Source organism: Micromonospora sp. BQ11, assembly GCF_052068135.1.
Classification (GTDB): domain Bacteria; phylum Actinomycetota; class Actinomycetes; order Mycobacteriales; family Micromonosporaceae; genus Micromonospora.
Genome location: NZ_JBQHDB010000001.1, coordinates 337,743 through 789,809, shown reverse-complemented (window position 1 = coordinate 789,809; position 452,067 = coordinate 337,743). Strand labels below are relative to the sequence as shown.

Annotated in this window: 418 protein-coding genes, 7 tRNA genes, 1 other RNA gene and 5 pseudogenes (2 of these 431 running past the window's edge); 177 read left to right on the top strand and 254 right to left on the bottom strand. The window is 72.3% G+C overall.

What is annotated here, in order from left to right; genetic code table 11:
- From ACTMSW_RS03815 to proS, 12 genes and pseudogenes are all read right to left on the bottom strand, one after another.
- A protein-coding gene (locus ACTMSW_RS03815; protein ID WP_011905215.1) for a DUF2469 domain-containing protein crosses the window boundary here: on the bottom strand, positions 1 to 199 show its 5' portion. Its footprint begins 125 nt before the window's first position; only the first 199 of its 324 coding nucleotides appear in the window; its start codon is at positions 197 to 199; its stop codon lies beyond the left edge, outside the window.
- Positions 196 to 1,008, bottom strand: a complete 813-nt coding sequence (locus tag ACTMSW_RS03810) for a ribonuclease HII (protein WP_441178999.1) — start codon at positions 1,006 to 1,008, stop codon at positions 196 to 198. Before ACTMSW_RS03810 ends, ACTMSW_RS03815 begins: the two co-directional genes overlap by 4 nt.
- Positions 1,002 to 1,517: an NUDIX hydrolase gene (locus ACTMSW_RS03805; protein ID WP_441178998.1), complete on the bottom strand. Its 516-nt coding sequence runs from the start codon at positions 1,515 to 1,517 to the stop codon at positions 1,002 to 1,004. The genes ACTMSW_RS03810 and ACTMSW_RS03805 overlap by 7 nt, the downstream gene beginning before the upstream one ends.
- Positions 1,518 to 1,603: 86 nt before the next feature.
- Positions 1,604 to 2,239, bottom strand: a complete 636-nt coding sequence (gene lepB / locus ACTMSW_RS03800; protein WP_441178997.1) for a signal peptidase I — start codon at positions 2,237 to 2,239, stop codon at positions 1,604 to 1,606.
- Positions 2,240 to 2,248: 9 nt separating this feature from the next.
- Positions 2,249 to 3,120, bottom strand: a pseudogene (lepB, locus tag ACTMSW_RS03795) (signal peptidase I).
- Positions 3,121 to 3,302: 182 nt separating this feature from the next.
- Positions 3,303 to 3,659 carry a 50S ribosomal protein L19 gene (gene rplS, locus ACTMSW_RS03790; RefSeq protein ID WP_441178996.1) on the bottom strand — a complete coding sequence of 119 codons (357 nt, stop codon included), beginning with the start codon at positions 3,657 to 3,659 and terminating at the stop codon, positions 3,303 to 3,305.
- Positions 3,660 to 3,803: 144 nt separating this feature from the next.
- Complete coding sequence (trmD, locus tag ACTMSW_RS03785) at positions 3,804 to 4,577, bottom strand: tRNA (guanosine(37)-N1)-methyltransferase TrmD (RefSeq protein WP_441178995.1); 774 nt, start codon at positions 4,575 to 4,577, stop codon at positions 3,804 to 3,806.
- Between the two features lie 14 nt (positions 4,578 to 4,591).
- Positions 4,592 to 5,146 carry a ribosome maturation factor RimM gene (gene rimM, locus ACTMSW_RS03780; protein WP_441179055.1) on the bottom strand — a complete coding sequence of 185 codons (555 nt, stop codon included), beginning with the start codon at positions 5,144 to 5,146 and terminating at the stop codon, positions 4,592 to 4,594.
- A 2-nt stretch (positions 5,147 to 5,148) separates the two neighbouring features.
- Positions 5,149 to 5,409 (bottom strand): RNA-binding protein, encoded by a 261-nt coding sequence (locus ACTMSW_RS03775; protein WP_172862164.1) that lies wholly within the window; start codon positions 5,407 to 5,409, stop codon positions 5,149 to 5,151.
- Complete coding sequence (gene rpsP / locus ACTMSW_RS03770) at positions 5,384 to 5,881, bottom strand: 30S ribosomal protein S16 (RefSeq protein ID WP_441178994.1); 498 nt, start codon at positions 5,879 to 5,881, stop codon at positions 5,384 to 5,386. The genes ACTMSW_RS03775 and rpsP overlap by 26 nt, the downstream gene beginning before the upstream one ends.
- Positions 5,882 to 6,126: 245 nt before the next feature.
- Entirely contained in the window at positions 6,127 to 6,774 is a 648-nt protein-coding gene (locus ACTMSW_RS03765; protein ID WP_441178993.1) for a DUF402 domain-containing protein, read from the bottom strand.
- Between the two features lie 69 nt (positions 6,775 to 6,843).
- On the bottom strand, positions 6,844 to 8,250 hold the full coding sequence (gene proS, locus ACTMSW_RS03760) for a proline--tRNA ligase (protein ID WP_441178992.1): 1,407 nt from the start codon (positions 8,248 to 8,250) through the stop codon (positions 6,844 to 6,846).
- 147 nt (positions 8,251 to 8,397) lie between these two features.
- On the opposite strand from proS, the gene ACTMSW_RS03755 reads away from it, so the two are divergent.
- The gene (locus ACTMSW_RS03755) at positions 8,398 to 8,994 is read left to right on the top strand and encodes a TetR family transcriptional regulator (RefSeq protein ID WP_441178991.1); all 597 of its coding nucleotides are present in this window, start codon (positions 8,398 to 8,400) and stop codon (positions 8,992 to 8,994) included.
- A 166-nt stretch (positions 8,995 to 9,160) separates the two neighbouring features.
- On the opposite strand, the gene ACTMSW_RS03750 is transcribed toward ACTMSW_RS03755, so the two are convergent.
- The 11 genes from ACTMSW_RS03750 to ftsY all read right to left on the bottom strand — a co-directional run bounded on the left by ACTMSW_RS03750 (position 9,161) and on the right by ftsY (position 22,097).
- On the bottom strand, positions 9,161 to 10,240 hold the full coding sequence (locus ACTMSW_RS03750) for an amidohydrolase family protein (RefSeq protein ID WP_441178990.1): 1,080 nt from the start codon (positions 10,238 to 10,240) through the stop codon (positions 9,161 to 9,163).
- Between the two features lie 108 nt (positions 10,241 to 10,348).
- Positions 10,349 to 11,905, bottom strand: coding sequence for a signal recognition particle protein (gene ffh / locus ACTMSW_RS03745; protein WP_441178989.1), 1,557 nt, complete (start codon positions 11,903 to 11,905; stop codon positions 10,349 to 10,351).
- 142 nt (positions 11,906 to 12,047) lie between these two features.
- Entirely contained in the window at positions 12,048 to 12,704 is a 657-nt protein-coding gene (locus ACTMSW_RS03740) for a response regulator transcription factor (RefSeq protein WP_441178988.1), read from the bottom strand.
- On the bottom strand, positions 12,701 to 13,843 hold the full coding sequence (locus ACTMSW_RS03735; protein ID WP_441178987.1) for a sensor histidine kinase: 1,143 nt from the start codon (positions 13,841 to 13,843) through the stop codon (positions 12,701 to 12,703). Before ACTMSW_RS03735 ends, ACTMSW_RS03740 begins: the two co-directional genes overlap by 4 nt.
- The gene (locus ACTMSW_RS03730) at positions 13,840 to 14,664 is read right to left on the bottom strand and encodes an ABC transporter permease (RefSeq protein WP_441178986.1); all 825 of its coding nucleotides are present in this window, start codon (positions 14,662 to 14,664) and stop codon (positions 13,840 to 13,842) included. Before ACTMSW_RS03730 ends, ACTMSW_RS03735 begins: the two co-directional genes overlap by 4 nt.
- A complete protein-coding gene (locus ACTMSW_RS03725) occupies positions 14,654 to 15,556 on the bottom strand; it encodes an ABC transporter ATP-binding protein (protein WP_441178985.1) in 903 nt (300 codons plus the stop codon). Before ACTMSW_RS03725 ends, ACTMSW_RS03730 begins: the two co-directional genes overlap by 11 nt.
- A gap of 140 nt (positions 15,557 to 15,696) precedes the next feature.
- Positions 15,697 to 18,018 (bottom strand): [protein-PII] uridylyltransferase, encoded by a 2,322-nt coding sequence (locus ACTMSW_RS03720; RefSeq protein ID WP_441178984.1) that lies wholly within the window; start codon positions 18,016 to 18,018, stop codon positions 15,697 to 15,699.
- Positions 18,019 to 18,035: 17 nt separating this feature from the next.
- Positions 18,036 to 18,374 carry a P-II family nitrogen regulator gene (locus tag ACTMSW_RS03715; protein WP_170285500.1) on the bottom strand — a complete coding sequence of 113 codons (339 nt, stop codon included), beginning with the start codon at positions 18,372 to 18,374 and terminating at the stop codon, positions 18,036 to 18,038.
- 25 nt (positions 18,375 to 18,399) lie between these two features.
- Positions 18,400 to 19,797: an ammonium transporter gene (locus ACTMSW_RS03710; RefSeq protein ID WP_441178983.1), complete on the bottom strand. Its 1,398-nt coding sequence runs from the start codon at positions 19,795 to 19,797 to the stop codon at positions 18,400 to 18,402.
- 241 nt (positions 19,798 to 20,038) lie between these two features.
- On the bottom strand, positions 20,039 to 20,902 hold the full coding sequence (locus ACTMSW_RS03705; protein WP_357034881.1) for an aminoglycoside phosphotransferase family protein: 864 nt from the start codon (positions 20,900 to 20,902) through the stop codon (positions 20,039 to 20,041).
- 7 nt (positions 20,903 to 20,909) lie between these two features.
- Entirely contained in the window at positions 20,910 to 22,097 is a 1,188-nt protein-coding gene (gene ftsY / locus ACTMSW_RS03700) for a signal recognition particle-docking protein FtsY (protein ID WP_441178982.1), read from the bottom strand.
- A gap of 151 nt (positions 22,098 to 22,248) precedes the next feature.
- On the opposite strand from ftsY, the gene ACTMSW_RS03695 reads away from it, so the two are divergent.
- The 3 genes from ACTMSW_RS03695 to ACTMSW_RS03685 all read left to right on the top strand — a co-directional run bounded on the left by ACTMSW_RS03695 (position 22,249) and on the right by ACTMSW_RS03685 (position 25,072).
- Positions 22,249 to 23,961 carry an alkaline phosphatase D family protein gene (locus ACTMSW_RS03695; protein ID WP_441178981.1) on the top strand — a complete coding sequence of 571 codons (1,713 nt, stop codon included), beginning with the start codon at positions 22,249 to 22,251 and terminating at the stop codon, positions 23,959 to 23,961.
- A 26-nt stretch (positions 23,962 to 23,987) separates the two neighbouring features.
- Entirely contained in the window at positions 23,988 to 24,428 is a 441-nt protein-coding gene (locus ACTMSW_RS03690; RefSeq protein ID WP_441178980.1) for a MarR family winged helix-turn-helix transcriptional regulator, read from the top strand.
- A 113-nt stretch (positions 24,429 to 24,541) separates the two neighbouring features.
- On the top strand, positions 24,542 to 25,072 hold the full coding sequence (locus ACTMSW_RS03685; RefSeq protein WP_441178979.1) for a DinB family protein: 531 nt from the start codon (positions 24,542 to 24,544) through the stop codon (positions 25,070 to 25,072).
- A gap of 21 nt (positions 25,073 to 25,093) precedes the next feature.
- Here the strand turns inward: ACTMSW_RS03685 and ACTMSW_RS03680 are convergent, their stop codons facing one another.
- The 3 genes from ACTMSW_RS03680 to ACTMSW_RS03670 form a co-directional block, all read right to left on the bottom strand.
- Positions 25,094 to 25,720, bottom strand: a complete 627-nt coding sequence (locus tag ACTMSW_RS03680; RefSeq protein WP_441178978.1) for an HAD family hydrolase — start codon at positions 25,718 to 25,720, stop codon at positions 25,094 to 25,096.
- Positions 25,720 to 29,343 carry a chromosome segregation protein SMC gene (gene smc, locus ACTMSW_RS03675; RefSeq protein WP_441178977.1) on the bottom strand — a complete coding sequence of 1,208 codons (3,624 nt, stop codon included), beginning with the start codon at positions 29,341 to 29,343 and terminating at the stop codon, positions 25,720 to 25,722. The genes ACTMSW_RS03680 and smc overlap by 1 nt, the downstream gene beginning before the upstream one ends.
- A gap of 311 nt (positions 29,344 to 29,654) precedes the next feature.
- A complete protein-coding gene (locus ACTMSW_RS03670) occupies positions 29,655 to 29,849 on the bottom strand; it encodes a hypothetical protein (protein WP_357039589.1) in 195 nt (64 codons plus the stop codon).
- A 371-nt stretch (positions 29,850 to 30,220) separates the two neighbouring features.
- Between ACTMSW_RS03670 and ACTMSW_RS03665 the strand changes: the two genes are divergently transcribed.
- Positions 30,221 to 31,495, top strand: a complete 1,275-nt coding sequence (locus ACTMSW_RS03665; RefSeq protein ID WP_441178976.1) for a CAP domain-containing protein — start codon at positions 30,221 to 30,223, stop codon at positions 31,493 to 31,495.
- A 107-nt stretch (positions 31,496 to 31,602) separates the two neighbouring features.
- On the top strand, positions 31,603 to 32,499 hold the full coding sequence (locus ACTMSW_RS03660; protein WP_441178975.1) for an endo alpha-1,4 polygalactosaminidase: 897 nt from the start codon (positions 31,603 to 31,605) through the stop codon (positions 32,497 to 32,499).
- 66 nt (positions 32,500 to 32,565) lie between these two features.
- On the opposite strand, the gene ACTMSW_RS03655 is transcribed toward ACTMSW_RS03660, so the two are convergent.
- From ACTMSW_RS03655 to rsmD, 9 genes and pseudogenes are all read right to left on the bottom strand, one after another.
- Entirely contained in the window at positions 32,566 to 34,785 is a 2,220-nt protein-coding gene (locus ACTMSW_RS03655; protein ID WP_441178974.1) for an MMPL family transporter, read from the bottom strand.
- 210 nt (positions 34,786 to 34,995) lie between these two features.
- Positions 34,996 to 35,853: a bifunctional DNA-formamidopyrimidine glycosylase/DNA-(apurinic or apyrimidinic site) lyase gene (mutM, locus tag ACTMSW_RS03650; protein WP_441178973.1), complete on the bottom strand. Its 858-nt coding sequence runs from the start codon at positions 35,851 to 35,853 to the stop codon at positions 34,996 to 34,998.
- Between the two features lie 148 nt (positions 35,854 to 36,001).
- Positions 36,002 to 36,757 (bottom strand): annotated as a pseudogene (gene rnc, locus ACTMSW_RS03645) (ribonuclease III); the annotation flags it as partial.
- 76 nt (positions 36,758 to 36,833) lie between these two features.
- Positions 36,834 to 37,820 (bottom strand): phosphate acyltransferase PlsX, encoded by a 987-nt coding sequence (locus tag ACTMSW_RS03640; RefSeq protein WP_441178972.1) that lies wholly within the window; start codon positions 37,818 to 37,820, stop codon positions 36,834 to 36,836.
- Between the two features lie 112 nt (positions 37,821 to 37,932).
- Positions 37,933 to 38,106, bottom strand: a complete 174-nt coding sequence (gene rpmF / locus ACTMSW_RS03635) for a 50S ribosomal protein L32 (RefSeq protein WP_120726451.1) — start codon at positions 38,104 to 38,106, stop codon at positions 37,933 to 37,935.
- A gap of 5 nt (positions 38,107 to 38,111) precedes the next feature.
- On the bottom strand, positions 38,112 to 38,675 hold the full coding sequence (locus tag ACTMSW_RS03630; protein WP_441178971.1) for a YceD family protein: 564 nt from the start codon (positions 38,673 to 38,675) through the stop codon (positions 38,112 to 38,114).
- 109 nt (positions 38,676 to 38,784) lie between these two features.
- Positions 38,785 to 39,282: a hypothetical protein gene (locus ACTMSW_RS03625; protein WP_441178970.1), complete on the bottom strand. Its 498-nt coding sequence runs from the start codon at positions 39,280 to 39,282 to the stop codon at positions 38,785 to 38,787.
- Between the two features lie 147 nt (positions 39,283 to 39,429).
- A complete protein-coding gene (gene coaD / locus ACTMSW_RS03620; protein WP_441178969.1) occupies positions 39,430 to 39,918 on the bottom strand; it encodes a pantetheine-phosphate adenylyltransferase in 489 nt (162 codons plus the stop codon).
- On the bottom strand, positions 39,915 to 40,478 hold the full coding sequence (rsmD, locus tag ACTMSW_RS03615; RefSeq protein ID WP_441178968.1) for a 16S rRNA (guanine(966)-N(2))-methyltransferase RsmD: 564 nt from the start codon (positions 40,476 to 40,478) through the stop codon (positions 39,915 to 39,917). Before rsmD ends, coaD begins: the two co-directional genes overlap by 4 nt.
- Positions 40,479 to 40,792: 314 nt before the next feature.
- Between rsmD and ACTMSW_RS03610 the strand changes: the two genes are divergently transcribed.
- Positions 40,793 to 42,298, top strand: coding sequence for a cell wall anchor protein (locus ACTMSW_RS03610; RefSeq protein ID WP_441178967.1), 1,506 nt, complete (start codon positions 40,793 to 40,795; stop codon positions 42,296 to 42,298).
- 113 nt (positions 42,299 to 42,411) lie between these two features.
- Here ACTMSW_RS03610 and recG read toward each other — a convergent pair whose 3' ends face one another.
- Both recG and ACTMSW_RS03600 read right to left on the bottom strand, forming a co-directional pair.
- Positions 42,412 to 44,664 (bottom strand): ATP-dependent DNA helicase RecG, encoded by a 2,253-nt coding sequence (gene recG, locus ACTMSW_RS03605; protein ID WP_441178966.1) that lies wholly within the window; start codon positions 44,662 to 44,664, stop codon positions 42,412 to 42,414.
- Positions 44,661 to 46,274, bottom strand: coding sequence for a DAK2 domain-containing protein (locus tag ACTMSW_RS03600; RefSeq protein WP_441178965.1), 1,614 nt, complete (start codon positions 46,272 to 46,274; stop codon positions 44,661 to 44,663). The genes recG and ACTMSW_RS03600 overlap by 4 nt, the downstream gene beginning before the upstream one ends.
- 194 nt (positions 46,275 to 46,468) lie before the next feature.
- Between ACTMSW_RS03600 and rpmB the strand changes: the two genes are divergently transcribed.
- Positions 46,469 to 46,660, top strand: coding sequence for a 50S ribosomal protein L28 (gene rpmB, locus ACTMSW_RS03595; protein WP_088963534.1), 192 nt, complete (start codon positions 46,469 to 46,471; stop codon positions 46,658 to 46,660).
- A 104-nt stretch (positions 46,661 to 46,764) separates the two neighbouring features.
- Here rpmB and ACTMSW_RS03590 read toward each other — a convergent pair whose 3' ends face one another.
- Both ACTMSW_RS03590 and ACTMSW_RS03585 read right to left on the bottom strand, forming a co-directional pair.
- Entirely contained in the window at positions 46,765 to 47,232 is a 468-nt protein-coding gene (locus ACTMSW_RS03590) for a GNAT family N-acetyltransferase (RefSeq protein WP_441178964.1), read from the bottom strand.
- 29 nt (positions 47,233 to 47,261) lie between these two features.
- Positions 47,262 to 48,215 carry a thiamine-phosphate kinase gene (locus tag ACTMSW_RS03585; RefSeq protein WP_441178963.1) on the bottom strand — a complete coding sequence of 318 codons (954 nt, stop codon included), beginning with the start codon at positions 48,213 to 48,215 and terminating at the stop codon, positions 47,262 to 47,264.
- 96 nt (positions 48,216 to 48,311) lie between these two features.
- Here ACTMSW_RS03585 and ACTMSW_RS03580 point away from each other — a divergent pair, with 96 nt between their 5' ends.
- On the top strand, positions 48,312 to 48,545 hold the full coding sequence (locus ACTMSW_RS03580) for an Lrp/AsnC ligand binding domain-containing protein (protein ID WP_441178962.1): 234 nt from the start codon (positions 48,312 to 48,314) through the stop codon (positions 48,543 to 48,545).
- Positions 48,546 to 49,187 (top strand): DUF3515 family protein, encoded by a 642-nt coding sequence (locus ACTMSW_RS03575; RefSeq protein ID WP_441178961.1) that lies wholly within the window; start codon positions 48,546 to 48,548, stop codon positions 49,185 to 49,187.
- A gap of 155 nt (positions 49,188 to 49,342) precedes the next feature.
- Here ACTMSW_RS03575 and ACTMSW_RS03570 read toward each other — a convergent pair whose 3' ends face one another.
- Positions 49,343 to 50,449: a D-alanine--D-alanine ligase family protein gene (locus tag ACTMSW_RS03570; RefSeq protein ID WP_441178960.1), complete on the bottom strand. Its 1,107-nt coding sequence runs from the start codon at positions 50,447 to 50,449 to the stop codon at positions 49,343 to 49,345.
- 196 nt (positions 50,450 to 50,645) lie between these two features.
- Between ACTMSW_RS03570 and ACTMSW_RS03565 the strand changes: the two genes are divergently transcribed.
- On the top strand, positions 50,646 to 51,911 hold the full coding sequence (locus ACTMSW_RS03565) for an ATP-binding protein (protein ID WP_441178959.1): 1,266 nt from the start codon (positions 50,646 to 50,648) through the stop codon (positions 51,909 to 51,911).
- Between the two features lie 57 nt (positions 51,912 to 51,968).
- On the opposite strand, the gene ACTMSW_RS03560 is transcribed toward ACTMSW_RS03565, so the two are convergent.
- Entirely contained in the window at positions 51,969 to 52,184 is a 216-nt protein-coding gene (locus ACTMSW_RS03560; RefSeq protein ID WP_441179054.1) for a hypothetical protein, read from the bottom strand.
- 279 nt (positions 52,185 to 52,463) lie between these two features.
- On the opposite strand from ACTMSW_RS03560, the gene ACTMSW_RS03555 reads away from it, so the two are divergent.
- Both ACTMSW_RS03555 and ACTMSW_RS03550 read left to right on the top strand, forming a co-directional pair.
- Positions 52,464 to 53,309 (top strand): helix-turn-helix domain-containing protein, encoded by an 846-nt coding sequence (locus tag ACTMSW_RS03555; protein WP_441178958.1) that lies wholly within the window; start codon positions 52,464 to 52,466, stop codon positions 53,307 to 53,309.
- A 4-nt stretch (positions 53,310 to 53,313) separates the two neighbouring features.
- The gene (locus ACTMSW_RS03550) at positions 53,314 to 53,514 is read left to right on the top strand and encodes a DUF397 domain-containing protein (protein WP_441178957.1); all 201 of its coding nucleotides are present in this window, start codon (positions 53,314 to 53,316) and stop codon (positions 53,512 to 53,514) included.
- A gap of 54 nt (positions 53,515 to 53,568) precedes the next feature.
- Here ACTMSW_RS03550 and ACTMSW_RS03545 read toward each other — a convergent pair whose 3' ends face one another.
- The 5 genes from ACTMSW_RS03545 to ACTMSW_RS03525 form a co-directional block, all read right to left on the bottom strand.
- The gene (locus ACTMSW_RS03545; RefSeq protein WP_441178956.1) at positions 53,569 to 54,621 is read right to left on the bottom strand and encodes an ROK family protein; all 1,053 of its coding nucleotides are present in this window, start codon (positions 54,619 to 54,621) and stop codon (positions 53,569 to 53,571) included.
- A 128-nt stretch (positions 54,622 to 54,749) separates the two neighbouring features.
- Positions 54,750 to 55,550: a putative protein N(5)-glutamine methyltransferase gene (locus ACTMSW_RS03540; RefSeq protein WP_441178955.1), complete on the bottom strand. Its 801-nt coding sequence runs from the start codon at positions 55,548 to 55,550 to the stop codon at positions 54,750 to 54,752.
- On the bottom strand, positions 55,550 to 56,662 hold the full coding sequence (locus ACTMSW_RS03535) for a cystathionine gamma-lyase (protein WP_441178954.1): 1,113 nt from the start codon (positions 56,660 to 56,662) through the stop codon (positions 55,550 to 55,552). Before ACTMSW_RS03535 ends, ACTMSW_RS03540 begins: the two co-directional genes overlap by 1 nt.
- Positions 56,663 to 56,667: 5 nt before the next feature.
- Positions 56,668 to 57,666, bottom strand: a complete 999-nt coding sequence (locus ACTMSW_RS03530; protein ID WP_441178953.1) for an NAD(P)H-dependent glycerol-3-phosphate dehydrogenase — start codon at positions 57,664 to 57,666, stop codon at positions 56,668 to 56,670.
- 55 nt (positions 57,667 to 57,721) lie between these two features.
- Positions 57,722 to 58,462: a lysophospholipid acyltransferase family protein gene (locus ACTMSW_RS03525; protein WP_441178952.1), complete on the bottom strand. Its 741-nt coding sequence runs from the start codon at positions 58,460 to 58,462 to the stop codon at positions 57,722 to 57,724.
- Positions 58,463 to 58,578: 116 nt separating this feature from the next.
- On the opposite strand from ACTMSW_RS03525, the gene cofC reads away from it, so the two are divergent.
- From cofC to ACTMSW_RS03500, 5 genes are read left to right on the top strand one after another with little or no spacing between them, the layout of a single operon-like run.
- Positions 58,579 to 59,238, top strand: coding sequence for a 2-phospho-L-lactate guanylyltransferase (gene cofC, locus ACTMSW_RS03520; protein ID WP_441178951.1), 660 nt, complete (start codon positions 58,579 to 58,581; stop codon positions 59,236 to 59,238).
- A gap of 10 nt (positions 59,239 to 59,248) precedes the next feature.
- On the top strand, positions 59,249 to 59,446 hold the full coding sequence (locus tag ACTMSW_RS03515; RefSeq protein WP_441178950.1) for a cold-shock protein: 198 nt from the start codon (positions 59,249 to 59,251) through the stop codon (positions 59,444 to 59,446).
- Between the two features lie 54 nt (positions 59,447 to 59,500).
- Entirely contained in the window at positions 59,501 to 61,834 is a 2,334-nt protein-coding gene (locus ACTMSW_RS03510; protein ID WP_441178949.1) for an RNA degradosome polyphosphate kinase, read from the top strand.
- 19 nt (positions 61,835 to 61,853) lie between these two features.
- The gene (locus tag ACTMSW_RS03505; protein ID WP_441178948.1) at positions 61,854 to 63,386 is read left to right on the top strand and encodes a CYTH and CHAD domain-containing protein; all 1,533 of its coding nucleotides are present in this window, start codon (positions 61,854 to 61,856) and stop codon (positions 63,384 to 63,386) included.
- The gene (locus tag ACTMSW_RS03500; protein WP_441179053.1) at positions 63,341 to 64,249 is read left to right on the top strand and encodes an NUDIX hydrolase; all 909 of its coding nucleotides are present in this window, start codon (positions 63,341 to 63,343) and stop codon (positions 64,247 to 64,249) included. The genes ACTMSW_RS03505 and ACTMSW_RS03500 overlap by 46 nt, the downstream gene beginning before the upstream one ends.
- A 101-nt stretch (positions 64,250 to 64,350) precedes the next feature.
- Here the strand turns inward: ACTMSW_RS03500 and ACTMSW_RS03495 are convergent, their stop codons facing one another.
- The 3 genes from ACTMSW_RS03495 to leuC all read right to left on the bottom strand — a co-directional run bounded on the left by ACTMSW_RS03495 (position 64,351) and on the right by leuC (position 67,165).
- Positions 64,351 to 64,944 carry an HU family DNA-binding protein gene (locus ACTMSW_RS03495; RefSeq protein WP_441178947.1) on the bottom strand — a complete coding sequence of 198 codons (594 nt, stop codon included), beginning with the start codon at positions 64,942 to 64,944 and terminating at the stop codon, positions 64,351 to 64,353.
- A gap of 172 nt (positions 64,945 to 65,116) precedes the next feature.
- Complete coding sequence (gene leuD, locus ACTMSW_RS03490; RefSeq protein WP_441178946.1) at positions 65,117 to 65,704, bottom strand: 3-isopropylmalate dehydratase small subunit; 588 nt, start codon at positions 65,702 to 65,704, stop codon at positions 65,117 to 65,119.
- Between the two features lie 15 nt (positions 65,705 to 65,719).
- Positions 65,720 to 67,165, bottom strand: coding sequence for a 3-isopropylmalate dehydratase large subunit (gene leuC / locus ACTMSW_RS03485; protein ID WP_441178945.1), 1,446 nt, complete (start codon positions 67,163 to 67,165; stop codon positions 65,720 to 65,722).
- 49 nt (positions 67,166 to 67,214) lie between these two features.
- Between leuC and ACTMSW_RS03480 the strand changes: the two genes are divergently transcribed.
- Positions 67,215 to 67,901, top strand: coding sequence for an IclR family transcriptional regulator (locus ACTMSW_RS03480; protein WP_357038117.1), 687 nt, complete (start codon positions 67,215 to 67,217; stop codon positions 67,899 to 67,901).
- Between the two features lie 456 nt (positions 67,902 to 68,357).
- Here ACTMSW_RS03480 and ACTMSW_RS03475 read toward each other — a convergent pair.
- The 4 genes from ACTMSW_RS03475 to ACTMSW_RS03460 all read right to left on the bottom strand — a co-directional run bounded on the left by ACTMSW_RS03475 (position 68,358) and on the right by ACTMSW_RS03460 (position 69,805).
- Positions 68,358 to 68,430: transfer RNA gene (locus ACTMSW_RS03475), tRNA-Glu, on the bottom strand.
- Positions 68,431 to 68,616: 186 nt separating this feature from the next.
- Positions 68,617 to 68,689: transfer RNA gene (locus ACTMSW_RS03470), tRNA-Glu, on the bottom strand.
- A gap of 133 nt (positions 68,690 to 68,822) precedes the next feature.
- Positions 68,823 to 68,894: transfer RNA gene (locus ACTMSW_RS03465), tRNA-Gln, on the bottom strand.
- A 107-nt stretch (positions 68,895 to 69,001) separates the two neighbouring features.
- Positions 69,002 to 69,805 (bottom strand): fumarylacetoacetate hydrolase family protein, encoded by an 804-nt coding sequence (locus ACTMSW_RS03460; RefSeq protein WP_357038120.1) that lies wholly within the window; start codon positions 69,803 to 69,805, stop codon positions 69,002 to 69,004.
- Positions 69,806 to 69,991: 186 nt separating this feature from the next.
- On the opposite strand from ACTMSW_RS03460, the gene ACTMSW_RS03455 reads away from it, so the two are divergent.
- From ACTMSW_RS03455 to ACTMSW_RS03445, 3 genes are read left to right on the top strand one after another with little or no spacing between them, the layout of a single operon-like run.
- On the top strand, positions 69,992 to 71,293 hold the full coding sequence (locus ACTMSW_RS03455) for a hypothetical protein (RefSeq protein ID WP_441178944.1): 1,302 nt from the start codon (positions 69,992 to 69,994) through the stop codon (positions 71,291 to 71,293).
- 34 nt (positions 71,294 to 71,327) lie between these two features.
- Entirely contained in the window at positions 71,328 to 72,197 is an 870-nt protein-coding gene (locus ACTMSW_RS03450) for a 3-methyladenine DNA glycosylase (RefSeq protein WP_441178943.1), read from the top strand.
- Between the two features lie 55 nt (positions 72,198 to 72,252).
- Positions 72,253 to 74,748 carry a low temperature requirement protein A gene (locus ACTMSW_RS03445; protein ID WP_441178942.1) on the top strand — a complete coding sequence of 832 codons (2,496 nt, stop codon included), beginning with the start codon at positions 72,253 to 72,255 and terminating at the stop codon, positions 74,746 to 74,748.
- Positions 74,749 to 74,758: 10 nt separating this feature from the next.
- Here the strand turns inward: ACTMSW_RS03445 and arfB are convergent, their stop codons facing one another.
- The 7 genes from arfB to ACTMSW_RS03410 form a co-directional block, all read right to left on the bottom strand.
- The gene (arfB, locus tag ACTMSW_RS03440; protein ID WP_441178941.1) at positions 74,759 to 75,184 is read right to left on the bottom strand and encodes an alternative ribosome rescue aminoacyl-tRNA hydrolase ArfB; all 426 of its coding nucleotides are present in this window, start codon (positions 75,182 to 75,184) and stop codon (positions 74,759 to 74,761) included.
- Positions 75,185 to 75,233: 49 nt separating this feature from the next.
- Positions 75,234 to 75,533, bottom strand: coding sequence for a hypothetical protein (locus ACTMSW_RS03435; protein WP_441178940.1), 300 nt, complete (start codon positions 75,531 to 75,533; stop codon positions 75,234 to 75,236).
- Between the two features lie 109 nt (positions 75,534 to 75,642).
- A complete protein-coding gene (locus ACTMSW_RS03430) occupies positions 75,643 to 76,503 on the bottom strand; it encodes a S1C family serine protease (protein WP_441178939.1) in 861 nt (286 codons plus the stop codon).
- 44 nt (positions 76,504 to 76,547) lie between these two features.
- Positions 76,548 to 77,507, bottom strand: coding sequence for a VWA domain-containing protein (locus ACTMSW_RS03425; RefSeq protein ID WP_441178938.1), 960 nt, complete (start codon positions 77,505 to 77,507; stop codon positions 76,548 to 76,550).
- Entirely contained in the window at positions 77,504 to 78,541 is a 1,038-nt protein-coding gene (locus tag ACTMSW_RS03420; RefSeq protein WP_441178937.1) for a DUF58 domain-containing protein, read from the bottom strand. Before ACTMSW_RS03420 ends, ACTMSW_RS03425 begins: the two co-directional genes overlap by 4 nt.
- The gene (locus ACTMSW_RS03415) at positions 78,538 to 79,587 is read right to left on the bottom strand and encodes an AAA family ATPase (protein WP_441178936.1); all 1,050 of its coding nucleotides are present in this window, start codon (positions 79,585 to 79,587) and stop codon (positions 78,538 to 78,540) included. Before ACTMSW_RS03415 ends, ACTMSW_RS03420 begins: the two co-directional genes overlap by 4 nt.
- Positions 79,588 to 79,764: 177 nt before the next feature.
- Entirely contained in the window at positions 79,765 to 80,304 is a 540-nt protein-coding gene (locus tag ACTMSW_RS03410) for a hypothetical protein (protein ID WP_441178935.1), read from the bottom strand.
- A 352-nt stretch (positions 80,305 to 80,656) separates the two neighbouring features.
- Between ACTMSW_RS03410 and ACTMSW_RS03405 the strand changes: the two genes are divergently transcribed.
- Positions 80,657 to 81,640: an endonuclease/exonuclease/phosphatase family protein gene (locus ACTMSW_RS03405; protein WP_441178934.1), complete on the top strand. Its 984-nt coding sequence runs from the start codon at positions 80,657 to 80,659 to the stop codon at positions 81,638 to 81,640.
- Positions 81,641 to 81,671: 31 nt separating this feature from the next.
- On the opposite strand, the gene cimA is transcribed toward ACTMSW_RS03405, so the two are convergent.
- Positions 81,672 to 83,255 carry a citramalate synthase gene (gene cimA / locus ACTMSW_RS03400; RefSeq protein ID WP_441178933.1) on the bottom strand — a complete coding sequence of 528 codons (1,584 nt, stop codon included), beginning with the start codon at positions 83,253 to 83,255 and terminating at the stop codon, positions 81,672 to 81,674.
- A gap of 346 nt (positions 83,256 to 83,601) precedes the next feature.
- On the opposite strand from cimA, the gene ACTMSW_RS03395 reads away from it, so the two are divergent.
- From ACTMSW_RS03395 to ACTMSW_RS03380, 4 genes are all read left to right on the top strand, one after another.
- The gene (locus ACTMSW_RS03395) at positions 83,602 to 84,162 is read left to right on the top strand and encodes a peroxiredoxin (RefSeq protein WP_441178932.1); all 561 of its coding nucleotides are present in this window, start codon (positions 83,602 to 83,604) and stop codon (positions 84,160 to 84,162) included.
- Between the two features lies 1 nt (position 84,163).
- Positions 84,164 to 84,694, top strand: a complete 531-nt coding sequence (locus ACTMSW_RS03390) for a carboxymuconolactone decarboxylase family protein (RefSeq protein WP_441178931.1) — start codon at positions 84,164 to 84,166, stop codon at positions 84,692 to 84,694.
- A gap of 97 nt (positions 84,695 to 84,791) precedes the next feature.
- Positions 84,792 to 85,250, top strand: coding sequence for a PRC-barrel domain-containing protein (locus tag ACTMSW_RS03385; protein ID WP_441178930.1), 459 nt, complete (start codon positions 84,792 to 84,794; stop codon positions 85,248 to 85,250).
- Between the two features lie 59 nt (positions 85,251 to 85,309).
- Positions 85,310 to 86,053, top strand: coding sequence for a tyrosine-protein phosphatase (locus ACTMSW_RS03380; protein WP_441178929.1), 744 nt, complete (start codon positions 85,310 to 85,312; stop codon positions 86,051 to 86,053).
- Positions 86,054 to 86,105: 52 nt separating this feature from the next.
- Here ACTMSW_RS03380 and ACTMSW_RS03375 read toward each other — a convergent pair whose 3' ends face one another.
- Positions 86,106 to 87,203, bottom strand: a complete 1,098-nt coding sequence (locus ACTMSW_RS03375; RefSeq protein ID WP_441178928.1) for a branched-chain amino acid aminotransferase — start codon at positions 87,201 to 87,203, stop codon at positions 86,106 to 86,108.
- A 265-nt stretch (positions 87,204 to 87,468) separates the two neighbouring features.
- Positions 87,469 to 88,500, bottom strand: coding sequence for a 3-isopropylmalate dehydrogenase (locus ACTMSW_RS03370; protein WP_441178927.1), 1,032 nt, complete (start codon positions 88,498 to 88,500; stop codon positions 87,469 to 87,471).
- Positions 88,501 to 88,719: 219 nt separating this feature from the next.
- On the opposite strand from ACTMSW_RS03370, the gene ACTMSW_RS03365 reads away from it, so the two are divergent.
- Positions 88,720 to 89,568 (top strand): FAD:protein FMN transferase, encoded by an 849-nt coding sequence (locus ACTMSW_RS03365; protein ID WP_441178926.1) that lies wholly within the window; start codon positions 88,720 to 88,722, stop codon positions 89,566 to 89,568.
- 326 nt (positions 89,569 to 89,894) lie between these two features.
- Positions 89,895 to 90,251, top strand: a complete 357-nt coding sequence (locus tag ACTMSW_RS03360) for a hypothetical protein (protein ID WP_441178925.1) — start codon at positions 89,895 to 89,897, stop codon at positions 90,249 to 90,251.
- 60 nt (positions 90,252 to 90,311) lie between these two features.
- On the opposite strand, the gene serA is transcribed toward ACTMSW_RS03360, so the two are convergent.
- From serA to ACTMSW_RS03335, 5 genes are all read right to left on the bottom strand, one after another.
- Positions 90,312 to 91,910 carry a phosphoglycerate dehydrogenase gene (gene serA / locus ACTMSW_RS03355; RefSeq protein WP_441178924.1) on the bottom strand — a complete coding sequence of 533 codons (1,599 nt, stop codon included), beginning with the start codon at positions 91,908 to 91,910 and terminating at the stop codon, positions 90,312 to 90,314.
- A gap of 455 nt (positions 91,911 to 92,365) precedes the next feature.
- Positions 92,366 to 93,541, bottom strand: a complete 1,176-nt coding sequence (ilvC, locus tag ACTMSW_RS03350; RefSeq protein ID WP_441178923.1) for a ketol-acid reductoisomerase — start codon at positions 93,539 to 93,541, stop codon at positions 92,366 to 92,368.
- Positions 93,435 to 93,950, bottom strand: coding sequence for an acetolactate synthase small subunit (ilvN, locus tag ACTMSW_RS03345; protein WP_357029636.1), 516 nt, complete (start codon positions 93,948 to 93,950; stop codon positions 93,435 to 93,437). Before ilvN ends, ilvC begins: the two co-directional genes overlap by 107 nt.
- Before the next feature lie 58 nt (positions 93,951 to 94,008).
- On the bottom strand, positions 94,009 to 95,895 hold the full coding sequence (locus ACTMSW_RS03340; RefSeq protein WP_441178922.1) for an acetolactate synthase large subunit: 1,887 nt from the start codon (positions 95,893 to 95,895) through the stop codon (positions 94,009 to 94,011).
- 181 nt (positions 95,896 to 96,076) lie between these two features.
- A complete protein-coding gene (locus tag ACTMSW_RS03335; protein ID WP_441178921.1) occupies positions 96,077 to 98,491 on the bottom strand; it encodes a putative bifunctional diguanylate cyclase/phosphodiesterase in 2,415 nt (804 codons plus the stop codon).
- Positions 98,492 to 98,602: 111 nt separating this feature from the next.
- On the opposite strand from ACTMSW_RS03335, the gene ilvD reads away from it, so the two are divergent.
- A complete protein-coding gene (ilvD, locus tag ACTMSW_RS03330) occupies positions 98,603 to 100,450 on the top strand; it encodes a dihydroxy-acid dehydratase (RefSeq protein ID WP_441178920.1) in 1,848 nt (615 codons plus the stop codon).
- Positions 100,451 to 100,516: 66 nt separating this feature from the next.
- On the opposite strand, the gene ACTMSW_RS03325 is transcribed toward ilvD, so the two are convergent.
- A complete protein-coding gene (locus ACTMSW_RS03325; protein ID WP_441178919.1) occupies positions 100,517 to 100,759 on the bottom strand; it encodes a hypothetical protein in 243 nt (80 codons plus the stop codon).
- 138 nt (positions 100,760 to 100,897) lie between these two features.
- On the opposite strand from ACTMSW_RS03325, the gene ACTMSW_RS03320 reads away from it, so the two are divergent.
- Positions 100,898 to 101,608, top strand: a complete 711-nt coding sequence (locus ACTMSW_RS03320) for a hypothetical protein (RefSeq protein WP_441178918.1) — start codon at positions 100,898 to 100,900, stop codon at positions 101,606 to 101,608.
- Between the two features lie 161 nt (positions 101,609 to 101,769).
- Here ACTMSW_RS03320 and ACTMSW_RS03315 read toward each other — a convergent pair whose 3' ends face one another.
- The 4 genes from ACTMSW_RS03315 to ACTMSW_RS03300 all read right to left on the bottom strand — a co-directional run bounded on the left by ACTMSW_RS03315 (position 101,770) and on the right by ACTMSW_RS03300 (position 107,459).
- Positions 101,770 to 104,202, bottom strand: coding sequence for a glycoside hydrolase family 2 protein (locus ACTMSW_RS03315; RefSeq protein WP_441178917.1), 2,433 nt, complete (start codon positions 104,200 to 104,202; stop codon positions 101,770 to 101,772).
- Positions 104,199 to 105,053, bottom strand: a complete 855-nt coding sequence (locus ACTMSW_RS03310) for a carbohydrate ABC transporter permease (RefSeq protein WP_441179052.1) — start codon at positions 105,051 to 105,053, stop codon at positions 104,199 to 104,201. The genes ACTMSW_RS03315 and ACTMSW_RS03310 overlap by 4 nt, the downstream gene beginning before the upstream one ends.
- Before the next feature lie 29 nt (positions 105,054 to 105,082).
- Positions 105,083 to 106,099 carry a carbohydrate ABC transporter permease gene (locus tag ACTMSW_RS03305; RefSeq protein ID WP_441178916.1) on the bottom strand — a complete coding sequence of 339 codons (1,017 nt, stop codon included), beginning with the start codon at positions 106,097 to 106,099 and terminating at the stop codon, positions 105,083 to 105,085.
- Positions 106,100 to 106,172: 73 nt separating this feature from the next.
- Entirely contained in the window at positions 106,173 to 107,459 is a 1,287-nt protein-coding gene (locus ACTMSW_RS03300) for an ABC transporter substrate-binding protein (protein ID WP_441178915.1), read from the bottom strand.
- Between the two features lie 369 nt (positions 107,460 to 107,828).
- On the opposite strand from ACTMSW_RS03300, the gene ACTMSW_RS03295 reads away from it, so the two are divergent.
- A complete protein-coding gene (locus ACTMSW_RS03295; RefSeq protein WP_441178914.1) occupies positions 107,829 to 108,848 on the top strand; it encodes a LacI family DNA-binding transcriptional regulator in 1,020 nt (339 codons plus the stop codon).
- A gap of 14 nt (positions 108,849 to 108,862) precedes the next feature.
- Here ACTMSW_RS03295 and ACTMSW_RS03290 read toward each other — a convergent pair whose 3' ends face one another.
- Positions 108,863 to 111,139 (bottom strand): EAL domain-containing protein, encoded by a 2,277-nt coding sequence (locus ACTMSW_RS03290; protein WP_441178913.1) that lies wholly within the window; start codon positions 111,137 to 111,139, stop codon positions 108,863 to 108,865.
- Between the two features lie 201 nt (positions 111,140 to 111,340).
- Between ACTMSW_RS03290 and ACTMSW_RS03285 the strand changes: the two genes are divergently transcribed.
- The gene (locus tag ACTMSW_RS03285; protein WP_441178912.1) at positions 111,341 to 111,718 is read left to right on the top strand and encodes a PH domain-containing protein; all 378 of its coding nucleotides are present in this window, start codon (positions 111,341 to 111,343) and stop codon (positions 111,716 to 111,718) included.
- 28 nt (positions 111,719 to 111,746) lie between these two features.
- Here ACTMSW_RS03285 and ACTMSW_RS03280 read toward each other — a convergent pair whose 3' ends face one another.
- Positions 111,747 to 112,673 (bottom strand): 2-hydroxyacid dehydrogenase, encoded by a 927-nt coding sequence (locus tag ACTMSW_RS03280; protein ID WP_441178911.1) that lies wholly within the window; start codon positions 112,671 to 112,673, stop codon positions 111,747 to 111,749.
- A 193-nt stretch (positions 112,674 to 112,866) separates the two neighbouring features.
- Between ACTMSW_RS03280 and ACTMSW_RS03275 the strand changes: the two genes are divergently transcribed.
- From ACTMSW_RS03275 to ACTMSW_RS03265, 3 genes are read left to right on the top strand one after another with little or no spacing between them, the layout of a single operon-like run.
- Positions 112,867 to 114,708 carry a SpoIIE family protein phosphatase gene (locus ACTMSW_RS03275; protein ID WP_441178910.1) on the top strand — a complete coding sequence of 614 codons (1,842 nt, stop codon included), beginning with the start codon at positions 112,867 to 112,869 and terminating at the stop codon, positions 114,706 to 114,708.
- A 46-nt stretch (positions 114,709 to 114,754) separates the two neighbouring features.
- Positions 114,755 to 115,930, top strand: coding sequence for a PQQ-dependent sugar dehydrogenase (locus tag ACTMSW_RS03270; protein WP_441178909.1), 1,176 nt, complete (start codon positions 114,755 to 114,757; stop codon positions 115,928 to 115,930).
- Positions 115,931 to 115,985: 55 nt separating this feature from the next.
- Positions 115,986 to 117,563 carry a metallophosphoesterase gene (locus ACTMSW_RS03265; protein ID WP_441178908.1) on the top strand — a complete coding sequence of 526 codons (1,578 nt, stop codon included), beginning with the start codon at positions 115,986 to 115,988 and terminating at the stop codon, positions 117,561 to 117,563.
- Positions 117,564 to 117,704: 141 nt separating this feature from the next.
- Here ACTMSW_RS03265 and ACTMSW_RS03260 read toward each other — a convergent pair whose 3' ends face one another.
- The 6 genes from ACTMSW_RS03260 to ligA form a co-directional block, all read right to left on the bottom strand.
- Positions 117,705 to 120,062 (bottom strand): transketolase-like TK C-terminal-containing protein, encoded by a 2,358-nt coding sequence (locus tag ACTMSW_RS03260; protein ID WP_441178907.1) that lies wholly within the window; start codon positions 120,060 to 120,062, stop codon positions 117,705 to 117,707.
- A gap of 124 nt (positions 120,063 to 120,186) precedes the next feature.
- A complete protein-coding gene (gatB, locus tag ACTMSW_RS03255) occupies positions 120,187 to 121,686 on the bottom strand; it encodes an Asp-tRNA(Asn)/Glu-tRNA(Gln) amidotransferase subunit GatB (RefSeq protein ID WP_441178906.1) in 1,500 nt (499 codons plus the stop codon).
- 13 nt (positions 121,687 to 121,699) lie between these two features.
- Positions 121,700 to 123,178: an Asp-tRNA(Asn)/Glu-tRNA(Gln) amidotransferase subunit GatA gene (gatA, locus tag ACTMSW_RS03250; RefSeq protein ID WP_441178905.1), complete on the bottom strand. Its 1,479-nt coding sequence runs from the start codon at positions 123,176 to 123,178 to the stop codon at positions 121,700 to 121,702.
- Positions 123,175 to 123,480 (bottom strand): Asp-tRNA(Asn)/Glu-tRNA(Gln) amidotransferase subunit GatC, encoded by a 306-nt coding sequence (gatC, locus tag ACTMSW_RS03245; RefSeq protein ID WP_441178904.1) that lies wholly within the window; start codon positions 123,478 to 123,480, stop codon positions 123,175 to 123,177. The genes gatA and gatC overlap by 4 nt, the downstream gene beginning before the upstream one ends.
- A 132-nt stretch (positions 123,481 to 123,612) precedes the next feature.
- The gene (locus tag ACTMSW_RS03240) at positions 123,613 to 126,177 is read right to left on the bottom strand and encodes a putative bifunctional diguanylate cyclase/phosphodiesterase (protein ID WP_441178903.1); all 2,565 of its coding nucleotides are present in this window, start codon (positions 126,175 to 126,177) and stop codon (positions 123,613 to 123,615) included.
- A gap of 148 nt (positions 126,178 to 126,325) precedes the next feature.
- On the bottom strand, positions 126,326 to 128,461 hold the full coding sequence (gene ligA, locus ACTMSW_RS03235) for an NAD-dependent DNA ligase LigA (RefSeq protein WP_441178902.1): 2,136 nt from the start codon (positions 128,459 to 128,461) through the stop codon (positions 126,326 to 126,328).
- A 157-nt stretch (positions 128,462 to 128,618) separates the two neighbouring features.
- On the opposite strand from ligA, the gene ACTMSW_RS03230 reads away from it, so the two are divergent.
- Positions 128,619 to 129,137, top strand: coding sequence for a type II toxin-antitoxin system PemK/MazF family toxin (locus ACTMSW_RS03230; protein ID WP_441178901.1), 519 nt, complete (start codon positions 128,619 to 128,621; stop codon positions 129,135 to 129,137).
- A gap of 39 nt (positions 129,138 to 129,176) precedes the next feature.
- On the opposite strand, the gene ACTMSW_RS03225 is transcribed toward ACTMSW_RS03230, so the two are convergent.
- The 7 genes from ACTMSW_RS03225 to ACTMSW_RS03195 form a co-directional block, all read right to left on the bottom strand.
- Positions 129,177 to 130,178, bottom strand: a complete 1,002-nt coding sequence (locus tag ACTMSW_RS03225) for an ADP-ribosylglycohydrolase family protein (RefSeq protein WP_441178900.1) — start codon at positions 130,176 to 130,178, stop codon at positions 129,177 to 129,179.
- An 81-nt stretch (positions 130,179 to 130,259) separates the two neighbouring features.
- Positions 130,260 to 130,625, bottom strand: a complete 366-nt coding sequence (locus ACTMSW_RS03220; RefSeq protein WP_441178899.1) for a VOC family protein — start codon at positions 130,623 to 130,625, stop codon at positions 130,260 to 130,262.
- A gap of 37 nt (positions 130,626 to 130,662) precedes the next feature.
- Positions 130,663 to 131,667, bottom strand: coding sequence for a methionine synthase (locus ACTMSW_RS03215; protein WP_441178898.1), 1,005 nt, complete (start codon positions 131,665 to 131,667; stop codon positions 130,663 to 130,665).
- 30 nt (positions 131,668 to 131,697) lie between these two features.
- Entirely contained in the window at positions 131,698 to 132,771 is a 1,074-nt protein-coding gene (mnmA, locus tag ACTMSW_RS03210) for a tRNA 2-thiouridine(34) synthase MnmA (RefSeq protein ID WP_441178897.1), read from the bottom strand.
- A gap of 206 nt (positions 132,772 to 132,977) precedes the next feature.
- Positions 132,978 to 134,153: a cysteine desulfurase family protein gene (locus tag ACTMSW_RS03205; protein ID WP_441178896.1), complete on the bottom strand. Its 1,176-nt coding sequence runs from the start codon at positions 134,151 to 134,153 to the stop codon at positions 132,978 to 132,980.
- Between the two features lie 132 nt (positions 134,154 to 134,285).
- Positions 134,286 to 134,948 (bottom strand): class F sortase, encoded by a 663-nt coding sequence (locus ACTMSW_RS03200; RefSeq protein WP_441178895.1) that lies wholly within the window; start codon positions 134,946 to 134,948, stop codon positions 134,286 to 134,288.
- The gene (locus tag ACTMSW_RS03195; protein WP_441178894.1) at positions 134,945 to 135,775 is read right to left on the bottom strand and encodes a DUF4397 domain-containing protein; all 831 of its coding nucleotides are present in this window, start codon (positions 135,773 to 135,775) and stop codon (positions 134,945 to 134,947) included. The genes ACTMSW_RS03200 and ACTMSW_RS03195 overlap by 4 nt, the downstream gene beginning before the upstream one ends.
- A 243-nt stretch (positions 135,776 to 136,018) precedes the next feature.
- Between ACTMSW_RS03195 and ACTMSW_RS03190 the strand changes: the two genes are divergently transcribed.
- On the top strand, positions 136,019 to 136,621 hold the full coding sequence (locus ACTMSW_RS03190) for an RNA polymerase sigma factor (protein ID WP_441178893.1): 603 nt from the start codon (positions 136,019 to 136,021) through the stop codon (positions 136,619 to 136,621).
- Complete coding sequence (locus tag ACTMSW_RS03185; RefSeq protein ID WP_441178892.1) at positions 136,575 to 137,357, top strand: anti-sigma factor; 783 nt, start codon at positions 136,575 to 136,577, stop codon at positions 137,355 to 137,357. The genes ACTMSW_RS03190 and ACTMSW_RS03185 overlap by 47 nt, the downstream gene beginning before the upstream one ends.
- A gap of 170 nt (positions 137,358 to 137,527) precedes the next feature.
- On the opposite strand, the gene ACTMSW_RS03180 is transcribed toward ACTMSW_RS03185, so the two are convergent.
- The 4 genes from ACTMSW_RS03180 to ACTMSW_RS03165 form a co-directional block, all read right to left on the bottom strand.
- Positions 137,528 to 138,487, bottom strand: a complete 960-nt coding sequence (locus tag ACTMSW_RS03180; RefSeq protein ID WP_441178891.1) for an electron transfer flavoprotein subunit alpha/FixB family protein — start codon at positions 138,485 to 138,487, stop codon at positions 137,528 to 137,530.
- Between the two features lie 11 nt (positions 138,488 to 138,498).
- On the bottom strand, positions 138,499 to 139,278 hold the full coding sequence (locus tag ACTMSW_RS03175; protein ID WP_441178890.1) for an electron transfer flavoprotein subunit beta/FixA family protein: 780 nt from the start codon (positions 139,276 to 139,278) through the stop codon (positions 138,499 to 138,501).
- 381 nt (positions 139,279 to 139,659) lie between these two features.
- Positions 139,660 to 140,064: a hypothetical protein gene (locus ACTMSW_RS03170; protein WP_441178889.1), complete on the bottom strand. Its 405-nt coding sequence runs from the start codon at positions 140,062 to 140,064 to the stop codon at positions 139,660 to 139,662.
- A 2-nt stretch (positions 140,065 to 140,066) separates the two neighbouring features.
- Positions 140,067 to 140,864, bottom strand: coding sequence for a GNAT family N-acetyltransferase (locus tag ACTMSW_RS03165; protein WP_441178888.1), 798 nt, complete (start codon positions 140,862 to 140,864; stop codon positions 140,067 to 140,069).
- 41 nt (positions 140,865 to 140,905) lie between these two features.
- Here ACTMSW_RS03165 and ACTMSW_RS03160 point away from each other — a divergent pair, with 41 nt between their 5' ends.
- Genes ACTMSW_RS03160 through ACTMSW_RS03150 form a run of 3 tightly spaced genes read left to right on the top strand, consistent with a single transcriptional unit; the run spans position 140,906 to position 142,050 of the window.
- On the top strand, positions 140,906 to 141,298 hold the full coding sequence (locus ACTMSW_RS03160; protein WP_441178887.1) for a YidH family protein: 393 nt from the start codon (positions 140,906 to 140,908) through the stop codon (positions 141,296 to 141,298).
- Positions 141,295 to 141,603 (top strand): DUF202 domain-containing protein, encoded by a 309-nt coding sequence (locus ACTMSW_RS03155; protein ID WP_441178886.1) that lies wholly within the window; start codon positions 141,295 to 141,297, stop codon positions 141,601 to 141,603. The genes ACTMSW_RS03160 and ACTMSW_RS03155 overlap by 4 nt, the downstream gene beginning before the upstream one ends.
- Before the next feature lie 27 nt (positions 141,604 to 141,630).
- Positions 141,631 to 142,050: a PLD nuclease N-terminal domain-containing protein gene (locus ACTMSW_RS03150; RefSeq protein ID WP_441178885.1), complete on the top strand. Its 420-nt coding sequence runs from the start codon at positions 141,631 to 141,633 to the stop codon at positions 142,048 to 142,050.
- A 46-nt stretch (positions 142,051 to 142,096) separates the two neighbouring features.
- On the opposite strand, the gene ACTMSW_RS03145 is transcribed toward ACTMSW_RS03150, so the two are convergent.
- The gene (locus ACTMSW_RS03145) at positions 142,097 to 143,719 is read right to left on the bottom strand and encodes an acetolactate synthase (RefSeq protein WP_441178884.1); all 1,623 of its coding nucleotides are present in this window, start codon (positions 143,717 to 143,719) and stop codon (positions 142,097 to 142,099) included.
- Between the two features lie 75 nt (positions 143,720 to 143,794).
- Positions 143,795 to 144,568, bottom strand: coding sequence for an enoyl-CoA hydratase-related protein (locus tag ACTMSW_RS03140; RefSeq protein ID WP_441179051.1), 774 nt, complete (start codon positions 144,566 to 144,568; stop codon positions 143,795 to 143,797).
- Between the two features lie 99 nt (positions 144,569 to 144,667).
- On the opposite strand from ACTMSW_RS03140, the gene ACTMSW_RS03135 reads away from it, so the two are divergent.
- The 4 genes from ACTMSW_RS03135 to ACTMSW_RS03120 all read left to right on the top strand — a co-directional run bounded on the left by ACTMSW_RS03135 (position 144,668) and on the right by ACTMSW_RS03120 (position 147,230).
- Positions 144,668 to 145,144, top strand: a complete 477-nt coding sequence (locus tag ACTMSW_RS03135; protein WP_441178883.1) for a DUF6232 family protein — start codon at positions 144,668 to 144,670, stop codon at positions 145,142 to 145,144.
- A 241-nt stretch (positions 145,145 to 145,385) separates the two neighbouring features.
- Entirely contained in the window at positions 145,386 to 145,868 is a 483-nt protein-coding gene (locus ACTMSW_RS03130; RefSeq protein WP_441178882.1) for a DUF6232 family protein, read from the top strand.
- Positions 145,865 to 146,230 carry a hypothetical protein gene (locus tag ACTMSW_RS03125; protein ID WP_441178881.1) on the top strand — a complete coding sequence of 122 codons (366 nt, stop codon included), beginning with the start codon at positions 145,865 to 145,867 and terminating at the stop codon, positions 146,228 to 146,230. The genes ACTMSW_RS03130 and ACTMSW_RS03125 overlap by 4 nt, the downstream gene beginning before the upstream one ends.
- A 94-nt stretch (positions 146,231 to 146,324) precedes the next feature.
- A complete protein-coding gene (locus tag ACTMSW_RS03120) occupies positions 146,325 to 147,230 on the top strand; it encodes an alpha/beta hydrolase family protein (RefSeq protein WP_441178880.1) in 906 nt (301 codons plus the stop codon).
- A 33-nt stretch (positions 147,231 to 147,263) separates the two neighbouring features.
- On the opposite strand, the gene ACTMSW_RS03115 is transcribed toward ACTMSW_RS03120, so the two are convergent.
- A complete protein-coding gene (locus ACTMSW_RS03115; RefSeq protein WP_441178879.1) occupies positions 147,264 to 148,778 on the bottom strand; it encodes a dienelactone hydrolase family protein in 1,515 nt (504 codons plus the stop codon).
- Positions 148,779 to 148,858: 80 nt separating this feature from the next.
- Between ACTMSW_RS03115 and ACTMSW_RS03110 the strand changes: the two genes are divergently transcribed.
- Entirely contained in the window at positions 148,859 to 149,629 is a 771-nt protein-coding gene (locus tag ACTMSW_RS03110) for a hypothetical protein (RefSeq protein ID WP_441178878.1), read from the top strand.
- A 178-nt stretch (positions 149,630 to 149,807) separates the two neighbouring features.
- Here the strand turns inward: ACTMSW_RS03110 and ACTMSW_RS03105 are convergent, their stop codons facing one another.
- Positions 149,808 to 150,704, bottom strand: coding sequence for a ribokinase (locus ACTMSW_RS03105; RefSeq protein WP_441178877.1), 897 nt, complete (start codon positions 150,702 to 150,704; stop codon positions 149,808 to 149,810).
- A gap of 72 nt (positions 150,705 to 150,776) precedes the next feature.
- Complete coding sequence (locus tag ACTMSW_RS03100; RefSeq protein WP_441178876.1) at positions 150,777 to 151,613, bottom strand: ABC transporter ATP-binding protein; 837 nt, start codon at positions 151,611 to 151,613, stop codon at positions 150,777 to 150,779.
- A 131-nt stretch (positions 151,614 to 151,744) separates the two neighbouring features.
- Between ACTMSW_RS03100 and ACTMSW_RS03095 the strand changes: the two genes are divergently transcribed.
- Complete coding sequence (locus ACTMSW_RS03095; RefSeq protein ID WP_441178875.1) at positions 151,745 to 152,743, top strand: ABC transporter ATP-binding protein; 999 nt, start codon at positions 151,745 to 151,747, stop codon at positions 152,741 to 152,743.
- Positions 152,740 to 153,756 (top strand): ABC transporter permease subunit, encoded by a 1,017-nt coding sequence (locus tag ACTMSW_RS03090; RefSeq protein ID WP_441178874.1) that lies wholly within the window; start codon positions 152,740 to 152,742, stop codon positions 153,754 to 153,756. Before ACTMSW_RS03095 ends, ACTMSW_RS03090 begins: the two co-directional genes overlap by 4 nt.
- 94 nt (positions 153,757 to 153,850) lie before the next feature.
- On the opposite strand, the gene ACTMSW_RS03085 is transcribed toward ACTMSW_RS03090, so the two are convergent.
- Positions 153,851 to 155,026 (bottom strand): ROK family transcriptional regulator, encoded by a 1,176-nt coding sequence (locus ACTMSW_RS03085; protein WP_441178873.1) that lies wholly within the window; start codon positions 155,024 to 155,026, stop codon positions 153,851 to 153,853.
- Positions 155,027 to 155,194: 168 nt separating this feature from the next.
- Here ACTMSW_RS03085 and ACTMSW_RS03080 point away from each other — a divergent pair, with 168 nt between their 5' ends.
- Positions 155,195 to 156,661: a glycoside hydrolase family 3 N-terminal domain-containing protein gene (locus tag ACTMSW_RS03080; protein ID WP_441178872.1), complete on the top strand. Its 1,467-nt coding sequence runs from the start codon at positions 155,195 to 155,197 to the stop codon at positions 156,659 to 156,661.
- A gap of 75 nt (positions 156,662 to 156,736) precedes the next feature.
- The gene (locus ACTMSW_RS03075) at positions 156,737 to 157,942 is read left to right on the top strand and encodes a PP2C family protein-serine/threonine phosphatase (protein WP_441178871.1); all 1,206 of its coding nucleotides are present in this window, start codon (positions 156,737 to 156,739) and stop codon (positions 157,940 to 157,942) included.
- Between the two features lie 33 nt (positions 157,943 to 157,975).
- On the opposite strand, the gene ACTMSW_RS03070 is transcribed toward ACTMSW_RS03075, so the two are convergent.
- Positions 157,976 to 158,323 carry an STAS domain-containing protein gene (locus ACTMSW_RS03070; protein WP_441178870.1) on the bottom strand — a complete coding sequence of 116 codons (348 nt, stop codon included), beginning with the start codon at positions 158,321 to 158,323 and terminating at the stop codon, positions 157,976 to 157,978.
- Between the two features lie 346 nt (positions 158,324 to 158,669).
- On the bottom strand, positions 158,670 to 159,332 hold the full coding sequence (locus ACTMSW_RS03065) for a GNAT family N-acetyltransferase (RefSeq protein WP_441178869.1): 663 nt from the start codon (positions 159,330 to 159,332) through the stop codon (positions 158,670 to 158,672).
- 167 nt (positions 159,333 to 159,499) lie between these two features.
- Between ACTMSW_RS03065 and ACTMSW_RS03060 the strand changes: the two genes are divergently transcribed.
- The 4 genes from ACTMSW_RS03060 (at position 159,500) to ACTMSW_RS03045 (ending at position 162,095) form a co-directional block, all read left to right on the top strand.
- Complete coding sequence (locus ACTMSW_RS03060; protein WP_441178868.1) at positions 159,500 to 160,195, top strand: response regulator transcription factor; 696 nt, start codon at positions 159,500 to 159,502, stop codon at positions 160,193 to 160,195.
- On the top strand, positions 160,188 to 161,216 hold the full coding sequence (locus ACTMSW_RS03055; RefSeq protein WP_441178867.1) for a sensor histidine kinase: 1,029 nt from the start codon (positions 160,188 to 160,190) through the stop codon (positions 161,214 to 161,216). The genes ACTMSW_RS03060 and ACTMSW_RS03055 overlap by 8 nt, the downstream gene beginning before the upstream one ends.
- Positions 161,217 to 161,279: 63 nt before the next feature.
- On the top strand, positions 161,280 to 161,471 hold the full coding sequence (locus ACTMSW_RS03050) for a hypothetical protein (protein WP_441178866.1): 192 nt from the start codon (positions 161,280 to 161,282) through the stop codon (positions 161,469 to 161,471).
- A 105-nt stretch (positions 161,472 to 161,576) separates the two neighbouring features.
- A complete protein-coding gene (locus ACTMSW_RS03045) occupies positions 161,577 to 162,095 on the top strand; it encodes a hypothetical protein (RefSeq protein ID WP_441178865.1) in 519 nt (172 codons plus the stop codon).
- A gap of 3 nt (positions 162,096 to 162,098) precedes the next feature.
- On the opposite strand, the gene ACTMSW_RS03040 is transcribed toward ACTMSW_RS03045, so the two are convergent.
- Complete coding sequence (locus ACTMSW_RS03040; protein WP_441178864.1) at positions 162,099 to 162,833, bottom strand: Clp protease N-terminal domain-containing protein; 735 nt, start codon at positions 162,831 to 162,833, stop codon at positions 162,099 to 162,101.
- 143 nt (positions 162,834 to 162,976) lie between these two features.
- Between ACTMSW_RS03040 and ACTMSW_RS03035 the strand changes: the two genes are divergently transcribed.
- Positions 162,977 to 163,360 carry an effector-associated constant component EACC1 gene (locus ACTMSW_RS03035; protein ID WP_441178863.1) on the top strand — a complete coding sequence of 128 codons (384 nt, stop codon included), beginning with the start codon at positions 162,977 to 162,979 and terminating at the stop codon, positions 163,358 to 163,360.
- Positions 163,357 to 167,535: a caspase family protein gene (locus tag ACTMSW_RS03030; protein WP_441178862.1), complete on the top strand. Its 4,179-nt coding sequence runs from the start codon at positions 163,357 to 163,359 to the stop codon at positions 167,533 to 167,535. The genes ACTMSW_RS03035 and ACTMSW_RS03030 overlap by 4 nt, the downstream gene beginning before the upstream one ends.
- A 10-nt stretch (positions 167,536 to 167,545) precedes the next feature.
- Here the strand turns inward: ACTMSW_RS03030 and ACTMSW_RS03025 are convergent, their stop codons facing one another.
- Genes ACTMSW_RS03025 through ACTMSW_RS03015 form a run of 3 tightly spaced genes read right to left on the bottom strand, consistent with a single transcriptional unit; the run spans position 167,546 to position 171,041 of the window.
- Complete coding sequence (locus ACTMSW_RS03025) at positions 167,546 to 168,334, bottom strand: FkbM family methyltransferase (protein WP_441178861.1); 789 nt, start codon at positions 168,332 to 168,334, stop codon at positions 167,546 to 167,548.
- A 31-nt stretch (positions 168,335 to 168,365) separates the two neighbouring features.
- Positions 168,366 to 170,102, bottom strand: coding sequence for a sulfatase-like hydrolase/transferase (locus tag ACTMSW_RS03020; protein WP_441178860.1), 1,737 nt, complete (start codon positions 170,100 to 170,102; stop codon positions 168,366 to 168,368).
- A gap of 51 nt (positions 170,103 to 170,153) precedes the next feature.
- Complete coding sequence (locus tag ACTMSW_RS03015) at positions 170,154 to 171,041, bottom strand: CDP-alcohol phosphatidyltransferase family protein (RefSeq protein ID WP_441178859.1); 888 nt, start codon at positions 171,039 to 171,041, stop codon at positions 170,154 to 170,156.
- Positions 171,042 to 171,242: 201 nt separating this feature from the next.
- Between ACTMSW_RS03015 and ACTMSW_RS03010 the strand changes: the two genes are divergently transcribed.
- The 6 genes from ACTMSW_RS03010 (at position 171,243) to ACTMSW_RS02985 (ending at position 179,262) form a co-directional block, all read left to right on the top strand.
- Positions 171,243 to 172,529, top strand: a complete 1,287-nt coding sequence (locus tag ACTMSW_RS03010) for an ROK family protein (protein ID WP_441178858.1) — start codon at positions 171,243 to 171,245, stop codon at positions 172,527 to 172,529.
- Positions 172,530 to 172,669: 140 nt separating this feature from the next.
- A complete protein-coding gene (locus ACTMSW_RS03005) occupies positions 172,670 to 175,474 on the top strand; it encodes a carbohydrate-binding protein (protein ID WP_441178857.1) in 2,805 nt (934 codons plus the stop codon).
- Between the two features lie 10 nt (positions 175,475 to 175,484).
- A complete protein-coding gene (locus tag ACTMSW_RS03000) occupies positions 175,485 to 177,185 on the top strand; it encodes a ThuA domain-containing protein (protein WP_441178856.1) in 1,701 nt (566 codons plus the stop codon).
- A gap of 76 nt (positions 177,186 to 177,261) precedes the next feature.
- On the top strand, positions 177,262 to 178,137 hold the full coding sequence (locus tag ACTMSW_RS02995; RefSeq protein WP_441178855.1) for an alpha/beta fold hydrolase: 876 nt from the start codon (positions 177,262 to 177,264) through the stop codon (positions 178,135 to 178,137).
- Positions 178,138 to 178,188: 51 nt separating this feature from the next.
- Complete coding sequence (locus ACTMSW_RS02990; RefSeq protein WP_441178854.1) at positions 178,189 to 178,710, top strand: HAD domain-containing protein; 522 nt, start codon at positions 178,189 to 178,191, stop codon at positions 178,708 to 178,710.
- 54 nt (positions 178,711 to 178,764) lie between these two features.
- Positions 178,765 to 179,262 carry an NUDIX domain-containing protein gene (locus ACTMSW_RS02985; RefSeq protein WP_441178853.1) on the top strand — a complete coding sequence of 166 codons (498 nt, stop codon included), beginning with the start codon at positions 178,765 to 178,767 and terminating at the stop codon, positions 179,260 to 179,262.
- Between the two features lie 118 nt (positions 179,263 to 179,380).
- On the opposite strand, the gene ACTMSW_RS02980 is transcribed toward ACTMSW_RS02985, so the two are convergent.
- Together ACTMSW_RS02980 and ACTMSW_RS02975 are read right to left on the bottom strand one after the other, a co-directional pair.
- Complete coding sequence (locus tag ACTMSW_RS02980) at positions 179,381 to 179,833, bottom strand: SitI3 family protein (RefSeq protein ID WP_441178852.1); 453 nt, start codon at positions 179,831 to 179,833, stop codon at positions 179,381 to 179,383.
- Between the two features lie 10 nt (positions 179,834 to 179,843).
- A pseudogene (locus tag ACTMSW_RS02975) lies at positions 179,844 to 180,080 on the bottom strand (hypothetical protein); the annotation flags it as partial.
- Between ACTMSW_RS02975 and ACTMSW_RS02970 the strand changes: the two are divergent.
- The 3 genes and pseudogenes from ACTMSW_RS02970 to ACTMSW_RS02960 form a co-directional block, all read left to right on the top strand.
- Positions 180,041 to 180,433 (top strand): annotated as a pseudogene (locus ACTMSW_RS02970) (flavoprotein); the annotation flags it as partial. The pseudogenes ACTMSW_RS02975 and ACTMSW_RS02970 sit on opposite strands and share 40 nt — an antisense overlap.
- 466 nt (positions 180,434 to 180,899) lie before the next feature.
- Positions 180,900 to 181,241, top strand: a complete 342-nt coding sequence (locus tag ACTMSW_RS02965) for a hypothetical protein (protein WP_441178851.1) — start codon at positions 180,900 to 180,902, stop codon at positions 181,239 to 181,241.
- Positions 181,242 to 181,506: 265 nt separating this feature from the next.
- A pseudogene (locus tag ACTMSW_RS02960) lies at positions 181,507 to 181,656 on the top strand (helix-turn-helix domain-containing protein); the annotation flags it as partial.
- Positions 181,657 to 181,949: 293 nt separating this feature from the next.
- Here ACTMSW_RS02960 and ACTMSW_RS02955 read toward each other — a convergent pair.
- Positions 181,950 to 182,025, bottom strand: a tRNA-Lys gene (locus tag ACTMSW_RS02955).
- 186 nt (positions 182,026 to 182,211) lie between these two features.
- Between ACTMSW_RS02955 and ACTMSW_RS02950 the strand changes: the two genes are divergently transcribed.
- Both ACTMSW_RS02950 and ACTMSW_RS02945 read left to right on the top strand, forming a co-directional pair.
- Positions 182,212 to 183,465 (top strand): Ig-like domain-containing protein, encoded by a 1,254-nt coding sequence (locus ACTMSW_RS02950; protein WP_441178850.1) that lies wholly within the window; start codon positions 182,212 to 182,214, stop codon positions 183,463 to 183,465.
- Positions 183,466 to 183,620: 155 nt separating this feature from the next.
- The gene (locus tag ACTMSW_RS02945; RefSeq protein WP_441178849.1) at positions 183,621 to 184,925 is read left to right on the top strand and encodes an Ig-like domain-containing protein; all 1,305 of its coding nucleotides are present in this window, start codon (positions 183,621 to 183,623) and stop codon (positions 184,923 to 184,925) included.
- 50 nt (positions 184,926 to 184,975) lie between these two features.
- Here ACTMSW_RS02945 and ACTMSW_RS02940 read toward each other — a convergent pair.
- Positions 184,976 to 185,048, bottom strand: a tRNA-His gene (locus tag ACTMSW_RS02940).
- Positions 185,049 to 185,164: 116 nt separating this feature from the next.
- Positions 185,165 to 185,761 carry an oligoribonuclease gene (gene orn / locus ACTMSW_RS02935; protein WP_441178848.1) on the bottom strand — a complete coding sequence of 199 codons (597 nt, stop codon included), beginning with the start codon at positions 185,759 to 185,761 and terminating at the stop codon, positions 185,165 to 185,167.
- 67 nt (positions 185,762 to 185,828) lie between these two features.
- Here orn and ACTMSW_RS02930 point away from each other — a divergent pair, with 67 nt between their 5' ends.
- The gene (locus ACTMSW_RS02930; RefSeq protein WP_441178847.1) at positions 185,829 to 187,097 is read left to right on the top strand and encodes a glycosyltransferase family 87 protein; all 1,269 of its coding nucleotides are present in this window, start codon (positions 185,829 to 185,831) and stop codon (positions 187,095 to 187,097) included.
- A gap of 117 nt (positions 187,098 to 187,214) precedes the next feature.
- Here the strand turns inward: ACTMSW_RS02930 and ACTMSW_RS02925 are convergent, their stop codons facing one another.
- From ACTMSW_RS02925 to ACTMSW_RS02910, 4 genes are all read right to left on the bottom strand, one after another.
- Positions 187,215 to 188,210, bottom strand: coding sequence for a hypothetical protein (locus ACTMSW_RS02925; RefSeq protein ID WP_441178846.1), 996 nt, complete (start codon positions 188,208 to 188,210; stop codon positions 187,215 to 187,217).
- A gap of 141 nt (positions 188,211 to 188,351) precedes the next feature.
- The gene (locus tag ACTMSW_RS02920; protein ID WP_441178845.1) at positions 188,352 to 189,095 is read right to left on the bottom strand and encodes a YcnI family copper-binding membrane protein; all 744 of its coding nucleotides are present in this window, start codon (positions 189,093 to 189,095) and stop codon (positions 188,352 to 188,354) included.
- 19 nt (positions 189,096 to 189,114) lie between these two features.
- Complete coding sequence (locus tag ACTMSW_RS02915; protein WP_441178844.1) at positions 189,115 to 190,779, bottom strand: copper resistance CopC/CopD family protein; 1,665 nt, start codon at positions 190,777 to 190,779, stop codon at positions 189,115 to 189,117.
- A 110-nt stretch (positions 190,780 to 190,889) separates the two neighbouring features.
- Entirely contained in the window at positions 190,890 to 191,534 is a 645-nt protein-coding gene (locus ACTMSW_RS02910; protein WP_441178843.1) for a zf-HC2 domain-containing protein, read from the bottom strand.
- Positions 191,535 to 191,641: 107 nt separating this feature from the next.
- On the opposite strand from ACTMSW_RS02910, the gene ACTMSW_RS02905 reads away from it, so the two are divergent.
- The 4 genes from ACTMSW_RS02905 to ACTMSW_RS02890 are packed head-to-tail and all read left to right on the top strand — an operon-like array spanning position 191,642 to position 194,568.
- Positions 191,642 to 192,232 carry a sigma factor gene (locus ACTMSW_RS02905; protein WP_441178842.1) on the top strand — a complete coding sequence of 197 codons (591 nt, stop codon included), beginning with the start codon at positions 191,642 to 191,644 and terminating at the stop codon, positions 192,230 to 192,232.
- 38 nt (positions 192,233 to 192,270) lie between these two features.
- A complete protein-coding gene (locus ACTMSW_RS02900; protein WP_441178841.1) occupies positions 192,271 to 192,789 on the top strand; it encodes a MauE/DoxX family redox-associated membrane protein in 519 nt (172 codons plus the stop codon).
- Positions 192,782 to 193,495, top strand: a complete 714-nt coding sequence (locus tag ACTMSW_RS02895) for a DsbA family protein (RefSeq protein ID WP_441178840.1) — start codon at positions 192,782 to 192,784, stop codon at positions 193,493 to 193,495. The genes ACTMSW_RS02900 and ACTMSW_RS02895 overlap by 8 nt, the downstream gene beginning before the upstream one ends.
- On the top strand, positions 193,495 to 194,568 hold the full coding sequence (locus ACTMSW_RS02890; RefSeq protein ID WP_441178839.1) for a hypothetical protein: 1,074 nt from the start codon (positions 193,495 to 193,497) through the stop codon (positions 194,566 to 194,568). The genes ACTMSW_RS02895 and ACTMSW_RS02890 overlap by 1 nt, the downstream gene beginning before the upstream one ends.
- Before the next feature lie 140 nt (positions 194,569 to 194,708).
- On the opposite strand, the gene ACTMSW_RS02885 is transcribed toward ACTMSW_RS02890, so the two are convergent.
- Genes ACTMSW_RS02885 through ACTMSW_RS02870 form a run of 4 tightly spaced genes read right to left on the bottom strand, consistent with a single transcriptional unit; the run spans position 194,709 to position 197,372 of the window.
- A complete protein-coding gene (locus tag ACTMSW_RS02885) occupies positions 194,709 to 195,473 on the bottom strand; it encodes an energy-coupling factor ABC transporter ATP-binding protein (RefSeq protein WP_441178838.1) in 765 nt (254 codons plus the stop codon).
- The gene (gene cbiQ / locus ACTMSW_RS02880; RefSeq protein ID WP_441178837.1) at positions 195,470 to 196,240 is read right to left on the bottom strand and encodes a cobalt ECF transporter T component CbiQ; all 771 of its coding nucleotides are present in this window, start codon (positions 196,238 to 196,240) and stop codon (positions 195,470 to 195,472) included. Before cbiQ ends, ACTMSW_RS02885 begins: the two co-directional genes overlap by 4 nt.
- An 11-nt stretch (positions 196,241 to 196,251) precedes the next feature.
- Positions 196,252 to 196,659 carry a PDGLE domain-containing protein gene (locus ACTMSW_RS02875; protein WP_441178836.1) on the bottom strand — a complete coding sequence of 136 codons (408 nt, stop codon included), beginning with the start codon at positions 196,657 to 196,659 and terminating at the stop codon, positions 196,252 to 196,254.
- Positions 196,656 to 197,372, bottom strand: a complete 717-nt coding sequence (locus tag ACTMSW_RS02870) for an energy-coupling factor ABC transporter permease (protein ID WP_441178835.1) — start codon at positions 197,370 to 197,372, stop codon at positions 196,656 to 196,658. The genes ACTMSW_RS02875 and ACTMSW_RS02870 overlap by 4 nt, the downstream gene beginning before the upstream one ends.
- A gap of 162 nt (positions 197,373 to 197,534) precedes the next feature.
- Between ACTMSW_RS02870 and bcp the strand changes: the two genes are divergently transcribed.
- From bcp to ACTMSW_RS02850, 4 genes are all read left to right on the top strand, one after another.
- Positions 197,535 to 198,011, top strand: coding sequence for a thioredoxin-dependent thiol peroxidase (gene bcp, locus ACTMSW_RS02865; protein WP_441178834.1), 477 nt, complete (start codon positions 197,535 to 197,537; stop codon positions 198,009 to 198,011).
- 30 nt (positions 198,012 to 198,041) lie between these two features.
- The gene (locus ACTMSW_RS02860; protein WP_441178833.1) at positions 198,042 to 198,926 is read left to right on the top strand and encodes an HNH endonuclease signature motif containing protein; all 885 of its coding nucleotides are present in this window, start codon (positions 198,042 to 198,044) and stop codon (positions 198,924 to 198,926) included.
- Between the two features lie 6 nt (positions 198,927 to 198,932).
- Positions 198,933 to 199,016 (top strand) — tRNA-Leu (locus ACTMSW_RS02855).
- A 116-nt stretch (positions 199,017 to 199,132) separates the two neighbouring features.
- Positions 199,133 to 199,696 carry an N-acetyltransferase family protein gene (locus tag ACTMSW_RS02850; protein WP_441178832.1) on the top strand — a complete coding sequence of 188 codons (564 nt, stop codon included), beginning with the start codon at positions 199,133 to 199,135 and terminating at the stop codon, positions 199,694 to 199,696.
- Positions 199,697 to 199,772: 76 nt separating this feature from the next.
- Here ACTMSW_RS02850 and ACTMSW_RS02845 read toward each other — a convergent pair whose 3' ends face one another.
- Positions 199,773 to 200,591, bottom strand: a complete 819-nt coding sequence (locus ACTMSW_RS02845) for an MOSC domain-containing protein (RefSeq protein WP_441178831.1) — start codon at positions 200,589 to 200,591, stop codon at positions 199,773 to 199,775.
- 47 nt (positions 200,592 to 200,638) lie between these two features.
- Positions 200,639 to 201,472 (bottom strand): O-methyltransferase, encoded by an 834-nt coding sequence (locus ACTMSW_RS02840; protein ID WP_441178830.1) that lies wholly within the window; start codon positions 201,470 to 201,472, stop codon positions 200,639 to 200,641.
- A 118-nt stretch (positions 201,473 to 201,590) separates the two neighbouring features.
- Here ACTMSW_RS02840 and ACTMSW_RS02835 point away from each other — a divergent pair, with 118 nt between their 5' ends.
- A complete protein-coding gene (locus ACTMSW_RS02835; protein ID WP_441178829.1) occupies positions 201,591 to 202,649 on the top strand; it encodes an LCP family protein in 1,059 nt (352 codons plus the stop codon).
- Between the two features lie 331 nt (positions 202,650 to 202,980).
- Positions 202,981 to 204,285, top strand: coding sequence for a sugar transferase (locus tag ACTMSW_RS02830; RefSeq protein WP_441178828.1), 1,305 nt, complete (start codon positions 202,981 to 202,983; stop codon positions 204,283 to 204,285).
- Positions 204,286 to 204,314: 29 nt separating this feature from the next.
- Here ACTMSW_RS02830 and rfbD read toward each other — a convergent pair whose 3' ends face one another.
- Both rfbD and rfbB read right to left on the bottom strand, forming a co-directional pair.
- The gene (rfbD, locus tag ACTMSW_RS02825) at positions 204,315 to 205,175 is read right to left on the bottom strand and encodes a dTDP-4-dehydrorhamnose reductase (RefSeq protein WP_441178827.1); all 861 of its coding nucleotides are present in this window, start codon (positions 205,173 to 205,175) and stop codon (positions 204,315 to 204,317) included.
- Positions 205,172 to 206,182, bottom strand: coding sequence for a dTDP-glucose 4,6-dehydratase (gene rfbB, locus ACTMSW_RS02820; RefSeq protein WP_441178826.1), 1,011 nt, complete (start codon positions 206,180 to 206,182; stop codon positions 205,172 to 205,174). Before rfbB ends, rfbD begins: the two co-directional genes overlap by 4 nt.
- A gap of 85 nt (positions 206,183 to 206,267) precedes the next feature.
- On the opposite strand from rfbB, the gene rfbA reads away from it, so the two are divergent.
- The 7 genes from rfbA (at position 206,268) to ACTMSW_RS02785 (ending at position 212,929) form a co-directional block, all read left to right on the top strand.
- A complete protein-coding gene (rfbA, locus tag ACTMSW_RS02815; protein WP_441178825.1) occupies positions 206,268 to 207,152 on the top strand; it encodes a glucose-1-phosphate thymidylyltransferase RfbA in 885 nt (294 codons plus the stop codon).
- Positions 207,149 to 207,766, top strand: coding sequence for a dTDP-4-dehydrorhamnose 3,5-epimerase family protein (locus ACTMSW_RS02810; RefSeq protein WP_441178824.1), 618 nt, complete (start codon positions 207,149 to 207,151; stop codon positions 207,764 to 207,766). The genes rfbA and ACTMSW_RS02810 overlap by 4 nt, the downstream gene beginning before the upstream one ends.
- A gap of 125 nt (positions 207,767 to 207,891) precedes the next feature.
- Positions 207,892 to 209,151: a lipopolysaccharide biosynthesis protein gene (locus ACTMSW_RS02805; RefSeq protein ID WP_441178823.1), complete on the top strand. Its 1,260-nt coding sequence runs from the start codon at positions 207,892 to 207,894 to the stop codon at positions 209,149 to 209,151.
- Positions 209,105 to 210,004 (top strand): glycosyltransferase, encoded by a 900-nt coding sequence (locus tag ACTMSW_RS02800; protein ID WP_441178822.1) that lies wholly within the window; start codon positions 209,105 to 209,107, stop codon positions 210,002 to 210,004. Before ACTMSW_RS02805 ends, ACTMSW_RS02800 begins: the two co-directional genes overlap by 47 nt.
- A complete protein-coding gene (locus ACTMSW_RS02795; RefSeq protein ID WP_441178821.1) occupies positions 210,001 to 211,134 on the top strand; it encodes a glycosyltransferase family 4 protein in 1,134 nt (377 codons plus the stop codon). Before ACTMSW_RS02800 ends, ACTMSW_RS02795 begins: the two co-directional genes overlap by 4 nt.
- The gene (locus ACTMSW_RS02790; RefSeq protein WP_441178820.1) at positions 211,131 to 212,066 is read left to right on the top strand and encodes a glycosyltransferase family 2 protein; all 936 of its coding nucleotides are present in this window, start codon (positions 211,131 to 211,133) and stop codon (positions 212,064 to 212,066) included. The genes ACTMSW_RS02795 and ACTMSW_RS02790 overlap by 4 nt, the downstream gene beginning before the upstream one ends.
- Positions 212,063 to 212,929, top strand: coding sequence for a glycosyltransferase (locus tag ACTMSW_RS02785; RefSeq protein WP_441178819.1), 867 nt, complete (start codon positions 212,063 to 212,065; stop codon positions 212,927 to 212,929). Before ACTMSW_RS02790 ends, ACTMSW_RS02785 begins: the two co-directional genes overlap by 4 nt.
- Before the next feature lie 94 nt (positions 212,930 to 213,023).
- Here ACTMSW_RS02785 and ACTMSW_RS02780 read toward each other — a convergent pair whose 3' ends face one another.
- Both ACTMSW_RS02780 and ACTMSW_RS02775 read right to left on the bottom strand, forming a co-directional pair.
- On the bottom strand, positions 213,024 to 214,538 hold the full coding sequence (locus tag ACTMSW_RS02780) for an O-antigen ligase family protein (protein ID WP_441178818.1): 1,515 nt from the start codon (positions 214,536 to 214,538) through the stop codon (positions 213,024 to 213,026).
- Positions 214,539 to 214,626: 88 nt separating this feature from the next.
- A complete protein-coding gene (locus tag ACTMSW_RS02775) occupies positions 214,627 to 215,898 on the bottom strand; it encodes a hypothetical protein (RefSeq protein WP_441178817.1) in 1,272 nt (423 codons plus the stop codon).
- A 305-nt stretch (positions 215,899 to 216,203) separates the two neighbouring features.
- On the opposite strand from ACTMSW_RS02775, the gene ACTMSW_RS02770 reads away from it, so the two are divergent.
- From ACTMSW_RS02770 to hutH, 7 genes are all read left to right on the top strand, one after another.
- On the top strand, positions 216,204 to 218,084 hold the full coding sequence (locus ACTMSW_RS02770) for a hypothetical protein (protein WP_441178816.1): 1,881 nt from the start codon (positions 216,204 to 216,206) through the stop codon (positions 218,082 to 218,084).
- A 94-nt stretch (positions 218,085 to 218,178) separates the two neighbouring features.
- Positions 218,179 to 219,030: a MurR/RpiR family transcriptional regulator gene (locus tag ACTMSW_RS02765; RefSeq protein WP_441178815.1), complete on the top strand. Its 852-nt coding sequence runs from the start codon at positions 218,179 to 218,181 to the stop codon at positions 219,028 to 219,030.
- 13 nt (positions 219,031 to 219,043) lie between these two features.
- Positions 219,044 to 220,693, top strand: coding sequence for a urocanate hydratase (gene hutU / locus ACTMSW_RS02760; RefSeq protein ID WP_441178814.1), 1,650 nt, complete (start codon positions 219,044 to 219,046; stop codon positions 220,691 to 220,693).
- Positions 220,694 to 220,704: 11 nt separating this feature from the next.
- Positions 220,705 to 221,925, top strand: a complete 1,221-nt coding sequence (locus ACTMSW_RS02755) for an allantoate amidohydrolase (protein ID WP_441178813.1) — start codon at positions 220,705 to 220,707, stop codon at positions 221,923 to 221,925.
- A complete protein-coding gene (locus ACTMSW_RS02750; protein ID WP_441179050.1) occupies positions 221,922 to 223,274 on the top strand; it encodes a formimidoylglutamate deiminase in 1,353 nt (450 codons plus the stop codon). Before ACTMSW_RS02755 ends, ACTMSW_RS02750 begins: the two co-directional genes overlap by 4 nt.
- 20 nt (positions 223,275 to 223,294) lie before the next feature.
- Positions 223,295 to 224,476 carry an imidazolonepropionase gene (hutI, locus tag ACTMSW_RS02745; RefSeq protein ID WP_441179049.1) on the top strand — a complete coding sequence of 394 codons (1,182 nt, stop codon included), beginning with the start codon at positions 223,295 to 223,297 and terminating at the stop codon, positions 224,474 to 224,476.
- Entirely contained in the window at positions 224,464 to 226,002 is a 1,539-nt protein-coding gene (hutH, locus tag ACTMSW_RS02740) for a histidine ammonia-lyase (protein ID WP_441178812.1), read from the top strand. The genes hutI and hutH overlap by 13 nt, the downstream gene beginning before the upstream one ends.
- A gap of 395 nt (positions 226,003 to 226,397) precedes the next feature.
- On the opposite strand, the gene rdgB is transcribed toward hutH, so the two are convergent.
- The 11 genes from rdgB to ACTMSW_RS02685 form a co-directional block, all read right to left on the bottom strand.
- Complete coding sequence (gene rdgB / locus ACTMSW_RS02735; RefSeq protein ID WP_441178811.1) at positions 226,398 to 227,015, bottom strand: RdgB/HAM1 family non-canonical purine NTP pyrophosphatase; 618 nt, start codon at positions 227,013 to 227,015, stop codon at positions 226,398 to 226,400.
- Entirely contained in the window at positions 227,012 to 227,737 is a 726-nt protein-coding gene (gene rph, locus ACTMSW_RS02730) for a ribonuclease PH (RefSeq protein ID WP_441178810.1), read from the bottom strand. Before rph ends, rdgB begins: the two co-directional genes overlap by 4 nt.
- A gap of 54 nt (positions 227,738 to 227,791) precedes the next feature.
- The gene (locus ACTMSW_RS02725) at positions 227,792 to 228,970 is read right to left on the bottom strand and encodes a glycosyltransferase (protein WP_441178809.1); all 1,179 of its coding nucleotides are present in this window, start codon (positions 228,968 to 228,970) and stop codon (positions 227,792 to 227,794) included.
- Positions 228,967 to 230,112, bottom strand: a complete 1,146-nt coding sequence (locus tag ACTMSW_RS02720) for a glycosyltransferase family 4 protein (protein ID WP_441178808.1) — start codon at positions 230,110 to 230,112, stop codon at positions 228,967 to 228,969. Before ACTMSW_RS02720 ends, ACTMSW_RS02725 begins: the two co-directional genes overlap by 4 nt.
- A 91-nt stretch (positions 230,113 to 230,203) precedes the next feature.
- Entirely contained in the window at positions 230,204 to 230,950 is a 747-nt protein-coding gene (locus tag ACTMSW_RS02715; RefSeq protein ID WP_441178807.1) for an MBL fold metallo-hydrolase, read from the bottom strand.
- A gap of 271 nt (positions 230,951 to 231,221) precedes the next feature.
- Positions 231,222 to 232,187, bottom strand: coding sequence for a PLP-dependent cysteine synthase family protein (locus ACTMSW_RS02710; protein WP_441178806.1), 966 nt, complete (start codon positions 232,185 to 232,187; stop codon positions 231,222 to 231,224).
- Positions 232,188 to 232,198: 11 nt separating this feature from the next.
- Entirely contained in the window at positions 232,199 to 232,570 is a 372-nt protein-coding gene (locus ACTMSW_RS02705; RefSeq protein ID WP_441178805.1) for a MoaD/ThiS family protein, read from the bottom strand.
- A gap of 68 nt (positions 232,571 to 232,638) precedes the next feature.
- On the bottom strand, positions 232,639 to 233,127 hold the full coding sequence (locus tag ACTMSW_RS02700; protein ID WP_441178804.1) for a Mov34/MPN/PAD-1 family protein: 489 nt from the start codon (positions 233,125 to 233,127) through the stop codon (positions 232,639 to 232,641).
- 53 nt (positions 233,128 to 233,180) lie between these two features.
- On the bottom strand, positions 233,181 to 233,675 hold the full coding sequence (locus tag ACTMSW_RS02695) for a DUF2017 domain-containing protein (protein ID WP_441179048.1): 495 nt from the start codon (positions 233,673 to 233,675) through the stop codon (positions 233,181 to 233,183).
- 2 nt (positions 233,676 to 233,677) lie between these two features.
- Complete coding sequence (clpS, locus tag ACTMSW_RS02690; protein ID WP_350702872.1) at positions 233,678 to 233,968, bottom strand: ATP-dependent Clp protease adapter ClpS; 291 nt, start codon at positions 233,966 to 233,968, stop codon at positions 233,678 to 233,680.
- 94 nt (positions 233,969 to 234,062) lie between these two features.
- Entirely contained in the window at positions 234,063 to 235,622 is a 1,560-nt protein-coding gene (locus ACTMSW_RS02685) for a hypothetical protein (protein ID WP_441178803.1), read from the bottom strand.
- Between the two features lie 203 nt (positions 235,623 to 235,825).
- Here ACTMSW_RS02685 and ACTMSW_RS02680 point away from each other — a divergent pair, with 203 nt between their 5' ends.
- The 4 genes from ACTMSW_RS02680 (at position 235,826) to ACTMSW_RS02665 (ending at position 241,697) form a co-directional block, all read left to right on the top strand.
- The gene (locus tag ACTMSW_RS02680) at positions 235,826 to 238,504 is read left to right on the top strand and encodes a LuxR C-terminal-related transcriptional regulator (RefSeq protein WP_441178802.1); all 2,679 of its coding nucleotides are present in this window, start codon (positions 235,826 to 235,828) and stop codon (positions 238,502 to 238,504) included.
- Positions 238,505 to 238,520: 16 nt separating this feature from the next.
- Positions 238,521 to 239,807, top strand: coding sequence for a nicotinate phosphoribosyltransferase (locus tag ACTMSW_RS02675; RefSeq protein ID WP_441178801.1), 1,287 nt, complete (start codon positions 238,521 to 238,523; stop codon positions 239,805 to 239,807).
- A gap of 16 nt (positions 239,808 to 239,823) precedes the next feature.
- Positions 239,824 to 240,405, top strand: coding sequence for an isochorismatase family protein (locus tag ACTMSW_RS02670; RefSeq protein ID WP_441178800.1), 582 nt, complete (start codon positions 239,824 to 239,826; stop codon positions 240,403 to 240,405).
- A gap of 71 nt (positions 240,406 to 240,476) precedes the next feature.
- A complete protein-coding gene (locus ACTMSW_RS02665; protein WP_441179047.1) occupies positions 240,477 to 241,697 on the top strand; it encodes an MFS transporter in 1,221 nt (406 codons plus the stop codon).
- Between the two features lie 497 nt (positions 241,698 to 242,194).
- On the opposite strand, the gene ctaD is transcribed toward ACTMSW_RS02665, so the two are convergent.
- Entirely contained in the window at positions 242,195 to 243,955 is a 1,761-nt protein-coding gene (gene ctaD, locus ACTMSW_RS02660; protein WP_441178799.1) for an aa3-type cytochrome oxidase subunit I, read from the bottom strand.
- Between the two features lie 204 nt (positions 243,956 to 244,159).
- Complete coding sequence (locus ACTMSW_RS02655) at positions 244,160 to 245,266, bottom strand: FAD-dependent monooxygenase (protein WP_441179046.1); 1,107 nt, start codon at positions 245,264 to 245,266, stop codon at positions 244,160 to 244,162.
- 304 nt (positions 245,267 to 245,570) lie between these two features.
- Between ACTMSW_RS02655 and ACTMSW_RS02650 the strand changes: the two genes are divergently transcribed.
- Positions 245,571 to 246,722, top strand: coding sequence for a GH12 family glycosyl hydrolase domain-containing protein (locus tag ACTMSW_RS02650; protein WP_441178798.1), 1,152 nt, complete (start codon positions 245,571 to 245,573; stop codon positions 246,720 to 246,722).
- A 44-nt stretch (positions 246,723 to 246,766) separates the two neighbouring features.
- Here the strand turns inward: ACTMSW_RS02650 and ACTMSW_RS02645 are convergent, their stop codons facing one another.
- Both ACTMSW_RS02645 and ACTMSW_RS02640 read right to left on the bottom strand, forming a co-directional pair.
- Positions 246,767 to 247,732 (bottom strand): golvesin C-terminal-like domain-containing protein, encoded by a 966-nt coding sequence (locus tag ACTMSW_RS02645; RefSeq protein WP_441178797.1) that lies wholly within the window; start codon positions 247,730 to 247,732, stop codon positions 246,767 to 246,769.
- A complete protein-coding gene (locus ACTMSW_RS02640; protein ID WP_441178796.1) occupies positions 247,732 to 247,884 on the bottom strand; it encodes a hypothetical protein in 153 nt (50 codons plus the stop codon). Before ACTMSW_RS02640 ends, ACTMSW_RS02645 begins: the two co-directional genes overlap by 1 nt.
- 497 nt (positions 247,885 to 248,381) lie before the next feature.
- Between ACTMSW_RS02640 and ACTMSW_RS02635 the strand changes: the two genes are divergently transcribed.
- Entirely contained in the window at positions 248,382 to 248,921 is a 540-nt protein-coding gene (locus ACTMSW_RS02635; RefSeq protein ID WP_441178795.1) for a GNAT family N-acetyltransferase, read from the top strand.
- Between the two features lie 4 nt (positions 248,922 to 248,925).
- Here the strand turns inward: ACTMSW_RS02635 and ACTMSW_RS02630 are convergent, their stop codons facing one another.
- On the bottom strand, positions 248,926 to 249,714 hold the full coding sequence (locus ACTMSW_RS02630; RefSeq protein WP_441178794.1) for an aldo/keto reductase: 789 nt from the start codon (positions 249,712 to 249,714) through the stop codon (positions 248,926 to 248,928).
- A gap of 49 nt (positions 249,715 to 249,763) precedes the next feature.
- On the opposite strand from ACTMSW_RS02630, the gene ACTMSW_RS02625 reads away from it, so the two are divergent.
- The gene (locus tag ACTMSW_RS02625; protein ID WP_441178793.1) at positions 249,764 to 250,807 is read left to right on the top strand and encodes a DNA polymerase ligase N-terminal domain-containing protein; all 1,044 of its coding nucleotides are present in this window, start codon (positions 249,764 to 249,766) and stop codon (positions 250,805 to 250,807) included.
- A gap of 31 nt (positions 250,808 to 250,838) precedes the next feature.
- Positions 250,839 to 252,032, top strand: a complete 1,194-nt coding sequence (locus tag ACTMSW_RS02620) for a threonine synthase (RefSeq protein WP_441178792.1) — start codon at positions 250,839 to 250,841, stop codon at positions 252,030 to 252,032.
- Between the two features lie 4 nt (positions 252,033 to 252,036).
- On the opposite strand, the gene ACTMSW_RS02615 is transcribed toward ACTMSW_RS02620, so the two are convergent.
- Both ACTMSW_RS02615 and ACTMSW_RS02610 read right to left on the bottom strand, forming a co-directional pair.
- A complete protein-coding gene (locus tag ACTMSW_RS02615; RefSeq protein WP_441178791.1) occupies positions 252,037 to 253,833 on the bottom strand; it encodes a glycoside hydrolase family 15 protein in 1,797 nt (598 codons plus the stop codon).
- A gap of 84 nt (positions 253,834 to 253,917) precedes the next feature.
- Entirely contained in the window at positions 253,918 to 254,310 is a 393-nt protein-coding gene (locus tag ACTMSW_RS02610; protein WP_441178790.1) for a cupin domain-containing protein, read from the bottom strand.
- 321 nt (positions 254,311 to 254,631) lie between these two features.
- On the opposite strand from ACTMSW_RS02610, the gene ACTMSW_RS02605 reads away from it, so the two are divergent.
- A complete protein-coding gene (locus tag ACTMSW_RS02605; RefSeq protein ID WP_441178789.1) occupies positions 254,632 to 255,726 on the top strand; it encodes a beta family protein in 1,095 nt (364 codons plus the stop codon).
- A gap of 7 nt (positions 255,727 to 255,733) precedes the next feature.
- Here ACTMSW_RS02605 and ACTMSW_RS02600 read toward each other — a convergent pair whose 3' ends face one another.
- On the bottom strand, positions 255,734 to 256,015 hold the full coding sequence (locus ACTMSW_RS02600) for an adhesin (RefSeq protein WP_441178788.1): 282 nt from the start codon (positions 256,013 to 256,015) through the stop codon (positions 255,734 to 255,736).
- 327 nt (positions 256,016 to 256,342) lie between these two features.
- Between ACTMSW_RS02600 and dacB the strand changes: the two genes are divergently transcribed.
- Entirely contained in the window at positions 256,343 to 257,926 is a 1,584-nt protein-coding gene (dacB, locus tag ACTMSW_RS02595) for a D-alanyl-D-alanine carboxypeptidase/D-alanyl-D-alanine endopeptidase (protein WP_441178787.1), read from the top strand.
- A 57-nt stretch (positions 257,927 to 257,983) separates the two neighbouring features.
- Here the strand turns inward: dacB and ACTMSW_RS02590 are convergent, their stop codons facing one another.
- From ACTMSW_RS02590 to ACTMSW_RS02580, 3 genes are all read right to left on the bottom strand, one after another.
- On the bottom strand, positions 257,984 to 258,421 hold the full coding sequence (locus ACTMSW_RS02590; protein ID WP_441178786.1) for a nitroreductase family deazaflavin-dependent oxidoreductase: 438 nt from the start codon (positions 258,419 to 258,421) through the stop codon (positions 257,984 to 257,986).
- A gap of 88 nt (positions 258,422 to 258,509) precedes the next feature.
- Positions 258,510 to 259,478 (bottom strand): hypothetical protein, encoded by a 969-nt coding sequence (locus ACTMSW_RS02585; protein WP_441178785.1) that lies wholly within the window; start codon positions 259,476 to 259,478, stop codon positions 258,510 to 258,512.
- 157 nt (positions 259,479 to 259,635) lie between these two features.
- Positions 259,636 to 260,229, bottom strand: coding sequence for a pentapeptide repeat-containing protein (locus ACTMSW_RS02580; RefSeq protein ID WP_441178784.1), 594 nt, complete (start codon positions 260,227 to 260,229; stop codon positions 259,636 to 259,638).
- Positions 260,230 to 260,301: 72 nt separating this feature from the next.
- Between ACTMSW_RS02580 and ACTMSW_RS02575 the strand changes: the two genes are divergently transcribed.
- Both ACTMSW_RS02575 and ACTMSW_RS02570 read left to right on the top strand, forming a co-directional pair.
- Positions 260,302 to 261,534 (top strand): serine hydrolase domain-containing protein, encoded by a 1,233-nt coding sequence (locus tag ACTMSW_RS02575; protein WP_441178783.1) that lies wholly within the window; start codon positions 260,302 to 260,304, stop codon positions 261,532 to 261,534.
- 59 nt (positions 261,535 to 261,593) lie between these two features.
- Positions 261,594 to 262,235 (top strand): NAD(P)-dependent oxidoreductase, encoded by a 642-nt coding sequence (locus tag ACTMSW_RS02570; protein ID WP_441178782.1) that lies wholly within the window; start codon positions 261,594 to 261,596, stop codon positions 262,233 to 262,235.
- A gap of 32 nt (positions 262,236 to 262,267) precedes the next feature.
- Here ACTMSW_RS02570 and ACTMSW_RS02565 read toward each other — a convergent pair whose 3' ends face one another.
- Both ACTMSW_RS02565 and ACTMSW_RS02560 read right to left on the bottom strand, forming a co-directional pair.
- Complete coding sequence (locus ACTMSW_RS02565) at positions 262,268 to 262,732, bottom strand: PPOX class F420-dependent oxidoreductase (protein ID WP_441178781.1); 465 nt, start codon at positions 262,730 to 262,732, stop codon at positions 262,268 to 262,270.
- A gap of 56 nt (positions 262,733 to 262,788) precedes the next feature.
- Entirely contained in the window at positions 262,789 to 263,445 is a 657-nt protein-coding gene (locus ACTMSW_RS02560) for a DUF6642 family protein (RefSeq protein ID WP_441178780.1), read from the bottom strand.
- A gap of 303 nt (positions 263,446 to 263,748) precedes the next feature.
- On the opposite strand from ACTMSW_RS02560, the gene ACTMSW_RS02555 reads away from it, so the two are divergent.
- Positions 263,749 to 264,525 (top strand): D-Ala-D-Ala carboxypeptidase family metallohydrolase, encoded by a 777-nt coding sequence (locus tag ACTMSW_RS02555; RefSeq protein WP_441178779.1) that lies wholly within the window; start codon positions 263,749 to 263,751, stop codon positions 264,523 to 264,525.
- Between the two features lie 100 nt (positions 264,526 to 264,625).
- Here the strand turns inward: ACTMSW_RS02555 and ACTMSW_RS02550 are convergent, their stop codons facing one another.
- The 4 genes from ACTMSW_RS02550 to ACTMSW_RS02535 all read right to left on the bottom strand — a co-directional run bounded on the left by ACTMSW_RS02550 (position 264,626) and on the right by ACTMSW_RS02535 (position 268,607).
- Positions 264,626 to 265,105: a hypothetical protein gene (locus ACTMSW_RS02550; protein ID WP_441178778.1), complete on the bottom strand. Its 480-nt coding sequence runs from the start codon at positions 265,103 to 265,105 to the stop codon at positions 264,626 to 264,628.
- A gap of 88 nt (positions 265,106 to 265,193) precedes the next feature.
- The gene (locus ACTMSW_RS02545) at positions 265,194 to 266,618 is read right to left on the bottom strand and encodes an ATP-binding protein (RefSeq protein WP_441178777.1); all 1,425 of its coding nucleotides are present in this window, start codon (positions 266,616 to 266,618) and stop codon (positions 265,194 to 265,196) included.
- 70 nt (positions 266,619 to 266,688) lie between these two features.
- Positions 266,689 to 267,393, bottom strand: a complete 705-nt coding sequence (locus tag ACTMSW_RS02540) for a response regulator (RefSeq protein ID WP_441178776.1) — start codon at positions 267,391 to 267,393, stop codon at positions 266,689 to 266,691.
- Positions 267,372 to 268,607, bottom strand: coding sequence for a sensor histidine kinase (locus tag ACTMSW_RS02535; RefSeq protein ID WP_441178775.1), 1,236 nt, complete (start codon positions 268,605 to 268,607; stop codon positions 267,372 to 267,374). The genes ACTMSW_RS02540 and ACTMSW_RS02535 overlap by 22 nt, the downstream gene beginning before the upstream one ends.
- A 131-nt stretch (positions 268,608 to 268,738) precedes the next feature.
- Between ACTMSW_RS02535 and ACTMSW_RS02530 the strand changes: the two genes are divergently transcribed.
- Genes ACTMSW_RS02530 through ACTMSW_RS02510 form a run of 5 tightly spaced genes read left to right on the top strand, consistent with a single transcriptional unit; the run spans position 268,739 to position 273,221 of the window.
- Positions 268,739 to 269,638, top strand: a complete 900-nt coding sequence (locus ACTMSW_RS02530) for an ABC transporter ATP-binding protein (RefSeq protein ID WP_441178774.1) — start codon at positions 268,739 to 268,741, stop codon at positions 269,636 to 269,638.
- Positions 269,635 to 270,420 carry an ABC transporter permease gene (locus ACTMSW_RS02525; RefSeq protein ID WP_441178773.1) on the top strand — a complete coding sequence of 262 codons (786 nt, stop codon included), beginning with the start codon at positions 269,635 to 269,637 and terminating at the stop codon, positions 270,418 to 270,420. Before ACTMSW_RS02530 ends, ACTMSW_RS02525 begins: the two co-directional genes overlap by 4 nt.
- Positions 270,420 to 271,163 carry a YqeB family protein gene (locus ACTMSW_RS02520; protein WP_441178772.1) on the top strand — a complete coding sequence of 248 codons (744 nt, stop codon included), beginning with the start codon at positions 270,420 to 270,422 and terminating at the stop codon, positions 271,161 to 271,163. Before ACTMSW_RS02525 ends, ACTMSW_RS02520 begins: the two co-directional genes overlap by 1 nt.
- Before the next feature lie 42 nt (positions 271,164 to 271,205).
- Positions 271,206 to 271,766, top strand: a complete 561-nt coding sequence (locus ACTMSW_RS02515; protein WP_441178771.1) for an SOUL family heme-binding protein — start codon at positions 271,206 to 271,208, stop codon at positions 271,764 to 271,766.
- A 30-nt stretch (positions 271,767 to 271,796) separates the two neighbouring features.
- Positions 271,797 to 273,221 (top strand): amino acid permease, encoded by a 1,425-nt coding sequence (locus ACTMSW_RS02510; RefSeq protein WP_441178770.1) that lies wholly within the window; start codon positions 271,797 to 271,799, stop codon positions 273,219 to 273,221.
- A gap of 10 nt (positions 273,222 to 273,231) precedes the next feature.
- Here the strand turns inward: ACTMSW_RS02510 and ACTMSW_RS02505 are convergent, their stop codons facing one another.
- Together ACTMSW_RS02505 and ACTMSW_RS02500 are read right to left on the bottom strand one after the other, a co-directional pair.
- The gene (locus ACTMSW_RS02505) at positions 273,232 to 274,698 is read right to left on the bottom strand and encodes a serine hydrolase domain-containing protein (RefSeq protein ID WP_441178769.1); all 1,467 of its coding nucleotides are present in this window, start codon (positions 274,696 to 274,698) and stop codon (positions 273,232 to 273,234) included.
- A 69-nt stretch (positions 274,699 to 274,767) separates the two neighbouring features.
- A complete protein-coding gene (locus ACTMSW_RS02500) occupies positions 274,768 to 275,274 on the bottom strand; it encodes an ArsR/SmtB family transcription factor (protein ID WP_441178768.1) in 507 nt (168 codons plus the stop codon).
- Positions 275,275 to 275,394: 120 nt separating this feature from the next.
- On the opposite strand from ACTMSW_RS02500, the gene ACTMSW_RS02495 reads away from it, so the two are divergent.
- From ACTMSW_RS02495 to ACTMSW_RS02485, 3 genes are all read left to right on the top strand, one after another.
- Positions 275,395 to 275,934, top strand: a complete 540-nt coding sequence (locus ACTMSW_RS02495; protein WP_441178767.1) for a DUF1697 domain-containing protein — start codon at positions 275,395 to 275,397, stop codon at positions 275,932 to 275,934.
- Between the two features lie 83 nt (positions 275,935 to 276,017).
- Positions 276,018 to 276,881 carry a hypothetical protein gene (locus tag ACTMSW_RS02490; RefSeq protein ID WP_441178766.1) on the top strand — a complete coding sequence of 288 codons (864 nt, stop codon included), beginning with the start codon at positions 276,018 to 276,020 and terminating at the stop codon, positions 276,879 to 276,881.
- Positions 276,882 to 277,015: 134 nt separating this feature from the next.
- Complete coding sequence (locus tag ACTMSW_RS02485; RefSeq protein WP_441178765.1) at positions 277,016 to 277,867, top strand: aldo/keto reductase; 852 nt, start codon at positions 277,016 to 277,018, stop codon at positions 277,865 to 277,867.
- Between the two features lie 66 nt (positions 277,868 to 277,933).
- Here the strand turns inward: ACTMSW_RS02485 and ACTMSW_RS02480 are convergent, their stop codons facing one another.
- Positions 277,934 to 278,440: a GNAT family N-acetyltransferase gene (locus ACTMSW_RS02480; RefSeq protein ID WP_441178764.1), complete on the bottom strand. Its 507-nt coding sequence runs from the start codon at positions 278,438 to 278,440 to the stop codon at positions 277,934 to 277,936.
- Between the two features lie 184 nt (positions 278,441 to 278,624).
- Between ACTMSW_RS02480 and ACTMSW_RS02475 the strand changes: the two genes are divergently transcribed.
- A complete protein-coding gene (locus ACTMSW_RS02475; protein ID WP_441178763.1) occupies positions 278,625 to 279,641 on the top strand; it encodes an ATP-binding cassette domain-containing protein in 1,017 nt (338 codons plus the stop codon).
- Positions 279,638 to 280,492, top strand: a complete 855-nt coding sequence (locus tag ACTMSW_RS02470) for an ABC transporter permease (RefSeq protein ID WP_441178762.1) — start codon at positions 279,638 to 279,640, stop codon at positions 280,490 to 280,492. Before ACTMSW_RS02475 ends, ACTMSW_RS02470 begins: the two co-directional genes overlap by 4 nt.
- A 40-nt stretch (positions 280,493 to 280,532) precedes the next feature.
- Here ACTMSW_RS02470 and ACTMSW_RS02465 read toward each other — a convergent pair whose 3' ends face one another.
- On the bottom strand, positions 280,533 to 283,817 hold the full coding sequence (locus ACTMSW_RS02465; protein ID WP_441178761.1) for an ATP-binding protein: 3,285 nt from the start codon (positions 283,815 to 283,817) through the stop codon (positions 280,533 to 280,535).
- Positions 283,818 to 283,977: 160 nt separating this feature from the next.
- Here ACTMSW_RS02465 and ACTMSW_RS02460 point away from each other — a divergent pair, with 160 nt between their 5' ends.
- The 4 genes from ACTMSW_RS02460 to ACTMSW_RS02445 are packed head-to-tail and all read left to right on the top strand — an operon-like array spanning position 283,978 to position 285,537.
- The gene (locus tag ACTMSW_RS02460; RefSeq protein ID WP_441178760.1) at positions 283,978 to 284,424 is read left to right on the top strand and encodes an SUKH-3 domain-containing protein; all 447 of its coding nucleotides are present in this window, start codon (positions 283,978 to 283,980) and stop codon (positions 284,422 to 284,424) included.
- Positions 284,425 to 284,474: 50 nt separating this feature from the next.
- The gene (locus tag ACTMSW_RS02455) at positions 284,475 to 284,915 is read left to right on the top strand and encodes a helix-turn-helix domain-containing protein (RefSeq protein ID WP_441178759.1); all 441 of its coding nucleotides are present in this window, start codon (positions 284,475 to 284,477) and stop codon (positions 284,913 to 284,915) included.
- Entirely contained in the window at positions 284,908 to 285,276 is a 369-nt protein-coding gene (locus tag ACTMSW_RS02450; RefSeq protein ID WP_441178758.1) for a DUF4180 domain-containing protein, read from the top strand. Before ACTMSW_RS02455 ends, ACTMSW_RS02450 begins: the two co-directional genes overlap by 8 nt.
- Positions 285,277 to 285,318: 42 nt before the next feature.
- Positions 285,319 to 285,537 carry a hypothetical protein gene (locus ACTMSW_RS02445; protein WP_441178757.1) on the top strand — a complete coding sequence of 73 codons (219 nt, stop codon included), beginning with the start codon at positions 285,319 to 285,321 and terminating at the stop codon, positions 285,535 to 285,537.
- Positions 285,538 to 285,647: 110 nt separating this feature from the next.
- Here the strand turns inward: ACTMSW_RS02445 and ACTMSW_RS02440 are convergent, their stop codons facing one another.
- Positions 285,648 to 286,331, bottom strand: a complete 684-nt coding sequence (locus tag ACTMSW_RS02440) for an 8-oxoguanine DNA glycosylase OGG fold protein (RefSeq protein ID WP_441178756.1) — start codon at positions 286,329 to 286,331, stop codon at positions 285,648 to 285,650.
- Between the two features lie 138 nt (positions 286,332 to 286,469).
- Between ACTMSW_RS02440 and ACTMSW_RS02435 the strand changes: the two genes are divergently transcribed.
- Together ACTMSW_RS02435 and ACTMSW_RS02430 are read left to right on the top strand one after the other, a co-directional pair.
- Positions 286,470 to 287,369, top strand: a complete 900-nt coding sequence (locus ACTMSW_RS02435) for a fibronectin type III domain-containing protein (RefSeq protein WP_441178755.1) — start codon at positions 286,470 to 286,472, stop codon at positions 287,367 to 287,369.
- Positions 287,370 to 287,567: 198 nt separating this feature from the next.
- A complete protein-coding gene (locus ACTMSW_RS02430) occupies positions 287,568 to 290,642 on the top strand; it encodes a DUF3427 domain-containing protein (protein WP_441178754.1) in 3,075 nt (1,024 codons plus the stop codon).
- A 12-nt stretch (positions 290,643 to 290,654) separates the two neighbouring features.
- Here ACTMSW_RS02430 and ACTMSW_RS02425 read toward each other — a convergent pair whose 3' ends face one another.
- From ACTMSW_RS02425 to ACTMSW_RS02415, 3 genes are all read right to left on the bottom strand, one after another.
- Positions 290,655 to 290,954: a helix-turn-helix domain-containing protein gene (locus tag ACTMSW_RS02425; RefSeq protein WP_441178753.1), complete on the bottom strand. Its 300-nt coding sequence runs from the start codon at positions 290,952 to 290,954 to the stop codon at positions 290,655 to 290,657.
- The gene (locus tag ACTMSW_RS02420; protein WP_441178752.1) at positions 290,951 to 291,304 is read right to left on the bottom strand and encodes a type II toxin-antitoxin system RelE/ParE family toxin; all 354 of its coding nucleotides are present in this window, start codon (positions 291,302 to 291,304) and stop codon (positions 290,951 to 290,953) included. Before ACTMSW_RS02420 ends, ACTMSW_RS02425 begins: the two co-directional genes overlap by 4 nt.
- 61 nt (positions 291,305 to 291,365) lie before the next feature.
- Positions 291,366 to 292,685 carry an AAA domain-containing protein gene (locus ACTMSW_RS02415; RefSeq protein ID WP_441178751.1) on the bottom strand — a complete coding sequence of 440 codons (1,320 nt, stop codon included), beginning with the start codon at positions 292,683 to 292,685 and terminating at the stop codon, positions 291,366 to 291,368.
- A gap of 104 nt (positions 292,686 to 292,789) precedes the next feature.
- On the opposite strand from ACTMSW_RS02415, the gene ACTMSW_RS02410 reads away from it, so the two are divergent.
- A complete protein-coding gene (locus ACTMSW_RS02410) occupies positions 292,790 to 293,110 on the top strand; it encodes a GYD domain-containing protein (RefSeq protein WP_441178750.1) in 321 nt (106 codons plus the stop codon).
- 68 nt (positions 293,111 to 293,178) lie between these two features.
- A complete protein-coding gene (locus ACTMSW_RS02405; protein WP_441179045.1) occupies positions 293,179 to 293,481 on the top strand; it encodes a GYD domain-containing protein in 303 nt (100 codons plus the stop codon).
- A gap of 129 nt (positions 293,482 to 293,610) precedes the next feature.
- Here ACTMSW_RS02405 and ACTMSW_RS02400 read toward each other — a convergent pair whose 3' ends face one another.
- The gene (locus tag ACTMSW_RS02400) at positions 293,611 to 294,555 is read right to left on the bottom strand and encodes an S-4TM family putative pore-forming effector (RefSeq protein ID WP_441178749.1); all 945 of its coding nucleotides are present in this window, start codon (positions 294,553 to 294,555) and stop codon (positions 293,611 to 293,613) included.
- Positions 294,556 to 294,807: 252 nt separating this feature from the next.
- On the opposite strand from ACTMSW_RS02400, the gene ACTMSW_RS02395 reads away from it, so the two are divergent.
- Positions 294,808 to 297,309, top strand: coding sequence for a hypothetical protein (locus ACTMSW_RS02395; RefSeq protein WP_441178748.1), 2,502 nt, complete (start codon positions 294,808 to 294,810; stop codon positions 297,307 to 297,309).
- A gap of 9 nt (positions 297,310 to 297,318) precedes the next feature.
- Here ACTMSW_RS02395 and ACTMSW_RS02390 read toward each other — a convergent pair whose 3' ends face one another.
- Both ACTMSW_RS02390 and ACTMSW_RS02385 read right to left on the bottom strand, forming a co-directional pair.
- Positions 297,319 to 297,831 (bottom strand): hypothetical protein, encoded by a 513-nt coding sequence (locus ACTMSW_RS02390; protein WP_441178747.1) that lies wholly within the window; start codon positions 297,829 to 297,831, stop codon positions 297,319 to 297,321.
- A 230-nt stretch (positions 297,832 to 298,061) separates the two neighbouring features.
- Positions 298,062 to 299,261 (bottom strand): PASTA domain-containing protein, encoded by a 1,200-nt coding sequence (locus ACTMSW_RS02385; protein ID WP_441178746.1) that lies wholly within the window; start codon positions 299,259 to 299,261, stop codon positions 298,062 to 298,064.
- Positions 299,262 to 299,422: 161 nt separating this feature from the next.
- Here ACTMSW_RS02385 and ACTMSW_RS02380 point away from each other — a divergent pair, with 161 nt between their 5' ends.
- Together ACTMSW_RS02380 and ACTMSW_RS02375 are read left to right on the top strand one after the other, a co-directional pair.
- Positions 299,423 to 299,791: a VOC family protein gene (locus tag ACTMSW_RS02380; protein ID WP_441178745.1), complete on the top strand. Its 369-nt coding sequence runs from the start codon at positions 299,423 to 299,425 to the stop codon at positions 299,789 to 299,791.
- Positions 299,792 to 299,795: 4 nt separating this feature from the next.
- Positions 299,796 to 300,227: a VOC family protein gene (locus ACTMSW_RS02375; RefSeq protein WP_441178744.1), complete on the top strand. Its 432-nt coding sequence runs from the start codon at positions 299,796 to 299,798 to the stop codon at positions 300,225 to 300,227.
- Positions 300,228 to 300,316: 89 nt separating this feature from the next.
- Here ACTMSW_RS02375 and ACTMSW_RS02370 read toward each other — a convergent pair whose 3' ends face one another.
- Positions 300,317 to 301,474 carry an epoxide hydrolase family protein gene (locus ACTMSW_RS02370; RefSeq protein ID WP_441178743.1) on the bottom strand — a complete coding sequence of 386 codons (1,158 nt, stop codon included), beginning with the start codon at positions 301,472 to 301,474 and terminating at the stop codon, positions 300,317 to 300,319.
- Positions 301,475 to 301,536: 62 nt separating this feature from the next.
- Between ACTMSW_RS02370 and ACTMSW_RS02365 the strand changes: the two genes are divergently transcribed.
- Entirely contained in the window at positions 301,537 to 302,487 is a 951-nt protein-coding gene (locus ACTMSW_RS02365; RefSeq protein WP_441178742.1) for a helix-turn-helix transcriptional regulator, read from the top strand.
- A 52-nt stretch (positions 302,488 to 302,539) separates the two neighbouring features.
- Here ACTMSW_RS02365 and ACTMSW_RS02360 read toward each other — a convergent pair whose 3' ends face one another.
- Both ACTMSW_RS02360 and ACTMSW_RS02355 read right to left on the bottom strand, forming a co-directional pair.
- The gene (locus tag ACTMSW_RS02360; protein WP_441178741.1) at positions 302,540 to 304,873 is read right to left on the bottom strand and encodes an acylase; all 2,334 of its coding nucleotides are present in this window, start codon (positions 304,871 to 304,873) and stop codon (positions 302,540 to 302,542) included.
- Positions 304,874 to 305,142: 269 nt separating this feature from the next.
- On the bottom strand, positions 305,143 to 305,595 hold the full coding sequence (locus ACTMSW_RS02355) for a hypothetical protein (protein WP_441178740.1): 453 nt from the start codon (positions 305,593 to 305,595) through the stop codon (positions 305,143 to 305,145).
- Positions 305,596 to 305,825: 230 nt separating this feature from the next.
- Between ACTMSW_RS02355 and ACTMSW_RS02350 the strand changes: the two genes are divergently transcribed.
- Positions 305,826 to 306,674, top strand: a complete 849-nt coding sequence (locus ACTMSW_RS02350) for a hypothetical protein (protein ID WP_441178739.1) — start codon at positions 305,826 to 305,828, stop codon at positions 306,672 to 306,674.
- A gap of 342 nt (positions 306,675 to 307,016) precedes the next feature.
- The gene (locus tag ACTMSW_RS02345; protein ID WP_441178738.1) at positions 307,017 to 307,706 is read left to right on the top strand and encodes a hypothetical protein; all 690 of its coding nucleotides are present in this window, start codon (positions 307,017 to 307,019) and stop codon (positions 307,704 to 307,706) included.
- Between the two features lie 106 nt (positions 307,707 to 307,812).
- Here the strand turns inward: ACTMSW_RS02345 and ACTMSW_RS02340 are convergent, their stop codons facing one another.
- The 3 genes from ACTMSW_RS02340 to ACTMSW_RS02330 form a co-directional block, all read right to left on the bottom strand.
- On the bottom strand, positions 307,813 to 308,196 hold the full coding sequence (locus ACTMSW_RS02340) for a YciI family protein (RefSeq protein WP_441178737.1): 384 nt from the start codon (positions 308,194 to 308,196) through the stop codon (positions 307,813 to 307,815).
- Between the two features lie 81 nt (positions 308,197 to 308,277).
- Complete coding sequence (locus ACTMSW_RS02335; RefSeq protein WP_441178736.1) at positions 308,278 to 309,552, bottom strand: RNA polymerase sigma factor; 1,275 nt, start codon at positions 309,550 to 309,552, stop codon at positions 308,278 to 308,280.
- 49 nt (positions 309,553 to 309,601) lie between these two features.
- Positions 309,602 to 310,726 carry a hypothetical protein gene (locus ACTMSW_RS02330; protein WP_441178735.1) on the bottom strand — a complete coding sequence of 375 codons (1,125 nt, stop codon included), beginning with the start codon at positions 310,724 to 310,726 and terminating at the stop codon, positions 309,602 to 309,604.
- 257 nt (positions 310,727 to 310,983) lie between these two features.
- Between ACTMSW_RS02330 and ACTMSW_RS02325 the strand changes: the two genes are divergently transcribed.
- Positions 310,984 to 312,531, top strand: a complete 1,548-nt coding sequence (locus ACTMSW_RS02325) for a gluconokinase (RefSeq protein ID WP_441178734.1) — start codon at positions 310,984 to 310,986, stop codon at positions 312,529 to 312,531.
- 9 nt (positions 312,532 to 312,540) lie between these two features.
- Here the strand turns inward: ACTMSW_RS02325 and ACTMSW_RS02320 are convergent, their stop codons facing one another.
- Entirely contained in the window at positions 312,541 to 312,858 is a 318-nt protein-coding gene (locus ACTMSW_RS02320) for a putative quinol monooxygenase (protein WP_441178733.1), read from the bottom strand.
- 167 nt (positions 312,859 to 313,025) lie between these two features.
- On the opposite strand from ACTMSW_RS02320, the gene ACTMSW_RS02315 reads away from it, so the two are divergent.
- Complete coding sequence (locus ACTMSW_RS02315) at positions 313,026 to 315,296, top strand: WD40/YVTN/BNR-like repeat-containing protein (RefSeq protein ID WP_441178732.1); 2,271 nt, start codon at positions 313,026 to 313,028, stop codon at positions 315,294 to 315,296.
- A gap of 49 nt (positions 315,297 to 315,345) precedes the next feature.
- On the opposite strand, the gene ACTMSW_RS02310 is transcribed toward ACTMSW_RS02315, so the two are convergent.
- From ACTMSW_RS02310 to ACTMSW_RS02275, 8 genes are all read right to left on the bottom strand, one after another.
- Positions 315,346 to 316,104: a MerR family transcriptional regulator gene (locus ACTMSW_RS02310; RefSeq protein WP_441178731.1), complete on the bottom strand. Its 759-nt coding sequence runs from the start codon at positions 316,102 to 316,104 to the stop codon at positions 315,346 to 315,348.
- Positions 316,105 to 316,511: 407 nt separating this feature from the next.
- On the bottom strand, positions 316,512 to 317,984 hold the full coding sequence (locus ACTMSW_RS02305) for a hypothetical protein (RefSeq protein WP_441178730.1): 1,473 nt from the start codon (positions 317,982 to 317,984) through the stop codon (positions 316,512 to 316,514).
- A gap of 40 nt (positions 317,985 to 318,024) precedes the next feature.
- Positions 318,025 to 319,113, bottom strand: a complete 1,089-nt coding sequence (locus ACTMSW_RS02300) for a hypothetical protein (RefSeq protein ID WP_441178729.1) — start codon at positions 319,111 to 319,113, stop codon at positions 318,025 to 318,027.
- Between the two features lie 313 nt (positions 319,114 to 319,426).
- On the bottom strand, positions 319,427 to 319,660 hold the full coding sequence (locus tag ACTMSW_RS02295; protein ID WP_441178728.1) for a zinc-ribbon domain-containing protein: 234 nt from the start codon (positions 319,658 to 319,660) through the stop codon (positions 319,427 to 319,429).
- Between the two features lie 116 nt (positions 319,661 to 319,776).
- Positions 319,777 to 320,640: an SRPBCC family protein gene (locus ACTMSW_RS02290; RefSeq protein ID WP_441178727.1), complete on the bottom strand. Its 864-nt coding sequence runs from the start codon at positions 320,638 to 320,640 to the stop codon at positions 319,777 to 319,779.
- Positions 320,633 to 321,190 (bottom strand): helix-turn-helix domain-containing protein, encoded by a 558-nt coding sequence (locus tag ACTMSW_RS02285; RefSeq protein ID WP_441178726.1) that lies wholly within the window; start codon positions 321,188 to 321,190, stop codon positions 320,633 to 320,635. The genes ACTMSW_RS02290 and ACTMSW_RS02285 overlap by 8 nt, the downstream gene beginning before the upstream one ends.
- Before the next feature lie 89 nt (positions 321,191 to 321,279).
- Entirely contained in the window at positions 321,280 to 322,623 is a 1,344-nt protein-coding gene (locus ACTMSW_RS02280) for a class I SAM-dependent methyltransferase (protein WP_441178725.1), read from the bottom strand.
- Positions 322,620 to 324,008 carry an FAD-binding oxidoreductase gene (locus tag ACTMSW_RS02275; RefSeq protein WP_441178724.1) on the bottom strand — a complete coding sequence of 463 codons (1,389 nt, stop codon included), beginning with the start codon at positions 324,006 to 324,008 and terminating at the stop codon, positions 322,620 to 322,622. The genes ACTMSW_RS02280 and ACTMSW_RS02275 overlap by 4 nt, the downstream gene beginning before the upstream one ends.
- A gap of 82 nt (positions 324,009 to 324,090) precedes the next feature.
- Between ACTMSW_RS02275 and ACTMSW_RS02270 the strand changes: the two genes are divergently transcribed.
- Positions 324,091 to 324,375: a DUF427 domain-containing protein gene (locus ACTMSW_RS02270; RefSeq protein WP_441178723.1), complete on the top strand. Its 285-nt coding sequence runs from the start codon at positions 324,091 to 324,093 to the stop codon at positions 324,373 to 324,375.
- Positions 324,376 to 324,433: 58 nt separating this feature from the next.
- Positions 324,434 to 325,159 carry an RICIN domain-containing protein gene (locus ACTMSW_RS02265; RefSeq protein ID WP_441178722.1) on the top strand — a complete coding sequence of 242 codons (726 nt, stop codon included), beginning with the start codon at positions 324,434 to 324,436 and terminating at the stop codon, positions 325,157 to 325,159.
- 138 nt (positions 325,160 to 325,297) lie between these two features.
- On the opposite strand, the gene ACTMSW_RS02260 is transcribed toward ACTMSW_RS02265, so the two are convergent.
- The 3 genes from ACTMSW_RS02260 to ACTMSW_RS02250 all read right to left on the bottom strand — a co-directional run bounded on the left by ACTMSW_RS02260 (position 325,298) and on the right by ACTMSW_RS02250 (position 329,235).
- The gene (locus ACTMSW_RS02260) at positions 325,298 to 325,762 is read right to left on the bottom strand and encodes a hypothetical protein (RefSeq protein WP_441178721.1); all 465 of its coding nucleotides are present in this window, start codon (positions 325,760 to 325,762) and stop codon (positions 325,298 to 325,300) included.
- Between the two features lie 82 nt (positions 325,763 to 325,844).
- Positions 325,845 to 327,800 carry a vWA domain-containing protein gene (locus tag ACTMSW_RS02255; protein WP_441178720.1) on the bottom strand — a complete coding sequence of 652 codons (1,956 nt, stop codon included), beginning with the start codon at positions 327,798 to 327,800 and terminating at the stop codon, positions 325,845 to 325,847.
- A 1-nt stretch (position 327,801) separates the two neighbouring features.
- Positions 327,802 to 329,235 (bottom strand): magnesium chelatase, encoded by a 1,434-nt coding sequence (locus ACTMSW_RS02250; protein WP_441178719.1) that lies wholly within the window; start codon positions 329,233 to 329,235, stop codon positions 327,802 to 327,804.
- A 104-nt stretch (positions 329,236 to 329,339) separates the two neighbouring features.
- Here ACTMSW_RS02250 and ACTMSW_RS02245 point away from each other — a divergent pair, with 104 nt between their 5' ends.
- Positions 329,340 to 329,795, top strand: coding sequence for a GNAT family N-acetyltransferase (locus ACTMSW_RS02245; RefSeq protein ID WP_441179044.1), 456 nt, complete (start codon positions 329,340 to 329,342; stop codon positions 329,793 to 329,795).
- Between the two features lie 51 nt (positions 329,796 to 329,846).
- Here the strand turns inward: ACTMSW_RS02245 and ACTMSW_RS02240 are convergent, their stop codons facing one another.
- The 4 genes from ACTMSW_RS02240 to ACTMSW_RS02225 form a co-directional block, all read right to left on the bottom strand.
- Positions 329,847 to 330,920, bottom strand: coding sequence for a hypothetical protein (locus tag ACTMSW_RS02240; protein WP_441178718.1), 1,074 nt, complete (start codon positions 330,918 to 330,920; stop codon positions 329,847 to 329,849).
- 78 nt (positions 330,921 to 330,998) lie between these two features.
- A complete protein-coding gene (locus ACTMSW_RS02235) occupies positions 330,999 to 331,646 on the bottom strand; it encodes a response regulator transcription factor (protein WP_441179043.1) in 648 nt (215 codons plus the stop codon).
- A 14-nt stretch (positions 331,647 to 331,660) separates the two neighbouring features.
- On the bottom strand, positions 331,661 to 332,902 hold the full coding sequence (locus ACTMSW_RS02230) for a sensor histidine kinase (protein ID WP_441178717.1): 1,242 nt from the start codon (positions 332,900 to 332,902) through the stop codon (positions 331,661 to 331,663).
- A 274-nt stretch (positions 332,903 to 333,176) separates the two neighbouring features.
- Positions 333,177 to 334,145, bottom strand: a complete 969-nt coding sequence (locus ACTMSW_RS02225; protein WP_441178716.1) for an aldo/keto reductase — start codon at positions 334,143 to 334,145, stop codon at positions 333,177 to 333,179.
- 82 nt (positions 334,146 to 334,227) lie between these two features.
- Here ACTMSW_RS02225 and mgrA point away from each other — a divergent pair, with 82 nt between their 5' ends.
- On the top strand, positions 334,228 to 335,223 hold the full coding sequence (gene mgrA, locus ACTMSW_RS02220; RefSeq protein WP_441178715.1) for an L-glyceraldehyde 3-phosphate reductase: 996 nt from the start codon (positions 334,228 to 334,230) through the stop codon (positions 335,221 to 335,223).
- 22 nt (positions 335,224 to 335,245) lie between these two features.
- Here the strand turns inward: mgrA and ACTMSW_RS02215 are convergent, their stop codons facing one another.
- Positions 335,246 to 336,076 carry a lytic polysaccharide monooxygenase auxiliary activity family 9 protein gene (locus ACTMSW_RS02215; RefSeq protein WP_441178714.1) on the bottom strand — a complete coding sequence of 277 codons (831 nt, stop codon included), beginning with the start codon at positions 336,074 to 336,076 and terminating at the stop codon, positions 335,246 to 335,248.
- Between the two features lie 18 nt (positions 336,077 to 336,094).
- On the opposite strand from ACTMSW_RS02215, the gene ACTMSW_RS02210 reads away from it, so the two are divergent.
- Complete coding sequence (locus ACTMSW_RS02210; protein ID WP_441178713.1) at positions 336,095 to 336,556, top strand: type II toxin-antitoxin system VapC family toxin; 462 nt, start codon at positions 336,095 to 336,097, stop codon at positions 336,554 to 336,556.
- 42 nt (positions 336,557 to 336,598) lie between these two features.
- Here the strand turns inward: ACTMSW_RS02210 and ACTMSW_RS02205 are convergent, their stop codons facing one another.
- Positions 336,599 to 337,390 carry an ArsR/SmtB family transcription factor gene (locus tag ACTMSW_RS02205; protein ID WP_441178712.1) on the bottom strand — a complete coding sequence of 264 codons (792 nt, stop codon included), beginning with the start codon at positions 337,388 to 337,390 and terminating at the stop codon, positions 336,599 to 336,601.
- A gap of 611 nt (positions 337,391 to 338,001) precedes the next feature.
- Between ACTMSW_RS02205 and ACTMSW_RS02200 the strand changes: the two genes are divergently transcribed.
- Complete coding sequence (locus ACTMSW_RS02200) at positions 338,002 to 338,916, top strand: DNA-processing protein DprA (protein WP_441178711.1); 915 nt, start codon at positions 338,002 to 338,004, stop codon at positions 338,914 to 338,916.
- 274 nt (positions 338,917 to 339,190) lie between these two features.
- Positions 339,191 to 339,652 (top strand): hypothetical protein, encoded by a 462-nt coding sequence (locus ACTMSW_RS02195; protein ID WP_441178710.1) that lies wholly within the window; start codon positions 339,191 to 339,193, stop codon positions 339,650 to 339,652.
- Between the two features lie 424 nt (positions 339,653 to 340,076).
- On the opposite strand, the gene ACTMSW_RS02190 is transcribed toward ACTMSW_RS02195, so the two are convergent.
- From ACTMSW_RS02190 to ACTMSW_RS02165, 6 genes are all read right to left on the bottom strand, one after another.
- Complete coding sequence (locus ACTMSW_RS02190; protein WP_441178709.1) at positions 340,077 to 343,001, bottom strand: type I restriction endonuclease subunit R; 2,925 nt, start codon at positions 342,999 to 343,001, stop codon at positions 340,077 to 340,079.
- Positions 342,998 to 344,146: a restriction endonuclease subunit S gene (locus tag ACTMSW_RS02185; protein ID WP_441178708.1), complete on the bottom strand. Its 1,149-nt coding sequence runs from the start codon at positions 344,144 to 344,146 to the stop codon at positions 342,998 to 343,000. Before ACTMSW_RS02185 ends, ACTMSW_RS02190 begins: the two co-directional genes overlap by 4 nt.
- On the bottom strand, positions 344,143 to 345,633 hold the full coding sequence (locus ACTMSW_RS02180) for a type I restriction-modification system subunit M (RefSeq protein WP_441178707.1): 1,491 nt from the start codon (positions 345,631 to 345,633) through the stop codon (positions 344,143 to 344,145). The genes ACTMSW_RS02185 and ACTMSW_RS02180 overlap by 4 nt, the downstream gene beginning before the upstream one ends.
- Positions 345,630 to 347,210: an N-6 DNA methylase gene (locus tag ACTMSW_RS02175; protein ID WP_441178706.1), complete on the bottom strand. Its 1,581-nt coding sequence runs from the start codon at positions 347,208 to 347,210 to the stop codon at positions 345,630 to 345,632. The genes ACTMSW_RS02180 and ACTMSW_RS02175 overlap by 4 nt, the downstream gene beginning before the upstream one ends.
- Before the next feature lie 348 nt (positions 347,211 to 347,558).
- The gene (locus tag ACTMSW_RS02170; protein WP_441178705.1) at positions 347,559 to 348,422 is read right to left on the bottom strand and encodes a phosphotransferase; all 864 of its coding nucleotides are present in this window, start codon (positions 348,420 to 348,422) and stop codon (positions 347,559 to 347,561) included.
- The gene (locus tag ACTMSW_RS02165) at positions 348,422 to 349,291 is read right to left on the bottom strand and encodes a tetratricopeptide repeat protein (RefSeq protein WP_441178704.1); all 870 of its coding nucleotides are present in this window, start codon (positions 349,289 to 349,291) and stop codon (positions 348,422 to 348,424) included. The genes ACTMSW_RS02170 and ACTMSW_RS02165 overlap by 1 nt, the downstream gene beginning before the upstream one ends.
- A gap of 1,085 nt (positions 349,292 to 350,376) precedes the next feature.
- On the opposite strand from ACTMSW_RS02165, the gene ACTMSW_RS02160 reads away from it, so the two are divergent.
- Positions 350,377 to 350,622 (top strand): hypothetical protein, encoded by a 246-nt coding sequence (locus tag ACTMSW_RS02160; RefSeq protein WP_441178703.1) that lies wholly within the window; start codon positions 350,377 to 350,379, stop codon positions 350,620 to 350,622.
- Between the two features lie 118 nt (positions 350,623 to 350,740).
- On the opposite strand, the gene ACTMSW_RS02155 is transcribed toward ACTMSW_RS02160, so the two are convergent.
- Both ACTMSW_RS02155 and ACTMSW_RS02150 read right to left on the bottom strand, forming a co-directional pair.
- Positions 350,741 to 351,385, bottom strand: coding sequence for a hypothetical protein (locus ACTMSW_RS02155; protein WP_441178702.1), 645 nt, complete (start codon positions 351,383 to 351,385; stop codon positions 350,741 to 350,743).
- A 6-nt stretch (positions 351,386 to 351,391) separates the two neighbouring features.
- Positions 351,392 to 351,736, bottom strand: a complete 345-nt coding sequence (locus tag ACTMSW_RS02150; RefSeq protein WP_441178701.1) for a hypothetical protein — start codon at positions 351,734 to 351,736, stop codon at positions 351,392 to 351,394.
- Between ACTMSW_RS02150 and ACTMSW_RS02145 the strand changes: the two genes are divergently transcribed.
- From ACTMSW_RS02145 to ACTMSW_RS02115, 7 genes are all read left to right on the top strand, one after another.
- On the top strand, positions 351,710 to 352,006 hold the full coding sequence (locus tag ACTMSW_RS02145; RefSeq protein WP_441178700.1) for a hypothetical protein: 297 nt from the start codon (positions 351,710 to 351,712) through the stop codon (positions 352,004 to 352,006). The two genes, ACTMSW_RS02150 and ACTMSW_RS02145, sit on opposite strands and share 27 nt — an antisense overlap.
- Before the next feature lie 23 nt (positions 352,007 to 352,029).
- Positions 352,030 to 352,956 (top strand): MAB_1171c family putative transporter, encoded by a 927-nt coding sequence (locus ACTMSW_RS02140; protein ID WP_441178699.1) that lies wholly within the window; start codon positions 352,030 to 352,032, stop codon positions 352,954 to 352,956.
- Positions 352,957 to 353,003: 47 nt separating this feature from the next.
- Positions 353,004 to 353,177, top strand: coding sequence for a hypothetical protein (locus tag ACTMSW_RS02135; protein ID WP_441178698.1), 174 nt, complete (start codon positions 353,004 to 353,006; stop codon positions 353,175 to 353,177).
- The gene (locus ACTMSW_RS02130) at positions 353,174 to 355,000 is read left to right on the top strand and encodes a type IV secretory system conjugative DNA transfer family protein (RefSeq protein WP_441178697.1); all 1,827 of its coding nucleotides are present in this window, start codon (positions 353,174 to 353,176) and stop codon (positions 354,998 to 355,000) included. Before ACTMSW_RS02135 ends, ACTMSW_RS02130 begins: the two co-directional genes overlap by 4 nt.
- Before the next feature lie 117 nt (positions 355,001 to 355,117).
- Positions 355,118 to 356,218 carry a toprim domain-containing protein gene (locus tag ACTMSW_RS02125; protein WP_441178696.1) on the top strand — a complete coding sequence of 367 codons (1,101 nt, stop codon included), beginning with the start codon at positions 355,118 to 355,120 and terminating at the stop codon, positions 356,216 to 356,218.
- A gap of 168 nt (positions 356,219 to 356,386) precedes the next feature.
- Positions 356,387 to 358,801, top strand: a complete 2,415-nt coding sequence (locus ACTMSW_RS02120; RefSeq protein WP_441178695.1) for an N-6 DNA methylase — start codon at positions 356,387 to 356,389, stop codon at positions 358,799 to 358,801.
- Positions 358,798 to 359,001: a hypothetical protein gene (locus tag ACTMSW_RS02115; RefSeq protein ID WP_441178694.1), complete on the top strand. Its 204-nt coding sequence runs from the start codon at positions 358,798 to 358,800 to the stop codon at positions 358,999 to 359,001. Before ACTMSW_RS02120 ends, ACTMSW_RS02115 begins: the two co-directional genes overlap by 4 nt.
- A 183-nt stretch (positions 359,002 to 359,184) precedes the next feature.
- Here ACTMSW_RS02115 and ACTMSW_RS02110 read toward each other — a convergent pair whose 3' ends face one another.
- The 4 genes from ACTMSW_RS02110 to ACTMSW_RS02095 are packed head-to-tail and all read right to left on the bottom strand — an operon-like array spanning position 359,185 to position 362,696.
- Positions 359,185 to 359,694 carry a DUF4913 domain-containing protein gene (locus tag ACTMSW_RS02110; RefSeq protein WP_441178693.1) on the bottom strand — a complete coding sequence of 170 codons (510 nt, stop codon included), beginning with the start codon at positions 359,692 to 359,694 and terminating at the stop codon, positions 359,185 to 359,187.
- On the bottom strand, positions 359,691 to 360,830 hold the full coding sequence (locus ACTMSW_RS02105) for a hypothetical protein (RefSeq protein ID WP_441178692.1): 1,140 nt from the start codon (positions 360,828 to 360,830) through the stop codon (positions 359,691 to 359,693). Before ACTMSW_RS02105 ends, ACTMSW_RS02110 begins: the two co-directional genes overlap by 4 nt.
- 19 nt (positions 360,831 to 360,849) lie before the next feature.
- Positions 360,850 to 362,289, bottom strand: coding sequence for a relaxase (locus ACTMSW_RS02100; RefSeq protein ID WP_441178691.1), 1,440 nt, complete (start codon positions 362,287 to 362,289; stop codon positions 360,850 to 360,852).
- Positions 362,286 to 362,696, bottom strand: coding sequence for a hypothetical protein (locus tag ACTMSW_RS02095; RefSeq protein WP_441178690.1), 411 nt, complete (start codon positions 362,694 to 362,696; stop codon positions 362,286 to 362,288). Before ACTMSW_RS02095 ends, ACTMSW_RS02100 begins: the two co-directional genes overlap by 4 nt.
- Before the next feature lie 758 nt (positions 362,697 to 363,454).
- Between ACTMSW_RS02095 and ACTMSW_RS02090 the strand changes: the two genes are divergently transcribed.
- A complete protein-coding gene (locus ACTMSW_RS02090) occupies positions 363,455 to 363,721 on the top strand; it encodes a hypothetical protein (protein ID WP_441178689.1) in 267 nt (88 codons plus the stop codon).
- A 239-nt stretch (positions 363,722 to 363,960) separates the two neighbouring features.
- Here the strand turns inward: ACTMSW_RS02090 and ACTMSW_RS02085 are convergent, their stop codons facing one another.
- Positions 363,961 to 364,335 carry a hypothetical protein gene (locus ACTMSW_RS02085; protein ID WP_441178688.1) on the bottom strand — a complete coding sequence of 125 codons (375 nt, stop codon included), beginning with the start codon at positions 364,333 to 364,335 and terminating at the stop codon, positions 363,961 to 363,963.
- Positions 364,336 to 364,574: 239 nt separating this feature from the next.
- Here ACTMSW_RS02085 and ACTMSW_RS02080 point away from each other — a divergent pair, with 239 nt between their 5' ends.
- Complete coding sequence (locus ACTMSW_RS02080; RefSeq protein ID WP_441178687.1) at positions 364,575 to 365,231, top strand: hypothetical protein; 657 nt, start codon at positions 364,575 to 364,577, stop codon at positions 365,229 to 365,231.
- Between the two features lie 148 nt (positions 365,232 to 365,379).
- Entirely contained in the window at positions 365,380 to 365,805 is a 426-nt protein-coding gene (locus ACTMSW_RS02075) for a hypothetical protein (protein ID WP_441178686.1), read from the top strand.
- 462 nt (positions 365,806 to 366,267) lie between these two features.
- On the opposite strand, the gene ACTMSW_RS02070 is transcribed toward ACTMSW_RS02075, so the two are convergent.
- On the bottom strand, positions 366,268 to 366,681 hold the full coding sequence (locus tag ACTMSW_RS02070) for a DUF6924 domain-containing protein (protein ID WP_441178685.1): 414 nt from the start codon (positions 366,679 to 366,681) through the stop codon (positions 366,268 to 366,270).
- A 203-nt stretch (positions 366,682 to 366,884) separates the two neighbouring features.
- On the opposite strand from ACTMSW_RS02070, the gene ACTMSW_RS02065 reads away from it, so the two are divergent.
- Positions 366,885 to 367,136: a helix-turn-helix domain-containing protein gene (locus ACTMSW_RS02065; RefSeq protein WP_441178684.1), complete on the top strand. Its 252-nt coding sequence runs from the start codon at positions 366,885 to 366,887 to the stop codon at positions 367,134 to 367,136.
- 420 nt (positions 367,137 to 367,556) lie between these two features.
- The gene (locus tag ACTMSW_RS02060) at positions 367,557 to 368,837 is read left to right on the top strand and encodes a site-specific integrase (RefSeq protein ID WP_441178683.1); all 1,281 of its coding nucleotides are present in this window, start codon (positions 367,557 to 367,559) and stop codon (positions 368,835 to 368,837) included.
- A gap of 36 nt (positions 368,838 to 368,873) precedes the next feature.
- Here ACTMSW_RS02060 and ACTMSW_RS02055 read toward each other — a convergent pair.
- Both ACTMSW_RS02055 and ACTMSW_RS02050 read right to left on the bottom strand, forming a co-directional pair.
- Positions 368,874 to 368,946 (bottom strand) — tRNA-Ala (locus tag ACTMSW_RS02055).
- Positions 368,947 to 369,034: 88 nt separating this feature from the next.
- A complete protein-coding gene (locus tag ACTMSW_RS02050; RefSeq protein ID WP_441178682.1) occupies positions 369,035 to 369,625 on the bottom strand; it encodes a YqgE/AlgH family protein in 591 nt (196 codons plus the stop codon).
- 149 nt (positions 369,626 to 369,774) lie between these two features.
- Here ACTMSW_RS02050 and ACTMSW_RS02045 point away from each other — a divergent pair, with 149 nt between their 5' ends.
- Positions 369,775 to 370,578: an S-methyl-5'-thioadenosine phosphorylase gene (locus ACTMSW_RS02045; RefSeq protein ID WP_441178681.1), complete on the top strand. Its 804-nt coding sequence runs from the start codon at positions 369,775 to 369,777 to the stop codon at positions 370,576 to 370,578.
- Positions 370,579 to 370,642: 64 nt separating this feature from the next.
- Entirely contained in the window at positions 370,643 to 372,238 is a 1,596-nt protein-coding gene (gene mdlC / locus ACTMSW_RS02040; RefSeq protein WP_441178680.1) for a benzoylformate decarboxylase, read from the top strand.
- A 27-nt stretch (positions 372,239 to 372,265) separates the two neighbouring features.
- On the opposite strand, the gene ACTMSW_RS02035 is transcribed toward mdlC, so the two are convergent.
- The 8 genes from ACTMSW_RS02035 to pruA all read right to left on the bottom strand — a co-directional run bounded on the left by ACTMSW_RS02035 (position 372,266) and on the right by pruA (position 379,755).
- Entirely contained in the window at positions 372,266 to 373,231 is a 966-nt protein-coding gene (locus ACTMSW_RS02035) for a hypothetical protein (RefSeq protein WP_441178679.1), read from the bottom strand.
- A 105-nt stretch (positions 373,232 to 373,336) separates the two neighbouring features.
- Positions 373,337 to 373,713: a transfer-messenger RNA gene (gene ssrA, locus ACTMSW_RS02030) on the bottom strand.
- A gap of 105 nt (positions 373,714 to 373,818) precedes the next feature.
- Positions 373,819 to 374,298 carry an SsrA-binding protein SmpB gene (gene smpB, locus ACTMSW_RS02025; RefSeq protein ID WP_441178678.1) on the bottom strand — a complete coding sequence of 160 codons (480 nt, stop codon included), beginning with the start codon at positions 374,296 to 374,298 and terminating at the stop codon, positions 373,819 to 373,821.
- Positions 374,299 to 374,517: 219 nt separating this feature from the next.
- A complete protein-coding gene (gene ftsX, locus ACTMSW_RS02020; protein ID WP_441178677.1) occupies positions 374,518 to 375,393 on the bottom strand; it encodes a permease-like cell division protein FtsX in 876 nt (291 codons plus the stop codon).
- A 67-nt stretch (positions 375,394 to 375,460) separates the two neighbouring features.
- On the bottom strand, positions 375,461 to 376,141 hold the full coding sequence (ftsE, locus tag ACTMSW_RS02015; protein ID WP_043962078.1) for a cell division ATP-binding protein FtsE: 681 nt from the start codon (positions 376,139 to 376,141) through the stop codon (positions 375,461 to 375,463).
- Between the two features lie 118 nt (positions 376,142 to 376,259).
- Entirely contained in the window at positions 376,260 to 377,381 is a 1,122-nt protein-coding gene (prfB, locus tag ACTMSW_RS02010) for a peptide chain release factor 2 (protein WP_441178676.1), read from the bottom strand.
- 19 nt (positions 377,382 to 377,400) lie between these two features.
- Entirely contained in the window at positions 377,401 to 377,916 is a 516-nt protein-coding gene (locus ACTMSW_RS02005) for a PadR family transcriptional regulator (RefSeq protein ID WP_357029711.1), read from the bottom strand.
- 210 nt (positions 377,917 to 378,126) lie between these two features.
- Positions 378,127 to 379,755: an L-glutamate gamma-semialdehyde dehydrogenase gene (pruA, locus tag ACTMSW_RS02000; protein WP_441178675.1), complete on the bottom strand. Its 1,629-nt coding sequence runs from the start codon at positions 379,753 to 379,755 to the stop codon at positions 378,127 to 378,129.
- 249 nt (positions 379,756 to 380,004) lie between these two features.
- On the opposite strand from pruA, the gene ACTMSW_RS01995 reads away from it, so the two are divergent.
- Positions 380,005 to 380,997: a hypothetical protein gene (locus tag ACTMSW_RS01995; protein WP_441178674.1), complete on the top strand. Its 993-nt coding sequence runs from the start codon at positions 380,005 to 380,007 to the stop codon at positions 380,995 to 380,997.
- Between the two features lie 23 nt (positions 380,998 to 381,020).
- On the opposite strand, the gene ACTMSW_RS01990 is transcribed toward ACTMSW_RS01995, so the two are convergent.
- Positions 381,021 to 381,530 carry a DUF6912 family protein gene (locus ACTMSW_RS01990; RefSeq protein WP_441178673.1) on the bottom strand — a complete coding sequence of 170 codons (510 nt, stop codon included), beginning with the start codon at positions 381,528 to 381,530 and terminating at the stop codon, positions 381,021 to 381,023.
- 207 nt (positions 381,531 to 381,737) lie between these two features.
- Here ACTMSW_RS01990 and ACTMSW_RS01985 point away from each other — a divergent pair, with 207 nt between their 5' ends.
- Both ACTMSW_RS01985 and ACTMSW_RS01980 read left to right on the top strand, forming a co-directional pair.
- A complete protein-coding gene (locus ACTMSW_RS01985) occupies positions 381,738 to 381,965 on the top strand; it encodes a helix-turn-helix transcriptional regulator (protein ID WP_441178672.1) in 228 nt (75 codons plus the stop codon).
- A 104-nt stretch (positions 381,966 to 382,069) separates the two neighbouring features.
- On the top strand, positions 382,070 to 382,666 hold the full coding sequence (locus ACTMSW_RS01980) for an Rv3235 family protein (protein WP_441178671.1): 597 nt from the start codon (positions 382,070 to 382,072) through the stop codon (positions 382,664 to 382,666).
- Between the two features lie 89 nt (positions 382,667 to 382,755).
- On the opposite strand, the gene secA is transcribed toward ACTMSW_RS01980, so the two are convergent.
- The gene (gene secA, locus ACTMSW_RS01975; RefSeq protein ID WP_441178670.1) at positions 382,756 to 385,677 is read right to left on the bottom strand and encodes a preprotein translocase subunit SecA; all 2,922 of its coding nucleotides are present in this window, start codon (positions 385,675 to 385,677) and stop codon (positions 382,756 to 382,758) included.
- A gap of 169 nt (positions 385,678 to 385,846) precedes the next feature.
- On the opposite strand from secA, the gene ACTMSW_RS01970 reads away from it, so the two are divergent.
- Together ACTMSW_RS01970 and ACTMSW_RS01965 are read left to right on the top strand one after the other, a co-directional pair.
- Entirely contained in the window at positions 385,847 to 386,989 is a 1,143-nt protein-coding gene (locus tag ACTMSW_RS01970; RefSeq protein WP_441178669.1) for a GNAT family N-acetyltransferase, read from the top strand.
- Positions 386,986 to 388,104, top strand: a complete 1,119-nt coding sequence (locus ACTMSW_RS01965; protein WP_441178668.1) for a GNAT family N-acetyltransferase — start codon at positions 386,986 to 386,988, stop codon at positions 388,102 to 388,104. The genes ACTMSW_RS01970 and ACTMSW_RS01965 overlap by 4 nt, the downstream gene beginning before the upstream one ends.
- A gap of 51 nt (positions 388,105 to 388,155) precedes the next feature.
- Here ACTMSW_RS01965 and hpf read toward each other — a convergent pair whose 3' ends face one another.
- The 5 genes from hpf to mtrA all read right to left on the bottom strand — a co-directional run bounded on the left by hpf (position 388,156) and on the right by mtrA (position 394,009).
- Complete coding sequence (gene hpf / locus ACTMSW_RS01960; RefSeq protein ID WP_441178667.1) at positions 388,156 to 388,791, bottom strand: ribosome hibernation-promoting factor, HPF/YfiA family; 636 nt, start codon at positions 388,789 to 388,791, stop codon at positions 388,156 to 388,158.
- Positions 388,792 to 389,043: 252 nt separating this feature from the next.
- Complete coding sequence (locus tag ACTMSW_RS01955) at positions 389,044 to 389,748, bottom strand: ComF family protein (RefSeq protein ID WP_441178666.1); 705 nt, start codon at positions 389,746 to 389,748, stop codon at positions 389,044 to 389,046.
- Positions 389,749 to 389,752: 4 nt separating this feature from the next.
- On the bottom strand, positions 389,753 to 391,555 hold the full coding sequence (locus ACTMSW_RS01950; RefSeq protein ID WP_441178665.1) for an LpqB family beta-propeller domain-containing protein: 1,803 nt from the start codon (positions 391,553 to 391,555) through the stop codon (positions 389,753 to 389,755).
- The gene (gene mtrB / locus ACTMSW_RS01945; protein ID WP_441179042.1) at positions 391,552 to 393,252 is read right to left on the bottom strand and encodes an MtrAB system histidine kinase MtrB; all 1,701 of its coding nucleotides are present in this window, start codon (positions 393,250 to 393,252) and stop codon (positions 391,552 to 391,554) included. Before mtrB ends, ACTMSW_RS01950 begins: the two co-directional genes overlap by 4 nt.
- Positions 393,253 to 393,319: 67 nt before the next feature.
- The gene (gene mtrA, locus ACTMSW_RS01940) at positions 393,320 to 394,009 is read right to left on the bottom strand and encodes an MtrAB system response regulator MtrA (protein WP_441178664.1); all 690 of its coding nucleotides are present in this window, start codon (positions 394,007 to 394,009) and stop codon (positions 393,320 to 393,322) included.
- 369 nt (positions 394,010 to 394,378) lie between these two features.
- On the opposite strand from mtrA, the gene ACTMSW_RS01935 reads away from it, so the two are divergent.
- The 3 genes from ACTMSW_RS01935 to ACTMSW_RS01925 are packed head-to-tail and all read left to right on the top strand — an operon-like array spanning position 394,379 to position 395,849.
- Positions 394,379 to 394,825 carry a hypothetical protein gene (locus ACTMSW_RS01935; protein WP_441178663.1) on the top strand — a complete coding sequence of 149 codons (447 nt, stop codon included), beginning with the start codon at positions 394,379 to 394,381 and terminating at the stop codon, positions 394,823 to 394,825.
- Entirely contained in the window at positions 394,822 to 395,694 is an 873-nt protein-coding gene (locus ACTMSW_RS01930; RefSeq protein WP_441178662.1) for a tetratricopeptide repeat protein, read from the top strand. The genes ACTMSW_RS01935 and ACTMSW_RS01930 overlap by 4 nt, the downstream gene beginning before the upstream one ends.
- A complete protein-coding gene (locus ACTMSW_RS01925) occupies positions 395,691 to 395,849 on the top strand; it encodes a hypothetical protein (RefSeq protein WP_441178661.1) in 159 nt (52 codons plus the stop codon). The genes ACTMSW_RS01930 and ACTMSW_RS01925 overlap by 4 nt, the downstream gene beginning before the upstream one ends.
- Positions 395,850 to 395,954: 105 nt before the next feature.
- Here the strand turns inward: ACTMSW_RS01925 and ahcY are convergent, their stop codons facing one another.
- The 8 genes from ahcY to nfi form a co-directional block, all read right to left on the bottom strand.
- Positions 395,955 to 397,451, bottom strand: a complete 1,497-nt coding sequence (ahcY, locus tag ACTMSW_RS01920; RefSeq protein ID WP_441178660.1) for an adenosylhomocysteinase — start codon at positions 397,449 to 397,451, stop codon at positions 395,955 to 395,957.
- Positions 397,452 to 397,752: 301 nt separating this feature from the next.
- Positions 397,753 to 398,916 (bottom strand): mannose-6-phosphate isomerase, class I, encoded by a 1,164-nt coding sequence (gene manA / locus ACTMSW_RS01915; protein WP_441178659.1) that lies wholly within the window; start codon positions 398,914 to 398,916, stop codon positions 397,753 to 397,755.
- 3 nt (positions 398,917 to 398,919) lie between these two features.
- The gene (locus ACTMSW_RS01910) at positions 398,920 to 399,915 is read right to left on the bottom strand and encodes a cation diffusion facilitator family transporter (protein WP_441178658.1); all 996 of its coding nucleotides are present in this window, start codon (positions 399,913 to 399,915) and stop codon (positions 398,920 to 398,922) included.
- On the bottom strand, positions 399,912 to 401,108 hold the full coding sequence (locus tag ACTMSW_RS01905) for an SIS domain-containing protein (protein WP_441178657.1): 1,197 nt from the start codon (positions 401,106 to 401,108) through the stop codon (positions 399,912 to 399,914). Before ACTMSW_RS01905 ends, ACTMSW_RS01910 begins: the two co-directional genes overlap by 4 nt.
- Complete coding sequence (locus ACTMSW_RS01900; protein WP_396719656.1) at positions 401,105 to 401,290, bottom strand: Trm112 family protein; 186 nt, start codon at positions 401,288 to 401,290, stop codon at positions 401,105 to 401,107. The genes ACTMSW_RS01905 and ACTMSW_RS01900 overlap by 4 nt, the downstream gene beginning before the upstream one ends.
- 62 nt (positions 401,291 to 401,352) lie before the next feature.
- A complete protein-coding gene (locus tag ACTMSW_RS01895) occupies positions 401,353 to 402,738 on the bottom strand; it encodes a phosphomannomutase/phosphoglucomutase (protein WP_441178656.1) in 1,386 nt (461 codons plus the stop codon).
- 69 nt (positions 402,739 to 402,807) lie between these two features.
- The gene (locus tag ACTMSW_RS01890) at positions 402,808 to 404,013 is read right to left on the bottom strand and encodes a hypothetical protein (protein ID WP_441179041.1); all 1,206 of its coding nucleotides are present in this window, start codon (positions 404,011 to 404,013) and stop codon (positions 402,808 to 402,810) included.
- A 178-nt stretch (positions 404,014 to 404,191) separates the two neighbouring features.
- The gene (gene nfi / locus ACTMSW_RS01885; protein WP_441178655.1) at positions 404,192 to 404,899 is read right to left on the bottom strand and encodes a deoxyribonuclease V; all 708 of its coding nucleotides are present in this window, start codon (positions 404,897 to 404,899) and stop codon (positions 404,192 to 404,194) included.
- A 139-nt stretch (positions 404,900 to 405,038) separates the two neighbouring features.
- Here nfi and ACTMSW_RS01880 point away from each other — a divergent pair, with 139 nt between their 5' ends.
- The gene (locus tag ACTMSW_RS01880; RefSeq protein ID WP_441178654.1) at positions 405,039 to 405,680 is read left to right on the top strand and encodes an HD domain-containing protein; all 642 of its coding nucleotides are present in this window, start codon (positions 405,039 to 405,041) and stop codon (positions 405,678 to 405,680) included.
- Positions 405,681 to 405,877: 197 nt separating this feature from the next.
- On the opposite strand, the gene ACTMSW_RS01875 is transcribed toward ACTMSW_RS01880, so the two are convergent.
- From ACTMSW_RS01875 to ACTMSW_RS01860, 4 genes are read right to left on the bottom strand one after another with little or no spacing between them, the layout of a single operon-like run.
- Positions 405,878 to 406,324, bottom strand: coding sequence for a hypothetical protein (locus ACTMSW_RS01875; RefSeq protein WP_441178653.1), 447 nt, complete (start codon positions 406,322 to 406,324; stop codon positions 405,878 to 405,880).
- Complete coding sequence (locus ACTMSW_RS01870; RefSeq protein WP_441178652.1) at positions 406,317 to 410,714, bottom strand: toxin glutamine deamidase domain-containing protein; 4,398 nt, start codon at positions 410,712 to 410,714, stop codon at positions 406,317 to 406,319. The genes ACTMSW_RS01875 and ACTMSW_RS01870 overlap by 8 nt, the downstream gene beginning before the upstream one ends.
- 18 nt (positions 410,715 to 410,732) lie before the next feature.
- Positions 410,733 to 411,071 (bottom strand): hypothetical protein, encoded by a 339-nt coding sequence (locus tag ACTMSW_RS01865; RefSeq protein ID WP_441178651.1) that lies wholly within the window; start codon positions 411,069 to 411,071, stop codon positions 410,733 to 410,735.
- On the bottom strand, positions 411,071 to 411,490 hold the full coding sequence (locus ACTMSW_RS01860; RefSeq protein WP_441178650.1) for a YbaB/EbfC family nucleoid-associated protein: 420 nt from the start codon (positions 411,488 to 411,490) through the stop codon (positions 411,071 to 411,073). The genes ACTMSW_RS01865 and ACTMSW_RS01860 overlap by 1 nt, the downstream gene beginning before the upstream one ends.
- Before the next feature lie 74 nt (positions 411,491 to 411,564).
- On the opposite strand from ACTMSW_RS01860, the gene ACTMSW_RS01855 reads away from it, so the two are divergent.
- Entirely contained in the window at positions 411,565 to 412,797 is a 1,233-nt protein-coding gene (locus ACTMSW_RS01855) for an SUKH-3 domain-containing protein (RefSeq protein ID WP_441178649.1), read from the top strand.
- Between the two features lie 81 nt (positions 412,798 to 412,878).
- On the opposite strand, the gene ACTMSW_RS01850 is transcribed toward ACTMSW_RS01855, so the two are convergent.
- Positions 412,879 to 414,318: an aldehyde dehydrogenase family protein gene (locus tag ACTMSW_RS01850; RefSeq protein ID WP_441178648.1), complete on the bottom strand. Its 1,440-nt coding sequence runs from the start codon at positions 414,316 to 414,318 to the stop codon at positions 412,879 to 412,881.
- Positions 414,319 to 414,461: 143 nt separating this feature from the next.
- On the opposite strand from ACTMSW_RS01850, the gene ACTMSW_RS01845 reads away from it, so the two are divergent.
- Together ACTMSW_RS01845 and gabT are read left to right on the top strand one after the other, a co-directional pair.
- Complete coding sequence (locus ACTMSW_RS01845) at positions 414,462 to 415,898, top strand: gamma-aminobutyraldehyde dehydrogenase (RefSeq protein ID WP_441178647.1); 1,437 nt, start codon at positions 414,462 to 414,464, stop codon at positions 415,896 to 415,898.
- Positions 415,899 to 415,966: 68 nt separating this feature from the next.
- The gene (gabT, locus tag ACTMSW_RS01840) at positions 415,967 to 417,238 is read left to right on the top strand and encodes a 4-aminobutyrate--2-oxoglutarate transaminase (RefSeq protein ID WP_441178646.1); all 1,272 of its coding nucleotides are present in this window, start codon (positions 415,967 to 415,969) and stop codon (positions 417,236 to 417,238) included.
- A gap of 63 nt (positions 417,239 to 417,301) precedes the next feature.
- On the opposite strand, the gene ACTMSW_RS01835 is transcribed toward gabT, so the two are convergent.
- The 10 genes from ACTMSW_RS01835 to ACTMSW_RS01790 form a co-directional block, all read right to left on the bottom strand.
- Positions 417,302 to 417,985, bottom strand: coding sequence for a hypothetical protein (locus tag ACTMSW_RS01835; protein WP_441178645.1), 684 nt, complete (start codon positions 417,983 to 417,985; stop codon positions 417,302 to 417,304).
- Between the two features lie 167 nt (positions 417,986 to 418,152).
- Complete coding sequence (locus ACTMSW_RS01830) at positions 418,153 to 418,527, bottom strand: hypothetical protein (protein ID WP_441178644.1); 375 nt, start codon at positions 418,525 to 418,527, stop codon at positions 418,153 to 418,155.
- Complete coding sequence (locus tag ACTMSW_RS01825) at positions 418,524 to 418,886, bottom strand: hypothetical protein (RefSeq protein ID WP_441178643.1); 363 nt, start codon at positions 418,884 to 418,886, stop codon at positions 418,524 to 418,526. Before ACTMSW_RS01825 ends, ACTMSW_RS01830 begins: the two co-directional genes overlap by 4 nt.
- Positions 418,887 to 418,985: 99 nt before the next feature.
- Positions 418,986 to 419,999 carry an agmatinase gene (speB, locus tag ACTMSW_RS01820; RefSeq protein ID WP_441178642.1) on the bottom strand — a complete coding sequence of 338 codons (1,014 nt, stop codon included), beginning with the start codon at positions 419,997 to 419,999 and terminating at the stop codon, positions 418,986 to 418,988.
- Positions 419,996 to 421,198: a saccharopine dehydrogenase family protein gene (locus ACTMSW_RS01815; RefSeq protein WP_441178641.1), complete on the bottom strand. Its 1,203-nt coding sequence runs from the start codon at positions 421,196 to 421,198 to the stop codon at positions 419,996 to 419,998. The genes speB and ACTMSW_RS01815 overlap by 4 nt, the downstream gene beginning before the upstream one ends.
- A complete protein-coding gene (locus tag ACTMSW_RS01810; protein ID WP_441178640.1) occupies positions 421,198 to 422,625 on the bottom strand; it encodes an NAD(P)/FAD-dependent oxidoreductase in 1,428 nt (475 codons plus the stop codon). Before ACTMSW_RS01810 ends, ACTMSW_RS01815 begins: the two co-directional genes overlap by 1 nt.
- Positions 422,622 to 423,461 carry an ABC transporter permease gene (locus ACTMSW_RS01805; RefSeq protein WP_441178639.1) on the bottom strand — a complete coding sequence of 280 codons (840 nt, stop codon included), beginning with the start codon at positions 423,459 to 423,461 and terminating at the stop codon, positions 422,622 to 422,624. Before ACTMSW_RS01805 ends, ACTMSW_RS01810 begins: the two co-directional genes overlap by 4 nt.
- Positions 423,461 to 424,375, bottom strand: a complete 915-nt coding sequence (locus ACTMSW_RS01800; protein ID WP_441178638.1) for an ABC transporter permease — start codon at positions 424,373 to 424,375, stop codon at positions 423,461 to 423,463. Before ACTMSW_RS01800 ends, ACTMSW_RS01805 begins: the two co-directional genes overlap by 1 nt.
- Positions 424,372 to 425,523, bottom strand: a complete 1,152-nt coding sequence (locus tag ACTMSW_RS01795) for an ABC transporter ATP-binding protein (RefSeq protein ID WP_441178637.1) — start codon at positions 425,521 to 425,523, stop codon at positions 424,372 to 424,374. The genes ACTMSW_RS01800 and ACTMSW_RS01795 overlap by 4 nt, the downstream gene beginning before the upstream one ends.
- 5 nt (positions 425,524 to 425,528) lie before the next feature.
- Entirely contained in the window at positions 425,529 to 426,674 is a 1,146-nt protein-coding gene (locus ACTMSW_RS01790) for a polyamine ABC transporter substrate-binding protein (protein ID WP_441178636.1), read from the bottom strand.
- 246 nt (positions 426,675 to 426,920) lie between these two features.
- Between ACTMSW_RS01790 and ACTMSW_RS01785 the strand changes: the two genes are divergently transcribed.
- From ACTMSW_RS01785 to ACTMSW_RS01770, 4 genes are all read left to right on the top strand, one after another.
- Positions 426,921 to 427,433 (top strand): Lrp/AsnC family transcriptional regulator, encoded by a 513-nt coding sequence (locus ACTMSW_RS01785; protein ID WP_441178635.1) that lies wholly within the window; start codon positions 426,921 to 426,923, stop codon positions 427,431 to 427,433.
- Between the two features lie 200 nt (positions 427,434 to 427,633).
- Positions 427,634 to 428,980, top strand: coding sequence for an aspartate aminotransferase family protein (locus ACTMSW_RS01780; protein WP_441178634.1), 1,347 nt, complete (start codon positions 427,634 to 427,636; stop codon positions 428,978 to 428,980).
- Positions 428,965 to 429,636: a pyridoxamine 5'-phosphate oxidase family protein gene (locus ACTMSW_RS01775; protein WP_441178633.1), complete on the top strand. Its 672-nt coding sequence runs from the start codon at positions 428,965 to 428,967 to the stop codon at positions 429,634 to 429,636. The genes ACTMSW_RS01780 and ACTMSW_RS01775 overlap by 16 nt, the downstream gene beginning before the upstream one ends.
- Entirely contained in the window at positions 429,636 to 431,012 is a 1,377-nt protein-coding gene (locus ACTMSW_RS01770) for an NAD(P)/FAD-dependent oxidoreductase (protein WP_441178632.1), read from the top strand. The genes ACTMSW_RS01775 and ACTMSW_RS01770 overlap by 1 nt, the downstream gene beginning before the upstream one ends.
- Before the next feature lie 100 nt (positions 431,013 to 431,112).
- On the opposite strand, the gene ACTMSW_RS01765 is transcribed toward ACTMSW_RS01770, so the two are convergent.
- Positions 431,113 to 431,481, bottom strand: a complete 369-nt coding sequence (locus tag ACTMSW_RS01765) for a DUF3499 domain-containing protein (protein ID WP_396714302.1) — start codon at positions 431,479 to 431,481, stop codon at positions 431,113 to 431,115.
- 157 nt (positions 431,482 to 431,638) lie between these two features.
- On the opposite strand from ACTMSW_RS01765, the gene ACTMSW_RS01760 reads away from it, so the two are divergent.
- Positions 431,639 to 432,088, top strand: a complete 450-nt coding sequence (locus ACTMSW_RS01760) for a metallopeptidase family protein (RefSeq protein ID WP_120729946.1) — start codon at positions 431,639 to 431,641, stop codon at positions 432,086 to 432,088.
- An 86-nt stretch (positions 432,089 to 432,174) separates the two neighbouring features.
- On the opposite strand, the gene ACTMSW_RS01755 is transcribed toward ACTMSW_RS01760, so the two are convergent.
- The 6 genes from ACTMSW_RS01755 to ACTMSW_RS01730 all read right to left on the bottom strand — a co-directional run bounded on the left by ACTMSW_RS01755 (position 432,175) and on the right by ACTMSW_RS01730 (position 438,746).
- Positions 432,175 to 432,432, bottom strand: a complete 258-nt coding sequence (locus tag ACTMSW_RS01755; RefSeq protein ID WP_007455784.1) for a WhiB family transcriptional regulator — start codon at positions 432,430 to 432,432, stop codon at positions 432,175 to 432,177.
- A 470-nt stretch (positions 432,433 to 432,902) separates the two neighbouring features.
- A complete protein-coding gene (locus ACTMSW_RS01750; protein WP_441178631.1) occupies positions 432,903 to 433,238 on the bottom strand; it encodes a phospholipase in 336 nt (111 codons plus the stop codon).
- A gap of 16 nt (positions 433,239 to 433,254) precedes the next feature.
- Positions 433,255 to 434,649 carry a DUF4331 domain-containing protein gene (locus ACTMSW_RS01745; RefSeq protein WP_441178630.1) on the bottom strand — a complete coding sequence of 465 codons (1,395 nt, stop codon included), beginning with the start codon at positions 434,647 to 434,649 and terminating at the stop codon, positions 433,255 to 433,257.
- Between the two features lie 93 nt (positions 434,650 to 434,742).
- The gene (locus tag ACTMSW_RS01740) at positions 434,743 to 435,021 is read right to left on the bottom strand and encodes a hypothetical protein (RefSeq protein WP_441178629.1); all 279 of its coding nucleotides are present in this window, start codon (positions 435,019 to 435,021) and stop codon (positions 434,743 to 434,745) included.
- 158 nt (positions 435,022 to 435,179) lie between these two features.
- The gene (locus ACTMSW_RS01735) at positions 435,180 to 437,690 is read right to left on the bottom strand and encodes a bifunctional FO biosynthesis protein CofGH (protein WP_441178628.1); all 2,511 of its coding nucleotides are present in this window, start codon (positions 437,688 to 437,690) and stop codon (positions 435,180 to 435,182) included.
- A 153-nt stretch (positions 437,691 to 437,843) separates the two neighbouring features.
- Positions 437,844 to 438,746 carry a hypothetical protein gene (locus tag ACTMSW_RS01730; RefSeq protein WP_441178627.1) on the bottom strand — a complete coding sequence of 301 codons (903 nt, stop codon included), beginning with the start codon at positions 438,744 to 438,746 and terminating at the stop codon, positions 437,844 to 437,846.
- Between the two features lie 98 nt (positions 438,747 to 438,844).
- On the opposite strand from ACTMSW_RS01730, the gene cofD reads away from it, so the two are divergent.
- On the top strand, positions 438,845 to 439,846 hold the full coding sequence (cofD, locus tag ACTMSW_RS01725; protein ID WP_441178626.1) for a 2-phospho-L-lactate transferase: 1,002 nt from the start codon (positions 438,845 to 438,847) through the stop codon (positions 439,844 to 439,846).
- Positions 439,843 to 440,931, top strand: a complete 1,089-nt coding sequence (locus ACTMSW_RS01720) for a coenzyme F420-0:L-glutamate ligase (protein ID WP_441178625.1) — start codon at positions 439,843 to 439,845, stop codon at positions 440,929 to 440,931. Before cofD ends, ACTMSW_RS01720 begins: the two co-directional genes overlap by 4 nt.
- 18 nt (positions 440,932 to 440,949) lie before the next feature.
- Here the strand turns inward: ACTMSW_RS01720 and ACTMSW_RS01715 are convergent, their stop codons facing one another.
- Together ACTMSW_RS01715 and ACTMSW_RS01710 are read right to left on the bottom strand one after the other, a co-directional pair.
- Positions 440,950 to 441,945 (bottom strand): ArsR/SmtB family transcription factor, encoded by a 996-nt coding sequence (locus ACTMSW_RS01715; protein WP_441178624.1) that lies wholly within the window; start codon positions 441,943 to 441,945, stop codon positions 440,950 to 440,952.
- Between the two features lie 274 nt (positions 441,946 to 442,219).
- Positions 442,220 to 443,254, bottom strand: a complete 1,035-nt coding sequence (locus ACTMSW_RS01710; RefSeq protein ID WP_441178623.1) for a hypothetical protein — start codon at positions 443,252 to 443,254, stop codon at positions 442,220 to 442,222.
- Positions 443,255 to 443,317: 63 nt separating this feature from the next.
- On the opposite strand from ACTMSW_RS01710, the gene ACTMSW_RS01705 reads away from it, so the two are divergent.
- Positions 443,318 to 443,917 carry an NUDIX hydrolase gene (locus ACTMSW_RS01705; RefSeq protein ID WP_441179040.1) on the top strand — a complete coding sequence of 200 codons (600 nt, stop codon included), beginning with the start codon at positions 443,318 to 443,320 and terminating at the stop codon, positions 443,915 to 443,917.
- On the opposite strand, the gene ACTMSW_RS01700 is transcribed toward ACTMSW_RS01705, so the two are convergent.
- Positions 443,886 to 444,977 (bottom strand): mannose-1-phosphate guanylyltransferase, encoded by a 1,092-nt coding sequence (locus ACTMSW_RS01700; RefSeq protein ID WP_441178622.1) that lies wholly within the window; start codon positions 444,975 to 444,977, stop codon positions 443,886 to 443,888. The two genes, ACTMSW_RS01705 and ACTMSW_RS01700, sit on opposite strands and share 32 nt — an antisense overlap.
- A 59-nt stretch (positions 444,978 to 445,036) precedes the next feature.
- Positions 445,037 to 446,182, bottom strand: coding sequence for a glycosyltransferase family 4 protein (locus ACTMSW_RS01695; protein ID WP_441178621.1), 1,146 nt, complete (start codon positions 446,180 to 446,182; stop codon positions 445,037 to 445,039).
- A gap of 152 nt (positions 446,183 to 446,334) precedes the next feature.
- Here ACTMSW_RS01695 and ACTMSW_RS01690 point away from each other — a divergent pair, with 152 nt between their 5' ends.
- On the top strand, positions 446,335 to 447,015 hold the full coding sequence (locus ACTMSW_RS01690; RefSeq protein ID WP_441178620.1) for a TIGR03089 family protein: 681 nt from the start codon (positions 446,335 to 446,337) through the stop codon (positions 447,013 to 447,015).
- Between the two features lie 155 nt (positions 447,016 to 447,170).
- Here the strand turns inward: ACTMSW_RS01690 and ACTMSW_RS01685 are convergent, their stop codons facing one another.
- Complete coding sequence (locus ACTMSW_RS01685; RefSeq protein ID WP_441178619.1) at positions 447,171 to 449,159, bottom strand: acetoacetate--CoA ligase; 1,989 nt, start codon at positions 449,157 to 449,159, stop codon at positions 447,171 to 447,173.
- Between the two features lie 211 nt (positions 449,160 to 449,370).
- Complete coding sequence (locus ACTMSW_RS01680) at positions 449,371 to 449,889, bottom strand: acyl-CoA thioesterase (protein WP_441178618.1); 519 nt, start codon at positions 449,887 to 449,889, stop codon at positions 449,371 to 449,373.
- Between the two features lie 23 nt (positions 449,890 to 449,912).
- Between ACTMSW_RS01680 and ACTMSW_RS01675 the strand changes: the two genes are divergently transcribed.
- Complete coding sequence (locus ACTMSW_RS01675; RefSeq protein WP_441178617.1) at positions 449,913 to 450,569, top strand: hypothetical protein; 657 nt, start codon at positions 449,913 to 449,915, stop codon at positions 450,567 to 450,569.
- Between the two features lie 49 nt (positions 450,570 to 450,618).
- On the opposite strand, the gene ACTMSW_RS01670 is transcribed toward ACTMSW_RS01675, so the two are convergent.
- Positions 450,619 to 451,782, bottom strand: coding sequence for an acyl-CoA dehydrogenase family protein (locus ACTMSW_RS01670; RefSeq protein WP_441178616.1), 1,164 nt, complete (start codon positions 451,780 to 451,782; stop codon positions 450,619 to 450,621).
- A gap of 254 nt (positions 451,783 to 452,036) precedes the next feature.
- On the opposite strand from ACTMSW_RS01670, the gene ACTMSW_RS01665 reads away from it, so the two are divergent.
- On the top strand, positions 452,037 to 452,067 hold the beginning of the coding sequence (locus ACTMSW_RS01665) for a UDP-glucose dehydrogenase family protein (RefSeq protein WP_441178615.1). 1,397 nt of this gene lie beyond the right edge of the window; only the first 31 of its 1,428 coding nucleotides appear in the window; its start codon is at positions 452,037 to 452,039; its stop codon lies beyond the right edge, outside the window.

The following is a 452,067-nucleotide window of genomic DNA, read 5'->3' as shown; positions in this document are numbered from 1 at the left end:
ACACCCAGGCGTCGTGCATCTCAACCTCGAAGTAGACCTCGCCGTCGGAGTTGCGGACGTGCAGGTCGACCTGGTTCGCGAGGTAGAAACGGCGCTCGGTCTCCACCACGTAGGAGAACTGACGGACAATGTCGCGGTACTCCCGGTAGAGCTGCAGCTCCATCTCGGTCTCGTACTTCTCGAGATCTTCCGCGCTCATCGCACTCCGCCTTCCATGACCACATCTTCCCCCACCGGCGCCGGAGGCCGAGGCTGCTCGCCCAACGCCACGCCGACGGTACCCCCTGGCGCCCAGGAGCGCTCCATCGGCTCGTCCGGCCGTGCACCCACCGGTCGACGGGACCGGGGCGGGGTGCCTTCGCGGCCCGACACGACGGCCACGTTCACGTACGAGAAGCGGTGCTCCGCACACGGCCCCCGCTCCCGCAACGCCGCCGTGTGCTCCGGGGTGATGTACCCCTTGTGCTCGGCGAACCCATAGCCGGGGAAGGACCCGTCCAACTCCACCATGAGCCGGTCCCGGGTGACCTTCGCCAGGACGCTGGCCGCCGCCACGCACGCGGCCACCCGGTCGCCCTTCCACACCGCCAGCCCGGGCACGTCCAACCCGTCCACGCCGAAGCCGTCGGTCAGCACGTACTCCGGGCGGGTGGTCAGCGAGGCCAGCGCCCGACGCATCGCGGCGAGGTTGCACACGTGCAGGCCGCGGGCGTCCACCTCGGCGGCCGGGATGACCACCACGGCGTACGCCAGGGCGCGGGCCACCACCTCGTCGTACACCCGCTCCCGGCTGGCCGGGGTGAGCAGCTTGGAGTCGGCCAGCCCCTCGATCTCCCCGCGCCGCCCCTCGGGCAGGATCGCCGCCGCGGCGACCAGCGGCCCGGCGCAGGCGCCCCGACCGGCCTCGTCGGCCCCCGCGACGTGCCGGAAGCCCCGGCGCTGCAGCGCCCGCTCCAGCGCGTAGAGGCCGGCCTCGCGGCGCACCACGGTGCGCGGCGGCGTCAGCACGTGCCACCTCCGACGGCCCGGTCGGCGTCGGCGGCAACGGAAACCGTCGGGGCTGCCGCCGCCAGCGCGTGGGCGAGCACGGCGGGCAGGTCCGACGGGTAGTACCGCTCGCCGCTCGCGACCAGCTCCTCGACGCCCCACCACCGGTGGCCGGGCATGCAGGCCCGCTCGATCTCGTTGAAGCCCGCCGTGTCGACCTCGTGCGAGGCGACCCGGACCAGGAAGAACTCCTGTTCCTGCCGGTACCAGACCCCGTCGAAGGGGAACTCGGTCACCTCGCGGTGCACCGGTGCGCCGAACGCCTCCGGCGGCAGCCGCAGCCCGGTCTCCTCGGCCAGCTCCCGGGCCGCACCGGCCTCGTACGTCTCGCCGGGGTCCAGGCCGCCGCCCGGGGTGAACCAGTAGCGGTGCCCGGGCCGGGCCGGGTCGAAGCCCTCGAAGAGCAGCACCCGGCCGGCAGCGTCGACCAGCAGCACGCGGCCCGCGCGTCGAGGGGTGTAGGCAGTCACCGTCCCAGACTGCCAGACACCGCCGACAACGCCCACGCCATGTCCGGCACGACGACCTCTCAGGGCTTGGGAATCCCGTCGAACTCTCAGGGCTTGGGAATCCCGTCGAACTGCTCCGGCACGCTCAGCCAGGTGGCCCGGTCGACCGGCCAGAACACGGTGAAGGCCCGACCGACGACCCTGTCCTCGGGGATGGTGGCCTCGATCACGTCCTGCTCCGACTGCTGCCAGTGCTGCAGGGAGTCGCCCGAGGCGGAGCGGTGGTCGCCCATCACCCAGAGCCGGCCCTCCGGCACGGTGACGTCGAAATCCTGGTCGGCGGGCTTGTCGCGCTCGCCGTCGAGCGAGAACAGGTACGGCTCGTCCAGTGGCGTGCCGTTGATCGTGATGCGCCCCTGCGGGTCGCAGCAGACCACGTGGTCGCCGCCCACGCCGATGACCCGCTTGATGAAGTCCTCGCCGTCGGGGTTGCCGCTCCACTCGATCGGCGCCTTGAAGACGACGACCTCGCCGCGCTCCGGCGACCGGAAGTCGTAGACCAGCTTGTTGACCAGCACCCGATCGTCGATCTGGAGGGTGTTCTCCATGGAGGGCGACGGGATGAAGAAGGTCTGCAGCACGAAGGCCCGCACCAGTACGGCGACCAGGATCGCCACGCCGAGGAGGATCGGCAGTTCCTTCCAGAAGGAGCTGCGCGGCTTGTCGGTCTGCTCGTCAATCACGGGAGGAGCCTACGTTGCCCGGCCGGACGCCACCGACCGGAACGCGCGAGAACGGCCAGGCCGGCCGAGATCGGAAGGAGCAGCACGACACCGCCCTCGGGTGTGGGGCGGACCGGGGGTGGCGCGCCGGTCGACGCCGAGGCGGGCCCGGACACGTTCGCGAACGTGTCCGGGACGGACAGGGAACTCCACCGCGACGACGGCCAGACCACTCCGAAGGCCCGGCCGACCACGTTGTCGATGGGCACCGGCCCCTGACAGCGGGCGTCCTGGGAGACCAGCCGGTGGTCGCCCATGACGAAGATCTGCCCGGGCGGGACCACGACCTCCTCGAACCGCCGGGACCGGCACTCGCGCGGGTTGGGCGGTAGGTCCAGTGGCGAGTCGCGGACGACGTACGGCTCGTCCAGGGGGGTGCCGTTGACCAGCACGCGCCCCTGCGCGTCGCAGCACTCCACCCGGTCGCCGGGGAGGCCGATGACACGCTTGATGAAGTCCTTCTCGCCGGGACGGCTCACCCCGATGAGGTCGCCGACGGTGCGGCCGAGCTTGCCGACGAACCCGGGATCGGGCTGCTCGTCGACCTGCGGGGCCCACCGGTCGGTGCCGCGGAACACGACCACCTCGCCGCGGAGCGGATCGCGGACGTCGTAGACGACCTTGTTGACCAGCACCCGGTCACCGACGAGAAGGGTGTCCTCCATCGAGCCCGACGGGATGAAGAATGCCTGGAGCAGGAAGGTGCGGATCAGTACGGCCAGGCAGAAGGCCACGATCAGCAGCAGCGGCAGCTCCTGCCAGAGCGGCATCTGCCTGCGGGTACGGCGAGCGCGCCGGCGCCACGGATCGACCGTGCCGTCGTCGTCGAGCGTCTGCACCACGCCACTCCCCGTCCGCAGAAATGACACTACCGCCCGGGAGCCTCGTCGTGGCTCCCCGGGCGGTAGTGGACGTCGTCCCGCGTCGCGGCGGGGTGTCGCCCGGCTGCGCCCGTACCGACCAGGGTAGTGCGGTCCGGCCGGTACGGCATACGCGCAGCTCAGGCGGCGTGGCGCGTCCGAAGTCAGCTCGGCTGCTTCTCGCGCTTCTCCTTGATCTTGGCCTTCTTGCCCCGCAGCTCGCGCAGGTAGTAGAGCTTGGCGCGGCGGACGTCACCGCGGGTCACGACCTCGATCCGGTCGATGGCCGGGCTGTTGAGCGGGTAGGTCCGCTCGACACCGACGCCGAAGCTGACCTTGCGGACCGAGAAGGTCTCCCGCAGACCGTCACCCTGGCGGCGGATGACCACGCCCTGGAAGATCTGGACCCGGGACCGGTTGCCCTCGACGACCCGCGCGTGCACCTTGACGGTGTCACCGGCACGGAAATCGGGAAGGTCGACCCGCTTCGACTGGGCGTCAAGGGCGTCCAGGATGTTCATCGCTGTGTCCTCGTGAGGCTCACGGCGCACCGTCACTCGATGCGCGGATGGGTGATTCTGATCCTCGGGTGGTGACCGGCGTGCACCGGCCCCGATCGGGGATCCTCGCAAGCGGCCGCGGCGCGGCCGCATGCGGCAACCCCCCTACTTTGCCACATCCCCCGGGGCCACCTGAAATCCGACCCTCTCCAGCGCGGCGACGTCCCGTTTGTCCAGGGCGGTGGGGTCGATCGCCGCCAGCATGTCCGGCCGGCGCAGCGCGGTCCGGGTCAGCGCCTCGTCACGCCGCCAGCGGGCGATCCGGCCGTGGTCGCCGGAGCGGAGCACCTCCGGCACGTCCAGGCCCCGCCACGTGGCCGGCTTCGTGTACATCGGTGCTTCCAGCAGGCCGTGGGCGTGCGACTCCTCGTCCAGCGACCCGGCGTTGCCCAGGACGCCCGGCAGCAGCCGGGTGACGGCCTCCAGGACGACCAGCACGGCCACCTCGCCACCGAAGAGCACGTAGTCGCCCAGGGACACCTCGGTGACGGGCATCCGGTTGGCGGCGTGGTCGAGCACCCGCTGGTCGATCCCCTCGTACCGGCCGCAGGCGAAGAGCAGGTGCGGCTCGGCGGCCAGCTCGTGCGCCAGTGCCTGGGTGAACGGCACGCCGGTGGGAGCGGGCACCAGCAGCCGGGGCGGCGGGACCTCCGCCGGGGCGAGGGAGTCCAGCGCCTCGCCCCACGGTTCAGGCCGCATCACCATGCCGGGGCCGCCGCCGTAGGGGGTGTCGTCGACCGTGCGGTGCACGTCGTGGGTCCAGGTCCGCAGATCGTGTACGGCCAGCCGCAGCGTCCCGTTGGCCCGGGCCTTGCCGATCAGCGACAGGTCCAGCGGGGCGAAGTACTCGGGGAAGATCGACACGATGTCGACGCGCATGCGGGGTGCTCCAGCTAGAGGTCGAGCAGGCCGCCGGGCGGATCGACGACGACGCGACCGCCGGCGAGGTCCACCTCGGGCACGATCGCCTTGACGAACGGGATCAGCGCGGTGCCGCCCTCGGGCCGGCGCAGGACCAGCAGGTCCGAGGCGGGGGCATGGTCGATGCGGGCCACCTCGCCCAGCCGCTCGCCGTCCGGCGTGACCACGGCCAACCCGACGAGCTGGTGGTCGTGGAACTCCTCCGGATCCTCCGGCGGGCTGACGTCGGCGGTGTCGACCAGGAGCATGGTGCCGCGCAGCGCCTCGGCGACGTCACGCTCCAGCACGCCCTCGAACGCCACCAGCAGTCGGCCCTGGTGGAACCGGGCCGACTCCACGGTCAGCTCCGGCGGCACCTGGAAGACCACGCCGGGACCCGCGGCCGGGTTGGCCGGAGGCTTCGCCCCGGGCTCGGTGCGCAGCACCACGCCCGGGGCGAAACGATCTTCGGGCTCGTCGGTCCGCACCTCCACGGTGACCTCACCGCGGATCCCGTGCGGTTTGCCGATCCTGCCGACGATGAGCAGCATCAGTACGAGTCGACGATGTCGACGCGTACGCCGCGCCCACCGATGGAGCCGATCACCTGGCGCAGCGCCTTGGCGGTCCGGCCGGACCGCCCGATCACCGTGCCGAGGTCCTCGGGGTGCACGCGAACCTCGAGCCGCTTGCCCCGACGGGAGTCGACCATCCGGACGCGTACGTCATCGGGGTGGTCGACGATGCCCTTGACCAGGTGCTCCAACGCCGGACGCAGTGGCATGTCAGGCCTGCTCACCGGAGTCGGCAGCAGCGGCCGGGGCCTCGGCCGGAGCCTCGGTCTTCGGCGCCTCGGTCTTCGGCGCCTCGGTCGCGGCCGGGGCCGGGGCCTCCGCCTTGGCGGCCTTCTTGGCCGGCTTGGCCGGGGTCTCCGGGGCCAGCCCGGCGGCGGCCTTCGCCTCGGCCTCGTACGCCGCCTTGCGGTCGGCCCGCTCCGGGGCGACCTTCAGCGGCGGCGGGGCCGGCAGGCCCTTGAACTTCTGCCAGTCGCCGGTCAGCTCCAGCAGGCGCTGCACCGCCTCGCTCGGCTGCGCGCCGACGGACAGCCAGTACTGGACCCGCTCCGACTTGACCTCGATCACCGAAGGGTCCTCCTTCGGCTGGTACACGCCCACGAACTCGATCGCGCGACCGTCACGCTTGGTGCGCGAGTCGGCGACGACGATGCGGTACTGCGGGTTGCGGATCTTGCCCATCCGCAGGAGCCGGATCTTTACGGCCACAGTTGTTTCGCTCCTGTTGCGATCTCACCGACCCCAACGGGGCGGTGCACGGGTGAGCGCCGACCGGCACAGTGGGGTTGGGCCGGAGACTGCTCGGTGGACTGGCGGACGTGCCCGGGTTAGAGGGCGCCGGACACGCGCCGGATACCAGCCAGCCATTCTGCCAGATCGGGTCGGGACTTCTCACACCGGACCGGCACGGCTCACCCAGCGGGCGCGAACTGTGACCGGAAACACGCCTCCGGTCAGCGCGCCGGCGGCCGGTCCCAGCCGGCCGGCAGCTCGCGCGGCGTCGTCCAGTCGGTGGGCGGGGTGAAGTCGCACCAGGTGCCGTCGAACGGAAAATGCCCCGCCTCGGCACGGGCGACGACCCGCTTGCCCTCGGCGCGGACCGCGTCCGGGTCGGGCACCCAGTAGTGGTCGGGGAAGGCCAACCGCTCGGCGAACTCCTCCTCGTCCTTCCACTCCCAGCTGCGGTCCGGACGGACGACCACGTCGAGGTCCTGGTCCACCACGTCGACCCCGGCGAGGTGACCGTCGTCCCAGCGCACCCCGGGTTCCTCCAGGTTGACGTACCAGGTGGCGAAGCGGTCCCCCGCGTCGCGGAACCACCAGACCGAGTGCGCGGCGCCGGTGGGCAGGAACTTCAGCAGCGGCGGGCCGTTCCACCGCCCCCGCGCCAGGCGGTAGGACGAGGTGACCCACTCGGCGAACGGCATCGCCCGCATGCCCAGACCCGCCTCGGTGACCTCGTGTGCCACCGGCGTGTCCCGGGCGACCCAGAGCAGCAGACCACGATCGTCGTCGAGGACCACCCGGGCCGGCCGGACCCAGCCGATCCGGCCTCGGCGGACGTTGCGGTGCACGATCAGACGTCCCGGTTCGAAGCGCACGTCACCATCCGCAACTGTTGACAGGGGACCCCTCCTCTACCGGAGACGTCAAGAAGGGGCCCTTCCTTCTCAGTAGGCCCGGGCGAGGATGGCGACCAGGTCCGGCTCGTCCTCGGAGTCCGGCACCGAGCCGTCGGCGCGGAGCAGGCAGCGCACCGTGACGCCCTGCCCGTTGGCCTCGGCCTCGCCGGGGACACCGACCGCCGACCACGGCACCTTCGCCCAGCCGGTGGCCGCCGCCTCGATCGCCTCGGCGAGGGTCCCGACCTCCACCGTGCGGGACTCGCGGTGCGCGAGTGCCTGGTCGTGCAGCGCCTGCTGGTCGGCGTCCAGCGCCGCGAGGACCGCGCCGACCACGTCGGCGACCGGCGTCGGAGCCTTCGAGCCGTCCGTACGCCGGACCACGACCGCGTTGCCGACGGCCAGGTCGCGGGGGCCGACCTCGACGCGTACCGGGTAGCCACGCAGCTCGGCGTCGACGGCCCGGCGGCCGAACGCGGTGTCGGTGCGGTCGTCCAGCGCGACCCGGACACCCGCGTCGCGCAGGCCGTCACGGAGCTTGGCCGCCGCCTCGCCGACACCGTCGCCGCCCTTGACGACCATGACGTACGCCTGGATTGGCGCCACCCGCGGCGGCACCCGCAGCCCGTTGTCGTCGCCGTGGGCCATGATCAGGCCGCCGAGCATCCGGGTCGAGGTACCCCAGGAGGTCGTCCAGGCGTGCTCCCGACCGCCCTCGGCGGAGGAGTAGCTGATGTCGAACGCCTTGGCGAAGTTCTGTCCCAGCTCGTGGCTCGTGCCCAGCTGGAGAGCCTTGCCGTCACCCATCATGCCCTCGCACGTGTAGGTGGCGGTCGCCCCGGCGAAGCGCTCGCGGGCGGTCTTGAGCCCGACCACCACCGGGATACCGAGGACGTTGACCATCAGGTCCTCGTACGCCTCGTGCAGGATCCGCCGGGCGTAGGCCCGCGCGTCGGACCGGGTGGCGTGGGCGGTGTGCCCCTCCTGCCAGAGGAACTCACTGGTACGGAGGAAGATCCGGGGGCGCAGCTCCCAGCGGACCACGTTCGCCCACTGGTTGAGCAGCAGCGGCAGGTCCCGGTACGAGTCGATCCACTTGGCCATGAACTCGCCGATGACCGTCTCGCTGGTGGGACGCACCACCACCGGCTCGGCGAGCTGCTTGCCGCCACCGTGGGTGACCACCGCCAGCTCCGGCGAGAAGCCCTCGACGTGCTCGGCCTCGCGCTTGAGGTAGCTCTCGGGGATGAACAGCGGGAAGTACGCGTTCTCCGCGCCGGCCGCCTTGATCCGGGCGTCCATCTCGGCCTGCATCCGCTCCCAGATGGCGTAGCCGGCCGGTCGGATCACCATCGTCCCCCGGACCGGGCCGTTGTCGGCCAGCTTCGCCTTGGCGATCAGGTCCTGGTACCAGCGGGGAAAGTCCTCCGCACGGGGAGTGAGCACGCGTGCCATGACCGCACATCCTATGCGCCGCCCCACCGGCCGCCGCGATCGGGCGGCCCGCCCGGTCCCCGCGTCGTGCCGCCGTCGTTTCCGGGCGCCGACCGGCAACCCCGCAGCACGTGGTCTGCGCCCGGTCCGCCGTAGACTTCGACCACCATGGGTGAGTCGAGGGGCACCACACCGGTTCGCGACGGCATCGTCGCCGCCGCCCGCGCGCTGACCGTCGCGCACGGCTGGGACGGCGTACGGATGGGTGCCGTCGCGACCACGGCCGGGGTGAGCCGGCAGACGGTCTACAACGAGTTCGGCACCAAGGCGGGTCTGGCCGAGGCCCTGGCCCGGCACGAGGTGGACCGGTTCGTCGGCGACGTCCGGGCCGCCCTGGGCGCGCACGGCACCGACGTCCGCGCCGGCGCGTACGCGGCCATCCGGCACACCCTCACCCAGGCGGCGGACAACCCCCTGATCAAGGCGATCCTGACCAGCGCCCGGGGCGGCTCCGACGAGCTCCTGCCGTACCTGACCACCCGGGCCGACCTGGTGCTCACCGAGGCGTCCCGCGCGCTGCTGGAGTGGGCCGACGGCCTCCTTCCCGGAGCCGACCCGGCCGCCCTCGCGTTCGCGGCGGACTCGACCGTCCGACTGGTGGTGAGCCACATCGTGCTCCCCCAGGCCCCGGTCGACCAGACCGCACACGCCCTCGCGGACCTGACCCTCCACCTCTTCCTCACCGCCGCCACCCCACCCCACTGACCCCCCGCGCCCCCCACCCCCACACCCCACGCCGACGCAATTTCACGGAAAGAGTGGCTATCCGGCGTGGAATGACCACTCTTTCCGTGAAACTGCGCCCGGGGTGCGGGCGCCCGGGGTGCGGGCGCGCGGGGTGCGGGCGCGCGGGGCGGGGGCGGGGGCGGGGTTAGCGGACGACGCGGCCGCGGAGGACTACGCGGGACGGGGTGCGGACGACGCGCAGGTCGTGGCGGGGGTCCTGCGGGTACACGGTGAGGTCGGCGAGGCCGCCCTCGACCAGGCCGGGGAAGCCGAGCCATTCGCGCGCGCCCCAGGAGGCGGCGGCGAGGACGTCCATCGGGGACATGCCGGCCTGCTCGTGCAGCAGCAGCATCTCCTCGGCGGCCAGCCCGTGGTCGATGCCGCCGCCGGCGTCGGTCCCCACGTAGATCGGCACCCCCGCCTCGTACGCCGCGCGCACCACCTCGGGGAAGCGGTCGCGCAGGGCGAGCATGTGGTCGGCGTACCCGGGGAACCTCGCCCGCGCCTGCTCGGCGATCCCGCCGAACGTCCGGATGTTGATCATGGTCGGGACCAGGGCGGTGCCCTGACGGGCCATCTGGTCGATCAGGTCGAGACTGAGCCCGGTGCCGTGCTCGACCGAGTCCACCCCCGCCCGCACCATGATCTCGACCGCGGACTCGGAGAAGGTGTGCACCGCCGCGCGTACCCCGGCGGCATGCGCGGCCGCGACGGCCGCGGTCAGGGTGTCGGCGTCCCAGGCCGGCGCCAGGTCCCCCACACCGCGGTCGATCCAGTCGCCGACCAGCTTGACCCAGCCGTTGCCGGCCGCCGCCTGCTCGGTCACCGTGGCGGCGACCTCGGCGGGCCCGACCTCCACGCCGATGTCGCGCAGGTAGCGCTTCGGCGGGGCGACGTGCCGGCCGGCGCGGGCCAGCCGGGGCAGGTCCGGCTCGTCGTCCAGCTCCGGGTAGGGGTACGGGGAGCCGGCGTCGCGGATGGCGAGGACCCCGGCGTCCCGGTCGGTACGGGCCAGCTCACGGGCCTGGTCCAGGGAGGTGATCGGGGCGCCGCCCCGGGCGATGCCGATGTGGCAGTGCGCGTCGGTCAGGCCGGGCAGGACGAACCCGCCGTCGACGACGGTCTCGGCGTCGGGCACCGGGTCGAAGGTGACCCGGTCGCCGACCAGCCACAGGTCCCGGACCTCGTCGTCGGGCAGGAGCACACCGCGCACATGCAGAGCCATGTACACAGTCCTACCGGATGGTCCCCGGGTGCGCGTCGGTGGCCGGTCCGCGCGCCGGCCAGGAATGCGGCGGGCCCGGCCGATCCGGCCGGGCCCGCAGCGTACGCGTCAGCGAGGACGCTGGTCGCCCTTGCCGAGCTTGTTGAAGTCGATCTTCGGGAGCTTGAAGCCCGGCGGCAGCCCCTGCCCACCGGCCAGGTCGTTCGGGTCCATTCCCGGCGGGAGCTGCGGCAAGCCGCCCGGGAAGCCGCCCGGCATGCCCGCGCCCGCACCGGTACGCGGCCGGTTGCCGCCCTTGGTGCCCTTGCGCTTGTTCTTCGGCGACTTGGTCGCCTTGCGGCGCCCGCCGCCGGGCAGGCCCATCATGCCGCCCATCTGCTTCATCATCTTCTGCGCGTCGGCGAAGCGGTTGAGCAGCTGGTTGACGTCCATGACGGTGACGCCCGAGCCGTTGGCGATGCGCGCCCGGCGCGACCCGTTGATGATCTTCGGGTTGGTGCGCTCCGCCGGGGTCATCGACCGGATGATCGCGGTGACCCGGTCGAAGTGCGTGTCGTCCAGCTCCGCGAGCTGGTCCTTCATCTGCCCCATGCCGGGCATCATGGCCAGCACGTTGGCGATCGGGCCCATCCGGCGGACCGCGATGAGCTGGTCGAGGAAGTCCTCCAGCGTGAACTGCTCGCCGCCCATCAGCTTGGCGGTCATCTTCTCTTTCTGATCTTCGTCGAAGGCCTGCTCGGCCTGCTCGATCAGAGTGAGAACGTCGCCCATGCCGAGGATCCGGCTGGCCATCCGGTCGGGGTGGAAGACGTCGAAGTCCTCCAGCTTCTCGCCGGTGGACGCGAAGAGGATCGGCTGCCCGGTGACCTCACGGACCGACAGCGCGGCACCACCACGGGCGTCGCCGTCGAGCTTGGAGAGGACGACACCGGTGATGCCCACGCCGTCGCGGAACGCCTCGGCGGTGCGGACCGCGTCCTGACCGACCATCGCGTCGATGACGAAGATGACCTCGTCGGGGTCGACGGCGTCGCGGATGTCGGCGGCCTGCTGCATCATCTCGGCGTCGATGCCGAGACGGCCGGCGGTGTCGACGATGACGATGTCGCGGGCGGCACGCTTGGCGTGCTCGATGGAGGCGCGCGCCACCTGGACGGGGTCGCCGGTGCCGTTGCCGGGCTCCGGGGCGTACACCTCGACGCCGGCGCGACCACCGAGCACCTGGAGCTGCCCGACGGCGTTGGGGCGCTGGAGGTCGGCGGCGACCAGCAGCGGCTGGTGGCCCTGGGCCTTGAGCCAGCGGGCCAGCTTGCCGGCGAGGGTGGTCTTGCCGGAACCCTGGAGGCCGGCCAGCATGATCACGGTCGGCGGCTGCTTGGCGAACTGGAGCCGCCGCCCCTCGCCCCCCAGCACGTTGACCAGCTCGTCGTTGACGATCTTGATGATCTGCTGGGCGGGGTTGAGCGCCTCGGAGACCTCGGAGCCGCGCGCCCGCTCCTTGACGTTCGCGATGAAGCCCTTGACCACCGGCAGGGCGACGTCCGCCTCCAGCAACGCCATGCGGATCTCGCGCGCGGTGGCGTCGATGTCGGCGTCGGTGAGCCGACCCTTGCCGCGGAGCTTGGTGAAGATCCCGGACAGGCGGTCACTCAAGGTGTCAAACACGCGAACATCCCGTTTGTCGGTTCCGGCGAGCACGAACGCGGCCGGGCGAACTGTCCGGCCACCGCTAGGGTATCCGGCCGGGCAGGCCCCTGCTGCGTGCCGGCCGCCGCCCGGCCAGGTCCGCGCCGGGCCACCGGCGCCGTCAGCGGTCGACCAGCCCCGACTGGTACGCGAACACGACGAGCTGGGCCCGGTCCCGGGCTCCCAGCTTCACCATCGCGCGGCTGACGTGCGTACGCGCGGTGGCCGGGCTGACCACCAGCCGTTCGGCGATCTCGGCGTTGCTCAACCCCTCACCGACCAGGCCGACCACCTCACGCTCCCGCTCGGTCAACGCCTCCAGCCGGGGATGCGGCCGGGGTGCCCGGGACGGCCGGGTGGCGAACTCGCGCACCACCCGACGGGTCACCGACGGCGACAGCAACGCCTCCCCGGCGGCGACCAGCCGGACCGCGCGCAGCAGGTCGGCCGGTGGGGTGTCCTTGGTGAGGAAGCCGCTGGCGCCGTGGCGCAGCGCGTCGAAGACGTACTCGTCCAGCTCGAACGTGGTCAGCACCACCACCCGGGTCCCGGCGAGCCGCGGATCGGCGGCGATCCGGCGGGTCGCCTCGATGCCGTCCACGCCCGGCATCCGGATGTCCATGAGCACCACGTCGGGGCGTTCGGCCCGGGCCAGCTCCACCGCCTGCAGCCCGTCGGCCGCCTCGCCCGCGACCGTGAGGTCGTCCTCGCTCTCCAGCAGGGCACGCAGCCCGATCCGGACCAGCTCCTGGTCGTCGGCGATCAACACCCTGGTCATCCGGTGCCCTCCGTCGGCAGTGTGGCGTACACCCGGAAGCCGCCGTCGGTCCCGGGCCCGGCGCTGAGCGACCCGCCCAACGCGGTGACGCGTTCCCGCATGCCGGCCAGTCCGTACCCCGAACCGCCCTTCCCCGACGGGCCCCGCCCGGTGTCGGTGACCTCGACCACGACGGCGTCCGGGAGGTACTCGAGCCGGACCGTGGCGGTGGCCGGACCGGCATGCCGCAGGACGTTGGTCAGCGACTCCTGCGCCACCCGGTACGCGGCCAGGTCGACCACGACGGGCAGGGTCCGGGGCGTTCCGGTCACCTCGACGGCGACCGGCACCCCGGCGCCGGCCAGCCGCTCCCGCAAGCCGGTGAGCTGGTCCAGTCCCGGGACCGGGTTCCGCTCGGCGGTCGCCTCGTCCCGTCGGACGACGGTCAGCGTCACCCGCAACTCGTCCAGCGCCTCCTTGCTGGTGCGGCTGATCGCCGCGAGCGCCGCCTGCGCCTGCTCCGGGCGCTTGCCGAGCAGGTGGAGCGCGATCTCGGCCTGCATGTGGATCGCGGCCAGGCCGTGCCCGACCACGTCGTGCACCTCACGGGCGACCCGCAGCCGCTCGTCGTCGGCGAGCCGGCGGGCCTCGTCGACGCGGGCGCGGGCCGTGCTCTCCCGAACCAGCCGCACCGTGGTGCCGACCGCGAACGGCACCACCACCCACGCGACCGCCGGCATGACCCCGGCCCACCCCGCCACGCCGACGGGGGTCACCAACGTCACCGCGGCGAGGGCGCCGGCCACGGCCCCCTGCCGGAGCGGTCGGTACGCGGCGACGGTGTACACCGCGACGAAGAAGACGACCAGGATCGGTCCGTACGGGTAACCGAGCATGAAGTAGCCGCTGACCGCCCCGGTGGTGACCGCCAGCGTCAGGTACGGAAGGCGGTGGCGGACGGCCAGCGCCAGCGCGGCGAGGGCCACCAGCACGTACCCCTCGGTCGGCTCGACGTTGGCGTTGGTGTTGGTGAGGGCGCCCCCGGTGCCCACCAGCCCGAAGGCGAGCATGCCGAGGGCCAGAGCGGCGTCGGCGCCGTCCGTCCGTCGGGTGGACCCGTTCGTCTCCACGCCGCCCCGCTCCCTGTCCGCGTCGGTCACCCGGCGATGTCCCGCCGGTGCAGCAGCAGCCCGCCCACCGCCGTGAACACCACCAGGTACCCGGCCACCACCAGCGCAGCCTGCCCTCCGCCCACGATCGCCGCGACGCCCGGCGTTTCCGTCGGTGCGCCGAGCGTCGCGACCAGGGAACCCGCGTTCGGGCCCGGCAGCCAGCGCTGCGCCTCGGCCACCCAGTCGAGCAGCGGTGCGGCGACCCCGGCCAGCAGGTTCTGCACGGCCAGCATCCACACCAGGCCCAACCCCACGGGCAGCGCGACGGCACGCAGCGCCACGGCGAGCACGGCACCGAGCATCGCCCACATCGTCGCGACCAGCCACCCCGCCCCGATGCCGGTCAGCAGGTCGCCCGCGGACGGCCAGCGCACCGGCTGCGACTCGGCGGCCGCGATCAGCGCGCCGGAGACCGCGCCGAGGACGAAGACGGTCAGCACGACGACGAGCGCGCCGGCCGCCAGGGCGAGGACCTTGCCCGCGTACACCTCCGACCGCGACGGACCCTGCAGGAGCACCGTCTTCCAGGTGTTCCCCGCGTACTCGCCGCCCACCACGAGCACCCCGAGGATGAGCATGATCGCCCCGAGGAAGACCGGCAGCCCGCCGAGCGAGTTACCGACCAGCCGGTCCGGCAGCAGCATCGGCAGCGTGCGGTCACTGTTCGGGCCGCCGGTCCCGCCGGCCAGGGCCGCGTACGGAAGGAGGTAGGTGAAGACCAGCGACAGCACCAGGGTGATGCCGAGCAGCAACCAGGACGCCGGCCGGCGGACGAGTTTGGACAACTCGGCGGCAAAACTACGCGACATCGGCCGCACCCCTCTCGACGAGGTCGAAGAACACCTGCTCCAGGTCCCGCTCGCGGGGTCGCAGCTCGCGGACCGCCACGCCGGCCTCCACCAGACGTGTGTTCACCCACGCCGCCCGGTCCGGCTCCACGGCCAGGTCCAGCACCCCGTGGACCACCCGTACCCGGTCCGCGCCGACCAGGTCCCGTGCCCGTGCCGCGGCCTCGTCCACCGGATCGGCGAGCACCCGCAGGCCCGCGACGCCCCGCAGGTCGGGCACGCTGCCCTCGGCGACCAGCCGTCCCCGGGAGATGACCCCGATCCGGTCGCAGACCTGCTCGACCTCGGCGAGCAGGTGGCTGGAGAACAGCACCGTGCAGCCGGCCGCGCCGAGCCGGCGGACGAGCAGGCGCATGTCGGCCATGCCGGCGGGGTCGAGCCCGTTGGTGGGCTCGTCGAGGATCAGCAGACGCGGGTCCTTGAGCAGCGCGGCGGCGACCCCGAGCCGTTGCTTCATGCCCAGTGAGTAGCCGACGTACCGGTCGCCGGCACGGTCGGCCAGGTCGACCAGGTCCAGCACCGCCGGCACCCGCGCCGCGTCGACCCCGGCGTAGCGGGCGAGCACCCGCAGGTTCTCCCGCCCCGAGAGGTACGGGTAGAACGCCGGTCCCTCGATCAGCGCGCCCACCCCGGCGAGACGCCCGGCACCCGGCGGACGGTCGAGCAACCGCACGGTGCCGGCGGTGGGCCGGACGAGCCCGAGCAGCATCCGCAGCGTCGTGGTCTTCCCCGCGCCGTTGGGGCCGAGAAAGCCGTACACCTCACCGGCCCGCACGGCCAGGTCGAGGTCCTGTACGGCGGTCAGGCCGCCGTACCGTTTGGTGAGCCCTTCGGCCCGCACTGGCAGGTTCATGTCTGCGAGCGTGCCGCGAGGCGGCCGCCGGCACGTCGGCCACGCGGCGGCTCTCGTCGTACGTCCGTGGACGTAGCCCCACGGCTGCATGTGTTGCGGGGGCCCTTCCTCTACCGCAGGCGTTAAGCGGGGGCCCTTCCTTACACCGCGGCGAGGACGGCGCTCTCCACGCGGGCGCGGGTGTCGTCGTCCGGCCAGCCGCCGGTGAGGTAGAAGGCGTCCACCACGTCCCCGCCGAGGGTCGAGATGCGGGCCGCCCGCACCTGCGCACCGGCCTCGTCGAGGGCACAGGTGACCCGGTAGAGCAGGCCCGCCGCGTCGGCGGCGCGCAGCTCCAGCAGCACCGCGTCGGTGGCCGCCTCGCGGTGCCAGACGACGCGGGGCGCGGCGCCCGACCCCCGTGCGGCGAGAGCCCGCCCGCGTAGCCGCTGGATCACCGAGACGTCGCCGGTGACCGCGCGGCGCAGGTCGGCGCCGAGCGCGATCGGATCGGGCGCCAGGCCGTAGCGCGGCTGCACCCGGAACTGCACCAGGGCCCGGCCGTCGACCGTGGCGGCGTCCGCGGAGAGGACCTCCAGCCGGTGCAGCGCCAGGCATCCGGCCACCGTCGCGAGCAGGCCCCGCCGGTCCGCCGCGGCCACCGCCACCCCGTCGGCGGTCAGGTGTACGACCGGCAGCGGCCCCGCCACCAGCGCGGGATCGGGAGCGGGTGGGGCCGGCAGCACGCCGGTGTCCAGCGCCGTACGCACCCGGGCGACGAGTTCGGCGATCAGCCGGCCCTTCCAGTCCGACCAGGCGGCCGGACCGGTGGCGGCGGCGTCGGCGCGCACCAGGGCATGCAGCAGGTCCAGCGTGGTGGTGTCGCCGACCGCCTCGGCGACACCGGCGACGGTCTTCGGGTCGGACAGGTCCCGCCGGGTGGCCACGTCGGGCAGGAGCAGGTGCAGGCGGACCAGCGTGCCGATCAGCGCCACCTCCGGCTCGGGCAGGCCGATCCGCGCGGCCACCGCCTCGGCCAGCGGCGCGCCGACCCGGCTGTGGTCCCCCGGCAGTCCCTTGCCGACGTCGTGCAGGAGGGCGCCGAGCAGCAGCAGGTCGGGCCGGTCCACTTCGCGGGTGTGCCGTCCGGCCTCGTACGCGGTCTGCACCAGGTGCCGGTCGAGGGTGAACCGGTGCACCGGGTTGTGCTGGGGCAGGCTGCGCAGCCGCGTCCACTCGGGCAGCCAGCCGTCGATCAGTCCGTACCGATCGCAGGTCTCCCAGGCGGGCACCAGGCCGGGACCGGCGCCGAGCAGGGTGACGAGCGCGGCGCGGGCGTCGGCGGGCCACGGGGCCGGCAGCGGCGGGCAGTACGCGGCGAGCCACTCGCAGGTGGCCCGGGCGATCGGCAGGCGGGTGGCCGCCGCGGCGGCGGCGACGCGCAGCGACAGGCTGGGGTCGGGGCGGGCGCCGATGGCGGTGCGGGCGAGCACCAGTTCCCCGTCCTGCTCGACCACGTCCCGGGCCACCGGGCGGCGGGCCGGACGGCCGTCGGCGCCCCGGCGGCGGCCGGCGCGGAGCCGGTCGGCGGCCCGGAAGGCGTCGTCGAGGGCGTGGCGGACGGTGCGGGCGTCGCCGGCGACCCGGCGCAGCAGGACGTCGCCGTCGGCGACGACGGGTTCCGCACCGGCGTCGGGCCCGGTCGGTGGCTGGCGAAGGCCGAGCAGCGCGGCCACGCCGTCGCGTTCCTGGGCGAGGAGACGGTCGGCCCGGCGGCCCACCTGCTGGTGCAGGGCGTCGCGGGTGTCGAGCAGGCGCAGGTGGGCGGCGCGGACCGCCGGGCGCAGCGCGTCGGTGATCCCGGCGGTGGCGATCGCCCGCAGGATGCCCACGTCGCGCAGTCCGCCGGCGGCCTCCTTGAGGTCGCCCTCCAGCAGGAAGGCGAGTTCGCCGTGGGCCTCCCAGCGGGCGGCGGTGATCTCCCGCAGCCCGGGCAGTTGCCGGACGGCGGTGCGACGCCAGTGGTCGGTCGCCGTACGGGCGAGCGCGTCGGCCAGGGCCGCGTCACCGGCGACCAGCCGCGCGTCGAGCAGGCCGAGGGCGACCTTGACGTCGTCCTGGGCCACCGAGAGCGCCTCGGCGAGGGTACGCACGGAGTGGTCCAGCCGCAGGCCGGCGTCCCAGATCGGGTACCAGAGCGAGGCGGCCAGCTCGTCGACGCCGGGCACCCCGGCGTGCAGCAGCACCAGGTCGAGGTCGCCGTACGGGGCGCACTGCCGCCGCCCGAGCCCGCCGACGGCGACGAGCGCCACCCCCGCCCGATCCGGCAGCAGCCCCCTCAACCAGGCGTCGAAGGCGTCCGCACGCCCCCGCCGTGCCCCCTCCCCGATCCCCCCGGGCAGGCCGACGACCCCGTTGATCAAGAGGTTCGCGTCACCGTCACCGGCGTGTCCTGACGCGTTCTTCTTGATCAACGAGGTCATGTCAGTCGTCGTCCGGATCAGAGGGCGTCGAGGCCGCGTTCGCCGGTACGGACCCGGACGACCTCCTCGACGCCGGTGACCCAGACCTTGCCGTCGCCGATCTTGCCCGTACGGGCGGCGGCGACGATGGCGTCCACGATCTTGTCGACGTCCATCTCGTCGGTGAGCACCTCGACCCTGATCTTGGGCAGGAACTCGACGGTGTACTCGGCACCCCGGTAGACCTCGGTGTGCCCCTTCTGCCGGCCGTAGCCCTGGACCTCGCTGACGGTCAGGCCGGCCACGCCGAGGGCGTGCAGGGCCTCCTTCACCGCGTCCAGCTGGTACGGCTTGATGACCGCGGTCACCAGCTTCATGTCCAACCCCTCCATTCCAGGAACGTTAACCGGCGACCTTCTCGTTGACCGGCCCGGCGGCTGGTTCGGCCGGCGTCGGCTCGTCCGCCGCCTTGCCCCCCGCGGTGAGCCCCGCCATCGCGAACGCACCGCCACTGCTGCTGCCGGTGGTCGGCGAGAGGTCGTACGCGCTCTCCGCGTGCTCGGCCACGTCGATGCCGGCGACCTCGTCCTCGGCGTCGGACCGCAGCCCGATGATCGCCTTGACGGCCAGCGCGAGGACCACCGCGACCGCGAACGAGTAGACCGAGACGATGCCGCTGGCCAGCGCCTGCCGGCCGAGCTGGGTGACACCGCCGCCGTAGAAGAGGCCCTCGCTGGCGCCGAGGCCCTCGATGGCCGAGTTGACCTGGAGGGTGGCGAAGAAGCCGATGAACAGCGAACCGATCCAACCGGCGACGAAGTGCACGCCGACCACGTCGAGCGAGTCGTCGAAGCCGAGCTTGTACTTCAGGCCGACCGCCACCGCGCAGACCGCGCCGGCGATGAGGCCGAGCAGCACCGCCGGCAGCGGGGCGATGAAACCACACGCCGGGGTGATGGCGACCAGGCCGGCGATGGCCCCGGAGGAGGCGCCGACCAGGGTCGGCTTCCCGTTGCGCAGCCACTCCACGATGATCCAGCCGAGCACGCCGGCGGCCGTGGCGACCTGGGTGTTGACGAAGGCGACGGCGGTGGTGCCGTCGACGGTCAGCTCGGAGCCGGCGTTGAAGCCGAACCAGCCGAACCAGAGCAGACCGGCGCCGAGCGCGACCAGCGGGATGTTGTGCGGCTTGAAGCTCTCCCGCGGCCAGCCGATGCGCTTGCCGAGGACGAGGACCAGGCCGAGCGCGGCGGCGCCGGCGTTGATGTGGACCGCGGTGCCACCGGCGAAGTCCAGGGCCTTGATCTTGGCGCCGATGAAGCCGCCGCCCCAGACCCAGTGCGCCACCGGGACGTAGACCAGGGTGAACCAGGCGAAGGCGAACAGCAGCCAGCCGGAGAACTTCAACCGGTCGGAGACCGCGCCGCTGATCAGGGCGACCGTGATGACGGCGAACATCATCTGGAAGACCATGAAGACGTACGTCGGGATGCCGGTGCCCGCGCCGAGGAACAGCCACTCCTCGCCGATGAAGTCGGTCTCGGTGCCGAGGTACTGGGTGAAGCTGCCGATCACGTTGTTCAGGCCGGCGTTGTCGTTGGTGCCGAACGCCAGGGTGAAGCCGTAGATGACCCAAAGAACAGAGATGAGCCCGATCGCGGAGAAGCTCATCATCATCATGTTGAGTACGCCCTTGGACCGGTTCAGGCCGCCGTAGAACAGGGCCAGGCCGGGCGTCATGAGCAGCACGAGCGCAGACGACAAGAGCAACCAGGCGGTGTTGCCGGTGTTGATCTCCACGCTGCCTCCTCTCGGTGTGGAAGTCCTCCCTCCGACTGAGACCTGGCAGCATCGCCCGTCAGCCGGTTGCGCGGAAGCCTCGCCGCCGGCTGTTTCATCGATGGTCCCCGACCGGTTTCCAGTCGGTGACGGCTTGTTTCGTACGTGTGAAGAAGACCGCACACCCGTCGGCATGGACGGGGGTGGATCGGCCGGTCGGCGTACGTCGATGTCCGACCGGCCGCGAGCGCACCCCGGAGGGTCAGCGCAGGGAGTTCTCCAGGGCGTGCCGTTCGTAGTCGAGCAGCCGGAGGTCCCGCATGGGTCGGCGCAGGTGCCCCCGGTGCACGATCCGGACGAACGCCGGCTCCCCGGCGGCAGCCATCCGGCGGATCCCCTCGACGTGGTCGACGATCCGCTTGCGGATGGTCCGGATCAGCCGGTGCCGGTCCCGGGGGATCAGCCCGTACGCGTCGGCGAAGAGCCGCAGCCGACGGGGCCGGTCGGGCCGCTTCCACCCGAGCGTGATCGAGTCCCGGTCGGAGAAGATCGGGACCCAGGTCCAGGCGGCGTACGCGACGTCGTAGATCCGCGCGCCCGGCGAGGCGAGGTCGAAGTCGATCAGCCCGAGGGTGCCGTCCGGTCGCCAGATGACGTTGTGCGGTGCGGCGTCGTGGTGGCAGATCACCTCGGTGTCCGGCGGCGGCGGGCCGAACGAGCGCCACACCGCCTGCGGCGGCGGGACGAACCCGTACTGCGCGTCGTGGAACATCCGCAGCATGGTCGCCACGGTCACCAGAGCCTCGTCGGTGACCCAGTGCGGGGCCAGCGGGTACTCCCCGCACTCCCCCTCCAGGTACGACAGGACCTCCCGGTTGCGCTCGTCCATGCCGAGGGCCCGGGGGGCGCCGGTGAACCCGACGTACTCCAGATGGCGCAGGAGCGCGTGCACGGACGGTGTCCACGGCCCGGCGTTGCGGCGGACCGTGTCACCGACCCGGACCACGGTGCTCACGTTCCCGCCGTGCAGCGGGATCTCCTGCGAAGTCACGTACGGTCTCCCGAGGCGCGGCGCTGGGTGGCGGGGGTCGCGCCACCCGGCGTAGGCGCGATCGTCGGTCGTCACTGCGAGGTTACGCGTCCCGTCCGGAGGCTTCGGTGCCCAACAGGGCGTCGACGAACTGCGCGGGGTCGAAGGGGGCCAGGTCGTCCTTGCCCTCGCCGAGCCCGACCAGCTTCACCGGGATGCCCAACTTCCGCTGGACGGCGATGACGATGCCGCCCTTGGCGGTGCCGTCGAGCTTGGTGAGCACCACGCCGGTCACGTTCACCACCTCGGTGAAGACCCGGGCCTGCTCCAGACCGTTCTGTCCGGTGGTGGCGTCGAGGATCAGCAGGGTCTCGTCGATCGGGCCGTGCTTCTCCACCACCCGCTTGACCTTGCCCAGCTCGTCCATGAGGCCGACCTTGTTCTGCAGGCGGCCGGCGGTGTCGATGAGGACCGTGTCGACGCCGGTGGCGATGCCCCGCTTGACCGCGTCGAAGGCGACGCTGGCCGGGTCCGCGCCCTCGGGACCACGGACGGTCTCCGCGCCGACCCGGCCGGCCCAGGTCTCCAACTGGTCGGCGGCGGCGGCGCGGAAGGTGTCGGCGGCGCCGAGGATCACGCTGCGACCGTCGGCGACCAGCACGCGGGCGACCTTGCCGCAGGTGGTGGTCTTGCCGGCGCCGTTGACGCCGACGACCAGCAGCACCGCCGGCACGCCCTCCTTGGGCGCGGTGTGCAGGGACCGGTCCAGGCTCGGGTCGAGGGCGTTGACCAGCTCGGCGGCGAGCAGCGCGCGCAGCTCGGAGCCCGAGCGGGTGCCCAGCACGCGGGTGCGCTCGCGGAGGTGGTCGACGATCTCGCGGGTGGAGTCGATGCCGACGTCGGCGGTGATCAGGCTGTCCTCGATCTCCTCCCAGGTGTCCTCGTCCAGGTGGTCGCGGCTGAGCAGGCCGAGCAGGCTCTTGCCGAAGACGTTCTGCGAGCGGGACAGCCGGGAGCGCAGCCGGACCAGCCGCCCGGCGGTCGGCTCGGGGACCTCCAGCGTGGGCGGCGGCGCCTCGACGACCGGCGGCTCGACAAGGATTCCGGTGGAGATCTCCGCCTCCGGCGCCAGCACCGGCGGGCCGGCGAGATCCTCCTCTGCCCGGGTGTCGACCTCCGTTCTCGGCAGCGGCGGCTCCGGGCGCCGCCGCAGTCGCGGCACGACCAGCCCGAGGGCACCGAGGATCAGCACGCCGAGCAGGGCGAGCGCGATGAGGAGGTATTCCGTCATGCCGGAATCCTGTCAGATGGGGACGACGGCGTCTTCACCACCGCTCTCTCCGCACCCTGCGCCGACGGCGGTAATCTCGACCCCAGCCAGCAGTGGTGCGACCGCCGGCGGGGTAGTAAAAGATGAAGCTTCTTCACCCTGGAGGTCCGCCATGCCCGCCGCACACCTGCTCATCGGCCCCCTCCTCCGGCGGGTGGTCGACACGCGGGCGACCGTCTGGGTCGAGACCAGCGCACCCGCGGTGGTCACCGTCCGCACGGCCGACGGCGCCACCGGCAGCGCACCGACCTTCTCGGCGTACGACCACCACTACGCCCTCGTCGTCGTGAGCGGCCTCACCCCCGACAGCGCGACCACCTACGAGGTGCTGATCGACGACGAGGTCGCCTGGCCGGTACCCCGGGGCGGATTCCCGCCGAGCGTCATCCGCACCCGCGCCGCCGACGACCTCGAGCAGCCGGTCCGGCTGGTCTTCGGCTCGTGCCGCGAGACCACCCAGCACGCCACCGCGCGGAAGCTGCCGCCCGACGCGCTGGACGCGTACGCCCGGCGGTTGATCGCGGCCCCCGACCCGGCCGACCTGCCCGACCTGCTGGTCCTCCTCGGTGACCAGGTCTACGCCGACGAGACCTCGCCCACCGTGAAGCGCCTGCTCAAGCGGCGCCGGCGGCGGCCGAAGGACGCGCCGAGCGACCAGGTGGTCAGCTTCGACGAGTACACCAAGCTCTACCTGGAGTCCTGGCGCGACCCGGAGATCCGCTGGCTCTTCTCCACGGTGCCGAGTGTGATGATCTTCGACGACCACGAGATCATCGACGACTGGAACACGTCCGCCTCGTGGCGGGCGGAGATGCGCGAGCAGGCGTGGTGGGCCGAGCGGATCGGCAGCGGCCTCGCCTCGTACTGGGTCTACCAGCACCTGGGCAACCTCTCCCCCGACGAGATCGCGGCGGACCCGGTCTACGCCAAGGTCGTCGCCGCCGAGGACGCGACCGGCGTGCTGAAGGATTTCGGCCACCGGGTCGACCAGGAGTCCGACCTCGCCCACGACACCGAGCGGTGGCGGACGGCGCAGTACCAGTGGAGCTACGCGCTCGACCTCGGCCGGACCCGCCTGGTGATGCTGGACAACCGGTGCAGCCGTGTCCTGGACCGGGGGCAGCGGGCCATGCTGCCGCCCGGCGAGTGGTCCTGGTTCCTCGACCAGGCTCACGGCGTGTACGACCACCTCGTCGTGGGCTCCTCGCTGCCGTGGCTGCTCCCCCCGGGCATCCACCATGTGGAGGCGTGGAACGAGAAGCTCGCCGACTCGCCGCGCCGATGGGTCGCCGGGCTCTCCGAGCGCCTGCGCCGTGGGCTGGACCTGGAGCACTGGGCCGCCTTCCGCCGCTCCTTCGAGGCGCTGGGCGCGCTGTTCGCCCGGATCGGCGCCGGCACGCCGGGCCGGTCCGGCGAGCGGGTCGGCGCCGGGCCGGCGTACGCGCCACCGGCCTCGATCAGCGTGCTCTCCGGCGACGTGCACCACTCGTACGTGGCCCGGGTCCGGTTCGCCGACGCCGACGTGGCCACCCCCGTGCACCAGCTCACCTGTTCCCCCATCCACAACCAGGTGCCCGCCAGCATCCGCCCGCTGATGCGGATGGGGTGGTCCGCCGGTCCGTCCGCGGCCACCCGGGCGCTCGCCCGCGCCGCCGGGGTACGCCGGTCGCCGGTGCGGTGGCGGAAGCTGGCCGGGCCGTACTTCGGCAACGCGGTGGCGACGCTGACGCACCACGGGCGCACCGCCGAGGTGACCATGGAGGGCACCACCTCCGACGGGCACCTACGGCCGGTGATGCGCCGCCGACTGACCGACGCCGTCTGAAGCGGAAGACCGTACCCTCGGTACCCGTGACGGAACACCCGCCCGAGACGGTACGCGCGGTGGAGCACGAGTTGACCGCGCTGTTGCGCCGCAGCCGCGCGGTCTCCTCGGAGATCGCCCGTCAGGTGCACCCCAGCCTGGAGCCGAACGCGTACGGGCTGCTGCTCTGGCTGCGCCGCACCGACTCGGTCCGGCTCACCGACCTGGCCGCCCAGCTGGGCATCGGCAAGGGGACACTCAGCCGGCAGATCCAGGCTCTGGAGGAGCTGGGACTGGTCCGGCGCGACCCGGACCCGGACGACCGCCGGGCCTGGAGGCTGAGCCTGACCGCCGCTGGCCAGCGGCGGTTCGACGCGGCGCGGGAGGGCCGGCTGGACCGGTTCCACCGCACGCTGGAGGACTGGCCGACCCGGGACGTGGAGGACTTCGCCCGGCTGCTCAACCGCTTCAACGAAAGCTACTTCTGAGGTGTAAGGAAGGGCCCCTTCTTAACGCCTCACGTGGTAAAAGGGCCCCTTCCTAACACTTCCGGAGTAAATCGGGTCGCCGGATGTCCGACCCGGAGGCGAGGATGGCCGGCATGACCTGGAGAGCACCTGAGATCGACCGCCGGCACGAGCCCTTCCTCGGTGACGAGCGCACCATGCTGGAGGGCTGGCTCAACTACCATCGCGACACCCTGCTGCACAAGTGCGCGGGGCTGGACGCCGAGCAGTTGCGGACGGCGAGCGTCGAGCCCTCCGGGCTCAGCCTGCTCGGCCTGATCCGGCACATGACCGTCGTGGAGCGGGCCTGGTTCCGGCAGCGCTTCGCCGGGGAGGACCTGCCCGAGCTGTACGACTGGACGGCCGACCCGGACGCCGAGTTCACCACCCTGTCCACCGCCGACCCGGAGGCCGACTTCGCCGCGTTCCGGGCCGAGGTCGAGGCCGCCGACGCGGCCGCCGCCGGCCACGACCTGGACGAGGAGTTCACGCTGCGCCGCCGCGACGGCAGCGAGCACCAGGTCAACCTCCGCTGGGTCTACATCCACATGATCGAGGAGTACGCCCGGCACAACGGCCACGCCGACCTGATCCGGGAACGCGTCGACGGCGTCACCGGCGACTGAGGTCGGCGCTGCCGGGACCGGTCAGCCGGTCATGGCCAGCGCGGCCCGCAGGTAGCGCAGGTCGCCCGGGCCGCTCCACCGGTGCGCGGAGAGCCCGGCGGCCCGGGCGCCGCGGACCGCCCAGTCCTCGTCGTCGACGAACAGCACCCGGGACGGTGCCGTCTCCAGCGCTTCGCAGGCCGCCAGGAAGTAGTCCTTCGCCGGCTTGTTCACCCCGAGCGCCGAGGAGTTGACCACCACGTCCAGCTCGCCGACGAGGTCCAGCGCGGCCAGGTCGGCGTCGAGCAGGTCGGTGGCGTTGGTGCCCAACCCGACCCGGATGCCGCCGGCGCGCACCTCGCGGACGAAGGCCAGCACCTCCTGGTCCACCTCGCCGCGGTAGCGCTGCCACTTCTCGACGGCGGCGCGGGCCCGCTCCGGACCGCCCGCCGAGTCGGCGAGCGCGTCGGCCACGCTGGTCACCCAGTCGGCGTGGCTGACCTGGCCGGTCACCACCGGCTGGAGCCGGCCCCACTGCATGGCGATCTCCATGAGGACGCCCTCGGAGAGGCCGTACTCCCGCTCCACGCCGGCCGCGACGGACGGGTCCCACCGTCGCAGCACACCGTCGAAGTCCACCAGGAGCGCCGTCGCGCGTTCCCGAGCCACTAACTGATCTCCTCGTCGTCGCCGTCGCGGCCGGGCCGCGCGGTCTCCCCGTCGGCCCGGTTGAGCCGCTGACTGATCACCTGGGTGACCCCGTTACGCATGGTGACGCCGTACAGAGCGTCGGCGACCTCCATCGTCCGCTTCTGGTGCGTGATGACGATGAGCTGGCTCTTCTCGCGCAGCTGGGCCAGCAGCGTGATCAGCCGGCCCAGGTTGACGTCGTCGAGCGCCGCCTCCACCTCGTCCATGATGTAGAACGGACTGGGTCGGGCGCGGAAGATCGCCACCAGCATCGCCACCGCGGTCAGCGACCGCTCCCCGCCGGAGAGCAGGGACAGCCGCTTGATCTTCTTGCCCGGCGGGCGGGCCTCCACCTCGACGCCCGTGGTGAGCAGGTCGTCCGGGTCGGTGAGGATCAACCTCCCCTCGCCACCGGGGAAGAGCACGGTGAAGACCTGCTCGAACTCGCGGGCGGTGTCGGCGAACGCGCTGGCGAAGACCTCCAGGATCCGGTCGTCGACGTCCTTCACCACGGTCAGCAGGTCCCGGCGGGTGGCCTTCAGGTCCTCCAGCTGCTCGGAGAGGAACTTGAAGCGCTCCTCCAGCGCGGCGAACTCCTCCAGCGCGAGCGGGTTGACCTTGCCGAGCAGGGCGAGTTCCCGTTCCGCCTTGGCAGCGCGCTTCTCCTGCACCGGCCGCTCGTAGCGCACCGGCTCGGGCACCGGCAGGCCGTCCCGCTCGGCGGTGGCCACGTCGACCTGGGTGGGCGGGACGAGCTGGTGCGGCCCGTACTCGGCGACCAGCGTCTCCACGTCCAGGCCGAAGTCCTCGGCGGCCTTCGCCTCCAACTGCTCGATGCGCATCCGCTGCTCGGCGCGGGCCACCTCGTCCCGGTGCACCTGGCTGGTCAGCCGCTCCAGCTCCGCGCCGAGGCGCTTCGCGGCGCCGCGTACCTCCTGGAGCTCGGCCTCCCGCGCGGCGCGTTCGCGCGCCACGGCGTCGCGGTGCTCCTCCGCCTGCGCGATGGACGCGGTCAGGCGGGTGAGCGCCTCCCGGGCACCGCCGGCCACGGCCCGCGCGATGCCGGCCCCCCTGGTCCGGGCCGCCCGCCGCGCCGCCGCGCGTTCCCGCGCCGACCGCTCGGCCGCGGCCTGCCGGCGCAGCGAGTCGGCGCGGCCGGCGATCGAGGAGACCCGCTCCTCGGCGGTACGCACCGCGAGCCGCACCTCCATCTCGTTCTGCCGGGCGCCGGGGACCATCGCGGCGAGCTGGTCCCGCTCCTCGGTGGACGGCTCGGCGTCGATCGGGGTCTCCTCGGCCAGCCGCAGGCGCTCCTCCAGCTCGGCGAGGGCGAGCAGGTCGCGTTCCCGGGCCGCCTCGGCCCGTGCACGGGACTCACCGAGCCGGTCGGTCTCCGCCTTCGCGGACCGCGCGGCCGCCCCCAGCTCGGCCAGCCGGCGGGCGGCGGCGTTGCGGTGGCTCTCCGCCTCGCGCTTCGCGGCGGCGGCGTGCTGCACCGCCTCCTTCGCGGTGGCAACCTCGGCGCGCGCGTCGACCAGCTGCCCACGCAGCTCGGCGCCGGCGCGCTCGGCGGCGAGCCGGTTGGTACGGGCCTCCTCGACGGCGGCCTGCACCTCGATGAAGCTGGGCGCCTTGGCCGAGCCGCCGGCCGCCGCGTACGCACCGACCACGTCGCCGTCCGGCGTGACCGCGCGCAGCTCCGGATTGCCGGTGACCACCTCGGTCGCCGCACCGAGGTCGCCGACGACCACCACGTCGCGCAGCGCGCGATGCACGGCCGGGCCGATCTCGGCGGAGCACTCCACCAGGTCGGGAGCCCAACGGGCGCCCTCGGGCAGCTTCGGGCGCAGCGCGTCGGCGGACCCGTCCATGCCCGGCCCGGCAGGGCTGCCGACCAGCAGCCCGGCCCGGCCCGCGTCGGAGATCTTCAGCAGGCGCATCGCCTCGACCGCCTCGTCGACCCCGCTCACGGCCACGGCGTCGGCGAGCCCGCCGAGCGCGGCGGCGAGGGCGGCCTCGTGCCCGGGCGCGACGGTCAGCAGCCCGGCGAGGCTGCCCAACAGCCCGGGGACCTCCCCGGCGCGGGCCAGCAGGGCACCGGCGCCGTCCTTGCGGCGCAGGCCCAGGGAGAGCGCCTCCTCGCGGGCCTTCCAGGTGGCAGCGTCCTTCTCCGCGGCCCGCTCGGCGTCACTCAACGAGCGGACGGTGGCCTGCGCGCGTTCCTGGACGGCGACCGCCTCCGCGTGCCGGGTGTCCAGGTCGGCGTTGTCCCGGTCCGCCTCGGTGGACTGCGCGGCGACCGCGTCCAGGTCCGCCTGCGCCTTCTCGGCCCGGCCGAGGGCATCGGTGTGGGCGGCGGCGAGGCGTTCGATCTCCTCACCCGCCGTGGCGGTACGCGCCCGCGCGGAGTTCACCTGCCCGGTCAGCCGGGCCATCCCCTCCCGCCGGTCGGCGATGGCCTTGGCGGCGGCGACCAGCTCGCGTTCGGCGGTGGCGAGCTGCCGCTCCAGCTCCTGCCGGTGCTCCACCGCCTCGGCCAGCCGGATCTGGTCGTCGGTGAGGGCGGCGCGCAGTTCCTCCTCCTGCTCGCGCACCCGCTCCGCCTCGGCCTCCAACTGGTCGGGGTCACGCCCCGGACGCTCGTCGTCGGGTGTCGCGCTGAGGTGGCGCAGCCGCTCCCGGGCCAACTGCTCGATCGAGCGGAAGCGCTCCTGCAAGGCGGACAGCCGGTACCAGGTGTCCTGGGCGGCGGCGAGCAGTGGCGCGTCCTCCGCGAGGGCGGCCTCCAGCTCGGCGAGGCGCGCCTGCACCTCGACGTGCTCGGCCTCGACCTGCTCGCGGCGTTCGCGTACCGCGGTCTCGTCGGCGATCTCCTTGTCGAGCGTCGCGCGCAGGGTGGCCAGGTCGTCGGCGAGCAGCCGCAGCCGGGCGTCGCGCAGGTTGGCCTGGATGGCGGCGGCGCGGCGGGCCACCTCGGCCTGCCGGCCCAGCGGCTTGAGCTGACGACGCAGCTCGGCGGTGAGGTCGGTGAGCCGGTTGAGGTTGGTCTGCATCGCGTCGAGCTTCCGCAGCGCCTTCTCCTTGCGCTTGCGGTGCTTGAGGACGCCGGCCGCCTCCTCGATGAACGCGCGCCGGTCCTCCGGCTTGGCGTGCAGCATGCCGTCCAGGCGGCCCTGCCCGACGATGATGTGCATCTCCCGGCCGATACCGGAGTCGCTCAGCAGCTCCTGGATGTCGAGCAGGCGGCAGGAGTCGCCGTTGATCTCGTACTCGCTCTCGCCGGAGCGGAACATCCGGCGGGTGATGGAGACCTCGGTGTACGCGATCGGCAGGGCGCCGTCGGTGTTGTCGATCGTGAGGGTCACCTCGGCGCGGCCCAGCGGGGCGCGGCCGGCGGTGCCGGCGAAGATGACGTCCTCCATCTTGCCGCCGCGCAGGGCCTTGGCGCCCTGCTCGCCGAGCACCCAGGCGATCGCGTCGACGACGTTGGACTTGCCGGAGCCGTTCGGGCCCACCACGCAGGTGATCCCCGGCTCCAGCTTCAGTGTCGTCGCGGAGGCGAAGGACTTGAAGCCCTTCACCGTCAGGCTCTTGAGATGCACCTTCTCGATCCTCGTCCGGTGGCCGCCGTACCGTCGCCGGCTGCGCGGACCTGGTAAACCCGCAGCCTAACCCGCTGTCGCGGACCGGTCGGCACGCGACCCGCCTGGTGCGGCGGTGGCCGGCGTCCCCGGTTCACGTTCCCGTGCGGGGTACGCCGTTCCGTGATCACCGTCGGAACAGTTTCCGCGCCGACGCGGACAAGATCGTCAAATGGTGGCCGGAAAACGAGGCGGACAGAGCTGCGCGCCGGCACAAAAGTGTCGGCGCGCCTTTTCGCGGGTGGTGCGATTCAGTTTTTCCCGATCCGAGATCAGGTCAGCGCCGGCTCCGCGAGCCGGAGCAGGTCGTCCGCCTCGGACGCCGCCGCCGCGAGCCGATCGTTCTCGGCACGCAGCCGCGTGATCTCGAACTCCAGTGCCTGAACCCTGGAACGCAGTCGGGTGACCTCGTCGAGCAGGCGCCGGTCGGGCGCCGCACCTACGTGGCCGTACAGGGCCTTAGCCATGTTGACTCCTTGATATGCGCTGCCGGAAAGGCCGGCCAACGCGCGCCCAATGTGTACGCGGCTGTCACCCCAGGCGATTCTGGGCATGACCGGGCGCGACTGGCGACACCTATATATTGAGCCGATACCCCCTCCTTCGTCAAGTTCTCGCAGGCCGTAGATCATCTCCACGTCGACCTGTCCACTTGTCGGGGGGCTGCCTCGCGGCGCGGACACGCTCTGTCCGGACCACCTCACTGTACGCCCGGATTCCCGGAAGTCCCTACCCGTGCGTCCCGGTTCCCCTTAACTCTTCCTTAGCCACGTTGCCGCAGTTCAGGGCCGACACGTAGCGTCACCACGGCTCCGAACCGACCCCTGGAGGCTGAGGCGTGTACGGCTGGACCGACCCGATCAACCCGGACGACGTCGATCCGCGTCCGGAGGCGGCGACCGACGAGCCGGCCTGGCTGACCGACCGGCCGGCCCCCCGCTCGTCGTACCTCTTCGGCGACGAGCCGGACGGACGCGACGACGAGCGGCACCCCGACCAACCGACCGAGCAGTGGCGACCCGAACCGGGCCAGGCGGACCCCTACCGGGCCGACCAGCCGTACGGGGCGGACCAGCCGTACCCGGCGGACCAGTCGTACCCGGCCGAGCAGCCGGCCGCGGCGTGGCAGCCCGTCGACCGATGGCAGGACGAACCGACCACGTGGCGGGACGAACCCACCACGGCCTGGCAGCCGGCGGACGGGTGGCGGGACGAGCCCGCTCCCGACCGGCACGAGGCGGCGTCGACCGCGCCGCTGGCCGCCGTCCCGCCGCTCGACGCTGCCGGACCGGTGCACCCGTACCGACCGGCGGCTCCGGACGCCGAGGCGATCAACGAGGGACAGCACCGCCCGTCCCGCCGGTTCCCCCGCCCGATGCTGATCGGTGGGGCCGCCGCCGCGGCCACCCTCGTGGTGAGCCTGGGCGTCGGCGCCGTCGCGCTGACCGGCGGTGACGACCGGACGACCGCGTCGAGCGCCGTCGACGACACCGTCGCCGCCGCCCCGGTGCTGCCCGGCACCGACGGACCTCCGGCCGACCCGCTCGCGCCCACCAGCCCCGCCGCGGCACCGACGTCCGCGAAGCCCAGCCCGGCGGCGACCCCGAGCCGTAGGCCGACGCCCGCGCCGTCCCGCACCACCGCGCCGTCCCGGCGCACCGAGCGCAGCAGCGCGCCGACGACCAGCCGACGACCCACCACCAGCACCAGCACCAGCACCAGCACCGGCGTCAGCAGTCAGGCCCGCCAGGTGGTCGACCTGGTGAACGCCGAGCGGGCCAAGGCCGGTTGCGGCGCGCTGGGCATCGACGACAAGCTGATGACCGCCGCCCAGCGGCACAGCCAGGACCAGGCCGACCACCAGGATATGTCGCACGACGGCAGCGACGGCAGCGACGCGGGGCAACGCCTGGACCGGGTCGGCTACGCCTGGCGCACCTACGGCGAGAACGTCGCCTGGAACCAGAAGACCCCGGCCGCGGTCATGGACGCGTGGATGAACAGCCCGGGCCACCGCGCCAACATCCTCAACTGCGCGTTCACCGAGATCGGCGTCGGCGTGGCCAGCAGCAACGGCCCGTACTGGACGCAGGTCTTCGCCGCGCCGCGCTGACCGGCACTCCCGCAGCGCCCCTCGCCCGCGACGTCGGGCGGGGGGTGCTCGTTTGTCCGGGTACGGCGTGCGGCAAGGGGGCCCCGCCGGGACCCGGGAGCGAGGAGATGCGGATCCGGTGGTCGGCGTCCGCGCCGAGACACGCGCCGTCCGGCAGGACCGGCCGGCGTCCGTGGCGACGGGCGCTCCGGCGGGCGCTGGCGACGGCCGTCGTGCTCACCCTTCCGACCCCGGTGTACGCCTGCCACCCGCAACTGGCGCCGCCCGACGCGCCGACGCCGTGGCCGGCGGCGTACGCCCACCGCTGGCAGTGGCAGTGGCAGCTCACCGGCCCGGTGGACGTCACGGTCGACGCCGACGTCTTCCTGCTCGACGCGGTCGGCGTCACCGCCGAGGAGACCGCCGCCCTGCGCCGGCGGGACCGGAGGCTCATCTGTCACGTGCCCGTCGGCTCGTACGCGGACAGCGACCCGGACGCCGGTCGCTTCCCGTCGACGGTGCGCGGGGCGGCGGTACGCGAACAGACGACCCGCGACCGCCAGCGCCGGTGGCTGGACGTACGCCGCTGGGACCTGCTCGGTCCGGTGCTGGCCGACCGGTTCCGGCTGTGCCGGGGCAAGGGGTTCGGCGCGGTCGCCCTGGTCGACGCCGACGGGTACGCCCAGCGCAGCGGCTTCCCGCTCGCCTTCGACGACCAGCTCGTGTTCAACCGGCGGCTGGCGGCCCTGGCCCGTTCCCTGGACCTCTCCCCCGGCCTGGTCGACGACGTGGGCCAGATCGCCGCGCTGGCGCCGGACTTCGACTTCGCGGTCAGCCGGGAGTGCGTCCGGCTGAACCGGTGCGCCAAGCTGCTGCCGTTCACCGATGCCGGCAAGCCGGTCTTCCACGTCGAGTTCACCGGTGACCCGGCCGCCTTCTGCGTGACCACCCTCGGGTACGGCTTCTCCTCGATCCGGAAGAACCGGGAGCTGGACGCGGAGCGGCAGCCCTGCCGACTCCCCTGACCGCCGTACGCCCGGAGGGCCGGCCCGCTGGTGCGGCCCGGCCCTCCGGTTTCGGTACGCGATGGCTCAGCGCGCGCCGACCAGCTCCGGGGCCGGAGCCGGCGGGTCGGCGGGCGTCGCGGCCGGACGGGCCCGGAGGAACTTCGGTGCCCACCAGTTCGCGTCGCCCAGCAGGGTCATCAGCGACGGCAGCACCACCGCGCGGATGATCGTGGCGTCCAGCAGGATCGCCGCGGCCAGACCGACGCCGAGCTGCTTCATGTCGATGGTGCTCAGCGTGGCGAAGATCGAGAAGACGCCGACCATCACGATCGCCGCGCTGGTCACCACGCCCGCCGAGGAGGTGATGCCGAACGCGACCGCCTCGGAGTTGGACAGGCCGGCCCGGATCCCCTCGCGGATCCGGCTGACCACGAAGACGTGGTAGTCCATCGACAGGCCGAAAAGCACCACGAACAGGAACAGCGGCAGCCAGGAGACGATCGCGCCCATCGAGGTGAAGTTGAGCAGGTCGCCGGCCCAGTCGCCCTGGAACACCAGGACCAGCAGGCCGTACGCGGCCCCGGCGGAGAGCAGGTTCAGCAGGATCGAGCTGAGCGCGATCACCACCGACCGGAACACCCACGTCATCACCAGGAAGGTGAGCGCCAGCACGAAGCCCATCACGATCGGCAGCTTGTCCCGGACGTGCTGCGCGTAGTCCTCGCTGCCGGCGACCTCGCCACCGACCGCGTACTCGACCCCGCCGATCCCCCCGAGGGCCGCCGGGACCAGGTCGTCGCGGAGCCGGTCCAGCGACTGCACGGCCCGGTCGTCCCGGCTGGCGTACGGGATGGCGACCTCCAGCACCGACACCCGGCCGTCGGCCGACACCTCGATCTGCGGGCCGTCCGCCTCCGGCGGCGCGAACAGCGGATCGGCCGAGGCGCGGGCGGACAGGTCGGTCAGCGCCGCCTTCACCCGGTCGGCCTCCGCCCCGGAGGCCCGGACCGCCACCGTGTGACTGGTGCCGCTGCTCGGGAAGGCCGCGGTGAGCCGGTCGTACGCCTGCATGGCCGGCGTGGTGCGCGGCAGGTCCTCCATGCCGGGGAACTTCAGTTTCATGCCCAGCGCCGGAGCGGCGAGGGCGAGCAGCAGCCCGACCGAGATCACCAGGGTGGCGACCGGCGCCCGCAGCGCGGGCTTCAGCACGGCCGGCCAGAAGCGGGGCGCGGCGGGCTGGCCGTCCCGCCCGGTACGCGGCGCGGTGAGCCGCCAGAGCAGGGGCACCCGGGGCCGGTCCACCCAGCGACCGAGCTTCGCCAGCAGCGCCGGCAGCACGGTCAGCGACCCCGTCACGGCGACCGCGACCACCAGGATCGACCCGACGGCGAGGGACGAGAAGACGACGTCACCGGCGAGCAGGAGCCCGGCCATCGAGATCATCACGGCGAGACCGGAGACCACCACGGCGTGGCCGGAGGTCTCGGCGGCGATCTCCACCGCGTCCAGTCCCGACCGCCCCTTGGCCCGTTCCTCGCGCTCGCGGCGCACGTAGAACAGCGAGTAGTCGACACCGACCGCCATACCGATCAGCAGGATCACGCTGGCGGTGGTGTCGGTCGCCGGCACCAGGTGGGAGGCCAGTGTGCTGAGCCCCATCGCGGCGGCCACCGAGGACAGCGCCAGCAGCACCGGTACGCCGGCGGCGATCAGAGCGCCGAACGCGACGATGAGGATGGCCAGGGTGACCGGCAGGCTCAACAGCTCGGCGCGCTTGAAGTCCGCACCGAGCGTGTCGTCCAGGGCCTTGTTGATGGACGGCCCACCGACCTGCTCGATCCGCAGGTCCGGGTGGGCGTCCTGGACATTGGCGGTCGCGTCACGCAGCGGCTGCACGCGGTCCGACGCGGTCTCCGGGTCGCCGGACATCGTGATGGGCACCAGCAGCGCACTGCCGTCCCGCGCGGGGACCGGCGTGCCGACCGAGGCCACCCCCTGGACGGTCCGCAGCGTGGCGGCGGCGTCGTCGGCGGCCACCTTCGCCGCCGCGGGATCGAGGGTGCCCGTACGGGGCGTGATGAGGATGTTCTCCACGGCCGGGTCGACGAAGTTCCCGGACGAGACGATCAGCCCCGCGCGGCCCGACTCACCGATGGCCTGGTCCGAGTCGGTCGCCTCGTTGAGGCCGGCGGCGTTGCCCCCCAAGAAGCACACCGCCACGAACACCACCCACAGCGCGATCGCGCGCCACGGGTGCTCGGCACTCCACCTCGCCAGCCGCACCGTCACCGGTCTTGCACCCATTCCGGGCCCCCTGTCACGTCAGTCCCCTGTCAACGGTGCTGACGCTATGCGCGTGACGCGGGCGGAACATCGGGGATCGGCCCCGGTCCACCCCGGAAACCGCTTCCGGCCCGCCACGCCGGGCGACGGTGTCCGGAGGGCGCCGTCACCCGGGTGCTTCCCGGACCGGACGCCCGGACGCGCCGCAGGCGACCCGGAGTCGTCTCCGGGTCAACCCCGGAGCGCCCCCCGAGGACGGGGCTGGCAACGCGGGCAGCTGTACGACGACCGGTTCATGAACGCCTCCCGCCGGATCGGGGCGCCGCAGCGGCGGCACGGCAGCCCCTCTCGTCCGTAGACGTTCAGCGAGCGGTCGAAGTAGCCGCTCTCGCCGTTGACGTTGACGTAGAGGGCGTCGAAGCTGGTCCCGCCCTCGGTGATCGCCTCGCCGAGCACGTCCCGTACGTGGCCGAGCAGGCGCAGCGCGGCCGGCCCGGTCAACGCGTCGGTCGGCCGGGCGCCGTGCAGCTTCGCCCGCCACAGCGCCTCGTCGGCGTAGATGTTGCCCACCCCGGAGATCAGGGACTGGTCGAGCAGGGCCCGCTTCACCTCGGTACGCCGCCGGCGCAGCGCGGTGACGAAACCCGGGTCCGAGAATTCCGGGTCCATCGGGTCCCGGGCGATGTGCGCGATCTCGGCCGGCAGGTCCGCCCCGCCCTCGCTCACCGACAGTCCGCCGAACGTGCGCTGGTCGACGAAGCGGAGCTCCGGACCGTCGTCGGCGAAGCGGAACCGCACCCGCAGGTGCGTCTCGTCGGGGGCCTCGGCCGGTTGCAGCAGCAGCTGGCCGGACATGCCGAGGTGGCCGATCACCGCGTCGCCGCTGTCCAGTGGCAGCCACAGGTACTTGCCGCGGCGGCGTACGTCGAGGATGGTCCGGCCGGCCAGCACGTCGGTGAAGTGCGCGCCGCCCGCGGTGTGCCGGCGTACCGCCCGGGGGTGGCGTACCTCGACCGAGGCGATCCGCCGGCCGATGACCCACTGGGCCAGTCCCTGCCGGACGGTCTCGACCTCGGGCAGCTCAGGCACGGCCCGCCTCGTCCGTCACCTCGGCGACCACGTCGGGGGCACCGATCCGCCCGTTGCCGCTGCCGTTGTGCTCGGCGGGGACCCGGGGCTGCGCGGGGGCGGCGGGCTCCTCCACGCCCCGTCCGGTGGCCGGCGCGGACTCCTCGGTGGCGGCCCGCGCGGCCCGCGCGGCCCGCTCCGCCTGCTCGGTCTCGGCCTGGGCGGTGAGCATCCGCCACGCGGACTCGGCGGCGCGCTGCTCCGCCTCCTTCTTGCTGCGTCCGTCGGCCCCGCCGTACCGGTTGCCGGCGACGACCACCCAGGCGGTGAAGGTCTTGAGGTGGTCCGGGCCGGTGCCCTCGATGCGGTACTCCGGGACACCCAGCCCCAGCGCGGCGGTCAGTTCCTGGAGGCTGGTCTTCCAGTCCAGCGCCGCGCCCCGGCCGGCCGACTCGGCCATCAGCGGGTCGAACAGCCGGTGGATGACGATCGCGGCGGTGTCCAGCCCGTACTGCAGGTAGATCGCGCCGAGCAGCGCCTCCAGGGTGTCGGCGAGGATGCTCGCCTTGTCCCGACCGCCGGTCGTCTCCTCGCCCTTGCCCAGCAGCAGGTAGGCGCCCAGACCGTCCGGGCCGAGCCCCCGGGCCACGTCGGCGAGGGCCCGCATGTTGACCACGCTGGCCCGCAACTTCGCCAGTTGCCCCTCGGGCAGGTCCGGGTGGTTGTGGAACAGCGCCGTGGTGATGACGACGCCGAGCACCGAGTCGCCGAGGAACTCCAGCCGCTCGTTGGTGGGCAGCCCGCCGTTCTCGTACGCGTACGAGCGGTGGGTCAGGGCGCGCTCCAGCAGCTCCGGGTCCAGCGCGACGCCGAACGCCGCCTCCAGGTGACCGACGGACGTGCGCCGGCGCTTCTCGTTGCTCATGCCGACACTCCGCTGCGCTCCGTGCCGCCATGAGGCACCTTCGCGCTGAGCCGATGATTCACTCGCTGACGCTCATTCATGTTGTGGGTACCTCGGTGTCGGTGGTGCGGGTTTCCCGGTCCGGAACGTCGGCACCGTCGATCAGTGCGCGGACCAGGTCGGCGGCGCGACGCCGCCACAGGTGGGCGGCGAGGGCGATGCCGGACGCGACGTCACCGGGCTGGGCGGCGCCGTGGCAGACGACCACCGTCCCGGCCACCCCGAGCAGGGCGGCCGCACGCGGCGCGCCACCGCCGGCCGGTGCTCCACCGGCCATCGCGTACGCGCCCTCGATCGCCTTGAGCAGCACGTTACCGGTGAACCCGTCGGTGACCACCACGTCGGCGCGCGCGCCGAGGGAGACGTCGTGGCCCTCCACGAGGCCGACGTACCGCGCACGGTGCGGCAGCGACGTGGCGGCCAGGATCGGATCGGCGAGGCGTCGGGCGCGATCACCCTTGCCCGGCTCGGTGCCGACGGAGAGCAGCCCGACCCGGGGCTCAGCGATGCCGTGCGCGACGGCGGCGTACGCGGCGCCCAGCACGGCGTGCCGGACCAGCACGCTCGGTCGGGCCTCCAACGAACCGCCGACGTCCAGCAGGACCACCGGGCCGTCGACGGCGGGCAGGGTCGCGACGAGGGCCGGGTGGCGGACGTCCGGCCAGCGGCCGAGACCGAGCGCGACGGCGGTGACCGTGGCACCGGTCGACCCGGCGGAGAGCAGCGCGTCGGCTGCGCCCGCCCGGACGGCCTGCACGGCGGCCCGCACAGTGCTGTCGGCCCGCGCGGCGCTGGGATGGTCGGCCATGCCGACCACGGTGCCGACCGGCCGGACCGCGATGCGGGTACGTTCGGCCGGATCCAGCGCATGGATCAGCCCGTCGGCGACCTCAGCCGGGCCGACGAGCAGCAGGTGCAGGTCAGGATCGGTGCGAATGGCCCGCAGAGCGCCGTCAACCACGACGGCGGGAGCATCGTCCCCGCCGAGGAGGTCGACGGCGATCCGCGCGGTGCCCGGCTCCATCGGAACGCCGGCCGGACCAGGCCGGCCGGCGTCGGAGGGAGCCGGGGCACCGGGCGAGTGCCAGGGTGCGCGCACCACCCGACCCGCGGTCGGGGGCGTCACTCGGCGGCCGTCAGACCTCGAGGACCTGGCGGCCGTTGTAGGTGCCGCAGACGGCGCAGGCGGCGTGCGGGAGCTTCGCCGACTTGCACTGCGGGCAGGCCACGGTCGCGACCGCCGTGGCCTTCCAGTTCGCCCGGCGGGCGCGGGTGTTGCTGCGCGACATCTTGCGCTTGGGGACGGCCACGGTTCTTACTCCTCTTTACGGGTCAGTTGCGACAGGCCCGCCCAACGCGGGTCGATCTGCTGGTGACTGTGGTCGGCCGGCAGATCGTCCCAGTGCACCCCGCACTCGGGGCACAAGCCTGGGCAGTCCTCCCGGCAGAGCGGGTTGGTCGGCAGCGCGAGCACCACCGCGTCCCGCAGCGCCGGCTCCAGGTCGATCAGATCGTCCTGCATCCGGCCCACCTCGTCCTCGTCGGTCGTCTCATCCGTGGTGCTGTTCTCGTACGCGTACAGCTCCTGGATGGTGACGACCAGCGAGTCGTTGATCTCGCGCAGGCAACGGCCGCACTCGCCCTTGACGGGACCGGAAACGGTCCCGGAGACGAGCACGCCCTCGGACACCGACTCCAACCTCAGGTCGAGGTCGAGGTCCGCGCCCTCCGGCACGCTGATCAACTCTCCGCCGAGGTCCGCCGGTGCCGGGGCGACCCGCTTGACCGTACGCAACGCACCAGGGCGACGCGGCAGGTCCCTCGTGTCGAGGACCAGCGGCGCCTTGGGGTTGAGTGATGAAGACGAGTGTTTGGGCATAGTCAGACTCCGGCCGGTGAGAGGCCGACAAAAAAGGTTACCTGGACGGGGGCCCGAGAGTCGAACCGGGGCCCGGACATCACCCGGCTGTCGGCTGCTGGGGTGCCGCTCAGAAGGGTAGCGGGCGTTCCGCCTCGTCCCCAGCGAACGTGCCGATCTCCCGCAGCGCGTGCATCTTGTCACGGCCGCGCTCTATCGAGGCCAACGCCCGGGTGAGGAACTGCTCGAAGTTCGCCAGGGCGGTGTCGACGTAGTCGTCCACCTCGTCACGGAGCCGCTGCGCCTCGGCGCGGGCCTCCGCGATGATCCGGGCCCCCTCGTGCTCCGCCGAGACGGTGATCTCGTTCACCGAGACCAGCCGGGCGTGTTCCGCCTCACCCTCGCTGATGATCCGGTCCGCCTCCCGCTTCCCGGCCTCCATGATCTTGTCCCGCTCCTCCAGGAGCGCGGCGGCGCGGCGCAGGTCCGCGGGGAGTTCGCCGCGCAACTCGTCGAGCACGGCGATCATCTCGCCCCGGTCGACCATGCAGTTGTTGCGCGACATCGGGACGGAGCGGGCCTGCTCCACCATGGCGATCAGTTCGTCGATGCGATCGAGCGGGTCCACCGGTACCTCACTCCTGTCGTTCGTCGGCCGACCTCAATGATGCGGGCTGAACCCGGATTCGGCGCTCCCCACATGATGTCGTGTGCCGGCGACCCACGCGCCATCCACCCCGGCCGGCGCGCCGCGCCCCTCCGTCACCACCCCGGGTCAGGGTCGTCGTCCCGGCCCCAGGCGGGCCTGGAGGGCCTCACGGACGACGTCCGGCACGTGCGCCGAGATGTCGCCGCCCCACTTCGCCACGTCCTTGACGAGGCTGGAGGAGAGGAACGAGTAGAGCGGGTTCGTCGGCATGAAGAGCGTCTCGACGCCGGCCAGGCCGATGTTCATCTGGGCCATCTGGAGCTCGTAGTCGAAGTCGCTGACCGCGCGCAGTCCCTTGATCAGCACGCTCGCCTCCTGCGCCCGGCAGAAGTCCACGAGCAGGCCGCGGAAGGACTCGACCCGGACGTTCTCGTACGAGGCGGTCACCTCGCGGAGCATGTCGATGCGCTCCTCGACGGTGAACAGGCCGCTCTTCGACTGGTTCACCAGCACTCCCACGATCACCTCGTCGAAGAGCCGGCTGGCCCGACCCACGATGTCGAGGTGTCCGTTGGTGACCGGGTCGAACGAGCCGGGACACACCGCACGTCTCATGATCGGCGACCGTACCAAAGCGTGGTCTCGCCGTAACGGCGACTGCGTTCCCCCGTGACGCCCTGCACCCACTGCACCGGGCCGGTGCGGGTGGACCGCTCGAGCACCACGAGGGCGTCGCCGGCCAGCCACCCGCCGTCGACCAGGGCGGCCAGCATCGCGGTGATCTCCGCGTCCGGCACCGTGTACGGGGGGTCGGCGAAGACCACGTCGTACGGGTCGCCGTCCGGTCCGGCCGCCAGGACGGTGGCGACCTTGCCGGTGACCAGGCGAACCCCGGACGCGGCGCGCAACGTCGCCACGTTCTCCCGGATCACCCGGGCGGCCCGGGCGTCGGACTCCACCAGCAGCACGTGCGCGGCGCCCCGGGAGAGCGCCTCGAGACCGACCGCGCCGGAACCGGCGTACAGGTCCGCGAAGCGGGCACCGGCCAGGTCCACCTCGGTCTGCACCGCACTGAACAGCGCCTCCCGGACCCGGTCCGACGTGGGCCGGGTGCCGGCACCGGGCGGCGCCGCGATCCGCCGGCCGCCGAGCGTCCCGGCCACGATCCGGGTCACCGTCTCCTCCTGCTCATGGGCACGACGCTACGCGACACCACGCCGGCCGCCACCGACACGGTGCGTACGCGGAAGCGGCTCACATGATCACTATTCGTATATCAATGATCTCACATTCATAACATCACTCTTAGCCGATACCGTGCGCTGTAACGCGCGCGGCGATCTCGCTAGGGTCTGCCGGGTGCCGGCGGTGGTCCGCCGGCCCACGGCGCGAGGAGGCGCTCGCGCCGGGCGCGCGTCGCTCGTCAGCGACCGTCCGGCCGCCTTCCTCACGCCGACCCCTCGATAGCTTCCTCATCCCGGGAGTACGCGTGATCCGTACCAAGCTGTCGCTGCGGCGACCACTGGCAGTTCTGGGGGCCGCCTTCATCGGCCTCACCGGAGCCGTCGCGGTGGCCGCCCCGGCCAGCGCACACCACACCACGATCACCGCGACCGCCGCCTGCGACCAGCTCAGCGGCGAGCGCGTGATCACCTGGAAGGTCGAGAACAGCGAGGGCGACAAGGCCGCCACGCTCAAGACGGTCACCGCCGACCCGAAGACCCCGGTGAACGTGCTCACCGAAGGCGCCGACAGCGTTCCGCTCGAGGGCGTCGTGGTCCCCAAGAGCGGCACGGTCGAGGCCGTCCAGCGGGTGCCGGGTGACACCGCGACCGCCAAGCTCACGGTGTACGCGATGTGGAAGAAGAACGGGCATGACCGCACCAACGAGGGCACCATCAACCTCGCCACGGACGCCCCCTGCTCCCCCGCGCCGAAGTGCGTGGACGCCAGCAAGGCGACGTACAGCCACACCTTCGACGGTCCGAAGGGGACCGCGACGGTCAAGCTGGAGGGTGACCTGCCGCTCTGCGGCGAGGAGAAGCAGTCGTTCACCCTGGTCTCGTACTTCGCGCCGCGGCCCCAGTTCGCCACCCCGCAGTACGTGTACGGCACGCCGGACAGCGACTGGATCGGCGGCACCCAGACCGAGATCGACCTCAAGGTCGAGATCCCGGACTGCCACACCCAGGTCGACCTGGTCTGGGGCGGCACCGACGAGGTCATCGACCCGCTGGTCGAGGACGGCAAGCGGTACGGCGACAAGAAGCTGGGCTCCAAGGGCACTCCGGGCAACCGCTCCACCGGCCCCCAGGGCTGGTACAACGGCGGCGACAAGAGCTGCACCACCCCGGTGGCGACCTTCGCGTCCAGCTGCGACGGCACCGTGACGGTGTCGCTGAGCAACGACGGCAAGATCTCCAAGTACCCGGTCGAGTTCGAGGTCCGGGGCGAGAACGGCTGGTCCAAGAAGGTCACCGTCGAGCCGGGCAAGGCCGACAACGGGATCGTGGTCCCCGCCGCCGACGCCGGCAAGGTCGAGGTGCTCGTCGACGGCAAGGTGATCGAGAACGGCACGTACGCCTGGGCGCGTCCCGAGGACTGCCCCCTGCCCACGGTGACCACCGAGGCGGACTGCAAGACCTTCACGCTCGTCGTGACGAACCCGAAGGACGGCCTGCCGGTCGAGGCGGAGTTCACCTACGGCAAGCAGACCGAGACCCGTACGGTCGCGCCGGGCACGTCCGAGAAGGTCACCTTCAAGGCCGGCAAGGAGGAGACGGCGACCGTCGCGCTCCCCGAGCTGGATCTGGAGATGCAGGTCGTCTACGCCCCCGAGGGCGACTGCGGTGGCGGCGGTGGCGGCGAGGAGCCCGGCCTGCCGGTGACCGGGGCGGCTGCCGGTGGCATCGCCGCGGGCGCGGTCGCCCTGCTGGCCCTGGGCGCGGTGCTCTTCGTGATGGCTCGTCGGCGTCGGCTGCACTTCACCGCCTGACCTGACCCCCCGAGGGCGCGTCGACCACCTGGTCGGCGCGCCCTCGGACTGTCCGCCCACCTGGTCGACCACCCCGCCGGGCCGGACCGTCGGCCCTGACGACGCTGGGCGGGTCAGCCCTTCTCCAGGTACTCCGCGCGTTCCTCGTCGACCAGCGCCGCGACCGAGGCGGCCAGCGCGGGGTGCCGGGCCAGCTCCGGGTCCTCCGCGACCAGCTCGATCGCCTCGGCCCGGGCGTCCCGGATCAGGTCGGCGTCGCGCAGCAGCGACAGCAGCCGCAGGTGCGACCGGCGGCCGGACTGCGTCGCGCCGAGCACGTCGCCCTCGCGGCGCTGCTCCAGGTCCAGTTCGGCGAGCTTGAACCCGTCGGTCGTGGAGGCCACCGCGTCGAGGCGTTCCCGCGCCGAGGAGCCCTCGGCCGCCTCGGTCACCAGGAGGCACAGGCCCGGAGCGCTGCCCCGGCCCACCCGGCCGCGGAGCTGGTGCAGCTGGGAGACACCGAACCGGTCGGCGTCCAGCACGATCATGACGGTCGCGTTCGGGACGTTGACGCCCACCTCGACCACGGTCGTGGCGACCAGCACGTCGACGTCGCCGGCGGCGAAGGAGCGCATCACCGCGTCCTTCTCGTCGGCGGGCAGCCGGCCGTGCAGGACGCCGATGCGCAGCCCGTGCAGCGGGCCCTCGGCCAGCAGCGGCGCCACCTCGGTCACCGCCATCGGCGGGCGCCGCCCGTTGTCGTCCTCCTTCGGCGGCTCCTCGTCCGAGGCGGGCCCTGGTTCGAAGTCCGGCGCCTCCGCGTTGGCCGCTCCGGCCCCGGACCTCGAATCCCCGATCCGCGGGCACACCACGTACGCCTGGTGGCCGGCTGCGACCTCCTCGCGCACCCGACGCCAGGCCCGGTCCAGGAAGGCCGGCTTCTCGGCCACCGGAACCACGTGCGAGGCGATCGGCGACCGTCCCTGCGGCAACTGGGACAGGGTCGAGGTCTCCAGGTCCCCGTACACGGTCATGGCGACCGTGCGCGGGATCGGGGTCGCGGTCATGACCAGCACGTGCGGCGGCTGGTCGGCCTTGGCCCGCAACGCGTCGCGCTGCTCCACGCCGAACCGGTGCTGCTCGTCGACGACCACCAGGCCGAGGTCGGCGAAGTCGACCCCCTCGTACAGCAGGGCGTGGGTGCCCAGGACGATGCCGGCGGCGCCGCTCCCGACCTCGGCCAGTGCCCGGCGCCGCGCCGCCGCGCCCAGCGAGCCGGTGACCAGCTCCACCCGGGTGGCCTGCTCGGCGGCGCCCAGCTCACCCGCCCGGCCCAGCGGCCCCAGCAGGTCGAGGATGCCGCGGTGGTGCTGGGCCGCGAGCACCTCGGTCGGGGCCAGCAGCGCGGCCTGCCCGCCGGCGTCGACCACCTGGAGCATCGCGCGCAGCGCCACCACCGTCTTGCCCGAGCCCACCTCGCCCTGGAGCAGCCGGTGCATCGGGTGGGCGGTGGCCAGGTCCGCGGCGATCTCGACACCGACGTCGTGCTGGCCGGAGGTCAGCTCGTACGGCAGGCGGGCGTCGAACGCGTCCAGCAGGCCGCCCGACGCCGCGGGCCGGGGACGGGCCGGCGAGGCGGCGGCCCGGTGCTTGCGCTGCACCAGGGTGAGCTGCACGGCGAACGCCTCGTCCCACTTGAGCCGCCGCCGGGCCCGGTAGAGCGCCTCCTTGCTGGTGGGGCGGTGGATCTCACGCAGGGCCATGTCGATGCCGACCAGGTTGCGGGTGGCCCGCACGGTCGCCGGCAGCGGATCCTCGGGTGGGGTGAACGTGTCCAGGACGACCCGGACGCAGCGGGCGATCACCCAGGTCGGCACCGCCGCGGCGGCCGGGTAGACCGGGATGAGCGCGCCGGCGAACTCCTCGATCTCCTCGTTGGCCGCCGCCTCGCCGTCGCCGCCCTCGCCGAGCAGGACGTACTCCGGCCCGTTGAGCTGCCGCCGGCCCCGGAACTCGGTGACCTTGCCGGCGAACAGTCCCCAGCGGCCGGGTCGCAGCTCCCGCTCGCGCCACGCCTGGTTGCCGAAGAAGGTGAGGGTCAGCGACCCGCCGGAGCCGTCGCCGACGGTCACCTCCAGCAGGTTGCCCCGGCGCTGCCGCATCGGGCGTACGGCGGTGCGCTGCACCTGGGCCAGTACGGTCACCTGCTCGCCGACGTCCAGCGAGCGGATGTCGGTGTGCTCGCCGCGCTCGTCGTACCGGCGGGGGAAGTGGTAGATCAGGTCACCGGCCGTGTGCAGGTCGAGGTGGGAGGCGAGGGCCTTCGCCGTCTTCTCACCGACCAGCTTCTTCAACGGCGTGTCGACGGTGGCCGCCTCGGACGTCATTCGACACCTACCAGGAGCGGGTAGTGCGGCTGCCCGCCGGAGTACGTGTGCACCTCGACGAAGGGCCAGCAGCGGGTGACATGGTCGCGGACCGCCTCGGTCAGCCCGTCCGGCGCGTCCGCGCCGGCCAGCAGGGTGACCATCTCCCCGCCGCCGCCCAGCATCCGGTCGACCACGGCGGTGCAGGTGGCGACGAGGTCCGACCCGATGAGGTGCACCTCGCCCTCGACCAGCGCCAGCACGTCACCCGGCCGGCAGGGGCCGGCCACGGTGAGGGCCTCCCGGCTGGCGTGGCACACCTCGGCGTAGCGGCAGGCGCCGGCCGCCTCGGCCATCGCGATCACGTCGTCGGAGAACCGGCGGGCCGGGTCGCGGACCGCGAGCGCGGCGAGCGCCTGCACCGGGGAGCGGGTCGGCACCACGCTGACCCGCACGCCGAGGTGGTGCGCCTCCTGCGCGGCGGCGCCGGCCACGGCCTGGGCGTTGGGGTCGTTGGGCAGCACGACCACTCGGGCCGCGCCGGTTGCCCGGATCGCGTCGAGCAGCTCACCGGTCGACGGGTTGCCCGACACCACGGTGGCGCCCTCGGCCGCGAACAGCTCCGCGATGCCGGCACCCGTGGCGACCACCACCGCGGCCCGGCCGTCGGGCAGCGCCGGCACCGGGGGCGGGACCTGGTCGGCGAAGCGGGTCACCGAGATCCGGTACGGCCGGCCGGCCTCCACCCCCGCCTCGATCGCGGCGCCGACGTCGTTGACGTGGACGTGGACGTTCCAGGTGCCGTCGCCGGTGCCCCCGTCGCCGACCACGACCAGCGAGTCGCCCAGCTCGGCGAGGCGCGTCCGCAACCGGGTCACGGCGCCCGGCGCGGCGTCGAGCAGGAACTGCACCTCGTAGGCGTACTCCTCGGAGCCGGTCTCGCGGGCGGCCGTGACCGGCGGTCGGACCACGCGGGACGCCGGTGCCGGATGCTCCGGGCTCTCCCCCGTGACCGCCTCGACCAGCGCGTCGAGCAGCACGCAGAGGCCCCGGCCACCGGCGTCGACCACGCCGGCGCGGGCCAGTGCGGGCAGTTGCTCCGGGGTGCGGGCCAGGGCCGCCGACGCGGCGCGGGCCGCCGCCCGGGCGACCGCGGCCAGGTCCTCGCTCCCGGACCGCTCGGCCGCGACGGCGGCGGCCGCCACGACGCTGAGCATCGTCCCCTCGACCGGTCGGGCCACCGCGGCGTACGCGGCGGTGGTCGCGTCGCGCAGCGCGACGGCGAACTCCCGACCGCGCAGCGCGGGCACGGCGACTGCCGCGTCGGCGAAACCGCGCAGGATCTGGGAGAGGATCACGCCCGAGTTGCCCCGGGCGCCGAGCAGCGCACCCCGGGCCATCAGCCGCAGCGCGTGGCCGTGCGGCGTCGACCCGCCGTCGGGCAGCGTGTCCAGGTCCATCGCGAGGGCCTGCTGGGCCGAGGTGAGGGTCAGCACGAGGTTGGTGCCGGTGTCACCGTCGGGCACCGGGTAGACGTTCAGGTCGTCGATCTCGCCCTGGTGCCGTTTCAGCGCGGCCAGCCCGCCCGCGCACCAACGACGGACCGCGGCGGCGTCGAGGGTGTCCAGCACGGCGAGTAGCCTACTGGCGTGCACCGACACCCGCCCGGGTCGGCGGACGCGCTCGCGGCGTGTCCCCGCGCGCACCCTCCGGCGGCCGGGCCGGGGCGATTCGTCGCTGCGGCCAATCATCGGGTAACCTGGCCAGGTTGCCCGGGCAGCGCCTGGCGGCGACCTCATGAACGTATCAATCCCAGGAGTATCCCGTGGCTAGCGTGTGCGACGTCTGTGGCAAGGGACCGGGCTTCGGCCACAACGTGTCCCACTCGCACCGGCGGACCAACCGCCGCTGGAACCCGAACATCCAGTCGGTGCGTACCCCGGCCGGTGGCGGCAACACCAAGAAGATGCAGGTCTGCACCTCCTGCATCAAGGCTGGCAAGGTCACCCGCGCCTGACGCGGGCCTTTCCCGACAATCGATCATTGCCGGCGGACCGTGACGGTCCGCCGGCTCTGTCGTGTCCGGGTCCGGGCCGCGTGCGCGGACCCGGACCCGAGCCGTCAGAGGGTACGGCCGAACGAGACGCAGCCGGGCGAGTCCTTGTAGAAGCCGAAGTTGGGGATCTGCTCGTAGCCGGACGACGTGTACAGGGCGATCGCCTCGGGCTGCCGGTCGCCGCACTCCAGGACGATCCGCTTGCGGCCGTGGTCCCGGGCGAAGCGCTCCACGGCGGCCAGCACCGCCCGGGCCACGCCCCGGCCACGGGCGGTCGGCGCCACGTACATCCGCTTCAGTTCGGCGGTGTCGCCCGTGTCACCGTGGCTGCGCCAGCCGCCGCAACCGACCGGCTCACCGTCGAGCAGGGCGATCAGGAAGGCGCCCTCCGGCGGTTCGAACTCCGCGGCGTCGACGGGCGTGTCGTCGCCGGTGCCGCCGTACCGGGCGCCCAGGTCGGCCAGCGCGTCGCGGATCAGCCGCTGCGCCGCGGGCGAGTCGAAGCGCGCCGCGTGAATCTCCAGTTCCGTCACGCCGTAAAGGTTACGACCGCCCGGACCCCTTACCGGAAGTGGTCCCAGCCGGCCGGCCCGTCGTACGCCGCGCCGTCCACCGTCACACCCGACCCCTCGCCCACCAGGCCGATCGGTCGCCATCCGTCGGGCAGCGCCACGTCTGCCGGGAAGGTCGCCGCCAGCGCGTGATCGTCGCCACCGGCGAGGATCCAGGAGTACGGGTCGACGCCGAGCGCCTGCGCCGCGTCCCGCATCTGCCGGGGCACCTCGAAGGCGTCCCGCCGCACGTCGATCCCCACCCCGCTGGCCTTCGCCACGTGACCCAGGTCGGCCAGCAGCCCGTCCGAGACGTCGATCATGGCGGTGGCGCCCCGGCGGGCGGCCTCCGGCCCGGCCGCGTACGGCACCTCCGGCCGCCGGTACGCCTCGACCAGCAGCCGCGGCGTGCGGAAGCCCCGGGAGAGCACGGTCAGCCCCGCCGCCGCATGCCCGGTCCGGCCGGCCAGGGCCAGCACGTCACCGGGTCGGGCCCCGGCCCTGGTCACCGGTGGCCGTCCGCCCAGGTCGCCCAGCGCGGTGACCGCGATGGTCAACGTGGGGCTCGCCGACATGTCCCCGCCCACCACGCTCGCGCCGACCGTCGCGGCCTCGGCCGCCAGCCCGTCGGCGAGCTCCTCCGCCCAGGCCGCGTCCAGGTCCGGCGGCATGCAGAGCACGACCAGCAGGGCGGTCGGTGTGGCACCCATCGCCGCCACGTCGGCCAGGTTGGCCCCGGCGGCCCGGTGGCCGACGTCACGTGCCGACGACCAGTCCCGCCGGAAGTGGCGCCCCTCCACCAGGACGTCCGTCGAGGCGGCCACCCGGGCGTCCGGGGCGGCCACCACCGCCGCGTCGTCCCCGGGACCGAGCAGAACGGTCGATCCGTACGACAACCGGGCGGTCACCCGGTCGATCAGGCCGAACTCTCCGACCCTGGCGACATCCACGCCGCGCTCGCTCACCGCTTCTCCTCGACCACCGATAGGGATCAGGCCTGGTCCGTAAGGTACTTTCTCCCTTCGGGCCGCCCCACGGCGGCGACGGACGGAGGTCTTGTCGTGGTTCAGGCGTACATCCTCATCCAGACAGAGGTCGGCCGGGCACGTGACGTGGCCGGTCAGATCGCGGACGTCACCGGCGTGGTCCGCGTCGACGCCGTCACCGGGCCGTACGACGTGGTCGTGCTCACCGAGGCGAACACGGTCGACGAGCTCGGCAAACTCATCGTCAGCAAGGTACAGATGGTGCCCGGGATCACCCGCACCCTCACGTGTTCGGTGGTGCGCCTGTAAGTGGACAAGATCACTGATTCTCCCGTGACCGAGAACGATCGGGCCGCTGCTGGCGCGGACGCGCCGGAGCGACCCACCCCGGATCCCACGACCCGCCGCGCCGCGCTGATCGCCACGGCGATCGCACTGCCGATCACGCTGCTGGTGGCGTTCCTCGCCCTGACCGCGCTCGCCCCGGACGAGCCGGCCGCCGAGCCCACCCCCAGCGCGTCGGCCCCCCGCGCGCAGTCCACCGCCCCGGTGCAGATGGCGGCCCCGGCGCTGGCCGAACGCCCCGCCACCGTCTGCCGGGCCCTGCTCTCCCAGCTTCCGGACACCGTGCGGAACCTGTCGCAGCGCCCGGTCACCGCCGGTCCGGAACAGAACGCCGCGTACGGCGACCCGGCCCTGACCCTCTCCTGCGGGGGCACCGAACCGGACGTCGGCCTCACCGACGACGTGTGGACGGTCAACAAGGTCTGCTGGTACGGCACCGAGGAGGCCGACGCGACGGTGCTCACCACCGTCGACCGGGAGACCGCCGTCTCCGTCCGCGTGCCGCGCACCTACGAGCAGCCGCTGCAGTGGGTCGCCGGGATCTCGGACACCATCGTCGCCACGGTCCCCTCCGCCGACCCGGTCCCCTCAGGCTGCAAGGGCTGACCCCGCCCCGCCCCGCCCCGCCCCGGCCGACAATTACCGAGAAAGAGTGGCCATCCGACGCGGAATGGCCACTCTTTCTCTGTTTCTGCACGCACGTCCGGGCGCGGGCACCCGGGCACGGGCACCTGGGCGCGGGCACCCGGGCGTGGGGGTGGTCAGTGCAGGCCGGTGCCGCGGTGCAGGGCGGTGCGGATGAGGCGGTTGACCAGCTTCGGGTACTCCAGGCCGGAGGCCGCCCACATGCGGGGGAACATCGAACTCGGCGTGAAGCCCGGCATCGTGTTGATCTCGTTGAGGTAGACGTCCAGTTCCGGGGTCACGAAGAAGTCGACCCGGGCCAGGCCGGCGCAGTCCAGGGCGGTGAAGGCCCGCACCGCGTACTCCTGGACCTGGCGGGTCACCCGCTCCGGCAGGCCGGCCGGGATGTCGTACTCGCAGGCGGACTCGGAGTCGATGTACTTCGCCTCGAAGTCGTAGAAGTCGTAGTCACCGACCACCCGTACCTCGGCGAGCACCGACGCCTCCGGCGCCCCGCCGGCCTCGCCCTCCAGCACGCCGCACTCGATCTCGCGGCCCACGACCGCGCCCTCGACGAGCACCTTCGGGTCGATCTGCCGCGCGGTGGCCACCGCGGCGTCGAGGTCGGCCCAGTCGCCGACCTTGGTGATGCCGAACGACGAGCCGGCCCGGGAGGGCTTGACGAAGACCGGCAGGCCGAGGCGCTGCTTGTCCTCCTCGCTCAGCGTCATCCCGTTGCGCAGCACCACGTACGGGCCGACCGGGATCCCCTCGGCGGCGCAGAGCTTCTTGGTGAACTCCTTGTCCATGGCGGCGGCCGACGCGAACACGTTCGCCCCGACGTACGGGATGCCGGCCATCTCCAGCATGCCCTGGATGGTGCCGTCCTCACCGTAGGCGCCGTGCAGCACCGGGAACACCACGTCGACGTCGGCGAGCGCGCGAGGCCCCTCGGTCGGGTCGAGGACCATCAGGCCGTTGCCGGTGGGGTCGGCGCGCAGCACGACGTCCGTCCCGGAGGCCGCGGTGATCTCCGGCAGCCGCCGGGCGTTGATCGCCAACTGGTCCGGGTCGCCGCTGGTCAGCACCCACTGGCCGGCCCGGGTGATGCCCACCGGCACCACCTCGAACTCGTCGGGGTCCAGTGCACCGAGCACGCTGCCGGCGCTGACGCACGAGATGCCGTGCTCCGGGCTGCGGCCGCCGAAGACGATCGCCACACGGGTCCTGCCTGGGGTGGTCACTGGGTCACCTCTCGTACGCGAGTCTCTCGCTCGTACGCGCTCACCCGGTTGACCTTACTGTGCGTGGCCAGCGTCGGCGGCCGATACCCGGGCACACGACCGGGCAGCACGGCAACCGGTCAACGAGCGATATACGGTGCGTCACGGCCATCGTGGGTCACCGGGGCGTGGGCAGGGCCACTACGCTGCTCGTCCTATGAGCCCCGATCCTCTCATCGACTCGCTGACGGCGGCCCTCGACGGCCGTCCGGACGACCTGCCGCTCCGCCTCCACCTCGCCACGCTGCTGCTGGACGCGGGTCGGCCCTCCGAGGCGATCGCCCAGATCGGGCAGGCGCTCGCCCGGGACCCGGGCAGCGACGCGGCGCAGGCGCTCATGCAGCGGGCGCTGGGCGGTGGGACCGTACCGCCGGCTCCGGCCGACCCGCGGCCGCCCGCGCAGCGACCGGCGCCCGCCGGTCCGACCGCGACCGCCGGGCCGGATCCGCTCGCCGCCTACGAGCAGGAACTGGCCGACGTCGTGCCGCCGCGCTTCGCCCGCGCCGGCGACGAGCCGGAGCCGGTGGTCGGGGAGGGCGACCGGGTGTACGACGTGGAGGTCTCCGGGATCCGGCTGGCCGACGTCGGCGGCATGGCGGCGGTCAAGGAGCGGCTGGAGCTGGCCTTCCTCGGCCCGCTGCGCAACCCTGAGCTGCGCCGGATGTACGGCAAGAGCCTGCGCGGCGGCCTGATGCTCTACGGCCCGCCCGGCTGCGGCAAGACGTTCCTGGCCCGGGCGGTCGCCGGCGAGATGGGGGCGAAGTTCATCTCGCTGTCCATCGTGGACGTGCTGGACATGTGGATGGGCAACTCGGAGCGCAACCTGCACGAGCTGTTCGAGGCGGCCCGCCGCAACGCGCCCTGCGTGCTCTTCCTCGACGAGGTCGACGCGCTCGGCCACAAGCGCTCGCAGGTGGGCTCCAGCTCGATGCGGACGCTCGGCAACCAGCTGCTGGCCGAGCTGGACGGCATGGAGGGCAGCAACGAGGGCGTGTTCGTGCTGGCCGCGACGAACACCCCGTGGGACGTGGACCCGGCGCTGCGCCGCCCCGGACGCCTCGACCGGGTGGTTCTGGTGCTGCCGCCGGACGCCGAGGCCCGCGGCTCGATCCTGGAGTACCACCTGCGGGAGCGGCCGATCGCCAACATCGACCTGCGGAAGGTCGTCGCCGCCACCGAGGACTACTCCGGCGCGGACCTGGCCCACCTCTGCGAGACGGCGGCCGAGTTCGCGATGGCCGACTCGGTCCGCACCGGCGAGGTGCGGATGATCGAGCAGCGGGACCTGGAGCGGGCGCTGAAGGAGGTGCGGCCGTCCACCCGTCCGTGGATGGCGACCGCCCGCAACGTGGCCATGTTCGCCAACGAGGGTGGCGTCTACGACGACCTGGTGGCGTACCTGAAGCGGCGCAAGCTGCTCTGAGCGGCCCGGGACGCCCCCGGCGAGGTCATCGGGCCACGCCGTCGCCGGGGGCGGGTCTCACCCGGTGCGCCGCCGGCCGATGGCGATCACCTTCACCCGCTGCCGGCCGGCCCGCACCATGCCGAGCGCCATGAACGCGCCGGCGATCCGGTCGGCGGCCTCGCGACTGCTCGCGCCGACGACCTGACGCCGCCGTTCCGGCGTGGTGCGCTCGTCACGCCCGCCTCCGTCGGCGGGGCGGACGTCCGTGAGCACCACCAGGAACCGCGTCAGCGTGGAGACGCCGCCGACCCGGTCGGTGCGGTGCTGCTGACCAGTACGCACGACGATCCCTTCCGGCTGGCGGCCAACGGGCGAGGCACGCGGTGATCGGGTACGGGGGAGAAACCCGATCACCGCGCGCCCCATCCCCTCCGGTCACCCACCACCACCGTCGCCACGACAACCGGCGGTGAGGACGCCATGACAGATTGACATCATGATGGCCGTGAATGCAACTCTCATCGGCGTTCTCTCATGTACACGTTCCCGGAAACATGCAACCATCGATGCATGGCTCCGAAGACCGCCCGGGCCCGTCGGCTCGGCATCGCTCTGCGCGCCCACCGGGAGGCCGCCGGCCTCACCCTGGAGGCCGCGGCGGATGAGATCAACAGCACCCGCAGCACCCTGTCCCGCTACGAGAACGCGCAGACCCTGGTCAACCCGGCGACCGTGCGCGCCCTGCTCACGCTCTACGGCGTCGGCGCCGACGAGGTGGCGGCGGCGGTGCAGCTGGCCAAGGACGCGCGCAAGCCCGGCTGGTGGGTGTCCTACTCGTACCTGCTCGACCGCCGCACCATCGACTTCATCGCTCTCGAGGCCGAGGCGACCGGCATCGCCAACTTCGAGCCGTCCGTGGTGCCCGGGCTCCTCCAGACCGCCGACTACGTCCGGGGCGTGATGCGCGGCGGCCCGCACACCCTCGGCGACGACCAGGTCGAGCAGCGGGTCCAGCTGCGGCTGGACCGGCAGCAGCGGCTCACCGGGGACGACCCGCCCATCTTCGACGCGATCCTCGACGAGGCCGCGCTGCTCCGGCCGGTGGGCGACCGCTCGGTCATGCAGGGCCAGCTGCGCCACCTGCTCAAGGTGGGCGAGCTGCCGAACATCACCGTGCAGGTGATCCCCCTGGCCGCCGGCTACCACCGGGGCACCCGGGGCTCGCTGCACATCCTGGAGTTCGCCGACCCGGAGGATCCGATCATCGCCTCCGTGGAGACCGTGGCCGGCCAGATGGTCCTCGACCGGCCGGGCGACCTGCGTACCTGCACCAAGATCATGGAGCACCTGCGGACCGTGGCGCTCAGCCCGGCCGACAGCCGGGACCAGCTCCTCCAGCTGCTGAAAGGACGGTAGACAGATGACCACGACGACGGGCACGGAGCCGGCACGGGCCGGCTGGCGCAAGAGCAGTCACAGCGGGGACGAGGGAGCGTGCGTGGAGGTGGCGCGGCTGCCCGAGACCGTCGGTGTCCGCGACTCCAAGGACCCGGCCGGCCCGGTCCTGAGCTTTCCGCCGGACGCCTGGGCGGCGTTCGCCGCCGCACCTCCCCGCGCCTGACCCGGACCGCGCGCCCCCGACGCCCACCCCGGGCGCGGGGGCGCGTGGCGCGGGTCAGCCGCCGACGAGCGGTTGCGGCGCGGGCTCGGCGCGCAGCGCCTCCAGCGCCGCGATCGCCACCCCCCGGGCACCGGCCATGTCGCGCTCCGGTACCAGCGCGAAGACGGCCGCGTCCGCCTGCTCCTCCCGCAGCACGGTGTGCTCGCGTACGGTCGCCAGGAACCAGTCACGGAACTCCGGCGCCGCCTCCACCACGCCACCCCCGACGAAGTACGCGTGCGGGTCGGTGAAGTTGGCCGCGAGGGTGAACAGCCGGCCGATCGCCGCCGCCTGCTGCCGGAAGATCTCCCGGGCCAGCGCGTCGCCCCGCTCGCCGTACCCGCGGACCAGCTTCGCGGCCCGGGCGGGCGGCTCGGCGGCAAGCGGGTGCCCGGGGAAACGGGCCAGCCAGTACGGCAGCAGGTTCCGCTCGATGGCGGTCAGCGACGCGACGCTCTCGGCGTCACCGACGAACCCGCACGCGCAGGTCGGTTCCGGCTGGTCGGGAGTGAGCACCCCCTGCAGCGGCAGGTGCACGTGGCCCAGCTCGCCGGCCATCCCGGCCGCCCCGGCGATCACGCGGCCGGCCTCCACCACGCCACCGCCGAGCCCGGTGCCGACGATCGCGGACACCGACGAGCGGCGCATGGCGTCCGCGCCGAAGTACGTGTGGTGGGCGTAGAGCGCGGCGGCGTTGCCGTCGTTGAGATAGACCACCGGCAGACCGAGACGTCGTTCCAGCGCGCCCCGCACGTCGTAGCCGCGCCACGCCGGCTCGGAGAAGTTGGTCGAGCCGCGCGACGAGATGACCCCGTCGGCGCTGGCCGGGCCGGGGGTGTCCAGCCCGACCGCCCGGACCAGCTCGCGGGGGACCCCGGTCAGCGCGAGGACGCCGTCGAGCGCCCGGGCCAGGGCCTCGATGGCCGCGTCCGGCCCCGCGTGCACCTCACTGGGGATCTCCACCAGGCCGTCGACGAGGAACCGGCCGTCCACGGTGAGCACCGTGGCGTTGTTGCTGGTGCCGCCGTTGTCCAGCCCGACGACCACCGGCACCCCTGCGTTGACCACCCGACTCCGCCCTCCACCGTCACGAACCTGACGCGAGGTTAGTTCCCTCTTTCCGCGTCGGCCACGCCCGAGCGGCCGAACCCGTCACCCGACCGGCCGGACCGGCCCGGCCCGCTGCCCGTGCCGGGTCACCGACGGTGCGGTTCGGCCACCGGAGGCGGACGCCGCGCGGTGACGGCGACGGCGTCCCGCTCGTCGTCGCGTACCACCACCGGCACCAGGCCGACCGCCGTCACCGCCGTGCACAGGGCCGCCGACTGCCCCTCGCTGACCTCCACCACCAGGTGCCCGCCCGGCGCGAGCCACCCGGCCGCGCCCTCGGCGACCCGCCGCAGCACCGCGAGGCCGTCCGGGCCCCCGTCGAGGGCCACCGGCGCCTCGTACAGCCGGGCCTCGGGGGGCATGAGTGCCACGGCGTCCGTCGGCACGTAGGGGGCGTTGGCCACCACCAGGTCCAGTCGACCGCGCCAGGCGGGCGGCAGCGGCGCGAACAGGTCACCGTGGAACACCTCGGCGGCGAGCCCGGCGAGGTTGCGCCGGGCGTACGCCACGGCTTCGGCGTCCACGTCCGTCACGGCCAGCCAGCGCGGTGCGAGGCGGTCCCCGAGCACCGCGGCGATCGCGCCGGAGCCGCAGCAGAGTTCCACCACGGCCGCCGCCGGGCCGGTCACCGCCGCGGCGGCGTCCACGAGCAGGGCGGTACGCGCGCGGGGCACGAACACCCCCGGCCCCACCGCGATCCGCCGGCCGCAGAACTCGGCCCACCCCAGCAGGTGCTCCAGCGGCTGCCCGGCGACCCGGCGGTCCACCAGGTCGGCCAGCTCACCGGCGGTGCCCGCCTCGACGGCGAGCAGGTCCGCCTCCTCCTCGGCGTAGACGCAGCCGGCGGCCCGCAGCCGCTCGACCAGGGCGGCCCGGCCGTCGGGCATCAGCCGGCCGCGTCCAGCGCCGCCGTCACGTCGGCGACCAGGTCGACGGTGTCCTCCACGCCGCAGGAGAGCCGGACGAAGCCCGGGGTGGTGTCGTCACCCCACTGGGCCCGCCGGTCGGCGGAGGTGTGCAGGCCGCCGAACGAGGTGGCGGCGGCCACCAGCCGGGCCGCGTCGAGGAAGCGGGCGACCCGCTCGGCGTCGCCGAGGTCGAAGGAGAGCACCCCGGGCATCCGTCGCATCTGGACCGACGCGACCGCGTACGCCGGGTCGTCCGGCAGCCCCGGCCAGCGCACCCCCGTCACGTCGGGACGACCGGCCAGCAGCGTGGCGACGGCCTCGGCGTTGGCGGTCTGCCGGGCCAGGCGCAGGTCCAGCGTCGCCAGCGACCGGTGGGCGAGCCAGGCGTCGAAGGCACCCGGCACCGCCCCGGTGACCGTCCGCCAGCTGGTCACCGCGTCCAGCAGGTCGGGCGTACGGGTGGCGACGTAGCCGAGCAGCAGGTCCGAGTGACCGGTGAGCGCCTTGGTGCCGGAGGCGACCACCAGGTCGGCGCCCAGGTCCAGCGGGCGCTGCCCGAGCGGCGTGGCGGTCGTGTTGTCCACCGCGACCAGGGCACCGGCGGCGTGCGCGCGGGCGGCCAGCGCGGGCACGTCCACCACGTCCAGGCCGGGATTGGCCGGCGTCTCCAGCAGCACCAGCCGGACGCCGTCGAGGTCCGGGTACGGGCCGGCGGTGGGCGCGAAGACGACCCGTACGCCCATTCCCTCCAGGGTCTCGGTGGCGAAGGCGCGCACCGGGAAGTAGCCGTCGGACGGCAGCAGCACGGTGTCACCGGGCTTCAGCAGCGCCAGCAGCAGGCCGGTGATCGCGGCCTGCCCGCTGGCGAAGACCCGGCAGTCCCCCGCCTCCAACTCGCCGACGGCCGCCTCCAGCAGCCGCCTCGTCGGGTTGTCCGGCCGACCGTAGCCGTTCGGCGACGCGGTGGGCCCGGCCCACGGGTCGAGGTGGTACGGCGCGGCGAACACCGGACCGGGCAGGAACGGCTGCCCCGGCACCGGCTCCGGGAGCCCGGCGTGGACGCAGCGGGTGCCGTCGTGCGGTTCGGGCACGGGGCTCACTCCGGCTTCGTCGTACGGCTCATCAGGGCGTCCACCGCGAGCCGTGGATCGACGCCCTCGTGGCAGACCAGCTCGACCTGTTCGGTGATCGGCATCTCCACGCCGTGCGCCCGGGCCAGGTCGCGGATCGCCAGGGCGCTCTTGACGCCCTCCGCCGTCTGCCGGGTGGCGACCCGCGCCTCCTCCAGCGTCGCGCCCCGCCCCAGGTGCTCGCCGAAGGTCCGGTTCCGGGCCAGCGGTGACGAGCAGGACGCGACCAGGTCGCCCATGCCGGCCAGGCCGGCGAAGGTGAGCGGGTCGGCGCCGAGCGCCACGCCCAGCCGGGCGGTCTCGGCCAGTCCCCGGGTGACCAGCATGGCGCGGGTGTTGTCGCCGAAGCCCATGGCGGTGGCGATGCCGTACGCGAGCGCGATGACGTTCTTCACCGCGCCGCCCAGTTCGCAGCCGATCACGTCGTCGTTGGTGTACGGCCGGAAGTACGGCGTGGTGATGGAGCGCTGGACCAGGGTGGCCCGGTCGGAGTCGGTGCCGGCGACCACGGTGGCGGCCGGCTGCTCGACGGCGATCTCCGGCGCGAGGTTGGGGCCGGAGACGACCACCACCCGGTCCGCCGCCACCCCGGCGGTCTCCACGATCACCTCGCTCATCCGCTTGGTCGTGCCCAGCTCGATGCCCTTCATCAGCGACACCAGCGTGGCGTCGGAATGCAGGTGCCGGGTCCAGTCGGCGAGGTTGCCGCGCAGCGTCTGCGACGGCACGGCCAGCACCACCACCTCCGCCCCGGTGATCGCCTCGGCGGCGTCCCCGGTCGCGGTCACCCGCTCCGGCAGCACCAGGCCGGGCAGGTACTCGGGGTTGCGCCGGTCGGCGCGGATCTGGTCGGCGACCGGTGCCCGGCGCGCCCAGATCGTGACGTCGCGTCCGGCGTCAGCGAGGATCTTGGCGAACGCCGTCCCCCACGAGCCGGCGCCCAGAACCGCCACGTGCCCACTCACAGAGCCACCTCCGATCGCGACTGCGGGGCTCGCAAACCCGGCTCACTCCTCGCGCTCACGCCGTCGCTCCCGGGCGCTGCTCGCGGCCGACGGCCGGACGGGGCGGGCGTTCCCAGAGCGGTGGAGGTGTGCCGCCCCGGATCTCGGCGAGCATGTCACGCAGGCGCAGCATGATGGTGTCGGTCATCTCCTCGAGGACGGCCCTGGTGGGTGTGGCACCCGCCCAGCGGCTCAGGTCGACCGGTGGGCCGGCGACCACGGTCACCGGAATCCGGGGGCGGACGTTGATGCGCGTCGTGCGGGGGTCGAAGATCCGCTCGGGACCCCACATGGCCACCGGGACGACCGGTGCACCGGTGGCCAGCGCGAGCCGCGCCGCGCCGGTCTTGCCCTTCATCGGCCACAGCTCCGGCTCGCGGGTGGTGGTGCCCTCCGGGTAGATGACCACGGCGCCGCCCGCGGCCAGCGCCGCGACCAGCGCGTCCAGCGACTTGACCGCGTCGACCGAGCCCCGCTCGACGGGGATCTGCCGGCACCGGTGCAGGACCCACCCGATCACCGGGACCCGGAACACGCTGGCCTTGCCGAGGAACTGCGGCCACCGTCCGGAGTCGTGCACGAAGTGCGCGACGACAAGTGGATCGGCGTGGGAGATGTGGTTCGGCACGATGATCACACCGCCGTCGCCGCGCAGGTGCTCCATGCCGCGCCAGGTCCGCCGCGTCCAGACCGTCATGACCGGCTTGACCAGCACCACGGCGAACCGTGGCCAGAACCCCAGCCTGCGCCGCCCCACCGTGTGCCTCCTCCTGCTGCCCCGGCCCGCGCCGTGACACCCGCAGCGGAAATCATGCCTGCTCGCCCCGGGTACGGCCAGTGAGGGTACCGCCGTCCGGCTGGCAGGATTGCGGCGTGAGTCCGAGAGGTCCCGAGCCGAGCTGGACCGTGGTGGTGCCGGTGAAGCGCCTCGCCGCCGCGAAGAGCCGCCTGCGGGGCGCGCTGCCGGCCGTACCGCACGAGGAGCTGGCCCTGGCGCTGGCGACCGACACGGTCCGGGCGGTGCGGGCGTGCCCCGCGGTGGCCGGGGTGCTGGTCGTCACGGACGATCCGCGGGTCGCGGCGGCGGTGGGCCTCGTCGGCGCCCGGGTGCTGGCGGACACGCCGGACACCGGCCTGAACGCCGCGTTCCGGCACGGCGCGTCCGCCGCCGGCGGCTGGGTGGCCGGGCTCACCGCCGATCTGCCCGCGCTGCGCCCGGCCGAGCTGGCGGAGGCGCTGCGCGCGGCGGGGTCCGGCCCCGAGGGCGTACGCCGCTACGTCGCCGACGCCCCCGGCACCGGCACCGTGCTGCTCGCCGCGCCGCCCGGCGTACCCCTCGACCCGCGCTTCGGTGCCGACTCGGCCGCCGCCCACGCCGCCAGCGGAGCCGTGGCCCTGACCGGCGACTGGCCGAGCCTGCGCCGGGACGTGGACACCGCCGACGACCTGACCGCGGCGGCCCGGCTCGGTCTGGGGCCCCGGACGGCGGCCCTGGCGTCCGGCGGCTGTCCGGCGTCCGCGCCGGCGGTGTAGCGTCCGGGGCATGCAGGGGACGGTGGCCAGCTTCGACGCGTCGACCCGCGGTGGCGTGCTGCTGCTCGACGACGGCACCGAGCTGACCTTCGGCGCGCGGGCGTTCGACGCCTCCGGGCTCCGGCTGCTCCGCCTGGGCCAGCGGGTCCGCATCGACAGCGAGCCGGACGGCACGGTCGTACGCGTGACATTGCCGACCATGGCCTGATGCACCCCGCCCAAGTTCATTTTGCGTTAACCCGCGTCGGGTGAAGATGAGCGGGTGAGCACCCCTCGCGAGCATCCCACCGACCAGCCCCACGCCACCGAAGCACCCGGCTCCCGCAACGGCACCCGCATTCGGGGCGCCGACGGCCGGTTCCTTCCCGTCCCGGGCGTCGAGCGTGTCCGCCCCGGCGCCGACGTGCCCTCGGACACCGACGCCGCGGCCGACTCCGCAGGGCTGGAGGAGGTGCTGGACCCGGCCGACTTCCCCGTGCCGGTGCCGGCCGTCCTGCCCTCCTGGGCCGACGAGGACCGGCCGACCGCCGAGCCGCTGCCCGAGGACCGGTTCCTCAACCGGGAGCTGTCCTGGCTCGACTTCAACGCCCGCGTGCTGGCGCTGGCCGAGGACCAGCGCACGCCGCTGCTGGAGCGGGCGAAGTTCCTGGCCATCTTCGCCAGCAACCTGGACGAGTTCTACATGGTGCGGGTGGCCGGTCTGAAGCGGCGGCTCTCCGCCGGCCTGCCGGTCCGCGGCGGTGACCGCGTGCCGCTGCGCACCCAGCTGGAGCGGATCTCGGAGACGGCCGCCACGCTGACCGCCCGGCACGCCACGTGCTTCGTCGACGACGTGCTGCCGAAGCTGGCCGCCGAGGGCATCCGCATACTGCGCTGGGCCGAGCTGGGCGACGCCGAACGGGAACGGCTGCGCACCTACTTCCGGGACCAGATCTTCCCGGTGCTCACCCCGCTCGCGGTGGACCCGGCGCACCCCTTCCCGTACATCTCGGGGCGCTCGCTGAACCTGGCCGTCGCGGTCCGCGACCACGACGGCGGCGGGGAGCTGTTCGCCCGGGTGAAGGTGCCGAACAACGTGCCCCGGTTCGTCCGTGTCGACCGGGACCAGCCGGGCGTCCGGATGCTGCCCGTCGAGGACCTCATCTCCGTCCACCTCGGGCAGCTCTTCTCCGGCATGCAGGTGGTCGAGTGCCACCTGTTCCGGGTCACCCGCAACGCCGAGGTGGAGGTGGACGAGGACCGCGACGAGGACCTGCTCCAGGCGCTGGAGCGGGAACTGGCCCGGCGCCGGTTCGGCCCGCCGGTACGGCTGGAGGTCGAGGCCTCCATCTCCGACCACATGCTGGAGCTGCTCGTCCGCGAGCTGGACATGGACGCCCACGACGTCCTGCGGGTGCGCGGCCTGCTCGACCTGTCCGCGATGTGGCAGGTGTACGGCGAGGCCGACCGGCCGGACCTCAAGGACCCGCCCTTCGTGCCGGCCACCCATCCCCGGCTCGCCGAGGGCGAGGTGCCGCGCAGCGTCTTCGCCACCCTGCGGGACGGGGACGTGCTGGTGCACCACCCGTACCACTCGTTCGCGACGAGCGTGCAGCGCTTCGTCGAGCAGGCCGCCGCCGACCCGCACGTGCTCGCCATCAAGCAGACCCTCTACCGCACCAGCGGCGACTCCCCGATCGTCGACGCGCTCGTCGACGCCGCCGCCGCCGGCAAGCAGGTGGTGGTGCTGGTGGAGCTGAAGGCCCGGTTCGACGAGATCGCCAACATCGGCTGGGCACGCACCCTGGAACGCGCCGGCTGTCACGTCGTCTACGGCCTGGTCGGCCTCAAGACGCACTGCAAGACCGCTCTCGTCGTACGCCAGGAGGGCAACCAGATCCGCCGGTACTGCCACATCGGCACCGGCAACTACCACCCGAAGACCGCCCGGCTCTACGAGGACTTCGGGATGCTCACCGCCGACCCGGAGATCGGCGCCGACCTGACCGACCTGTTCAACGTGCTGACCGGCTACAGCCGGCAGACCGCGTTCCGGCGACTGCTCGTCGCGCCGCAGGGCATCCGCCGCGGCCTGGTGGAGCGGATCGACCGGGAGATCGCGCACGTCCGGCTCGGCATGCCGGGCCTCGTGCAGTTCAAGGTGAACTCGCTGGTCGACGAGGAGCTGACCGACGCGCTCTACCGGGCCTCCCGGGCCGGGGTCCACGTCGACCTGCTGATCCGGGGCATGTGCACGCTGCGCCCCGGCGTGCCGGGCCTGTCGGAGAACATCCGCGTCCGGTCGATCCTCGGCCGGTTCCTGGAGCACTCCCGCATCTTCCGGTTCGGCAACAACGGCGACGCGGAGTTCTGGATGGGTTCGGCGGACCTGATGCACCGCAACCTGGACCGCCGGGTGGAGGCACTGGTCCAGGTCAGCGACCCGGTCGCACGGGCCGAGTTGGACCACGTCATGGAGACGGCGATGGGTCCGGACGTCGACGCGTTCGAGCTGGCCGGCGACGGCACCTGGACCCGGCGCACCGGCAGCGAGGACGCGCCCCTGGTGGACCTCCAGGAACTGCTGCTGCGTCGCGTCGGCGGCACGGCCGGCTGACCGCGCCTAGGCTGACGAGATGGTCGAGGAGGAGCGGAAGTACGCGGTGGACGACGGCTGGGTCCTGCCGGACCTGGCCGGCGCCGCCCCGACCGGTGGCGGCGTACGCGCGCGGCCGGCGGCCACCCTGGTCGCCACCTACCACGACACGGTCGACCTCCGGCTGGCGCGGGCCGGGGTGTCGCTGCGCCACCGCCAGGGCGACGACCTGCCCTGGACGGTGAAGCTGCCGACCGACAGTCCTGGCGTCCGGCACGAGATCTCCCGGGCCGGCGCCGCCGGCGCACCCCCGGCCGAGCTGGTCGAGCTGGTCACCGTCTTCCACCGGGGCGCACCGCTGGCACCGGCCGCGGTGGTCCGCACGGTGCGGGAGGCGTACGACGTGCACGACGCCGACGGCACCGTGCTCGCCGAGGTGGTGGACGACCACGTCACGGTGGAGAAGGTGGACGGGACGGCCACCGGCGCGTTCCGCGAGCTGGAGGTCGAACGCAAGGCCGGGGACCGGAACCTGCTGGACCGGATCGGCACGCTGCTGCGGACGGCGGGCGCCCGTGGAGGTGGGTTCACGCCGAAGCACGTACGGGCGCTGGGGCCGGCCGCCGAGGGCGAGCCGGACCTGGTGCCGCCGCGGAGCCTCCCCGCCGCGCCCACCGCGGGCGACGTGGTGACCGAGGCGGTACGCCGGGAGGTGCGCCGGCTGCTGGCGCACGACCCGCTGGCGCGGCAGCGCCTCGCGGGCGACGACGGCCGCACGGCCGTGCACCAGATGCGGGTGGCCTGCCGGCGACTGCGGGCCGACCTGAAGACGTTCTCGCGCCTGCTCCGGCCCGACTGGGCCCGCCCGCTGCGCGACGAGCTGACCTGGCTGGCCGACGCGCTCGGCGACGCTCGCGACGCCGAGGTGCTGCGGGAGCGGCTGCGGCGTACGGCCACCGCCGACCCGACCAGCCCGCTCGACGGCGAGGCGGTGGACCGGCTGGACGAGGTCCTCGCGCGGCGCCAGGAGGAGGCGCTCGCGGCCGTCGACGCGGCCCTGCGGTCCGAGCGGTACGTGGCCCTGGTGGAGGCACTGGTCCTGGCCGCGCGCTCGCCCCTGCTGACCCGACGGGCCGGTCGGCCGGCGGGGCGGGTGCTGCCCCGGCTGGTGGCCCGGCGGTGGCGGCGGCTGGCCGGTGACGGATCCCGACCGGGCAGCGTGTCCGCCCTGGAGCAGGACGGCCGCGACGAGCAGTGGCACGAGGTCCGCAAGGAGGGGAAGCGGGTCCGGGCGGCGGTGAAGTCGGTGACACCCGTGCTCGGCGAGGACGCCCGGGAACTCAACCGCCGGCTGGGCCGCGTGCAGGACCTGCTCGGCGAGCACCAGGACGCGGCGGTGGCCGCGGACACCTGGCTCTCGGTGGCCGACAGCCGGCCGGCGGACCACGCGTTGGCGGTCACCGCCGGACGGCTGGCCGAGCGGGAACGGACCGTGGTCCGTCGCGTACGCGCGGAGTTCCCTGCGGCCTGGCGTCGGGCCAGCCGCCGGCGCCGGACCCGGTGGCTGCGATGACCGAGATCCGGGCGGCCGGCGGAGTGGTCTGGCGACCGGCATCCGACGGGGTCGAGGTGTGCCTGGTGCACCGGCCCCGCTACAAGGACTGGACGCTGCCGAAGGGCAAGCTGGAGCGGGGCGAGCATCCGTTGACGGCCGCCGTGCGCGAGGTGGCCGAGGAGTCCGACAACCGGGCGGTGCCGCAGGTGCGGCTGCCCACCGTGCACTACCGCAGCGAGGGGCGGCCGAAGCGGGTCGACTACTGGTCGATGCGGGCGGTGGCCACCGGCGGCTTCGAGCCCGGCACCGAGGTCGACGACGTGTGCTGGCTGGACACCGACGAGGCGATCCGTCTGGTCAGCTACCCGCACGACGCCGAGGTGCTGGCCGCGTTCGCCGCGCTGCCCCGGGTCACCGGCACGATGGCGCTGGTGCGGCACGCGCACGCCGGCAAGCGGACCACGTGGTCCGGGCCGGACACCGGCCGGCCCCTCGACGCCCAGGGCTGGGCGCGGGCCCACGAACTGGCCACACTGGTGGCGCTGGTCCGGCCGTCCCGGTTGCTGTCCGCGTCGGCCCGTCGCTGCGTACAGACGCTCGACCCGTCGGCGGCCCTGCTGGACCTGCCGATCGAGGTGTGCGGCGACCTCGACGAGCCGCGGCCCGGCCAGCAACCCGAGGAGTGCACGCTGGCCGCCGCGGCGCGGTTGACGACGCTGGCGGGCGGCGGGGAGCCGGTGGCGGTGTGCAGCCAGGGAAAGGTGATCCCGGGGGCCCTGGAGCGGCTCACCGGCCGCGCCGACGACTTCACCACCCCGAAGGGCGGCGGCTGGCTGCTGGCCTTCGCCGACGACCACCTCCTCGCCCTGGACCGCTTGTAAGGAAGGGCCCCCGCTTAACGCTCGCGCCGGGCGTACACCCGACGAACGCGACGCGGGCGCCCACCGCAACCGGTGGACGCCCGCGTCGTACGCCTGAGGGATCAGCGCTTGGTCGCCGCCTTCTTGGCCGGCGCCTTCTTCGCGGTGGTCTTCTTGGCCGCCGCGCTCTTGCTCGCCGCCGCGGCGGTCTTCTTCGCCCCGGTGGCCTTCGCGGTCGCGGCGCTCTTCTTCGCCGGGGCCGCCTTCGCGGTCGCGGTCTTCTTGGCCGCGGTGGTCTTGGTGGCCTTGGTGGCCTTCGCCGCGGTGGTCTTCTTCGCCGCGGCCGTCGCCTTCGCGCCGGTCGCCTTGGCACCGGCCGTCTTGGCGGCGGGCGCGGCGGGCGTGGCGGTCTTCTTCGCCGCCGCCGTGGCCTTCGGCACCTTGCCGCTGGCCACCATCTCCTTGAAACCGGCACCCGCGCGGAAGGTCGGGACGGATGTCTTCTTGACCTTCACCGCCTCACCAGTCCGCGGATTGCGTGCTGTTCGGGCACCCCGGACGCGCTTTTCGAACGCTCCGAATCCCGTGATCGCCACCTTCTCGCCCTTGGTGACCGCCGCCTGGACCTCAGCGAGAACCGCGTCGAGCGCGGCCGTCGCCGTCTTCCGGTCCCCCAGGCGAACGGCGAGCGCCTCGATGAGCTCGGCCTTGTTCACGACTTCCTCCCGATTGTGCAACTGACCCGACGCGAGCCATTCTGCGCGCACGGTATGCCCTGTGCTGCCGGGACACAAACATTCGCGCGAAAAAAGCCCTTGTGTCGCAACGGATTCGCCCCCACCGGCAGGACCGGTGGGGGCGGAATCCGCTGTGCGATCGGACGTACGGCTATGCGACCGACGGCAGGAACGACGGGCGGGACGCCTCGAAGGTGGTGATGTCGGCCTCGTGTCGGAGGGTCAGTCCAATGTCGTCCAGGCCCTCCATCAAACGCCAGCGACTGAAGTCGTCCATGGGGAACGACCAGGTGGCGTTCCCGGCCCGGACCTCCCGCGCGGTCAGGTCGACGGTGACCGGCGCGGTCGGATCGGCCTCGACGAGATTCCAGATCTCCTCGACCGCTTTCAATTCCAACTCGACCGGGAGCAGACCCTCTTTGAGAGAGTTGCCCCGGAAGATGTCACCGAAGCGGGGCGAGATGACCGCCCGGAAGCCCCAGTCGCGCAGGGCCCACACAGCGTGCTCGCGGGACGACCCGGTGCCGAACTCCGGGCCCGCCACGAGAATCGACGCTCCGGAATACGCGGCATCGTTCAGGACGAATTCCGGGTCCTCCCGCCAGGCGTTGAACAGCCCGTCGGCGAAACCGGTCCGTGTCACCCGCTTGAGGTACACGGCGGGGATGATCTGATCGGTGTCCACGTTGGAACGACGCAGCGGCACGGCGGTGCCGGTGTGGGTGGTGAACCTGTCCATCAGCGATGTCCCCTTCTACAGGTCGGCGGGAGCGGCCAGGCGACCGACCACGGCGGTGGCGGCGGCGACCGGCGGGGAGACCAGGTGGGTACGTCCGCCCCGGCCCTGGCGGCCCTCGAAGTTGCGGTTGGAGGTGGAGGCGGCGCGCTGGCCCGGGGACAGCGTGTCCGGGTTCATGCCCAGGCACATCGAACAGCCGGCGAAGCGCCACTCGGCACCGGCGTCGGTGAAGACCTTGTCCAGCCCCTCGGCCTCCGCGGCCTCCCGCACGGCCGCGGAACCGGGCACCACCAGCATCCGTACGCCGTCGGCGACAGTGTTGCCCCGCAGCACGTCGGCCGCGGCGCGCAGATCCTCCAGGCGCCCGTTGGTGCAGGACCCGACGAAGACCACGTCGACCGCGAGGTCACGCAGCGGGGTGCCGGGCGTGAGACCCATGTACTCCAGCGCGCGGTGGGCGGCGGTCCGCTCCGCCTCGGTGACGAACTCCTCCGGCGCCGGCACGGCCGCGCCGAGCGGCGCGCCCTGGCCGGGGTTGGTGCCCCAGGTGACGAACGGCGTGATGCGGCTCGCGTCGAGGGTGACCTCCGCGTCGAACGTCGCGCCCTCGTCGGTGGGCAGCGTCCGCCACCAGGCAACCGCCGCGTCCCAGTCGGCGCCCGTGGGTGCGTTCGGCCGCCCCTTGAGGTACGCGAAGGTGGTCTCGTCGGGCGCGATCATGCCCGCCTTGGCACCCCACTCGATGGACATGTTGGCGATCGTCATGCGGCCCTCCATCGAGAGGGCCCGGATCGCCTCGCCCCGGTACTCGACGATGTGGCCGCGACCGCCGCCGGTGCCGACCTGGGCGATCAGGGCGAGCACCAGGTCCTTGGCGGTGACACCGGGACCGAGCCGGCCGGTGACGTTCACCGCCATCGTCCGGGGCCGCGCCTGCGGCAGCGTCTGGGTGGCCAGCACGTGCTCGACCTCGCTGGTGCCGATGCCGAAGGCGAGCGCACCGAACGCGCCGTGGGTGGCGGTGTGCGAGTCGCCGCAGACGATCGTCATGCCCGGTTGGGTGAGGCCGAGCTGCGGGCCGATCACGTGCACGATGCCCTGGTTCTCGTCGCCCAGCGGGTGCAGCTTCACGCCGAACTCGGCGCAGTTGCGGCGCAGCGTCTCGATCTGCGTACGGGAGGTCGGGTCGGCGATGGTGAGCAGGTCGCCACGGCGCGAGCGGAAGGACGGGTCCGCGTACCCGGTCGGGGTGTTGTGGTCCTCCGTCGCGATCGTCAGGTCGGTGCGGCGGACGGGGCGACCGGCGAGGCGCAGCCCGTCGAAGGCCTGCGGGCTGGTCACCTCGTGCAGCAGGTGCAGGTCGATGAAGAGCAGATCGGGCTCGCCCGCGACGGACCGTACGACGTGCGCGTCCCAGACCTTCTCGGCCAGGGTCCTCGGCTCAGGAGTGACTCCCACCATCTGGACATCCTAAATTCTGGGAGGTAAGTTTCGGCTTGTGGGACACAGTATGAGCGGTGTCGGCGTTCTCGACAAGGCGGTGGTCATCCTGGCCGCCTGTGTCGACGGCGCCAGCCTGGCCGAACTCGTTGAACGAACCAAGCTGCCCCGGGCCACCGCGCACCGGCTCGCGCAGGCTCTGGAAATCCACCGGATGCTGGTACGGGACACCCAGGGTCGCTGGCGCCCCGGCCCGCGCCTGGGTGAGCTGGCCAACGCCGCGCCGGACGTGCTCCTGACGGCGGCGGAGCCGCTGCTCGCCGCGCTGCGGGACGCCACCGGCGAGAGCGCCCAGCTCTATCTGCGCCGCGCGGACGAGCGCATCTGCGTGGCCGCCGCGGAGCGGGCCAGCGGCCTGCGGGACACCGTTCCGGTCGGCTCGGTGCTGCCGATGACCGCCGGTTCGGGGGCGCAGATCCTGCTCGCCTGGGAGCCCCCGGAGGCGGTGATGCCGCTGCTGCCCCGGTCGAAGTTCACCGGTCGCACCCTCGCCGAGGTACGCCGTCGCGGCTGGGCGCAGAGCGTCGCCGAGCGGGAGTTGGGTGTGGCGAGCGTCTCCGCGCCGATCCGCGACCGCACCGGCCGCGTGATCGCCGCGATCAGCATCTCCGGTCCCATCGAGCGCATCGGCCGCCGCCCCGGCGAACGTCACGCGATGGCCGTCGTCCGAGCCGGCCAACGCCTCTCCGGCCTGTAACCCCACCCCAACCGCACACCCCGCCCCCGCCCCGCCCCGCCCCGCCTCCGCCCCCGCCCCGGCTCCAGGGCTCCAGGCTCCGGTCGATCAAGGAGTTTGCGTCAGGATCCGCCCCGGAGCTGACGCAAACTCCTTGATCAACCCGGTCGTGGGGGGCGGGAGGGCTGGGTGGTCAGGTACGGACCGGGTCCTGTCGGGCTGATGTCGAGGATGGATCGGGGTGGGCGGGCGGGTGGTGGAGGCGTGTGAGTCGTCCACGTCATCAGCTCGACAGCGCCGGTAGGAGGACGCCGGCCGCGAAGCAGGACCGACGCGAGGCAGGGCCGGGCCGGCGGCGAGGCAGGGCCGGCCGGGTGGCCGGTTGGAGGCGAGTCCCGGGTGGGGTGCCGGCCGTGCACGGGACACTGGAAGGCGAACGGCCCGCCTCGCGGATGCGAGACGGGCCGTTGCGGTCTGTAGCCCCGACCGGATTCGAACCGGCGCTACCGCCTTGAGAGGGCGGCGTCCTGGGCCGCTAGACGACGGGGCCAGGCACTTTTGCTGCTTCACCGCCCTCGCGAGCGGTGCCGCAGTAGTCTAGCGGCACCGGTCCCGCCCTCGACCACGGGGGGCCGCCGGTCGGCCCCGCGTGCGGCCACGGGGACGGTACGGCCGCAGGGTCCCGAACACGACGAAGCCCGTCCCACCTGAGTGGAACGGGCTGTCACTGCCTCTGTAGCCCCGACCGGATTCGAACCGGCGCTACCGCCTTGAGAGGGCGGCGTCCTGGGCCGCTAGACGACGGGGCCAGAACCTTCCCTGCTACACCGCCCTCGCGAGCGGCGCCGCCGAACTCTACCAGACCCGTCGCCCGCCTTTGGCGAGGCGGGTGCGAACTCCATCAGAATCCAGCGATCGCCGTTCTCTCGAACGACGATTGCGCTGGGGTACCAGGACTCGAACCTAGACTAACTGAACCAGAATCAGTCGGGCTGCCAATTACCCCATACCCCATCGGCCCCTTGCGGCGCCGGGTACAAACCTTACCTTCCCCGTGCCGCGAGGCCAAATCGATACCCCTAAACCGCCTCTGAGCTGCGGAAACAGTCTCTTTGGCCGGATCAGGCGACGGGCACCACCGGGTTGCTCAGCTCTCCGATGCCCTCGATCCGGACGGTGACCGTATCCCCCTCCGTGAGCGGGCTAACCCCGGCCGGGGTACCGGTCAGCACGATGTCGCCCGGGAGCAGCGTCATCACGTGGGAGACGTACGACACCAGGGCCGGCACGTCGAAGACCATGTCCCGGGTCCGGCCGATCTGGCGGACCTCCATCTCCTCCGGGTTGCGGCCCACCTCGCAGCGGATCTCCAGGTCGGTCACGTCCAGGCCGGTGGTGATCCACGGTCCGATCGGGCAGAACGAGTCGAAGCCCTTGGCGCGGGTCCACTGCCCGTCGGTGCGCTGGAGGTCCCGGGCGGTGACGTCGTTGGCGCAGGTGTAGCCGAAGATGGCCCGTTCCGCGGCGGCCCGGTCGGCGCGGCGGGCGCCCGGGGCGCCGATCACCACGGCCAGCTCCGCCTCGTGCTCGACCTGCTTGGAGAAGATCGGCAGCCGGATGGCGTCCCGGGGGCCGATGACCGAGGTGGAGGGCTTGAGGAAGAGCAGCGGCTCCTTCGGCACCTCGCTGCCGTGCTCGGCGGCGTGCTCGGCGTAGTTGCGGCCGACGCAGACGACCTTGCTGGGCAGGATCGGCGAGAGCAGCCGGACGTCGGAGAGCGCCCACCGGGCGCCGGAGAACTGGATCTGCCCGAACGGGTGGCCCTCGATCTCGGCGATGGTCAGCCCGGCCGGGCCGGCCTCCGCCTCGCCCTCGACGACCCCGAACGACATTCCCTTGGCATGAGCGAAACGAGCGATACGCACCCGGCAACACTAGCCCCGACGGCGGACCGGCCGACCCGGGCCACGGAGGACGCGACCGGGGCCACCACGGATGGGACGAGCGGCGGCGCACCCTACGTCGGGTCCGACCCGGCGGGGCGGACTTCCCGCCTTCTCACCCGCACGAACCGATCCCGCCCCTAGCGTCGGCTCCGGAGGTTCGTTCGTATGCCTGCATCGACACGACACCACAGGGCCCTCGCAGTGTTCGTGCACTGCCTCGGCATCCTCGCCGCCGTTCCGGCACTGCCGACGGCGGCCCCACCCGCGGCGGCGGCCGAGCCACGCCCGGCGGCCGCGCAACCCACGGCGCAACCCACGGCGGCACCGTCGGCGGCACCCGGCCGGCCGTCGGCGCCGCCGGCGCTGCCCAGCCCGACCCGGGTGGTGGTGCCGCCGCCGAAACCGCCGATCACCGTGGCGGTCGCGCCGGAGAGCACGCCCGCGCCGCGCTACCGCATCCAGGTGCGCAACGACGGAGCCGCGCCGGTGTCGACCACGGTCCGGCAGGAGCTGCCACCCGGTTCGTCGGCCACCGCGATAACCGACGGCGGACGGGCCACCCGGACCGCCGGCTCGACCGAGGTGACGTGGCGGCTTCAGGTGCCGGCGCGGAGCACCACCACGCTGGGGACCACGCTCACGACGGTCGCGCCGGACCGTCCGCTGACCGCGCCCGCGTGCGCGTTCGACAGCGTCGGCAGCCGGCCGTACGACTGCGCGACGGCGACCTGGAACGCGGCGTCGGCATCGGCGCAACGGGCCGAGGTGACGCCGGTCTGGCGGCGGCCGGCGGCCCTGCTGGCCGGGTTCGGTGGGGTGGCCGCGCTGGCCGTGGGCGGGATCTGGCTGGTCCGGCGGCGACGCCGGCCGACGGCGGCGGCGCTGGCCTCCGGCGGGCCGGGCACCGTCTACCCGAGGCCGGCGACGCCGGACGTCACGCGGCGCCGACGGCGGCCCTCGACGTGGCTGCTCGTACCGGCCGTGGTGCTGGTGCTCACCGGCACGGCCGGCACCGCCGCCTGGACGGCCACCCGCCGGGTGGCGGCCATCGACACCGACAGCCAGCCCACCGCCGGCGCCTGGGTCGGCCGGGGCGTGGCCGGCACGGTCGGCGAGCCGCTGCGCGAGTCGGCGTTCGAGTTCACCGTCTACCGGGTGGCCTGCCAGCCGGGGCGGAGCGCCCGGCGGTGCGAGGCGACCGTCGGGGTGCGCAACGTCTCACCGGAGCGGCAGACGTGGCACGGCCGGTTGCAGCGGGCGTACCTGCCGGACGGCAACTTCGTCAGCACCGACGAACAGGCCACCCGGATGGCCAACCTGGGCCGGGACGTGTTCGCCGAGCCGATGGCGGCGGGCAGCCGGATGGTGCTGCCGTTGGTGTTCACGGTGCAGGGCGAGAAGCCACTCCAGCAGTTGGAGCTGCGCAGCGGGGTCTTCTCCGCCGGTGTGCGGGTGGACGTGCCCTGACCGGTGCGTCGGGCGGCGGTCGTACCCTGGACCGGTGACCGCCGCCCTCGCCCGCACCACCCTGCTCGACGCGGGCACCTGGCGGGAGCGGCGCCGGGCGCACGAGGATCGGGTCGACGCCTGGCTGACGCCGCACCTGGCCCGCCGCCACCGGGGCGAGAAGCACCCGGTGGAGGACTTCCTCTTCACCTACTACTCGCACCGGCCGGCGCAGCTGCGCCGCTGGCATCCGGGGGCCGGGGTGGTGCTGCGCGACGCGGACCCGGCCGAGTTCGGCCGGGACTACCGCGCCGGCGCCGCCGGGGTCACCCTCGACACCGACGGCGTACGCGCGCGGCGCGCCGAGTCGATCACCTGGATCCGGGCGCTGCTCACCGCCACCGCCGACCGGCCCGCCCAGCTGGGCTGCTTCGGGATGCACGAGTGGGCGATGGTCTACCGGCAGACCCAGGAAGAGGTACGCCACAACGCGTGGCCGCTGCGCCTCACGCCGGAGCGCACCGCCGAGGTCGTCGAGGAGCGGGGCGTCCGGTGCAGCCACTTCGACGCGTACCGTTTCTTCACCGCGCCCGCCCGGCCGCTGAACCTGCTCACCCCGACGCGGGAGAGCCAGCACGCCCACGAGCAGCCCGGGTGCCTGCACGCCAACATGGACCTCTACAAGTGGGCGTACAAGTTGTCTCCGCTGGTGCCCGGTGAGCTGGTCGCCGACGCGTTCGCGCTGGCCCGGGAGATCCGTACGTTGGACATGCGGGCCAGCCCGTACGACCTCGCCGACCTGGGGTATCCGCCGGTGCGGGTGGAGACGCCGGAGGGGCGGGCGGAGTACGCGACCGCCCAGCGGGGTTTCGCCGAGCGGGCCGCCGGGCTGCGCGCACGGCTGCTGGAGGCCGTCCCGGCATAGGGCGGTTTCCGGCGAACCGGGCAGCCGTGGCCGCGCCGCTTGACAGAGTTGACCGGTGAGGAACACCGGGCCGGTGGCGCACTTCGGCCGGATCCACCTGGCCGAGCGGGCGGCCGGCGTGAGTCGCCTGGAACTCTTCGTCGACCTGGTCTTCGTCTACGCGTTCCTCAACGTCACCAGCGTGACGGCCGAGCAGTTCAACCTCGCCGGTGTGCCGCGCGGCATGCTGCTGCTCGCACTGCTGTGGTGGTGCTGGGTGCACTACGCCTGGCTGGGGAATGCCGTCCGGCTCACCCGGGGCGCGCTTCCAGCGGTGACGTTCGGCCTGGCCGCCACGCTCTTCGTGATGGCGCTGACCGTCCGGGAGGCCTTCGTGGACCGGCCGGGCGGGCTGCCCGGGCCGCTGGTCTTCGCGGTGGGCTATGTCCTGGCCCGTGGCGGCCCGCTGCTCATCGCGACGCTGGCGCTGCGCCACGATCCGGCCAAGCTGCGGCAGATGCGGCGGGCCTGGCCGCCGGCCGCCGCGGGGATGCTGCTGCTGCTCGCCTCCGCCCTGCTGCCCGGGCTGGTCGACGACCGGCTGGTCCAGGACGTGATCCGGTTCGGTCTCGTCGTCCTCGCCCTCACCGTCGAGTACGGCGTGATCTTCGCCATCGGCACGGGTGCCTGGCGGCTGCGCTCCATCCCGTACTGGGCGGAACGGCACAGTCTGATCATCCTCATCGGCTTCGGTGAGACGATCATCGCGATCGGGCTCAGTCAGGGCGCCGCCGTCGCCCAGCCGCTGACCTGGCCGGTGATCGCCGGGGTGCTGGTCAGCGTCCTGCTCGTCGGCTCGCTGTGGTGGACGTACTTCGACATCGCCCGGTTCGCCGCCGAGCAGGCGCTGGAGCGGATCTCCGGCGCGCGGCGGGCCCGGCTCGGGCGGGACGCCTACAGCTATCTGCACCTGCCGATGATGGGCGGGCTGATCCTGGTCTCCCTCGGCCTGAAGACGGCTCTCGCGCAGTTGCGCGTCCCGTCCGAGCCGACGCTGCTCGGACCGCTGGTGCTCTACGGCGGCGTGGCGCTCTACCTGATCGGCCTCTTCGCCTTCGAGGTACGGACCCTGCGCTTCATCGGCCGCTCACCGCTGCTCGGCATCGTCCTGACCCTGGGCCTGCTGCCCGTCGCCGTCAATCTGCCGGTGCTCGGCCAACTGTGTCTGCTGGTGGCCGCCACCGGGACGATGGCGCTGGCGGACACGACCGTCTTCCGGCATCGCCACCGGATCCTCCACCAGGAGATGGGGCCGGCCGGGGAAGCGGGGGGCGGGGTCACACCGAAGGAACTCTTCCTCGACCTCGTCTTCGTGTACGCGTTCCTCCAGGTGTCCGCCCTGCTCGCGGAGGATCCCACCTGGTCGGGTCTGCTGCGGGGTCTGCTGGTGCTCACCGTGCTCTGGTGGGCGTGGTGCGCGTACGTCTGGCTGGCCTGCGCGGTCCGGTCGGAGGCCGCCGTGGTGCGGGTGGTGATGGTGGTGGTGGTCGCCGTGACCGCGGTGATCAGCATCGCCGTGCCGCAGGCTCTGGCCGACGCCCGGGGTGGGCTCTCCGGGCCGTTGGTCTTCGTCACCTGCTACGCGGTCCTCCGCCTGTCGCAGATCGCCGCCCTGTGGGTGACGGCGTGGCGGGAGCAGGACCCGGACCGGCGCGCGCAGGCCGTCGCCACGACGTGGCCCACACTGGTCGCGCTCGCCGTGCTTCTCGCGGCCGCCCTGGTACCGGAACCGGTGGGTGACATCCGGCTGCTCTCGCCGCCGCGGATCGCCCTCTGGCTGGTGGCGATCGCGGTCGACCTGGGCGGTGCCCGGCTCGTCGACATCGCCCGCTGGCGGATCTGGTCCGCACCGCACTGGTCGGACCGTTTCGGTCTCATCGTCATCATCGGTCTCGGTGAGGCGGTCATCGCCATCGGCGCGGCCGTCGTCTACACGCCGGTGTCGGGTCGCATCGTCGTCGCCGCCGTCCTCGGCACGGCCCTGCTGGGTGCCCTGTGGTGGATCTACTTCGGCGGTGACGCGGACGTGGGTGAGCACGCCCTGGCGGGCCGGACGGGACGGGCACGGAGCGCCCTGGCCCGGGACGCGTACGCCTATCTGCACCTGCCGATGATCGCGGGCATCGTGCTGGTCTCCCTCGGCCTCCGCAAGACGATGGCCGGGCTCGGCGTCCAGCCTCTCCTCGTGGACGTGCCGCCGCTGGGCGTGGTGCCCCACCTGGCCCTGGTCGGCGGGGTGCTGCTCTACCTGGTCGCCGACGAGGCGTTCTGGCGGCTGGCCACGGGCGGGTGGCGCCGGCGCCGGCTGCTCACCGCCGCGGCGGTGGCGGTGCTGATCCCGTTGACCGCTCCGGTCGGCCCGCTGAGGGCGCTCGGCGCGCTGGTGGGGACCGTCCTGCTGCTGGTCGCGGTCGAGGTGGCGGGCGGAGCCGGTGGACAGCGCGACGACCTCTCCTCCCCCACCGGCGACCCGGCGTCACGCTCCGGCGCGCAGCCCGTCCAGCAGGAGTGACACGCGTGGGTCAGTCGCCGTCGACGCGGCGATCGCGTTTGCGCTGCGACTGGCGCTTCTTCTCGGCCAGCCGGCGCTCCTTGGCGCCCCGTGACGGACGGGTCGGGCGGCGCGGTGGCGGTGGCGGGGCGACCGCCTCGCGCAGCAGGGCGGCCATCCGCTCCCTGGCGGCCTCCCGGTTGGCCAGCTGGGCCCGGTGCTCACTGGCCGCCACGGTCAGCACACCGTCGACGAGCCGTCCGGCGAGCCGCTCCAGGGCCCGTGCGCGCAGGGACGCCGGGATGCCGGGCGACGTGCCCAGGTCGAAGCTCAGCTCGACCCGGGAGTCGGTGGTGTTGACGCCCTGCCCGCCCGGGCCGGACGAGCGGGAGAAACGCTCGCGCAGCTCGGCGGCGGGCACCACCCACCGGTCGGTCACCCGCAGTCCGTCGTCCACACCCCGAGGCTAGCGCCCGACGCGCCCGTCGGGCGGGGCACCGGGTGGGTCAGCGCGCCACCCGGGTCGTCGTCGGGGACACCGACGGGGCGGGCGACGGGTCGGTGGCGGGCTGGTCCGAGTCGGCGGCGGCGTACGCGACCGCCCCGACCAGCAGCAGCGCGATCACCCCGATCTTCGTGGTGACCACCTTGATCAGCAGCCACGCGGCGCGACGGGCGCCGGGCACGGTCTTCCTCGCGGTCTGGTAGTCGGTCCACCCACGTCGTGCCCGGGCGTACGACGACCCCACACCGGTGCCGATGATCAGGCCCATCAGCAGGAGGGCCACGATGACAGGACGCTCCACCCACGCCAGTATCCATACTCAGCGTAATATTTCCATGGTCCGATCATTACCCGCCGGAAATCCGACAGTTTTCACGTTCTGGCGTGGTCGGACGATGACTCAGCGCAGCTCAACCGCCCTTTCCGATGATCGTGTCGGCGGTCTGCTGGACCTGGTCGATCGGAATGGCGAAGCCGATGCCGATCGAGCCGTTGCCGTCGATGGTGGCGATGGCGGTGTTGACGCCGACCACCTCGCCGCGCGCGTTCACCAGCGGGCCACCGGAGTTGCCGGGGTTGATTGAGGCGTCCGTCTGCACGGCCGTGTGCCGGTTGTCGCCGAGACGTACCGGACGGTCCAGCGCGCTCACGATCCCGGCGGTGACCGTTCCGGACAGACCGAGCGGGGATCCGACCGCCAGCACCGGCTCGCCGACGCGCGTCGCACCGGGCTTCGCCAGCGGCAGCGCTGAGAGTCCCGCCGACGGCGGCACCCGGAGCACCGCCAGGTCACTGCGCGGCTCCCGGCCGACGACCTCGGCGGCGAGCCGCCGCCCGTCCGGCAGCTCCACGGTCACCGGCCCACCCCGCCCCCGGGCCAGGATGTGGTCGTTGGTGATGATGTGCTGCTGGTCGTCGACGGCGAAGCCGGACCCGGTCGCCGAGGCGCTCCCGCCGCTGCCGACCAGCACGGACACCACGCCCGGCACGGTCTTCCCGGCGGCGGTGACGAGTTCCGCCGGCACCGCGGCGGCCGAGGCCGCCGCCGGCCCGGGCGTGCCCTCCCGACTGGCCACCACGCCGCCGGCCAGCGCGCCCGTGGTCGCGGAGACCGCCACCAGGGCCAGCGCGGCGAGCAGCCGACCGGACCGCCGTCCACCCGGATCGCGGTCCGATCCGGGTCCGTCCCACCGCGACCGCCCGTCCGGTCCCAGCTCGGGCGAGATGAACCAGGGGCCGCGCGGCTCGCCCAGCCCGGTCTGCACTGCCATGCGTACGCTCCTCACGTGTTCACGCTCGACGGTGGCCGTACGGCTCAGGGCAGTCGGGAGAACCACCGCATCGACCCGAACGCCGCGCCCATGGCGAACACCAGCCCGAGGCCGATGAACCGGGCGGAGACGTCCTGGCGCACGGTGCGGTACCCGACCGAGCTGCCGATGTCCTCGTAGACCTGTTGCAGCTCGTCGCTGGTGCTCGCCTCGTGGAAGAGGCCGCCGGTCTCCTCGGCCACCGCCCGCAGGGTCTGCCCGTCCACCGGGACCTGGATCGGCCGGCCGCCCCGGTCGACGAAGCCCGACGGGGTGCCGAACGAGATGGTGTGCACCGGGACCTTCATCTCGACCGCGTCGGCCGCGGCCTCCATCGGGTCCATTCCGGACGTGTTCGCGCCGTCGGAGAGCACGATGACGCGGGCCGGCGGCGGATTCTGGGCCGCCTGACCGTCGAAGCCCTTGACCGCGCCGAGCGACGTGTTGATGGCCTCGCCGATGGCGGTGCCCTGGACGCCGGTGGCACCCTCCACGAGCCGTTCGATCCCCTCGTGCAGGGCCTCCCGGTCGGTGCCCGGGGGCACCAGCACGGCCGCGCTACCGGCGAAGGCGACCAGACCGACGTTGAACTCCTCGGGCAGCCCGTCGACGAACCGTCGGGCGGCGTCCTTGGCGGAGGTGAGCCGGTCCGGTTCGACGTCGCGCGCGAGCATCGACGTGGAGACGTCGACGGCGACCATCACGGTGGCCCGTTCCCGGGGTACGCGCACCTCGGCCGTGGGCCGGGCGAACCCGACCACCAGCAGCGCCAGCATCGCCAGGAACAGCCCGGCCGGCACGTGCCGCCGCCAGGCCGGCCGCTGTGGGGCGACGCGGTCCAGCAGCCGCAGGTTGGTGAAGCGGACCGCGTACCGGCTGCGCCGGCGCTGCATGAGCAGGTAGCCGACCACCAGGGCGAGCACCCCGAGGAGCAGCCAGAGCCGGACCGGTGACTGCCAGCTCACGCGACACCTCCCCGGGCCGCGCCGGCCGGGGCGGCCGCCAGCCGGCGCTGGGCGTGCACGTGCCGCACGATGTCGGCGCCCCAGTCGCGGTCCGTCCGCAGCGGCAGGTGGGCCGCCCCGGTCCGGCGCAACGCCTGGCGCACCTGGTCGCGCTGGGCCGCCGCGGCGGCCGCGTACCGCTCGCGCAGGCCCGCGTCGCCGGTCCACACCTCGCGCCGCCGGCCGGTCTCCGGGTCGACCAGCGTGATCAGGCCGACGTCCGGCAACTCCAGTTCGCGGGGGTCGGTGACCTCGACGGCCAGCACCTGGTGGCGTACCGCGAGCCGGCGCAGGCTGCGTTCCCACGGGGGCGCCTGCCCCGGGTCGTCGGGCAGCCCGTCGAGGAAGTCGGAGACCACCACGACCAGGCCACGCCGGGTGGCCACCCGGTGGACGGCGGCCAGCGCCTCCACCAGGTCGGGTGGCGCGAGCGGCACGGCGTCCTCGTCGTACCCGCCGACGCGTGGGGCGTTGAGCAGCGCCCGCAACAGGCCGAGCAGGTGCGTACGCCCGCTGCGGGGCGGGAACCGGCGCAGCCCCTGCGGGGTGAGCACCTGCGCGCCGAGGCGGTTGCCGACCCCGGCGGTGAGGAAGCCGACCGCCGCCACCGCGGCCACCGCCAGCTCCCGCTTGTCCAGGTCGGCCGTGCCGTACTCCATGCTCGGGCTGGCGTCGACCAGCAGCCAGGTGGTCAGTTCCCGGTCGGCGTCGACCTCACGGATGTGCGGCACGGTGGTCCGCGCGGTGACCGCCCAGTCCATCCGGCGCACCTCGTCCTCGCCCGGGCGGTACTCGCGGCTGCCGGCGATCTCGCTGCCCGGTCCGGGCAGCAGGCCCCGGTACTGCCCGTGCAGCAGTCCGTCGAGCCGCCGGGTCACGGTCAGCTCCAGCCGCCGCAGCCGCTCGTCCGACGCGAGGTCGGCGAGGCCCGGGTCGACGGGGCCCGGGACGGTTGCGACCGGCGCGGGCGCCGGGACGCTGCCGCGCCACCTCATGCCGCCGCCAGGTCGGCCGCGTGTTCCGGGTGGCCGGTGGCGATGCGGGGCGGTGGTACGGCGTCGACCAGCCGCCGGACCACCGACTCCGCGGACACCCCGTCGGCGACCGCGTCGAACGAGAGCACCAGACGGTGGGCGAGCACGTCGACGGAGAGTTCGCGGATGTCCTCGGGCAGCACGTACAGCCGTCCCCGCAGGAGCGCCTGCGCCCGCGCGGCCGCCACCAGGCCGAGGGTGGCCCGGGGGCTCGCACCGTACGCGAGCAGTCGTGCCACCTCGGGCAGCCCGAACCGGCCGGGGTCCCGGGTGGCCAGGATCAACCGGACGACGTACTCGGCGAGGGCGTGGTGCACGAACACGTGCCGGGCGCGGGCCTGCAGCTCGAGCAGGCGCTGCGGGTCGAGCACCCGGCGCGCGGTGGGCCGGTCGGCGCTCATCCGGTAGAGGATGGCGAGTTCGTCGGCGTCGCTCGGATAGTCGACGACGACCTTCATGAGGAACCGGTCGCGCTGCGCCTCGGGCAACTGGTAGACGCCCTCGGACTCGATCGGGTTCTGGGTGGCCAGCACCAGGAAGGGTCGGGGCACCTCCCAGCTGCGCCCACCGATGGAGACCTGCCGCTCCGCCATCGCCTCCAGCAGGGCGGACTGCACCTTCGCGGGGGCCCGGTTGATCTCGTCGGCGAGCACCAGGTTCGCCATGATCGGCCCCAGCTCGATGTCGAAGGACTCCTTGGAGGCCCGGTAGATCCGGGTGCCCACGATGTCCGACGGGACGAGGTCGGGGGTGAACTGGATCCGGGAGAAGGTGCCGCCGACGACGGTGGCGAGGGTGTGCGCGGCGAGGGTCTTCGCCACGCCGGGAACGCCCTCCAGGAGGCAGTGCCCGTCGGCGACGAGGGCGGTCAGCAGGCGCTCGACGAGGCGATCCTGCCCGACGATCACGCGTTTGACCTCGAAGAGGGTCTGTTCCAGCTCGGCGCCGGTCGCGTCGGGATCGACCGGGCTGGGCACGCTGGCCAGGGTGTCCGAGATGTCCGTCACGGTGCTTGCTTCCCGTGGCGGTGGTCGGACAAACGTCGGATTAACCGGCCCGGTGCGGGCCGAAGGCTCCCAGACCGGCACGAGGGATCACGATCCCGTCAGCCCGGACCGACCGGGGCTGGAACGACCGGCGGCGCCGGCCCACGTGCGGGGCCGACGCCGTCGAGACGGTGCGGATCAGTTGGCGACGACCAGGTGGAACGGCAGGTCCGTCGGCACACCGGCCGAGTTGCGGGTCTGCACGAAGACCGAGTTGGTCAGCGGCAGGGTGCGGGGGGCGACGGAGACCTCGCCGCCCGGCGGGACGAAGCCGGGGCCGGCGTCCCCGATCGTCGCCACGAACGCCTTCGCGGAGACGTTGTACGGGAAGGAGACCTGGTACTGGCCGGGGCCGTACGTGACGGTCGAGAACTTGAACGAGACGACGCCACCCGACGACCGGGCCAGCGTGCCGTTGGCGTTGACCACGGCGAAGGACACCGTGCCCGGGGCCGTGGCGAGGGTGGTGACGCGCTGGGCGGCGGCCTTGGCCTTGCGGGCCGACTCGCCCGTCGCCGGAGGCTGCCCGTTCGAGCCGGGCTGACGGACCGGCGCCTGCGCCACCTCGGCCGGGGCCTTCGCCGCCGGCTGGGCGATGGCGACGCCACCACCGGCCAGGCTGAGCGCCGCGACGGCGAGCGTCACCACCGCTGCCTTGCGTCTGAGAATGTTCACCATGACAGGTCTCCCTTGGAGCGTGCGGGGCCGACCGTTCCGCTTTTGCGAAACGGTTTTCTCGATTCGTTCGGCTTGCGGCATCGAGCGGTATTCGACGGGACGACCACGCCCCGGCGCACCTCGAACATGGAACCGCTCAATATTTTTCGGACTCTGACCTGGTATTACTACTCAGAGTTGCGACGTCCCAACCACGTGGAAACTAGCACCGCAAAAAGCCGGGCGTCAATAGTGGATCACGCTTTTGGGGGGCATTGCGATACAGCCGGAAAATTGTGAGAAGCGAGCGCTTCGCCATTCATGAAATGCGTGGGACACCCGGTCGCAGGGCGCTCCGGCTAGGCTCCTCGCCATGATCGAGGAGCACCGCCCGCGCACCCGCCGGGTCATCACGGCGCTCTGCTGGCTCGCGGTCACACCGGCCGTGCTCTGGGCCGGCGCCCGACTGCTCGGGCTCGACCGGGGACCGGGAGTCCAGGTCCTCGCCTTCACCCCGTACGCCGCGGCGGGCAGCCTGGCCCCCCTGGTGCTGGCGGTCGCCCTGCGGCGGCGGTGGACGGCGGCGGTCGCGGCGGTGGCCACGGCCGTGCTGGTCGTCCTGGTGGTGCCCCGGATGCTGTCCTCGCCGCAGCCCGACGCGGGCGGCCCCACCGTCCGGCTGCTGACCGCCAATCTGCTCGCCGGGGCGGCCGACGCGCGGACCCTGGTCGACCTCGTCCGCCGGCACCGCGTCGACGTGCTCGCCGTGCAGGAGTTCACCCCGGGCGCGCAGGCCGAGCTGGACCGGCTCGGCCTGGCCGAGCTGCTCCCCCACCGGCAGCTCCATCCGCAGGTCGGCACGGTCGGTTCGGGCCTCTACGCCCGCTTCCCGATCGGCGAGGGCGGGGTGCGGCACAATCGCGGAGGCTGGGGTTTCGACCAGGCGTACGGCACGGTGGCCGTCCCCGGCGCCCCGCCGGTGCGGGTGGAGTCGGCGCACCCGGCGGCACCGTACGCGATCGACCAGGTCGGGCACTGGCGAACCGATCTCGCGGCGCAGCCGCCGGCCACCCCGGACGGACCGCTGCGGATCCTCGCCGGCGACTTCAACGCCACCCTCGACCACACGCCGCTGCGCGACCTGCTCCACACCGGGTACGTCGACGCGGCCGACGCCGCCGGAGCGGGACTGGTCGGCACGTGGGGCCCCTACGACGGCGACCCGATTCCCCCGGTGACCATCGACCACGTGCTCGTCGACCGGCGGATCGCCGTCCGCGCGGTGTCCGTGCACGACGTGCCCGGCAGCGACCACCGTGCGGTGCTCGCCGAGGTGGCTCTGCCCGCGGGGGTGTGAGGAAGGGCCCCGGAGGGCCCCTCCGGACACGTCAGACCCGGGCCCGGTCCAGGCCGTACGTCAGGGCGTCGACCAGGGCGTGCCAGCTCGCCTCCACCACGTTCGGGTGCACCCCGACGGTCGTCCAGTCGCGGCCCGCGCCGTCGGAGGTCTCCACCAGGACCCGCGTCACCGCACCGGTGCCGTGGCTGCCCTCCAGGATGCGGACCTTGTAGTCGGCCAGCTCGAAGTCGCGCAGCTCCGGGTAGTGCTTGGCGAGCCCGACCCGTAGCGCCTCGTCGAGGGCGTTGATCGGGCCGTTCCCCTCGGCGGTGGCGATGACCCGCTCACCCCGTACGCGGATCTTCACGGTGGCCTCGGAGACCACCGCGCCGTCCTCGCGGTGCTCGACCTGCACCCGGTACGACTCCAGCGCAAACGGCCGGGCCAGGGCGGCGCCCGGCAGCTCGGAGCGGACCAGCAGCTCGAACGAGGCGTCCGCCGCCTCGAACGACCACCCACTGGCCTCCAGTTCCTTGACCCGGTTGGTCACGTTCGACAGGGTCTCCGGATGGCCGGCCAGGTCCAGGCCCAGCTCGCGGCTCTTGAGCTCGACGCTCGCCCGGCCGGCCATCTCGGTGATGAGGATCCGCATGTCGTTGCCGACCGTCTCCGGCTCCACGTGGTTGTAGAGCAGCGGATCCACCTTGATCGCGCTCGCGTGCAGACCCGCCTTGTGGGCGAAGGCCGCGGCCCCGACGTAGGCCTGGTGGGTGTCGGGGGCGATGTTGGCGATCTCGGCGATGGCGTGGGAGACCCGCACCATCTGTTCCAGGCAGCCGTCCGGTAGGACCGGCATGCCGAGCTTGAGCTGGAGGTTCGCGACGACGGCGAAGATGTCCGCGTTGCCGGGCCGCTCGCCGTACCCGTTGGCGGTGCCCTGGACGTGCCGGACCCCGGCCTCGACGGCCGCGATCGTGTTGGCCACCGCGCAGGCGGTGTCGTTCTGGGCGTGCATGCCGAGAAGTTCGGGGGCGACACCGGTCCGGTCGGTGAGGTCGGCGATCGCGGCGGTCACCCAGGAGGGCAGCATGCCGCCGTTGGTGTCGCAGAGCACGAAACGCTCGGCGCCCGCGGCGAGCGCGGTCTCGACGACCGCCGCGCTGTACGCGGGGTCGTGCCGGTACCCGTCGAAGAAGTGCTCGCCGTCGACGAACACCCGGCGTCCCTCGGCGACCAGGTGCGTGACGGTGTCGTGGATCATCGCCAGGTTCTCGCCCGCGGAGGTGCGCAGCGCCCGCTCGACGTGCCGCAGGTCCGCCTTGGCCACCAGGGCGATCGCCGGCGTCTGCGCGTCGAGCAACCCGCGCACCTGGGGGTCGTCCGCGACCGCGACGCCGGCCCGCCGGGTCGCCCCGAACGCCACCAGCACGGCGTGCTTCAGGGTGAGGTCGGTACGCGCACGCCGGAAGAACTCGGTGTCCTTGGGGACCGCACCGGGCCAGCCTCCCTCGATGAAGCCGACGCCGACCTCGTCGAGCAGCGCGGCCACCGCCAGCTTGTCGACCACGGAGTAGCTGAGCCCCTCGCGCTGCGCGCCGTCGCGCAGGGTCGTGTCGTACACCTGGAAGGTCATGGGGTTCCCTTCGTCGGGGGCTGTCGGGAGCAACAAAAAGACCCCCCGCGAATGCAGGAGGTCTGCGCGCTCGGCGGAGGGGCCGGCGCGCTAGCCGTCGGTAATCAGAACGGTGCTGGTCACGGTCGATACTCTGCCACCCCGGCGCGGTTTTGGGAGCAGAAATCCACATGACGGGACGGGTGACGCAGGGTGTCCGTAGCGAACGCGGGGGCGCTTCGGGGCCGGACACGCCGCCGGTGATCGACTTCACAAGTCAACCAGCCGCCAACCGGCGGAAACACCACTGCGGAAGTATCTGGAAACAATCCAGTTAACGGCCTCGTGCCGCTGTTGAGGAGGACCTATGCTCACTGTCGGTGACCGCTTCCCCGAGTACGAACTCACCGCCTGCGTGTCGCTCGACGCCGACCGGGCGTTCGAGACGATCAACCACAAGTCCCACGAGGGCAAGTGGCGGGTGGTCTTCTTCTGGCCGAAGGACTTCACCTTCATCTGTCCGACGGAGATCGCCGAGTTCGGCCGGCTCAACGGCGAGTTCGCCGACCGGGACGCCCAGGTCCTCGGCGTGTCGGTGGACAACGAGTTCGTCCACTACGCGTGGCGCAAGGACCACCCCGACCTGCGGGACCTGCCGTTCCCGATGCTCAGCGACATCAAGCGCGAGCTGACCACGGACTGCGGCGTGCTCGGCGAGGACGGCGTGGCTCAGCGGGCCACCTTCATCGTCGACCCGCACAACGAGATCCAGTTCGCCATGGTGACCGCCGGCTCGGTCGGCCGCAACGTCTCGGAGGTCCTGCGGGTCCTCGACGCCCTGCAGACCGACGAGCTGTGCCCGTGCAACTGGAACAAGGGCGGCGCGACCCTCGACGCCAACTCCCTCCTCGCCGGCACCGGTGCCTGACATGGGTCTCGACGCGATCAAGGCGGCCCTGCCCGAGTACGCCAAGGACATCCGGCTCAACCTCGGCTCCACCATCAGCACGTCGACCCTGAAGCCGGAGCAGGCCTGGGGCACCGCGCTGGCCTGCGCGGTCGCGGCCCGCAACGCGGTCGTGCTGAAGGAGATCGCCGACGAGGCGGGCACCCACCTCACCCCCGAGGCGGTCGAGGCGGCCAAGGGCGCCGCCGCCATCATGGCGATGAACAACGTCTACTACCGGGCCAAGCACCTGATCGGCGACGACCAGTACCAGTCGATCCCGGCCCGGCTGCGGATGCAGATCATCGCCCGACCCGGCGTGGAGAAGGCCGACTTCGAGCTGTGGTGCCTCGCCGTCTCGGCGATCACCGGCTGCGGAGTCTGCCTGGAGTCGCACGAGAAGACGCTGCGCAACGCGGGTTTCAGCCGTGAGCAGGTGCACGAGGGGTTGCGCATCGCCGCCGTCGTGCACGCCGCCGCGGTCACCCTCGACGCCGAGGCCGCACTCGCCTGATTGCGCTGGTGGCCGGCGTGTAGCGATCGCCACAGGCGGGTAGGAACCGTACGACAGACAACATCCCCCGAGAAAGTCGAGAAAGGGAGTGAACGCCATGGAGCGGCTCGACCCTCGAACGACGCACGGGACGCCGGATCCGCTCGTCCACGGCGGTCAGGGAGCCTTTCCGGGCGACGCGCCCGGTGGCACCTTCGACCCGTGGCGCTACCGGGACGAGGCCGGCGTGACCGACGCCGACCTGGTGGGCTACAAGGTGGAGGCGAGTGACGGCGGCATCGGCAAGGTGGACAGCGCCAGCCACGACGTCAACTCCAGCTACCTCGTGGTCGACACCGGCCCGTGGATCTTCGGCAAGAAGGTCATGATCCCTGCCGGCACCGTCAACCACGTCGACCACGACGAGGGGAAGGTCTACGTCGACCGGAGCAAGGACCAGGTCAAGGCCGCGCCCGAGTACGACGAGACCGCCGACACCGACCCGGCCTACCGGGACAAGCTCGGTGGTTACTACGGCGAGACGTACTCGGCCATTCCGCCGGGTACCGCCAGGTAACGGTTGATCCTGTTCAGCGGCCGGTGGGGCTAAGCCCCACCGGCCGTTACCGTGTCGACGTGGACACCACCGGTACGGACCGCAGGATCCCCTTCAGTGCGATGTTCAACTTCCGCGACGTCGGCGGCCACACCGGGCACGATGGCCGGACGGTGCGGCGGGGCCGGCTCTACCGCTCCGACTCACTGCACCGCATCGACGACACCGACCGGGAGGCGTTCGCCGCCCTCGGCGTACGGACCGTGATCGACCTCCGACGGCCGTACGAGGTCGAGCGGGACGGCCGGGTGCCCGACTTCGACGGGTTGACCTGGCGGCACATCCATCCCGAGCACGCCGAGTGGCACGAGCGTCCGTACGAGCCCGGCGCCGACCTGGCCCGCTACCTCGCCGACCGGTACGCCGACCTCGCCGCGACCGGCACCGCCGGGCTGGCCGAGGCGGTCGGGCTGATCGCGGACTCGGCGAACGCCCCGGTCGTCGTGCACTGCGTCGCCGGCAAGGACCGCACCGGCATCGTCTGCGGCCTCACCCTCGCCCTGCTGGGCGTCCCGGACGAGGACATCGCCGCCGACTACGCACTGAGCACCGAGGCGGGCGAACGGTTCATGGCGTGGTTCGCCTCCACCGGCCAACAGGTGCGCCCCGGCCTGCCCCCGCTCACCTGCCCGGAGCAGGCGATGCTGTTGTTCCTCGCCGAACTGCGCGAGGGCCACGGCTCGGTGGAGGACTACCTCCGCCACGCCGGCGTCACCGACGCCCAGCTCACCGCGCTCCGCGACCACCTGCTCGACGAGGTGTAAGGAAGGGCCCCTTCTTAACGCCAGGCGTTAAGAAGGGGCCCTTCCTTACACCTCAGAGGACGCGGTGGACCCAGTTGTACGGGTCGGCGACCTTGCCACGCTGGAGGTCGACCAGCTGCTGGCGCAGGGCCATGGTGACGCGGCCCGGCTCACCGCCACCGACGAGGAACTCCCCGTCCGGGAAGCGGACCGTGCCGATCGGCGTGACCACCGCCGCGGTGCCGCACGCGAACACCTCGCGCAGCCGGCCGCTGGCCGCGTCGGCCTGCCAGTCGGCGAAGGTGACCGGCCGCTCCTCGACCCGGTGGCCGGCGTCCCGGGCCAGGGCCAGCACCGACTCCCGCGTGATGCCGGGCAGGATGGTGCCGGTCAACGGTGGGGTGACCAGGGTGTCGTCGTCGTAGACGAAGAAGACGTTCATGCCGCCCAGTTCGTCGACGAAGCGCCGCTCGACGGCGTCCAGGAAGACCACCTGGTCACAGCCGTGCTCGATCGCCTCGGCCTGGGCGGCCAGCGACGCGGCGTAGTTGCCGCCGCACTTGGCCGCACCGGTGCCGCCCGGCGCGGCGCGGGTGTAGTCCGGCGAGACCCAGACTGTGACCGGCTTGACCCCACCGGCGAAGTACGCCCCGGCCGGCGAGGCGATCACCAGGTACAGGTACTCGTTGGCCGGCCGCACACCGAGGAAGACCTCGCTGGCGAACATGAACGGTCGCAGGTAGAGGCTGCCGTCCTCGCCCTCGGGGATCCACTCGCGGTCGATCTCGATGAGCCGGTGCAGCGACTCGACGAAGGTCTGCTCCGGCAGCGGGGGCATCGCCATCCGACGGGCCGACTCGGCGAACCGGGCGGCGTTCGCCTCCGGCCGGAACATGGTGACCCCACCGTCCGCCGTGCGGTACGCCTTCATCCCCTCGAAGATCTCCTGCGCGTAGTGCAGGACGGCCGCGGCCGGGTCCATCGGGATGGGCGCCCGCGCCTCGACCCGGGCGTCGTACCAGCCCTTACCCTCGGCGTAGCGGACGGTCACCATGTGATCGGTGAAGACCCGCCCGAAGCCCGGGTTGGCCAGCAGGGCGGCCCGTTCGGCGGCGGGTACCGCCGTGAGATTCGGACGGATCTCGAAATCGAGCTTGTCACCACCGCTCATCGCGCTGACCTCCTGCGAGAGAACGGCACACGGGTCCGCATGCCGAGAAGTAGGGTGCGAGAAACTTACCCCGAACGGTCGTTCACCGGGTAGCGCCGCTCCGACGCGCTCACGGCGCCGGACGGGTGGCCCGCCGCGCACTCCCCGTGATCGGAGCAGGCACCGGCGGGCCGGAGTGACCGGACCGGGTCGAGTCGGGTCGGAAGGGAGGTCGCCGGCCGGGTGGGGCCGGCGACCGGGCCGGCCTGATCGGCCGGTGGAGGGTCTAGACGGCGGCGTGCGCGGCCAGCCGGTCCCCGACCTCCTCGGTACGTACCGGTACGCCCGATACGCGGCCGGCCAGCTCGGTGCCGACGGCGGCGGTGATGCGGGCCGCGGCGTCGACGTGGCCGAGCTGGTCGAGCAGGAGAGCGGCGGAGAGCACGGCGGCGACCGGGTCGGCCACGCCCCGCCCGGCGATGTCCGGCGCGGAGCCGTGGACCGGCTCGAACATGGACGGGTACGTCCCATCGGGGTTGATGCTGCCACTGGCCGCGAGCCCGATGCCGCCGGTGACGGCGGCGGCGATGTCGGTGAGGATGTCACCGAAGAGGTTGTCGGTGACCACCACGTCGTAGCGCTGCGGCTGGGTCACCAGGAACATCGCGGCGGCGTCGACGTGCTGGTACTCCGTGGACACGTCGGGGTTCTCGGCGGCCACCGCGTCGAAGGTGCGGGCCCACAGTGACCCGGCGTGGGTCAGCACGTTGGTCTTGTGCACGAGGGTGACCTTGCGCCGCTCGCGGCGCCGCGCCCGCGCGAACGCGTCGCGGATGACCCGCTCCACCCCGTGTCGGGTGTTCAGGCTCTCCTCGGTGGCGATCTCGGCGGGGGTGCCCCGGTGCAGGCTGCCGCCGGCGCCCGCGTACAGGCCCTCGGTTCCCTCGCGGACGACCACCAGGTCCACCTCGCCGGGCTTGACGCCGCCCAGCGGGCCGGCGGTGCCGGGCCAGAGGCGCGACGGCCGGAGGTTGACGAACTGGTCGAAGGCGAAGCGCAGCTTGAGCAGCAGCCCGCGCTCCAGCACCCCCGGCGGGACGGTGGGATCGCCGACGGCGCCGAGCAGGATGGCGTCGTGCCCGGCCAGCTCCTCCAGCACCGAGTCCGGAAGGACCTCGCTGGTGCGGTGGTAGCGCGCCGCGCCCAGGTCGTACTCGGTGGCCTCGACCCCGGGAAGGACGGCGTCGATGACCTTGCGGGCCTGCGCGACCACCTCGGGGCCGATACCGTCCCCGGCCACCACCGCGATCCGTGCCACGTCGTGCTCCTTCGTCCGGCCGTCCGCCCGACGGTACGCCCCCGTCCCGCCTCCCGGTACAACGGTTCCACGATACGGGAAACCCGAATGCACAGGAGCCTCCCAGGTGACATTCATGGTGCGGTCATGTGCCCTGCCTAGGGTGATGGCCAGCGGGTCACGGGGGCCCGCGCGCGGCGACGCGACCACAGCGGGACCGCTCGGGTGAGGAGCAGTGCAATGCGGATCGACGAGCAGCCACGGACCCGTTGGGTCGACCCGACGGCCTTCCGGCAGGGCTGGCGACCGGATCTTCGGCTCGGTTCCCTGAGTCACCGTGTCGACCGTTCCGGCGTCGCGACCGTGGACCGGATCTCCGTGCAGCACAACGTGCGCACCGCCACCGCCGAGTACTCGCTGCTGCTCAACGCTCCCGGCTGGCTGGGCCGCCGGGCGGTCGGCGACGCGCTGCGGGACGCCGTCGCGGAACTGCGCGCCATCGACCTCACCTACGGGCCGACCCGCCCCGAGAGCCTGGTCTCCCGACTGCGCCGGGGCGAGATCAGCGCCGACTCGTACCCGCCCCTGACCGACCTCGTCGACCGCTGCGCCGCGATGCGGGCGGCCACCGACGGCTGGTTCGACGCATGGGCGGTCCCCGGCGGCTTCGACCCGGGCGGCCTGCTCGGCGGGTGGGCGGTGGAGCGGGCCGCGGCCCGGTTGCGCGCCGCCGGCATCCACGACTACGCCGTGCTCACCGGCGCGGACCTCGTCGTACGCGGGCACGCGGCGCACGGCGGCCCGTGGCGGGTGGCCGTGCACCACCCCACCGACCGGCGGCGCGCACCGCTGGTGCTGGAGATGACGGCGGGCGCGGTCGGCACCTCCGGCGTGACGGGCCGGCAGGGACACGTCGTGGACCCGCACACCGGGGAGCCCGCCAACCAGCTGGTCGCCGCGACGGTCGTCGGCCCGGACCTCTCGGTCGCCGACGCGTACGCGACCGCCCTCTACGCCGCCGGCCCGACCGGGCTGGCGTGGTTCCCCAACGGGTCCGACTACCGCGCGCTCTTCGCCCACCGGCGCTGACACCGCCGTCGGGGAGACGCACCCTCGGGCCGCGATCGGCCCCCACGGTCTCGGCAACGACCGTGAGGGCCGGTCAGCGACGAGTGCGCGTGGCTCGCGCAATCGAGGGGTGCGGGCCGGTCGGGTCGCGGCATCGACGTCGTCACCCGAAGACGGGTCCATGTCGCGACCTCGGCCAGTGACCGCACGGGTACGCTAGCGAATCGACGCAACTCGACGCAAGAGTCTCCACTCCGGACCGTCCGGCCAGGATCGGTTCATCCGACCGGTTGGCCTGCGGCGGGGCAGTTGCGCACCGGTGAACGACGAATGGCACTCTGTCCGCCGTGAGTTTCGATCTGAGCGTGTGGGCCCTGGCGGACGGGGCGACGCCCGAGGACGTACGGGCAGCGGTGGAGCGGTGCCGGCGGGGACAGCACGTCGACCGCTACCCCGACCCACGGGTGGTGCGGTTCTACCGGGCGATCACCGCGTCCTATTCGGACCGGCATCCGGGCGCGGACACCCCGTGGGCGGTCACGCCGCTGCACGCGGCGAACGACCACGTCGAGCTGAACCTGCACCCGACCTGCGAGGACCAGGTGCTGCTCGACATCGAGCGCCTGGCCGGGGAGAACGGGCTGATGCTCTTCGACGCGCAGGACGGCTCGGTCTATCCGCCGCCGGCGCGCCTGCCCGGCTGACGACGCCCGCGTACGACGAAGGGGCCCGGCGGATCGCCGGGCCCCCGCTGTCGTGCGTGCCTACTCGTCGCGGAGGTCCGCGGCGCTGGCGGCGACCGCGCCGATCGAGTCGGCGGCCGAGGTGAGCAGGTCGGCGCCGAGCGCCTGGTCGACCGTGAGGGTCATCAGGGTCTCACCGCCGGCCTCCCGACGGGCCACCTGCATCGCGGCGATGTTGATGCCGGCCTCGCCGAGCAGCGTGCCGACGGTGCCGACGACGCCGGGCCGGTCGACGTAGCGCAGGAAGACCAGGATGCCCTCCGCGCCGATCTCGACGTCGAAGCCGTCGACCTCGGTCAACTTGAGGACGTCACGGGTGCCGGCGGTGGTGACGGTGCCGGAGACGCTGACCGTACGGCCGTCGGGCAGCGCGCCGCGGACGGTCACCAGGTTCGGGTGGTCGACCGTCTCGGCCTGGGTGGTCAGGGTGACCTCGACGCCGCGCTCGGCGGCCAGGTGCGGCGCGTTGACGTAGGTGACCTGCTCCTCCACGACGGAGCTGAACAGCCCCTTGGTGGCGGCGAGCTTGAGCACCGAGACGTCGTGGTTGACGACCTCACCGCGCACGTCCACGACCACGCTGGCGGCGACGCCACCGGCGACGGCCGTGAAGGCACGGCCCAGCTTCTCGGCCAGCGGCAGCAGCGGCCGGACGTCCTCGGCGACGACACCGCCGGCCTGCACGTTGACCGCGTCCGGCACGAACTCGCCCTGCAGCGCGAGCTTGACGCTCTTGGCGACGGCCAGGCCGGCCTTGTCCTGCGCCTCTCCCGTCGAGGCGCCCAGGTGCGGGGTGGCCACCACGTTGTCGAAGGCGAACAGCGGCGACGAGGTGCACGGCTCCTTGGCGTAGACGTCCACGCCGGCGCCGGCGACCCGGCCCTCGGCGATCGCGTCCGCGAGGGCCTGCTCGTCCACCAGCCCGCCCCGGGCGGCGTTGACGATCCGCACGCCGGGCTTGACGATCGCCAGCTCCTTCTCACCGATCAGGCCCACGGTCTCCGGGGTCTTCGGCAGGTGGATGGAGATGAAGTCGCTCTCCCGCAGCAGCTCCTCCAGGCCGACCAGGCGCACGCCGAGCTGGGCCGCGCGGGCCGGCTGGATGTAGGGGTCGTACGCGATGAGCCGGGTGCCGAAGGCGGCGATCCGCTGCGCGAACAGCACACCGATGCGGCCGAGGCCGACCACGCCCACCGTCTTGCCCTGGATCTCCACGCCGGTGTACTTCGACCGCTTCCACTCCCCCGCCTTGAGCGCCGCGCTGGCGCTGGCGGTGTTGCGGGCCACGGCGAGCAGCAGCGCGAGGGCCTGCTCGGCGGCGGAGACGATGTTGGAGGTGGGGGCGTTGACGACCATGACGCCCCGGGCGGTGGCGGCCGGCACCTCGACGTTGTCCAGACCGACGCCGGCGCGGGCGACCACCTTCAGCCGCGGCGCGGCGGCGATCGCCTCGGCGTCGATCTGGGTGGCGCTGCGGACGATGACGGCGTCGGCCTCGGAGAGCGCGGCGAGCAGGGCCGGGCGGTCGGTGCCGTCGACGTGACGGACGTCGAAGTCGTGGGCGAGCACCTCGATGGCGGCGGGAGCGAGTTCTTCGGCGATCAGTACGACAGGATTCATTGGTCCTCGTAGATGTCGTCAGAGCGGGCGGCGGGGCGGCGGGGGGCGGCGCTGCGCCCCGCGCTGGTCCGTGCCATGGCCGTCAGGTGCCGGCTGCGCACCTACCTGGGATCGTAGGGGGCGGGCCGGGCGGCGTACCGCGGACAACGGGGTGAGTGCCCTCACAAACAGCGCGTGACGTGCGGATTAACGATCGTTCACGGCCAGGCGGGAGCCGGATCGAAAACAGCATGATCCACTCGGCTTCACTGAAGTCGGGGTGTCCTGGCTCCGGAAGGGGCCGACTTCAATGACGTCGAGTGGATCATGCGGTGCGGGCGCGGTTAGGAGGCCGACCGGGCCGGGTGGCGCGGCCGGTGGTCCGGCGTGGACGTCGCGGAGAACGTCGACACCGGACCGCCGGCCGGCCGCACGTCGGGGACGAGAGCCCGCCGGCGGTCGGACCGCGCGTCGGGTCAGGCGGTCTCGGTGATCGGGCGGTCCACCCAGCTCATCATGCCGCGCAGCTTCGCGCCGGTCTCCTCGATCGGGTGCGCCGCACCCTCGGCCTGCCACTTGGCGAAGTTGGGCCGCCCGGCCTCGTCCTCGGCCACCCACTCCCGGGCGAACTCGCCGGACTGGATCTCACCCAGGATCTTCTGCATCTCCTCCTTGACGCGGGAGTCGATGACGCGCGGGCCCCGGGAGAGGTCGCCGTACTCGGCGGTGTCGGAGATGCTGTAGCGCATCTTCGCGATGCCGCCCTCGTACATGAGGTCGACGATGAGCTTCAGCTCGTGCAGGCACTCGAAGTACGCGACCTCGGGGGCGTAGCCCGCCTCGGTGAGCACCTCGAAGCCGGTCTGCACCAGGGCCGCCGCGCCGCCGCAGAGGACGGCCTGCTCGCCGAAGAGGTCCGTCTCGGTCTCCTCCTTGAACGAGGTCCGGATCGCGCCCGCCCGGGTGCCACCGATGCCCTTCGCGTACGACAGGGCCAGCGCCAGCGCGTTGCCGCTGGCGTCCTGCTCGACGGCGACCAGGCACGGCACGCCCTTGCCGTCGGCGTACTGCCGGCGGACCAGGTGACCCGGACCCTTGGGGGCCACCATCGCCACGTCCACCTCGGCGGGGGGCTTGATCAGGCCGTAGCGGATGTTGAAGCCGTGGCCGAAGAACAGCGCCTTGCCGGGGGCCAGGTTCGGCGCGATCGACTCGGCGTAGATGGTGCGCTGGGCGGTGTCCGGGGCGAGGATCATGATCACGTCGGCCTCGGCCGCCGCCTCCGCCGGGGTGAGCACCCGCAGGCCCTGCTCCTCGGCCTTGGGCCGGCTCTTGGAGCCCTCCGGCAGGCCGATCACCACGTCGACGCCCGAGTCGCGCAGCGACAGCGCGTGGGCGTGGCCCTGGCTGCCGTAGCCGATCACGGCGACCTTCCGGCCCTGGATCAGGCCGAGGTCGGCGTCGTCGTCGTAGTACACCTCAACGCTCATGGTTTCCCTTTCGTACGGCGGTGCCCGTCGGCCCGTCGTGGTCTGTGGTGCGGGGTCAGGCGGCGCGCAGCGCGGGACCGGCGGTGATGGAACGCGAGCCGCGCCCGATCGCCACCTGTCCGGACTGGACCATTTCCTTGATGCCGAACGGTTCGAGGTCACGCAGCAGCGCGTCGAGCTTGTCGGGGGTGCCGGTGGCCTCGACGGTCAGCGTGTCCGGCGCGACGTCGACGACCCGGGCCCGGAAGAGGTTGACCGTCTCCAGGACCTGACCGCGGGCCGCACGGTCCGCGCGGACCTTGACCAGCAGGAGCTCCCGGGCAACCGACACCTGCGGGTCCAGCTCGACGATCTTGAGCACGTTCACCAGCTTGTTGAGCTGCTTGGTGACCTGCTCCAGCGGGGAGGACTCGGCATTGACCACGATGGTGATCCGGGAGACGTCCGGGTTCTCCGTCTCGCCGACCGCGAGACTGTCGATGTTGAAGCCGCGCCGGGAGAACAGGCCGGAGACCCGAGCCAGGACACCCGGCTTGTTCTCCACCAGCACGGACAGAGTGTGCATCGTCACTGCGTCTCCTTCGTCATGCCCTCATGGCCCTCGCTGCGCTCGGTGCATTCGCTCATGACTAGATGTCATCCTCGTCGAAGACCGGGCGGACACCCCGGGCGAACATGATCTCGTCGTTGCTGGTGCCGGCGGCGACCATCGGCCACACCATGGCGTCCTTGCCGACCACGAAGTCGACGACCACCGGCGCGTCGTTGATCGCCATCGCCGCCTCGATCGTCTTGTCGACGTCCGCGGCGTTCTCGCACCGCAGGCCGACGCAGCCGAGGGCCTCGGCCAGCTTCACGAAGTCGGGGATGCGGTGCTTGTGGGTGCCCAGCTCGGTGTTGGAGTAGCGCTCGTTGTAGAAGAGCGTCTGCCACTGCCGCACCATGCCGAGGTTGCCGTTGTTGATCACAGCGATCTTGACCGGGATGCCCTCCAGCGCGCAGGTCGCCAGCTCCTGGTTGGTCATCTGGAAGCAGCCGTCGCCGTCCACCGCCCAGACCACCGTGTCCGGCTTGCCGACCTTGGCGCCCATCGCCGCCGGCACCGCGTAGCCCATCGTGCCGAGGCCGCCGGAGTTCAACCAGCTGTAGGGCTTCTCGTACGAGATGAACTGCGAGGCCCACATCTGGTGCTGGCCGACACCCGCCACGTAGATCGCGTCCGGGCCGGCGATCTCGCCCAGCCGCTTGATCACGTACTGCGGCGAGAGGGTGCCGTCGTCCGGCTCGTCGTAGCCGAGCGGGTACCGCTCACGCAGGTCGCGCAGCTGCGTCCACCAGTCGGACAGGTCGGCGGACCGGCCCGCCGCGTGCTCCACGGTCATCGCCGCGATCAGCTCGTCGATGACGTGCCGGGCGTCGCCCACGATCGGGACGTCGGCGTGCCGGTTCTTCCCGATCTCGGCCGGGTCGATGTCGGCGTGCACGATCGTGGCGTCCGGGGCGAACGAGTCCAGCTTGCCGGTCACCCGGTCGTCGAAGCGGGCGCCCAGGGCCACGATCAGGTCGGCCTTCTGGAGGCCGTACACCGCGGCCACCGTGCCGTGCATGCCGGGCATGCCGAGGTGCTGCTCGTGCGAGTCGGGGAACGCGCCGAGCGCCATCAGCGTGGTGACCACCGGGATGCCGGTCAGCTCGGCCAGCTTGCGCAGCCCCTCGGTGGCACCGGCCTTGAGGACGCCGCCGCCCACGTACAGCACCGGACGGCGGGCCGAGGTCATCAGCCGGGCCGCCTCACGGATCTGCTTGCCGTGCGGGTGCAGCGTCGGTCGGTAGCCGGGCAGGTCCAGCGTCGGCGGCCAGGCGAACGTGGTGGCCGCCTGGAGGACGTCCTTCGGGATGTCCACCAGGACCGGGCCGGGCCGGCCGGTGCTGGCCAGGTGGAACGCCTCGGCCAGCACGCGCGGGATCTCCTCGGGGCTCTGCACGAGGAAGTTGTGCTTGGTGATGGGCAGGGTGATGCCCTGGATGTCCGCCTCCTGGAAGGCGTCCGTGCCGATCGAGGGCCGCGCGACCTGACCGGTGATCGCGACCATCGCCACCGAGTCCATGTACGCGTCGGCGATCGGCGTCACCAGGTTGGTGGCGCCCGGGCCGGACGTGGCGATGCAGACGCCGACCCGGCCGGTGGCCTGGGCGTAGCCCGTCGCGGCGTGCCCGGCGCCCTGCTCGTGCCGCACCAGAATGTGCCGGACCGACGAGTCGTAGAGCGGGTCGTACGCCGGCAGGATCGCGCCACCCGGAATGCCGAAGACGACGTCGACGCCGAGCGCCTCGAGGGACCGCACGAGCGAGCCGGCCCCGGTGACCTGGGCCGGGGCGGGTGTGCGTACCGCGGGAACGGCCGGGGTGGCCGCGGCGCGGGCGGTGCCGGCGTGGTCGGCGTCGATCGCCGGCTCGGCGGTCGCACGGGCCCGCCGGGCGGAGTGGGCGAGTGTCTCGGGCGTGGGTCTCGTCATGGCGTTTCAGGCCTTCGGCTGGAGTGGGTGTGGCTTGGCGGTCCGACGCGGGCGGTGGGCCCGCGTCGATCTGGTCCGACGGCAACAAAAAAGCCCTCGTGCAGGATGCACGGGGCCAGCGCACTCTCGACGGGGAGAGTGCGCTCAGGTAAGTACTCGCAGAGACCGGTACGACATGCGGTCAAGCCTGACGCATCTCACGCGATGAGTCAACTGATCCCACATGTTGGTTAACGGATCTCCCGTATTCACCCGTTCGGGGCGTCGGCGCACCCCCACCGACCTGCTCGGAACCGCTCTCGGGGCGGCGGGGGGCGGGCAGCGTGGGCAGTCGGCGGGGCGGCGCGGGTGGCACCGGAGGCGCGGACACCGGAGCCGGACGGGCTCCGGGCGACGTGGCGGCCTCCAGCATCGCCTCCAGGTGCTCGGCGGGCACACCCCAGCCGAAGAGCGCGCCCTGCCCGAAGCGACACCCGGCGGCCACCACCGCGGCCAGCTCGGTGGGGGTGGTCACGCCCTCGGCGATGACCTCCATCCCGAGCTGGTGGCCGAGGCGCATGACGACGTCGACCATCGGCGCGAAGGCGGGCCCGTCCCGGCCCACCGGCCGGACCGGCTCGTGCTCGGCGACCAGACTGTGGTCGATCTTCAGGATGTCGATCGGCAGGCGGCGGAGCTGACCCAGCGACGAGTAGCCGGCGCCGAAGTCGTCCAGGGCGATCCGTACGCCGGTCAGCCGCAGCGCGGTCAGCCGCCGGATCAGCTCGTCGAGGTCGGTGGCGACGGCGTGCTCGGTCACCTCCAGCACCAGCCGCTGCGGGGGTACGTGGTGGGCGCGCAGCGCGTCGGCCACCTGGACGACGTACTCCGGGGCGTGCAGCTCGCGCGGAGACACGTTCACCGACACCCAGACGTCGTGGCCGTCGGTCAGCCAGCGGGAGAGCTGGTAGCAGGCCTCGTGCAGCACCCATGCACCGAGTTGGGCGATCATCCCGCACTCCTCGGCGAGCGGGATGAACTCGTCGGGCCGGACGTTGCCCAGCTGCGGGTGGTGCCAGCGCAGCAGCGCCTCGGCGCCGACCGGGCGTACCGACGGCAGCGAGGCCACCGGCTGGAACGCCAGCCGCAACTCCCCGCGGTCGATCGCGCCGCGCAGCTCGTGCTCGACGACGGTACGCCGGCGCAGCAGCTGGTCGTACGCGGCGTCGTAGCGCTCGATCCGGTTCTTGCCGCGCTGCTTGGCGTAGCGCAGCGCCAGGTCGGCGTGGCGCAGCAGCAGCTCCACGTCGGGCTCCCCGGCCCACCCGGCGGTGCCGATGCTCACGGAGAGGAAGACCGGCCCCTCGGGCTGCTCGTACGCGCCGTGCAGGACACCGAGCAGCCGCTCGCCGACCCGTTCCGCGTCGGACTGCCGGCCGTGCATCAGCACCGCGAACTCGTCCCCGCCGAGCCGGGCCGCCACGTCGCCGGGGCGCAGGCTGCCGCGCAGCCGACGCCCCACCTCGGCCAGCACCGCGTCGCCCACGTCGTGCCCACGCATGTCGTTGACGTTCTTGAAGCCGTCCAGGTCGAGGCTGAGCAGGACGCAGCTGGTGCCCGTCTCCGCGCAGCGGTGCAGCGCGCGCAGCAGCCCCCGACGGTTGGCCAGACCGGTCAGCGGGTCGGTGTGCGCCAGCTCCCGGAAGTGCGCCTCGCGCTCGGCCAGCCGGCTGGCGTACTTCCGGACGTCGTGCAGCGTCAGGTACTGCCGGGCCACCAACGCGAAGCCCTCGACGCTGCCGGCGACGATCCCCAGCGCGTCGAACCGGCCGTCCTGGAGGAGGTGGTACATCGCCGAGGCGGCCATGGCGAACATCGGGACCACCGCGTACTCGCCGTCGCGGCGGATCACGTCGACGTCGAGCTGGCACGGCGGCTCGAGCCGCCAGCTCGCGAGGGCGGCGGCCAGGAGGCCGGCGGAGACCACGGCAGCGCCGGCCACCGCCACAGCGGGGCCGGCCTGGCACAGCCCGGCCGCCACGCCCAGACCGCCGAAGGTCACGCCCGTGGCGCCCTTGGCGAGCGTCGCCAGCCGGTGCCGGGGCGCGGGGGCGCGGAACACCACGATCATGGCGAGGCCGGCGGTCAGGGCCGCGGCGACCGTCGCGAGCAGGATCGGCCCGCACGCCACCGGGGTGGCGTCGCGGAGCAGGCGGGTCGGCCGCGAGAAGAGCACCCAGCCGACGAACCACAGCGCGGTCGCCATGATCAACCCGTCGAGACCGAGCCGGAGGGCCGCACCCGCCGTCGGGGCCACGCCGGGCAGTCGGAGCAGGCCGGTGCAGAAGAGCAGCCCGCTCGCCGCGACCCCGACCGCGACGACCGAGGCCCAACCCGTCCTCGGCGTGTGCACCCCGTGCCCGGCGGTACCGAGCGCCACGACGGTGCCGACCAGCAGGCTCGCCAGCGCGAAGCCCCCGGCGGCGGCGAGGAACAGGTACGCCGGCCGGTGCTCCGGGGCGCGTCGCCGGGCGCCGACGGCCAGCAGCAGCGTGGCGAAGACGGCGACGAGGCCGCTCAGCAGCGCGACGGTGACCATGCCCGGGGATGCATGCACGTCCTCAACTGTGCCGGATGCGCGCCCGTCGTGGGGGCCCGGGTGTGCATCTGTTGGGACACGGCCCGTACACCCGCCGGGTGCCGCGGCGGCGGTGCAAGACTGGTACGCATGCCTGAGCTGCGGTCGAAGACCTCCACGCACGGTCGGACGATGGCGGGTGCCCGGGCCCTGTGGCGGGCCACCGGGATGACCGACGACGATTTCGGCAAGCCGATCGTCGCCATCGCCAACAGTTTCACCCAGTTCGTCCCCGGTCACGTACACCTCAAGGACATGGGCGGCCTGGTCGCCGGCGCGGTGGCCGAGGCCGGCGGGGTGGGCCGCGAGTTCAACACCATCGCCGTGGACGACGGCATCGCCATGGGCCACGGCGGCATGCTCTACTCACTGCCCAGCCGGGAGCTGATCGCCGACGCGGTGGAGTACATGGTCAACGCGCACTGCGCGGACGCCCTGGTCTGCATCTCGAACTGCGACAAGATCACCCCCGGCATGCTGCTGGCCGCGCTGCGGCTGAACATCCCGACCGTCTTCGTCTCCGGCGGCCCGATGGAGGCCGGGAAGACGATGGCGATCGAGGGCGTGGTGCACTCCAAGATCGACCTGATCGACGCGATGATCGCCTCGTCCAACGAGGCCGTCACCGACGACCAGCTCGGCGAGATCGAGCGCTCGGCCTGCCCGACCTGCGGCTCCTGCTCCGGCATGTTCACCGCCAACTCGATGAACTGCCTGACCGAGGCGATCGGGCTCGCGCTGCCCGGCAACGGCTCCACGCTGGCCACCCACGCCGCGCGCCGGTCACTCTTCCTCGAGGCCGGCCGCACCGTGGTGGACATCGCCAAGCGGTGGTACGACGGTGACGACGCCTCGGTGCTGCCCCGCGCGGTCGCCAGCCGGGCCGCGTTCGAGAACGCGGTCGCCCTGGACGTGGCGATGGGCGGGTCGACCAACACGATCCTGCACCTGCTCGCCGCCGCACGGGAGGCGGAGATGGACTTCTCCGTCGCCGACATCGACGCCATCTCCCGCCGGGTGCCCTGCCTGGCCAAGGTCGCGCCGAACTCGCCGCAGTACCACATGGAGGACGTGCACCGGGCCGGCGGCATCCCCGCCATCCTCGGCGAGCTCGACCGGGCCGGCCTGCTGCACCGGGAGGTGCACAGCGTGCACTCCCCCTCGCTCGCGCAGTGGCTCACCGACTGGGACGTCCGGGGCGGGTCACCCAAGCCGGAGGCGGTGGAACTGTTCCACGCCGCCCCGGGAGGCGTGCGTACCACCGAGCCGTTCTCCACCGCCAACCGCTGGTCGTCGCTGGACACCGACGCGGCCGGCGGCTGCATCCGGGACCGGGAGCACGCGTACAGCGCCGACGGTGGCCTGGCGATCCTGCACGGCAACCTGGCGCCGGAGGGCTGCGTCGTCAAGACCGCCGGTGTGCCCGAGGAGTGCCTGACGTTCCGCGGCCCGGCCAAGGTCTTCCAGTCGCAGGACGACGCGGTCGAGGCCATCCTCAACAAGCGGATCGTCGCCGGGGACGTGGTCGTGATCCGGTACGAGGGCCCGAAGGGCGGGCCCGGCATGCAGGAGATGCTCTACCCCACCTCGTTCCTCAAGGGCCGGGGGCTGGGCCGGGCCTGCGCGCTGCTCACCGACGGCCGGTTCTCCGGCGGCACCTCGGGGCTGTCCATCGGGCACGTCTCGCCCGAGGCGGCCTCCGGCGGCCTGATCGCGCTGGTGCGCGACGGCGACGAGATCGTCATCGACATCCCGGGCCGGTCCATCGAGCTGAACGTGCCGTCCGACGAGTTGGAGGCGCGACGGGTGGCCGAGGAGAAGCGGGACCGCCCGTACACCCCGGTCGACCGGCAGCGGCCGGTGTCGGCGGCACTGCGCGCGTACGCCTCGATGGCGACCTCGGCCAGCGACGGCGCCTACCGCCGCGTCCCCGAGTGAGGTGAAAGGAAGGGCCCCCTCTTAACGCCTGCGGTAGAGGAGGGGGCCCTTCTTAACGGGGCGGCGTCACTGGTTGCCGCGTGGCGCGCCCCCGGGATCGGCAGCGGGGTTCTCGTCGGCGGGCGAGGTGCCGCCGAACGCGCCGCCACCGCCCGGGGTCATGCCGGCGACACCCATCGGGGACTGGAACTGCTCGTCGGGTCGCCCCTGGTCGGCGTGGACCTGGTCGGGTGCGCCGGGGCCGGGGTCGGCGCCGCCGGCGTGCTCGTCGAGTTCGTCGGGCAGGGAGGGATCCACCGGGTTCGTCATGCAGTCCAGGTACCACGTGGCGGACCGGGCAAACCGTCGTCCAGGAGACCTCGCGGTCGGGTGCCTCCCGGCCGGACTGGGGGCCACCGCACCCCGCTCGACTGCACTATCGTGCCGGACGGACACGGGGAGGCGGTCATGAGCTACGCGGCGATGATCAGGCCGGTGGTCGACCGGGTGTACGTGGGCGCGCGTGACGCGGCGCGACCCGCGCTGGAGGCGTACTACGCGGAGCGGGGCCTGCGACCGGGCTTCGAGGCGAGCTTCCCCTTCGGACTGCTCGCCCGTCCCATGCGCGCGGAGGCCCTGGCCGACGCGCTGGTCTACACCAGCGGGGACATGACCCACGAGCGCGAACAGGGTGTGGCCACCGTCGACGCCGACGGCGCCTGGCACCTCACCCCACTCGGTCGAGAGCTGGCGCTGGCCGTGCAGCGGATGGTCGGCGAGGCGGCCGAGGAGCGCTGGGCCTCGGGAGCGGACCTCCTGCCCGGGCTGGAGGTGGTGCCACGACTGGCGGAGCTGGTCGGGCGGCTCCTGGTGCAGGGTTGCGCGACGGGCGGGCCTGCCTTCCGGGCGATGGCACCGGTGTACGAGCCGGCGGACGCCTCGGCGGCTCTGCGGCTGGCCTCCCGGCTCGGTGCGCTGCGCCATCACCGGGCCGACGCGCACCGGGCCGCGTGGCGGGCGGCGGGCCTGACCGTCGCCGGGATCCGGGCGCTGCCCGAGGGCCCGGAACGGCGGGCGGTCGAGGACGAGACGAACCGCCGGGACGAGCCCATCTACGCCGCCCTGCCCTCCGACGAGCGGATCGAGTTGCTCGCCGGCCTCGGCGCCCTACCGAACTGACCCGGTACGCGGCCCGCGGGCGTGCAGGCCACGTACCACCCGCCTGTGCGGCGCGGCGAACCGGAACGGCCTGCCGCCCAGGACGATCGGCTTCTCCCTCGTGCCGGGCGTTAAGAGGGGGCCCTTCCTCTACACCAGACGTTAAGGAGGGGCCCTTCCTTTCAGATGTCGTTGACGCAGCGCAGCACCGGGCGGCTGGTCAGGGCTGTCGGGTCCAGCGGCCCGTCGGCCGTCACGGTGAACGTGACCGACTCCCCCGGCAGCAGCGTCACCAGGGCCTCGTCGACCTCCGCCGTCGGGTCGAGGCGGTCCGGGAACAGGGTCAGCTCCCGGAGCACGGTCCGGGCGGTGACCCGGACCCGCTGCCCGCCGTCGACCGGCTCGACCGTCGCGTCGAAGGCCGCCGCCGGCCACCGGACGTCGCGGTCCTCGGCGAAGAACCACAGCGCCCGCGCGGCGCCGTCGGCCTCGGCGACGAGCAGCTCCCCGCCGGCCTCCTCCGGCCCCGCCACGTCCGCCGGCAGCGCCAGCACGACCGAGGCGTACGCGGGCACGTCCAGCTCCAGCGTGGTCCTGGCCCGGGGCTCCCCGTCGAGGGTGGACCGGGTGACCGTGACCGCACCCCGCCACGGGGTGCCGGTCTCGTTGACGGCCGCCAGGGTCGGCGCACCGTCGCGGGGCGCCACGGTGAGGAGCCGGTCGGCGTACGCGCGGCGCACCGCGTACCACAGGGGTTTCCGGCGGCCGTCGCCGTCGACCGCGGACCACGAGGTCACCGGCCAGCAGTCGTTGAGCTGCCAGAAGATGGTGCCCGAGCAGACGCTCCGGTGGGACCGGAAGTGCTCGATGCCGACCTGGACCGCGCGGGCCTGGGTGAGCTGGGTGAGGTAGTGCCAGTCGTCGAAGTCGGCCGGTGCCGGCAGGTGCGCGTCCAGCCCCCGCTGGAGCTTGAGAGCCCCGTCGACGGCCTTCTGGTGGTGGGCCATGCCGGGTGAGTCGGGGGCAAGCGGGTCGTCGGACAGGGCCCGCCGCAGCGTCGCGTACGCCGGGGGCGCCTGCCAGCCGAACTCGGCGACGAACCGGGGCACGTACGACCGGTACTTCGTATAGTCGTCGGTGTTCCAGACGTCCCAGATGTGCGTGGTCCCGTACGCCGGGTCGTTGGGGTGGACGTCCTCCGTGCCGGACCAGGGGCTGCCCGGCCAGTACGGGCGGGTCGGGTCCAGCTCGGCGACGGTCCGGGGCAGCACGTCGAGGTAGTAGCCCCGGCCCCAGGTGCGCCCCGCCAGGGGTTCCTGCCAGTCCCAGTCGTGCCAGCCCCAGATGTTCTCGTTGTTGCCCGTCCAGAGCACCAGCGACGGGTGCGGGGCCAGGCGCACCACCTGCTCGGCGGCCTCGGCGGCCACCTCGGAGGCGATCGGCTCCTCCTCCGGGTACGCGGCGCAGGCGAAGAGGAAGTCCTGCTGCACCAGGAGGCCGAGCGAGTCGGCGAGGTCGTAGAAGTCCTCCGACTCGTACCGGCCCCCGCCCCAGACGCGCAGCAGGTTGATGTTCGCGCCGATCGCCTGGTCGAACCGGTGCGCCAGCCGGTCCCGGGTGATCCGGGTGGGGAAGGCGTCGTCGGGGATCCAGTTGACGCCCCGCACGAAGACCGGCACGTCGTTGACGTGGAGGGTGAACGCGGCGCCGTGGTCGTCGGGCGTGGTGTCGAGGCGTACCGACCGGAAGCCGATGCGCCGGCCCCAGGTGTCCAGCGTCGTGCCGTCCGGCCCGCACAGGGTCACGTCGAGGTCGTGGCGGGCATGGTCGCCGTACCCCCTGGGCCACCACCGCTCGGGGTCGTGCACGGCGACGGTCAGGACGGCGGCCCGCTCCCCGGCCGGGATCGTCACCTCGGCGGCGCTGCCGGCGACGGCGGCCCGCACGGTCAGCGGCGCGTCGGCGGCACGCTCGACCTCGACGTGCAGCTCGACCCGGCCGTCGGTCCCGTCGACGGTGACCAGCGGGCGGACGGTCGCCAGGCGGGCGGTGGACCAGGCGTGCAGCCCGACCGGTCGCCAGATGCCGGCCGTGACCAGGGTCGGTCCCCAGTCCCAACCGAAGTTGCAGGCCATCTTGCGGATGAACGGGAACGGCTCCGGGTACGCGTTGGGCCGGTCGCCGAGACGGTCACGCTGCGCCTCGGCGTAGCGGTACGCCGAGTCGAACCGGACGGCGAGCGTGTTGCCCCGTGGCCGCAGCAGCGCGCCGACGGCGAAGCGGTAGCCGCGGTGCATGTTCGCGGTGCGCCCGATCTCGACGCCGTTGAGGGTGACCGTGGCGACCGTGTCGAGGCCGTCGCAGACCAGGTCGACGCGGTCGTGCGCGCCGTCGGGCCGGTCGAACGTGGTCTCGTAGACCCAGTCGGTGCGCCCGATCCAGCCGAGGCCGGTCTCGTTGGCGTCCCGGTACGGGTCGGGGATCAGCCCGGCGGCCAGCAGGTCGGTGTGGACGCACCCGGGCACGGTGGCCGGCACCGCCCGGTCGGCGATCCCGGCCGGCACCTGGGGTCCGGGTACCGCCCGCAGGGTCCAGCCCTGGTGCAACGGGGTCACGACTTCACCGCACCTTCCATGATTCCGCGGACGATCTGGCGACCACCGATGAACAGCATGATCAGCAGGGGCAGGGTGGCGACCAGAGCGCCGGCCAGCACCCGCCGGTAGAGCACGTAGTTGCCGCTGGCCAGGTCGGACAGCGCGACCATCGAGGTCGGGTAGTCGGTGCCGCCCAGGGTGATGAGCGGCCACTGGAACTCGTTCCAGGTGGCGACGAAGGTGAGCAGGCCGAGTACGGCCATCGCCGGCCGGACCGCCGGCACCACCACGCTCCAGAAGATGCGCATGGTGCTGGCGCCGTCGATGCGGCCGGCCTCGATCAGCTCGTCGGGCACCGCGTCGAGGATGAACTGGCGCATGTAGAACACGCCGAACGCGCTCACCAGGCCGGGCACGATGACGGCGAGCAGGGTGCCGTTCCAGCCGCCCTCGCCGGGCATCCTGCCCATGAGGATGTAGAGGGCGACCACGCCGAGCTGGTTCGGCACCGTCATGGTCAGGATGACCATGATCATGAGTGCGTTGCGTCCCTTGAACCGCAGCTTGGCGAACGCGAAGCCGGCCAGCGAGCAGAAGAACAGCACCGACGCGGTCACCACGGACGACACGATCACGCTGTTGACCAGGGACTGGAGGAAGAAGACGTCCTGCATCGAGAAGACCTCGCGCAGGTTCGTCGCGAGTTCCCCGCCCGGGACCACCTGCGGCGGGATCTTGGCCAGCGCCTCGTCGGTGTTCGTGGCGATGACGAACATCCAGTACAGCGGGAACGCCGAGAAGGCGATCACCACGGAGAGGAAGAGGTAGCTCCAGAGACTGCCGGGTGTGTTCTGCGGGGCCCGACCCATCAGGGCCGCCCGCCGGGTGCCGACGTCGCTCACCGTTTCCCACCTCCGAGCCGGTTCGTGATCAGCGCGTTCACCGCCGCGACGATCAGGATGACGAGGAAGAGCGCCCAGGACATCGCGGCGGCGTAGCCGAGGTTGAGGTCCCGCCAGCCGACCTTGTAGATGAGCTGGGCGATGGTCTGCCACTGCCCGTCGTCGCCACCCTGGGCCAGCGCCGGGTTGGCGTCGAAGAGCATCGGCTCGGTGAAGAGCTGGAGCCCACCGATGGTGGAGAGCACCACGGTGAAGATGACCACCGGCCGGATCATCGGCACGGTGATCCGCCACAGCTGACGCCACGGACCGGCGCCGTCGACGGCGGCGGCCTCGTACACGTCACGCGGGATGGACTGCATGGCGGCCAGGTAGAGCAGGGCGTTGTAGCCGATCCACTTCCAGTTGACCATGGTGGCGATCGCGATCCAGGACGCCCATTTCGTCGACCGCCAGTCGATCGGCGCGGTCTCCCCGACGCCCAGCAGAGACAGCACCCAGTTGGCGACGCCGGTGTCCCGGGCGAACACCACCGTGAAGATCAGCGTCGAGGCGGTGACCGGCGTGATGTACGGCAGCAGCACCCCGACCCGGAACCAGGTCTGCGCGCGCAGTTTCCGGTTCAGCAGGGACGCCACGATCAGCGCCAGGAGCAGTTGCGGCACCGTGGAGAGCACGAAGATGCCGAACGTGTTGCCCAGCGCGTTCCAGAAGTCGCCGTCGTCGAGCAGCCGCTCGAAGTTCGCGAAGCCCGCCCAGCCGGTCAGGGTCGGGTCGTCGAGCCGCCAGTTGCGCATCGCGACCACGCCGTTGAACACGATCGGGAAGAGCCCGAAGACCGCGAAGAGCAGGAAGAACGGAGCGATCAGCAGGTAGGGCACGTACCGCACGTCGAAGCGGTGGAGGCGGTTGCGCCACGTGTCCGCCCGGCCCGGGGGACGGCGGACGGGGGCCGTCGCGTCCGCGGGACGGCCGGGTCGGGACGCCGCGGGGGCGGCGCGGGTGGTGGACATCGGAACCTCCGGGGAACGAGCGGTCCGCGGGCGGGTGGGGCCGTCGCCGGACGGCCCCACCTCCGGGCGTACGTCAGGACGTGGCGGCCTTCTCGGCTTCCTTGATCGCCTCGGTCCACGCCTGGTCGGGCTTGCCCTTCAGGTTTCCGGTGGCCAGACGGTTGATCACGTTCTCCACGGCGACCCGGGTCGGCCCGTTCCTCTTGCCGAGGTACTGCGGGGTCAGGTTCTCGGCGGTCTTGGAGAAGATCTGACCGACCGGGGCGTTGCTGAAGAACGGGTTGGTGAAGTCCTTGATCGCGGGGTCCTGGTAGAGCGCCGGCTGCGACGGCAGGTTGCCGACCTTCTTGAAGATCTCGATCTGCTGCGCGGGCTGGACCAGCCACTCCAGGAACCTGTACGCCTCGTCGACGTTCTTGCCCTGCCTGGGGATGGTCAGGAAGGAGCCACCCCAGTTGCCGCCGCCGCCGGGGATCGCCGCGACGTCCCACTTGCCCTGGGTGGTCGGGGCGGTGTTCTTGATGTGGCCCTGCATCCACGCCGGGCAGGCGAGCACGGCGAAGTTGCCCTTGACGAAGCCGCTGTTCCACTCCGGCGAGAAGGCGGTCAGGTTGGCCGACAGGTCGGCGCCGATCATCGCGGCGGCCACGTCGAAGGCGGCCTTCGGGCCGCCGTCCATCTTCAGCGTCTCGCTCTCGTCGTAGAACCCGACCGGTTGCTGCCCGAGGACCGGGTTGAAGATGTTGGTCGCGGAGTCGATGAACTTCTTGCCGCTTCTGGCCTTGTACTGCTGGCCGACGGCGATGAACCGGTCCCAGGTGGGCCAGAGCGCGGAGACCTGGTCGCGGTCGGTGGGCAGACCGGCGGCTGTGAAGAGGTCGGTGCGGTAGCACATGGCCAGGCCGCCGACGTCGGTGCCGAGCCCGATCTGGACCTTGCCGTCGGGCGTCAGGGTCTGCTTCCACTTCCAGGGCAGGTACCTGCCCTCGTACTGGCCGGCGCCCTTGTCGAGCAGGTTGACGAACTTGTCGGCCTGGCCGCGGAACTGGACCACGAAGCCCTCGTCGATGGCGGCGATGTCCGGCGCACCGGAGCCGGCGATCAGCTTCTTCTGGAGGTCCTCGTGCTGGGCGTTGTACTCGCCGGTGTTCAGGCTGATCCTGACGTTCGGGTTGTCGGCCTCGTAGCGGCTCTTCAGCTCGTCCAGGCCGAAGTCGCCCCAGAAGTTGATCTTCAAGGTGACCTGGCCGTCGCCGCTGCCGGAACCGCCACCGCTGTTGCCGCTGCACGCGGCGAGCAGGGCCAGGCCGACCGAGCCCGCCGCGACGGCGCGGGCCCAGGTTTTCCAGGACCGTTTCATGTCATCCTCCGGGCAACGAGTGGGAACGCCCCGACATCGAGGGACGTCAACTGAACCGGATAAGTTACGCCACCGTACGGCTCGGCTTCGGACGTGTCAACGGGCGGTTAACGACACAGCCCTGCCAGGGCTTTGGGAGCGCGACCATACGTGGTGGAGCGCTCCTTCGCGCAGCGCCGACCAACCCCGGCGACTCTCCGACACCACGCCCGGCCCGTGGGCTTAACCGCGCAAGTTGCAGACTCGCTCGGTGCCGCCCGTCGAGCGGGGCTCGACCCACGACCGTCGCCACCCGTAGCGTGACCACCTGCGCCGGGAGACCGGCACAGGTGTGACCGCCCATGCAGGGCGGAGACAAGGAGTACGCCGGTGAAGCGGCCGACCATCGCCGATGTCGCCCGACGTGCCGGGGTGTCCAAGGGCGCCGTGTCCTACGCGCTGAACGGCCAGCCCGGCGTCTCCGAGGCCACCCGGCAACGGATCCTCGCCATCGCCGCGGAGATCGGCTTCAACCCGAGCAGCGCCGCGCGCGCCCTCTCCGGATCCACCGCCGCCGCCATCGGCCTGGCCCTGTGCCGGCCCGCCCGCACACTCGGCATCGAGCCGTTCTTCATGGAGCTGATCAGCGGCGTCGAGGCGGAACTGTCCGCCCGCTCGTACGCGCTGACCCTCCAGGTCGTCGCCGACCCGGACGCGGAGATCGCGGTCTACCGGCGGTGGTGGGGTGAGCGTCGGGTGGACGGCGTCCTCGTGTGCGACCTGCGCGTCGACGACCGCCGGGTGCCGGTGCTGGAGGAACTGGGCCTGCCGGCCATCGTGATCGGCGGCCCCGGCGGCACCGGCCGACTGGCCAGCCTGTGGTCCGACGACGCGGCGGCGCTGGTCGAGACCGTGGAGTACCTGGCGGCGCTCGGCCATCGCCGCGTCGCCCGGGTCGGCGGACTCCCCGAGCTGCTGCACACCGCGATCCGCACCGAGGCGTTCGCCCGCGTGTGCCGCCGGCTCGACCTGCCCGACGCGGTGACCGTGCCCTCGGACTACACCGGCGAGGAGGGCGCGCGCGCCACACGCCGGCTGCTCAGCGCCCCGGACCGGCCGACCGCCGTGATCTACGACAACGACGTGATGGCCATAGCGGGCCTGTCGGTCGCCCAGGAGATGGGGCTCTCCGTCCCGGGCGACCTGTCCATCGTGGCCTGGGACGACTCCCCGCTCTGCCGGCTGGTGCACCCGCCGTTGACCGCGCTGAGCCGGGACATCCCCGTGTACGGTGCGCACGCCGCCCGGCAGCTTCTCTCGGTCATCGGCGGCACAGACGTGGGCGTGCTCCAGGACGAGACCTCACACCTGACCCCGCGCGGCAGCACCGCACCGCCCCGGGTGAAGTGAACCGGTTCAGCGCATCAGCGCGACGCGGTCGGGAACTCCTCGAAGTACGCCTCGACCCGCTCGGCGGTGGCCGGGCGGGCCAGGGCGAAACCCTGCCCGTACCGGCAGCCGGCCCGGTGGGCCCCCTCCACCTGCGCGGGCCACTCCAGCTCCTCGGCCACGATCTCCAGGCCCAGCCGGTCGCCCACGTTCACCACCACGTCGATGAGTGGGCGCTGCGGGTCGGCAGCCGGCCCGACGACCTGCGGGCCAACCTTGAGCAGGTCGATCGGCAGCCGGCGCAGCTGGCTGAGCGAGGCGTGCTCGGCCCGGAAGTCGTCCAGGGCGGTGCGGATGCCCAGTGAACGCAGCCCGGCCAGCCGGGCCACCACGGTCGGCAGGTCGGCGGCGACCCGCGGCTCGGACACCTCGATGACCAGCCGCTCGGGGGCCACCCCGTACGCGTCCAGCACCGCCACGGTCCGCGGCACGAAGTCCGCCGCGGTCAACTCCCGGACGGTCACGTTGACCGCCATCCAGAGGTCCTCCCGGCCCGCGCCGGACCAGGCGGCCAACTGGCGGCAGGCCCGGTCCAGCACCCAGCAGCCCAGCTCGCGGACGACGTCCAGGTCCTCCGCCACCGGCAGCAGCTCGCCGGGCAGGACCGTGCCGAGCACCGGACTGCGCCAACGCAGCAGGGCCTCGGTCCCCACCGGCTGCCGGTCGGCCAGGCCGACCACCGGCTGGTAGACCAGGTCCAGCTCACCCCGGGCGACCGCACCGGGCAGCTCACGCTCCAGGTCCAGCCGCCGGACGAGCTGCTCCTCCAGGTACGCGTCGTACCACTCGACACGGTCCCGCCCGAGCTGCACCGCGCGCCGGCGGGCCAGGTCGGCCTGGCGCAGCACGTCCTCCGGCGTGACCCCGGCGACCTCGGCCAACCCGATGCTCACCTGTAGCCGCAGCACCACCCCGGCCACCTGGAAGGGCTGGGTGAGCGCCTCGACCAGCCGGGTGCCCACCGCGTACGCCCGCACCGGACCGGACCGGGTGACCACGGCCAGAGCGGCGCCGGGCAGGTCCGCGACCAGGTCCCCGGGGCCGACGACGGCCCGCCCGCGCCGGCACGCCTCGGCGAACACGTCCTCCCGGAACCGGTGGTCGTGCGCCTCGGCGCCGTGCAGGTCGACCACGAGCAGGGCGCCCGCGGGCGGGTCGTCGTCCCGCAGGTCGGCGAGGACCCGGAGCAGCTCCGACCGGTCGGCCGGGACATCGCCCGGGATCGCCTCGTCGCCGCCGGCCGGCCCGGGGACGTCCCGTCCGCGCGCCGCGCGCCGGTCGTGCACCCGGAGCAGTTCGCGGAACACCAGCACGGGCACCCCCGCCAGCGCGATGACCATCGTGGCCCGCTCGACGGCCGCACCGGAGGTGAGCCGCCACCCCATCGCCGCCACCACCGTGACCGCCGGGAGCAGCACGCGGGGAAGGACGAGCGTGGGCCGGCGCTCCGGGGCGACGTCCGTCCCGATCACCCGCCGCGCGCCCGCCGCCGTCAGCAGCATTCCACCGACCAGCGGCGGTACGGCCACCAGCAGCAGCCGGCCGGGCATCGCCCCGACCGTCGCCGTTGCCAGCAGCACCAGCCCGAACAGGGTGAGCGCGGCCCCGCCCCGGCAGTGTGCCGCGCCACCGCCCCGCTCCGGACCGGTGAGCGCGGTGAGCGCGGCGACGGCGAACCCGCCCAGCGCCACCGCGGACGCGAGCCGGGTGGACGATTCCAGACCGTCGACGGGCAGGAGCAGCCAGGCGGCGAGCACCAGGCCGATGCCGGGGCCGGCCGCGTCGGCGATCCGCCGCAGCCGGAGCCGGGCCGGTGGACGGACGCCCGGGGGCAGCGCGAGCAGTCCGGCGGCGAAGAGGACGGCCGCGCCCACCAGGCCGGACAGGGCGGCCGTGTCGTCCCCGATCGGCCCGGACAGCGGCAGCGCGGCGGCCGTCAGGCCGGCCACGACCACCGCGGCGTCGAGCAGTGCGGCGACCCGGCGGGGCGGTGCCACGCGGGGTGCCGCACGGTCCGGGAAGCGCGCGCCGCCCTCGGCCGGCGCATCCGCCGGATGCTCTCCGGCGGCGAGCCGGGACAGCCGGGTGCCGGCCAGCGCGGAGCCGCTCGCGCCGGCCAGCGCGACGACGGAGAGCGTCGGCAGGGGCCCGGCGGCACCGGCCGCGAGGAGCAGGCACACCGCCGCGACCACGACGGTCTCCGGCACGGCGGGACGGCGGATCGGAAGGTGGCACGGGTACGCGAGGGGCACGGCGGTCGCCTTCGTGAGGGGGCACGGGGGCGGTGCGGCGATGCGGGTGGCGAACGGTCGTCCGACGCCCAACCCTCGTCAACGAGGGCACGGTCGCGCGGTGACGGCCAGTCGACAGTGACCCACGTCACTCGGGCGTCGCGGCCCTCCCGTCGGTCGCCCGGCGACCGCACGGGCCGGAGCGGGTGGGATCATCGTGGGGTGAGCAGCTCCGATGTCGTCCGCTTCCGGCACAGCCAGGCGATCCTCGTCGCGGCGGTCATCGCCTTCATCGGCGCACTGCCGCTGGCGAACGCCCGGTGGTACCTGGCACCCGTGCTCCTCGTCCCACTCGCCGTCGGCGTCTGGGCCTGGCGGGCCGGCACCGACGCCGACGGGCGTGAGCTGCGCCTCCGGGCGCTCGCCGGGCAGCGCCGGATCGGCTGGGACCACGTCGTCGAGCTGGCCACCGACCCGCGCGGCCGGGCGGTCGCCCGTCTCGACGACGGGCAGCAGGTCCTGCTGCCGGCCGTCCGCGGCACCGACCTGCCCCGGCTGGTGTCGTCCACCGGCCAGTCTCTGCCCAGCCGGACCGACTGACCGGCCACCACCGCCGGGGCGCGACCGCTCAGTAGCCGTCCACCACCGCGTTGGTCAGCGGCTCCCCCGCCGCGAACCGCCGGACCTGCTCGCCCACCAACCGGTACGCCCGGGGCAGCAGCCCCCGCACCGAGCCGGCGACGTGCGGAGTGAGCAGCACGTTCGGCATCGTCCACAGGGGATGGTCGGGCGGCAGCGGCTCGGGATCGGTGACGTCCAGCGCCGCCGAGATCCGACCCGTCCGCAACTCGGCCACCAGCGCGTCGGTCACGGCCACCGGCCCCCGCGCGGCGTTGACCAGCAACGCGCCGTCCCGCATCGCAGCCAGGAAACCGGCGTCCACCAGGCCCCGGGTCTGGTCGGTCAGCGGCACGAGCAGCACCACGACGTCCGCCTCGGGCAGCAGGGCGGGCAGCTCCCCCACCCCGTGCACGCCCTGCTCCGGTCGGGGCGTCCGGGCCACCAGCGTGAAGGTCACCTCGAACGGTGCCAGCCGCGCCCGCACCGCCGTACCGATCGACCCCGCACCGACGATGAGCACCCGCTTGCCCTCGACCTCGTCGGTGGGCGCCACCTCGTCGTACGCCCACTCGCGCCGGGCCTGCGCACGGACCAGCGCGGGGAAGCCGCGCAGCTGGGCGAGGATCGCGGTCACCACCCACTCCGCCGTCGACGGGTCGTGCACACCGCGCGCGTCGCAGAGCGTGACCCCGTCCGGGACGCGGCCGGTCCAGGCGTCGGCACCGGCGGAGAGGAGCTGCACCACCGCCAGGTCGGGCAGTTCGTGCACCAGGGCGGTGGCGTCCGCGCCGGCCAGGAACGGCGGCACCCAGAACCGGACGCCGGCCGGGGCCGAGGGGAGCCGCGTCGGGTCCTCGACCACCTCCACGGTGACGCCCGGAGGCAGTTCACCCAGCAGGTCCGGACCGGTCGGGTGGGGGATCCATACCTTCACGCCCGCCGACGATAGGCCCACAGACGCGTCGCCGCTCGGCCGGGGCGTACCGGGACACCCGACCGGGGAGGGTCACCCGACGGCGGCGTGACCGAGGTGACCCATCGCCCCACAGGTCGCTCCCGGCGCCGGGCGGGTATAACGAAGGGTCGGAGCGCCGGTCGGCCTCCGTCCACCCGCAGACAGGTGCTCGATGACCGACGGCTCCCGCGACGACATCGCCCGGCGTGCCGGTGCGGACGGCGCCCTCTCGCGTCCGGCGCCGTCACTGCGGGACCCCGACCGGCTGCGAGCGCTCGCCGAGACCCGGTTGGACTCCACGCCGGACGAGGCTTTCGACCGGTTCGCCCGACTGGTCGGCGACCTGCTCGACGTTCCGGTCGCCCTGGTCTCCCTGGTCGACAGCGAGCGCCAGTTCTTCCCCGGCGAGGTCGGCCTGCCGCAGCCCTGGGCGGGGCAGCGGGAGACGCCGCTCAGCCACTCGTTCTGCCAGCACGTGATCGACATCGCCGCCCCGATGGTGATCCCGGACGCCCGGCTCCACCCCCGGGTCCGGACCAACCTCGCCATTCCCGACCTCGGCGTCGTCGCGTACGCCGGCATGCCCCTGACCGACCTCGACGGCCGGGTGCTCGGGTCGCTCTGCGCGATCGACAGCAAGCCCCGCGCGTGGACCCGCGACCAGTTGCGGACCCTCTCCGACCTGGCCGCCGCCTGCTCGTCGGAGCTGCGCCTGCGCATCGCCCTGCAGGGCGCCGAGCAGGCCCGCCGGCGGGCCGAGGAGTCGCAGGACCGGCTGGAGCTGCTGGCCGGGCTGACCGAGACGCTGGCCGGGACGATGGACGTGCAGGTGGCGCTGCGCCACCTGGGCGCGACGATGGTGCCGCTCCTGGCCGACTGGTGCCTGGTGAGCGTCGTCGGGCGGGACGGCCAACCGACGGATGTGGCGGCCGCCCACCGGGATCCCGCGCGCGCGGCGGACGTCGACCGCTTCGCCGTGCTGATGCACACCCGTCTCGGCACCAAGTCGATCACCCGAGAGGTCCTGCGCACCGGGCGGCCGGTGCTGGTCAGCGCCGGCCGCCTCACCGACGTCACCCGGGGCACGATCGGGCCGGAGATGACGGAACTCGCCGACCGACTGGGCTTCGCGTCGCACCTCACCGTGCCGATCACCGACGCCGGCCGCGGCCGGGTGCTGGGCGCGATCACGCTGATCAACGGCAACGGGCGTCGCCCCTTCGACGACGGCGACCTGATCACCGCGCTCGACGTCGGCCGCCGGGCCGGTCAGGCGATCGGCAACAGCTGGATGTACGGCGAGCAGCGGCACGTGGCCCACGTGCTCCAACACAGCATGCTGCCCGTGCTGCCCATCGCCGAGGGGCTGGAGCTGGCCGCCCGCTACCAGCCGGTGGCCGACCGCGTCGAGGTGGGCGGGGACTGGTACGACGCCTTCCGCCAGCCGAACGGCGACCTGATCGCCGCGATCGGCGACGTCGCCGGCCACGACATCGAGGCCGCCGCGATCATGGGCCAGCTGCGCAACCTGGTACGGGGCAACGCGTACGGCCGGCCGGACGCGGTGGGCGAGCTGATGACCCACCTGGACGACGTGATCCGCGGGCTGCGGATTCCGGCCGCCGCCACCGCCATCCTGGTCCGGCTGCGGGCCGACGGGGCCGGCGGCCAGGAGGTGAGCTGGTGCAACGCCGGGCACCCGCCGCCGCTGGTGGTCCGGGCCGGCGGCGCCATCGAGGTCGTGAGCGCCCGCTCGGAGCCGCTGCTCGGCCTGGTCCGTCCGGTGCGCCGCACCACCCAGCGGGCGTCCCTCGCCGCGGGCGACACCCTGCTGCTGTTCACCGACGGTCTGGTCGAGCGGCGGGACCGCACCATCGACGAGGGCATGACGGAACTCGTCGAGCGGCTCGTCGGCACGGACAAGTTGCCGCTGGACGAGCTGTGCGACACCCTCCTCGGCGCGGCCCACCGCCGTGAGGACGACATCGCCCTGCTCGCCGTTCGGGCGCGCTGAGCCCAGAGGTCCGGACACCGGGCCTCGGCGGACTACCCTGAGCCGAGTGAGCGCCCGTCCCCCGTACCCCCGTGTCCGCCGTCTCCGGTCGGTCCTCGCCGCCGTCTGCGCGACGGTGCTGCTGGCCGCCGCCGGATGCAGTTTCGGTGAACCGGCCCCGGACCCGGCCGGCGAGCCACCGACCTTCCCCACCCCGTCGGCCAGCGCCAGCGCCGAGGGCGCCGGTCCGGAGGTGGTCACGACCGTGCTGGCCAAGGGCCTGCGGGTGCCGTGGGGGATCGCCTTCCTGCCCGACGGCGCAGCACTGGTCACCGAGCGTGACACCGGCCGCATCCTCCAGGTCGGTCCCGGGTCGGGACCGGACGGGCTGACCGTACGCGCGGTGCAGACCGTCCCGGACGTGGCGGCGGCCGGAGAGGGCGGCCTGCTGGGCATCGCCGTCTCACCCGCCTACCAGCGGGACCGGACGGTCTTCGTCTACTACACCACCGAGCGCGACAACCGCATCGCCAAGCTCCGCCTCGGCGAGCCGCCCACCCCGATCCTGACCGGCATCCCCAAGGCGGGCATCCACAACGGCGGCGGCCTGGCCTTCGGCCCGGACGGTCAGCTCTACGCCAGCACCGGCGACGCGGGAGACCGGGCCGCGTCGCAGGACGTCAAGCGCCTCGGCGGCAAGATCCTGCGCATCACCCCGGCCGGGAAGCCGGCTGCGGGCAACCCGTTCCGCAACTCCCCCGTCTGGTCGCTCGGCCACCGCAACGTGCAGGGCATGGCCTGGGACGCCGGCAAGCGCATGTACGCGGTGGAGTTCGGGCAGAACACCTGGGACGAGATCAACCAGGTCGTCAAGGGGAAGAACTACGGGTGGCCGCAGGTCGAGGGTCGCTCCGACGACGCCCGCTTCGCCAATCCCATCACCCAGTGGCCGACCTCGGACGCGTCCTGCTCGGGCCTCGCCGCGGCGGACCGGCTGGTGGTCACGGCCTGCCTGCGGGGCAAGCGGCTGTGGCTGGTCGAGCTGACCGACACCGGCACGGTGCTGGGCCAGCCCCGGGAACTGCTGACCGGTCGCTTCGGCCGGCTCCGGGCGGTGGCCGCGGCGCCGGACGGGTCGCTCTGGGTGGGCACCTCCAACCACGACGGGCGGGGTGACCCGGCGCCGGAGGACGACCGGCTGCTGCGCCTCGTCTTCGCCGCTGGCGGCGCCGGACGGAGCTGACGACACTTCTGAGCCAGGTTTGCCAAGATCCTCTACCGGGCAGGTCACGATCACCATGGACGGGCAGGAGAACGAGCAGAACGGGACCACGGGCGACGAGGCCCGGGTGACCCGTCGTACCCGGTCGTTCGGACTGGGGCGGCCCCGTACGGCCGCCTCGGGCCGATGGAGGGCGCTGCGCGCCACCGGGGTGACCCTGGCGGTCCTCGTGGTCGCGCTGGCCGGCGTGGTGATCGGGGTGCTGGCCGGCGGGCGCGTCAGCACGGACATCGGGCCGTTCCAGGCGGACCTGACGGTGCTGCCGGCGATCTCCGGCAGCACCACGGTCGACATCCCGCCGCTCGGCGCACTGCTGCTCGACAGCCACGACGGGCCCACCCACCTGACCGTGGAGCTGGGCGCACTGGACCAGAGCCGCACGGAGGCGCTGCTGGACGACCCGGCGAGCATCAGCCGCGCCAGCCAGTCCGCCGTCGACGACGTCCGTGGGGGCGTGATGCGGCTCGGGCTGCGTACCGTCGCCTCGGCCGTCCTGGTCACCCTGCTGCTGGCCCTGCTGGTCTTCCGGGACACCCGCCGCGCGGCCTGGGCGGGCAGCCTGGCCCTGGTGGTCACGGTCGGCAGCCTCGGCGCCGCCGCGGCCAGCATCCGGCCACAGTCGATCGAGGAGCCCCGCTACGAGGGCCTGCTGGTCAACGCGCCCGCGATCGTCGGTGACGCCCGCCGGATCGCCAACGACTACACGCGCTACGCCGAGCAGCTCCAGCGCATCGTCGGCAACGTCAGCCAGCTCTACACCACCGTGTCGTCGCTGCCCCTCTACGAGCCCGACCCGGACACCACCCGGGTCCTGCACGTCTCCGACATGCACCTCAACCCGACCGGCTGGCAGCTGATCCGCACGATCGTGGAGCAGTTCAACATCGACGTCGTCATCGACACGGGTGACATCACCGACTGGGGCAGCGAGCCGGAGGCGTCCTACGTCGGCGCGATCGGCCTGCTCCGGAAGCCGTACGTCTACATCCGGGGCAACCACGACTCCGGCCGGACGGCCGCGGCCGTGGCCCGGCAGCCGAACGCGATCGTGCTGAGCAACTCCACCACGTCGGTCGCCGGCCTGACCATCGCCGGCATCGGCGACCCCCGGTTCACGCCGGACAAGAGCACCTCGCCGGCGGGCAGCGGCCTCACCCGGGAGACGGCCGACCAGCTCATCGGTGTCGGAGAGCAGTTGACCGCCACCGTCCGCAGCTCGCCGACCCCGGTGACCATCGCGCTGGTCCACGACCCGGCCTCGGCCGGACCCCTGGCCGGCAGCGTCCCCCTGGTGCTCGCCGGGCACACGCACCGGCGCGAGGTCTCGAAGCTGCCGCAGGAGGCCGGACAGTCACCCACCCTGCTGATGGTGCAGGGCTCGACCGGGGGCGCCGGGCTGCGCGGCCTCGAGGGCGAGGAGCCGACCCCGCTGTCGATGAGCGTGCTCTACTTCGACAAGGACAAACTGCTCCAGGCGTACGACGACATCACCGTCGGCGGCACCGGGCAGGCCCAGGTGAACCTGGTGCGCCGCGTGGTGGAGAACCCGAAGGCGGGCGCGCCCGCGCCGGTCACCCCTACCCCGACCCGCTGACCCACCCCACCCCACCCCCGCCCCCACCGCCGCGATCTTGCACTTTCGGTCGCCGATATGGGAGGGTCGACACCTTTTGCCCCGGCAGAAAGTGCAAGATCGCGGGGGCGGCGGGGTGGGGTGGGGGCGGTGGGGGTGGGGTCAGCGGAGGGCTAGGGCGGCGAGGGCGGCGTTGACGATGCTGCCGGGCATCAGGTCGTGCAGCTCGTACAGCTCTCGGACGCTGCCGGACTGACCGAACTCGTCCACGCCCAGGGGTACCGCCGGCGCGCCGACGGCCGACCCGAGCCAGGCCATCGCGTGCGAGGCGGCGTCGTGCACCGTCACCACCGGCACCCGGTCGGCGAAGGCGGACCGCAACGCGCCCGGCACGCTGGGCACCGTCGCCGTGCGGACGCCCTGGCGCAGAGTGCGCTGCCAGGCCCGGTACAGCCGGTCCAGGCTGGTCACGTCCACCACGTGCGCGGCGACGCCCTCCTCGGCCAGTTCCGCCGCCGCGGCGAGCACCTCGGGCAGCACCGCGCCGGAGGCGGCGAGCTGCACGACCGGGGCGTCGGCCAGGTGCGGGTACGCCTGGTGCGCGTCCACCAGCCGGTACGCCCCGGCGACCACCTGACGACGCAGCACGGCGTCGCCGATCCGGGCCCGGGCCGCCTCAAAGGGCGCCTGGTCGATCGGGCGGGTACTGAGCCGGAAGTAGTACGCCCCGTCCTCGGCCGGTGCCGCCGTCGCCGCCGGCGTGGAACCGCCCGCGATCTGGCCGAGGGCGTCGCAGAGCAGCCAGTCCAGGCTGCCGGCGTACGCGGGCTCGACGAAGGTCACACCGGGCAGTTCCAGACCGACCGAGGCGGTGATCGTCGACTGGTGGGCGCCGCCCTCGGGGGCGAGGGTGACACCGGACGGGGTGCCGGCCACCACGAACCGCGAGCCGGAGTACGTGCCGTAGAGGAACGCGTCCAGCCCGCGCAGCACGAACGGGTCGTAGACCGTGCCGACCGGCAGCAGCGGCTGCCCCGACAGGTCCCAGGACAGGCCGAGCTGACCGAGCAGGAGGAACAGGTTCATCTCGGAGATGCCCAGCTCGATGTGCTGCCCGGCCGGGCTCTCCGTCCAGCGCAGCATCCGGTCCTCCGACCAGGAGCGCTGCTCGGTGGGGGCGAACACCCCAGTCTTGTTGATGAACCCGGCCAGGTTGGTGGAGGTGGCCACGTCCGGCGCGGTGGTCACCAGGTAGGGCGCCACCTGCGGGTCCCGGGCCAGGTCCACGAGCACCCGACCGAACACCTCCTGGGTGGAGACGGGCTTGTTCGCGCGTACCTTCGTGGTCTCCGGGACCGTGACCCCCAGCGCACGCTCGCGCGGCGCGCGGGACAGCGCCTCCCGGCGCGCGCCGGCCCGGATGCCGGCCTCCGACGCCGGGTCGAGGCGGTCCCACTCGGTCTCGGCGGTGAGCCCCTGGGCCCTCCGCAGGGCGTCGATCTGCTCGGTGGACAGCAGCGCCGAGTGGTTGCGGGGATTCCCGGCGATGGGCAGACCCCACCCCTTGACCGTGTACGCGAAGACGACGCTGGGCCGGTCGGTGACCGCGTCGCACTGGGCGTACGCGTCGAGCATGGCCGCCAGGTCGTGCCCGCCGAGGTCGGTGACGAGCGGGCCCAGCTCGTCGTCTCCGATGTCCGCGATGAACTCCGCGATCCCGGCCGGCGCGCCGTCGAGGAACTGCTTGCGCAGCGCCGGACCGACGAGCCCGAACAGCGACTGGTACTGCTCGTTCGGCATCGCGTCGATCCAGTCGCGCAGCGCGTCGCCGCCCGGCCGGGCGTACGCCTCGGCGAGCTTGCGGCCGTACTTGACCTCGACCACGTGCCAGCCGGCCGCCTCGAACTGGCCGCGCCACTGGTTGATCCGGATGCCGGGTACGACCCGGTCGAGGGACTGGCGGTTGAAGTCGACCAGCCACATCACGTTGCCCAGCCCGGTGGTCGCCGGGTCGGCGACCGCCTCCCAGATGTTGCCCTCGTCCAGCTCCGCGTCGCCGATCAGCGCGACGAACCGGGAGTGCGGACGCGCGCCGAAGTGCGCGTCGACGTAGCGCCGGGTGACCGCCGCGAACAGCGGTGCCGCGGCGCCGAGCCCGACCGAGCCGGTGGAGAAGTCCACCTCGTCCGGGTCCTTGGTGCGCGACGGGTACGACTGGAGGCCGCCCCGGGCGCGCAACGTCGTCAGGTACGAGCGGTCCAGGTTGCCGAGCAGGTACTGGATGGCGTGGAACACCGGCGACGCGTGCGGCTTCACCGCGACCCGGTCCTCCGCGTCGAGGTGCGCGAACCACAGGGCGGTCATCGTGGTCACCAGCGAGGCGCTGGACGCCTGATGGCCACCGACCTTCACCCCGTCCCCGGTGTCCCGGTCGTGGTTGGCCGCATCCACGATCCGGCTGGCGAGCCAGAGCACGCGCCGCTGGATCTCGTCGAGGACGTCGAGGTCGTTGTGGTTCACGGTGGCTCCATCCGGGCGTCGCCGTTGACGCCCTCGCGAGGGGTGCGGGGGGTGCAGCGGGTGCGGCGTTAGGAAGGGCCCCTTCCTATGCACCAGGCGTTAAGAAGGGGCCCTTCCTTGCAACTCAGCCCTGGGCGCCGAGGCGCTCCAGGATCAGCTCACGGACGGTCTTCGCGTCGGCCTGGCCACGGGTCGTCTTCATGACCGCGCCGACCAGCGCGCCGGCCGCGGCGACCTTGCCGCTACGGATCTTGTCGGCGATGGCGGGGTTCGCGGCGATCGCCTCGTCCACGGCGGCGGTGAGCGCGCCGGTGTCCGACACGACCTCCAGGTTCCGGTTGGTCATCACCTCGGTCGGCGAGCCCTCGCCGGCGACCACGCCCTCCAGGACGGTACGGGCGAGCTTGTCGTTGAGTTTGCCGGCGTCGACCAGGCCCTGCAGCTCGGCGACCTGTTCCGGGGTGGCCCCGACGTCGCTCAACTCCGCACCGGTCTCGTTGGCCCGGCGGGACAGCTCGCCCAGCCACCACTTGCGGGCGGCGGCCGGGGTCGCCCCGGCGGCGACGGTCTGCTCGATCAGCTCCACCGCGCCGGCGTTGAGCACCGACTGCATGTCCAGCTCGGACAGGCCCCACTGCTCCTGCAACCGGCGGCGGTGCAGCCGGGGAAGCTCCGGCAGCGCGGCCTTCAGCTCGGCGACCCAGGCGGCGTCCGGCGCGAGGGGTACCAGGTCCGGCTCCGGGAAGTACCGGTAGTCGGTCGCGGTCTCCTTGGAGCGGCCGGGCCGGGTGTCCCCGGTGTCCTCCTGGAAGTGCCGGGTCTCCTGGGTGATCCGGCCGCCCGCGTCGAGCACCGACGCCTGACGCAGGATCTCCGAACGGACGGCCCGCTCCACCGAACGCAGCGAGTTGACGTTCTTGGTCTCGGTGCGGGTGCCCCACTCCTCGCCCGGCAGGTTGAGGGAGGTGTTGACGTCGCAGCGCAGCGACCCCTCCTCCATCCGCACGTCGGAGACGCCGAGCGAGCGGATCACGTCCCGCAGCTCGGTGACGTACGCCTTGGCCACCTCGGGCGCCAGCGCCCCGGTGCCGGGGACCGGCTTGGTGACGATCTCCACCAGCGGGATGCCGGCCCGGTTGTAGTCGACCAGCGACTCGGTCGCGCCGTGGATCCGACCGGTGGCGCCGCCCACGTGCAGCGTCTTGCCGGTGTCCTCCTCCAGGTGCACCCGCTCGATGCCGATGCGGACCAGCTCGCCGTTCACCTCGACGTCCAGGTAACCGTCGACGCAGAGCGGCTCGTCGTACTGGCTGATCTGGAAGTTCTTCGGCATGTCCGGGTAGAAGTAGTTCTTCCGGGCGAACCGGCACCACTCCGCGATGGAGCAGTTCAGCGCGAGGCCGATCCGGATGGTCGCCTCGATGGCCGCCTTGTTGGCCACCGGGAGCGAGCCGGGAAGGCCCAGGCAGACCGGGCAGACCCGGGTGTTGGGCTCGCCGCCGAAGTCGGTCGGGCAGCCGCAGAACATCTTGGTGTTCGTGCCCAGCTCGACGTGGGTCTCCAGGCCGATCACCGGTTCGTAGCGCGCGACGACCTCGTCGTACGCGGGCAGTGTCGTCGTCATTTGAGCTCCTGCCTCACAGTGCCGGTGGAGTGAACGTGCCGACCGCGCTCTCCAGCGCGGCGGCGACCCGGTACATCCGGTCGTCGGCCATCGTCGGCGCCATCACCTGGAGGCCGACCGGCAGCCCGTCGGAGAGCCCGCACGGCACCGAGATGCCCGGCCCGCCGTAGAGGTTCGTCGGGATCGTGTACAGGTCGGCCAGGTACATCTGGTACGGGTCGGAGGTGCGCGCCCCGATCGGGAACGCCACGAACGGCGTGGTCGGCGAGATCAGCGCGTCGACCTGCTCGAACGCCGCGGTGAAGTCCCGCGTGATCAGGGTGCGGACCTTCTGCGCCTGCCCGTAGTAGGCGTCGTAGTACCCGGACGACAGCGCGTACGTGCCGATCATGATCCGGCGCTTGACCTCGGGGCCGAAGCCGGCCTCGCGGGTCAGCGACATGACCTCCTCCAGCGACCGGTTGCCGTCGTCGCCGACCCGCAGGCCGAACCGGACGCCGTCGAACCGGGCCAGGTTGGAGGAGCACTCGCTGGGCGCGATCAGGTAGTACGCCGGCAACGCGTACGTGAAGTTCGGGCAGGACACCTCGACGATCTCGGCACCGAGCTTCGCCAGCGCGTCGACGGCCTCGCGGAACGCGGCCAGCACGCCGGGCTCCCCGCCCTCGCCGGCGAACTCGGTGACGATGCCGAGCTTCACACCGGTCAGGTCACCGGACGCGCCACGCCTCGCGGCGGCCACCACGTCCGGCACCGGGGCCGGGATGGAGGTGGAGTCCCGGGGGTCGTGCCCGGCGATCGCCTGGTGCAGCAGGGCAGCGTCCAGCACCGTACGCGCACACGGGCCGGGGGTGTCCAGCGAGGACGAGAACGCCACCAGGCCGTAGCGGGACGTGCCGCCGTACGTCGGCTTCGCGCCGACCGTGCCGGTGACGGCGCCCGGCTGCCGGATCGAGCCGCCGGTGTCCGAGCCGATCGCCAACGGCGCCTCGTACGCGGCCAGTGCCGCCGCGCTGCCGCCGCCGGAACCGCCCGGAATCCGGTCCAGGTCCCACGGGTTGTGGGTGGGTCCGTACGCGGAGTACTCGGTGGAGGAGCCCATCGCGAACTCGTCCATGTTGGTCTTGCCGAGCATCACCGTGCCGGCCGCACGCAACCGCTGCACGATCGTCGAGTCGTACGGCGGGCGCCAGCCCTCCAGGATCTTCGACCCGACGGTGGTCGGCACGCCCTTGGTGGCGAGCACGTCCTTCACGGCGACCGGCACGCCGGCCAGCGGGCCCAGCTCCTCGCCGGCGGCGCGGCGGGCGTCCACGTCGCGGGCGGCGGTCAGCGCGCCCTCGGTGTCGACGTGCAGGAAGGCGTGCACCCGGTCGTCGACCGCGGCGATACGGTCGAGGTGGGCCTGGGTGACCTCGACGGCGCTGGTCTCGCCACTGGCCACCAGCCCCGCGATCTCGACGGCGCTGAGCTTGGTCAGATCGGTGCTCACGATGCCACATCCTCGTCCAGGATCCGCGGGACGCGGAACCGCTGCTCCTCGGCGTCGGGCGCGCCCGACAGGACCTCCTCGGGGGTCAGACACGGCGTCACGACGTCCTCGCGGAGCACGTTGGTCAGTGGCACCGAGTGCGAGGTCGGCGGGATGTCCGCCGCGGCGACCTCGCCCACCTGGGCGACCGCCTGGAGGATCACGTCGAGCTGGCCGGCGAAGGTGTCCAGCTCCTCCTCCGTCACGGCGAGCCGCGACAGTCGCGCGAGGTGCGCGACCTCCTCGCGGGAGATGGCGGCCATCGGTGCCCCCTTCGTGGCTGTCCTGCTGCGTCTGTACGCCGACCGCGCGGCGGGTGGTGCGTGACGCGCGGTGACCGGTGCGAGTCTATTGTTCCGCCCCGGCGACCCGTCCCCCACTCCCCCTCGGAGGGGTCAGCGGGCGTGCCGGCGGGGGATCTCGGCGTCCGGGTCGGCGGTGGGACGCACCGGTCGGTAACGCGCCAACCAGGCGACCAGCTCGTCGGCCGGCATCGGGCGGGCGTAGAACCAGCCCTGGGCGGCGTCGCACCCGGCCGCGTGCAGCATCCGCCAGGTCCGCTCGTCCTCGACCCCCTCGGCGACCACGCGCAGCCCGAGCGCCCCGGCGAGCCCGATCGTCGACGTGACGATCGCCGCGTCGTCGGCGTCGTCGGCCATCCCCAGCACGAACGACCGGTCCACCTTCACCTCGGACAGCGGCAGCCGGCGCAGGTGCTGCAACGACGAGTAGCCGGTGCCGAAGTCGTCCAGCGCGATGCCCACCCCGATCCGGTGCAGTCGGGAGATCGTGGCCAGCACCCGGCGCGGGTCGGCCATCAGGGCACCCTCGGTGATCTCCAGTTGCAGCCGCTGCGGCGGCACCCCGTGCCGGGCGAGCCGGTCGGCGATCTGGTCGGCGATCTCGCCGGTGTGCAGGTCCCGCACGCTGACGTTGAGCGCGGCCCGCAGGGTGATGCCGGCGGCCGACCACCGCGCCAACTGCTCCACCACGTCGTCGACGACGCGCCGGGTCAGCAGCCGCATCACCGCGCTCTGCTCGGCGACCCGGATCAGCTCCTCCGGGTCGACCATCCCCCGGCGCGGGTGCCGCCAGCGCAGCAACGCCTCGACGCCGACCACCTCACCGGTGGCGATGGCGATCTGCGGCTGGTAGTACATCGTGATCTCGCCCGCGCCGGCGCCCAGGTCGGCGTCGATCCCCCGCCGGCCGGTGCCGTTGAAGGTGGAGTCGGCGTCGGCGGGGCCGGCCCCGTTGGCGTTGGTCGAACCGGCGCCGTCCGCCGCGTCGGCCGCGTGCGGCGCGGCGGTCGGGCCGGGCACGGTGTCCTCGGCGTACGCGTCGGAACCACGCGTCGTCGCGGCCCGGCCGTTCGGGGCGTCCTCCGCCGCGCGCGCCGCCCGGCGACGGATCGGATCCGCGGCGGTGACGATGTGGTTGATCAGCTCGTCGGTGTGGACCAGGTCCGTCGGCTGGCGGCGGCGCCACCGTCGCCACCGGCCGGACCCGTCGGCGCGGCTGTCCACCGCGGCGGCCGGCAGTTCCGCCCCGTCCGAGCCCCGTACCTCACCCGGCCCGCCTCGCGGCAGCACCGGCCCGGCGGGGAACCCCGCCAGGTCCGGCCCCGCGCCTCCCGGCGGAGGGCCGACGGTGGAGGGGCCGGACTCCAGGACCCGGCGCAGGTCGGCCAGCAGGCCGAGCCGCTCGGCGGAGTTGTGGTCGGACTCGGCCGTGTACACGGCCACCGTGTCGTTGCGGTGCTTCGCGTCGTACATCGCCACGTCGGCGTGGCGCATCAGGGTGGCGAAGTCCTCGCCGTGGTCGGGGAAGAGCGCCACGCCGATCGAGCCGCCCACGTCCAGCGGCAGGCCGTCCAGGGGGACCGGCTCGGCCAGCGCGGCGACCACCCGGTCGGCGAGGTCACGCGCCTCCCCCGCGTCGGTGAGGCCGGTCATCACGATGGCGAACTCGTCCCCACCCAGCCGGGCCACCATGTCGCCGCCGGCGGCCTCGGTCAGCCGGGCGCTCACCTCGACCAGCAGCCGGTCCCCCACGGCGTGACCGAGGGCGTCGTTGACGTGCTTGAACCGGTCCAGGTCGAGCAGGAGCAGGGCCAGCCGGGAGTCCGGCTCGCCCCGGGCGGCGCGTTCGGCGTGCAGGTGGACCTGCTCACCGACCTCCGCCAGCAGGGCCTTGCGGTTGGGCAGGCCGGTGAGCGGGTCCAGGGAGGCGAGTTGCTGCTGCTCGACGCTGAGCCGCGCCATCCGGTAGACGGCGAACAGGGGCACCAGCACCAGCGGGATCAGCGCCGCGCTGGCCCGCGCCGCGGAGACCAGCACCGGGGCGAGCAGGAGCAGCGAGCCGGTGGAGAGCAGCTCGAACCCGAGCCCCTGCCGCAGGCCGGGCCACCAGCGGTCACCGAACCGCAGGCGGACGGCGGCGCTCACCAAGCCGTAGTTGACCAGGAACCAGGCCACCGTGGCGGCACCCACGACGGCCACGTCCGTCCAGCGCAGTCGACCGCCGTCGAAGACGCTGCCCGCCCCGAGAAGCGTGACCGCGTACGCGGCGCCGAGCGCACAGGCGTACTGACCGGCGTTGAAGGCGGTCCGCCAGGGGGCGTACCCCATCCGCCAGCCCGACACCACCACCGCCACCGCCTGGACGGCGACCGCCGGGCCCAGGCCCCAACCCAGCAGGATCGCGAAGGTGAAGCAGGTGGAGGGGAAGACCGCCGACGACTGGCGCCGCCCCGGCGGGACGAACGGGCGGGCGTCACAGGCGACCGCCAGCGCCGCCATGGTCCAGAAGGCGGCCGGCAGATCGTCGAGCCGACCGGGAAGCGCCAGCAGTGGACCGGCCGAGACGAGAACGGCCACCCCGAGGACCGCCGCCACGAAGGCGGAGAACCGCGCCGTCACCTCCGGTGGAACGGAGTTGCGCGGATCGGCGGTCTCCATTCACACCTCCGCAGACGACGACCGGCGTGTCCCGCACACACCGTGCCCCAATGAAACGCCCTCGGCGTCGAGTTTCCCGGTATGACAGTCACGAATCGGTCGTAGTCGTGATTAAGTTGGTATACGCGCCTACAATCCGTGCGGGCGGTCAGCCCTCGACGCGGGCGACCTCACGGGCGGCGTCCGGGCCGGAGTCGAGCAGCACCCGGAACCCGTCCTCGTCGAGCATCGGCAGCTTGAGACCGGCTGCCTTCTCGGCCTTGGAGCCGGGGTTGTCGCCGACCACCACGAAGCCGGTCTTCTTGGAGACCGACCCGCTCACCTTGCCGCCCCGGCTCTGGATCGCCTCGGCGGCCTGGTCCCGGGAGAAACCGGCGAGCGTCCCGGTCACCACCACGGTCACCCCCTCCAGGGGGCGCGGGCCCTCGTCGACCACCTCCTCCGACATGCGTACGCCGGCGTCGGCCCACTTGCGGACGACCTCGCGATGCCAGTCGACGGCGAACCACTCACGGATGCTCACGGCGATCGTCGGGCCGACACCGTCCACGGAGGACAGCTCCTCCTCGCTCGCCCGGTCGATCGCGTCCATCGAGCGGAAGTGCCGGGCCAGCGCCTGGGCGGCGGTGGGGCCCACGTGCCGGATGGAGAGCGCGACGAGCACCCGCCACAGGTCGCGCTCCTTCGCCACGGCGAGGTTGTCCAGCAGCTTGACCGCGTTGCTGCCCAGGCTGCCGTCCTTGTTGACGAAGAACGGCGAGCGGGCGAGCTGCTCGGCGTCGAGGGCGAACAGGTCCCCCTCGTCCTGGATGACCTCCGCGTCGAGCAGGGCGGCGGCGCCCTTGTAGCCGAGCACCTCGATGTCGAACGCCCCCCGGCCGGCGAGGTGGAAGACCCGCTCGCGCAGCTGGGCCGGGCAGCTGCGCGTGTTGGGGCAGCGGATGTCGACGTCGCCCTCCTTGGCCGGCGCGAGCGGCGTGCCGCAGGCCGGGCAGGTGCTGGGCATCACGAACGGGCGGGCGTCGGCCGGGCGCAGCTCGACCACCGGCCCGAGCACCTCGGGGATCACGTCACCGGCCTTGCGGATCACCACCGTGTCGCCGATCAGCACGCCCTTGCGCTCGACCTCGCGGGCGTTGTGCAGCGTGGCCAGGGCCACCGTCGACCCGGCCACCCGGACCGGCTCCAGGACCGCGAACGGGGTCACCCGGCCGGTGCGACCGACGTTGACGTCGATGTCGAGCAGCCGGGTGTTGACCTCCTCGGGCGGGTACTTGAAGGCGATCGCCCAGCGCGGCGCGCGACTGGTGGAGCCGAGGCGGCCCTGGATGGAGACCGGGTCGACCTTGACCACCACGCCGTCGATCTCGTGCTCCACGTCGTGCCGGTGCACCGCGTAGTGGGCGATGTAGTCGGCGACACCGGCCAGGTCGGGCACCACCCGCCACCGGTCGCTGGTCGGCAACCCCCACGCCTTCAGCGCCGCGTACGACTCGGACTGGGCGCTCGGCCGGAAGCCGCGGCGGGCGCCGATGCCGTGCACGACCAGGCGCAGCGGCCGGGACGCCGTGATCCGCGGGTCCTTCTGCCGCAGGCTGCCCGCGGCGGCGTTGCGCGGGTTGGCGAACGGCGCCTTGCCCTGCTCGACCAGGCTCGCGTTGAGGTCGGCGAACGCCGCGACCGGGAAGTAGATCTCGCCCCGCACCTCGATGAACTCGGGCACGTCGGGGAACTCGGCCGACGGGGTGAGCTCGCCCGGCACGTCGCGGATGCTGCGGACGTTGGCGGTGACGTCCTCACCGGTGCGGCCGTCACCCCGGGTCGCGGCACGCACCAGCCGCCCCTTCTCGTAGGTGAGGTTGATGGCGAGGCCGTCGACCTTCAGCTCGCAGAGGTAGGGCACCGGGCCGCCGGCGTCCCGCTCGACCCGCTCGGCCCACGCGGCCAGCTCCTCGTCGGCGAAGGCGTTGTCGAGCGACATCATCCGCTCGGCGTGGGCGACCGGCGTGAAGTCGGTGGAGAAGGTCCCGCCGACCCGCTGCGTCGGTGAGTCGGGCGTGCGCAGCGCCGGGAACTCCGCCTCCAGCGCCTCCAGCTCACGAAGCTGCTTGTCGAACTCGGCGTCGGAGACGGTCGGCGCGTCCAGGACGTAGTAGCGGTACTGGTGCTCGGTCAGCTCCCGGCTGAGCGTGGCGTGCCGCTCCCGGGCCTCCGGGGTCGGCTCGGTGCCCGCCGCCGCCTCCTGTGCCGCGCTGACCTGCTGGCCGACAACTTCCTCCGACACCGCTTGGGACCTCCCGTTTCTCCGCTACCCGGCACCGTATCGGTCCGGTGGGACAATCCGCCGCCCACCCGCCACGCCCGAGCGGCGAACCGGCCGTTGACGTGCGAGGATCGCCCGACGGCGGCCGGGTCCGCCGCTCGACCCGACGGAGGTACCGATGCCCGAATGGCTGCTCTGGGCGGTGGCGGTGGTGCTGGCGGTGGCCGCCGGTTGGGCGTGGAACGACTGGCGGCGTCGCGCGGGCACCCGCCGGCCGGCCGGGCGCACCGGGAAGCCCGGAGGCACCCGTCCCGGCGCGCCGTCGCGCGGTCGTACCCGGTCCACCGCACCGCCGCGCCCGCGTACCGGCCAGGCGGCGCCGACGGCCGGCGAGATCTGGTGGGCCGACGTCCCGTACGCCGACGGCAGCGGCTCGAAGGTGCGGCCCTGCCTGGTGCTGCGGGTCGGGTCGGGGAGCGCCGACGTCCTGAAGATCACCAGTCAGGACAAGAGCGACCGGGACGACCACGTACGCATCCCGACCCGCGAGTGGGACCCGGACGCCGACCACGACAGCTTCGTCAACCTGGCCGAGCCGGTCCACATCCCCCTGGCCGACTTCTCCAACCACGTCGGCACCTGCGACCCGGCGCTCTGGCGCGAGATCCGCCGTCTCCCCCACCTCCGCACCGCCTGACCCGGACCGGCCCGACCCGGTGGGACGGCGTCGACCGGGTCAGTCCCAGGCCTCGGAGAGGGCGGTGAGCTGGTCGGCGTACTCGATGCGGGTCGCCCATTCCGTCGGCCAGGCCGGCATGCCGTGCGCGGCGCCGACGAAGGCCCCGGCCAGAGCGGCGATCGAGTCGGAGTCGCCGGCGGTGGTGGCGGCCCGGGCCAGGGCGGTCACCGGGTCGTCGGCGTGCCGGACGGCGCAGTACAACGCGGTGGCCAGTGCCTCCTCCGCGATCCATCCCTCGCCGGTGTGCCGGCACGCGTCACCGCCGTCGTCCGGACGGGCCAGCGCGGCGTCGAGCCGGGCGAGCACGTCGAGGCACTCGTCCCAGCCCCGGGCGACGAAGTCCTCCGGGGTGGACGCCCCGGGCCGCCCCCACAGGTCGCCGAGCCAGTCCGCGCGGTAGACCCGCCGCTGCTCGCGCGCCCGGTCGGTCAGCAGCGCGGGCACCTCCGCCAGGGCCGCACCGTCGCGCACCACCCGCACCGCGTACGCGGTCAGCTCGCTGGCCGCCAGGCCGGTCGGGTGACCGTGGGTCAGGCCGGCCTGGAGCTGGGCGAGCCCGGCGAGGGTGTCCAGGTCGACGTCGACCAAACCGACCGGGGTGACCCGCATGTTCGCCCCGCAGCCCTTCGAGCCGGCGACCGTCGCCTCCTGCCAGCGCAGCCCCCGGCTCAGCTCGGCGCAGGCGCGCAGGCAGGTCATGCCCGGGGCGCGGTTGTTGTCCGGGCTGACCGACCAGTCCAGGAACCGTTGCCGCAGCAGCGGCCCGACCACCTCGGGGGTGAGCACCGGCGCCTCGTGCAGCGCCCAGCCGACCGCGAGCGCCATCTGCGTGTCGTCGGTGACCAGCGCCGGATCCCCGGTGAGGTCACGCGGGCCGGCCGGCCCGTACCGACGGACGATCTCGGCGACGGTCAGGAATTCAGTGTCCTTGCCGAGGGCGTCACCGTAGGCGAGGCCGAACAGCGAGCCGGCGGCCCGCCGGAGCGAGGTGTCGATCATGCATCGGATCATGCCGTCCGCCCGCAACCGGCGAAACCCGGGCCGGCCCGCCCATCCCGGGTCGGACCGGCCCCGAGCCTCTCAGTCGACGTCGAAGACCAGGCAGAACGGGTGACCGGCCGGGTCGGCGTAGACCCGGAAGTCGGCGCCCCCACCGGGCAGCCGGCGGGCGCCCAGCGCCAGCACCTGCTTCTCGGCGGCCTCGACGTCGTCCACCTGGACGTCCAGATGGAACTGCTGGGGAACGCCCGGCTCGGGCCACGTCGGCGGGCGGAGGGTCGGCGCCTGCTGGAAGGCGAGGCGGTGGCCGGAGCCGGAGATCACCACCCATTCGTCGCCGCTGGTCCCCTCGGCGTCCAGCGGCAGGCCGAGCAGCTCGGAGTAGAACGTGGCGAGTGCCCGCGGGTCGGGGCAGTCGATCACCACGGAACGCAGGTGTCCAATCACGTCGACCATCCTGCCCCGCCGGTACGACAGGAAACCCTCACGCCTCGGCGAGCCGCCGCCCGGCGTCCCGGCACGCGGCGAGCACCGCGCGGGCGTACGACTCGGTGGCGTCGGCGAGCCCGCAGGACGGGGTCACCACGACCTGCTCGGCCAGTTGCCGGGGCGGAAAGCCGAGCCGGTCCCAGATCCGGCGTACCCGGTCGGCGACCTCGGCCGACGTCGGTGCGCGACCGGCGGACGGCGGCCGGGTCGGCGCGGCGCCGGCCAGCAGCCCCAGCCCCGCGTCGATCGCCTCCCCGAGCGGGTCCAGGTCGGTGACCAGCTCCAGGTCGAGGGCGACCCCGACGGCGCCGGCCGACCGGATCAGGTCCAGCGGCACGTCCGGCGCACAGCAGTGCACGACCACCGGAACGCCGGCCGCGTCGACGACGGTCCGCAGCAGCGAGCGGGCGAGGTCCGACTCCACCGGCCGGTAGACGCCCAGACCACTCTCGGTGGGCACCCGTCCGGCCAGCACCGTCGGCAGCGACGGCTCGTCGACCTGGAGCAGCACCGACGCCCGGGGCAGCCGGCGACGGACCGCCGCGACGTGCTCGCGTACGCCCTCGGCGAGCGAACCGGTCAGGTCCCGCACCGCGCCCGGGTCGCGCAGCATCCGGCCGCCGATCGGCAGCTCCAACGAGGCGGCCAGCGTGAACGGGCCGCCGACCTGGACCTTCACCGGACCGGCGAACTCCTCGGCCTGCTCGGCGAGCTGGTCGAGGTCCCGTTCCAGGAAGTCCCGGGCGCGGCGCAGGTCCCGGCCGGGGCGGAGGGCGACACGCCAGCGGCCCGCGTACACCTCGACGGGCAGCTCGACCAGCAGCCCGGCGGTGCGACCGATCAGGTCGGCGCCGGGACCCCGCGCCGGCAGCTCCGGCAGGTGGGGCAGCGCGGGCAGCTCACCGAGGACGACCCGCTGCGCCTCCGCGACGTCGGTGCCGGGCAGCGAACCGATGCCGGTCGCCGCGCCGGCCGGCCAGGGCCACGCCTGATCTGTCACGGCCGAAGACTATCGGGTACGGAACTCCGGTCAGCCGGCGATGGTCGCCGAGCCGAGCACCACGTCGCCGGCCGGGTCCGGCCGGTACGCGACGAGAGCCTGGCCGGCGGCGACCCCCCGGACGGGACGGCGCAGCTCGGCGGTCAGGCCGTCGGCGGTCAGCTCGACCGTCGCCGGCACCACGTCACCGTGCGCCCGCAACTGCACCTCGCACTCCAGCGCGGCGTCGGGGCGGGCGCCACCGGTCCACACCGGACGCTCGGCGCGGACCCGGGAGACCTCCAGCGCGTCGGCCGGGCCGACGGTCACGGTGTTGGTCTTCGGCGTGATGGAGAGCACGTAGCGGGGGCGACCGTCCGGTGCCGGCCGGTCCAGGTGCAGGCCGCGCCGCTGACCGACGGTGTACGCGTACGCCCCGCTGTGGCTGCCCACCACCGCGCCGGTGGTCGCGTCGACCACGTCGCCGGGGGCCTCGCCGAGTCGCCGGGCGAGGAAGCCGCGGGTGTCCCCGTCGGCGATGAAGCAGATGTCGTGCGAGTCCGGCTTGTCGGCGACGGCCAGGCCGCGCCGGGCGGCCTCCTCGCGCACGTCGGCCTTGGTCGAGTCGCCCAGCGGGAAGATCGACCGGTCCAGCTGCGCGCGGGTGAGGACGGCGAGGACGTACGACTGGTCCTTGGCGAGGTCGACGCTGCGGCGCAGCAGGCCGTCCGGGCCGAGCCGGGCGTGGTGGCCGGTGACCACGGCGTCGAAGCCCAGGGCCACGGCCCGGTCCAGCACCGCCGCGAACTTGATCTTCTCGTTGCAGCGCAGGCACGGATTGGGCGTACGACCGGCCGCGTACTCGGCGACGAAGTCGTCCACCACGTCGGCGTGGAACCGGTCGGCCATGTCCCACACGTAGAACGGGATGCCGATGACGTCGGCGGCCCGACGGGCGTCCCGCGAGTCCTCCAGCGTGCAGCAGCCGCGCGCACCGGTCCGGTACGTCTGCGGGTTGCGCGCGAGCGCCAGGTGCACGCCGGTCACGTCGTGCCCCGCCTCCACGGCCCGCGCCGCGGCCACGGCGGAGTCCACGCCGCCCGACATCGCCGCCAACACCCTCACCGACACACCTCCCACGTCTCCGTCGAGCCTATCCCCGCAGAATCCCCGCCCCTCCCACCCCACCCCTCGCCGCCCCCTCCCGGCCCCCCTCGCCGCCCGCCCCGCCCCAGCCCCCGGCGATCTTGCACTTTCTGTCCCGGCGCAAGGCGCAAAGCCGCATAGGAGCGACCGGAAGTGCAAGATCGCGGGGAGAGAGCGGGGGCGGGTCAGCGGGGGGTGCGGAGGGAGGCGGCTCTTCGGGCGCGTTCGACGGCGGCCGGTAGGGCCGCGATCAGCGCGTCGACCTCGGCGCCGGTGCTGGTGTGGCCGAGGGTGAAGCGCAGCGAGGAACGGGCCCGGTCGTCGTCGGCGCCCATCGCCAGGAGCACGTGCGAGGGCTGCGCCACCCCCGCCGAGCAGGCCGAGCCGGTCGAACAGGCGATGCTCTGCGCGTCCAGCAGGAGCAGCAGCGCATCGCCCTCGCAGCCGGTGAAGGAGAAGTGCGCGTTGCCCGGCAGCCGGTCGGTGGGGTCGCCGTTGAAGATGACCTCGGGCACCGCCGCCCGGACCCGCTCGACCAGCTCGTCGCGGAGCGCGGCGACCCGGGCGGCGTACTCCTGCTGGCCCTTCACGACGGCCTCCACCGCCACCGCGAAGGCCACGATGCCGGCCGTGTCGAGGGTGCCGGAGCGGATGTCGCGTTCCTGGCCACCGCCGTGCAGCAGGGGCGTGGCGGCCACGTCGCGGGCGAGCAGCAGCGCGCCGACGCCGGTCGGCCCGCCGAGTTTGTGCCCGGTGACGGTCAGCGCGGAGACCCCGCTGCCGGCGAAGTCGACGGGCACCTGCCCGACGGCCTGGATCGCGTCGGTGTGGAACGGTACGCCGTGCTCGGCGGCGACGGCCGCCAGCTCGGCGACCGGTTGGAGGGTGCCGACCTCGTTGTTGGCCCACATGGTCGTCACGACGGCGACCCGCTCGCCGTGGGCGGCCAGCTCGGTGCGCAGGTCGTCCGGGCTGACCCGGCCGGCCGCGTCGACCGGCAGCCAGCCGGCCTCCGCGCCCTCGTGGCCGGTCAGCCAGTCCACGGCGTCCAGCACGGCGTGGTGCTCGACGGCGCTGGAGACCACCCGGGTACGGCGGACGTCGGCCGCCCGGCGGGCCCAGAAGATGCCCTTGACGGCCAGGTTGTCGCTCTCCGTGCCGCCGCCGGTGAAGATGACCTCGGAGGGCCGGGCCCCCAGTGCGGCGGCCACCCGCTCCCGCGACTCCTCCACCCGCCGGCGGGCACGGCGGCCCGACGCGTGCAGGGAGGACGCGTTGCCGACCTCGCGGGCGGTGGCGACGTACGCCTCCAGTGCCTCGTCGAGCATCGGAGTGGTCGCCGCGTGATCCAGGTATGCCATCACGGTTCAGCCTAACGGCCGGGGTGCCGCCCCCCGGACGCCGGAGCCGGGGCGGGAGCGTCTCCTCCCGCCCCGGCTCGGCGCGGCCACGTCAGCCGGCAGGTCGGGCGGCCGACGGGCGCGTCGGGAAAATCACGCCGGCACCGCGGTGACCACGATGTTGTCGCGGTACCTCCGGGCCTCGGCGTCGAACGGACCACCACAGGTGATCAGGGTGAGACGGGGCTTGCCGTCCCGGGCGAAGTACCGCTCCAGCGGGATCTTCGTCTTCTGGTACTCCTCCCGGGCCACGACGCGGTACGTACGGGCCTTGCCGTCGCTACCGGTCACGGTCATGGTGTCGCCCTGGTCGAGTTCCTTCAGCCGGAAGAACGCGCCCTTGCCCTGGGTGGCGCTGTCGACGTGCCCGGCGATGACCACCGACCCGGTCTTCGCCTCCAGGCCGGGGCCGTAGCGGTACCAGCCGATCTGGTCGACGCTGGGCGGCACCTCGAACTCGTCGGTCTTCTGGTTGATCCCGACGGCGTTCACGGTGGCGGTGACGTCGATCCCGGGGATGACCAGCTTGGTCGGCGGTACGGTCTCCGCACCGCTGGGCAGTTCGCCCTTGGTGACGGGGACCGCCGGACCGGCGGCGGTCGCGGTCGGGCTCGGACTGGTGGTGGCGAGGTTCTCGGCCTCCTCCGACCCGACGTTGTCGGCCGGCTGGGAGCCGCACGCCACCAGCGTGGCGACGGTGAGCGCGGCAACGCCGGCGGCCATGGCCGCCAGCGCGCCGCGGTTGCGCACCGTCACTTGCGACCGGTCCGGGCGGTGGCCACCCGCGCCCCGCCGCCGACCAGCAGCAGCGCACCGGCACCGGCCAGCACGTACCACCAGGTGTCCACGCCGGTACCGGCCTGGCCACCGTCACCGCTGGGCACACCGGCCGGAGCGGAGTGCAGACCGGTGATGGTCTGCGCCACGATGTCGAGGCTGTCGCCCTCGGCCGAGCCGATCGCGTAGACGATCGTCGCGGTGCCCTCCTTGAGGTTCAGGTCCGCCGGGCCGATCGCCACGGTGTCGGTGCCGGCGAGCACCACGTCCGCCTTCACGGTGCCGGCGTCGACGTCGCCCTTGGCCTCGTTCGGGTTGGTGAGGTCCTCGAAGACCGGGGTGCCGCCGGCCCGCACGTCCACCGCCGGGGCGGCGGCCGTGTGCCGGACGATCAGCCGCGCCTTGCCGGCGTCGACCTTCGAGGTGTCGTTGACGAACGGCGTGATCTTCGGCTGACCGGCGGCGTCCAGGTGGGCGGCGATGCTGATGTTCGCCCCGCCCGGGACCTGCGCGTCGTCCACCTTGAGGATCGCGCTGCCGATCGCCTCGCCCGGCTTGGTGAGCGCGATGTCGTACGCGCCCTCCTCCAGGTCCAGCGGGCCCGCCACGGTGCCGGGCTTGAAGTCGCTGAGCGTCTTCTCGCCGTTGACGTACACGTCGACCGGGGTGTCCGGGATGCCGTGGACGACGGAGACCTTGGAGGTGGCGGCGTACGCCGGGGTGGCGGTGAGGGCGCCGACCCCGACGAACGTCAGCGCGGCGACCGCGCCGCCCGCCGCGACCCGACGGAAGTTCGAGAGCTGCATGATGACTGCCTCCTGGTGATTGGTGCTGATTCGTCAGGCCTGGCTTGCAGAACGGGTTACGCCGGCTCCGCGCCGGGTGGATGCGGCCGGGGAACATTTCTTTTTCTTGCCTCCGACCGCATCCGAAGGGCCCTGCGGCACCGAAGAGAAGATGAACGACGCGTGGGACAAAGCGACCGGGGAAGTGGGGCGATGACTGTGGGAGTTACAGTCGGGCATGCCCCAAGGAAGGCGAACCGTCCGGTGACGGCGGTACGACGCGAACCGGCACCTCCCGAGGACGACCTGGCCGCGCGATTCCGCGACGGCGACGAACGGGCGTTGCGGGAGGCCTACGACCGGTACGGTCGCGCGGTGCTCCACCTGGCCACGAGCACGCTGGCCAACCGCAGTGACGCGGAGGACGTGACCCAGGCGACGTTCGTCGCCGCCTGGCTGGGTCGGGACACCTTCGACCCGACCAAGGGTTCACTGATCGGGTGGCTGCTCGGCATCGGGCGGCGCAAGGTGATCGACCGGCTGCGGGCCTCGGCCCGGGAGACCCGGGTGGTCGAGACGGTCCGGCAGCTGCCGGAGCCGGCGCAGACCGGCCCGGACCCGGACACCGTGGTCGACCGGCTGGTCGTCGCGGACGAGCTGGCTCGACTACCGGACGACCAACGACGCATGCTGGAACTGGCGTTCTTCGACGACCTGACACACCAGCAGATATCAGCGGTGACCGGTGTGCCCCTGGGCACAGTGAAGAGTCACATCCGGCGCGGCATGGCGAACCTGAAACGCAGATGGGAGGTGGACGGTGCAGCACCTGGACCACGACCGGCTGGTCTTTCTGGCGCTCGGTGAGAGCGACGCGGACAGCGGCGAGAGCACCCACCTCGACACCTGTGAACACTGCCGGGTCGAGATGCGGACCCTGCAGCACGTGGCCGGCCTCGGTGCGGGCACCCAGGGCATGCGGGACCTGCCCGACCCTCCGGAGCACGTCTGGCAGGGCATCATGGCCGAGGTCCGGGCGGCGGAGGACCTGCCGTCGCTCGCCGACGTCCGCCGCCAGCAGCGGTCGGACGACACCGACGACCGCGGCGACGGCGACCGGACCGGCGGCGTGGTGCTCACGCCCCGGCCGCACCGGCGCAGTCGCTGGTCGCGCTGGGCGGGTATCGCGGTGACGGCGGTCGCCGCCGCCGCCCTCGGCGTGGTCGGCACGCTCGCCGTGCTGGACCCGAAGGATCCGGAGCCGGCCCCGCAGGTGGTGCTGGCCAGTGCGCCCCTGGCGGCGTACGGCTCGACGCCGCCGGACGCCACGGGTGAGGCGCGGGTCTTCGACAACCGTCGACTGCACCTGCACGTGGCGAATCTCCCGGACGTTCCGGGGTACTACGAGGTGTGGCTGATCGACCCGACCACCATGAAGATGTTCTCGGTCGGGGTTTTGGGTGGCAGTTCCGACGAGCTGCTGCCGTTGCCACCGAACGTGGACCTTGAGGCATACTCGGTGGTCGACGTCTCCGCCGAGACGTTCGACAACAACACCGCCCACTCCGGCGACAGTCTGCTGAGGGGCACCCTGACGGGCTGATCGGCGGGCCGGCTCAGCTCCCCGGCCCGCCGATCAGCTCCCTTCCCCACCGCGCGGGGACGGGACCGCACCACCAGTTACACGGAAAGAGTGGCTATTCCCGCGGGAATAGCCACTCTTTCCGTGTAACTGCCGCCCGGCGGGCGGGCGCGGGGGGGGCCGCGCCGGAATTACTTGCGCTTGCGGATCTCCTCGGCGGCCTGCGGCACGATCTTGAACAGGTCGCCCACCACGCCGAAGTCGGCCAGCTCGAAGATCGGCGCCTCGCCGTCCTTGTTGACCGCGACGATCGTCTTCGACGTCTGCATGCCGGCCCGGTGCTGGATGGCACCGGAGATGCCGAGCGCGACGTAGAGCTGCGGGGAGACCGTCTTGCCGGTCTGGCCCACCTGGAACTGGTGGGGGTAGTAGCCGGAGTCGACGGCCGCCCGGGAGGCGCCGACGGCACCGCCGAGCAGGTCGGCCAGCTCCTCGACCAGCTTGAAGTTGTCGGCGTTGCCGACGCCACGACCGCCGGAGACGACGATCCCGGCCTCGGTCAGCTCGGGGCGGGAGCCCTTCTGTTCGGCGACCCGGTCGACGACCCTGGCCAGCTTGTCGGTGTCGGTGACCGACACGGTGAGCTGCTCGACGGCCGGGGTGGCCGCCGCGGGGGTCGGGTTGACCGAGTTCGGCCGGACGGTGACCAGCGGCAGGCCCTTGGTGACCTTGGACTTGACGATGGCGGAGCCGGCGAAGGCGACCTGGGTCGCGGTGCCGTCGGCGTCCAGACCGACCACGTCGGTCAGGATGCCGTTGTCCAGCTTGACGGCGAGGCGGGCGGCGATCTCCTTGCCCTCCTGCGCGGAGGCGAGCAGCACGGCGGCCGGCTGCACCCGCTTGACCAGCTCGGCGAGCACGGTCGCCTTGGGGGCGACCAGGTACCCGTCGATCTCCTCGCCCTCGGCGGCGTAGATCTTCTCCGCGCCGTACTCGCCCAGCTTGGCGCTCAGCGCCTCGGCCGCGCCGGCGCCGCCGAGCACCACCGCGCTCGGGGTGCCCAGCTCGCGGGCGAGGGTGAGCATCTCCAGGGTGACCTTCTTGACGCCGAATTCCTTGGTGGCTTCGACGACGACGAGAACCTCAGACATGTCCAGACCTCTCACACGAACTTCTCGGTGGCGAGGAACTCGACCAGCTTGACGCCGCCCTCGCCCTCGTCGGTGATCTTCGCGCCGCCGGAGCGCGGCGGGCGCTTGGTGTGCTCGAGCACGGCGCTGGTCGCACCGTCGAAGCCCACCTCGGTCGGGGCGACACCGAGGTCACCCAGGGAGAGCGTCTGCACCGGCTTCTTCTTGGCGGCCATGATGCCCTTGAAGGACGGGTAGCGCGGCTCGTTGATGGTGTCCCACACGGAGACGACGGCCGGCGTCGAGGCGGTGACCACCTCGTAGCCCTCCTCGGTCTGCCGCTCGACGGTCAGCGTGGAGCCGTCGACGGTGAGCTTGCGCGCGCCGGTCAGGGCGGCGACACCCAGCCGCTCGGCGATCATGTGGGGCAGGACCTGGACCCGGCCGTCGGTCGACTCGGCGCCGCAGATCACCAGGTCGGCGTTGAGCTGACCGAGGGCGGCGGCGAGGACCTTCGAGGTGGCCACGGCGCAGGAGCCGTGCAGGGCGTCGTCCACCACGTGGACGGCCTTGTCCGGGCCCATGGAGAGCGCCTTGCGGATCGACTCGGTCGCACGGTCCGGACCCATGGTCAGGATGGTGACCTCGCCGCCGTGCGCCTCTTTGATCTTCAACGCCTCCTCGATGGCGTACTCGTCCATCTCGTTGATGACGTTGTTCGCCGAACCGCGGTCGACGGTGTTGTCGTCAGTACGCAGGTTGCGGTCCGCGCCCGAATCGGGCACCTGCTTGACGAGTACGACGATGTTCATCGCGCTTCGACGACCCTCCTGTTGGTGTTGCGATCGCTCGCCCGGTCTGGGGCGCAGCCTCCCGCGTGACTTAACGGTCGGTCAACCGCGGGCTGCTGTGCAGTTGCCCACGGCGCAATGTTACCTGTCAGTAGCTTCGAGCCTCGGTGGGCCTTGAGTGACACAGCTCACCGCGGCACCGGAGCCGAGTAATCTGACACTACGGGAGGTGTCGTACATGTCAGAGACTCCGAGTGTCGTCGACCGGGCAGCGGTACGGCCCTGCCGTCGGATGATCCCCGAGGCGTACCGGTGCGCCTGCGGTCGCGTCCGCGACCGCTGCGTCCGGACCACGGTGCACGCGTTGTGGTCGACGCCCCGGCACACCACGCCACCCCCGACTCAGGTCGGCTGAGCCAGCGCGGACCGGATCCGGTCGATCATCGCCGCCTCCTCCGGCGTGACGCCCCGGTGCGCCCGGGCCACCCGGTCCGCCGCGGCCAGCACCACGTCCCGGTAGGTCGCCACGTCGGCCGGGGACTTCTCCCGCAGGATCTCCAGCGCCCGGGCCAGCGCCGGCAGCACCGCCGACTCGATCTGCGCCGGATCACGGGGCAACTTCGGCAGCGGACCGGTGGTCAGCGCCTCCTTCACCACCCCGCCGGAGTTGGCCAGCGCCCCCGACGCCGCGAAGCTCTCCCGGATCACCGCCACCATGCCCGGATCGGCATTGGACACCAGGAAGACCGCGCCGAAGGCACCCGTCTTGAGAGTCAGCCGCTCCTCGGCCGTCAACCGCTCCGCCATGATCACGGAGTGTAGACGTAGGGAGTGGTCGTGGTGACCGGGACGAGACCGAGCCGCTCAAGGATCGGCCGGCTCTCCGCCGAGGCGTCGACCTGCAGCAGCGTCCGGTCGCGCTGAACGGCCAGGCGGGCCCGGTAGGTGACCAGCGCCCGGTAGATGCCCCGGCGCCGCCACGGCGCCAGCGTCGAGCCGCCCCACAGGGTGGCGAACGTCGTGCCAGGCACATAGCGCACCCAGCCCGCGCTGACCACCTCGTCCCCCGCCTCGGCCACCACCACCGTGATCGACTGCGGGTCGGCGGCGATCTCCTTCTCCAGACCAATCACCCACTGGCTCCGGTCGGCGTTCCAGACCGCCTCCTCCATCGCGGCGATCCGCTCCAGGTCCGCGCGGGCGGTGACCTCCCGCAGGCGTACGCCCTCGGGAACCACCGGGAGTGCGGCGGCGAGCGCCGCCGCCGGACCGATCACGACGGTCTCCTCCGGCTCGGGTACGAACCCGGCGGCGCGCAGCCGCTCCGGCAGGTCGGCGGGCTCGTCGTGGCCGCGCAGCTTCCACTCCACCGCCTCGCCACGCGCCCGGAATATCTCCACCTGGCGGGCGATCAACGCGTCCAGCTCGGCGCCGGAGAGGCCACCGAGGTCCCGGTAACTCAGGAAGCCGCCGTGGTAGAGCCCCATGATTCGCACCAACGGGCCGTCGTGCTCCACGGTCACCCCCGCCGGCAGCGGGTCGGGAATCTCGATCCGTAGTTGTCGGTCGTACGCGTTCCGCAGCGTCGTCACATCAAGATCCGTCACCGTCCCAGCCTACGACCGGGGGGAGGCGGATAATCGACCGCGTGTGGCAGGCGATCCGGCGGTGGTTCGATCCGCGTGACCTCCGCTCGGTCGGCAGCACCCCGGACTACCGGTTCTCGCTGGCCAACGAGCGGACCTTTCTGGCGTGGCTCCGGACCGGGCTGGCGCTGGTCGCCGGTGGGCTCGCCGCCGCCCAGTTCCTGCCGCCGCTGCCGCTGACGCACCTGCGGGAGATCATCGCCGTCGCGCTGCTGCTGCTCGGCGGGACGGTCGCGGTGCGGGCCGTCGACCACTGGGCGCGTACCGAGCGGGCCATCCGGCTCGGCGAGGAGCTGCCCGCCTCACGCTTCCCCGCGGTGCTCGCCCTCTCCGTCGGCCTGGGCGCCCTGCTGCTGGTGGCGGCGGTGCTGTCCCGGGCCGTCGGCGGCCGGTGACCGGCCCCCCGCGGGACCCGGGGCTGCAACCCGAACGGACCCGGCTGGCCTGGCGACGCACCGCGCTGGCACTGACAGTGATCATGGTGCTGACCGTGCGCCTCGCTCTCAGCGGTGACGTGACCGGTGCGCTGCTCGCCGGGGTCGCGGTGCTGGGCTGGGGCACGGCGCTGCGGGTGTGCTGGGGACGTGCCACCGGCAGCGGGCCGTCCGTGGCCTACGGGCCTGCCCTGCCGCTGGTCGCCCTCGCCACCGCCGGTTTCGCGGTGCTCGGCACACTGCTGGTCGTACGTGGGCTGTGGTGACGTGGACGCCTGCGCCATGATGGGTGCATGGCCCGGTTGTACGTCCTCTTCTTCGTCGCGCAGATCGTCCTCGCCGTCTGCGCGCTGATCAGTTGTCTCTCCGCCGAGGAGGACGCGATCCGCGCCCTGCCCCGGATCGCGTGGGTGCTGATCATCCTGTTCTTCCCGCTGATCGGCTCGATCGCCTGGTTCGTCGCCGGTCGCACCTCCGCCGGCGGCCGACCTCGGACGCCGTGGCCCACCGGTGACGGTTTCTCCGAGCGGAAGCGGGCCCGTCCGGTCGCCCCGGACGACGACCCCGAGTTCCTCCGCTCCATCGACGAGCGGTCCGGCAAGGACGACGAGTTGTTCCGCCGGTGGGAGGACGACCTGCGCCGCCGCGAGGACGACCTGCGCCGTCGCGAGGGCGAGCCGCCGCGCGAGGAGGACCCGCCCCGCTCCCGGTGACCGCCGTCGCCGTCGCCGGGCTCCCGGCGACGGCGGCGGGTGACGCTCAGGCCAGGTTCGACGAGCGGGGGTACGCGTCGGTCGGGTCGGTGAGCACGTTGACCAGGTACGGCACACCGGCGTCGAACGCCCGACGCAGCGCCGGGCCGAGGTCGCCGGCCTTCGCCACCGTCTCGCCGGCGCCGCCCAGGGCGGTGACCACCTGGTCGTAGCGCAGCTCGGGCTGAAGGTCGGCGGCCACGTCGTACCCGTACATCGCGCGCATCGGGTGCTTCTCCAGGCCCCAGATGCCGTTGTTGCCGACCACGATCACCACCGGCAGCTTCTGCCGGACCAGGGACTCCACGTCCATCAGCGAGAAGCCCGCCGCGCCGTCGCCCATCAGCACGCAGATCTGCCGGTCGGGGTAGCTGACGCGCGCACCCATCGCGTAACCCATCCCGGTGCCGAGGCAGCCGTACGGGCCGGGATCGAGCCAGGTGCCGGGCTGCGCCGGCTCCAGGTAGCGGCCGGCGTACGAGACGAAGTCACCGCCGTCGCCGATCGTGACCGCGTCGCGGGCCAGGACCTTGCGCAGCTCGCCGTAGATCCGGGCGGGACGGATCGGGTCAGTCTCCGCGGCCATCTCCTCGGCGTCGCGGGCCTTCGCGGCGTCCTCGGCCACACGCAGCTCGGCGACCCAGTCGGCGTGGTCGACCCGGTCGCCCGGGTGCTCGGCCAGCCCGGTGAGGATCAGCCGCAGGTCCCCGGCGGGGGCGGCGGCCGGCTGAACGTGCCCGGCCCGCTGGCTGGGTGCGTCGACGATGTGCACCACCCGCGCGTCGCCGAAGTCGCCGAAGCTGAGCCGGAAGTCCAGCGGGGTGCCGATCACCACCACCACGTCGGCGCCCTTGAGCGCGACCCGGCGGGCCTTCGCGAAGGCGAGCGGGTGCTCCGGCGGCAGGGCCCCGCGGCCCATGCCGTTGGTGAAGACCGGCACCTGCAACGCCTCGGCGGCCGCCCGCAGGGCCTCGACGGCGTCACCGGCGTACACGTCGGAGCCGGCGATGATCACCGGGCGAGTGGCGCCGGCGATCAGCGCGGCGGCCTTCGTCACCTCACCCGGGTCGGCCTCGACCGGCGCGATGCCGGGCGGCGTGGGCAGCTCGGCGTCGCCGACCGAGAAGACCGCCTCCAGGGGGAGGTCGAGGAACACCGGGCCCCGGTGCGGCGTGAGTGCGGTGCTCAGCGCCGCGCTCACCGCGCGCGGGATGTCGTCGGCGCTGAACACCGTCTCGGCGTGCTTGGTGACCGGTGCGACCAGCGGCAGGTGGTCCATCTCCTGGAGGCTGCCCGAGCCCCAGCGGAACTGGGGGGCCCGCCCACCGAGCACCAGCACCGGGGACGCGTTGAAGTACGCGCTGGTCAGCCCGGAGATGCCGTTGGTGACGCCGGGGCCGGCGGTGAGCACCGCGAGCCCGGGCCGGCGCTGCAGCTTCGCGACCGCCTCGGCGGCGAAGACGGCGGACTGCTCGTGCCGGACGTCGTAGAGCGGGAAGCCGGTCTTGTGCGCGGCGTCGTAGAGCGGGAAGACGTGCCCGCCGGAGAGGGTGAACATCTCCCGCACCCCGTACGCGCGCAGCGCCGCCAGTGCGAGTTCCCCGCCGTGCCCTTCGATCCGCTCCGTCATAGCCCGTTCCCCTTCGTCCGCATGACCGGAGTCACACGTTACTCACCGGTACAACGAATGTGAACCACTCTCAACTCAGCGGCCGGTGAAGTTCGGCTTGCGCTTCTCCACGAAGGCGGCCATGCCCTCGCGCCGGTCGTCGGTCGCGAAGAGCGCCGCGAAGAGCTGGCTCTCCCAGGCCAGGCCGGAGCCGAGGTCCATGTCCAGGCCGCCGTCGACCGCGAGCTTCGCCGCGCGCAGCGCCTGCATCGGACCCGTCAGGTACGGGCGGACCAGCTCGACCGCCGTGTCGTAGACCTCGGCGGCCGGGGCGACCCGGTCGGCGAGACCGATCCGCAGCGCCTCCTCGGCGTCCACCATCCGGCCGGACATGATCAGGTCCTTGGCGCGGGCCGGGCCGACGAGGCGGGCCAGCCGCTGGGTGCCGCCGGCACCCGGGATGATGCCCAGCTTGATCTCCGGCTGGCCGAGCTTGGCGTCCGAGGCGACCACCCGCCAGTCGCAGGCGAGGGCCAGCTCGCATCCGCCGCCGAGGGCGTACCCGGTGATCGCCGCGACGACCGGCTTCGGGATCCGCGCGATCGCGCCGAGCGCGCTGGACAGGTCCGCGGCACGCTCCGCCATGTCCACGTAGGACATGTCGGCCATCTCCTTGATGTCCGCGCCGGCGGCGAAGACCTTCTCCCCGCCGTACACGATGACGGCGCGGACGTCCGCGTCGGCGGTGGCCGCCGAGGCGGCGGCGCGCAACTCCTCCTGCACCTGGGTGTTGAGCGCGTTCATCGGCGGCCGCTCCAACCGGATGGTGCCGATCCCGTCCCTGGTCTCCAGCCGCACGAACTCGCCCACGCTGTCCCTCACTTCCACGTCGAAGTAGCGTGCCAACCTTACGACCCGGGTCGTTGGGGTACGTAGTCTGGTGTCAGGCCCGCTACCGGGAGTACCGCCATGATCACGTACTACGACGACAGGTCGATCCAGGTCACCTCCGCCGCCGTCCGGGTGGACGGCCGCACCTTCCCGCTGGCCGAGATCAGCGCGGTCTGGCACCGCCGGGGCAGCCGCTCCTGGCGCGTCCTCGCCGGTCGTGGCGCGATCGGGGCTGCGCTCGCCGGCCCCCTGGTGGCCGCCGCCCTCGGCATCGCGCTGGCCCTCTGGCTGGACCGTTCCGCCACCGTCACGATCGCGATCGTGGGCACCTCGGTGCTGGTCGGGCTCGCCGTCGGGCCGGTCGCCGACTTCCTCTTCGAACACCTCGACCGGTCGTACGCCCGCGGCAGCCGGCAGTTGGAGATGTGGGCCCGCTGGCGGGGTCAGCCGATCCGGCTGCTGTGCACCGGCGACGCGTTGCGGTTCGGGCAGATCTACCGGGCGGTGCAGCGGGCCGTCGAGGCCGGCCAGCCGGTACCGCACCGCCGCCGCTGACCGGCCCGTCGTGCGGTGGCACGACCGGTTACGGCGGACCGGCGCCACCTCTTCCGACCCCTTCCGAGCTGATGTCGTGGGTGGATCAGGCGCGACCAAGGAGGTGCGCCGGCCTGACGTCGTGAACGAGTCAGCTCGACAGGGATCCGCGCGCACCCCGGCCGGCACCCCTCACGATCGCCGGACGACGAGCACCCCCGCCCGGCGGGCGGATATTGACCGAAGGTGCTTAAGCTTAGTGATGACGCTCTATTACCGGGACGACGCGGTACAGGTGACGTCCGAGTCGATCCGGGTGGGCGGCCACGCGGTGGCGCTCGCCGAGGTGACGTTCGTCTGGCACGCGCAGGGGCGCACCACGCTGGCCGTACGCGGTCGGGTCCTCAGCCGCGGAGTCCTCGTCCTGCTCCTGTCCCTGCCGCCACTGGTGGCGGTGGTGTGCGCGCTCTCGCTGGCCTGGGCGGCGCAGGACCGGGGACAGTGGACGCTCGCCCTGCTCATCATCGCCGCCTGTGTGGTGCTGGCGCTGGCGCTGACCCCCTTCCTGGAGATCCCGCTGGGGTGGCTGGACCGCTCCTACGAGCGCGGCAATAAGGTGCACGAGCTGTGGGTGCAGCACCACGGGCGGGAGCTCCTGCTGCTGCGGACACCGGACGCGCTACGGTTCGGGCAGATCTACCGCGCGGTACAGCGCGCCGTCGAACAACGGGAGGACCCTCGGTGACGACCGGACACGCCAGGGCACTCGCCCTTGCCGGGCTGCTCACCGCCGCCGGGGCCACCCACTTCGCGCGACCGGGGTTCTACGACCCGATCGTGCCGCGGGCCCTGCCCGGTTCGGCCCGCGCGTGGACGTACGCCAGCGGGGTAGCGGAGCTGGCGGTGGCGGCGGCGGTCGCGCACCCGGCGACCCGCCGGACCGGCGGTCTGGCCGCCGCCGCGTTGTTCGCGGCGGTCCTGCCGGCCAATGTGCAGATGGCGATGGACTGGCGGCGCCGGCCCCCGGTGTGGCGGGCGGTGGCCTACGGCCGGATCCCGTTGCAGGCTCCGCTGATCTGGTGGGCGCTGCGCGTCGCCCGGTCATAGCACCGCGGTTATGGACGAACCGGGGTGTGTGCGCCCGCCCCGGCAGGTGCTCTCCTCAGTAGACGGTGAACGTCATCGACACGAGGAGGCAGTCATGCTGAGAAGGCTCGTCACCGCCGCCGCGACAGTCCTCGCCCTGGTGCTCCCCGCACCGCTGGGCGCCCAAGCGTCCGCACCCGATCCGGGCCTGCCCGGCACGTACGCGGCCGGCTACATCGACACCACGGTCACCGCGGCGGGCCGCTCCTTCTCCGCCCGGGTGCACTATCCGGCCACCGCCGCCGGCAACGCGCAGCCGGTGGCCACCGGCCGGTTCCCGGCGATCGCCTTCGGCCACGGCTTCCTCCAGTCCATCTCCCGGTACCAGTCGACCCTCGCCCACCTCGCCTCCTGGGGCTTCATCGTCATCGCCCCCGGCTCGCAGGGCGGCTTCTCGCCCAGCCACAGCGCCTTCGCCGACGACCTCAACGCGGCACTGACCTGGGCGGTGGCGCAGGACACCACCAGCGGATCCCGGTTCGCCGGACGCGTCAGCACCGACCGACTGGGCCTGTCCGGCCACTCGATGGGAGGCGGTGCGAGTATCCTCGCGGCGGCCCGGAACCCGCGGGTGGTGACCGTGGCGAACCTCGCCGCCGCCGAGACCAACCCGTCCGCGAAGGCCGCCGCCGCGACCCTGACCATCCCGGTCCAGCTCGTCGCCGGAGAGCGGGACTCGATCGCCGGGGTGGCCGACCACCAGCGCCCGATCTACACCAGCAAGCTGCCGGCGAAGCAGCTGCGGATCATCCGGGGTGGCTTCCACTGCGGTTTCATGGACTCCTCCTCGCTCTTCTGCGACAGCGGCGGCATCACCCGGGCCGCCCAGCTGCAGATCAGCAAGCGGCTGCTCACCCAGTGGTTCCTGCGGCACCTGGCCGGGGACCTCGCGTACGACGACGCGGTCTGGGGACCGCCCGCGCAGACCGATCCGGCGGTCAGCTTCGAGGGCGTCCGCTGACACTTGACCTGACCGGCGGACCCGGTCCGCCGGTCAGGTCAGCGGCAGCGTGGTGGCCACCGGCCAGCCCAGCAGGGCCGCGCCGACCACCGGCGGCAGCCAGGACGGGGCACCCGCCCTGCGCAGCACCGCGGCCCAGGCCACCTGCCAGACCACCAGCAGCGCGAAGAGCGGCACCACCAGCAGCACGAAGCCGGGTGCCAGACCGGCCACCGCCGAGGCGGTCAGGGCGAGCACGGCGATCACCCCCACCACGGCGTGCCGTGCGGTCCGGCCGCCGGAGACCCGCTCCGCGCCGGCCAGGAAGACCAGCGAGCCGATGGCGACGACCGGCAGCAGCCACCACCGGGCGCCGACCGGCAGCGCCGAGGTCAGTCCGAGGTGGATCGGGACCGCTACGGCGAGCACCGCGTACCCGGTGAGCAGCACGGCGGCGACCACGGACCGCGCCCTGCCGAGGTGCGCGACCGGGGCGGCGGGGCCGGGCTTGAGCGGCGCCGCCGCCGCGCGCGGCGGTGACCAGCGGCCGGCGACGGCCAACAGCAGGCCGCTGACCAGCAGGAAGCCGGTGACGTGGCCACCCACGGCGAGCGGCAGCCGGGCGGTGGGGACCACCGCCGCGACCACCGCGCCGACCCCGGCGGCGACCACCGCGACCCCGAGCAGCCACCCCGGTGACGGTGCCGGCGGTCGCGGGCGGGCCGGCCGGCGCCCCAGCGCGAGGACGGTCAGGGGGACGAAGCCCAGCCCCACGCCGAGCAGCAGAAGACCCGCCGGAAGGAGCCGCGCGGTGGGTCGCGCACCGGACCCGCCGTGCGACGGGAGCCATGCGGCGACCTCGTCGTGGGTACGCGCGGCGAAGAGCACCGAGATGTGCTCCACCCCCGGAACCACCACCAGCCGCCTGGTGCTGCCTCGTTGCCCCGCCGCCTCCTCGGCCGCCCGACGAAAGTCGGGGAACTCGGCCCCGCCGACGATCAGCAGCAGGTCGGCCGGACGGGCGCCCGCGGCGTCGCCCGCGTCCGGCAGCGAGATCGCCACGGTGCGGAGGATCTCCGGATGGTCGGCGGCCCAGCGGGTGACCGCTCCCGCCCCCATCGAGTGCCCGACCAGGTGGATCCGCTCCGGGTCCACGTCCGGCAGGCCGCGCAGGTGCGCGACGGCCACGTCCAGGTCGGCGGCGAGAGTCCGGTCCGACACGCCCCGCCCGCCCCCACCGAGGCGCCCCGGGTTGGCGCCGTGGCCGGCGAAGTCCAGCAGCAGCGCCACCATGCCGTCGCGGGCGACGGTGTCGGCGAGCGGGCGCATCAGCCGGGCGGAACCGGCGAAGCCGTGCGCGACCACCACACCCGGTCGCCGGCCCACGTCGGCCTGCGCGGCGGCCCGGACCTCGGTCATCGGGACGCCGGCGACGGTGACGTGCCGCACGGTCACCCCGTCGGAGGCGCGCGCCAGGCCGTACCCGCCGAGGGCCACCAGGAGCACGGCGAGCACGGCGAGAACAGCGGCGGTGCCGGGCAGACGGAGCGGCGGCGAGGGGGCCGACATGCCGGCACCCTACCGCCGGTCACCGCCGCCGGCGGATCCCTCGACCGGCGGAGCGTGCACCGGCGGCGCACACTTGTGCCATGGCTATCCCACTCCCCCGGCCGACCGAGGTCGTCGGTCGCACCCGCAGCGCCCTCGACCAGGCCTTCGGCTCGGCGGCGTCGTTCGCCGCCGTGCCGGCCCGCGCGTTCGCGGTGCTGGACGGGGTGGAGACGCTGCTGGCGCGGATCAACGGGGTGGTGGACCGGATCGAGGAGACCCTGGACCGCACCGACCGGGTGCTCACCGACGCCGAATCCGCGGTCGCGGAGGTCGCGGTGATCAGCGCCGCCGCGACCACCGCGATCGACACCGCGACCGAGGTCGCCGCCGCGGCGGCCCGGGTGGTGGGCGAGGCCGACCGGGTGTCCGGGGCCGCCGCCGCCGTCGTCGGCGACGCGGAGAAGGTGGCCCGCGCGGCCGGCGCGGTGGTCGCCGAGGCGGACTCGGTGGCCGGGCGGGCCGCCGGCACGGTGGAGACCGCCGCCGAGGCGGCGGCCACCGCCGCGGAGCTGATGGCGGCGTACGAGCCGGCGCTGCGCCGGGGCGCGCCCATGGCGAACCGGTTCGTCGAGCAGCTCAGCCACGAGGAGGTGACGGCGGCGATCCGGCTCGTCGACGAGCTGCCCAAGCTCAAGCAGCACCTCAGCGCCGACATCCTGCCGATCCTGGCCACCCTGGACCGGGTCGGTCCGGACCTGCACGACCTGCTGGACGTCACCCGCGACCTGAAGCTCGCCGTCGCCGGCATCCCCGGTCTCGGCATGCTGCGCCGCCGCGGCGAGCGGCTCAGCGACGACCCGGTCGAGTGAGGCTCAGCAGTCGCAGGTGACCGTGGACCGGGGTGCGGTCAGCTCGTCGGCGGGCCGCCGGACGAGGCCGGCGGGCGTCCCGTCGGCCGGGCGATGCGGACCTCGCCGTCGGCGTACCGCCGGGCCTTCCGTGCCCGGACCGACCGGCCGGCGTGACACGCGGTCCGTCGCCCGCCGGTCAGGCCCGCGCGTAGATCTCGTCGATCTCGGCGCGGCGGGGCAGCGCCACGGAGGCACCGAGCCGCCGCACGCACGCGGCGCCGGCCGCCGACGCCCACCGCACCGCGTCGAGCAGCTCCCGCCCCTCGCCCCACGCCACCGCGAGCGCCGCGGTGAACGCGTCCCCGGCGGCGGTCGAGTCGACCACGTCGACGGCGAACGCGGGGACGTGCACGGTGGTGCCGTCGCGGTCGACGTACAGGGCGCCCGCGCCGCCGAGCGTGAGCACCGCCCGGGGCACCAGGTCGAGCAGCGCGCGCGGCTCGTCGCTCCCCCGCCCGGTGAGCGCGTGCGCCTCACCCTCGTTGACCACCAGCAGGTCCGTGGCCGCCAGCAGCTCCGCCGGGAGCGGTCGGGCCGGCGCGGCGTTGAGCACGACCCGGGTGCCGGCGTCCCGGGCGGTCAGCGCCGCCTCGGTCACCGTCTCGACCGGGATCTCCAGCTGGGCCACCAGGACGTCGGCTTCGCGTACGAGGGTGCGCTCGTCGTCCGTCAGGCCGGTCAATGAGGCGTTCGCGCCGGGGCTCACCACGATCGCGTTCTCGCCGTCGGCGCTGACCATGACCAGGGCGACACCGGAGGTGCCGTAGGTGACCCGGAGCTGGCTGGTGTCCACTCCGGCGGCGGTGATGCGCGCGCGCAGCGTGACCCCGAAGGCGTCGGAGCCGATCGCCCCGAGGAACGCGCAGGAGGCGCCGGCCCGGACGGCGGCGACCGCCTGGTTGGCGCCCTTGCCGCCGGGCACCATCACGAAGTCGGTGCCCAGCACGGTCTCCCCCGGACGGGGCAGGGCGGGGGCGGTGCCCACCAGGTCCATGTTGGCGCTGCCCACGACGACGACCCGGGTCTGCGGCATGCGCTCACCTCCCGTGTGAAGAGGGGGCCCGTGCTCTACCGCAGGCGTTAGGAGGGGGCCCTTCCTTGCGTCTCAGGCGGCGCGGGCGGTGTACCGGTCGCCGTGCCTTTCGACCAGCAGCGGCAGGCCGAACGTCTTGGACAGATTGTCGCCGGTGAGCGTGTCGGCGAGCAGCCCCTGCGCCACCACGCCGCCCTCGCGCAGCAGCAGCGCGTGGGTGAAGCCCGGCGGGATCTCCTCGACGTGGTGGGTCACCAGCACCAGCGCCGGGGCGTCCGGGTCGTACGCCAGGTCGGCCAGCCGGGCGACCAGGTCCTCCCGACCCCCCAGGTCGAGCCCGGCCGCCGGCTCGTCGAGCAGCAGCAGCTCGGGGTCGGTCATCAGGGCCCGGGCGATCTGGACGCGCTTGCGCTCCCCCTCGGAGAGGGTGCCGTACGTGCGATCGGCGAGGGCGGCGACACCGAGCTGGCCGAGGAGCGCGCGGGCGCGGGACTCGTCGCCGGGGTCGTAGCTCTCCCGCCAGCGCCCGACGACCGACCACGCGGCGGTGACGACCACGTCGGTGACCCGCTCGTCGGCGGGCAGCCGCTCGGCGAGGGCGGCGGTGGAGAGGCCGATCCGGGTGCGCAGCTCGGTGACGTCGGTGCGGCCGATGCGCTCGCCGAGCACGTGCGCGGTGCCGCTGGTCGGGTGGAGTCGCCCGGCGGCGAGGTTCAGCAGGGTGGTCTTCCCGGCGCCGTTGGGGCCGAGCACGACCCAGCGCTCGTCCAGCTCGACCCGCCAGTCCACATCGTGCAGCAGCGCGGTGTCGGACCGCCGTACGCCGACGCCGTCGAGGCTGACCACCAGATCCGCGTCCACGGGAGAGGGTGCGGCGCCTCGGGCGCCGGGGATCAGGTCACCAGTCACCCGCCCATCCAACCACGCAGCACCGTGGTGCCCCCCACGGGCGGCGTCCCGGTCATAGGGTGGGGCGCCGTGTCATTGATCACCACAGCCGGAGGACGCCGGATGCCAGGTCGGAGAAGGGAACCGCGCGGATGAGCGCGGTCATCGAGATCGAGGGTCTGCGCAAGACCTTCCACACCCTGCGCCACGGGCGCCGGGTGGCGGTCGACGGCTTCGACCTGGTCGTCGAGGCCGGCCAGATCCACGGCTTCCTCGGCCCCAACGGGTCGGGCAAGACGACGACGTTGCGCGCCCTGCTCGGGCTGGTCCGCGCCGACGCCGGCCGGATGGCGGTGCTCGGGGAACGCTCGCCGGAGCGCCTGACGCAGGTGACCGGTCGGGTCGGCGCGATCGTGGAGAGCCCGCAGTTCTTCGGGAACTTCACCGGCCACCGCACCCTGCGCCTGCTCGCCCGGGCGGGTGGGGTGCCGGTCACCCGGGTCGACGAGGTCTTGGAGCAGGTGGGCTTGCACGACCGGGGCCACGACCGGGTCAAGGGCTACTCGCTGGGCATGAAGCAGCGCCTGGCGGTGGCCTCGGCCCTGCTGAAGGATCCGGAGCTGCTGATCCTCGACGAGCCGGCGAACGGGCTGGACCCGGCCGGCATCCGGGAGATGCGTGACCTGATGCGGACGCTCGCCGACGCCGGCGTGACGGTGCTGGTGTCGAGCCACATCCTGGCCGAGATCCAGCTGATCTGCGACCACGTGACGATCATCTCGCGCGGCCGCCGGGTCGCGGCCGGTCGCGTCGACGAGGTGCTGGCCGGTTTCGACCGGCACGAGGTGCTGGTCCGGATCGACGACCCGGACCGGGCCACCGAGCTGCTCCAGGCGGCCGGGCTGACGGTCGTCGGGCACCCGGACCACCTGGTGGTCACCGACGTCGCCGACGCCACCCAGATCAGCCGGCTCCTCGGCGAGCAGGGCGTCTGGCTGCGCGAGCTGACCCCGCTGCGGCCGGACCTGGAGAGTGTCTTCCTGGAGCTGACCGGCGCCCCGCCGCACCCGACGGTGCCCCGCCAGGTGGACGGCTCGACCCGCCCCGGCGACGCGATGATCGACCTCGACGCCTCAGGAGTGGACGCGTGAACCTGGTCCGTGCCGAGTGGGAGCGCCTGGCCGCCCGGCGCTTCGTGCAGCTCATGCTCGTCCTGCTGGTGGCGGCCTTCGGCATCACCGCGGCCACCACCCTCGCCAACTCGCACCGGCCGACGGCCGCCGAGGTGTCCGAGGCGCAGCGGCAGGCGGCCGAAGCGCGACGCGACCTGGAGCTGACGTACGAACGGTGCCTGGCCCGGGAGCGGGGGGCGCTGCCGGACGAGGAGCTCGACCAGTACTACCCCGAGAACTGCAGCGAGGTCGACCCGGGGCGGATGGAGCGGCTGCCGGTGGCGGCGGACTTCCTCTACGGGGTCTTCACGTTCGCCGAGGAGGCGCGCCCGCTGCTCTACTTCCTCATCGCGTTCCTGGTGCTGTTCGGGTTCCTGGTCGGCGCCTCCTACATCGGGGCGGACCTGAACTCCGGCGGGGTCGTCAACCTGCTGCTCTGGCGGCCGAACCGGCTGGCGGTGCTGGGGGCGAAGCTGGGCACGCTGCTCGGGGTGGTGGCGGTGCTGGCACTGCTGGCGTCGGTCGCGTACCTGGGCACGTTCTGGCTCATCGCGCAGACGGCCGGGCAACCCGGCGTCCTGGACGACGAGTTCTGGCGCTCCCTCGGGTCGATCTGGGGCCGGGGGATGCTGCTGGTGCTGCTCGCCTCGGCGATCGGGTTCGCCGTCGCCACGCTGGGCCGGCACACCTCGGCGGCGCTCGGCGCGGTCGCCGCGTACGCGGTGCTGTGGGAACTGGGCGCGCGCCTGGTGCTGACGATCCTCGACGTCCGCCGGCCCGACCAGCTGATGCTCTCCAGCTACCTGCAGGCCTGGCTGGCCGGGCGGGCGACCTTCTGGGACAGCCGGGCCTGCAACGACGGGGGCTTCAGCGGGGTCTGCGACCCGTCCTACGTGATGACCTGGCGGCCCGGTCTGGTCGTGCTGCTCGCGGTGACCCTGACCCTGACCGGCGCGGCGTTCGCGGTGTTCCGCCGCCGCGACCTCATCTGATCCCTCCGGGGACGGCCCGGGTGCGGCAACTCCTTGCAGCACCCGGGCCTCAAGTGAAATATTCCTTCACATGGCGGACGGCGGCGGCACCCGGTCAGCCGACCGTGGACCCGAAGACCTCGTCCCGTACGGCGTCCAGCGCGGTGTGCAGCGCGCCGCTCAGGATCGGCTCCTCGGTCAGCCCGGTGGGCACCACGCGGGGCCGCACCAGGGTGATGGCCGCGACCTCGTGCTGCACCCGCTCGGCCAGCGCCGCCCCGCCGGCCTGACCCACCTCGCCGGCCAGCACCACCAGCGGCGGGTCCAGCACGACGCACGTGCTCGCCACACCGAGGGCGAGCCGGCGGGCCACCTCGTCGAGCATCGGGCCGCCGGCCGTGCCGTCGGCGATCGCCGCGCGCACCCCACCGGCCGCCGAGGAGTCCGGGTAGCCGTGCTCGCGGGCCAGCGCGCGTACCGCGTCCGCACCGGCCAACTGCTGGAACGCCGGCTTGGCCCGGCGGGAGACGTCCCGCGGGATGGGCGCGCCGGGCACCGGCAGGTAGCCGATCTCGCCCGCCGCGCCGCTGCTGCCGTGATGCAGCCGCCCACCCAGCATGATCGCCAGACCGACGCCGGCACCCACCCAGACCAGCACGAAGTCCGGTACGCCCCGGGCCGCGCCGGACCGCGCCTCGGCCATCGCGGCCAGGTTCACGTCGTTCTCGAAGACCACCGGAGTGTGCAGGTCGTCGCGCAGCGCGGCGAGCAGGCCGCTGTGCCAGCGCGGCAGGTTGAACGCGAACGTGATGTCACCACTGCCCGGGTCCACCAGACCGGGGGTGCCCAGCACGATGCGCCGGACGCTCGACAGGTGCGCCTGGGCGCTGCTGGCCGCCTTGACCACCGCGTTGTGCACCACGCCCACCGGGTCGTCGTTGTCCCGGGTCGACTGCTCGACCCGACCGATGACGGCGCCGGTGATGTCCGCGCAGGCCGCGACGACCCGATCCGGCCCGACGTCCACGCCCACCACGTGGGCGCTGTTGGGCCGGACGGCGTACAGCTGGGCGTTCGGCCCCCGCCCGCCGGCCTGCTCGCCGACCCGGGTGACCAGGCCGCGTTCCTCCAGGCGCTCGACCAGCTGCGAGGCGGTGACCTTGGACAACCCGGTCAGCTCGCCGAGCCGCGCCCGGGTCAGCGGTCCCTGCTCCAGGAGCAGCTCCAACGCCGCGCGGTCGTTGAGCGCCCGCAACAGGCGGGGGGTGCCGGGCAGGCGGGTCGCACTCATGCCGGGTCCTCGAAATTCTATAAAGTTTGCTAACTGTAAAACGGAGCTGCGAACGGGTAGCCGTAGCGTATCGGCCACCCGGAACAGCGGTGGTCGGCCGACCCGGTACCTCGATCACCACCTCCGGTACGACGTCGGTGCCTTCCGGGCACCAGGAGGGAGGATCACGTGGGGCAGGATCCAGGACTGCGCCGGCTGGTGCTCGGCACGCTGCTGGCGGCGTACCCGGGGCCGGTGCCACCGGACTGGGCGGTCGACCTGGTGGGCGACGGCCTCGCCGGGCACACCCTGTTCGGCACCAACATCCACGACCCGTCCCAGGTCGCCGCGACCACCGCCGCGCTGCGCGCCGGCCGGTCGGACGTGCTGATCGCCATCGACGAGGAGGGCGGCGACGTGACCCGGCTGGCGCACGCCACCGGCAGCCCGTACCCGGGCAACGCGGCCCTCGGCGCGATCGGCGACACCGCCCTGACCCGGCGGGTCCACGAGGCGATCGGTGCCGAACTGGCCGCCCTCGGGATCACCGTCAACCTGGCGCCGACCGTCGACGTGAACAGTGCCGACGACAACCCCGTCATCGGCACCCGTTCGTTCGGCGCGGACCCGGTCCGGGTGGCCGCCCACGCCGCGGCGGCGGTCGCCGGCCTCCAGGCGGCCGGAGTCGCCGCCTGCGCCAAGCACTTCCCCGGTCACGGCGCCACGGTCGCCGACTCCCACTACGAACTGCCGCTGGTCGACGTACCCGTCGAGGTGCTGCGCCGACGCGACCTCCCGCCGTTCGCGGCGGTCGTCGCGGCGGGAGCGCAGGCGGTGATGACCGCGCACATCCGGGTTCCGGCGCTGACCGGCGACGGCCCGGCCACCTTCAGCCGGGCCGTCCTGGTCGACCTGCTGCGCGGCGAGTACGGCTTCACCGGCGCCGTCGTCACCGACGCCCTGGAGATGAAGGGCGCCGCGGTCGCCGCCGGCGGCATCGGCCCGGCCGCCGTCCGCGCCCTGGCCGCCGGGGCGGACCTGCTCTGCATCGGCGCCCAGGTCGACGCCGACCTGGTCGAGCACGTGGTCGCGGAGATCACCACCGCGCTCGCCGACGGCCGGCTGGACCGGGCACGCGTCGAGGAGGCCGCCGGCCGCGCCGCCGCGCTCGCCGCCTGGACCCGGGCCGCCGGCACCGTGCCGGCCGCGCCCACCGACCTCGGGTACGCGGCGGCCCGCCGCGCGTTGAAGGTGGAGGGGGTGCTGAGCGGCCTGGACCGTCCCCTCGTCGTGCAACTGCACGCCGCGTCCACGATCGCCGAGGGTCGGGTGCCGTGGGGCCTCGGCCCGCACCTCGCCGACGCGGAGGAACTGCGGGTGGTCGCCGCCGAGACCGCCCCGGAGACCCTGCGGCAGCTCGCCGGGGACCGGCCGATCGTGCTCGTCGGCCGGCACCTGCACCGGCTGACCGGCGCGGCGGACCTGGTCACCGCGCTGGCCGCCGCGCACCCGGTGACGGTGGTCGAGATGGGTTGGCCGGCGCGCTGGCGACCGACCGGCGTCCGTGCCTTCGTCACCACGTACGGCGCCAGCCACGCCAACGGCCGCGCCGCCGCCGAACTGCTCGGCCTGACGAAAGGAAGGGCCCCCCGTTAACGCCTCGCGTTGTAGAAGGGTCCCCCCTTAACGGCGGGCGGCGTGGGAGGGGCTCGGCGTGGGTATCCGGGCGGCATGAGCGCGAGCGACCCCTGGCACCGGGCCCTGGCCGACCTCGTCGTCCGGTCGCACCGGTTGCCGCCGGACGACCTTCCGGTGGCCGTCGACGACGTGCTCCAACCGCTGGGCGTCACGTCGATCGTCTACCTGGTCGACGTGGAGCAGCAGACCCTGCGGCCGCTGCCGGGGTCGGGTGCGGAGAAGGCCGAGCCGCTGACGATCGACAGCAGCCTCGCCGGGCGGGCCTTCACCCAGGTCGAGGTGCACGCCGGGCACGGTCCACCGCCCCGGCTGTGGGTGCCGATCGTCAACGGCACCGACCGGCTGGGTCTGCTGGAGGTGTTCCCGCCCGCCGGAGCCGACCTCACCGACGAGACGCTGCGGAACGGCTGCCGGCTGATCGCGGGGCTGGTCGGCCATCTGGTGACCAGCAAGAGCAACTACGGCGACTGCCTGCACCGGGCACGACGCAGCCGCCCGATGGAGGTCTCCGCCGAACTGCTCTGGAGCCTGCTCCCACCGCTGACGTTCGCCACCGCGAACACGTCGATCAACGCCCTGCTCGAACCGGCGTACGAGGTCGGCGGCGACGCCTTCGACTACGCGTTGAACGGCGGGACCATCTCGCTCGCGATCCTCGACGGCGTGGGGCACGGCCTGCCGGCGGTGCTCACCACCTCGGTGGCCCTGAGCGCGTTGCGGGCCGCCCGGCGGGCCGGCGCGGACCTGACCGGTACCGCCCGCGCGGTCGACGAGGCGATCGCCGGCACGTGGTCCGACGCCCGGTTCGTCACCGGCGTGCTCGCGGAGTTCGACACGCGGAGCGGCCTGCTCCGCTACGTCGAGGCGGGGCACCCGCCACCGGTCCTCCTGCGTCGGGGTCGGGCGGTGCGAACGCTGACCGGCGCCCGTCGGCTCCCCCTGGGCCTAGGCGACGACAGCGGCCGGGTGGCCGAGGCCCAGTTGGAGCCGGGCGACGGGCTGCTGCTGCACACCGACGGGGTGACCGAGGCCCGGGACGCCGCCGGGGAGATGTTCGGCCTGTCGCGCCTCGCCGATCTGACGGAGCGGCAGATCAGCTCCGGGCTGCCCGGCGCGGAGGTCCTGCGGCGGCTGAGCCATGCCGCGGCCGCGCACCGGGATGCCGCGTTCGCCGGCGACGACGCCACCCTCATGCTGATCGAGTGGTCCGCCACCGCGGCGGAGAGCAGCGAGCCGTGAGCGGCCGATCGCGGGCCGGCGGTCGGCGCCGGGTCAGCCGAGCCCGCGCCAGCCCCGCCCGTCCGGGTGTCCGGCGTCCTCGTCCAGGCCCAGCATCGGTCCAACCGCGGTGATCCGCAGGACGCGCGCGACCAGGGGTTGCGGGTCGGTGACGCGCAGCGTGACACCCCGCTGCCGGGCGCGCGTCACGCCCTGGACCAGCACCCGTACGCCGCTGGAGTCCAGGAAGTCGACGTCGGCGAGGTCGACCACCACCTCGGCGAGCCCCGGCCGCCCCAGCGCCTCGGTGAGCGCGGCGTCGAAGTCGTCGACGGTGGAGAGGTCCACCTCACCTGTCGGACGCAGGGTCACCCGCCCGGGGTCCACGTTCCCCACGTCCATGACCGCCTCACCGTCGAGATGTGCACCATCGGGACGTTCCGCCGCCGACGTGCTCGACCATAGCGGGCCGCACCTACGGCAGCCAGCCGTGGGCGATTCCGGACCGGGTGCCTTCTCCCACCCTGCGTCACCCCGACCGTCGCGACGGCTCGGTCGCTGCGCCCCAGGTCAAGTCCGCTTCTCGACACGATGACGAGCCCCGTGGCACCTTGCCGACGACCATGCGAATACGTAGCGTGACCAGTACGCGCGGCGGCCGGCACCCGCGCCGTACGGGGACCTGGGGGGGGAAGGCTGCGAGCCGTGGATCCGGCCCGGGATCCACGGTTCGCAGCCCCGCCGTCCGTCAGCTCGGATAGACCCCGTACGACCGCCAGCCCCGGTCCGGAAAGCCGGCGGCCTCGGCCACCCGTGCGGACGCGGCGTTGCGCCGGTCGTGCAGGTAGGTCGGGACGGCACCCTCGTCGATGACCCGGCGGGCGGCCTGCGCGACCAGCCGTCGGGCGAGGCCACGGTTGCGCGCCGCGGGCGCCGTCCCCACCGCCAGTTCCCGGCCGTACGCGTCGTGCCGCTTGATCCCCACACCGGCCAGGAACCGGCCCCGGTCGTCCCGGACCACCAGCACCGGCCGGTCGAAGAGCCGCAGCCAGGACGGCAGACCCGGGGCGGTCGGGAGGATCCACTCCCCCACCTCGGGCAGCGCGGCCGGCGCGACACTCCACCGGAACACGTCGTCGTGCACCGCCCACCCGGCGTGGCCGACCGCCGCGGGCAGCCCGGGCAACAGCCGCCGGGCGGGGCCCCGGGCCAGGTCGCGGACCACGGCCACCCGCTCCGGTGACACGGAGAGCACGGTGCTCGCACCGGCGGTGACCGCGATCGCCGGCCGGAGCCGGCCGTCCCAGGAGGGCCGGTCCCGCCGGTGGGTCCCGACGACGTGCAGGCCGGGGCCGGCCGGCCACTGGCCCAGCCAGGTCGCCAGGTGCAGGTGGAGCCGCCGGTCGAGCATCGACTCCCCTCTCCCCGCCACGGTCGCGCGGGCCGGTCTTCCGGTGATCACCGTACGCCCGAACGCGAAAGTCGGCCCACCGTTCCCGCCCGCGCGGCCGTAAGGAACGCGCAACACCTCCCGACGCGCCGGATGGCTAGGCTGGCCGCCACGAAGGAGGTGCCCCGGTGGCGCAGCGGGTACTGGTGGTGGACGACGACCGGACGGTCAGCGACGTGGTCTGCCGCTACCTGGAGCACGCCGGCTACCGGGTCGCGCACGTCGGGGACGGGGCCGCCGCCCTGGCCGCCGTCGCCGCGGACCCGCCGCACCTGGTGGTGCTGGACCTGATGCTGCCGGTCGTGGACGGGCTGGAGGTCTGCCGCCGACTGCGGACACGGCCGGACGGCGTACCCGTCATCATGCTCACCGCGCGCGGCGACGAGGCCGACCGGATCCTCGGCCTGCAACTGGGCGCCGACGACTACCTCGGCAAGCCCTTCTCCCCCCGGGAGCTGGTGCTGCGGGTCCGCTCGGTGCTGCGGCGGACCGGCGGCGAGCCGGTGGACGCCCCGCCGGAGGTACTCGTCGACGACGGCCTGGAGGTCGAGACCGGCCCCCGGGTGGCCCGCCTGCACGGGCGCGAGCTGGTGCTGACACTGCGGGAGTTCGACCTGCTCGTGCACCTGATGCGCCACCCGGCCCGGGCGTTCCGCCGGGCGGAACTGCTGGAACGGGTGTGGGGCTGGAACTTCGGCGACCAGTCCACGGTGACCGTGCACGTCCGGCGGCTGCGGGAAAAGGTCGAGGCGGACCCGGCGCAGCCCCGGCGGATCGTCACCGTGTGGGGCGTCGGCTACCGCTACGAGCCGGTCCGTGCGTGACCTCGCGCTGATCTTCGCGTACGCCCTCGGCGCGGCGCTCTGCGTCGGCGGCGTCGGCGCGACCGGTCTGCGGCTGCTGCGCGGCCGGTCCATCACCACGCACGTCGTCGCCCTGCTGGCTCTGACGGTGACCGCGGTGGCCGCCGGCGTGGCCGCGGTCGCCGAGGCGATGTTCCTCTCCGCCCACGACCGGGACGTCGTCCTCATCACCGTCGCCGCGGCGGCGGTGGTCAGCGTGGCCGTCGGCTGGCTCCTCGGTCGCCGGCTCGCCGCCGCCGCGGTCTGGGCCGACCAGGCCCGCCGCCGCGAGCGGCACATCGAGCAGGGTCGCCGCGACCTGGTCGCCTGGGTCTCGCACGACCTGCGCACCCCCCTGGCCGGGCTGCGGGCGATGGCCGAGGCGCTGGAGGACCGGGTGGTGCGCGACCCCGAGACGGTCGAGGAGTACCACCGCCGCATCCGGATCGAGACCGACCGGATGACCCGCCTGGTGGACGACCTGTTCGAGCTGTCCCGGATCAACGCGGGCGCGCTGCGGCTGTCCCTGTCGGCCGTGCCGCTGGGCGACGTGGTGTCCGACGCGCTGGCCGGCACGGCGCCGCTGGCCGCCGCCCGCCGGATCCGGCTGGAGGCGGCCGACTCGGGGTGGCCCACCGTGCTGGCCAGCGAGCCGGAACTGGCCCGGGTGGTGGGCAACCTGCTGCTGAACGCCGTCCGCTACACCCCGTCGGACGGCACGGTCCGGGTGTATGGCGGCCGCGACGCCGACACCGCCTGGCTGGCGGTGGCCGACACCTGCGGCGGGATCCCGGAGGCGGACCTGCCCCGCCTCTTCGACGTGGCGTTCCGGGGCGAGCCCGCCCGTACGCCGGGACCGGGCAACGGCGCGGTGGCCGGGTCCGGCGGCCTGGGCCTCGCGATCGTGCGCGGGCTGGTTGAAGCGCACGGTGGGCGGGTATCGGTACGCAACGTCAGTGACGGATGCCGATTCGAGATCCGGTTGCCGGTCCCGGGAACCTGACACATCGATCGAGCGTCATATCTATTTCCATACATGTACAACTTCATTTGGGACGGTAGGCTCATGCCAAATCAGCCGAATGACCGTTACCAGCAGGACCCCGAGCAGCTCTGGCCGCAGACCTCCGGGTCCCCGGGACGGTTCCCGGCGCAGTCGTCGCCGTACCGGGGCAACCGCGCGTCCGCGCTCTCCTGGGGCGACCTGAACAGACTGCCCGCCGGCGTCTCCTCGCGCCGCCACCTCAACCCGCGCTGACCGGGCCGCACGACACACCGGGGCCGACCCATCGGGGCTTTCGCACACCTGTCGGGTAACGTCTTGTGGTCCTCAACCGGGCCTACGACAGGAGAAGTTCCGCGCATGGGCAAGAAGACGATCCACGTCTCCGACTTCAGCGGCACGGTCCTGGCGACCGACGACGAGGTGGTCCGTGTCGTCGTCCTGGAGCATCCGGACCTGGTGGCCGGGCCCGTGCAGCTGGACGCCACCCCGGTGGAGGTGGAGAGCATCGACGACGCCGCCCTGGACGTGGCGGTCGTGGAGATCCACGACCGCCACGGCGGGGGTGAGCCGCGCCGCGTGGTGCTGACCGCCAGCGAGTTCGACGCGATGGCCACCGACGTGCCGATGGCGCAACTGCTGAGGACCGCCGAGCGGGTCCGCCCGCCGAAGACCCGCAAGGCAGCGGAGAAGGTCGACTACGGCACCATCGAGCACGCGGGCCGGCCGCACCGGGGACGGGTCACCGAGGAGGAGGCCCGGCTGGTGCGGGAGCGGCTCGACGAGGTCAACAAGCGCCTCGCCGACGCCGGGATCCGCCAGATCGATCCGGCCGACCCGGAGCACGCCGCCCGGTACGGCTTCCCCGCCGCCTCCTGACGCTCACTGCCCGGCGGCCCGCACGGCGGCGCGGATCGCTTCGGCGATCGCCGTCTCGGCGGCGCCCTTGTCGACGCCCAGCCCGGTGAGCACGCCCTCACCGTCCTCGTGCTCGAGCAGGGCCAGCAGGATGTGCTCGGTGCCGATGTAGTTGTGCCCGAGCCGCAGCGCCTCCCGGAAGGTCAGCTCCAGCACCTTCTTCGCCGGCACGTCGTACGGGATGAGGGCGGGGATCTCACCGCCGGAGGACGGCGGGAGCGCGGCCGTCGCGGCCTCCCGCACCCGGTCCAGCGGCACGCCCGCCGCCACGATCACCTGCGCGGCGATCGCCTCGGGCTCGGCGAGCAGGCCCAGCAGGATGTGCTCCGGGCGGATCTCGGCGTGCCCGGCCGCGCGCGCCTCCTCCTGGGACATCATCACCACGTTGCGGGCGGGCAGGGTGAACCGGGCGAAGCCCTGCTGCGGGTCCAGGGACGAGTCGGTGGGCTTGGGGACGAAGCGCTTCTGCGCCGCCTGCTTGCTGACCCCCATGCTGCGGCCGATGTCGGTCCACGAGGCGCCGGAGCGGCGGGCCTGATCGACGAAGTGACCGATCAGGTGGTCGGCGACGTCGCCGAGGTGCTCGCCCACGACGACCGCGTCGGCGAGCTGGTCGAGGACGTCCGGGCGGGCCTTCTTGATTCCGTGGATCAGGTCGTCGAGGCGTACGGGGTTGCTCATCTGCGCAGGATCCGTCATGCGTCAACCATAGGTTGACGGCACGGTTCCGTCAACCAGGGGTTGACGAACATACCTCTGTCGCGCAGTCGCGTATCGGTGACCGTTGATGAGGCTCCGTATGATGCGGGACTGACGTCGCCACGCGCTCCGGAAGGCAGCCCATGACCGGTTCAGCAGCGGGTTTCCCCCTCGAACTCCGTGCGATCAGCGACCGCTTCCACTCCGACGACGCCGAATGGCTCGATCAGGAGGCCGAGCTCGTCGCGGGGCTACGTGACGTCCCGGACCTCGCATTCGCCTCGTCCGACACGACGCCGGCGAAGGGTACGACCGAGGCCGTCATCGTCGCCCTCGGGTCGGCCGGCGCCTTCACGGCCACCGTCGAATGGGTCCGTGCGTGGCTGAACCGCGATCGGAGCCGGTCGATCGAGATCACCTACACCGACGACGGGGGCCAGAAGTCGCTGGTGGTACGAAGCTCCGGCCTGCGCGAGGACACCTTCCGCGAGCTGCTGGAGGCGATGCGTCAGCGACTCGAGCCATGACCGCGGCGGACGGCACCCGGCGGCTCATCGCCGCCGGGACCGGCACCTACCTCGACGCGGCGCCGCTACCGGCCGTCGCGGACGATGTCGTGTCGGTCGGTGACCTCTTCACCCGTCTCGGGTACGACGTGGACCCCGTGGTGCTCGACCCACCCGCCGACGAGCTGCGCCGGACGCTCGCCCACGCCGCCGACGTCGGCTCGGGTGTCGTCGTCTTCTACTACAGCGGTCACGGCGACCGGGAACGCGACCGGCACTACCTGCTCTGCGCCGACAGCCGCCCCGGGCGTCTGGCCAGCAGCGCCCTGGCCACCGAGGACGTCATCCGGATCCTCACCGGCGGCTCGGTCCGGCGGCTCCTGGTCATCCTCGACACCTGTTACGCCGGTGACGGCGCGATCGACGCGGTGCGCGCCGCGGCCAAGCTGGTCAGTGCGGAGCTGCTCGCCACTCCCGGCGCGCGGCCGGAGCTGTTGAGCACGCTCTCCCTGATCGCCGCGGCCAGACCCCGCCAGCTCGCCCTCGACGGGGCGTTCTCCGCGGCCATGCGGGCCGCCCTCGACGACCACACCCTCGCCGGTGCGCGCCAACGGTTCCTGGACCTGGCGCAACTGGTGGGCTGGCTGAACGACGAGTTCCGGCGTCGCGGCATCCGCCAGCACGCGGTGCCCATCGAGCTGTGGCGCGAGGACGGCTTCGGCTTCTTCCCCAACCCCCGGTACCGGCCGGACCTGCCCGCCGAGGGAATCGACCTCGCGGTGCAGCAGACCTGGGAGACCTCCCGGTCCGAGGACCTGGCCAGCCACTTCGTCCCGCGCGGGCGCGGAAGTGACGGCATGGACGTCCCGACCGCCTTCTACTTCTCCGGCCGACAGGAGGTGCTGGAGGTCCTGGCCCGCTGCGTACGCGGCGACGGTCCCGATCGCGCGCTCCTCGTCACCGGCTCGCCCGGCGTCGGGAAGTCGTCGCTCCTGGGTCGACTGGTGAGCATCGCCGACGCCGACATCCGCCAGACCCTTCCCGACGAACCGAGCGGCATCGGTGCCGAGATCGACGCCGCCGTACATGCCCGCCGGCGCACGCTCGACGACCTGGTCTCCCGCATCGCCGAAGCCGCCGGTCTCGTCGCCACCTCCGCCGAGGAACTGCTGGCCGGATTGGCCGAACGGCAGGAGCCGCTGCGGATCGTGGTCGACGCCCTCGACGAGGCCGGCACCGGGGCCGACGAGCGCGAACCGCTGCACATCGCCCGGGTGCTGTTGCGCCGGCTCGCCCAGATCCCCTGCGTACGGCTGATCGTCGGCGCACGGTGGCAGGTCAGGGCCGCGCTCGGCCCGCAGTTCACGGTGATCGACCTGGACGAGCGCCGCTGGCTGTCCCTGGAGGACCTCCAGTACTACGTCACCGCCCTGTTGCTCGCACCGCACGGGCCGGGAAGCAGCAGCGAGTACGACCAGGCCACCGCGCCGGCGGTCGCCCGCGTCCTGGCACGCCAGACCTTCCCGAACTTCCTGAACGCCCGGCTCACCGCACGCGAGTTGGCTGCCCGGGCGGCTGTCACGGACTTCGCCGACCTGGACGAGCTACCGACCGCGCAGGGCGGCGTCGAGCCGTCCCGCACCTTCCGCTGGGCGCTGAGCAGTCGGGCCAGCGGCGACAACGAGTGGGCTCGTACGCTGCTCACACCGTTCGCCTACGCCCAGGGCGCCGGCCTGCCGGCGGCGCGCGTGTGGACCGTCGCCGCGGCGGCGCTCGGCGGCCGTCCCATCACAGCGTCCGACCTGGACTGGCTCCTCGACAGGGCCGGACCCTACCTGGTGGAGAGCCTGGACCGGCACGGCCGCTCGGTCTACCGGCTCTACCACGAGGCGTTCGCGCAGGATCTGCGGGCCACCGCGGGCCCGGACGACCACGGTCGGATGGTCGCCGCGTGGATCGCCTCGGTGCCCGAGCTGGTGGACGGAGCGCGGGACTGGGAGCGCGCCGACCCGTACCTGGTCACGTACCTGGCGGAGCACGCCCGACAGGCGGGTGCCCTGGACGGTCTCGTGTCGGATCCGGAGTTCCTGGTCAACGCCGACCGGGCCGTCCTGCTGCCGGCGATCACCGACGTCCGGAGCGAGGAGGCGGTGCGCATCCGTCAGGTCTACGAGCGGAGCGCCCAGCACCTGGAGCCGGACAGCTGGTTGCCGGAGCGTCGCTCGGCGCTGCACCTGGCGGCGGCGCAGACCGGGCTGACCGACGTCGGCGCGATCCTGGAGCAGCTGCCGCTCGCCTGGGCCGTCCGCTGGTCGGTCTGGGACGCCATAACGCCGCACCAGCGCATCGGTCACCACAGCAGCCCGGTCACCGCCCTGACCTGGTGTGTCCACGCCGGCCGGCCCGTGCTGATCGTGGGGGACGCCAGCGGCGCGTTGCACGCCTGGGACCACGCCACCGGCGACCGGCTGAGCGGCCCCGTACCGCTGCACTCCGACCGCGTGCTCTCCGTTGCGGTCCTCACCGACAGCGAGGCCGGTCAGCGCGTCGTCAGCATCGGCGAGGACCGGTCGCTCCAGCAGTGGGATCCCTTCGGCGACACCGCGCCCGGTCCGGCGATCCAGGTGATCGACCAGGGCTTCGCGTACGACAGCGACGTCGTGGCCACGATGGTTGGCGACGAAGCGGTGGCCGTCGTCGCGAATGCCCAGCGGGTCACCGTTCTCAGCCTGACGACCGGTAGGCAGATCCGTCAGTATCAGCTGGGCCGGGGCACCGCGCCGGTCAAGCTGGCGCTGACCAGGTGGCGCGGGGCACCGGCGGTGCTGGCCGGCTACGAGACGATCAACCTTCGGCTTCCCGACCTCAGGGCGACCTACTTGATCTCGCTGCTCGACGGCCGTGTGCGTCGGCGACGCCGCCTGTTCGGCGACCTTCCCGTCGCCGGTGATCATTTCGGTCGGCCCGTCCTGGTCCGGGGCACCAGTCTCCGCCAGTTCCTCGAAGCCGGGCCGGTCACCAGACGGCTCGGCCGCTGGGGACGAACGGTGCGCGAAATCAGCGTCGGCGAGTTCCTTTCGTCCTCGGCGGCCGTCACGACCTACGCCGACCGGCTCGTCCTGGTGGGCCGGGACCTGTCCGACAACATCTACCTCCTGGACCTGGAGTCGGGCGACCGCAAGGTGCTGTTCCGCGGTGGCGGCCAGGAGAACGGCGATTTCGGGCTGCCGCCGGCCCCCCTCGCCATCGACGGGCGTCTGCTCATCGCCATCGCGCAGGGCCGGACCGTCACCGTGGTGGACGACAGCGCCGCCGCCGAGGAGTACCCGCTCAGCCGCCGCCTCCGCTTCGTCCGGGAGTACTCGAGCTGTCTGGCCCTCAGCGCGTACGGAGACGAGATCGCGGTGTGTGCCGACCACGACGACGGCCTCGTCCTGCGGGATCTGGCCACCGGTCACCCGCTGGAGCCCGACGAGGATCGTGAGCTGCCGCTCGGGCTGACGATCGTCCGCGGTAAGGGGCACATCGACTGCCGGTTCCTGGTGGAGGGCGTCCCCGGTCCCGACATGTTCGTCACCCAGGTGCGACGGACCGTCGCCGACGTGGTACCGGCAGGCGACCGGTTGATCGAGGTGCACCGTCGACCGGCCGATCCCGGCGCACGGCTGACCGACCTGCGCGACGGGCGTACGTGGGTGGTGCCCTTCCCCTGGCGCTACGCCTGGTCCTGGGCTGCCGCGCTCGTCGGCGACGACGTCGTGCTGTGCGCCAGCCAGGGTTCCCTGGTCGGCACCAGCTCCGACTCGAAGAGGTACTGCTGGACCCGTGAGGTCGACGACCTCGGCGTACAGACCGGCCTGTTCGTCCTCCGGGTACGCGGCCGGCAGGCGTTCGTCGTCACCACCGAGTACGGCGTCATCCACGCGCTCGACGCCGAGACGGGCGAGCCGTTGATCGAGCCCCTGCCGAACGGTCGGGTGCCCGTCCGGGCGGTCGACGCCCGTGTCGTTGGCGAGTACGAGCTGCTGGCGGTGGGCAGCAGCGACTACACGGTGACGGTCTGGGACCTCGGCAGCAGGGCACGGGTCGCGGTCGTCGAGGTCGGCTCGCTCATCGACGCCCTACGCCTCACGCCGGACGGCGCGGTCGTCGTTCTCGCCCGCAACGGCGAGTTGTGCATCGATCTCGCGGTCTGAGCCAGGCTGCTCAGCCACCCGACTCCCGGGACACGCAGTACACGTCGCCCGAGTTCGCCTCGTGCGGCAGGGCGAGCAGCTGTTCGGCCATCTCGTCGGCGGTGACCCAGCGCTGGAACGACATCGACTTGTCGTCGCCGAGTGCGACGTCGAACCCGTCGAAGCCGAGCGCGGTCAGGCGGTCCAAACACCGGAGGGCTACCTCGCGCGCGATCGTGGTGAACTCGAACGACAGGGCGGGAAGCGGACGGCTCAGGCCGGCCAGCACCGCGTCCTCGAAACCCTCCACGTCGATCTTGACGAAGGCCGGCACGCCGTACTGGTCGATCAGCGCGTCGAAGGTCACGACCGGGACCTCGATCTCCGCGTCCCACACCTGGTCCTCCCACCCGCCCGCGCCGTCGGCCGCCCGTACGAAGTGGGTGGACGCGGTGGACACGGTGGGGTTGGCGGAGTTGACGTGGAACCGTACGCTGCCGCCGGCCGCGCCGCAGGCCGCCTCCACCAGCGTCACCCGGTCGTCGTCGGCGTAGATCGCCCGCAGGGCGCGCACGCAGAGCGGCTGCGGCTCCACGGCGACGACCCGCGCCCCCAGACGGCGGAAGCTGCCGATGTGGTCACCCACGTGGGAGCCGATGTCGAAGACGAGAGCCCCCGGCTCGACGAAGCGGGAGTAGAAGGCGTCCATCCGGGCGTCGCGGTGCGGGTCGCCGTAGTACACGTCGAGCGACCGGCTCAGCGCGGCGGTGGCCGGATCGTCCTTGAGCATGGCGATCCTGGTGGCGACCGTGTCCGTCATCTACCTGTGGTCCTCTTCTCGAAGGGGGCCGTCATCGCGGGCTGAAGGCGGTGAGGAACCGGTCCCGGAAGGCGTCCATCCGCCAGACCGGCGCCCGGGGGTCGGGCTTCAGCCCGTCCTGCCAGCCCCACCCGGCGATCCGGTCCAGTACGGCGCGGTCGCGGGTGACGATGGAGATGGGCACGTCGTGGCTGGCGTTCTCACCGGTGATGACCGGCGCCGGCTGGTGGTCGCCGAGAAAGATGAACACCAGGTCGTCGTCGCCGTAGGTCTCCACGTAGGAGATGAGCGTGCCGAGCGTGTACTCGATGGAGTTCCGGTAGTCAGCGCGGATCCGCTTGGCGCTGCGCCGCCGCTCGTCCTTCCCGCTCCCGGCGGCGTCCTGGAAGATCGCGCCGTCACCGATGGCCGCCCAGTCGACCAACGGCGGTACGGGCGTCCAGGGGGAATGGCTCGACACCAGGGCGAGTTCCGTCATCGTCGGTCCGTCGCCCTGCCGCGCCTGCTCCAGTCGCCGCCAACTGGACAGGGTGTACTGGTCGGGCATCGTGCCGAAGCTGAACTTCGGGCCGCGGTAGGCGAGCGTGTTGGCGTCGTAGAAGCGGTCGTAGCCGTAGAAGGAACCCTCGGGCCACGCCCTGGTGACGGCGGGCATGACGCCCACGGTCTGCCAGTCCGCCCGCTGGAAGGCGCCGCCGAGCGTCATCCGGTCGCTCGCCAGCAGCGTGCGGTGGCGCTGGTCGTTGTCGATCCAGAGGCCGGAGAGCAGCGTGGCGTGGGCCAGCCAGCTGCCGCCGCCGAACGTCGGCGAGGTGAGGAAGCCGCTCTGCGCGGAGAAGCCGGCCGCGCGCAGGCGGTCGGTCCCGTCGTCGAGGACGGCGCCCACCTGCGGTGCGAACTCCGGATCCTCGACGGCGTCCCGGCCGTAGCTCTCCACGAAGGCGATGACCACGTTCTTGCCGCGCAGTGCCGTCAGCATCCGGTCGCCCGGCGTGTCCCGGAACGCGTCGCCGTCGATCGCGGTGGAGAACGTCTTCCGGTCGTTCAGGCGCAGGCGCACCTGGAACCCGTGGCCGTTGGTCAGGGTGGTCGCGGACGTGTCGGCGACCGGTACGCCCGGAGCCACCTGGACGCCGAACGCGGCGCACGCCACCCAGACGACCACCAGCGCCGCGACGGTCCGGGTGGTGCCGGTGTGGTGCCGGACGACCAGGTGGCTCAGCCGCAGCATCGACAGGGCGACCAGGACGGGCAGGGCGACCGCGGCAAGCGCCAGCGCGACGGCGACGCCGATCGCCGTGGGTCGGCCGTACGACTCGGACACGAACCCGAACGCCTCGTCGAGCAGCGCCCAGTCGAGCACCAGGTCGAACGCCCGGCTGAGCGATGCGGAGAACCCGAGGTCGAGCAGCTTCAGCAGGCCCAGCAGGCCGAGAGCCACACCGGCGAGCGCGGCGACCAGCAGCCGCCCGCGACGCGGCAGGGCGAGCAGCAGGGCGACGAGCAGGAGTGCCTCCAGGGGGATCCGGACGAAGGCGCCGGGCGAGAGGCGACCGAAGTCGTACGGCGCGGTGAGCGCGAGCAGCACGAGCAGCACGGCCAGGACGGTCACCAGCCGGCTCCGGACGGAACGCCAGGTCCGGGCGGTGGCGCCGGGGTCGTCGTCGTCGGGGGCACCGCCCGACGTACCGTCGGTGTGTCCGTCGGCCGCCGGGTCGTCCTGCCCGGGCCACCGCCCCTGGGCCGGGCGCCGGCGTACCCGCGTCATGAGCGACAACCTGGGGTCCTTCCGTTGATCCTGGTGATGCGGCGGCGGGTCTCAGACCCGGACGATCCCGTCCCGAGCCACCGGGACCCGCGGAGGTTCGTGCCTCGCCGGCCCACCCGGCATCTCCCGGAGCGGTCCGCCCCGTCGTAGGGTGGCGACCTCGATGCCACGGTTCGTGGCACGGCCCGCGTGGACCGGGATCTCCACCCTGTCCGGACGGGTCGGCGCCCTCCCGACGGTCGCCCGGCGGGTGCGACGGGTCGTCCACAGCCAGCGGACGTCGCGGCCGAACGACTCGACGAGCAGCGCCAGCGACACCATCAGCACGACGACCGTCAGCGGACCGGCCAGCACCTCGGCCATCACCACCGTCAGCGCCACGCCCTGGATCGCTGCGACGACCTTACGCCAGTAGCGCGGCGGCAACGATCCACGCATCCACGGCAGCCCCCAGCTGGCGGCGACGAAGGCGTACCGCATCGCACCGATCGCGAGCACCCAACCGCCCGCCGACGGTGCCACGTAGGCGCAGAGCACCAGCACGAGGAACGAGTCGACCTCCATGTCGAAGCGCGCACCCAGCTCGCTGGTGGTCCCGGTACGGCGGGCCGTGTACCCGTCCACCGCGTCCAGCGCCAGCGCCACGGCGGTGAGGGTGACCATCAGCGCGACCGGCGCCGGGCGGTCGAACGAGTCCGCCGCCAGCGCCGTCACGCCGCCGGCGAGGATCGCCCGGCCCAGGGTCACCCGGTCGGCCGGGCTGAGACCGCGTGCGCCGGAACGGGACAGTCCCCGGCTGAGCAGGGCGCACAGGACCATCCCGTAGCCCAGACCCGCCAGCCAGCCCGCCGTGCCGAGGCCGACCGTGCCGGCGAGCACCGCGAGCAGGACGGTCTGCACCAGCAGTCCGACGACCGGACCAGTTCGCACCGTGGGCATCGTGCCTCCGTGAATCTGATTGGCGACCCTGACACTGAACACGGGAAATACGGCCGATCGGTTCGTTCTGGACGCAGGTGAACGCGATGTCGTCGGAGCAGGCCGAGCCGACGCCCGTCCGTCCACCCCGCAGGACAGCTATTGCCATCGATGTAGGGCTCGTGCTTGATTAGTCTCGCCACCAGACGAAATGGGGCGGACATGACGGGCCGGGATCGCGTCGCGCGGACACGGGCCGCCACCGCGCCCACCGACCAGCTGTCGCTGCGGCGCACCAACCTCAGCCGCGTCCTCGTCCACCTGCGGGACCACGGCCCCCGACCGAGGGCGACCATCGCCACCGGCACGGGCCTGCACAAGGCCACCGTGTCCAGCCTCGTCGACGAGTTGCTGACCCGTCGGCTGGTCCGGGAGATCGGCCTCCAGCGCTCGGGCTTCGCCGGGCGGCCGGGACGGGTCCTCGCCCTCGACGGCGCCACGGTGGGCGCGCTCGGCGTCGAGATCAACGTCGACTATCTGGGTGTGCACGGCATCGACCTGGCCGGGCGTCCGGTGGTCGAGCGGCGTACGGCCTTCGACGCCGCCGGCAGCGGGCCCGACGCCGCGGTCGACCGACTCGCCGGAGTGATCCGCGGAGCGCTGCGCGACATGCGGCGACGAGACGCGCCGGCGGCCGGCGTGGTGGTCGCCGTGCCCGGCCTGATCGACGTCGAGCGTGGCGTGGTCGTCCTGGCACCCAACCTGGGCTGGCGCCACCTCCCGCTGGCCGACCGCCTCCGCGCCGCGCTCCCGGCGCACCTCCCGGTCGAGGTGGACAACGACGCGAACCTCGCCGCCCTCGCCGAGTACACCTACGGCGTCGCGGCCGGCACCGACGACCTGGTCTACCTGACCGGTGAGGTGGGCGTCGGCGGCGGCATGATCGTCGGGGGTCGGCTGTTGCGCGGGGCCGAGGGTTTCTCCGGCGAGGTGGGCCACCTCCCCGTCGACCCGGCCGGACGGCGCTGCGGCTGCGGGCGTACCGGCTGCTGGGAGACGAAGGTCGGCCTGGCCGAACTGGTCCGCCTGATCACCCCCGAGCAGCCCCACACCCACCAGGTCCGCGACCCCGAGGAACGGCTGCGCGAGATCAGCCGACGGCTGGAGGCCGGCGATCCGGTCGCCGAGGCGGCGGTCGCGCAGGTGGGGCGCTGGCTCGGCCTGGGTGGCGCGATCCTGGTCAACCTGGTCAACCCCCGGGCGATCGTCCTCGGTGGATACTTCGCCACCCTGGCGGACCGGCTGCTCCCCACCGCGCAGCGGGAACTGGACCGTCTCGCGGTGGCGGGTCCGGCCGCCCGCTGCCGTTTCGTCGCCTCGAACCTCGGCTTCACGGCCGCCGCGCGGGGCGCGGCGGGCGTGGTCGTCGACCGGGTCCTCGCCGACCCGACCACCGTCGGTACCGCACCGGCGACCGCAGCCCGCGGCACGTCGGCGGTGCCCGGCTGACCCCGTCCGTCCGCTGGCGGCCCCGGCACCCGCCAGCCCGACCACCACCATCCCCACCACCATCCCCCACCACCGGCATCCAGCGCGGCGGCGCGCGCTCTGCCTGGCTGTTCCCCCAGCTCAGGAGAGGAAGTACGCCCATGTCCCCGTCCCGACGGAGGCGCTGGTCGCGGCTGTTCCACGCCGCCCTGCTCAGCGTCGCCGGCAGCGTGGTCGCCGTCACCGGCACCACGACCCCTGCCGCCGCCCACACCACCATCGACCCGGCCGACTACCAGCAGGTGACCCTGGCGATCGGCTCGGCCGAACTCGGCCAGGCGATGTCCCTGGCCGTCCTGCCGAACCGGTCGGTCCTGCACACCGCCCGTGACGGCACGGTGCGGCTCACCGACGCCGCGGGCAACACCAGCGTCGCCGGCAAGTTGAGCGTCTACACCCACGACGAGGAAGGCCTGCAGGGGGTGGGGGTCGACCCGAACTTCGCCACCAACCGCCACGTCTACCTCTACTACTCGCCGAAGTTGAGCACTCCGAGCGGCGACGCACCGAAGACGGGCACCGCCACCGACTGGGCCGCGTGGAAGGGCGAACTGTGGCTGTCGCGCTTCGTGCTCACCACCTCCAACACCCTCGACCTGGCCTCCGAGAAGGTGGTGCTCAAGGTCCCGTCCGACCGTGGCCAGTGCTGCCACGTCGGCGGTGACATCGACTTCGACGCCGCCGGCAACCTCTACCTGACCACCGGTGACGACACCAACCCGTTCGAGTCCTCCGGTTCGTCACCCATCGACGAGCGCACCGACCGCAACCCGCAGTTCGACGCCCAACGCACCTCGGCCAACACCAACGACCTGCGGGGCAAGCTGCTGCGGATCAAGGTGAACGCGGACGGTTCGTACTCGATCCCCACCGGAAACCTCTTCCCGGTCGGCACGGCCAAGACCCGGCCGGAGATCTACGCGATGGGCTTCCGCAACCCGTTCCGCATGAGCGTCGACCGGGCCACCGGCGTGGTCTACCTCGGTGACTACGGCCCGGACGGCGGTGCGGTCACCGGACGCGGGCCGGCCGGACAGGTGGAGTTCGACCGTATCCCGGGACCGGGCAACTACGGCTGGCCCTACTGCACCGGCACGAACACCCCGGAGGAGACCTACCACGAGTGGGACTTCGCCACCGGTACCGGCGGAGCGAAGTACGCCTGCGCGACCGGCCCGACCAACAACTCGTTCCGTAACACCGGCCTGACCACCCTGCCACCGGCCAAGGCGTCCTGGATCCGGTACGGCGGCTCGGCCGGCTCGCCCCCGGAGTTCGGCAGCGGCTCCGAGTCCCCGATGGGTGGCCCGGTCTACCGCTACAACGCGGCCCTGAACTCGTCGGTCAAGTTCCCGGCCGACCTCAACGGCCACTACTTCGCCGGCGAGTACGGCCGCAAGTGGATCAAGGCCATCGACGTCAACGCCGACGGGTCGCCGGGCTCCATCGCCTCCTTCCCCTGGCAGGGCACCCAGGTGATGGACATGGCGTTCGGGCCGGACGGGGCGCTCTACGTGCTCGACTACGGCACCTCCTCGACCAACGTCGCGCTGTACCGGGTCGAGTACAAGCCCGGCCCCAAGGCACCCGTGGCCAAGGCGTCGGCGAACAAGACGTCGGGGGCGGCACCGCTGACCGTCACGTTCTCCTCCGCCGGCAGTTCCGACCCCGAAGGGGGCGCGCTCACCTACCGGTGGACCTTCGGCGACGGCGCCACCTCGACCTCGGCGAACCCGTCGCACACCTACACCACCAACGGCCAGTACACCGCGACACTCACGGTGACGGACCCGACCGGGCTCACCGCCACCGCCAGCGTGCCGATCACCGTCGGCAACACCGCACCCGTGGTGACCCTCACCAGCCCGGCCGTCGGGCAGCTCTTCACCTTCGGCGACACCCTACGGTTCTCGGTCACCGTGACCGACGCCGAGGACGGCACCGTGGACTGCGCCAAGGTGACCGTCAGCTACCTGCTCGGCCACGACAGCCACGACCACGGGATCACCTCGACGACCGGCTGCACCGGGACGATCACCATTCCCGTCGACGGTGAGCACGACGCCTCGGCCAACATCTACGGCGTCATCGACGCCGAGTACACCGACGGCGGAGGATTGACCACCCACGCGCGGGCGGTGCTGCAACCCCGCCACCGGCAGGCCGAGCACCACTTCGGACAGGTCGGCATCCAGGTCGTCGACAAGGCCGGCGCCGAAGGCGGCAAGACCGTCGGATTCATCGACAACGGTGACTGGGTTTCCTTCCAGCCGTACCGGCTCAGCGGCGCCGCGACCTTCGTCGCGCGGGTCTCCTCGGCCGGCGCCGGCGGCACCATCCAGGTGCGCGCCGGCTCCTCCACCGGCACCCTGCTCGGGTCGGTCACCGTGCCGGTGACCGGAAGCTGGGAGAGCTTCACCACCGTCAGTACGACGCTCTCCTCGGCACCCGCCGGATCGGGACCCCTCTTCCTGGTCTTCACCGGCGGCAGCGGCAACCTCTTCGACGTCGACGCCTTCACCCTCACCGGCCCGACCGAGGCGGAGTCGTACAGCTCCCAGTCCGGCGTCCAGGTGGTCGACAAGCCCGAGGCCGACGGCGGTAGGACCGTCGGATTCATCAACAACGGCGACTGGACCGGGTACGCCTCGGTCTCCACCAGCGGCAGGACCCGGTTCGCCGCCCGGGTCTCCTCCGCCGGGTCCGGCGGCACCATCCAGGTACGCGCCGGCTCGTCCACCGGAACCCTCCTGGGATCGGTCACCGTGCCGGTGACCGGGAGCTGGAGCACCTTCCAGACCGTCTCCACCACCCTCACGACCACCGGCTCCGGCCCGTTGTTCCTCGTCTACACCGGCACCGGCACCGGATCCCTGTTCGACGTCGACTCGTTCACCCTCTCCTGAGAGGATCACCATGCCTTTTGTCAAAGCACGACGCCTGGTGGCCGTGGCAGCCGCCGCGCTGCTGGCCGGCAGTCTCGCCCCGGCACCGCCGGCGTTGGCCGCCGACCCGGCGTACCAGGTCCTGGTCTTCTCCAAGACGGCCGGCTTCCGGCACGACTCCATCGCCGTCGGCACGCAGGCCGTCCGGGACCTCGGCGCGGCGAACAACTTCACCGTCACCGCCACCGAGGACGCCGCCGCGTTCACCACCACCAACCTGGCCCGGTTCAAGGCGGTGGTCTTCCTCAACACCACCGGCGACGTCCTCGACGCCACCCAGCAGAGCGCCTTCGAGGCGTACGTCAACGGCGGCGGCGGCTTCGTCGGCATCCACTCGGCCGCCGACACCGAGTACAACTGGCCCTGGTACGGCCAGCTCGTGGGCGCCTGGTTCGCCTCGCACCCCGCCATCCAGCAGGCCACCGTACGCGTCGAGAACCGCGCCCACCCGGCCACCGCGCACCTGCCGCGGAGCTGGACCCGCACCGACGAGTGGTACAACTACCGCACCAACCCCCGCTCCTCCGCGCGGGTGCTGGCCAGCCTCGACGAGGGCAGCTACTCCGGCGGCACCATGGGCGACCATCCCATCGCCTGGTGCCGCACGCAGTCCTCGGGCCGGGCGTTCTACACCGGCGGCGGGCACACCCAGGCGTCGTACTCCGACGCGGCGTTCCGGGCGCACCTGCTGGGCGGCATCCGGTACGCGGCCGGTTGGGCAAAGGCCGACTGCCGCCCGGAGACCGGGTACACCACGCTGTACGACGGCTCCACCACCGGCTGGTCGCAGGCCGGGCCGGGCGGGTTCACCAACACCGACGCCACGCTCAGCTCCTTCGGCGGCCTGGGCACGTACTGGTACTCGGCCAAGGAGTTCCGGTCGTACTCCCTGAAGCTGGACTGGCGACTCGCCGGGGACGACAACTCCGGCGTCCACATCGGCTACCCGGCCTCCTCGTCGCCCTGGTCCGGGACCCGGGACGGCTACGAGATCCAGCTCGACGCCACCGACGTGCCCGAGCGCACCACCGGCGCCGTCTACGCGATCAAGGCACCCGACGTGGCCGCCCGCGACGCCGCCCTCAACCCGCCCGGCAGCTGGAACACCTACGAGATCCTGGTGCAGGGCGAACGGGTGCAGGTGTTCCTCAACGGGGTGCGGGTCAACGACTTCACCAACACCGATCCGGCCCGCAGCCTGCAACAGGGCTACATCGGGATCCAGAACCACGGTACGGGCGACGACGTCTCCTTCCGCAACATCCGCGTCAAGGAGCTGACCACCGGCTCGGTGACCGTGGAAGGGGAGTCCTACACCTCGTCCTCGGGGGTGCAGATCGCCAACCACGCCCCGGCCAGCGGCGGCCGTACCCTCGGCTACATCAACAACGGCGACTGGGCGGGCTACTCGCAGGTGAGCACGGCTGGACGGACCGGCTTCTCGGCCCGGATCTCGTCGGGCGGCGCGGGAGGCACGATCCAGATCCGGTCCGGCTCGTCGACCGGGACGCTGCTCGGCTCGGTGACGGTGCCGAACACCGGGGGCTGGGAGACCTTCCAGACGGTGAGCACCACGCTGAACGGCACCGGCACGGGCCCGCTGCACCTCGTCTTCACCGGCGGCTCCGGCTCCCTGTTCGACGTGGACACGCTCACCGTGAGCGGCGGCTGACACGGCGGGGCCGGCGGCCGATCGCGGTCGCCGGCCCCATCCGCGATGGTCACACCCTGCTCGTAGTGTCGCCGTCATGACGACGAAGCAGACTTACACGCTCAGCACGCCCGGCGTCGACCTGGTCTACGACGTACGCGGACCGCTCCCGCCGGCCGACGGTCGGCCCGCGCTCCTCATGATCGGTCAACCGATGACCGCGGAGGGCTTCGACGCGCTCGCCGCCCACTTCACCGACCGCACGGTCGTCACCTACGACCCGCGCGGCCTGGGCCGCAGCAGCCGGAGCGACGGCCGGTCCGACCACACCCCCCAGCAGCAGGCGGCCGACCTCCACCTGCTGATCGAGGCGCTCGGCGCCGGTCCGGTCGACGTGTTCGCGAGCAGCGGCGGCGCGGTGACCGCGCTCGAACTGGTCGCCACCCACCCCGGCGACGTCGTCACGCTGGTGGCGCACGAGCCGCCGATCAACGCCGTGCTTCCCGACGCCGCAGCCGCCGAGCGGGCCCGGGCCGCCTTCCACGAGGCATACCAGGCGAACGGCTTCGGTGCGGGCATGGCCGCATTCATCGCCATGACGTCCTGGCAGGGTGAGTTCACCGACGAGTACTTCGCCCAGCCCATGCCCGACCCGGCGACGTTCGGCATGCCGACCGACGACGACGGCACTCGCGACGATCCGCTCCTGTCGAAGAACTCGTGGGCAATCACCGACTACCGTCCCGACCCGGGGCTGCTCACCGCGGCACCGACCCGGATCGTGGTCGCGGTCGGCGAGGAGTCGGCCGGGACGTACACCGCGCGTACGGCGCTGGGCACCGCGGCCCTGCTCGGCCAGGAGGCCACGGTGTTCCCCAGCCACCACGGCGGGTTCCTCGGTGGCGAGTTCGGTTACGCGGGCAAGCCGGAGGAGTTCGCCGCACGGCTCCGCGAGGTCCTGTCCGCCGGCTGACCATCGCCGCTGACGACGGGGGCTGAGTAGGTTGAGGGCTAACCTATGCAGATGTCCGCCTCGGAGCGCCCGCTGCTGTTCCTCGACGTGGACGGCCCGCTCATTCCGTTCGGAGCACCACCGGACGCGCCACGCAATCAGACCCGTGTACAGGTTCGACCGGACGACGTCCATCCGTTGCTGCACAGGGTCCAACCGGAACACGGCCGCCTGCTGGCCGCCCTACCGTGTGACCTCGTATGGGCGTCCACGTGGATGAGCGACGCGAACGACGTCCTGGCTCCGCTGCTCGGGCTGCCGGCCCTGCCAATGGTGGACTGGCCCGACTCCGACGAGGACGGCGCCCTCCACTGGAAGACCCGCGGCCTGGTCGAGTGGGCGCAGGGTCGTCCCTTCGTGTGGGTCGACGACGAGATCTCCCCTGCCGATCGCGGCTGGGTGTCCGTCCATCACCACGGCCCAGCCCTGTTGCATCGGGTCGACGCCCGTCACGGCCTGACCGACCGCGACTTCACCGTCATCAGCAGTTGGCTGGCGCACCTGCCAAAATCCCACCGTGCTCCGATCCGTTGAAGTCATCCTTCGGGAGCGGGCATGCGCCGAGGGCGAGCCCGTAGGGTCGGTCGCGTGGCCGAGACGCAGACCGAACCGGACCTCTCCTACATCGCCAGCGTGACGCGGGTCCGCGCGGCGGCCGGCCTGATCCTCCGCGACCAGACCGGCCGGGTGCTGCTGGTCCACCCGGCCTACAAGGACGTGTGGGAAGTCCCCGGCGGAACCGTGGAACTGGACGAGTCCCCGGCGGACGCCTGCACACGCGAGATCCGGGAAGAACTGGGCCTGTCGATACCCGCAGGGGCGCTGCTGTGTGTCGACTGGGTGCCGGCGAGCCCGCCGTGGGACGGCGGGCTCATGTTCGTGTTCGACGGCGGGGTGCTGACGGCGGACCAGATCGCGGCGATGCGGCTGTGCCCGGACGAGCTCGACGGCTTCGAGTTCGTCGAGCCGGAACGCCTGGGCGAGGTGTTGATCCCCCGACTGGCTCGGCGGGTCACCGCGGCGATCGCCGCGATCGGACGTGGCGGTGTCTACCTTGACGATGGAGTCGCGACCTCGAGCGGTTAGTCGACCGGGTTGAGCCACGGCCGCAGCCCGGTACCGGGAGATAGAGGTCCCCCTGGACGCGAACCGCCGATGTTCCCCACGCCAGCAGCGTCATCGCCGACGACCGGCTCCGAACCACTCACCGTCCGACAAGATCGTCGCCGCCGTGCACGTCCCACCAACTCGGCGCGTGCCTGCGCAGCGTTCCGGAGAAGCGGGTCAGCAGCAGCCAGTCGGCGTCGAGGATCAGCGCGGCGTCCTCCGGCCGCTCTCCCAGCACCCGGGCCACAGACGCCAGCATCTCCCGCGTCGCCCGGTCGGATGATTCGTCCTTGCTCAGCCGGAAGCCGATGGTGACGTACCGCTCCGGTTCCCACTCCCACACCGAGCCGTCACCATCCTCGGCCTCGAAGTAGCCGTGGGATCCGGCGTAGATGCTCACCGCGTAACCACACCGATCGCGGAGGTCCGCGCTCAACACCCGGGGCCTGCCATCTGCCGCCGACTCCTCAACACCGACCGGGGCGACGACGTTGGCCAGCACATCGAGAGGAATGTCGCCGGCCAGTGTCAAGCGGTACTCGGTCGCCATGGATAGCCCTTCAGTCTCGTCGCAGGATCTGGATTATCGCCCCGCTGCGCGTCACCGCCACCAGTTCCTTCAGCCCCGGGAGCGGCCAGTCGTCGAACTGCTTCTGCAACGCCGCGAGATCGCCACGCCAGTCGTTGAGGTTGACCACCACCCGTTGGGTCTGCTCACTGGCGATCTTGTCGGCAACCCCGCTCCACACGCCTCGCACGCTCTTCGCCGGCGTCGGGGAGTAGCAGTCGAAGACGTGTTCCCGCCGCCGACGCCCTGGTCATCGCACCGGCGACGTACAACTCGATCAACAAGGTCGCCCTTGGCCTCGCCGACAACTACGCCATGACCTCGGTCGCCGAGCTGATCGGCAGGCAGGTGCCGACCGTCATCGTCCCGTTCGTCAACGCCGCCCTCGCCGCGCGGGCACCGTTCCGGCAGGCCGTGGCCAGCCTCCGCGACGAAGGGGTACGCGTCCTGCTCGGCCCCGACGACCAATGGGAACCGCACCCGCCCGGCAGCGGCAACGAGCGGCAGAAAGCCTTCCCCTGGGCGGTGGCGTTCGACACAGCCGCCCGGCTCGCCCACGAATATCGACCGGCCGCTTCCGGCCCCGGTCCAACGGCTCCCGAGCACCCATCGAGCGACCACCCACAGGCTGCGCATACGAAAAAGGCCCCGACCCGGTGTGAACCACCAGGTCAGGACCTTGCTCGTTGGTGCGCCGCCAGGGACTCGAACCCCGAACCCGCGGATTAAGAGCATGATCTTGGTCGAGTCAACCGGTCCACTCGGGTCGCGAGAGTCCATCTGTTCGCGGTTCTGGCCCGATTCCGTTGGGTCGGCGTCCCAGGCAGTCCACCCGACCACGGGACCGTCTCACGGCACCCGAGCACCCGTGGAGCACCCAGATGTACGACCATCCCGCCGGCCGTCTGGTTAAGCGACTGAAAGAATTTCCGCACACACCACCACATCGGCGTACGGCAGCAACGCCGCCTGCCGCTGGTGTACGGCATGCTCTCCGGGTAGGACGTCATCCGCATCGGCTTCTGATGTTCCAGTTCTGTTACTCGGCATGGGGGTCCTGGTGTTGGCGGTGCTGTTCGACGACGACCTGGAGTGGTGGATCCAGGGCAGGGTGCTGTCGCACGTCATGAGGCTGGTCCCCGCCGACGTGGCCGCAGTCGACGAGTTCGACGAGTGGCTCAGCCCCGGCCGGGCAATGGGATATCTGGACATCCGGAAGATCGAAGATTCGGAGGCTGCCAAGCGGCTCGTGCGTGCGCTGTCCGTGGGCGCCCGCAGGGCCCTGGAGAAGACGCAGGAGCAGGAGCCGACAGACGAGAAGATGGTCGAGTTCTACCGTGGCCTCTGCCGGACGGTGGACAAGGCGGTTCGGCTTCCTCGTTTCTCGTGACGTGTCGTCGCGTCACATGGTCGGTCGTTGATTGAGTGATGCCACCGTCGCCGAATCCGCCGACCCGGCGGGGTGGCGGAAAAGGGGCGTCCCCTCAGGGGGACGCCCCTTTTCCTTCGTGTGGGTCGGCTTTCCCATCCTCCGAGCACCCACTGGCGCCTCCACCTCCCCGTCGGCGCGGCCGCGGTGCCGCTACAGATCTTGAATGGCCAGGTTCGTCCGATGTGGTCTGTGTGATGGGCTTGGGCTGGGGTAGATCGATGGGATGAGGTATCCCGATGGAGGTGGGTTGTCCGCGCGGGGGCGGGCCAGGCGCGAGGTGGTGCGGCGGCAGGTGGCGGGGTGGTTCGCCGAGGGTGTGTCGGTGCCGGAGATCGCGCGCAGGTTGCGGGTGTCGCAGACCGCGGTGTACCGGTGGCGGGCCGGTGGTGAACAGGCCCTCGCCTCGAAGGGGCCCGGTGGGTTTCGGTGTCGCCTGGATGAGGGGCGGCTGCGGCGGTTGGCCGATGCTCTGGAGCGGGGGCCGGCGGCGCACGGGTTCGGCGCCGCTCGTCGAATCCGAGCGCGTGTCCATGCGCTCGGTGCCATGTCTACCGGCCGCCAGCCCGGTCCAACGGCTCCCGAGCACCCACCGAGCCACCGCCCACCGCCCGCGTACCCGAAAAAGGCCCCGACCCAGTGTGAACCACCAGGTCAGAGCCTTGATCGTGGTGCGCCGCCAGGGACTCGAACCCCGAACCCGCGGATTAAGAGTCCGCTGCTCTGCCAGTTGAGCTAGCGGCGCTCGTCGGCAACGGGGAGAAGATTAGCACGCCCTCCGAGGGGGGTTCCAATCCACTCCCCGGCTCCTCCCTTCGGCCCCGCTTACCGGTCAAAAGGAGCAAAACCCCCGCCCACGCCGCGACCGGGCATTGAGGGACGGCGGCGATACGGCACGATGTGCGCCAGGCACGCGAGAACAGAGGTGGGGATGGGCAGGTTCACGCGGTCCGGGGCGATGGTGTGCGCCCTGGCACTGGCGGCGACGCTGGCACTGGGCGGCTGCGGCGCGGACAAGAAGGAAGCGGAGTTTGTCGGCGGCACCACGCCGGCCACGAGCGCGCCGACCGAGTCCGCCGCGCCCGCCGAACCCAAGGGCCCACCGCTGGCGGTGACACCGGCCGACGGCGCGAAGGACCGCCCCGCCAGCGTGGAGATCGGGGCCGACCTGCCCGACGGCGCCAAGGTGTCCAGCGTCACGCTCGCCGCCGCCGACGGCAAGGCGGTGGAGGGCAGGCTGCGCGCCGACGGCTCCTCGTGGGTTCCGTCCGCACCGCTGAAGTACGGCACCCGCTACACCGCCACCGTCACCGCGACGCGGGCCGACGGCACGAGCAGCGAGGGCACCAGCACCTTCACCACGATGAAGAAACCCGGCAAAATGATCAACTCGGGTCTCTACCTGTTCGACGACAAGACCTACGGCGTGGCCATGCCGGTGGTGACCGAGTTCCACCCGGGTATTCCGAAGAAGGACCGGGCGGCTGTCCAGCGGCGGATGTTCGTACGCACCGACCCGCCGCAGCCGGGTGCCTGGCACTGGATCGAGAACGGCACGCAGGCCTACTACCGCGCCCCGAAGTACTGGAAGCCCGGCACCACGATCAGCGTGCGCATCGCCCTGGCCGGCATCCCGCTCAGCAACGGCCGGTACGGCAACGTCGACCGTACGGCGACCGTGAAGATCGGCCGGGCCTTCGAGATGAAGGTCGACAACGCCACCAAGAAGATGACCGTCATGGAGGACGGCCAGGTGGTCCGGACCGTGCCGGTGAGCCTGGGCAAGAAGAAGACCCCGTCCTCCAGCGGCACGATGGTGGTGATGGAGAAGACGGAGTCGACCGTCTTCGACACGCGGGACGATCCCGACCCGGCGAACCGCTACGTCACCGAGATCGACTTCGCCCAGCGGCTCACCTGGGGTGGCGAGTACATCCACGCCGCACCGTGGTCGGAGCACGTGCAGGGCCGGCAGAACGTCTCGCACGGCTGCGTCAACGTCTCCACCGCGCACGCTCGCTGGCTGTTCGAGAAGACCATGGTCGGTGACCCCATCACCATCAAGGGCACCGAGCGTCAGCTCGCGGCCGGTAACGGCTGGACGGCCTGGAGCCTGAGCTGGGCGGAGTTCGTCAAGGGCAGCGCGCTGCCGGTGCCCGAGGGTGGTTCCGGCTCCGCGTTCTGACCGATCGCCGACTGTCGAGTCGTTCGCCCCGCGCGAGGTGACAGAATTCGGACATCTCGCTCGGAGTGTTTCGCTTCACCTTTCGGAACGGGTACCTGCCCTGGCACGTCTGTGAGGCACCATGGGCAACCGGGCACCACGACTGTGAGGGAATCATGCGAGCTGTCTCCGACCAGCGGAATCGGCACGGCGGACGACGCCGTGGACTCGCGGCGGGCCTGCTCGCCGCGGTACTCGCCGTCACCTCCGCCTGCACCTCCGACGACGGCGGCACGTCGCCCGGCTGGCAGGGCGGCGGCGACGCGCCAGCGAGCGCGCCGGCGAGCGCGCCGAAGGCCGCCGCGACCATCGTCGAGCCGGCCGCCGACGCGAAGGACGTCCCCGCCTCCACGGGCATCACCTTCACCACGAAGGACGCCCAGGAGACGACCGTCGAGCTGAAGGACACGGCTGGCACGGCCGTCGAGGGCACGCTGGCGCCGGCCGGCGGGAGCTGGCTGCCGACCGGCGCGCTGGAGTACGGCGAGACGTACACCGCCACGGTGACGGCGACCGGTGACGACGGCAAGCCTGCCACGGCCACGAGCACCTTCACCACGATGGCGAAGCCGGCCAACCAGGTACGGGTGAGCAGTTTCCTCGGCGACGGCCAGGTGGTGGGCGTCGGCATGCCGCTGATCGTCAAGTTCAGCCGCAACATCCCCGAGGACCACCGGGACGACGTGCAGCGCCGGATGACGGTCACCTCGACCCCGGCGCAGGAGGGCATCTGGCACTGGGTCAGCCCGACCGAGATCCGCTACCGCCCGAAGGAGTTCTGGAAGGCGAACAGCACCGTGAAGTACCAGGTCCAGGCCGGCGGCCTGCCCTTGGGCGACGGCTGGTACGGCCGCGCCGACCTGAGCGTCGACGTCAAGATCGGCCCGGCGGTGGTCATGACGGTGGACAACAAGACGAAGCGGATGACCGTCACCAAGGACGGCTCCGTGATCAAGACGATCCCGGTCAGCCTCGGCAAGAAGACCACGCCGTCGTCCAGCGGCACCATGGTCGTGATCGAGAAGCTGCGCAAGACGGTCTTCGACACCTTCGAGGAGCTGGGCCCCGAGGACGGCTACCGCACGAAGATCGACTACGCGCAGCGGCTGACCTGGGGTGGCGAGTTCATCCACGCCGCGCCGTGGTCGGAGGGGCAGCAGGGCCGCGTCAACGTGTCACACGGCTGCGTGAACGTCTCGATGGCCAACGGGGCGTGGCTCTTCGCGAACACCCGCGTCGGCGACCCGATCACCGTCAAGGGCACCGAACGGAAGCTGCAGAACGGCAACGGCTGGACCGACTGGAACATGAGCTGGGAGCAGTACGTCAAGGGCAGCGCCCTGCCGTACGAGCCGGCGTCGGCCGAGCCGACGGCGAGCGCCGACCCGGACGTCAGCCCGACCCCGACTCCGACCCCCTGAGCGGAACGACGAAGGCCCCCTCCACGCGGAGGGGGCCTTTTCGCTCACCGGGTGACTGATGGGAATTGAACCCACGACAACCGGGACCACAACCCGGTGCTCTGCCAACTGAGCTACAGCCACCATGCCGTCCGCCCCGGTCGATCACCCCCGGGCGGGTGCGGAGAAATCATAACCCCACGACCGGCCGACCCGTCCACCGGGTTCCCGCCACCGCCCGACTCCGGGCGGGACGGCGGTCAGAGCTCGGCGGCGATCGCCCGGGCGGTTTCCACGTCGGGGCCGGGCAGGGGCACGAAGAGGGTGCGCCGGTAGTACTCCAGCTCGCGGATGCTCTCCCGGATGTCCGCGAGGGCCCGGTGCGCGAGGCCCTTCTGCGGCTGGCCGAAGTACACGCGCGGGTACCAGCGCCGGCACAGCTCCTTGATCGACGAGACGTCGATCATGCGGTAGTGCAGGTGGGCGTCGAGGCGCGGCATGTCCCGGGTGATGAATCCCCGGTCGGTGGCGATCGAGTTCCCGCACAGCGGGGCGGTACGCGGGTCCTTGACGTGGCTGGTCACGTAGTCCATGACCAGGTCCTCCGCCTCGGCGAGGGTGACCGTGGACCGGCGGACCTCCTCGGTCAGGCCCGACTTGCCGTGCATCGTGCGGACGATCTCCGGCATCGCGTCCAGCGCCGCCTCGTCGGCGTGGATCACCACGTCGACGCCCTCACCGAGCACGTTGAGGTCGGGGTCGGTGACCAGTGCGGCCACCTCGATCAGTTTGTCCCGGCCGAGGTCGAGCCCGGTCATCTCACAGTCGATCCACACGAGAAGATCAGCCACCGGCACAGCCTACGCGCAGCCCACCGGCCGCGCGCCGTGCACCGACGTGGAGGCCGCCCGCTAGGGTTTGCCCGTGCCAGCCGAACCCGTCGCACCGCCCACCACCACCGACGACGAACACGGCGGCCGTACTGTCCGTCGACTCGTCACCGTGCTGGCGCTCGCGGCCGTGCTGCCGGCGCTGTACCTGCCCAACCGGAAGCACGACTTCTTCGACCTGAAGATCTACATGTCGGCCATGGACTGGTGGCGGGCGGGCAATCCGCTTTACGACTACGTCCAGCCGGACCGGGTGCAGGGTGAGCTGTACTTCACCTACCCACCGTTCAGCGCCCTGCTGCTCTGGCCGTTCGGTCTGCTCACCGTGGGCGCGACAGTCTGGATCTTCTCGATCCTCACGGTGGTCGCGGTCGTGGTCACCACCCGCTGGCTGGTCGACCCGGTGATCGCCCGGCACCACCTTCCGCGGATCTTCACGCTCAGCCTGGCGGTGCTGTTCGTGCTCGCCGTGGAGAGCACCCGCGAGACGATCACCTTCGGTCAGATCAACATGCTGCTGGTCGTGCTGATCCTGGCCGACCTGCTCTTCGCCGTACCGAAGGCGCGGCGCTGGGCAGGTGTGGGCATCGGCCTGGCGACGGCGCTCAAGCTCTTCCCGGGCATCTTCATCGTCTACCTGCTGGCCTGCCGCCGGTGGCGGGCCGCGGTGGTGGCCAGTGTCACCGCGGCCGTCGCGACGCTGCTGGCGGCGGCGGTCGCGCCGCGCGACTCCTGGCGGTTCTGGACCCACGAACTGTGGGCGACCGAGCGGGTGGGCCGCACCGACTACACCGGCAACCAGTCGCTGTTCGGGCTGCTGAGCCGGATCACCGCACCGGAGAGGCCGGACCGGCTGCTGTGGTTGGTGCTGGTCACGGTCATCGCCGGGTACGGGCTGTGGCGGGCCGCGCGGGCCGCCCGGGCCGGTGACCTGATCGTCGGTCTCACCCTGACCGGCCTGGTCGGCGCGCTCATCAGCCCGATCACCTGGACCCACCACGTCTACTGGTTCGTCCCGGCGGTGGTGGTGCTGGCCGACGCGGCGTGGGACTCCGACCCGGCGACCCCGTCCGGCGCGCGCCGCCGCCGCTGGCTCACGGTGTCCGCCGTCGCCGTCTCGGCGATCATCGTGTACGGGGTGGTGTCGTTCTACGACTGGGGCGTCGCGCCCGAGCCCGCCGACTCGCCGGGCGAGTTCCTGCTCCGCAACGTGTACGTGCTGTTGAGCCTCGCGCTGCTGGTGACCCTGCCGATCCGGACCCGCGCCGAGAAGGTGCACCAAATGGACAGTCTTCCCGAGTAGCGTGCAATGGCGCTAATCTGGTCTCAACTACCTCGGGCGTCTCTCGGGTAGGCACCGATCCCCCGGTGCGGGTGGCCCTTCGCGTCGGCAGCGCGGAGGGCCGCCGCCGTCTCTTCCTCAGCGCGGTTCGTCCGGGGCGGCGGGGCGCAGCCGCGTCTCCGCCAGGTCACCCTCGGCCGCGCCGGTCGGCGGATCGGTCGGGGCGGGTCCCATCGGTGGCCAGGCGAGCGCCGGGTCACCGACGAGATCCGCGAGCGTCGCGGGGCGGTGGCTCGGCACCGGGCCGAGCACGGGACGCGACCGTTCCGCCGCACCGACCGACACCAGTTGACGGGCGGAGACCGCCGGCCGGTCGCTGTCCCGGGTGGGCTGCGCGCCGAGCCCGCTGAGCGACGTCACGCCGAGCCGGCCGGCCAGCACCGGGACCTGGTCCGGCTCGACCACGAACACCACCTCGCGGGGCCGGCCCGGGCGCAGCAGCAGGAGAGCGGCCAGCACGACGAGCAGCGTGCCGCCGGTGAGCAGCCCCGCCATCGCCGGGGCGGGCCAGCCGGACCGCCATTCCGCCCGCAGGTCCAGGGTCACGTCGGCCCGGCCGTCGGGGCGCATCACGACCAGGCTGAGCTGCCGGTCGGCCAGGTCGCGCGGGGACCACTCCAGGGCTCCCACCCCGTCGCGTACCCAGAAGGGCCGCCCGACCGGCGGGACCGGCGCCACGGACCCGACCGCCGGCCCGGCCGGCTCCAGGCGGACCGGCAGCGGCCCCCGGGACAGTGCCACCCGGCGGACCTCGGCGTGGGCCACCGGGTCCAGCCAGCGCCGCACCTCGTCGGTGGGTGCCAGGCCCACGAACGCCGGTCCGTCCGGCGTGCGCGCCGCGACCCGCAGCCGGGACGACCCGGCACGGGCGAAGGGCGCCTCGGTACGCAGGAGCGCGTCCACGTCGGTGACGACGATCGCGTGGCCCGGCGTGTGGACCGTCTCGAAGCGGGCGGCGAAGGTGCCTCCCGGGTCGGCGTGCCGGTTGAGCTGCCAGAGCGCCCCACCGGCGATCAGTGCCGAGATCCCGACCACCAACAGCAGCGTTCCGACCAGCGCCCGCACGAACCGCATTCGCCTTGTCCCCCTCCGTAGCGGATACCCGGCCGACCTTACCGAGGTGAAGCCGCAGATCAGCGCGGTTCAGGCGGCAACGCGGAGAAAGACGACCGGCCCGTCGGGACGGGTCCCGACGGGCCGGTGCTCAGGCGCGGGTCACGGCTTCGGCGTGGACTCCCGTCGGGTACGCGCGAAGGCCAGCCCGCCCAGCAGCAGTCCGCCGAGCCCGGCGACGAGACCGGCGGTCCCGAGTCCGGTGGCCAGGCCGGTGTCCCCTGCTTCGTCGTCGTCCTCGTCGGCGGCCTCGGCGGCCCCGCCCCCGGCGGTGCCCGGCGTCGGTGCGCCGGACGGGGCGGCAGCCGTCAGGGTGAGCACCGGCGCCGGGCTCTCCGGCTCCTCGGCGCCGGCCACCGGCTCCTCGATCCAGCGCTGCACGTTGCCGTCGGAGTACGTCTGGAGCGTCTTGAACACCATCCGCTCGACCTTCGGCAGGGGGCCGAGGGAGACGGGGAACTCCTGGAACTGCCCCGGCTTCACCCCGGCGTCGGCCGCGGCCGTCCAGGTCAACTTGGACACCGCCTCGGTGAGCTGGCTGCCGTGCACCTCGACCGGCTGGTCGAGCTTGCGCTTCTCCACCGCCACGGTCCAGCCCGGCACCGGCATCGTCGACACCGACCCGACCGGGGCGTTCTCCGGCAGCACCACCTCCACCTTGACCGTGGACGCCGTGTCGCTCTCGTTGGGCACCCGGAACGCGAACCGGCCGTAGCTGCCCTGGGTCGCCTCCTTCGGGTTGACGGTGACGTGTGCCGAGGCGGGCGACGCGACGCCGAGGACGGCGACGGTGACGGCCCCGAGGGCGAGGGCGGCGGCGGTTGCGGAGCGCCGGAGACGCATCATCGGGATGAGAGCCTTCCTGTTACCGGACGGGCACGGTGGCGGTCACCGTGGCCTGGTCGATGTCGGACGTACGGACGGTGATGCGCAGCAGCCACTCCCCCGACGCCGGCAGGTTGATCTCGCCGGTGGCGTGGTTGTCGGTCAGCGGCAGCAGCGGCACCTCGATCGGCTCGATGCCGGCCGCCGGCAGGGCCGCCGTGGCCCGCCACTCGACCACCGGCTGCGGCCGGTTGTCGAGGGTGTACGCGTAGAAGTGCACGGTGTTGTTGCCCCGCTCGGCCGGGTCCATCTCGACCTGGAGCGAGTACAGCGAACTGGTCAGGGTGGTGGAGAAGTAGCCGCTCTCCCCGCCGGTGGTGTCCGTGACGGCGGTCCGCGCCGGAGTGGTCTGCACCAGCGTCGCCGACAGACCGAGCACGATCGCGGTGATCGCCAGCTCCGCCCAGATCGCCCGCCGTACGGGCGCCGGCCGGCCGGCGGCGGTCCGCCGCCGCACCAGCGCCCGGGAGTACGCGGCCACCGCGATGACCAGCGCGAACAACCCGATCTTGCCGAGCAGCAGTTGCCCGTACGTGGTGTCGACGAGGGCGCTCGGGGTGGCCACCTCGATCAGTGCCTGCACGGTGCCGGCGAGCAGCAGCGCGGAGACGGCCAGCGCCGCCCAGCGGGACCAGATCGGCAGGATCGCCCCCAGTTCCCGCTCGTCGGCGCGGCGCAGCAGGAAGCCGGCGAGCATCGCCAGCCCGCCCAGCCAGACGGCCATGCCGCCCAGGTGCACGGCGTCGACGACGACGGAGACGGCCGGCGCGGGCGACGCCGCCGGGTGCCCGGACAACGGCCAGGTCAGCAGCGCCGCCGCGCCCAGGACACCGAGGATCACCAGGTCGGTCCGGCCGACCGGTCCGGCGAACAGCGGCCGGAGCAGGAACGCCGCCGCGGCGAGCAGGCCCAGGCGGACCAGGTGCGTGGCACCGAAGGTGCTGCCGAGCACCCCGGAGAGTCCCTCGCCGCTGACGTCGAAGGGTCCACCGCCGTTGGTGTAGGGCACCTGCAACCAGACCGTGGCCAGGGTGGAGACCGCCACCAGCCCGAGGCCCGTCCAGGCCAGCCGGGCCGGACCCGAGCGGGACAGCCGGCGCGGCCAGAGCGCGGCGAGCACCAGCGCCGGCCCCACCAGGAGCGCCAGGCCGGCGTAGCCCACGAACTTGGCGACCTTGATCCCGTGGGAGACGACGGGGTCCGCGCGGCTGTCGTCACCGGAGTCGGTCGGCGGCGTCGACGGGGCACCCACCGAGTAGGTGAAGGCCCCCGAGACCGGGTGGCTGTCGGCGGAGATCACCCGGTAGCTCACCAGGTACGTGCCGCGCCCGGCGGCCGGGTCCACTCCGATGGTCACCACCCCGCCGTCGAAGGCGGGGTCACCCCGGTCGGCACGGGAGCCGTCCGGCGCGATGACCCGGATCTTCCCGGTCACCTCGCGGACCGCCTCGCTGAAGGTCAGCACCACCTCCGACGGGGCGTCCGGCACCACCGCCGAGGAGTTCGGGCTGCTGCTCACCAGCACCGCGTGGGCGCTGGCCGGAGCGGCCGGTGCGAGCAGCAGGGCGACGACGGTGACCAGCAGGCCGGCGGCGGCGGCGAACCGGGCGGACCAGCGGCGGTGGGCGGCAGTCATAGCGGTCATGCTCGCCCAGACCGCCCTCCGCCGACCAGCCGGGCCGGTCGACGCCCGCGCGTCGGGCGCCGGCCGCGTCGCTGCCGACCCGGAGCGCGGGAACCCCGGACCGGAGCGGGTCACCCGCGCCCCACCGCGACCGCCGCCCGCAGCGGCCGGTCGGTCTCGTCGCTCACCCGGCCCAGGGCCCACAGCAGGCCCGCCTGCACCACGGCGGCGAGGTGGCCCACCTCGTGCACGAGCGCGGTGGTGGAGTTGGCGATGTCCATCGCGCTGGTGCCGGCCAGGCACACCGCCAGGACCAGGGCCACGGGTACGAACGCACGCGCCCGTTCGGGCCGCCACGCGGCCAACGCGAAGCCGACGGCCAGGGCGATGTCGAAGGAGGCCATCTCCCGACTGGTGTGCGGGTCGGCGGCCACCCCCAGCCCGGCGAGCAGGACCGGCAGCGCGACCGTCACCTGGGCGACCGCCGCGACCGCGACCGCGACCCGCAGCACCTGGCGGCGGGCCCGCAGCGCGGCCACCGGCGCCGCCCGGGTCACCGCCGCGTCGGCGGCCACGGCCGCCAGCACCGGGGCCGTCAGGTCCGGCACGGCCACCGGTCGCACCCGGGCCAGCCGGGTCACCCGCTCGGCCGAGGTCAGCCACGACCGGCAGCCCGGGCAGCTCTCCGTGTGCGCCTCCAGCACCGTCGGTGCCGCCCGCGGGTCCTCCCCGTCCAGCCGCGCCGACAGCGCCTCGCGTACGTCGTCGCAGTTCATGAGGGGGTAGTCGACCGATGGTCGGGAAAAGTTCCCGACGTGGCGCACACCATGGAAGGGCCGAAGGGCCCTCCCGCCGCACCACGCTCCGCGTAACCTGGTCTGTCGTGATCCCCGTCCCGCGCGCGAGCGCCGCCACCGGCCCGGCCGACGACGCGGCCACCGCCGCGCGCGAGTCGGCGACCGAGTGGGCACTCGCCGCCCGCGACGGGGATCCGGTCGCCCAGGCCGCGTTCGTGCGGCTCACCCAGGCCGAGGTGTGGCGCTTCGCCGCCGCCCTCGTCGACCCGGACAGCGCGGACGACCTGACCCAGGAGACGTACCTGCGGGCGTTCCGCGCGCTGCCCGGCTTCGAGGGACGGTCCTCCGCCCGCACCTGGCTGCTCGGCATCGCCCGGCGTGCGTGCGCCGACCACCTGCGCACCGTCGTCCGCCGACGCCGCCTCGACGTCCGGCTCGCCGCCGACGCGTGGACCGACCGGCCGCACCCCGACCCCGCCGGTCACCTGGGCGCCGCCGACCTGGTCCGCCGGCTTCCCGCGGAGCGGCGCGGCGCGTTCGTGCTCACCCAACTGCTCGGCCTGTCGTACGCGGAGGCCGCCGCCGTGGAGGGGGTGCCGGTGGGCACCATCCGTTCCCGGGTGGCCCGGGCGCGCAACGACCTGGTCGAGGCCGTCGGCGACGCCCTCGCCGGCTGAGGCGGGAACTTCCCCCGGGGACGGAACGACCAATGACCGTGACCGCACCGCGAACCGGGACCGTCCACTGGCCCGCCGTCCGTCCCTGGCTCGGCGTCGCCGCACGGCTGGGGCTGGCCACCGTCTGGCTCGTCGCCGGCGCGACGAAGGTGGGCGACCTGGCCGCCTCCGGCCGCGCCGTGAACGCGTACCAGGTCATGCCGTACGACCTGGCGACCGTGATCGGCGCGGCGCTGCCCTTCGTCGAGCTGGCGCTGGGCGTACTCCTGCTCCTCGGGCTGGCCACCCGACTGACCGCCGGGATCTCCGCGGCGCTGCTGGTGGTCTTCGTCGCGGGCATCGCCTCGGCCTGGACGCGCGGCCTGGCGATCGACTGCGGCTGCTTCGGCAGCGGCGGGCAGCTCGCCGAGGGACAGGCACCGAGCTACCTGCCGGAGATCCTCCGGGACCTGGGATTCCTGGCGCTCGCCGGGTTCCTGCTGATCTGGCCCCGCACCCCGTTCTCGGTGGACGGCTGGCTGACGGGTGACCCCGCCGTGGAGGACGAGGATGAGTAGTCGTAAGGGACGCAACGAGGCCGCCCGGGTGGTGCGGGAACAACTGGCCCGGGAACGGCGGCGCAAGCGCACCCTCTGGATCTCGGTCGCCGCCGTCGCGGTGCTGGTCGTCGCCGGCCTCATCGGCTGGAGCGTGTTCCGCAGCCAGCAGACCGACGAGTTCACCGCCCCGCCCGGCGCGAACGACGCCCGCACCGGCATCGTCCTCGGCTCCGGCCCGGTCACCATCGACCTGTACGAGGACTACCTCTGCCCGGCCTGCAAGCAGTTCCAGCAGTTCAGCGGGGACACGGTCAACCAACTCGTCGACCAGGGCAAGGCCCGGGTCGTCTTCCACCCGGTCGCGTACCTCGACCGCTTCTCCACCACCGAGTACTCCACCCGCTCCTCGGCCGCCTCCGGCTGCGCCGCCGAGGGCGGGAAGTTCCGCGAGTTCACCGACGCGCTCTTCGAACGGCAGCCGCCCGAGGGCGGGGCCGGCCTGAGCGACGACCAGCTCATCGACATCGGCGTGGGCGTCGGGCTGGACCGCGACGACTTCGGGTCCTGCGTGCGCGACGGGAAGTACGAGGCGTGGACCGAGCACGTCACCGCCGAGGCCAGCCGCGCCAACATCACCGGCACCCCGACCATCCTGGTCGACGGACAGCCGGTCGCCGACCGTTCGCCCCAGGGCATCCGCGCCGCGGTGGAGGCCGCCGGCTGATGCGTACCCTGCTCATCCGCGCCGCGCTGCTGCTCGCCGGCGCGCTCACCGCCACGCTCGCGACCGCCACGCCGGCCGCCGCGCACGGCGCGGACGCCCCCGACGGCACCGACTACCGCACCGAGGTCACGGCGGTGACACCGGCGCGGCCCGGTCTGGCCGTACGGACGGTGGAGGCCGGCGCCCGACTGGAACTGACCAACACCGGCGACCGGACCGTCGAGGTGCTGGGCTACTCCGGGGAGCCCTACCTGCGGGTCGGCCCCGACGGGGTGTACGAGAACCTGCGCTCCCCCGCGACGTACCTCAACCGGACCATCGCCGGGGACACCCGCGTACCCGCGGAGGCGAACCCGGCCGCCGAGCCGGACTGGCGCCGGGTCGACGACTCGTCCACCGTCCGGTGGCACGACCAGCGGGCCCTGTGGCGCGAGGCGGCGCCACCACCGCAGGTGCGGGCGGCTCCGGACCGGGAGCACCGGGTACGGGACTGGGTGGTGCCGCTGCGCGACGGCACCGAGCCGCTGGAGGTGCGCGGCACGCTCGACTGGGTGCCGCCGCCGGACGCGTACACGTGGTGGGTCGTCGCCACGCTCGGCCTGCTCGCCGTCGGCGCACTCGGACTGCTGCCGGCCGCGTCCGCGCCCGGTACGCGGGCACTGCGTGTCGTGGGCGCGCTGCTGGTCTGCGGCGGTGTCGCCGCCATGGTCTCCACCGTCGCCCGGGAGGTCGACGCGGGCGCCTCCGGCGTCGGGGGCGTCCTCGTCGGGCTCCTCGGTGGCCAGGTGTGGGCACTGTTGACCGGGCTCGGCGCGATCGCCGCCGGCGCGTACGCGCTGGCTCTCCGGCCCGCCGCCGACTTCGCGGTCGCGCTCGCGGGTGCCTGCCTGGCCCTCTTCGCCGGGGTGGCCAACGCGGCCGTCTTCGCGCGCGCGGTCGTCCCCGCCCCCTGGCCGGCCACGACGGCACGCCTCCTGCTGGCCCTGGTGATCGTCACGGGAGCGGGCGCGATGGCGGCCGGCGCCCTCCGCCTCCACAGCGCCTCCCGAACCCCCACCCCCACCCGTTCCTGACCCCCCACCCCACCCCCACCCCCACCCCATCGGGGAGCAGTTTCACGGAATTAGTGGCCATTCTCGCGTCGATGGCCACTGATTCCGTGAAACTGCAGAGCCACGCGGCGGGCGCGGCGCGGCGCGGTGGATGGGTGGGGTCAGCGGGGGGTGGGGTGGGGGGTGAAGCCGTAGGGGAGTTCGAGGCGGTGGGCGGACAGGAGGGGTCCGTTGGCGAGGATCTCCGGCGTGGGCCCGTCGGCGACGATGCGTCCGCCGTCGAGGATCACCGAGCGGTCGCACAGCTCCAGCGCGTACGGGAGGTCGTGCGTGACCATCAGCAGGGTCACCGGCAGGTCCCGCAGGATCGCGGCGAGCTCGCGGCGGGCGGCCGGATCGAGGTTGGACGACGGCTCGTCGAGGACCAGGATCTCCGGGTGCATGGCGAGGACGGTCGCCACCGCCACCCGACGCCGCTGCCCGAACGACAGGTGGTGCGGCGCGCGGTCCCGGTGGGCGGACATGCCGACCGCGTCCAGGGCCTCGTCCACACGGGCGGCGAGTTCCGTCCCGCGCAGGCCCAGGTTGGCCGGGCCGAACGCCACGTCCTCGGCGACCGTGGGCAGGAAGAGCTGGTCGTCCGGGTCCTGGAAGACGATCCCGACCCGGCGGCGCACCTCACCGAGGGTCGCCCGGTCCGGGCTGATCGTGAGGCCGCCCACGGTGACCGTCCCCTCGGTGGGGGTGAGGATGCCGTTGAGGTGCAGCACCAGCGTGGTCTTCCCGGCGCCGTTCGGCCCGAGCAGCGCCACCCGGTCGCCGCGCGGCACGGTCAGGTCGACCCCGTGCAGGGCGACGTGTCCGTCCGGGTACGCGTACCGGACACCGCGGACGTCGAGCGAGACAGGCTGCACGCCACCGATCATCTCAGCACGACGGCGGCGGCGGCGACGGTGACCGCCAGGACGGGCACGGTGGCCGCGACCAGCCACTGCCCGGCCGTCGCCGCGCCCCCGCCCTGCCACACCACCGGCATCCGGCCGGTGTAGCCGCGGGACAGCATCGCCAGGTACACCCGCTCGCCCCGCTCGAACGCGCGAAGGAACAGCGCGCCGATCCCGGCGGCGAAGCCGCGCAGCTGCCACAGGAAGCGTGGGTCGTCGCCCCGGGACATCCGGGCCACCCGCATCCGCCGGGTCTCGCCGACCAGCACGTCCAGGTACCGGAGCATGAACGTGGCGATCTGGGTGAGGATCTGCGGGCAGTGCAGCCGGTCCAGGCCGACGATCAGGTCCCGGGTGGTCGTGGTGGCGGCCAGCAGCAGCGATGCGAGGACACCCAGGGTGCCCTTCGCGACGATGTTCCACGCCCCGTAGAGGCCGTCCTCCGACAGCCGCAGCCCGAGGACCTCGACCCGCTCGCCGGCCCCGAGGAACGGCAGCGCGAACGCGAAGAGCACGAACGGCACCTCGATCACGGCGCGCCGCAACAGCCACCCCGGCCCCACCCGGGCAAGCGCGGCCACCGCCGCGACCAGCAGCGCGTACGCACCGAAGGCCCAGAACGCCTCGCGCGGCGTGGCGACCACCGCCAGGGTGAAGACCACCATCGCGGCGATCTTCACCTCGGGCGGCAGCCGGTGCACGGGGGAGCCGGACTCCCGGTACAGCACGTGCGCGTGTCCGGCGCCCATCGTCGTACCCCTCAGTTGGTCGTGCCGGCCGGCGAGTCCGCGCGGTCCGCCGCGCCCCCGGTGCTGTCCGCACCCTCGGCCGCCGCCGGGCCGCGCCGACGCACCAGCCAGAAGGCGCCACCGGCCACGGCGAAGGTCAGGAGTACGCCGAGAACGCCGGACAGGCCGGTGGAGAGGAACTCGTTGTCCACGCCCGAGACGCCGTAGTCGGCCAGCGGCCCGCCGACCTCGTGCTCCTTCTCCTGCTGGGCCGGGCAGCTGCCGCCGGTGATGTTGTCCTCCGCGTCGAACGTGCAGCCCTCCCGCAGGGAGGAGTCCAACCCGTCCGGGTGCGCGGAGGCGAAGTTGCTCACCACGCCGGCGAGCAGCAGGGCGACCAGCAGGCCGCCGACCAGGAAACTCCAGGTACGCCGGGTCACCGGACACCTCCGACGGCGGGGACGGGCGCGGGCGCGGCCGGCTTGAGGGCGCGCAGCGCGTACACGAGATCGGGCCGGACCTTCGCGACGGTGACCACCGTGGTCGCGGTGATCAGACCCTCGCCGATGCCGATGAGCAGGTGGACACCGGCCATCGTGCCGGCCAGGCCGCCGATGTTGCCGCCGAGGTCGGTGGTGCCGCCGAGCTGGTACTGCAGCACGAAGCCCAGCGCGGCGACCACCACGCTGACCAGCGCCGAGACGAACGCGGTCACGCCGAGCCCGGCCGGGGTGCGCGGCAGGATCCGCAGCAGCAGGGCGATCAGCAGGTACGCGGCGGCGGTGCCCAGGAGGGCCATGTTGGTGATGTTCAGTCCGAGCATCGCCACGCCGCCGTCACCGAAGACCAGCGCCTGCACGACCAGCACCACCGCCACGCAGAGCGCACCGACCCAGGGGCCGACCAGCATCGCGGCCAGCGCGCCGCCCAGCAGGTGGCCGCTGACACCGGCGGTGAAGATCGGGAAGTTCAGCATCTGGACGGCGAAGATGAACGCGGCGACCAGGCCGGCCATCGGCGCCAGCCGGTCGTCGAGGTCACGGCGGCCGCGCAGGACGCAGAACGTCACGGCGGCCAGGGCGAGCGCCGCGAAGGCCGCCGCGACGGGACCGTCGATGATCCCGTTCGAGATGTGCAACGCCAGGATTTCCACGCGACCTCCCACGCGTCGGCGGGCCCGTCCTCGCCGGCGGAGGTCAGACTATTGCCCGGGTCTTACTGTTGCCAAGATATTGCAACAAGCCGAGGCGTTGATCACGGGTGCCGCCCGCGTCGCCTCCACCGGTCGCCGCGAGGGCGGCGGTAGGGTCGTGCCATGACCGCGCCCGACCGCCTCTCCCCCGGTGACCCCGCACCGGAGTTCACCCTGCCCACCGACGCCGGCGAGACGCTCTCCCTCGCCGACCTGCGCGGCCGCAGGGTCGTGCTGTACGCCTACCCGGCCGCCATGACCCCCGGCTGCACCAAGCAGGCCTGCGACTTCCGCGACTCGCTCGCCTCGCTCCAGGCCGCCGGCTACGAGGTCGTCGGCATCTCCCCCGACAAGCCGGAGAAGCTCGCGAAGTTCCGCGAGCGCGACGCCATCACCTTCCCCCTGGTCTCCGACACCGACCGGGCGGTGCTGACCGCGTACGGCGCGTACGGCGAGAAGCAGATGTACGGCAAGACCGTCACGGGAGTGATCCGCTCGACCTTCGTGATCGACGCCGACGGGAAGATCGAACGGGCGCTCTACAACGTGAAGGCCACGGGACACGTCGCGAAGCTCCGCCGCGACCTCGGCCTGGACTGAGGTGTCACACCGGGCCACTACGGTGCGTACGTGGTCCGGTACCGGTACACCCCCGAGGCGCTCGCCGAGGCGGCCGCCGCCGCGCACAGCGTCACGGAGGTGATGCGGCTGCTCGGCGTACGGGTCAGCGGCGGGTCGCACGCCCACATCAGCCGGCAGCTGAAACGCTTCGGCGTCGACACGTCCCACTTCACGGGCCAGGCCCACAACCGGGGCCGGCGGGGGCAACGACGTACGACCTCGATGCAGGTGCTGGTGGCGCTGCCTCCCGGGTCGCGGCGCACCCCGGGCACCCGGCTCAAGTGGGCTCTCGGCACCATCGGCGTGCCGCAGGAGTGCGAGGAGTGCGGCACCGGGCCGACCTGGCGTGGTCGCCCTCTGATCCTCCACGTCGACCACGTCAACGGCGACTTCCTGGACAACCGGCCGCCGAACCTACGGCTCCTCTGCCCGAACTGCCACAGCCAGACGGCGACGTACGCCGGGCGCAACCGACGGCGATGCCGCACCGATCCGTCGGCTCTTCACGATCCACCCGAACCCGCCGACCCATCCTCCGGGGCCGCCACGCTGCGGGTCGACGAGATCGTCCGGCGTTTCGTGGCCGAGGAAGTGACCGCCGCGCGGGCCGCGGAGTGGATCGGCTGCCATCCCCATCACCTCTACCGGCTCGCCCGCCGACTGCGTGAGACGGGCACGGCGACGCCCCGGCGGCAGGGCTCGCGACTCAGCTCGTCGGAGGACGGGAGGCTGGTGATCAGCTACGCCCTCGCCAACCCGGACCTCGGAGCCAGGAGACTCGCCCGGCTGCTCAGCACGGCGGAAGGACGTCCGGACCTCACCGCGGGACGGGTCGCCGCCATCCTGGCCTCCGCCAGGCTCAGCACGGTGGCCGCCCGACGCTCTACACTCTGAGAGCCTGCGGGAGTGGCGAAGTCGGCAGACGCGCAGGATTTAGGTTCCTGTGTCCGTGAGGACGTGGGGGTTCGAATCCCCTCTCCCGCACCTGGGCCGGGTCCGGGCAACTCGACCGGACCCGGCCGCTCAGCTCGCGACGGTCCGCTGTCGCGGCGGTCACGATCACCTGCCGGATCCCGCACCGGCGGGTCAGGATTGCCGCTGTGAGCCTGCGCTTCGCCCTCGATCCCGAGCTGACCCCCGAGCTGCGTGAACGCATCGTCGCGCTCTGGGTGGACGTCACCAACGCCGGCGGCGCGGTCGGCTTCGTCGCACCGGTGACCGTCGCCGACGTCCGGCGCCTCGCCGACCCCACCCTCGCGGCGATCGCCGACGGGCCGGACCGCCTCCTGATCGCGTACACGGGCGACCGCCTCGTCGCCGCGCTGATCTTCAGCGACAACCGGTTCCACCTGAAGGCCCACTGGTGCGTCCTGAAGCGGGTGATGGTCCACCCGGACACCCAGGGCCACGGGTACGGTCTGGCGCTGATGCGCGAGGCCGAGCGCCTGGGGCGCGACATGGGGTACGCCGCGCTGCACGTGACCGTCCGGGACGGCCTGGGCCTGGACCGCTTCTACCGCCGGCTCGGCTACCGGGAGATCGGGCGGTTGCCGGGGGCGCTGCGGGTCGCACCCGGGGACGACCGCGACGAGATCCTCATGTGGCGGGACCTGACACCACCGGCGGCGTCCGCGGCCCCGGTCCGCACGACGCCCAGGAAGTAGTGGCGTCCCGCACCGCCCGAGGCCACCCCATCCCGGATCACGCACGGTCGTGAGGGTCGGCGGGCGGGCGCCGGACTCAGGCGTGAACGACGACCTCGTCGCCGACGGACACCCGCCCCGTGTCCTCGGGAACGAGGTTCAGTCCGAAGAGGACCTCCTGTCGGACCGTGCGGTGCCGGGCGAGCGTCCGCAGGGGTTCCTTTCCGCGTACGCCGGTCTCCTGGTCGGTGGTGGTGACCACGCAGCGGCCGCACGGCCCGGCAGCGCGGAAGCGGACGCCGCCGACGCGCAGCGTGCGGCCGGTCCAGTCGTCCTCCGCCCACGCGCTCGCGCCGTCCACCACCAGGTTGGGGCGGAACCGGGTCATCGGCACGGGCGGCTCCCCGGCGTCGGCCAGCCAGTCGTTGAGCGCGGCGAGGGAGGCGGTGGTGGCCAGCAGCAGCGGGTAGGCGTCGGCGAAGCTGACCTGGTCGCCGGTGTCGTGGTCCCCGTCGGTGGCGGGAATGTGCCGGGTGGGCCGGGCGAGGTGGACCAGGCGGACCGGGCGGCCGAGCAGCTCGCCGAGCCAGGCGTCCGCGGCCGGTCCGGCGGGCAGCGCGGGGACCCGCAGCTTGCGGCTGGAGAAGGTCCGGACGTCGACGGGTTCGGGCGCCGTCGGCTCGGGGACGTCGAGGTCGGGACGGCCGTCCGCACGCAGGGTCAGGCCGCCTTCGCCGACGACCGCCCGGAGCCGGACCAGCCCGACGACCTCCCTCTGGGTGACGCCGACGCCGTCGGCGTCGACCACCATCCAGCGCCGGTCGCCGGCGAGGCCCCACGGTTCGACGTGCGCGCCGTCGTGGTCGAGCCGATGACATCCCTTGACGGGGTACGTGTGAATCGCCTTCAGCCGCACCGCCCCACCATGCCACGCCGACGGGGCGGGCGGGGTACCCGTGCGGCCTACCAGGCCACCCCGATGCCGTCGCCGGGGTACCAGTGGTCGGCCGGGGTCTCCCGGTAGGCGAGGAACCGGCGACCGGTGCGCTCGGCGTGCTCGGCGAGCACGTTGGTGATGGTGACGTTGTCGGTGAGCAGGATCGCGCCCGGGGCGAGCTTCGGCTCGACGGCGGCGAACTCGCGACGCTCGTGGGCGGTGCGGTGGTCGCTGTCGTGCAGGAACAGGTCGACCGGCCGGTCCAGCGCCGCGATGGACGCCAGCGAGTCCCCGATCACCAGGTCGACGACCTCGGACCAGGGCGCGACCTTCGCGAGGTAACCCGCCTCGGGGTTGATGTCCAGGGAGGTCACCCGGCCCGGGTGCCCCTCGGCGGCGTTGCGCAGCAGGGCGGCGGCGAGGACCACGCTGCCCAGTCCCTTGTCGACACCGGTCTCCACGACGTGCTTCGGACGGACGGCGCGGACGATGGCGTACCAGCCGATCCGGCGGGCGTAGCGGATCTCCTTGTCGGCGAGGCCACGGCGCTCCGAGCCGGCGATGGCCGCCAGGAGGTGCCCGCGAAGGGTGTCGTCGGACTCGATCTCGTCGAGGTACGCCCGGACCTGCCCGACCGGGATGTCGCAGACCACGCTGACGAACCAGGCGAGGTGGCTACGGCTCAACGGCGTGAGGTCGTACGTGTAGTTGTGATGTTCGCGGGACGTCACCAGCCAGCGCGCCGAGTTTCGCAGCACCTTGGCGTCGTACCGGGCGATCGTGCGGAGCCGCTTCGGAAAGGCGGCGACCGGGGCGAGCGGGGTGCGGGCGATGGCACGCCGAAGCTTGATTCGATCCACGGAAGCGTTGTACCAGCCCGGGCCGGCGCGGTCAGGTGAACGTTTCATTGATGAAACGTCGTCGTCCGACACCGTCGGGGGTACGCGGGCGAGATGCGGAATAAGTAGCATCGCGCCCATGTCCGAACGCCAGTCGCATCTGGAGCCCGAGACCCAGATCCTCGACATCCACGCACCCGAGCCGACCGACCGACCTCGTCGGCGGCGTCCCCGGTGGCAGCGGGTCGCGCTGGTGACCGTCCTGGTGCTGGCGCTGATCGGGGGTGTCGGCGTGGTCGCCGGCGGTCTCTACCTCCGGTCGGTCGAGTCCGACATCGAACGCGTCGACGCCTTCGACGGCGTGCCGGAGCAGTCCCGGCCGCAGGTGGTGGTGAAGGGCGCCATGAACATCATGATCCTGGGCAGCGACTCCCGCGACCCGGACAACAGCTCGGGGTCCCGAACGGACACGATCATCCTGGCCCACCTGCCCAAGGACCGGTCGAGTGCCCAGCTCATCTCGATCCCCCGGGACAGCTGGGTCAAGGTGCCCACGTCGCCGGAGGGACGGGGCGGCCGCGAAGCCAAGATCAACGCGTCGTACGCGTGGGGCGGGGTGCCGCTGATGGTGCAGACGGTCGAGGAGTTCACCGGCGTCCGCGTCGACCACGTGACGATGGTCGACTTCGCCGGCTTCAAGGAGATCGTCGACGCGCTCGGCGGCATCGACGTCGACGTGGAGAAGGGCTTCACCACCAAGTACTCGCTCCAGGGGACCCGTACCTTCGCCTCCGGCCGGCAGACGATGGACGGTGCCGCCGCCCTCGACTACGCCCGGGAGCGGTACGCCTTCGCCGACGGCGACTTCGCCCGGATCCGTCACCAGCAGCAGGTCATCAAGGCGATCCTGGACAAGGCGGCATCCGGTGGCACGCTCGCCAACCCGGCGAAGCTCAACTCCTTCGTGCAGGCGACCGCGGACGCCGTGGCGGTCGACCGATCACTGTCCCTTCTCGACCTGGCCGGCGAGCTCCGCGGCCTGCGGAGCGGGAACCTGACGTTCCTGACCTGCCCCACGAAGGGGACGGGCCGGATCGGCAGCGAGAGCGTCGTGCTGATCGACAAGGCGAAGGCGGGACGCGTCTTCGACGCGGTGCGCCGGGACGCGGTACCCGAGATCCTGTCCGCCGCGCAGTAGGAGGGGACTGGCCTGGGAGGCTTGGCGGAGACATCGATCCGGTCGTATCCTTCGGTCGCCCTTCAGGTCGCGACGCTCGGTTGGGGGGCGTTTACGGGGAGGTCCACGAGTGCCGAGCAACCCGGCAACCAGTCCTCTGTCGGCGTCCGCGTCGGACGCTGGTGAAACCCGACAGCAGACGAGGGGCGCCGAGGGGCACCACCAGGGATCCGCGGCCACGTCCGCACCGACCACGCCGGACCGTACGCGGCGGCCTGGCCTGGACACCACCGCCGTCCTGCCGTACGCCCGGTCGAGTACCTCGTCGCGCACCCGGCGGTTGCGTGCGTGGATGATGACCGCTCCCGCCGACGTCACCGCACTGCTCACGCCGTTGCTGCTCAGCCAGGACTACTGGCGCGGGACGCTGGCGAACGCCGCGTTGACGGTGACCTTCTTCGCGGCCGGCGGCCTCTACCGCCCGCGCCGTCACGTGAGCATCCTCGATGAGCTGCCGAGCCTCTGCGGGCGGCTACTGGCGTCGGCCGCGGTGGTCGCGATCATCGCGGCGGAGCGCCACTCCTCGGTGGAGTACGTCGGCGGGTTCATGCGCGGCGTCGCGCTCTCGGCCGGGTTGGTCATCGTCGGCCGCGCCGCCAGCAGGACGTTCGCCAACTTCGTGCGGAAGCGCCGCTGGACGGAGCACAACGCGATCATCATCGGTGGTGGTCCGGTCGGTCTCGAACTCGCCCGCCTGCTGCGTCGCTATCCCCAGTACGGTCTGCGGTTCGTCGGCTGCGTCGATGCCGTGTCGCGACAGGGTGCGGCGGCACTGCCCCTGAGCGGCACCCTCGACGACCTCGACCAGCTCGTCCGGCTGCTGGAGTGCGAGGTTCTGGTCATCGCCGATCCGGACTGCCACGAGTCGGAACTCATGGAGATCCTGCTCCGACCGCGCAACTCGCGCTGCGACCTCTGGGCGGTGCCCCGCCTGTGGGGCGCCCGCTTCCACGGTGGATATCCCGACCACATCGGCGCCGTGCCGATCGTGAAGATCGGCGACATCGCGCTCTCCGGCCCCCGCTGGGCCGTCAAGCGGGCGTCGGACATCGTGTTCGCCGCGGTCGCGCTGGTCGTGCTGAGCCCCGTCCTGCTGCTCTGCGCCCTCGCCACCTTCGTCGACGGCGGGCCGGGCATCTTCTTCCAGCAGGAACGCATCGGGCGGTACGGCAAGCCGTTCAAGGTGGTCAAGTTCCGGTCGATGCGCCCGGCGGACGAGCACGAGTCCCGGACGACCTGGTCCATCGCCCACGACCAGCGGGTGCGCCCGATCGGTCGCTTCATGCGCCGGACGTCGCTGGACGAGCTGCCCCAGCTGTGGAACATCCTGCGGGGCGACATGAGCGTCGTCGGGCCGCGACCGGAGCGCCCGTACTTCGTCGAGAAGTTCTCGGCCGAGTACCCGACCTACGCCGCCCGTCACCGGGTGCCGGTCGGGCTCACCGGGCTCGCGCAGGTGAGCGGGTTGCGGGGAGACACGCCCATCGCGGACCGGGCGAGGTTCGACAACTACTACATCGAGAACTGGTCCCTCTGGCTGGACGTCAAGGTGGTGCTGCGCACCGTGGCGGAGGTCTTCCGCGCCGGAGGCCGGTGACCCGAGGGGAACCCCGCCCGAGGCGCGCGTCAGTACCGGCTCAGCGCCCGGACGAGGGTCGAGTGCCAGTCCGCCAGCGGTGGCAGGCCCGCCTCGCCCCAGCGGCCGTGCGCGAGGACGCTGTACGAGGGCCGGGGCGCGGGACGGCGGAAGCGGTCGCTCGTGGTCGGGCGGATCCGGTCTGGGTCGAGACCGCGCTGGTCGAACACGGCGCGGGCGAGCCCGTACCAGGTGGTCTCGCCCGACGTGGTCCCGTGGTAGATCCCGGGGGCGGCGACGCCGGTGCGGGCCGCGTCGGCGAGCGCCACCAGCTGCTCCGCCAACGCGTACGACCAGGTCGGTTGTCCGCGCTGGTCGTCGACCACGTCGAGCCGGTCCCGCTCGCCGGCCAGCCGCAGCATGGTCGCGACGAAGTTGCGCCCGTGTTCGCCGTACAGCCACGCGGTGCGTACGACGTAGCCCGTGTCGGGCAGCAGCCGGGTCACCGCCAGTTCTCCCACGAGCTTGCTGCGTCCGTACGCGTTGACCGGGGCGGGAACGGCGTCCTCCGGATACGGATCGGCACCGTCCCCGCGGAACACGTAGTCGGTCGAGATGTGGATCATCCGGGCGCCGACCGCGGCGCAGGCACCGGCCAGGTGGCCGACGGCCCCGCCGTTCACCGCCGTGGCCGCCTCCTCCTCGGCCTCGGCGCCGTCCACGTCGGTCCACGCCGCCGTGTTGACCACCAGGTCGTGCCCGGCGACGGCGCGCCGCACCGCCTCGGGGTCGGTGATGTCGAGCTCGGCGCGCGTCGCGGCCGTGACCGTCAGGTCCCTTCGCGGGCGCAGAACGGACAGCAGGTCCCGGCCGAGCATCCCGCCGGCACCGGTGACCAGCACACGGCTCATCGCGTGGCCGGCGGCGCACCGGCGGACTTCAGCGGCTCCCACCAGGCCCGGTTGTCCCGGTACCACCGCACCGTCTGGGCGAGGCCCCGGTCGAGGTCGATGCTCGGCGCGTATCCGAGTTCACTGCTGATCTTGCTGATGTCGAGTGAGTAGCGGCGGTCGTGTCCCTTACGGTCGGCGACCGGTAGGACCCGGTCCCACCCGGCGTCGCAGGCCGCCAGCAGCCGGCCGGTGAGCTCCCGGTTGGTCAACTCCGTGCCGCCACCGATGTGGTAGACCTCGCCGGCACGGCCTCCGAGCTGCACCATCGCGACACCTCGACAGTGGTCGTGCACGTGCAGCCAGTCACGGACGTTGCCGCCGTCGCCGTACAGCGGCACGGTCCCACCGTCGAGCAGGTTGGTGACGAACAGCGGGACGAGCTTCTCCGGGAACTGGTGGGGCCCGTAGTTGTTCGAGCAGCGGGTGACGACCACGTCCATGCCGTGCGTGCGGTGGTAGGCCAACGCCAGCAGGTCCGAGCCGGCCTTGGACGCGGAGTACGGCGAGTTGGGCGACAGCGGCCAGGTCTCCGTCCAGGATCCCTCGTCGATGCTTCCGTACACCTCGTCGGTGGAGACGTGCACGAAACGGGAGGTGCCGTGTCGCAGCGCGGCGTCGAGCAGGGTCTGGGTGCCGAGCACGTTGGTCGTGACGAAGGGCGCCGCGCCGGCGATCGACCGGTCGACGTGCGACTCGGCGGCGAAGTGGACGATCACGTCGTGACCGGCGACGACCTCGTCGACCAGGGCGGCGTCGCGGATGTCCCCCCGTACGAACCGCAGCCGGGGGTCCTCGGCCACCGGAGCCAGGTTGGCACGGTTGCCCGAGTAGGTCAGCGCGTCGAGCACGGTGACGCCGGCCGGATCGAGCGCGGGCACCCCGGCCCCGCCACCGGGCACGCCCAGGAGCATCCGCACGTACTCCGACCCGATGAAGCCGGCCCCGCCGGTGACGAGAATCCTCACGGGTCGTGGAGTGTACGCGAACAGCGGTCAGCCCGGAGCCGTTCACGGGACCCCGGGTTCGCATCGACACCGGTAGTCTCCCGTCGTGCGTGGAATCCTTCTCGCTGGCGGCACGGGCTCCCGGCTCTGGCCGATCACCCGGGCGGTCTCCAAGCAGTTGATGCCGGTCTTCGACAAACCGATGATCTACTATCCACTGTCCACCCTGGTGATGGCCGGGGTGCGGGAGATCCTGGTGATCACCACGCCGGAGGACCAGAGCCAGTTCCAGCGGCTGCTCGCCGACGGCAGCCAGTGGGGCCTGCGGCTCGAGTACGCGACCCAGGCCCGCCCGGAGGGCATCGCGCAGGCGTTCGTGCTGGGGGCGGACTTCATCGGCGACGAGTCGGTGGCCCTGATCCTGGGCGACAACATCTTCCACGGTGTCGGCCTGGGCCGGCAGCTCGCCGCCGAGGGCGAGCCGGTGGGGGGCCGGGTGTTCGCGTACCCGGTGGCCGATCCGGCCGCCTACGGCGTCGTCGAGTTCGACCCCGACGGCCGGGTGCTCTCGATCGAGGAGAAGCCGGAGAAGCCGAAGTCCCGCTACGCGGTGCCCGGCCTCTACTTCTACGACAACCGGGTGGTCGAGATCGCCCGCGGCCTGACGCCCAGCGAGCGGGGCGAGCTGGAGATCACCGCGGTCAACGCGGCGTACCTGAAGGCCGGTGAGCTGTCGGTGACGGTGCTGGATCGCGGCACCGCCTGGCTGGACACCGGGACGTTCACGTCGATGGTGCAGGCCGCTGAGTTCGTGCGGGTGATCGAGGAACGCCAGGGGATGAAGATCGGCTGCATCGAGGAGGTCTGCTGGCGGGCCGGCCTGGTCGACGACGAGCAGCTGCACGCGTTGGCGGTGGCGCTGACCAGGAGCGGCTACGGCGAGTACCTGCTCGGGCTGCTGGCCGAGCCGTACCAGGCGGTCGTCCGGTGAAGCTTCGTGAACTGGGCGTCGAGGGCGCCTGGGAGATCACCCCGGAGCAGCACGGCGACCCACGTGGGCTGTTCCTGGAGTGGTACCGGTTCGACCGGCTGGCCGGCGCGGTCGGGCATCCGCTCCGGCTCGCCCAGGGCAACCTCTCCGTCTCCGCGCGGGGTGTCGTCCGTGGCATCCACTTCGCCGACGTCCCGCCGGGCCAGGCCAAGTACGTGACCTGCGTGCGGGGCAGCGTCCTCGACGTGGTGGTGGACGTCCGGGTCGGCTCGCCGACCTTCGGGCGGTGGGAGGCGGTCCGGCTCGACGACGTCGACCGCCGCGCCGTCTACCTCAGCGAGGGTCTCGGGCACGGCTTCTGCGCGCTGACCGACCACGCCACCCTGAGCTACCTCTGCTCCACCACCTACGACCCCACCGCCGAGCACGCCGTCCACCCCCTCGACCCGCAACTGGCGATCGAGTGGCCGGTCGCGGCACCGCTGCTGTCGGCCCGGGACGACGCCGCGCCCAGCTTGGCCCGGGCACGCGACTCCGGCCTGCTGCCTGTCTACGAGAGGTGCCATGCCTACACGGACAGCCTGCGGTCGGCCACGACGGCACACCAGCACTGACCCGTGTACCGGGGCTCGAACGAGCCTCCCGGCTGATTGCGGGCGACAAGACGGTTCGGTAGAAAATGCCAGCGACATGGGGCTTTCGTACCTGTCTCGTATCACCTGGGGAGGCGAGTGACGGCGTGTCGTTGGTCAACGCTGCTCGACCGTCGCCCGGTTCCGGCCCGGAGCCACCTCCCGGCCGCCGCCCGCCGCCCCTGCTGCGGCGGCTCGTCGCACCCGAACGTCTCTACCTCGTCGCGCTCGCTCTGACCGGCCTCGCGGCGGTCGTGTCGGTGACGCTACCGGCGGCGGAACGCGGTGAACTCTCCGCGAACATGGTGAGCGCGACGCTGGGCGCCGCCGTCGGGGGCCTCTCGCTGGACACCTTCCTGCTGTCCCGGCCAGCCGGCTGGATCTTCTCCCGGGGTCGGGCCTGGATCCTCACGATGTTCGGAGCTTCGGTCCTGCTCTCCGCGGTCGCCGCCGCGCTGCTCACCACGGTGGCCGGCGTCGGCAGCCACCTCGTCGGGGTGGGGGCGGCGGCCGGCCTGACCGTCTTCAACACGGTGTCGTCGGTCGCGCTGCGGCAGAGCAGCTTCCGGCTCGTCTACACCCTGCGCGCGGTGAGCGGCGCGGTCCTGGTCGGTGGGTATGCCGCGCTCTACGCGTCCGGACGCCTCGACGGTACGGTGTGGAGTGTCGTGTGGCTCGCGATCCAGTGGCTGAGCGCGGTGGCGGTCTGCGGACTGGTGCTGCGGATGGTCCGACGGGTGGGCCCGGCACCGGCACCGACGGCCACCGGCCCGGACTACCGCGCCGACGTGCTCGCGGTGGGACACCTGCACACGGGCATCTTCGCCCAGATGATGACCCTGCGGTTCAACCAGATCCTGGTGGCGCGGTTCGTGGGCGCCGGACCGCTCGGCGTCTACGCGCTGGCGGTCGCGGCGCTGGAGTTCGCGCAGGCCGGAGCCGTCGTACGGGCCCAGAGGATCCTGGCCGGCCGCGACGGCGACCCGCTGTCGCATCGGGCTGGACCGGTCGTCCGGGCAGCGCTGCCGGTCGCCCTGGCCGCTGTCGGCGGGCTCGCGGTGCTGGGTCTCCTGCAGCCGGAATATCAGGACGCCTGGGTCCTCGGGATCTGTCTCCTGCCCGGGGCGCTGGCCACCGGTGCCGGCAAGACCTGGAGTTCGGTTCTGCTCAAGGAGCGCGGCGAGCGGGCCCCGACCAGGGTGGCCCTTCTCACGCTGGCCATCGCCATACCCATCTACCTGGCCGTCATCCCGTTGGCCGGCGTGGTCGGAGCGGCACTTGCCTCGTCGCTCGCCTACGCCGTCCACGCCTTGGCCTCACGTGCGAGCCTGCGACAGTCGCAGCCGCGTCATTCTGGGACGGTTTGAGTTGGATGTCTCCATTGTGGTTCTCGCCTGGGAGGACTTCGAGCGCACCCGCGTCTGTGTCCTGTCGCTGCCTGCCGAGGCGGAGATCGTCGTCGTCGACAATGGAAGCTCCGAGCCCATCCGCAAGGCACTGAGTGAATTCTGTGCGCAGCGGGGTGTCCGATATGTTCAGTCGGGGGCGAACCTCGGCTACGCCCGGGGAATGAACCTCGGCGTCCGCCACACCACTCGGTCCCACGTGATCCTGTCGAACAACGACATCGTCGTCCACGAGGGTGCTGTCGAGCGTCTGCTCACCGCCCTCGAGGATCGCACGGTGGGTGCCGCCTTTCCCGGCGTCGTCACCCCGACCGGGGTTCCCCAGACCGAGGGTGGCCGCTTCCTGAGCGTGCGCGTGGGGATCGCCCACGCCACCGGCCTGAGCCTGGTGGTACCAAGCTTGCGGATCATCGCCGAGCCGACGAAGGCGGACTGGTTGACCGGCCCGTTCGTGGCACTACGCCGGAGCACCCTCGACGCGATAGGTGGTGTCGACGAGACGTCCTTCTTCTACGGCGAGGACATGCGCCTCTGCTGGGCGGTACGACAGCGGGGCCTGCGCGTGGCTTACCTGCCCGACGCGGTGATCATGCATGAGGACGACGCCACGGCCAGGCGCCGCTGGTCCGAGGAGGAGATCTCCCGGCGCCGCACGCGCGAGTTCATCCGGGCCACCCGCGACATGGCCGGTCGACGCGGCCAGGTGGCGGGGGCCGCCTTCGCCCTCGGGGTGATGCTGCGGGCGGCGGTCGGCCCGAACCCGAAGCGGCGGGCGACAGCCAGGGGCGCCCTGCAAGGACTACGCGCGCGATGAAGGTCATGTTCGTGTGCACCACCGGCGGCTCGGGGCGTCGGCAGTTCGGTGGCGCGGAGCGGATCCTGACCGAGATCATCCCCGCCCATGCTCGGACGGGCGTCGACGTCATCGCCGCCTCTTCCGACGACGAGGTGGGCGCCGCGCTGCGGGCCTCCGGAGTGCCCTGGGTGAACCTCAGCGCCGCCAGCCGGATCGACCTGGACTACGCGCGAGCGCTCCGGCGCACCATCGACGAGGTCAAGCCGGACGTCGTCTGCGCCCACCTGCTGTCGGCTGCGATGCACTGCCGAGCCGCGTTGGTCGCCCAGCGTCGCCGCACTCCGTTGGTGGTCACCATGCACACCAGCCTGTGGCAGTTCCGCGACACGGCACCGTCACTCAGCCGCAAGGCCGCCGTCCAGTCCAACATCACGCTCGATCTGGTCATGCGTCGCCTCCGTCCGCACGCGAGCGTGGCGGTGTCCCAGTTCGAGGCCGATGAGCTGCGCGAACGCGGCCGTGTCAAGAACGTCCACCTCATCCCCAACCCACTGCCGACCGCCTGGCCGGCTCCGGCATCGGCGCGACCACCGGCACCGTCCCGTCGCCTCGTGATCGGTTACCTGGGCCGAATCGAACCCGAGAAGGGAGTGGACCTGCTGCCGGAGGTCGCGTCACGCATGACGGACGCGGACGTCAAGGTTGCCGGCAGCGGAGCCCTCGCCCTCGACGCCCGACCGAATCTCGAACTCGTCGGCCGCGTCGACGCCGCCGATTTCCTGCGGCAACTGGACTGCCTCGTGGTGCCGTCCCGGGTGGAGGCCTTCGGACTGAGCGCCCTCGAAGCGATGTCGCTGGGCGTACCGGTGGTCCACTCGGGTGCGGGCGGCCTGGCGGAGATCACGAGACACGCGGCCGGAACCCTGGCGTTCCGGACCGACCTGGTTCCCGCGTCGATCGTGACCGCGATCCGCCAGGCCGTCGCGGCCGCGACGCCGGAGCAGCGCCACAGCGTCGCGGACTGGTACGCCAAGGAATACGCCTTCGATCGGTGCGTGGACCGGTGGCAGAGCCTCTACCGGTCGCTGCTGCGACCAGCACGCCGTCGCCCTGTTCAATCACCCGCACGTGACCACCTTGATGGATGAGCGATGAGAGTGGTGCCCGAGTGGCGCAGACGCTGACGATCGTCACGGTCCTCTACCGGTCCGGTGACATGCTCGCCGAGACGCTCCCGACGTGGGTACGCGCCGCCGACGGGCTGCCGGTGCGGTTCGTCTTCGCCGACAACTGGCCCGAGGACGCGTGCGCGAAGGTCATCGCCGGCTGTCTGGACGACCGGTACGCGTACCTCCCCGACTCGTCGAACCCGGGCTTCGCGGCGGGCTGCAACCGCGCCGTGGCGGCCGTGGGGACCAGCCACGTGCTGCTGCTGAATCCCGACGTGTGGCTACCGGAGGACGCGCTGGCCCGGCTCCTCGCCGCCGTCGCGGAGGACCCGGAGGCCCCGATCGCGGTCGGCCTGGCCATGCACGGCGGCGAATACGTCGGCATCGACCTGCACCCGGTCTCCCTCTTCATCGACCGGTCGGCGACGGTGGCGCGGGGGCCGCTGGGTCCGTCCGGCGGCGCGGCCGTCTTCCCAACCGTGCTGTACCGGCGCTTCGGCGGGTTCTACGAGCACCTGTTCGCCTGGGGCGAGGACGCCGACCTCGCCTTCCGGCTCTACGCGGCCGGCCTGCGTACCCGCCGGCTGGACGTCATGCTCCCGCACGCCGGTAGCCACAGCGTCGAAGGCGACGACAAACTCCAGGGGTTCCGCGCCTTCCTCCTGGCCCGCAACCGTCTCCTGGTCGCGGCCCGGACCTTCACCTGGCCGCTGATGCTCGTGGCGGTACCGCTCCTCGCGTTGGCGCACCTGGCCCTGGGTGCCCGGCGCGCCAGTCAGGGGCTGCTGCGGCCGTTCCTGCGGGGAGTGGGACGCGGCCTGCTGGAGGCCCCGGCCGCCCGGCGGCAGTGGACGGGCAAGCGGTTCGGCTTTGCATCCCTGTTCGGCTATCTGAAACCTCGGAGAGCATGATGGCAGGACACCAGTGGAGTGTCGTGACGGTCACCTTCAACTCGGCGGACACGCTGCGCCGGTGCTGGCGGGGTGAGAAGGCGTCTGAGTGGATTGTCGTGGACAACGGTTCGGCCGACGACTCCGTCGCCGTCGCCGAGCAGTTGGGCGCCCGGGTGATCCGGCTCGCGGAGAACGTCGGCTTCTCCAAGGCCAACAACATCGGCGTGCGGCGGGCCGCCGGTGAGTACGTCCTGTTCGCCAACCCGGACCTCGAGATCCGCCCGGACGGCTTCGACGTACTGCAGCGGCACCTCGACGCGCACGGCGGCCTGGTCGCTCCCCAACTGCTGGCGACGGACGGGATCGCGCAGCCCAACGGCCGTGGCCTGCCGTACGCCACGGCCAAGCTGGGCAACCGGAAGGTTTGGCCGCTGTCCCGGATGCACGCGTCGTACCGGGTGGTGGCGGAGCCCGGCGAGGCGGTCTACGTCGCCTGGGTCATGGGCGCCGCGGTCGCCGCCCGCACCGCGGACTTCGTCGGGTTCGGCGGGTGGAACGAGAAGTTCTTCCTCTACTACGAGGACCACGAGCTCGGGCTGCGCGCATGGCGGCACGGCATGCCCGTCGTCCTGCTCGGCGACGTCCGCTGGACCCACCACTGGGCCCGCGCGACGAACTCATTCCAGTGGTCCCGCGCGCACACGCTGGAGTTGCAGAGCGCCCGGACCTTCTTCGGCATGTTCCCCGAGTTCGTGCTCGGGTTGCCGCCGGCCGCCCGACGTCACCGGGAGGCGGCCCGCCTGATCGGGTCGCCGGTGCCGGCACAGCCGACTGCGTTCGAGCCGCCCCCTACGCCAGCAGGGCCAGCGTCGACGTGGTGACCGCGGCGGTTCGCCCATCTGGCAGCGTTCCGCGACAGGTCGCGAGGTGTGCACCGCCATGGTCGAGGCCGGGGGTGGCGGGGAGTCGGTCCCCCTACCTCCCCGGCGTCGCCTGCTGTTCCGGCTGGCGTCTCCCGAAGGGCGGGCCCGGCGGAGCTTGGCTCGCCGACGCCGGACCGTTCGCAGCGCCCAGGGCCACCGCCAGGACGAACACGGCGACCGCCCCCAGCCAGAGCCAGACGTCGAAGAAGAACACCTGCGCCGCGAGACCGATCAGAAGCACGCGCGCCGGCAGCGACCGGAAGCGCCAGAAGACCATCAGCAGGAGCGCCAGCAGGCAGGCCAGCCCGATCAGCCCGAAGTTGTACCAGAACGACAGGTAGGTGTTGTCGAAGACCTCCGCCTCGCCGTCACCGATGCCGACGTTCTCCAGGAACCGCACGCTGGCCTCGGGCCCATTGCCGAACACGACGGTGGACCAGTCGGCAGTGATGCCGTCCCAGATCACTCGGATACGGGTCAGGCGCGCGTCCGCACTGGCCGAGTCCGAGAGGCGCGACTCGGTCACATCGATGGGGTCGCCGCTGCTCGTGGGGCTCGCCACCGGCGTGGCAGGGTCGGCAGCGGCACCGGCACCGGCACCGGCAGTGGACGGAGCTGGCGCGACAGCGACCAATTGTGGTCCCGGCGGCGGGCTGGTGGTAAGGAACGAGACTGGTGGCTTGGCTGCCACGACCGCGGCCGTTGCCGCCGCGACGGCGAGCGTGGTTCCCAAGGCTCTCCACGAGATCCTGCGCCACTGGAAGAGCATCCAGAAGGAGAGAGCGAGGAGGATCCCGACCCAGGCGCTCCGCGTACCGGAGAGCACCAGCCCCACCAGGTTGGCCACAAGAGGCACGTACCAGTACCGGCCTCGGACGGTCAACGCGACGAGAGCCATCGCCATGGTGAACGTGCCGTAGATGATGGGGTGACCGGAGATCCCCACAGCCCTACTCGCGTCGAACGCAGACGTGTAGGTCCAGTGGTACGCGAACTGGTCGAAGATCGGCCAGCTGAGGGAGAGCGTCTGGTACTTGGCGAAGAGCGCGATGGGGACGCTGAGCCAGGTGAGCGCCCGGGCGATCCGTATGATCAGCTGCGGATCGTGCCGTGCTTCCTCGGCGACGTGCCAGCACAGCACACCGACGCACAGGAGCGGCGCCAGCCCGACGACGATCGGCTTGGCACCGTGCCAATGCGCCACTCCGGCGAGCACCGCGCACAGGGGCAGGAGAATTGCCGCCACGATCGGCGTCCGTCGCCACCCGTCCCGCTCGGCATGATGCAGCCGCCCCCAGACGGCCAGCAGGAAGAGAAGCAGCAGCAGGGTGTAGGACGGATTGGTCGGGTAGCCGAAGTCGATGGTCACCGGCACCATGGATGCGACGAGGAAAATTGCCCACGTGATCCGGTCAGGGCTCAGCAGCACCCAGGCGAGCCCGCCGCCCACGCCGACCGCGAGCGCCATCTCCCACCTACCGGACACCACGAAACAGGCCCCGAGAACCACGAGGCCAGCGGCGAGCAGCGGTCCTGCACGCTCCGTGCTCCCAGTCTGGTCGGTCACCGCTGGGATCCTGCAGGGATACGAATCGACCTGCGGTTGGCCGCCGGCCGAGCGGGAGGAACCAACTCGGGACAGGTCGGCCGGCCGGTCAGCTGCCGCGTTTCCACAGGTCCCGCAGAGCATCCCAGTTGCCGCCGATACCGTCCTCGCAGTACGTCTCAAGGAACCAGGCGGCGTCGACGTCGTCCCGCTCCCACCAGATGCCGCACATCGATCGGCCGTCCTCGCCCTTGTAGGCGTACTCGAGGTAACTTCCGGCTGCTCTGGTCACCTCGCCGGTCGTCCGGGTCACCTCGCCCGCAATCCCGGGCGCCAGGTCGGCGTTGGAGATGTTCAGTTGCAGACGGTAGGTGCGGGCCGTGTCCTTCTGCTTCTTACCCGGGTACAGCGTGAAGTGCAGCCATGCGCCGCCGTACCTGCAGACCACATGCCCCTTCTCGTCCGCCGGCAGCTTGGGGGCACCGGCCTCGTCGAAGGTCACGCAGCCGCCGATACGGCTCAACCAGGGCTGCGCCAGCGGTGCCAACGGGCCCTCGAACCTCGCCTTGTTAATGGCGAGCTGCGACGCCTCGTACGGCGGTAGGGGCGCGCTGGCCGACGAAGGTGCCACCACAGGGTCGCCTTCGCTGCCCTTACCGAGAACGAATCCGGCGGTGCCGGCGATCAAGGTGAGCGTCAGGGCACCGACGGTGATGGGGATCCATCCGCGCCGCTTCCGCGCCGGCTGCACCGGGGCGATCCGCCGGCCGGTAGCTGTGAACGGATCGTGCCCGGGCTGCGGCGACGGCGACGCCGAGAGGGAGGCGTCGGCCTGGTGCGGCACCGGCGGCATGGACGCGTGGCGCGTTGCCGGCGACATCGGCGCAACCAGGCCCGGCTGCGTCGCGGCGAGCAGCGGTTGTTCCGGGGTCGGCATCGACTGCGCCGCCCGAGCGGCGTACGGCATGCCGGACGTGGGCAGGGCCGCAGGTGAGACGGAGCTCGAGGGGCCGGATTGCGGCTGCGGCGGGCCCGACACCGGCGGAGCGGAGGTCGGCGGAGCCACCGCCGGGACCGGCGTGTACTCCACGCCGAGCGCCCGGAAGAGCTTCTCCGCGCCGGGTCCCGCCTCGGACGGGTAGGCGGCCCAGGGGGCGTCGGCCGCGAAGTCGGCGTACGTGTAGGCCAGTCCGTCCGGGGACTGTGCCAGGGAGTTCGCGATCGCGGCGAACGCCTCGCGCCAGCCGGGAACGGCAGCCACGGTGGCGTCCAGCACCGCCACGGTGACGAAGCGGCCCTGGTTGTCGATGGCAGCCCACGCCTTGCCCACCGGAGACCCGCCCAATGCATGAGTGAACCTGTAGGGGCTCTCCGGCTGCATGCCCACTCCTCCGCATCGACGCAGTGCGGATAGTACCGACTACCGCACCGCATCACTCACCCCGACCCTTCACCCCTCAAGAATCGACATCGGTTGCCGGCCGTACCACCGGGGCAGGTCGCGGATGGCCGGCCGGGGCTGCCATCCAGGCAGCCTTCGGACGCGATCTCGGACTCGATAGGATCTCGCCTACCATGTGCGAGCCATAGGGCGGATGCGTGCCGACGACAGGGCCGACCAGCATCACATCCGACAGCACCCCGAGTCCCGCCCCGTCCTGGAGCGGGCCGCCGGGTGACCGAGTCGTGCGAGGACTCGCCGACGGGACGCGGATCGGGCACGTGCCGCCGTTCACACATCTGGTCCTGCGAAAGCCGAACATGGCGGCCCTGGTCTGGCTCGGACTTGCGTTCCTGGTCGGCGGAGTGCCGTCCAGGGCGATGCCGTCGCCCGGTTTCGACGCAAGTTGGCAGGCGGCCATCGGCTTCGCGGCCTCCGACGACCTGCGCTTCGGCAGGGACATCATCTTCAACTACGGTCCGTGGGGATTCCTGGACTGGCCCCAGCACGTCGACCGCGGCCAGGCAGCACTGGGGTTTCTCTTCCTGATGGTGGCGATCGTTGTCACCTACTGCGCTGCCTACCTGTGTGTACGACTCCGGTGGTCAACAGGTGTCGCCGGGCCGGTGGCGTGCGCTGTCACGGTGGCGAGCGAACCGGCCGGCCCCGGCGGCAGGCTCGTCTACGCCGGTCTACTCTTCGCCTTGCTGACGCTGCGCGCGAGATGCGCTCGGAATGCCTACGGCTGGCGTGACATCCTGCCGACCGCGGTTCTCACCGCCGTGGGCACACTCCTGCTCCAGGTCAAATTCTCGGAGGGCGTCGCCCTCCTGGCCGTGGCCGGCATCGTCGCCGTCTCCGTCGCTTCGCCGCGGATTCTGATCGTGAGCGTCGGAGCGTTCCTGGCGACGTTCGAGTTGACCTTCCTGGCCCTCTGGGTCACCGCACGTCAGCGGATCGCCGACATCGTGCCGTGGGTCCGCGGTTCTCAGGAGATATCCGTCGGGTATCAGGAGGCGCTTTCGATCGAGCAGGGAGAGTACGTCCTCGGCTACCTGGTGGCCGGGCTACTCGCGCTCGCCATCGCTTTTCTGGCGCTGAGCAAGGCACTCCGTCACAAGAATGTCGCCGCGCTGGGCATCGTCCTGATCGCGGCCGTCATGCTGGGATTCGGATTCAAGCACGGGTTCACCCGGCACGACCCTCCGCACGAGGTGTCGTTCCACCTCGCAGCCGGCTTCCTGCTCGTCGGCTTCGCCACCTGGTCGCGGCGTCCCGGGATCGTGCTAGCCGCCGCGATGGCAGCACTGTTGATGGTCCCCACCAGCCTGTCCAACTACGACCCTTTCCTTGCTCGCACGGAGTGGCGAAAGAGTATGGAGTTGCTGGTCAACAACGACTATCGGCGGGACACGGCGGAGGCGAGCAGAGCGTGGGCTCGCGACACGTACAAGCTGCCGGAGAACATCGTCAGCGAGGTGCGGGGCCACCCGGTGCACGTCGACCCGTCAGAACTGACGCTGCCCTGGGCTTACTCGTTGGACTGGCGCCCGATGCCGGTCTTCCAGTCGTTCTCTGCGTACACCTCGCACCTGGACAACCTCAACGCCGAGGCCCTCGTCAAGGCGCCGGCCGACCAGATCGTGCTCCAGCAGTCCACAGCAGGACTCGACGGTCGGAACATTCGTTGGGACACGCCTCGCTACATCCTTACGCTGGTCTGCAACTACAGGATGGGCGCTCGCACGGACGGTTGGTCGGTCCTCCACCACGACCGGAACCGCTGCTCGGCTCCACAGACCATTGCCACTCAGTCGGTGCAGGCGGGCGCGCCTGTCGTGGTACCTGAGGTCGATGAGGGCGACATCCTCGTCGCGCGCTACACCCCCCAGCCGGATCTGTTCCTGGCTTCGGTGGCACACCTCGTATCGAAGGACTGGTCAGCGATCCAGGTGGTCACCGACGACGGCACGTTCCGGCTGCCCGAGGCACTGGCGGATGGACCGCTGCTGATGTCGCTGCCCGCCTCCGTGGCGTGGCAGGAACCTTTCGACACGTTCCGCTACCGGCAGCTGACCTTCAACCGTGCGGGCACGGTTGAGTTCCAGGTCGTCAAGGTGCAGTGAGCGCTCCCCGGCAATGACCTGAGGTAGCGCCAGAGAGCCAGAAGCAGCAGGACCCTGTTTGCTTTGTGAAAGTTTTCATGCATAGAGTCCTCGCATGAATGAGGGAGCTGTCGTGGGCCCCACCGAGCAGGTGCTGGACCTCTTCCAGGGGGTCCGGCTCACGCCCACCCAGCGCCGGATCGCGCACTGCCTCGTACAGCACGGGTCGACTGTCGGGTACCTGTCGGCCGCCGAGGTGGCCGAGCTGGCCGGCGTGAGCCAGCCCTCGGTGACCCGGTTCGCGATCGCGCTCGGCCACGACGGTTACCCCGCACTGCGCCGCCGCCTCCGCGAGCTGACGGTGGGCGCCGCGCACGGGCACGCGGACGCCGGCAACGCACTCCAGCAGGCGGTACGCGCCGAGATGGCCAACCTCGACCGGCTCGCCGGTCAGCTCGCCGACCGGGAACGCATCGCCGAGGTCGGCCGGCTGCTCGCCGCCAGCCGGCCGTTGCCGGTGCTGGGCCTACGGGCGGCCGCGCCGCTGGCCGCGTACTTCGCGTACTTCGCCGCGAAGGTGCACCCCGACGTGCGGGTGCTCGACGACGGCGGCAGCCTGCTGGCCGACCGCCTGGAGCAGGCCGCCGAGGCGGGGGCGACGGCCCTGCTCACCTTCGTGCTGCCCCGCTATCCGCGGGAGACCCTGGACGCGCTGGTCGAGGCGCGCGCCGCCGGCCTGACCGTGGTGGCGATCACCGACTCGCCGGTCAGCCCGGCCGCCGAGCACGCCGACGTGGTGCTGCCCGCCGCGGTGGGCGCGCGGCTCGTCTTCGACCTGCACACCGCTCCGATGACCCTGGCCATGGTGCTGTTGCAGGCGATCTGCGACGCCACCCCGGCCGACACCCAGCGCCGGCTGGAGGCCTTCGAAGCCTCGGCGGCCCGTCGTCAGTTGTTCCTCGGTTAGGAGGAGACCAGAAATGACCCACCCGGTCCGCGCGGCGCGCGGCATCGAACGCACCGCCCGTGGCTGGCCGCAGGAGGCCGCGCTGCGGATGCTCATGAACAACCTCGACCCGGAGGTGGCCGAGCGCCCCGACGACCTGGTGGTCTACGGCGGCACCGGCAAGGCCGCGCGGGACTGGCCGTCGTACCACGCGCTGGTCCGGACGCTGACCGACCTGCGCGAGGACGAGACGATGCTGGTGCAGTCGGGCCGCCCGGTCGGCGTGATGCGCACGCACGAGTGGGCGCCCCGGGTGCTGCTGGCCAACTCGAACCTCGTTGGCGACTGGGCCACCTGGCCGGAGTTCCGCCGCCTCGAGCACCTGGGCCTGACCATGTACGGGCAGATGACCGCCGGTTCGTGGATCTACATCGGCACCCAGGGCATCCTGCAGGGCACGTACGAGACGTTCGCGGCCGTGGCGGCGAAGCGGTTCGGCGGCACCCTCGCCGGCACGCTGACCCTGACCGGCGGCTGCGGCGGAATGGGTGGGGCGCAGCCGCTCGCGGTCACCATGAACGGCGGCGCCTGCCTGATCGTCGACGTGGACCGGACCCGGCTGGACCGGCGCGTGCACGACCGCTATCTGGACGAGGTCGCCGACTCGCTGGACGACGCGATCGAGCGGGTGCTCGCCGCGAAGCGGGACCGGCGGGCGCTCAGTGTCGGCGTGGTCGGCAACGCCGCGGCCGTCTTCCCCGAACTGCTGGTGCGCGGCGTCGAGATCGACATCGTCACCGACCAGACCAGCGCGCACGACCCGCTGTCGTACCTGCCCGTCGGGGTGGAGGTGGCCGACGCCGCCGACTACGCGGCGGCCAAGCCGGCCGAGTTCACCGACCGGGCCCGGACGTCGATGGCGAAGCAGGTCGAGGCGATGGTTGGCTTCCTCGACGCGGGCGCGGAGGTGTTCGACTACGGCAACTCGATCCGCGGTGAGGCGCAGCTCGCCGGGTACGAGCGGGCGTTCGACTTCCCCGGCTTCGTGCCCGCGTACATCCGGCCGCTGTTCTGCGAGGGCAAGGGCCCGTTCCGCTGGGCGGCGCTCTCCGGCGACCCGAAGGACATCGCCGCCACCGACCGGGCGATCCTGGAGCTGTTCCCGGAGAACGAGTCCCTGGCCCGGTGGATGCGGATGGCCGGCGAACGGGTCGCCTTCCAGGGCCTGCCGGCGCGGATCTGCTGGCTCGGCTACGGCGAGCGGGACAAGGCCGGGGTGCGGTTCAACGAGATGGTCGCCTCCGGCGAACTGTCCGCGCCGCTGGTCATCGGCCGGGACCACCTGGACTGCGGCAGCGTCGCCAGCCCGTACCGGGAGACCGAGGCGATGGCCGACGGCTCTGACGCGATCGCCGACTGGCCGCTGCTCAACGCGCTGGTCAACACCGCCAGCGGGGCGTCGTGGGTGTCCATCCACCACGGTGGTGGCGTGGGCATCGGCCGGTCGCTGCACGCCGGGCAGGTCTGCGTCGCCGACGGCACCGCCCTGGCCGGTCAGAAGATCGAGCGGGTGCTCACCAACGACCCGGCGATGGGCGTCATCCGGCACGTCGACGCCGGCTACGACGGCGCCCGCGAGGTCGCCGAGCGCACCGGCGTCCGCGTCCCCATGGCCGAAGCGTAAGGAAGGGCCCCTTGTTAACGGATTCTGTAGTAGAAGGGTCCCTTCCTAACCGGTTCCGGGGGCTGTGGGCCGAGATCGCGCCCGTCGGGCGGGACGCCGGCAGCGGCGGGTACCTGCGGTACGCGCTGACCGAGCCGGAGCTGCGGCTGCGGGAGTGGTTCCGGGAGCAGGCCGACACGCGGGGTCTCCCGGTGACCGAGGACGGCAACGGCAACCTGTTCGCCACCTGGGGCGACCCGGAGGCCGGCGACGCGGTGCTCACGGGCAGCCACTTCGACTCGGTGCCGCACGGCGGGGCGTACGACGGGCCGCTCGGGATCGTCAGCGCGCTGCTCGCGGTGGACGAGCTGCGCGCCGCCGGGGCCACCCCGGTCCGGCCGATCACCGTGGCCGCGTTCGTGGAGGAGGAAGGGGCGCGCTTCGGCGTACCCTGCCTGGGGTCGAGGCTGCTCACCGGCGAGATGGCACCGGACCGCGCGGCCGGGTTGCGCGACGCGGCCGGGGTGAGCTTCGCCGAGGCGCTGGGCGGGCGGCCGGCGGGCGCCCGCCCGGAGCTGGTCGGCCGCTTCGCGGCCTTCGTGGAGCTGCACGTCGAGCAGGGCCGCGCGTTGGTCGACGCCGACGCGCCGGTCGCGGTCGCCAGCGCCATCTGGCCGCACGGCCGCTGGCGCTTCGACGTGCACGGCGAGGGCAACCACGCCGGTACGACCCGGATGGCCGACCGCCGCGACCCCATGCTGACGTACGCGTTCACGGTGCTCGCCGCCAACAAGGAGGCCCGGCTGCGCGACGCCCACGCCACGGTGGGCCGGGTGTCGGTGGAGCCGAACGCCACCAACGCGATCCCGTCGAAGGTGACCGGCTGGCTGGACGCCCGGGCGGCCGAGCCGGAGACGCTGCGCGGTCTGGTCGAGGCGGTGCACGCCAAGGCCGTTGAGCGGGCTCGACGCGACGGCACGGAGCTGACGCTGACGGAGGAGTCGGCGACGCCGCTGGTCGCGTTCGACGGCGGCCTGTCCGGCCGGCTGGCGACGCTGCTGGACGCGCCGGTGCTGCCCACCGGCGCCGGGCACGACGCGGGTGTGCTGGCCGCGCACGTGCCCACCGCGATGCTGTTCGTCCGGAACCCGACCGGGGTGTCGCACTCGCCCGCCGAGGCGGCCACCGACGCCGACTGCGCCGCCGGGGTCACCGCCCTGGCCCGGGTGCTGGAGGAGCTGGCATGCCGATGACCCGCTGGCTGGCCGAGTACGCCTGGCTGCCCGACCACGCCGAGCCCACCCCGGACGTGCTGATCGAGACCGACGGTGGGCGGATCACCGGGGTCACGCCGCTGACGGCGGGGAGCCGCCCGCCGGCCGGCGTGGAGGTGCTGGGCGACGCGGTCCGGCTGCCCGGTCTCACCCTGCCGGGGCTGGCCAACGCCCACTCGCACGCCTTCCACCGGGCGCTGCGCGGGCGCACCCACGCCGGGCGCGGCGACTTCTGGAGCTGGCGCGACCAGATGTACGCGGTCGCCGCCCGCCTCGACCCGGACTCCTACCTGGCCCTGGCCCGCGCCGTGTACGCCGAGATGGCGCTCGCCGGGATCACCTGCGTCGGCGAGTTCCACTACCTGCACCACAACCCGGACGGGACCCCGTACGACGACCCGAACGCGATGGGCGCCGCCCTGGTCGAGGCCGCCGCGCACGCCGGGGTCCGGCTGACGCTGCTCGACACCGCCTACCTGACGTCCACGGTGGACGGGGAGCCGCTGGCCGGGCCGCAGCGGCGCTTCGGCGACGGGAACGCGCTGCGCTGGGCCGAACGCGCCGACGCGATCCCGTCGGACAACGCCCACGCTCGCCTCGGCGCGGCCATCCACTCGGTACGCGCGGTGCCCGCCGAGCAGCTCGCCACCGTCGCCGGGTGGGCGGACCGCCGGGGCGTACCGCTGCACGTGCACCTGTCCGAGCAGCCCGCCGAGAACGACGCCTGCCGGGCGGTGCACGGCCGTACCCCGACCGGGCTGCTCGCCGACCACGGCGTCCTCGGGCCGCACACCACGGCCGTGCACGCCACCCACCCGACCAGTGGGGACCTGACGCTGCTGGGTGACCACCGGACCGGCGTGTGTCTCTGCCCCACCACCGAGCGGGACCTCGCCGACGGGATCGGGCCGGCACGCCGGATGGCCGACGTGGGGATTCCGCTCAGCCTCGGCAGCGACAGCCACGCGGTGCTCGATCTCTTCGAGGAGGCCCGGGCCGTGGAGCTGGACGAGCGGCTGCGTACCCGACGGCGGGGCCACTTCACCGCCGACGACCTGCTGACCGCCGCCACCGTCACCGGGCACGCCGCACTGGGCTGGGGTGACGCCGGCCGGCTGTCGGTGGGCGACCGCGCCGACCTGGTCACCGTCCGCCTGGACTCCGTCCGTACCGCCGGGGTGCCGCCGGTCGGGGTGTTCTTCGCCGCGACGGCCGCCGACGTCCACCACGTCGTGGTCGACGGCCGGGTGGTGGTGCGCGACGGCCGCCACGTCGACGTCGACGTGCCGACCGAGCTGCGTGACGCGATCGCGGCGGTGACGACGTGAGCGAGCGGAGCGAGCGAACCATCAGGCTCAGCAGCAGCCTGCTGGTGGACAACATCGGGGAGCTGGTCACCAACTCCGCCGACTCCGGCGACCTGCTCGGGATCCGCCGGAACGTGGCCGTACTGGTCGAGGAGGGCCAGGTCGCGTGGATCGGCCCGGCCCGCTACGCGCCCGCCGCCGACCGGCGGATCGACGCGGAGGGAGCGGCGGTGCTGCCCGGCTTCGTGGACAGCCACGCCCACCTGGTCTTCGCCGGGGACCGGGCCGCCGAGTTCGCCGCCCGGATGGCCGGCGAGCCGTACACCGGGGGTGGCATCCGGACCACGGTCGGCGCCACCCGCGCGGCCTCCGACGGCGAGCTGCGGACCACCGTGGGCCGGCTGCGCGGGGAGGCGCTGCGCCAGGGCACCACGACCATGGAGATCAAGAGTGGGTACGGCCTCACCGTCGCCGACGAGGCCCGCTCGCTGCGGATCGCCGCCGAGTTCAGCCAGGACACCACGTTCCTCGGCGCGCACGTCGTCCCCGCCGAGTACGCCGACCGCCCCGACGACTACGTGGGACTGGTGTGCGGACCGATGCTGGCCGCCGCCGCACCGCACGCCCGCTGGATCGACGTGTTCTGCGAGCGGGGCGCCTTCGACGCCGACCACGCCCGCGCTATCCTCGCCTGCGGCCAAGCCCTCGGGCTCGGTGTGCGGGTGCACGCCAACCAGCTCGGCCCCGGGCCGGGCGTACGCCTCGGGGTGGAGCTGGACGCGGCCAGCGTCGACCACTGCACCCACCTCGACGACGCCGACGTCGACGCGCTCGCGGGCTCGCGGACGGTCGCCACCCTGCTGCCGGGGGCGGAGTTCTCCACCCGCTCGCCGTACCCGGACGCCCGTCGGCTGCTCGACGCGGGTGTCACCGTGGCGCTGGCGACCGACTGCAACCCCGGGTCGTCGTACACGTCGTCGATGCCGTTCTGCGTCGCACTCGCCGTACGCGAGATGCGGATGACCCCGGCGGAGGCCGTGTGGGCCGCGACCGCCGGCGGTGCGCGGGCGTTGCGCCGCGACGACGTCGGCGTGCTCCGGCCCGGCGCCCGCGCCGACCTCGTGATCCTCGACGCCCCGTCCCATCTGCACCTGGCCTACCGGCCCGGTGTTCCCCTGATCCGCCAGGTCCTGCACAACGGAGTCCCGCAATGCCGCATGTAGTCATCCTGCCCACCGGGGTCTCCCCCGCCGACGTTCTCGCCGTGGCCCGCGGCGACGCCACCGTCGTCCTCGACCCGGCCACCGTCGACGCCATGGCCACGAGCCGGTCCATCGTGGACGGCATCGAGGCCGCCGGCCGACCCGTGTACGGGGTCTCCACCGGCTTCGGGGCGCTCGCGAACACCTTCGTCGCGCCGGAGCGGCGGGCCGAACTCCAGCACGCGCTGATCCGCTCGCACGCCGCCGGCGTGGGTGCGCCGATGCCGCGCGAGGTGGTCCGCGCCATGATGCTGCTGCGGGTCCGCTCCCTCGCGCTGGGCCGCTCCGGGGTCCGCCCGCTGGTTGCCGAGGCCCTCGTCGACCTGCTCAACCACGACGTCACCCCGTGGGTTCCGGAGCACGGGTCGCTCGGCGCATCCGGCGACCTCGCGCCGCTGGCCCACTGCGCGCTGGTGCTGCTCGGCGAGGGCTGGGTGCTCGGGCCGGCGGGCGAGCGCCTCCCGGCGGCCGACGTGCTGCACCGGGTCGGGCTCAAGCCGGTCGAGCTGGCCGCCAAGGAGGGGCTGGCCCTGATCAACGGCACCGACGGCATGCTCGGCATGCTGCTGCTGGCGATCCACGACGCCGCGCACCTGTTCACCATGGCCGACGTGACCGCGGCGCTGGCCATCGAGGCGATGCTCGGCTCGGAACGACCGTTCCTGCCCGAGCTGCACGCCATCCGCCCGCACCCCGGGCAGTCCACGTCGGCCGCGAACATCCACCGTCTCCTCCAGGACTCCCGGGTGATGGACTCGCACCGCGACGACCTGGCGCACGCGGTGCAGGACGCGTACTCGATGCGCTGCGCGCCGCAGGTCGCCGGCGCGGCCCGGGACACCCTGGACTTCGTCCGCACGGTGGCCGCCCGGGAGCTGGTCTCGGTGGTGGACAACCCGGTGGTGCTGCCGGACGGGCGGGTCGAGTCGACGGGCAACTTCCACGGCGCGCCGTTGGGCTTCGCCGCCGACTTCCTCGCCATCGCCGCCGCCGAGGTCGGTGCCATCGCCGAACGCCGGGTGGACCGGCTGCTCGACGTCACGCGTTCCCGGGAGCTGCCCGCGTTTTTGTCTCCCGACGCGGGGGTCAACTCCGGGTTGATGATCGCGCAGTACACGGCGGCCGGGATCGTCGCGGAGAACCGGCGGCTGGCCGCTCCCGCCTCGGTGGACTCGCTGCCCACCAGCGGCATGCAGGAGGACCACGTGTCGATGGGCTGGGCGGCCACCAAGAAGCTCCGCACCGTCCTGGACAACCTGACCAGCCTGCTCGCCGTGGAACTGCTCGCCGGCGTACGCGGACTCCAGCTGCGGGCGCCACTGGATCCGTCACCGGCCGGCCGGGCGGCGGTCGCCGCGCTCCGTGGCGCGGTGGGCGAACCGGGGCCGGACGTCTTCCTCGCCCCGCTGATGGAGGCCGCCCGTGCCGTGGTCGCCGGCCCCGAGCTGCGCACCGCCATCGAGCACGAGATCGGGGCGCTCTCCTGACCGTCGGCCGCTCCGGGCCCGGGCCAGGGGAGATCGGGAGCACCGGACAGTGACGCTCAGTGCGCGACGCCGGTCACCCGACGTTTCTCACTGTCGGTGATCTCGACGGAGGCGCAGGATGTCCCCGCCCGCCACTTTGCTCTGCACCCTTGTACGCGCCACGGCCGGGAGCAGGAGTTTCATTTCGTGGGCCGTCGTCGTCGGGTATGAACACGGTGACGCTCCGTGCCTGGCGCGGCGGAGGGTGCAGAGCAAAGTGCGACACGAAGCATTGCGGTGGTCACCGGGTGCGTCACGGTAAGTGGCGGACCGCTGACCAGCGGGACCACGCACGGCCGAACCCGGCCGGTGGGTCGCCACCGGCACCGGCCGGGAGGGAGAAAGCGGCGGACCGGTCAGGTGGCGGGCGGCAGGACCTTCGCGACGAGCTTGGCCATCTCCCGGAGCGCCTTGCCCCGGTGGCTGATCGCGTCCTTCTCCTGCGGCGTCAGCTCGGCGTTGGTGCGGTCCTGACCGTCGCCCAGGAAGACCGGGTCGTAGCCGAAGCCGCCCTCGCCGCGCGGTGCCCGCAGCAGCCGCCCGGCCTGCCGGCCGTCGACGAGGTGCTCCTTGCCACCGGGCAGCACCAGGGCGACCGTGCAGACGAAGGACGCGCCCCGGTGCTCGTCCGGCAGGTCGGCGATCTGGTCCAGCACCAGCTCGTAGTTGGCCCGGTCGTCGCCGTGCCGGCCGGCCCAGCGGGCACTGAACACGCCCGGCATGCCGTTGAGCGCGTCGACGGCCAGCCCGGAGTCGTCGGCGATCGTCGGCAGGCCGGTGCGCCGGCAGCCCTCGCGGGCCTTGATGAGCGCGTTCTCGCCGAAGGTCAGGCCGCTCTCGGGCAGCTCCGGGTACTCCTCGACGTCGTCCAGCCCGATCAGCGCGACGCGGTGCGCGCCGAGGGCGCCGTCGAGGATCCGCTGCAGCTCGACGAGCTTCTTGCGGTTACGGGTGGCGAGCAGGACCTTGTTCATGCCAGTGCCTTCCGCTGGGCTTCGGCCAGTTCCACGCAGCCGGCGACGGCCAGGTCGAGCAGCGCGTCGAGCTGGTCGCGGGCGAACACGCCCGCCTCGCCGGTGCCCTGCACCTCGACGAACTCCCCCGAGCCGGTGCAGACCACGTTCATGTCGACCTCGGCGGCCACGTCCTCGGCGTAGTCCAGGTCGAGGCGGGGCTCCCCCTCGATGATGCCCACGCTGATCGCGGCCACCGACCGGTGCATCACCTTCTCCGGCTTGCCGGCGAGCGCCTTGCGGGCGGCCAGCCAGGTCACCGCGTCGTGCAGCGCCACGTACGCGCCGGTGATGGCGGCGGTGCGCGTACCGCCGTCGGCCTGCAACACGTCGCAGTCGAGGACGACCGAGTTCTCACCGAGCGCCTTGAGGTCGATCGACGCGCGCAGGCTCCGGCCGATCAGGCGGGAGATCTCGTGCGTACGCCCGCCGATCCGGCCCTTCACGCTCTCCCGGTCGGAGCGGGTGTTGGTGGCCCGGGGCAGCATCGCGTACTCGGCCGTCACCCAGCCCAGCCCGGAGCCCTTGCGCCAGCGCGGCACGCCCTCGGTCACGCTGGCGGTGCAGAGCACACGGGTCCCACCGAACTCGACCAGGACCGAGCCCTCCGGGTGGGTGCTCCAGCCCCTGGTCAGGGTCACCGGTCGGAGTTGGTCGGGCCGCCGCCCGTCAGGTCGCGCCATGCCTGCACCCTATGCGGTGCCGTGATCGAAGCGTCCCGCGGTGTCCCGACCCGTTCAGCGGGTGGTCCCGGCGAGCCCGTCGGCCACCGGTACGGGCGCGGTGGCGGTCGACGGGACCGGGTCGAGACGATGGGCGCGCAGGAAGCCGGCCACCGCGGCCGGCCAGCCGAACTCCTCGGCACGCGCCCGGGCGGCCCGCCGCCGGTCGGCCTCCGGCCGGCCGAGCAGCCTGAGCACCGCCTCGGCCAGGGAGTCGGCCGAGCCGTACGCGGCCACGCCCGCCCGGCCGACCACCTCGGGCAGCGCGCTGGCGGCGTTGACCACGACCGGGGTGCCGCAGGCCAACGCCTCCAGTCCGGCGAGGCCGAAGGTCTCCACCGGTCCCGGGGCGAGCACCACGTCGGCGGCGGCCAGCAACGCGGCGACGGCGGTCCGGTCGGGCAGGAAACCGGTGAAGGTCACCGGCAGGTCGGCCGCCCGCCGCACCAGCGCCGCGCGCAGCGGACCGTCGCCGACCATCACCAGCACCGCCGGCACACCGGCCCGACGCAGCACGGCGAGGGCGTCGACGGCCAGCTCGGGCCGCTTCTCCACGGACATCCGCGCGCAGTGCACCAGCAGCACCTCGGTGCTGTCGGCGTACCGCTCGCGCAGGGCCGGGTCCGCCCGCTCCGGCCGGAACGTGTCGAGGTCCACGCCGAGCGGCACCACCTCGACCGCGGCGTCGACGCGACCGAACTCCTCGGCCGCCCACCCCGTGGTGCAGACGACCCGGTCGTACGACCGGACGGTCTCCCGGTTGAGCCGGTCGGCGATGCGGCGCCGCAGCGGGTCCGGCACGCGCCACTCACCGAGCAGGCCGGTCAGTGACTCGTGGGACACCATCATCGACGGCACGCCGTGCGCCCGCGCCCAGGCGCCGGTCCACCGCAGCGTCGAGCGGTCGGAGACCTCCAGCCGGTCCGGCGCGAGACGGGTCAGCACGCGGGCCAGCCGGCGCCGGTCGGTGAGGAGCCGGTACCCGCCGCTGCGCGGCAGTTCCGGACCGGCCAGGGTGACGACCCGGCCCCACGGGTACCGCTCGTCGGCGTCGTGGCGACCCGGCACCACCAGGACCGGGTCGTGGCCGGCCGCCCGGTAGCCGGTGCCGAGGTGGCGCAGGGCGGTGCGCAGCCCACCGGAGCGCCCGTTGACGAAGTTCGCCACCCGGACGACGCGCGCCGGACCGCTCACGACGCCGCCGGCAGGTCGAGCGCCGCCGATCCGGCGCGGACCGCGCGGTAGTGGCCGATCAGCTCGTCCCCCACCGCCGTCCAGCTGCGCCGGCTCACGGCCGCGCGGGCCGCCAGACCGTACGCGAGCCGACGCGGCTGGTCGCCGCCCAGCTCGGCCACGGCGGCGGCCAGCGCGGCGCCGTCGTCCGGCGGTACGAGCAGCCCGGTCACCCCGGACTCCACCAGGTCCACCGGACCACCACTGGCCGGCGCCACCACCGGCACGCCGGAGGCCAGCGCCTCCTGGATCGTCTGGCCGAAGGTCTCGTGCGGGCCGGTGTGCACGAAGACGTCCAGGCTGGCGTAGAGCCGGGCCAGGTCGTCGCCGTGCCGTACGCCGAGGAAGCGCACCTCCGGCAGCGATCGTTCCAGCTGCCGCCGGTCCGGGCCGTCTCCCGCCACCACCACCCGGACGCCGGGCAACCGGGAGATCGGGCCGAGCAGGCCGACCCGCTTCTCCGGGGCGAGCCGCCCGACGTAGCCGACCAGCAGCTCACCGGCCGGGGCCAGGGTGCGGCGCAGCTCGTCGCAACGCCGGGTCGGGTGGAACCGCTCGGCGTCCACGCCCCGGCGCCACAGCCAGATCCGCTGCACACCGTTCGCGATGAGGTCGGCGGCGGCGCGGGTGGACGGTGCGAGGGTGCGCTGGGCGGAGTTGTGGATCTCCCGCAGCCGTCGCCAGGCCGCCGCCTCGCCCCAGCCGACCCGGTACGCGCGGGCGTACGAGGCGACGTCGGTCTGGTAGACGGCGACGGTCGGCAGGCCGTGCCGTGCGGCGAGGGTGGCCGCCCGGGCGCCGAGCACGAACGGGCTGGCGAGGTGGACGACGTCGGGGGCGTGCGACAGCAGGGCGCCGGTCAGTCGGGCCGGCGTCGGTACGCCCAGCCGGAAGCCCTGGTACCGCGGCAGCGGCACGCTGGGAATCCGGATCACCGGGTACGGGTGCCGGTCGGTGTCCCGCCGGCGCGGTCCGGGCGGGGCCGGCGCGATGACCACCGGCTCGTGGCCGCGGGCGACGAGATGTTCCGCCGCCCGGACCACCGAGTGCGCGACGCCGTTGACGTCCGGCGGGAACGACTCGGTCACGATGGCGATCCGCATGTCCACACCGTGGAGGTGTCACGGGTGCGTCAGACGACGGGATGCTGACGACCCGGCGAACACTGCGGCAAGACCGGCCGCGCCCGCGCGGTCAGACGTCGTAGCTGGCGCCGGGCCGGACCACTTCCAGCGGACCCGGGTACGCGGCGGCCGCCGAGGCGACCGTGTGCGCCTCGCTCCCCCAGGCGGTCACCAGGTGGGTCAGCAGCAGCTTGCCGACGCCCGCCTTCGTCGCCGCCTCGCCGGCCTCCCGGCCGGTCAGGTGCAGGTCGGGCGGGTTGTCCACGCCGTCGAGGTAGCTCGCCTCGCACAGGAAGACGTCGGCGTCCTGGGCGAGCCGTTGCAGCGCGTCGCAGGGGGCGGTGTCCGACGAGTAGCAGAGCACCCGTCCCTGGTGCTCCAGCCGCACCCCGTACGTCTCGATCGGGTGGTTCACCCGGTCGACGGTGACCGTCAGCGGGCCGATCGGGAAGGTGCCGGGCTGGAGGGCGTAGAACTGGTACACGTCCTCGACGGTGCCGTCCTCCTGCCCGTACGCGGTGGAGAGCCGGTCCGGTGCGCCGGCCGGCGCGTACACGGGCAGCGGCGGGTAGGGGCCTTCCGGGGCGTACCGGCGGACCACCACGTACGACGTCGCGTCGAGGATGTGGTCGCAGTGCAGGTGGGTCAGCAGGATCGCGTCGGGGGCGTGCAGCCCCGCGTACCGCTGGAGGGTCGACAGCGACCCGGGACCGAAGTCCACCAGGAGGCGGAAGCCCTCGGCCTCGACGAGGTACGCCGAACACGGGGATTCCGGACTGGGGAAGCTCCCCGCGCAGCCCAGGACGGTCAACCGCATGGGGTCGCCCCGTAGTCACCGTGAGTGATGTCCGCGCCGGCCGTCGCTCTCTGGATGATCTCTACCGACGCGTACGCCACGCAGGGCAGCCTACGCTCGCCCACCGCGGGGCATGAATCATCCATGGGAAGTTGTCACGAAGGTGACACCCTCTTCGGATCCGGTGACCGGCGCCTGCACGGGCCGTCACCGCCGCCGACGGGCCGCCGACGCGCCGCTGACGAGGAACGGGGCCGCCGGCGGTTGCCAGCGGCCCCGTTCCGTCGACCGGTCAGGCCCAGAGCTGGCCCTCCAGGGCATCCTCGGCGTCGGCTAGCGTGCCGCCGTACGCGCCGGTGGACAGGTACTTCCAGCCGCCGTCGCAGACCACGAACGCCACGTCGGCCCGACGTCCCGCACGGGCGGCCTCGTGCGCCACCGCCAGGGCGGCGTGCAGGATCGCACCGGTGGAGAAGCCCGCGAAGATGCCCTCCACCTCCACCAGTTGCCGGGTACGCAGCACCGCGTCCCGGGTGCCGACGGAGAAGCGGCGGGACAGCACGGTGGCGTCGTACAGCTCGGGGACGTATCCCTCGTCGATGTTGCGCAGGCCGTAGACCAGCTCGCCGTAGCGCGGCTCGGCCGCGACGACCTGGATCCCGTCGACCTTCTCCCGCAGGTAGCGACCCGTGCCCATGAGCGTGCCGGTGGTGCCGAGACCGGCCACGAAGTGCGTGATCGTCGGCAGGTCGTGCAGCAGCTCCGGCCCCGTGGTCTCGTAGTGCGCCCGGGCGTTCGCCTCGTTGCCGTACTGGTAGAGCATCACCCAGTCGGGGTGCTCCGCCGAGATCTCCTTCGCGGTGGCGACCGCCTGGTTGGAACCGCCGGCGGCCGGCGAGAAGATGATCTCGGCGCCGTACATCCGGAGCAACTGGACGCGCTCGGTGGAGACGTTCTCCGGCATGACACAGACCAGGCGGTAGCCACGCATCTTGGCCACCATCGCCAGCGAGATGCCCGTGTTGCCACTGGTCGGCTCGAGGATGGTGTCGCCCGGCCGCAGCCGGCCGGCCTCCTCGGCAGCCCGCACCATGAACAGGGCCGCCCGGTCCTTGATGCTGCCGGTCGGGTTCCGGTCCTCCAGCTTCGCCCACAGCCGCACCGGCGGAGCCCCGTCGGGGACCGTCGGGGACAGCCGCGGCAACCCCACCAGGGGGGTGCCGCCGCAGGCGTCGAGCAGGCTGTCGTACCGCGCCATGACGCCCGCCCTCAGCGGGCGGCGACCGGCGTGCTGCGCACGCCGTCGGCGATCGCCGCTGCCGCCGCACGGTGCTGGCTGATCGCGGCGGCAGCCGCGAAGCCGAACGCCCCGCCGGCCACGGCCGGCAGGATGGTCACGCTGTCGCCGTCGTTGAGCTTGGCGTCCAGCGCACCGAGGAAGCGGACGTCCTCGTCGTTGACGTAGACGTTGACGAAGCGGTGCAGGGCACCGGCGTCGGTGACCAGACGGCCCTTCAGCCCGGCGTGGCGCGAGTCCAGGTCGGTGAGCAGGTCGCTCAGGGTGTCGCCGGTGCCCTCGACGACCTTCGCGCCGCCGGTGTAGCTGCGCAGGATGGTGGGGATGCGAACTTCGATGGCCATGGTGACGTGCTCCTTGGATCGGGTGTGCCGGAGGTGACGGGACGCGGACTGGTGTTGCGGCGCTGAGGTCAGCGGCCGGAACACTCGTAGTCGACCGTCGCCGGGCTCTGCCCGAACATGTAGGACTGCACGGCGTGCGGGTCCACCCCGGCGTCCAGGATCCGCACCGGCTCCTCCGTCACGACGCCGTCGACGATCCGGAAGGAACGGATCTCCTCGGTGTCGGTCTCGCGGGTGGAGACGAGCAGGTAGTGCGCGCCCGGCTCGCCGGCGAAGGAGATGTCGGTGCGGGACGGGTAGGCCTCGGTCGCGGTGTGCGAGTGGTAGATGACGACGGGCTCCTCGTCCCGGTCGTCCATCTCCCGCCACACCCGGAGGTGCTCCATCGAGTCGAACTCGTAGAACGTCATGGAGCGGGCCGCGTTGTCCATCGGGATGTGCCGGGTGGGGGTGTCGCTGCCGGCGGGACCGGCGACCACGCCGCACGCCTCGTCGGGATGGTCGCGACGGGCGTGGGCGACGATCGCGTCGATGATCGACCGGTCGATGCTCAGCACGCCGCCCAGCCTAACGTCTGCTCCGCTACGGCGGGAGGTGGCGACGGTCACCATCAGTCGATCAACGCGTTGAGCAGGGACTCCTGGAGGTAGCCCAGATAGGCGTAGACCGAAAGCTGGAACACCCGGCTGGACGAGGGGTCCTCGGCCACCGCGTCGTCCAGCTCGGCGCCGAGGTCGGTGCCGTCCTTGATCTCCAGCCGGACGCCCATCGCCAGGCGGGCGTCGTTGAGGGCCCGCAGCCACGCCTCGGCCGCCTCGGCGTCGAGGCGGACCTCCCCGCCGGCCTCGTCCGGCAGGGCGGCGAGGATCGCGCCGGCCTGGTCGATCTTGGCGGTCTTGAGGTCACCCTCGGTGTAGCGGCGGAATTCAGCGCTGGTCGAGGCGTCCTCCGGGTACGCGTCCGGGAAGAGCCGGCCGACCACCGGGTCGGTGTGGTCGAACCCGTCGGTGAGCAGGCCGACCACCTCGGAGGCCACCTTCCGCAACACCCGGACCTCGTCCACCGCGAGGATGGCCACGTAGCGGTCGCCGTGGCGACGGAACATGCTCACGAGCGGTCCACCGTCGCCCAGAGACCGTACGCGTGCAACTGCGAGGCGTCGTGTTCCATCCGCTCGCGGGCGCCGCTGCTGACCACCGCGCGGCCCTTGTGGTGCACGTCCAGCATCAGCTGTTCGGCCCTCTCCCTGCTGTACCCGAAGAGCTTCTGGAAGACCCAGGTCACATACGTCATGAGGTTGACCGGGTCGTCCCACACGATCGTCACCCATGGCCGGTCGGAAGCCGGCACCTCATCGGTGTCCGGCGTCTCGACCGGTGCAACCTGCGGAGCCGCCATGCCCCCCATCGTGCCACCGGAATCGGCGGACCGAGGAACCGGAACGCCGGGCCTGTCCGGATCGCCCCGGAAGACCGACACCGAACCGGCCTTTTCAGGCAAGGAGGATGCCGTGGTCGACGGCGTCGGAGAGCACGGCGTCCAGTGCGAGGCGCACCACCTCGAACCGGCGGGCCACCTCCCGGGTCAGCTCCAGCTCCACCTCGCGCAGCGCCCGCTGGGACCAGGCGCGGGCGGCGTTGGGGTCGTCGTTGCCCGGGCTGCGCCAGTGCTGCCAGCAGCCACCGGAGAGCGCCACCGCCACCGGCGGGAGCACCTCGTCGCGGGGCGCCCCGGGATAGGCCACCACCGCGTCGATCGCGCCGGCACCGGCCAGGCCGGCCACACCGCCCGTGCTCGTGACCAGGAGCACGCGGTCCAGGTCCGTACCGCCCCGGTGGTCGGCCAGCGCCCACCGCACGGCGTTGCAGACCCGGCGTCGGACCCCCTCGGGCAGCGGAGTGCCGAAGACCGCGCCGGCGGCCTCGGCGAGCATCCCCCGTACGGCGTGGTCGCACTGGGCCGTGGCCAGCAGGGAGAGTGCCTCGGTCTCCCGGTCGAGCAGTTGCGGCAGGCCGGCGCAGCCGACCCCGAACACGATCTCCTGCACGACCCGGAGGTGGATGTTGGCGACCTCCAGCGCGAGGTGCTGGCGGATCCGTTGGGAACAGGACCGGGCCTGCCGCTCCAGCCGGTCCGACCAGGGACCCGGCTGGGCGACCACCGGCACCCGTCCGTGCGCGCCCGGCAGCACCGGCGGGTCGGCGCTCGCCCGCCGCAGTCCCTCCTCGGCGGCCCAGCCCACCAGGGCCCGACGCAGGTCGGCGCTGTCGCCGTCGCGGATGGGGAACCAGCGGGCCTCGGCCAGACCCGGCACGGCGGCCAGCAGGGTGGCCCGGTGCGCCTCGACGGTCACCGCGACCGGGTCCACCGGGTCGGCCGGCCCGGCGAACCCCGCCTCGGCCGGACGGACGGACGCCCCCGTGTCCTCCGTCGTCGACACGCCGTCGGACGCCGGGGCCCACCCGCTCGCGCCGGGCGTCACCGCGAAGAAGACCCGCACCGGAGAGCGGGCGAGCTCGGCGAGCAGGTGCAGCTCGGCGGCGGCGAACGCCTGGTCCGCCGCGATCACGAAGAGCACGGCCCCGGCCCGCCCCGCCGCGTCGAGCAGCACCTGCCCGCCGGCGACGCCGAGCGCGGCGGTGTCCGGAGTGTTCACCAGGGTGAAGTGGCGCAGCAGGTGCTCGGGCACGGTCAGCTCGACCCGGCGCGGCGGCCGGGCGAGGGCCGGACCGGCGGCGAGCCGGTCGGTGCCGTAGGAGTGCGGCTGGCGGTAGCCCGGCACGTAGGCGGAGCGACTGGGCGACTTGGCGTGGGTCAGCACCAGCCAACTGCCGGCGGGCACGCCGAGCACGGCGGGATCCACCCGGAGCAGGTCGGCGAGCAGCGCCGACCGCCCGGCCGCGGCGGGACCGGCCGCGACCACGCCCAGCGGCTCCGCCGGATCGGGTCGGGTCACGCCCAGCCGTGCGGGCAGCGGCGGGCACTGGGGCAGGTCGGGGGGGTCGATGGTGTCACCCGACATGTCCACCTCGGGGAGCGAACCCGGCTTCATCAGGCGGCCTCCCGTACGTGGCGACCGGCGGCAACCGGCCACGTCGATATTCCGGTGTTGTGTCAACCCGGATGACCGGAAGAGTACGGCGGGGACCGACACCCCGGCGAACACGCGGGATACTCACCGGTAACTGTCACGTTACTCAACTTCGGTGCGTGACGGTCTGCGCGCGCAGGGCATTCGGTCGATATGCTGCGTTGATGAGTCGGTGGAAGTTCGTCGGCCGGGCGGATGAGTTCAACCGCCTGCTGACCGCGGTGACGGACACTGAGGGTCGGGGACTCTTCCTCTCCGGCACCGCCGGCATCGGCAAGAGCAGACTCCTGCGCGAGGTGGTCGACGCCCTGCCCCGGGAGACGTACGCGGTCTGGCTGGTCGCGGCGAGCGCGACCACCGCCGCGCTGCCCTTCGGCGGGCTGGTCCAACTGCTGCCCGCGGCCCAGCCGCCCGGTCTGTCCCCGGCCGGGATCCTGCGATGGGCGCTCGACGTGCTCCAGCAGCAGGCGGCCGGGCGGCGGATCGTCCTCGCGATCGACGACGCGCACCTGCTCGACCCGCCGTCGGCCGCGCTGGTGCACCTCGTCGCACGGGCGGAGAACGCCACCGTCATCGGCACCCTGCGCGACGGCGAACAGCTCCCGCTGCCGATCCGCGCGCTGTGGACCGACGGCCTGGTGGACAACGCCGAGCTGAGCCCGATGTGTCCGGCCGACACCGCCGGCCTCCTCTCCGCCATCCTCGACGAGCCGGTCGACCCGGCGTCCGCCGACCGGCTGGGCCGGCTGTCGGCCGGCAACCCGCTGCTGCTGCGCGAGCTGGTGCACGCCGCCGTCGGTAGCGGCGAGGTGACCAGCACGTACGGCCTCTGGAAGTGGACCGGCCGGCTGGAGCTGGCCCCCAGCCTCACCGAGCTGATCGACACGCGGATCGGGCAGCTCACCCCCGGCGTACGCGCGGTGGTCGAGCTGGTCGCCTTCGGCGAGCCGCTGGGCCTGCACCTGCTCAACAAGGCCGTCGAGCCGGAGGACGTGGAGACCGCCGAGGAGCGCGGGCTGATCACCGTGGTGCCCGACGACCGCCGGCTCGACGTGCGACTCGCCCACCCGTTGTACGGCGAGGTCATGCGCCGCAACTGTCCGGTGAGCCGGACCCGGCGGCTGAAGGCCCGCCTCGCCGCCCTGCTGCAGGAGGTCGGCAGCCGGCGCCGGGACGACCTGCTGCGGGTGGCCGTCTGGCGGCTCGACTCCGGCACGGCACAGGACGCCCCGATGCTGCTGGGCGCGGCGGTGCAGGCGTTCACCCGGTACGACGTACCGCTGGCGACCCGGCTGGCCCGCGCGGCGCTCGACGCGGGCGGCGGATTCGACGCGGCGGAGCTGCTGGCCACCATCCTGATGTTCGCCGACCGGCCGGACGAGGCGATCGAGGTGCTCGACGCGGTCGTCGCGGATCTCGCCGACGACCGGCGGCGCAGCCGGTGGCTGACCGTACGCGGGATGATCAGCTACTGGGGACTCAGCCGCGAGTCCACCGTGGAGGAGATCGCGGCGCGCGGCGGCGAACTCCTCGACTCCGCCGACCAGGCCCGCGTGCTGGCCTTCGAGGCGATCATGCGGCTGCACCGGCTGGACCTGGGTGCGGCTCTGCGGCTGGGTCGCACGGTGCTGGACCGGCCGGCCGCCAGTGTGTCGGCCCGCGAGCTGGCCCGGTGCACGATCGCGTACCTCCACGCGGCGCAGGGGCAGCTGCGACTCAGCGCCACCGCCGTCGGCCTGACCCAGTCGGAGGCGGCGCGCTGGCGGACCGACATGCCGTACCTGCAACTCGCCCTGGAGCTGGCGCGCGGCACCCGGCTGGCGATCGGCGGCGACCTGGCCGGCATCGACGCCATCGCGGCCGACGAGTTCGCCGACCTGGCCGGCGCCGGTGACTTCCGGCTCGGCACCGGTTACCTGGCCATCCTCCAGGCGTACGCGGCGCGCCTGCGGGGGCGGAGCGACGCGGCACTGGGGATCAGCCTCAGTGCCTGCGCGGTGCTGGCCACCAGTCGGGTGTACGCGGGCCTCGCCCAGGCCGAACGGGCGCAGACGGCGGCACTGCGCGGCGACGCCGAGCAGGCGGCGGAGGCGATGGCCGAGGCGGACCGCACCCACGCCCCGAGCATGGCGGTGCTCTACCCCTGGCTGGAGCAGGCGCGGGGCGCGGTGCTCGCCGCCGCCGGTGACCTGCCCGGCGCGGCCAAGCACCTGAGTGCCCTGGCCGACCGACTGCGCGCGGACGGTTTCGCCGGCCACGAGGTGCACGTTCTGCACGACCTCGTCCGGCTCGACCAGGCCACCACGCCGGTCGGCCCGACCTGCTCCGACGGCAGCCGCCGGACCGTCGCGCAGCGGCTGTCCGAACTCTCCGAGCGCGTCGACGGTGACCTGGCGCCACTGCTCGCCCGGCACGCCCGGGCGGTGGCGGAGGGCGACGCCGAGGAGCTGCTCGCGGTCGCCGACGACCTCGCCGACCTGGACCTGGTGCTCTGGGCGGCGGAGGCGACCGCGACGGCGCTGCACCGGCTCCGCGAGCGGCGCTCACCGCTGGTCACCACGGCACGGGAGCGGCTGGCCGGCCTGCTCGGCCGGTGCGGTCAGATCCGTACCCCGGCGTTGCGGGCCGGCGCGCCCACCCTCACCGACCGGGAGTGGCAGATCGCGCGGCTCGCCGCCGACGGCAGGACCAGTCGGGTCATCGCCGAACGGCTCTTCCTGTCGGCGCGCACGGTCGAGAACCACCTCCAGCGGATCTACGGCAAGCTCGGCGTGACCGGTCGGGCCGAGCTGGACGCGGCACTGCGGGCGATCCCGGGCCACGACGGCGGGCAACCCGGGTGAACTCTAGGCTGGGGCGGTGAGCACCCTTCGCCCCGCGCTGCTGACCGACCACTACGAGCTGACGATGATCAGCGCCGCCCTGCGGGACGGCACGGCCGATCGCCGCTGCGTCTTCGAGGTGTTCAGTCGCCGGCTGCCGACCGGCCGCCGCTACGGGGTGGTGGCCGGGACCGGTCGGCTGGTCGACCTGATCCGTGACTTCCGCTTCGCCCCGGAGGAGATCGACTTCCTGCGCCGGACCGGGGTCGTCGACGAGCAGGCCGCCGCCTGGCTGGCGAACTACCGCTTCACCGGTGACGCCGACGGGTACGCCGAGGGCGAGCTGTTCTTCCCCGGCTCGCCCATCCTCACCGTCTCCGGCGGCTTCGCCGAGTGCGTGGTGCTGGAGACGCTGGTCCTCTCGGTGCTCAACCACGACTGCGCCGTCGCGGCGGCCGCCGCCCGCATGGTCACCGCCGCCCGGGGTCGGACCCTGATCGAGATGGGCTCGCGGCGGGCGCACGAGGAGGCCGCCGTGGCCGCCGCCCGCGCGGCGTACCTGGCCGGGTTCCGGTTCACCTCCAACCTGGCCGCCGGGCAGCGCTACGGGATCCCCACCGCGGGTACCGCCGCGCACGCGTTCACCCTGCTGCACGACGATGAGCGGGCAGCGTTCGCCTCGCAGGTCGCCACGCTGGGCAAGGACACCACACTGCTGGTCGACACGTACGACATCAGCCAGGGCATCCGTAACGCGATCGAGGTGGCCGGCACCGACCTGCGCGCGATCCGGATCGACTCCGGCGACCTGGCGGTCATCGCGCAGCAGTCCCGGGAACTGCTCGACTCACTCGGCGCGACCGAGACCAAGATCATCGTCTCGGGCGACCTCGACGAGTACTCCATCGCCTCGCTCGCCGCCGAACCGGTGGACATGTACGGCGCCGGCACCTCAGTGGTCACCGGCTCCGGCGCACCCACGGCCGGGCTCGTCTACAAACTGGTCGAGGTCGACGGGCGGGCGGTGGTCAAGCGCTCCGAACACAAGGCGACCATCGGTGGCCGGAAGGTCGCGATCCGTCGGCACAAGCCCACCGGGACCGCCACCGAGGAGATCGTCGTCCCACAGGGCGTGCCGGACCACCGGCCGCACGACCGGATGCTGCAACGGTCGTACGTGGTCGAGGGCGAGCCGGTCCTGCTGCCCACCCTCGACGAGTCGCGGGAACACCTGCGGCAGTGCCTGATCTCCATCCCCTGGGAGGGGTTGAAGCTCTCCGCCGGCGACCCGGCCATCCCGGTCACGGTCGTCCCGGCCGACTAGAAAGGGGCGAACGACTGTGAGTACCGCGCTGATCATCGTGGACGTGCAGAACGACTTCTGCGAGGGCGGTTCCCTCGCCGTCGGCGGCGGCGCCGGCGTCGCGGCCGGCATCACCCGCCTGCTCGGCGCCGAGCCGGACCGCTGGGACCACGTCGTCGCGACGAAGGACTACCACATCGACCCGGGCGCGCACTTCGGCAACCCACCGGACTACGTCGACTCCTGGCCCCGGCACTGCGTGGTGGGCACCCCCGGTTCGGAGTTCCACCCCGACCTGGCCACCGACCGGGTCGAGGCGATCTTCCACAAGGGCGAGCACGCCGCCGCCTACTCCGGCTTCGAGGGCCACGCCGACGACGGCGAGTGCCTGGCGGACTGGCTCCGGCGGCACGGGGTGGACCGGGTCGAGATCGTCGGCATCGCGACGGACCACTGCGTACGCGCCACCGCGCTGGACGCCGCGCGGGAGGGCTTCGCCACGACCGTGCTGCTGGACCTGACCGCCGGCGTCGCCCCGGACACCACCGACGTCGCGGTGCGGGCGTTCGAGGGAGCCGGGATCACCACCCACGGGGCGCCTGTGATCAGGACCGCATGATCTGGTAATTCGTTGGCGGTGGTCGTACCCCCGGTCGAGGATGTGCGGCGGAGGTACGGACCGACGTGAACATGAAGCCTTACCGGGAGGCGCTGGCCCTGCCCGGCCTGCGATCGTTGCTGCTGGTGGCGGTGCTGGCCCGGGTGCCGCTGACCGCAACCGGGGTGACCCTGACGTTCTACGTCGTGGAGGACCTCGGCCGCGGGTACGGCGCCGCGGGACTGGTCGGCGCCGCGATCACCGTCGGCGCGGCGATCGGCGGGCCGCTGCTGGGCCGGCTGGTCGACCGGCGGGGCCTGCGACCGGTGCTGGTGCTGACCGGCGTCGCCGAGGCGGTCTTCTGGTCGACCGCGCCGGTGCTCCCGTACCCCCTGCTGCTGCCCGCCGCCTTCCTCGCCGGCTCGCTGGCCCTGCCGATCTTCTCGGTGATCCGCCAGTCCATCGCGGCGATGGTCCCCGTCGAGGGGCGCCGGCCGGCGTACGCCCTGGACTCCATGTCCGTGGAACTGTCGTTCATGGTGGGGCCCGCCCTCGCCACGGCGTCGGTCACCGCGATCTCCGCGCGGACCACCCTCTACCTGGTGGGCGCCGGCATCGTCGCCGCCGGGATCGGGCTGTGGCTGCTCAACCCACCGGTCCGCGGTGCCGACGAGCCGGTGGCGACCCGGCGGCGGGTACCCCGTCGGGAATGGCTGACCCCCCGCCTGCTGGCCGTGCTCGCCGTCAGCACCGCGTGCACGCTCGTACTGGGCGGCACCGACGTGGCGGTCATCGCGGTACTCCGGGAGAGCGGCGAGGTCGGTTGGACCGGCGTCGTGCTCGCCATGTGGGCGGTCGCCTCGCTGGTCGGCGGCTTCGCCTACGGGGCGGTCCGCCGGTCCTTCTCCCCGCTGGCGCTGATGGCGGCACTCAGCCTCTGCACGATCCCGGTCGGCCTGGGCGGCGGCCACTGGTGGCTGCTCTGCCTCGCGCTCATCCCCGCCGGCGCCCTCTGCGCGCCCACCATCGCCGCCACCTCCGACGCGGTCAGCCGCCTGGCCCCGCCCGAGGCCCGCGGCGAGGCGATGGGCCTGCACGGCTCGGCCATCACGGTCGGCATCGCGGTCGGCGCGCCCCTGGCCGGCGCGGTGATCGACGCCCACGCGCCGCTGTGGGGCTTCGCGGTCACCGGGGCCGTCGGCGTGGTCGTGGCCCTGCTCGTCCTCCCGGTCGAGCTGCGCCACCGCCGGACCGCCACCGCCACCACCGCCCCGCTCGGTCCCGCGGAGCCGGCACTCACACCCGCCCCCTGACCGTGCTGGGCCCGCTGGGCCCGCTGGGCCCGCTGGGCCCGCTGGGCCCGCTGGGCCCGCTGGGCCCGCTGGAGATCTTGGTAGGAAACGGCCCCTGGAGGGGCCGTTTCCTACCAAGATCTCCCCGATGTCCCGCCCGAAACGGCGGAGAGCCTCCGCTCGGCGCCGACCCGGGGGCGAAGAGCCTGGATCCACCTCGATGTCGCCGACGTCGGAGATCAGGGAACCTCCGACGCTCTCAACTTCCTGTCACTCACATTCGAGCGTCAAGGCCACCGGCCACGAGTCGGGACGGCACAGCCACGACGCCACCCACGCCGACCAAGGGCGGTACCGGCCGCCCTCGGCGCGGCGCTCACCCCCACCCATGCGGCGTTAAGAAGGGGCCCTTGTACAACTCCAGGCGTTAAGAAGGGGCCCTTCCTTACACCCTCGGCAACGGCGACGGGCGCCGTCCCCGAGGGGGAGCGGCGCCCGTCGTACGTGGTGCGGGAGTGTCAGCGGCGGTCGGCGTCGCTGGCGGTGTCCTCCTGGTAGCTCGCGCCACCGTCGGACTCGCTGGTCAGCGGCTTGGCGCCACCCTCCGGCGGACCGGCGACCGACTGGCCGCCGGCGGCCAGCTCGGGGAACTTGTAGTCGAACGCCGGCCGCTCGGAGCGGATCCGCGGCATCCGGTCGAAGTTCCGCAGCGGGGGCGGGCAACTGGTCGCCCACTCCAGCGAGTTGCCGTGGCCCCAGGGGTCCTCGACCTCGACGACCGGGCCGGTCTTGTACGACTTCCAGCAGTTGTAGAGGAACGGCAGCGTCGAGATACCGGTGATGAACGCGCCGATCGTGGAGATCATGTTCAGCGTGGTGAAGCCGTCGGTGGGCAGGTAGTCGGCGTACCGACGCGGCATGCCCTCGTTGCCCAGCCAGTGCTGCACCAGGAAGGTGGTGTGGAAGCCGATCATGGTGAGCCAGAAGTGCACCTTGCCGAGGCGCTCGTCGAGCATCCGGCCGAACATCTTCGGGAACCAGAAGTAGATGCCGGCGAACACCGCGAACACGATCGTGCCGAAGAGCACGTAGTGGAAGTGGGCCACCACGAAGTACGAGTCGGAGACGTGGAAGTCCAGCGGAGGGCTGGCCAGCAGCACGCCGGTCAGACCACCGAAGAGGAACGTCACCAGGAAGCCGATCGAGAAGAGCATCGGCGACTCGAAGCTGAGCTGGCCCCGCCACATGGTGCCGATCCAGTTGAAGAACTTCATACCGGTGGGCACGGCGATCAGGAAGCTCAGGAAGCTGAAGAACGGCAGCAGCACCTGGCCGGTGGAGAACATGTGGTGCGCCCAGACGCTCATCGACAGGGCGGCGATGGCGACCGTGGCGGCGACCAGGCCCTTGTAGCCGAAGATCGGCTTGCGGGAGAAGACCGGGATGATCTCGGACACGATGCCGAAGAACGGCAGCGCGACGATGTAGACCTCGGGGTGCCCGAAGAACCAGAAGAGGTGCTGCCACAGCATCGGGCCGCCGGTCGCCGGGTCGTACACGTGGGCGCCGAGGATGCGGTCCGCGGCGAGCGCGAAGAGCGCGGCGGCCAGCAGCGGGAAGACCAGGATCGCCAGGAGGCTGGTGACCAGCAGGTTCCAGGTGAAGATGGGCATCCGGAACATCGTCATGCCCGGCGCGCGGAGGGTCAGGATCGTGGTGATCATGTTGACCGCGCCCAGGATGGTGCCGAGGCCGGAGATCGCCAGGCCCACCACCCACATGTTCGCGCCGACGCCCGGGGAGTGCTCCACGCTGCTCAGCGGCGTGTAGGCGAACCAGCCGAAGTCGGCGGCGCCACCGGGGGTGATGAAGCCGAGCGTCGCCATCGTGCCGCCGAACAGGTACAGCCAGTAGGCGAAGCTGTTCAGCCGGGGGAAGGAGACGTCCGGCGCGCCGATCTGGAGCGGCACGATGTAGTTGCCGAAGGCGAACACGATCGGCGTCGCGAAGAACAGCAGCATGATCGTGCCGTGCATGGTGAACAGCTGGTTGTACTGCTCGGGCGACAGGAACTGCAGCCCGGGGCGGGCCAGCTCGGCCCGCATGATCAGCGCCATGAGGCCACCGATCATGAAGAACGCGAACGCGGTGACCATGTACATGATCCCGATCTGCTTCGCGTCCGTGGTCCGCAGCAGCCGCGCGAGGGCCGACCCCTTGACCGGCGCTCGGACCGGCCAGGGCCGGGTCACGACCGGCTTGGGTGCGACGGTGGTCACGAGTGGCCTCCGGTTCTGGGTTGTCCCGCTTGGCGCGCGCTGGTTTTTCGGCGAGCCGTCATCCGCAAGGAGGATAGTCCCCGGCAGGTGGCCCCGCCGCGTGGGGTGGCCGGGTAACCTGCGCCACTCGCCGACCGTCGCCCCGGTCGGGGTGGTCCCGGCGTACCGGCGGTCCGACGTCACCGCACCCGCGTCGGCTCCGGCTCAGAGCGGGCCGAGCAGCAGCCGGTAGTGGTCGCCGAAGATCCGGCCGCCGTGTCCGCGCAGCAGCGGGTCGCGCAGCGGTGGCGGCACGTCGCGGGTCCGGTTGCGGTCCCGGGTCCGGTCCCGCACCCATCGCGTACGCGGGCGACGACGACTCTCGTACGCCGTCAGCGCCGCCTCGACGCTGCCGGCGTTCTGCAGTGACTCGGCGAGCACGACGGCGTCCTCCAGCGCCATGGCGGCACCCTGCGAGAGCGTCGGGGCGGTGGCGTGCGCGGCGTCGCCGACGAGCAGGACCCTCCCCCGGTGCCAGCGCCCCAGTTCGACCTCGTCGGTGACGCCGACGTGCACCTCGTCGAGTGCGTCCAGCACTTCCGGCACCGGCCCGCCGTAGTCGCCGAACAGTTCGCGCAGCCGGGCGACGGGGTCGGCGGGTGGGTCGGTGCCGGTCTCGTCGGCGTAGCAGTGCAGCCGCCCGGCTCCGATCGGCACGACGAGGAAACCGGCGCGCTGCCCGAGCAGGGCCGTCCAGTCGGCGACGCGGGGGCCGTCACGGACGACGCTGCGGTAGACGATCTGCCCGGTGGGGCGGGGCGGACCGCCGAGGGCGGCCAGGCCACGGACCGAGGAACGGGGTCCGTCCGCGCCGACGACCAGGTCGTACTCCGTGGCGGTGCCGTCGAGGAACGTGACGCCGACGGCCCCGGGCAGCGGGTCGACGGTGCGGACCTCGGCGCCGTGCCGGACGGCGCCGCCCGCCCCGGTGAGCAGGACCCGGTGTAGTTCGCCGCGCAGGAGGGCGCGGCACTCCCCCACACCGGCCCACAGGGCGTCGAGGTCGACCTCGCACAGCGGTGCGCCGGTCGAGTCGAGGAAGCGCTGGCGGTGGATGACCTCCCCGAGCGGGCGCACCGGCCCGTCGAGGTCCAGCCTGCGCAGTGCGCGGGCGGCGTTGCCGGGCAGGTAGAGACCGGTCTCGGACAGCTCGCCGGGTGGCAGCCTCTCGGTGACGTCGGGCCGAAAGCCCGCCATCCGCAGCGCCCGGGCCACGGCGAGGCCGGCTATGCCCGCGCCGACGACGAGGATGCGCAGGGGGGAGCCACCCATGGTGGTGTACGCCTCCGGAGGGGGGTTCGGCACGCGTTGGAGGCAAGACACTACTCGCGGCAATCGACGCACACCAGGGTCGATCGGTCATCGCGCACGGTCCCTCGGCGACTCGCGTCGGACGCACGTCCCAGCAGTTCACGCCCGGTCGACGGAGCGCGACGTGTCCACATCCCGAAACAACTTGGCCGCTTGGTTTGCACAAGGATTTCAAACATGTGAATGTGTTCGGAGAATGTGGGAGCGCTCCCGTCCCGTCACCCCGCGCCGCGCCCCCCACCTCCGTCGTCGTTCGAGGAGCATCATGAGACGTCCACTCCGCGCCATCGCCGCTGCCGGCCTGCTGGCCGCCGGCTCGATCGTCGCGGTCGCCCTCGGGGGCACCGCGTCGGCCGACACCCAGATCTGCGACCAGTACGGCTCCACGGTCATCCAGAACCGGTACGTGGTGCAGAACAACCGCTGGGGCACCACCGCCCAGCAGTGCATCAACGTCACCAGCACCGGCTTCGAGATCACCACCCAGAACGGCAGCAACCCCACCAACGGCGCCCCGACGGCGTACCCGTCGGTCTTCCTCGGGTGCCACTACACCAACTGCTCCCCCGGCACGAACCTGCCGATCCAGGTGAGCCAGATCAGCAGCGCCACCAGCAGCATCAGCTACCGCTACGTCAGCGGCGCCACCTACAACGCCTCGTACGACATCTGGCTGGACCCGTCGCCCAAGCGGGACGGCGTGAACCAGATGGAGATCATGATCTGGCTGAACCGGCAGGGCTCCATCCAGCCCATCGGCTCGCCGGTGGGCACCACCACCCTGGCCGGGCGGACCTGGGAGGTGTGGCGGGGCAGCAACGGCTCCAACAACGTCATCTCGTACGTGGCGCCGTCACCGATCAGCAGCCTGTCCTTCAGCGTGCTCGACTTCATCAACGACGTGCGCAACCGGGGTGCGATCACCAGCTCCTGGTACCTCACCAGCATCCAGGCGGGCTTCGAGCCCTGGCAGGGCGGCGTCGGCCTGGCGGTCACCAGCTTTTCGGCCGCGGTGAACGGCGGCGGCAACCCCACCACTCCGCCGCCCACCACGGCCCCGCCCACCACCGCGCCGCCGACCACGCCCCCGCCGGGCGGCACCGGGTGCGCGGTGAAGTACACGCCGAACGCGTGGAACAACGGGTTCACCGCCGACGTGCAGATCACCAACACCGGGTCGAGCACGATCAACGGCTGGACGCTGGCGTACTCCCTGCCGGCCGGGCAGCAGATCACCAGCAGCTGGAACGCCACGGTGAACCAGAGCGGGTCCGCGGTCACCGCGCGGAACGTCAGCTGGAACGGCACCCTCGCGCCGGGGGGCACGGCCAGCTTCGGCTACCAGGGGACGCTGAGCGGGGCGTACTCCTCGCCGACCAGCTTCACCCTCAACGGGGTGGCCTGCGCACGGTCCTAGGTGAGCTGACGAAGGGGTGCGGCGGTGGTCACCGCCGCACCCCGTCACACCCGCGTCAGTCGTACGGCGTCGGCGACCACCAGGCCGGCGGCGGAGCTCCACCGGCTGACGCCCACCCGGTTGGCGTCACCGGCCGGAAGCGTGAACGTGCCGAGGTTGCGCCACTGCCCGCCGTTCGCCCGCTGGTCGACGTACACCGTGCGGTTGCCGGTCGTCGTCGCCACGATGTAGGGCGTCGAGCCGTTGTAGCCGGCGTTCGCCGGCCACCACGCCTCGACCCGGTAGCTCGCGGTCGCCGGGACGTTGAACCGGTACCAGGCGGCGTCGCTGGCGGCGACCGGGTCGGCGTACCGGTAGTCGCCGCCGTAGCGCTGGCCGGAGTACGACGAGACGCCCCAGTTGGCGCTGGCGGTGAACCGGCCGGCCGTCGTGTTGTCCACCACCGAGGTCCAGGCGGTTCCGCCACCGGCCATCTTCGCGGCCACGTCGGCCCGCATGACGTTGAGGTCGATGAAGGACGGGTCGATCTTTCCGCTAGTGCTCGTCTCCCGGTGACCCCGGGCGTGACTGGCGTCCCGGCCCAGCCGGGTGAGCACGGCGGCCGTGGCGGCGATGGAGGCGGTGTACTGCGCCGCCGTCATCTCCTGGTTGACCCCGTTGTAGTCGATCTCCCAGCCGATCATGAGGGTGTTGCCGTCACCGGCCGGGATGGGCCCGCTGCCGCCGCTGGCCCCGGCGTGGTTGCACCGGCCGGCGGAGATGACGTGGAAGACACCGTGGTAGTCGACCAGCGCCTGGCAGAGCGGGCCGGGCAGGTCCGACCGCCCGTTGATGCAGATGTTCAGCGCCGGGTGCGGGTTGGTGGCGCTGGAGGTCGCGGCCGTGTGGTGCCAGAGGACGCCGATCGGGTTGAAGTCGCCGGGGCGCATCCGGTTGAGCCAGTCACCCTCGACGACGACCTGGACGCCCGCCCCCCGCAGCACGTCGACCAGCCAGGGAATGGTGGCCATCAGGACTCCCCGAGCAGGTCGGCGAGACATTCGGCCTTCGGTGCGGCAGTCGCCGGGGTGGGCCGGGCGACGACGGTGAGCGCGGCGGCCACCAGGGCCGGTACGCCGAGCAGACCTCGACGGCGCAGACGGACGGGACGGGCACTGGCCATGGCGGTCCTCCAACAACGACGAGGATCGATAGATGGCCGTGACGCTACATTGTTACGTTCGTCAATGTCGATAGTCTTCGGCCCGATCGGGCGATCTGAAGATTTCCACCGCCACATCTCTCGCATACGTGGCGTGACGTCGTATCGATGTCACACAGCGTTGCTTTCCCTCGCCGGTCAGCCCCCTCCCCGTTCCCCTTTGCTCTGCACCCCGTGACGCACCAGCGGCCTGAGCAGGAGCTTCGAGTGAAGCCCGATCCGCCCGGCAGCTACCCTGCGCAACCGGTGCGTCCCGGGGTGCAGAGCAAAGGGAGGGCGCGGGAACCCTGGCGGCCGGCGGGGAGGTGACAGACGGTGAACCCTGAAATGTGCACCGGCACCGGCCGCCCGCCGCTGCGGCGGGACGGGTTGCTTCTCCACGGCGTGGTCCCGGACACTCGACTGCTCCGCCGGGCGGGCGGAGCCGACGGGCAGGCGCGGGCGGGAGGCGCGGGCGGATGAACGCTCAGGACGTGCGGCTGACGGACAACATCGTCGTCCTACGACCGTGGACCGAGGACGACCTGCCGCAGATGGTCCGCCTCTTCGACGATCCGGAGATCGCCTTCCGGACCCCCGTCACCGCGACGTTCGACGCGCGGGCCGCACGGACCCACCTGGAGACGCTCCGCCGCGCGCAGGAGGCGGGCGACCGACTCTGCCTGGCGATCACCGCCGCCGAGGACGACCTGCCCCGCGGCGAGGTCATGCTGAACTTCCGGGACGACTCCATCGGCTACGCCGTCGGCCCGGCGTACCGGCGCAGAGGGCTCGCGGCCCGGGCCGTGCGGCTGCTCACCGTGTACGCCCACGAGGCGCTCGACCGGCCGCGCCTGCACCTCTGGATCGAGGCGGACAACGCCGGCAGCACCGGCGTCGCCCGCGCGGCCGGCTACCGGCCGGACGACGCCGCGCCGACGGTCGTCGAGGACAAGGGACGGCGGTACCCGCTGCTCCCCTGGGTGCACGAACGGGCGGCCGACGGGCCCTCCGGCTGAGGCGTCAGGCGCTGCCGAGGGCGTCGATGTCCCGCATCTCCTCCGCGGTGAGCGAGAACTGGAAGATGTCGGCGTTCACCCGGATGCGCTCCGGCGTGACACTCTTCGGGATCACGACGATCTCGTGGTCGACATGCCAGCGCAGCACCACCTGGGCCGGCGACACGCCGTGCGCGGCGGCAATCCGGGTCAGCACCGGGTCGGACAGGTCGCTGGTCTTGAACGGGCTGTAACCCTCCAGCACGATGCCCCGGTCCCGGTGCTCCCGGTGCCGCTGCCGGTCGTACAGCGAGGGGCTCCAACGGATCTGGTTGACCGCCGGGCTCTCCTCGGTGGCCTGGATCATCTCGTCGATCAGGGCGGTGCTGTAGTTGCTCACCCCCACCGCCCGCGTCAGGCCCTCGTCCCGAGCGGCGAGCATCTCCCGCCAGACCGGGATGATGTCGGCCCGGTTCGACGGTGGCCAGTGCACCAGCCACAGGTCGACGCGGTCGACACCGAGCGCCCGCAGGCTCGCCTCGATCGTCTCCCGCTCGCGCCCGACCCGGTCCGGGGGCAGCTTCGTGGTGATGAAGACGTCCTCCCGGCGCAGCCCGCTCTCGGTGAGCGCGCGGCCCACCTCCTCCTCGTTGCCGTACATCGTGGCGGTGTCGACGTGCCGGTAACCGGCGTCGAGGGCGGCCAGCACGGCGTCGTACCCGGCCTGGCCGGTGACCTGCCAGGTGCCGAAGCCGAGCAGGGGCATCCATACGTCGCCGGGGAGCGCGACGGTGGGCTGGTCTCCGTAATCCATGACGACGGTTCTACCCGTGATCCCCGTCGACACACCGGAGAATGCGGGGATGGCTGACCGGCTGGAGGAGTACCGGCGGAGACGGGACGCCGCGCGTACGCCCGAACCGGTGCCGGAACGCACCCCGCAGCCCGGCGGCGCGGACGGCGGCCGCTTCGTCATCCAGCAGCACCACGCCCGGAGCCTGCACTGGGACCTCCGGCTGGAGCACGACGGCGTGCTGGCCTCCTGGGCGGTGCCGCGCGGCCTGCCCCGCGACACCGGCCGCAACCACCTCGCGGTCCACACCGAGGACCACCCGATGGAGTACCTCGACTTCCACGGGGAGATCCCCGCCGGGGAGTACGGCGGGGGAACCATGGTCATCCACGACCGGGGCACCTACCGGTCGGAGAAGTGGCGCGACGACGAGGTGATCGTCGTCCTGGACGGCGAGCGGACGTCCGGGCGGTACGTCCTCTTCGCCACCGGCGGCCGGGACGGCCGGGACTGGATGGTCCGGCGCACCGACCCGCCGCCGGAGGGGTGGACCGCCATGCCGGAGCGGGTCCAGCCGATGCACCCGACGCCCGCCGCGAGGCTGCCCAAGGACCAGGACCAGTGGGGGTACGAGCTGCGCTGGGACGGCGTCCGCGCGATCGCGTACGTCTCGGGCGGGCGGCTGCGGCTGCTGTCGGAGACCGACGAGGACATCACCGGGACGTACCCGTGGCTGCGTGACATGGCCGAGGCGATGGCCCCGACGGAAGCGGTGCTCGACGGCGTCCTGGTCCGCATCGAGCGGTCCGGGCGGGTGCGGCCGGCGCGGGGCGGACGGGCCACCGCCGACGCCCAGTTCCTGCTCGTCGACCTGCTCTGGCTGGAGGGCGTGACCAGCGTCGACCTGCCGTACGCGCAACGCCGGGAGCTGCTCGACGGTCTGGCGCTGGCCGGATCACACTGGCAGACTCCGCCGTGGTTCTCCGGCACCGGCGCCGAGGCCCTGCGAACCGCACGGGAGCAGGGGCTGCCCGGCGTCGTGGCGAAGCGGCTGGACTCGGTCTACGAGCCGGGCCGGCGCAGCCGGCGCTGGCTCAGCGTCGACGGGAGCTGACGGACGCGACCCGAGGACGGCGAGGAGCACCGTGTACCTGACCCACCTGGAATGCCCGCGCTGCGCCCGGAAGCACGACGCCGGACGACCGCAGAACCTCTGCACGTGCGGTTCCCCGCTGCTGGCCCGGTACGACCTGGACGCGGTGGCGGGCGTGGTCACCCCGGAGCGGTTCCCGCTGCGCCCGGCCGACCTGTGGCGCTACCGGGAACTGCTGCCGGTGGCCGACCCGGGCCAGGTGGCCACGCTCGGCGAGGGCTGGACCCCGATGCTGCGCGCGCCCGCGTACGGGGCGGAGATCGGCATCCCGGACCTGATCGTCAAGGACGAGGGGCTCACCCCGACCGGGTCGTTCAAGGCGCGCGGCGCGGCCGTCGGGGTCAGCCGGGCCCGGGAGCTCGGCGTCGAGCGGATCGCCATGCCGACCAACGGCAACGCGGGTGCGGCGTGGGCCACGTACGCGGCGCGGGCCGGGATCGGCGCGACAGTGGTCATGCCGCTCGACGCGCCGACGATCTGCCGGCGCGAGTGCGTGGCCGCGGGCGCGGACCTGCGCCTGGTCGACGGGCTGATCAGCGACGCGGGCCGGCATGTGCAGCAGCTGGTCGCCGAGTCCGGCGGGAAGGTCTTCGACGCCGGCACGCTGCGCGAGCCCTACCGGCTGGAGGGCAAGAAGACGATGGGGTACGAGATCGTCGAACAGCTCGGCTGGCAGGTGCCCGACGTGCTCATATACCCGACCGGCGGCGGGGTGGGCCTGATCGGCATCCACAAGGCACTCCAGGAGCTGCAGGAACTGGGCTGGATCTCCGATCGGCTGCCCCGGCTGGTGGCGGTGCAGTCCACCGGGTGCGCGCCGATCGTCCGCGCCTTCGCCGCCGGGGAGCCTCGGGCCGAGCCCTGGGCGGACGCGAACACCGTGGCCTTCGGCATCACCGTGCCGGCCCCGCTCGGCGACGAGCTGATCCTGGCCGCGCTGCGGGCCACCGCCGGCACCGCACTCGCCGTGGACGACGCGGAGATCCTCGCCGACCTGCGCGCCTTCGCCGCCCGGGAGGGACTGCTGCTCTGCCCGGAGGGCGCGGCCTGTCTGACCGCCGCCCGTCACCTGCGGGCCGGTGGCTGGATCCGGGCCGGCGAACGGGTGGTGGTGATCAACACCGGTGCCGGCGTGAAGTATCCGGAGACGGTCGACGTCACCGGCGTACCGGTGCTGCCGGCCTGACCGGTCACTCCGTCGTCGGGTCGGTCAGACGCCAGGCGGCGTTGATCAGGCCGATGTGGGACAGGGCCTGCGGCGTGTTGCCGAGCTGGGCGCCGGTGCGCAGGTCGATCTGTTCGCTGAACAGGCCGACGTCGTTGGCGTACCCGGTGACCCGTTCGAAGAGCGCCTCGGCCCGCTTCCGCTCGCCCGCCATCACCAGGCACTCCACCAGCCAGAACGAGCAGAGCAGGAAGCCCGCCGGGTCGGTGTTCCAGCGGCGCACCAGCCCGTTGTCGTCGCCCAGTTCCCGCTCGACGAGCGCGATGGTGGCCCGCATCCGGGGGTCGGTGGCGGGCAGGAAGTGCACGATCGGCAGGAAGAGCGCCGATGCGTCCAGGTCGGGTGACCCGAACGCCCCAGTGAAGGCACCGACCCGCTCGTTCCAGCCCTCGCGCAGCACGGTCGTCCGGATCTCGTCACGGATCGCCGCCCAGCGGTGTGGCTCGCCCCGACCGGCGAGCTGCGGCGCGAGGCGTACCGCGCGGTCCAGCGCCACCCAGCAGAGCACCTTCGACGACAGGTAGTGCCGCTCGGCGTCCCGGGTCTCCCACATTCCCCGGTCGGGCAGGTGCCAGGTGCCGGCGACCTGCTCGGCGAGACCGACCACCATGTCGCGCAGTTCCTCGTCGAGGGTGTCGCCCAGGTAGTCGTGCAGCCGCCAGACCGCCGAGAGGACCTCGCCCGGTACGTCCAGCTGTCGTTGCCGCCAGGCGTCGTTGCCGACGCGGACCGGGCGGCTGTCGGCGTACCCCCGCAGGTGCGAGCACTCGTGCTCGGAGACGTCCCGCTCGCCCTCCAACCCGAACAGCACCGGAACGGGGTCGCCACCGACCTGGCCGATGGACCGTGCCGCCCAGGCGAACAGGCGGGACGCCTCGGAGGGGCAGGCGGCCACCCAGAACGCCTGCAGGGTCATCGCGAAGTCCCGCAGCCAGGAGTAGCGGTAGTCGTAGTTGCGGTCCCCGCCGGCCCGCTCGGGCAACGAGGTGGTCAGCGCCGCGGCCACCGCGCCGCTGCGGGTGTACGTGAGTCCGGTCAGCACCACCGCGCTGCGCCGGACGACGTCGGTGTAGCGCCCGTCGTACCGGTGGGTCTCCCGGTACGCCTGCCACGCCTGCACCGTCTCGGTGAGCCCGGTGGCCGGGTCCAGCCGCACCGGCCGGTCGCCGTACGTCCGCCCGTACGCGGCGCTGAAGCCGACGGCGTCCCCGGCGGCGACGTCGAACTCCGCCTCGACCCGGTCCGGGCCGGCCCGCAACGGCACACCGTCGGCCCACAGTTGCAGCAGTACCGCTCCGGCGGCGAACAGCACCGAGCCGTCCGGCTGGTCGTGCAGGTACGGCGTGATCAGGCCGTGGTCGGGCCGGGGCGCGAGGTCCAACGCCATCCGGACCCGCCCGGTCAGCCCCTCGACGCGGCGCAGCAGCACCGCCGGAGAGTTCATGCCGAGCTCGTGGCCGCGCGCGCCGATCTCGGCGGCGAGCGCGTCGGTCACCGCGACGCTGCCCTCCGGGGTGTGGTGCACGGTGCGTAGCACCAGCGTGTCCGGCAGGTACGACCGTTCGACCCGGTGTCCGGACAGGCCGGTCCCGACCGGTGCCAGCCGCCAATGGCCGGCACCGGGGTCGAGGAGACGCGCGAACACCGAGGGCGCGTCGAAGCGGTCCGGGCACCACCAGTCGATCGAACCGTCCCGGCCGACCAGCGCTCCCGATCGGCAGTCGGAGAGGAATCCGTAGTCGGAGATCGCCGGCTCGTCCACGCGTCGCGGATACCCGGATCCGGTCGGCTCAGGCGCGGCGACTCCGGGCCGCCGCGCCTTCGGCCGGTGTCGGCAGCGAGCCCGTCAGGAGGTGGGCGGCTCGTCCTCGCCGGCGGCCTCGGCCGCGTCCGCCTCCTCCTTGGTGCGGTGCACCACCTGGTCGGCGTGCTCCGGCGGGCCGTAGACGGTGTAGAGGACCAGGGGGTTCGGGCCGGTGTTGACGAAGTTGTGCTTCGTTCCGGCGGGTACCACCACCAGGTCACCCTGGACGACCTCACGCTTCTCCCCCGCGACCCGGGCCTCCCCGGTGCCGCTGACGAAGGTGAGGATCTGGTCGATGTCCTCGTGGACCTCCTCGCCGATCTCGCCACCCGGCGGGATTGTCATGATCACCAGCTGGGTGTTCTGGCCCGTCCACAGCACACGGCGGAAGTCCGGGCTCTTCTCGGCGACGGTCGCGATCGTGTAATGCTCCATGCCGCTTGCTTACCCGTTGTCACCCGTCGCCACGCCGGGACTCGCGGATGGTGGAATTCCCCACCTCGACGGGGTTTGGCGCCCCCGTGAACGGGGATCGACCATGTGACGGGGCAACGACCCGGTCGAGCCAGGTCCCTGCCGGCGTACCGCCGTACGGCTGCGGTGGTGGGAGACGGCCAGAGCGCGGCGACGTTCCGACCCACCGGTCGGGCGGCGCCGTGCGCTCGTCTCCGGGCCCGGGCGACCCGGTGAACTGTCCGATCAAGGATAGTGACAGCGTCACGCACGACGGACACCCATACGTCGCTAGGCTGAGGTATGGTGCCCGCCCACGGGGGCCGGGTGGCGGAACCGGTCTACCGCCCCATTCTCGCCAACCGGCGCGGCGAGTTGGAGGCGCTCAGCCACCTCGACGGCTCACTCGCGCCGTTGGTCGACCCGGTCATCGAGCTGTCCGTCCTGGACTCGCACACCCTGGACGTCCTCGGACGCCTGCCCGGCAATCTGGTGCCGGCGGTCGACGTCACCGCGCTGCCCGACGGCCCGGAGACGGAGCTGGGCCGCTGGGGCGTACCGCTGGTGCCGGTCATCGGTCTCACCGACAGCGCACGGCGGCTGGTGCTGCACGGTGCGGCGGCCCGCGCCCACGCCCACCGGGCGGTGGTCCGGCTGCGACTCGCGGCCGACCGGTCCGGTCCGGACGCCGCCACGACCGCGGCCGAGCGCATCTGGCGGCTCACCCGACTTCTGCCCGAGCAGTGCGACCTGCTGGTCGACGCCGGTGACGTGTGCTGCCCGGCCGACGTGCGCACCACCGGCCCCCGGGTACGGCGGTTGCTGGACTGGGCCCGCCGGCACGCGTGGCGCTCGGTCAGCGTGGCGGCGGGCGGGATGCCCACCAACCTGTCCCGCCTCCCCACCGACGAGCCGGTACGCCTGGACCGCTGGGACTGGCTGCTCTGGCGGGAGCTGGCCGGTCTGGGTGTCGGCTACGGCGACTACGGCGTCGGTCCGGCCCTGCGCGGCGACGACCAGCCGAACGACCGGCTGCCCACGATCTGCTACACCGCCGACGGGGCCTGGTGGGTGTACCGCTGGTCCCGTCGGGGCGGCCGGGGTGACGACCGGTTCGCCGACCTGTGCCGCACGCTGGTGTCCGCGCCCCACTGGCCGGCGGCCGGTGCGGCCTACTCCTGGGGCGACCACGAACTCCTCCGGCGGGCCCGGCGGTCGGCCGGTGCCGGCTCGCCCGCCAACTGGGTCGCGTGGAGCACGTCGCACCACCTCGCACACGTGGTCAGCACCCTCGGGGGCGCGGCTCCGGACTCGGAACCGAAAGCGTGGCGGGACGATCAGGCGGCGGGCCGTGCCGGCCGGCCGCACCGGGGCGGTACGGCCCGCCGGGCGGGCTGAACCGGTGTCACTGCTTCTCGGTGAAGCCGAACTGCACCACGCCCTCGTCGTCGACGGTCGCGTCCACCGAGGCGTCCCCGAGCAGCTCGGCGGCGTCGGAGTCGAGGAAGATCCGGGCGCCCTGGTTGTCGACCACGTGGTCGCCCTCCACCGGCTCGGGCACCAGCTCGACGGTGAGCGAGCCGGCTTCGGCGTCGGCGGCGATGCGTACCCCGCCGTCGGTGGCGACGTCCTGCTGGTTGGCGAGGTCGCGGATGACCAGCACGGCGTTGTCGGTCATGGTGAGCATGCGGAACTCCTCGTGGATTCTCGGGTTCACGACGCGGACCGGGACCGGCCCGCCGACGAGTGCACGTGGGAGGCGATGGGAGGGGCGAGCGGGCACCGCCGCCGCAGGAAGGGGCCGACGAAGGGCCCGTCACGGCCTACGTTGCCCGCTGCCGGAGCATCCGTCAAATAGAGAGAGGTGACTACGGGCAGGTCCCGGTACCGATCGGAGGAGACAGTCTCGTTTCGCCACCGGACGTCCGTCCGGTGTGGTAACGAGCACGGACGTGAAAGATTCTTCCGGTCGTCGGCCCTTCCCGGCAGATTACCTCCGTGGCAGCATCAGCGCATGCATCGTCGTCTCTTCCCCCGGACGCTCGCGCTCGCGGCGCTGGTCGCGGTCGCGGCCACCGCCGGCGCGCCCACCGCCACCGCCGAGTCGCCGACCCCCGCGGTGACCCGGCTGAACGCCACCATCGACGCGATCCTCGCCGATTCCCGCCTGGCAGGGGCGCAGGCCTCCGTGGTGGTCAGGGACGTCGCCAGCGGCGCGACGCTCTACGACCGCAACGGTGACCGCCGCCTCATCCCGGCCTCCAACACCAAGCTGCTGACCTCGGCCGCCGCGCTGGAGCTGCTCGGCCCCGGGCACCGCTTCCGCACCGACGTGCACACCAGCGGCACCCGTCGGGCCGGTGTCGTCGCCGGCGACCTCCACCTGCGCGGCGGCGGTGACCCGACCATGCTCGCCGCGGACTACGACGCGCTCGCCGCCCAGGTGGCCGCACGGGGCGTCCGGGTCGTCACCGGCGACCTGGTCGCCGACGACACCCGCTACGACGACACCCGACTCGGTCCGGACTGGACCTGGGACGACGAACCCTATTACTACGCGGCACAGGTCTCCGCGCTGACCGTCGCGCCGGACACCGACTACGACGCCGGCACCGTCATCGTCGGCGCGGCGCCCGCCGCCACCCCCGGCGCGCCGCCGGTGGTCACCACCACCCCGGCCACCGGGTACGTCCGCATCGACAACCGCGCCGTCACGGTGGCCGACGGGGAGACCACGATCTCCATCGAGCGCGCGCACGGCGGCAACACCGTCGTGGTCACCGGCCAGATCGCCGTCGGGGACGCACCGGCCAGCGACTGGGTCACGGTCTGGGAACCCACCGGGTACGCGGCCGACGTCTTCCGCTCGGCCCTGCGCCGCCACGGCGTCCGGGTGCTGGGGCGTACGGTCCTCGGTCGGCCCACGCCCGCCGGGGCGTCCGAGGTGGCCCGCCACGACTCGATGACCCTCGCCGAGCTGATGGTGCCGTTCCTCAAGCTCTCCAACAACGGGCACGCCGAGGTGCTGACCAAGGAGACCGGACGCGTGCTGGCCGGCTCCGGCACCTGGCCGGCCGGGATCGCGGCGATCACCGGCTACCTGACCGGCGCCGGCATGGACCCGGCCACCTTCCGCCAGCGCGACGGCTCCGGCCTGTCCCGCCGCAACCTGGTACCGGCCGGTGAGGTCGTGGACCTGCTCACCGCGGTCCGGGCCGAGCCGTGGTTCGACACCTGGTACGCGGCCCTGCCGATCGCCGGGGACCCGGACCGCCTGGAGGGCGGGACGCTGCGCAGCCGCATGCGGGGCACCCCGGCGGAGGGGAACGTGCACGCCAAGACCGGCAGCCTGACCGGGGTTTCCGCCCTCTCCGGGTACGTGACCGACGCCGACGGGCGACTGCTGGCGTTCTCGATCATGCTCAACAACCACCTCGCCTCGTCGGTACGGGGGCTGGAGGACCAGATCGCGGTGACCCTGGCCGCGTACACCGGCACGAGCGTGAGCGCCGCGCGGGTCGCGCCCCCGAGGGTGGCCGAGGCACCTGCTGCCCCGGAGGACCGGGAGTGCTCCTGGGTGAAGCCCGTCGCCTGCTGAGGCACCGACGGCCGGCCACGCGGTCACGCGTGGCCGGCCGCCGTGGGTGTCGTCGTCTCAGACGCGTTCCAGCACCACCACCGGGATCTCCCGGTCGGTCTTCGCCTGGTAGTCGTCGTACGCCGGCCAGATGCCGGTCATCTCGGCCCACATCCGCGGCTTCTCCTCGGCGGTGGCGGTACGCGCCCGCGCGGTGAAACGCTCCGCGCCCACCTGCACCTCGACCTGCGGCTCGTCGACGAGGTTCAGGTACCAGGCGGGGTGCTTCGGGTCGCCGCCCTGGGAGGCGACCACCAGGTAGGCGTCACCGTCACGGCCGTAGATGAGTGCGGTGCGCCGCAGGGCGCCGCTGCGCCGGCCCCGGGTCGTCAGCAGGAGCGTGAAGACGCCCGGCCGCCACTCGTGTCCCTCCGCGCCGTCGGTCTCGACGTACCGTCGAATGTGGTCGGCCACCCAGCCCTGCGGGCTGTCCACCACCTGCTCGCTCGCCGTCACGGGTCCTCCCGGATCTCACCTGTCACGTCGGCACCACGCTACTCCGGCCGCGCCGGGTCGCCGCCGGAAACGACGGCCGCCGCCGGCGTCAGCTCAGCGCGAGGGCCTGGATGCCGACGCCGCCGCAGTCCTCGGTGAAGACCTCCTCGGCCGTCCACGTGAGCACCAGCCGGGCACCGGGCGGGACCTGGAACCGGATGGTGAAGTCGGCGGACTGGCTGGTGTGCGGGTCCTCGATCCGCACGGTGCGGGTGGGGCCGCCGGTGGAGAGGCGGGCGTCGAGGCGGCCCTTCGCCATCCAGATCCCGGCGTAGAGGTGGACCGTGCGCAGGTCGCCGTCGCCTGTCACGGCCAGCGTGAAACCGCTGCCGGCGCCGCAGGTGTAGACGCCGACCGGTGTGCCGTCGGACGATTCGACGGGAGTGCCGCCACGCCACCGGAACGTCTCCTGGTTGACGTCCCAGTCGTCGCGCTCCCCGGTGCCACCCTCGTCCCGGATCTCGCCCGAGCCGCCGCGCATGCGGACCGGGGAGTCGGGGCCCTTCAGGCCCCAGTGGACCCAGTCCCGGGAGCCCACCGCGGACAGGTCGACCTCGTCCGGCACGTCGCTGCGGGCCACGGAGAGCACCGGCGGTGCGGCCGGGGACGCCGACTGCGACGGCGTCGGCGGCGCGGGCGTGGGGCTCGGCGGGCGTTGCCGGGGACGCAGGCCGGGAGAGACCGGAGCGGTGCCCGGGTCACGGCCGTCGGCGCCGGGAAGACCGCTGGGCCGGTTGACACCGGCGGGGACACCATCCCGGCCGGCGGCTCCGTCGTCCGGGCCCGGCCCGAACTCGGAATTGACGTACGCGACCAGGGCCGCCGCGCAGACGACCGCGATCAGTCCGTGGATCGCCCAGCGCCGGCGCTGGCGGGCGCGGGCGGACCGCCGCAGGTCGCTGCGGCTCGGGATCGGGCGCGCGGGATCGGCGCCGTACGGGGGGCTCGACGCAGCGGCCACCGGCCGCTGCCGGTGCGCCCCGCCGATGCTGGCACGCGTGACGTCGTCATCCGCCACCGACTCTCCACTCTCCCCGCCGACTGTCCGAACGCGACCTTGACGTCCGTTGTGAGGGGTTTCACGTTGGCACGGAAAGACCTTTCCCGCCAGACGGGTAGCGTCCGGCGTGTCTCGTTCGTTACCAACCGATTCGTGACCGACCCAGAGAGGCGGCTCACCCGAGCCGGAAGCCGAGCGCCTGGGCGATCAGCACCGCCTGCTCGGCGTCGATGAGGGCACCCGTTCGCTCCACCGTCGTCGGGTCGAGCGCGGTCAGATCACTGCCGCGCAGGTCGGCGCCGCCGAGCTTCGCCCGGTGCAACTGTGCGGCGGACAGGTCCACACCGGTGACCGTGGCGCCGGTCAGGTTCGCCCCGGTCAGGTCCACTTCGCGCATCCGGACGCCGGTGAGGCGGACCCCGCGCAGGTCGGCCCCCGGCAACGCCACGAACGACCAGTCGCCACCCTCGACGGTCAGCGGACGCAGGTCGCACTGGTCGAAGGTGCTGCCCACCAGCTTGCAGCCGGTGAACTCCGCCTCGAAGAAGTTGCAGCGCCGGAACACGCACCGCGTGAAGGCCGAGTCGACGTGGCGGGAGGCGTTGAACCGGACGGTGCCGAAGGTGCACCCGGTGAAGGTCGCGCCCCGGGTGACCGCCTCGGTGAGGTCCACCCCGAAGAACTCGCAGTCGACGAAGTGCCGGTCGACCAGTTCCTCGGCGTACCAGTCCTCGTGGCGGAAGGTGGTGTCCTCGGTCGGCTCCGGCATCGGTCCAGGCTAGGTGCCGACTGTGACAACCGCCCTTCCCGTACCGGCGTACCGGCCGGTAGGTTCGCGGATGTGAGCGTGGCACGCACCATCGACCCGGACCGGATCGGCTTCGACCCCGCGCGGCTCGCGCGGATCGACGAGCACTTCGGCCGGTACGTCGACGACGGCCGGCTCCCCGGCTTCCAGGTGGTGGTCACCCGACGGGGCGAGATCGCGCACTCCTCGACGTACGGGCGGCGCGACGCCGAGCAGGACCGGCCGGTCGAGGCGGACACGCTCTGGCGGATCTACTCGATGACCAAGCCGGTCACGTCGGTCGCCGCGATGATGCTCTGGGAGGAGGGTCGGTTCGAGCTGACCGACCCGATCAGCCGTTGGCTGCCGGAGTTCGCCGACCTGCGGGTCTACTCCAAGGGCTCGACGCTCAAGCCGTACACCGTGCCGGCGCTGGAGCCGATCCGGGTGTGGCACCTGCTCACCCACACCGCCGGCCTGACCTACGGCTTCATGCAGACCTCGGTGGTCGACGGCCTGTACCGGGCGGCCGGCTACGACCTCTACCCGCCGGCGGACGTCGACCTGGCCACCGCCTGCGCGGTCTTCGGCGAGCTGCCGCTGCTCTTCCAGCCGGGCACCGCGTGGGGGTACTCGGTCGCCACCGACGTGCTCGGCCGGCTGGTCGAGGTGGTCTCCGGGCAGAGCCTGGACGCCTTCTTCACCGACCGGATCCTCCGCCCGCTGGGCATGACCGACACCCACTGGTGGGTGCAGGGTGACGACGCCGACCGGCTGGGTGCGCTCTACGCCCCGGACCCCCGGACCGGGCGCGCGATGCGCTACGACAAGCTGGGCGCCCTGGCGTACGAGAAGCCGACCCTGCTCTCCGGCGGCGGCGGCCTGGTCTCCAGCGCCGGCGACTACCACCGGTTCACCCAGATGCTGCTGCGCGGCGGTGAGCGGGACGGCGTACGCCTGCTCGGGCCGCGCACGGTGCGTTTCATGACCCGCAACCACCTGCCCGGCGGGCAGGACCTGGACACCCTCTCCACCGGTGGGTTCGCCGAGACCACCCTGGAGGGCGTCGGGTTCGGGCTCGGCTTCGCGGTGGTGGACGACCCGGTGCCCAGCCGCGTGCCCAGCAGCGTCGGCGAGTACTACTGGGGCGGGGTGGCGAGCACCGCGTTCTGGGTGGACCCGGCCGAGGAGATCACCGCGCTCTTCTTCACCCAGCTGATGCCGTCGAGCACCTGGCCGATCCGGTCGCAGCTGCGCCAGCTGGTGTACTCCGCCCTGGTGGAGTAGACCAGGGCGGGATCGCCGTTCCCGCCGCGAGCGGCGGGCGGGATCCCTAGCCTGGGGTCGTGAGCAACATCGTCGTGTTCGGGGCGGGCGGGACGGCCGGTTCGCGGATCACCACCGAGGCGTTCAACCGGGGCCACCGGGTGACCGCGGCGGTCCGCCGGCCCGAGGCCACGTCGTACCTGCCGGCCGGGGTCCACCTGGTCACCGGGGACGCCACCAGCGAGCTGAGGGTACGGGAGGTGGCGCCGGAGGCGGACGCCCTCGTGGTCGCCATCGGCGGCGGCGGGCGCACCCTGTGGCTCGACGCCGCACGCGCCCTGGTCGGGGCGCTGCGCGACATGCCCGCCGCGCCCCGGATCATCCACGTCGGCGGCGGGGCGACCCTGCTGACCCGGAAGGGGACCCGGTTCCTGGACGAGCCGGACTTCCCCGAGGAGTACCGCGACGCGGCGCTGGGCCAGGCCGACGCCCTCAACTTCTACCGCTCCTCCTCCGACGGGGTGCCCTGGACGTACGTCACCCCGCCGCCGGTGGAGTTCCATCCCGGCGAGCGGACCGGGCACTACCGCGTGGGCGGCGACGAGCCGGTCACCGACCACGAGGGGCGCTCGGTGCTGACGTACGAGGACCTGGCGGTGGCGGTCGTCGACGAGATCGAGAACCCGCAACACCGGAACACCCGCTTCACCGTCGCGTACTGAGCCGACGGATCACGGTCGGCCCGGCGGGGCCGTCAGTCGGCGAGGCGGGCGGGGAAGCCGCCGGTGGCCACCGGACCCCAGGCGTCGATGGTGACCCGGATCAGCGACTTCCCCTGGCGGACCATCGCCGCCCGGTACTCGTCCCAGTCCGGATGCTCGCCGGAGATGCTGCGGAAGTACTCCACCAGCGGTTCCAGCGCCTCCGGCAGGTCGAGCACCTCGGCGGTGCCGTCCACCTGGACCCAGGGACCGTCCCAGTCGTCGGAGAGCACACAGGCCGAGACCCGGGGGTCGCGGCGGATGTTGGCCGTCTTGGCCCGCTCGGGGTACGTGGAGATCACCAGCCGGCCCTCGCCGTCCACCCCGGCGGAGACCGGCGAGGACTGCGGACGCCCGTCGGCGCGGGTGGTCATCAGCACCACCTTGTGCCGAGGGCGGAGGAACTCGATCAGGTCGGCCCGGTCGACCCGGGTGCTCGTCGCGATGCTGCGTGCCATCGGTCGGTTCTACCAGGAGACGCCGCGTCCGGCACGGCGGCCCGGCGCCTGCGCGGTCAGCGCGGGCGGGCGACGGGCCGCGCGACGGTGGGCTGGGCGGCGGTGGGCTGGGCGGGGACGCGCGGCCGGGCGGGTGGCCGCCACGCGCGGCCGTTGGCGTAGATCACCCGAAAGCCGAGGTACGACGCCAGCGGCGCCCAGTGCGCCGAGCCCATCCGCAGCTCCGCGGCGTTGTGCCGCTGCCCGTTGGCCAGCACGTCGAGCAGCACGGTCTCGAACGCGGCCGACTCGACCCAGTCGACCTCGCGGGTGAAACCGCAGATCAGCGCCGCGCCGGTGGCGTCGAGGAAGTCCCGGAGCACGGCGTCGGAGGCGCGCAGCACCGAGCAGCTGCCGAAATAGAGCCGCCGGCCCTCGCACCGGCCGGCCATCAACTCGGCGACCTCGGCGATCTCCACCGATTCCCAGTCGGTCAGGCAGAGGCGGCTGGGCTCGCCGTGCATGGCGAAGAAGCCCACCCGGTAGTCGGCGTACTGCTTGAGCAGCCAGCGGTCGAGGAAATAGAACAACTCGTCGCGGGTGGCCGCGTCCTTGTGGATGAAGCGGATCTTTCCCAGCCGTTCGAGGAGTTCCAGCGTGGGCAGGACGGAGCCGCGTTCGTTCAGGTCGCGGTGCCACTGGCCCTCGACGCAGAAGACTCCACCGCGCGCCACGCCGCCCCCTCCCCCGTCGCCGGCCCTGACGTTACCGGCTGTCCCGGCCCGGGGAACATGACCCTCGGTGCGACCTGCTGCGACGTTCGGTGTCGTTGACGCATTCCCGGACCCGTTCGGTGACGAATGGGTGTTTCGCAAATGGGGCCGATTCACAGGGACAACTCAGGAACTGCGGATCGTGAGGACAATTCTCGTTAATTGCCGCCAACCGCCTGCTCGGGTGCCAAGGTGGAAAAGGCGGGACGTCCCGGTCGATGTCCCGGAGGCCACCCCATTCGCTCTCCTACCGGGAGGACTTCTGTGCGCGTACACACCCTGAAACGGGCGGTTGTCGCATTGGCCCTGGCGCTGCCGGGAGCCGCGATCGCCACCGCGGTCGCCGCGCCAGCGGCCCATGCCGACGGCTGCTACACGTGGACCCGGAACCTCTACCAGGGCCGCTCCGGCAGTGACGTCCGTCAGCTGCAGATCCGGGTCGCCGGCTGGGCCGGCAACCGCGACATCGTGGAGAACGACGGCGTCTACGGCCCGAAGACGGCCGCCGCGGTCCGGCGGTTCCAGGCCGCGTACGGGATCCGGGCCGACGGCGTCGCCGGACCGCAGACCTACGCCAAGCTGTACGAGATCCAGGACGACGACTGCACGCCCCGGCACTTCAGCTGGAGCGAGATGGACGACGGCTGCGGTCGGGGCGGCTGGACCGGCGGGCCGCTGTCGCCCGCCGAGACCCGGCAGAACGCCCTGCGCACGATGTGGAAACTGGAGGCGATGCGCAAGGGCCTCGGCGACCGGCCCCTCTACGTGACCAGCGGTTTCCGCAGCCGGGTCTGCAACGACCAGGTCGGTGGCGCGTCCGACAGCCAGCACCTCTACGGCAACGCCGCCGACGTGGTCTCCCGCAGCCGGCCGCTGTGCGACGTCGCCCGGGACGCCCGCAACCGGGGGTTCAGCGGCATCTACGGCCCGGGCGCACCGGACCACGACGACCACGTGCACGTGGACTCCCGGCGGGAGAACGACCGGGACCGCACCGCCAACACGACCAGTTGGTCGGCGCCGGACTGCGGCGTGCGCTGACCGGCACCACAGCGGCGCCGGCCCGGACGGGGCGGGGGGAACCTCCACGTCCGGGCCGGCGCCGTTCCGTGCCGGGCGCCATGAGCGGGCGTACCTCCGCTCAGCTGGCCCGCGGCCAGCGCGGCGCGGTGACGGGGGGAGCCACCGGCCGGCCGGGGTGTGCGGGACGGACCGGGGGCCGCGCGCCGGGTGCGACCACCCGGGGCGCCGGCTGCGCGCGCACCGCGTGGCCGGCCGCGGTACGCGGTGGGTAGCCGGCCGGCGTACGGGCCGGCGCCGGCCCGTTGACCGTGAACGGGAAGGGCACGTGCACGAACGGGTTGCCGTGCCGCACCAGGGCGTCGATCTGACGCTCGTTGAGCCCGTGCTCGCTGAGCACGCGCCGACCCCAGCGGTGCAGCCGGCACGGGTACGTCGCGCCGTCGTTGCGGCACAGCGGCCCCGACGGCCACTCCTCCGCCGCGTGCACGACCACCGCCCGGACCGCGAGCCGGACGTCCTCGGGTGTCAGGGGCTCCGGCACCGGCACCTCACCCAGGATCTGATCGATGGGATCCGTCGACTGCTCACCAACTCGCACGGCAGGCCTCCCGCAGCTCCGGTAGCGGTGCGACTGATGCGCCGCACCGCATCCTCGGCGACTGGTACGGCTCGCACGCCCGAATGGTTCAATCGCCGTACGCGGTCAGCAGGTCCTCGGCCGCCAGCGCCCGCACCCCGTCGGTGGTGGCGCCACTGCGCGACACCGCCACCAGCGGCACCGACTCGTCGGCCCCGGGCAGCTGAGCGCGGTGCACCAGGAGACGTCCGAGATCGTGCGCGTCGAAGGGGCGCTGCTCCAGCCACTTGATCGAGCCGACGAAGGTGATCCGTTTCGCGACCGGCCCCCGGTCGGCGCCCACCAGGTCGATCTCCGGGTGGTTGGTCCGCGTCCAGTAGCCACCGACCACGTCGCTTCCCGCGGGAAGGAGCCCATCGGGCAGCCGACGGAGGGCCTCCCGTACCAGCGGCTCGATCGCCCGGCCACGCCAACTCGTCCAGGACGAGGTGATCCGGGCCAGCGTCAGGTCGCCCCGTCCCCGCTCGATCTCCGGCAGATACGGACCCAGGAAGGACAGCCAGAAGCGGAGGTACGGGTCGGCGACGGCGTAACGGGTCTCCCGCGACGGCTTCGTCGACAGCGGCACGGTGACCTCCACGACCCGTTTGTCCACCAGGAGCCGCAGGGCTCGGGTCAGGGACGCCTGCGGCAGGTCGCCGGCCGCCCGGGCGATGAGCGAGAAGGTCCGCTCGCCCGACCCGATCGCCCGCAGCACCAGACCCGCCTGGGAGGCGGTGGGGAACTCGGCGGCCAACGCTCGTTCCCCGCTGACGATCAGGGCCGAGGTCGGGTCGGCGACCGCGTCGGCGAGGTAGTCACGCAACGAGGCTCCGGTCGGCCATTCGTCCAGGATCAGCGGCAGCCCACCGGAGACGAGATGGGCGTCGAACGCCTCGGCCGCCGGCAGGTCCAGCATCGCGCCCACGTCGGCCGGGTTGAGCGGTGGAACGACCATCTCCGTGGCCCGCTGGTGGAAGGGGCGACCGTACGCGTTCAGCGCCTCCATCATGGCCAGGTCGGACCCGATGCACAGCAGGAGGACCGGTCGTCGGGAGAGTTCCCGGTCGAAGACCTTCTGCAGGGTTCCCTCGAACCCGGGATCGGTGGCGATCAGGTAGGGCATCTCGTCGAGGACGACGACGCTCGGCCGGTCGGTGGGCAGCGCCGAGGCGAGCAGGGTGAGGGCGGCGTCCCACGTCCGGGGCTGCTGGGCGGCGAACAGCGCGGCGCCGGGGAGGGTGGAGGCGGCCACGGCCTCGACGAAGAGGGCGAGGTCGGCAGCCACGGACGGCTGCGCGGAGGCGGTGAAGAACACGTGGGGCACGTCCGCCCGTTCCACGAACTCCTCGACGAGGCGCGACTTGCCGACGCGGCGGCGGCCTCGCATCAGAAGTGCGCGTCCCGGCCGGCCGGCCCGGCCGCCCCGGTGGACGCGCGCCAGCATGGCGTCGAGCTGGGACAGCTCCCGTCCGCGTCCAACGAATCCGTCCACCCCGGCCGCCTCATACACTCATCAGTGAAACCCTCATCGTTGAGTGTATCGGGAGTGAGAGCAACCGTGGCTACGCCAGGCCGGCGTCGTGGACCAGCAACGCCACCTGGACCCGGTTGTTCAGGTCGAGCTTTACCAGCAGCCGCGACACGTACGCCTTCACCGTCGCGACGCTCATGAACAGCTCGGCCGCGATCTCCGCGTTGGTGCGGCCCTGCCCGACGGCGACGGCGACCTCCCGTTCGCGCTCGCTCAACCCGGCGAGGAGCCCACGGGCCCGCTCGCGGCGCCGGTCCGGCGTTCCCGCCGGCACGGGCGCGGTCACCCGGTCGATGAGCCGGCGGGTCACCGTCGGCGAGAGGGTCGGCTCCCCGGCCGCCACCCGACGTACCGCCCGGACGATGTCGGCCGGCGGGGTGTCCTTGAGCAGGAAGCCGCCCGCCCCGGCGCGCAACGCCCGCAGCACCTGCTCGTCGGCGTCGAAGGTGGTCAGCACCAGCACCTCCGGCGGGGACGGCGACGCCCGGAGCGCCTCGGTGGCGGCCAGGCCGTCCAGCCGGGGCATCCGGATGTCCATGAGCACCACGTCCGGGCGGCACGCCGCGACGGCCTCGGGCACCTCGCTGCCGTCCGTCGCCTCCCCCACCACCCGCAGGTCCGGCACCCCGCCGAGGATCATCGACAGACCGGCCCGGACCAGCGCGTCGTCGTCCACGATCAACACCCGCACCGGCCCGCTGTCCGCCGGCCCGGTCACGTCGGCCACGGCAGCCACGCGGCCAGGCGGAAGTCGCCCGCGTCGTCCCGCCCGTACTCCAGCCGGCCACCGGCGAGGTCGACCCGCTCGGCGATGCCGACGAGGCCGGTGCCGGTGCCCGGGATCTCCGCCGCGGTCCCGCCCACCGGCCAGCGATTGCGGACCTCGACGGTGATCCCCTCCCCCGGGCCGCCCGCCAGGTCGACGGCGACCGCGGCCCCGGCGGCGTGCTTGCGGGCGTTGGTCAGGCCCTCCTGGACGATCCGGTAGACGCTGCGACCGACCGCCGTCGGCACCCGGTCCGCCTCGGCCACCCGGTCGGTGGCCTCGACCCGTACCCCGGCGGCCCGCGACTCGCCGAGCAGCGCCGGCAGATCGGCCAGGGTGGGCTGCGGACGGTCGGGGGCCGACCCGGCGGAGGCCTCCGTACGGAGCACGCCGATCACCTCGCGCAGGTCCTCCAGCGCGGCGTGGGCGCTGCTCCGGATGACCCCGGCCGCCCGGGCCACCTCCTCCGGCGGGGCGTCCGGACGGAACTCCAGGGCACCGGCGTGCAGGCTGAGCAGCGAGATCCGGTGCGCCAGCACGTCGTGCATCTCGCGCGCGATGCGGGTGCGCTCCACCTGCCGGGCCTGCACCACCCGCAACTGCTGCTCGGCCTCGGCCCGCTCGGCCCGCTCGCGCAGCGACACGACCAGCTGCCGCCGGGCCCGCACGAACATCCCCCACGCCAGCACGCTGAAGCTGATGACCACCCCCCACGCCGTGGTCTCCCAGTACGACAGGGTCGGGTCGGGACGGAGCAGACCGAACGCGAAGTTGGTGACCAGGCCGGCGGCCGTGACCGCCAGCGCGACGACGGTACGCCGGTGCACCACCACGGTGAAGTAGAGCACCAGCAACGGCGCCGCCGACGCCATCGAGACCATGGTCAGCGGCAGGGTGGCCATGCTCAGGGCCACCGGCCAACGGCGGCGGACCCAGAGCAGTGCGCAGCAGAGCAGGCCGAAGCCGGCGTCGACCGGGATCATCCACCGCTGCGGCAGCGGCTCGGCGAAGCTGGGCGACGACGACGCGGCGTCGGCGGTCGCCGCCAGCACCCAGATCAGCGAGACCACGAAGACGAGACAGTCCACCACCCAGTCACGGGTGGTCCGGCGGACCCGGCCGGGCACCGCGGTCAGGGCTCCCGGCAGCAGCCACGGGTGCTCCGGTACGGCGGCGCTGGTCACGCCGCCATGCTAGGCAGCCGCCCGGCCCGTCGGACAGCTACGAAAGTCGACACCTGCCGTCGACCTCCGGCGGGAAGGCGTCGACCGTCGGCCGCTGCGGACGGCCGGCCGGCGCGCGCAGGCTGACCGACATGATCGACGTGGCACACCTGACCAAACGGTACGGGCGGCACACCGCCGTCGACGACGTGTCGTTCCGCTGCGAGCCGGGGACCGTCACCGGCTTCCTGGGGCCGAACGGCGCCGGCAAGTCCACCACCATGCGGATGATCTGCGGGCTGACCCCGCCCACCGCCGGCACCGCCGAGGTCGGCGGCCGACCCTACCGCCGGCTGGCCAACCCCGGCCGGGAGGTGGGAGTGCTGCTCGACGCGTCGGCGCAGCACGCGGGGCGCACCGGCCGGGAGGTGCTGACCGTGGCCGCCCTGACGATGGGGGTGGACCGCCGGAGGGTGACCGCGACGCTGGATCTCGTGGGTCTCGACGCGGTCGCCGCGCGGCGGCGCGTACGGGCGTACTCGCTCGGGATGCGGCAGCGGCTCGGCCTGGCGCACGCGCTGCTCGGCGACCCCCGGGTCCTGGTCCTCGACGAGCCGGCCAACGGCCTCGACCCGGAGGGGATCTTCTGGATGCGCGGCCTGCTGCGCGACTTCGCCGACCGGGGCGGCACCGTCCTGCTCTCCTCCCACCTGCTGCGCGAGGTGGAGGCGGTCGCGGACCGGCTGGTGGTGATCGGGGGTGGCCGGATCGTGGCCCAGGGCGACCGGGACGAGCTGCTGGGCGGGACCGGGACCCGGGTGCGTTCCCGGAACCTTCCCGGTCTGCGCGGTGCCCTGGACGCCGCCGGTCTGGCCGCCACGGCGACCACGGACGGCGCCCTGGTGGTCCCCGCCGGCCCCGACGTGGTCGGGCAGGCCGCCGCCGACGCCGGGATCGCGCTGACTGAACTGCGCCCGGCCGGCGAGGGCGGCCTGGAGCAGCTCTTCCTGTCCCTCACCGCCACCGAACCGAACCGGGAGCCCGTCCGATGACCGCCACCGCCGCACCCGCCGTCGCCCCGCCCGCTCCCCCGGAGGTACGCGGGCCGTCCCTGCTCCGGCTCACCGCTGTGGAGCTGCGCAAGCTCACCGACACCCGGGCCGGGGTGTGGTTGCTCGCCGCCATCGCGCTGATCACCGTGGCCCTCGTGGTGGCGCAGCTGATCTGGGCACCGGACGACCAGCAGACCTTCACCGGCTTCTTCGTCTTCTCGTTGCTGCCCGTCGGACTGCTCCTGCCGGTGCTCGGCATCCTCTCGGTGACCGGCGAGTGGTCGCAGCGCACCGCGCTGACCACGTTCGCCCTGGTGCCGCGCCGGGAGCGGGTGGTCGCCGCGAAACTGGTCGCGGTGGTGCTGGCGGCCGCCGCCTCCATCCTGACCAGCCTCGGTGCCGCCGCGATCGGCACCCTGGGGACGGGCGTCAGCGGCGGGGCCGGTGGTTGGCGGATCGAGGGCTCGCTGATCCTGCACGCCCTGGTGGTCCAGGTGGCGAACGTGCTGATGGGCGCGGCGTTCGGCCTGCTGCTGCTGAACACCCCCCTGGCCATCGTCACCTTCCTGCTGCTGCCGACGCTCTGGTCGGTGCTGGGCGGCCTGATCCGACCGCTGTCCGGTCCCGCCGGGTGGCTGGACACCGGCCGGACGATGGAGCCCTTCTTCACCCCCGACGTCACGGCCGGCCAGTGGGCCCGGCTCGGGGTGTCGCTGCTGGCGTGGCTGGTCGTACCGCTGGTCGCCGGTCTGCTGCGGACGCTTCGGCGCGAGGTGGCGTGATGGCACACGGACCGGGCGCACCGGTGGTGGTCGACGGCGGGCGCGCGGAGCTGGCGGTGATGTGGGGCGGGTTCCCCGCGCTCGGCGTCGGCGCCGGGTGGCTCCTCGCCCTCGGCGCCGGATGGCTCGCGGAGCAGCGGTGGGCCCCGTGGCGCGGGCTGTTCGAACTGGTCGCCGATCTTCCCGACCCCACCGCCGCGGCCGCCGGTGCGGCGCTCGGCGCGCTCGGCGGCCTCGCCGTCGCCGCGGTCGGCACCGCCGAGCGGCTGGCCGTGACGGTCGACCGGGAGCGGGTCCGGCTCCGTCGCCACGGCGCGGACCAGGAGGTGCCCCGACGCGTGGTGCGGGCGGTCTTCGTCGACCGCAAAGACCTCGTCCTGCTCGGCTCGGACGGGAGCGAACTGGCCCGGCAGAAGTCCGATCTGGCGGCGGGGCGGCTGCGGGAGGCGTTCCGGTCGCACGGCTGGCCCTGGACGGACACCGATCCGCACGCCGACGCGTACCGGCGGTGGGTGCCGGGGCTCCCGGGGCTGCCGGTCGGCGCGGACGCGCTGCTGCGGGCCCGGCAGCGGGCGCTCGACGCCGACCGGGGCGGCGAGGCCCGGGAACTGCGCGCGGAACTGGCCCGGTGCGGCGTGGTGGTCCGCGACACCGGGCGCCGGCAGTACTGGCGGTCGACCGCGTCGGCACCGGGCCCGGGCGAGGACCGCACTTCTCCTGAGCCGGAGGGCGGCGACCGGTAGCGTCGGATGCGAGGAACCGGCCCTGGGCACGGGGAGCGCGCCATGACCGAGCAGCAGCCGTACCGGGTGGTGAGCCGACACCCCGGCTTCGAACTGCGCCGGTACCCCCCGCACCTGGTGGCCGAGATGCGGGTCGAGGGGACCTTCGACGGGGCGGCCCACGAGGCGTTCCGGCCGCTCACCGAGTACCTGAAGGGCGCCAACCGGCCCCGACGGGGCCTCGCCATGACCACGCCCGTCGTGCAGGAGGCGGCGCCGGAGACGATCGCGGCGACCGCGCCGGTCCTGCAGGAGGAGGGCGACCGGCCGGGCTGCTGGATGGTGCGTCTCGTGATGCCGGCCGGCTTCACCGCGGACACCCTGCCCGAGCCGACCGATCCCCGGGTACGGACGCGGGAGGTACCGGAGCAGCTCGTGGCGGCCATGCGCTTCTCCGGCCGGGGCACGGCGGTGGCGTTCGACCGGCGGGCCACCGCGCTGGGCCGGGCGGTCACCGGTGCCGGGCTGCGGCCGGCCGGCGCGGTCGGCTACGCCCGGTACGACCCGCCGTGGAAGCCGTGGTTCCTGCGGCGTAACGAGGTGGTGCTGCCGGTCGCCGAGTGACCTCGCGACCGCGCACGAGAAGGGACGACGATGACCTCCACGGGACGCCCGACGGGCAACGGCAGCGGCATCTTCCGCCGCAAGCCGGTCGAGGAGATCCAGGACGAGGCCGAGGGGGGCCTCGCCCGGTCCCTCGGGCTCTGGCAGCTCACCGCGATCGGGGTCGGCGGCATCATCGGCGCCGGCATCTTCGCGTTGGCCGGTGCCGTGGCGAACGAGACCGCCGGACCGGCGGTCTTGATCTCGTTCCTGGTCGCCGGACTGGCCAGCGCGGCCGCCGCCCTGTCGTACGCCGAGTTCGCCGGCATGATCCCGAAGGCCGGCTCGGCCTACACCTACGGGTACGCGGTGCTCGGTGAGGCGGTCGGCTGGTTCATCGGCTGGGACCTGCTGCTGGAGTACACCGCCATCGTCGCGGTGGTCGCCATCGGCATCTCCGGCTACTTCGCCTTCCTCGTCAGCGAGCTCGGCATCGATCTGCCGGCCTGGATGCTGGGTGCTCCGGGCACCGGCGAGGGGCACGTGGTGGACCTGTTCGCGGTGGTCCTCTGCCTGCTCATCGCGTTCCTGCTCAACCAGGGCATCAAGACCGCGGCCCGCTTCGAGACGTTCGTCGTCGGGCTGAAGGTCGCGGTGGTGCTGCTGGTCATCGTGGTCGGCTTCTTCTACGTGCGGACGGAGAACTACTCGCCGTTCTTCCCGTACGGGCTCGGCGGCGCGTTCACCGGAGCGGCGACCGTGTTCTTCGCCGTGTTCGGCTACGACGCGATGAGCACCGCCGCCGAGGAGTCCAAGGACGCCCGCCGGCACATGCCGAAGGCGATCATCTACTCGCTGGCCATCTCGATGGTCCTGTACGTGCTGGCCACGCTCGTGCTGACCGGCATGCAGAACTACACCGAGATCGACCCGGAGAGCGGCTTCTCCTCGGCCTTCGCCTCGGTGGGTCTGTCCGGCCTGGCGAGCGTGATCGCGGTCGGTGCGATCATCGGCATCCTGACGGTGATGTTCACCTTCATGCTCGGCGTGACCCGGGTGTGGTTCTCGATGAGCCGGGACGGCCTCCTGCCGGCCTGGTTCGCCAAGCTGCACCCGGTGCGCCGGGTCCCCAGCCGGGTGACCTGGATCGTCGGCGTCGGCTCGGCCCTGATCGCCGGTTTCCTGCCGATCCGGGAGGCCGCCGAGCTGACCAACATCGGCATCCTGCTCGCCTTCGTGGTGGTCTGCATCGCGGTGATCGTGCTGCGCTACCGCCGCCCGGACGCCCCGCGCACGTTCCGACTGCCCGGAATGCCGGTGGTGCCGGCCCTCGGCGCGGTCTTCTCGGTCTGGCTGATCACGTTCCTCGCCCCGGAGACGTGGCTGCGGTTCGCGGTGTGGTTCCTGATCGGCGCGCTGGTCTACGCCTTCTACGGCTACCGTCGCTCCGCGCTGGCCGGGCGACGCGACCGGTAGGCCCGCCGGCTCACCCCAGCACCAGGCCGACCAGCGTCACCGCCGCCGCGGTCGAGAGGACCACGCCGGTCGCGCGCCGCCACATCGGCGCCCGCGCGACCAGCGGCAGGTCCCGCCACCGGTACGCGGACAGCACCACCGCCGCCGCCGACACCCCCACACCGAGCGGCCAGAGCGCACCGGGCACCACCGACCAGTCCCCGAGCCGGTGGCCCAGAGCGACGTACGCGCCCGCCCACACCGTCCCCGCGACCAGGGTCAGCCGGTCCGGGCCGCGCCGCGACGTCACCAGCAGGGACAGGCCGCCCAGGAAGGTGAGGATCACCGCGAGGCCGGCCCCGGCCCAGACGGGCAGGGCCGCGCCACCCTCGCCGTCGGCCTCCTCGCCCGGGACGCCGAGCAGCCGCAGCCCGATCGGGTCGACGTCGCGTTCGGTGTTGCCCAGCACCACCACACCCCGGCCGGTGGCCCGCTCGAAACCCACGTACGACCGGAAGCCACCGGTCCCGCCGTTGTGCCAGACCACCTCCCGGTCGGCGTAGCGGGTGGTGAACCAGCCGTACCCGACGCGGCGGCGGTCGTCGTCGCGGAATCGGGGGGTGGCCGCGTCGGCGCCGGGGGCCGTCCCGTCGAGCATCGCGGCGACCAGACGGGCGAGGTCCTCCACGGTCGACCAGACGCCGACGCCCGCCGGGGCGTAGCCCGCCGCGGTCCACTCGTCGGCCGGACGCCCACCCGCCTTCGACCCCGCCGCGGCCCCCTCGGGCGCGGACCCGTCGGCCACCACCGTCCGGGTCATCCCCAGCGGTCGCAGGATCTCGCGGTCGAGCAGCTTCGGGTACGGGGTGCCGGCACGCCCGGCCAGCGCCTGACCGAGCAGGGCCGTCCCGAAGTTCGAGTACGCCACGGTCCCCCGGTCGTCGCCCGGTTCCTCGTCCCCGGCGGCGTCCACGATGCGGTCGGCGTCCCAGCCCGTGTACGGGTTGCCGGCGGTCAGGTTGGCCCAGAGGATGCGGGCCAGGTCGAGCGGGGAACCGATGGCGAGCCGGGGCAGGCCGGACCGGTGGCTGGCCAGCTCGGCGAGGGTGACGTCGCGGCTGGGACCGGTCACCTCGGGCAGGGCCGCGCCGAGCGTGTCCTCGGGGCGGACGGCGCCGGAGCCGGCCTGGTCGGCCAGGAGCATCCCGGTCAGGACCTTGGTCACCGAGCCGATCTCGAACGGGGTGCCCGGCTCGACGGGCCCGCCGTCGGGACCACGACGGCCGAGGCCGGCCGTACGCACCCGCCCGCTCTCGATCACCGCGACGGCGAGACCCCGGTGACCCGCCGGATCGCCGACGGCTTCCCGCACCTCGGCGGCGAGCGCGGTGTCCCCGGTGGTCCGGTCGCCCAGCCGGGGCGGCCCCGGCCGGGCGGTGAACGCGACGAGCGCGGCGAGCACGCCGATGACAAGGGCGATGGCGGTCGGTCTCCGCATGATGTGTCTCCTCCGTCGGGGATGGTCGTCCACCGGGGACGACACGGAACGGGATGCGGCACGCCCTGGTCAGCGGCGGGCCGCGGCCAGGACGACCAGCAGGGGCACCACCCGCTCGCCGGGCACGGCCCAGCGGCCCCGGCCGGCGTTGCGCAGCCAGCCGGCAGCGGCGAGCTGGCGGAGATGGTGGTGCAGTTGCCCGGTGGTGCCCAGCTCCTCGATGCCGGCCAGTTCGGCGGTGCCGTGCCGGCCGCCGAGGACCTCGCGCAGCAGCCGCAGCCGTACCGGGTGGGCGAGCGCGGTCAGGGTGCCCGCCAGCTCGGACAGGTCGTCGTCGAGCACGTCGTCGACGGTGTGGCCGTACTGCCAGTCGTAGTGCTGACCGGCGATGTCGACGGTGCCGGTGTAGAGCACGGCGCCGGTGCCGTCGGCCGGGAGCCGCTCCTTGAGCCCGTTGAGCGCCCAGTAGACGTCGCCGTCGCCGCCGGGGGCGGCCACCGGTCGGGGTGCCCGCTGCCCGGTCAGGGCCGCCACCTGCGCCTCCAGGGCGCTGAGCCGCTCCTCCACACTCGCCATGACCCCAAAATACGGAACTACGTACTATCGTGCAACCGTAGTAGTGGACACGAGCGCGCCGGTGACCCCACCGGTCGGCCGGGGTGGGCGAGGATGACGGTCGACGCCGGGAGGTCAACGATGGACAGGTACGTCGCCCTGCTGCGGGGGGTCAACGTCGGGGCCGCCAAGGTCGGCATGGCCGACCTGCGCCGCCTGGTCACGGACCTGGGCCACGACGACGTGAAGACCTACCTGCAGAGCGGCAACGTGGTCTTCGGCAGCACCGTGCGCGACGCGGAGGCGCTGGCCGGGGGCATCGAGCGGGCGATCGCCGACGAGTTAGGGCTGACCGTGCCGGTGCTGGTGCGCAGCGGCCGGGAGATGGCGGCGGTGGCCGGCGGCAACCCCTACGCCGACCGGGAGGAGGACCCGACCCGGCTGCTGGTGGCCTTCCTGGCCACCGCACCGGAGCAGGCGGCGGTGGACGCCCTCGCCGTCCCAGGCGGCGAGAACGTGGCGTTCACGGTCAGCGGCCGGGAGGTCTTCCTGCACTACCCCGACGGGGGCTACGGCCGGTCGCGGTTCACCAACGCGTACCTGGAGAAGAAGCTCGGCGTCGTGGCGACCACCCGGAACTGGCGTTCGGTGCGGGCCTTGGCGGACCTGGCGGCGCCGTAACGGTTCGGCCACGGCTCGCGGCGGTGGCCCACCGGACCGGCGGGTCACCGCGTTCCCTCGTCGACCGACGAAGGGAGCCACCCGTGCCACGACTGATCGTGCGGACCGCCGCCGTGGCGCTGCTGCTCAGCGCCTGCGGAACCAGCACCACCGTCCCCGAGCCGGGCACCGGCGGACCACCGGCCACCGGCAGCGCATCACCGGCCGTCGCCGCCAGCCCTCCGGTGAAGCTGGACGGCGCCGAGTTCGACGCGGGCGGCCTGGCCGGCTGGCGGTGGCTGCACGAGGTCGAGGGCGGCCGCAACGACCTGCTGGCGCACGACGTCGGACGCACCCAGACCGGCGCCCTGCACGTCGAGCCGAAGGTGAGCGCCTGGTTCGAACGGCTGCGGGCGCCGTACCTGTTCCAGGAACGCGAGGGTGACCTGCTGATGGTGGCCCGGGTCCGGGCCGCCGGGCGCAACGCCGAGGTGCCGGGCAAGCCGTACTCGCTGGCGGGCCTGATGCTGCGGGTACCCGGCGCGGAGGTCAACGACTGGGTCTTCATCACCACCGGCACCGGCGTCGGCGGCCGACCGCAGCTGGAGGTCAAGACGACCCGGAACGGGCAGTCCCGGCTCCGGTTGCTGGGCGGCGCCCCCGGCTGGGTCGATTTGGCCCTGGCCCGGGTCGGCGGCGCGGTGGTGAGCCTCTACCGGCTGCCCGGCGGGCAGTGGCGGGTCGGTGCCCGCTACGACCGCACCGACCTGCCGGCCCGCCTCCAGTGGGGGATCAACGCCTACACGAGCTGGACCTCCGCCGCGCCCCGCCCGGACCTGAAGGCCGACGTCGACTACGTACGGTTCTACCGGCCCGGCATCCCCGCCGAGTGGATCCACAGCGCCACCGGTTACCGGCCGGACGAGGACCTGGTCCGGCATCTCGTGCCGGCCGACCTGGCCGACTGAGCCGTATCGGGGATCACGCCCGCGGAGCCGTGAGAGGACCGCCGGGGCGGGTAGGCACTCCGGATGGAACGGCGGGTGGCGGCGTGGGAACGCTACCGCGCCCCGGCCGCTCCGGACGACGGTGAGGAGCCACAGTGACGACCAGGATCCCCGACATCACCCTGAACGACGGCAACACCATCCCCCAGCTCGGGTTCGGGGTGTTCCAGATCGAGCCCCGGGACACCGTGCGGGCGGTGCGTACCGCCCTGGACCTCGGCTACCGGCACGTCGACACCGCCGAGATGTACGGCAACGAGGCGGAGGTCGGCCAGGCCGTACGCGAATCCGGTCTGGACCGGCGCGACGTCTACATCACGAGCAAGCTGAACAACGGCTTCCACCGCCCCGACGACGCCCGCAGGGCGTTCGAGTCGACACTGTCGGCGTTGAAGATGGACTACATCGACCTCTTCCTCATCCACTGGCCACTGCCGACCCTGTACGACGGCGACTTCGTGTCCACCTGGAAGACGCTGGAGGAGTTCCGGCACGACGGCCGGGCGCGGTCCATCGGCGTGTCCAACTTCCAGGTGCCGCACCTGGAACGACTGGCCGTCGAGGGGGGCATGGTGCCGGCGGTGAACCAGATCGAGGCGCACCCGTACTTCGGCAACGAGGAGGTCCGCGCGTACGGGAAGGCCAACGGCATCGCCACCGAGGCGTGGTCGCCGATCGCGCAGGGCAAGGTGCTCGACGACCCGACGCTGCTCGACATCGCCGAGCAGACCGGGCGGACGGTGGCCCAGGTGGTGCTGCGCTGGCACGTGCAGCGCGGCGACATCGTCTTCCCGAAGTCGGTCACCCCCGCGCGGATCGAGGAGAACCTCGGCATCTTCGACTTCGAGCTGGACGACGCGGCGATGGAGCGGATCACCGGGCTGGACCGGGGCGAGGCCGGCCGGCAGGGCCCGAACCCGGACACCTTCGACTACGTACCGCGCTGACCGACATCACCGCACCGCCTCCGGGTCGCCCGCCGACCGGGGGGGGCGGCCCGGTGGGCCGCGCTGTCAGTCGGCGCCGGTGAGGTCGAGCCGCCAGTCGTTGGAGTGCATGATCCGGCCGGGCGGGTACTCGAACTCCGTCGGGCCGAGCAGCGTGAACCCGGCCTTGCGGCAGACCGCGTTGGACGCCGGGTTGTCCACCGACGGGTAGGCGTGCACCCACCGGTGCGTCCGCCGGGCGCGGGCCGCGGCCACCGCCGTCAGCACCGCGGCGGTGGCCAGGCCCCTCCCCTGGTACGCGGGCAGCACCGCCCACCCCATCTCCCAGACCCGGACGCCGTGCCAGTCCCGTTCCCAGTGGCCGACGCTGCCCACCCGCGACCCGTCCGGCAGCGTGACCACGTACATGCGACTCGGACCGGTGTCGCTCATCCGGGCGTAGCGGTCGTTGCGGGCGACGACCTGCTCGTCGGTCTCCGGCCCGCCGGTGTGGTCCCGGACCTCCGGCGCGTTGAGCTGCCGCAACAGGTCCAGGTCGGCAGTGCTCCACGGTACGATCCGCACGTCGTCCATCCCGCTCCTCCGTCACCGTCGCCGCGATTCAAGCAGTCACCTCCGACACCGCGCGGCGGAACTCCGGCCGCGGACGGGCCCACGGGTTCCGCCAGATCCGATCTGGCGGAGCGTCTGGCGCCGACCGGGTGTGGGGCGACCGGCCCCGCACGTCCTGCGGGACAACGGAACAGGGGCGGAGATCATGAGCAGACGCACCACCGGCCTCGCCGTCGAGGCCGAGGGCCTGACCCGGGCGTTCGGGAAGACCCGGGCGCTCGACGGGATCGACCTGCGGGTCCCCGCCGGCACCGTGTACGGGTTGCTCGGGCCGAACGGGGCCGGCAAGACCACCGCCGTACGGGTGCTGGCGACACTGCTGCGGCCCGACGGGGGCCGGGCCCGGGTCTTCGGGCACGACGTGGTCGACGAGGCCGACGCGGTCCGCAGCCGGGTCAGCCTCACCGGCCAGTACGCCTCCCTCGACGAGGACCTGACCGGCGAGGAGAATCTGGTGCTCCTCGGCCGGCTGCTCGGGCTGCGCAAGCCCGCCGCCCGGCAGCGGGCCGACGCGCTGCTCGCGGCGTTCGGTCTGACCGAGGCCGCCGACCGCCAGGTCAAGAAGTACTCGGGCGGGATGCGCCGCCGCGTCGACATCGCCGCGAGCATCCTGAACACCCCGGACCTGCTCTTCCTCGACGAGCCGACGACCGGCCTGGACCCGCGCAGCCGCAACCAGGTGTGGGAGATCGTCCGGGCGGTCGTGGCACACGGCACGACGGTGCTGCTGACGACGCAGTACCTGGACGAGGCCGACCAGCTCGCCGGGCGGATCGCCGTCGTCGACCACGGCCGGGTGATCGCGGAGGGCACCCCGGGTGAGTTGAAGTCGTCGGTCGGGGCGGGCACCGTCCACCTGCGGCTGCGCGACCCGGCCCGGCGACCCGAGGCCGAGGCGGTCCTCGGGGCGGCGCTCGGCGTTCCGGTGCAGCTCGAACCGGACCCGGTGGCGCTGACCGCCCGGGTCGGCAGCGACGGCACCGACCTGGAGGCGAGCGAGCAGGCCGCCCGCGCCCTCGGGGAGCTGGCCCGCGCCGGCATCGTCGTCGACGACTTCTCCCTCGGCCAGCCCAGCCTGGACGAGGTGTTCCTGGCCCTGACCGACCACCCCGCCACGCCGGACGACTCGGGGCGGGACGCGCAGCTGGAGGCAGCCCGATGAGCGACACGACGACCACGACCGGCCCCGCGCCCTCGGTCTACGTGCCCTCGACGGAGGCACTGGCGACCGTCCTGGCACCCGGCTCCCGGCCGCCCCGGCCCAGCGCGCTGTCGGCGTCGCTGACCTTCGGGTGGCGGGCCATGCTGAAGATCAAGCACGTGCCGGAGCAGCTGTTCGACGTGACCGCGTTCCCGATCATCATGGTGCTGATGTTCACCTACCTGTTCGGTGGCGCCCTCGCCGACAGTCCGCGCGACTACCTCCAGTTCTTCCTGCCGGGAATCATGGTCAGCAGCGTCGTCATGATCACCATGTACACCGGGGTCGGGCTGAACTCCGACATCGAGAAGGGTGTCTTCGACCGGATCCGTACGCTGCCGATCTGGCGGCCCGCCGCCCTGGTCGGCATGATCTTCGGCGACGTCCTGCGGTACGTCCTCGCCGCCACCGTCATGCTGGCGGTCGGGCTGGCGCTGGGGTTCCGGCCCGCAGGCGGGCCGCTGGGCGTGGTGGCCGGGATCGGTCTGCTGGTGGTCTTCTCCTTCGCGTTCTCCTGGGTGTGGACGTTCTTCGGGCTGGTGCTGCGCAGCGAGAAGTCCGTGATGGGCGTCAGCATGATGGTGCTCTTCCCGCTGACCTTCCTCAGCAACGTCTTCGTCGACCCGGTCACGATGCCCGGCTGGCTCCAGGCGTTCGTCAAGGCCAACCCGGTGACCCAGCTGGTGTCGGCGGTCCGCGCCGCGATGGCCGGAGACACCGACCCGACGAACACCATGTGGATGCTGCTGTGGAGCGCGGGGTTCCTGGTCGTCTTCGGCACCCTGACGATGCGCCGCTACAACCGCCGGTGACCGGTTCCCGGGCGCCGTCGCCAGCGGCGGCGCCCGGGTGTCACAGGCGCCAGGGCACCGGTGCGGCCGGCTGGTACCGGCAGGAGCTGCCGGTGGACACGCTGTCCCGCAGGTGGGCGGCGAGCGCGGGGTGCCGGGCGTCGATACGACGCAGGGTGTCCCGGATCCGGCCGGTCACCGCCTTGCGGGCCCGCTCGGATTCGTCGCCCAGGCGGCGGGTGCGGCCGGCCAGTCCGGCCGCGGCCCGCAGTTCGCGCAGCAGCGCCGCGCGCTCCGCGTCGAGGGCGTCCACCCGCCGCCGGTCGCCCCGCTCGGCAGCCCGGTCGATCTCGTCGTCGAGCCGGTCCAGGTGCCGCCGGTAGCGCGCCTTCGCCTCGTCGTCCAGCACCGGGTCGCCACCGAGGCGGCGGGCGGCCACCAGCTCCGGCCCGGCGGCCGGGTCGAGCAGTTCCACCGCCGGCACGTCGACGCCCGGCCGGCTCACCAGCAACCGCAGGTCGTGCAGGCCCTTCGCGTCCGGCAGGTGCACCACCGTGCCGTCCCAGGCTAGCTCCCAGACCGGACCGTCGCGGCGGAACGCGTACGCCGGCGGGGATGCCGGCCCGACGGCGGCGGCCGGCGGCGGAGCGGCGTCGGCGGTGGGTGCCGGGCCGGTGTCGCCGGACCGCGCACGCACCTGGGCCATGCCCAGCTCGCGAGCCTCCCGCAGGACCTCGGCGCGGATCGCGGCCGCCTCGGCCCGGTCGCCCGGGCCGTCCCGACCGGTCAGCGCCTCGACCAGGCCGGCGCGGGCGAGCACCGACCACGGCCGGGACCCCATCCGCTCGGCGGCGTCGCGGGCGGCGGAGAACCCGTCGACCGCCTCGTCCCACCGTCGCCCCGCCGCGTCGACTACCGCGAGCCAGTGGTCGACCGGGCCGCTCAGCTCGCAGCCGAACAACGCCACCAGCCACTGACCCCGGTACGCTGCCAGCTCCTCCCGTACCCGGTCGCCGCGCCCCGGTTCGCCGGTCGCGGCGGCGACCTGGGCGGCCAGGCGCAGCCACAGCGGCGACACCGGACGGGGGTACGCCACACCGGCCGCCTCGATCTCACCGACCAGCCGGAGGGCCTCGGCGTGGTCGCCCCGTTCCACGGCGGTGATGCCCCGAAGCAGGGCGAGGTACGGGTAGTCCTCCGCAGACAGACCGTCGAGCAGGGCGTCGACCTCGGCGAAGCGGCCCTGGAGCAGCAGCCACGACCACCGCACGTGCTTGCCGAGGAAGCCGTGCTCGCCCTCCGGCCACTCGTCCAGATCGCCCAACTCGTCGATGGACGTGCCGGCGGCGGCGAAGTCGCCCCGGAAGGCGGCGATGATGCCCCCGTCGATGGCGCCGGCCATCCGGTGCCGCACCGCGCCGCTCTCCTCGGCTCCCCGGACGAACGCGGTCCACTCCGCCAGGTAGCCCGGGTCGCCCAGTTCGAGGAGCGCGACCCAGCGCAACGAGGTGGCCCACAGCACGGTCTCCTCGTCGCCCGCCCGGCGGGCCACGTCCCGGATCTCGGCGGTGATGGCCGCCCGTTCGCCGGCCGTGCCCATCCCCCAGGTGGTGTCGTGCAGGGTCCACAGGCTGAAGGTGAGCGCCTCGTCGTCGGCGCCCCGCCGGGCGAGCCGCTCGGTGACGGTGACCAGGTCGGTCACCACGGCGGGAAGGGACGGCACCTCGTCGGGAACGCCGACCAGCCGGCGGTGCGCCTCGCGCAGCATGCCCTCGGCCCGGTCCGTCGCCCCGGCCGGCGTCCAGTGGTGACGGTGGACCGTCAGCGCCACCCGGGCCAGCACCGCCGGATCGTCCAGCGCCAGCGCCAGGGGTTCGGCCTCGGCGAGCAGCGGGCCCGCCTCCTCCCGGCGACCGGCGTGGTGCAGCAGGCCGGCCAGCTCGACCATGATCCGGACACGCTGCGCCGGATCCACCGCGACCGTGTACGCCCGGCGCAGGTGCTCCGCCGACTCCTCCAGGGCCATCCGTCGGCCGGCCTCTCGGGCGGCGACCACCAGCAGGTCGGCGGCGCGCTCCGGCGGGAGATCGGGCACGCCGAGCCAGGCGTGCCGGGCCAGGTCGGCCGGGACGAGGTGTACGGCGAGCGCCGCCGATCCGTCCACCGCCCGCACCACCGCCGCGTGCCGGGCCCGGCGGTCGGCCGCCGGCAGCCCGTCGTACAGGGTCTCGCGCACCAGGTCGTGCACGAACGCGGAGCGGCCGGCACCGTGGTCGAGCACCAGCCGGGCCGCCACCGCCCGGTTGAGGTCCCGGTTGACCTGCGCCGGGGGCCGCCCGACGCTGGCCGCCAGCAGCCCCCGGTGGAACTCACGGCCGAGCACCGCGGCGGCGGTGAGCGTGTCGACCACCGGTGCCGGTAGTTGCGCCAGCCGCTGCCGGACCACCTCCCGCACGCCGGGGGCGACCTGGTCGACCGACCCACCGGTACGCCACAGCCGAGCGGCCTGCTCGACGAAGAACGGGTTGCCGCCGGTGCGGCGGTGCATCTCGTCGATGACGTCCTCGTCGGCTTCGCGTCCCGCCGTACGGAACACCAGCGCGCTCACCTCGTCGCGGGACATCCCGGTGAGGGTCACCGTCGTGGCTTTCGCGGTCAGTGGCACCAGCAGCGGCGCGAGGGGATGGTCGGCCACCTCGACCTCGGCGTCCCGGTAGGTGCCCAGCAGCAGCAGCCGCTCGAACCAGGTGTGCTGGGCGGCGAACCGCAGCAGCCGCACCGACGCCGGGTCGGCCCAGTGCAGGTCGTCGAGGACGACCACGACCGGCCGGCGCTGGGAGACCGCGACCAGAGCGGTGGTCACTGCGTCGTAGAGGGCGAACGCGTCCCGCGCGGCGTCGTCGGCCGTCGCCTCCGCGTTGACGCCCGCCGCCTCGCGCTTGTCGTCGACGCCGGGCGGGTTTTTCTCCGTCGGCCTCCCGTCGACGCCGGACGAGTCGCCGGCCGGGCCGGTCGCCTCGCCGAGCAGCATCGCGAGGGCCGGTTCGGCGACCTCCCGGGCGACCGCCCAGTCGTCGGCGGAGCGGCGCAGCCCGCGGACGGCCTGCACCCACGGCCAGTAGCCGGGCGCGTTGTCGGAGTCCCAGCACGCGGCACCGAGCACCAGCGCGCCGCGCCGGCGGGCCTCGTCGGCAGCCGCCGTCACCAGCGTCGTCTTGCCGATGCCCGGCTCGCCGGTGACCAGGACGAGCCCGCCGTGGCTGTCCAGCACGCGGTCGACCTCGGCACGCAGGAGGGCGGCCGGATGTTCACGCCCGATGAGGGCTTCGCCGTGCCGCGGTTCCATGGCTCCGCACCGTAACGGAAAACACCGACAGACTCTTCCGAGTACAAGCTCAACCGAGCGGTCGAGTTCCCACTGGCCTCGCCCACGGCGGCTGGCACCTGTGGTGCGGCAACAGTTTCGTGTCGGTGAGGAACGAGTTCGACCTCAGGGAGGCGTTGTGATGATGCGCACCGACGAGCGCGACCTGCCGGCCCGGGTGGCGCAGGTGCTCCGGGCCGCCGGATGGTCGCCGCGGCGGCGCGTGGACGTGAACGCGTGGGAAACGGCACTCGCCCCCGAGGGCTTCGCCATGCACGCCGCCGCGCGGGCGTTCCTGACCGAGTTCGGTGGTCTGGAGGTTCTGGTCAGCGGCCCCGGGCGGGACTACGCCCGGGCCGGCGTACGGCTCGACCCGGCCCTGTGCCTCGGGCAGAAGACATGGTTCGACGGTTTCGCCGGGCCGACGGCCGGCCAGTTGTATCCCGTCGGCGAGGAGTACGACGGGCACGCAAGCCTGGCGATCGACGTGGCCGGCACCGTGCACATGCTCTTCAACAGCCAGATCAAGACGGCCGGCCCGGGTGCGACCGGGCTGGCCCGGCTACTAGAGGGCGAGGACGCCCCCTGATCTTCGTCCTCGTTACCTAAACTTCCCTGTTGGCGCTATCGTAGGAAACGATGAGTAATGAGATGTACTCGGTTGAGCAGGTGGCGGAGCGGCTCGGCCTGCACGTGCGAACCGTGCGCGGCTACATCCGCTCCGGGCGCTTGCGAGCGGTACGGATCGGCAAGCAGTACCGGATCGCGCGCGCCGATCTCGACGCGTTGACCGGGCGCCCGCAGCCCACCCCCGACGGTGCGGCGTCGGTCGAGGTGTCCAGCGTCGTCCGGATCGATGACGTCGACCGCGCGGCGGCCGATCGGCTCGGCACGTTCGTCCTCGCCGGGGCGAACACCAACCACGACCCGGCGGACCCGCTGCGGGTGCAGACCGTGTACGACGAGGAGCGACAGCGCATGACGATCATGATTTTGGGCGGCCCGGCCGCCACCGCCGAGCTGCTGGGACTGCTCGACGGAGTGTTGGGCGGCGACAACGGGCTGGTGCGCCGTGCCTGACGACATCCGGGAGCAGGCCGGCGTACGCGTCCTGGTGTGCGACCCGGACGGCCCGCCCATCGTCACCGAACAGGACGCGCTGGACCTGATCGGCTCGGCGTTCCTCGGCGTCGAGGTGGTGGCCGTACCGGCGAGCCGACTGGACCCGCGTTTCTTCTCGCTGGGAACCCGGTTCGCCGGTGACGTGATGCAGAAGTTCGTCAACTACCGGCTGCGCCTGGTCGTCGTGGGTGACATCGCCGCGCACCTGGCGGCCTCGTCGGCGCTACGCGCGCTGGTGCAGGAGTCGAATCGGGGCGGCCATGTCTGGTTCGTGCCGGACCTCGACGCCCTCGACGCCCGACTGGCCGCCCCCGCCTGAGCGGCGACGACTAGCCGCTACCTGGCCGGGTACGCGGCCCCCATGGGTAGCCACAAGCCGAACAAGCATGATCCTGGCGGCGAGTCGGCGCGCGCGGGCCGGCATCCGGGCAGCGGCGCGCGGGGCCGCCAAGGTTCGGAGGTCGAGCGCTCGCCGAAGGGCCGGCACCTGCGGACCGCCACCGGCGCGGCGGGCAGCGAACGCGACCAGGGCCGGGCCAAGGTCCAGGGCAGCGAGCGGGTACACCGCCAGGGAACCTGATCGTCGGACGCCGCGCCAAGGTTTTGGTGCTGGGGCGCGGCGTCCGGCGCAGTGCTGGGGCGCGGCGTCCGGCGCATCCGAGCCGGGGCGCAGCGTTCGGCGCGGTCCGCTCATTCGGCTGCCGGTCGGCCACCGGCCGGGTCGGCGTCGGAGGGCGGCCACCGGTCGTGGAACAGCGCCATCTCCACCTCGTCCGGCTGGAGTCCCCGGGCCTCCGCCTGCGTGTTAGCCCAGCGCAGGTAGGCGAGCCACTCCTCGGACAGCCAGCCGGACCGACGCCGCACCCCGGCCTCGGCGGGTAGCCGATTGGCCACCACCCGGTCGAGGATCAGCGGTCGCAGGCCCTCGGCGTCGCGTTTGTAGCCGGCGAAGTAGAGCAGCTTCGTGAAGAACGCCGGCCCGAGCCACGGCAGGCGTGACTCCGCCGGATCGCGGAACCGCCGGTACGCCGTCCGCAGCGCCTCCTCGTCGGGAGTCGCCGCCGCGATGCCGTCGAGGGCGTGCGTCAGGCGACTGCCGTCCGGATCGCCCTGCAACGAGCGGGCGGCACGCCACGGGCCGTAGCCGATCGGCCCGTACCCCCACATCAGGACGGCGGCGAGGAGTTGGCGAGGGCTCGCCGCTCCGTCGCGCCAGGCGTCGACGACCGCGAACACGTCCCGACGCCAGACGGCGCCGGTCTCGGGGAAGCCGGTGGGCCAGGCGTCCGCGGGTAACGTCGCCCGCCACCGGTCGGTGTGGACGGTGATCGGAGCGGGTTCGCCGGGCAGGGCGGGACCGTCGTGCAGCGACACGGGTAACCCCCTCACGGGTTGTAGGTATCCCGGACGCTATCGACGGTCCGATTCCGCCAAGGCCCCGCGACGGGAAATCGGGGTATCAAGCCCCTTAATGATTGATAACCATCACTGCATGGCCCTACGCTGCCCACCATGCGTGTCCGCCGTGAAACCGTCGCCGTCGTTCTCGCCGCGCTGCTCAGTCAACTCACCGTCAGCGCCGCCCGCGCCGACGACACCCCGGCGCTCACCACCCCCGGCGCGCCGGTCGTCGTGGTGGACGAACCGCACCGGCTCACCCTCTCCTGGGCCGGCTCCACCTGGGTTGGCGAACCGGCCGGCGAGGAGCCGATCACGTACGAGGTGCGGGCCCAGCTGGGTACCAACGTCTACCGAGGGCTGGGCAGCACCACCGCCACCACCATCACCCTCACGAACCTGTCCCCGGGCAGCGAGTACCGCATCGCGATCAGCGCGTACACGATCGGCGGCTACTCCGACCCCTCGCCGGTCACGCTGGTCCGCACCGCGTACGGGCGCGCGAAGGTCAGCTACCTCAACCTCGACTGGTCGCCGACGAACAACCAGATCCAACACGTCCTCCAGGTGACGAACACCGGGACGGGGCCGCTCGACCTGGCCACTGTGCGGGTGCGGTACCACCTCCTGTTCGAGGGCGGCAACACCTCGCTGGTGCTGAACTGCGACTGGGCGGCGTTGGGCTGCGACCGCATCCGGCGCACCCTGGCGTTCTTCCCACCGCCGGCACCGCCGCCTCCGCCGCCGGGCGGCACGCCCACCCCGACGCCGACCCGGTACCCGCTGCCGGGCACGCCGGTCCCCGGTTATGTGGAGCTGACCTTCACCGGCGGGGTGCTCGCCCCCGGTGAGTCGTCCGGGCCGATCTACCTGCGCCACCACCGGCACAGCTGGACCGACATCAACGAGCGCGATGACCCGAGCTGGCGGGAGGCGACCGGTCAGTGGACCGACAACAGCCGGGTCACCCTGGACGTCGACGGGGTACGCGAGTTCGGAGACACGTTTGCCTGACCCTCTGTCGGTAGCCTGGTCGCTGATTGCGAGGTGCGCCTTCATCCCGCGAGAGGACGTCGGCGGACCGCCAGACGGGTTGGCGGGCAGGCGACGGGAAGCCGATGATGGACGCAAACCGTCGTAGACCCGACAGCGGCTGCAAGCAGGCCTAGCAGGGGACAGCGGCCACCCATCGAGGCCGGCTACCTTGCCGGAGTGACGGATCTTGAGCGGGGCATCTATGAGCACCTGATCACCCGCGACCTGGCCACCCGCCTCCAGCAGGTAGACCCCGCCTGCATTCAGCACGACAAGCTCGACCCCGCCGACGCCCCCGACGCCCTCGCCCGTCACATCGCCGCCCTGACCCACCGCGCCCTCAAGGCCGTCGCCGGCGGAGACAACAAGCTCCAGAACCAGATCGACCTCGCTAACCGCATCGCCGACTCGATCGCCGCGATCAGCCCTCAGGCGGCCACGGCACAGGACCAGGTGACCGACGCCAAGCACCTCCTGCACGCCATCGCCGCCCCACCCACCCCGCCCGCTCAGGCCATATTTCCCACCCGCCCGACCACCCCGCTGAGCACCGGCGCTCTATTGGTCAATGGCAGAAACCAGCCCCGCATCGGCCACGAGGTCACCCACGAGATGGCCTCGGCAGAGCAGGTTGACCTGCTCTGCGCGTTCATCAAGTGGCACGGCCTACGCATCGTCGGGCCGGCCATCCGGAACCTGATGCAGCGAGGAGGCCGGCTGCGCGTCATCACCACCACGTACCTCGGCGCGACCGATCAGCGGGCCCTCGACCGGCTCGCCGAGTTGGGCGCCGAGATCAAGGTGTCCTACGAGACGCGGACCACCCGGCTGCACGCGAAGGCATGGCTGTTCCGCCGGCACAACGGCACCACCACCGCGTACGTCGGCTCGTCGAACCTGTCGAAGGCCGCCCTGGTCGACGGCGTCGAGTGGAACGTCCGGGTTTCCAACATCGAGCAGCCGCACGTCATCGACACGTTCACGGCCACGTTCGAGGACTACTGGAACGACCCGGCGTTCGAGGACTACCACCCCGGCCGGGACGCCGATCGCCTCCGGATGGCGCTGACTGGGGAGCGGCCAGGCGAGGCAGCCACCCCGATCGTGAACCTGGACGTCCGGCCGTACCCGTACCAAGCCGAGATCCTGGCCGACCTGCACGCCGAGCGCGAGGTACATGGCCGGCACCGAAATCTGGTGGTGATGGCGACCGGCACCGGCAAGACCATCGTGGCCGCCCTCGACTACCGCCGGCTGCGCAGGGCGGGCACAACAGACTCGCTTCTCTTCGTCGCCCACCAGGAACAGATCCTGCGGCAGAGTCTGGCGACGTTCCGGCAAGTCATGGGCGACGGCAGCTTCGGGGAGATGCTCGTCGGGGGCAGGGAGCCGCAGCACTGGCGGCACGTCTTTGCCTCCATCCAGTCGCTGCATCGTCGGGAGATCAACCCCGAGGCGTACGACATGGTCGTCGTCGACGAGTTCCACCACGCGGAGGCGCCGACGTACGCCCGTCTCCTCAACCGGCTGCGTCCCCGCGTACTCCTGGGGCTGACGGCGACCCCCGACCGCAGCGACGGCGGCGACGTGCGGCGGTGGTTCGACGGCCGCGCGGCCGTTGAGCTGCACCTGTGGGACGCGTTGGAGCGGCAGTTGCTGGCGCCGTTCCAGTACTTCGGGCTGCACGACGACACGGATCTGTCGCAGCTGCGCTGGAAGCGCGGGCAGGGGTACGACCCGGCGGAGCTGGACGGCGTCTACACCGGCAACCACGCCCGGGCGCGGATGGTGCTGCGGGCGGTACGGGACACCGTCGATGCCGGGCGGATGCGGGCGCTGGGGTTCTGCGTGAGCATCGGGCACGCCGATTTCATGGCGGACTGGTTCAACCAGCACGGCGTGGCGTCGGCGGCGGTGACGTCGCGGGTCGACGGCGCTGCGCGGCAAGCCCTCCTCAGAGACTTCAGGAACGGCACGCTCAAGGTGCTCTTCACCGTGGACCTGTTCAACGAGGGCGTTGACCTGCCGATGGTCGACACGATTCTCATGCTGCGGCCCACCGAGAGCGCGACAATCTTCCTCCAGCAGCTCGGCCGCGGGCTGCGCCTCGATGACGACAAACCCTGCCTGACGGTGCTGGACTTCATCGGCGGCCAGCACGCCAACTTCCGCTTCGACCTGCGCTGGCGCGCCCTGACCGGGGTCAGTCGCAAGGCGGTCAAGGAGGCCGTCGAGCAGGACTTCCCGTCGCTGCCGAGTGGCTGTCACGTGCAGCTGGACCGGGTGGCGAAGGATGTCGTGCTCACCAATCTGAAATCGGCGCTGCCGACGTCGAAGAACGGCCTGGTCGCCGAGCTGCGGCAGCTCGGGGACGTCAGCCTGGCCGACTTCCTACGGGAGACCGGTGTCGAGGTCGAGGACGTCTATCGGTCCGCCAGTATCGGCGGGTGGACGGGACTGCGGCGGCTCGCCGGCGTAGAGACCACGCCGCCCGGCGCGGACGACCGGGAGCTGGGCCGGGCGATCGGTCGAATGTTGCACATCGACGACCCCGACCGGGTGGACCTGCTGGCCCGCGTGGCGACCGGGGAGCGGCCGGACCTCGGGCGACTCTGGGACATGCTGCACTTCGACCTGTGGGGGCCGAACACGCCGCTGGCCTCGCGCGACGAACGGTTGGCGCGGCTCTGGGCGGAACCCGCCCGCTGCGTCGAACTGCGCCAGGTCGCGGAGGTGCTGCGGGACCGGATCCACCGCGTCACCCCGGAGCCACTGCCGGGTGCGGTGCCGCTACGGGTCCACGCACGCTACAGCCGCAATGAGGCGTGCGCCGCCTTCGGCATGGCCAACCCGGGGTCGCTGCGCGAGGGTGTGAAGTGGCTGGAGTCGGAACAGGCGGACCTCTTCTTCGTCACCCTGGTCAAGTCGGAGCACCACTACTCCCCCACCACCATGTACGCCGACCGGGCCATCACCGACGAGCTGTTCCAGTGGGAGTCGCAGAGCACGACGTCGGCGGCCTCGGCGACCGGGCAGCGCTACATCCACCACGCCTCACGCGGCTCGACGGTGCACCTGTTCGTCCGCGAGTCCAAGGTGCCCGACCGGGACCTGGGCGCGCCCGCGTACCTGTACGCCGGCCCGATGACCTACCGGGAGCACAGCGGGGACCGGCCCATGCGGATCATCTGGCAGTTGGCGCACCCCCTGCCCGCCGACGTCTACACGACCGCCCGGGCGATCGCCGCCTGAACAAGGGGCTCGTCAGGCGGCATCCGCGTTCGGCGCGAACCTGACGTCCAGCTTCCGGTCAAGGGCCCGCGCAAGGCGTTCCAGGACCGGCAACGTGGGAACGGTCCCCCCGGCCTCGAAGCGGGCGACAGCGGATTGCGTCATGCCGGCCGCCTGCGCAAGCTGGCTCTGACTCCAACCGTTGCGCTCCCGCAGGTGCCGCACCTCTTCACCAAGTTCGAAGGCGATGCGGGTCGCCTCATAAGCCTCCGCGGCACCCGGCTCCGCCATCCGCCGATCACGCAGGTCGTTCCAGTCGATGCGATCACTCATCGCTCTGCCCCCTCGTTCACCGTATGTCGCTCCGACGCGCACCGTTCGAGTGCCCGACGAGCCCGCTCGACCTCCCGGTCCTCCCGCATCCGCGTCTTGCGGAACACCGTCAGCAGGATGATTCTTCGGTCGGAGGCGATCCAGTACGTCACCCGAATCGCCTCGCGCTCCAGGTAGAAGCGCAACTCCCGCAGCTTCCCGTCGAGTTGTCTGGTGTGCGGCTCGCCGAGCAGCACACCCCTGCCGGCGAGAAGGTCGATGTAGAACGCCGCCCGGGCAAAATCTGCGCTCGGCAGTCCCTCCAGCCACTCTCGGACTTCTGGTTCCAGCTCCACGCTACCCCAAGCCATAGCATCGATGCTATAACTCGGCTAGTTGCCCCTCCGGCATCTCGGCCCGTGTCGCGTGGCGCTAGCGGACGCCGGAGCTGGCCAGGCGCGCGAGCATCGCCTGGTTGGCCTGCCACCCATCCGGAAACTTCACCGGCACGTCCAGGTGCACCGTCTCCGTAGACGGATGCGCGTCCAACAACTCCGCGATCCCCGCCCGCGCCACCACCACGCACGCGTGCCGGTGCCGCGACGTCAGCACGCACAGCCGCCCCGACTCCAGGTGGAAAGCGGTCGCGTCCCGCCGTCCCGAGAGCGGGTGCAGCACGATCGTCACGTCGTACTCCCGGCCCTGGAGCCGGTTGGCGGTGTCGACGGTGATGCCCGCACCGGCCTCGCCGAGCCGCGCCCGGATGGCCGCGACCTGGTCGCGGTGCGCGGCTCCGACGGCGATGCGGTCCGCGGTGACGGGTGCGCCGGCCGGCGCGTGCTCGGAGACCGCGACCGCGCCGCGCGCCAGGACCCGCAGCGCCAGGGCCGCGCAGGCGGCGGTGGCCTCGGTGTCGGTACGCGGGGTGTACCGCTCCGGCAGCTCGTACAGCGCCCAGCCGGAGGAGGCGGCCAGGTCCACCGCCGCGTCCAACGCGTCCCCCGGCCCGGCCTCGGTGAACGACAGTGCCCGGTCGAGAACGCCGGTGCCCGCGCGGAACCCGGTGAACGGGTAGAACGCCTCCGCGACGACCGGCGCCGCCGAGGCGGGCAGCCGCCAGGACACCGGCAGCCGGTGCACCGGAAGGTCCGGGTTGTGCCGCAGCAGCACCGCCACGGCGGACTGCATCGGATCCCAGCTCAGGCCCGTCCAGCGCACGGTCTCGACCGTGGAGAACGGGTCCAACTGCCCGGGATCACCGACGAACAGCGCCCGTTCGAACCTGCCGGCCACGCGCAACAGGGCGTCCGAGCGCATCTGGTACGCCTCGTCGACGATCGCCCACGGCCAGGAGCCCTCGCTGACCGTGGCCCACTTGGCGGCCGTACCGATGATGACGGCCGGACCACCGAGGTCGGCGACCTTCGCGGCGACCCGGACCTGCTCGTGCCCCTTGACCCGGTCGGACGGCCGGTAGTCGGCGGCGGACAGCCGGCCGATCCGTAGGTCGGGTGCCTTGCGGGCGAGGCGGTCGACGAGGTCGTCGACCTGCTCGTTGGTCTGCGCGATGATGATCAACGGCTCGTCGGCGGCGGCCAGTTCGACGGCGGCGCGTACGACGAGGGTCGACTTGCCGGCCCCGGGCGGCGAGTCGACGACGACGCCGCGGTGGTCGCCGGAGCGCAGGTCGGCGAGCACGGCCGTGATGACCCGCTCCGCCTCGACGGCGGGCGGCACCTCCAGTCGCAGCATCCCTGCCACCTCCCCTTCCCGGCGTTCCCGGACCTTACCGGCGGACGACTAGCCGGGGTCGGAACGGGTACCTGCGGCGGGACCAGCGGGGAGGCGATGCCGGGATGGCCAGGTTCCTGTTCACAGCGACGTACACCGCCGAGGGGATCAAAGGGCTGGGCAAGGACGGCGGGACGACGCGCGCCGAGGTCGTCCAGGCGTTGATCGAGAACTCCGGCGGACGCGTGGAGGCGCTGTACTTCGCCTTCGGCGAGCACGACCTGTACATCATCTGCGAGCTACCCGACCAGGTGTCCGCCGCGGCCCTCGGCATCCGCGTCCGGGGGGCGGGCGGGGTGGAGGCGACCGTGGTTCCGCTGCTGACACCGGGGGAACTCGACGCGGCGGCCGGAGTGGATGTCACGTACCAGGCACCGGGCCGCTGACCGGCCGGGCGACACCGTCAACCCAGCGACCATGCGGAGGTGATCCGGGCGTGGCGAAATTCCTGCTCATGTCGACCTACACCGCCGAAGGGCTCAAAGGGCTGACCGCGGACGGCGGAACCAAGCGAGCCGACGTCGTCCAGGCGCTGATCGAGAATGCCGGCGGGCGGATGGAGTCGCTGCACTTCGGGTTCGGCGAGGACGACACGTACGTGCTGTGCGAACTGCCGGACCACAAGACCGCCGCCGCCCTGGCGATCGCCATCCGGGCGGCCGGTGGACTGGACACGCGGGTCGTTCCGGTGCTGACTCCGGCCGAGGTGGACGAAACCACGCAGATCAACGTGACGTACCAGCCGCCGGGCAGGTGAGCAGTTCACGGCTGTGGACCAGAAGCACCTGGGGCTGGGCGGCACGTTGCGGGATCGCCTCCCGCAGGAGCGAACGGGCCCGGACCGGGCGGGCGCGTAGCGGATACGCGCTGGCTGCCCACCGTCGGCCTACGACAGGGGGTTGGGCCGGGCGGGACCGGCGAGCCGGGGACCGCGCTGCGACAGGTGCGTGAGCGTCGCCATGGCGGCCTGGAAGTCGAGCCGGTCCGCCGCATGGAACCGCCGGAAGAACCAGTCCGGTACGCGGGCCTGCACCTGACGGCTGCGGAAGATCAGGTCTTGGATCTGCCGAGCGAGGATCAGCAGTTCCGTCGACACATCCACGGTGTCGGCCCGCTGGACCGCCGCCGTGATTCGGGACTGCATGACGGCCAGCGCACGTTCCCGGTCGGCTGCCACGTCGCGCTGGCCGCGATAGATCTCGAGGCCGAGCAGCAGGGCTCCGAGCGACGGCACGAACCACTGGAGCAGCAGTTGGGAGACCGTCAGGCCGACGGTCACCGCGAGCACGACACCGGCCACGGACCACGCCGCCGATCCGCCGAGCACCGTGTACGCGTACCGACGGCGGACGCGGGCACCCCAGGCGAGATTCTGCTGTTGGCAGCCGAGCACATCGTAGGGCGCGGGCAGTGGCGGGATCTCGTAGTAGTCGACGAGGTACCGCTCGTCGCCGCGGTAGGCACGGTGCAGCCGGCTGACCTCCGCCGCACCCACCTCTTCCCCGGCGGCCACGGTGTTCCACGGCAGACCGAACAGACGGACGTCGAACATCTCCTGGAGGACGGCCGCGCGTCCGAGTTGACCTCGCGACCAGGTGCCGAGGCCGACCGCGTGGGCCACGGCCCAGAGCGCACCGATCGCCGTCACGGCGCTGGAAAACACACCGGTGAAGGCGACCACCGCACCGGCCACCCCCAGTGCGACAGAGAGTGCCATCCGGAGGTTGTCGAGGCGTTGCGCTCGGGCGTGGCAGGCGGAGGCCGCGCGCAGCAGGACCATCATCTCGGGATCGGTCTGGCGGCTGAGCAGGGACTTGACGGGCTCGGTCACGTCGGCCTCCGGGGTCCGGTAACCGATTCTAAATCCAGGGCGCTAGATGTCACCTTCCGTCTCCGCGACATCACCTTTGGTGATCATGTTGTTACCATTTAGTAGGATTCACATCCGCCTGCGAACTGCTACCGGATTGAGCCGCAGCTCAGCTACATTGACTCGGCCCACAAGGCACGCATGCCACTTACCCGGACGACACCCCACACTTCACCGCGTCCGCTTCTCCTCGTGGAAGGTCCAACGACGGACATGGGCGAGAGACTCGACGTCGACCCCAGCGGCGCGGACCCCCAGATCCTCGCCGCGTTGCAGGAGTACGCCGGCCCTGGCGGCTCCGTTCGGTTGGTCACCACCTTCCGGCACGCACCGCACCACACCGAGGCCGTCCTGCTCTGCGTCGCGGTGACCCGCCCCGCTCGGAAGTGGTCCCACAACACGACCCAGAAGCTGTTCGTCAAGGCGCTCTCCAGGGAGTCGGCAACCCGGGAGAGCAGCGGGCACCAGCGCGCGCGGTCGTCGAACCTCGACTTCGCCGCCGTGCACATCGTCGAGCAGGTCGATACCTGGCATCCCGTGGGCGACGGCCGCTTCCTGCTGTTCCAGCGCGTGGCCAACGGCGGGGACAGGGTGGCGCCCCTCACCGAGCTGAGCGACGACGAGCGCCCGGCCGCCCTCCGGTCGATCACGGCCGGCCTGCTGGACGGCTGGAACGGGACCGACGGGGCCGGAGTGCCTACCGCCTCGGCCACCGTCGGGGCGTTCGTCGAGCGGGAGGTCGTCGCGATGGCCTCCGTGACCGAGGTTCGGGCCGCCGCACGGGAGCTCGGCGCACCGGACGGCAACCATCAGTGGATCGTCATCGACGGGCGGGTCCGATCGAATCCTCTGCACCTGCTCACCGGTGACTCGTTCCTGGCGCGGGAGCCGGTGGTCCACATCGTCGGGCACACGCACGGCGACCTGCACGGCGGCAACATCCTCATCCCGTACGAGAAGGGCAGGCCGCAGCCGGCGAAGTTCCTGCTCGTCGATCCGGGCGGCTACGAGGCCGGGGCACCACTGACCCGGGATCTGGATTTCCTGCTGGTGACCCTCCTGCTCGGCGCGGTCGCTCCGAGCGACCCGTCGGACCGGGACCGCGCACTCCCCCGGGACCAGGCGGAGGTCCTGCGCCACTACCTGATCGACCCCGACGTCCCCCGTCCGGGCAAGCTGCTCCACCCGCTCGCCGAACTCATCGAGGTCGTCGACGAAGCCGGGCGGAACTACGCCCGAGCGGGCGACTTCGGCCCCGAGTGGCGTGCCCAGCGTCTGCTGTCCCTGGTCAGCCACGCACTGATCTGTCTCACCTTCGACAGCATCGGTGGGGCGGGACGCGAGTGGTGCTGGCGGCTGGCGGTCGAGGCTCTGGAGGCGTACCGCGCCGGGTTGGCGGGCGCGTCCAGCGATGCCCTGAAGGCGGCGCTGTCCCCGCCTCCGGCCACCGACCTACCGGTGTTCCACACGCGCGGGACCGGGGCCGGACAGCGGGACAGTAAGCCGTCGGACCATTGGATCGACCAGCGCCGGTGGGGCCAGCGGGCGTCCGAACCGGTCTGGTCGCACGACTCCCTCTTGCATCCACCGCTTCTGGCAGCCGGTGAGGGCGCACGGGAGATGACGGCTCCGGTGGGCCTGACCGGCGGCGAGGCGCACCAGGCCCTACCGTCCTGGCCGGTCGGCAACGCGCCCGCCCTGGCCGCATCACCTCCGGTCGGCATGATGGCAGGCGGCTCGTCCCGGGCCCGGACCGACAGGTGGAAGCCCTTCTCGACATCCCCGCTGCCGGTCCCCCAGCAGCGCCGTTCCCAGGATCTCCCCGACCCACCGGACCCGCCACGCCGCGTAAGACGCTGGGCACGCGTACGCATCTGGCTCGCCACCGTCGCCGGGCTGTTGGCGGTCGGTGGGGCTGGTGGACTGGCGGCGACGCTGGTCGACCGGCGGAGCGAGCAGGACGCCGCTCCCGAACGGACCCTCGACCCGACACCCGGCCGGGGGTTCTCCTCCGCCCCGGGACGGCCCCCCGGCGGGCGCAAGGGCCCTCCACCGGCGGATCGCCGGCTCGACGACCTCGCCCGTGACGTCGCCGCCCTCCGGGAGCCGCGACCGCAGGGCAGGTACGCCTTCACCTGCTTCCAGGTGTGGTCACTGAACACCACCCCCGGGGGCGACGAGCGGACCAGCCACCACGAGTACCGGCTGTGGTTCACTCCCCGCCTGTCCGGCGTCCGGGTCACTACCGACCTTGACGGGGCCGAGCCCACGCGCACCACCCGGTCCTCGTACCAGGCGGGAGACCTGACGGACGTGACGCCCCTACCCGCGGACGAGCCGGACGAGCTGCGTGACCAGGTGGCGCAGGAGTGGACGGAGCAGCCGGCGGAGCTACAGGACGCGACCGGGATGCTGCGCCTGGTCGCGCGGTTCCATCACTTCCACCCCCTCGTGCCGGCGCAGCGGGCCGCGCTCATCCAGGAACTGGCCGGGACGGCGGGGATCGTGTACCTGGGCGCCTATGCCGACCGTACGGACCGACCGGGGCTGGCGTTCCAGGCCGAGGACCGCGAGGGCCGACGGGACACGCTGCTGTTCGACCACGGCGGCAGGCTGCTCAGCCACGAGCTGACCGACGCCGACGGCGCGATCCTCAGTACCCACCTCTACCTGCGCAGCACCCGGACCGACGCCACCGACACCAGATGCAGCTGACGGCGGCGGTCAGGGGCAGTACCGGTAGACGTAGTTGGCCCAGTTTCGCCAGGGCGCGGCGTCGCTGCGGACACGGTTGCTCGCGCTGACCCGGAACAGCTCCGTGTCGTACCCATACCGGAAGGCGACGTATCCGCTGCCGAGGTTGTAGTGCGCCGACTCGACCCGGAACTGCCACTGCCAGGTGGCCAGGTTCTGCCAGCCGCAGGAGGAGAGCTTGCCGCGCGGATAGCCGTAGTTGGGCCACTCGTAGAAGCAGAACCAGCCCCACGGGCAGTCGGCGAAGCCGTAGGTCCCGACCGGTGCCCGGAGGGTGACCACCAGCGCGCCACCGTGGTAGCTGACCTCGTTGTCGTTGAGCACCGTCCCGCCCGGATGTGCCGCGAGGAAGCGCGCCAGCTCCTGCCGGGCCGCGGCGCGATCCCCCATCGCCGCCCACGCCGGGGCGGGGCCGGTGCCGACGAGCACCAGGCCGACAAGAAGGACGACGAAGGCGGCACGAAAACGAATGGCATGGACCATGGAACACCTCGCGATGTGCGGCACGACGAATGTCGGGAATCTCGTTCAGCGTAGGAAGATCGCAGGCCAGATCACCAGAAGAGGCCGTGGGAGCGGTTCGCCACCATTCTCGAAATGCCTCAATAGCTGACTCGCAAATTGCCGGCTGCACATGTCGCGCCGTTAGTTGTTGCGCCGGACCGAATTTGCCAATTGCGACGCTGCCGCCTCCACTCGTCGTCCGCTGGGGTCTATGGCAGCGGACCGGTCTGCATGGTCATTCGCACCTGACTGCCGGCGACCACCTTCGTCCCCGGAGCCGGCGACTGACTCGCCACCCAGGCGCTCAGGCTGCTCGACCCGCTGAACACCGGCACCAGCCCGGCCGCGCGCACGGCCGCGTCGGCATCCGGCCGGAGCATCTCCCGGACCATCGGGACGGTCTTGTTCAAGGGCAGCTCCACCGAGATGGTGACGGCGCAGGAGGAGGACGCGTTGAACGTCGACAGCCCGGTGAGGTAGCCGCCGCCGGCGTAGAAGCGCTGCTCGGGTGTGAGGTTCAGCGGCGGCGGGACGAGGTTGTCGGGGATCCGGCCCGGCAGGTCCGGCCAGAGTTCCGGGGGTAGGTAGTTGCCGAAGAACATGGTGAGCAGGTCGTCGGTGGCCATCCCGACGTGCGGGCAGGGACCGGCTACCGGGCGGCAGGGCAACTGCTGGTTGTACGGCAGGTAGTCGTAGTGCTCGGCCTCGGCGAACACGGCCCGGTGCTTCGGGCGGGCGATGGCGTTCCAGTCCGGGTCCCCGAGCCGGCCGTCGCCCTCGATCGTTCCCCAGGCGAGGAAGCGCGGCACCGTGCCCTGGAAGATCGGCTTCGTGCCGTAGCCGGGCTGCCAGTCGTTCCACACCCCGGACAGCGACGCCACGGCGGCGACCGGAACCCGGGTGGCCAGGATGCCGACGTGCAGCGCCCCGTACGAGTGGCCGGCCAGCCCGGTGGCCGGGGCGGGCAGCAGGCGGTCGCGGTCGGGCCAGCCGTTCCGCATCCAGGTGAGGGTGCCGGCGAGGACCTGCTGAGTGGTCGTGGCCTGCACGGGGTGGATCTCGATGCCGGGCAGTTCCGGTACGGCGACCACGTACCCGGCGCGGGCCAGGTGTGCCGGCATCCGGTGCCAGCGCTGGAAGTGGTCCATGTCGCTGTCACAATGCCCGTGGGCGAACACGATCAGCGGGTACCGCCCGCAGCCGGTGAGCATGGCGGCGTTGTGTGGGGTACCGGCGATACTGGGATAGAAGACCCGCACCCGGGTCGGGGCGCCCTGTGCGGGGGTGTGGTCGCGGTACCCGTAGAAGACCGGCGCGAGCGCGCTGGGCTGCCAGCCGATGGCGCAGTCGGCCGGGGGCGGCAGCGCGGCGGGTCGGATGTCGGCGTCGGACTGCTGATCGTCGGTCACGGTGCCCTCCTCGCCTGAAGTCTGCAGCCGAGCGTATCGACGCTCGTACGCATTGTGATCAGTCGATCGGCGGACCGTTACTGTCAAGTATCGGCGGTGATGTCGGTGGTCGGGGTTAGCGTGGGCGCGACTCGACGCCGGACGCCCCACGGAGGTACTCCATGCTCGACCACCTCGGCATCCAGGTCCGTGACCTGGCCGCCAGCACCGCCTTCTACGACACCGTGCTGGCCGCGGTCGGTGCCAAGCGGATGCTCGACTACGGCGAGCACATCGGCTACGGCGCGACGAAGCCCGACTTCTGGATCAGCGCGGTCGCGGGCGAGGGCACGGCCCAGGAGGCGCACATCGCGTTCACCGCCCCGGACCGGGCCGCCGTGCGGGCGTTCCACGACGCGGCCGTGGCCGCCGGAGCGGAGGTGCTGCACGCGCCGAGGGTCTGGCCGGAGTACCACCCGACCTACTTCGGCGCGTTCGTCCGCGACCCGGACGGCAACAACGTCGAGGCCGTCTGTCACGCCCCGGAGTGACCTGATGGAGCAGCGGGTCAGCCTGATCACGCTCGGAGTGGCCGACGTGGCCCGGGCGCGGGCCTTCTACGAGCGGCTCGGCTGGCGCGGCCAGGAGGTCGAGGAGACCGTCTTCTTCCAGGCCGGTGGTCTGGCGCTGGTGCTCTGGGGGCGTGACAAGCTGGCCGAGGACGCGGGCGTTACGGGCGGCGACGGCGGTTTCGGCGGCGTCGCCCTGGCCCAGAACGTCCGCTCGCCGGCCGAGGTGGACCACGTGCTCGCGGCGGCGGCGGACGCCGGGGCGGAGGTGACCAGGCCCGCGCGGGAGACGTTCTACGGCGGCTACGCGGGCTGCTTCACCGACCCCGACGGTCACGTCTGGGAGATCGCCTGGAACCCGGGCTTTCCGCTCGCCGACGACGGCACCCTCACCGTCCCCGACTTCGGCGCGCCCTGACGCCCGTCTGACGGCGGCGCGGCGGAAGCGCTTCACCTCGCGGCCGGGGCGGCTCCGGCCCGCGTGACGCCGGGCCGGAGCCGCAACGGTCACCCGCGGAGGTCCCGGAAGAAGTCCCGCAGGTCGACGGTCAGCAGCTCGGGTTCCTCCAGGGCGGCGAAATGGCCGCCCCGGTCGACGTCCACCCAGCGGGTGATGGTGTTCTCGGTCTCGGCGTAGCGGCGGATGCCGACGTCGTGGGCGAAGACGATCGCTCCGGTCGGCACCCCGGAGTTCTCCTGCTGGACGCCCCAGGCGGATTCCTGGGCATAGCCGACGTATGCCGCCGAGCCGGCGGTGCCGGTGAGCCAGTAGATCGTCGCGTTGGTGAGCAGCCGGTCGCGGTCGACGACCGTGTCCGGCAGGGCTTCGCGCGGGTGCGTCCACTCGCGGAACTTGTCCATCAACCAGGCGAGCTGGCCCACCGGGGAGTCGGTCAGCCCGTACGCCAGGGTCTGCGGTCGGGTGGACTGGATCGCGATGTAGCCGAACTCCTCACGCATGAACGCCTCGATCCGGCGGACCCGGTCGCGTTCCAGGTCGGAGAGGGCAGCCAGTTCCTCCTCGGCCAGCGGCATCGGGGGCATCGGGCCGGGGCCGCCGTTGACGTGCACGCCGGCCACCCGGTCCGGGGCGACCCGCCCGAGTTGCGGGCTGACCGCCGCGCCGATGTCGCCGCCGTGTGCACCGTATCGGTCGTAGCCCAGCCGACGCATCAGCTCCGCCCAGGCCCGGGCGATCCGGTCGGTGTCCCAGCCGGCGTCCGCGGTCGGTCCGGAGAACCCGAAGCCCGGGAGGGAGGGGATCACCAGGTGGAACGCGTCGGCCCGGTTGCCGCCGTGCGCGGCCGGGTCGGTCAGCGGCCCGATCAGGTCGAGGAACTCGACCAACGAGCCGGGCCAGCCGTGGGTGAGCACCAGCGGGAAGGCGTCCGGCTCGGGCGAGCGGACGTGCAGGAAGTGGACCCGCTGCCCGTCGATCAGGGTGGTGAACTGCGGGTACGCGTTGAGCCGCGCCTCGGCGGCGCGCCAGTCGTAGCCGGTACGCCAGTGGTCGGCCAGTTCCCGCAGCCAACCGGTCGGCACGCCGGTGTCCCAGTCGTCGCCCGGTAGCGGGGCGGGCCAGATGGTGCGCTCCAGCCGCTCCCGCAGGTCGTCGAGGCGATCCTGGGCGATGTCGATCCGGAACGGGGTGATCTCGTCGGTCATGACCACCACGCTAGGAAGCAGCTAGGACAGGTTCCGCCCTAGCTTGCTGGCAAGCTTCGGGAATGTTGGAAACCTCGGCGCGGCTGCTGCGCCTGCTGTCCCTGCTGCAGACCCCCAGAGACTGGACCGGCACGGACCTGGCCGAGCGCCTCGACGTGGATGTCCGCACGGTCCGCCGCGACATTCAGAAGCTGCGCGACCTCGGATACCCGGTGCACGCCACCCCCGGTGCCGCCGGCTACCGGCTCGGCGCCGGGTCGAAACTGCCGCCGCTGCTGCTCGACGACGACGAGGCGGTCGCCGTGGCCGTCGGGCTGCGTACCGCCGTACGCGGTGCGGTCACCGGCATCGAGGACAGCTCCCTGCGGGCGCTCGCCAAACTCGACCAGGTCCTCCCGTCGCGCGTCCGGCACCGCGTCGACCTGCTCCGCTCGGTCACCGTGACGGTTCCCGACGGCGGGCCGACCGTCGACCCGGACGTGCTGACCACGATCGCCGCCGCCTGCCGCGACCACCAGCGGCTCCGGTTCGACTATCGGCGCCACGACGGCAGCACCGCCCTGCGCGAGACCGAGCCCTACCGCCTCGTCCACACCGGGCGCCGCTGGTACCTGGTCGGCTGGGATACCGATCGCCGCGACTGGCGCACCTACCGCGCCGACCGGATCCAGCCGCGGATCCCGGGCGGCCCCCGGTTCACCCCGCGGACGCCACCCGATGTCGACCTCGCCGGCTACCTCTCCCACGGCGTGTCCTCCGCGCCCTACCGCCACCGGGCGCGCATCACCCTGTACGCCCCGGCCGAGATGGTCGCCGACCGGATTGCACCCACCATCGGTGTGGTCGAAGCCCTCGACGCGGACAGCTGCCTGCTGCACACCGGGTCGAACTCGCTGGACGAGCTGGCGCTCTACGTGGCGCTGATCGGGTTTCGGTTCCGGGTCCACGAGCCGGTGCAGTTGATCGCACACGTCCGCGACCTGGCCGCCCGCCTGGCCGAGGCCGTCGAGTGAACAGGCCGAGAGGTGCGGGCCGGCGTCGACCACCGGCCCGCACACCCCTGGATCAGCGGCGCTCCCCCACCCGGTACGTGACCAGGTTCGGGTCGGCCCGCAGCTGCTTCTGCGTGAACTTGACGGTGTCCCAGCCCTTGGCCGAGTACAGCCGGGTCTGGTCGGCGTACCAGGGCGAGTTCGGGTTGGCCGACTGCGAGTACGTCAGGATCTGCCGGCCCGACGGCCCGTTGCGGCCCAGCTCGACGGCCATCAGGAACGACGTGCCGTGCCGGATCTTCGGGTAGCCGACGCCGGGCTGGAACACCCCGATGATCATGTTGAAGACGCCGGCCTCGGCGCGCCCGCCGTGGATCGGGATGCGCTCGCTGCCGCGCGGCTCGGTCTGGATGTCGCCGAGTCGGGCGTCGAGCGGGATCCCGGCCAGCTTGCGGACCGCGTCGGCCAGGGCGGTGCGTACCTTCGGGTCGTCGACGGCGAGCCGGTTCGGTGTGGTGAGCGGGGCGGCCGGGTCGAACGGGTCGGCGAAACGCAGCCCGCCGGCCAGGGCGAACTCGGTGAACAGGTGCGCGCCCCGGCTGTCCAGGTCCACCTTCAGATCCCAGCCGCGCAGGGCGGCACAGGCGGCGGTCAGGTCGACGGTGCTGCCGTCGGAGGCGGTGGCCGTCGGCTGCGCCTCGCAGACCCGGACCAGGTCGTCGCGGACCAGTTCGCCGCCGTACGCCCGGTTGCCGAGCGTCACGTCCCACAACTTGCCCGTGGTGAACCGCTTGCCGCGCAGCCCGTCGGTGCCGGCGAGACGCTGCTGCACCTGGAGAACGCCGAGCCGGGTACGCAGGCTGCGCGGCGTCCGCTCGTCGCCGATGATGCGCGGGTAGCCCTCCAGCGGCTGGGCCGGGTTGGCCAGCCAGTAGCTGTCGTTGGAGTTGGTCACGTAGTCCTTGCGGACCAGCGCGGGCAGGTTCGCCGGCCCGAGGATGCCGGCAACGGCGGCGTCCGGATCCCGGCCCAGCTCGCACGCCGACCGGGAGCCGTCGAGGACGGCCTGACCGCTGCTGGCGTACAGGGGCTGGAAGGGGGCCGGGATGCACGCGGCCGCGAGCGCGGCGGTGACCCGGGGCACGACGGAGTGGTCGGCGTAGAGGGCCCTGCCGTCGCGGTCCGCGGCGATGACGTTGACCCAGGGCAGGAACTGCCGCCGGTCGAGCACCGCCCGCAGCTCCCCCACCGACCTGGCCCGACCCATGGCGAGCCAGCCGTCGAGGGCGCGGTTGTTGGTGGCGTTGGCGTCGGTGATCGCGTAGGCGGCCTGCGCCGTCCAGTCGAACGTGCCCGGCACCACGACGACCGGGCCGAAGTGGGTGTCGTAGAGGGTGCGGCTGACCGGTCCGGCGGACGTCTGCACGGTGACCGTGCGGGCGGTCATCTTCCGGGGCTGGCCGTCGTAGAGGTAGCTCGTCGGGTCGCCGGGCACCAGGGCCAACCGGTGCCAGACGAAGCGGCGGGCGGTGGAGACGGTGTGCGACCAGGCGACCCGGCCGTTGTGGCCGATCTCGACGATCGGGTCGCCGACCAAGGCCGCGCCCTCGACGTCGTACCGGCCCGGCACCTTCAGGTGCACCCGGTAGAAGCGCTCGCCGCCGTCCCACGGGAAGTGCGGGTTCGCCAGCAGCATGCCGGCGCCGCTGGCGGTGGCGTCGCGCCCCAGACCGTACGCGTTGCTGCCCACCCCGGCCGGCGCGCCGTCGCGAGCGGTGACCACGGCCTCGGCCTGCGGGGCGCTGGCCGGTGCGCTGGTTCCGTTGGGCGGGGCGGCGGCGACGATGCCGTCGGCGAGCGCGCCGGAGCTGGCACGGACCATGCGGGCCCAGTTCGCCCGCCACATGTCCAGCTCGGTGATCGGACGTACCCACTCCTTCCCGGCGCAGGCCGGGTCGGTGATCCTGTTGCCATTGCGGCGCAGGTACGCGTTGTAGCCGGCGGCGAAGCCGCGGACCTGGTCGCGTACCTCGTCGGAGGGGGCGTGGACGCCGTCGCGGCGGCCGACGAGCCAGCGCTCGGCGGACCGGTCGTCGATGGCCTTCTGGTGGAAGAGGTCGCTGCTGACATTGCGGGTGTCCGCGCCGAACCAGCGGGACCGCTGGGCGTTGACGGTGACCATCTGCTCGGCGATCAGGCAGATGTTGTCCTCGGCCTGGGCGTGGCCGACGCCGAAGCCGAGGCTGGCGAAGTCGCGGGCGGTGATGTGCGGGACGCCGTAGGAGGCGCGCTGGATCAGGGCGGAGTAGCCGCGGCCGTGGGCGACGGCGGTGCCGCTGGTGACGGTGAGGCCGGCGGCGACGAGTACGAGGGTGGTGGCTGCGGCGGCGAGGGGCCGGGGTTTCATCGGGCGGTTCTCTTCATGGGGTGTCCTCCCGAGTGGTGACTGTCCAGATCAGACCGACGCTAGCGGTGAAAGCTGCTCAGGTCATCCGTCGGTGGCCACCAGATTCGTCGGGGTTCGCCCACACGGGTGTCCGTTGCCGGGCACGGCCCGTCGCGGGCATCACGTGGCGTGGTGTCGGGCATCCCCGGACGGCACCGAGGCGACCACTCCTCAGCGGTGCCGTCGTGACCGGGGATGCCCGACGTCGTGATGCGCGCCGTTCGGCGACGTCAGCGACCGTAGGTGGTCACCGTCTTCGGGCGCGACTTCTTGTAGTAGAGCAGGCCGTACACCGGCAGCCAGAGCCCTCCGCTGCACACGGAGAGCGTGATGTGCAGGACGTGGAAACCGGCACCGATGTACTCCCGGGTGTAGACGGGCGGCGGCGCGGGCGCGGCGAACTGCGGCGGATAGGGCATCGGCTGAGCCGGGTACGGATAGCCCTGCTGCGGCGCGACAGGCGCCTGGGGCGGGTAGGGGCCGGCCGGGTAGGCCGCCGGTGGCGCCGAGTACGGCACCGCCGACTGCGGCGGATACGTGGCGGGCGGGCCGGAGTGCGGAGCTGCCGGCGGCGGATATGCGGCAGGCTGGGCCGGGTACGGCGCGGTCGGCGGCTCGGATTGAGCCGGGTCCGGCGTCTGCGGGTAGCCGTTGGCCGGAGAGTGTGAGTGATCTTGTTGCACAGCAATACCCTGCGCAAGCCTGCTACCGGCACGCCATCAGCCGGCCGGATTGGTTGCATGATCAAAGAGATTAGTTGCTTGGTCAAAGAGATTGTTTGCTTGATCAAACAGCTAGTCGGGGGACGAGTTCGTCAGCGCGGTGGGTACCGACAAGTGCAGCCGATACGCCGAATCGCCTCGACCGATCGGCGACCATCGGATCCGGCCACAGGTACGCGTGTCGTTGAGCGGTGGAAGCAGGTGACCTCGGCCGCCGCGCGGGCACGGGACTCCTTGCCGCACCGTGCGATCCTCTCCTCGACAACCCGGAAAAGGATCGAGGTACGGGCGTGGAACTGCACAGAAGCCGGCGTGTCCTGGTGTTCGGCATCCTGTTCGCGGTAGTGGGCGTGCTCGTGGTGCTGTGCGGCGGCGGTTCTGTCGGAGCGTGGATTCTCGGCGGCCTCGCGCTGGTGATGAGCGGTACGGTGGTCGTCAATGAGCTCAAGCCGTTCCGGTTCCACATCGGAGCGGACGGGCTGACCCTGCGGACCGCAGGGCTCAACCGGCTGGTGTCCTGGGCCGAGATCGACGCGATCGTCCTCGACGAGCCGGTGCCGACGATCGGCCGCAGCAAGCCGACGTCCCCGACGTTGTTGCTGGTACCGGCCGGGTCGACCATCGATCGCCCCCTCGACGGGAAAAGCTCGGTCGACGGCCGGTCGGGTCTGGTCCTCCTCGAACTCGACGACGTCAGGGAACCGGTGGATGAGGTGGCAGCAGCCCTGGTCCGCTTCGCCGGAGATCGTTTCACGAACATGCGGCAGCTCCGCCGGGCGCGAGGTGATACGCCGGACTTCCCCGTCGGGTTGCGCGGGTACGAGCCCGCCCGGGTGGATGACCTGATCCGGCAGGCCCAGGACGCGCTTGTCTCGGGCAACACGGCGCAGCGCCACGGGGCCCGGGCGAAACTCGACACCGCCCGCAGGAAGCTGCCCATCGCGATGCGCGGATACGCCGTGGGACAGGTCGACGATTTTCTTGAAGGGCTCTCTGCCGAGCTGGCACGGTGGCCGCACGAGGACACCGAGCCCGAATAGGCCGCCGTGCCGCGAGACCGGCGCGACGGCCCTGTCGAGCTGATGTCGCGAACGACTCACGGATGCGCGCGGCCGGTCGCGGGGCGACACCGCTTCGCCCCCCGACCCGTGATGTCGCCGGTGACTCAGCTCGAAAGGGCCGTCCGCAACCAGCCGGCACATGGTCGAGCCGCCGCGTCCGGACGGCGCGCGTCTGACGGCACAGGCCGCGGCACATCACTCTTTAGAGTTCAATAAGGCGTTTGACCAGCGACAACGCAGCCCACGCCTATAGGTGTTGTCTATGCAGGTATGTCCGTTTTGGTGCCTGCTGACCAACTCCTACAGACCAAGGTGGTTCCATTGCGGCTGCATCCGCTCGCTCGTTTCGCCGGAGGGGCGCTCCTGACGTCCCTGATCGGCCTGTCGGTCACCACACCGGCATGGGCCCAGTCCGTCACGCAAGAGATCCCCATCGGAGGCCGCGCGGCTCGTGCGATCGAGGCACCAGAGCCGCGACTGGTCGAGGGCAACGTCACGACCTGCGCGGGCGCCGGCCTCGCCGGCGCGATCATCCTCGGTAGCCCGACCTCGCCGGCAAACGACAGCAACGAGGCCGGCAGCGGCACCGTCACCGGCCTGGAGCTGGACGTCACGATCAACGACGACTTCACCGCCACCGGCATCGTGGTCAAGGGCGGCCCCGACGCCAATGTGTACGACGGACCATTCGTCGGACCGATCGACGTGGAGAACATGACCGCGCCGATCAACCCCGAGAATGATCAGCCGTTCGGCATCAGCCACTGGTTCGTGTGCGGCTTCGAGGCGCAGCCCACGGCAACGCCGACCGCGACTCCCACGGTCACGCCGACCGCGACGCCCACGGTGACGCCGACCGCGACGCCCACGGTGACGAAGCTGCCGATCACCGGTGACTCGCTCAGCGGTCCGTCGTTCGTGGTCCCGGTCGCGCTCGGCAGTGGCCTGCTCCTGCTCGGAAGCATGCTGGTCGTCCTGTACCGGCGCCGGGACGGCGAGGCGCGCGGCTGAGCTGACCCGCGGTGAGCGGCTGAGCTGATCCGTGAAGATCGGTGCTGGGGCCGGAGACAACTCCGGCCCCAGCAGCCGCGTCCCTGGGCGCACCGCCGGCCGACGATCAGGCGAGCGCCTCGAGATCCGCCATCTCGGTGACCCGCCGGATGTCGATCTCGACCTCGCCGATGGTCCGGGCGAAGAGGTCGGCGTACCGCTTCGCCCACTCCACGGCCTCGGCCTTGTCCCGCACCTCGACCATCAGGAACCCGGCGATCAGCTCCTTCGTCTCGGCGAACGGCCCGTCGGTCAGCGTCGACCTCCCGTTCGTGACGGTGATGCGGGCGGCGTCATCCTTGCTGGTGGGCCGCAGGCCGTCGCCGGCCAGCAGCACTCCGGCGTCGACCATCTCCTGGACGAAGGCGCCCATCGTGGCGATGAAGGCGGCGTCCGGCGAGTACGCGCCGGGGATGTTCTGGTCCAGCTTGTGCATGATCATGAAGCGCATCGGTAGGTCCTTCCACGAGGTGGGTTCTCACTGACGCGTCGAGCGACCGGGCATGGATCCGACACCCGCCGGCGACCTTTTTCAGCGGGTCGGCGCGACCCCCCGCGCGCAGTCGGCGGCGCGGTCCCGCAGCAGGGCGATCTCCCGCTCGTTGCCGGTCATCGTGGCCGCCCGCTCGAACTCGGCGCGCGCCTCGTCGTAGCGCCCCAGCTTCGCCAGCAGGTCGCCGATCACGCTGGGCAGCAGGTGGTACCCGGCCAGCGCCGGCTCGTCCACCAGCGCCCCCGCCACCGCGAGGCCGGCTGCCGGGCCGTCGGCGAAGGACACCGCGACGGCCCGGTTCAGCTCCACGACCGGCGACGGGGCGACGCGGGCCAGCTCCGCGTAGCCGGCGGCGATCCGCGCCCAGTCCGTCTCGGCCGGCGTACGCGCCCGAGCGTGGCACGCGGCGATCTCCGCCTGGAGGACGTACGGGCCGGGTTGGTCGGTCCCGGCGCGCGCCCGGTCCAGCGCGGTCAGGCCCCGCCCGATGAGCAGGCGGTCCCAGCGGCTGCGGTCCTGGTCGAGCAGGAGGACCGGCTCGCCGTGGGCGTCGGTGCGGGCGGCGGTCCGGGACGCCTGGATCTCCAGCAGCGCGGCCAGGCCGTGCACCTCGGGTTCGTCCGGCATGAGGCCCTGGAGGATGCGGACCAGTCGCAGCACGTCGGCGCAGAGTTGCGGGCGCATCCAGTCGTCGCCGCGGGTGGCCGAGTAGCCCTCGTTGAAGATCAGGTAGACGACCTCCAGCACGCTGCCGAGCCGCTCGGCGCGCTCGGCCGGGGCGGGCACCTCGAACGGCACCTTCGCGTCGGCGAGGGTCTTCTTCGCACGGGTGATCCGTTGCCCGATCGTGGTCTCCGGCACCAGAAAGGCGCGGGCGATCTCCTCGACCTTCAACCCGCCGATCACCCGCAGGGTCAAGGCGGCGCGCGCCGGTGGGGTCAGCACCGGGTGGCAGGCGGTGAAGACCAGCCGCAGCAGGTCGTCGGTGATCGGCTCGTCCAGCGCGGCGTCGAAGTCCGGGGTGAACGCGTCGTCGCCCCACTCGTGGCCCAGCTCGGTGACCTTGCGGTCGAGCAGTGCGCGGCGGCGCAGCCCGTCGATCGCCCTCCGCTTCCCGACCGCCGTCAGCCACGCCCCCGGGTTGGTCGGCACGCCGTCGCGCGGCCAGGTCTCCAACGCGCTCACCAGGGCGTCCTGCGCCAGCTCCTCGGCCCAGCCGACGTCCCGGACCAGGCCCGCCAGCGCGGCGACCACCCGGCGGGACTCGATGCGCCAGACCGCCTCGACCGTGCGGTGCACCTCCGCGACCCCCATGACCGCCCATCACAGCAGGCCGCACCCGGTCCGGCAACGTCCGGGCCGGTCAGCTCCGGAACGTGTGGCGGACGCCGCCGTGCGCGCCGCACGCCCGGGAACTGCCGCCGGCAAGGCTGACCGAGCCGTCGCCGCACTCCACCAGGTACCCCCGGCCGGACCAGAACTCCGGCACGCACTCGAAGTGGTCGCACACCTCGGCGGCGGGCCGGCGGATCCGGGTGCCGTCGCAGAAGCCGTACCCCATCGGGTTCTCCGGCGCGCCGCAGAACCGGTCCCGGGCCGGCGATGACGACGCGTCGCGCTTCGGTCGGGGAGCCGCGACGGCGGCCGGCGCGGCCGGGAGCGACGGGCCCGCCGACGGACTCGGTGCGGGCGTCGCGGCGATCGCCACCTCCGACGTCGGGTCGGACGGGTCGGACTCCAGGAGCGCGGCGGGTACCAGCAGGGCGATGCCGGCGGCGACCGCCACCGTGCGCCGGCCGCCGGGCACGAAACCGCTCAGCCGGGCCTGCGCCGGGGTGGCGATCGTCGGCCGGAACGGCTTGAGCTGCGCGTGCTCGTCGATCGCCTCGTCGAGCTGGGCGATCACGGCGTGCCGCTGCTCGATCGCGTCGGCGAAGGCCAGCGTCAGCTTGAAGCGAAAGTCCGCCGCCACGTCGGCGGGGAGCAGCACCCCCGAGGCCCTACGCCGGTCGAGCACCTGGATCAGGGTGACCGGCGCCGCCGGGTCGTGGGCCAGGCCGGTCATCTTCCCGTACGCCCAGTCGCGCCGGCCGCCACCGCCGAGCAGCACCAGCCGCCGGCTGGTGATGACCGCCATCCCGGCGTCGGTGACCCGGATGCCGTCCGGGCGGCGGGCGCGGATCGGCGTGGACTGTGGGGTGACCGTCAGATCCGGTGCCGGGAGCACCGCCGTGTGCCGTACCTCGACCAGCTGCGCGGCCGGCAGCACCCCGAACACCACCTCGTCGGAGCCCAGCTCCAGCGGAAGCCCGGCGCCCGCGGCGGCGGAGCCCGCGAAGGTCTCGGCGAGCGTACGCAGGCGCCGCAGCTCCTCGTCCCGCCTTCGCCATGCCTCGTCGGCGCTGCGGAAGACCCGCTGCCGCCGATCGTTCTGCCGGTGTGCCCACCGGTACCGCCAGGTCGAACCCGTCGAATCAGTCCTTGCCATGCCGACTCCTCCGCCGCGCAGGCCACCAACCGGGGTGTCGTTCGGATCAACTCCCGGCGGGCGCCGACGGGGACGGGCCGCTATGGGCAAATTGCCCGATCGACGGAGTAAGCCGGACGATAGGGCGATTTCGCTGCGTCGATTCACCCCGTTCGGGTGTGTCGTGGGCGGACCGTCCCGTTCCGGTCCCCGCGTGGGCGGAGCGTCGGTAACGTCAGGCGCAGCGTCCCGGGCGGGTACGGCGAGGGGGTGAACCGGTGGGCGGCACCACCCCCGACATCGTGATCGGCGTCGATCTGGGGACCACCAGCACCAAGGCCGTCGCGTTCGACGTCGACGGCGACCAGCTGGCACACCACTCGGTCGGCTACCCGCTGAACGAACCGCAACCCGGGTACGCCGAACAGGACCCGTACGCCATCTACGCGGCCGTCATCGAGTCGGTCCGCACGGTGGTGGCAGAGGTGGGCCGGCCGGTGGCCGGCCTGTCGTTCAGCAGCGCGATGCACAGCCTGATCGGGCTGGACGCGGACGGCAACCCCCTCACCCCGTCGGTCACCTGGGCCGACTCGCGGGCCGCCCGGCAGGCCGAACGGCTGCGGGCGGTCCCCTCCGGGCTGGCCCTGCACCGCCGCACCGGCACCCCCGTCCATCCGATGGCGCCGCTGCCCAAGCTGCTCTGGTACGCCGAGCAGGAGCCGACGACGTTCGGCCGGGTCGCGTACTGGGCGGGCATCAAGGACTGGGTCCTGCTGCGGTTCTGCGACGCCCTGATGACGGACCACTCGATCGCCTCGGCCACCGGGCTGATGGACATCCACCAGCTCGCCTGGGACGAGGAGGCGCTGGGGATCGCCGGCATCACCGAGGAGCAACTGCCCGAGCTGGTCCCCACCACCAGGGTGGTGCACGGCCTGACCGTCGAGGCCGCCGCCGCGACCGGACTGCCCCGGGACACGAAGGTCGTGGTCGGTGCCGGTGACGGTCCGCTCGCCAACCTGGGGCTCGGCGCGGTCGCGCCCGGCGTGATGGCCTGCTCGATCGGCACCAGCGGCGCGATGCGCGTGATGGTGGAGCGCCCCGGTGTCGACCCGCTCGGCGGTGTCTTCTGCTACGCCCTGACCGAGGACCGTTGGGTGGTCGGCGGCGCGATCAACAACGGGGGTCTCGTGCTCGGCTGGGCCGGTCGCGCGCTCGCCCCCGAGCTGGGCGAGGACGCCGAGGCGGAACTGCTCGCCCAGGCCGCGAAGGCCCCGGTCGGATCCGGTGGGCTGATCATGCTGCCGTACCTGCTCAGCGAACGCGCCCCGCACTGGAGTGCGCTGCCCCGGGGGGCGTACGTGGGGTTGACCCACGGGCACCGCCGCGCCCACCTCGTACGGGCCGCGCTGGAAGGGGTCTGCCAGCAGTTGGCGCTGGTCATGGCCTCGGTGAAAGCCGCCGGCAACGAGGTGCGCGAGATCCGGGCCAGCGGCGGGTTCGCCCGCAGCCGCCTGTGGCGGCAGATGCTCGCCGACGTGCTGGGCATGCCGGTGCGCTTCCCCGCCGGGCACGAGGGCTCCAGCTACGGTGCGGCCCTGCTCGGCATGGAGGCGCTCGGACTGGTGACCTCCATCGACGTGGCCGCCGACCTGGTGGAGATCTCCGAGACCGCGCGCCCCGACCCGGCCGCCGCCGCCACGTACGCGTCCCTGCTGCCGGTGTACGCCGAGCTGTACGACGCGCTGGTACCGACGTTCACCTCGCTGCGCCGGCTCGCCCCCGGTCTGCCGCCGGAGCCCCCGCCGGCCCCGCCGCCGTCCTGAGGACCCGCGTCAGGGCGCCTCGACGCCGGAGATCAGATAGCGGTGCACCTCGGCGCCCCGGATCGCCACCGCCTGCTCCCCGCTCGGCCCAGAGCCCCGGAAGTCGAGCAGTTGCTCCTCGGTGTCCCACCGCTCGTAGACGTTGATCCGGCCCGGCTCCACCAGGTCGGCGCTGAGGGCGAAGTCGAGGCAGCCCGGCGTGGACCGGGCTGCGCGGACGACGTCGACGCATCCGGCGAGGTAGTCGTCCCGACCCTCCGGGTCGACGTGCAGGCTTCCGGCGACGATGAGCACGGTGGACCTCCTGGTGTGACGGATGTCCGCCATCCTCTCCCGACGGTGCGACATTCGGGGTGCACGTCTGCGCCGGTCATCGGCTTCCACGCTGGTCGATTCTTGCGTACGCTGACCCGATATCGAGCGGCGGCGATGCCCGCCGGGGCCGGGGGTGACCTGTGCGGTCGAAGCTGTCGAGACGGACACGATTCCGGTTGGTGGGCGCGGTCACGGCGGTCGCCGCCCTGACCGCCGCGACCACGCTCGTGCACCTGGCGGGCAACCCGCCGGTGCCGGTCGCGGTCGAGGAGAAGGAGAACCCGGCGGAGCCGTCCGAGTGGATGTGGGCGCAGCGGGCCAACGCCGACGGGTCGATCCCGGCGACCGCGTACGAGGAGGCCCTCGCGCAGACTCGGACGTTGGAGGGGGCCACCCGCCGGGGCGCGCCCCAGTTGACCGATGTGCGGTGGCAGCAGCTCGGCCCCACCAACATCGGCGGCCGGCTCATCGACGTGGTGGTCGATCCGAAGACGCCCGGCACACTCTGGGTGGCGGCCGGCACCGGCGGCGTGTGGAAGAGCACCGACGGCGGCGCGACGATGACCAGCACCTGGTCCGACGACCTGCCGCAGTCGATGGGTGCGCTGGCGATCGCCCCCGACGGCACCCTGTACGCGGGCACTGGCGAGCCGGACCACGGCGGCGGCGGCTCCTACTACGGCACCGGCGTCTACCGCTCGACCGACGGCGGCGCGACCTGGGAGAGCCTCGGTCTGACCGAGACCGGGGCGATCGGCCGCATCCGGATCGACCCGACCGACCCGCGCCGGATCGTCGTCGCGGCCCAGGGCCGGTTGTTCGACACCGGCGGCGACCGGGGCGTCTACCTGTCCACCGACGGCGGTGACACCTGGAAGCAGGTGCTCGACGGGCTCAACGACTCCACCGGCGCGATCGACGTCGCGATCAACCCCGCCGACCCGGACGTCCTGCTGGCGGCCACGTGGGACAAGCTGCGCTACCCCGACGGTCGCGAGTACGGCGGTCCCGGCTCCGGCCTGCACCGCTCCACCGACGGCGGGGCGACGTGGACACGGATCGGCGCGCCGCTGGCGGGTCCGGAGACCGAGCCCGGCCGCATCGGGGTGGCGTTCGCGGCCAGCGACCCGACCCGGGCGTACGCGATCACCAACGACAAGATCGGCAACCTGACCGGCTTCTTCGTCTCCGACGACGCGGGCGCCACCTGGACCCGCCCGCTGACCGGCGAGCCCGCGCTGGACGCCGCCGACGGCGGGTTCGCCTGGTGGTTCGGTCGGCTGTGGGTCGACCCGGCCGACGCCGACCACGTCTTCTCCGCCGGCGTACCGATGATGGAGTCGCACGACGGTGGCCGCACGTGGGTGACCGGCCGGGGCATCCACGCCGACCAGCACGCCATGGCCTGGGACCCGCACAACCCCGGCCGGGTGTACATCGGCAACGACGGCGGCCTGTACTGGAACGACCAGGGCGGCAACGTCATCGGCACCTGGACGGCCGCGTCCGTGCAGCCGTACATGCAGTTCTACGCGATGGACGTCAGCACGACCGACCGCTCCCGCGTCTCCGGCGGAACGCAGGACAACGGGTCGCTGCGGTCCTGGGGCGGCAGCGACTGGAACCTCTACCGGGGCGGCGACGGGATGATGAACCGCATCAACCCGGTCGACCAGTTGAACGTGTTCGCCTGCTCGCAGAACGGCGGGTGCGCCCGCTCCGACAACGGTGGCGACTCGATGACGTCGATCCGGGCCCGGTTCGCGGGCACCCGGTTCAACTGGGTGTCGCCGCTGGAGATCGCCCCCGGTGCTCCGGACACCGTCTACTTCGGGTCGAACGTGCTCAACCGCTCCGACGACCGGGGCCGCACCTGGCGGGCGGTCAGCCCAGACCTCACCGGCGGTCCCACGCCGCGCAACGCCACGTCGTACGCGACGATCACGACCATCGGCATCGCGCCGACCGACGAGGACACCGTGTACGTGGGCACCGACGACGGCCACCTGTCGGTGACCCGGGACGGCGGCGCGACCTGGACGAAAGCCACCGACCCGGATCTGCCGGACCGGTGGATCACCCGGGTCACGGTGGACCCGCAGAACCCCGACGTGGCCTGGGCGACGTACTCCGGGTTCCGCTGGGAGAGCGAGACGCAGCCGCACGTCCTGACGACCACCGACGGCGGGGCGACCTGGACGGACATCTCCGGCAACCTGCCGCAGTCCCCCGTCAACGACGTGATCCGCCACCCGAAGAAGCAGGGCTGGCTCTACATCGGTACGGACATGGGGGTCTTCTTCAGCCCCAACCTGGGCCGCACCTGGCTGAAGGTGGGGGCGAGCTTCCCGGCCGTACCGGTCATGGACGTGCACTTCCACGCCAAGACCAGCACGCTGTTCGCGGCGACGTTCGGGCGGGGCATCCTGTACGCCACGATCGGCGACTGACCGCGCGTCCCGTGGCCCCGGCGGACTGTCCGCCGGGGCCACGGTCCGCTCAGGCGCGGGTGACGGCGTTGGCGTGGATGGCCTCGGCCAGGTAGGCGGCCATCCCGGGCCGGATCTTCTCGTAGTACCCGGTGAACCGCGGGTCGGCCGTGTACATGTCGGCCAGCCCGGTGTGGATCTCGTACGAGCAGTCGTAGAACCACCGGCTGATGAGCTGCCGGTGCTCCTCGGCCAGGGCCATCGCCTCCGGGCCGTCGGCCGGCGCACCCGAGGCCATCACCTCGACGAACCGCTCGGCCCAGTCCTCGTTCTCGGCCTTGTGGCGCAGCCAGTCGTCCTTCGAGTAACCGGCGGCGCGCCGGGTCGACTGCTGGTACGCCTCGCTCTCGCCCCAACGTTCCCGCGCCTCGTCAACGTGCGCGTCCGGGTCGAAGTCCCCGAAGACCTCGAACCGCTCCTCCGGGGTCAGTGAGATGTTCATCCTGCGTGCCTCCATCGCGAGCTCGATCGCCGCGACCATGTCCTGGAGCTTCCCGATCCGCCCGGTCAGCATCTCGTGCTGGCGGCGCAGGTGCGCCGCGGGGTCGGTCGCCGGGTCGTCCAGGATCGCGGCGATCTCGTCCAGGGGGAACCCCAGCTCCCGGTAGTAGCGGATGAGCTGCAGCCGGTCCAGGTCGGCGTCGTCGTACCGCCGGTAACCGGCGGCACTGCGCCCACCGGGCGAGAGCAGCCCGATCTCGTCGTAGTGGTGCAGCGTCCGCACCGTCACCCCGGCGGCCTTCGCCACCTGTCCCACCGTGTACGCCATGATTCCCCTCCCTTCCGTCGACAAGGCTCCCGCCTGCCGTTACGGGAGGGTCAAGCCCGTTCCATGCTCCCTCACCCACCGAGCACGGTGAGTTACCTCTCCCTACCGTCACCGATGGTGACGCCTCGGCGAGGAGCAGCACGCGGCCTTCGCCGCTTTGCTCTGCACCCCTGGACGCACCAGGCAGCCGAGCTGCTGTTTCTCGGCGGACCTCTCGCATGCGTCGATCACCATCAGTAACCGGCGCGTATCAGGGTGCAGAGCAAAGCGGCGCACACGCCCTTCGTCCACCACGCGAGGGGCTCACTCTGCGCAAGGACCAGGCTGGCCCCGGAAACGCGTGAAGGCCCCCGACCTGCCACTCGCCCCGGCTCCACGTCAGGTTCCCGGTGAATGAATCGTCGCCGTTACGCTGGGCCGACCTCGGCCGGCGGGCCACCGTGCGTCCACGGCGTCTCCTCCACGGCCGGGAACGTCGCCACCGGCAGGTACGCGTCGGACAGGGTGGTGAGGCAGAGCCGCTCCCCCACCTCGGGGACGCTGCCCGGTGGCGCGGTCAGCCCCCGCCCCATGCCACCGGACAACTCCAGCACCACCTCGGTCTTGCCGTCGCCCGGGGTCAGGAACACCACCCGGGCCTTCTGCGTCGGACGAGCCGTCGACCACAGCGTCGCGCCGACCGGTACCGCCACCGGCTCGGTGGTCACCACCTGGATGCGGGGCCGCAGCACCGGCCGTTTCCCACTGTCGTCCACCCGCTTCGGGTCGGCGAGGGTCACCTCCCCCACGAACGCCTCCCCGGTCAGCCGGTGCTCGGCCATGACCAGCGGATCGTCGTAGGCGCGCTGCACCGCGTACGACGCCGCCGCCCGTTCCAGCCGGTGCAGCCGCTGCGCCGCCGCCACCGCACCGTCGCGTCGGGGCTGCGGGCCGCCGCCGGAGTCGACGTGCTCCGCATGCGCCGTGAAGGCGTCCTTGTCGCCGTCCCACCGGCCCGCGACCCGGGCGCCGGGCGGCAGGGACCGGAGCAGTCCCACGCCGCGCCACATCAGCTCCCAGGTGGGCACGAGCTGGTCGCGCAGCAGCTTCTCCAGCTCCGCGTACGCCCCGGCGCGCGCCACCTCGTCGTCGCCCGCCTCCGCGTACGCGGTCATGGCCGGGGCGAGCACCTGGTTGTCGAAGTCCGGGTCGGTGGCCGGACCGGCCGGCGGACAGACCGACGGGTCCTCCGCGTGGGCCGCCGCCTGCGCCCCGGTCAGCCCGGGCGGCGGGTCGACCCAGCCGAGCAGCGCCGGCAGGTGCAGGTCCTCCACCGCGCTCTGACCGGTGGCCCAGTGCAGGGTCAGCGCGTCGGTCATCGCCAGCAGCGCCGACGAACCGGGATGCTCGGCCCGCTCGGCGAAGAACGTCAGCCAGCGCCCGAGCAGCGGCACCGACGGGTGCACCGGATGGTCGCCGTCCGTCCGACGAAACCGGGTCGAGCGGCCGAACAGCCGGAGGAACGTCACCCCGGCCGGGCTCGGCACGAGCAGTTGCGGCGCGTCGGCGTACCGGTGGCGGACGTCGCGACCCCGGTCGACGGGCACCGCCTCGGTGACGCTCCGGAAGCCGTCCAGGTACTCCAGCACGATCCCGGCCAGCTCGGCGGCGAACGCGAAGCGCTGGTCCCGGTTGCGCGGCTGCGGCACCACGAGCAGCCGCGCCTCGTCGGGCGCGGTACCGACCAGCACGGCGAGCGGGGCGTTGGCCTCACCGGCCAGCGCCAACGGCGCCAGCACCAGTGGCCGCTCCGCCAGGTGCAGGTGCCGGACCGTGGCCACCGGCTGGGCCCGGCCGGCGGCGAGCGCCTGCGCCTTGGCGAGCGCGCGCAGGGTGCTCATGCGGGCCTCCGGCTCGGGGCGGTCGGGCGTCGGGGCGTACTCATGCGGGGTGTCCGGTGAGGGCGTCGGCGCGCAGGCGGGCGGCGGCCCGCAGCAGCGCGGCGGCCTCCTCCCGATCCGGCTCGGGGGTACGCTCGCCGACCGCCAGCGCCAGCACGTCGTCCACGGTCGCGATGCCACCGAGCGCCTCGCGGACCGGCCGGCCCAGCGCGGCGGTCTGGCCGCGCGCCTCGTGCCGGCAGAAGTACGCCAGCTCGCAGGCGGCCAGGCACTCCGGCGCGTAGCGGGCCTCGACGGTGGACAACCGGGCCCGCAGGGTGGCCGGGTCGGCGGTGGGATCGGCGGTGAAGTCCTCGGGCACGGTGGCGAGCAGCGTGTCCAGCCGGGCCATCCGGTCCAGCTGGCGGCGCAGCACGAGAAGCTGCTTGCGCACGTCGACCAGGCTGGCCACCGGCTGGTTGGCGAAGTCCCGCGGGCAGACCAGCACCACCTCGTGCGAGACCAGCTCCGGGTCCTGCCCGGCGGCGGTCAGCAGGTCGCGCAGGGCCAGCACGTACACCGCGGACTGGATCGCGGCGGCGGACACCTTCGCCGGGTCCGCCTGCCCGTCGATCACCGGGAAGGACTTGACCTCCACGACGTGGAACCGGCCGGCGAGCCGGGCCGCCACCAGGTCCGGCTCCAGGTGCACCCGCCCACCGGCCACGTCGAGGGCGAGCAGCGGGTGGTCGAAGAGCGCCGCACCGTCGCCGGGCGCGGTCAGCGCCTCCCGGGACCGGTCCCGCCGCTCCGGCAGGTCCTCCGCGCCGCCGAGGTCGGTCCAGGTCGCCGCCTCCGGCACCGGTACGCCCAGCCGCTCGGCGACCAGCCGCAGAAGCTCGACCCCACCGTCGGCCTTGACCTGCGCCTCGAACGCGTTGCCCCGGGTGATGGCGAAGCGGGACTGCCCGAACCGGGCGGGGAAGCCGATCCGCTCGGCCAGCGCCGGCTTGTCCACCCCGGCGCCGTCCAGGACCGCCCGCCGGGTGCAGCCCGGGTTGCCGGTCAACGCGGCGATGGTGCGCGCGTTGTGCCGCCGGGCGGGCACGCCGCCCCGGATCCCCGCCAGTCGCTCCTCGCTGCTCGTCACGATCCGCCACCCTAGCCTGGATGAAAGGAAGGGCACCTTCTTAACGCCTCGTGTAGAGGAGGGGCCCCTTCTTAACTCCGGCGGCGAGCGCGCCGGCAGAGCCCGTGGGCGGAGTTCACGGCTGGGTCAGCGGCCGGAGGAACGGTTCCAGGGGGATCGGGGCAGGGTGGTACCGGCCAGCGGCCGGCGCTTCCGGCGCCGCGGGCGCCGTCCCGGCGTGCACGGCGGCCGGGAGACGGTGTGCACCGGGGCGCAGGCCGGCGCGACGGGTTGCCGTCCGATCAGCCAGCACAGGAAACGGGCCATCCCCGCCTCAGCCGACCGGGAGACGCTGCGCGTCGGACTTCGACACGTCGTACTGGGCGCCGCAGAACGTGCACTGCTGCATGTAGCGGGTACGGATCGGGATCAGCGGGATGAAGAACAGGCTGAACTTGGTCGCGCGTCGGGTGATCACCTGTGCGGCGTGGTTACCGCAGTTACGGCAGACCTGCTGCACCACGCCCGACTGGGTGACCTTGGTACGGAGACCGAAGATGAAGAACATCGCCCGCCATTACCCGTTTTCGCCCGCCCAATCACCTCCGGACCCGTGTGCCGAAGAGTTCCTGGTGGGAAGGGGCCCCGGAGGGCCGATCCGCACCAGGAACTCCCGGGACACCGTCAGGCGGTCAGCGGCTCCATGCCGGGCACCTCGACCGAGAGCCAGATCGGCTGCCAGTCCGCCATCTCGTGGAAGCGGCGCAGCTCCGCCAGCCCGGAGACCGACCCGGCCCAGGCGCTGTACGGGGGGTTCTGCTCGTCGAAGCCGCTCTGCACGAAGGTGAGCGTGGTCTTGCCCTGCGACTCGGCCAGCTCCCAGGTGGTGACACCGATCGGTCCCCAGTCGACGGACATCCGCCGGCCCGGCTCCAGGTCGACCACCTTGGCCGCGTGACCGGCCTCGAAGCCGCCCATCGCGTACCGGCCGCCGACCCAGGGCTCGATGCCGATGGGGTAGCCGAACCAGGCGCTGGCCTGCTCGGAGTCGGTCAGCGACTCCCACACCCTGTCGGCGGGGGCGGCGATGACCAGCTCGCCGCGCATCTCGGCGGAGGTGAAGTCCGTCTTCGGCAGCAGCGGCTGACCCTCCAGGTGGGCGGCCAGGTTGGCCAGCGACAGCGCCCAGAAGGTCTGCAGGACGCCGATGGTGCTGCCGCTCGTCGCCTCGGCGAAGTCGACGTGGCTCTGGTCGAGCGTCAGCACGGTGGTGTCCGGGCTCTCCTCCTCGAGCGTGAAGCCGGTGGTGGTCTCCACCCCGTCGAGCAGCCAGGCGAAGCGCAGGCCGTGGTCGTCGGCGTGCAGCAGCCGCTGGCGCGGGGCGTCGCCCTCGGGGGTGTACCGCCCCCAGAACGCGTACCGGGTCGGCAGCTCGACCTCGGCGTGCTCGGCCAGCCAGACGCGCAGCTCCGCGGGGTCGGTGAGGGCGCGGTGGACGGCGGCGACGGGTGCGGCGAGGCGGACCCGCAGGATCATCGGTTCACTCATGGTCGGTTTCCTTCGGGTAGACGGCCACGGCGAGCTTGAAGGCGTCGCCCTCGGCGCCGCCGTAGCGCGTGAACAGGTCCTGCAGGGTCGTCTGCAGGTCGTGCAGGAACTGCTGGCGGTGTTCCGGGGGGACCCGGATCTCGCCGGACACGCCGACCGAGGGGAGTTCTCCGGCGGTGCGGTCCAGGGCGGCGACGTCGGCCTGGACCTCCTCCATCAGGTCGAGCAGGTGGCCCAGGCTCAGCTCGTCGCGCACCCGGCGCCCGCCGACGCGGCCCACGAGTCGGGGTGAGAGCCAGTAGGACCGGGCGACCGCCTGGTAGATGCCCTCGGTGATGCCCCGCACCCTGCGTTCGCTGACCAGTTCCACGAGGCCGGCCGCGACGAGCTGCTTGACGTGGTAGTAGACCCGTTGCGGCGTCTGCTCCAGCCGAGCGGCGACCTCGGTGCAGGTGCGGGGCTCGGCCAGCTGCCGCAGGATCTCGACACGCTGTGGCTTGAGCAGGACTTCGGCCTGCTCGATCTGTTCCAGGTACAGGACGTCTCTCATGGCAAAATGAGTTTGTACGTACAAAACTTGTTTGTCAATGCTGTCGACGAAGGCCGCGCCGGTCGCACCGGCGCGGCCCGGGTCGAACGTCAGGCCAGCCAGTCCGGGCGCAACGGGTAGCCGTTCCCCCCGTCCGCGCCGGTCCGCGTGGCGAGCACCTGGTGCAGTTGGATCCCGTTGCGCTCGAACGCCATCCGGGAGCCGGCCATGTACAGCCCCCACACCCGGGCGGTGCCGGCACCCACCTCGGACACGCAGAAGTCCCAGTTCGCGACCAGGTTCCGGCACCAGGCGGCAAGCGTCAGCGCGTAGTGCTGCCGCAGGTTCTCCTCGTGGTGCACCTCCAGACCCACGTCGTGGATCTCCGAGATGAGCCGGCCCGGCCCGGCCAACTCGCCGTCCGGGAAGACGTACCGGTCGATGAACGCGCCCGACCGGTGCGGCGCGCGGTTGTCGGCGCGGGTGATGCAGTGGTTGAGCAGCCGCCCGCCCACCCGCAGCCGGTCCCGCAGCGCCCTGAAGTAGACCGGATAGTTGCGTACGCCGATGTGCTCGGTCAGGCCGATCGAGGAGACCGCGTCGAACTGCTCCCGGGGTGCGTCCCGGTAGTCCAGGTGGCGCACCTCGGCAAGGCCGGTCAGCCCCTCCCGCTCGATCGCCGCCCGCGCCCACTGCGCCTGCGCCTGCGACAGGGTCACCCCGAGCGCCTTGACGCCGTACTCGCGGGCCGCGTGCCGGACCATGCCGCCCCAGCCGCAGCCGACGTCCAGCAGCCGCATCCCCGCCTTCAGTGCCAGCTTCTGCGCGACCAGGTCGTACTTGGCCGCCTGCGCCTCCTCCAGCGTGTCGTCCGGAGAGCGGTAGACCGCGCAGGTGTACGTCATGGACTCGCCGAGCACCTTCTCGTAGAAGGCGTTCGACACGTCGTAGTGGTGGGAGATCGCCGTGCTGTCCCGGGATCGGGAGTGCCGCAACCCGTTCACCACCCGTTTCCACCGGGGCAGCGCCTCCTGCGGCGGGGGCAGCGGCGGGAGCAGGCGCTCCCAGCCGAGGCCCCGCACCAGGTTCAGCGCCTCGGCGACCGACGGTGTCCGCAGCCGCAGCTCTTCCTTGAGCAGCGTCAACGCCTCGTACGGGTCACCCGGGTGCACACCGTGCAGGACCAGGTCCCCGCTCACGTACGCCCGGGCCATGCCCAGGTCGCCGGGGGCGGTGAGCAGGTAGGTCAGCCCCCGCTCCGAGCGGATGGACAGCGTGATCCCGGCGTCGGCCGGACCGACCGCGCTGCCGTCGTACCCGGTGACCCGCACCGGCAGGTCCCCGGTGGTCAGTGCACGGACCACGTCCGCCACGGTGGGACCCGTACGCCGGCCCCCCGCCGGCGGGGTCGCGGGAGCGCTGGCCGCTCCCTGGTCTCGATCGGTCAGGCTCATTGTCGCGCTACCGCCTTCTCGTACAGTCCGGTGAGCCGGTGGTCCGGGTCGTAGCGGTCCTTCACCGCCCGCCAGGTGTCGCCGCCGTAGAGCCGGTCGAACACCACCCGGTCGTAGTACGCGTCGGAGTAGAGCGACTTGTGTCCCCCCAGCTCCGACACCTCGCGCTCGATCGCCCGGTTGACGTCGCCGTCGGCGGCGCCCTGCGCGATCGGCACGCTCCCCCAGAAGCCGACGTTCACGTAGTCCCTCCCGGGCCGCAGCGGGTAGAGCGGCCACGCTCGGGCCGACCCGGCCCCGTCCGGCTCCCGCAGCCGCAGCGGGCAGAGCCAGACCGGGGCCATCCCGACGGTGTGGGAGAACCAGCGGAGGAAGTCGGCCGTACGGTCGAGCGGGATCTCCACGTCCTGCACGACCCGCTCGCGCTCCGGCTGGCCACGCCACCGGTCGATCCGGGCGGCCACCCGGTGCCGGTGCTCCAGCCGGACCAGCCGGTGGTAGACGTCGCTGCGCCGCCAGCGCGCCGGCCAGACCCGCCGCACCACCGGGTGCTGCACCCCGAACGCCGCCGAGCACCAGAACCAGTCGGTGTCCCAGCGCCACAGGTAGTCGTACGTGGTCAGCAGGTCGTGGGTGCGCCGGCGCAACGACCGGTAGTAGATGTCCTGACCGGTGTAGTCGCTGGGCGGCACCCGCCCGATCTCGTCGGTGAAGGACCCGAGCACCAGGTACGCCTCGCCGGGACTGAACATCACCCCGTCCATCACGTCCACCGGCTCGCCCGCCCAGGCCCGGGTGGTGGTGACCTCGGCGATCGCGTCGGTCAGCGCCTCCAGCCGGGTGAACCGCACGTTGCGCAGGGCCACGAACCGGCGTACGGGTTGCAGCTCGATGCGCAGCCGCGTGGCGTAGCCGAGGCTGCCCAGCGAGTTGGGGAAGGCGGCGAACAGCTCGGCGTGCGGGCCCTCCGGACGGGCGGTGACGATCTCCCCCGCCCCGGTGAGCACGTCCAGCTCCAGCACCGACTCGTGCGGGAGCCCGTTGCGGAAGGAGGTGGACTCGATGCCGAGGCCGGTCACCGCCCCGCCCAGCGTGATGGTGCGCAGCTGGGGCACCACCAGCGGCATCAGCCCGTGTGGCAGGGTCGCGTCGACGAGGTCCTCGTACGTGCACATGCCCTGCACGTCGGCCGTGCGGGCGGCCCGGTCCACGCCGAGCACCCCGACCAGCCCGCTGACGTCGAGCCCGGGCGTGCGGGGCGCGCTGCGGGGACGGAACAGGTTGGACGTGCGCTTGGCGAGCCGGACCGGCTCACCCCGTGGCACCGCCGCGTACGACCGTCGCAGCTGGGCCACCGCCTGGTCATGATCACGCACCGCGTGCATGTGCTGACCTTACGCGCCCGACACGGGATTCCGTGGGATGTCCACGGTGGTCGGGTCGCGTCGAACGGCATAGCGTGGACGTATGCCGAAAGCCGTCTGGAACGACCTGGTCGTGGCCGAGAGCGACGACACCGTGGTGGTGGAGGGCAACCACTACTTTCCCCGCGCCGCCCTCCGGGACGATCTGATCCGCGAGTCCGACACGCACACGGTCTGCCCGTGGAAGGGCACCGCCTCCTACTACACCCTGGAGCACGAGGGGCGGACCAGCGCAGACGCGGTCTGGTACTACGCCGAGCCGAAGCCGGACGCGGAGATGGTGCGCGACCGGGTGGCGTTCTGGAAGGACGTACGGGTCGTCGACTGAGCCGGCCCGCGCCGGGCCCGGTTGGCCATCGACCCCACACGTGGGTGAGGATGCCGGTATGTCCGTCCCCGCGCACCGCCCCGACGAGTCCGGCACGGTCTACGGAGGCCGCCGAGCCGCCCGTCCCGGGCTGCCCGGTGACCCGTTGCTGCGCACTGCGCTGATCGTCGGCGCGGTGGGCGTACTCCTGGGGGTGTTCTTCGCGACCGGCGTGCTGGGTGGCGGCGGCGACGAGCCGGTGGTGCCGGCGGCGGCCGGCGCTTCGACGGCGGAGGCCGAGCCGACCCCGCCGCCGGTCGAGCCGGAGCCCACCACCCCGGACGCGCCGTCCCCCACCCCGTCCGCCGCACCCACCACCCCGCCCGCACCGGTCAGCGGGCCGAAGGTGTTCCGCGCGGTCGCGTCGGGCCTCTGCTTCGGCGTCGACGGCAGCGGCGAGAAGGCGACCGGCCAGCTCGCCGCCTGCACCGGCGGTCCCGAGCAGCAGTGGGTGGCCAACCCGGTCGCCCCGGACGTGGTGACGCTGACCAACGCGGCGTACGGGCTCTGCCTCGACGTCGAGGGTGCCAGCGGCGACGACGGGGCGAAGCTCCAGCAGTTCCCCTGCCACGGCCAGACCAACCAGCAGTGGCGGATGGCCGCGACCGGCACCGGCCCGGTGCTGCTCGTGGCGCTGCACAGTGGCAAGTGCGCGCAGGTCGACGACGGCGGCACCGAGGCCGGCGACGACATCGAGCAGGCCCCGTGCGGCGGTGGGGTCGAGCAGCAGTGGCTGGTGGGCTGACCCAGCGGGTAGGCGTGGCCCCGTCCACGTACCGACGAACCTTCCGCCGCGACCCGAACCCGGCACACGCCGATCGGTGACGCCCCAGCAGTGTCGGGACCGGCGTGTCGTACCGCTACGGCGTCACCAACCCGGTCGTTACGGGGTGTGGAGGGTGCGGAGCTGGGCCAGGTGCTTCGGTAGGTGGACGCGGGTGTGCAGGTCGAGGACCCGTCCCCAGGGCAGGGGTCCGTCGACCACCAGGTCGAAGCCCTCGCGCAGGTGGGTGTCCACCGGGGTGTCGGCCGCCGGGCCGAGCCGCTCCACCAGCGTCACCAGTTTCTGACTGGTGGCCCGCAGCAGGGTGGCCAGCCCGTCCAGGCCGCCGCACTCGGCGGCCAGCGCGTCGAGTTCCGGCCGGTGCACGCCCGCGAGATCGTAGTAGGCGAAGGGGGCCCCGGTCAGCACCGCCTCCGTGGCCTCGCTCATCAGCTCGTCGTTGGCGGCCAGGTGCGCCACGATCTGCTCGGCGCCGAGCATCCCGGCCGGCGGATCGCCGAACCCACCACCGTCGACCTCCGCGAGCACCTCCGAGTACGCCCGCCGCAACGCCGCGCAGTCCATGCCCTCCAGTCAACCCCCGCACCCGCACGACGCTCGGGCGTTCGACGGCCGCGGTCACCCGGACGTGTGGTGCCGCCCGGCGTCAGCGGCGGCGGGTGTGGCGGGAGCGGAGATAGTCGGAGACGACGTACTCGCCGAGGTCGTCGAGGTCGGGGGTGAACACGCGGCCCTTCGAGCGGCGGGCCACCGCGTCGACGAAGCGGCGCAGGCCGGGATCGTCGCCGAGCATGAACAGGTTGAGCGTGGCGCCGAACCGGGTCAACCGGTCCACCTCGCGGACGGTCGCCTCGATGGTCTCCGGCAGCGGCGGCCAGTGGAACAGCGCCTCCCCGTCGTCCGGGTCCAGGTGCGCGGTCGGCTCGCCGTCGGTCACCACGAGCACGACCGGCTCCGCGTCGGGGTGGCGACGCAGGTGCCGACCGGCCAGCCGCAGCGCGTGCTGGAGGTTCGTGCCCTGCTGCATGTCCGGCTCGACCGCCGCCAGCTCCTGCTGGGTCAGCGGCAGCGCCTCACGGCCGAACCCGACAATCTGGAGCGCGTCCTGCGGGAACCGGGTCGCCATCAGGTGCGACAGCGCCAGCGCCGTCTGCTTCATCGGACCCCACCGACCCTGCGAGATCATCGAGTACGACAGGTCGACGCAGAGCGCCACCGCCGCCGACGCCCGCCGCTCGGTCTCCACCACCTCGAAGTCCTCGACGGCCAGTTGCACCGGCACGCCCGACCCGGCCCGGCCGACCGCCCGGGTGAGCGTGCGTACCACGTCGAGCGGCTGCTCGTCGCCGTACTCCCAGGGGCGGGAGCCCCCGCTGACCTCGCCGGCCGCGCCCGCCGAGCGCAGGTCGTGCTGGCCGCGCGGCCCGGCGGTCAGGTCGGCGAAGACCCGCCGCAGGGCGGTGCCGCCGAGGCGGCGCAGCGCCTTCGGGCTCAGGGTCAGGCCGTCGGAGTCGCGGCTCACCCAGCCCTGCCGGCGCAGTTCCTGCTCCAGCTCGCGCAGCCGGCGTACGTCGTCGGCGGCGTCCCGGCCCAGCGTCCGAGACACCGCGTCCACGTCGATGTCGTCCAACGTGGCACCCGGGTGCTCCTGGTCGAGGGAGTCCAGCAGGTCGTCCAGCTCACCGATCTCGCCCAGCGCACCGGCCGCGTCGGCGTACCCGAGCGGCTCCTCGCCCCGGACCCGCTCGCCCCGGCCCCAGCGCAGGTCGGGCCGGAGGGCCCGCAGGTTGCCGTCGAGGGCCGCCAGCTCGTCGGCGAGCCGGTCGCCGAGGGACTGGCGCATCAGGCCGGCGAGCTCCTCCCGCTGCCGGTCGGACAGCGACCGCATCAGCCGTTCACCGGCGGCCGAGCGGCGGGCCAGCACGTCGACCAGCTCGTCGACGTCCTTCGGCTGCTCCGGGAAGAAGTCGCCGTGCCGGCGCATGAACTCGGCGAACGCGTCGGTGGTGTCCTCCGCGCGGGCGTGCCGGGCGAGGAGGTCGTTCAGGTCGTGCATCATCTCACCCAGGCGTGCCTGGGCGGCCGGGTCGGCCGATGCCCGGACCGCGTCCCGCAGGCCGGCGAAGCGCTGGCCGAGCACCTCGTTGCGCAGCCCGTCGAGGATGCGCTGGTACGTCTGCCGGGCCTCGTCGCTGGCCCACTCGTACCCGGACAGCTCCTCCACCGCGCGCGCCGTCGACCGCGGCAGGTTGTCCAGCACCGCCTCGGAGAACCGCGCGCCCTCGTCGTCGCGCCCGCGCAGCTCGTCGCGTTCGGCGGCGAGGGCCTGGTCGAGCAGTGCCCGCGCCCGGGTCACCGCCCCGTCCAGGTCACCGCGACGCAGTGCCTCCCGGCGTAGCCGGCGGGCCCGCGCGGCGAGGTCGTCGAGGCCCCCGCGCCCCTGCGGGCCGCGCCGCAGCAGGTTGCGCAGCGCCTCGCGGAGACTGCCGCCGGCCAGTACCTCGGAACCGACCGCGTCCACCGCCGCCCGCACGTCGTACGGGGGTGCCAGCGGGTCGGGACCGCCGTGCCACTGGCCGTACCGGAACCGGTTGCCGCTCACGTCAGGACCGGTCGCCGTAGCGGGTACGGCCGGACTCGGTGACGTCCTTGCCGAGCCGTCGGGTCAGGTGCAGACCCTCCAGGACGAACTCGACGCCGGCGGCAGCCTGCTCGGGGCTGGGCGCGTCACCCAGGCCGAGCCGGTCCAGCACCTTCGCCAGGCCCGGCACGGTGCCCACCTGCCCCAGCAGTTCGCCGGAGCTGACCAGCTCACCGGTCTCGATCGCCCTACCGTCCTGCACCAGCGCGGTGAAGCCGGAGAGGTCGAGGCCGGCCAACCGGGCGCGGAAGGTGTCCGCGGTCGCCGTACGCAGCAGGTGCCCGAGAATCTCGACCTCCCGCCCCTCCTCACCGCTCTCGAACTCCACCTTGCCGCGCAGGGTGCTCGTCACGGAGACCGCGTCGCCGACCCGCGCCACGGCCGCCTCGGTGCCGGCGGCGAGCAGACCCGAGCGGCGCAGCGCGGCGGCGGCCACCGTCTCGGCGGCGGCGATGGCGAACCGGGCGGAGACACCCGAGCGCGGGTCCACCGAGGGTGACTCGCGCACCGCGCGGGCGAACCGGGCGAGGACCTCCAGCACGTGACCGGGGACCTCGGCGACCAGGTCGGCCTCCTGGCGGATCAGGTCCAGCTCCAACTCCAGGTCGAGCGGGTAGTGGGTGCGGACCTCGGCGCCGAAGCGGTCCTTGAGCGGGGTGATGATCCGGCCCCGGTTGGTGTAGTCCTCCGGGTTGGCGCTGGCCACCAGGAACAGGTCCAGTGGCAGCCGTAGCTGGTAGCCGCGGACCTGGATGTCCCGCTCCTCCAGCACGTTGAGCAGCGCCACCTGGATCCGCTCGGCCAGGTCGGGCAGCTCGTTGACGGCGAAGATGCCGCGGTTGGTGCGCGGGACCAGACCGAAGTGGATGGTCTCGGGGTCGCCGAGGGTGCGGCCCTGGGCGATGCGGATGGGGTCGACGTCGCCGATCAGGTCGCCGACGCTGGTGTCCGGGGTGGCGAGCTTCTCGCCGTAGCGCATGGAGCGGTGCAGCCAGGCCACCGGCAGGTCGTCGCCGGCCTCGGCGACGAGCGCGCGGGAGGCCGGGGTGAGGGGGTGCAGCGGGTGTTCGTTGAGCACCGAGCCGGCGATGACCGGCGTCCACTCGTCGAGGAGCCCGGCCAGGGAACGGATCAGCCGGGTCTTGCCCTGACCCCGCTCACCGAGCAGCACCATGTCGTGGCCGGCGAGCAGCGCCCGCTCGACCTCGGGCAGCACCGTGTCGTCGTAGCCCACGATGCCGGGGAAACGGTCGGCGCCGGAACGCATCCGGGCCAGGAGGTTGTCGCGGAGTTCCTGCTTGACGGTGCGGTACCGGTGACCGGCCGCACGCAGCGCGCCGAGCGTGGTGGGCAGGTCGGCCGGGGGGACCGGGGTAACCGGGGAAGGCGCAGTCACCCGCCCAACGCTAGCTCACCGGATCGGCGTCGACCGTGCTTCGGCACCGACTCCGGCCGGCGCTACGGTGACACCGGTTACGGAGAGGGGGACCCGTGGAGCGCATCCTGTCGGTCGACCGGGAGCCGTGGAACTCGGCCGACGCCGCCCGGTTGCGGGCCGCGCAGCGGGCCGAGTTGGACGCCCGCTACGGCAGCGACGACCACGAGCCCGGGGCGCCGCCGACCGCCGAGAGCGTCACCGTCTTCCTGGTCGCCCGCGACGCCGCCGGGGTCGCCCTGGGCTGCGGCGGGCTGCGGTTCCTGGACGCCGGCTCCGCCGAGATCAAGAGGATGTACGTGGACCCGTCCGCGCGGGGCACCGGCGTGGCGACGGTGGTCCTGCGAGCTCTGGAGGACGCCGCCCGGGAGGCCGGGATCGGCACCCTGCTGCTCGAAACCGGCACCGCCCAGCCCGAGGCCATGCGCTTCTACGAGCGGGAGGGCTACCGGCGGATCGAGAACTTCGGGCCGTACCGGGGTGAACCGCTGTCCGTCTGCTACGCCCGCGACCTGCCTTGAACGCCGGGCGGCCCGGTCCCGCCCCGTGCCGGGACCGGGCCGTCCGGGGGCTCAACCCCGCCCGCAGGAGCGGCAGGTGCCACGGCGACGCAGGTGGTACGCGTACGTGGCCGCGCCGAGGGCCACTCCCCAGACCGGGAAGAGCAGCAGCGGGCCACCGGCCAGGCCGAGGCCAACCTCCTGCCGCCAGAACTCCACGCTGCTGAGGGCACCCAGGCCGGTCGCGGTCACGGCGATCGCCACCAGGGTCGCCGGGATCACGGCCAGCGCCACCGGCACCCGTCGGCCGGCCAGCCCCACCATCCAGCGGGGGAACCGCTCGCCCCACGGGCGCACCAGACCCAGGGTGAGGACCGCGCCGACGGTGGCGAAGGCGCCCAGCCCGGCACCGGCCCAGACCAGGCCGCTGTCCCACATTTCGTCGAGGAAGTCCCGGGAGATGCCGAGCGGAACGCCGACGGCCCAGGCGAAGCGGATCAGCGCGTACCCGAACGGGATCGCCGCGGCGGTCCAGGCGGCCCACCGGCCCCAGCGGGCGGCGGCGGCCGGGGTGGTCCAGCCCCGCTCCGCGCCGTCCCGGCCACAGGTCACGCAGGCACCGCCGGTACGCCGATGCCACACCAGCAGCGCTCCCGCCAGCAGCACGCCGCCCACCATCGACGCGACGCGGACGGCCAGCGCCCAGGTGAACACGTCGGCGTAGTCGACCGGAGGCCAGCCGAACGGGGCACCGACCAGCAGGATCGGCAGGTACCCGAGGATGACCAGCACCTGCGTGCCGGGCACCACCACGGCCAGCACGAACGCGACCGCCCCGCCGTAGCCGAGCAGCAGCGCGCGAACCGGCTTGGGCGGCCGGGTCGAGGGGGTGGCCATGGCCAGGGCGGCCACCGCGGCGGTGAGCAGCAGCCCGGCGAACAGCGGCGGCGCGACGTCGGCCGACACGAGGCGCAGCAGGCTCGACTCCCGGTTCGGGTCGTCGTCGCCGAACGGGTAGCCGGCGCCGGTCACGGTGGCGAGCAGGGCGAGTACGCCCCACAGGCCGAGCCACGCGGCGGCGAGCGGGGCGAGCCGGTGGTGCCGGCGGGGCGGTGCGCGGTGGGTACGCGAAGCGGTCGTCGTCATGCTTCCCAGCCTCGGCCGCAACGCCCCGGAAACCCTCCCGGAGGACGGGGAACCCGCTCCCCCACCGGGGGGATCCGGTCAGCCGGTGGGGGTGACGAAGCCCGACTCGTACGCGGCGATCACGGCCTGGGTGCGGTCGCGGACCCCGAGCTTGGCCAGGACGTTGCCGACGTGTGTCTTCACCGTCTCCACCCCGACCACCAGCTCGGCGGCGATCTCCGGATTGGACAGCCCCGTGGTCATCAGGCGCAGCACCTCGGCCTCCCGCTCGGTGAGCCGCGCGGCCCGCAACCGGTCGGCGCCCCGTCCCCCGTACGCCCCGACGAGCTGCCGGATGGCCGCCGGGAACAGCAGCGACTCACCCCGGGCGACCACCCGTACCGCCTCCACGACCTCAGCCGGCCGGGCCCGTTTCAACAGGAAGCCGCTGGCCCCGGCGCGCAGCGCGTCGTAGACGTACTCGTCGTTGGCGAAGGTGGTCACCACCAGTACCCGGGGCGGGTCGGCGGAGGCGGCGAGCAGCCGCCGGGTGGCCTGGATACCGTCGATCCGGGGCATCCGCACGTCCATCAGCACCACGTCAGGGTGGAGCCGGGCGACCAGCGGCAGCACCACCGACCCGTCCTCGGCCTCACCGACCACCCGCAGGTCGGGCTGGGCGTCGAGGATGGCCCGCAGGCCGATCCGGACCAGTTCGTCGTCGTCCACGATGAGCACGCCGGTCACCGGGCCGCCGTCGGTCACCGCGTTCCCTCCATCGGCAGGTGGACCCGCATCCGCCAGCGGCCGGCGTGCGGACCGGCGGTGAGGCGGCCACCGAGCAGGAGGACCCGCTCGCGGATCCCGTCCAACCCCCGGCCGCCGCGCCCCGGGCTCGACCGGCGCCCCGGCGCGAGGACGTTGACCAGCTCCAGGTCCAGGGTGTCCGGGCCGACGTCGAGGCGCAGCGTCACCGGGCCCCGACCGTACCGGGCGGCGTTCGTCAGTCCCTCCTGGACGATGCGGTAACCCTCGCGAGAGAGCGCCGCCGGCACGTCGGCCGGGTCGCCGGTGCGCCGGCAGTCGATCCGCAGCCCGGTGGCGCGGGTGTCGGTGACGAGGCGGTCCAGGTCGGCGAGCGTACGCTGCGGACCCGCCGCCGCGACGCCACCGGACTCCCGCAGCAGCCCCAGCACGTGGTCGAGGTCGTCCATGGCGGCCCGTCCGGTCTCCTCGATGGCGGTGAGCGCCCGCCGGACGAACTCCGGATCGTGGTCGAGGACCTCGCGGGCGGCCCCGGCCTGGAGGGTCGCCACGGTCAGCGCGTGCCCCACGGAGTCGTGCAGCTCCCGAGCCAGCCGGTTGCGCTCGGCGAGGCGGGCGGCGCGCGCCTCCAGGGCGGCGATCCGTTCCGCCTGCGCAGGACCGAGCAGCACCGGAGCCATCGACACGGCCAGCGCGCCGAGCCCGGCCACCGCGTACCCGAGCCCGACCAGCAGCACCACCCCGGTGGCGGTGACCCAGCCGGTGTCCCATCCGCTCAGCGGTCCGAACTGCTCCCGCCCCACGAACTCGTCGCCGAGACCGAACTGCTGGGCGATGAACGCCACGGCCATCGGCAGGGCGCTCAGCAACGCGGCCATCACCAGCCCGCCGACGGCGAGGTGGGTGGCGATCCAGAGCGCGGACCGCAGCCGGGTTTCCCGGTCGGGGCGGTGCCCGGGGGTCGGGTCGGGCAGGTCGACGGCGAGCAGCGCCCGGACGGCGGCGATCTCCAGCGCCCGGCTGCCGTCGAGGAAGACCGGCACCAGGGCGATGGCCGCCGCGATCACCAGCAGGCCGACCGTCAGCGCCCGCGGAACCTGCGGATCGACGAGCAGCTGGGCGAAGGTCACCGCCAGCAGCACGTACGGCAGCACGAGCACGCCGCCGAGCAGCAGGAACACGCCCCGCCGCCAGGTGCTGCCGGCCACCAGCGGAACGAGGACCGCGCGGGGGTTCACCCGCCCATTGTCCCGCCGCCCGTCTCCCTCGCGCCTCCCCCGCGCCGGGGAGACGGAAGAGCGCCCGCCGGCCTGCCGGCCGGAGACGCGGTCGCGGGCCGGCCGGCCAGTGCTCGGACGGCCCCTGTCGAGCTGAGCCATTCATGTCATCACGTGGCACGGGCAGCCAAACCAGCCGAACCACCGGGCCTGACTCGTCCACGACATCAGGTCGACAGGGGGCGCACCCGCACATCCGCCCCTGGGAACGCGCACCGACGCGTGCCGGCCCCGGTCACCGTCCGGTGCGGGCCCGCAGCAGGCGCGGCATCGCCGCCAGCCCGGTGACCGGGCGGAACTCGCGGGCCGCGCGGGCCAGTGCGTCGTACTCGTCGTCGGCCAGGTCGATCTCGGCCGAGGCCGCGTTGCGTTCCATCTGCTCCACGCTGGACGCACCGGGGATGGCCACCACGTTGGGGTGGCGCAGCAGGTACGCCAGGGCGATCTGGCTGGGCGTGGCGTCGTGGGCGTCGGCGACCTGGCGCAGGCTCTCGATGAGGGTGGCGCCCCGCTCCAGGTTCTCCGGCAGGAAGTACGGGTTGGCCCGGCGCACGGCCCCGCTCGGCGGGTTCTTCGCGTCGTACCGGCCGGAGAGGAAGCCCTGCGCCAGCGGGCTGTACGCGATGACCACCCGGCCGGCCTGCCGCGCGTACGGGAGGAGGTCGTGCTCCGGCCTGCGGTCGATCATGCTGTGCCGGACCTGGTTGCTGAGCACCCGCCGGCCCAGGGCGGCCTCCGCGACCTGCCAGCGGCGCAGGCTGTAGTTGCTCACGCCGACCTCGCCGACCAGCCCGACGTCCTGCAACGCCCGCATGCCACGCATGGTGGTGTGGTCGGCGACCAGCGGGTTGGGCTGGTGCACCTGGTAGAGGTCGATGCTGGGGACGCCGAGCCGGGCGGCCGAGGCGACGGCCCGCTGCTGCACCACCGGGGCGAGCGGCAGGATGGGGAAGATCTTGCTGGCGACCACGACCTTCGCCCGCTCCTCGCCCAGCGCCGCGCCGAGGATCCGCTCGCTGCGGCCGAAGCCGTACAGCTCGGCGGTGTCGAAGACGGTGACGCCGAGGTCGACGGCCCGGCGGACGATCTCGGCGGCGCGCCGCTCGTAGTCGGGGCCGTAACCCCACTCCCGGGAGCCGAACTGCCAGGTGCCGAGGCCGATCTTGGAAAGGGGCTTGGGGGTGTCGAGCTGCACGTAACGCATGTCACCGAAGCTACCCGCCCGTCCGGTTCCTCCAGGCCGCTTCCGGCCCACGGCGCAGGTCGGGAGGGGCGGGGATAGGGTCGTGATCGTGACCTACCTCGCCGCTGATGAGCGATACGACAGCATGACCTACCGACGCAGCGGCCGCAGCGGCCTGCGACTGCCCGCCATCTCGCTCGGCCTGTGGCACAACTTCGGCCCGGACCGCCCGTACGAGCGGCAGCGCGACATCGTCCGCCGCGCCTTCGACCTCGGGGTGACCCACTTCGACCTGGCCAACAACTACGGTCCGCCGCCGGGCAGCGCCGAGGAGAACTTCGGCCGGATGCTGGCCACCGACCTGAAGCCGTACCGTGACGAGCTGGTCATCTCCAGCAAGGCTGGCTATCTGATGTGGCCCGGCCCGTACGGCGAGTGGGGCTCCCGCAAGTACCTCGTGTCGTCGCTGGACCAGTCGCTGCGCCGGCTGGGCCTGGAGTACGTCGACATCTTCTACTCCCACCGGTTCGACCCGGACACGCCGCTGGAGGAGACGATGGGCGCGCTCGACGCCGTCGTCCGCTCCGGCAAGGCGCTCTACGTCGGCATCTCGAACTACGACTCGGAGCAGACCGAGCGGGCCGCCGCGATCCTGCGGGACCTGGGTACGCCGCTGCTGATCAACCAGCCGTCGTACTCGATGCTCAACCGGTGGACCGAGGACGACGGCCTGCTGGACACGCTGGAGCGGGTGGGTGCCGGCTGCATCGCGTACAGCCCGCTCGCCCAGGGCCTGCTCACCGACCGCTACCTGGGCGGCATCCCGGAGGACTCCCGGGTCCGCACGAGCGTCTTCCTCAACGAGAGCGACCTCGACGAGAAGAGGATGGCCACCATCCGGGCGCTGGGCGACATCGCCGCCCGCCGTGGCCAGTCGCTGGCCCAGCTCGCGCTCGCGTGGGCGCTGCGCGACCGGAGGATGACCAGCCTGATCATCGGCGCGAGCAGCGTGAGCCAGTTGGAGACGAACATCGCCGCGGTGGACAACCTCGACTTCACCGCCGACGAGCTGGCCGAGATCGAGCGACACCTGAGCTGAGCGCACCCCTTCGGGCCGGCCGTCACCACTCCCGGCGGCGGCCGGCCCGGTGGTTGCGTACCTCGCAGGGAGGCCCGGCCGGGACGGCGGGCCGGCGTCGCGCGCGGGCCGCGACCACCACGGCCAGCAGCAGGGTGATCGCCGCGGCGCCACCGCCACCGACCAACCGCCAGTGGTCGGCGCCGAGGTCGGTCACCGCCGCGACCGGCACGCCGGGGCTCCCGAAACCCGATTCGGTACGCGGACCGTCGGCCACCCCGCCGGAGGCGGCTACCGGCGTGGGCTCGTCCACCGTCCCGGGGGACGGCGTGCCGGCCCGATCGGTGCTCCCGTCCGCCGCCCGCAGCACGACGTCGGAGCAGGAGTAGTAGGTGTCCCGCGAGTCGGAGTTCTGCCAGACGGTGTAGACGAGGTGCCGGCCGGAGCGGTCCGGCAGCCGCCCCCGCAACTGGTACGCGCCCTCGCGCAGCGGTGGGTCGGTCGCCCGGAGGAACGGCACCGTCTCCAGGTCGGCCCAGGTCAGCCGGCGCGCCGGATCGTACGAGTCACGGGTGATGTAGAGCCGGAAGGTCCCCTTGTGCGGAATCGTCGCCCGGTAGCGGAAGGTGAACGCCGCACCGGCCGTCAGCTCGGTGGTCGGCCAGTCCGACCGCGCCAGGTCCAGTCCCCGGTACGCGGACAGCCCACCGCTGCACAGCTCCCCGTCCGGGATCCGCTCGCGGTCCCGCCCGTCGACGCCGAACACCCGGATGTTGTCCCACTCGCGCAGCGCCGCCCCCGCCTCGACGGCAGCCTGGCACACCGCGGCGTCCGCCTGCCCACCCTCCGGTCCACAGGCGGCGGCCCGGCTCATCGGGCTGGTGGGAGCACCGTGGGCGGAGGCGGGCGCACCGGTCAGCGGCACGGCCGCCACGGCGACCAGCACCGCGGCGACGACCCGGCGGACGGACATGGCATCGACCTCCCGCGCAGTGGTACGGACGCGGACGGCCAACAGTTCGACGCAACGCCGTCCCAGCCGCTGAAGTTCCTCGACCAGCTACGCCACGAGCCGGACATCTTCCTCTCCCCGGTCAGCCTGTGGGAGATCGCCATCAAGCAGAGCGCGGGGAAGCTCGGAGGTCCCCCCGACCTCGCCGAGCGGGTAAGGGACATGGGATTCCGTGAACTCCCGGTGACCCATGCCCACGCCATCGCCGCCCGCCGCCTGCCGCCCCATCACCGCGATCCCTTCGACCGCATGCTCGTGGCACAGGCGCTCGCCGAGAATCTGACCCTGGCCACCCGCGACGCGTCGATAGCGCTGTACGCCGTGGACGTCCTCAAGGGGTGATCCGGCGGCGCCTCGTGACGTCGTCGATCCCCGATCGGGAGGTCACCCGTCGGCCGGCAGCGGCTCGTCGGTCTCCAGCAGCGTCTTCAGGCTCGCCACGACGTTCGGCCAGCCGTGGCTGACCATCTCGGCCAGGCCCGATCCGGGCTCGAAGCCGTCGTGCACGACGGTGAGCTTCACCACCTGCGCGGTCTCCTCGATCGTGAAGGTGACCTTCGAGCGGGCCTCGGCGGACAGCCGGGCGAGCAGTTCCTCGTCCCAGCCGAAGCGCTTGGCCAGCTCCGGGGTGATGGCGTGCCAGGTGTAGGAGAGCCGACTGTAGGGTTCGGCCTCCAGCACGACCTGCTCCGGGTCGCTGATCAGCACGCCGTGGTTGTCCCAGGTCATCGGCGAGCCGACGGACCAGTCCGTGGTGAACTCCGTGGCCCAGTAGCGGCGGGTGAAGGCGGGATCGGTGAGCGCCTGCCAGAGCTTCTGCGGGGTGGTGCGGATGTAGGTGGTGTAGACGAAGGTCGGCGCGTCCATCGGGGTCTCCTCGAGGGCGAGTTTCAGGTCCGCCAGGGCCTGGACCCTGGCGCGGTCGTAGCGACTGATCCACCGGTGGGCGATCTCGTGCACGGGCGCGGCGTTGAGGTAGTGCAGCTTCTCCCGGCCGCGCCGCACGGTGGCGACGAGCCCGGCCTCCTCCAGCACCGCGAGGTGCTTGCTGACGGACTGTCGGGCCATGTCGAGCCCGGCGCACAGCTCGCGCAGGGTCTGCCCGTTGCGGGCGTTGAGCGAGTCGAGCAGCGCACGCCGGCTCGGATCGGCCAACGCCTTGAACACCTCGTCCATGCCCGCCCTCGTAGTCAGGTTGCCGCCGGGTGGACATGCAGCCGTCCGGTTGCCTTTCAAATTAGGCAGCCGGACGGCTGCATGTCAAGGAACCGGGAGTGCCGCGAGCCGCGGCGGGAAGACGTCCGGAACGACGAAGGGCGTCCGTCATCTCTGACGAACGCCCTGGTCGCAAGGGTGGAGCCGAGGGGACTCGAACCCCTGACCCCCACACTGCCAGTGAGCGAAGCGGCGTACCGGGGCCTCCCGAGGCATGTCGGCAGATGCCGGACCTGCAGGTCAGGGGCGCTCACCTGTCCGGGCCTGCCCATGCCATGCCGACCCCTTCCGGACCGTCCGTGAGACGACTGTGAGACATCATGACGGAACCTGGCCCCGGAGGGGCAGCCGATTTCGGGTGCCCCTCCGGGGTGGGCCCTACTGAAACATCCAGCCTTCGGCCGCTGGGGCAGCAAGGCGATGCAAGATCGGTCACCCAGCGCCGGTTCGGTCTTGATTACAGCCGGAATCGAACATATGTTCTAGCGATGACCTCCGTTCGGGGCTCCCGTCATCAACACTGGCCGGGATGGCTGAGCCAGGAACGCAGCCCAGGGCCTACGATCGTGCCCATGGACACGGCGACGATCGAGCGGGCCTCCCTGGTCGCGCTACTTCGCCGGCCTGGCGCGCGCTGGTCGGAGATTGCTCTCGACATCCAGGAGAACGGCAGCGCCAAGGCAGTCCTCGACCGTACGGTCGGCCACTCCGACACGCTCTTTCCGGACGGAAAGTCAACCACCGAGCTGGTCAACGCTGCCGCCGCCGAGATCACCGGCTGGCAAGCGGATGGGATCGGCGTCCACGCCTTCTTCGACGACACCTACCCTGCTCAGCTGCTCGGCATCCGGGAGATGCCACCGCTCCTGTTCAGCCGAGGTGATCTACGAGTTCACGACCAGGCAGTGGCGGTCGTCGGCAGTCGCAAGGCAAGTGAGGAGGGGCTGCGGATCGCTCGAGCCGTCGCCACCACCCTGGCAGGCCGCGGGGTGACTGTGGTCAGCGGGCTGGCCGCCGGCATCGACACCGCCGCGCACTCAGCTGCGCTGGAAGCAGGTGGGCGAACGGTCGCGGTCATCGGCACCGGGATCCGCCGGTATTACCCCTCGACGAATCAGCGCCTGCAGGACCACATTGCCGAGGTTGGGCTCGTGGTCTCGCAGTTCTGGCCCGACGCTCCGCCGAGCAGGCAGAGCTTCCCCATGCGCAACGCCGTCATGAGTGGGTACGCAGTCGCGACGGTCGTTGTCGAGGCGGGTGAGACCAGCGGAGCACGGATCCAGGCCCGGCTCGCCCTCCAGCACGGCCGCCCCGTCGTTCTCACGAGCCAGGTCATGCAGTGCGACTGGGCCAAGGCGTTCGCCGAGAACCCGGGCGTCTACGTCGTCCGCAGCACCGCGCAGCTGCTGGAAGCACTCGAAGACATCCTCAGCTACCAGCCCACCGACGCCGGCCTGGAGAACTTCCCTGACTTCGCCCTCCGCTGACCAGCGCTGGACAATCATCAGTCGGCACGTCGAGGTCCAGCGCGGCTACCTGCGCAACCCGCTACCGGCATACCCGTGGATCTGCCCGACGTGTCGGGGAGTGCGGAACGAGGGCTACTCGCTCTGCTTCCGCTGCCAGTCCCACCTCACCCGGTCCCAGGGCCTTCTCGCGGACCTCGTACTACCGATCTCCTACTCGCCACGCACCTGGCAGCACCACCACAACCTCCGGACGTACAAGGGCACAGCTCCGTCCGAGCAGGCTCAGCGGAGCTTGCTCGCGCTCCTGCTGCTTTTCCTGCGCGACCATCTCGCGTGTGTAACGGTCCGTACCGGTGCCTTCCCGACGCACGTCATCACCGTCCCGAGCACCCGCAGCCGCGCTGGCGCACATCCGCTCGCCGACCTTGTCGGCGACCGACTCCGGCTGCCCTGGATCACCAGCACGGTCAACCCGAGCTACGGCCCGGAAGATCACGACTTCCACGCCGACTGGTTCACGCCCTTCATGCCCGCGTCACGCGCACCCGTTCATGCGCTGATCCTCGAGGACACATGGACGACGGGGGCCCGGACCCAGTCCCTGGCGCACGCGCTGAAGGTCGCCGGTGCCACCACCGTGGCCGCCGTCGCCCTCGGCCGCCACGTGGATCCGAACTATGCGCCGGCCAGGCAGTTGCTGAACGCGATTGCTAGCCCGGTCTTCGATACCACTCGCTGCGCAGCTGAAGACTGATCAAACCTGACCATCCCGTCCGCCGTCGACCCGCCCCACGGGGAGCGGGCCGGCGCCCGGTCCGCCACGGCTCGCGGACCGCGACGCTCCACGCGTACGCTGGCGGGCCGGGCGGCGGTCTGCTCGGCTTGCCCGGGTCGACGGCGGACGGGGTGGGCCTACGGTTACCACCCACGGAGCCGGCGGCCGCAGACGGCCCACTGCCATCCTGGAGCCGGAGCGCCCCCGCCGGAGGCCACACTGAGCAACCCCGCGCGGCGCGTGTGGTTGGCTCGTTGATCTGGCCGGCGCTCCTCATGACCAGCAGCCTTGCGGACAGCAACCGATAGACACGCGTGCCGAAGCGAGTCCCAGCCGGTGCACCAACGATGCCCGATTCCACGTACTGAGCACCGGCCTTAACACCGTTGCCTCGCGTGCAACGTTAGTAGTACTCGCGGATGTAGCGGAGCGCGCGCTCGTAAACATCGTTGTCGCGGATCTTGAACTTGGTCCAGAGCGTCTTGCGGAGGGACTGCTGGACCAGGCGGTCGCCCTCACGGGTGTCCTGCCAGCCCGCGAACCGCACCGCCCGAACGACCTCGTCGACCTCGTCGACGATCTTCTCGGCGATGATCGGGGTCCCGTTGCCCTTGAGGGACTGGAACAGCTCCGTCAGCGCGGCTCTGCCTCGGTCCTCGCGGGGCACCTCGGCGGCGGCCTTCTCCGCGGCCACGGTGTCCCGGGCGAGGGCGAACAGCTCCTTGAGGAAGTCCAGGCTGGCCTGCTGGGAGTGGGCGTACTTCTCCCGCAGGGCGGTGAGTCGCTTGCCTAGTTCTATGAAGAGAGGATTACCTATGTGCTTGGCGATACGGGCGGTAATCCACTTCTCGACCTCGACCGGGTCGACGTCCTTCCGCCGACCCGTCATGAGGTCTTCGATCACCTGGGCGTCCAGGACGATCATGTCGAGGTCGGTACGGGGCACCTCGACGGTGACGTGTTCGTTGATGAGTTCCAACGTCTTGGCACCGAGGGTGTGCCACACGAGCCGACCGGCAATATCCGACGGCCGCACCGACTCGTACACATCAGTGAGCCACCGGTAGTCGGCCGCATGACTCGAGAGGATCGGGTCCGGGCTGAGGGTCTCCCAGAGTTGGGCGACGACGCTGAAGGCCGCGCCGAAGGCGTCGCGGGCCTCGTCGCTGCTGATCGCGGTCTGCGCGGCGATGAGCCCCTCATAGCCGCCCACGGTCCGGTCAACGCCAGGAAAGAAGGCCAGCGCGGCCTGGATGGCCGGGGCGAGCTGAGTCCGCAGTACGTCGATATTGCTGATCACCTGCTGGACGCTCTTCTCGTCGAAGGCGAACGCCTTGGCTACATCGTCGAAGATGCCCAGGTAGTCGACGATCAGCCCGTGCGTCTTGGTCGGCGGGTAGACCCGATTGGTGCGCGTGATCGCCTGGAGCAGGTTGTGTTCCTTGAGGGGCTTGTCAAGGTACTGCGCGTACAGGATCGGCGCGTCGAAGCCGGTGAGCAGCTTGGCCGTCACGATGATGATCTTCAGCGGATCGGCCGGGTCGTTGAACCGGGCGGTGATCCGCTCCAGCTCGTCCCGGCCGGGGGTGTATTCCTTCCACTCCTTGGAGTCACCGGCGCTCATCACGACGGTCGACGCGTCGGGTCCGAGGATCTTGTCGAGTTCCGCCTTGTATGCGACACAGGTCGCCTTGTCGTAGACGACCACCTGCGCCTTGAGCCCTTGCGGCTCGACCTTGGCGCGGAAGTGTTCGGCGATGTCCGCGGCAATCCGGCGGACCCGCTCGTCCGCCTTGATCAACACCTCGAGCGATGCGGCCCGCTTCGACAGCGTGCTCTTGTCTGCCTCGGTGAGTCGGTGCTGCTCGGCCAACTCGGCAAACGCCGCATCGATCGCGGCCTCGTCAAGGTGGATTTCCGACAGGCGCGGCTCGAAATGCAGTGGCAGCGTCGCCCCGTCGCGGATCGAATCCTGGAACGAGTACCGCGAGAGATAGCCACCTTCATCGTCTGTGGACCCGAACCACATGAAGGTGTTGCGGTCCCGCCGGTTGATCGGGGTGCCGGTCAGGCCGAAGAGGAAAGCGTTCGGCAGTGCCTCGCGCATCTTGCGCCCGTAGTCGCCCTCCTGGGAACGGTGGGCCTCGTCAACCATGACGATGATGTTGTCGCGGTCGTCCAGCACCCCGGGCGCCTCGCCGAACTTGTGCACCGTGGTGATGATGACCTTGCGAGCGCCCGCTTTGAGAAGAGCTTGTAGCTCCTTGCGGCTATCGGTCGATACGAGATTCGGCACGTCCGAGGCGTTGAAGGTGCCGGTGATCTGGGTGTCTAGGTCGATCCGGTCCACCACGATGATCACCGTGGGGTTCGTCAGACCGGCCGTCGCGCGCAACTTCTGCGCGGTGAACACCATGAGCAGCGACTTGCCCGAACCCTGGAAGTGCCAGATCAGGCCCTGCTTGATCTCGCCGTGCAACACCCGCTCGACGATGAGGTTCGTCGCCTGGAACTGCTGGAAGCGCGCGATGATCTTTATCTTGCGATGCTTCTTGTCGGTGGCGAACACCGTAAAGAATCGCAGGAAGTCCAGCACCGCCGCCGGCGAGAGCACACCCTGCACGGCTTCGCGCACAACTGCCAGGCCGGCCGGCACCGGGGCGGCGTCGTCGGCGTCTTCCCGCCATGGTCCCCACAGGTCAACCGGCATGCCGACCGAGCCGTACCGGAAGTCCTTGCCTTCGGTGGCGAAGTTGAACACGTTGGGGACGAAAAACGCCGGGACGTTGACCTCGTAGTCCTCGTTGATCTGCGCCGCCGCGTCGATCCAGGTATAAGCGGGGCGGACCGGCGACTTCGCCTCGCCGACCACGAGCGGAAGACCGTTGCACCACAGCACCAGGTCGAAGCGGCGCTCGACCCGCCCCACCCGGTACGTCACCTCGGTGGAGATCATCCACTGGTTGGCGCTCGGCTCGGGGTCGTCGAGGTCGATGAGCCGGACCGTGACGTGCTCCCCCGCCGGGCCGAAGGGCATCGACTTCTGTCCGGTCAGCCACGCGGCGAACTCCTCGTTCGCCACCACGGGATTCGGCGTACGCCGCGCGGCCAGGATGATTGCCCGGAGGTGATAGATCACCTCTTCCCCCAACCGCGGATCAGCCTCGATCGCCGGATTCAGCCGCTTCAGGGCCTCCTTGATCGGCCCCTCCAGCAGCACCTCATCCTCTCGGCGCGGCAACTCTTTGCCGGGCACGAACTGGAGATCGCGCGACTTAACAATGTCCCGCACAAAGTCCCGCACCGTATTGGCCTCGTTGAAGGTCATCGAGCGCCTCCGAAGATGTCGGCGAGGAGCGTCTTGCGCACCTCGCTCAACCGCTGAAGCTCTACGGCTAAGTTCTCCGCGACTCGATCAAGCGCGACGACGCTGCGAACGACTGCACGCTGGTCGCTTATCCCGAGGTTGGGGAATGGCTCATTGATAACCAGCGCCTTCGAGAGATTCTTTTGCGCGGCTCCCGCGCCCTTGTTCCGCAGGTTCTCCTGACGTGAGCGGAGCCAGTAGTACAAGAAATCTGGATCACACTTCGAACGGTCGGGGACTAGAGCCAGGACCGCCTGGTTCGTTGTCATCGGCACAGCGATCCGCCCCACCTGGCCGCGAGTCTTGCCATCCCCGTACATGGCGACCACCACGGCATGCGCTGGGGCGAGCCACACCGCCGACCCAGCTAGGGCGTCATCAGTGATGGTCTCTTCGGTAGACGCGATACCATCACCGGTCACTTCGCCAGACTTAAGCCAAGGAATTCGGCCACCATAGAAGGCCTTGTTCGACCGCAATGGTGTCGCGCCGCTCCTCGCGACTGCAACGACATCTCTAACTTCCTGTTCGACGCCACTTTCTGTCGCCATGAGCGGGACTTGGGCTCTCACCACCGCCGGGATCGCGTCCGCGAGCCGCACACGGTGGCGTTCGACGGCCCAGAAAAGGTTAGCCAGGCGATTCTGCTCGTCGAATGGCGGCAGTTCGAACTCCTGCACCTTCAAGTCACGCCAGTTCACAGTTGGCGATAGCGACCCCACGGATATGGCGATAGCCCGGTCAAGGAAATAGTCACTGGCCAGGAAGACCGGCAGAAAGTCGGGGTGGATGCAGTCAGGCCGCGCACGAAGAACCAGTGCATGCGCAGAGCAGATGCCCTCGAACTCAGCCATCGCAACCTTCTTTTGGTATGCGCGGCGTCGGCCGAAGACCACATCACCTGCCTTGAAGCGGAGCTTCTGTGCCTCAACTTTGTCGGGTGTATCCCATCGCTGAATTGTTAGCACACCGGGATCGAGATGCTCTAGACCCACGTAGCGATCGACACCCGCTTCCGAAGGGTTATCGACCCGGTCCGTCACATTTTGGATTACGTCACCGAAGGCAACCCGCCTCCAGGTGCTCTTGTCGAGGTTGAGGGTCACCGGGCCACCTCCTGCCGCAAAATTGCCAGCACGTCGTCAATCGCGGTGTCGGCCTTGGCAGCGGCGGCTCGCCACACGGTCAGCGCCTCCACAACTCCCATTTTCTCGGCGTCGGCAGCCGTGGAGCTGCGAGTGACGTAAAGCGGGATCGCCAGACTGTACTGCTTGTTGGCGATCTGGTCGGAGGTAGCGACGGCGGCGAATCCGTCATCGCTATCGAATTCCTCGTACGCGGCAAGGATCCTTTGTTGATGATGCTCACGCAGGAACGACTGCGCCTTTTCGCGGGCGACCTCATCGATGGCGTTGATGAAGAGCACCCTGCCGCGCCGCTCGGCAGGCTTGTTGGCGCGTAGCGTGACGACCACGGCCTCCATGGGTGAGTTGTAGAAGAGGCCGGCTCCGAGCCCGATAACGGCTTCGAGCAGGTCGGACCTCACCAACTTCTCGCGAAGACCGGCCTCTTCGCGGCGGAAGAGTACGCCGTGGGGGAAGAGGATCGCGGCTCGGCCGGTCCCTGGGTCGAGGCTGGCGGCGATGTGCTGGAAGAAGGCATAGTCGGCGCGGCCCTGCGGCGGGACACCCCATATGTTGCGGCCGTACGGGTCGTTGGCGAACGCGGTGCGGTTCCACGCCTTGATGGAGTACGGCGGGTTGGCGAGCACCACGTCGAAGGTGCGCAGCCGGGCACCGTCGAGGAAGGCGGGCTTGGTGAGCGTGTCGCCGTGCGCGATGTGGCCGTCGGCGATGCCATGCAGGAAAAGGTTCATCCGGGCGATAGCCGACGTACCGTAGTTGAACTCCTGCCCGTAGAGCCGGAGGTTGCGCCATTCCTTGCCCTGGCGGCGCAGCTCGGCGGCAGTGGAAATGAGCATGCCACCGGTGCCGCAGGTCGGGTCGTAGACCGACTCCCCTGGTTCGGGCTTGAGCATCATCGTCATCAGGTGGACGAGGGTGCGGTTGGTGTAGAACTCCTGGGCGGTGTGGCCCGAGTCGTCGGCGAACTTTTTGATGAGGTACTCGTACCCTTGGCCCAGCTCGTCTTCGGGCAGGTTCCTCACCGAGAGCGTCTTGGTGGAGAAGTGCTCGATGAGCTCCTTGAGGGTGCGATCGGGCAGCAGGTTCTTGTTCCCCCAGTCGCCGTCACCGAAGACGCCGGTCAGGGTATCCAAGTTGGCAGACTCAATCGCGCGCATGGCGGCGAGGATCGCCGCACCGACGTCGCCAGTGACCTTACGGATGTCCTGCCAGTGAGCCCCGTCGGGGATGGCGAACCGGTGATTTTCCGGCAGGCCGGCCAGCTCGTCGTCACCGTAGATCTCCAGCGCCGCGGCGTGTTCCTCGTCGTACACGTCGGAGAGTCGCTTGAGGAAAACCAACGGGAAAATGTACTGCTTGTAGTCGCCGGCATCGATAAGTCCACGCAACACGACGGCCGCGCCCCACAGGTAGGACTCCAATTCGCGCTGGGTGATGCGAGGGCTCACGCCGTCACCTCCGTCGGGCTGAGGCCCCATTTGACCAGTTCGGCTTCCAGCGCGGCCCGGGTCTCGCGGGCGGCGGCGTGGGCCGCTTCGAGGTCGGTCAAAGCCTGCTCCAGAGTATGCTGTTCGCCGTCATTGACCCGGGCGACATAGAGCGGGATGTTTAGGTTGAACCCGTGGGCCTTGATGTCGTCGAGCGTGGCAACCGCGGCCAGGCCTGGTGTGTCACTGAAGGCTTGGTAGGTCCGCAGCAGGGTATCGGCGTGCTCGGGTTCGAGGGTGTTCTGGTTACGGCCGCGCTTGAACAGCGTCTCGCCGTTGACGAACAGCACCCTGCCTTTGCGGTCATCGGCCTTGCGTCGGCGCAGGATCAGCACGCATGCTGCCAGGCCGGTGCCGTAGAAGAGGTTCGGTGCGAGGCCGATCACGGCCTCGACCAGGTCCTCGTTCAGGACGAACTCGCGGATGCGCCCCTCGGCGCCCTGGCGGAATAGCGCACCCTGCGGCAGCACGACGGCGACCCGGCCGGTGCCGGGCACTGCGGATTCGATCATGTGCTGGACCCAGGCCCAGTCGGCGTACCCCTTGGGTGGGACGCTACCGAGCCGGTTGCGGCCCCACGGGTCAGTGGCCCACGCCTCGTCGCCCCAGTTCTTGAGCGAGAACGGTGGATTGGCGATGACGCAGGCGAACTGGGCGAGGCGCGAGCCGTCAAAGAACGCCGGCGAGCGCAGGGTGTCGTCGTGGGCGATGTGGAAATCCTCGACCCCGTGCAGCAGCAAATTCATCTTGGCAAGGCCAGAGGTGGCGAGCACCTTCTCCTGGCCGTAGAGCTTGCCCAAGAAGGTCTGCGGCCGGCCACCTTGGCGCTTGACATGTTCGATGACCTCGATGAGCATGCCGCCCGTGCCGCAGGCAGGGTCGTAGACCGTCTCGCCCTCTTGCGGGTCGAGGATGTCGACGAGCAGCTTGACCACCGGGCGCGGGGTGTAGTACTCGCCAGCCTTCTTGTTGGACTGGTCCGCGAACCGCTTGATGAGATATTCGTACGCCTGCCCGAACACGTCCGGCGCGACGACCGCATTGCTCAACGTCCTGGTCGAGAAGTGCTCGATGAGATCGCGCAGCTTGGCATCGGGCAGCTTGTCCTTGTTCGTCCAGGTGGCGTTGCCGAAGATGCCGTATAGCACGTCCGGGTTGACCTTCTCTATCGCCCGGAAGGCGGTCACCAGGGCCTGCCCGACGTTCTCGGTGCGGGCGCGCACGTCCTCCCAGAGGCTACCGGCCGGGATGCCGAAGCGGTGGTTCTCGGCGAGCGACGCGTACTCATGGTCGCCTCCCGACTCCACCAGCGCCCGCAGGTACTCCTCGCTGTAGCAGTCACTGATTCGCTTGAAGAACATCAGCGGGAAGATGTACGCCTTGAAGTCCGCCTGGTCGATGCTGCCGCGCAGCAAGTCAGCAGCCCGAGCGAGATACTGCTCCAGTTCAGGCAGGCTCATCGGAACGGCGAGCGTGTCGTGCGTCGGCTCTGAGACGCGCGCGTAGCGGTCGGCCTGGCGAGCATCCATCAGGGTCATGCTTGTTGTCATCTCCTCGCGGGCCTGCGATCACGCACTCGTTGCCGGCCTACCGTAGCGGCAGGGGCGGACAAGAAGGGTGCAGGGCTGCCTGCCAGTGCATGTAGTCCGCGAGACGAGCAGCAGGCATCCGGCGTAGAGAGCAGCCATCTCGCCACATTCTGCGATCAAGCCGATCGCCACACTTCTACGGCGTCGGATAGCCGACAGCCGATGACCGACTCAGCGTCCGAGGTCAGCGGTAGCGCGTCCACGTTACGCTCAGGTCGTCGGCGATCAGCGATCGCAGACGGTGGGCCAACTCGCGGGCGACGCCCGGGCGACCAGCGAGACGGTCGATGGTGCTGGTCACCAGCTGCAGTTCGCGGACTCGGCGCAGGACAGGCCAGCCCTTCCAGGTGGTGATATCAAATCGGTAGGCTCCGACAAAACCCTGATAGTCAGCAGAGGAGCGACCAAACCGGGCAGCGCCATGGGCGGTCGGGACAAGATCCCACTCCCGCGGGCCGATGCACATTCCGTCCAAGTCGCATAGAGGGGCCCTGAGCGCGCGGGACCATCGTGGCCGTCGGCGGGCAGGAGAACGTTCCCCGTATGAGCATCCCCGTGGATGACACCGGGCTGGAACCGCCACGCGATCCGATCAAGGTCCTCTTGTGCCTCGTCACAACGCCGGCGAAGATCGTGAATCAGGTCGGTGGCCCGAACGCCTAGCTCCGTCCGCGACCAGCGCTCCAGCTCAGCGGCTTCCTCGATCGAAAGCGCCGCGGCAGCGTCGAGGCGTCGGCGGAACTTCTCGATAGGTGACCAGCGAGGCAACGAAACATCGAGCTGCTCAAAGCTATGGAGTGCGCGGAGCGGCGCAGCAAGGTCGACGGGCTTCGGACCGTGGCTCACGGTGGGCACGTACTGCCATACCGTGGCAACCCACTCCCCGCTGAAGATCGGTTGAGGCGGCAGGTCGGGCGCGAGCCGCACGGTCGGCATGTCAGCCTTCTCAAGGCACGCCGCGACCGACACCACTCGATAGGCCAGCGTTGCGGCATGCGGGCCGGCCGCGAGTCGGATCACGAACGGCGGCGCCACAAACACCGCGTTCATCGTGTACTTGACGAGCTTGGCGGCATCCGGGTCGACGTCGATCTGAGCGCAGACGTCCCTCAAATGACCATGGAGCTCCGAGGCGACAGCATCGCTGAGTGCAGTGGTCATCAGACCGCCTGCAGCTCCGCGATCCGGTTGCCGAGAGCAGCCAGCGCGGGCTCTCGCGCAGCCTGCGGCGCGGCAAGCTCCCACAGTGCGTTCAGACGATCGTTGACGCGAGCCGATCGCATCCCGTCCGCCACCAGCCCCACCGCCTTCATCCCGTACTCGCCAGCGGTAGCGAGATCACCGGCCAGGATACTCGCCGTGGCGACCGAGATCGTGTCGAAGATGAAGGACCGACGATCTTGCGGGCGGCGTAGCCGGACTGCTTGGTGGGAGTGCTCAGCGGCACGGTCTACGTAACGCACGTGCTCCCGGTGACGGGCCAGGGCGGAATAGACGACGGCGGAGATGCCGTGTACGTCGGCCTCGGTCAGCGCGAAGTGGGTCCAGGCCGGCGCAGTGTCCAGGTCTGCCTGGTCGAGTTCCCGCCGTGCCCGGGTCAGGCTGTCGACCACTTGGTGGTCGGCGCCGAGGAGCGCGTACGCCCATGCGGAGTTGGCGTGCAGAATGCCGACGCTGGCATGGCAGCCGGCCTGCTGTGCCGCGAGCTGGCCCAGGCCGAACAGTTGGAGCGCTTCGGCCGGCTGTTCCTGGTGCAGACTGACCCGCCCCAGGCGATACAGCGTGTTGGCCAGTAGCGGCAGCGAGTCGGTCTGTCGTGCCAAGACAAGGCTCTGCGTGAGGTGCCGACGCGCCATGTCGTGATCGTCGAGATCGTGCGCCACCCAGCCGACGAGGTTGTGCAACTCGGCGAGGGCGGCCCGGAGCTCGGCAGCTACCACGTCGTCGCACTGCACCTGCAGGAGCTGCGTCGCCCATGCCACGTACCCGCGTGCGGATTGCAGGCAGCGTCCTCTCCCCGGCAGCGGCATCAAGCCGGCGGTGGAAGGCGGTCACGGCACGAACGGTGGCTACCTCGTCCTGGCCAACGGCGGCCGGGACGGCGACCTCCTGCGAGGTAGGTAGCCACCGCTCTACACCGGCGGGTATGGCGCCCACCGCGATGCTGGCGACGACGCCCAGCAGCTCGTGGGGATCGAGCGGCGTCGCAACTCCGGCCTGCTCGAATGACGAGCCCTGCCGGTGGCGAACAGCCTGTTCGTCGAGGGCGAGCCCCATGTAGTGGCGCGGGATAGACAGCCCTTCCGCGATGCGCTCCAGCACCGAGTAGTCGGTGACGATGCGCCGGCCTGAGGCGATTTCCGAGACCCGGCTGGCGCCCAGACCGGTTGCAGTCGCGATCGCTGACCAACTGAAGCCGCGTTCCTTCAGGAAGCCGAAGACCGCGCCGATGTCGTGGCGAGCGAGGTGTAAACGCATGCTGACGCTGCGGTAAGTGCCCTCGTGCCACCACTGCGGCCTGACGACCCGCTGCATGAATTGTCACTCCCTCCGACCGCGGATACTGCGCACAGTAGTCGGCCGCCTGCGAGATGTCCGCCCGGCCGCCGGTCCTGCCGCCCACCGTCTCACCGTGAGAGGCCCACCGTGAGGCGCTCACCGCTGGCTAGCTGATGACCCCAGGGTCGACCAGGGTCGTTGGCGTGCCAGCCAGACGCCATCGTCACTTCCGAGTACTCGCTGAGGGCTTGGCGACCGGAGCGGATCGCGCTCCGGTGCTGACCCCGGCAGGTGATGACGGCCGTCACGAGGCTGGCCCGGACGGGTTCGGGGTGGGTGCTGTGCAGGAGGCCCGCTCGCCTCGGACCAATGCGCGGCCGGAGAGCGCGCAGGCGTTGACCCGAGACGTCGGCAGCTCTCCCGCCCGCGCACACCGGAGGTCTGTGCTGCTCGGGATCGCCGTCCCCCGTGCCATCCCGAGCCGGACCGCCGGTGCCGTGGTGGCGTGCCGGTGTCATCGTGCGCCGGCACGCCATCGCGGACCACTCCGCAAGCAGCCACTTCCACAGGCCACAGGTCACCAGCGGCTGCGCACCGAAGGCTTCAGGAGCGGCTCATGACCGGCCAGCACCAGACGGTCCCGCGTCGGTTCGCCTTGGTGCGCTACCCCGACGGCGATGACAGCCAGGTGATCGTCGCCTGGGGTATCAAGCTGCCCGATGGCTCCGCCGTCTCGGCAAGCATTGACGACCAGACGGTCACCGTCTGCAGCAGAGCTGCGCACTGCGAACTCATCCACGGCGCCGAACTGGTCTGGATCGATGACGAAATTGGTGACTTCGAGAAGGAGAGATCCTCATGAAGGCTGCCGGCGTGGCCAGAAGCCAGTACGCGCAGACTTCCCAGGACAGCGAATTCCGTGCGACTGCGCTCTTGGTCCTAAACGTCCATCGGGACGATAACGGCTTCTGTCTCGGCTGCTACGTCACGCCGGCGGGGTCACTGCTGGGGGCGGGGATGCTGGCTTCGCTGAGGCCGAGGGCAGCGGCAGCGCTCTGGGCTCCGTCACGTGCCTTGTTGTATTCCCACGCGAACTGCCCTGGCATTCCGGTTTTCAGCTGGGTCAGCGCCCGCGCGATCTGGCCATCGACCTCGGTCGCCTCATTCACGATCTTCCGAATGACGTTGCTGTAGATCTCGGCGTTCTCCAGCTCACGCCGGTGGATCAGCTCAGCGTCGGGATCGTGCCAGTCCCCCGCCTCGATGATCCGGGGCGATACCCGGCCCGTGTCGTCCACCCGTAGGCCCAGAGCGGAGGCGGCGTCGACGGCAGCGTCGAGGCGGCGCTGCAGGTTGTCGAACTTCTCAGCTGCTTCCCGCAGCAAGCAGGCAGCGGTACGGGTTTGCATACTGGCGACTTCGAACTCGTCGTCCAGGTCGTTGACCCGCCTCAGTGCCTCCGTAGCTGCCGGTCCTTGCCAACCGGAGTTGCGCAGCGGTCCGCTCAAGTCCGCGCCGCATCGTTCTTCCAGCTTCGCGCACGCTCGGGAGAAATCCGTCCAAGCCTCGGCCGCGAACCTGACAGGACCCAGCCGAACGTCACGAAGGTCGGCGAAGGTGACCATCGCCCGTTACCGTCCGCGGATGTCGAAGCGCGCGGCGCTGGCTTCGTCGCTGGAGCGGTAGTCGCTGGCGCATTCGCGAAGACCGTCGCCCACCTTCGTGAGGTAGTCCGCCAACTTCGACAGATCTTCCGACCACGACCAGCGGAACTGCTCCAGCGCCGCCCGCGTTTGCCAGCCCCCGAGGGCTGCCACCGCGGCATCGAGCGGCGTCGCGGACGGCCGGTCCACCTGATCCCTCGGCACCTGCCCGCCCTTGCCCCACACGGCCTCTGGGTAGCCGGTGAGCTCGCCGACTACGTCTTCTACGACGCCAATGCCAGCAAGGTGCGGCAGAGCCTGATCATCGGCCACGAATACGGGCACATGATGTTCGACGATGTCGCGGTCCCGAACGACCTCGAGTGTCTCGCGGCCATGCTCATGCCGTCGGTGGATCCGTCCGTACCGGAGATCGCGCTGGCGCGACTCACTTACGACGAGCCGATCGAGCGCCGGGCGGAGGTCTTCGGGACGGTCGCCGTGCAACGCGCCGAGTCATGGTCCGCGATTCCGGCCTCCACGCCGGCTGATCCACGAGTCTCCGCGAGGCTGGTGGCGACGCTGGAAGGCAGGGCGGCCTGATGGTGAGCATCGCTCGCGGCGCCATGATCGCCGTGACGCTCATCTGCTGGGGTATGAGCCTCTACAAGCTGCGCGACCTGGCGGGTGACCGAGGCAACCGCCCTCTTCGCGCACTGTGCCTCGCCCTGATCGCGATCACCATCTCGATGACCCTCCAGCCGCTCATGCCGAAGGTCGACCAGCTCGTCGGGGTCCCGGACGTCGCCCGCCTGACGTCCAACTGCCTCTCACTGGTCTGCGCCACTGCGGCGCAGGCGTTCCTGCTCTACATGACCAGTGGCGACGTCAGCACCCGGCGGCGGGTGCGGCGGCGAACGGTCGCTCTGGCGCTCACCATCACTGTCATGATCGTGCTGTTCGTCGCCATCCCCTCGGAGGTCAGTCTCGCCGATCCCCGCGTCCGCAGCGGTGAGTACTACGGCGAGCCCTTCCACGCTCCGTTTCTCTTCGTGTACCTCGCATATCTCGGCTGGTCACTGACGCAGGTCGTGGTCTTGGCAAACCGGTACGCCGGCATCGCCCATCGCCCTCTGTTGCGCTTCGGCCTCAGGATGATCACCGTCGGCTCGCTGTGGGGGCTCGCGTACGTGGCCGCCAAGCTCATGGCCGTCGGCTTGGGCACGCGATCCGCGGACTGGGCTCTGATCACGGACGCGGTGGTGGTCCTGACGTTCAGCACGTCGATCCTGCTGGTCCTGCTCGGGTCCACGATCCCGTCCTGGGGTCCCCGCGTGGGCTGTGGCGGGCCCTGCGCGGCGCGTCCGGACTGGTCGAGCACGCCGACGCCCTCACCCGGCTCAACCGGCAGCGCGGCATGGCCAGCGTCATGGTCACCCACTCCCTCGCCGACCTCGACGCCCTACCCACACCCGAGGACCGCGCCAAGGCGCAAGGCTTCATCGAACGCTCCGCCATCAAGATCCTCGCCGGGCTGCCACCGCGCGAGCTGAACCGTGTCAACGACGTCATCAAGCTGTCCGGCCCGGAACGCGAGCTGGTGGCGTCCTGGGCCGCACCCGAGGCCTGGTTCGCCGGCTCCGTGCACCCTGGCAGGGGGAAGTACCTGATCAAGACCGGTGAACGCAACGGGCTGCCGGTGTCACTGAGCCTGGTCGGCGAGGAGTGGGAGCTCTACGACACCGACGCGGCCATCCGGCAGGTGCAGCCATGAACACCCGACCCGTCGAACCGCGCGGCACCGCGGGCGGCACACTCACCCCGTTCCTGCTTCTCGGCCTGGTGTGGGCGGTGATCGCCCTGATGTGGCTGTCCTGGCTGGCCGGACGCATCGCCGCCGCCGTGACCGGACGTCCCGCCACTGGCCCCGGCTTCGGTTCCGCGTACCTGCAACGCCTTCTGCGTACCGACTGGGCCGCGCTGTGGCCCGGGGTCTCCCCCACCCTCGTGGGTGCCGTCTACGCGGTGCTGCTCCTGATCCTGGTCGGCCTGGTCACCGTTGCTGCCATGTGGTGGCAGGGGCGCAAGCCCGACGCGGCGGATCCGCTGCCATCGCTGGCCGGCCCGGCCGAGGTACGGGCCATGACGCTGCCCGCGGTGACCGCCACAGCTCGCCGCCTGCGGCCCGGCCTGGCGGACGCGCCGGTCTCCGCCGAGTCGGCAGGGGTCATCCTCGGGGCGCACCGACGGCGGCGCGGCTCGGGGCCTCGGCTCTACTCCTCCTGGGAGGACGTCATCCTCGCGGTGATGGCACCCCGCGCCGGAAAGACGACCGCGCTGGCCGTGCAGTCGATCCTCAACGCGCCGGGAGCGGCCCTGGCCACCAGCAACAAGCCGGATCTGTGGGCAACGACGGCGGCCGCCCGGGCCGGGCGCGGCACCGTGTGGGTATTCGACCCGCAGTCCATCGCCCACGTGCCGCAAAGCTGGTGGTGGAACCCCCTCGCAGCCGTCGAGGACGTCGAGGACGCCCACCGGCTGGCCAACCACTTCGTCCAACAAGTACGCAACTCCCACAGCAGCGACGACTTCTGGATCCAGGGAGCGCTGGACCTGCTCACCTCCCTGATCCTCGCCGCCGCGATCGAGGGCCGCACACTGACCTTGGTCCAGGCGTGGCTGTCGGACTCCACCTCCCGCGAGCCGGCAACGATCCTCAAGAGGCACGGCTTCGGAGCCTCCGCCCGCGCCATGTCCGGCCGGCAAGCCGGCGCCCCCGAAACCCGCGAAGGGCTCTACGAGACCGCCCGCACCGCCGCCGCATGCCTGGCCAACCCGACCATCATGGCCTGGGTCACCCCACCGGACCGACCGCTGCCGGCACTGGACGTCGAGGCGTTCGTCGAGAGCACCGACACGCTCTACCTGCTGTCCAAGGACGGCGCCGGTGCAGCCGCACCACTCGTCGCAGGCCTCACCGACCAGGTGCTGCGCGCCGCCGTCACCGCCGCCGAGGCACACGGCGGCCGGCTCGACCCGCCGCTGGTCGCCTGCCTCGACGAAGCCGCGAACATCTGCAAAATCAGGGACCTGCCGGAGCTGTACAGCCACTTCGGCAGCCGAGGCATCATCCCGCTGACCATCCTCCAGTCCTACCGCCAAGGCACCAGAGTCTGGGGCGAGCAGGGCATGGACGCGCTGTGGTCGGCAGCCACGGTCAAGCTGGTCGGCGCGGGCATCGACGACGCCCGGTTCGCCGAGGACCTGTCCCGGCTCGTCGGCGAACAAGACGTCACCGTCGCCTCCCGTACGCGGGACGGACAGGGGCGCACGTCGTACCAGACCTCGGTGCGTCGGCAGCGGATCCTTGACCCGGCGCAGATCCGGGCGCTACCGAAGGGGTCGGCGCTGCTCTTCGCCACCGGCGTCAAGGTGGCCATGCTCAACCTGTTGCCCTGGTACGACGAGCCGACCGCCGAGCGGCTCAATGCAGCTGTTGCCGCCTCCACCGCCGAGATGACCCGCCAGGCCCAACGCACCCGCGCCGCACGTCGCGTTCGCATGGCGCAACGCTCCTGGCGAGGTCGGGCCGGCTGAAGCTAGCGTGGATATCGGAGGTAGCCCATGGGTGCACCTCGACTTACTCCCCCGGCACCCTCGACAAGCGGTATCGGGCTCGACCCTCAGCGGCTGATTGCGGCCGTCGAGGCCGCGGTGACGTACTACCGCGGCCAGCTCGCACATGCCGACGGCCCTCGCGCCTACCTCACCGAACGCGGTCTCGGTGTCGTGGTGCAGCGGGAGTGGCCGTGGCGGATCGGGTACGCCCCACCCGGCTGGAGTTCGCTGACGCATCACCTGCGCGCCGCGGGATTCACCGACGAAGAACTGATCGGTGCCGGCCTGTCGGCCCGCACCAGAGGGGATCCCGGCCGACTCATCGACGTGTTCCGGGACCGGATCGTGTTCCCGGTCCGCGACCCAGCTGGGCATGCGGTGGCGTTCCTGGGCCGCGCTGGCCCTGGCGCCGGGGACAATGTGCCGAAGTACATCAACAGCGCTGAGACTGCGATCTACGAGAAGGGGCGGCTGCTGTTCGGTGTCGCGGAGCAGCAGGATCGTCTTGACGCACGGTGGACGCCGGTCCTCGTTGAAGGGCCAGCCGATGTCCTGGCCGTATGGCTGTCCTACTCCCGGTCGGGCCGGGCCGGAGCGGTGGCCGTCGCACCGTGCGGCACCACGCTGACCGACCACCAGTCCGCGATCTTGCGGGAGCTGCCCGGCGCCGCAAACGGCATCGTGGCGGCATTCGACGCGGACCCGGCCGGCCGTGACGCAGTGAACCGGGCCTGGCAACTGCTCCGGCAGCCTCGGCCGCCGGGCCCGTTGCTAGTGACTGAGTTCGTTGCAGGCGCCGACCCGGCGGATCAGCTGCGGCGACCAAACGGAAGGGCTCAGCTGCGGACCGCGTTGCAGCGGCGGGCGCGACCGATGCTCGACGCGGTGGTCGACCACCGTCTCGCCCGGCTCGTCGAAAGGCACTCCCGGCTACTGGAGGACATCGACGGCAGGTGTGCCGCGGTGCGCGCCTTGGTGCCGTTGGTGTTTGAGGCGATGAGCACGGATGAGGCGGTCCGGGTCGGCCGGCGCATCGTCACTCACACGGGAGCTGGGGTCGACACCGTCGTGATCGCCGCACTCGTGCACCTCGAGGACGCGTTACACGACCTCCGCCCGCATGTCGAGGTCGCTGCGATGGCACGCGCGCGTCTGGCTCGCCCACACCCTAATCAGGTTCCTGGGGTTAACAACTAGGATCGTCACGACCGCCTCGATGCGCAGCTTGGATCTGTCCAATCTGAGAGAACTAGCAGCTCAGAGCGAGTAGTCGGCATTGCCGATGCGGTGGCATCCGCACTTCCTAGGGGCTTCTCCCGACCTGCGCATCAGAGTGCGCGCTGGACAGAGGGTCGACATCTAGCCATGATGGACATCGAAACCAACGTCCTACCGGGGGTGGCGATGATTGACGAGGCTGGTTCCGATGACCGGCTTGTGACCCGATCCGAGATCGCCGAGCTGGCGGGGGTCAGCCGGGAGAACGTCACCAACTGGGCGCGGAGACACAGCGACTTCCCGAAGCCCGTCCGATCAGGCGATGCGGAGTATTTCCGACTTGCGGAGGTCATGAGCTGGTGGGAGAGGCGCACGATTCCGGACCGATCCCTACGAGAGGGTGAGAGCGCTGGTATCACCTACGCCGACCGTGTCCGCCGGACCGGTACCGCGAAAGGCCAATCCACCCGGGAGAACCCGCCCGCCACGCAGACTCCGAATCGGGACGAGCATGAGCGGCTACTGGTCGACGGGCTCCTCAGCACGGTGGAGGGACGCATTCCCGGCACCGGCAACTCGGCTGGGTACTTGCATCTGCTGACTTCGCTCGCGTTCCTCCGCGCCAGCGCGCCCGAGGATTGGGAGCACCTACGCCGCCTGTCGCGGCAGTCGGGAGGGCCGAACGAGGGCCGGACGCTGCTGGTGCAGCTCGGAGTGATGGCTGATCGACGGCTCCGTGAACGTGGCCTGCTGCCCGGGGTGCGATTCGGGCTCGGCGGGCTGCAGCCAAGCTCGCCCGACGACCTCAGTCCCGTAATCCAGGCCAGTGCCCAGCTCGGGCCCGCCGCCTTCCGGGCGCTGATGGACCGTTACGCGGCACGGGCCCGGCTCGGTCCTGAAACCTCCTTTACCCCCAACTGCGTCGCCCGGCTCATGGCCAACCTGCTACTGGCTGGCAGGACCTCCGGCGGACGCGTCCTCGACCCGTACGCCCGCGGCGGTGAGCTGCTCGCCGCAATGGCCGACCGATACCAGGCCGACGCTCATCTGGAGGTCTACGGGCAGAGCGCGGACCAGGACTCGTTGCGGCTGGCCGGCATGAACCTAGCCGTGCGCGGCTTGCAGGCGCGCCTTCAACACTGCACCCCCGCATCCTGGGTAACTGTGGCCTGGCCGCGGCAGAAAGTGGATTTGATTCTCACCAACCCGCCCTTCAACACCGGCCTGTTGAGCAAGCAGCGTCGTGGGGAGGACTGGCCATTCGGCCCGCCGCCGGAGGGTAACGACAACTTCGCATGGATACAGCACATCCTCGCATCGCTTGACTCCGGCGGGCGGGCAGTAGTGGTGATGCCCAACACCGCGGGGACGTCGGCCAATGCCCGGGAACGCGCTATCCGGAAGGTCCTGATCGACAAGGGCGCGGTGGAGTGCGTCATCGCCCTGCCGCGGCAACTGTTCCCCACCACCGCGATCCCCGTCTCGGTGTGGCTGCTGACGGCCCCCGCTGAGCCCCGCGATCAGGTGCTCTTCATCAATGCCCAGAAACTGGGGACAGCCAGCAAGGGGCAGCGCACCCTCTCGTCCATCGACCAGGACACCATTCTCGCCGCCTATCGGTCGTTCCTCAACGATCGTGAGCAGGGCCGTCATCATCTGGGCACCGAGCAGATCAGCCTCGCCGTCGACACCAACAGGCTCCACGGGCCGACCTACTCGCTGAACCCACTGGAACATCGGATGGCCAGCGCGCGGACCAGGTCGCCCGGCGCCACCATGACGCACGCGCGGGACGCACTCCGGGACCTGTCTCGCCAGCAGGCTCAAGCGAGCGCCGCCGAGGCCGATACGCGACCCCTGCTCGACCTGCTCTCTGAGACCGGCCTGGACGAGGACCGCCTTCCGGACGGATGGCGTCGCGTACACCTTCGGGACATCTGCGATATACACGCCGGGCCCTCCCACTCCCGATTGGGCACCCCGAAGGTGCAGGCGGGGACATCCGTGGTGCTACCGAAGCATCTCCGCCACGGCCGCATCGACGCCACTGGGGAGGAGAGGATCCCGCCGCAGGCCGCGGACAGACTCCAGAAGGACTTCCGCCTGCAAGCAGGTGACATTGTCTCCGTACGATCCGGATCCACCGGGCCGTCCGCGTTGGTGAGCCACGAACAGAACGGCTGGTTGTTCAGCACCAACCTGCTTCGACTACGGCGGACGCAGCCGGACGACGTCGACCCCCGCTACCTCCTGAGTTACCTCAACCTGCCGCGCGTACAGGAGTGGATAAGAGGCCGATCGGCGGCCACCGCTATTGCCTCGATCAGCGTCGAGGACTTCGGGTTGCTGGAGGTCATTCTGCCGCCCTTGCCGCGGCAGGAACGCGTCGGCGCGGCCCTGAGCGCGCTCGACGAACAGATTCTCGCCGCCCAACGAGTCGTTTCGGCTACCGCCCTGGCTCGCACCCTGCTGTCGGAGCAGCTCATGGACATCGCTGCAGAACTTTCCCCGCTATCGACGGTTACCACCGCTGGTCAACCGCAGAAAGGACAACCCGCGTGAGCAGCCCGACCGTTCACACCGTATCGATTCTCTGGCTGCTCGTGGCCGGACTCTCGTCCCTGGTGGTCGCGCTCATCGCCGGCATCCTCAAGTCGAGCGTCGGTGCGCGGTTGGCCGAAGCCGTGCTCTACGGCGGGACGGCGTTCGCCGCGTCGATGGGGGTCGCACTGCCCATCCTCGTCGCGCTGAATCTGATGTAACTCTGAGGCAGAATCGTCTGGTTCCGACACCGTCACCGCTGTCGTGGCATGAGCTCATGGGCACCCTCGACGGCGGTGTCACTCGGCGTCGGATTCGGCATGCCAGACAGGAATGGGTCCAGCGGCCGGACAGCTGGGTAACAGCGGTCCGGCCGCCGGCTTGTACCTCGGGTCCTCGCCTCGTCAGGCCCACCAGTTCCACCAGTCTTCTGGCGCGGGCTCGGTCGGCATCTCTGGTAGTGAGCGGTGCCGCTTCCCGCCGACGTCACTGCTAGCAGCACAATCGCGGAATGGTCCGTCGTCGCCGTACAGGGTGGGCAGCTGGTGGTCGAGCTCTCGCAGCCAGGGCAGCATCCCGGTCATCTCTAGCCGGGCCTGCTCCCAGCCGTACCAGAGGGCGGTCAGCCGGGTGACCGCTTCGTCGTGGCGCCACCATTGCTCGCACCAGTGCCACCGGGTCATGCCGACTTCGCCGACCGGGCGAGGGAAGGTCGGCAGCAGGTACGTGGTCACCCACTCCTCGACCGTCGAGTACAGCGGCGGCTGATCCTCTCCATCACCAGCGTGGACGCGTTCGGCATGGGCCTGCTGGAGGTCGACGACCTGTGCCGTCAGTCTCGCCACCTCCGCAGCGAGCTCATCGAGTCGGGTAGCCGCGTCGTTGCGGGCCTGCGGGGACGTGGTGGCGGTCATCGCGATCGTCCGCGCATCGGCACTGCGGTCGCTGCCGCAGGTTGCTTGGCGGCAAGCGCCGCGTCGACCTGGGCTACGCGAAGCTTCGGGAAGGCCTGCACCCACGCGGGCGTCGCGAGCTTGTCAGCGTGGTGGACGGCGGCCGCGGTGGCGTCGGTGTAATCAGCACCATCGTCGTGCACCACGCTCGCCACCTGCCCGACCGTGTGCTCGTCGGCCACGGTGCGAGGATCGTCCAGCGTCCCGCCCTCCCGGACTCCCTCACCTCGCTCAGCAGCAGCCAGGCCTTGCAGATTACGGGCCAAGACCTCCTCCACGTGACTCTGTGCGAATCGGATTCCTTCGACCGAGCGTCCGCCAGCGTCGCCGGCCTGGATCGCCTGGTTCATCTCCGCCGCGAGGTCACGAAGGAGCTGCACGGGTTCGCCCGCGGGGAGTTTGCCGGTGGCACGCCACTGGCGCTGTAGCTCGTCGAGAGCTTCGGGCCGTACGTGCTCGGCCAGTTTCACAGCCTCCTGGCGGACAGCGGCGTCGAAGTCGTCGACCAGCGCACGGCCACCCGGTGGCAGCGCGGCTGGCCCGTCCTGGCTAATCCCCGCCCGGTCGGGTGTGCCGCCGTGAGCGCGAGCGCCGTGGTGGCGGTGGCCGGCCCGGGCATCGCGCTCCCACACCTCCCGGGCGGCGGCACGCATGGCCTCAGGGATCGGCGTGCCGGCCTCTCTATGGCGCTCGTAGGCGGCCATCAGGTCCGGGCGGAACTGACGAAGTCGTTGCTCGGCGAACTCTGCTGCCCGCCGGGCTACTGGGTCGCTGCTGGCGTAGACCGTCGCGGTTCGCCAGGTGGCGGCGGCCTCGGCGAAGGTGGCCTTGTTGACGAGCCAGTCACCGTCCAGCGACGCTGCCATCCGTTCGCGGTCGCCGCGTACCTCGGCTGCCAGCCGGTCGGCTTCCCGTCGAGCCGCCGCGGCCGCCTGATCACCTTGGGCTTGGCGTTCCCGTTCGGCGGCCCTGTTCTGGATACCGACGGCGGCCCAGCGGGCACCGGCCTCGCCGACGGTCGCCATCGTCGCCAGCCCTTGCAGGAGCTGCTGACGAGTCTCGGCCATCGGGTCTTCGTGTTGCTGCGGGTGCGGCACGTGCACCTCCCTTGCCTGCTCAGCGGCCGCGCCCAGCACGCCGGCCGTCTCCCACTGTCGGTTCGGGTATCGGCGTGGGAGTTAGCGGTGCCGATACCGCCGGTTGCCGGCCGCCCGCTACCAGCCGCAGCGCGTCGGCTGCGGCTCGGGCCGCCTCGGCTTGGTGGAGACGCTGCTGGGCATGCTGCAGCTGCTCGAGAGCATCAGCCAAGCGGGCCAGGTTCATCACCAGCGCGAGCGCGGCGATCGCGTCGTCGTCGCCGGAGATGCGGCCCATGAGCGCTACCAGCCTCGACATGGCGCGCATCTCCTGCGAGCGGCTGGTGGACCGACGAACCCGCCCGTAAAGATCGCGGGCCGCCCGATCGAAGACCTCGGCGGCCCGGTGCAGCGGCCCGCGCCGGTTACCCTCCATTGCGTAGGCCAAGCTGGTGAGCAGGTCCGCTGCGGCGACCGCGGTGGCCTGCGCCCGTCCGGATTCGCTACGGGCGTCACGGCGGATGTCGTCTGCGGCCGCAGTGGCCACCGTGGCGGCCTGGCGCATCGCCTCGATGCGCTCGGCCCGGCCGACCGTCGGCGCTACCGGCAGCGGTGTCGAGTTGCCCCACCGCAGCCGCAGCTTCGGCAGGGTCATGTCGGGCGCCAACCGGCCCCCGCCGAAGTACACCGGATGTCCATCGGCGGTCCGGGCGCCGGGAAGGGCCACGGCGTACCCGGTGATCATCTTCGGGTCGTTGCTGCTGTGCCGAAGCCGGATCAGCACCCCTGCCTCGCGTAGCCGGGCGAAGAACTCCTCCTCCGAGCCAGCCGCGGCCACGGCCCTGCGTACGCGCCGGCGCAGCTCATCCCGGGGCGTCTGAGCGCGGCCAACGCGACGGGCCTTGCTGACCTCGACCGGATGGGGGCGGCGGTGGACGGTCCGGTCAGCCGGCGGCACCCGGCGGTGCAGGTTGTAGCGGCGAGCGACGTTGTAGGTGGCCTTGACGCAGCGCGGGTAGTCGTTTCGCATCCAGTTGGTTCGCCCGTCCTCGCGCACCAGCGTGGCGACGATGTGCACGTGGTCGTCGGCGTGCCGCATGGCAATCCACCGCAGGCCTGCATCGGTGGCGGTGGTGGCGACGCCGACCTCGGTGAGCATCTGCACCGCCATGCTCGCCCAGGTTGAGTCGCTGATGGTGCGGCGCCGGTCCTCGGGCGCGAGTCGCATGCTGGCGTGCCAGACGAACTTGTTCGGCGGCCGGTAGCCCGCGCGGACCGGTTGCTCCAGCAATGCAGTCAAAGCGCGAAGGTCCCGCCTGCCGCTGGCGGTGGCCTTGGGCTCCAGGTCCGTTAGAGGACCCGCGCCGTCCCAGGCCGCCACCAAGTGAGGGTTGGCGTGTTCCTCCGCCTTGCCCGGACCCCACAGGTAGCGCAACAGCCCGCCGACCCGCGACCCGCGCCGGTGCACCCGCGTGATCACCGCAGCCTCCGGTCAATCAGGGAGATCACCTCGTCGAGCCGGGCGACCGCGGCCACACACAGCCGGACGGACTCAGCGGTCCAATCGGGCAGCCGGCCGGTGGCGTTGAACGCCGCAGCTGCCTGATTGACGTTGTTGCCGAACATCGCCACGGCGCGGCGGGCGGCGAACAGCTCGTGTTGCAGGTCGCGCAGGTCATCGTTCACGCCACTGGGCGCCTGGCCGGCGGACGCGGCGGCGACGGCGGCCTTCGCCGCATAGCCCGTTGGAGTCAGCTGCGCAGCCGCGGCCGCCGAATCGATCGCGGCCTTCTCCTCATCGGAGAGCCGGAGCAAAACCGCGTGCGGGCGGGCCGGCCGATGGTGGGCACGGTGTCGCAGCTTGCGGGCGGGCTGATCGCTGTCCATCGCCGCCACAGTGCACGCTAAGCGTTGCCGGCGACGTGAGCATCCAGGGCTACCAGCACCGGCCGGGCTGTCGGCGTACGGATTCGAGTGCCCAACCGCGTGCGCCTGAACGCGGTCTGTCCGCCGTACCCGCCCAGGCCCCTCGGGTCAGGAAGACCTCGACGTGGACCAGCGAGGCGGGGCCTGCTGTCGTGGCCCGGGAAGTCCAAGCTGGCGCTTACCCGACGCGCCGGCGTCGATGCGGGTCCCGGCGAGCGCTGCGGTAGTGATTCGAGACCAAGCCGACCCGCACCGCAGCCGCGCAGCGGCGAGGAGCGGAAGCGGCGCGGTAGAAGGGGTAGTCCAGCTGCCTTCACGGCGCGTCAGGTTGAGGCTGGGTGGGTAGGAGGCTGGCACCGTTCGTGCGGACCAACCTGCTCACGTGCACCCGTACGCCGACACGGGCCGGCGCGGCGGGCACGGCCTCGCCTCCATTGCCGATCTGCGACCGCGCCCGGTCGCAGATCGATAAGCAATGGCCATATCTTGCTCCAACCGGTGCTACTGCGTCGGACGCCATATCCCGGTCGCCTGTTGTCCTGTCCACGCGAACCCTTCGGTGTCCGGACCTACCTTCCGGGAGTCACTCCGGTGTCCGGACCAACTCTTCCGGGCAAACCGATCAGCTCGCCGACCGCACGGCAATGCTCGGTCGTGCCTTGCGCGGATGCCGCCGTACGAATCGAGACCGCTGTTCGCCTGGGCCGTACCCTGCCCATGTGACGACGTTCAACGCGACCGCCTACAACAACAGCCACCCCGACCCGGCGTACCACCTCGACAATGTGCCCAGCAGGTGGGCTCACCGCATCAATCTCGAGCATCCGAACGGCGCGCAGACGGTGTTGATTTACGAGGAGAAGCCGTCCAACGAAGAGCTGCGTGAACTGATGCGCCACCTACAATCTAATGCGGGCAAAGAGGGCGGAACAGTCACGGTCGTTAGAGCCGACGGCAGCCGCACCGAGGCTCCGCCTCTCCGCTGACGGCAGCGTCATCCTGCGATAGCCGGCTTCGCCTCGACTGCCTCATCCGCACGGCGTCAGACCCGTGCTCATCACAGCGCTGCGCCTGCTCCGCAACAGACTTAAACGAACGCCGCCGCGGCCAGGCCTACCCTTCGGACCGCTGGTCCGCAGCCTCCGGCTGAGCAGGAGACCCGGTGCTGTGGCGATGGGGACCGCACGCACACGTCGCGCGGTCCCCATCCAAACCAACGGCGCGGTCAGGCGCCGGGGCGGGCGGCCGGCACCACCTTCTCGGCTGGTGGCCACTCATTGTCGTAGACCGACCAGAAATTCTGATCCGGACCGTCCTGCTCGTTGACCGGGATCGCCTCGATGACGACGAAGCGGCTGTCGAAGTCCTTCGTCGCTTCGAGAATGGCCAGCAGACCGGTGATCGCGCGGTCCACGTACGCGGTCAGGCAAGTGCCGACGACCGCGTTCTCCGCGCCCGCGGTCACGCGGATCGCCCGCAACTCCTCGCCGCCGAGGGCCGGACCAGCGCTGAACGACGTAATGGTATCGGCGCGTACCGCCCCGACCGGCTGCTGCTGGGACTCGTCCCGACGCAACCAAACATGGTGTATTTCAGTCATGCAGTGATCATCCACCGTGGGTACGACAAGAGACCCCGCTGCCAATTCTGGTCCAGATGCTTTCAAGTCGACTACGAGGCGGAGTCAACTTGACAAGCACTCGCATCAGATGAATACGCAACCCTGCCAGTTGGCGAGTCGTTGGTGCCCGGCGGTGCGAGGTACGGCCGGTGATCTCCGTACGTTCGTCGGGGTGGCGTTGCTGGCCGGCCACCGGTGAACGGACCAGGGTCAACGCCATGCGAGAAGTCCTCACGGTGCTTGTTGGTCCGCTCGTCGGTGGTGTGCTCACGCTGGCCGGTATCTGGTGGAATCAGCGAAGTAGCCGACGGCAGCAAGATCGGGCCGACCACGCCGCCGTGGACGACAAGATCGATATGGTGATCGGCGAGTTGATCGCTGCTGTCTTCGATCTTCGCGTGGTGATGGCGACGCAGCAGCCGCAGTGGAACTCGTGGCCGCCACGCCTGATGGCGCTCGGTCGCGCCTTCGTCGAGTACCAGGCCGGCCGACACAGCTCGGGCCTGGCGTACGGCGCGGCGATGGCCAGCCGTGTGGCGGAGGCCTTCCACGAACAGTCGAAGGTGGCGGCGGAGACGGTGCTCGGCGTCCCGGTCCAGCGACTCACGACGGCGGTCAGCCGGGCGGTGCTGCTACCTGATGAAGCCGTCACCGCCGCCGCGGCGGACCTCGGCGTCGTCGCGATGGAGGCGATGGGCGCGTACGCGGCGGACAGCCTGTACCGGCCGAAGGCCGCAGCCGCCCGCCGGCTGGCCGCCGACACCGCGCTCGAAGAGGCGGTCGGCGCCCTGACCCAGGCTGTACGGCAGCGCCGCGACCAGCCGCCGGCACCAAAGCGCCAGCGGTGGTGGCGGCGGCGCCGCCGATCCGCGTAGAAGTCGACCTTCGAATCTGCTCCGTCAGGTCGGCACCGGCGAGCCGGTTGAAGAGGCGTCAAACCCAGCGCGACGGAAGGCCTGCGACAGCAGACAGCGCGCTGCCATACGCTCGCACCTGAGGCGACAGATCGAGAATGGAGAAGGCATGGACGGAGAAACCTGGGGCGAGGCGAGCGTGACCTACCCCGACTGGAAGGGCACGGCGCAGCTAGACGAGCGCATGACGGTTCCGTGGGAGGGGCTGGCGCGGACGGTTGGCCTCGACGGTGACCAGTGGCAGGTGGTCGGGTTCAGCATCGGTGGCGGTGAGCATGGGTACGACCTACGGGTGGTCGCCACGCCCGTTGATGTGTGGGAGAAGGTCAAGTCCGATGATGATGCTGAGATTGAGGTAACGGAGTTCCTCGTTCACAATGTTGACCCGCTCGCGATCCTTCAGCAGATGACGCACGTGTTCGAGTTGAAGATGCGGCTCCGCGGGCTCGACGGTCGTCAGGTGCGGGTCCGGGCGTTGTCTGACCTTCCTTCAGAGTTGTTCGTAGATGAGATTTTCGGGCCGCAGGAAGGCTAGCGACCATCAGCAGTGGGGGCCTGTCACCCGGCGCCAGCGGCGATGCCAGCCACCAAGCGGACACAGGCCGGACGTAGCCGCCAGTGCGTCGGCGTGGATCTGGGCTCCCGTCTGGATACACACCCCATCGACGAGCCCGGCGCCGCGCGGCCGGTCGAGCCGGTGCCGCAACAGTCCTGATCGGGGCGCTGATCGCCGGCCAACTGGCCGGTCGTCAGCACCCAATGCGTGTCCAGCAGCACCAGCACGTCGCGACGGACCGCCGCCGTGGGCAGTCGCCCGCGACGATCGGCCGGCCGGTTCGGCTTGGCTCTGACGCCGAAGCGCGCCGCCGGCATCGAGAGACGCGTCGACTGGATGACGGTCCCGCAGCCTGAAGGACCTATCCGGTAGCGGCCCGGTCGGATTCTTCGGCAACGCCGCGGACATCATCTCGGAAGCCGCTGCCTGGTAGCCCGACGCCTACTTCGGGAAGCCTCGGAACACCCCGTCCGGGTCCGCCGCGTCCACGAACTCGAAAAAGTCCATGTTGGCGATCGAGAGGTTGTTCTCGACGCTCCACATCTCCGCCGGTACAACTCGGAACCAGCGACCCGGCTCGTGGAGCAGATCCAGCGCGACAAGCGGCGTTCCCGGATCGGTGATCGTGACGTTGTCAACGAGGAACAGGACGCTGCGGTAGGTCACCATCGGGAGCGCCGCCACCTGTTCAGGGGACAGATCAGCGAACGCTGAGTCGCTGACGAAGGACAGGCTCGCCGCGAATCCATCGACCGAGGGCGCGATACTCGCCGCACACACCGCGTCCCAGGCTCCCTCGTCGGAGAAATCGGTACGGAGCACCAGCGCGCAGGGCGTGTCCGGCAGGATCAACATCGATGCAGTCTTGCAGAGCAGCGGGATGGGCTCCTCCGAGCGGGGCCCCAGCGCTACCGGTGCTGCTGGTTGGCCGCTACCACTTCGGCGGTAGCGCGCCCGGAAATGGTCGGCCGGCATCGTCGTGTCAGGGCATGCCAATTGGTGCCTCGACAGCCGGTCGCCTCGGCGTCCACTCCCCTCACCCCGGAGGACTGGGCAAGATGATCACCAGCTCGCTGACCCACGAGGAACTGCTGCGACTCCCCGCGATTGTTGACCTGTCCACCGCTGCTCGCGCCCTGGGCGTCGGGCGGACGAAGGCCTACGAGCTCGCGAAGCAGGACGTGTTTCCGTGTCAGGTGCTTCGGATCGGGACGTCCTACCGCGTACGCACCGCAGACCTGCTGAGGCTGGTCGGCATCGACCGGCACGGCACCAGTCAGGAGGACTCATCCGACCGGACGGACGGTTGATCAGTCGGTCTGCCCTGACTCCTGCGGCACAGCCCATCCCGGGCGGTACCGCCCTGCCAAAACGTCATCCACCAGCAACGCGAGGATTCCTGACGCCGTGAGGTCAGGTCGAAGAGTCACCAAACTCTCCACTTCGGACCTGGTCAGCCTGATCTTGGCCTGCTGATCCCGCTTCTCTCGCTCAGGCAGGGGCGGCAGGTTCTCGGCGACAGGACGCCGTCGCGGCATACCTCGACTCCTCCAGCCAATGGGAACAGCGGCAACGCCTCACGAGCGTCCCACACTGCAGCCCACCCTCCACGCACCACCCTCCACGCACCACACCAAGTCGGCGTAAACGGCACCATTTTTAGGTACCATTTTTCGGTACCGCATCCCGTCGGACAGGGCACCAACGACCGAAGAGAGCAGGAAGGCAACGTGAGAAGGTCAGAGCCGATCAAGAAGATCACGTTACGCAACGGGCGGACGCGCTACCGGTTCGTCATTGACGTCGGCCGCAAGCCGGACGGCCGACGCGATCAGCGGACGTACACCTACGACACCCTCAAGGAGGCTCGCGACGAGCGGGCAAAGATCCTTGCGGAGCTGGCGAAGGGAACCTACGTCGCAGCCACGACGAAGACCTTGGCCGAGCACCTCAACGAGTGGCTCGCCGGCCGTCGCAAGCTGCAGAAGTCGACCCGGTCGAACTACGCCAACGCGCTGAAGCCGGTGATCGAGCAGCTGGGCCAGGTGCCCCTGCAGAAGATCACCAAGGCGCAGGTCGACGAGCTCGTCACCTGGATGCTCGAGTCGGGCCGGCGGGTCGGCGTCAGAGGGCGCCCGCTTGCTCCGGCGACCGTCACGCTCGCTCTGAGCGTCCTGGCGCAGTCGCTCGATGACGCCGTGAAGCAGGGCCTGGTGGTACGCAATGTGGCACGTCTGGTGGACCGCCCTGGGACCACGGCACAGAAGGAGATGTCGACCTGGACGGCCGAGGAGGCCAGCGCCTTCCTGGCCTACGTGGCGGAGGACCGGCTGTACGCGGCGTGGTGCCTGAGCCTCTACGGCCTACGCCGGGGCGAAGTGCTCGGGCTGCGCTGGCGGGACGTCGACCTGGAGGCCAGGACCCTCACGGTCCGAGTGACCCGGATCATCATCGACGGGGAAGTAGTAGAGAGCACGCCGAAGTCGGAGCGCTCGAGGCGCACCCTCCCCCTGGACGACACGCTCGTGGCCGCGCTACGGCGGCTGAAGGTCCGCCGAGCGCAGGAGATGTCCGCCGCCGGACGTGACTACCGGTCGACCTGCTCGACCTGCCGGGAGAGCCACGTCTTCGTCGACCCGGCCGGCGAGGAGGTGCACCCGGAGTCGTACTCCGACCGGTTCGATGTGCTTGTGGCCCGGGCCGGTCTCCCAAGGATTCGGCTGCACGACACCCGACACACCTGCGGGACGCTGATGCACCTCCGGGGTGTGCCTGCTGCGGTGATCTCTGCTTGGCTCGGGCACGCCAACGTCGCCTTCACGATGAAGACCTACGTGCACTCACAGGACGAAGCTCTGCGGGCCGCCGGCGGCCTCCTGACGGCGGCCTACGGAACGCCGGAACAGAAGCCGACAGGGAACGGCATCACGCATCAGGATGTGACACGCGAAGTAGATGTGAGAAACGGTGAGACGCCGGGCCGGGAAAAGAATCAACGGCCTGGTCGATGATCGCTCGACCAGGCCGTTGACCTGCTGCTCCAAGGGTGGAGCCGAGGGGACTCGAACCCCTGACCCCCACACTGCCAGTGTGGTGCGCTACCAGCTGCGCCACGGCCCCTTGCCTCGGCCCGGTCGCCCGGGCACGGGAAGAACTATACACACGCCGTTCGGCATGGTCATCTCGCGGGGTCCCCCGGCCCACGGGGTCAGTTCAGGGCCACGTCGGAGGGGAAATGAGCGACCGCCGCCATCATCCCGCCCTGCCGGCGCAGCACCATCGGCCACAGGTCGTCGGGCCGGTCGACGAAGGCGTCACCGGGCAGGGCGTCCAGCACGAACCAGGAACCGTCCTCGATCTCCTGCTCGACCTGGCCGGCGCCCCAGCCGGAGTAACCGGCGAACACCCGGATGGCCCCCAGGTTCTCCCGCAGCCGCTCCGGGTCGCCCGACAGGTCCAGCGTGCCAACGGCCCCGGAGACCTGGTGGAAGCCCCTGACGCGCTGCACCGGGTGCCGCATCCGGGCCAGGCAGATCGCCGAGTCCGGCTGCACCGGACCGCCCTCGAACAGGACCGCCGGGTGACGTGCGAGCTCGCTCCAGTCGCCCAGCACGTCCGCGACCGGGACCTCGGTGGCGCGGTTGAGGACCACGCCGAGAGCCCCGCCGGGCTCGTGCGCGACCAGCAGCACCACCGTACGGTCGAAGTTCGGGTCCTTCAGCGCCGGCGACGCGACCAGGAGTCGCCCTGTCATCGACTCCATCGCCCGCCCGCCGATCGCCCGCCCCTCTCCCTGCATGCCGGACACCGTCAGACCGGCCCCACCGGGACGCACCGGGGCGCCGGTGCCATCCGTGCTGTCAACGCCATGCCTGGCACCATAGCCTGCACCTGCGCCCGTGGCTAAGGTCTGACCGTCGGGTGATCGACAGGAACAGGGAGGACCACGTGAGTCCAACGGCGGAACTGGCGGTGATCGGGGGATCGGGCCTCTACGCCCTCCTCGACGGCGCCACCGAGCACGAGGTGGAGACGCCGTACGGGCCGCCCTCCGACGCCGTCACGATCGTCGACGTCGACGGTCGTCGGGTGGCGTTCCTGCCCCGGCACGGCCGCGACCACCGGTACCCGCCGCACCTGATCCCGTACCGGGCCAACCTGTGGGCGCTGCGGTCTCTCGGCGTACGCCAGGTGCTCGCCCCGTGCGCGGTCGGCGGCCTGCGCCCCGAGCTGGGTCCGGGAACGTTCGTGGTGCCCGACCAGCTCGTCGACCGCACCAGCGGCCGGGCGCAGACCTACTACGACCGGGGCGCGGTGCACGTGTCCTTCGCCGACCCGTACTGCCCGATCGGCCGCCGTACGCTGCTCGACGCGGCGGCCCGGCAGGACGTCGCGGCGGTCGACGGCGGCACGGTCGTGGTGGTGGAGGGCCCGCGCTTCTCCACCCGCGCCGAGTCGCGCTGGTTCGCCTCGATCGGCGGCACGGTGGTCAACATGACCGGGCACCCGGAGGCCGTGCTCGCCCGGGAGCTGGCCCTCTGCTACTCCTCCATCGCGCTGGTGACCGACCACGACGCCGGTGTGGCCGGTGGTGGCTCGGTGACCCAGGAGGAGGTGTTCCGGGTCTTCGGGGAGAACACCGACCGGCTGCGCGGCCTGCTGCTGGAGGCCGTGGCCGCCCTGCCGGCCGAACGCGACTGCGACTGCGGGCGCGCACTGGACGGGATCACACTGCCCTTCGCGCTGCCCTGAGCCCAACAGCGGGTGCGCGGAAACGCCGAGGGGGACGGCTGAGCGGCGATAACGTCTGAAGACGATGACCACCGTCCGCGACACCACGTACGACCTGCTGCGCGCCCTGGGCATGACCACCGTCTTCGGCAACCCCGGCTCCACCGAGGAACCGTTCCTCGCCGCCTTCCCCGAGGACTTCCACTATGTGCACGCGCTGCACGAGGCGTCGGCGGTGGGGATGGCCGACGGGTACGCACAGGTCACCGGTCGCCCCGCGCACGTGAACCTGCACACCGCGCCGGGCACCGGCAACGCCATGGGCAATCTCGTGACCGCCTGGCACAACCGGGCCCCGCTGGTCGTCACCGCAGGGCAGCAGACCCGGGAGATGCTGCTCGTCGAGCCCCGGCTGACCAGCCGCCGCGCGACGGAGCTGCCCCAGCCGTACGTGAAGTGGAGCCACGAGCCGGCTCGTGCGCAGGACGTCCCGGCGGCGATCATGCGGGCGTACGCCACCGCCGTGCAGCCGCCGGCCGGGCCGGTCTTCCTGTCGCTGCCGCTGGACGACTGGGCGCAGCCCGCCGACCCTCCCCCGCCGGTGCGGACGGTGTCCACCCGGATCGCCCCGGATCCGTACCGGCTGGGTGAGTTCGCCGCGGTGCTGGCGGCCAGCCGGTCACCGGTGCTGGTGCTGGGGGCGTCGGTGGACCGGGCCGGCGCCTGGCCGGCGGCGGTGGCCCTGGCCGAGCGGCTCGGCGCAGCGGTGTGGACCGCTCCCGCGCCGGAGCGGACGCCGTTCCCCGAGGACCATCCGCACTTCCAGGGCGTGCTGCCGTACGCGATCGCGCCGCTGGCCGAGAAGCTGCGCGGGCACGACACGGTGCTGGTGGTGGGCGCGCCGGTGTTCCGCTACTACCCGCACGTCCCCGGTGACCACCTGCCCGACGGGGTACGCCTGCTGCACGTCACCGACGACCCGGAGGAGGCGGCACGGGCGCCGGTGGGCAACAGCCTGCTCGGCGACGCCGGGCTCACCCTGGCGGACCTGCTCGACCTGATCCCGGGCGCGAACCGTCCACCGCCACCGGCGCGGCCCGCTCCCGCACCGCCGGAGGACGGCTCACCGCTCAGTGCGGACGCGCTCTTCGCCGCGCTGGCCCGGCACTGGCCGCCCGACGGGGTCCTGGTGCAGGAGTCACCGTCGAACCTGTCGGCGCTGCGCCGGCGGCTGCCGATCACCCGGCCCGGCTCGTACTTCACCATGGCCAGCGGCGGCCTCGGCTACGGCCTGCCGGCGGCGGTCGGCATCGCGCTCGCGCAGCGGGACACCGGTCGGCACCGGCCGGTGGTCGCGCTGATCGGCGACGGCTCGTTCCACTACTCCGTCCAGGCGCTGTGGACGGCGGCACGGCTGCGTCTGCCGCTGGTCGTGGTGGTCCCGGTCAACCAGCAGTACGCGATCCTCAAGTCGTTCGCCGAGTTCAAGGAGACTCCCGGGGTGCCCGGCCTGGACCTGCCCGGCATGGACCTCACGGCGCTCGCCCGTGGCTACGGCTGCGCCGCCGAGGTGGTCGAGACGCCCGACCAGTTCGGCGCGGCCCTGGCGACGGGCCTGCGGGCGGACCGGCCGACGGTGCTGCCGGTGCCGATCCGTACCGACATCCCGGACCTGCTCTGACGGCACCGGCACCGCCGGTCCGGCCCGTCAGGAAGCACCGAGCAGCAGCGGCCGGCCGGTGAGCGCGTCGAGCACGGGACGGCCCCCCAGGGGCGCGTCCAGCGTGGCCGTGACCGGTACCAGCCGGAGCGACTCCCGGCAGATCCCGGTGGACCGCACGACTCCGCCGCCGACGACCACGACACGCTCGTCCTCCCGCACCAGCGGGGTGATCCCGGTGTCGCACTCGCCGACACCGATCTGCCAGGTCAGCTTTGCGTCGTCCACCGCCAGGAGGCCGTTGGCTCCGACCAGCTCCGGCGGCACGGATTCGGCCGGCGCCGTCGGCTCCGGGACCGCGGTGACCGCCTCGGGTGCCACGGCGACGCGGGCCACCGGCGCCGTCAACTCCTCGACGGTGAAGAGCCAGGCCGGTACGTCCGCCTGCCCACGGCTGGTCCGCAGCGACACGGTGCCCAGCTTCACGGCCGTCACCGTCAGCGGGACGCAGGCGGTCTCCGGAGAGTTCACCGCGTCGTCCGGGCCGCCGGTCGCCCCGGCCGGCGGGGTGTTCGGTGCCTTCGGTCGTCCGTCGCACGGTGGCGGGTCGCCCTGGTCGAGTTGCCGGTACGCCTCCGCAGCGCTGACCAGCGGGACGGTCAACGTGCCGTCCGGGAAGCGGACGGTGCCGTTCGCCGGCACCGTGGCGGGCAGCGCGATCTGGTCCCGGTACCAACCGGCGCCGAAGGCCGTCTTCGTGTCTTCGGAGAAGCCGGGGTCGCCGACCAGCATGGTGTCCACCTGCAACGGCACGTAGCCCGTGCGCCACGCCGGCACCGGTCGCCACGCCCCGGCGACCTCGGCGGCCCGCTTCTCGAACGCCGGCCAGCGGACCGGCGCACCGGAGGCGGCCGGTTCGGTACCGACGGGCGGCGCGACCGGATCGGAGCCGGCGGGCGCACATCCGGCGGCCACCACCAGGGACAGGCTCAGCAGCACTCCCGCTCTACGCATGTCCCTCAGACGGCCCAGCCACCCCACCGGTTCCCGCCGGCCCCGATCGGGGGTGGACATGACTGTGCGCCCCGGTCCAGATGGACCGGGGCGCACAGTTCGAGGTGGTGGAGGTGCCGGGAATCGAACCCGGGTCCTTCGCCGGTTTGTCAGGGCTTCTCCGAGCGCAGCTCGCTGTGCCTCTACTCGGCCCCACCAATCACGCGAGCGAGTTGGTGTGACGGGCCCAGTCGCTGATTGATCTCGCCGCACGGACCCCGCGACCGGGTCCGATTGGCCAGCCTTCTAGCTGATGCCGGCTGACTGGGACGAAGGCGTTCCCAGGCCGACAGACTCAGCTACTCGCCTCAGGCGGCGAGAGCGAAGTCAGCGCGATTGTTCTTGGCGCTTATTGGTTTCCGACGACCGATTCACGAGACGACGTCGGCTTCCTCGGCTCGCTTCCCCTGCCGCAACGTACGAAGTCGAAACCAGTCACCCCCTCGACGTGGCCACCCGGTGGGCGGCTCCGTCAAGCGTAACGCCTGCCGCAACGGGTTTCATCCCGAGGTCCCGACTGGCGCGCCGGCCGGGACAAAGCAGACATGTCACTCATTCATGCCCTTGCCACGCCGGCCGCTGACCCGGGCGATCTCCCGGTCCGCGTCCCGCTTGGCGAGGTCCTGCCGCTTGTCGTACGACTTCTTGCCCTTCGCCAGGGCGATCTCGACCTTCGCCCAGCCGTCCGAGAAGTAGACCTGCAACGGGACCATGGTCAGGCCGCCCTCCCGGGTCTTGCCGATCAAGCGGTCGATCTCCAACCGGTTGAGCAGCAGCTTGCGGGTACGCCGGGGCTCGTGGTTGGTCCAGGTGCCCTGGGTGTACTCCGGGATGTGCATGCCGTGCAGGTAGAGCTCCCCGTTGCGCTCCTGGGCGAACGCGTCGACCAGCGACGCCCGGCCCGCGCGCAGGGACTTGACCTCGGTGCCGGTCAACGCCATCCCCGCCTCGTACGTGTCGAGGATCGAGTAGTCGTGCCGGGCCTTCCTGTTGGAGGCGACGACCTTGCGTCCCTTTTCCCGTGGCATCGGCGCCACCCCCTCTCCTGGTTGCCTCCGGTCCGGAGTGACCCGCCGGAGAGCGGAGATCATGCTACCCGAACGACAAGGACCCTTCCGTGCTGTTTATTCCTGGCGGGAGGCCCACCCGGCACCTGGAGGGGCGACACACGACGGCGGCCACCTCGCGTCCCGGATGCCCGGAGGAGCCCCCGGTGGACGCGCGATGGCCGCCGATGCGAGAGGGCGCTAGACCCGCAGGTAGAACCGGAGGGTGACCCAGGCGGTGACGGCGCTGATCAGGCCACCGACGCCGGCCATCACCGGGAAGGTCAGGAAGACCTCGCCCCAGGTGACCGGCGCGAAGAGGCCCTGCAGCGTGCTCAGCGCGCCGTCGAAGAGGAACTGCTTCAACCCGATCAGGGCGATGAGACCGACAACCGATCCGATCAGGCCGGCCACCACCGCCTCCAGCACGAACGGGGCCTGGATGAACCAGTTCGACGCGCCGACCAGCTTCATGACCGCCACCTCACGCCGCTTGCTGTACGCGGCGACCTGGATGGTGTTGGCGACCAGCAGCAGGGCGGCGATCGCCATCGCGATCGCGGCGACCAGAGCGATGTTCTGCCCGGCGGTGAAGAGGTTGAAGATCTTGTCCAGTACCCGGCTCTGGTCGACGACCTGGTCCACCCCCTCGACCGTCGAGTACTGCTCGGAGATCGCCTTGTACTCCTCGGGGTTGACCAGCTTGAGCCGGTACGAGGCGGGCAGCTGCTCCGCCTTGACCACGCTCAGCAGGTCCGGCGAGTCCCGGAACATCTCCTGGAAGCGCTTGTACGCCTGGTCCTTGTCGATGTACTGCCAGTCTCGGATGAGGGGGTCGCCGTCCAGCTTGGCCTCCATCTCGGGCCTCTGCTGCTCGGTGAACTCCTTCTCCATGAAGATCGAGACTTCGATCTTCTCGAAGTACAGCTGCTTCATGTCGGCGACCTTGGTGTAGATCAGACCGCTGGCACCGAGCATGGTCAGCGAGACCGCCATCGTGATGATCATCGCGATGGTCATGGTCACGTTGCGCCACAGTCCAACCAGTACCTCGGACAGGACGTATTTCACGCGCATCGGGGATTCCTCCGGGTCTCCGGCATGAAGTGTTCGTCGTCAGGCTGCGCAGGGGTGGGAAGCCGGCTCACCCGTAGACGCCGCGGGCCTGGTCGCGCACGATGCGGCCGCTCTCGATCTCGACCACCCGCCGGCGCATCTGGTTCACGATGTTGGAGTCGTGCGTGACCATCACGACGGTCGTGCCGGTGCGGTTGATCCGGTCCAGCAGACGCATGATCTCGATCGAGGTGTCGGGGTCGAGGTTTCCCGTCGGCTCGTCCGCGAGCAGGATCAGCGGACGGTTGACGAACGCTCGGGCGACGGCCACCCGCTGCTGCTCACCACCGGAGAGTTCGTGCGGGTAACGGTGCTCCTTGCCACCGAGTCCCACCAGCTCCAGCACCTCGGGCACGACCCGGCGGGCGACCGCCTTGGTCTTGCCGATCACCTCGAGGGCGAACGCCACGTTCTCGTACGCGGTGCGGTTCGGCAGCAGCCGGAAGTCCTGGAAGACGCAGCCGATCGAGCGCCGGAAGTGCGGTCGCTTCCAGGAACGCATCGACGTGACGTCCTTGCTGTTGACGATGACCCGGCCCTTGTTGGGCGTGACCTCGTGCAGCAACAGTTTGATGATCGTGGACTTGCCGGAGCCGGATGGACCGATGAAGAAGACGAACTCGCCCTTCTCGATCGAGACGGACACGTTGTCGAGCGAAGGCCGGGACGCCTTCGGGTACGTCTTCGTCACTTGCTCAAGCTGAATCACGGGAGGTGAGTCTACGTGGTGTAACCGGGGAGCCAAGCGCCACGCCCCTCGGATACGGGTCGCGTCATCGATTCACAGGGAAAAGAGAAGATCGATGACGCGCTCCGCCTCGGGGTCGTCACGCGCTGTCGCCGGCGAGCTGCTGCTGCTTGCGCCAGCGGATGCCGGCCTCGATGAAGCTGTCCAGTTCGCCGTCGAAGACCGAGGACGGATTGCCCGTCTCCTGCTCGGTTCGCAGATCCTTCACCATCTGATACGGGTGCAGGACGTACGAGCGCATCTGGTCGCCCCACGAGCCGGCGGCGTCGGTCTTGAGCCCGGCCATCTTGGCCTGTTCCTCCTGCCGCTTGCGCTCCAGCAGCCGGGCCTGGAGCACCCGCAGCGCGGACGCCTTGTTCTGCAGCTGGGACTTCTCGTTCTGGCAGGTGACCACGATGCCGGTCGGGATGTGGGTGAGCCGGACGGCGGAGTCGGTCGTGTTGACGCTCTGTCCACCCGGACCGGAGGAACGGTAGACGTCGATCCGCATCTCGTTCTCGGGGATCTCGATGCTGTCGGTCTGCTCGACCACGGGCAGCACCTCGACACCGGCGAAGCTGGTCTGCCGGCGGCCCTGGTTGTCGAACGGGCTGATCCGGACCAGCCGGTGGGTGCCCGACTCCACGCTGAGCGTGCCGTAGGCGTAGGGCACCTTGACCGCGAAGGTGGCCGACTTCAGGCCCGCCTCCTCGGCGTACGAGGTCTCGTAGACCTCGGTCGGGTAGCCGTGCCGCTCGGCCCAGCGCAGGTACATCCGCAGCAGCATCTCGGCGAAGTCGGCCGCGTCCACGCCGCCCGCGCCCGCGCGGATGGCCACCAGGGCCTCGCGGGAGTCGTACTCGCCGGAGAGGAGAGTGCGGACCTCCATCTCCTCGATGGCCTTGGTCAGCCCGGTGATCTCCGACTCGACCTCGGTCAGCACGCCCGGGTCGGACTCCGCCTCGGCCAGTTCCAGCAGCACCTGGGCGTCGTCCAGGCGGGAACGGAGGCTGCCCAGCTTGCTGATCTCGCCGTTGACGTACGACAGCTGGGAGGTGACCTCCTGCGCCCTGGCCTGGTCGTCCCACAGGTCGGGGGCGGACGCCGCCTGCTCCAGGCGGGCCTTCTCCTCGCGCAGGCGGTCGAGGTCCAGCACCGCCTCGATGTTCCGGAGGGTGGCGTCGAGGTCCTTGAGCTGTTCGGCGTAATCGGCAGCGGTCACGACAGACAAGGGTACTGCGTCACCCGACGGGAGCGGACTTCAGCCACGTCAGAGCGGCCTTGTGATAGGCGACGGCGAACTCCAGCGCGCTGGCGTCGTACGGGTCGCCTTCCTTCTTGGCGCTCTTGACCTGCTCCCGGACCCGGGCGAGCGCCTCGGTGTGGTACTCGTTCGCCGCCGCCTGGAGGTTCTTGAGCTGGCTGGCCGAGTGCAGGTTGCCGAAGGCGATCCGGAGGGCGATCGGGTTGCGGATCGTGTCCCGTCCCGGGTCCTCCGCCAGCCACCGGGAGAAGGTCCGCTTCCCGGACGCGGTCAGCGCGTACGGCTGACTGGAGCGCGGGCCGGGCTTGCCCAGGCGGACGAGCCCCTTCTCCGCGAGCACCGGAAGCTCGCGGTAGACCTGACTACGGGTCATCGACCAGTACGGCGCCAGCCGTCGCTCGGCGGCGGCCATCAACTGGCCGCCTGTCATGGGACCCTCGTGGAGCAGCCCGAGCAGGGCCGCCGCCGTGGGGTTGACTCCGGAATCCGCCATGCCCCTCACGCTGCCACTTTGCCGACCCGGCGTCCAGGATTTGCCGGTTTCGCCACCCGGTAGGGGTTCCTATGTGCACTGTCGGCGGGCGACAGTCCGGCGGGGAGCGCGGGCGCCGGTCCGGCGGGGCCCCGGGCCGCCGTCCGGCGGGGAGCACCGTGGACGCGCGACGGCCCCCCGGTCGCTGCCGGGGGGCCGTCGCGGCGGGCCTCAGCCCATGTGCGGGTACGTGTGGTCGGTCGGCGGGACGAACGTCTCCTTGATCGTCCGCGGCGACATCCACCGCACCAGGTTGTGCCAGGAGCCGGCCTTGTCGTTGGTGCCGCTGGCCCGGGCACCGCCGAACGGCTGCTGCCCGACCACCGCGCCGGTCGGCTTGTCGTTGATGTAGAAGTTGCCGGCCGCGTACCGCATCTTCTCGGCCACCGCCTCGACCACCCGACGGTCGTTGGCGAAGATCGACCCGGTCAGCGCGTACGGCGCGATCGACTCGGCCTGGGCGACCGCCTCGTCGAACCGGCCGTCGTCGAAGACGTGCACCCCGAGGATGGGGCCGAAGTACTCGGTGGTGAAGGTCTCGTGCGCGGCGTCGGTGCACTCGAACACGGTGGGCCGGACGAAGTACCCGACCGAGTCGTCGGCGGTGCCGCCGGCGATCACCCGGCAGGCGTCGTCGTCGTTGATCAGCTCCAGCGCGGCGGTGTGCCGGGAGAAGGCCTTGTCGTCGATCACGGCGCCGCCGAAGTTGCCGAAGTCGGTGACGTCACCGTAGGTGAGGGCCTCCGCGGTGGCCGCCATCCGGTCGCGCAGGCCGCCCTCCCAGAGCGACCGCGGGATGTACGCCCGGGAGGCCGCCGAGCACTTCTGCCCCTGGTACTCGAAGGCGCCCCGGATGAGGGCGGTGTGCAGCGCGTCGACGTCGGCGCTGCCGTGCGCGACCACGAAGTCCTTGCCACCGGTCTCGCCCACCAGGCGGGGGTAGCCACGGTAGCGGGAGATGTTGTCGCCGACGGTCTTCCACAGGTGCTGGAAGACCTTGGTGGAGCCGGTGAAGTGGATGCCGGCCAGGTCCGGGTCGGCGAGCACGACGTCGGAGGCCTCCTCGCCCCGGCCGGTGACCATGTTGATCACACCGGGGGGCAGGCCGGCCGCCTCGAAGAGCCGCATGGTGAAGTGCGCCGCGAACTGCTGCGTCGGGCCCGGCTTCCAGACCACCGTGTTGCCCAGCAGGGCCGGCGCCGAGGGCAGGTTGCCGGCGATGGCGGTGAAGTTGAATGGCGTGACCGCGTAGACGAAGCCCTCGAGCGGGCGGTGGTCGAAGCGGTTCCACACGCCCGGGGACGACTGCGGCTGCTCCTCCAGCAGCTTCCGGGCGAAGAACACGTTGAACCGGAGGAAGTCGATGAACTCGCAGGCCGAGTCGATCTCGGCCTGGATCGCGGTCTTCGACTGGCCCAGCATCGTGGCGGCGTTCAGGGTGTCCCGCCAGGGACCGGCGAGCAGCTCGGCGGCGCGCAGGAAGATCGCGGCGCGCTCCTCGAAGGGCAGGGCCCGCCACATCGGCGCGGCGTCCTTGGCGGCCTTGACCGCGGCCCGGGCGTCGTCGTGGGTGGCGTGGGCGGTGACCCCGAGCACGTGGGCGTGCTTGTGCGGCTGCACCACGTCGATCGACGCGCCGCCGGCCATCCGCTGCTCACCCGCGATGGTCATCGGCAGGTCGATGCGCTCGGCGGCCAGCTCGGTCAGCCGCCGCTGGAGCCGCTCCCGGTCGGCGCTCCCCGGCTCGTAGTTGCGTACCGGCTCGTTGCGCGGCTCGGGTACGGAGAACACGGCGTCCATCACAGGCTCCTGTGCGATCTCGACAGCGGTGGCGAAATCGGACCCGCAGGCACCGGCCGGACGACCGGACGCCGGGCACCATCCGGCCAGAGCCGGTCGCGGCGGCGGGACCTCCGGTGATTCTCCCACGCCCGGCGACCGCTCCCGGCCGTGGCACCGCCGGTGCCCCACCTGGTGGAACGGGTGGACGCGTACCCTGGGTGGCCGGTGAACCGCCGGCTCCGGCCGGTGTCCGTCGAAGGGGAGACGATGACCAAGCAGCCCGGCGACTCCGCGGCCGCGGAGTCGGAGCGGTCGGAGGCGACGGACGGCCGGGGCAGGGTCGCCGGCACGACACTCGCGCCCGGTACGCCGGTGCTCGCGCTGCTGGCTCTCGGCTGGCTGGCCGCGATGCTCTGGTCGACCCGCGAGGCGATCAACTCCGCCGCCGCCGGGATCACCGCACTCAGTCTCTCCGCCTTCGCGCTGCCCGGTGTGATCTCGGCCGCGCTGGTCGCCGGGGCCGCGTTCGCGCTGTTCGGCGTGGACCTGTTGGCCCGCCGGGGGATCGACCGCGCCACCCTGCGCTTCGTCGCCGCCGTCGCCACCGGCCTGCTGGTGGCGCTCGCCGCCGCGTTCGCGGTCAACCTGACCTACGCCGACAACGCGACCACCAACGTGATCGCCGGCACCACCGCCGCCGCCGCGACCATCGGCGGAGCGGTCGCCGGTGCGCGTACCGCCCCCGTGGTCGGTGCCGTGGTGGCCGCCGCACTCGGGACCCTGGCGTTCGTGGTGGCGTTCAGCCGGGCCCGGGACCCGCTGTTCGACCTCTTCGGCGCCGGGGACACCCAGGAGTCGCTGCTCAACGCGGCCAAGTGGGTGTCCCGCACCGAGTCGCTGCTCGCCGGCCTGGTCGCCGGGCTGCTCGCGTTCGCCTACCTGACCTGGGCCCGCCGCCGGGCCACCCGGATCGACGCCGCCGCACCCGCGTTGCGCTGGCCCGCGTACCTGCTCGCCGGGGCCGGGCCGGGCCTGCTCCTGCTGGTGGCCGAGGTCGTCCTGCGCGTCGGCGGGCGGGACCTGCTGGACCTGGCGAGCGCGCTGAGCGAGGCGGACGCGGTCGCGCAGACGTCGCTGGGGACCTCCCGCATCGACAACGCCATCTGGGTGCTCTTCGTCGGCGCGCTGACCGCCATGATCGCCTTCGGCCGTACGCTCGGCCCCGCCCACCCGGACGAGGAGCCGACCGAGGACGCCTGAGCTCCCCGCGCCCGACCCGGGCGTCAGGAGGTGGCGTCCAGCAGCAGCTCCAGCTCGGTCACGTCGTACCACTCCAGCTCGTGGTCCTCGGCGCCGTCGACGGTGAACTGGGCGTCGGGGTCGCCGGCCAGCGCCTCGACGACCACGTCGGCCGCCGCCGCGACGTCCTCGGTCGCGTCCGTGCCGTCGACGTGGATGGCCGCGACCGCCGCCAACGGCACGGCCGCGGTCACCTCGACCAGGCTGGACCCGAGCTCGCCGTCGCCGCGGCCGACCGCCGGAGCCGGCAGGTCCACCGACACCACGACCCGACGGCGGGGCGCGGCCGGATCGGCCCGCAGCAGCTGGAGGGCGTCCTGGGCGGCCCGTGTGAAGGCGACGTACTCCAGTTCCTCCTCGTCCCCCTCCGCGTACCACTCGCGCAGCGCGGGAGTGACCGCATGGGCGGACGCCACGGGCAGTCCCTCCCCGCGCAGCAGGGTCAGCATCGGGACGGTCGCCGGTACGTACACCCGGACACGCTCGTCGGTCACCGGTCGTCTCCCCCGCTCAGTCCCGCACCGGCGGCCGCCGGTCCCGGGCGCCGATCATGCCGTACGCCGTGACCGTCATACACCCCGCGCCTGCCCGGGGGAAGCTCCGTCCCGGTGTGTCCCTCTGAGGGGGTCTTCCGCGGCCCCTGTCCGGCATCGGTCCCTGATGGCAAACTCAAGCAAACGATGTCAACCCTGGGAGTTTCCGTGGAGCCGAGGTTCCTGCTGCTCGCCGACGTGGCCGCCGAGCTCAACGTCTCGGACTCGCAGGTCTACCACATGGTGCGCAGCGGGGAACTTCCCGCGATCAAGATCGGCGGCCGGGGCCAGTGGCGCGTGGAGCGCGCCCGCTTGGAGGAGTACATCGAACGGAAGTACGCGGAGACCGCCGAGTGGGTCCGCGGCAATCCCCTCAGCGACCGGGACGGGGAGTAACGGGACGCCTTCGCACAGCCATTGACCGTCGCCTGTCCTATGACACAAAATGAGGCTGTCGAAGACAAACTCAAGTAAACGCAAGGATCAGGGAGGGTTATCGGATGACCGACTCACGCCGACCCGGGCCGTCCCGTCCCGCCATCCGGCTCCGGCCCGCGCCGTCGTCCGAACCGCCCTTCGCCGACGAGGACGTGTCCCGTTGGCCCGCTCCGGGGCAGCTCACCCTCGACCTGTTCGAGGCCGCCCGCCGGGGCGCCGATCGACCACCGGACCGTCGGCAACGGCCCGGGCCGACCCCCGCCGGTCCCGCTCGCCGCCCCGCCGGCCCCCTCGCGCCCGGTGCGCTGGTCACCGCGACACCGGAGGCGACCCGGGCCGCGCACCGCTTCGTCGGCACCTGCCTGGAGGTGCTCAACGGGTACCGACCGCCCGGTCAGCTCCGACCCCTGCTCGACCCGGCCCGCGCCGCCGACCTGCTCGCCGAGCTGTCGCGGGCCACCGCCCGATCCGGTCCACCCCGTCGGCGCTCCACCCGTCCCGTCGCACGCCTGCGCCGGTTGCGGGTCTGCGAACCGCGCCCGGCGGCCGTGGAGGTCGCCGCGGTCCTCGCCGGGGCCGGCGGGCGTACCTGGGCGATGGCCCTGCGCCTGGAACACCGCCGCGGCACGTGGCTCTGCACGGCCCTCCAGGTGCTCTGACCCTCGGTCACGCGAACAGCGACGAGCCGCGGCCCTTCCAGAGAGGACCGCGGCTCGTTCGTGATCGGTGGGGCAGGGCCCCGGAACCGTCAGGCCCCGCCGTTGGGGGAACCGTGGCAGCGCTTGTACTTGCGGCCGGAACCGCACGGGCAGGGGGCGTTGCGGGACGGACCGTTACCGGCATCGGCCTGCCCCGGGTTCGGGCGACGGGACGCGTCGGACGCGATCCCCGGCCCCCGGAGACCGGCTGCCGGACGCTGCGGCGCGGCGGGAGCCGTGCGACCCGGCGCCGCCGGAGCGGCCGGGACCGGCTGGCCCACACCGAGCGCGGGAGCCGACTCGTCGGCGCGCTCCCGGACCACCGAACCCCTGCCGGCCTCGCCGTCGACGGCCGGCGCCGAGTACTGCAGGCCCTGCTGCTGCGGCGCCTGGCCGAGGCCCTTGGCCCGGATCTCGACCGGCTTGTCGAGGAGCGTGACCTGCTCGGCCTCCGGCTCCGGCTCCTGGACCTGCACGTCCAGGTTGTAGAGGAAGCCGACCGTCTCCTCCTTGATGCCGTCCATCATGGTGGCGAACATGTCGAAGCCCTCGCGCTGGTACTCGACCACCGGGTCGCGCTGCGCGTACGCCCGCAGGCTGATGCCCTCCTGCAGGTAGTCCATCTCGTAGAGGTGCTCGCGCCACTTGCGGTCGATCACCTGGAGCAGGACCATGCGCTCCAGCTGCCGGGTGCCCTCCTCGCCGAGCTGCTCCTCACGCCGGTCGTACGCGGCGTGCGCGTCCTCCCTCAGCCGGGAGAGCAGGAAGTCGGCGTCGATGCCGCCACGCGACCCGCCGGCCTCCTCCTCCATCTCCTCGATGGTGATGCCGACCGGGTAGAGCTGCTTGAGGCTGGCCCAGAGCTGCTCCAGGTCCCAGTCCTCGGCGTACCCCTCCGAGGTGGCGCCCTGGACGTACGCGCCGACGACGTCGTCGATCATGTTGCGGACCTGGTCCGACAGGTCCTCGCCGTTGAGCACCCGCAGCCGCTCGGCGTAGATCACCTGGCGCTGCTTGTTCATCACCTCGTCGTACTTGAGGACGTTCTTCCGGATCTCGGCGTTCTGACCCTCGATCTGGGCCTGCGCGCTCTTGATCTGCTTGGTGACCATCTTCGACTCGATGGGCACGTCCTCCGGGATGTTGAAGCGCTCCATGACCGCCTCGACGGCCCCGGAACGGAAGCGCTTCATCAGCTCGTCCTGCAGCGAGAGGTAGAACCGGGACTCGCCCGGGTCACCCTGCCGGCCGGAACGACCCCGCAGCTGGTTGTCGATGCGGCGCGACTCGTGCCGCTCGGTGCCCAGCACGTAGAGGCCACCGGCGGCGGCCACCTCCTCCGCCTCGGCGTCGCAGGCCTGCTTCCACTGGGGCAGGACCTCCTCCATCGCCTTGGCGTACTCCTCCTCGTGCTCGATCGGGTCGAGGCCGCGCTGGCGCAGCTCGCTGGCGGCGAGGAACTCGGGGTTGCCGCCGAGGAGGATGTCGGTGCCACGGCCGGCCATGTTGGTGGCGACGGTGACCGCGCCCTTGCGGCCGGCCTGGGCGACGATCTCGGCCTCACGCGCGTGGAACTTCGCGTTCAGGACCGCGTGCGGGATGCCCCGCCGGCGCAGCAACTGGGAGAGGATCTCCGAGTTCTCCACCGAGACGGTGCCGACGAGCACCGGCTGGCCCGCCGTGTGCCGCTCGGCGATGTCCTCGACGACCGCGTTGAACTTGGCCTTCTCGGTCTTGTAGATCACGTCCGGGCGGTCCTGGCGGACCATCGGACGGTGGGTCGGAATGGTCACGACGCCGACCTTGTAGACCTTGTTGAACTCGCCCGCCTCGGTCTGGGCGGTACCGGTCATGCCGGAAAGCTTCTCGTAGAGGCGGAAGTAGTTCTGGAGGGTGATCGTGGCGAGGGTCTGGTTCTCCTGCTTGATCTCCACCCCCTCCTTGGCCTCGATCGCCTGGTGCATGCCCTCGTTGTAGCGGCGGCCGTGCAGGATGCGACCGGTGAACTCGTCGACGATCAGGACCTCGCCCTCGCTGACGATGTAGTCCTTGTCGCGCTTGTAGAGCTCCTTGGCCTTGATCGCGTTGTTGAGGTACCCGACCAGCGGGGTGTTCACCGACTCGTAGAGGTTGTCGATGCCCAGCCGGTCCTCGACCTTCGCCACACCGCGCTCGGTGACCGCGATGGTGCGCTTCGAGTAGTCGACCTCGTAGTCGCCCTCGCCGTCCTTGCCGGCCTGGAGACGGGCGACCACGCCGGCGAACTCGCCGTACCAGCGGGCGGAGTGCTCGGCCGGGCCGGAGATGATCAGCGGGGTGCGGGCCTCGTCGATGAGGATCGAGTCGACCTCGTCGACGACCGCGAAGTTGTGGCCGCGCTGGACCAGCTCCTCCTTCGACCACGCCATGTTGTCGCGCAGGTAGTCGAAGCCGAACTCGTTGTTGGTGCCGTAGGTGATGTCGCACTCGTACGCGGCCCGGTGCTCGGCCGACGGCCGGTTGGGCAGCACCACACCGACGGTGAGGCCGAGGAACTCGTGCACCCGGCCCATCCAGGCGGCGTCACGCTGGGCCAGGTAGTCGTTGACCGTGATCACGTGCACGCCCTCGCCGGAGAGCGCGTTCAGGTAGACCGGCATGACCGAGGTCAGGGTCTTGCCCTCACCGGTCTTCATCTCGGCGATGTTGCCGAAGTGCAGCGCCGCGCCGCCCATCACCTGGACGTCGTACGGACGCTGGCCGAGCACCCGGGCGGCCGCCTCCCGACACACCGCGAACGCCTCCGGCAGCAGGTCGTCGAGGGTCTCACCGTCGGCGAGCCGCTCCTTGAACTGCGCGGTCATGCCGGCAAGCTCGGCGTCGGTGAGGTTGACGTAGTCGTCCTCGATCGAGTTGACGGCGGCGGCGATCGCCTTCAGCCGGCGCACCATGCGGCCCTCGCCGGCGCGAAGGACCTTTTCCAGAATCGACACGGATCAACGCTCCCCTAGACAGTCTCGAACCATCGTAGGCGCTCCAGCGGCGCGATGGTCACTGGTGGCGGCGGTCGGAGCCGGTCAACCCGACATAAAGCTCGTTCCGCCCGCCGACCAGGCGCATATCCCGTTACGCCGTCGGCGAACGATCCGGCACCATGCACGGATGGAGCCTGCCGAGATCATCGAGGACGGCGTACTGCTGCGGCCGTGGCGGGCGGCCGACGCCGACGCCGTCCATCGCGCCTGCCAGGACCCGGACATCCAGCGATGGACCAGGGTACCGCGCCCGTACCTGCCGGAACACGCCCACGGCTACGTCACGGACCTCTCCGGCCAGGCGTGGGCGCGGGGCACCGGAGCGCCGTTCGCCGTCTGCGACCCGGCCACCGGCGACCTGCTCGGCTCCTGCGGCCTGATCACGATCGACGCGGACACCGGCAGCGGTGAGATCGGATACTGGACGGCGCCGTGGGCACGGGGCCGGAACGTCACCGTCCGGGCCGCCCGGGCGGTCGCCCGCTGGGCGTTCGACACGCTCACGCTGCGCCGGCTCATCTGGCGGGCCGAGGTCGGCAACCACGCGTCGCGCCTCGTCGCCCTGCGTACCGGCTTCCGCGTCGAGGGACGGCTCCGCCTTCCCGACGGCGACCGGGACGGCTGGATCGGTTCGCTGCTCCCCGGCGAGGTCCCCGGCCCGGGCGAGGTCGGACCGGCCGGGCCGGGCACGCTGGACGCCCACCGGGCCGCGATCCTCGGCCGCCCGCAGCCCACCCTCTTCGCCGCCACCGCGGCCGGCGAACTGCGGCTACGCCCGATGGAGGAGCGGGACCTGGACGCGATCGTCGCCACCTGCCGGGACCCGGAGACCATCCGCTGGACGACCGTGCCGGACCCGTACGTCCGGGCCGACGCCGAGTCGTTCCTGACCTTCGTCCAGGGCACCTGGGCCGCCGGTACCAGTGCGTGCTTCGTGGTAGCCGACCCGGACGACCGGTACGCGGGCTCGGTCGACCTGCGGCTGCACCCCACCGACCCGCTGCACGCCGACGTGGGCTTCATGACCGCGCCGTGGGCACGCGGCCGGGGGTACCTGCCGGCCGCACTGATCACGCTGGGCACCTGGGGCTTCGCCGCGCTGGGCCTGGCCCGGATCGAGTGGCGGGCCAACGTCGGCAACACCGCCTCCCGGCGGGCCGCCGAGAAGGCCGGCTTCACCGTCGAGGGCACCGCCCGGGGAGCACTCACCCACCGCGGCGCCCGGGTCGACGCCTGGGTCGGCGGGCTGCTCGCGGAGGACCTGGCATGACCCCGGAGATCGTCGAGGCACACGGCGTACGGCTGCGGCCGTACCGCGCCGAGGACGCCGCCGACACCGCCGCCGGCTGCGACGACCCGCTGACCCAGCGATTCCTGCCCGGCCTGCCGTCGCCGTACACCGAGGCGGAGGCGCGCCGCTGGATCAGCGAGGTGGCGCCGGCCGAGTGGGCCGCGGGCGGTGCCGCCTACGTGATCGCCGACCCGGCCACCGACCGGCTGCTCGGCGGCGTGGGGCTGGGCCGGCTCGTGGCCTTCCGGGCCCAGGCCGAGATCGGCTACTGGGTCGCGCCCTGGGCGCGGGGCCGGGGCGTGGCCACCGCGGCCACCCGCGCGCTCGCGGAGCGTGCCTTCGCCACCGGCAGCGAACGGCTGGAACTGTTCACCCACCCGGAGAACGTCGCCAGCCAGCGGGTGGCGCTCGCCGCCGGCTTCCGCCACGAGGGCGTACGCCGGGCGGCCGGTCCGACCCGAGACGGCAGCCGGACCGATCTGATCGCCTGGGTCCGCCTCGCCGACGACCCGCCCGGCCCGGCGCCGCGTACGCTTCCCGACCTGCCCGACGGCCGGCTCACCGACAGCGTGGTGGCCCTGCGCCCGCTGGTCCCGGAGGACGCGGATCTGATGTTCCGGCTGCACACCCGTCCCGAGGTGGTGGCGAACCAGCCGCACCCGGTGCCGCCGACGCGGGAGGCGGTCGCGCGGCGCTGTGCGCTGGCGGGCAGCGCGTGGCTGACCGACACGATCGCCCGCCTGATGATCGTCGACGCGGCCACCGGCGAGCCGGCGGGCAGTTGCGGCCTGTCGGTCACCGAGCCGGCGTTCGGCGAGGGCATGGTCGGCTACGCCCTGCTCCCGCCCTGGCGTGGTCGCGGGTACGCCACGCGCGCGGTCCGCCTGCTCGCCGGGTGGGCGTTCGGGCCGGTGGGGATGGCCCGGCTGGTCGCCGGCACCCTGCCCACCAACACCGCCTCGCACCGGGTGCTGGAGAACGTCGGCTTCCGCCGGGAGGGGCTGTTGCGCGGCCGGCTGCCCGGCCTAAACGGGCACCGGGTCGACGACTTGGTCTTCGGCCTGCTCGCCGAGGAGTTCCGGGCCGACCCGTGACGCGGGGAACGACCGTGGTGGCGGCGAGCGCCGCCACCACGGTCGGCCGGGTCAGATCGCGAGCGAGATGATGCCGTAGTCGTAGGCGTGGCGCCGGTAGACGACGCTCGGCCGTCCCGACTCCTTGTCGTGGAACAGGTAGAAGTCGTGGCCCACGAGTTCCATCTCGAACAGCGCGTCGTCGACCGTCATCGGCTCGCCGGGGTGCACCTTCTCCCGCGCGATGTGCCACGGCTGGTCGTCGTACTCCTCCTCGACCCGCTCCGCGACGGCGGTGGCCGCACCGGCGGACGCGCCGTCGGTGGACCTGGCGAGCGGGGGAAGGTCGGCCACGGGCAGGCCGGCGGTGGCGGCGGCGACGGAGAGCGGCGCGTGCCGGCCGCGATGGACCCGGCGGCGGTCGGCCGCACGGCGCAGGCGGGTGTCGAGCTTCGCGATGGCCGCGTCGAGCGCGCTGTAGAAGTCGCTCGTGCAGGCCTCGGCGCGAATCACCGGGCCACGGGAGACACAGGTGATCTCGACCCGCTGGCAGTGGTCCGCCTGGCGCGGATTCCGTTCGTGAAACAGCTCGACGTCGACTCGGATGAGTTTGTGGTCGTAGCGTTCGATCTTCGCGAGTTTCTCCGCGACATGCACTCGGTAATGGTCCGGCACTTCGACGTTACGGCCCTTGACCACGATGTCCACGTGACCTCCTCGTTCGGTGGTCGTTCGATCCGGCGTCCCGGTCGTTCGCCCTTGCAGGAGGGGTCCTGGTCGGCGTCGACCGGTCGAGTACGGCTACGCCTCCTTCCAGCGCCGGGGGCGGCTGGGAAAGACCTCCTACCCCCGACAGCAAAACGCTAACTCCTGTTCGTCCGACAGTCACCCCCGGTTGTGGGAACGGTCCGGGAATTTTCACAGCTCATACACCAACGGGTGAAACGGAAACACGAACGGTTACGGAAGACGGCGCTTCTCGGTCGCCGCGAGCACCGCCGCCACCGTGGGTGACAGGCCGGTCGCGGCCAGCGCGGTCGCGACCGCCGCGAGGGTGGAGCCGGTGGTGACGATGTCGTCGACGACCACCACCGCGGCCGCGCCGGCAACCGGCGCCGATCGGGACCGCGCCCGGAACGCTTCCTCCGCCGCGGCGGCCCGGCCCGCGCTGTCCAGCGTCACCGAGTCCGCCCGGGGCCGGGCAACGAGCGGCCGGACCACACGCGCCGCCCAGCCCGCCGCGCGCAGACGGTCCGCGCAGTGTCGGGCCAGCCGGTCCAGGTGGTCGCCGTAACGCGACCGGGCTGCCGCCGCGGTGTCCGGAACCGGCACCAGCAGGACCGGCCGCACCGGACCGACCGCCGCCGCGACGACCTCGGCGAGCAGCGCGCCGAGCGGCCGGGCCAGACCGTGGCGACCGTGGTCCTTGTACGCGAGCAGCATCTCGCGCAGCGGGCCGGCGTACGGGCCGAGGGCCACGCAGGGCGGCAGGCCGGGTGGGGCCGGGGTCGGGCGCACCGGCCGCGGGCGCAGGTCGTGGACCGTGGCGACGCAGGCCGGGCACACCCCGTGGCGCAGGCCCGGCCGGCGTTCCCGGCAGCCGGCGCACTCCACCGGCAACACCAGGTCGGTGAGGTCCGCCCAGAGCCCGCCGAGGTTCCGCACAGGCTCAGTACAGGAAGAAGGGGGCGGTCGGATTGCCCGGACGCACGCCGTTCGGCGGCGCGGTGACGTCCTCGACCTGCTCCCGCTGGATGCGCTCGGGAGGCCGCCCGGGTCGGAACGCCACCTCGTTCGCGACGAACATGGCCAGCCCGAACTGCCCCCCACGCGGGTTGGCCGGGTAGGCCGCCAGGTGCGTCGCCGGGGCACCGATGTCCTGCTCGAGTGCCACCTCCAGCGCGCCGTCCACGCTCAACTCGTACAGGGCCCACCGGCCGGCGGCGGAACCGGCGACGATCAGCCGGTTCTCGTCGTACCAGTCGACCGCCGACAACCGGGTCACCAGTGTGGGCAGCCGCCGGGCGGGGCCGGTGGCCAGCACACCCCCGTCGAGGGTGACCGCCACGACGTGCAGCACGCCGCCCACGACGACGGCGAGCCGATGCCCGTCCAGGGCCGCGGCCACCGCGGTCACGGAGCCGGGGACATTGAGCGACACCACGCTCGGCTGCGCCCGGCCGTCGAACCGGTAGAGCCGGCCGTCCGCGACGAACAGCCCGACCGGCGCGTGGGCCGCCGCCGAGCGCAGCCAGACCGGGCGACCCACCGTGGACCAGCCCGGGCCGTCGCTGCGCTCGAAGGCGGACACCGGGGGGAAACCGCGGCCGACCGAGAGATGCTTGCGACCGTTGGGGCCGGCGACGACCAACGCGGCATGGACCCCGGTGCCGGCCCGGTTGAGGGCGGCGGACACGACACTGGTGTTGACCGCCTCCGCCACCGGCACCGACCCGACCGGCTCACCCGGGTACAGCAGCGGGTGGATCGAGCCCTCGTACACACAGAACCGCTGCGGGGTGCCCTCGACGTTGTACAGGGGTCGCTCCTGCCGGCGTTGCTCCAGGTCGATGGTGACGCCCTGCTGGTTGCGGATCTTCAGCTCCAGTGGGCCGTCGAGCCACGACAACGACCACGCCAGTTGGGTGCCGAGCTGGTCCACCCGGGTCCGGTCCTCCCCGGGCATGTCGAGGTCGACCTCCCACCGGTCGTCCGTCCGGGTGGCGTTGTTGATCAGCTGGGTGCGGTCGGGCAGCGGGCTGACCGCCCGGTCGAGCCACTCCGACGGGCCGTCGGTGAGCCACCTGACCACCTCGCTGACCCGCCGGTCCTCCGGCACCGCTCTCGGCAGGTAACGCTGGTCGGGGACCAGGCGGCTGCGGTCGGAACTCCAGAAGTAGACCGGCCGTGGAAGGTAGTGGTCCTCCAGCGCGTCGACGCTGAGCAAGAGCACGGTGGGTGGGTCGGCCACGTACCAGTCGGTCTGGTCGCCCGACTCCAGGGTCGGGCGCAGGCGGAACCTGTACGACGTCTCGGTCGCCTCCGGCGGGGCGAGCACACCGTCGGCGCGCAGCCGGCCGACCTGCTGGACGGTGATGGTGACGTCGATGTCCTCCAGGTTGGTGGTGATCTCCGGGTTCTTCGTCAGGCGGACCACGGTCAGCGCGACCTCACTGCCCCGCTTCTCCTGCAGGCGGGAGCGGTCGCCCTTCTCGACGAACTGCCGCACCCGTTCGTACGCCCGGTCGGGCTCGCCGGCCGGCGCGGCGAGGAAGTTCCGGACGAAGTCCTCGGTGCTGTCGGCGGCGGTGCGGAGCGGTGGCTCGATCCGGTCGGCGTTGGTCGCGCCGCCCTCGGCCGCCGGACCCGGCCCCTCGACCCGGACCTCGGTGCGCTCCGGGATGCCGCAGCCGGTGAGGCCGCCGAGCAGGAGGACGCCCCCGATCAGGCCGGCCAGGAAACGCCGGGTCACGAGCCCACCTCCGCCCGGCCGCCGTCGCCGGCGGGTGCCGGGCCGATCGCCAGCACCCCACCGCTGCCCGGACCGATGGCGAGCAGCCCGCCGTCGCGGGGACCCGCGAAGGGCAGTGCGGCGTCGCCGGGCACCAGCCGCAGTGGCGAGGTGGTCAGCCGGTCCCCGGCCCGGGCCGGCAGGGTGAGCCGGAACTGGGCACCCTGCCCGGGCGCGCCCCAGGCCTCCAGCCACCCGCCGTGCAGGCGGGCGTCCTCCAGGCTGATCGACAGGCCGAGCCCGGTGCCGCCGGTCTGCCGCGCCCGCGACGGGTCGGCGCGCCAGAACCGGTTGAAGACCAGCTTCTCCTCGCCCGGCTTCAGCCCGACCCCGTGGTCCCGGACGGTGATCGCCACCGCCGTGTCGTCCACGCCCAGGGTGATCAGCACCGGCTTCGCCTCCCCGTGCTCCACCGCGTTGCCGACCAGGTTGCGCAGCACCCGCTCGACCCGGCGCGGATCCACCTCGGCGATCACCGGGGCGGTCGGCACCTCCAGCTCGATGGCCACCCCGACCCGCTCGGCGAGGCCGGCGAGCCGGTCGGCCACCCGGTGCACGACCGGCACCAGGTCGGTCGGCTCCGCGTCCAGCATGGCGAAGCCGGCGTCGAACCGGCTGATCTCCAGCAGGTCGGTCAGCAACTCCTCGAACCGGTCCAGCTCGGCCTGGAGCAGCTCGGCGCTGCGGGCGACCGCCGGATCGAACTCGTCCCGCTCGGCGAAGATCAGGTCGGCGGCCATCCGGACGGTGGTCAGGGGCGTCCGCAGCTCGTGCGAGACGTCCGAGGTGAAGCGCCGTTGCAGGCGGGACATCTCCTCCAGCCGGAGGATCTGTCGTTGCAGGTTGGTCGCCATCTGGTTGAACGAGGCGGCGAGCAGCGCCAGGTCGTCCTCGCCGTTGACCACCATCCGCTGGTCCAGCAGCCCGGCGGAGAGCCGTTGGGCGGTTCGCGCGGCCACCCGTACCGGCGTCACCACGAGCCGGGTGACCAGCGCGGCGAGCAGGCCGAGGAGCAGCACCAGGGCCACCCCGGTGGCGACCACGGTCGCCCGGGCGTCGGCCGCGGTGTCGTCCTGCAGGGTCAGCGGGACGAGGTAGTAGAGCTCCACCTGACCGAACTGGGTGGGCACCGGGGAGCCGTAGACCAGGTACTTCGTCCGGTTGCCGGCGACCGTGCCGGTGCTGATCTGGCTCGCCATCTTTCCGCCGGCCACCACGTCACGCAGCTCGCGGCTGATCAACGGCTGGACGTCCACGGCCGGCGAGGTGCGCGGCTGGATGACCTTCGGGTAACGGTCGGCGGTCAGGGCGACCACGACCCCGGTCGCCTGCTGCGGATCACCGCCGGCCAGGTAGTTGACCGTGCCGTCGATCGTGTTCTGGAGCTGCGCCTCCTGCGGCTGGTTGTAGAGGCCGAACTGCTTGGCCGCGTACGCCGCGCCGCCCTTCAGCCGGGTCTCCACGTCGATCTCGGCGTTCTCCAGCAGGATGCTCGTGATCTTGTCGGCGATCAGGTACGCGAAGCCCCCGACCAGCAGGCTGGAGGCGACCAGCGTGATGGTCACCACCCGCACCTGGAGCGACCGCCGCCAGGTGAGGTGCAGCCCGGCGGCGAGGCCCAGGGCCCGGCCGACCAGGGCACGCCGGAGCGCCCGCACGGCGGGTCGCCAGCCGGCGGGGTTCTCGGGCGTGGGGGTCGGGGCGCTGGTCACGGTGCAGACCAGGCTATCCGGTACCCGCCTTGTAGCCCACGCCCCGCACGGTCAGGATGATTTCCGGCCGCTCGGGATCCGGCTCGATCTTGGCGCGGAGCCGCTGCACGTGCACGTTGACCAGGCGGGTGTCGGCGGCGTGCCGGTAGCCCCAGACCTGCTCGAGCAGCACCTCCCGGGTGAAGACCTGGCGCGGCTTGCGGGCGAGCGCGACCAGCAGGTCGAACTCCAGCGGCGTCAGCTTCACCTCCTCGCCGTTACGGCTGACCGTGTGCGCCGGCACGTCGATGCTGATCTGGTTGTCGGGCGGCCCGATGGTCAACATCTCGGGCGCGACGTCCTCGCCCCGGCGCAACCGGGCCCGCATCCGGGCCACCAGCTCCTTGGGCTTGAACGGCTTGACCACGTAGTCGTCGGCGCCCGACTCGAGCCCGAGGACCACGTCGACGGTGTCGCTCTTGGCGGTCAGCATGACGATCGGCACGCCGGACTCGGCCCGGATGGACCGCGCCACGTCGATGCCGCTCATGCCGGGCAGCATGAGGTCGAGCAGGACGATGTCCGGCCGGTTCTCACGGAACGCGGCCAGGGCCCGTTCCCCGTCGGCGACGAACGAGGGCAGGAAGCCCTCGCTGCGCAGGACGATGCCGAGCATCTCGGCGAGCGCGGGGTCGTCGTCGACCACCAGTACCCGGGCTCTCATGGGGTTAATTTTCCATCCCCGTTCCGTTGGCGTGGGATCGGCGTCACCCGGCACGGTACTGCCGTTGGCCGCCGTCGCACAGCAGGCGGCGTCCGGGACATCTCCGGCCGGCGTACGGTCCGCCCGATCGGGACCGCACGTCACCATGATCCCCGGGTGCGGCGTTGCGCGCCACCGCCGCCCGGCCACACCCGCCGGCCCACCGGCGCCGCGCGGCCGCCCCGACCTCCCGCCGGTACGCCCCGAGGTCGCCCCGCGGCGCTGACCGTCCGCCTCCGGTGCGGAGGGGTCGTCCCGGCGGATCCCCACGACATCACCCCGCTGTGGCAGGATCCGGCACGCCCCCACCCCCGCCCGACAGGACCGCGCGTGGCCGACGACCTCTTCACCCCCACCATCGCCCCGCCGCCGTACCGGCCCGCCCGCCCGCCGTGGCGGGTCCCGTCCCTGCTATACCCGGCGGTCTTCGGTGGCCCCACCGCGGTCACCGTGCTGGGCGTGCTCAACGGTCGACGCCTGGGCCTGCCCCGGTCGGCGCTGCTGACCGTGCTCGCCGCCGGGCTGGCCGGCCTGCTCGCGCGGGTGGGTGTCAGCCTCGCGTTCTTCGACGCGGACAACCAGCGCCCCGCCCGGCTGATCGGCGCACTCGCGGGCGGTCTGGTCTGGGCGGCCGTCGCCGCCGTGCAGAAGAGGCCGTTCCGCGCGTACGAGCTGCGCGGCGGGGAACCGGCGTCGCTGTGGGTGCCCGGCATCGCCGCCGTGCTGGCGTGCGGCCTCGCCGAGGCGGTCCTGATCGGGGCGCTGATGGCGGCATGAGCACCGGTCACGATCAGCTCGGCCGCGTCGCCCACCTCCTCGAGGTGAACCGACCCGAGCAGGCCCTGGAGGAGTTGGGCCGCCTCCCCGCCGGGCTGTCCACCGACGTCGCCGCGTTCCGGCTGCGGGCCGCCGCGCTGACCGACCTGGACCGGTGGGACGACGTCGTCGCCGTCACGCGGCAGGGCCTGGCCGAGGCCGGCCCGGACGCGGAACTGCTCGGCCGGCTGGGCCTGGCGCTGCGGCACCGGGGGGCGTACGCCGACGCCGAACGGGCGCTGCTCGACGCGCTCGCCCGCGCCCCGCACAGCCCCTGGCTGCTCTGCCAGTACGCCGACCTCTGCACCACCGTCGGTCAGACCGACAAGGCCGAACGCCTCGTCGCCCGCGCGGCGGCGCTCGTCCCGGACCTTCCCTCGGTCTTCGCCTCGCGCTTCCAGCTCGCGTACGCCCGGGGGGACGACCGGACGGCGGAGCGGGTCGCGGAGGAGTTCCTCGCGGCGTGGCCGACGCACCCGGTGGCCCTGGCGCTGCACGGTCACGCCGCCGCCCTGCGCGGCCGGATGGGCAGCGCCGAGCGCTCCTTCGGCCAGGCGGTGGCGTACGACCCGACCGACCCCGCCTACGCCGAGGCCGCCTGGGAGTCCCGGGTGCACGCCCATCCGCTGCTGGTGCCGCTGCGTCCGCTCCACCGGTTCGGCGTGCTCCGCACCTGGCTCGTCGCGGTCGCGGTCATCGTCGCGCTCAACGTGGCCGGTCTGGACCTGCTCGCCGGCCTGGTCGGCTTGTCCTGGTTCCTGTTCTGCGTGTGGTCGTGGATCGCCCCGCCGCTGGTCCGCCGGCTCGTACGTCGCCGGTGGCGACCGTGAGGGCGTTCGGGCCGTGGCTGGCCGTCCTCGCAGTGGTGCTGCTGCTCAGCGCGCTGCGGCTGCGGACGCTCGCCGCGGCGGTGTCCCTCGCCTGGCTCGCCTGGTGCGTCTGGACCTGGATCCGGCCGACCCGGCGGGGACCCGGCTCCCCCTGACCGTGTCCCGCTGGCGGCAGCGTCCGACGAAACCCACCGCCACCACCGCGGACGACACCGGGCCGCCGCTGTCACCAGCGGCGGCCCGGTTCGCGTCGTACGGGATCAGTAGCGGTAGTGCTCCGGCTTGAACGGACCCTCCACGGCGACGCCGAGGTAGGCGGCCTGCTCCTTGGTCAGCTCGGTCAGCTTGGCGCCGAGGGCGTCCAGGTGCAGGCGGGCGACCTTCTCGTCCAGAGCCTTGGGCAGCACGTACACGCCGACCGGGTACTCGTCGGTCTTGGTGTACAGCTCGATCTGGGCGATCGTCTGGTTGGCGAAGGAGTTCGACATCACGAAGCTCGGGTGGCCGGTGGCGTTGCCCAGGTTCAGCAGGCGGCCCTCGCTCAGCACGATGATCGCGTGGCCGTCGTCGAACTTCCACAGGTCCACCTGCGGCTTGATGTTCTCCCGCGTCACGTCGGCGCGCTTGGCCAGGCCGGCCATGTCGATCTCGTTGTCGAAGTGGCCGATGTTGCCCACGATGGCCTGGTGCTTCATCCGCGCCATGTGCTCGTTGGTGATGACGTCGAAGCAGCCGGTCGCGGTGATGAAGATGTCGGCGGTCTCGACCACGTCCTCCAGGGTGGCGACCTGGTAGCCGTCCATCGCCGCCTGGAGCGCGCAGATCGGGTCGACCTCGGTCACCACGACCCGGGCGCCCTGACCGCGCAGCGACTCCGCGCAGCCCTTGCCCACGTCGCCGTAGCCGAGCACGACGGCCATCTTGCCGCCGATCAGCACGTCGGTAGCCCGGTTGATGCCGTCGATCAACGAGTGGCGGCAGCCGTACTTGTTGTCGAACTTGCTCTTCGTCACCGAGTCGTTGACGTTGATCGCCGGGAACAGCAGGGTGCCGCCGCGGTGCATCTCGTAGAGCCGGTGCACGCCGGTGGTGGTCTCCTCGGTCACGCCCTTGATGGTCGAGGCGATCCGCGTCCAGCGCTGGCCGTCCTCGGCCAGCGAGCGGTGCAGCACACCCAGGATGACCGCGTACTCCTCGGAGTCGGCGGACTCCACCGGCGGCACGACACCGGACTTCTCGAACTCGACACCCTTGTGCACGAGCAGGGTGGCGTCACCGCCGTCGTCGAGGATCATGTTCGGGCCCTGCCCGTCGGGCCAGTCGAGCACCCGCTCGGTGCACCACCAGTACTCCTCGAGGCTCTCGCCCTTCCACGCGTACACCGGCACACCGGCCGGGGCGTCGGCGGTGCCGTCAGGGCCGACGACGACCGCGGCGGCGGCGTGGTCCTGGGTGGAGAAGATGTTGCAGGACGCCCACCGCACCTGCGCGCCCAGCGCGACCAGGGTCTCGATCAGCACGGCGGTCTGGATGGTCATGTGCAGCGAACCGGTGACCCGCGCACCGGCGAGGGGCTGAGCGTCGGCGAACTCACGACGGATCGCCATCAGGCCGGGCATCTCGTGCTCGGCGAGCCGGATCTCCTTGCGGCCGAACTCGGCGAGCGACAGATCTGCCACCTTGTAGTCGCCCTCGGCGAGGGTGCTCGGCCGGACCTCGGGCGTACCGCTGGCGGACGCCGGGAGGGTGCTGGTCATGGAAGCTCCTGTCGGACGATGTGCAGCGCGACCCTCTACCTTACGCTCGCGCGCCGACGGACGGGTGTCCGGTACGTGGACAGCGCACGGGGCGGTCGGTGGTGGACGGAGTTTCCGTCCATCGGCCGCCGCCCCGTGCATCCCCCCGGTTTGGTTCCCCCGCGCGCTCTCGAGACCGTCGTCGCGACAACGCTGCGCACTCATAGAGTCACACTGCGTTGAAGCCGCGTCAAGCCATTTCCGGAAAGTCGGACTTGCGCGCGTCAGTACCCGCTCGCGCCCCCGAAGGCGCCGCTGTCGGTCAGGAAGAACCGCAGGTGGCGACGTACGCCTCACCGGCGCCGGCGAAGCGCAGCGGCCCCCCGGCGGCAGCGCCGACCGCGGCCTGCCCGGGCGCCAGCGACACCGCGCCAGCCCCGTCGTCGACGATGACCGCGCCGGTGCAGCACAGCACCACCCGGGGCCCCGGCGGCGACAGTGTCACCTCGGGCAGCTCGCTGCCCACCGTCACCCGGTGCAACGCGAAGTCGTCCACCGGCACCGGCCAGCAGACCACCCCCGGCGCCACCGGGCGGGGCCGCACCACCGGGTCGTGGAGCACCTCGAAGCGCAGCACCCGCAGCAGCTCGTCCACGTCGATCCGCTTCGGGGTCAACCCGCCGCGCAGCACGTTGTCGCTGGCCGCCATGATCTCCACGCCGGTCCCGCGCAGGTAGGCGTGCAGGTTCCCGGCGGGCATCCAGATCGCCTCGCCCCGCACCAGGCGTACCCGGTTGAGCAGCAACGCCACCAGCACGCCCGGGTCGGCGGGGTAGGCGGCCGCCAGCTGCGCGGCCAGCGCGGCGTCCGGACCGGCGACCGGCGCGGACGCCACGGCCTTCACCAGCCCGTCCCGCTCCTCGGCGGGCCAGGTCAGCAGCGCGCGTACGGCGTCACGCAGGCCCGCCGTACCCGTCCGCAGCGCGGCCACCACCGGCTCCAACGCCGGTACGCCGAACGCGGCGAGCACCGCCGCCGCCTCCTCCGGGGTCCGGAAACCGCAGAGCGCCTCCATCGGCGACAGCGCAACGAGCAGTTCCGGCTTGTGGTGCGGGTCGACGTAGTTGCGTTCGGCATGCGGCCGGTCCGCGTCCGCGGCGTGCCCGGCGCGGGCCTGCTCCGGATCCGGATGGGCCTGGAGACTCAGCGGCGCGTCCGCGGCGAGCACCTTGAGCAGGAACGGCAGCCGGATACCGAAACGGCCGACCACCTGCTCGCCGAGCCAGTGCCCCGGCTCGGCGAGCAGCAGGTCCGTCAGCGCCACCCGGCCGCCGTCGCGGTCGACCGTGGCCGGGGCGCCCGGGTGGGCGCCCAGCCACAGCTCGGCCTCCGGCTCGTCACTCGGCACCGGGCGGCCCTGCAACTCGGCGATGGCCGAGCGGGACCCCCAGGCGTAGTTCCGAACCGGTCCGTACAGCGGTTCCACGAATCAGCTCCCGTGCCGCCCCGCCACCTCGCCCGGCTCGGACTCCGGCACCGCGGTGGTCGTGGCGGTGCCGGTGCGCTCGGCGGCGGCGCTGTAGATGTCCGGCTCCAGGTAGATGACCCGGGCCGCGGGCACGGCGGCCCGGATCCGGGCCTCGACGGCGTTGATGCCCCGGGCCAGCTCCTCGGCGCTCTCACACGCCGGCACGCCGATCTTCGCCGCCACCATCAGCTCCTCGGGACCGAGGTAGAGCGTCTTCATGTGGATGATCCGCTCGACCTGCGGGCCGTCCGTGACGGCCTTCTCGATCGCCGCCACGTCGTGCGCCTCGGCGCCCTCACCCAGCAGCAGGCTCTTGGTCTCGATGGCGAGGATGATCGCGATGACGACCAGCAGGACACCGATCATGGCCGTGCCGAACGCGTCCCACCGAGAGTTGTCGGTCAGCAACGTCATGCTCACGCCTAGCAGCGCGAAGATCAAGCCGAGCAGCGCGCCCAGGTCCTCCAGCAGCACGACCGGAAGCTCCGGCGCCTTGGCCCGACGGACGAACTTCACCCAGGACTGGTTGCCCCGTACACGGTTCGACTCCACGATCGCGGTGCGAAACGAGAGGGACTCCAGCACGATCGCGACCACCAGCACGACGACCGGGACCCACTGCCACTTGTCCGGCGTCTCCGGGTGGGACCACTTGTGGTATGCCTCATAGAGGGCGAACAGGCCACCAACGCTGAACAGCACGATGGCCACGATGAACGCGTAGATGTAGCGCTCCCGGCCATAGCCGAACGGGTGCTGGGGGGTGGCCTCCCGCTTCGCCCGCTTCCCGCCCAGCAGCAGCAGCGCCTGATTGCTGGCGTCGGCGACCGAGTGGATCGACTCGGCCAGCATCGACGAGAGACCCGTCAGCAGGAACGCGATGAACTTGGTGATCGCGATGCCGACGTTGGCCAGCAGGGCGGCGATGATCGCCTTGGTCCCGCCGTTAGCACTCACTGGTTTGCCAGCTCCTTCATTTCCGTGATGGCCGGAACGGCCATCGGGTCCAGACCGTGTGCGAGGGCCAGGTAGACCGACGCGAAGTCCGGGACGGCGATCAGCGAGGCGAGCCGCTCCAGCGCGGAACCGCCCTCGGCGGTCACCACGTCGCAGCGCACCCCCCGCCGCTCGGCCAGGGTCTGCACCGCGTCCGCGCGACGTTCCTCGACGGCCAGCGGCTCGTCGCTGTCGTCCTCGGCGTTCAGACCGCCGTCGCGCAGCAGCACCAGCCGCAGCCGGGTGCCGCTCGGGGCCTCCTCGTCGGGGTCGGCGAAGATGTCCCGCTCCCCCTCGACCAGGCCACCGAAGACGCCGTCGAGCAGACCGACACGACCCCGGCCGGCCTCGCCGAGCGCACCGGAGACCACCGGGTAGCGGGCGTTTGCCGACAGGGTGTCGCCGAAGCGCCGGGCCGCGACGGTGGCCAGCGGGGACGATCCCCAGACGATCGGGACCGATCCGGCCAGGCCGAGCGCGAGCGACTTCGCCGGGTTGACGAAGGACTCCGCCGTCGGGCGGCAGCGGTCGGCTTCCGCGTCGAGACGCGCCGCCGTCTCCGCCAGATCCGCCTCGTTGACCTTCACGAGGCCGAGCGTACGGGCGGCGAGCAGAACCGGCACGGTGAGCGCCCACAGGCTGGCCCGGGCCGGTGCCCGCCGGGGCACCGGGATGAACGGCGCGCGGGCCCGCTCGGCCACCGACTGCAACTGGGAATCCGGTGCGCCGACGGCGACCAGCCGGGCGCCCCGGCGGTGCGCGGCCTCGGCGGCGCCCAGCGCCTCCGGGCTACGACCGGAGGCGCTGACGGCGATGACCACGTCGGCGGCACCCACCCAGCCGGGAACGCCGGCGCTGCGGTGCGGGATGACCGGCACCGGGCAGCGCGGACCGGCCACCGTGGCCAGCACGTCACCGGTCCGGCCGGCGGTGCCGATGCCGGCGATGACGACCGCACGGGGCCGGCCCTCGTCGGCCAGCACCGCCAGGTTCGCCTCGGCGGCCAGGGACGCCGACTCGCGGACCTGCGCGCCGCCCGAGGCGGTGTGGCGCAGCATCCCGCCCGGGTCGTGCTCGGCGAGCGCGTCCGGGTTGTTGAGCAGGGCCTCGTCGGGGTCGCGGCGACCGCTCACACCGGCCGTACCGTCGATCACGACCGCTCCGCCCGGCCCGGACGCGCCTCGTCCAGGAGCAGCACCGGGACGTCGTCACGCACCTCGAAGACCCGGCCGCACTCGGTGCAGGTCAGCGTCTGCGCCTGTGCGTCGTAGTCCAGCGGGGCATGGTGCGTGTCCGGGCAGGCGAGGATCTCCAGCAACTGCGGGTCCAGGGCCACGGCGCGGCTCCTTCCACGTGTGCGGTGTCACCGGTCGGCGGTGCCGACCGGGCGCAGGGATCTTATCGGCGAACGCGGCCGATCACCTCGTCGCGGAGGGAGATCATCCGTGCTCGGGTCGGCGCCTCGACGTTGAGTCGCAGCAACGGCTCCGTGTTGGAGGCGCGGAGGTTGAGCCACGCGCCGTCCGGGAAACGCAGCGTGAGTCCGTCCATCTCGTCGACCTCCGCGTCCGGGTACGCCGCCCGCACCTCGGCCACCTTCGCGGCCTGGTCGGCCACCGTGGAGTTGATCTCGCCGGAGGCGACGTACCGCTCGTACTCGCCGGCCAGCACCGACAGCGGCAGCGACTGCTCGCCCAGCGCGGCCAGGGTGTGCATGGCGGCGAGCATCCCGGTGTCGGCGAACCAGAAGTCCCGGAAGTAGTAGTGCGCGGAGTGCTCGCCCCCGAAGATGGCGTTGGTCCGGGCCATCTCGGCCTTGATGAAGGAGTGCCCGACGCGGGCCACCACCGGGTTGCCGCCCTGCTCCCGGATGATCTCCGGCACCGCGCGGGACGTGATCAGGCCGTGGATCACCGTGGAGCCCGGGTGCTTCGCCAGCTCGCGGGCCGCCACCAGGGCGGTGATCGCCGACGGTGACACCGGCTCGCCGCGCTCGTCCACTACGAAGCACCGGTCGGCGTCGCCGTCGAAGGCGAGCCCGATGTCGGCACCGTGCTCCACCACCGCACGCTGGAGGTCGACCAGGTTCTTCGGGTCCAGCGGGTTGGCCTCGTGGTTGGGGAAGGTGCCGTCCAGCTCGAAGTAGAGCGGCACGATCTGCAGCGGCAGCGCCGGCAGGGCGGCGTCACCCAGCACCGTCGGCACGGTCCAACCACCCATGCCGTTGCCGGCGTCGACCACCACCTTCAGCGGCCGGATGCCGGAGAGGTCGACCAGCTTGCGCAGGTAACCCGCGTAGTCGGCGCGCAGGTCGCGCTGCTCGGCCGGGGCGGCCGGCTTCCCGGCCGCCTTGATCTCTCCCGAGTCCAGCAGTGCCTGGGCCCGGTCACGGATCTCGGCCAGCCCGCTGTCCTGCCCGACCGGACGCGCGCCGGAGCGGCACATCTTGATGCCGTTGTACTGCGCCGGGTTGTGGCTGGCGGTGAACATCGCGCCGGGCAGCCCGAGCGACCCGGAGGCGTAGTAGAGCATGTCGGTCGAGGCCAGGCCCAGCTCGATGACCGTACGGCCCTCGCCCCGGACACCGGCGGCGAAGGCCGCGGCGAGCCCGGGGCCGCTGGCGCGCATGTCGTGCGCGATCAGCACCGCCTCGCCCGGCTCACCGGAGTCGTTCAGCACCTGCGTGAACGCGACCCCGAGCGCCTCGGCCACCCGCTCGTCCCACTGGTCCGGCACCGTCCCACGGACGTCGTAGGCCTTCACGATCTGGGACAGATCAGACACCGGTCTCGCTCCTTGCGCCGCAGGTCGTCAACGCCCCGAGCGTATCGGAGGGGGACCGGGGTGCCCGGCTCAGCCGGGCAGCCTGGGCATGAACACCGTGTGGTCGCCGTCGCCGGTCGAGGCCGGCGGCTCCGACGGGGACGGTCCCGCACCCGGGTCGGCCGGCGGCTGGTCGGTGGCCGGCGGGGACGAGACCGGGGCGCCGTACTGCCCCGGCACCGGCGGTCGGCCCGAGGCGGGCGGAGCGGACACGGGCGTTCCGTACCGGCCGGGTACGGGTGGCGCCGAGGTGGGCGCGGCCGGCGGGGTGCCGTAGGTGGTGGGCGACGGCGTGCCGGCACCGGGGCGGGGCATCACCTGCGTGGCTTCGGCCGGGGCGGCCGGGCGGGCACCGTAGACGCCGCCGGTGGGGCGGGCCCCGTAGACCCCCGGCTGGGCGGGCGGCTGCTGCTGCCCGTACACCCCGGGCTGGACCGGGCCGGCCGGTCCTCGCCCCGCGCCGAAGGTGCCGCCGGACCTGCGGCCCTTGGTCTGCGCCCGGTCCTCCCGGAAGCGACGCACGAGCAGCACGATGAGGACGAGCCCGACCGCGACCATGGCCAGGCCGAAGAACAGGATCGGGGACGGGCCCGACGACTCCTGGGCTACGTTCCGGGTGGCATCGCCGGCCGGCTGGGCGAGCGCGGCCACCGGCGTGTCCTCGTCGACGGTCACCGGCACGGTGGCGACCGCGCTCGGGGTGGGGGACGGCTTCTTCGACGGCGTCGGGGTGGCGGTGGCGTCCGCACCCTCCACCCGCGAGGTGTCGTTGCCCCGGCCGAGCAGCTGCCCGCGGGCGCCGGCGGCCTCGCCGGCGACGATCAGCCGGCCGCCGGGAGCGGACGCCGCGAAGGCCAGCCGGTACCGCACCGTAACGCTCTTGTCCTTGCACAGGCGGGGGTCCGACGGCGCGGTGGCCGCCGTGGCGACGCCGCCGCCGGTGTCGGACAGCGGCACCGGGGACCACCGGCCGCCGTCGTTGACCTGCACCGTGACCTGATCGGCGCGGAGGCCGTCGAGCCGCAGCGACAGGGCGGTACGCAGCAGCACGCACCCGTCGCTGCGCTTACGGACCTCCAGCGCCACGCCCTCGGGGGAACCGCCGGCGGTGTAGCTGCCGGCGGCGCGCACCCGGACGGAATCGTCGTCGGCGAGTGCCGGCGACGCGCCGAGGGTGACCGAGCCAGCCACCAACGCGCAGATCGCCGCAAGTCGCGCCGCGTGCCGCCGTAACATGATCACCTCGCCGTTTCCTCCCCGGTCCGGGGATCCGCCGGTCAGGCTACTACCGGTGCCTCGTAGGCCCTGGTCATCGAACGCCCCGGATGTGCCCTGGATTACCCCGGCCGGGCGCCCACCACGCGTGGGCCGACGCGCCTGGTCTGCGTCGTGCGACACGGCGGCGCGCCGGCGTTCAGGGCCGTGGCGCGGCGGCGGCCAGCGCGTCCCGGCAGAGCCGGTCGGCGGTACGGGTGGTCTCCGGCAGCCGGAAGCGCGGCGTCAGCGCCAGCACCCGTGCCGTCGCGTTGTCCAGGCTCACGCGGTGGCCGACGCTGACGAAGACCGGCTTCACCCCGTCCCGGGTCCGCAGCACCCGACCGACGACCTGACCGCCGTCCGACAGCGGTGTCCACGCACCCCGCTGCTCCCCCGGTGGTGTCCACTCGCCCACCAGCGGCGCCTTGCCCACCCCGATGGCCGGCAGGCCGGTGACCACGCCCAGGTGACAGGCCAGCCCGAACCGGCGCGGATGGGCCAGTCCGTGGCCGTCGCAGACCAGCAGCTCCGGCCGGACCCGCAGCCGCTCCAACGCGTCGAGCAGCGCCGGCAGCTCCCGGAAGGCGAACAGGCCCGGGACGTACCCGAACGCCGGCCGACCCCCCGCGACCGCCGAATCCACCACCGCGAGGGTCCGGGCGTCGAGGACGGTCACGGCCGCCGCCAGCCGGTCACCCTCCTCGGCGTACGCGACGTCCAAGCCGGCGACCGTCGCCGGCGCCTCCGGTCCCGGCCCCACCAGGTCGACCAGCGGTCGCAGCCGGTCCTGCACGGCGAGCGCCTCCGCGACGGTGCCCGGAACGACCAGCCGCGGTGCATCGCCCCGCACGTCCGGCTCCCTCACGGGGCGATCGTACGGCGCTCAGGAGCCTGGCCCGGCCTCCGGCGGAAGCCGCCGTCGGAGCTCGCCGTCAGGTCAGCCGTACCGTCGACCCGCACCGATACGGTGCTGGCACGCGATGGGATTCCGACAGGAGGAAGCTGTGGTCGTCCGACTGCCACACCGGTCACCGACCGTCGACGCCCCGGCGTGGATTCCGACCGGCGACCAGATCCACGACCTGCACAAGCAGTGGGCTCCCCACGCGGACGCCTTCGACCTCGTCCACACCCACTGCCAGATCGTGTGGAGGATCGCGGAGCAGCTCCTCGCCGGGCGGGACCACACCCTCGACGTCGACCTGGTGCGGGCCGGCTGCCTCCTGCACGACATCGGTGTCTACCGCCTGTACGACGCGTCCGGAGTCCTGGACCACGGGAGCTACATCAGGCACGGCGTCCTGGGTCACGAACTCCTGCGCGAGGTGGGCGTCCCTGAACGCGTACGCCGGTTCTGCTCCCACCACACGGGGGTGGGATTGAGCCGAGAGGACGTGCTGCGGCAGGGACTTCCGATACCGGTCGACGACTACCTGGCCGAGACGGAGGAGGAACGCCTGGTCATGTACGCCGACAAGTTCCACAGCAAGTCGAGTCCGCCTAGGTTCGTGACGGCCGCCTCGTACCGGTCCGGTGTGGGCCGGTTCGGCGCGGACAAGGTCGTGCTCTTCGACGCGATGGTGGAGCAGTTCGGCGAGCCGGACCTCGCATCGTTGGCAAGCGAGTACGGCCACCCATTGGTATGAGGACCCGGCGCGGAGGCCTCCGGCAGATTGCCTCCACACCCGCAGGAGACGAAGTCGCGGTCCTGGACTGCGCTCACTTGCTTCTCAACCAGGGCATCGACGAAGCGCGAAACGCGCAGCGATGGCCGCGGCCCAACTGGCGGTAAGGCCGTTTCTCGACAACCACCATCCGTCGTAGCGTCCTTCCTGGGCACTGCTCACTGGCCGCGTTCAGCGAGGTTCGGATCCGCCGCAGGGTCACCATCCTGCTCGAGCATCTCCTCGAACATTGCGAAGGTTCTGCGTTGGATTCCCGCGATCAGAGCCACCTCCGTCGGTGTGGGCCGGCGCCGCTCGCGGGCCTGGGTCTCCCTGATTGCTCGGACTGTCTCATACAGCGCGTACACGGGGCCCTCGCCACGGAGGTAGTAGCCACGATCATGCTCCGTCAACTGTATGAATTCGTCCACGGTCAGCTCCTCGGTTTCGTCGCCGCCACCTAGGAGTAATTTGTCGATGAGGTCGTTGGCCGCGACCCAGCCGCCCGTGTCCTTCGAGAGACGGAAGGCGACGACGCCGCTGTCCATCGTCTCGACCAGTTTGACCGGCGACTCGTAGTAGCTGAAGAAGGCAGGGAGAACCAGATCGGCAGAAATGTCATTCATGTCGTTGCTCCACTCCACTATCGTCCAGCGCCTGCTGATAGGCCTCCCGCCCGCGACGGGTCAAGGCGTTACGCAAAGCGCGCTCGCCAGAGCTCAGAGGGCGATCTTGGCCTCCGGCCAACGAGTCGAGGTCACGCCGAACCTGGTACAGAGCGTGCTCCCACCTGGCTACCTCCTCCACGCCCGCCAGGTGGAGGCGAAGTTCACCGATGTGCCCGTTGGCCAGTTCCAGGTTGAGGAGCACGTCCCGATAGCCACTCTTCTGGGGCTTGAGAAAGCGGTCCTTGATGCCTACAACGACAACATCGCGTTCCCCGTCCAACTCCAGCAAGGCACGGTAGACATCATCCATTCGGAGGAACTCAACCTTCGCCGCCGCTAGATCCTTGAGCCTGGAGGCGTCGTCGTCGTACTCGAGAAGCTTGTCTCCCACCCGGTCGCGGTCCTTGGGCTTGACCCGCCAGCCTGGCTTGCCGCGTTCACCGGCGAGCTTGCGGGCGATGTGATTCAACTGCTGCTGAGCCTCAACGGCAGCCACATAGAGCGTACGGACGTACTCTGAGCGGTAGAGATCATCATGACGCCGGGACGTATCAAAGCCTGCCTGAACGGGTGATCGTCCGAATACCGCCAGCCGCTCGCTGATCTCCCGCTGCCAGTCCGCGAGGAGTACGGGACGCGCCCCTGGGACAACTTCTTGCGCTACCGCGTCCACACCCCGCCGCTCGATTTCATCGAGAACCTCGCCGAGGACAGCTACCGCCCGCCCCTGCTCCGCAAGGTGCTCAAAAGTCACAGGCCTTGCTGTCAACGACTCAAGAAGTTCCGGAGTCCTCAGCATCACCCGAACGAGATCGGGCCTTCCCACCGACGCCCAGATCAATGTCGAAGCCAGCCCCGGCTCACCCGGAAGCCGTTCCTGCCAGCACCTGTCGAGCATCCGCTGCACCTGCGGCTCCCGAAAGAACCGAACAAGTTGTTGGGCATCTGCTTCGTTCAGGGACGGTGCCAGCGTCCGGACCGTCGAGGGCTTCAACTGCGCCGCCCATTCAATGGGGCCACCCCCGGCTGCCAATGCTTCATCGAGGCTTGCCCTGGCCATCAGGACATCCCTGGTCTGATGGCCGCTCCTCCCATGCGAGAGCGACCGTCCAGCGGGATCCGGACGGCTCTCAGGAAGTCCCGAGGGCCCGGCATCTGATACGTGTGGCGTTGGCTCGGCGGAGCCCGGACCGGCCAGCAGGTGCATCCGGTTCAGGTACGGCTCGCCGTACCCCTGGTGCTCCCGCGCCGGGGGATACTCCGGCAGGTTTGGTCGCTGGCTGAACAACCCACGCCGCAATCCCGCCAGCGGCATCGGCCGGGCGTCGGGCCCCAGGATCAGGACGTCGGCGTCGATGGCGTTCCGTGCGTGGGGGTGACCACGGTGGCCGCCCAGCGGCTTGTCGGAAATCTCCCCCGACTGCGGGTCGAGGTAGAGCACGGTGCCGTTCTGGTTCAGGGCGACCCAGATGTGTGAGCCGCCGCCCTCCCACTGGTTGATGACGAACGCGAAGCTCCCGTGCCCGCCGATGACCAACTGGTCGTGCAGGTTCCGGTATCCGGCGTCCAGCGCGTGCTTGGGGTGGACCCGCGTCCTCCCCTCGCCGGGCGCGCACAGGCGTTGGAAACGTCCGCCGGTGACGTCCTCGATCCGGGCCGGTCCGTTCGCCTCCCCGTCGAGGGGGCGCGTCACGTTGCCGTTCTCGTACGCGTCGAAGGTGCGCGGAGCCGCCACCCGTGGCCGGCCGTGCACCCACGTGTCGAAGAGCGACAGCGTGCAGTCGAGGCAGTTGATGCCCCGGGTCGGATCGGCCTGCGGCCCACCGTCGTTCATGAGCCGGAACCAGCCGCCCCGGCGGGGATCGGCGGTACGTACGACGCCGCCGTCCGGGTGCCGTGGCATCTGCCGCTCCACGTCGGTCTGGTGCAGCGCCAACGGCGGGCGCAGGCCGCCACGGACCCCGTACCGGCGGGAGTGGTCGATCGGCGGCGGGTCGTCGTCACCGGTCAGGGCGGAGCGGTTCCCCGTGTCGACCGCCCCGAGGGTGAGGTCGCCGACATCGTCGTTGATCGACCGAAAGTCCTCTTTCCCCACCTCGACGACGACAGGGGTGACGGTGCCGCTGAGCACCGCTTCTGCTTCGTCGAAGTGCTTGCCGTACTGCTGGGTCGCCTCGTCGGCGGCCTCCTGCCAGGCGTGCGAAGCCCTGACGAGTCCCGCCCGGCGCAGGCGCAACGCCTGTGCCGCGAACTCGTGCGCACGCCGGTAGTGCTCGTCAGCCAGGGCCCTCAGCCGGGCGACCTCCCGGAACCGGCGCTTCTCCTCGTGTCGCTCCCGCTGGGACTCGTAGTAGCCCCGGTAGCGGCGCCGTTCGAAGGCGTCCCGGTCGGCGGCCCACTGCGCGGCGTACCACTCGGGGGTGCGCGGCCGGAGGGCGTCGGCCCCGCCGCGTCCTGACGCCGGCGTGATCCCGACCCCGCTGCTCCCGCTGACAGCATCCGCGGGCGGGGGCGGGGGCGGAGGCGGAGGCGGGAGCGGGGGCGGAGGCGGAGGCGGAGGCGCGGGTGCGGCCAGGCCTGTCCGCGGCGTGACCGCCTCGGTCGGGTGGCGCGGCGCGGCGGTGCCGAGGGTGTCCGTCGGCGTGGTCGCGGACGTCGTCGGCACCGGCGGCGAGGGCGCCGCCGTCACGGTCGGTCCGGCCGTCGCCGGGAACGCCGTCGGTCCGGCCGTCGGGTTGATCGGGTACGCGGTGGAGCCGCTCGTCGGTGGGCCGCTCGTCGTCACGGTGGGACCGGCGGCGCTCGACAGTCCGTCGACCGTCGGCGGAGCGGGCGCGGTGACCGGGCCGTTCGGCGTCGGCGCCACGGGTGCGGCGGAGGTGAGGGTCGGGTTGTCCGACGGACGGTACGGCGAGGTGACGTTCGCATCGGCGACAACCACACCCTGCGACGACGTGGTCGACGGCGTGTCGACCGACGCCAGGACGGCAGTGTGCGCATCGGGCGGCGCAGCTGGACCCGGCTGCTGCGGGACCAGGGGCGTCGCGTCCGGGCCGACGGCCGTGTCCCCGCCGCGCACGCCGGCACCCACCGGATCGACGGCCGAGGGCTGGGGCGTGTTGGTGCTCCCGGCTTGGACGGTGCGCGGGTCCCCGACGAGCGGGGGCTCGGGCAGACGGGACGCGGGAGCAACGTCGGGCCCGGGCGGCACGGTCGAGCGGATGCCGCCGTCCAGCGCAGGACCGGCTCCGACCACTCCGCCGCCCTGCGCCGACAGCTCGGGAGATGGAGCGACGCGGAGGTCGGCCGGTGTCGTGGGCAGACCGGCCAGGGCACTCATCCGGCCGTCGAGCCGGGCCTGCAACGCCGCGTCGGCCTGCGTCGTGGCAGAACCCCGGACGCCGGAGGCGGCGGCGCGCGCGGCGTCCTCCAGCGACGTCGGTCCCTGCCCGATGGCGAGGCTCGCGGCCTGCTCGGCGAGCACCTCGCCGGTCATCTCCCGGCCGACGTGCTCCCCGATCCGGGCACCCCGGCCGGTGGCGTGCCGTCCCAGGCCGGCGAGCGGTGCGACGGCACCACCGGCCAGGCCACCGACGGCCGAGGTGCCGAGTTCCGTGAGGTCCAGGCCGTGCCGGCGGCCGGTCGAGTTCTGGTACGCCTGCGTCGCGAGGCTGACCCCCGCCTCCTCGCCCGCCTCGTAGAGCCCACCGGCCGCGGCGCGCCGGGCCAGCCCGCGCATCCCGCCCTTCGTGACCTCCTTGGCCGCCCGCTCGCCGGCTTCCTTGAGCCCCTGCTTGAGGGCCTTCCGTGCAAGCTGCGCCATGAGCCGCTTGAAGATCTGCTGCACGATCGCCCGGGTGGCGGCGATCGCCGCCGCAGCGGCCGGTGAGGCGGCACCGGCGGTGAGCACCGTCGCCACGGCGAGCCCGAGCAGCTCGACCACCAGGATGCCCAGCTCGATCCAGACCTCGAGCTTCGCGCCCTCGATGTCGCAGCCGCACTCCTCGACCAGGCGACCGAGGTCGGTGCTGATCGCCAGCAGCACCGGCAGCGGCGCGTCGTCGCCCTCGGCGACCCGATGCCAGGCCTCGTCGAACGCCGTGGCGACCGCGCCGACACCGCCGTAGCCACTCCTGACCTCGGTCGCGGCGGTGACCGCGTCGGTCTGTGGACCGGCCAGGGCGGCGGCCACCCCGTACCACTGGTCCGCCAGGTCCCAGACCGCACGCTCGTTGCCGTCCGGCCACTCGACCCCGACCACCCAGTCGAGGGCTTCGTAGATCCAGCCGGGCAGCTCCCAGGGCGAGAAGTCGAGCGGGTGTGGGATCGGACTGGGCAGCACGGTCATCCCGGACTCCTCCGCCGATCAGGGCTCGGAACGCCGGTCGGCCACCTGGCCGAGGCGACCGGCGCTGGCGGCGTCGGTCTGCACGTTCGCCTCGACCGAGCGGACGACGTCCGCGCCCAGTCCGGTCAGGTGCCGTCCCACGCCCTCCCAGGCCCGGAGCACGACCTCCTCGAAGCCGCGATACCGCTGCTCGAAGGTCGCGCCGATGTCGTCCCTCCCCCAGGGCCGCTGGACGCTGGCCGCCGCGATGGCGCCGCCCTCCCGATGCCGGGCCACCACGAAGGCCTCACCCGCCGCCGAGAGGTCGGCACCGGCGCGTCGGGCGCGCTCGGGATCGAGCCACAGTAGACCGTCCATCACTCCCCCCGCCGCAGCGCCGCGTCGGCCCGACCGAGCAGGGAGGCGAAGTCCCCGGTACGCAGGAACTCCACCGGCCCGGACCCGCCCGGCAGGTAGGTGGCCACCAGTTGCCGGGTCTCCTCCGCCGCCGTGGCACCGGCCCGCTGCACCGTCTCGGTGATCGCGCGGCTCAGCCCCTTGGCGTCCCGCTCCTGGTAGGCCGCGGGGCTCACCTCGACCTGAATCACCTCTCCCCGCGCCCCGACGACGGCCGTCACCCGCCCGTCGGGTGACCGCTCGGTCACACGCAGCTCGGTCAACCGTGTCTGCAGCTCGTCCAGTCCGGACCGTAACCGCTGGTACTGCCCGTACACGTCGTCGAACCGCGCCCGCAGCGCACGGTTGGCGTCCCGGTCCACGTTCTCGGCCAACGTCACCCTCCCCGGTCACCGTCGGTAGGGCGAACCATACCGGGCGCCACAATCCCTTGGGGTCCGGTAGTTTCAGCCTCGTGATCGACCGCCAGCAGGCCGAGCAGCTCGCCGCCGTGTGGGCCCGCCGGGATTCACAGCGTCTGGGTTACGAGTGCCGCCCGTCGGTCGACGAGTTCGACCTGGGCTTCGCCATCACGTCCTCCGTGTCGCCCGATGTCCGGACGGTCCCCGGCGACCTGCCGACCACTGTGGTCGACAAGCGAACCGGCGAGGTGAGCACCTGGCCCCGGGTGTCGGTCGAGCAGGTCGAACGCATGTACCGCCGGAGCCGCCCGGAGGGTCCGACCGCGCCTCGCACGGTCGACGCCACCAGCCAACTGCTCCGCGAGATCCGCCGGCTCCCCACGCCGACCACGGCCGCCCACCTCAGCGTGGACGGCCGGTTGTACCGCGCGCAGGGCGCCAAGGGCGACATCGAGGTCAACCACCATCCGCTGGTCCGCCGGTACCTCGACAACCTGCCACCGGGCCACCTCGTCCGCGGCGGGGACCGCCACGCCGAACTGATCGTCGTCTCGGACGTCCTGCACGAGTACGACCATCGCCGTGCCGCCGAAGGCATCGAATCGATGGGCATGGCCGACGCGACAGCCCTGTTCCGGGCCGCTCGCTTCGAGATCTTCCGGGTCCGCGAAACGGGCGACCCGCACGGCGGCCCGTCCGACCAGCCCTGCGACTCGTGCGTCAACGCCCTCGTGCAGTTCAACGTCCTGCCGTGGTCCGACCGCGCCTACACCGAGCCGTGGTTCCCAGAGCCGCAGCCGGACCCGGACCCGGGCCGATTCCCACCGGACGTCGCCAACTCGCTCGTCGCCGCCGGGTGGCAGCCGCACTTCGGGGACGAGGTCCTGGCCACCGCAGGAGTACGAGACGTCACGGCCGTGCCGGGCCAGACCCATCAACACTCTGTCTTTCCCGCCGTCATGACGACTCTCACGGCCTTTCCGAGCCTGGTGGGCGGGCGTCTCGGGCCGGGTGAGGAGGTATGGATCTCCCGATTCGACATCCGCCCGCACACGATCGCGCACACCGCCGACACGCTGGCCGACTTCGGCGCGGTGCTCGGCGTACGGCTCTTTCCCATCGGGACCGAGCGGCAGGACAGCATCATCGCCGTGGACGAGCAGGGCCGGATCTTCGCGCTGGACCAGGCCGGTGAGTGGTTCCTCGGTGCGGACATCGACGCGGCCCTCACCAACCTGCTGCTGGGCCGCGCACCGGCCCGGGTTCGCGACGACGGGACCTGGTGACGCGCCGCATGCCGGTGCCCCCGTTAACAAGGGGCCCTTCCTATGCACCAGGCGTTAAAAGGGTGCCCTTCCTTAATCCCGCTACAGCTCGACGCCGGTGAGGACGAGCACCCGGACGTCGGTGTAGTCGTCCATCGCGCTGCGCAGGCCCTCTCGCCCGACGCCGCTGCCCTTGAACCCGCCGTACGGCATCTGGTCGGCCCGGTACGACGGCACGTCCCCGACGATCACGCCGCCCACCTCCAAGGCCCGGTGCGCCGCGAACGCCACGTCCGTCCGGTGCGTGAAGACGCCCGCCTGCAACCCGTACGCCGAGTCGTTGACCGCCGCGAACGCGGCCTGGTCGTTCTCGACGCGGGCGACGACCAGCACCGGCCCGAAGACCTCCTCGGCGCAGACCTTGGCGTCGGCGGGAACTCCGGTGAGGACGGTGGGCGGGTACGTGGCACCCTCGCGCCGGCCACCCACCTCGATGGTCGCGCCGGCGGTGACGGCCTCGTCGACCCACGCCTCGACCCGTTCGGCGGCGGCCTCGGACACCAGCGGTCCCACGTCGGTCAGCTCGGAGGACGGATCGCCCGTCCGCAGCTCCTGGACGGCGGCGACCAGCCGGGGCAGGAACGCGTCGTAGAGCCATTCGTGCACGTAGACCCGCTGCACCGCGATGCAGGACTGCCCGGCCTGGTAGTTGGAGAAGGTCGCGATGCGGTGGGCGGCGAAGGTGAGGTCGGAGTCGGTGTTCCAGTCCTCGCAGATGACCGCCGCCGCGTTGCCGCCCAGTTCCAGTGTCACGTGCTTGTCCGGGACGGAGCGGCGGATGGCCGCGCCGACCGGCCCGGAGCCGGTGAACGACACCACCGGCAGCCGCGGGTCGGCGACGAGGTCGGCGGCGCGCTCGTTCGGCAGCGGCAGCACCGAGAACATGCCCACCGGCAGGTCGGTCTCGGCGAGCAGTTCACCGAGCAGCAGCGCGGACAGCGGGGTCGCCGGGGCCGGCTTGACGATGATGGGCGCGCCGACGGCGATGGCGGGGGCGACCTTGTGGGCGACCAGGTTGAGCGGGAAGTTGAACGGCGAGATCCCCAGGACCGGCCCCTTCGGCACCCGGCGGACCAGCGCGATCCGCCCGGTGGCCGCCGGGTCGGTGTCGAGGCGTTGCAGCTCGCCGGAGAAGCGCCGCGCCTCCTCGGCCGCCCAGCGGAAGGTCGAGACGGCCCGGCCGACCTCGGCGCGCGCCCACTTGACCGGCTTGCCGTTCTCGGCGGTGATCAGTGCCGCGACCTCGTCGGCCCGCTCGGCGAGGCGCCGGGAGACGTGGTCCAGGGCCGCCGCCCGGGCGTGCGCGGGCAGGGCCGCGGCCTCCGCGGCCACTCCGGCGGCTGCCGCGACGGCCGCTTCGACCTGCTCGGCGCTGGCGAGGGTGGTACGACCGACAGCGCGCCCGTCGTACGGGTGGTGGACGGTCAGCTCTCCCTCGCCCTGAACGGGACGGGAGGCGACGAAGAACGGTACGGGCTCCACGTCGAGCAGCGTAGACGACGGAAGAGTCGACGGAAACAGTCGCCGCAGCCCTTGTCTGCCGCGAATTCAGTAGCGAAGATGGCATACACATTGCGAGAACCGCCGCAGACCGCACCCCCGGAACCCCTCGGAGTGATCCCGTCATGAGCGACCAGCAGCAGCTGCGCAACTTCGTCAACGGCGAGTACGTCGAGCCGGCCGACGGCGGCTACGCCGACCTGATCGACCCCTGCACCGGTGAGGTGTTCGCGCAGGCGCCGGTCTCCGGCGCCGCCGACGTGGACGCGGCGATGCGGGCCGCCGCCACGGCCTTCGAGAGCTGGCGGGACGCCACGCCGGGCGAACGGCAGAAGGCGCTGCTCAAGCTCGCTGACGCGGTCGAGGCCCGCGCGGCGGAGCTGGTCGACGCGGAGGTACGCAACACCGGCAAGCCGCGTCAGCTCACCGCCGACGAGGAGCTACCCCCGTCGGTGGACCAGTTCCGGTTCTTCGCCGGTGCCGCGCGGCTGCTGGAGGGTCGCTCGGCCGGTGAGTACATGGCCGGGCACACCTCCTACGTACGGCGCGAGCCGATCGGTGTCTGCGCCCAGGTCACCCCGTGGAACTACCCCCTGATGATGGCGGTCTGGAAGATCGCCCCGGCTCTGGCCGCCGGCAACACGGTGGTGCTGAAGCCGTCGGACACCACGCCGGTGTCGACCCTGCTGCTGGCCGAGATCGCGTCGGAATTCCTTCCGCCGGGCGTCTTCAACGTCGTCTGCGGCGACCGGGACACCGGCCGTACGCTCGTCTCCCACCCGACCCCGCAGATGGTGTCGATCACGGGCTCGACCCGCGCGGGCATGGAGGTCGCCTCCGCGGCGGCGCCGGACCTGAAGCGCACGCACCTGGAATTGGGCGGCAAGGCCCCCGTGGTGATCTTCGACGACGCCGACATCGAGGCGGCGGCCGAGGCGATCGCGGTGGGCGGCTACTTCAACGCCGGCCAGGACTGCACCGCGGCGACCCGGGTGCTGGCCGGTCCCGGCATCCACGACGACTTCGTGGCGGCCCTCGCCGAGCAGGCCCGGAACACCAAGACCGGCGCACCCGACGACGCCGACGTGCTGTACGGGCCGTTGAACAACGCCAACCAGCTCGCCCGGGTCAGCGGCTTCGTGGACCGCCTGCCGGACCACGCGGACCTGCGGACCGGCGGATCCCGGGTCGGCGAGCGCGGCTACTTCTACGCCCCGACGGTGGTGTCCGGCGTGCGCCAGGAGGACGAGATCATCCGCGACGAGGTGTTCGGCCCGGTCATCACCGTGCAGCGCTTCTCGGACGAGGACGAGGCGGTGCGCTGGGCGAACGGCGTCGACTACGGCCTGTCCGCATCGGTGTGGACGAAGGACCACGGCCGGGCGATGCGGATGACCCGTCGCCTCGACTTCGGCTGCGTGTGGGTGAACACGCACATCCCGTTCGTCTCCGAGATGCCGCACGGCGGGTTCAAGCACTCCGGGCACGGCAAGGACCTGTCGGTCTACAGCCTGGAGGACTACACCCGGATCAAGCACGTCATGCACAACATCGAGGGCTGACCTGTGAGCGCGAGGAGTGAGCCGGGGTTGCGAGCCCCGCAGTCGCGAACGAAAGAGGGCTGAGCCACATGTCATCCTCCGAGGAACTGCACAAGCGGCGGGGCGCGGCGGTCGCGCGTGGCGTCGGCAGCGTCATCCCGTCCTACGTGGACCACGCGTCCGGCGGCACCATCACCGACGTCGAGGGCCGGGAGTGGATCGACTTCGCCGCCGGCATCGCGGTGACGAACGTCGGCAACTCCGCGCCACGTGTCGTCGAGGCCGTCCGGGCGCAGGTCGAACGCTTCACCCACACCTGCTTCATGGTCGCACCGTACGAGTCGTACGTGGCGGTCTGCGAGCAGCTCAACACGCTGACCCCGGGCGGTTTCGAGAAGCGCTCGGCGCTGTTCAACTCCGGCGCCGAGGCGGTGGAGAACGCCGTGAAGATCGCCCGCCACGCGACCGGGCGACCGGCGGTGGTGGTGTTCGACCACGCGTACCACGGCCGGACCAACCTGACCATGGCGTTGACCGCGAAGAACATGCCGTACAAGCACCGGTTCGGGCCGTTCGCCGGTGAGGTCTACCGGGTGCCGATGTCGTACCCGCTGCGCGACGGCGGCCTGTCCGGCCCCGAGGCGGCGGCGCGGGCGATCGAGATGGTGGAGAAGCAGGTCGGCGCGGAGAACGTCGCGGCACTGCTGATCGAGCCGATCCAGGGCGAGGGTGGTTTCGTCGTACCGGCGGCGGGGTTCCTGCCGGCGCTGCGCGAGTGGGCGACGGCGGCCGGCGTGGTCTTCGTGGCCGACGAGATCCAGACCGGGTTCTGCCGGACCGGGGACTGGTTCGCCTGCCAGCACGAGGGCGTCGAGCCGGACCTGGTCACCCTGGCCAAGGGCATCGCCGGTGGCCTGCCGCTCGCGGCGGTGACCGGGCGGGCCGAGCTGATGGACGCGGTGCACGTCGGTGGCCTCGGCGGCACGTACGGCGGAAACCCGATCGCCTGCGCGGCGGCGCTCGCCAGCATCGAGACGATGCACGAGCTGGACCTGGTCGCCGCCGCCCGGCGGATCGAGGCCACCATGGTGCCCCGGCTGCGCGCGATCGCCGAGCGCACCGGCGTCGTCGCCGAGGTCCGCGGCCGGGGCGCGATGCTGGCCGTGGAGCTGGTCCAGCCCGGCACCCGTACCCCGGACCCGGCCCGCACGTCGGCGGTGTCGGCCGCCTGCCACGCCGCCGGCCTGCTCACGCTGACCTGCGGCACCTACGGCAACGTGCTGCGGTTCCTGCCGCCGCTGGTCATCTCCGACGACGAACTGTCCTGCGGCCTGGACATCCTCGACGCCGCCTTCACCTGATGCAGTGAAAGGAAGGGCCCCTTCTTAACGCCTGGTGCATAAGAAGGGGCCCTTCCTAACGTCTCAGCGGAGCACTTCGACGGTGTTCCGGCGGACGAGGTTCTTACCCGGTTCCCGAATCGCGTCCATCGCCGCCGCGTTGAGCAGCACGCAACTGCCCGACGGGCCGGTCACCGTCACGGTCACCGTCTTGCGGTTGTCCAGGTTCGTCACCCGCAGCCGGGTTCCCACCGGGAACTGCCCACTGGTCGCGGCGGGCGTGCCGGCCTCGGCCGAGAAGGTGATCGCACCCGTACAGACCGACCGGGGTGCCGGGCCGGAGGCGCCGGGCGAGGCCGCGCCGGGGCGGGTGGACGCCGGATCCGGCGGTGTGGCGTCGCGCCCGGGCTGCTGGGCGCCGTTCAGCACCTCGACCACGTTGCGCCGGACGACGTTCCTGCCAGGCTCGCGGACCAGGTCCATGGCGGCGGTGTTGAGCAGCACGCAACTGCCCGACGGCCCGACGACCGTGACCTCCGTCGTCCGGTTGTTGTCCAGGTTCGTCACCCGCAGCCGCGTTCCGACCGGGAAACGGTTGCTGGTCGCCGCCGGCGCCCCGCCCTCGGCGGAGAAGGTCACCGACCCGGTGCAGGCCGAGGCCCGCGCGGGCGCCGTGTCCGCGAAGCCCAGCCCGGTGCCCACCGCCACCGCCGCCGCGGCGACCGCCGCCACACCGGCCGCCAGTACGTGCTTCCGCTGCACCTTCACCGCATCTCCCGTCGTCCGACGATCTCGTACCAGCGGGTACGGGTCGGGAGCACCGGCCGGTTCAGCGTTGCCGACAGGAATGTTTCGGATCACGCCGGAGGGACGGGGTTCGATGCGGGCACTGCGGGCCCGGGAGGTGCCGGCGGGCGTCCGCTTCCTGACCTCGGCTAGTTCAGGTACTCGGCGCCCACACACAGCACCAGCACGGCCGCGACGATCGCCGGGGTCGCGGCGGCGGTGCCGGCGGACACCGCTCGCGGCCTCGGGCTCCGCGCCGTCGTCAGGACGAGCATGAGACCGCTGATCAGGAACGCCACGGTCATCGCCGGTACGCCCAGGAACAGCCCGAACAGCACCACCTGCCCTTGATCGGAGTGGCAGGAGCCGGTGCAGTCCTCGGCGACGGTGTCGTCGACAAGGCGCACCACGGCGAGGAAGGCGCCGATGAGGACGCCGTACCAGGCGAGCATCACCAGCGTCGCCAGGATGGGACTGGTCCGCCACCAGGGGTCCTCGGGGCCCTCCGGGGAGTTGCCGGTCATCGGGTACCACCGGCGACGCAAGCGGCGACAGCCAGCAGGACGAAGGCGGGCGTGGCGGCGATCAACCCCACCGCGGCGGCTCGACGCTGCGGACGACGGCTACTGAGGACACCGAGGATCACCAGGCTGATCAGCAATGCCACCAGCAAGGCCGGTACGCCGTAGATGAAGCCGAACCAGAGCACGTCGGTCCTCGGGGAGGAACAGAAGGTGTCCTGGCAGTCTTCGGCGCGAGCGTCCGGCAGGGCGAGTGCCATCGCGAAATAGGCGACAACGATGACCAGGTACCAGACGATCACATGAAGCGCGGCCAGACCCGGGTTCGTCTTCCACGGTTCCTTGGGCGTGAACGCTGGCACAGGTGGAGTATCCGCCCCGACCGATGCCCGACGCTGCCCCGTCGGGGCCCTTGAGGGCAGATCTCCGACGGGGCAGTTCCTTCCGGGCAGGAACCTCGGTCAGCGGTTGTCGAGGAGGGGTTGGGTGGGGTTCCACGGGGAGCCGCCCGTCGCGTCCCGGCGGCGTCTCGCGATCGCGGACAGCGCCTCCAGCACCACCCGGTTGCCGAGGTAGGCGGTGATGTCGGCGTGGTCGTACGGTGGGGCGACCTCGACGACGTCCACCCCGACCACGGGCAGCTCGTAGCAGACGCGGCGGACGGCGTCGAGCAGTTGCCGGGAGGTCAGGCCGCCGGGTTCGGGGGTGCCGGTGCCGGGGGCCATGCCGGGGTCGACCACGTCGACGTCGACGGAGAGGAAGACTCCCTCGCACTCGTCGGTGGCGATCCCGAACGCCTCGGTCAGGCAGGTGTCGAGGCCACGGGAGACCAGCTCGGTCATCTCGTACGAGCGCATCCGCTGCTGCGCCATCCACTGCAACGTCTCGGGGCCGGGCCAGTAGCCGCGCAGGCCGATCTGGAGGAAACGGTCACCGCGTACCGCACCGGACTCGATGAGCCGCCGCATCGGCTGGCCGTGCCCGTGCAGGGAGCCGAACTCGACGTCCCCGGTGTCGGCGTGGGCGTCGAAGTGTACGAGCGACACACGCCCGAGCCCGTGGTGGCGGGCCACCCCGGTGGCGTCGGGCAGGGCGATGGAGTGGTCGCCGCCGAGGACCACCGGGATCGCCCCGGCGGACGTCACCGCGAAGACGGCGTCCTCCAGGGCGGACAGCGATCGCTCGATGTCGCCGGAGAACATCTCGACGTCGCCCGCGTCGTACACGCGCAGGTCCTGCAACGCGTCGACGCGCAGCGCGAGGGACGGTCGGGAGCCGTCGTGCGGCAGGTAGCAGGCCTGGCGGATGGCCGACGGGCCGAACCGGGTCCCGGGCCGGTGCGACGTGCCCCCGTCGAACGGGGCGCCGACGATGACGACGTCGGCGTCCGCGTAGGTCACCGGCTCGGAGATCGTGCAGGGCGGCACCCCGAGGAAGGTCACGTCGGGTCCGAACATCTGGCCGTACCGGGTCACCGCTCCTCCATTCCCCACGGCGAACCGTAGCTGTTCAGCAGGTCGAGGAAGGGTACCGGCGGCAGCGCCTCCGGCCCCAGCACCCCGGCACCGGACCAGGCGCCGGTGGCGAGCAGTTCCAGGGCGACGACCGGGTTGACGGCGGTCTGCCAGACCACGGCCTGGTGGCCGTACTCGCGCATGGACCACTCGTTGTCGACCACGTGGTAGAGGTAGACCTCGCGCGGGCGCCCGTCGACGCCCACCCCCCGGACCCACGTGCCCGCACAGGTCTTGCCGCGCATCCGGTCGCCGAGGGTGGCCGGGTCGGGCAGGCAGGCGGCGACCACGTCCCGGGGCGACACCTGGACGCCGCCCACCCGGACCGGCACGGTCGAGTCGAGGCCGAGCTTGTGCAGCGTCTTGAGCACCTCGATGAACTCGTTGCCCAGGCCGTACTTGAAGGTGACCCGCTTCGCCTTCACCCAGCGCGGGATCAGCAGCACCTCCTCGTGCTCCACGTTGACGCACTCGACCGGCCCGATGCCCTCCGGGAAGTGGAAGACCTCCGGCTCGGAGAAGGGCGGCGTGGTGAACCAGCCCCGCCCGGCCTCCCACACGACCGGCGGGTTCAGGCACTCCTCGATCGTGGTCCAGATGGAGAACGACGGCGCGAAGTCGTACCCGTCGACGGTGAGGTTGGCGCCGTCGCGTACCCCGATCTCGTCGATCTCGCCGAACAGTTCGTCGGCGGCGTACCGGGCGAAGACGTCGGACAGGCCCGGCTCCACGCCGATGCCGCAGAGCGCCAGCCGGCCGGCGTCGGCCCACCGGTCGGCGACGGCGAACTGGTCGTCGCCGAGCTTCACCCCGGTCTCGGCGTGCGGCCGGTCGGGGTGCGGGTGGGACAGCGACATCGCCATGTCCAGGTAGTCCGCGCCGGCCGCGTACGCGCCGTCGAAGATCGGCATGACGAAGCGCGGGTCGACGGCGTTGAGGACGTGGGTGATGCGGTGTGCGCGGCAGAGGTCGGCGACCGCGTCCGCGGAGGACGCGTCGACCTGCGCCGCGACGAAGCGGGAGTCGTGGTCGGCGATCGCACGGGACGCGCGGCCGAGGTCGTGGTCGGCGACGATCATGGTCTCGAAGAAGGAACGGCGGGCGGCGATGGCGACAGCGGCGGAGCCGACGCCGCCGGCGCCGACGAGCAGGATGCGCATCAGGAATCAAACCCCAAACCAAGACGGTCGAGCGTACGGAGCCACAGGTTCCGCCGGCCGTCCCGCGCGTCGGCGCGGGCCAGCGACCAGCGGGTGAGATGGATGCCGGCGGCCCGGACGGGCTCCGGCGGGAACGGCATCGGCTTGCTGCGCACCAGGTCGAGGCGGGTCAGCGGGGTGTCCTCGCCGCCGAGCAGGTCGAGCATCACCCGGGCACCGAACCGGGTGGCGCCGACCCCGAGGCCGGTGTAGCCGGCCGCGTACCCGAGCCGACCGTCGTACGCGGTGCCGAAGAACGGGCAGAACCGGGTGCAGGTGTCGATGACGCCGCCCCACCGGTGGCTGAAACGCAGGCCGTCGAGCTGCGGGAAGGTGGTGAAGAAGTGGTCGGCGAGGGCGGTGAAGGTGGCGTCCCGCTGTTCGAGCGCCGGCGCGACCCGGTTGCCGTAGTGGTAGACCGCGTCGTAGCCGCCGAAGAGGATCCGCCCGTCGCCGGTGATCCGGTAGTAGTGGAACTGGTTGCCGGTGTCCGCGAGCCCCTGCCGGTTCGCCCAGCCGATCGACGTGCGCTGCGCGTCGGTCAGCGGCTCGGTCATCAGCGCGTAGTCGTAGACCGGCACCAGCCAGGCCCGCAGCCGGCGCAGCAGCGGCGGGAAGGCGTTGGTGGCGAGCACGACCTGCCGGGCGCGCACCGAGCCGGGGATCGCGTCGGGCCCGCCCGCGGTCTCCGCCCGCAGCGCCGCGCCGTCGGCGCGCAAACCGGTGACCCGGGTGTGCTCGTGGATCCGGACACCGAGGTCGACGGCGGCGCGGCGCAGGCCCCAGGCCAGTCGCGCCGGGTCGAGCATGGCGACCCGGTCACGGTCCCAGAGCCCACCGAGGTACGTCGGGGAGTCCACCTCGGCGCGCACCTCGTCGGCGTCGAGCAGGCGTACGTCGCGGCCGTACCGCCGGGCCAGCGCCGCGTCCTCGGCCAGCCCGTCGAGCTGGTACGGCTCGACCGCCACCGCCAGCTCACCCGTGCGCTCGAAGTCGCAGTCGATCCCGAGGTCCGCCACGGTGGCGGCGATGGCGTCCAGGTTCTCCCGGCCGAGCCGTTCGAGCTGGTCGATCTCGTCCGGGAAACGGTCGACCCCGTTGGCCAGGCCGTGCGTGAGCGACGAGGCGCAGAAGCCGCCGTTGCGCCCGGAGGCGGCCCAGCCGCAGGTGCCGGCCTCGACCAGCAGCACGTCCCGGTCCGGGTCGTCCTGCTTGGCGAGCAGGGCGGTCCAGAGCCCGGAGTAGCCGCCCCCGACGACGAGCAGGTCGGTGTCGGCCCGGCCGGTGGACGGCGGGAGCGGATCGGGGCGTTCCGGACGGTCGAGCCAGTAGGGCACGGGCGCCGCGTCCGCCAGCGCGTGCGCCCGGCCGGTATGGGAGCCGGTCACGACCGCCCGCCGGCCTGCCCGGCGACCACGGGTGCGGCGAGGGCGGCCCGGCTCGCCCGTCGCCCGCGCAGCGAGCTGGCCAGGACCAGCAGCAGAGCGATCACGAACATCGCCGTACCGATGACGTTGACCTGCGGCGGGATGCCCCGCTGGGCGGCGCCCCAGACGTACATCGGGAACGTGACGGTGGTGCCGGAGTTGAAGTTGGTGATGATGAAGTCGTCGAACGACAGGGAGAACGCGAGCAGCGCGGCGGCCACGATGCCGGGCAGCACCAGCGGCAGGGTGATCCGGCGGAACGTCTGCCACTCGTTGGCGTAGAGGTCCATCGCGGCCTCCTCCAGTCGCCGGTCCATGCCGGCGAGCCGGGCCTTCACGGTGACCACCACGAACGACACGCAGAACATCACGTGCGCGATGACCACGGTCCAGAAGCCGAGCTGCACCCCACCGGCGACGAAGAGGGCGAGCAGCGAGGTGCCCATCACCAGCTCCGGCGTCGCCATCGGCAGGAAGATCAGCACGTTGATGCCGGACCGGCCGCGGAAGCGGTGCCGGACCAGGGCGAACGCCATCAGCGTGCCGAGCGCGGTGGCGGCCACGGTGGAGATGAACCCGATCTGCACGCTGCGGACCACCGCGTCGCACATGTCGCTGGTGGCGCACGGCTGCCGCCAGTTGTCCAGGGTGAACTCGTTGAAGTCGTACGACAGGCGGCTGGACGGGCGGTTGAAGGAGAGCGCGGCGACCACGGCGATCGGCAGGAACAGGTAGCCGAGGACCAGCAGGCCCACGCCCATCACCCAGCGGTCGGCCAGCCAACGGGAAAGCCTCATCACAACACCTCGTCCGTGCCGGCCCGGCGCAGGTACACGAAGACCACCGCGAGGATCGCCGCCATCAGCAGGAACGACAGCGCCGCGCCCTGCGGGTAGTCGAGCCGGACCAGGAAGGCCGAGTCGATGACGTTGCCGATCATGTACTCGTTCGGGGTGCCGAGAAGTTCGGCGTTGATGTAGTCGCCGCTGGCCGGGATGAAGAACAGCAGCGTCCCGGCGATCAGGCCCGGCATCGACAGCGGCAGGGTGACCCGCCGGAACGCCTGCACCGGGCTTGCGTACAGGTCGCTCGCCGCCTCCAGCAGCCGGAAGTCCAGCCGTTCCAGGCTCGCGTACAGCGGCAGCACCAGGAACGGCAAAAAGTTGTACGTCAGGCCGAGGATCACCGCGACGGGAGTGGCGAGCAGCCGGCCGTCGGCACCGAGCAGGTGCACGTCGCGCAGCAGCCCGACGAGCCAGCCGTTGTCCGACAGGATCGTCTTCCACGCCAGCGTGCGGACCAGGAAGCTGGTGAACATCGGCGCGACCACGCACACCAGCATCAGGTTCTTCCACCGGCCAGCCTTCTGCGCGATCGCGTACGCCAGCGGGTAGCCCATCAGCAGTGCCAGCACCAGCGCGATGCCGGCGTAGAGGAACGACCGGGTGAACTGCGGCCAGTACGCCTGCAACGCGTCCGGGTAGTTGCCGAACGCCCAGGTCAGCGCGTAGCCGGTGGAGAGCGAGCCGCTCGGGTCGTAGAGGCTCGCGGCGGCGAGTTGCAGCAGCGGCACGCCGAAGAACAGCAGCAGCCACGCCGCGCCGGGCAGGAGCAGCAGGTACGGCAGGAGGCGGTGCCGCCCGGACCGGGCCGCCGGCGGTGGCGCCGCCGACTGCCCGGTCCCGGTGGGCACGTGGGCGAGGGCGGTCATGAGCTGGCGCCCACCGGCTCGTCGAGCACCGGAGTCGTGCGGTCGTGCTCGCCCGGCTCGCGGGGCAGCAGGAACGCGTGCCGCGGGTCCCAGTACGCCACGGCCTGCGTGCCCGGTGCGAGCTGACCGTTGGTGCCGCTGTTGGCGACGAACACCGTCAGCTCGCTCCCCCAGGCCGTGCGGAGCAGGTACTGCGTGCTGACCCCGACGTACGAGGCGTCGGTGACGGTGCCGGTGACGTGCTGGTGTCCGGCGGGGACCTGGTCGGCGGAGCCGGCCAGGTGCAGCTTCTCCGGGCGTACGCCGAGGAAGACCGGACCCCGGTCGGAGCGTGCCCGGCCGACGGGCACCGAGAAGCGACCGCCGTGCGCCGAGACCGGCACCTCGTCCCCGGCGGGCCCGGCGGCCTCGGCGGCGAGGAGGTTGGACTGGCCGAGGAAGTTCGCGACGAAGGCGGTGGCCGGGAACTCGTAGATGTCGGCCGGCGCACCGAGCTGCTCGATGCGCCCCGCGTTCATCACCGCGACCGTGTCGGCCATGGTCATGGCCTCCTCCTGGTCGTGGGTGACGTGCACGAAGGTGATGCCGACCTCGGTCTGGATGCGCTTGAGCTCGATCTGCATCTGCCGGCGCAGCTTCAGGTCGAGTGCGCCCAACGGCTCGTCGAGCAGCAGCACCTGCGGTTGGTTGATCAGGGCGCGGGCCAGTGCGACCCGCTGCTGCTGGCCGCCGGAGAGCTGGGCGGGCCGGCGGCTGCCGTAGTCGTCGAGCTGCACCAGCGACAGCATCCGCAGGACCTCGTCGTCCACCGAGCGGATGCCACGCCGGCGCAGCCCGAACGCCACGTTCTCGAAGATGTTCAGGTGCGGGAAGAGCGCGTAGGACTGGAACACGGTGTTCACCGGCCGCTTGTACGGGCGCAGCCGGGCGATGTCCCGGTCGCCGAGCAGGACCTGCCCGCTCGTCGGCTCCTCCAGCCCGGCGATCATCCGCAGGGTGGTGGTCTTGCCGCAGCCGGACGCCCCGAGCAGGGCGAAGAAGGAACCCTGCGGGATGGTCAGGCTGAGATCGTCCACCGCGGTGAAGACGCCGAACCGCTTGGTGAGGTCGGCCAGCCGCAGGTCGCCGGCCGGTGCGTCGTGTCCCATGCTTCTCACGCCCCGATTACCTGCTGGAACTTGGCGTCGTACTCCTTCTCCTGCTTCTCGTCCAGGGCCATGAAGACCTTGGACTTCGACAGGATCGCCTCGTCCGGGAAGATCAGCGGGTTGGCGGCCAGCTCCGGGTCGATCTTCTCCATCTCCGCCTGGGCGCCCTGGACGGGGCAGATGTAGTTGACGTAGGCGGCGAGCTTCGCGGCGACGACCGGGTCGTAGTAGTAGTTCATGAGCTGCTCGGCGTTCGCCTTGTGGGTGGCCTTGTTCGGCACCAGCATGTTGTCCGACCAGAGCATCACGCCGGACTCGGGCACCACGAACTTGATCTTCTCGTCCTCGAAGCCGAGCTGGATGACGTCACCGGACCAGCCGATGCACGCGGCGATGTCGCCCTTGGCCAGGTCGGGGGCGTAGTCGTTGCCGGTGAACTTGCGGATCTGACCGGAGTCGACGGCCTTCTTGAGCTTGTTCAGCGCGTCGTCGAACTGGGCCGGGGTGAAGTTGGCCGGGTCGTGTCCGTTGGACTGCAGCAGCAGCCCGATGGTGTCGCGCATCTCGCTCAGGGCGGTCACCTTGCCCTTGAGGTCGGGGCGGGTGAGCAGCTCGTCGACGGTACGGATCTCCTTGGTCACCTTGCCGTTGTAGGCGAGGCCGGCGAGGCCCGACTGCCACGGGACGGCGAGCTGGCTCTCCGGGTCGAAGGAGCGGTTGCGCAGCGACGTGAGCAGGTTGGCCTCGACATTGGGAATCTTCGACTTGTCGAGCTTCTGGATCCAGCCGAGCCGGATCATCCGGGCCGCCATCCAGTCGGTGAGGACGACGATGTCCCGTCCGGTGGTCTGACATGCGCCGAGCTGGTTCTGGACCTTGCCGAAGAACTCGTTGTTGTCGTTGACGTCCTCGGTGTACGTGACCTTGATGCCGGTCTTGGTCACGAACTCGTCGAGGGTCGGCCGCTTCGACTCGTCCTTCTCGTCGACGTCCATGTACTGCGGCCAGTTGGAGAAGGCCAGCGTCTTCTCGGTGCCGGAGAGGTCGTCGCTGACGCAGCCGGTCTCGGTCTGGGTCGCGGCCTTCGTGCCACAACCGGCCAGCGAGCCACCCGCGGCGAGCAGCGCTGCGGAACCCAGAGTGCCGGTCAACAGCCCACGTCGGGAAAGGGGGCGGAGGGGAGATCGCATACGACGACTCCTAAGGGGTCTTCGTCGGCGGCGGGAACGGGGTGGCGCGCCGGCGGGAGGGTCAGGTCGCGGTGGACGACTGATCCTGACATGAGGTGACCTTCCTTACAAGGGATTCCGTTGCGGGAATAGCTCTGGACGACGAAATACGCCAGACTGCGCGGTGGCACTAGGCTCAGGCCCGGAATCCGGCATGGGGAGCGGTCGATGACGAACCGGCACAACGACAACGGCAACGGCGGACGGCGGGTCACCGTCCGTGACGGAGCCAGCCACGCACTGCTCGACGATGTGGCGAAGCAGATCATCGAGCAGCTCCAGGAGGACGGTCGGCGCCCCTACGCGACGATCGGCAAGGCCGTCGGGCTCTCCGAGGCGGCGGTACGCCAGCGGGTGCAGCGCCTGCTCGACGCGGGCGTCATGCAGATCGTCGCGGTCACCGACCCGCTCCAGCTCGGTTTCCCCCGGCAGGCCATGATCGGCCTGCGCACCAACGGCGACCTGGAGGCCGTCGCCGACCGCCTCGCCGAGTTGGAGGAGGTCGACTACGTGGTCATCACCGCCGGGTCGTTCGACCTGCTCACCGAGGTCGTGTGCCGCAACGACGACCACCTGCTGGAGATCCTGCAACGGCTCCGGGCCGTCGAGGGCGTGCTGTCCACCGAGGCGTTCGTCTACCTCAAGCTGCGCAAGCAGACGTACACGTGGGGCACCGCCTGACCCGCGCCTCCCGTCGGGGCGGCGGCCAGCACCCACGTCATGCGGAATCCGTTGCACCAGGGACCTGTGCTCGCTGAATCCGTCGCTATCGTCATCCTTCACGACTGATACCACTTGCTTTCGGGCGCACGGCTGTGGGATAACCGTGGGCAGAGCGGCCGGTGTCCACCCCTACCGGCCCGAGACCCGATGGGGCTGACATGGCCAACGCCACCGACCACCTCTGGATGCACTTCACCCGGATGGCGAGCTACTCCGCCGGCGAGGTACCGACGATCGTGCGCGGCGAGGGCGCGTACGTCTGGGACTCGCAGGGCCGCCGCTACCTGGACGGGCTCGCCGGACTCTTCGTCGTCAACGCCGGGCACGGCCGGACCGAACTGGCCGAGGCGGCCGCCAAGCAGGCGGGTGAGCTGGCCTACTTCCCCCTGTGGTCGTACGCCCACCCGAAGGCCGTCGAGCTGGCCGAGAAGATCGCCTCGTTGACCCCCGGCGACCTGAACCGGGTCTTCTTCACCACCGGCGGCTCCGAGGCCGTCGAGGCGGCGTGGAAGCTGGCCCGGGCCTACTTCAAGCGCACCGGCCAGCCGAACAAGCACAAGGTGGTCAGCCGCTACATCGCGTACCACGGCACCTCGATGGGCGCGCTGTCGATCACCGGCCTGCCCGGCATCAAGAGCGACTTCGAGCCGCTGGTGCCCGGCGGCATCAAGGTGCCGAACACCAACTTCTACCGGGCGCCGGAGCACGGCGACTCGCCCGAGGCGTTCGGCCGCTGGGCCGCCGAGGAGATCGGCCGCGCCATCGAGCGCGAGGGGCCGGACACCGTGGCCGCGGTCTTCCTGGAGCCCGTGCAGAACTCCGGCGGCTGCTTCCCGCCGCCGCCCGGGTACTTCGAGCGGGTCCGCGAGATCTGCGACGCGTACGACGTGCTGCTCGTCTCCGACGAGGTGATCTGCTCGTGGGGCCGGCTCGGCGAGTACTTCGGCGCCGTCCGCTACGGCTACCAGCCGGACATCATCACCACCGCCAAGGGCATCACCTCCGGGTACGCCCCGCTCGGCGCGATGATCGCCAGCGAGCGCCTGATGGAGCCGTTCCTGACCGAGACCGGCATGTTCGCCCACGGTGTCACCTTCGGCGGCCACCCGGTCTCCTGCGCGGTGGCCCTGGCCAACCTGGAGGTCTTCGCCCGCGAGGACCTCATCGGACACGTCCGCGCCAACGAGGACGCCTTCCGGTCCACCCTGGAGAAGCTGCACGACCTGCCGATCGTCGGTGACGTCCGCGGCGACGGCTACTTCTACGGCATCGAGCTGGTCAAGGACAAGACCACCCGGGAGACCTTCGACGAGGCGGAGTCCGAGCGGTTGCTGCGCGGGTTCCTCTCCACCGCGCTGTTCCAGGCCGGTCTCTACTGCCGTGCCGACGACCGGGGCGACCCCGTCGTGCAGCTCGCGCCGCCGCTGATCGCCGAGCAGCAGCAGTTCGACGAGATCGAGCAGATCCTGCGGTCCGTCCTGACCGAGGCATGGTCCCGGCTCTGAGCGGCGACAGTCCCGGCGGTCACGGGACCGACGAGGTCGGGCGGACGGCACGCACCCGCGTACGCCGGCTGCCCGACCTCGCGGTGCACGACCGCGCGGCGCTGCACGCCATCCTCGACGCCGGCCGGGTCGGCCACCTGGCGATCGTCGACGGCGACCAGCCGTACGCCGTGCCGGTCGGCTACGCCCGCGACGGCGAGCGGGTCCTCGTCCACGGCTCCACCGGCAGCCGGCTCTTCCGCCACCTCGCCGCCGGGGCCCCGGCCTGCCTCACCGTCACCCAGCTCGACGGCCTGGTGCTCGCCCGCAGCGCCTTCGCCTCGTCGATGAACTACCGCTGCGCCATGGTGCTCGGCCGGGCCGCCACGGTCGACGACGAGGCGAAGCTCGCCGCGCTGGAGCGGATCACCGAGCACCTGCTGCCCGGACGCTGGGCGCGGCTCCGCCCGCCGTCGGCGAAGGAGATCGCGGCCACGCTGGTGCTGGCGATGCCGCTCGCCGAGTGCTCCGTGAAGGTCAGCGCCGGCCCGCCGGACGACCCCGACGAGGACCTGGACCACCCGGTCTGGGCCGGCGTCGTGCCGGTGGTCGAGTCCCTCGGCGCTCCGGAGCCCGACCCGGCGCTCCGCTTCGACCTGCCGCCTCCGGAGTGGTGATGCGCTACCAGGACCTGTCGTACTGGTTCTCCACGGTGGACGAGGCGCTGACACCGCGCCCGCCGCTGCCGGGCGACGCCGACGCCGACGTGGTGATCGTCGGCGCGGGCTACACCGGGCTGTGGACGGCGTACTACCTGGCCGCCGCCGACCCCTCGCTGCGGATCGTGGTGCTGGAGGCGGAGATCGCCGGATACGGGGCGTCCGGCCGCAACGGCGGCTGGTGCTCGGCGCTGTTCCCCACCTCGCTGCCCGCGCTGGCCCGCCGGCACGGCCGGGACGCGGCGATCGCCATGCAGCGGACCATGCACGCCACGGTCGCCGAGGTCGGCCGGGTCGTCGCGGCCGAGGGGATCGACTGCGACTGGGCGTACGGCGGCACGGTCACGCTCGCCCGCACCGGCCCGCAGCTGGTGCGGGCCCGTGCGGCGGTGGCCGAGGCACGGGAGTTCGGCCTCGGACCGGACGATCTCGCGCTCCTCGACGCCGGCGAGGCTGCCGGCCGCTGCGCCGCCGAGGGGGTACGCGGTGGGACGTACACCCCGCACTGCGCCGCGGTGCACCCGGCCCGGCTGGTGCGCGGGCTGGCCGCGGCGGTGGAACGCCGCGGGGTGACGATCCACGAGCGCACGCCGGTCACCCGGATCGCGCCCGGCGCGGCGGTGACCCCGGCCGGGACGGTCCGGGCACCGGTGGTGGTCCGGGCGACCGAGGGATACACGCCCGGGCTGCCCGGTCAGCGCCGTACGGTCGCGCCGGTCTACTCGCTGATGGTGGCGACCGAGCCACTACCCGCGTCCACGTGGGCCGAGATCGGGCTGGCCGCCCGGGAGACGTTCTCCGACCACCGGCACGTCATCATCTACGGCCAGCGGACCGCCGACGGGCGGCTCGCCTTCGGCGGGCGGGGCGCGCCGTACCACTTCGGCTCCCGGGTCTCCCCCGCGTACGACCGGGAGCCGCGGGTGTTCGCCGCGCTGCGCCGTACGCTCGGTGAGCTGTTCCCGGTGCTCGGCCCGGACGTGCCGGTGACGCACACCTGGGGTGGCCCGCTCGGGGTGGCCCGGGACTGGGCCGCGTCGGTCGGCTTCGACCGGGACAGCGGGCTGGCCTGGGCGGGCGGCTACGTGGGCGACGGTGTCGGCACCAGCAACCTCGCCGGCCGCACGCTGGCCGACCTGATCCGCGGTGCGCGTACCGACCTGACGGCCCTGCCGTGGGTCGGCCACCGCTCTCCGAGGTGGGAGCCCGAACCGCTGCGCTGGCTGGCGGTCAACGCCGGCCTCCGCATCATGACGACGGCCGACCGCACCGAAACCCGAACCGGCCACCCCTCCCGCTCAGCCACCCTGTTCAACCGCCTCCTAGGCCACTAACCCCCGGGCTCCCCCCGCCTGACCGGGTTGATCATGAAGTTGTTGTCCGCCGCGCCGGCGTGTCGCGACAACGACTTCATGATCGACAGGGAGGTGGGGGTTAGTGGTTGGGGGGGATTACGCGGAGGTGGCCGCGGCGGCCGGTCTGCGGGGAGCCGTGGTGGTGCTGGTCGTCCTCCGGTGGGCGGGGGGCGACCGGGCGGGCGGCCTCGCGGACCGCCTCGGCCAGAGCCACCAGGTCGTCCGTGGTGGGCGGCGGGGGCTCGAACTCGCCCTCGTGGCGGACCACGTCCCAGCCGCGCGGGGCGGTCAGGCTCCGGGCGTGCGGCTCGCAGAGGTCGTACGTGTGGGGCTCGGCGAAGGCCGCCAGCGGGCCCACCACCGCGGTCGACTCGTTGTAGACATAGGTCAATGTGGCGACCGCTTGCCGGGGGCAGCCGTTACGGGAGCAGCGCCGTGGTGACCTCACGTGCGGCAGGGTATCTCCATTACCGGGTCCGGCGCACCGCTTCGCGTTGCGACACGCCCGTCGCGGTGATCACAAAATCCGACCCCCTCGGAGCCCGGCGCGCCAACCGGGCGACGCTGCCGCAGGCCACGCCGTTACGGGGGCTACCCTGTCCGTCATGGGAAGCCCGGAACATCGCCGCCCCGGCTCCGGTCGGCGCGTACGCCGCGACCGGCACGGCCGCGGCCTGCGCGGGCGGCTGGTGCCGGCGACGGTGCCGTTGGCGCGTACCAAGGCGGAGATCTTCGACGACCTGGTCCTGGACACCGTCGAGACCCTGGAACGGCGTTTCGCCAAGGAGTTGGCGGGTGTCGAGTTCGCGGTCGAGGACGTGCCGCCGGACCTGAACGTGTACGACTCCGACGTGCTGGAGGACGGCGAGGTGCCGCTGGCCCGGCTGCTTCCGGGCCGACCGGGCCGGCAGGAGGTGCCGCCCCGGATCGTGCTCTACCGTCGCCCGCTGGAGTTCCGGGCCATGGACCGCGAGGACCTGGCCGACCTCGTCCACGACGTGATCATCGAGCAGGTGGCGAACCTGCTCGGGGTCGATCCCGACGAGTTGGCCTGAGCCGGCGCCCCTGCGCGGCAACCACCGTCGGATCACTTCACCGGCCCGGACCGGGCGGCCCCCACCGCCCCGGCCCGACACCGCGCTCAGGCGGCGCGCCGCTTGAGCTTGCGCCGCTCCCGCTCGGAGAGCCCACCCCAGATGCCGAACCGCTCGTCGTGGCCGAGAGCGTATTCCAGGCATTCGGTCTTGACCTCGCAACGCGAGCAGATGCGCTTCGCCTCGCGGGTCGAGCCGCCCTTCTCGGGAAAGAACGCCTCCGGGTCGGTCTGCGAGCACAGCGCCCGCTCCTGCCACTCCGGCGCGTTTCCGAGCAGGTCGGCCACCTCAAGCTGGCCGTCCATCGATTGCCTCCTTGTCGCGCACCGGCGTCATCGCCGCTGCAACCCCCCACGCGAAAGGCGTGCTTGTCCGTCCGGTACTGATTTGTAGCGTTCCGTGCAGACAACCCCATTCAAATTACACGCGTGTAATGCGTGCGCCGTCAAGCCAAACTTGATATTGGAGTCGTCCTCCCGACACGCCCCCGGACAGCCATCCGGCCACCCGGCCTCGCAACCTGCCCTATCGATTCAGACCCCGGCCGGGTAACGCCCTCTCCGGCGAGTTGCCCGGCTTTTCTCCCGTGGCGGGTCACCGGCGACGTACCGTGACGGGTCGAGGACGACCCGGAGGACCACCCACCCAGATCGGTTGATCTTGGTGGGCCACAGGTTAACGTGACTTGCGCCGAACCGCTCGTCGAGGCGGGGAACGCCGACCGCGCCCTGTCCACAGCGTGGACAGGGCGCGGTCGTGGCGGGCTCGGCAAGACTCAGCCGGATTCCCGCGGCGTGCTGCTCGGCCACACGAATTCGGCGATCGCGCCCCCGGTGACGGCGACCGTTCCGGCCGGCGTCCGGTCGTCCCACCAGACGGTATAGAAGCCGGCGGGCAGGTCCGGGTAGACGGCACTGTGGAAGGTGCCGTCCTGCACGCGGCGCTCCCGCACCGCCGAATGGGTGCGCGGCTCGTCGTCGCGGCTGATCTCGATCTCCCGGCCGTGCTCGTCGCGTCCCGTGTAGACGATCAGCGCACCGGTGTCACCACCGATGTCGAGGACGACGCTGCCGGTCTCCGACGGCCCGTACGTGTGCTCGTGCGCGTGCATGACGACCTCCGACGGATCAGGCCGACGCCGGCGGGTTGTTGAACCCGTCGTACGGCGTACCCAGGTAGGGGAAGTTGGTGAGGAACGGCGCGGTCACGTCCGCGGCGCTCAGCCCCGGCGTCACCGCCGCCGCCGCGGCGTCGGGACGGAAGGCCCGGTCCACCAGGGGCACCGTCAGCCCGGCGATCGCCCGCAACGAGATGCTGACCACGTCGTCGGCCACCCGGCGGCCGTTCGGGAAGCCGGCGAGGTCGCCGCCGAGCACCCCGAACCGGTCCGGCCTACGCGTCGGCGGGATCGCGGTGTTCAGCCGCAGCATGTCGGCCTGGATGTCGCCCGTGGCGTTGGTGAAGCCGTCGATCAGCCCCTCCGGGATGCCCGTGAGCAGGATCGCCACCAGGTCCGCGCGGGCCTTCTTCGACTTGTTCAGCCGGTCCAGGTTGGGGAAGACGTCCGGGTAGAGCACCGGCAGCAGGGCGGCCAGTTCCGGCTGCTCCACGAACTTCGCGAACCGCTTGTCCTCCGACGGCGGCAGCGTGTTCCACTCGTCCTTCCTGGACATCGGCACGACGACCTCGTTGAACAGCGGGTTTCCCAGCCGGGACACCTGGGTGAAGGGGCCGGTGGCGGTGTCTGCCGCGCCCCGGTCACCGAGCACCCGCACCTGGCGCCGGGAGGCCGTCGTCCACACGCCGATCACCGAGGCGGCGTCGCCGACGGCGTACCGGTTGGCCCGGCGACGCACCTTGGTCAGCGGCACCTGGAGGGCGATGCTGTGCACGTTCATCCGGTCGGTGGCGTTGACCGGCTCCCCCTCCGCCTTGAAGATCTTCTTTCCGGCCACGTGGAGCTGCTGGAAGGGCCGCAGCGTACCGAGGTCGAAGATGGCGCCGAGGTCCACGAAGAAACCGTCGGCCCGCTGCCCCGCGAAGACCCGCTCCCCCGTGGACAGTGTGTACGTCGCCTGCCGGACGAGGTCGCCGTACCTCGGGGTGGACAGCGGCCCGACGTTGCACGGCGGGCACGGCAGCTTGTGGGCGAGCCGGTGCTCCCGGCCGTCGGCGATGCGGGTCAGGCTGTAGAACTGCCGACGGTTCCAGTTCCTGCTGTCCAGCGAGTCGATGGGCCCGGTGTTGTAGAGAAAGCTGTTCGCATTCGTGATCTCGGTCGTGAATTCGAACCGGTACGTGACGTCGGCCTGCCCGTCGCCGTTGTTGTCGATATTGATGTCGTACCGGACGTCGTCGCCGAACTCGAAGAAGTTCGGCCCGCCGGACGGCAACTGCAACGGTACGTAGTTGGCGATCAGCGTGACCGTGTCGGGGCGGTCGGGGCTGACGAAGGCGTACAGGTCGGAGGAGTCGGCGACCGGATCCTTGGCGATTTCCGGCGCCTCGCGGTGCGAAGACATGGCGGAGCCACCTCACTGTGCGAAAGAGGGATCTCCGGACCGGCGTCGAGAGCCCCCGCCGGCCCGGGCGAAGGGATGGAAAAGGAAGTGGCGTCAGCGCCGGGCGGCGCGCCGCAGCCGATCCGCCAGGCCGCGGTCGCGTACCTCGATGCGGGACGTGCCCACGAAGACGTCCATGGTCCCGGATGCGGCGTCGCGCAGGTGGACGACGATCGGGCCGTCGGCGTCGGCCGCCGCACCCGGCGCGTTCTGCGCGGCGGACAGGCCCGGCACGGTGAGGGCGGCCGCGCCGAGCGTGGCGCTCGCCGCGGCGGTCAACGTCTGCCGGCGGGTCAGTCGCGGCCAGGGCCGCTTCCGCTGATCACTGGTCATGGGCAACCTTTCCGGCGGTGGCGCGAAGCGCCCGCGAGGACGGTCGCGGGCCGAGCCGGCTTCTTCTCGCCCGTCCCGCGAGGGACGCCGGCGGCGGTTCTCGCCGTAACCGCCGCCGGCACGCACTGGTACGGCCCGCGGCGGGGAAAGGTTCGACGCTACGCCGAGGCGTGACCGTACGCGGTCGTCCGCTTGCGCGCCGGACGCCCGGCGGCCGTCGCGATGGCGACCAACTGCTCCTCGGTACGGGCCGATCCGTTGCCCGATCCGGCCATCCGGGAGATGGTCTCCTCCATCAGCGTGCCGCCGAGGTCGTTGCAGCCGCCCTGGAGCATCGCGACCGTGCCCTCGTCGCCCAGCTTGACCCAGGAGCACTGAATGTTGTCGATCCGGCCGTGCAGCAGCAGCCGGGACATCGCGTGCACCACCCGGTTCTCCCGCCAGGTGGGTCCGGGGCGGGCGATGCCGGCCAGGTAGATCGGGGCGTTGGTGTGCACGAACGGCAGCGCCACGAACTCGGTGAACCCGCCGGTCCGGTCCTGCACGCCGGCCAGCACGCGGTAGTGGGCGAGCCACTGGCCCGGGTGGTCGACGTGGCCGTACATCATCGTGGAGCTGGACCGGATGCCCAGCTCGTGGGCCGTGCTCACCACCTCGACCCAGGCGGCGGCCGGCAGCTTGCCCTTGGTGAGCACCCAGCGCACGTCGTCGTCGAGGATCTCCGCGGCGGTACCCGGAATGGTGTCCAGGCCGGCCTCGCGCAGGCCGGTCAACCACTCGCGCACCGGTACGCCGGCCTTGGCGGCGGCGGTGACGATCTCCATCGGCGAGAACGCGTGCACGTGCATGGCCGGTACCCGCGCCTTGATCGCCCGAACCAGATCGGCGTAGACGGTGACCGGCAGCTTCGGGTCGATGCCGCCCTGGAGGCACACCTCGGTCGCACCGGCGGCCCACGCCTCCTGGGCGCGGTCGGCGACCTGGTCCACCGAGAGCCGGTACGCGTCGGCGTCCCGCTCCCGTTGGGCGAAGGCGCAGAACCGGCAGCCCACGTAGCAGACGTTGCTGAAGTTGATGTTGCGGTTGACCACGTACGTCACGTCGTCGCCGACGGTGTCCCGCCGGACGTCGTCGGCCAGGCGGCACAGCGCGTCCAGGGCCGGCCCGTCGGCGGCGAACAGCGCCAACGCCGCCGCCTCGTGCCGCGGCTCCAGCAACGCCGCCGGGTCGTCGGCGGCCAGCCGCAGCCCGGCGCGCAGGTCGTCCTCGCCCGCACCGGCGCTCACCCCGGCGCTGACCTTCCCGGCCACCTCCGACCAGTCACCGTAGACGTGGTCGAAGTCGCCGCGCCGGTCGTCGGTCCGCCCGGTCGTGTCGATCGTGGCGTGCAGGTCGGTCCGACCCCCGTACGTCTCGTCGGGCTCCTGCCACGGCCGGCCCACCGGGCGGACGTCCTCCACGGCGAGCCCGGTCTCCGGGTCGGCCAGGGCGGTGACGTGCGGCAGCAGGCGCGGGTCCAGCCACTCCTCGCCGGCGCGGACGTACTCCGGGTAGATCGTCAGCCGCTCCCGCAGGGTGAACCCGGCCTTCGCGGTGTGCGCGGCCAGCTCGTCGAGCTGCGGCCACGGGCGCTCCGGGTTCACGTGGTCCGGAGTCAGCGGGGAGACGCCGCCCCAGTCGTCGATGCCGGCACGCAGCAGCAGGTCGTACTCGCCCTCGATGAGGTTCGGCGGGGCCTGGATCCTGGCCTTCGGGCCGAGGAGCACCCGGGCCACCGCGACGGTCGCGGCCAGGTCGTGCAGCTCGGCGTCGGGCATGCCGCGCATCGCCGTGTCCGGCTTGGCCCGGAAGTTCTGCACGATCACCTCCTGGAGGTGGCCGTACTCGCGGTGCGCCCGGCGGATCGCGAAGATCGCGTCGACCCGCTCGGCCGGGGTCTCGCCGATGCCGATGAGAATGCCGGTGGTGAACGGCACGTTCACCCGGCCGGCGTCGTCGAGCACCCGCAGGCGGACCGCCGGCTCCTTGTCCGGCGAGCCGAAGTGCGGGCCGCCCGGCTCCGACCAGAGCCGGGTCGCCGTGGTCTCCAGCATCATGCCCATGCTCGGTGCGACCGGCTTGAGCCGCTGCAACTCCGCCCAGGAGAGCACCCCCGGGTTGAGGTGCGGCAGCAGCCCGGTCTCCTCCAGCACCGCCACCGCGCAGGCGCGCAGGTAGTCCAGCGTGGAGTCGTAGCCCCGCTCGTCGAGCCACCGCCGGGCCGCCGGCCAGCGCTCCTCCGGGCGGTCACCCAACGTGAACAGCGCCTCCTTGCAGCCCTGCGCGGCGCCGGCCCGGGCGATCGCCAGGACTTCGTCCTGCTCCAGGAAGGCGGCCGGCAGGCGGTGCGGCACCGTCGCGAAGGTGCAGTAGTGGCAGCGGTCGCGGCACAGCCGGGTGAGCGGGACGAAGACCTTCTTCGAGTACGTGACCACGCCCGGCCGCCCCGCCGCGAGCAGCCCGGCGTCCCGGATCGCCCCGGCGACCGCCAGCAGCTCGTCCAACGCCCCGTCCCGGGCGGCCAGCAGCGCGGTGGCCTCGTCGGCGTCCAGCGCCCGCCCGCTCGCGGCCCGGCGCAGGGCTCGCCGCACGCTCGCCTCGGTCGGGCCCGGCTCGGTGCGATCAACCATCCGCCCAGCCTATGCGCTCACCCGCCACACCCCACCCACCGCGACCCACCCCGTTGTGGATAGGCACTGTTTCACGGAAATGGTGGCTATCCGGGGCGGAATAGTCACTAATCCCGTGAAAGTGCGCGCGGGGCGGGGGCGGGTGGGGGCCGGTCAGCGGGGGTGGTTGGGGTCGTCGGGGTTGACGCGCTGGGTGCGGCCGGCTTCGTCCTCGCGGGGGTCGGCGGGTTGGCGCGGGATCGCCTGGGTGGGATCGGCCGACGGCGGCGGGCCGAACGGCGGCGCCGGGTTGGCCGGCGGCGGGCCGAACGGCGGGGCCGGGTTGGCCGGCGGCGGAGTGAACGGCGGCACGGGGTTGCCCGTCGGGCCGGGCTGCGGGACGCCCGGGTAGGGCTGGCCGTACTGGCTTCCCGGCCAACCGGGCTGGCCGGGAGCCGGGTACGCACCGGGCTGGCCCGGCACCGGGGGGCCGCCGTGCTGACCCGGGGCCGACGGTCCGCCGGGCTGGCCGGGGACGGACCAGCCGGACCCCGCCGGCCAGCCCGGGTGCGGCTGGCCGTACACGCCGGGCTGCGGCTTGGGCTTCGGCACGTGGTACCGGGTGCGCCAGATCGTGTACACCGCCCACGCGGCCACCGCGAGCACCGCGAGCCAGGCGAGGCGCACCAGCAGACCGAGGAAGGCGTCCAGCGCCTCCCCCTCGGCGAGCCGGCCGAACGTCCAGATCAGGAAGGTCAGTGCGCCGAGCCCGGCGCTGGCCGCGTACTCACCGAGGGCCACCTGGGTGATCAGTTTCGCCCGGGGAACCACCGGGCGCACGTGCGTGGCCAGCAGCACCGCCAGCAGCGGCAGCACCACCGCCTCGATCCCGACGAACGCGAAGAAGGCGGCGCCGGCCCGGCCGGTGAAGGTGCCGTACCGGCTGGTCAGGAGCAGCTGGAGCAGCCCGACGAAGAGGAACACCGCGTTCGCGCCGAGGAGCACGAGCGCGGCGGGCTCGCGCAGCGGACTGGTCAGGTGCCGCGCGTCGGTCGACGCGGGGTCGGGGCTGGTCACGAACTCCCCCTCGGGCGTGGGCGGACGGTTGCCGACGTGAGCCTAGTCTCCCGGGACACCGGCGGACCGGAGGCGACGCGTGCGCGAGGATGGTCGGCATGCACATCGTGGTTCTGACGGGTGGCATCGGGGGCGCCCGGTTCCTGCTTGGCGTCCGGGCGTACGCCCGGGAGGTCGGCGCCGAGGTGACCGCCGTGGTGAACGTCGGCGACGACCTGCACCTGCACGGGCTCAAGGTCTGCCCCGACCTGGACAGCGTCATGTACACCCTGGGCGGCGGGGCCGACCCGGAACGGGGCTGGGGACGCGCCGGGGAGAGCTGGACCGTCAAGGAGGAGCTGGCCGCGTACGGGGCGGAGCCGACCTGGTTCGGCCTCGGGGACAAGGACGTCGCCACGCATCTGGTCCGCACCACGATGCTCAACGCCGGCTACCCCCTGTCCCAGGTCACCGAGGCGTTGGCGACGCGCTGGCAGCCCGGCGTACGCCTGCTGCCGGCGACCGACGACCGGCTGGAGACCCACGTGGTGGTGAGCGGGAGGAGTGAGCTTGCGAGCCCCGCAGTCGCGAACGGCGCCGGCGCAGCCGATGTCGACGGCGGCCAGCGGGCGATCCACTTCCAGGAGTGGTGGGTGCGGTACCGCGCGGAGATTCCCACCCACCGGTTCGTCTTCGTCGGCGCGGAGACGGCGAAGCCGGCTCCCGGGGTGGCCGAGGCGATCGCCGGGGCCGACGTGGTGCTGATCGCCCCGAGCAACCCGGTGGTGAGCGTCGCGCCGATCCTGGCGGTGCCGGGCCTGCGCGAGGCGGTCGCGGACGGCGGCGCCCCGGTGGTGGGCGTGTCGCCGATCATCGGTTCGGCGCCCGTGCGCGGCATGGCCGACCGGTGCCTGTCGGTGCTCGGCGTCGAGTGCAGCGCGGCCGGTGTGGGCCGGCTCTACGGCGGCCGGCCGGCCGGCGGCCTGCTGGACGGCTGGCTGGTGGCCGAGGAGGACGCGGGCGCGGTGGTGCCCGAGGTGACCGTCCGGGCGGTGCCGCTGCGGATGACCGACGAGGCGGCGACGGTGGCGATGGTCCGTGCCGCGATGGAGCTGACGTGAGGCTGGAGATCCTGCCGGTGCCGGGCATCGGCCACGTGTCCGAGGGCGACGACCTGGTTGCCATGATCGCCGGTGCCGCGCCGTGGCTGCGCGACCTCGACGTGCTGGTGGTCACCAGCAAGATCGTCTCGAAGGCGGAGGGGCGGCTGGTCGACGTGCCCGCCGACGGTCCGGAGCGGCTCGCCGCACGGGACGAGGTGCTGGCCGCCGAGACCACGCGGGTGGTGGCCAGCCGGGGCGCGACCCGCATCGTGCAGACCCGTCACGGGTTCGTGATGGCGTCCGCCGGCATCGACGCGTCGAACGTGGACAAGACCCGGTTGGTGCTGCTTCCGGAGGACCCGGACGCGTCGGCGCGGGCGCTGCGCGCCGGCCTGCGGGAGCGCTTCGGCGTGGACGTGGCGGTGATCGTGACCGACACCATGGGCCGGCCGTGGCGCAACGGGCTCACCGACGTGGCGCTCGGGGTGGCCGGGATGGACGCCATCCGTGACCACCGGGGTGAGATCGACCCGTACGGCAACGAGCTCGAGCTGACCCAGATGGCCGTGGTCGACGAGCTGGCCGCCGCCGGTGAGCTGATCAAGGGCAAGTGTGACCAGGTGCCGGTCGCGGTGGTGCGCGGCTACCTGCGGGCGACCCGGCCGGACGACGGCCCGGGCGCGCGGGTGCTGGTCCGCGACGCGGAGCTGGACCTGTTCTCCCTCGGCACCGCCGAGGCGCGGGCCGCCGGGCTGAACGCCGCCGCCACCCTGCCCGAGGGACCCGTCGGCACCCGGCCGGACCCGGAGGCGGTCACCCGGGCGATCGCCGCGGTGAGCCGGGCGGTCACGCCCGGCACGGTCTTCGCCCCGGTCACCGACGAGGGCGTACGCGCCGCGCTGGTCGCCACCGTGCCCGGCTGGCCGGCGCAGGCCACGGCCCTGGTGCTCGGGTCGCCGGCCACGCCGGTCGAGCCCTTCGACCTGGTCCGGTTCGGCGCCGACGTGCACCGCCTGCGGACGGCCCTGGCCGCCGAGGGCGTCCCCTCCGTCCTCCTCCCCCCGCCGCCGGGCACCACCGCCGTCGCCGCGCTGGCCCTCTGAGCGGGCGGAACGGGCCCGTCAGGCGTCGAGGACCGCGCGGCCCAACGGGGTCAGGGTGTGCAGCATCGTGTTGCGGTCGCGCTGGCTGACCAGCAGGCCGGCGTTGCGGAGCACGGTCGTGTGCTGGCTCGCCGCCGCGGCCGAGATGCGCAGCCGGCGGGCGATCTCACCGGTGGTGCAGCCCTCGTCGCTCGCCTCCAGCACGCCCGCCCGCGTGCGACCGACCAGTGCCGCGAGCGCCTCCCGGCCGGCCGGCGCGGTGGGCCGGCCGCCGGCGGTGGGGGTCAGGTCACCCAGCCGGTCGACCGGATAGACCAGGACCGGAGGCAGCGCCGGGTCGAGCAGCGCCACCGGCGTACGCGCGCAGAAGAACGACGGCACCAGCAGCAGTCCCCGCCCGTCCAGGTGCAGCTCCCGGCTGCGCGGGTAGTCGTGGACCTCCAGCACACCGGATTCCCAACGCACGGCCGGCTTCAGGCTGGCGAGCAGTCCCTCGACACCGCCGTCGAGCAGGGCGCGGGCGCGCCGGGCCCGGTCGGCGCCCACCGCCGCCTGGATCCGTTCCCAGTACGGGCCGACCGCCAGCGCGTGGTACTCCGCCATGGCGTCGGTCAGGTGACGCAACGCGCCGGGCTCACCCCGGGACAGCGAACCGGCACCGTCCGGCAGCCCGCCACCGGCGGCGAGCAGCGACAGGTCCCGGCGCAGCAGCGACACGGGCGTGCTGCGGACGGCCTCCATGCCGGCCTCGAACCCGCCGAGGCTCTCGTACGGGGTGAGGAAGTCGGGGAAGTAGCCGCGCGGCGGGTTGAGGGCCATCAGCAGGCGCAGCCCGGTGGAACGGCTCTGGCTGTGCAGGACCCGGGTCACACCGCGTCGCCACCCCGCCAGCAGGGGGTCCCGACTGCGGCCCGGCAGCAGGTGCAGGCTGAGGACCAGTTCCCAGACCGGATCCGCCGCCGGCGCCACCCGGGTCCGGAGGATGTCCGCACCGGAAAAGTGGATCTTCAGCATAGGCGCTCCCGTGCCACGGGCGGAGGGGTTCGCCCGACGGCCGTTCGACTGTACCGGGCGGTAATTTCCTCCATCTTTAAGCGTGAGCTGAAAGACCTCGACGCCCCCGGGCCGGACTCGGCATGCTTCCCCTGCCCACCGGGACCGACGCCCCAGCTGCGTACGGCCCCGGGGCCCCGGGGGCGGGGGGATCGGCGTCCGGGTGGCACCACGAGGGTCCGCGGCTTCTCTTCCGCGGAGGTGCCACCCGGTCGCCGGTCCGCGCCGGGCCGGCTCAGCCCACCCAGAGCGCGACCCGGTGGTCCTCGTCCGTGACGTAGAAGCAGCTCCCGTCCAGCTCCGCCAGGCCCTCCACGTGGTGGAACGGGGCCAGATCGGCCACCAGCTCACCCCGGACGAGGTGCCCCGCACCGGGCGCCGGGAACCGCACGTGCCGGGACGCCACGTCCCCGCCGGCCGGGTGGTCCTCCAACAGCACCGACCCCTTGCCCAGCGCGTCGATCGACCCCACGATCGCCGCGTACCCGCCGTCCGGGGTGGGAGCCATCGCGCGGAGGCCGGTCAGCACGCCCGGCGGGGTCACCCCGGTCAGGACGTACGCCCCCAGCGCGTCCGGCCAGACCGGTGTGGCGTCGAACATGCCCGGTACGCCGGCCAACTCGACGAGGATCGGCTCGCCGTCGGCCGTGACCGGGAACCGCAGCCCGAGCAGCACCGTGCCGGCCGGGGTGAACGCCGCCGCCTCGATGTTCAGGGGCAGGTCGTCGAGGACCAGCCTGCTCACCCAGCCCTTGGACCGGGCGGTGCCCCGGCTGACGGTCTCGCCGATGAACCGCGTCCGGACCCGGTCGCCCGGCGGCAGCGGCGTGAACGGGGCCTTCAGCAGGGCGTCGTTGACCGCCCGGTGGATCCGGAACCGGTTGCGCACCACCTGCACCGGCACCCGGCCGGTCGCGGCGTCGTCCTCCCTGAACCGGGCGACGAAGGCCCGGCGCGGGCGCAGCGGTCCGGCCTTGGACCCGAAGTGGGACCCGAAGACGTACACCCAGCCGTCGTGGTGGGCGAGCGCCTCGCCGTCCTCGGTCCGGCCGTTCTCACCCCCGGCGTCCGCGACGACGTGGTGGGCGACCCACCGGTCGTCGTCCTGCTCGAGCAGCAGGGCGAGGCAGCGCTCGACCGGCCCCTCGTCCAGCACCGTCCAGAAACCACGCCGGGCGCCGTACGCGCGCAGCAGCTCCGCCGACCGTACCGGCAGCAGATCACTGGCCTCGTTGCCGGCCACCACGAATTCGAGCAGTCGCAGGGTCACCCGCCCAGCCTAGAAAGGCGCCGCACGTACAGTATCGGCGTGCCAGACGAAAGGAAGGGCCCCCTGTTAACGCCTGGAGTTGTAGAAGGGCCCCCTCTTAACGTCGAACTGCACGCCGACGCCCTCGCCGTGCTGCGCGGCTGGACGCCCACCTCACCGGAGGCGGCCACGGCCCGCGACCGCACCCTGGATCTGCTGGCCGCCGGGCCGTTGGCGATGAGCCGGGAGCACCGCGCCGGCCACGTCACCGCCAGCGCGCTGGTCCTCGACGCCACCGGCACCCGGGTGCTGCTGTGCCTGCACGGCAAGTTCCACCGGTGGGTGCAGCTCGGCGGGCACTGCGAGCCGGGCGACCGTACGCTGGCCGGCGCCGCCCTCCGAGAGGCGACCGAGGAGTCCGGCATCGCCGGCCTGCGGATCGACCCGGTGCCGATCGACGTCGACATCCACGCGGTGGGCTGCCAGGGCGGCTCGTTCCACCACGACGTGCGCTTCGCCGTCCTCGCCCCGCCCGGCGCGGTCGGCGCGGTCAGCGACGAGTCCGAGGACCTGGGCTGGTTCCCGCCCGACCGGCTGCCGGAACCGCTGGCCGGCGGGACCACGAAGCTGATCCCACCAGCCCTGGCGGCACTCAGACGAGCCCCTCTTCGCCCCGTTCCTTGAGCTCGTCGACGATCTTCTTGACGTCCTGGGCGCGGTCACGCGGGCACACCAGCAGCGCGTCGGGGGTGTCCACCACGATGAGGTCGCGGACCCCGATCGTGGCCACCAGCCGCCCCGACTGCGGCACCACCACCAGGTCGTGGCTGTCCCGCAGCAGCACGCCCGGCTTGCCGTCGACACCGAGCACCACGTTGCCGTGATCGTCCGCGGGCAGCACCTCACCGAGGGTGTGGAAGTCGCCGACGTCGTTCCAGCCGAAGTCGCCCGGTACGGTCGCCACCCGGCCGGCGGTCGCCGCGCCCTCCATCACCGCGTAGTCGACGGAGATCTTCGGCAGGGTCGGCCAGACCGTGCCGAGCACGTCGTCCTGCTCCTCGGTGCCCCACGCCGCGGCGATCGCCACGATGCCGGCGTGCAGGGCCGGCTGCTGGCGCGCCAGCTCGGCGAGGAAGACGTCGACCCGCCAGACGAACATGCTGGCGTTCCAGAGGTGCCGCCCCGAGCGGACGTACGTGTCGGCGACGTCGGCGCTCGGCTTCTCCTTGAACTCGGCGACCGGCCGCAGCGGGCCGTCGCCGCTCGGCTCACCGGTCTCCAGGTAGCCGTAGCCGGTCTCGGCACGGGTGGGGGTGATACCGACCGTCATCAACAGGCCCTGTTCGGCGCCCCGGACGGCCTCCCGTACGACCTCCCGCCAGCGCTCCGGGTCACCGATCAGATGGTCGGCCGCGAAGGAGCCCATGACCGCCTGCGGGTCCCGCTGTGCGATGACCGCCGCGGCCAGCGCGATCGCCGCGCAGGAGTCCCGGGGCGACGGCTCGACCAGGAAGTTCTCCTCTGGGAGCCCGGTCAGCTGACGCGCCACCGCCGCGACGTGCGCAGCTCCGGTGACCACCAGCGTGCGCTCGGGTGTGGCCAGCGGGCCCAACCGCTCCACCGTCGCCTGGAGCAGTGAGGCGGCCGAGCCGGTGAGCGGGTGGAGGAACTTGGGGTGGCCCGCGCGGGACAACGGCCACAACCTCGTGCCGCTGCCGCCCGCCGGGATGACGGCGTAAATCACCCGCACATCATGCCCGACCCTCCTGGGAGGCAGGCCCCGGTCAGCTCCCGCAACGCCGCTCAGGCGCGGGCCCGGGTCCAGGCGGCGATGTGCACCTCGGCGCTGGACTCCCAGGTGAACTCCTTCGCCCGGTGGAAACCGGCCTTCGCGAGGGTCAGGCGGCGCTGCTCGTCGTCGAGCAGTGCCACCAGGTCCGTCGCGATCTGGTCGGGTGCCTCGCTGGTGTACGCCACCGCGTCGCCGCCCACCTCGGGCAGCGACAGGCGGGGCGTGGTCAGCACCGGCGCGGCGCACGCCATCGCCTCGAGGATCGGCAGGCCGAAGCCCTCACCGTAGGACGGGTACGCGGCGACGAGTGCCCCACCGAGGAAGCCGGGCAGGTCGGCGTAGCGCAGGTAGCCGGGGCGCAGCAGACGCAGGTGCGACGGGACCTCCGCCACCGCCCGGTCGATGTCGTCGTCGTGGCCCTGGCCACCGGCGATCACCAGCGCCGGCGGGTCCTCCCGCTCGGCCACCGCGCGGGCCCAGCCCCGGATCAGGTTGGGGACGTTCTTGCGCGGCTCCTTCGCACCGAGGAAGGCCACGTAGCTGGAGCCGCCGAGCCCCAGCCGGGCGCGTACCCGCGCCTTCTCCTCCTCGCTCGGAGCGTGGAAGGCGGTGTGGTCGACACCGTGGTAGGCCACGTCGATCTTGGTCGGGTCGGCGTCGAGCAGCCGGATCAGCTCGTCCCGGGTGGCCTTGCTGGGCACGATCACCCGGTCGGCCCGGCGCAGCGACGTCTTGATCGCGCTGCGGAAGAAGGTGCGCCGCGACTTGTCGTAGTGCTCCGGCTCGGTGAAGAAGGTCGCGTCGTGCACGGTCACCGTGACCGGGCAACCGGCGCGCAGCGGGCACGTGTAGAAGGGCGAGTGGAGCACCTGGGCGCCGACCTGCTGGGCGAGCAACGGCAGGCCGGTCTGCTCCCAGGCGAGCCGGGCGGGACGGTGCGCCACGGCGGCCGGGGCGGGGATGATCTCGGCGCCCGGCAGCATCCGGGTGTAGCGCTCCAGGTCGGTGCGGAGGCTGACGACGGCCAGCTCCACTCCTGACCCGCACACCTTGCCGAGGGCGCCGAGCAGGCCGTCGACGTATCGACCGACACCGCCACGGTCGGCGGGGACACTCGTGGCGTCGATGAGCACGCGGGGCGGGCGACCGGCGGTCACGGGGCGACTCCTTGAACTGGCGGGTCTGTGGGGAACAACACTCCTGAGCAAGCCTACGCCGCAGCCCCCGGGAGGCGGTGACTGCGACCCGACGGTACGCCGTCTTGTCGCTGTCATCTCCTACGGCTGGCGGAGGCGTATCGTTCGCGCCGATGGCCGAGAACATTGCCCGGGTCTTCGCCGACGCGATCGCGCCCGACCCCACCCGACCGTTGCTGACGTGGTACGACGACGCCACCGGTGAGCGGACCGAGCTGTCCGGCGCAACGCTGGCGAACTGGGTGTCCAAGACCGCCAACCTGCTCGTGGACGAGCTGGGCCTCGGTGCCGGCGACACCGTCGGCGTGCTGCTCCCACCGCACTGGCAGACCGCGGCGGTGCTGCTCGGCTGCTGGTCGGCGGGGCTGACGGTGGCGGAGACGCCGGGCGAGGTGGACGTGCTCTTCGCCGCCGCCGACCGGGTGGGCCAGGCGGAGGCGTGGTCGGCCGGGGACCGGTACGCCCTCGCCCTCGACCCGTTCGCGCTGCCCATGCGGCAGGTGCCGCCGGGCTTCGCCGACTACGTGCTGGAGGTCCGCGCGCACGGCGACCACTTCACCCCGTACGCCTCCGGAGGTGAAGACCTGGTGGAACGCGCGCGGCGACGCGCGGACGACCTCGGCCTCGCCCCCGGCGACCGCGTCCTGGTCGACGCGGCGGCACATCCCGACCCGCTCGACTGGCTCCTGGCCCCCCTTGCCACCGCCGCGACGGTGGTCCTCTGCGCCAACCTCGACCCGACCCGCCTCCCCACCCGGACCGAGACCGAAAAAGTCACCCGAACCCTGCCCTAACCTCCGCCCCGCCCCGCCCGCGCCCCGGCCGTCGCCCTCGCCCTCGCCCTCGCACTTTCGGTCGCTGTTATGGCGTGAAATGCGGCTTCTGCCCCGACGGAACGTGCAAGATCGCGGGAGCCGGGAGCCGGGAGCCGAGGGCCGGGAGCCGGGGGTCAGGCTGGGGTGGGGTTGTCGGTCGGGGTGCGGCGTTGGGCGAAGGTGGCGAAGGCCGTGAGGGACTCGGGGTTGGCCAGCGCGCCCTTGGCCGCCGCCGAGTCGACCGGGGTACCCGTCAGGATCTTCTTCACCGGGACCTCCAGCTTCTTCGACGAGAGAGTACGCGGGACCGCCCGCACCTGGTGGATCTCGTCCGGGACGTGGCGCGGCGACAGGGCGGTACGCAGCTCCCGGCAGATCTTGCGCCGCAGGTCGTCGTCCAGGTCCCGCCCCTCGGCGAGCACCACGAACAGCAGCAGTTCGCCGGCGCCGCCCTCGTCGTCCTCCAGGTGCACCACGACGGAGTCGACGACCTCGTCCATACCCTCCACCACGGAGTAGAACTCGGCGGTGCCCAGCCGTACGCCGCCCCGGTTGAGGGTGGCGTCGGAGCGGCCGGTGATCACACAGCCGCCCCGGGAGTTGATCGTGATCCAGTCGCCGTGCCGCCAGACGCCCGGGTACACGTCGAAGTACGCCTCCCGGTAGCGGCTGCCGTCGACGTCGTTCCAGAACCCGACCGGCATGCTCGGCATCGGCTCGGTGATCACCAGCTCGCCCAATTCGCCGATGACCGGGGTGCCGTCGGCCGAGCGGGCCTCCACCTTCGCGCCCAGCGCCCGGCAGGTGATCTCACCGGCGTGCACCGGCAGCAGCGGCACCCCGCCGACGAAACCGGTGCAGACGTCGGTACCGCCGGACAGCGACTGGAGCTGGAGGCGGTCACCGACCGTCTCGTACACCCAGATGAAGCCCTCGGCCGGCAGCGGCGCGCCGGTCGAGCCGAGCCCGCGCAGCGCGGACAGGTCGGCGATCTCCCTCGGGACCAGCCCGGCCTTGCGGCAGGCCAGCAGGAACGGCGCGGAGGTGCCGAGGTACGTGGTGCCGGTCTCCTCCGCGAGCCGCCACAGCGCGCCCAGGTCCGGGTGGCCCGGGTTGCCGTCGAAGAGGACGATGCTCGCACCCACGGCCGGCCCGGAGACCAGGAAGTTCCACATCATCCAGCCGGTCGTGGTGAACCAGAAGAACCGGTCGGCCGAGCCCAGGTCGTGGTGCAGGGCGAGCATCTTCAGGTGTTCCAGCAGGATGCCGCCGTGGCCGTGCACGATCGGCTTGGGCAGCCCGGTGGTGCCCGAGGAGTAGAGCACGTACAGCGGGTGGTCGAAGGAGACCGGGGTGAAGGTCAGCGGCTCGTCGGTGTCCCCGGCCAGATCGCCCCAGGCCACCGCCCCCGGCGGCGGAGGGCCGGCCGGGTCCAGGTACGCGATCCCGACCGTGTGCTGCAGCGACGGCAGGGCCGCCCGGATCGCGACCACCTCGCCCCGGCGGTCCACCGGCTTGTCGCCGTAGCGGTAACCGTCGACCGCGACCAGCACCTTCGGTGCGATCTGCTGCCAGCGGTCGGTGACGCTGCGGGTGCCGAACTCCGGCGCGCAGGACGAGAAGATCGCGCCCAGGCTGCTGGTGGCCAGCAGCAGCACGTACGTCTCGGGGATGTTCGGCGCGTACGCGGCCACCCGGTCGCCGGCGGTGACGCCCAGCCGGCGCAGACCGGCCGCCACCCGGCGGACCTGCTCGCGCAGCTCGGCGGCGGTGAGGGTGGCCGGGGGGCGGGTCTGGCCGTGCGCGATCACCACCGGGTCGTCGTCGGCGCGGCCCGGCATCCGCAGCACGTTCTCCGCGTAGTTGAGGGTGGCGCCGGGGAACCAGCGGGCACCGGGCATGCCGCGGTCGGCCAGGGTGGCCGTGGGCGGGGTGTGCGCCACCACCTCGAAGTGGTCCCAGATCGAGCGCCAGAACGCGTCGAGGTCGGTGACCGACCAGCGCCACAGCTCGTCGTAGTCGGCGAAGTCCAGCCCCCGGTGCTCCCGCAGCCAGCTCAGGTAGTCACCGATCCGCGACCGCTGGAGTACGTCCGCCGGCGGCGTCCACAGCACGTCACCCACTGCTCCACCCTCCCTCGCGCCCCGTCACGACACTGTGCCTGGGCCGTGGCGCCATCTTGCCCTACCTGGAAGCGCCATTCTCCGCAGCGGGTGCCGCGCGGGGGGCGTGTGCGGCCCACACGCCCACCCGTCGGTCTGTGTGGGTCGAGGTGTAAGGAAGGGCCCCTTGTTAACGCCTGGCGTTAACAAGGGGCCCTTCCTTACACCCGCGTCAGCCGGCCCGGTGCGCCTGGATGGCGCGGCGCCGGGCGAGCCGGTGGGCGCGGCGGATCTCGGCCTCCCGGAAGCGTCGCTCGTCCTCCGGGGTCTCCGGCAGCACCGGCCGGATCGTCCGCGGGGCGCCGCCCACGTCGACGCCGACGAAGACGAGGTACGCGGTAGCCACCCGCACCGGCTGGGTCTCGGCCGAGTCCCAGCGTTCGGCCACCACCCGTACCCCGACCTCCATGGACGTCTGTCCGGTCCAGTTCACCTGGGCGTGCGCGTGCACCAGGTCGCCGACCCGGACCGCCTCGGAGAAGACGATCTCGTCGATCGCCGCGGTGACCGCGGTGCCCCCGCTGTGCCGGGCCGCCGCCGCGCCCGCCACGTCGTCGACGAACTTCATCAGGACCCCGCCGTGCACGGTGCCGTAGAGGTTCACGTCGACGGCGGTCATGATGCGGCTCAGCGTCACCCGGGAGTACGCGGTCGGCTTGCCGGGCGGTGTGGTCGAGGGGTGCTCGGTCATGTCGGAAAAGGTACGGTGCGCGGATGCGTCATCTCTGGAGCTTCCTCGCCGGTGTGGTGGTGGCACCCGTCACATGGGTGCTGGTCACCCTCGGGCAGGACGGGTCGGCCCGGACCGTCGACCGATGGGTGGAGATCGGAAAGTACAACTCTGCGAACCTGATCGAACCGGCCGTGTGGCTCGCCGTCGGCGGCGTCCTGCTCGGTCTGGCCGGCACACTGCGCACCTCGCCGCTCGGCCCGCTGGTGGCCGGGCTGCTGCTCGTCATCCCGTACGTGGGGATGTTCGTCGCGCCGTTCGACACGCGCGACCGCATCCCGGACGACTGGGAGGTGCTGGGGGACCCCCTGCCCCTGCGCCTGCCGGTGGAGAACGGCACGCTGTTCCTGATCGGCGTGATGCTGCTGATGGCCACGTTCAGCGCGCAGCGCTGGCAGCGGTGGCCCCGGCCCGTGACCGAGGCGGAGCTGACCTCGGCCACCGGCCCGGAGCGGCAGGACTTCACCCTCACCGACTGGCCGCCGGCCGACCAGGCCGAGCGGGACACCGCGCCGCTGACCCTGGGTTACCCCGACCAGACCCCGCCCGAGCCGCTGCCGCGGCGCACCGGCGGCGAATCGCCCTGGTCCGCTCCGCCGCGCAGCCCGCACCGACCGGAGGACACCACCGAGATCCGTTGATCCGTTGATCCGCGCGGGCGGGCCGGGAGACCGGCCCGCCCCCGAACGGTCAGCCCTTGAGCAGCTGGCGGGCCATGACGATCCGCTGCACCTGGTTGGTGCCCTCGTAGATCTGCGTGATCTTGGCGTCCCGCATCATCCGCTCGACCGGGTAGTCCCGGGTGTAGCCGTAACCGCCGAGCAGCTGCACCGCGTCGGTGGTGATCTCCATGGCGGCGTCCGAGGCGTAGCACTTGGCCGCCGCGCCGAAGTAGGTCAGGTCGGCGTCGCCGCGCTCGGACCTGCCGGCCGCCGCGTACGTCAGCTGTCGGGCCGCCTCCAGCTTCATGCCCATGTCGGCGAGCATGAACTGGATGCCCTGGAACTCGGCGACGGCCTTGCCGAACTGCCGGCGCTCCTGCACGTACGCCTTCGCGTAGTCGAGCGCGCCCTGCGCGATGCCGACGGCCTGCGCGGCGATGGTGACCCGGGTGTGGTCCAGGGTCTGCATGGCCGTGGCGAAGCCGGTGCCCTCCGCGCCGATCATCCGGTCCGCCGGGATCCGGACGTTGTCGAGGTAGACCTCGCGGGTCGGCGACCCCTTGATGCCGAGCTTCTTCTCCGGCGCACCGAAGCTGACACCGGCGTCGGACTTCTCCACCACGAAGGCCGAGATGCCCCGGGACCGCGCGGACGGGTCGGTCACGGCGAAGACGGTGTAGAACTCGGACACCCCGGCGTTGGTGATCCAGCGCTTCACGCCGTTGAGCACCCAGTGGTCGCCGTCGCGGACCGCGCGGGTGGTCATCGACGCCGCGTCGCTGCCCGCCTCCGGCTCGGACAGGCAGTACGAGAACATGGCGTCACCGGAGGCCACCCGGGTCAGGTACTTCTGCTTCAGCTCCTCCGAGCCGGCCAGCAGCAGCGGCATGGTGCCGAGCTTGTTGACCGCCGGGATCAGCGAGGACGAGGCGCAGGCGCGCGCCACCTCCTCGATCACGATCGCCGTGGCCAGGGCGTCCGCCCCCGCGCCCCCGTACTCGACGGGAATGTGCGGGGCGTGGAAGTCGGCGGCCCGCAGGGCGTCGTACGACGCCTTCGGGAACTCGCCGGTCTCGTCCGCCTCGGCGGCGTGCGGAGCCACCTTGGCCGCACAGATCTCACGGACCGCCTCCCGGATCGCCTCGTGCTCCTCGGGCATCCGGTAGACGTCGAACGACTGCTCTGCGGCCATGTCGGCCCCTCCCCTTCACCGCTATCATGCGCAGGTCTGTAGCGTGAACTGACCGCCGACCACGCAAACTGAAGGATAGCGACCACAGTTCAGGCGATGTTACCGCCGCGTAGGCCCGGTGATCGACGACCACCGACGCCGCTCGGTGACCATGTGAAGAAGCACACCACCACCCCCACCCCGGTGCCCCGCCAGGCGCCGCAGCAGAATGCGACACGAGAATGCGGTCGCCAGTGCGAGCGGAGAAGACAGGCGTGACGATCCCGTACCCCAACACCCAGCCGA

What these genes read in the sequence shown, in the direction of transcription:
- rplS (WP_441178996.1), bottom strand. Translation starts at nt 3,659, where the DNA reads ATGAACATCCTGGACGCCCTTGACGCCCAGTCGAAGCGGGTCGACCTT.
- trmD (WP_441178995.1), bottom strand. Translation starts at nt 4,577, where the DNA reads ATGCGCGTCGACATCGTGTCGATCTTCCCCGAGTACTTCGCCCCGCTG.
- proS (WP_441178992.1), bottom strand. Translation starts at nt 8,250, where the DNA reads ATGGCACGCGTGCTCACTCCCCGTGCGGAGGACTTTCCCCGCTGGTAC.
- ACTMSW_RS03755 (WP_441178991.1), top strand. Translation starts at nt 8,398, where the DNA reads ATGGGTGAGTCGAGGGGCACCACACCGGTTCGCGACGGCATCGTCGCC.
- ACTMSW_RS03750 (WP_441178990.1), bottom strand. Translation starts at nt 10,240, where the DNA reads ATGGCTCTGCATGTGCGCGGTGTGCTCCTGCCCGACGACGAGGTCCGG.
- ACTMSW_RS03740 (WP_441178988.1), bottom strand. Translation starts at nt 12,704, where the DNA reads ATGACCAGGGTGTTGATCGCCGACGACCAGGAGCTGGTCCGGATCGGG.
- ACTMSW_RS03730 (WP_441178986.1), bottom strand. Translation starts at nt 14,664, where the DNA reads ATGTCGCGTAGTTTTGCCGCCGAGTTGTCCAAACTCGTCCGCCGGCCG.
- ACTMSW_RS03725 (WP_441178985.1), bottom strand. Translation starts at nt 15,556, where the DNA reads ATGAACCTGCCAGTGCGGGCCGAAGGGCTCACCAAACGGTACGGCGGC.
- ACTMSW_RS03720 (WP_441178984.1), bottom strand. Translation starts at nt 18,018, where the DNA reads ATGACCTCGTTGATCAAGAAGAACGCGTCAGGACACGCCGGTGACGGT.
- ACTMSW_RS03715 (WP_170285500.1), bottom strand. Translation starts at nt 18,374, where the DNA reads ATGAAGCTGGTGACCGCGGTCATCAAGCCGTACCAGCTGGACGCGGTG.
- ftsY (WP_441178982.1), bottom strand. Translation starts at nt 22,097, where the DNA reads ATGACGGAATACCTCCTCATCGCGCTCGCCCTGCTCGGCGTGCTGATC.
- ACTMSW_RS03695 (WP_441178981.1), top strand. Translation starts at nt 22,249, where the DNA reads ATGCCCGCCGCACACCTGCTCATCGGCCCCCTCCTCCGGCGGGTGGTC.
- ACTMSW_RS03685 (WP_441178979.1), top strand. Translation starts at nt 24,542, where the DNA reads ATGACCTGGAGAGCACCTGAGATCGACCGCCGGCACGAGCCCTTCCTC.
- ACTMSW_RS03670 (WP_357039589.1), bottom strand. Translation starts at nt 29,849, where the DNA reads ATGGCTAAGGCCCTGTACGGCCACGTAGGTGCGGCGCCCGACCGGCGC.
- ACTMSW_RS03660 (WP_441178975.1), top strand. Translation starts at nt 31,603, where the DNA reads ATGCGGATCCGGTGGTCGGCGTCCGCGCCGAGACACGCGCCGTCCGGC.
- ACTMSW_RS03655 (WP_441178974.1), bottom strand. Translation starts at nt 34,785, where the DNA reads ATGGGTGCAAGACCGGTGACGGTGCGGCTGGCGAGGTGGAGTGCCGAG.
- ACTMSW_RS03640 (WP_441178972.1), bottom strand. Translation starts at nt 37,820, where the DNA reads ATGGAGCCGGGCACCGCGCGGATCGCCGTCGACCTCCTCGGCGGGGAC.
- ACTMSW_RS03630 (WP_441178971.1), bottom strand. Translation starts at nt 38,675, where the DNA reads ATGCCCAAACACTCGTCTTCATCACTCAACCCCAAGGCGCCGCTGGTC.
- coaD (WP_441178969.1), bottom strand. Translation starts at nt 39,918, where the DNA reads ATGAGACGTGCGGTGTGTCCCGGCTCGTTCGACCCGGTCACCAACGGA.
- recG (WP_441178966.1), bottom strand. Translation starts at nt 44,664, where the DNA reads ATGACGTCCGAGGCGGCCACCGTCGACACGCCGTTGAAGAAGCTGGTC.
- ACTMSW_RS03565 (WP_441178959.1), top strand. Translation starts at nt 50,646, where the DNA reads ATGAGCCCCGATCCTCTCATCGACTCGCTGACGGCGGCCCTCGACGGC.
- ACTMSW_RS03555 (WP_441178958.1), top strand. Translation starts at nt 52,464, where the DNA reads ATGGCTCCGAAGACCGCCCGGGCCCGTCGGCTCGGCATCGCTCTGCGC.
- ACTMSW_RS03550 (WP_441178957.1), top strand. Translation starts at nt 53,314, where the DNA reads ATGACCACGACGACGGGCACGGAGCCGGCACGGGCCGGCTGGCGCAAG.
- ACTMSW_RS03540 (WP_441178955.1), bottom strand. Translation starts at nt 55,550, where the DNA reads ATGCCCGACGGCCGGGCCGCCCTGGTCGAGCGGCTGCGGGCCGCCGGC.
- ACTMSW_RS03515 (WP_441178950.1), top strand. Translation starts at nt 59,249, where the DNA reads ATGCAGGGGACGGTGGCCAGCTTCGACGCGTCGACCCGCGGTGGCGTG.
- ACTMSW_RS03505 (WP_441178948.1), top strand. Translation starts at nt 61,854, where the DNA reads ATGGTCGAGGAGGAGCGGAAGTACGCGGTGGACGACGGCTGGGTCCTG.
- leuD (WP_441178946.1), bottom strand. Translation starts at nt 65,704, where the DNA reads ATGGACAGGTTCACCACCCACACCGGCACCGCCGTGCCGCTGCGTCGT.
- leuC (WP_441178945.1), bottom strand. Translation starts at nt 67,165, where the DNA reads ATGGTGGGAGTCACTCCTGAGCCGAGGACCCTGGCCGAGAAGGTCTGG.
- ACTMSW_RS03480 (WP_357038117.1), top strand. Translation starts at nt 67,215, where the DNA reads ATGAGCGGTGTCGGCGTTCTCGACAAGGCGGTGGTCATCCTGGCCGCC.
- ACTMSW_RS03455 (WP_441178944.1), top strand. Translation starts at nt 69,992, where the DNA reads ATGCCTGCATCGACACGACACCACAGGGCCCTCGCAGTGTTCGTGCAC.
- ACTMSW_RS03430 (WP_441178939.1), bottom strand. Translation starts at nt 76,503, where the DNA reads ATGGCAGTGCAGACCGGGCTGGGCGAGCCGCGCGGCCCCTGGTTCATC.
- ACTMSW_RS03420 (WP_441178937.1), bottom strand. Translation starts at nt 78,541, where the DNA reads ATGAGGTGGCGCGGCAGCGTCCCGGCGCCCGCGCCGGTCGCAACCGTC.
- ACTMSW_RS03410 (WP_441178935.1), bottom strand. Translation starts at nt 80,304, where the DNA reads ATGGTGAACATTCTCAGACGCAAGGCAGCGGTGGTGACGCTCGCCGTC.
- ACTMSW_RS03405 (WP_441178934.1), top strand. Translation starts at nt 80,657, where the DNA reads ATGATCGAGGAGCACCGCCCGCGCACCCGCCGGGTCATCACGGCGCTC.
- cimA (WP_441178933.1), bottom strand. Translation starts at nt 83,255, where the DNA reads ATGACCTTCCAGGTGTACGACACGACCCTGCGCGACGGCGCGCAGCGC.
- ACTMSW_RS03395 (WP_441178932.1), top strand. Translation starts at nt 83,602, where the DNA reads ATGCTCACTGTCGGTGACCGCTTCCCCGAGTACGAACTCACCGCCTGC.
- ACTMSW_RS03390 (WP_441178931.1), top strand. Translation starts at nt 84,164, where the DNA reads ATGGGTCTCGACGCGATCAAGGCGGCCCTGCCCGAGTACGCCAAGGAC.
- ACTMSW_RS03385 (WP_441178930.1), top strand. Translation starts at nt 84,792, where the DNA reads ATGGAGCGGCTCGACCCTCGAACGACGCACGGGACGCCGGATCCGCTC.
- ACTMSW_RS03375 (WP_441178928.1), bottom strand. Translation starts at nt 87,203, where the DNA reads ATGAGCGGTGGTGACAAGCTCGATTTCGAGATCCGTCCGAATCTCACG.
- ACTMSW_RS03365 (WP_441178926.1), top strand. Translation starts at nt 88,720, where the DNA reads ATGCGGATCGACGAGCAGCCACGGACCCGTTGGGTCGACCCGACGGCC.
- serA (WP_441178924.1), bottom strand. Translation starts at nt 91,910, where the DNA reads ATGAATCCTGTCGTACTGATCGCCGAAGAACTCGCTCCCGCCGCCATC.
- ACTMSW_RS03340 (WP_441178922.1), bottom strand. Translation starts at nt 95,895, where the DNA reads ATGACGAGACCCACGCCCGAGACACTCGCCCACTCCGCCCGGCGGGCC.
- ilvD (WP_441178920.1), top strand. Translation starts at nt 98,603, where the DNA reads ATGCCTGAGCTGCGGTCGAAGACCTCCACGCACGGTCGGACGATGGCG.
- ACTMSW_RS03325 (WP_441178919.1), bottom strand. Translation starts at nt 100,759, where the DNA reads ATGACGAACCCGGTGGATCCCTCCCTGCCCGACGAACTCGACGAGCAC.
- ACTMSW_RS03320 (WP_441178918.1), top strand. Translation starts at nt 100,898, where the DNA reads ATGAGCTACGCGGCGATGATCAGGCCGGTGGTCGACCGGGTGTACGTG.
- ACTMSW_RS03310 (WP_441179052.1), bottom strand. Translation starts at nt 105,053, where the DNA reads ATGGGTCGGGCCCCGCAGAACACACCCGGCAGTCTCTGGAGCTACCTC.
- ACTMSW_RS03305 (WP_441178916.1), bottom strand. Translation starts at nt 106,099, where the DNA reads ATGTCCACCACCCGCGCCGCCCCCGCGGCGTCCCGACCCGGCCGTCCC.
- ACTMSW_RS03300 (WP_441178915.1), bottom strand. Translation starts at nt 107,459, where the DNA reads ATGAAACGGTCCTGGAAAACCTGGGCCCGCGCCGTCGCGGCGGGCTCG.
- ACTMSW_RS03275 (WP_441178910.1), top strand. Translation starts at nt 112,867, where the DNA reads ATGACCGACGGCTCCCGCGACGACATCGCCCGGCGTGCCGGTGCGGAC.
- ACTMSW_RS03265 (WP_441178908.1), top strand. Translation starts at nt 115,986, where the DNA reads ATGGACGGGCAGGAGAACGAGCAGAACGGGACCACGGGCGACGAGGCC.
- gatB (WP_441178906.1), bottom strand. Translation starts at nt 121,686, where the DNA reads ATGACGACGACACTGCCCGCGTACGACGAGGTCGTCGCGCGCTACGAA.
- gatC (WP_441178904.1), bottom strand. Translation starts at nt 123,480, where the DNA reads ATGGCCGCCATCTCCCGCGAGGAGGTCGCGCACCTCGCGCGACTGTCG.
- ACTMSW_RS03240 (WP_441178903.1), bottom strand. Translation starts at nt 126,177, where the DNA reads ATGGAGACCGCCGATCCGCGCAACTCCGTTCCACCGGAGGTGACGGCG.
- ACTMSW_RS03230 (WP_441178901.1), top strand. Translation starts at nt 128,619, where the DNA reads ATGCCCGAATGGCTGCTCTGGGCGGTGGCGGTGGTGCTGGCGGTGGCC.
- ACTMSW_RS03225 (WP_441178900.1), bottom strand. Translation starts at nt 130,178, where the DNA reads ATGATCGACACCTCGCTCCGGCGGGCCGCCGGCTCGCTGTTCGGCCTC.
- ACTMSW_RS03205 (WP_441178896.1), bottom strand. Translation starts at nt 134,153, where the DNA reads ATGGCATACCTGGATCACGCGGCGACCACTCCGATGCTCGACGAGGCA.
- ACTMSW_RS03195 (WP_441178894.1), bottom strand. Translation starts at nt 135,775, where the DNA reads ATGCAGCTCTCGAACTTCCGTCGGGTCGCGGCGGGCGGCGCGGTCGCC.
- ACTMSW_RS03180 (WP_441178891.1), bottom strand. Translation starts at nt 138,487, where the DNA reads ATGTCTGAGGTTCTCGTCGTCGTCGAAGCCACCAAGGAATTCGGCGTC.
- ACTMSW_RS03175 (WP_441178890.1), bottom strand. Translation starts at nt 139,278, where the DNA reads ATGAACATCGTCGTACTCGTCAAGCAGGTGCCCGATTCGGGCGCGGAC.
- ACTMSW_RS03170 (WP_441178889.1), bottom strand. Translation starts at nt 140,064, where the DNA reads ATGGCGGAGCGGTTGACGGCCGAGGAGCGGCTGACTCTCAAGACGGGT.
- ACTMSW_RS03150 (WP_441178885.1), top strand. Translation starts at nt 141,631, where the DNA reads ATGGCCCGGTTGTACGTCCTCTTCTTCGTCGCGCAGATCGTCCTCGCC.
- ACTMSW_RS03145 (WP_441178884.1), bottom strand. Translation starts at nt 143,719, where the DNA reads ATGACGGAGCGGATCGAAGGGCACGGCGGGGAACTCGCACTGGCGGCG.
- ACTMSW_RS03135 (WP_441178883.1), top strand. Translation starts at nt 144,668, where the DNA reads ATGATCACGTACTACGACGACAGGTCGATCCAGGTCACCTCCGCCGCC.
- ACTMSW_RS03130 (WP_441178882.1), top strand. Translation starts at nt 145,386, where the DNA reads ATGACGCTCTATTACCGGGACGACGCGGTACAGGTGACGTCCGAGTCG.
- ACTMSW_RS03120 (WP_441178880.1), top strand. Translation starts at nt 146,325, where the DNA reads ATGCTGAGAAGGCTCGTCACCGCCGCCGCGACAGTCCTCGCCCTGGTG.
- ACTMSW_RS03115 (WP_441178879.1), bottom strand. Translation starts at nt 148,778, where the DNA reads ATGTCGGCCCCCTCGCCGCCGCTCCGTCTGCCCGGCACCGCCGCTGTT.
- ACTMSW_RS03110 (WP_441178878.1), top strand. Translation starts at nt 148,859, where the DNA reads ATGGCTATCCCACTCCCCCGGCCGACCGAGGTCGTCGGTCGCACCCGC.
- ACTMSW_RS03105 (WP_441178877.1), bottom strand. Translation starts at nt 150,704, where the DNA reads ATGCCGCAGACCCGGGTCGTCGTCGTGGGCAGCGCCAACATGGACCTG.
- ACTMSW_RS03095 (WP_441178875.1), top strand. Translation starts at nt 151,745, where the DNA reads ATGAGCGCGGTCATCGAGATCGAGGGTCTGCGCAAGACCTTCCACACC.
- ACTMSW_RS03085 (WP_441178873.1), bottom strand. Translation starts at nt 155,026, where the DNA reads ATGAGTGCGACCCGCCTGCCCGGCACCCCCCGCCTGTTGCGGGCGCTC.
- ACTMSW_RS03075 (WP_441178871.1), top strand. Translation starts at nt 156,737, where the DNA reads ATGAGCGCGAGCGACCCCTGGCACCGGGCCCTGGCCGACCTCGTCGTC.
- ACTMSW_RS03070 (WP_441178870.1), bottom strand. Translation starts at nt 158,323, where the DNA reads ATGGACGTGGGGAACGTGGACCCCGGGCGGGTGACCCTGCGTCCGACA.
- ACTMSW_RS03065 (WP_441178869.1), bottom strand. Translation starts at nt 159,332, where the DNA reads ATGCTCGACCGGCGGCTCCACCTGCACCTGGCGACCTGGCTGGGCCAG.
- ACTMSW_RS03050 (WP_441178866.1), top strand. Translation starts at nt 161,280, where the DNA reads ATGCCAAATCAGCCGAATGACCGTTACCAGCAGGACCCCGAGCAGCTC.
- ACTMSW_RS03045 (WP_441178865.1), top strand. Translation starts at nt 161,577, where the DNA reads ATGGGCAAGAAGACGATCCACGTCTCCGACTTCAGCGGCACGGTCCTG.
- ACTMSW_RS03040 (WP_441178864.1), bottom strand. Translation starts at nt 162,833, where the DNA reads ATGACGGATCCTGCGCAGATGAGCAACCCCGTACGCCTCGACGACCTG.
- ACTMSW_RS03035 (WP_441178863.1), top strand. Translation starts at nt 162,977, where the DNA reads ATGACCGGTTCAGCAGCGGGTTTCCCCCTCGAACTCCGTGCGATCAGC.
- ACTMSW_RS03030 (WP_441178862.1), top strand. Translation starts at nt 163,357, where the DNA reads ATGACCGCGGCGGACGGCACCCGGCGGCTCATCGCCGCCGGGACCGGC.
- ACTMSW_RS03025 (WP_441178861.1), bottom strand. Translation starts at nt 168,334, where the DNA reads ATGACGGACACGGTCGCCACCAGGATCGCCATGCTCAAGGACGATCCG.
- ACTMSW_RS03020 (WP_441178860.1), bottom strand. Translation starts at nt 170,102, where the DNA reads ATGACGCGGGTACGCCGGCGCCCGGCCCAGGGGCGGTGGCCCGGGCAG.
- ACTMSW_RS03015 (WP_441178859.1), bottom strand. Translation starts at nt 171,041, where the DNA reads ATGCCCACGGTGCGAACTGGTCCGGTCGTCGGACTGCTGGTGCAGACC.
- ACTMSW_RS03010 (WP_441178858.1), top strand. Translation starts at nt 171,243, where the DNA reads ATGACGGGCCGGGATCGCGTCGCGCGGACACGGGCCGCCACCGCGCCC.
- ACTMSW_RS03005 (WP_441178857.1), top strand. Translation starts at nt 172,670, where the DNA reads ATGTCCCCGTCCCGACGGAGGCGCTGGTCGCGGCTGTTCCACGCCGCC.
- ACTMSW_RS03000 (WP_441178856.1), top strand. Translation starts at nt 175,485, where the DNA reads ATGCCTTTTGTCAAAGCACGACGCCTGGTGGCCGTGGCAGCCGCCGCG.
- ACTMSW_RS02995 (WP_441178855.1), top strand. Translation starts at nt 177,262, where the DNA reads ATGACGACGAAGCAGACTTACACGCTCAGCACGCCCGGCGTCGACCTG.
- ACTMSW_RS02990 (WP_441178854.1), top strand. Translation starts at nt 178,189, where the DNA reads ATGTCCGCCTCGGAGCGCCCGCTGCTGTTCCTCGACGTGGACGGCCCG.
- ACTMSW_RS02980 (WP_441178852.1), bottom strand. Translation starts at nt 179,833, where the DNA reads ATGGCGACCGAGTACCGCTTGACACTGGCCGGCGACATTCCTCTCGAT.
- ACTMSW_RS02965 (WP_441178851.1), top strand. Translation starts at nt 180,900, where the DNA reads ATGGGGGTCCTGGTGTTGGCGGTGCTGTTCGACGACGACCTGGAGTGG.
- ACTMSW_RS02950 (WP_441178850.1), top strand. Translation starts at nt 182,212, where the DNA reads ATGGGCAGGTTCACGCGGTCCGGGGCGATGGTGTGCGCCCTGGCACTG.
- ACTMSW_RS02945 (WP_441178849.1), top strand. Translation starts at nt 183,621, where the DNA reads ATGCGAGCTGTCTCCGACCAGCGGAATCGGCACGGCGGACGACGCCGT.
- ACTMSW_RS02925 (WP_441178846.1), bottom strand. Translation starts at nt 188,210, where the DNA reads ATGCGGTTCGTGCGGGCGCTGGTCGGAACGCTGCTGTTGGTGGTCGGG.
- ACTMSW_RS02920 (WP_441178845.1), bottom strand. Translation starts at nt 189,095, where the DNA reads ATGATGCGTCTCCGGCGCTCCGCAACCGCCGCCGCCCTCGCCCTCGGG.
- ACTMSW_RS02915 (WP_441178844.1), bottom strand. Translation starts at nt 190,779, where the DNA reads ATGACCGCTATGACTGCCGCCCACCGCCGCTGGTCCGCCCGGTTCGCC.
- ACTMSW_RS02910 (WP_441178843.1), bottom strand. Translation starts at nt 191,534, where the DNA reads ATGAACTGCGACGACGTACGCGAGGCGCTGTCGGCGCGGCTGGACGGG.
- ACTMSW_RS02895 (WP_441178840.1), top strand. Translation starts at nt 192,782, where the DNA reads ATGAGTAGTCGTAAGGGACGCAACGAGGCCGCCCGGGTGGTGCGGGAA.
- ACTMSW_RS02890 (WP_441178839.1), top strand. Translation starts at nt 193,495, where the DNA reads ATGCGTACCCTGCTCATCCGCGCCGCGCTGCTGCTCGCCGGCGCGCTC.
- ACTMSW_RS02885 (WP_441178838.1), bottom strand. Translation starts at nt 195,473, where the DNA reads ATGATCGGTGGCGTGCAGCCTGTCTCGCTCGACGTCCGCGGTGTCCGG.
- cbiQ (WP_441178837.1), bottom strand. Translation starts at nt 196,240, where the DNA reads ATGGGCGCCGGACACGCGCACGTGCTGTACCGGGAGTCCGGCTCCCCC.
- bcp (WP_441178834.1), top strand. Translation starts at nt 197,535, where the DNA reads ATGACCGCGCCCGACCGCCTCTCCCCCGGTGACCCCGCACCGGAGTTC.
- ACTMSW_RS02835 (WP_441178829.1), top strand. Translation starts at nt 201,591, where the DNA reads ATGTCCGAACGCCAGTCGCATCTGGAGCCCGAGACCCAGATCCTCGAC.
- ACTMSW_RS02830 (WP_441178828.1), top strand. Translation starts at nt 202,981, where the DNA reads ATGATGACCGCTCCCGCCGACGTCACCGCACTGCTCACGCCGTTGCTG.
- rfbD (WP_441178827.1), bottom strand. Translation starts at nt 205,175, where the DNA reads ATGAGCCGTGTGCTGGTCACCGGTGCCGGCGGGATGCTCGGCCGGGAC.
- ACTMSW_RS02795 (WP_441178821.1), top strand. Translation starts at nt 210,001, where the DNA reads ATGAAGGTCATGTTCGTGTGCACCACCGGCGGCTCGGGGCGTCGGCAG.
- ACTMSW_RS02790 (WP_441178820.1), top strand. Translation starts at nt 211,131, where the DNA reads ATGAGCGATGAGAGTGGTGCCCGAGTGGCGCAGACGCTGACGATCGTC.
- ACTMSW_RS02785 (WP_441178819.1), top strand. Translation starts at nt 212,063, where the DNA reads ATGATGGCAGGACACCAGTGGAGTGTCGTGACGGTCACCTTCAACTCG.
- ACTMSW_RS02775 (WP_441178817.1), bottom strand. Translation starts at nt 215,898, where the DNA reads ATGCAGCCGGAGAGCCCCTACAGGTTCACTCATGCATTGGGCGGGTCT.
- ACTMSW_RS02765 (WP_441178815.1), top strand. Translation starts at nt 218,179, where the DNA reads ATGAATGAGGGAGCTGTCGTGGGCCCCACCGAGCAGGTGCTGGACCTC.
- hutU (WP_441178814.1), top strand. Translation starts at nt 219,044, where the DNA reads ATGACCCACCCGGTCCGCGCGGCGCGCGGCATCGAACGCACCGCCCGT.
- ACTMSW_RS02750 (WP_441179050.1), top strand. Translation starts at nt 221,922, where the DNA reads ATGACCCGCTGGCTGGCCGAGTACGCCTGGCTGCCCGACCACGCCGAG.
- hutH (WP_441178812.1), top strand. Translation starts at nt 224,464, where the DNA reads ATGCCGCATGTAGTCATCCTGCCCACCGGGGTCTCCCCCGCCGACGTT.
- rdgB (WP_441178811.1), bottom strand. Translation starts at nt 227,015, where the DNA reads ATGAACAAGGTCCTGCTCGCCACCCGTAACCGCAAGAAGCTCGTCGAG.
- rph (WP_441178810.1), bottom strand. Translation starts at nt 227,737, where the DNA reads ATGGCGCGACCTGACGGGCGGCGGCCCGACCAACTCCGACCGGTGACC.
- ACTMSW_RS02720 (WP_441178808.1), bottom strand. Translation starts at nt 230,112, where the DNA reads ATGCGGATCGCCATCGTGACCGAGTCGTTCCCGCCGGACGTCAACGGC.
- ACTMSW_RS02715 (WP_441178807.1), bottom strand. Translation starts at nt 230,950, where the DNA reads ATGCGGTTGACCGTCCTGGGCTGCGCGGGGAGCTTCCCCAGTCCGGAA.
- ACTMSW_RS02710 (WP_441178806.1), bottom strand. Translation starts at nt 232,187, where the DNA reads ATGGCGCGGTACGACAGCCTGCTCGACGCCTGCGGCGGCACCCCCCTG.
- ACTMSW_RS02705 (WP_441178805.1), bottom strand. Translation starts at nt 232,570, where the DNA reads ATGGCCATCGAAGTTCGCATCCCCACCATCCTGCGCAGCTACACCGGC.
- ACTMSW_RS02695 (WP_441179048.1), bottom strand. Translation starts at nt 233,675, where the DNA reads ATGTTCCGTCGCCACGGCGACCGCTACGTGGCCATCCTCGCGGTGGAC.
- clpS (WP_350702872.1), bottom strand. Translation starts at nt 233,968, where the DNA reads ATGGCGGCTCCGCAGGTTGCACCGGTCGAGACGCCGGACACCGATGAG.
- ACTMSW_RS02685 (WP_441178803.1), bottom strand. Translation starts at nt 235,622, where the DNA reads ATGAAGCCGGGTTCGCTCCCCGAGGTGGACATGTCGGGTGACACCATC.
- ACTMSW_RS02680 (WP_441178802.1), top strand. Translation starts at nt 235,826, where the DNA reads ATGAGTCGGTGGAAGTTCGTCGGCCGGGCGGATGAGTTCAACCGCCTG.
- ACTMSW_RS02665 (WP_441179047.1), top strand. Translation starts at nt 240,477, where the DNA reads ATGAAGCCTTACCGGGAGGCGCTGGCCCTGCCCGGCCTGCGATCGTTG.
- ACTMSW_RS02655 (WP_441179046.1), bottom strand. Translation starts at nt 245,266, where the DNA reads ATGGGTGGCTCCCCCCTGCGCATCCTCGTCGTCGGCGCGGGCATAGCC.
- ACTMSW_RS02650 (WP_441178798.1), top strand. Translation starts at nt 245,571, where the DNA reads ATGAGACGTCCACTCCGCGCCATCGCCGCTGCCGGCCTGCTGGCCGCC.
- ACTMSW_RS02645 (WP_441178797.1), bottom strand. Translation starts at nt 247,732, where the DNA reads ATGGCCACCATTCCCTGGCTGGTCGACGTGCTGCGGGGGGCGGGCGTC.
- ACTMSW_RS02640 (WP_441178796.1), bottom strand. Translation starts at nt 247,884, where the DNA reads ATGGCCAGTGCCCGTCCCGTCCGTCTGCGCCGTCGAGGTCTGCTCGGC.
- ACTMSW_RS02635 (WP_441178795.1), top strand. Translation starts at nt 248,382, where the DNA reads ATGAACGCTCAGGACGTGCGGCTGACGGACAACATCGTCGTCCTACGA.
- ACTMSW_RS02630 (WP_441178794.1), bottom strand. Translation starts at nt 249,714, where the DNA reads ATGGATTACGGAGACCAGCCCACCGTCGCGCTCCCCGGCGACGTATGG.
- ACTMSW_RS02625 (WP_441178793.1), top strand. Translation starts at nt 249,764, where the DNA reads ATGGCTGACCGGCTGGAGGAGTACCGGCGGAGACGGGACGCCGCGCGT.
- ACTMSW_RS02610 (WP_441178790.1), bottom strand. Translation starts at nt 254,310, where the DNA reads ATGGAGCATTACACGATCGCGACCGTCGCCGAGAAGAGCCCGGACTTC.
- ACTMSW_RS02605 (WP_441178789.1), top strand. Translation starts at nt 254,632, where the DNA reads ATGGTGCCCGCCCACGGGGGCCGGGTGGCGGAACCGGTCTACCGCCCC.
- ACTMSW_RS02600 (WP_441178788.1), bottom strand. Translation starts at nt 256,015, where the DNA reads ATGCTCACCATGACCGACAACGCCGTGCTGGTCATCCGCGACCTCGCC.
- dacB (WP_441178787.1), top strand. Translation starts at nt 256,343, where the DNA reads ATGCATCGTCGTCTCTTCCCCCGGACGCTCGCGCTCGCGGCGCTGGTC.
- ACTMSW_RS02580 (WP_441178784.1), bottom strand. Translation starts at nt 260,229, where the DNA reads ATGCCGGAGCCGACCGAGGACACCACCTTCCGCCACGAGGACTGGTAC.
- ACTMSW_RS02565 (WP_441178781.1), bottom strand. Translation starts at nt 262,732, where the DNA reads ATGGCACGCAGCATCGCGACGAGCACCCGGGTCGACCGGGCCGACCTG.
- ACTMSW_RS02530 (WP_441178774.1), top strand. Translation starts at nt 268,739, where the DNA reads ATGATCGACGTGGCACACCTGACCAAACGGTACGGGCGGCACACCGCC.
- ACTMSW_RS02525 (WP_441178773.1), top strand. Translation starts at nt 269,635, where the DNA reads ATGACCGCCACCGCCGCACCCGCCGTCGCCCCGCCCGCTCCCCCGGAG.
- ACTMSW_RS02520 (WP_441178772.1), top strand. Translation starts at nt 270,420, where the DNA reads ATGGCACACGGACCGGGCGCACCGGTGGTGGTCGACGGCGGGCGCGCG.
- ACTMSW_RS02515 (WP_441178771.1), top strand. Translation starts at nt 271,206, where the DNA reads ATGACCGAGCAGCAGCCGTACCGGGTGGTGAGCCGACACCCCGGCTTC.
- ACTMSW_RS02510 (WP_441178770.1), top strand. Translation starts at nt 271,797, where the DNA reads ATGACCTCCACGGGACGCCCGACGGGCAACGGCAGCGGCATCTTCCGC.
- ACTMSW_RS02505 (WP_441178769.1), bottom strand. Translation starts at nt 274,698, where the DNA reads ATGCGGAGACCGACCGCCATCGCCCTTGTCATCGGCGTGCTCGCCGCG.
- ACTMSW_RS02500 (WP_441178768.1), bottom strand. Translation starts at nt 275,274, where the DNA reads ATGGCGAGTGTGGAGGAGCGGCTCAGCGCCCTGGAGGCGCAGGTGGCG.
- ACTMSW_RS02495 (WP_441178767.1), top strand. Translation starts at nt 275,395, where the DNA reads ATGGACAGGTACGTCGCCCTGCTGCGGGGGGTCAACGTCGGGGCCGCC.
- ACTMSW_RS02480 (WP_441178764.1), bottom strand. Translation starts at nt 278,440, where the DNA reads ATGGACGACGTGCGGATCGTACCGTGGAGCACTGCCGACCTGGACCTG.
- ACTMSW_RS02475 (WP_441178763.1), top strand. Translation starts at nt 278,625, where the DNA reads ATGAGCAGACGCACCACCGGCCTCGCCGTCGAGGCCGAGGGCCTGACC.
- ACTMSW_RS02470 (WP_441178762.1), top strand. Translation starts at nt 279,638, where the DNA reads ATGAGCGACACGACGACCACGACCGGCCCCGCGCCCTCGGTCTACGTG.
- ACTMSW_RS02465 (WP_441178761.1), bottom strand. Translation starts at nt 283,817, where the DNA reads ATGGAACCGCGGCACGGCGAAGCCCTCATCGGGCGTGAACATCCGGCC.
- ACTMSW_RS02460 (WP_441178760.1), top strand. Translation starts at nt 283,978, where the DNA reads ATGATGCGCACCGACGAGCGCGACCTGCCGGCCCGGGTGGCGCAGGTG.
- ACTMSW_RS02455 (WP_441178759.1), top strand. Translation starts at nt 284,475, where the DNA reads ATGAGTAATGAGATGTACTCGGTTGAGCAGGTGGCGGAGCGGCTCGGC.
- ACTMSW_RS02445 (WP_441178757.1), top strand. Translation starts at nt 285,319, where the DNA reads ATGGGTAGCCACAAGCCGAACAAGCATGATCCTGGCGGCGAGTCGGCG.
- ACTMSW_RS02435 (WP_441178755.1), top strand. Translation starts at nt 286,470, where the DNA reads ATGCGTGTCCGCCGTGAAACCGTCGCCGTCGTTCTCGCCGCGCTGCTC.
- ACTMSW_RS02425 (WP_441178753.1), bottom strand. Translation starts at nt 290,954, where the DNA reads ATGAGTGATCGCATCGACTGGAACGACCTGCGTGATCGGCGGATGGCG.
- ACTMSW_RS02420 (WP_441178752.1), bottom strand. Translation starts at nt 291,304, where the DNA reads ATGGCTTGGGGTAGCGTGGAGCTGGAACCAGAAGTCCGAGAGTGGCTG.
- ACTMSW_RS02415 (WP_441178751.1), bottom strand. Translation starts at nt 292,685, where the DNA reads ATGCTGCGACTGGAGGTGCCGCCCGCCGTCGAGGCGGAGCGGGTCATC.
- ACTMSW_RS02410 (WP_441178750.1), top strand. Translation starts at nt 292,790, where the DNA reads ATGGCCAGGTTCCTGTTCACAGCGACGTACACCGCCGAGGGGATCAAA.
- ACTMSW_RS02405 (WP_441179045.1), top strand. Translation starts at nt 293,179, where the DNA reads ATGTCGACCTACACCGCCGAAGGGCTCAAAGGGCTGACCGCGGACGGC.
- ACTMSW_RS02395 (WP_441178748.1), top strand. Translation starts at nt 294,808, where the DNA reads ATGGGCGAGAGACTCGACGTCGACCCCAGCGGCGCGGACCCCCAGATC.
- ACTMSW_RS02390 (WP_441178747.1), bottom strand. Translation starts at nt 297,831, where the DNA reads ATGGTCCATGCCATTCGTTTTCGTGCCGCCTTCGTCGTCCTTCTTGTC.
- ACTMSW_RS02380 (WP_441178745.1), top strand. Translation starts at nt 299,423, where the DNA reads ATGCTCGACCACCTCGGCATCCAGGTCCGTGACCTGGCCGCCAGCACC.
- ACTMSW_RS02375 (WP_441178744.1), top strand. Translation starts at nt 299,796, where the DNA reads ATGGAGCAGCGGGTCAGCCTGATCACGCTCGGAGTGGCCGACGTGGCC.
- ACTMSW_RS02370 (WP_441178743.1), bottom strand. Translation starts at nt 301,474, where the DNA reads ATGACCGACGAGATCACCCCGTTCCGGATCGACATCGCCCAGGATCGC.
- ACTMSW_RS02365 (WP_441178742.1), top strand. Translation starts at nt 301,537, where the DNA reads ATGTTGGAAACCTCGGCGCGGCTGCTGCGCCTGCTGTCCCTGCTGCAG.
- ACTMSW_RS02360 (WP_441178741.1), bottom strand. Translation starts at nt 304,873, where the DNA reads ATGAAACCCCGGCCCCTCGCCGCCGCAGCCACCACCCTCGTACTCGTC.
- ACTMSW_RS02340 (WP_441178737.1), bottom strand. Translation starts at nt 308,196, where the DNA reads ATGCGCTTCATGATCATGCACAAGCTGGACCAGAACATCCCCGGCGCG.
- ACTMSW_RS02335 (WP_441178736.1), bottom strand. Translation starts at nt 309,552, where the DNA reads ATGGGGGTCGCGGAGGTGCACCGCACGGTCGAGGCGGTCTGGCGCATC.
- ACTMSW_RS02330 (WP_441178735.1), bottom strand. Translation starts at nt 310,726, where the DNA reads ATGGCAAGGACTGATTCGACGGGTTCGACCTGGCGGTACCGGTGGGCA.
- ACTMSW_RS02320 (WP_441178733.1), bottom strand. Translation starts at nt 312,858, where the DNA reads ATGGCGGACATCCGTCACACCAGGAGGTCCACCGTGCTCATCGTCGCC.
- ACTMSW_RS02310 (WP_441178731.1), bottom strand. Translation starts at nt 316,104, where the DNA reads ATGGCGTACACGGTGGGACAGGTGGCGAAGGCCGCCGGGGTGACGGTG.
- ACTMSW_RS02305 (WP_441178730.1), bottom strand. Translation starts at nt 317,984, where the DNA reads ATGAGCACCCTGCGCGCGCTCGCCAAGGCGCAGGCGCTCGCCGCCGGC.
- ACTMSW_RS02295 (WP_441178728.1), bottom strand. Translation starts at nt 319,660, where the DNA reads ATGTTCTTCATCTTCGGTCTCCGTACCAAGGTCACCCAGTCGGGCGTG.
- ACTMSW_RS02290 (WP_441178727.1), bottom strand. Translation starts at nt 320,640, where the DNA reads ATGAGTGAACCGATGATCCTGCGGGTCCGCCTCGCCGCACCCGTCGCC.
- ACTMSW_RS02285 (WP_441178726.1), bottom strand. Translation starts at nt 321,190, where the DNA reads ATGAGAGACGTCCTGTACCTGGAACAGATCGAGCAGGCCGAAGTCCTG.
- ACTMSW_RS02280 (WP_441178725.1), bottom strand. Translation starts at nt 322,623, where the DNA reads ATGAGCCTGACCGATCGAGACCAGGGAGCGGCCAGCGCTCCCGCGACC.
- ACTMSW_RS02275 (WP_441178724.1), bottom strand. Translation starts at nt 324,008, where the DNA reads ATGCACGCGGTGCGTGATCATGACCAGGCGGTGGCCCAGCTGCGACGG.
- ACTMSW_RS02270 (WP_441178723.1), top strand. Translation starts at nt 324,091, where the DNA reads ATGCCGAAAGCCGTCTGGAACGACCTGGTCGTGGCCGAGAGCGACGAC.
- ACTMSW_RS02265 (WP_441178722.1), top strand. Translation starts at nt 324,434, where the DNA reads ATGTCCGTCCCCGCGCACCGCCCCGACGAGTCCGGCACGGTCTACGGA.
- ACTMSW_RS02260 (WP_441178721.1), bottom strand. Translation starts at nt 325,762, where the DNA reads ATGGACTGCGCGGCGTTGCGGCGGGCGTACTCGGAGGTGCTCGCGGAG.
- ACTMSW_RS02240 (WP_441178718.1), bottom strand. Translation starts at nt 330,920, where the DNA reads ATGACGACGACCGCTTCGCGTACCCACCGCGCACCGCCCCGCCGGCAC.
- ACTMSW_RS02225 (WP_441178716.1), bottom strand. Translation starts at nt 334,145, where the DNA reads ATGCGTTACGTGCAGCTCGACACCCCCAAGCCCCTTTCCAAGATCGGC.
- ACTMSW_RS02215 (WP_441178714.1), bottom strand. Translation starts at nt 336,076, where the DNA reads ATGAGCCGGGCCGCCGCCTGTGGACCGGAGGGTGGGCAGGCGGACGCC.
- ACTMSW_RS02205 (WP_441178712.1), bottom strand. Translation starts at nt 337,390, where the DNA reads ATGGACGAGGTGTTCAAGGCGTTGGCCGATCCGAGCCGGCGTGCGCTG.
- ACTMSW_RS02200 (WP_441178711.1), top strand. Translation starts at nt 338,002, where the DNA reads ATGGACACGGCGACGATCGAGCGGGCCTCCCTGGTCGCGCTACTTCGC.
- ACTMSW_RS02190 (WP_441178709.1), bottom strand. Translation starts at nt 343,001, where the DNA reads ATGACCTTCAACGAGGCCAATACGGTGCGGGACTTTGTGCGGGACATT.
- ACTMSW_RS02175 (WP_441178706.1), bottom strand. Translation starts at nt 347,210, where the DNA reads ATGACCCTGATGGATGCTCGCCAGGCCGACCGCTACGCGCGCGTCTCA.
- ACTMSW_RS02170 (WP_441178705.1), bottom strand. Translation starts at nt 348,422, where the DNA reads ATGACCACTGCACTCAGCGATGCTGTCGCCTCGGAGCTCCATGGTCAT.
- ACTMSW_RS02165 (WP_441178704.1), bottom strand. Translation starts at nt 349,291, where the DNA reads ATGCCGCTGCCGGGGAGAGGACGCTGCCTGCAATCCGCACGCGGGTAC.
- ACTMSW_RS02160 (WP_441178703.1), top strand. Translation starts at nt 350,377, where the DNA reads ATGACCGGCCAGCACCAGACGGTCCCGCGTCGGTTCGCCTTGGTGCGC.
- ACTMSW_RS02155 (WP_441178702.1), bottom strand. Translation starts at nt 351,385, where the DNA reads ATGGTCACCTTCGCCGACCTTCGTGACGTTCGGCTGGGTCCTGTCAGG.
- ACTMSW_RS02140 (WP_441178699.1), top strand. Translation starts at nt 352,030, where the DNA reads ATGATCGCCGTGACGCTCATCTGCTGGGGTATGAGCCTCTACAAGCTG.
- ACTMSW_RS02130 (WP_441178697.1), top strand. Translation starts at nt 353,174, where the DNA reads ATGAACACCCGACCCGTCGAACCGCGCGGCACCGCGGGCGGCACACTC.
- ACTMSW_RS02120 (WP_441178695.1), top strand. Translation starts at nt 356,387, where the DNA reads ATGATGGACATCGAAACCAACGTCCTACCGGGGGTGGCGATGATTGAC.
- ACTMSW_RS02110 (WP_441178693.1), bottom strand. Translation starts at nt 359,694, where the DNA reads ATGACCGCCACCACGTCCCCGCAGGCCCGCAACGACGCGGCTACCCGA.
- ACTMSW_RS02095 (WP_441178690.1), bottom strand. Translation starts at nt 362,696, where the DNA reads ATGGACAGCGATCAGCCCGCCCGCAAGCTGCGACACCGTGCCCACCAT.
- ACTMSW_RS02085 (WP_441178688.1), bottom strand. Translation starts at nt 364,335, where the DNA reads ATGACTGAAATACACCATGTTTGGTTGCGTCGGGACGAGTCCCAGCAG.
- ACTMSW_RS02080 (WP_441178687.1), top strand. Translation starts at nt 364,575, where the DNA reads ATGCGAGAAGTCCTCACGGTGCTTGTTGGTCCGCTCGTCGGTGGTGTG.
- ACTMSW_RS02075 (WP_441178686.1), top strand. Translation starts at nt 365,380, where the DNA reads ATGGACGGAGAAACCTGGGGCGAGGCGAGCGTGACCTACCCCGACTGG.
- ACTMSW_RS02070 (WP_441178685.1), bottom strand. Translation starts at nt 366,681, where the DNA reads ATGTTGATCCTGCCGGACACGCCCTGCGCGCTGGTGCTCCGTACCGAT.
- ACTMSW_RS02065 (WP_441178684.1), top strand. Translation starts at nt 366,885, where the DNA reads ATGATCACCAGCTCGCTGACCCACGAGGAACTGCTGCGACTCCCCGCG.
- ACTMSW_RS02050 (WP_441178682.1), bottom strand. Translation starts at nt 369,625, where the DNA reads ATGCAGGGAGAGGGGCGGGCGATCGGCGGGCGGGCGATGGAGTCGATG.
- mdlC (WP_441178680.1), top strand. Translation starts at nt 370,643, where the DNA reads ATGACCACCGTCCGCGACACCACGTACGACCTGCTGCGCGCCCTGGGC.
- ACTMSW_RS02035 (WP_441178679.1), bottom strand. Translation starts at nt 373,231, where the DNA reads ATGCGTAGAGCGGGAGTGCTGCTGAGCCTGTCCCTGGTGGTGGCCGCC.
- smpB (WP_441178678.1), bottom strand. Translation starts at nt 374,298, where the DNA reads ATGCCACGGGAAAAGGGACGCAAGGTCGTCGCCTCCAACAGGAAGGCC.
- ftsX (WP_441178677.1), bottom strand. Translation starts at nt 375,393, where the DNA reads ATGCGCGTGAAATACGTCCTGTCCGAGGTACTGGTTGGACTGTGGCGC.
- ACTMSW_RS02005 (WP_357029711.1), bottom strand. Translation starts at nt 377,916, where the DNA reads ATGGCGGATTCCGGAGTCAACCCCACGGCGGCGGCCCTGCTCGGGCTG.
- pruA (WP_441178675.1), bottom strand. Translation starts at nt 379,755, where the DNA reads ATGGACGCCGTGTTCTCCGTACCCGAGCCGCGCAACGAGCCGGTACGC.
- ACTMSW_RS01995 (WP_441178674.1), top strand. Translation starts at nt 380,005, where the DNA reads ATGACCAAGCAGCCCGGCGACTCCGCGGCCGCGGAGTCGGAGCGGTCG.
- ACTMSW_RS01980 (WP_441178671.1), top strand. Translation starts at nt 382,070, where the DNA reads ATGACCGACTCACGCCGACCCGGGCCGTCCCGTCCCGCCATCCGGCTC.
- ACTMSW_RS01970 (WP_441178669.1), top strand. Translation starts at nt 385,847, where the DNA reads ATGGAGCCTGCCGAGATCATCGAGGACGGCGTACTGCTGCGGCCGTGG.
- ACTMSW_RS01965 (WP_441178668.1), top strand. Translation starts at nt 386,986, where the DNA reads ATGACCCCGGAGATCGTCGAGGCACACGGCGTACGGCTGCGGCCGTAC.
- mtrA (WP_441178664.1), bottom strand. Translation starts at nt 394,009, where the DNA reads ATGAGAGCCCGGGTACTGGTGGTCGACGACGACCCCGCGCTCGCCGAG.
- ACTMSW_RS01930 (WP_441178662.1), top strand. Translation starts at nt 394,822, where the DNA reads ATGAGCACCGGTCACGATCAGCTCGGCCGCGTCGCCCACCTCCTCGAG.
- ahcY (WP_441178660.1), bottom strand. Translation starts at nt 397,451, where the DNA reads ATGACCAGCACCCTCCCGGCGTCCGCCAGCGGTACGCCCGAGGTCCGG.
- ACTMSW_RS01890 (WP_441179041.1), bottom strand. Translation starts at nt 404,013, where the DNA reads ATGTTACGGCGGCACGCGGCGCGACTTGCGGCGATCTGCGCGTTGGTG.
- ACTMSW_RS01875 (WP_441178653.1), bottom strand. Translation starts at nt 406,324, where the DNA reads ATGAATGACATTTCTGCCGATCTGGTTCTCCCTGCCTTCTTCAGCTAC.
- ACTMSW_RS01870 (WP_441178652.1), bottom strand. Translation starts at nt 410,714, where the DNA reads ATGACCGTGCTGCCCAGTCCGATCCCACACCCGCTCGACTTCTCGCCC.
- ACTMSW_RS01865 (WP_441178651.1), bottom strand. Translation starts at nt 411,071, where the DNA reads ATGGACGGTCTACTGTGGCTCGATCCCGAGCGCGCCCGACGCGCCGGT.
- ACTMSW_RS01845 (WP_441178647.1), top strand. Translation starts at nt 414,462, where the DNA reads ATGAGCGACCAGCAGCAGCTGCGCAACTTCGTCAACGGCGAGTACGTC.
- gabT (WP_441178646.1), top strand. Translation starts at nt 415,967, where the DNA reads ATGTCATCCTCCGAGGAACTGCACAAGCGGCGGGGCGCGGCGGTCGCG.
- ACTMSW_RS01830 (WP_441178644.1), bottom strand. Translation starts at nt 418,527, where the DNA reads ATGACCGGCAACTCCCCGGAGGGCCCCGAGGACCCCTGGTGGCGGACC.
- ACTMSW_RS01815 (WP_441178641.1), bottom strand. Translation starts at nt 421,198, where the DNA reads ATGCGCATCCTGCTCGTCGGCGCCGGCGGCGTCGGCTCCGCCGCTGTC.
- ACTMSW_RS01805 (WP_441178639.1), bottom strand. Translation starts at nt 423,461, where the DNA reads ATGAGGCTTTCCCGTTGGCTGGCCGACCGCTGGGTGATGGGCGTGGGC.
- ACTMSW_RS01800 (WP_441178638.1), bottom strand. Translation starts at nt 424,375, where the DNA reads ATGACCGCCCTCGCCCACGTGCCCACCGGGACCGGGCAGTCGGCGGCG.
- ACTMSW_RS01795 (WP_441178637.1), bottom strand. Translation starts at nt 425,523, where the DNA reads ATGGGACACGACGCACCGGCCGGCGACCTGCGGCTGGCCGACCTCACC.
- ACTMSW_RS01785 (WP_441178635.1), top strand. Translation starts at nt 426,921, where the DNA reads ATGACGAACCGGCACAACGACAACGGCAACGGCGGACGGCGGGTCACC.
- ACTMSW_RS01780 (WP_441178634.1), top strand. Translation starts at nt 427,634, where the DNA reads ATGGCCAACGCCACCGACCACCTCTGGATGCACTTCACCCGGATGGCG.
- ACTMSW_RS01775 (WP_441178633.1), top strand. Translation starts at nt 428,965, where the DNA reads ATGGTCCCGGCTCTGAGCGGCGACAGTCCCGGCGGTCACGGGACCGAC.
- ACTMSW_RS01770 (WP_441178632.1), top strand. Translation starts at nt 429,636, where the DNA reads ATGCGCTACCAGGACCTGTCGTACTGGTTCTCCACGGTGGACGAGGCG.
- ACTMSW_RS01760 (WP_120729946.1), top strand. Translation starts at nt 431,639, where the DNA reads ATGGGAAGCCCGGAACATCGCCGCCCCGGCTCCGGTCGGCGCGTACGC.
- ACTMSW_RS01755 (WP_007455784.1), bottom strand. Translation starts at nt 432,432, where the DNA reads ATGGACGGCCAGCTTGAGGTGGCCGACCTGCTCGGAAACGCGCCGGAG.
- ACTMSW_RS01750 (WP_441178631.1), bottom strand. Translation starts at nt 433,238, where the DNA reads ATGCACGCGCACGAGCACACGTACGGGCCGTCGGAGACCGGCAGCGTC.
- ACTMSW_RS01745 (WP_441178630.1), bottom strand. Translation starts at nt 434,649, where the DNA reads ATGTCTTCGCACCGCGAGGCGCCGGAAATCGCCAAGGATCCGGTCGCC.
- ACTMSW_RS01740 (WP_441178629.1), bottom strand. Translation starts at nt 435,021, where the DNA reads ATGACCAGTGATCAGCGGAAGCGGCCCTGGCCGCGACTGACCCGCCGG.
- ACTMSW_RS01735 (WP_441178628.1), bottom strand. Translation starts at nt 437,690, where the DNA reads ATGGTTGATCGCACCGAGCCGGGCCCGACCGAGGCGAGCGTGCGGCGA.
- cofD (WP_441178626.1), top strand. Translation starts at nt 438,845, where the DNA reads ATGCACATCGTGGTTCTGACGGGTGGCATCGGGGGCGCCCGGTTCCTG.
- ACTMSW_RS01715 (WP_441178624.1), bottom strand. Translation starts at nt 441,945, where the DNA reads ATGCTGAAGATCCACTTTTCCGGTGCGGACATCCTCCGGACCCGGGTG.
- ACTMSW_RS01690 (WP_441178620.1), top strand. Translation starts at nt 446,335, where the DNA reads ATGGCCGAGAACATTGCCCGGGTCTTCGCCGACGCGATCGCGCCCGAC.
- ACTMSW_RS01680 (WP_441178618.1), bottom strand. Translation starts at nt 449,889, where the DNA reads ATGACCGAGCACCCCTCGACCACACCGCCCGGCAAGCCGACCGCGTAC.
- ACTMSW_RS01675 (WP_441178617.1), top strand. Translation starts at nt 449,913, where the DNA reads ATGCGTCATCTCTGGAGCTTCCTCGCCGGTGTGGTGGTGGCACCCGTC.
- ACTMSW_RS01670 (WP_441178616.1), bottom strand. Translation starts at nt 451,782, where the DNA reads ATGGCCGCAGAGCAGTCGTTCGACGTCTACCGGATGCCCGAGGAGCAC.